The organism is Mycobacterium sp. (genome assembly GCF_965229105.1).
Taxonomy (GTDB): Bacteria; Actinomycetota; Actinomycetes; order Mycobacteriales; family Mycobacteriaceae; genus Mycobacterium.
The window spans coordinates 57,672-512,860 of the sequence record NZ_OZ245858.1; the positions used below are offsets into that span (position 1 = coordinate 57,672).

Below are 455,189 nucleotides of genomic sequence, written 5' to 3' on the forward strand. Positions count from 1 at the left end.
GTGTGGGAACAGTTCGGCGACGCCGAAGACGCCTCAGGAGCCGAGGCCAGCGCGATCTCCGATCTACTGCGCGATTCCGCTGCCCTGCCCCCAGAATCTCGAGTACCGGTACAGCAGAGCCTCATCGCATACACCAATAGCGTCATCGACGACGAATTCCCGCGGATGCGCCGTGGCGAGACCATCGACGAGGAGTCCGAGCCACTCACCGCCGTCTGGGACAGCTACCTCGATGTTCAGCCCGAGTCGCGCAACGAGATCGCATTCTTCGATCACGCCATCGTCCGGCTGAACGATCTCAACGCCAACCGTAAGTTGCGGGTCTCCACCGGCGAAGCGTCGATCCCCGGCGAGCTGTGGGTCTTGTTACTGGGCGGCGGAGGTGTGGTGATGGCGTTCACGTTCCTGTTCGGCACCCGCGATCTGCTGGTGCACGCACTTGCGGTGGGACTCACCGCGGCCCTGATGGGGTTCGTGATGTACCTGATCTTTGCGCTCGAGCATCCCTACGTCGGCGCTCTCTCGGTGCAACCCAGTGCCTACGAGAATGTTCTCGAGGTCTGGTCGCACCACCGGACCCCGTAGTAGACACTTTCCAGAAACTGCTCACCGCGCGGGGCTGTTCGCCTAACCTTCTGCGGGTGACGCGTAACCCACACGCCGGTGAGCCGTTCACCTCCTCCGATGCCGAGATCGCCGCAGCGCTGGAAGATGTCTCCATCCCGGCACTGCTGCTGTCCTGTGTACACATGAGTGGCGATGCCGCCCTACTGGACGGACCGCTTCGACCGGCGGGCATCTTCCTCAACGAAGTCCAGGGCTACATGTCCGAAGACGATAAAGCCGCCGCCCGGAGGCTGGCGCTGGGCATCATCTGCGACTACCGCGACCGCGGCTGCCCCGAACCTGCTCCGGTGGACGCCGCCCAACTGCAGCGGATGATGAACTTTCTGGCCTGCGCCGAAGTGCCCGACGAGTACGTGCCGATGATGCTCGAGGAGATGGAGCTCGACGGCCGGGACTCCCGCGGCACCGCGTTCGAATCAAGCCCGGCTGCGCGCGCGGATTTCCCGGTGGTCGTGATCGGCTGTGGCCAGTCTGGACTGCTGGCCGCAATCCGCTTGCAGCAAGCGGGAATTCCATTCACCGTCATCGAGAAGAATCCCGGCGTCGGCGGCACCTGGTGGGAAAACAGCTATCCCGGTGCCCGGGTGGATGTCGGTAACCACTTCTACTGCTACAGCTTTGAGCCCGATGACCACTGGACGGAGTTCTTCGCCCAGCAGCCCGAACTGCAGGCCTACTTCCAGGGCGTGATGGAACGCCACGACATCACCGAACACGTCCGGTTCAACACGCGGGTGCTCAGCGCAACCTGGGATGAGAACACCGCGACCTGGTCGGTGACGGTGGCCAACCCCGACGGCACCGAAGAAACGCTGGTGGCACGCGCAGTCATCAGCGCGGTCGGCCAGCTCAACACCCCGTTCGTCCCGACCTTCGATGGTGCGGAATCCTTTGCGGGACCGGCATTTCACACTGCCCGCTGGGATCACGACGTCGATCTGGCGGGTAAGGACGTCGTGATGGTCGGCGCAGGAGCGACAGGTTTCCAGGTGGCCCCTGCCATCGCCGACAAGGTCGGACGACTCACCGTCTTCCAGCGGACCGCACAGTGGATGTTCCCCAACCCGAACTATCACAGCGCCGTCGGCCCCGGTGTGCAGTGGGCGTTGCGGCACCTGCCGTTCTACGGCCGCTGGTACCGATTTTTGATCTTCTGGCCGGGGTGCGACTCCGGGTTGGCCGCGGCCAAGGTCGATCCCGACTTCCCCGATCAGCAGCGCGCGGTCAGCGAAATCAACGACCTGGCCAGAATGATGTTCACCGAATGGATCTCAAGTCAGGTCGACGGCAACCCCGAACTGTTGGCCAAGGTCGTTCCCGACTATCCAGCCACCGGTAAACGCACCCTGCAGGACAACGGCAGTTGGCTGCGCACCCTTACCCGCGACAACGTCGAACTGGTCCGTACCGGCATCGACCACATCGAGCCCGACGCCGTGATCGCCGCAGACGGCGCCCGGTACCCGGCCGACGTGCTGATCTACGCCACCGGATTCCGGGTCAATGACCTACTGACTTCGGTGAAAGTGTTCGGTCGTAACGGAATTGAACTTCAGCAGAGCTGGGGCAAACGACCGGCAGCGTACCTGGGCATCACGGTGCCCGGCTTCCCGAACTTCTTCTGCCTGTACGGGCCTGGTACCAACCTGGCCAGCGGCGGCAGCCTGATTTTTCATTCCGAATGCGAGGTGCGCTACATCATGGGTTGCCTCGACCTCCTGATTGCCTCCCAAACCTCTGGCAAGCAAGCGATGGAACCGCGCCAGGACCGCTATGACGAATGGTACGAGCGGTGCCAGGCCGAGTTGAAGACGCTGGTGTGGTCACAGCCGACCATCAAACACAGCTTCTACAAAAACGAGGACGGTGTGGTTCATGGCCTGAGCCCGTGGCGCCTCGTCGATTACTGGACGTGGACCCGTACCCCAGAGCCCGACGACTTCGTGATGAACTGAGCCATATGCGTACCGTTGTGATCGACAGCCCCGGCCAGATCCGGGTCGATACCCGCCCCGATCCAGAACTGCCAGGGCCTGATGGCGCGATCATCGCCGTGGCCACCACCGCGATCTGCGGGTCGGATCTGCACTTCTATGAAGGCGACTATCCGTTGTTCGAGCCGGTACCGCTCGGCCACGAGGCCGTCGGCACCGTCGTCGAAGTCGGACCGGACGTGCGGACGGTCTCAGTCGGCGATCTGGTTCTGGTGTCATCGGTCGCGGGCTGCGGCGCCTGTATCGGCTGCGCCACCAATGATCCGATCCAGTGCCTGTCGGGGCCGAAGATCTTCGGTTCCGGTGCACTGGCCGGTGCGCAATCGGACTTGCTCGCGGTACCCGGTGCTGATTTTCAATTGCTGCGTATCCCAGAAGGTATCGACACCGAAGAGGCGCTGCTGCTCACCGACAACCTGGCGACCGGCTGGGCCGGCGCACAGCGCGCCGATATCCCGCCCGGCGGCACCGTCGTGGTGATCGGCCTCGGCGCGGTCGGCCTGTGCGCGGTGCGCAGCGCGATCGCCCAGGGTGCCGGCCAGGTCTTCGCAGTGGACCCCGTCAAGGGCAGGCGCCAGCGCGCCGCCGCCGCCGGGGCCACCCCGCTGGATCCGGCGGCACTCGACGCGGCGCTGGCTGACGCCACCGGCGGCCGTGGTGCGGCATCGGTGATCGACGCGGTCGGCAACGATACGACGATGACCGCGGCCCTGACCTGTGTCCGCCCGGGCGGCACCGTCTCGGTGGTCGGAGTCCACAATATGGACCCGTTTCCGTTTCCCGCGTTGATGAGCTTGGTCCGCAGCGTCACCCTGCGGATGACCACCGCACCCGTGCAGCGCACCTGGCCAGAGCTGATCCCCCTGATCCAGTCCGGCCGACTCGACACCAGCGGGATTTTCACCCACTCGATGTCATTGGACGAAGCCCCGGCGGCCTATGCGGCGGTGGCTGCCAGGTCGGCGGATTGCGTCAAGATCGCGCTCACACCATAGAACGGTGCGTCAATGTTGATTTCAGACAGTGATATTCACGCAATCGGGCCGTCATCAAATGTTCCCCGTGGAGTCGTGGGACTGGTCAGCGGGGCCACCGACCAGTTCGACAGTTCAGAAGGCCCAAGAATGCGGTGCCGGGTCTGGCCGGCGGTATAGAACGTGAATTTGGTTGCGTTGTAACACTGTTCGAAGCAGTCAAACGCGCTGCCGTCTCCGTCGAAGCTCACACCGCGGACCCGAACGACCATATCGCGATCGCTCAGCGTCAACTGCTGCGCTTCCCACCGGCTCGGCTTATCGACCTCGAACGCCTGCTCGGTATAGACGTCAGTGAAGCCGTACTGCTCTTCTAAGAATCGGTATAAGGACTCACCTCTGGCAAGGCGATCCTGGTCGATAGCGGGCACGCGGCTCAGCGGGAGCACGGCGCGCTCGAGGATCTTGTCGGTCCCGTCGATGCTGCGTTTGCGCCAGATCTCCCACACGGGTTGCCCCGGTTCGACGCTGAGCGCAGTGGCAATCGTTTTGCTGGGCAATCCGACGGTGACGCCGATCAATGATGTCGTCAGCGGGGGGATGGCCCCGTCGTCGATCAACGTGTGCAGTAGTTCACCGGGGCGAGTGGGATCGCTGGCGATCCGTGGCTTTGCCACGAAGGTGCCGATCCCCTGGTGCCTGACGATCTTGCCGGCCCGCTCTAATTCGTCGAGCGCGCGGCGCACCGAAATCGCGCTGACCTCTGCGATCTCAGCGAGCTCCGTGGTCGACGGGAGCCGGTCACCCGGCGATAACCCACGGTCGGCCACGATGTCCAAGACAAGGTCATACACCTGCTGGTAACGCAGTTTTCGGCCTGAAAGTGGCGCCCCGCCCTGCACTGCTGGCATCTCTCCCCATCGCATCGTGTCGGCGACCGACTGTCTACATACTAACTATCAACATTTTGCGCGGGTGCCGATACGCCCATCCGGCTTGGTCAGCGCGTCAGAAAAGAAAAGTAAACGCAACACTTCCGAAACAGTAGACCAATACGCTCCACTCATCTTAGTGTGTATACAGACTATGAAGAGAGGCTGGCGAAGGCGATGGGGAATATGGATCGGCGGTCGTTTTTCAAGACTTCCGCAGTGGTCACTTTGGCCGTCGGCGGCGCGGCAGCACTAGCCGCCTGCGCTCCGAAGACGGCGACCAGCACGGTGCTGCGGGTGGGTTCGACCACAGATATCGACTCGTTGAACCCGTTCACGGCGTTCTCGACTCAGTCCTACGACGTCTTCCAGCTGATGTACGACAAGCTGATGGACTATGACGCCAAACTGAACATCGTTCCGGGCCTGGCTACCAGCCTCGACACCAGCGACGGCGGCCGAACGCACACCTTCACCCTGCGCTCCGGGGTCAAATGGCAAGACGGGCAGGACTTTACCGCCGACGATGTGGTGTTCACCTTCCTCATGGTCCGCGACAACAACTACGGCACCTTCGGCGCCTACTTCACCGACCTCAATGAGGTTGTCAAAGTCGCCGACAACCAGGTCCGCCTGACCTACTCCACACCGCAGACAATCAACCCCGGCGTGATCATGCCGATTGTCCCCAAGCATCTATGGGCCGGTGTGTCCAAAGACGACCTACCCAAGTACGCCAACGAGAAGCCCATCGGCACTGGGCCGTTCAACTTCGTATCGTGGGAAAAGGGTCAAACCGTAACAGTCACCCGCAATGACTCGTGGTGGGGTGAGCGGCCCGCCGCGCAGAAGGTGACCTGGACAAAATTCGGCAGTGACGACATCGTCACCCAGGCGCTGCGCAACGGGGACATCGACATCGTCGCTGAAATCCCACCCACCATCTACACCGCCATGCAGACCGCGTCCGACATCAAATGTCAGGAGCTGGAGTCTTTCTCATTCCACATGATCGGATTCAACTGCTCGACCGCGGCCGGATCGAAAGGCAATGCGTTGCTGCGCGATCAGGTGGTCAGACAAGCCCTCAGTTGCGCGGTCAGCCGCCAGCAACTCGTCGAGCTCGCGCTCAGCGGTTACGGTGAACCCGGCGCCGACCTGCTCCCGCCGGCCTTCGGCGATTTTCACTTCTCGCCAGCACCGGATGCCTTGCTGGACAACAATCCCGGTAAGGCCAAGGCCCTGCTCGACGGTGCCGGTTACACAGACCGCAATGGCGACGGCGTGCGTGAATCTACTGACGGCGTGCCGATGGATTTCCGAATTCTGGCCATCGCCGACACCGCGGTTGACGTCAAGGCCGCTGAACTGTTCACCACCGCAGCCAAATCGGTTGGCATCACGCTGCGACTGTCCACCACCGATGCCGACACCATGGGCTCAACGGTGTACAACACCGACGCACCGGACTGGGACATCATGGTCTGGGGCTGGGACTCGGAGTTCTATGACCCGTCCTATCTCTTGGGCTTGGCAACCACCGATCAGATCGGTGGCAATAACGACACGTTCTGGACCGATCCGCGCTACGACGAGCTCTATGCCAAGCAGGCTTCCACGATCGACCATGCCGCCCGGGTGGCGCTGGTGCAGCAGATGCAAGCCATGCATTACGAGGCCTGCCCGTACATCGTGATGTGGTATCAGAAGAAGCTCACTGGCACACGGTCCAATACCTGGGCTGGCTGGCAACCCATCAACGGCGGGTTGATCCTCAACTTCCCGCGTGTCAACTACCTCGACGTGTTGCCCGCCTGACGCCGAGGCCGAACATCCCATGCCGCGCTATCTCGCGCAGAAACTGACGTACCTGGTGGTCACTCTGATCGCCGTCCTGGTAACCAATTTCGTCCTTTTCCACCTCATGCCGGGCGACCCGGTCACCCACATCGCCCGCGGTCAGCATCTGGACGCAGCGGCGATCGCGCAACTGCGTAGCTACTACGGTCTGGACCGATCGATGACTGAGCAGTTCATCACCTATGTCACCCACCTGGTACGTGGCGACCTCGGCTACTCCTTCACCTACCAAGCCGCCGTCGGCCCGATCGTGCTCAAAGCCCTTGGCAACACCTTGATCTTGGTGACGGTATCGACCTTGCTGGTGATAGGTATCGGCGTGCTGGTCGGCGTTTACGCGGCAGCAAGACGCGGAACCCGCACCGATGGAACACTTGTCATCGGATCGCTGGTCTTTTGGAGTCTGCCCACGTTCTGGGTGGGCATGCTGCTCATCTTCGTCTTCGCGGTGGCATTGGGCGCGCTGCCCATCGCCGGTATGTACACCGCGGATGCCATCTATCCGACGTTCTTCGCCCGGCTTTCCGACCTCGCCCGCCACCTTGTGCTGCCGACGGTCGCGATGGTGCTTGTCGATGTCGCACAGTTCGTATTGATCACTCGCAGCTCGTTGATCTCGACTCTCTCAGAAGATTTCATGACAACCGCGCGGGCAAAGGGACTGTCCCCACGCCGGGTGCTTTGGCGACACGGGGTGCGCAACGCCCTGCTGCCTGTCGTCACTGCGACCACGCTGTATGCCAGCGCCACCGTCGGCGGCACGATCCAGGTCGAGACGGTGTTCTCGTGGCCGGGTATGGGCCAGCTGATCTACCTGTCCGTGTTGCGCCGCGACTACCCCGTCATGGAGGCATGCTTCTTGATCTTCGCAATCGTGGTCGTGCTGGCCAACTTCGCCAGCGATATCGTCTACCGACGCCTCGACCCGCGGGTCCGACTGACATGACCAATCCCGTCATCGAACCCAATAAAGCCATCACCGGCTGGCGTGGCATCCCTGGTCAGGTGTGGCGTGATCCCATCGGGCGCACCGGTAGCGTCATGGTGGCCGTCGTGGTCATGATCGCCATTGCAGGCCCGCTGCTGGCTCCCTACGACCGTGGCGCGGTCGCCGCGTCGCGGACCGGAATCCTGCAGCCGCCCAACGCCACTCACCTGCTGGGTACCGACGAGTTGGGCCGCGACGTGCTACGCCAGGTACTGGCAGGGGCGTCGGTGTCGCTGGAGATCGGCATCATCGCCACGCTCATCACAGTGTTCCTGGGCACCCTCGTCGGCGCCTTGGCCGGATGGTTCACCGGTTTCGTCGACGCGGTGCTGATGCGCATCACCGACTTCTTCCTGGTGTTGCCCAACCTGCCGTTGATGATCGCGCTCGGTGCGGCAATCGGGCAGAGCCTCACCACCATCGTCATGGTCATCGCGGTGACCAGCTGGCCAAGCACCGCGCGGATCGTGCGCTCACAGGTCCTCGAATTACGCGAGCGTGAGGTCGTCGCTCGGGCCCGCACCGTCGGGCTGTCGTCACTGGGCATTCTCGTGCGCCTCATCCTGCCAGGGGTGATGGCATTGGTGATCGCCAATGTTGTGCTGGTCATCGCCGGCTCGATCCTGGCCGAAGCGACGCTGTCCTTTCTCGGCCTCGGTGACCCGACCCGAACCTCATGGGGCCAAATCCTGCACAATGCCTTCGTTTCAGGCGCGGTCGGCAACGGCTACTGGTGGTACTTCCTGCCACCGGGTATCGGAATCGTCGCGGTGGTGCTGGCGTTCTCACTCGTCGGCCAGAGCGCCGAACGCATCCTCAACCCGAAGCTGGCGGTTGCCCAATGAGTCTTCTGGAGATTCGCAATCTTTGCGTCAGCTACCACACCAATGGCACCGAGGTGCAGGCGGTACAGGGTGTCGATCTCGACATCAGCGCCGGCGAAGTGGTGGGTCTAGCCGGTGAGTCCGGCTGCGGCAAAAGCACATTGGCCCTGGCAGCGGCCCGGCTACTGCCACGCGGCACCTCACTGCGCGCCGACACCCTGCGTTTCGGTACGACGAACCTACTCGACGTCACCGACGCTGAGCTTCGTTCGCTGCGCTGGCAGCGGCTGTCTGTGGTGTTTCAAGGGGCGATGAACGGTTTGAATCCGGTCATGACAGTCGGCGCGCAGATCGCCGAGGCGATCCGCAGCCATGACCGGGATGTGAACCGTCGCGTCGTCCGTGATCGGGTGGACGAGCTACTCGCCCAGGTCGGCATCGCGCCGCGTCGCGGGACTGATTACCCTCACCAGTTCTCCGGTGGGATGAAGCAGCGCGCCATGATCGCGATGGCCCTGGCGTGTCAGCCCGAGCTGGTGATCGCCGACGAACCGACCACCGCGCTCGACGTCATGAGCCAGGCGCAGATCCTGGAGTTGATTCGAAGGCTGGCCGACGAACTGGGCCTGGCGATGCTGATCATCTCCCACGATTTGACGGTGTTGGCCGAGCTCTGCGACCGAATGGCGGTGATGTACGCGGGTCGCATCGTCGAATACGGTTCCTCTGCAGCGGTATTGGCTTCTACAGCGGGGCCAGCTCATCCATACACCCGACGCCTGCTGGACTGCTATCCACGCCTGGGCGCTGGGCGTGCGTCGATCACCGGAATTCCGGGTAACCCGCCCGATCTGGCGTACCCGCCGGCCGGCTGCCGGTTCCATGACCGATGCGATGTGCGGTTGGAGCGCTGCGGCACTGACGATCCCGCGCTGCGCTCGGTGCCAGGTCCCGCTGCCATGGGCCACGCTGCGGCCTGCCATCTCGTCAGTTCCGCCTCGGAGCTGGCCTCATGACGGCCCCGGTGGTGGCCGAGGTCTGTGACCTGCGAGTGCACTTCACGGTCGGCGCCGGTCGACACCGTGCATTGGCACGCGCCGTCGACGGCGTGAGCCTGATCATTCACGAACGTGAGATTGTCGCTCTCGTCGGTGAATCCGGCTGCGGGAAAACCACTGTCGCACGCACCATCATGCGCCTACAAGACGCCACCGCCGGCACGGTCACCATTGACGGGGTGGACGTGACCAACGTCCGCGGCCGTCGCCTGCGCCGGTTGCGACGAACCTTCCAGATGATCTTCCAAGATCCGTTCGAGAGCCTGCCCAGTAACGCCACCGCTTTGGGCGTGGTCGCCGAGGGGTTACGCATCCACCGGCCGCAGTTATCAGCGGAGCAGCGCCGCGCTGCGGCGATCGCCGCGCTGGATTCATGCGGCCTGGCACCCGCAGCGACCGTGGCTGGTCGACGGATATTCGCCCTCTCCGGGGGGCAGCGCCAACGGGTGGCCATCGCCGCCGCCCTTGCTGTGGAACCGCGGTTGCTCGTCGCCGACGAGCCGGTGTCCATGCTCGATGTGTCACTGCGCGCCGGCATCATTCGCGTACTACTCGATCTGCGCGAAAGACTTGGAGTGGCAACACTGTTCATCACCCATGACCTTGCGTTGGCCGGCGTGTTGGCTGACCGGGTGGCGGTGCTGTACCTCGGCAAGATCGTCGAGGAGGGCCCGGCAGGGGACGTCATCGCTCACCCCGGCCACCCCTACACGCGCGCGCTCGTCGAGGTGATGCCCAAACCCGGTGGTCTGCGCCGAAGCCGAACGCTGCTCACCGGTGAGCCGCCCAATGCCACCGACGCACCGGGTGGCTGCCGGTTCGCCCCTCGTTGTCCGCTGCGCCGTGAGCTCGGTGATCCGCAGCGCTGCCTGACCGAAGAACCTGTGCTGCGAATGGCTCAGGGATCCACCGAAAACCCCGGCGGTGCGCACCGCGTTGCCTGCCATTTCCCGTAAGCCAGCTCAGTTTCATCCCAACACCGAAAGAGGAGATCCGATGACTATCAGCCGCGACGAGGCGATCGCGCTACTGGAGGACCTGGTGCGAATCGACTCGGTAACGCCGTGGCTCATCCCTGGCGGCGCCGGCGAAGGCGAGGTCGCGCGCTACATCCGCGACTGGATGGGCAACCTTGGCCTTGAGGTGATGTTAGAAGAAGTGGAACCGGGCCGGCCCAACGTGCTCGCGTGGCTGCGCGGGACGACGCCAGGACCGACGATCTGCCTGACCGCCCACAGTGACACCGTTGGGTACGCCAACTGGTCCGACCGTGCACTGACACCCGAGATCACCGGTGATCGGATGATCGGCCTGGGTGTGGCCGACGACAAGGGCGGCTGCGCCGCAGCCATGCTCGCTGTACGCGAGCTGGTCCGTTCGGGCACTGAACTGGCGGGCAGCGTCCTGGTCGCGTTGGTGGCCGACGAAGAGGGAGTCAGCATCGGGATGGAACATCTGGTCGCCCACCACGCGGAGGAGATCGACCTGGCGATCAATCTCGAACCCGACGGTTCGCACACCATCTTCGGTGAGCATCAGGGATTTGGTTGGATCGACATTGTGGTGCACGGGGTGCCCGCCCACGGCTCGGCGCCCGATAAAGGGGTTGACGCCATCGTGCACATGGCCGAGGTCATCACCCGGTTGCATCGCTTGGACGAAACCGTCTGGAAACCCAATCCCGACGAGAAGAACGGCAGAACGGTCTTTCACACCGGCACCATCCACGGTGGGACGGATTACGCCACCTACCCCAACGAGGTTGTGCTCGGCATCGAAATCGGTACCCAGCCCGGCGAGACGCTGGCCGACCGGGTCGCCGAGATCGAGGCGATCTTCGACGAGGTACGCGCTGCCGAGCCCGGATTCAGCGGCGAGGTCAGAGTGCGGTTGGACCGGGAACCGTTCACCGGCAAGGGAAATACCGCGCTGTTGGCCGCCCTGGTCGATGCCACCGAGGCTGTCAACGGAGTGCGGTCGGAGGTGACCGGGCTCAACGCGTGGACCGATGCTGCCCTTTTGCAGAACGCCGGCATTCCGACCGTCCTGTTCGGACCTGACGGCGGGAACTACCATGCCGCCGACGAATGGGTGTCGATACCCGATGTCGTGGCCAGCGCAGAGATCCTGCGTCAGACCGTGGCCACACTGCTCGCCACGTCGGTGACTGCGCACTGACATGTCGACCACACCTTCGAAGGAGAATCCGATGTCATTCGCTGAGGCGTTCGCGTCGCGCACCACGACCACCAGCGAGATGTTCACCCGGGCCAAGCGCACCGTGCCGGGAGGCGCGGGGTCCACCGCCCGGCTGCCCCGTAACGGTTGGCAGCCCTACCCGCTGTTCATCACCGAGGGCAGCGGCTCGCGGTTGATCGACGTAGACGGTCACGAATATGTGGACTATCTACTCGGACTGGGACCGATGATTCTGGGGCATCGGCACCCGGTGGTCACCGAGGCGGTCCAGCGTGCGATCGGCGAGCTGGGAACCTGCTTCGGCCTGCCGTACGAGCTCGAGATCGAGGCTGCGGAGAAAGTGGTTGCCGCGGTGCCGGGTATCGAACAGGTTCGGTTCACCAACTCCGGCTCAGAAGCAGTCGGTACGGCGGTGCGACTGGCACGCGCTACGACCGGCCGGCGTCTCATCGTTCGGTTCGAAGGGCATTATCACGGCTGGCAGGACACCGTCTACTGGTCCAATCACGTCGACCCCGTCCTCGCCGGACCAGCAGATCACCCACGGCCGGTGGCGATGGGTCCCGGGGTGCCTGCCGAACTCGAAGACACTCTGGTCGTGTTGACCTGGAACGACCCCGAGAGCTTCGTCAACCTGATGGAGACCCGGGGCGAGGAGGTGGCCGCTGTGCTCACCGAACCGGCGGTCTTCAACACCGGTTGCATCCTGCCTGAGCCGGGCTACCTGCAACTGCTACGCGACCAAACCCGCAAGCACGGTGCACTTCTGATCTTCGACGAGGTCATCACGGGGTTTCGGTTCGCTCGAGGCGGAGCTCAGGAATGGTTCGGGGTGACACCGGATCTCACCACGCTGGCCAAGGGACTCGGGGGCGGCTTCCCCGTCGCCGCAGTCGGAGGATCGGTGGAGGCGATGCGCCTGATCGCCGAAGGCGTGTACTCGCAGTCAGGCACCTACAACGCGAATGTCGTGCAGTGCGCGTCAGTTTCGGCGACCATGGACGTGCTGTCCGAGCCTGGACTGTACGAACGGCAGCGCGCCCTTGGCTTCCGGCTCGCCGAGGGTCTGAGCGGACTCGCCGCCGAAAACGGTCTAGACGCCTACGTCGAAGGATTGGGGACAGTGTTCCAACTGTGGTTCGCTGACGGACCTATCCACAACTGGCGTGACGCCGTGGCACACGCCGACGAGCCGATGTTCACCCGCTGGTATCAGGAGATGGTGATTCGGGGGGTTCTGTTCCACCCGCTCCAGTTCGAGAATCTGTTCGTTTCGCTCGTCCACGACGACCGCGATATCGACCAGACCCTCAACGCTGCCGCCGACGCGCTGGCGGTCGTCGCCCGTACCCGCCCTGCCGCCTCCCGGTCGTGACCACACCCTTGTTCGTCGGTGTCGATCTGGGTACCTCAGCGATCAAGGCAGTAGCGCTGGGCCCCGACGGTCACGTGCATGCGGTCGCGCGCCACAGCTACCCCACACAACGGCCAGAACCCGGTGCTGCAGAACAGGATCCGCAGCACTGGTGCACCGGCCTCGGCATCGTTCTCCATTCGATCACCACGGCGATCCCTGGGCAATCGGTGGCAGGCATCGGGCTGACCGCGATGTTGCCGACCTTGGTGGAACTCGATGGTGACGGCAACCCTATCGGTCCTGCCATCACCTGGGAGGATTCGCGGGCCGAGGCACAGGCGAGCGCCTACCGCGCCGCGGTGGGCGACGACACGCTGTACCGGGTCACCGGCCAGCGGGTCGACGGACGGTATCTGGCGCCCATGCACAGGCGATTGCACGGGCTGGGCCGCAGCGGCGCTCGGATGGCGGGCGCCAAGGATGTGTTGTTCCGCGAGCTCACCGGTGAGCTTCTCACCGATCCTAGTACCGCAGCCGGCTTCGGTGTCTTCGACCTCGGCCGTGGCCGATGGGATCCGGATCTGGTTGCAGCAGCAGAGCTTGCCGGTCTTCCGGCCGTGGTGCCGGCGAGTACGTCGCTACCGATCCTGGCCCGCTGGGGTGAGCGGCTGGGTCTGCCATCGGGAGTGCCGGTGGTGCTCGGTGCGGCGGATTCCGTGCTGGGTGCGCTGGGAGTCGGCGCAGGAGACACCGGTGACGTAGCGGTCATTGCCGGCACCAGTGCCATCGTGTTGGGCATCTCCGACGCGTTGATCCTCGACGCCGCCCGGCGTTATCTGGTCACCCCGTTGGCCGGTGACGGCTGGGGGCTCGAGATGGATCTACTGGCGATGGGCTCGGCGTTCGACGGTATCGCGGCCCTGCTCGGCCTCCCCGACCCGGCGGCACTGCTCGACGCTGCCGCAGGGGTACCGATCGACGAGGCGCCGGTGTTTCTGCCCTACTTGACACCGGGAGAGCAAGGGGCGCTGTGGGATCCGAGCCTTACCGGGGTGTTACACGGCCTGCGCCTCGGGATGGCGCCAGCGCACATCGGTCGGGGTCTGCTCACCGGTGTGATCACTGAGCTACGCCGATGCATCGAAGTGCTGGCGACCACGACGGGTCGCCGCGGCCCCATCCTGCTCGGCGGCGGCGCCGCGGCGAGCCCCCTGATGTGGCAGGACTTGGCCGACGCAACCGGCCGGGAGGTGCGCATCGACCCACTCGTGCAGGACCACTCAGCCGTGGGTGCCGCCCTCTTCGCGGCGCACAGCCTCGGCCACCCGGTCGAGCGCCGCGGGAGCGCCGCACGCACCATCGCGCCGCGGACCGACCGCTTCGCCCAGTGGACCGAGATCGCCGCGCGTCACGACACGTTGCGGCACGCCACCACGATGGGGATGGACCGATGACCGTGCGGCAGTGTGTGGTGGACGACGAGAAATTCGGGGCCACCGCAGCAGACGTGGTGCAGTCTCGACTGCCCGGTGCGCGGCCGCGACTCGGCGTGGCAACCGGCAGTACGCCCCTGCGCGTTTACACCGAACTTGCCCTGCGATCAAGTTCCGGTGCAATCGATTTCAGTGACGGTTCGATCATTGCGCTCGACGAATACGTTGGACTCCCCGCGGAGAATCCTCGCAGCTATGCCTGCTACGTGCACGAGTTGATCGCAGGCCCGTTAGGGGTTCCGCGCGCCAACGTGATCATCGCCGATGGGGCTGCCGACGATCCGCAGGCTGAGGCGACGGAGCTCAGTGGCCGGATCGCAGGTATCGGCGGAATCGATGTGCAGATCGTGGGTCTTGGCGGCAACGGGCACCTCGGCTTCAACGAACCGGGCTCGTCGTTCGATTCGACCACCCGGGTGGTGGACCTCGATGAGCAGACCCGAAGTGACAACGCGCGGTTCTTTGATGGCGATGTCCGTAAAGTGCCGCGGCGGGCGATCACTCAGGGCCTGAGCACCATTATGTGTGCACGCTCGATCCTGCTGTTGGCTTCCGGCGAGCACAAAGCTGCCCCGCTATCGGCCGCTCTGTGCGGCCCGGTGACCATGGCCGTTCCGGCGTCGATCTTACAACGGCATCCTGACGTGACGGTGGTCGCAGATTATGCCGCGGCGGCGCTGCTGTGACCGACCCCAGAGCGGACAGGTTGCCGGATTCCCGAGTGCTCGAACTGTTTCCGCCGGGCACACGACGTGACGACGACGGCACCGTGATGGTCGGCGGCTGCCGGCTCGACACCCTGGCCCAGCAGTTCGGCACACCGGTCTTGGTGGTCTCCGAAGACGCACTTCGACAGCGGGCACGCGACTACCTCGCGGCATTCCGCAGCCGCTGGCCTCGCTCGGATGTCGCATTTGCATCGAAGGCATTTCCTTGCACCGCAATTCAGCGGGTGATGGCCGAGGAGGGACTGCATCTCGACGTGGCAGGCGGAGGCGAGATCATCACCGCACTCGCCGCCGGCGCCGATCCGAGCCGAATGCTGTTGCACGGCAATGCCAAGACCGATGAGGAACTCAGTCTGGCCGTACGCAACGGTGTCGGATTGATCGTCGTCGACAACTTCGACGATATCGACCGGCTGGAACACATCGTGCCCCGCGGACACCGGCAGCCCTGTCTGGTCAGGGTGGTGCCCAGCGTTGCGGCCGCTACCCATGCATCGGTCGCGACCGGTCACGTCGGCTCGAAGTTCGGCCTACTTCCGGAGCTGGCCCGTGAGGCGATACGGCGCATCGAACGCAGTCCGGTACTGCGCTGCGACGGCCTGCACACGCATGTCGGCTCACAGTTGCTCAATGTCGACGAGCTGGCGGCCGCGGTCGAACCGCTTGCGAAGCTGGGCTCCTTCGAGGTCTATGACCTAGGCGGTGGGCTCGGGGTGCGCTACACCTACGCGGAAAGCCCTCCGACAGTTGATGATTACGCGCAGACATTGCTCTCTCGCGCCCACGATCTACTGCCCAGCGGCAGCCGCATCATCGTGGAACCCGGCCGCAGCATGGTCGCGGTCAGTGCGTGCACTGTCTATCGGGTGATCACGGTCAAACAGGGTCCAGTGACACACGTCGCCGTAGACGGTGGCATGGCCGACAACCTCGAGGTGTCGCTGTACGGGCAGCGATATGAGGCGACGATCGTCGACCGCGTCGGCGGCGGTGAACCCGTCAGCCTTGTCGGACGCCACTGCGAATCCGGGGATCAGCTCATCGACGGTGTGCCGTTACAGGCTGCGCAGGTAGGCGATCTCGTGGCTGTGCCTGGCACCGGTGCGTACTGCTACACGATGTCCAATCAGTACAACGGGGCACGACGCATCCCAGTCGTGTTCGTCGCAGGCGGCTCGGCCAGGCTCGTGGTCCGGCGCGACACGTGGGACGACCTGTTGTCGCGCGATATGCCGCCGCCGAGCGAAAGTCTCCAAACCTCTTCTTGATTCACGTCCCAATGACAACGCTTAACCCAACCTGATGATCTAGATGATGGGAGATCCACCGTGCCGACAACACCACCGATCGACAGCCAGCGCCCCGCGGGCCTGAAGTCCGGTGCACTACGAGCCGGCGACGTGGTGGTGATGGCACTGGCGAGTTCGGGTCCCACCCAGAGCGTGGCGGTGACGCTCGCGGCGATCCTTGCCACCGTCGCCTACGCCGGTTTCCTGCCCATTCTGATCTGTTTCGTGCCCATGCTGGGTATCGCGCTGGGCTACCAGCGCCTGCACGCATGGCAGCCCAGCGCAGGCGCGACGTACTCCTGGGTGGGTCGCGTCCTGAGTCCACACGCCGGATTCTTCGCCGGCTGGATCATGCTGCTGTACTACACCGTCGGCACGACGAGCCTGACCATCCCGCTGGGCAGTTATCTGCTCAGCTTCTTCTCCGACGACGCGGCCAACGATGCCACCGCGGTGGCAGCGGTCGGTACCGCCTTCAACCTGATCGTGTTGGTCGTTGCGGCTCTCGGTGCGCAGTTGTCGGCCCGATTCCAGTGGATGTGGGCGGTTTTCGAGTACGCGCTCGTCCTCGGATTCGCGATTGCCGCGATCGTGTACATCGCCAAGGGCCATGACGGTGTCGTCACCGTCGACTCGTCGTGGTTCACCATCAGCGGCGCCGGCGGTTTCAAGTCGCTGATCTCCGGTGTACTGCTGGCCATCTTCCTGTATTCCGGTTGGGACACAGCAGCTTACGTCGGCGAGGAATCGTCAGGCCGCAAAGCCGGTCGCGCCGCAGTGACCAGTGTCATCCTGCTTTTCGTCATCTACTCGGTGACCGTTCTTGCCTTCCAGGGCATCGCGCCCCTGCAGGAAATGCAGGACCACGCAGCCAACATCCTCGCATTCGTCGGCGAGCGCATCGGCGGGGGTTTCTGGAAGCAGGTGATGATCGTCGCGGTCCTCGGCGGAACGCTGGCATCACTGCTCGCCGCGATCGTCAGCTCGTCGCGGATTGGGTTTGCGATGGGTCGTGACCGGGTGATCCCCGGGTGGTTCGGCGGCGTCAGCCCGCGCTACCGCACACCATGGAATGCCACCATTGTCTTCGGCTTGCTCAACGTCGTCTTCTTGTGGGGCTCGACCTTGATCAGCTCGGTCGGCGCGGCGCTCGCTGACATCGTCAGCACCCTGGGACTGATGGCCGCGATGTTCTATCTCCTCACCGCCAGCACCGCGATCTGGTGTTATCGCCGCCGCATCATCACCAGCATTTCTGACTTCGTGATCGGCGGACTGCTGCCGGGGTTGGGGGCAGCCTTCATGGCCTTCGTGATCATCTACTCGCTGGCGTCGGGATCACTCAACGGCGTCGAGATCGCCTTCGGCGTCGGACTGTCCTTGCTGGGACTCGTTCTGTCGGTGATCTCGTCGCGCGTTGGCCGCGCGCCGTACTACACCGATCCCCGCAGTAGCTACGGCGATCACATTGACGCCGAACTGGCAGCTCAGTAGGTCTAAAGCCGCGGCTTTTCGTCGACGACGTCGTAGAACGACTCACCGTCTTCCGGTGCCCCGTCGATCTGACCCCGGTCACGGCGCTCTGGACGAGGGGCTTCGGCGGTAACCGGGTCGTCCACGGCGACGTCGGGCTCCTCATCGGAGAGTCGTTCATCGAGGCTCTCGTGCTCCTCGACCTCGATCCACTCCTCGGGCGGATCGACAACAGTGTCACCGTCATCGTTGCGCACCTCGTCGGAATCCAGCGATTCGCTCGGGCTCAGCGTGTTCTCGGGTCCCGGATCGTCATAGTCGGCCATCAGGGAATCTTGCCCCATCCCCGGGCCGGGTAAACACCGCGGTCTGATCCAGCGACCAGTCCCACAACCGGGTGGCCTGTTCGGGGTCGACCGCGTGCTGCGCATAACCGCCGGGGGAGCCGTCAGCGAACGGTTCGGCAATACCGCAGTCCTCCAGGTAGATCCCGCCATGACCGTCGAGGGCGGGACTGGTCGCGGCCCAGACGGTGGTCGCTGCGCCGTGACTGACATCGGTGGGCGTCAGCGGACCCCATGCCGCCATATCGGCGGCGTTGACGTGTCTCCCGAGATCGGTGACGACGACACCGGGGTGAACGGCGAACGCGTGGATGCCTTGCGGGGCGAGTCGGCGCTCAAGTTCGACGGTGAACAGCACGTTGGCCGATTTGCTCTGCCCGTAGGCGACCCATTTCTGATAGGTCGACTCGTCGAGGAAGTTCGGGTCATCCCACCGGATACCGCTGACCAGATGACCGCGGCTGCTGAGGTTGACGATCCGCGACCCGGCACCCAGGCTGGCCGTCAGTGTGTTGGTGAACACGAAGTGACCGAGATGGTTTGTGCCGAGCTGCATTTCGAAGCCCTGCGCGGTGCGTTGCAACGGCGGTGCCATAACGCCCGCGTTGTTGATCAGCAGATCGATCCTGGGGTGGCGCGCCGTGATATCCGCAGCGGCGGCGCGCACCGAATCGAGATCGGCGAGGTTGAGTTCGACGATGTCCGCACCGGTGAGCACCGTGGCGGCCTTGTCGACATCACGGACCGCCGCGATCACCGTCGCACCCTTGGCCGCCAGGGCCCGTGCGGTCTCCAATCCGAGTCCTGACGAGGCCCCGGTCACCACCGCGGTGCGCCCACGCAGATCGACATCGGCAAGTACCGCGTCAGTCGTGCACTCAGAACTCATGCCGGCTCTCCTGTTTCGCTCGCCTTCGATGTCCACCGTGGTGCCCGACGCTCCCGCCAGGCAGCGGCACCTTCGGATGCTTGGGATTGTGTGGGGTCGCCCATGAGTATGCGATGGGCTCTGGTCTCCTCTTCGGCCACCTCGTCGAGATTCAGATCGCCCCACAGCAGCCGTTTACTCAGCGCCACCGACGCCGGGTTGGTGTGGATCGCGGCATCACGAGCCATTGCGACAGCGGCGGCCAACACCTCCGATGCGGGTAACGCACGACTGGCGATCCCCAGACCGGCCGCCTCGCGCCCGGTGACCGTCCGACCGGTCAGTAGCAGATCGGCCGCAACGGCCAGCCCGACCGCATGCCGCAGCGTGTAATGGGCCTGACAGTCGGCGATGGTCCCGCGGCGGACCTGCGGCACCGACAGCTGCGCATCCTCGGCCACCAGTCGCACATCGCATTGCAGGGCCAGCGTCAACCCGACGCCGATGGCGTGTCCGTTGATCGCGGCGATCACCAGCTTGCGCAGCCGAAACGCAGGCGGCTGCACAGGTGAGGCGGTGAAACCGTCATCGGGTGCCCGGAACGCACCGGACCCCTCGGACAGGTCGGCACCGGCGCAGAACGCCCGACCGGCCCCGGTCAGGACGACCACGCGGATACCGTCATCGGCGTCGCAGCGGCGGTATGCCGCACTGAGCGCGGCACCGGTCGCGTGCGAAAACGCGTTGAGCCGCTGCGGTCCATCCAGGGTGATCACAGCGACCCCGGCCCCGGCGTCGTCGACGACTACCCCGGTGGTCACATCGGTGATCTTGCAACACCGATGTGCTGCATCGACGTCAAATGCAACTTCTGGGCTGCCTGCGCTGCCCTGGTACCGCACACTGTGTCCATGTTCTCGTTGCAAGGAAAGTCTGTCCTGGTCACCGGCGGCAGTAAAGGTATCGGCCGCGGTATCGCATCGGTCTTCGCCACCGCCGGCGCCAATGTCGCCATCGCCGCCAGATCCACCGCCGATATCGATGCCGTCGTGGCTGCACTCGATGTGCTCGGCGACGGAAAAGTCATTGGTGTCACTGCCGATGTGAGCCAACGAGATTCGTGTGTAGCGATGGCCGATGCGGCTATCGCGGCCTTCGGCGGTCTCGACGTGCTGTGCGCCAATGCCGGCATTTTCCCCGAGGCGCCGCTGGCGACGATGACCACCGAACAGCTCGATCAGATGCTCGACGTCAACGTCAAGAGCACGTTCTTCAGCGTGCAGGCCTGCCTGGACGCACTAATCGCATCGGGCCGTGGCCGGGTGGTGTTGACATCGTCGATCACGGGCCCCATCACGGGCTTCCCGGGGTGGTCGCATTACGGTGCATCGAAAGCCGCGCAACTGGGCTTCATGCGCACGGCCGCCATCGAACTGGCGCCGCACCGGATCACCGTCAATGCCGTGCTGCCCGGCAACATCATGAGCGAGGGCATGATCGACAACGGCGAGGAGTACATCGCCCAGATGGCACGCTCCATCCCCGCAGGCGCGCTGGGCAAGCCCGAAGACATCGGTTACGCCGCGGCATTCCTGGCCAGCGACGAAGCCAGTTACATCACCGGTCAGACGATCACCGTCGATGGGGGGCAGGTGCTGCCCGAGTCCCCGGAGGCGATCCTCCCGATCTAGCCCCCCTGGAACTCGTTGAACGCAGCCAACAGGTCTGCACCACCGAGTCCGTTGACCCCGCACTGGTTCTGCAGGTCGACCAGTGGCCTGGTGATCCCCTTGAGCTCGAGGTACTCACCGGGGTTGGCGGTGAAGTAGGTGCGTACCGAGGCGCGCGCCTCGTCCGGCGACTGCGACGCCGCATTGGTCAGCGCCTGATCGGCACCGGGATGGGCACTGAGGAACTGGCTGGCGGCGCCGGACACCGAACTGATCGTGGCGGTTGCTCCACTGGCCGAACACGGCGCCGCATTGGCGACCGGCGCCGCGAGGGCGGCCACCGCCATCCCCCCGACAACGCAACCGGCAAATAGGCCGGCCATTCCTCGACGCGTGCTGGAACCACTTATTTCCATTGCTTTTATCCTTCGATTTCGACGATCTCCAGCCCCGAATTGTCGGCGTACCCGCGATGACGCGCGGCAAAACGACTGCAGAGCGGGCGCGGACTTCTGAGCAATCCGCCACATTGACCTTGTGCGAGCACTTTTCGCCGATAGTGATCCAATCGTTATAAAACCTGGTCGTAGATCCCAAATTGGGGGCGCCCCACCAACGTGTTACCCGTGAGTAACCTACGGATCCGTAAGTTAGGTTATTGTCCTGTCATGGGGAACGAATAACCGGAGGCAGCAACGATGGACGACATGCAGTACCTGGAGCTACACGGCGAGCGTGTGGCCTATCAGGACGCCGGTGACGGCGAGGCGTTGCTACTCATCCACGGGATGGCCGGAAGTTCTGACACCTGGCGCGACGTCATACCCCAACTTGCGAAGCACTTTCGGGTTATCGCACCTGATCTGCTCGGACACGGTCAATCGGATAAGCCGCGCGGCGATTACTCGCTCGGGGCATTTGCCGCCTCGCTACGAGATCTGCTCGACGAGCTCGGAGTTGCGCGGGCGACGATCATCGGCCAGTCCCTTGGTGGTGGGATCGCTATGCAGTTCGCCTACCAGCACCGCGACCGTTGCGAACGCGTCGTCCTGATCGGTAGCGGCGGGTTGGGTCCCGACCTGAGCTGGGCACTGCGGCTGTTGTCGGCACCGGGCGCAGAGTTCGTGTTACCTGTCATCACCCCGCAACCCATCCTCACCGCGGGGAACAAGATCAAGTCCTTACTGTCGTCCGCTGGTGTGCAGTCACCCCGTGGCGCCGAAATGTGGAGTGCGTACACATCGCTGTCTGACCGCGCTACCCGCAACGCCTTCCTGCGTACGCTGCGCTCGGTCGTGGACTACCGGGGCCAGGCGGTCAGCGCGCTGAACAAACTGCACCTGACCGCACAGATGCCGGTGATGTTCATCTGGGGCGACCGGGACAAGATCATCCCGGTCTCACACGGCTACGCCGCCCATGAGGCACTGCCCGGTAGTCGGCTGGAGATCCTGCCCGGACTCGGGCACTTCCCCCATGTCGAGTCACCGACGCAGGTCGTTGAGTTGCTTGAGGACTTCATCGCCACCACCGAGCGACGGTCCGCGCTGATCACCCGCTGCTAGTCGCCGTCGGACATGATCGCTCGTGGACATGGGTAACCTCGGACCTAACAAGCTCAGGAGGCTCATATGGCGGGTCGAACCATCGTCATCACCGGCGCCAGCGACGGTCTTGGTGCCGTGGCTGCCCAGCGTCTGATCCGCAGCGGCGAGAACGTCGTCGTCGTCGGACGCTCACCACAAAAGACCGCGGCCGTCGCCGCGCCGCTCAACGCCGACTACTTCGTGGCGGATTTCGCCGATCTGTTCCAGGTACGGGAATTGGCGACGCAGCTGTTGGCGCGGTACCCGCGCATCGACGTGCTGGCCAACAACGCGGGCGGCATGATGGGCGCCCAGCGGGTGACCACCGTCGATGGGCACGAAAAGACCTTCCAGGTCAATCATCTGGCGCCCTTCCTGCTCACGACGCTGCTGCTGGACCGGCTGATCGAGGCCCGCGGCACCGTCATCAACACCAGCAGTATCGGCAACCGGTTCGGCCACATCGATATCACCGACCTTGACCACCAACGCGGTTTCCAAGCGCAAAAGGCCTATGGCAGCGCCAAATTGGCGAACATCTTGTTCACCAAGGAACTTCACCGGCGTCATCACGGTGACGGGATCTCCACGGCCGCATTCCATCCGGGCCCGGTGGCCTCCAATTTTGGTGCCGAGTCCGGGAAACTGATGCAGCTGGTGTATCACTCACCACTGAAGAACGTCGCGTTGATCGGTCCCGAACGGGGCTCCGACCAACTTGTGTGGCTGGCCTCGGCAACCCCAGGCACCGATTGGACCTCCGGCGAGTACTACACCAAGTACACGCCGGGATGGCGTAACAAACAGGCCAACGACCGCCTGCTCGCCGAGCAGCTGTGGGAGCGCAGCCTCGCCATGGTGACCGTCGCAGAAACTCCAGGAGCGCCGTCATGACCGTCACCATCGTTGACGCAGGTCCGCATCAGGTCAGCCGGTCGATCGAGGTGAATGCCCCGGCCGCGGAGTTGTTCGCCCTGGTGGCCGACCCACGGCGGCACCACGAACTCGACGGTTCGGGCACTGTCAACAACAACATCAAGGCCCCCGCGAAACTTGTTGCCGGAGCCAAGTTCTCGACGAAAATGCGGATGAAGGGCGTGCCGTACTGGATCGTCAGCACCGTCACCGCGCTCAAGCCCGACGAACTCGTCGAATGGCGTCACCCGTTCGGGCACCACTGGCGCTGGGAATTCGAGGCAGTGTCACCGACAGTGACCCGGGTGACCGAGACCTTCGACTACCGCAACACCGGCACCATCAAAGACAGCCTGAAGTACTACGAGCGCACCGGTTTCGCCAAGGACAACGCCAAGGGCATCGAAGCCACGTTGACCAAGCTGGCGGCCAAGTACCCCGCCTGACACATGCGAGCAGACCAGGAGCGAACTCCTGGTCTGCTTACGGTCGAGCTAGAACGCGATGAACAGAATCTCGTCGCGCGAGTACTGGTGGTCGGGATGGTTCTCCGACAGGTGCTTCTGCGTCTTCTCGACGAGATCGTCCTCGTTGGTGCCGACGATCGACTCGCCGCAGGGGCAGTTCAGGTGTGTCTTCATGCTTCAGGTCTACCTGAACCGTCGCGGGCAGGAAAGTCCGGCCCGGCCCTTGCGTAATTCGATTGCATCAAGAAATGATGGGATTGCTTTACTGCGGCTCCTGTCGCGTTCGGACAACCATTGAGGACGGTGCGGCAATGTGGGATTTCGAGACGGACCCCGACTACCAGGAGAAGCTCGACTGGGTCGAGGAACTGATGGTCAACGAACTCGAACCGCTCGACCTGGTGGAGCTTGACCCGTACGACAAGCGCAACCCCGAGGTGATGGCGGTGCTTCGCCCGCTGCAACAGAAGGTCAAGGACCACGGACTGTGGGCGGCGCACCTGAGCCCCGACCTCGGCGGGCAGGGCTACGGCCAGGTCAAGCTGGCGTTGTTGAACGAAATTCTAGGCCGGTCCCGTTGGGCCCCATCAGTTTTCGGCTCCCAAGCGCCCGATTCGGGCAATGCCGAGATCATCGCACTCTTCGGAACCGACGAGCAGAAGCGCCGCTACCTGCAACCGCTACTCGACGGTGACATCAGCTCCTGTTACTCGATGACCGAACCCCAGGGCGGCTCCGATCCCGGCCTTTTCGTCACTCGGGCCGAACGCGACGGCGACTCCTGGCTGATCAACGGCGAAAAATGGTTCTCCTCCAACGCCAGGCACGCCTCCTTCTACATCGTCATGGCCGTCACCAATCCCGAAGCGCGCACCCGCGACAAGATGTCGCTGTTCATCGTGCCCGCCGAGACACCGGGCATCGAGATCGTCCGGAACGTCGGGGTCGGGGGTGAGTCATCTGATCACGCCTCACACGGGTACGTCCGCTACACCAACGTCCGCGTCCCCCTGGACCACGTGCTCGGTGGTGAAGGCCAAGCCTTCGCGATCGCCCAGACGCGCCTCGGCGGTGGTCGCATTCACCATGCGATGCGCACAATTGCGTTGGCCCGCAAAGCCTTCGACATGATGTGTGAGCGAGCGGTATCCCGCCAGACCCGCCAGGGTCCGCTGGGCAGTTTCCAGATGACGCAGGAGAAGATCGCCGACAGCTGGATCCAGATCGAGCAGTTCCGGCTGCTGGTGCTGCGCACCGCCTGGCTGATCGACAAACATCATGACTATCAGATGGTGCGCCGCGATATCGCGGCGGTGAAGGTAGCCATGCCCCAGGTGCTCCACGATGTGGTGCAGCGGGCGATGCACTTGCACGGCGCGCTGGGGGTGTCCAACGAGATGCCCTTCATCAGGATGATGGTCGCGGCCGAATCCCTCGGTATCGCCGACGGACCCACCGAAGTGCACAAGCTCACCCTGGCCCGTCGCACCCTCGCCGAGTACGAGCCGGTGACGACGCTGTTCCCGTCGGCGCATATCCCGACCCGCCGAGCCGCCGCCCGCGCCCGGCTCGCAGAGCGCCTCGAGCGTGAGGTCGCCGAACTCTGAGCGCGGCTGCGTCTACCAAAAGCACGCGGGCCAACCTGCTGGCCGCCGCCGAGCAACTGTTCGCCGAGCGCGGCGTCGACGGTGTCAGCCTGCGGGAGATCGCGCGCAGCGCGGGCGCGAAGAATGTCATCGCGGTGCAGTACCACTTCGCCGACCGTGACGGCGTGCTGCAGGGCATCCTCGATAAGCACCTGCCCACGGTCGACGCCCGCAGGCACGCGCTACTCGACGCCACCGAGGGCGAACCGACGCTGCGCACGATGGCCGGCGCGCTGGTCCGCCCGCTGGGCGCCAAACTGGGCGACGCCGATGGTGGGCCCGCGTTCCTGCAGGTGTACGCCGACCTGCTGAACCGGCCCAAACCGGCGTTGAACGCGGCCGACGGGCGGTTCGGCAGCCTTCGACGCTGGCGCGAACTCGTCGCGCCGCTGCTGGACCCCGAGGCGGCCAAACTTCATCCGCGCCTGGACGCGCTGATCTACACCGCGGTCGAACTGGCCCGACGTGCGCAGTCGGGGCCGCACACCGACGACCGGCTGTTCATCAGTCACCTCATCGACGTGGTGTCCGCGATCCTCGGCGCGCCCATGTCGGGGGAAACCCGGCACCTGGTCGCCGACCGTGAGATTCGCCGCGGCAGCTGAGCCCAGCTTCTCGGCGAGTGGGCAGTTGTGACACGCTTTGTTCTGACATGCGTGCATCAAATCCACACTCGCCCAGCCGATGAGTTGGACTCACATCGTCTTGCTGGGACTCGCGGGCATCGGCGGTGGATTGACGGGCAGCATCGCCGGCCTGGCCTCGGTGACCACCTACCCCGCGCTCCTGGCCGTTGGCCTGCCGCCGGTCAGCGCCAACGTCACCAACACGGTGGCACTGGTGTTCAACGGTGTCGGTTCGATCTGGGGTTCGCGGCCCGAACTGAAGGGCCAGCGCGCGTTTCTGCTGCGCACGGTGCCAATGGCGATGGTCGGCGGTGGCCTTGGCGCGGTGCTGCTGCTGTCCACGCCCGCTGAGGGTTTCGAGAAGCTGGTACCCATCCTGATCGGCTTCTCGGCAATCGCCATCCTGCTGCCGCCGGGCAAGAGTGCCGTGCCGGGTGAGAAACCGCGTCAGCGGCGCGGCATACAGATACTGGAGGCAGGCGCCATCCTGGTGATCGCCATCTACGGCGGGTACTTCGGCGCGGCAGCTGGAGTGCTGCTGCTCGCCCTGTTGCTGCGGGCGGGCGGCGCCACCTTGGCCCATGCCAACGCCTCGAAGAACGTTCTGCTCGGCGCGTCGAACTCGGTGGCCGCGCTGATCTTCATCGTCGTCGCCCCGGTGCACTGGGCCGCGGTGATACCCCTGGGCGCAGGCTGTTTGATCGGATCGAGGCTCGGGCCGATCGTCGTGCGCCACGCCCCGGCGACGCCGATCCGACTGCTGATCGGCGCCGGCGGCATGGTGCTGGCGATCAAGCTCGGTGTCGACGCCTACCGGTAGTCCCCCTCGCGAGTCCCCCATTCCCCGCGAGCGCACAGCTTTGTACGGCCCACGCGGGGCAGTTTTAAGCTGTGGATGCAACAGCTGGTGGTTTGAACGGGTTCGACAGTAGCTCGTCGAGGGCTTCGGTTGGGGTTTTCCAATCGAGGGTTTTGCGGGGTCGGTTGTTGAGTTTGATGGCGATGTAGTCGAGATAGTCAGCCGGAAACACCGATAGGTCGGTGCCTTTGGCAAAGTATTGGCGCAGCAGTCCGTTGGTGTTCTCGTTGGTGCCACGCTGCCACGGCGAATGCGGGTCGCAGAAGTAGATGTCCAAATCGGTCGCCGCGGCGACCGCGGCGTGGTTGGTCATCTCCCGGCCCTGATCCCAGGTCAGGGTCTGACGCAGGATCGCCGGCAGCGCGGCCATCTTGGCCACAATCGCCTCTTGTACCGCGGTGGCGCCGTGACCATCGGGCAAGTGCAGCAGCATTAGGAACCGGCTGGCGCGCTCCACCACGGTGCCGATCGCCGAGCCAGACGCCACGCTGCCCATGATCAGATCGCCTTCCCAATGCCCAGGCACCGCGCGGTCCTCCACCTCAGGTGGGCGCTCACTGATGTTGACCATGTCCCGGATACGTCCGCGACGCTCATCGGCACGGCGATGCGGTCTACGTAACGCCCGCCCAGTGCGGAGACACTGATGTAGCTCGCGGCGCAGATTCCCTTTGCCCTGAACATAAATCGCTTGATAGATGGTCTCGTAGGACACCCGCATCTCCGGATCGTCGGGGAAGTCGATCACCAGCCGTGCAGCGATCTGCTCGGGGCTGTGCTGCTCGACGCTCAACCGAGTCTGCACCTCCTCGTGGAGCCGCGCATTAGTCGCCAGCCTGCCCGGCCTGCCACGCCGGGCCCGCCGCCGGGCATGCCCGTGAGCGGTGCTGGCCCGATACCGCGGCTGGGCATCCCACCCACCCTGACGGACCCCGAACCTATACCGCGATCGATACCTACCGCGGCACTTGCCATTACGGTTGATCTCGCGCATCACTGTCGAGGCCGCGCGCTTCAATCGCCGCGCTATCGATTGGATCGACTCACCGCGAGCAATACCGTCTTGGATCTCTTCGCGTTCCTCGAGGCTAAGCCGAGGCCTCCGCCGTACTCCGTTGTCGGGAAATCGTGGTTTCACCCCACCGAGCTCAGCAAACCAACGATAACCGGTGAGCCCTGACACGCCGACAGCGATCCCGGCCTCTCGGGGCAGTATCCCGTGGGCAATCAAATCCCAGAACTGACGCTCTACACACGCCAACCGCATCGCACCCATAACAACCCCTCAGATGGAGGCTGTTGCAATGACCGCTTAAACCCAAGCGGCGTGTTTATGTACAGACACGCTCGCTCGCGGGGAATGGGGTTCAGCTGATGTAGCGGACGATGCTCTCCGCCACACATGCCGGTTTGGCGCCGCCCTCGATGTCAACGGTGGTGGACAGGGTCGCCTGCGCGGTGCCGTTGCCCAGGTCTTCGAAGTCGACAAGGGTGGTGGACCCCCGCACCTTCGAGCCGACCGGCACCGGCGACGGGAACCGCACCTTGTTCAGCCCGTAGTTGATCCCCATCTTCAGACCCTTCACGGCGTAGATCTGATGCATCAGGACGGGCAACAGCGATAACGTCAGGAAGCCGTGGGCGATCGTGGTGCCGAATGGGCCCGCGGCGGCTTTCTCGGGGTCGACGTGAATCCATTGGTGGTCGCCGGTGGCCTCGGCGAACTGGTTGACCGCCTCTTGGGTGATGGTCACCCACTCACTGCTCCCGAGCACTTCACCTTTGGCGGCGGCGAGGTCGGCGACCGATTCGAAGGTCCGCATAGCTGTCCTTTCGCTCCATTGCTTGTTCGTCAAACATCTTGCGCACACCTCATTCGCGCGACGCGATCAGCCCCTCCTGAACCAGCGTCGCGCTGATCGCCCCGTCGGCGCCGACGAGGCTGCCAGTGATCACCCCGCGTCCCCTGGCTGCCGCCGGGGACCGCGTTTCCAGCAGGTTCCACTGGTCCGCGCGGATCGGCGTGTGAAACCACACCGAGGAATCGGTGGTTCCGCTGCGGTGACTGCGGTCGCGCATCGAATGGCCGTGCACCTGCAAGGCAGGGTCGATCATGTACACGTCGGTCACGAACAATGCGACGCAGATGTGGGTCTGCGCATCTGCAGGCAGCGGAACCGTTGCGCGCCAATAGAGTCGGCGCACGAAATCGGTACCGACCCCCTCGTCGACGTAGCGGATATCGAGTTCGCCCTGGGGCAACCCCGGCGCCGGGCCGGCCGGGCCGGTGGCCACCAACGTCTCCGGATCCTCGGGGAACTGGCCGTAACGGCCGTGGGCCGGTCCGGCCAGCGGCATCGCGAACGAGACGGTCGCAGCGGTGATGATGCGGTCGCCTTGACGGGCCAGCACCCGGCGCGTCATCGCAGTGCGACCGTCGTAGGTGCGCTCCACCGCGTAGTCGACGGGATCGGCCGCCGCACCCCCGCGCAGAAACTGCAGATGCATGCTGGTCGGCTGGGCGTCACCGGGTACCGTCTGACCGGCGGCGGCCATCGACTGCGCGACGAACTGCCCGCCGAACGCCCGCTTATCCGCAGGCCCGTGCCCGGCCGCCACCCAGGTATCGCCGTCAGCGGGTCGCACATCGAGCAGGTCCAGCAGAACGCTCATACGGCCGAACCTGTAGCCACCGTGCCGGATTCGACGAGGTCCGCCACTTCGTCGGCCGAGATGCCGAGTCGCTCCCCCAACACCGCCGCGGTGTCATCGCCGAGCGCAGGCGCCGCGACCGCAGGGGTATGGGCGCCGTCGAACACGATGGGCAGTCCGGGGGCCAGATAGTCACCGATGCGCGGCTGATGCAAGGTGGTGAACAATGGGTTGGCGGTTACGCGTTCGTCGGCGGCCGCTTCGGCGAAGGTGCGGTAGCGCTCCCACAGAATCGAGGTCGCCGATAACGCTTCGCTGATCTGTGCACCCGTATGTTCGCGGAACCAGACGGTGAACAAGCCACCGAGGGTGTCCCGGTGCCGGTACCGATGGCCTTCGTCGGTGAAATCGACTTCGAGCGCATCGGCAAGTGCAGCAACCGCTTTGGTGGTGCCGGTGAGTTCCGTCAGGTCCCGGAAGTGCCGGCCGGTCAACGCCACCAGCATGAACGCGATACCGTCGCTGCTGGTGAAGTTCTGCCCGTACTGGCCGTAGATCGCATTGCCGAGCCGTTCACGCTGGGTGCCGTTGACCATCGGTTCGGTGAGGAAGCCGAGATTGCCCGCCGTGGCCAGCGCGACATCCTCCAGTGGGATCCGGATCCGGGCCCCCGCGCCGGTGGCATCCCGTTGACGTAACGCCGAGGCGATCGCCAGCGCCGCGTACAGACCGCAGGACACATCCCAGGCTGGCAGCACATGGTTGACCGGACCGGCCTGCGTCACCGGGCCGGTGACCATGGGAAACCCGATGCCCGCGTTGACGGTGTAGTCGACACCGGTACCGCCGTCGGCGCGCCCCGAGACCTCAAGGTGAATCAGATCGGGCCGGGCCTTCACCAGCTGATCATAGGAATGCCATTCGCGGCCAACAACATTGGTGATCAGAATGCCGCCGGCCGGACCACTGTCGGCGATCAGCCTGCTGACCAGCTGCTGCCCCTGCGCGGAGCGCATATCCACCGCGACCGAACGCTTGCCCTTGTTCAAGCCCGCCCAGTAGATACTGTCGCCGCTCTCGGTCAGCGGCCATCGCCGGTAGTCGGCAGCACCTCCGACCGGATCGACCCGGATCACCTCGGCACCCAGCTGCGCCAGCGTCATACCGGCCAGCGGCACCGCGACAAAGCTGGAGATCTCGACGACACGCACCCCAGCGAGCAGTCCGGTCGAACCCGGTGTTCCCGCACTTGTCTGCACGCTCATAGCGGTTCAACTTATCCTCATGAGATGTCTCGAGTAGTCGCTGCCGTCGAACGGGCGCTCGATGCGCGACAGCGTGAAGCCGTCGAGGAGGTCGAAAAAATTCTGGCCGCGGCACTGGGTGTCATCGAGTCGGCCGCACCTGCCCCGCCCAAGGTCAGCGATATCGTCGCCGCCGCCGGTAGCTCCAACGCCGCCTTCTACCGGTACTTCGCCGGTAAGGACGAACTACTGCTCGCGGTCATGGAACGCGGGGTAGCCCTCACGGCGTCCTATCTCGAACAGCACATGGCCACCCATGACGATCCCGCCGATAAGGTCGCGGCCTGGGTCGAGGGGTCGCTGGTACAGGTCGGAGACCCCCGCCGGGCCGCCCGCAGCCGGGCGGTCCTCAACCAGTTCTCCGCGATGCCGGACCGACAGATCACCGCGCCGATGCGCGACCTGCTGGTCAGCCCACTGACCGCAATGGGCTCCGCCGACCCGCAACGCGACGCCGACGCGGTGTTCACCACCGTCGCGGGCGCGATCGGCCGCCACACCGCATCGGCCACCGAACCGCATCCTGCCGAGATCCGGCATCTGGTCACTTTTTGCCTGGCGGCCGTCGGCGCAGACCCGGCCCAATAGCGATCAGGCGGCAGACCGCTCCAGAATGTGGATACCGCATGCCGATCCCAGGCCGATGACGTGCGCCAAACCGACTGTCGCATTGGCGATTTGCCGATCGCCGGCTTCGCCGCGCAGGTGGTGGCAGACCTCCCAGATATTGGCGATACCGGTCGCGGCGATGGGGTGCCCCTTGGACTCCAGTCCACCGGAGACATTGACCGGGGTGGAGCCGTCCCGCCACGTCGCACCGGAGGCGAAGAAGTCCGCCGCGTTGCCCTCCTCGCACAGCATCAGGTTGTCGTAGTGCACGAGCTCTGCCGTGGCGAAGCAGTCGTGCAGTTCCACCAGGTCAAGGTCCTGCGGGCTCACCCCGGCCTGGTCGTACGCCTGGATCGCGGCCCGTCGGGTCAGGGTGTTGACATCGGGCAGGATCTGGCACGCTTCCTGGTACGGGTCACTGGTCAGCACGGACGCCGATACCTTGACCGCCCTGCGCTGCTGTTCACCTGAGAGCGTCTTGAGGTACTCCCCGGATACCACGATCGCGGCAGCGGCACCGTCACAGTTGGCCGAGCACATCGGTCGGGTGTTCGGGTAGGCGATCATCACATCACCCATGATTTCTTCCAGCGTGAACCGTTTCTGATAGGCCGCAAGCGGATTCAGCGTGGAATGCGCGTGATTCTTCTCGGAGATCTTGGCGAACAGCTCGAAACTGGTGCCGCCGTAGCGGTGGCCGTACTCCATCCCGATCTGGGCGAAAACCCCCGGCATGGTCTCGGTACCCACCCGGCCGTCCAGCCCGAGCACCGCCCCCTCCCGGCCCGATGGCGTCCAGGTGTCCGCCTGCTCGCGCGGACCCGATACGCCGAGCAGCCCGGCGCCGGAGAGCTTTTCGACACCGACGGCCATCCCCACCGGGGTCTCACCCGCCTTGATCGCCATGATCGCGGTCCGCAATGCGGTGGCTCCGGTGGCGCACGCATTCGCCACGTTGTACACCGGAATACCGGTCTGTCCGATCTGCTTCTGCAGCTGCTGGCCCACGGAGGCGTTGGCATTCATCAGGTTGCCCACCGCGAGCACACCGACATCTTTCATGGTGACGCCGCCGTCGGCGAGTGCGCCCAGCGCAGCCTCCGAAGCGAGGTCGAGAACATCCTTATCGCGGTGCTTACCGAACTTGGTCATCGTGATGCCGAGGATCCAGATGTCGTCGCTGGCCATGGTCGTCTCCTACTTGTCGAGGGCGGCGTTGCCGGGTACCGGTTCGAAGCCGAACCCGATGGCTTCGACGCCTGCCGAGTCGGCGCCGAGGGGGAAGGTGGTCAGTCGGACGTTCATCCCGAGGGTCACGTGCTCGGGGTCAGGCGGCGTATTGACGATATTGGCGCGCACGCTGGTGCCGTCGCAGTCCACAACGGCCGCGACGAAGGGGACGGGGACACCTGGCGCGGCAAAAGCGACGATGGTGAAGGAGCGCACGATACCTTCCGTCGCCACCGGAACAGTGGCGAAATCCGTTGCGCTGCAGTTGGCGCATGCGTTTCTTCGCCCGAAGAACCGGGCACCGCACTGCGTGCATTCGTTGGCGCTCAGATGCGGCTGATCACCGAGGACGAGGTAGTCGACTAGTGGGACTTGTCCGGTCATGTGCACTCCTGAAGTCGAAAGTCGCCTCCGATCATGACACCCGCCCCGACTGACGTGGGGTGGTGGGCGCACTATCGGTTGGTATGGACCTGCTCCTGATCTCCGACACCCACCTGCCCAAGCGCGCCCGCGACCTACCGTCGCAGGTCTGGGCCGAGGTCGAGCGCGCCGACGTCGTCGTACACGCCGGGGACTGGGTGGACGTGGAATCGCTCGACGCCTTGGAGCGCCGTGCCGCACGCCTGGTCGCATGCTGGGGCAATAACGACGGTGCCGATCTACGGGCCCGGCTGCCCGAGCGCGCCGACGTCACGTTGGCCGGAGTGCGGTTCACCGTCACCCACGAGACCGGGTCATCCGGTGGCCGAGACGCGCGGATGTCGCGCCTGTACCCCGATACCGATGTGCTGGTCTTCGGGCACAGCCACATCCCGTGGGACACCGTCACCGCCACTGGTTTGCGTCTGCTCAATCCCGGCTCGCCCACCGACCGGCGCCGCCAACCGTTCGGCACCTATATGACCGCTTCGGTCGACGACGGCGTCCTCGGCGAGGTCACCCTGCACCACATCCCCAGGAACTGAGAACCGTCGCAAGCGCATACTCGGGGCTGTGAAATCGGATCTTATTTCGCGACGCGATCTGGACTTCCTGCTCTTGGAGTGGCTGGGCATCGACGAGCTGACCAAGCGGGAGCGCTTCGCCGACCACTCCCCCGAGACGTTCTCCGACGTCCTTGATCTGTGCGAGGAGTTGGCGACGCGCTACTTCGCCCCGCACAACAAGCGCAGCGACGCCCAGGAGCCGACGTTCGACGGCCAGACGGTCACGATCATCCCCGAGGTGAAGGAGGCGCTGGACGCTTACGCGGCGGCGGACCTGATCGGGATGAGCATGGATCACCGCTTCGGCGGATTGCAGCTGCCCATGTCAGTGGCCCAGGCCGGATTCGCCTACTTCGCCGCCGCCAACGTCAGCACCAGCGGGTACGTCATGCTGACCACCGCCAACGCCAACCTGTTGACGAAATTCGGGACCGACGAGCAGATCGCTGCCTTCGTCACACCCATGTTGGCCGGCCGGTTCTCCGGGACGATGGCCCTCTCGGAGGCACAAGCCGGTTCATCCCTGGCCGATATCCTCACCCGCGCCGAACCGCGCGATGACGGCAGCTATCGGCTGTTCGGGTCCAAGATGTGGATTTCGGGCGCCGAGCACGAGATGACCGACAACATCGTCAACCTGGTGCTGGCGAAGATCCCCGGCGGCCCGCCCGGCACCAAGGGTATTTCGCTGTTCATCGTGCCCAAGTTCCTCAGCGGGCCAGACGGAGCAGACGGCCCGGTCGGCGAGCGCAACGACGTGGTGCTGGCCGGGCTGAATCACAAGATGGGCCAGCGCGGCATCACCAACACCGTGCTCAACTTCGGCGAGGGAATTCACCGGCCCGGCGGTGAATCAGGTGCGGTCGGCTACTTGATCGGTGAACCGCACCGGGGGATCACCTACATGTTCCACATGATGAACGAGGCCAGGCTCGGGGTCGGCATGGGCGCGGTCGCGCTGGGCTACACCGGATACCTCAAATCGCTGGAGTATGCCCGCAGCCGACCGCAGGGCAGGCCCGCGACGGTCAAGGACCCGTCAACACCGCAGATCCCGATCATCGACCATCCCGACGTCAAGCGAATGTTGTTGGCACAGAAGGCCTATGTCGAGGCTGCGTTGGCATTGGAGCTGTACTGCGGGCGGTTGGTCGACTGGCAACACAGCGCCGAATCCGACGAAGAGTTGCAGCGCTGCACAGATCTGCTGGATATCCTGACCCCCGTCGGAAAAAGCTGGCCGTCGCAATGGTGCCTGGAGGCCAACAACCTGGCGATCCAGGTGCACGGCGGATACGGCTACACCCGCGAGTACGACGTCGAGCAGCATTACCGCGATAATCGGCTCAATCCCATCCACGAAGGCACCCATGGCATCCAGAGCCTGGACCTGTTGGGGCGCAAGGTTGTTCAACGGGGCGGTGCCAGTCTCGCCGAGCTCGGCAAGGCCGTCGCGGCCACCACCACTATGGCCACGGCCGCGGGCGGTGAACTGACCGAGCTCGCGACCGCACTCGACGCGTCGTGGAATCGACTGGTATCGGTGACGGCAGGGATGTTCGCCTCCGGTGACATCGAGGGCGCACTGGCCAACAGCGTGGTCTACCTCGAAGCATTCGGCCACATCGTGATCGCCTGGATCTGGCTGGAACAGCTGTGTGCCGCCCACGGGAAGACCGGCGATTTCTACGACGGTAAACGCCAGGCAGCGCAGTACTTTTTCCGTTACGAGTTACCCAAGACCGCGCCCCAACTCGACCTGCTGGAAAGCCTCGACCACACCACGCTGGAGATGCGCGACAACTGGTTCTGACAATACCTCTTATACAGAGGTATCATGGCGAAGTGCCCTCCCGCAGTGAGCTGATCAGCGAGTTGTTGGGCACCGTTGGTCGATTCCGCCGCCAAGTACGGCGGACCGCAGGCCGCGGGCCCGACCGTTTCGAGCTGGGCGCCGGATTGACCGAATCCCAGGCCGAATTGGTGCGACTGGTCGGACGACGCCCAGGAATCTCAGTCAGTCAGGCGGCCGCCGAACTCGGGCTGGCGGCCAACACCGCATCCACCTTGGTATCGCGACTATCCGCGAGCGGCTCGCTGATCCGCGAGGCCGACCCCGCCGACCGCCGGGTTGGGCGGTTACGGCTCTCGACCAGCGCCCAGAAGGCGGCCGACGCGTCGCGAACCGCCCGCCGGACAGCCATCTCGCAGGTCCTCGATGAGCTCGACAAGGCCGAAATCGATCAGCTGAGAACAGGACTGGAGGTCATTGCCAAAGTGACCCGGTTGCTGCAGGAGAGGCAGACATGAGCACCGATCTGGCGATCGACTGTCAGCACCTGACACACCACTATGGCAAGTTCGTCGCCGTCGACGACCTGACACTGCAGGTGCGCGCGGGCGAGACGGTCGGCCTGCTGGGCCCCAACGGCGCGGGTAAGACCTCGGTCGTCCGGGTGCTCACCACCCTGACCCCGGTACAAGGCGGTACGGTGTCCATCTTCGGGTTGGACGCCAAACGCGACACCATGGATATCCGCTACAACATCGGCTATGTGCCACAGCAGCTTTCGATCGAATCCGCGTTGACCGGGCGGCAGAATGTGCAGTGGTTCGCCCGACTCTACGATGTGCCGCGCCGCCAGCGAGCCGCCCGCGTCGACGAGGCGTTGGAAGCGATGAACCTGATCGACGTCGCCGACGGCCTGGCCGGCACCTACTCGGGCGGGATGGTTCGCCGCCTCGAATTGGCGCAGGCATTGGTCAACCGGCCGTCCCTGCTGATCCTCGACGAGCCCACGGTCGGGCTGGATCCGATTGCCCGCGACGGAGTCTGGGCACAGGTGCAGCGGATGCAGGACGAATTCGGAATGACAGTGCTGCTGACCACGCACTACATGGAAGAGGCCGACGTGCTGTGTGACCGGGTCGCGCTGCTGCACCACGGCCAGTTGCAGACTTCTGGCAGCCCCACCGATCTCAAAGCTACCGTCGGACCGGACGCTTCCCTGGAGGACGTCTTCCGGCATTACGCAGGTTCCGATCTCGCCGACGACGGCGCACACGCCGGTCTGCGTGAGATCCGCTCCAGTAGGAAAACAGCGCGCCGTGTCAGTTGAACCGGACGAGACCACCCAGGCCGGTCGGCCCACCTCCGGCGGACTGATTCGCGCGCCGCGTGGCTGGCGCAGGCTGCGCGGCATGGTCCAGCGGATGGGCACCTTCGCCCTGGTCGAACTGCAGAAGCTGCGCCATGACCGCACCGAGTTGGTCACCCGCATGGTGCAGCCCGCCCTGTGGCTGTTGATCTTCGGCCAGACGTTCAGCCAGCTGCACGTCATCGATACGGGTTCGGTGTCGTATCTGGCGTTCCTCGCCCCGGGCATCATCGCGCAATCAGCCCTGTTCATCTCGATCTTCTACGGCATCCAGATCGTCTGGGACCGCGACGCGGGCATCCTGGCCAAACTCATGGTCACTCCGGCTCCCGCGTCGGCGCTGATCGCAGGCAAGTCCTTCGCGGCAGGCGTCCGATCGGTGGCCCAGGTGATCGGGGTGCTGATCATCGCCTACCTGATGGGCGTGCACCTGACGGCCAACCCGCTGCGGATTCTCGGGGCGATGGGCATCGTGGTCCTGGGCTCGGCGTTCTTCGCCTGCCTGTCGATGTCATTGGCCGGACTCGTACGCAACCGGGACCGACTGATGGGCATCGGCCAGGCCATCACCATGCCGTTGTTCTTCGCCTCCAACGCGCTCTACCCCGTCGACATCATGCCGACATGGCTGCGTTGGTTGTCCGCAGTGAACCCATTGAGCTACGAGGTCAACGCATTACGCGGTCTGCTGATCGGCACACCGTCGAACTGGCTGCTGGATATCGGGGTGCTGGTGGCCGCCGCCATCATCGGGGTCATCACCGCCTCCGCCCTGCTGCGCCGCCTGGTGCGCTGAGCAGTCCGCTCCTTTTTTCCCCGCGAGCAGACGGATAGTGCCCCCGACACGCCGGTCGGCGAGGGTGCTTTGCGTCTGCTCGCGACAAAAAGGGGGCGAGAATGTGCCCGTGACGAAAGATCCTGGGGGGATGCCGCAGCGGGAGTCAGTCGGCTACACGCTCAAACGGCTGTTCCTCGGCAAGCCGCTCATCTCCGATGAGCTCAAATCCGAGCGGCTGTCGAACCCGGTTGCGCTCGGAGTGCTTTCCCCCGACGCAATATCGTCGACCGCCTACGGCACCGAAGTCATCCTGATCGAACTACTGCCGTATGCGGCACTGGCGGCCTTCGCGCTGTTACTTCCCATCACCGGTGTCATCCTGGTCATCCTCATCCTGGTCGCGGCGTCGTATCGCCAGGTCGTGATGACCTACACCAAAGCTGGTGGCTCCTACATCGTCGCGAGGGAGAATTTCGGGCCCCGCGTCGCGCAGATTGCCGCCGCGGCACTGCTGATCGACTACGTGGTGACCGTCGCGGTCCAGGCGGCGGCCGGCACCGTCGCCGTCATCTCCGCAGTGAAATCGCTTGGGCCGTACAGCCTCGAGATCACCATCGGTGTCGTGCTGCTGATGTGCATCGCCAACCTTCGGGGCCTCCGCGAAGCCGGCCGGCCGTTCGCGATGCCTACCTACTTCTTCGTGACGATGCTGTCGTTGATGATCGTGACCGGTGTTGTCCGACATCTATTCTGGGGTCTACCGCAATACGATGCGGCGAATCTGGTAGGTGCGGTACCCGTCGAGCACGGCGACGGCCTGGTGATGGGCGCGACGATCCTGGTCCTGTTGCGTGCCTTCGCCAACGGCGGTGCATCGCTGACCGGTGTGGAAGCCATCTCCAATACCGTCGGATCGTTCCGGGACCCGCAGGGCGTCAACGCTCGTCGCGTTCTCACCGTGATGGCGTGCATCCTGGCGTTCCTGCTGGCCGGCGTCGCCTACCTGGCCTACGCCACCCATGCCACCCCGTACGTGGCGGGCTACCCGTCGGTCCTCTCGGAGATCTCACGTGCCGTCTTCGGCGATGGTCTGCTCGGCCACATCCTCTACGCACTGGTCCAGATATCAACCGCAGCAATTCTTTTCACCGGAGCCAACACCAGCTTCAACGGCTTTCCCGCGCTGGCGAACTTCGTCGCCGAAGACCGCTTCCTGCCTCGGCAACTGGCCAAACGCGGTCACCGGTTGGTGTTCTCCAACGGCATCATCGTGCTCACCGTGCTGGCGGTGGTACTGCTCATCGGAACCGGCGGCTCGGTCAATGCGCTGGTGCCGTTCTACGCCATCGGGGTGTTCACCGGCTTTGCCATGGCCGGTTACGGCATGACGAAACACCATCTGACGCACAAGTCCGACGGTTGGCGCCACAAGCTGGCCATCAATCTCTCCGCCGGGATCATCTCGACGGTGGTGGTCGCGATCTTCGCGATCGCGAAGTTCACCGAAGGCGCCTGGCTGGTGGTCGTCATCTTCCCGCTACTCGTCTTCGCGCTGATGCGACTCAACCGCGAATACCGTGCCGAAGCCGCCATCTTGGAACGGTTCAGGACCAACCGTCCCGACTTCTTCGGTGAATACACCAGCCATCACGCCTTTGTGCTGGTGAACTCGGTGGACCTGGCGGTGATCGAGGCGTTGCGCTACGGCCGTGGCCTGCGCGCCGACGAGCTGACCGCCGTGCACTTCATGATCGACGAGGATGTCGCCGAGCGCATCCGAAAGCGTTGGCAGCATTACGGTCTGGTGACACCGCTGGTGGTCATCGACTGCCCTGACCGTCGACTGACCAGAGCCGCGCACGACCTGGTCTGCGCGACGTCCGAGCAGTACCCCGACGCGAACATCACGCTGCTGTTGCCGCGGCGCAGCTACGCCCCACTGCTCGGCCGGCTGCTGCACGACCGGACCGCCGACCGGATCGCCAGGGCGGTCAGCCGGATGCCGCACGCGGCAGCGACGATCGTGCCCTACGACGTGCAATCGCAGATCCGGGAGGCGTTTCCCGACATGTTCGAGGAACGGGTGACCCGCGAACTGGAGAAGGTGCAGGCCCGGGTGGGCCATTCCGATCAGCCGCATGCACCGGACCACGAGCATCCCGACGTTCCACCGAGGCCGATCGCCATCGACGGCCTGATCGTGGGGCAGCGCACCACTGTGGAAGGCCGGGTCAGTCACATCGATGTGAAGAGCCGGGACGGTAAACCGTTGCTGCTGATCACAATCGGCGATGACAGCGGCGAGCTGACGGTTTCCTTCAGCCGCGGCGGCGACGATATCGCGGCGGGGCAGATCCTAAGACTGGTCGGAAAAGCGCGGCAGAACGGGAACCGGCCTGTCTTCATGGCCGACCCCACCTACTCGATCGTCGACGACGGTGCCGCCACCTGATCCGCGACTGATCCGGCGGCGCACCTCAGTCATCGCCCTGGCGATCAGGATGCCGACCGTGATCGCGGCGATGGCGCCGACCACGGGATGGCTGTCGAACAACGGATAAACCTGGAAATGTGTGAGATAGGTGTACAGCGACGCCTCGGCGATCAGGCCGGCGACGACTGGCAGCGGGTCGGGACACCGGATGGTCGGCAACCAGATCAGCAGGGCGAATCCGCCCACCACCAGGATCTGCCGCAACCCTTGCTCGAAGTAGCCCACCGTGCAGACCACCAGTACCACCGTGACAGCCAGCCGTTGCCAGTTGTTACGTGCCTTGGCCGCCGCCCAACCCGCGGCGAAGAACCAGAAGGCCAGATAGGTGAACATGGCCTGCTCGCCGAGCCGCAACCCGAGGACGTCGTAACGCAACGCCACCCCTGCAGCCAGGAACACCGCCGCGAACGTGAACGGTACGCGGCGTTCCCAGCGGTCGATCACTGGCACGGCTACGAGCAGGGTCAATGCGATCAACACGTAGACCAGCACCTCGACGAACCACAACCGGCCCGCGGTCATACTGTCACTTGGGCCCAGTATCTTGTTGGCCAGCAGCAGATTCGACAGGTGATAGTCATCGGTGACGATCAGCGCAACGGCAATCCACGCGATCGACGGCACCGCGATCCAGGCAATGGTCTGGCGTAGGTGACGCACCCGTTCGGCACGGGGCACCGCCCGCAGACAGAATCGGCCAAAGTTGTACCCGGCCAATCCGAGCAGGAGATGCGCGCCGCCCCACACCTCGAAGACACCGGCATGCGACCCGACGATCAGGATGATCGCCAGTGCCCGCAACGCGACGCTGGTCTCCAACGCCGCCGAGAACCAACGACGGTTGTCCGGCTGTTCGGCGAGGCGCTCGAGCTCCCCGACCGGCAGCTGCTGCCAGTCCGGTGGGAGGTGACCCAGCATCCGCTCGAGCCGGACCGACATCGCCACATAGTTCAACGATGTCCCGCCGAGCCGCAGAAAGTTGGCATCCGAGGTGATCTGGGCATCGTCGCAACACAGGACATCGCGAAACAAGCTGCGGATCCCGCTGCCACCGTCAACAGGTGCGGCAGCGTGCCTGGCCGCCTCGCGCACCGCGTCGTAATCGGGCTTACCCGAGGGCAGTACCGGCAGCTCCGGCATGGCCGCCGGCCACACCGCCTCGACGGGTAATCCGGCCGCTTTGGCCGCAAGCCGGCGTACCCCCGGCAGATCATCGACGTCGGCCACGGCGACAGCGAGGTGATCGTCACCGTCACCGAGCGCTGTGCAGAACGCTGTCACCCCGTGCTCACCGAGCACCGTCTCGACGCGCTGCAGGTCGATCCGCAGCCCATACATCTTGACGAAGCGGCCGCTACGGCCGATCACCTCGTAGAGTCCGTCGGCAGCACACCGGGCGATATCACCGGTATGCACTTCCTCCACGGCTCTGCCGAGCGCGAGGTCATCGTGGGAGTGGGCGTACCCGAGCATCACATTGGGCCCGCGGTAGACGAGCTCGCCCGTTCCCTGGTCCGGCCAGTCGGCCAGGGGCTCGATGGTGAACGATCCGCCCGGCACGGGGCGGCCGATCGAATTGGGCCGGCTCAGCGCGAGTTCTGCTGGCAGATAAGACATCCGGGCAGTGGCCTCGGTGGCGCCGTACATGACGAACAGCTGCCAGCCCCGGCGGGCACCGAGTTGGGCATAGCGCTGTACCCGGTGCGGGGGCAATCGTCCCCCGGCCTGGGTCACGTAGCGCAGGTCGGGCAGGTCCATCTCGTCGAAGCCGATGCGGTCCAGCAGGTCGAAGGTGTACGGCACCCCGGCCAGGCTCGTCCCCCGGTGTTGCAGGAACAGTTCCCAGAATCCATCATCGACCACCGAGTGGTCGGTCAGGATCAGACCGGCACCGCGCCGGAGGTGGCTGTGCACCACCGACAGGCCATAGCAGTACGACATCGGCAATGTAGTTGGCGCTCTGTCATTTTCGTCGATATCGAGATATTGGGCGATGGCATCGGCGTTGGAGATCAGATTCTCATGCGAGAGCCTGACCAGCTTGGGGGATCCGGTGCTGCCCGACGTGCTCAGCAGCAATGACAGCTCGGGGTGCAGTGCGTCCCCACTCGGCTCGGCGCAGAACTGGGCGGTACCGTCGGGCGCGATGACGGTATCCGGGCGATAGGTGGCCACGATACCGGCGGTATCGCGTCCCGGCGGTACGGGCAGCACCACGTGCCGGCCGGCCAGTGCACCGAGATAAGGCACCAGGGTGTTGAGGTCGTTACGCGTCTGCATCAATACCAACCGCCGCCGGCTGCCCAGGGCTGCAGCGTATTCGGTGACGCGGCCAGCGAGGTCTCGGTAGGTCAGCTCTTCTCCCGCCGTGGCCACCGCTGGGCGGCCACCGAAGCCGGCCAGGTGTCGGGTCAATGGGGTCATGACGGGAATACGACGGCGGAGCCGTTGATGTTCAATCGCACCTTGGCATCCACCGTGGGCGGATCGATACTGTTCTGCCGCACATTGATCGGTGGTTGCCCGCCGGGAAGCTCGATGGTGAGCACCACCTCGGAGCCGAGAAACTCCGTCGCCAATACCGTTGCGACAGCGCTACTTCTCTCGTTATCGAGGTCGGTATCGGACACCCTGGTCGCGGTCAGCTGTTCAGGACGCAGCATGATCGTGGCTTCACCCCGGACAGTGGTAGACCGGACCGATACGGCACCGAGTGCGCAGTGCGCGCCGCCGGGGCCGATTGTGGCAGGCAGGAACACGCAGTCGCCAAGGAACTGGGCGGTGAACCGATCCTCGGGAGCAGCGTAAACCTCTTCGGGAGAGCCGATCTGGGTGAATTGGCCCTGGCGCATGACCGCGACCTGATCCGCCACCGACAGCGCCTCCTCCTGATCGTGAGTGACCAGCAGCGTGGTGACCCCGGCGCTGGTCAGGGTGTGCGCCACGGCCTTACGCGTTGCGGCGCGCAACCCGGTGTCCAGTGAGCTGAACGGTTCGTCGAGCAGCATGACAACGGGTTGGCGTGCAAGCGCCCTGGCCAGGGCGACCCGCTGCTGTTGGCCGCCGGATAACTCGTGCGGTCGACGCGCCGCGTGCTCGGCAGTCAGCGACACCATCTCCAGTAGCTCCACCACCCTGGCCCGCGTGTGCGCGGACCGTCGCCCACGCGGAAGACCGTAGGCGATGTTCTGGCCGACGCTCAGGTGCGGGAACAGTGCGCCGTCCTGCGCCACGTAGCCGACGTCGCGACGATGTGGCGCAACGAATGTCGTCGGCCCCGCCACCTCACGCCCGGCGATGGTCACCGTACCGCCATCGGGTGCCTCAAAGCCGGCGATGAGCCGCAGCAGCGTGGTCTTACCGCAGCCCGACGCACCCACTACCGCGGTCAGCGTGCCCGCGGGCAGACCGAGCTGGATACCCTCCAATACGGTGTGGCCGCCGAAACTCTTGCACACGCCGTCGAGCCGGACGATATGGTCGGCGCTCATCGGGCTGCCACTTTCGTCGATTGGCGAAGCAGCACCAACGTCACCGGAATCGCCAGCACCACCATGATGAGTGCATACGGTGCGGCGGCGGCATAGTCCAGCTCGCTGCTCAACGACCAGAATCGCATGGACAGCGTCCTGGTTCCGGTCGGCGCCAGCAGTAGAGTCGCCGTCAATTCTGTTGCCACTGCGACGAATACCAGGGCGGCACCGGCCGCCGCCGCCGGCGCGGTCAGAGGCAGGGTGACCCTGACGAAGGTGGCGCCTGCGGGAACTCCCAATGAGCGCGATGCTTCCTCCAACCCGACCGGTACCTGTGCCAGGCCGGACCGCACGTTGACCAGCGCCCGCGGCAAGAACATCAGTACATAGGCCGCGATCACCAGCGCCACGGTCTGATAGATCGGCCGGGCCAGGTGGATGGCGACTGACACCAATGCCAACGCCGTCACGATGCCCGGCAACGAACTCGTCACGTAATTCGCACCTTCCACGGTGCGTGCCAGCAGACCGCTCGAGCGGACCGCCACCCAGGCGATCGGGAACGCCAGCACAGTAGTGATCACTGCGGCGAGACCAGCCAGCGACGCCGTCTGCGCCAACGCTTCACCCACATCGCCGAGCGCCCAGACGTCGCGCCCGCCGATCCACAGCCACCGCAGTATGGTCCACACCGGCACCCCAAGTGCCAGCGCCGCAAGCCCGGTAAGCGCCAGTTCCGCAGGTATTGTGTTGGTGCCGAGCCGAAGTGGCTCCGCCTTGCGGGCAGCTCCCGAGCCGATCCTGGCGTACCGCGCACCACCGCGCGCTGCCGCCTCGACAAGCAGGAGTACCAGGCAGCACAACACCAGTACCGCGGCCAGCATGGTGCCCGCTGCGCCGTTGAAGGTGGCCTGGAACTGCTGGAAGATCGCCGTGGTGAAGGTGTCGAACCTCAGCAGCGCGAAGGCGCCGTACTCGGCGAGCAGGTGGATACCAATGAGCAATCCACCGCCGAGCAGCGCCAACCTCAACTGCGGCAACACCACTCGGATGAATACCGCCCCCGAATCCGAACCGAGCGCACGCGCCGTCTCTTCGACGGCGGGATCGAGTCTGCGCAGCGTGGCCAACACCGGCAGATAGATGAGCGGGAAATAGGACAGGGTCGAGACCAGGACACCCGCGCCGAGCCCGTGCATGGTCGGCACGACGCTGGTCCACGCGTAGCTGTTGACGAAGGCCGGCACAGCAAGGGGTGCGACGAATATCGGCCGCCACCACGACCGGCCCGGCAGATCGGTACGCTCCACCAGCCACGCCGCCCCCACCCCGAGCACCGCGCAGAGCGGGACGGTGATGAGCACCAACGACACCGTATTGATCAGCAGCTCCCCGACGCGGGGACGGACCAGCAACGCGTACGCCTGCGCCGGCCCGGTGCTGACCACCGCCCATGCCACGTAGCCAAGCGGGATGAACGTGCCTGCCACCAGCAGGGCCACGGTCGTAGACACCAGCCACCCCTGGCGGGTGCCGGTGTTGCGCCGCAACACTGTTGGAGCTACCACCTAGAGCAGTCCTGCCTTGGTCATCAGATCGGACACCTTCTTCGCGTCGAGATCCGATGGGTTGACCGCCGGTGCCTGCAGTTGATCCAGAGGTTCGAGTGCGGCATTGGCCGGTACGCCGCTGGCGACCGGGTACTCGAACGACGTGCCATTCTGCAGCACCTCCTGGCCCGCCTTGCTCGTGACGAACTTGAGAAACTGCTGCGCCTGGTCCTGCTTCTTGCTCGACTTGAGCACGCCGCCGCCGGAGATGCTGATGAACGCGCCGGGATCCTCGTTGCGGAAGTAGTGCAGCGCGGTATTGCCGCTGATCTCTTTGGTCTTGGCCTGATCCCGGAACCAGTAGTAATGGTAGATCACCCCGCCCGCGACCTGCCCTGCGTTAACGGCCTTCAGCGTGGCGATATTGTCCTGGAAGAGAACGGCATTGGTCTTCATCCCGGCCAGCCACGATGCGGTGACAGCCTCCCCTTTGAGGTCGAGCAGGGCGGCGACGATGGCCTGGAAATCCGCCTTCGGCGGCGGTGCGCCCCAGCGGCCCTGCCACGACGGGTCCTGCAGATCCAGCAGCGACTTCGGTAGCTGGTCGACGGGCAGTTTGTCCTTGTTGTAGACGAATACGGTGGTGCGGGCCGCCACCCCGGTCCATTTGTTGGACGCCGGCCGGTACTGCGCGGGCACCGCGGCGATGGTGTCGGCACCGATATCGGTGAATAACCCGGCCTGTTCCACAGCTGCCATCGCCGGCGAGTTCTCGGTGAGGAAGACATCGGCAGGCGAGCCATCGCCCTCGGCAATGATCTGGTTGCCGAGTTCGGTGTCGCCACCTTGGCGGTAGGTGACCTTGATCCCGGTCTCCTTGGTGAATGCGTCGATCCACTCCTTGGTGAGCGACTCGTGCTGCGCGTTGTAGATCAACAGCTCGTCACCGCCCCCGGAGCTCGAACACGCCGTCATCCCCAGTAGAAGCGCCAGCGCGCTGGCCACCGCGAACCACCTCGTCACAAACCGCCGCATCATCATCCTCTCAGCGCCGAACAGCATGAACGTCGCATTAGCCTAGGTTTGCCTAACAACTTACCTGTGATGTTCCTGGCGGTGGCCCCTCCTGGGAGGATGTGGCGGTGAGCGATCTGCAACCCGGCGAGCCCCGTGAACGTTCCCGGCCCGTGACGCCGGCACATCGACTGCGCCGGATGGCCGGCCGCGACCCCCACGAAGAGCACCGGGTCGCCACGCCGCTGGAGCTGCTATTCGACCTGACGTTCGTGATCGCGTTCGGTCTGACCGCGTCGGAGTTTGCCCACCAGCTTTCGCTCAACCACGTCGGCGCCGGCCTGGCCGGGTTCGCCTTCGGCACCTTCGCGGTGAGCTGGGCCTGGATCAACTTCGCGTGGTTCGCCTCGGCGTACGACACCGACGACTGGGTATACCGGCTCACCACCATGCTGCAGATGGTCGGCGTCATCATCCTGGCACTCGGAATCCCACCGATGTTCGCCTCGATCGAACATGGCGAGCACGTCGACAACCAGGTGCTGGTCGCCGGTTACATCGTGATGCGAATTGCCATGGTGTTCCAGTGGTTACGCGCAGCCCGGCAGGATCCGGCCCGCCGCCCTGCATGCCTGGCCTACGCCGCATCGATCACCATCGGCCAGGTCGGCTGGGTCGTCGTGCTGTTCGTCCACACCTCCGTTCCGGTGACATTCCTGTTGTTCGCGCTGATGGTGTTCCTGGAGACCTCAGGCCCCTGGATCGCCGAGCGGCGCTTCGGCGGGACACCCTGGCATGCCCATCACATCGCCGAACGCCACAGCTTGCTGGTCATCATCGCGCTGGGCGAAGGCGTGGTCGGCACGGTGGCCTCCATATCCGCGGTGGTGACCGCGCAAGGGTGGACCGTCGATGCCGTACTGGTGGCGGTCGCCGGAACCGGGCTGACGTTCGGCATGTGGTGGGTGTACTTCGTGGTGCCGTCGGCGCAGCTGCTGCACGCCCACCGGGATCGGTCATTCCGCTGGGGTTACGGCCACATCCCGTTATTCGGCGCCATCGTTGCTACCGGCGCGGGTCTGCATGCCGCCGCGTACTACATCGAGGGGCACTCGAAGCTGGGCTCGGTGGAAACCGTGCTCACCGTTGCGCTCCCCGTCGGGGTCTACATCCTCGGCGTGTTCGGGCTTTACCTGATCCTGACGCATTCGTTGGCCTCGTGGCATCTGCTGATGCTGACCGGTTCGGCTGTCGTCCTCGGCGCGGCAGTCGCCCTGGCAGCGGCGGGCGTGACGATGGCGGTGTGTCTTCTCGTGGTGATGCTGGCGCCGGTGGTGACCGTCGTCGGTTTCGAACTGATCGGCCATCGGCACGCCGAAGACGCGGTCACCCGCGCACGTTCCTGACATCTGTGACCTGAGTTTCCGCGCCGCCCTGCTAGTGGCCGATTGCGCTGGGACAACAGCTCTCCGCGTGGGCTGGCGCAAACCGCGCACTGCGCCAACACGCCGGTGCCTGGTCACAACGCGGTGACGAATCGGCCTCCGGTGTGACGCCCAATCGTTAGGCAACCGCGATACCTCCACGGGGTTTTCCGAGCGCGACACCTGCGAATCACATGATTCACTTGCGTCACATCGGTAACACAAGCTTGTAATTACGAAAATGGAGGAGCGACAGTCGTGAAGCTCGTTGAGAAGTTGCGCGGTACGGCAAGGGCAAACCTGCGCCGGCTGACGGTCGCCGCAGTTGCGGCTGCCGCGCTGCCCGGCCTGATCGGGATCGCCGGAGGCGAGGCGACAGCCGGGGCCTTCTCCCGACCCGGTCTGCCTGTCGAATACATCAATGTCCCATCGCCATCGATGGGCCGAGAGATCCGCATCCAGTTCCAGGGCGGCGGACCGCATGCGGTCTACCTGCTCGACGGTCTGCGTGCCCAGGACGATTACAACGGCTGGGATATCAACACCCCCGCCTTCGAATGGTTCGACGGTTCGGGCATTTCGGTGGTCATGCCCGTCGGCGGACAGTCCAGCTTCTACGCCGACTGGTACCAGCCGTCCCAAGGCAATGGCCAGAACTACACCTACAAGTGGGAGACGTTCCTGACCCAGGAACTGCCCACCTGGCTCGAAGCCAACCGCGGCGTGTCGCGGACCGGCAATGCCACCGTGGGTCTGTCGATGGCCGGTTCGGCATCGCTGACCCAGGCCATCTGGCATCCCGACCAGTTCAGCTATGCCGCTTCGCTTTCCGGCTTCCTCAACCCCTCCGAGGGCTGGTGGCCGACGCTGATCGGGATGGCCATGAACGACGCAGGTGGCTTCAACGCCAACAGCATGTGGGGCCCGTCGAGCGACCCGGCCTGGAAGCGTAACGATCCGATGGTCAACATCAACCGGCTCGTCGCCAACAACACTCGCATCTGGATCTACTGCGGTACCGGTACCCCGTCGGACCTCGACGCAGGCACCAACGGCGGCAACCTGATGGCGGCGCAGTTCCTGGAGGGCTTCACCCTGCGGACCAACGTCACCTTCCGCGATAACTACATCGCGGCCGGTGGCACCAACGGCGTGTTCAACTTCCCCGCGAACGGCACGCACAGCTGGGGCTACTGGGGACAGCAGCTGCAGATGATGGTTCCCGATATGCAGCGTGTGCTCAACGGCGGACCGCCCGCGGCCTGACCTGCTGCACCCTGCACCGACCTGCACCACAGAGGCAGCCCCCGCCACGGCGGGGGCTGTTCTGTGTTGTTGTCCCGCCTATTGATTGAGTACTCATGTATGACTTTTCAGCGAAGGATGAGACGTGAGCGCTCAATCAACGCGAGAGGTGCGACACGCTCTCGGACAGCCGCAGCCGCAGTCCAGTGGCCCGCACCACCCGACGGTCCAGGGCGGCGCGCACCTCGGCCTCAGTACCCACCACCCGGATCTTGGCTTTCGCGCGAGTGACCGCGGTATAGAACAGTTCCCGCGTCAGTAACCGCGAATCCTGTGGCGGCAGAAGCACAGTGACCTCGTCGGCTTGGCTGCCTTGGCTCTTGTGGATGGTCATCGCGTGCATGGTCTCGACCTCCGCAAGTCGGCTGGTCGCGAACTCCAGCGAGCCGGTCGCACCCGCAATCGATGCCCGCAGTGCCTCGTCGCGCAGCACCGTCACGCCGGTATCCCCGTTGTATAACTTCAGGCCATAGTCGTTGGCGGTGACCAGGATCGGGCGCCCGACATACCATTCCGTCCAGAGCGCCTCACCGGTCTCCTCGGTGAGCCACCGCTCGATCTGCCGGTTCCAGTGCCGCACACCCCACGGTCCTTCCCGGTGCGCACACAGTAGGCGATGCCTGTCCAGCGCGGCCAACGCACCTGCGGCATCACCGGCTGCGGCCGCCGCGCGGACGGCCAGCGTGTGCGGGACAAGGACCTGCCGTAGCAGGTAGGCCGCGTTGTCCTCGACGTACTCGATATGCTCTCCGCCCGCCCGCAACAGGTCGAGCACCGTGTCAGCGGCACCGTGGCGAATCGCCTCGGCGAGCCGACCGATGGACTCGCCGAACCGGTGCGACGTGGTCAGCGCGGCGACGTGGACATCTGAGCGGGCGCCGAGCCCGTCGACCAAATCGGCCAGTACCGCGCCGGCTTCCACCGAGGCCAGCTGATCGGGATCGCCGACCAGGATCAACCGGGTGGCCGGCCGCACGGCTTCGAGCAGCCTGGCCATCATCGTCAACGGCACCATCGACGTCTCATCGACGACGATGACGTCATAGGGCAACCGGTTCGCGCGGTGATGCTTGAACCGCGCCGACGTATCGGGCCGCGAGCCCAGAAGCCGATGCAAGGTGACGGCCTGCAGACCGGACAGCCGGGCCTGATCGGCCGCGCCAAGATTGTCGATCTCCGATTGCACGGCCTGCTGCAACCGCGCCGACGCCTTACCGGTAGGTGCGGCCAGCGCGATCCGCGGCCGGGTCCGGCCCGCCAGCTCGGCCTGTTCGGCCAGTAGGGCCAGCAATCCCGCGACAGTGGTGGTCTTACCGGTGCCTGGACCGCCGGTGAGCACAGTTGTCCACTGCGACAACGCAATCTGGGCGGCGTCACGCTGTTCGGTGAACTTCGGGGCGGGGAACACCCGGTCCAGACCCGATGCGAGCGCCACGGGGTCGACGGGAACGTCCAGTCCACCCACTGCCAGCAGATCAGCGCACACCTGCTCCTCCTCCCGGTAGTACCGGTCGAGGTAGAGCAATCGATCCGCATAGAGTCGCAACGCCGGTGGCGTACCGAGCAGTGGACTCGCCTGCACCGCGGTGAGCCACGCGTCGGGTTCGGGCCACGGCAGGTCCAGGCCGAGATCCTCGGCGACAGTCATCAGGTCGACGCAGACCGATCCCGCCCGCAGCGCTCGCACCGTCAAGGCGATGGCCAGCAGCACCCTGTCGTCGGTCTCCGACGTCAGCGCTGCCAGTCGGGTGGCGACGTGCACGTCGGCCGCCTCCAACACACCGGCATCGTTGAAGATGCGCAGCAACCCTTTCGCATCGCGTACCCGCCGCCAGTCGTGCGGATCGTCGACGTCGATGACGCTCACCGCACTCCCTCATCCAGGAGATCCGATAGTGCGCTCACCAGTTCGGCGGGCGGCTTCCAACTGAACACCCCGGCGGGATGACCGTCGGTGAGCGGCGTTTCCGGGCCGCACATGCCACGCAAGAACAGGTACTGCACACCGCCGAGGTGCACAGTGGGAACGTAACCGGGTTGGCGCCAGCGCAGGAATCGGTGCAGAACAACGCAATACAGCAGAGCTTGAAGTGGATAGTCGGAGTGCAGCATGGCTTGGGCCAGCTGCTGCGGACCATAGTCGGCGGCAGTCAGCGGGCGGCCCGGTTCACCGAGCCGGTTGGTCTTGTAGTCGACCACCACATAACGATGCCCATCCCCGTCAGGTACCCGCAGCACCACGTCGATCGAACCGGTCAGATAACCGCGCAGGGACTGTGCACCGAGGACGGGGCTGCGCAGCCGCTCGGCATAGGTCGCCAGTGGATCATCAGCGGGAAGGTACAGCCGGACCAGCTCACCGACATCGGCCAGGGTGGTCTCCCGCGCCGTCGGTCCGGCCAGATCGCCTCCGGCCAAGGGGATCTCGAAGTCCAACTCGCGCAACCTGTTACCGAGCCCGATATCGCGCAACGTCAGACCCGGTGTCAGCGGGCCCAGCGGGGTGTCGTGCACCGCCAGCAGTGCGGTCGCCAATTCGGCGGGGTCTGCGGGGACCGACCACCAGGCGGCGTGCGCGTGGATCTGGTCGGTCAGTTCACCGGCAAGATCGGACGCTGCCGGGTTGGCCGTCTCGAGGACCGCGTGGACCAGTGAACCGAACGCCGTGCCGCCGGGCAGATTGTTCATCGGGGACTCGATCTGCGCGCCGTGAGAGGTCACCGCCACACCGACCGGAATATCCTCGACTTCGTCGTCCTTGCCGGCGATCTCAGGTTCACTGGTGGCCCCGAGCGAGCCCGGTTCGGTCACCTCCGAACCACTGGATCCAGCCGCCCTGATCAACCCCGAGTACGACGTGCGGCGCCAGCGGGTATCGATACCACGGTGGAAATGCCGGACCGCGAGACCGGTCGGGGCGGGCACGGCAGGAACTTCAGGTACGTCACCGATGACGGCCCGCTCGACCACCGGCCCGCCCTCTTCGGTCCAGGCGCGAAAACACGCCACCGCGTCGGTATCGGTGATCCCCCTGCGACATTCCTCGACCACGTCGGCATCGCCACGGGCCCTGCCGCGCAGCAACCGCGAAAGCCCGCCGTTGACCTCATCTTTGGTCGGCGCCCACCACGCGATAACCTGCGACTGGGCGCGGGTCAGTGCGACATAGGCCAGTCGGAGGCGTTCCCTGGCATCTTCGGCGCGGCCCGCTCTGGCGGCGTCTTCGAAGTCCACGGCTGTCGGTCCGCCGATGTGCAGGCAGCGGCGCCCGTGCACATCGTGGAACGCGATCACTTCACTGCCGCCGACCCAACGGTTGAAACTGAAGGGCAGGTAGACAATCGGGTACTCCAGCCCCTTACTCGCCCAGACCGTCATCACCTGCACGCCGGCCGCGTCACTGTCCAGGCGCCGGTTGCGCTCGGCGCGGCGCTGCTCGGTGCACCGGTCGCGCAGCCAGTCCCGCAGCGCAGGCACCCCAAGGCGTTCACGGTGCGCAACGTCTTGAAGTAGTTGACCGATATGGGCCAGGTCGGTCATCATCCGCTGCCCGCCACGATCAGTGAGCACGCGCCGGCTCATCCCGGCCACATTGGCAGCTTCGAAGACCGCCGAGATACCGCGCTCGCGGGCGTGGTCAGCCCATTGACGCAGGGTATCGGCGACGCTGTCTGTCAACGCGTCACCCTGGTGGACCACCTCTTCGAGGGAATGCCCGAAGAAGGCTGTGGCGGCCACGGCGCGAACGAGGCCGCTGCGGTGGGTCTGATCGAAACCGTCGAGCAGGCACAGCCATTCCGCGGCCGCTACCGAGGAGAAGATATTCGAGTCGCCGGTGTAGACCGCGGGTATACCCACCTCGACCAACGCGTCATAGCAGCGGCGCGCATCGGCATGGCTCTCGACGATGACCGCGATATCTCCGGCTGCCAGCGGCCGATCGGCAAAGGTCGCACCGCCGGCCAGGGTTGCGGCGATATCGGCAGCCAGATCGCGAGCGATATGAGTGCGCACTTCGGCGATCGGAATGCTCTGGGTGCGTTGGTAACCCAGCATGGCCCGATCCACCACCCGCAGCCGAAACGGTGCGTTGTTTGGCGCCCCCGCCAGCCGGTGCCCCTGGTGGGCGGCATCGACATCGTGTACGACGATGGCGGCGTCGCCGAGGGCCGCACCACGCAGCACGGTCGCCAGGCTGCCGACCAGGGCGCTATCGCTACGCCAGTTGGTGCCGAGCGTGAACTGGGTGCCTGCGGTCCGCGCCGCCTCCAGGTAGGCGTCGATATCGCCGCCGCGGAACGCATAGATCGCCTGTTTGGGGTCACCGATCAGGATCAGGGTCGAGTGACCACGAAATGCCCGGTCGACGACCTGCCATTGCACCGGGTCGGTGTCTTGGAACTCGTCGATCATCACGATGCGCCACCGTCGGCGCATCCGCACCCGGGCCGGGGCATCCTCGGGACCTAGCGCATCCGCGAGCCGCGACAGCAGGTCATCAAAGTGCAGGATGCCGAGCCGGCGTTTGCGAATATCGAGCTCTGCCAGCACATCCCTGGCAAACCCGAGCCGCTCGTAGGCCACTGTTCCCACCGGCGGATCGATGGGTCGCAATTCGGTCCCGGCCTTGTCCACCACGGCGGTGGCCAGCTCCAGTGCAGCGGCGCGGTCGAACGTCGGCCGCTCCGATCGACCGCCGAACCGGCGCAAGTAAACATCATCGACGATCTCATGCACCAGGTCACCGAGATCCTCGACCAGGCTCACACCGGCATCGCTATCGCCGGCCACCCCAAGTGATTTCAACACCAGTTGGCAGAATTCGTGTGTGGTGGCGATGGTCGCGGCGTCGAATTCGGCGAGCGCATCGCGCAACCGGCTGTGCCTGGCGGCGCGCTGCGCATCGGTACCGGACAGCAGAGACTCGATCAAGTCATTGCGCTCCGAAGGTCCACCACCCTCGAAAACCGCTACCGCCTCAACGATCTGGTTGCGTACGCGTTCGCGTAGCTCGGCCGTCGCGGCCCGGCTGAACGTGATGAGCAGCATATCGTCGAGCGTGGCGGCACCGTCGGCGAGATAGCGAGTGACCAGCCCCGCCAGGACGAAGGTCTTTCCGGTGCCCGCGCTGGCTTCGAGCACGGTTGTCGAACCCGGCGCAGGCAGTGGCCCCAATAGATTGAATCGATCCATCATCGCTGGCGCCTCTCCGCCCGCAGCAGCGGAAGCCACAACCGGGCGGCGAACGCGCCCAGTCTGGTGTCCTCCCCGGCCATCTCCTCGCCCGCGCGGGGAGCGGTCAGCAGCGCCTCGAACGGTGCAGGCGGTCCGCCCCAGACCCGAACATGTGCAGGTTCGCTGTCGTCGCCGCCGAACTTGCTCGTCCACGTGCGACGGGCGGGGATCTCCGGGTCTCTGCCCCGCAGGCGGGTACTTGCCCAGGTGTAGGACGTCTTGACCGGCAACGGAATTGGTTCGGCACGCCCGGCGTCATATAAAGCGATCAAATCTCGAAGCACCGTGGCAGCACCTTCAGCGGGCAGGCCAAGCGTCCTGGTCAGCACGGGTTCGTCACCACCGCGGCCGATGCACACCGCAGACCAGTCCCGGTCGGGTTCGGCGACGGCCAGGGCGAGCATGCGCACCCACGGGTCGAGTAGGTGCCTGCCGTCGAGTCGGGAGAACGTCGAGGACACCACCTTCTCGCCGTAAACCGGTGTAACCGTACCGGTCAGCCGGCGCTCGCCGTTCAGGTCGATATCGATATCGACAGCGCGCGGCACGACGTCGCGGAACTGAGCCTCGGCGGTGGCGAGTTCCTCTGCGCCGTCCCGGATCTCCTTGGCCTGGCGCCACCCGAGCTGGCCCGGCGGCATGGTGCCGCGGCGCCATTCGGCGTCCAACACCCAGCGACGGTCCTGACCACGGCGTAGATCCCCCAGCATCTGCTCGCCGACCTGCCAACGCGCCAACCCGTCGAGTTCGATGGGCATCGCATCATCGATCCCTTCGACATCGCGCGGCAACGCCATATCGACCGTCCGAAAGAAATGCCGGACCGGGTTCTTGACGAATGCGATGAGGTCGGCCAACGCCACGTCGCCGGTCGGCACCGTCAACAACAGCCCCTGCGGAAATGCCTGCGGTTCACGTTGCGTCCCCGTCGCCGCCCTTGCCGCGGTCAGCACGGTCGGATCGAAGGTGAACGGCGTCGGCACGCCGAGCTCTCCCGGCGTCACGTTTCGAACATCGAAGGGCTGCAACGGATGTTCGATCACGATTCGGTCGCGAACGGCTTCCGTCGTGCACTGGTCGAGCGCGTCCAGCAGCTCTGCCAGCGGCACCGCGGGTGGCCTGCGGTGCCCGCTGTACTCGTCGGCGCCGGTATAGGTGATCACCAGCTTCTCCGTCGCCGACATCACCGCGTCCAACAACAGTTGGCGGTCCTCGGACCGGATATCGCGTTCGCCGGTCATCGGTCGGCGCGCCAGCACGTCATCGCCGTCGACGGCGTCGATGCGGGGGAACACCCCGTCGTCTAGGCCGACCAGGCAGACCACCCGGTGCGGAATGGACCGCATGGGCACCATGGTGCACACGGTCAGGGTCCCGGTGCGAAAATTGGCCCTGGTGGGGCGGCCGGCCAGCTGCCGATCCAGCAGCGACCGAATATCGTTGAGCCGCATCGGCATATCGGCGCGCGCGTCGGCCCGTTCGATGGTGTCGGCAAACTCGCGGTACAGCTGGGAGGTCTGCCAGCCGTCAGCGCCGTCGGCGCGGGTCAGCAGACCCACCCCGTCTCGCAGGGTCTCGATCCACTGGCACAGTGGCCGGGTGCCCGACAGTGCGTCGATCACCGCGGTGAGGCGGTCGACGTATTCGGCGACCCGACCGGCGAGTTCGACCTTGTTGCTGCCCACATCATCAAGTGGCAACGTCGTGCCGAGCCAAGCCTGTGCGTCGTCGGACATCGCAACGCCGGACAGCACCCGGTCGAGCCCGAAGCGCCAGGTGTTCTGCACATAGGTGTCGAGCTGGTACCGCGCGCGATGCGCGTTGTCGATACCCCACCGGATGCCTGCGTCGCGCACCCAACCGGTGACCGCTTCCAGGTCGTCGTCGGTGAAACCGAAACGGGCGCGCACCGGTGCGGCTTCGGCCAGGTTCAACACCTGGCTCGCCGTCGCTCTGCCGTCGGCCAGCGCCAGCACTGCGGCGGCCACCCCCAACAGCGGGTTGGTCTGTACCAACGAGCGGTCGGCGAGCCGCACCCGCAGCCGATGCGCCGGATGTTGTTCGCCGACAACGTCTCCGAGGCCAAAACCCGCAACGATCAACGGCGCATAGGCTTCGATGTCGGGGCACATGACCAGGATGTCGCGCGGTTCCAGCGTCGGGTCGTCGGCGAGCAGACCGAGTAAGACCTCACGCAGGACATCGATCTGACGGGCAGGCCCGTGACAGCTGTGCACCTGCACCGAGCGGTCATCCGCCAGCAGGTGACGTGCGGTCGGGCGAACGCTATCGGCACCGATATCAGATTGCAGCCAGCCGAGCAGGGTGGTGGGCCGGGCCGGTGCGCCGCCGACGTACTCATCGACCACATCTGCGGTGGGCAGGCTGCGCCGCAGTTCACGCAGATCGCGTCCCAATGTCGCCAGCAGCGGATGCCTGACCTGGAGACGGTCCTCATCCTCGGTGCGCGGGACTGGTCGCGCCTGACTGGGCAGCCTGCGCCACAGCTGGTCGCTGGAATGCGGCAACCACACATGCAGATCGTGATGGACGGAAACTGCTTCGAGGAGAGCGATATCCGTGCTCGACAGCCGGGTGTGACCAAAGAGCGATAACCGGGCGGGCAGGTCCGTTGGTGCCGAACGCAACCGGGCAACGGTGGTGGCGAACCGCGTCGCCGGAGTATCGATGGCCAGCCGCGCACACACTTCCCGCCACAGGTGTGGTTGCCAGCCCAGATCCGGATCCAACTCACCGCCCGCACCGTCGGTGCCACGGCCGGCGCTCCAGTCGACCAGCAGCTGCGGCCGCTGGGCGGCGTAGGACGCAAAGAGCCCGGCGATCCGGCGCGCGGTGGCGAACCTTCTGCCCTGGCGCAGTACGGCTTCCTCGCCGGTGTTGAAATGCCCAAGGTGCGCAGCCAATGTCGAGCACCACGGCTCGTCCAGGCTGCTGTCGATCACGTCGAGCACCGACCAGACCAGGGTGTCGGGCGCCCACGGGTCCTGCACCCCCGGCGCCCGCGCGGTGCCGGTCAACTCTGCGATCAACGACCCGGGCGACCGGAATGCCACCCCCGCGCAAACCCCGTCGGTGCCTCCACCGCCGGTATCTTTGCCGCCGGTATCTTTACCGCCGGTATCTTTACCGCGGCGGCCCAGCACATGCGAGAGCCGCTGACTGAGCCACCGCTCGACGCCCCGTGCAGGAACCAGGACAAGTTCCTCGGCGAACGGATCAGCCAGCGGCGTCGCAAGCAGGGCGCCGAGGCTGTCCGCCAACAGGTCGGTGCGCTCGGCGCGGTGGACGTGAAATGCCATCGCCGCCCAGCCTAGGGGGCCGGTCCGGCGCCATTTGTAGCAATCCCTGCGGAAGCTGTCGGCTCGCTGCCAGGCCGGCCGGATACTGTCTGCGCCCGTGTCCAGCTTCGACCCAAACGGCAGCGGTTCCTACTACTCCGAAACCAACGGCGCCCCGGGTTACGGCGGGCCACCGCAGCAACCCTGGTACCGCAGCGCACCTGTGCTGCTCGGCTGCGGTGCCCTGGCCATTATTGTGCTGGCGGCGTTGGCTTTTGCCGTCATGAAGCTTGCGGCGCCCGCAACGACTCCGACCGCCGCGACATCGACTCCGGCCAGCTCGACAACCGCGAGCACCCACCACAGCGGGGGCGGTAACGGGCAGACCATCATCACCGAGGCACCGGAGACGGTGACGGCCACGGCCACGGATGCGCCTGCCGTCACCGACACGCCGACCACCACCGCCGCGACCACCACCACGACTGACACCGCGACTGACACCGCGACGACGACGGTGCCCACCGACACCAGCACCGTCACCCAGACCGTGACTGCCACACCGACCAGGCCGAACTTCGGCGGCAACGGCTTCAACAACGGCGGCGGTTTCAACCCCAACGGCGGCCACGACGGCTCCAACAACGGAGCCCACTGAGTCTTAGGCCGGCGGCGTCCAGGCCACGGGTAGTCGCTTGATGCCGTGAATGAAGGCCGAGCGCAGGATCGCCGGTTCGGCCGTCGCGACGATATCGGGGATCTGCCTGTGCAACTCCTCGTAGGCCAACCGGATCTCGCGGCGGGCCAGGTTGGCCCCGAGGCAGAAGTGGGCACCACCGCCGCCGTAGCCGAGTTGTGGATTCGGGCTGCGGGTGACGTCGAAGCGCCACGGGTTGTCGAACTTCTCCTCGTCGCGGTTCGCCGAGCAGTACCACAACGAAACTTTGTCGCCCGCTTTCATTTTCGTGCCGCGCATCTCGATATCCTCGGTCAGCGTGCGGCGCATGAAGCTCAGCGGTGAGGCCCAGCGGACGATCTCCTCGACCGCGGTCGGTGCGATACCGTCGAAATCAGCCCACCACCGCTCGCGCTCGCCGGGGAAATGACTCAACGCAACCATGCCGTGGCTGATGGCATTGCGGGTCGTTTCGTTGCCCGCGGCGGTCAGCAAGATGAAGAACGAGGCGATCTCGCTGGAGTTCAGACTCTCCCCATCCACCTCGGCCTGCACCAGTGCGGTCGTCAGGTCCGAACCCGGATGGGCCCGCCGGCTCTCCGCGAGCTCGACCCCGTAGGCAGCGATTTGCATGGTGATCGAAACTAATTCGTCGTGATCGACGGTGATCTCGTCGTCACCGACCCCCAACAACACGGTGGTCCAATGGAACACTTTCGAGCGATCCTCTTCCGGGATGCCCATCATGTCGCAGATGATGGCCAGCGGGAGCGGCGCGGCGAGTTCGGCGACGAAGTCGCACTGCCCGTCGGGATGATTCGCCACCATCGCCGAGACCAGGTTGCGGGCCTGATCGCGCACGCTCGCCTCGATCCGGGCCAATACTTTCGGCGTGAAAGCCCGGTTGACGATGGTGCGCAGTCGCAGGTGTCGCGGGTCGTCCAGCGAGATCATCGAACCGACGAACTCGGCGATCTCCGGGTCGACATCCAGCAACGAAGTGCTGGTGGGTACCGAACTGAAGATCTCCGGATGTCTGCTCGCGAAATGGACGTCCTCGTGTTTGGTCAGCGCCCAGTGCCCCGCGCCCGAGATGAAGCCCTCGAATTCCGGTGTCTGCCAAAACGACACCGGCGCCTCCCGGCGCAGCGCGGCGAAGCAACCGTCACGGCGGTCTTCGTCCTGCTCCCAGAATCCCAGCGAATGCAGATCGACATCGGAAAGCGCCACCCGCGGGGGCGGCGCACCGTTCTCGCGAGGTGCGATACCAGTCCGGCTTGTTGTCACAGTCATTGTTGACCTCCCCTGACCGAGTGTGACATCCGTCACCGCGCGGGTCCAGAGATTTAGCATCAGCGCCGCTGGCGCGCATGTGGCGATCGAATGACATCGGTGTAATCACGCCGCTTTTACCATCGCACCTTCAGAATCTCCTGCAGACACGCCGAAAGTGGTCGACAATCCAATACCAATGGCCACTCCCGCACCATCGCCCGCTGCACCAGGCACGCCGCCCCTGGCCCGTCGTCGGTGGCTGATCGTCGCGGTGTCGACCGTCGTCGCCGTCGTCGCGGTCACCGCCGTCATCGTGATCAACCAGGCCCGGGTGACGTTCGAAGAACGCACCGCCCAGGCATTCACGGTTGGTGACTGCGTGGTGATTCCCGCGGCGGCGCCCAACGTGGTGCGCGCCGCAAAGTCATCGTGCGCGGTGGACCCGAGCTACACCATCGGCGCCACCACCACCGCGGCCGGATCCTGCCCCAGCGCCGAATATCAGCGGTTCCCGGCAACCGCCGCCGACGAGCCAACCGCCACGCTGTGCCTGGTGCCGAACCTGATTGCCGACCACTGCTATCAGATGGAACTACCGGTCGGCATCGTCACCAGGGCCACCTGCACACCGTCTGGCTCCGAACCCCCCACCGGCGTCCTGGTGCAGGTCACCCAGCGCCTCGACGTCCGCGACCAGGCGGCGTGCCCGACGGCCAGTGGCCACTACGCCTGGCCGTACCCGGCTCCGGCGCGGACCTACTGCACGCAGACGATCTATTGATCAGCTCGGTAGTCGGCGGTTGATCAGCAGACCCGCCCCCGTGGCGAGGGCGACCAACAGAACACCGATCCGCAGCCAGCCCGAGCTCGCGTCACCAGGGACGGTCTCGTAGCCGATCTGCTGTTGCAGTGTGGAATACACGCTGTTCAGCTGCTCCAGGCTGGACGCCCGGAATGCTTCACCGCCGGACAGATCGGCGATGTGTTTGAGGTCCTCGTCGTCGACCGGTACCGGCTGCGTCTGGTTATCGATCTCGACAGTGCCGCCGGTCGTACCGAACGAGATCGTCGAAATCGGGACGCCCTGTTCCTTGGCCGTGCTGGCCGCAGTGAACGCACCCTTGGGGTCGTCGGGATTCGACGGCACCGTCTCCTTACCGTCGGACTCCAACACGATGCGGGCGGGCGCGGGCTGATCGTTACCACCCATGATGGCGCCGACGGTGGCGATGGCCTGCAGCGCGGTGAAGATCGCCTCACCGGTCGCGGTCCGGTCCTCGGGCGCAAGTCGGTCGATCGCCGCCTTCATCAGGGCCCGGTTGGTGGTCGGCGCCACCAGAACCGTTGCGGTCCCGCCGAAGGCGATCAGCCCGAGATTGATACCGGGCGTGAGCTCGTCGACGAATTTCTTCCCCGCCGCCTCCGCCGCCAGCAGTCGGCTCGGTGCCACATCAGTGGCCCGCATCGATTCGGATACGTCGATAACCAGCATCACCACCGCACGGTCGCGCGGGATGCGGATATCGCGGGTCGGACCGGCCATCGCCACGGTCAACGTCAACAGTGCACAGATGACCAGGATCGCCGGCACATGCCGCCATCGGCCGGTCCGTTTCGGCGCGACGCTCACCAGCAGGTCCATATTCGCAAAGCGCAGTACCTGGCTGTGCCTGCGACGGTTCACGATGACGTACAGCGCTGCGACGACGACAGCGGACAGCGCGAACGCGAAGAACCAGGCGTGCGCAAAACTCGACAGTGTCATCGGCCCCAGTAAGGGCAAGGTCACAGGGCCACTCCGTCGCTGGTCGTTTCCTCGAAACTAGAAAGCGGAGCTGGGGAAAGGGCACCGATGCGGTGCGAACCTGCTGTGCATCGTCAACGCGGACCGGAAATGACCACCACCGGGCTCCATACTGGCGCCATGCACCCGGCTTCGACGCCGCTGACGCTGGCCACTGCGCTGAGTTCATGGCGCCTCGACGTGTCATCGGCTGTGGCAATTGTGGTGATCGGCGGTTCCTACCTCCGGGCCATCGGGGTCCAGCGCCGTCGCGGGGCCGCGATCGACAGCGCAGCGGCATGGTGTTTCGGCATCGGGTGCGGCCTGTGGGTGCTGGCGACGATGAGCATGATCAGCGTCTACGCCGATGTGCTGTTCTGGGTGCGAGCCCTGCAGGTCCTGGTGCTGCTGTTCCTGGTTCCACTCCTCCTCGCGATGGGCCGGCCGCTGACACTGTTGCGGGACACGCTGGGTTCCCGATCTCGAGATCGCTTCGATCAGCTCCTTGCCTCCCGGGCGGCTCGCGTTGCCGCACACCCGGTTTCGACGTCGATAGCGATGCTGGGCACCCCGTGGCTGCTCTACCTCACCTCGTGGTACCGCGCAGCCCTGGAGAACTCCGCGGTCGCGGCGGCGACCAATGGGTTGCTCGTGCTGATCGGATTCGGCTACTTCTACGCCCGGTTGCAGGCCGACCCAGTGCCCCGGCGGTTCTCGCAGCTGATCTCGGTGGTGATCAGCATCGTCGAGACCATCGGCGACGGCCTGCTCGGACTGGTCCTGTGGCTGGGGCCGTTGATCGCCGCCGATTATTACGCGGGCCTGCAACGCACCTGGGGGCCGAGCCTGCGCCTGGATCAGACGATCGGTGCAGGGGTGTTGTGGATCGTCGGGGACGTCCTCGGCGTGCCATTCCTGATCATGCTGATGCGTGCACTGTCGGTCGACGAGCAGGCTCGTTCCGTCGAGGTCGACGCGGTCCTGGAGCTGGACACGGCGACCGTGTCGACGTTGTGGTGGGAGAACGATCCGCAGCTCAAAGACCGGTTCAGTTGACACACGGGATGCCGCCACCATCCACTGGGGCACCGTGATCGGGGGTCGGCGAGGTCGAGGTCGTCGTATCGGTTGACGTCGTATCGGTTGACGTCGTATCGGTTGACGTCGTATCGGTTGAAGTTGTGCCGCTTGATGTCGCGGTGGTTTCCGCCGAGGTCGTCGACAACTCCTCGACACTCGGCAGCGTGAAACCGGATGCGAGAACTACCCGGACGTGCCCAGCGGGCACCGCCGAGTTGGGATCGGCCGGGACGTCGCCCAACAGGGTGCTGATTTCTTCGGCGTCTGCTTCCGAACCGGGTCCGTATTCGATGGACGTCGTCTTTGGGTCATCCTCGGTCGGATCGCGCACCTCACCCTCGGTGAAGCCATGCTCGGTCAAGCGGCCCGACACCTTGGTCGCCAGCCCAGAGGTCTGGCTGGCGTTGACCACGTCGACGGTGCTCGACGGCACCCGCTCGGTGGTGGTCGACTCTCCGTCGGAGAACGCGGCCCGCACCTGAGCCTTGATCTGCTGCGGATCGATGATGTTGACGTCCTGGCCGTTTTCGACGTCGTAGCGCAGCACCGGCAGTGTCTCGAACTGCGCACCGCCGTCGGCGAGTGCCCCGAGTCGCTTGAACTGGTCGATATCCCACCCCGCGGAGAAGACGATGTCCTTGCGGGCGATATCCATCAGATTGTTGAGCTTGGTCAGGTCAGAGAACGTGCCCGAATCCTGCAGCTGATGTACCACCGAGACCAGGAACGCTTGCTGGCGGTGGGTGCGGTCGAGATCACCGTTATCGAGTCCGTGACGCTGACGGACGAACGCCAACGCCTGGGTCGCATCGAGCCACTGCCGACCGGCAGGCAGATCGACGCCCGAATAGCTGTCCTGCACAGGATGATTGAGGCACACCTCGACCCCACCGAGGGCATGCGCGAGATCGTAGAAACCGGCCAGGTTGACCTCAGCGAAGGCGTCGATCGGTACCCCGACCAGATTGCGGACGGCACTGATGGTCGCCGCGCGGCCCGCTTCCCTGCCCTGCATTTCCAGCGTGGCACGATCGTCCACGCCTTCATCGACGAGTTTCTGCTCGGTGTAGAACTTGGTCAGACCATAGGCCTCTTTGATCTTGATGTGGCGATAGCCGGGGACACGGTTGAACGTGACGTAGTCATCACGCGGGATCGAGAATGCCTTGACGGCGTTGTCCGCGCTGATGTGCACCAGGATCAGCGTGTTCGTGTTGTACCCGCCGGACTCCGAATCACCCGCATGCAGCTGATCGAGAACCTCCTGCGGCAGCTCATTGCCCTGCTGGTCTTTGCGTGAGTCCAGGCCGATCAGCAGGATGTTCATCGCACCACCACCGGACCGGTCGGCATCGCCGGGCAGCGCCGCTGAGACGGTGAAACCGCCGAGCACATCACGGGTCGTCCACCACATCATTCCCGTGGCCACGACGGCGACGACGGACGCCAGCCCAATCAGCGCCCTGACCACCCGAAACCCCCAGGACGGACCGGTCGGGGGCATCCGGTGCCGGACCGGAGCATGCTGACTCACCGGCGGGCTTATCGCCGCGCCGGGGGCTCCCTCCGTCTCGCCCGCGTCCAACACGCTCTCACTACAGCAGGCGAACGCCCGCTGAGCCAGTCCGCGGAGGTCAGGCCGCCTCGACGACCGCCCTGATGCGCTCCAGGGTTTTGGTCATATCGCGGATATTGCGGCGCTTGCGCAGCTGGCCGCCGAAGAGCCCGAACACCGTCGTCATGAGCCCGTCGGTCATCCGGAACGACTCGGTGACATCGGTTCCGTCCCCGGCAGGCGCGAAGGCGTAATGCCAGTTGTTGACCGGCTTACCGCCAAGGAGCACCTCAAAGCCGAACTCGCGGTTGGGTTCACACGCCGTGACCCGGCAGGTGGTCCAGTAGACCGGGCCGATCTCGTTGCGTTTCACGTGGCCGCGGAAGGTGGCGCCGAGCGCGGGGCCCGTCGCGCCGTCGAGCCATTCGGCCTCGAACGTTTCCGGCGAGAACTTGCCGGTGTTGCGGATATCGGCGACGAGGTTCCAGATGTCGTCGGCGGGGGCGGCCATGTGGACGGTTACCGAGGCGTGCATGTGGCGATCATAGGCACCGGTTCAGCCCAACAGACGGCTGATCGAGCGCATAGGTATCGGCAGCCAGTTCGGCCGGTACCGGGCTTCGTAACCCGCCTCGTACACCGCCTTGTCCAGCTCGTAGGCCGCCAACAGCGTCTGGGCCTCCCGCGGATCCACCCCGGACACTGCCGCGTAGCCATCACAGAAGGCCTGTGTGTTGCGATCGATCCAGTCGCGGGCCAGGGCCAGCTGTTCCTCGCTCGGTGCCTCACCTTCCCCCAAGCCCCGTCCGATCAGCGGCTGATAGGCCGCGTACTCATAGGACCGCAACATGCCCGCGACGTCGCGCAGCGCCGAATCGGGTCGACGGCGATCATCGAGAGGAGTGCCCGGCTCCCCTTCGAAATCGATCAGCAGCCAGGTCTGCTCGGTGCGCAGCACCTGACCGAGGTGCAGGTCACCGTGCACCCGCTGCACGGTGACGGACTCGCCGACGAGTTTGTTGAAGCGCTCCTCGATCGCCGGCAGCAGCGGCTTCAACTCCGGAGCGGACGCAGCGGCCACCGCCACGCGCGCCAACGCGTTCTCCACCGGAAAATCCGCTGACGACGCGCCAAGCTCGTCGGCCAGTACGGAATGCACCGAGGCGACGGCCTCACCGAGCCGGTAGGACTCACCGGTGAAATCACTGACCGCTCCGGCGTAGACATCGCGTGCACTCGCGGTCGCCATATCCCAGCCCTCGGCAGAGTTCGGCGCAAAGGCGGCGATCATGCCGAGCGCGCAGGGCTCCCCAGCCCAGGTGGTGTCGTAGGAACCCATCAGCAGCGCCGCATTCGGATTCCCGGCCCGGCCCAGCACGCGGTTCAATTCGATATCGGGGTTGATCCCCGCACTGATCCGACGGAACGCCTTGAACATCGCGGCTTGGCCGAAGATGACGCTGGTATTGCTCTGCTCAGCACTGGACACCCGCGGTACGGCGTCGACCGGCAGGGACACCCCAGGTTCCTTGGTGAACACCACCTCGCCGCACGTGGTGGACGAATCGAAGAGCGACATCAGATAGCTCGCCGCTGACGGGTCGTACAACGCGTCGTAGCCGTGGCGCCCGTCGTCTTCTCCGATCACCGCAGCGAGGTGATAGTCGGCGATCGGGTCGGCAGACCACCGCACGATGACCTGGTAGCGCTCGGAGGAGCCATCGGCGTAGACCGCATCCACCAGCGTCAGATCCAGGTCGTCGCGCAGTGCCACCACCGCACCGGGTTCGGCAGATAGCAGCGTCTTGGTCCGGCCCGCGTACCACCGCTGCGTGGGCAGCCACTTCGCGAACGGCAAGGTCACGTGTTCATCTCCATGTTGGTCCCTTACCCGAAGACCCCAGTCCTCAACCGCTTAGCTGCGGGCCAGCACCAACACCGGCGCGGGTTCCACGCCGACGGCAACTCGTGCACCAGGGCTGAACGCCTGCGCCCGCGCGCTGCTCATCTGCGCCACCACCACCGTGCCATCGGCCAGTGTCGCCGTGACGGTGGAAATCGGGCCGAGGAAAGCGACCGCGGCCACCGTCGCGGTGCCGTCCGCATCGGCGGTGATCGTCACCGCTTCTGGCCGGACCATGGCCATGCCCGATCCGGTGCCGACTGAGCCTCTGAGCACAGGCACCTCTGCGCCGAGCACCAATGCCGACCCGTCCGCCACCGTGGCGGGCACCTTGTTGTGCAGACCGACGAATTCGGCGACGAACGGGGTCGCCGGGGTGGCGTAGAGCTGCGCCGGTGGGGCGATCTGTTCGAGCCTGCCCTGGCTCATCACCCCGACCCGATCGGCGACCGCGAGGGCTTCCTCCTGATCGTGGGTGACGAAAAGTGTTGTCGTGCCGACCTCCAACTGAACGCGGCGGATCTCATCGCGCAGCGTGACGCGCACTTTCGCATCCAGTGCCGAGAGCGGCTCGTCCAGCAACAGCACCTGCGGCTGGATTGCCAGGGCACGGGCCAGCGCCACCCGCTGCTGCTGCCCGCCGGAAAGTTGATTGGCGTATTTCTGCTTGTGCTCGGTCAATCCGACCAGATCGAGCATGTCTGCGGCCCGAGAAGTGCGCTCCGCCTTTGCTTTTCCCCGCAGCTTGAGTCCGAAAGCGACATTGTCCAGGACGGTCAGATGCGGGAAGAGGCTATAGGCCTGAAAGACCATGCCCATATCGCGCTTGTTCGCGGGCAGGGTGGTGATATCGCGACCCCCGACCGCCACCGTGCCCGACGTGGGATCGTCCAGACCGGCGAGGATGCGCAACGCCGTGGTCTTCCCGCAGCCCGACGGTCCCAGCAGGGCCACCAGCTCCCCTGGTTCGAGGTGCAGCGTCAGTCCGTCGAGCGCCTTCACCGAGCCGTACACGCGAGTGAGGTCGGTCAGGTCCACGGCAACCCCGGATCGGGTGCGTGCGGTCATGTAGAAACTCCAGACGCGGTGATGGGTGTGGGTGCGCTCGGGTCAGGGTCCACGGCCCCATGCTTACCCCGTCGGGTGAGAAGCGATAGCGCCAACAACAGGACGAAACCGAACAGCAACACCGCCAGCGAAGCGGCCACCGATGTCGGCCCATCGCTTTTGCCGATCAAGACGATCTGCACCTGTAACGTCTCGAATCCACTCAGTGAAGCGATGGTGTACTCGCCGAGCACGACAGCAATGGAGATGAAGGCCGCCGACAGGATTCCCGACCAGATGTTCGGCACGATGACCCGCACGATGGTAGTCACCCAGCCTGCGCCGAGTGATCGGGCCGCTTCTGAAAGCGTCTGCAGGTCAATAGAAGACAGCGCACCATCAAGCGAGCGGTACGCGAACGGCAGCACGATCACGACGTAGACGAATGTCAGTGTCAGTGCTGATTCCCCCAGCAGAAACGTCACCCACAGGTAGACGTTGCGCAGACCGACGACGATCACCAGGGCGGGGATCGTCAGTGGTAGCAGGCAGAGAAATTCGATCAGCCCCTTTGCCCACGGTGCCCGCAGCCGAACCCAGATCATGGTCGGCACCAGGACCAGCAGCATCACCGCCACCGTGAACACCGCAAGCATCAACGAGATCACGATCGACTGATAGAGCGCCTCATCCTGGATCAGGTTCAGCCATGGTTGCAACGTGCGCCCGCCCTGCAGCAGATTACGGGTGCTGAAATCCGCCATCGCGTAGAGGGGGAACAAGAAGAACAGTCCGAACAACACCAGTAGGACACCGCGAAAGATCTTGCCGCTGAAGCTGATCTGCTTCATCGCAGCCAACGTGACGTACGGCGGACCAGGATGTTGTAGGACACCATGACAATCGCGACGACGACGATCATCTCGAGTGCGAGCGCATAGGCGAAACCGGCCTGCCCCAGCACCACCTCACTGGTGAGCGCCGAACGGATCAACAGCGGCAGAATCGGACTGCCCTGGCTGACCAGTGCCGCGGCGGTCGCATACGCCGCGAAGGCGTTGGCGAACAGCAACAGCGCCGAGCCGAGGAACGCCGGCATCAGCAACGGGAATGCCACCTCACGCCAGTACTGCCAGGTTGATGCGCCGAGGCTGACAGCGGCCTCCCGCCACTGATCGCGTAGCCCCTCAAGGGCGGGCAGGAACACGATCACCATCAGTGGGATCTGAAAGTAGGTGTAGACCAGCACCAGCCCACTGAGGCCGTAGAGCCAGCCGTTGCCGGCAAGGTTCCAGCCGATGTGCTCCTGCACCCACAAGGTCAGCACACCGTTTAAGCCGATGGTCGCCAGGAAAGCGAATGCCAATGCCACACCGCCGAATTGGGCAAGCACACTGCACAGCGACAGCACTGCCCGGCGAAACGCCGATGACGCCGGGCTGGAGACGATCAGCCAGGCCAGCACCGCGCCGAGGATCGCACCAAGCACCGCGGTACTACCTGAGAGCAAAACACTGCGCCACAACGCGGTCAGGGCTGTGTCGGAAAACAGCGCGCCGATCCGCTCCAGCGAGAAGGTGCCGTCGAGGAAGAACGCGCTGACGATCACCGTCACCGTTGGGATGATCAGGAACACGCCGACGAACGCCAGGAAGGGCAGCAGCGGCAGCCCGTCACGGATTTTCCGGCTGACGCCCGACACGTCAGCCGATCGCCTTGGCCCAGTTCTCGGCCAGGTACTTGGTGGCCTTATCGCTTTGTTCCTGCGTCAGAACGGTTGTCGGCCCGTCGATGGCAGGCAGCTCACGCGCGGCCGCCGCATCGATCGTGCCCGCCGCAATCATCGCGTCAGCTCGCACCGGGCGGACACCGCCTGCGGCATAAAGGTTCTGGCCCTCGTCGCTGAACAAGAACTCCTGCCAGAGCCGGGCCGCCGCGGGATGCGGTGCTTCTTTGTTGATGGCCTGGTTGTAGTAACCGGCCACCGCCGCGTTCTCCGGCACCAACACCTGCCAGGTCGGGAGCTTCTTGGTCTCACCAGCGTTGAGGTAGTTCCAGTCGATGACCACCGGCGTCTGCCCCGATTCGATGGTCGCCGCCGTCGGGTCGACGGGCAGGAAGTTCCCCGCCTGCTTCAGCTTCCGGAAGAACTCGACGCCGGGGGCGATATCGTCGGCCGAGCCACCCTGGGTCAGCGCCACCATCACCACACCCGCGAACGCTGCACCGGCCTGCGTCGGATCGCCGTTGAGCGCCACCTTGCCCTGATATTCAGGTTTGAGCAGATCGTCGACGGAGGTCACCGGCGGCACCTTCGCGGTATCGAACCCGATGGACATGTAGCCGCCGTAGTCGTTCACCCAGGCACCGTTTGCGTCCTTCATCTGGGCGGGGATGTCGTCGAACTTCTCCACCTTGTAGGGCGCGAACATCGAGACATTGGCCAGGGCTACTGACTGCCCGAGGTCGAACACGTCCGGCGCGGTGCTCTTGCCCTTCTGCTGGGTAGCGGCGTTGATCTCGTCCTGGCTGGAGGCGTCGGGCTGCGCTGAGGTGACCTTGATGCCGTACTTGTCCTCGAACGCTTTGATGACGGCGCCGTAGTTGGCCCAGTCCGGCGGCAGGGCGATGACGTTGAGCTGGCCCTCCTTCTTGGCCGCCTCGACCAGCGCGTCCATCCCGCCGAGATCAGCCGCGGACGTCGCCGCGCCGGCATCGCTGTCGGCGGCTTTCTTCTCCGGCGGGGCGCACGCCGCCAGCCCGACGACGACGAGCGATGCGGCGGCAACAGCAGTCAGGAGGCGACGGATTGTTCTCATAGCCAGACCTTCCGGTGGGCAGGAAACGGAGGGGTGAACGGACGGGTTGTCAGCGGTGACCGTCAGCCGAATTCGAACCGGCGTGCCGGGAGAACGGTAGCCGTTGCGGCGGGTCGTCAAACACGAAATCCCCCAACTGCTGTTGGGGGATTTCGTGTTTGACGGTGAGTCGGATCAGATCAGATGCGACTGAAGGTCGGGCTTCATCTGCTGCAGCTGCTGTCCCCAGTACGCCCAGTTGTGCGTGCCGTTGTCGGGGAAGTTGAAGACACCGTTGTTACCGCCCGCGGCGATGTAATTGTCGCGGAAGGTGATATTGGTGCGGATGGTCAGACCCTCCAGGAAGGTGGCAGGCAGGTCGCCGCCACCGAGCTCGCTGGGTGTGCCGTTACCGCAATACACCCACAGACGGGTGCCGTTGGCGACGAGGGTCGGGATCTGCACCATCGGGTCGTTGCGCTTCCAGCCGCTGTTCGGGTCCTGGGTCGGACCCCACATGTCGTTGGCCTTGAAGCCGCCGGCATCACCCATGGAGATGTTGATCAGGAACGGCCAGGAGCCCTCGGAGGGGTTCAGGAAGCCCGACAGCGAGGCAGCATAGGTGAACTGACCCGGGTGGTAGACCGACAGGATCATCGATGCCGAACCGGCCATCGACAGTCCGACGGCGGCGTTGTTCGTCGAGCGCACGTTGCGGTTGGCAGCGAGCCAACCCGGCAGCTCGGAGGTCAAGAAGGTTTCCCACTTGTAGGTCTGGCAGCCGGCTTTGCCGCAGGCCGGCGAGTACCAGTCCGCGTAGAAGCTGGACTGTCCGCCGACAGGCATCACGATCGACAGACCGGAGTCGAGGTACCACTCGAACGCCTGGGTGTTGATATCCCAGCCGTTGAAGTCGTCCTGCGCGCGCAGTCCGTCGAGCAGGTAGACGGCCGGTGAGTTGTCACCGCCACTTTGGAACTGGACCTTGATATCCCTGCCCATGGACGGCGAGGGAACCATCAGGTATTCGACCGGCAGGCCCGGACGGGAGAAGGCTCCCGCAGTGGCAGCTTGGCCGGTGAGGCCGATCAGACCAGGCAACGCGGCGGCGGCCACCGCGGCGACTCCGAGTCGGCGGGCCCACTTGCCTCGCAACATGTCAACCAGTTTCATCTGTGCCTTCCAGCCAATCTGTGTTTGCGACATCACACGGTGTCGCGACTTCAATATCCGCCATGCTTTCTATTGACGGATGCCCTGTTCAAGACGCTATTCCATAAAGACATAGTGCTCCCCTACGGCGTGACCATACATGGCGACACGCTAAAGGCGGTAGTGGAACGCGTGCGTTCCAGCTGGTAAGTGCCGAGTGCAAAGACACGCGCCGCTGCGCGTGTTTTGTCAATCATGACGTTTGCCCCGTCTGCGGTACCGTCTATCGAATGGCTCGAGCTGCGCAAACAGCCCGCAGCGAACGCACCAGGGAAGCGCTGCGACAAGCCGCGCTAGTGAGGTTTCTGGCACAGGGTGTCGAAGACACTTCCGCCGAGCAGATCGCCGCTGACGCCGGGGTGTCGCTGCGGACCTTCTATCGGCATTTCACCTCCAAACACGACCTGCTGTTCGCCGACTATGACGCGGGTCTGCACTGGTTCCGGACCGCGCTGGAAGCCCGACCGGTGGGCGAACCCCTCATCGCCGCGGTGCAGGCGGCCATCTTTGCCTTCCCGTACGACGTCAGCGCGGTGACGAAGATCGCCACGCTGCGGTCCAGCGAGCTCGATCCGGACCGGATCGTCCGGCACCTGCATCAGGTCGAGGCCGATTTCGCCGCAGCCGTCGAGGCCCGCATCACCGGGGGCGATCCGAGCGTCGCGCAGGGCTCCGTCGACGCGCGCCTCGGCGTGAAAGTCACCGCGCGCTGCATCTCCGCAGCGGTGTTCGGAGCGATGGAAGTGTGGATGCTCAGCGCCGACCGATCACTGGCCGAGTTGGCTCGGTTGTGTCGTGACGCGCTCACGTCTCTGGAATGCGGCCTCCAAATGGGACCCGTCGCCCCCTAAGTTTTGTCATAATTGACAAAACTTTTTCTGGAGCGCGGGGAGGACGGATATGTCACATTCCGACAACACGGGGTTCGATGCCATCGTGATCGGGGCCGGACACAACGGCCTCACCACCGCGGCCGTCCTGCAAAAGGCCGGTCTGCGCACGGTCTGCGTGGACGCCAAGCTGTACGCGGGCGGGATGGCGTCGACCGTGGAGCTCTTCAAAGACGGAGAGGCCGGCTATCAGTTCGAGATAGCGGGTTCGGTGCAGGTCCCAACGTCGGCGGTGGTGAGCCGGGAGCTCGGCCTGGACACATTGCCCACTGTCGACCTCGACGTGATGTCGGTATCGCTGCGCGGAGTCGGGGACGAACCCGTCATCTACTACACCGACCCGATGAAGCTGCTCACCCACCTCAACGAGGTGCACGGCGCCGAGGCGGTCAACGGGATGGCCGGTCTGATGGCCTGGTGTCAGGCACCGACGCGAGCGCTGGGCCGCTTCGAAGCCGGCCAGCCGCCCAAGACGCTGGATGAGATGTACGCCTGTGCGACTAACGAATTCGAGCGGTCCACGATCACCGACCTGCTCTTTGGATCGGTCACCGACATCCTCGACCGGTATCTGCCGGACCGCGAGAAGCACGGTGCACTGCGGGGGATGCTCTCGCTGCTGGCCGTCAACACCACCTATCGCGGGCCGGCGACGCCGGGCACCGCGGCGGCACTGGCCTACGGGTTCGCTGTTCCCGACGAGAACACGGTGCTGGTGAAGAAATTGCGCGGCGGCATCGGCGCACTCACCACTCACCTTCTCGAGCTCTTCACCGCACACGGTGGCGAGGTACGGCTGCGCAGCAAGGTCGACGAGATCACCGTCGCCGACGGCCGGGTCACCGGCGTCCGACTCGACGACGGTTCGACGCTGTCCGCACCGATCGTCGTGTCCAGCCTGGCCCCTGACCTCACGGTCAACGGTCTCGTCGATTCCGGGGCGCTGCCCGCGGAGATCCGCGAACGCTTCACCCGCATCGACCATCGCGGCAGCTATCTGCAGATGCACTTCGCCCTCGACGGCATACCGGAATTCGCAGCGCCGTATGAAGTGCTCAACGATCCGGCCATGCAGTCCAACATCGGCATCTTCAGCACGCCGGAGGAATTGCAGCAGCAGTGGGAGGACTGCCGGCGCGGCATCGTTCCTGCCGATCCGTCTATCGCACTACAGATTCCCTCGGTCAACGATCCAGGCCTGGCCCCCGCGGGTAAGCATGCGGCGTCGGCGTTTTCACTGTGGTTCCCGATCGAGGAAAGCGAATCGAGCTACGGCGAGATGAAGACCGAGATGGGCCAACGCGTGATCGACAAGATCACCCGGCTGGCCCCGAACTTCGAGAGCCTGATCTCACGGCACACGACGTTCACGCCCAAACATATGGGCACCATGTTCGGCGCCCCCGGCGGTGACTACTGCCACGGGTTGCTGCATTCCGATCAGATCGGACCGAACCGACCCGGCCCCAAGGGGTATTTGGATCAGCCCCTGCCGGTGGACGGGCTGTATCTGGCGAGCGCAGGCTGCCATGGCGGGCCGGGAATCACCTTCATCCCCGGCTACAACGCGGCCCTGCAGGCACTGGCCGACCGAGGGTAGTGTCCGGCGCGTGGCAGCACGCGATCACGGCGACCCTGGTGATGCACCTTCGGTTCCTTCTCCGCTGACCGAGGTGGTCAACCCGGTCCGGCCGACGGCGGCCGAGGAGGCCAGGACCATCGCCGCGACCACCAACACCGGCACCCTGGCGAGCCTCACCGCGACCGGCGATCCGTGGGCATCGTTTGTCACGTACGGGTTGCTCGACGGTGCGCCGGTGCTGTGTGTCTCCCAGATGGCCGAACACGGCCGCAACCTGGCACGTGACCAGCGCGCCAGCATCGCGATCGTTGCGCCCGCGACCGACGCTGACCCGCTCGCTAACGGCCGGATCACCCTCGCCGGGGTAGTAGAGCACCCGGCCGGTGACGAATTGGCCGCCGCCAGGGCCGCGCATATCGCCGCGGTACCCGCCGCCAAGTACTACGTCGACTACAGCGATTTCGCGTTATGGGTGCTGCGGGTGCACCGGGTGCGATGGGTGGGTGGTTATGGCCGGATGGATTCCGCGACGGCCGAGGCGTATTCGGCGGCAGCCCCCGACCCGGTGCAGCCCCACGCCGCAGGAGCGATCGCCCATCTCAACGCCGATCACGCCGAGTCGCTGGCGTTGATGGCGCGCGCGCTCGGCGGTTTCCCCGATACGGTCTCCGCGCTGTGCACGGGCGCCGACCGCTACGGGCTCGACCTCAAGGTCACCACCCAACGCGGTGTCGCCTACACCCGCGTCGGGTACGCCGACCCCATCGACTCGGTCGGCGAGTTACGCTCCGCCACAGTGAAACTAGTGGAGATCGCGCGGAAGTGACGATCGACCAACGGACCAAGGATCGGTTCGCTGACGCATCAGTGGCCCGACTCGCGACGGCTACGGCCGACGGGGTGCCGCACCTGGTGCCAATCGCGTTCGCGGTGCACGAAGATACCGTTTACACCGCCATTGATGGCAAACCGAAGACGACCCAACGGTTGCGGCGGCTGGTCAATATCGAACAGAACCCTCGGGTCAGCGTGCTGGTCGACCACTATGGACAGGACTGGAGCCAGCTGTGGTGGGTGCGCGCCGACGGTATCGCCCGCGTACACCACGACGACACCGTCGTCGAGCTCGGACAAACCCTGCTTCGGGCCAAATACCCTCAGTATGAATCCGTTTCGCTGGATGGACCGGTGATCGCCATCGAGGTGACCCGCTGGGCATCCTGGTCAGGCTAATCTCAAGTTCATGTACACCCCGGCCTTCAACACCGTCGATGACGAGGCAGTCGTCCGGGCCATGGTGGCCGATATCGGATCGGCGCAGTTCGTGACCGTCGACACCGACGGATTCCCCACCGCCACATTGCTTCCCATCATCTGGGAGCACCACACCGTGGTGGCCCATATCGCGCGCGCCAACCCGCAGTGGCGAACTCTGGCCGATGACAGTCCGGCGCTGTTGATCTGCGCCGGCCCGCAGGCCTACATCAGCCCATCGTGGTACGCCGCGAAATACGAACACGGCCGCGTCGTCCCGACCTGGAACTACAGCGCCGTGCACCTCACCGGCACGGTGCGCGTGCACCACGACCCGGGCTGGCTACACGAGGCGGTGGAGCGGCTCACCGTCGAACACGAAAGCGCGCGCGCCCAGCCATGGCGGATCACCGACGCACCGCAGGCCTACCTGCAGGGTCAGCTGGGCGGCATCGTCGGCCTGGAGTTCACCGTGCACCGTGTCGAAGCGAAGGCCAAGCTCAGCCAGAACCGGTCCGCCGCGGACCAGCGCGGCGTCATCGCCGGTCTGCGCGGCGAGGACGACGCGGGGGCCGAGGCGATCGCCTTGGCTATGGAAAGACGGGCAATGGAAACAGGGATGACGGCCGGGCTGCCAGACTAACCACGGATCGCTGTGATGTGATGGCGAGATGACACCGCCCGGATGCAGTATCCGCGGCCGGGTTTGGCGGGGCGGCAAACCGCAGGACGATTTCGACTTCGACAGCATCTCCGACTATCTCGTCGAGGACGACGCGCTGTTCTGGGTCGATATGTATAACCCCGACCACGAGGCCCTCTCCGAGCTGGCCGCTGAGCTGGGCCTCAATATCTGGGCCGTCGAGGATGCGGTCGCGCCATCGGAGCGGGTCAAGGCGACGGTCTACGGCACCCATACGTTTTTCACGGTCTACGCGGTCGATATCGTGCCGCCGAGCACCACCGACGATTCGCTGTCGCAATTGTCCAAACACCGCATCTCGGCGTTCGTCCTGCCGCGGGGCCTGGTCACCGTCAGGTTGGCGCCGGACTGGGATATCGACCTGGTGTCGCAACGCTGGGATGAGCTCGGCGGGCAGCAGTACGGCGTCAGCGCGCTCGTGCACGGATTGCTCGATGTCGTGGTCGACGGGCATTTCGACGCGGTGCAGGTCCTCGACGACAGCGTGGAAGCCATCGAGGACGAACTCTTCGACCCGCCGTCACAGAAGTCGGGGTTGCAACGTCGCACCTTCAGCTTGCGCAAGGACCTGGTCAGCCTGCGGCGGGTGGTGCTACCCATGCGTGAGGTGGTCAACGCCATCCAGCATCACCGACTCGACGCGAACAAGGCACCCGAGCTCGACCCGCTGTATGTCGATCTCTACGACCATGTCCTGCGGGTCTCGGAGTGGACCGAATCGGTGCGCGACATGGTCACCACCGTGTTCGAGACCAATCTGTCGCTGCAGGACGCCCGACTCAACACGGTGATGAAAAAACTCACCGGTTGGGCGGCCATCATCGCCGTACCCACGGCGATCACCGGTTTCTACGGGCAGAACGTGCCCTATCCGGGCTACGGGGTGAGCTGGGGCTTCATCGCCAGCAGCGCGTTGATCGTGGTGATCGTCGCGGCGCTCTACGTCGGCTTCCGGCGCCGTGACTGGCTGTGACCCAGCGCTGATTCCGGGGACCGCTAAGGTCCCCGTCATGGGTTTCACCCGCTACGTCGCGATCGGCGACAGCCAGACCGAAGGCCTGTGGGACGGCGACGATTCGAGCGCCCTGTTGGGATTTGCCGATCGGCTGGCCGGCCGCCTCGATGAGCTCTACCCCGGCCTGCTGTACGCCAACCTCGCGGTCCGCGGCAAGCGAGTCGGCGATGTTCTCCACGACCAACTGCCACAGGCGTTGTCGATGAACCCCGATCTCATCACGGTTTGCGTCGGGATGAACGACGCGACACTGCCCGGGCGTTCTTTTGAACGGGCCCTCGTCCAGCTCGACACGCTGCACGCGCGGTTGGCCGATTCGGGTGCCACCGTGGTGACGACGACGTTCCCCGATGTGGCGAAAACCCTGCCGGTGGGTCGGTTGCTGGCCGCTCGGATCATCCGGATCAACGCCGCGATCCGCAGCGCTGCAACGCAATACGGGTTCAACCTGGTGGATCTCTACGCCGCGCCGTCGATGACCGAACGCGATACCTGGAGCACCGACCGGCTACACGCATCAACCAAGGGACACATCCTCTTTGCCGCAGCTGCAGCCGAGTCCCTCGGACTGCCAGGCAGCGATCACGCCTGGGCCCACTCAGATGGCGCCGGCGATGCACCTGGGCCCGGTGCCCGCGCCTACGCGCAGCTGCAGTGGACCCGCAACATGCTTGCGCCGTGGATCTGGCGGCATCTGCGGGGCCGTTCCGCCTTTGATGGCCGGGCCGCGAAACGCCCTGCACTGCAAGGCGTTAGGTGATGACGCAAGGGTGGGCAGCACCCGAGGTGGTCGACAAGGGTGCAGCAGATGCTCAGCATCCGACACCCCTGCTGTTCGTTCACGGCGCCTTCCACGCAGCGTGGTGTTGGGATGAACACTTTCTAGAATTCTTCGCCGATCGGGGATATCACGCCCTGGCGCTGAACCTGCGCGGCCACGGAAACAGCGCTTCGCCGACCGCGCTGAACCAGTGCTCGGTCGCCGACTATGTGTACGACGTGCACACCGTTGCCCAGGGTTTGCCGACCCCGCCGGTGGTGATCGGCCATTCGATGGGCGGCTTCGTCGTGCAGAAGTATCTGGCCGCCCACGACGCACCCGCGGGCGTGCTCGTCGCCTCCGCGCCGCCCCGCGGTCTGCTGCCCGCGATGGCGCGCATCGTGGCAAACCATCCGCGGCACTGCGCCAGGTCCAGGACGGTCGGCAAGCCGCTGGACTTCTTCGGCACGCGCGAGATCGCGCGGGCGCTGTTCTACAGCCGCGACACCCCAGAGGAACTCATCGTTCGTTACGTCGGTCGGCTCCAGGACGAGAGCACCCGGGTGTTGTACCGGGACCTGACGTTCGGCGACCTGGCACGGCCCGAAGAGGTGACCGCACCTGTGCTGGTTCTCGGTGCCGAATGGGATGGTTTCTTCAACAGGCGGGAAGTGCTGGCGACGGCGCGGGCGTATCGGACCCAGGCCGAGTTCTTTCCGGCGATGGGCCACAACATGATGCTGGAACCACGTTGGGCCGCAGTTGCCGGACGCATCGACAGCTGGCTGGTTGGGAAAGGTTTGTAACACAACCTCTGCGATCTGCGATTTTCCTGACAACACAGGCTGTGAGCAATGCAAACGACCGTCGGCCAGTAGGCTTTCGGTGGCCGGGATGAGTTTGCCGGTTCGCAGGTGAAGGGATGGTCGGGATGATCAAGGCGTCGCGAAGTCTGCGTTATGCCCTCGTGGTGTTGGGTGTCACCACTGTGGCACTGGCGACCACGACCACCACCGGACAGGCGGCCGTCCCAACGCCGATGCCTGCGGTTGCCGCAGTCAGCCCGGCGGCCGGTGACCTCGTCGGAGTGGGTATGCCGGTCACCGTCACATTCGCCGGACCCGTCGCCGATCGCACCACCGCCGAGCAGTCGATCCACTTCGTCTCGCCGAAGGACGCCACCGGCCGGTTCGAGTGGACCACCCCCGCAAGCGTCCAGTTCACCCCCGACACCTACTGGCCCGCGCACTCCCAGATCAAACTGTTCGCCGGTGGGATGCCGATGAGTTTCGGGACCAACGCCGCGGTGGTGGGCGTCGCCGACCTCTCGGCGCATACCTTCACCGTCAGCATCGACGGCCAGGTGGTGCGCGATATGCCCGCCTCGATGGGTAAGCCGAACCACACCACACCAATTGGCTCCTTCACCGCGTTGGAGAAGCAGTCCCCCGTGGTGATGGACTCCCGCACCATCGGTATTCCGCTCAGTGACCCCGAGGGTTACAAGCTGACCGTCTACGACGCGGTCCGCGTCACCTGGGGCGGCGTTTACGTCCACGCCGCGCCGTGGTCGGTGGCTTCGCAGGGCGTGGCGAATGTCAGCCATGGCTGCGTCAACCTCAGCCCCGACAACGCTGCCTGGTACTACGACACGGTCAGTATCGGCGACCCGATCATCGTTCAGGCCTGACACTGATGGCGTGTTCCGGACACGCGCTGATCGCCTCCCGGACCGCCCCGGCGAACTGCCCCGGTATCTCGCCAGCCATCGCCTCGGCATAGCCGTCGTCGGTCAGGGTGAATACCTCAGGGCACAGGCCCACGCACACCCCGTGACCGCCGCACCGGTCATCGTCGATGACCACCTTCATCAAGCCGGGTCTCTCTCGGCCGTTCCGGCGGATACGACGTCGAGGTTCAGCTCGGTCAGGCCGCGCAGGATGAACGTCGGAACGTAGTGCAAGCGACGCGCGTCGGCGGGACCGTGGTGTTCCTCGGAGATGGTGATCGCGCTGGTTTTGGCAAGGAGTCGCTCGATGCTGACCCTGGCCTCCGCCCGCGCCAGCGGAGCACCGGGGCAGGTGTGCACCCCGCGACCGAAAGCGATGTGGCGGCGGGCATTTGAGCGCGCAACATCGAATGTGTCCGGATCCTCGAACTGGCGCGGGTCACGATTGGCGGCACCGTTCATCACCATCACCGTGGTGCCAGCCGGTATATCGACGCCCCCGATGGTGATCGATCGCCGGGCCAACCGGAAGTCACCTTTGACCGGGCTCTCCAGGCGCAACATCTCCTCGACGAAATTGGCGACGCGGTCGGGTTCGCTACGTAGCAGTTGCTGCAGATCCGGTCGCTCGGCGAGCATCAGCAAGGCACCGCTGAGTAGCCGGACGGTGGTCTCCTGGCCTGCGGTGTACAGGTTGGCCGCGATCCGGACCACATCCATCACCTCCGGTGTGGAACCGTCGGGGAAGGTGGCAGCCGCCATCTCGGTGAGCGCATCGGCGCGGGGCGCACGGCGGCGGTCCTCGATGTACCCGGAGAACTTCTCATACAGGTATTCCAACGGACTGTGGGTCATCGAACCGGAACCGGTGCTGCCAACCCCACCTTGGCGATGGTCCATCCTGGTGGCGAATTCAGCTCGGTCTTCTTCGGGGACGCCGAGGAGATCGGCGATGACCGCCAGGGTGAACGGTGCGGCGAACCCGCGGATGTAATCGCCACCGCCAGAGGCCAGGTACGGCTCCAGGTAATTGTCCGCGTGACGCCACATGAATTCTTCGTTGGCCTTGAGCCGCTTGGGCGTGATCAACCCCATCAGCAGCGCGCGGTGCGCGGTATGGGTGGGCGGATCCATCACCGTGACCTGATCGCTGAACGGCAGCTCATCGCGGTGCTCGTCGATGAGCTGCGACACCTCGTCATCGGAGCGACCCTCGAGCGGCACCGGGAAACCGGGGAACGGCCCGGTGACCGCCGAACAGGACGAGAAATTCTCTGAATCACCGAAAACCGCCAGCGCCTCGTCGTAACCCGTCACCATCATCACGTTTTTGTGGGGTTCGCGCCGCACCGGGCAGCCTTGGCGCATCGCCGCCATATACGGATACGGATCGGCGACGAGGGTCTGATCGGTGAAGAAATCCAGCTGCTCAAGTTCGGTCATCGTTTTCGCTTCCACTTCGTCGTGCTAGGGCACCGCGGCCTGGTCGTTCACTCGCTCGCCTGAGACTAGCCGATCGTCAAGCCATCTGCTTTACGATCGACTAGTAAGCTACTATACGATCGACAAGGAACAAAGGAGGAAATGATGGCTTCTGCCGCAGTAGTCGCGACCACCGGCGGGATCGACACCCGGCAGCGACTGATCGATGTCGCCGTCGACCTCTTCACCAAGTACAGCTACGCGGGCACCTCTCTGCAGATGATCGCCGATGAGCTTGGTTTCACCAAAGCTGCTATCTACCACCATTTTCGGACCCGTGAACAACTTCTGGATGCTGTGGTCGAGCCCATCCTTGAGCGCCTACGGGTGGTCGTCGAGGCCGCCGAACACATGCGCGGCACCCATGCCAGGGCCGATCACATGCTCAATGGATTCGCCGAGTTGGCCGTCGAAGACCGCGTTGTCGCGGTGTTGGCCGCGGACCCCGCAGTCGCCGAAATGCTGCGCACTCGACGCGTCTGGGACGAGCTGATCGACCGCCAGATGGCCCTGCTCGCCGATGTCGAACCGGGCCCGGGCGGCATGGTCAAGGCGGCCATGGTGCTGGCCGGTATCGCCGGGGCCTCTGGACCCAATTTCGCGGGCCTGGCCCGCGACGATCTGCGCCGCTACCTCGTCGAGACAGGACGGCGAGCGTTGGGGCTGCGCGCCCCGCGCACCACCAAGCTCACTACGCCCGATGCGTCCTAGCCGACTCCAGACTCCATATCTACCAACCATTTTCGAATAACGGGCCAGTCCGCCCCATTGGAAGGAAGTGTCATGTCAACGTCGAATGCCGCCGCGAAAGTCGCCTCGAAAGTCGCCATCGTCACCGGCGGCGCATCGGGCATCGGTAAGGCCATCGCCACCCGACTCGGCGCGGACGGCTTCCAGGTCGCCGTCTTCGACCTGAATCCCGGTGACGCGCCACATTCCTATGCCGTCGACGTCACCGACCGAGCACAGATCGACGCCGCGCTGAAGAGCATTCACGAGGAACTGGGCCCGGTCGCGGTCCTGGTCAACGCCGCGGGACTGGATGGGTTCAAGCCGTTCCTGAAGATCTCGTTCGAGGAATGGCAGAAGGTGGTCAACGTCAACCTGCACGGCGTCTTCCACATCATCCAGGCCGTCCTGCCCGACATGATCGATGCCGGCTGGGGGCGCATCGTGAACATCTCGTCATCGAGCACGCACTCGGGCACCCCGTTCATGACGCATTACGTCTCGGCCAAGTCCGCTGTCAACGGGCTGACCAAATCACTGGCCCTGGAGTACGGACCGAAGGGCATCACCGTCAACGCCGTGCCGCCAGGTTTCATCGACACCCCGATGCTGCGCAAAGCCGAGGAGCGGGGAAACCTCGGCGATATCGAGAAGACCATCGCCGCGACGCCGGTCCGGCGGATTGGCAAGCCGGAAGACATCGCGGCGACGTGTGCATTTCTGGTCTCCGAAGAGGCCGGCTACATCACCGGCCAGATCATCGGCGTCAACGGCGGGCGCAACACCTGACCGGCGCGATCTAAAAGCCGCTGAAGATTGTCAGTTGGCAGGCGGCTGCGGCCTGTCGCAGCGGGACGGCCTTCTGGTACTCCTCGGAGTGGTACCAGGCTTTGGCCGCCTCGAGGGACTCGAACTCCATCAGGACCACCTGGCCTTGTCCGTCACCTTCGGCGAACTCGGCGTTGGGGTCCATCGCGAGGATCTTGATCTCGGGTGAAAAGGATTTCGCGGCCTGCGCCATATAGGCCTTCATGCCTTCGGGATCCTTGATGTCTTCGCTGACGACGACGTAACCCTTTGGCATAACTCTCCTTGGCCCGATGCGGGTCTCCTTGGTGAGAATCCCGCTCTCATACACGGGCGATGAGATTTCCAGACGGCGGCGGCATCGTCAATATCCAAAGGCGGTGAGCGTTTTCGCGTGAATACCCACACTCGCCAAGGTTGCCGACTGGCGATCTGCCGTGCGCAGGTGCTGGCCGAGTGGAATCATCCCCGACGTGGCCACCGACTCAGCACAGACCATTGCCTACCCAGCTCCAGGAGCGCGGCCGCTGCGGCACGATAGCGACGCGCTCGAACCACACGTCATCGTGTTGTTCGGCGCCACCGGCGACCTGGCCAAACGCAAGCTACTTCCCGGGATGGCCTATCTCGTGCAGTCGGCCTTGGCGCCCGAGATCCGGGTGGTGGGCACGTCGCTGGAAGAGCTCACCGACGACGAATTTCGCACCCTGACCAAAGAGGCTGTTGACTCCTTCGGCACTCACAAGCTGACCGACGAGCAGTGGGCCGCTTTCGCCAATCGGATCACCTACGTCCCCCAGGGCGACGGTCCCGACGCACTGGCGGCGGCGGTGGCCGCCGCCGAAGCTCAACTTGGCCCCGACGCCCGCAGGCTGCACTATCTGTCCGTTCCGCCCAAGGCCGCCAAGGCCGTCATCACCATGCTCAAGGAAGCCAACCTCGTCGAGCGATCGCGCGTGGTGATGGAGAAGCCGTTCGGCACCGATCTCGCCAGCGCGATCGAGCTCAACGATTTCGTGCACGAGACGTTCCGTGAGCGCCAGATCTTTCGCATCGACCACTTCCTCGGTAAAGAGGCCGCCCAGAACATCCTGGCGTTCCGCTTCGCCAATGGCCTGTTCGAGCCCATCTGGAACCGCAACTTCATCGACCACATCCAGATCGACATCCCCGAGACCCTCGGCCTCGACCAGCGGGCGAACTTCTACGAGAGCACCGGCGCGTTCAAAGACATGGTGGTCACCCACCTGCTGCAGGTGATGGCCTTCGTGGTGATGGAACCGCCGACGGCACTGGAACCGCGTGCGATCAGCGAGGAGAAGAACAAGGTTTTCCGGTCGATGCTGCCGATCCAGTGCGACCATGTGGTTCGCGGGCAGTATGCGGGATACCGCCAAGAGGCCGGTGTGGCAAGGGATTCCGATACCGAGACGTTCATCGCCCTCAAAGTCGGTATCGACAATTGGCGCTGGGCCGGGGTACCGATCTACCTGCGCACGGGTAAGCGGATGGCCGAGGGGATGCGCATCATCTCGATCGCGTTCAAAGAGGCCCCGCGGACGATGTTCCCCGCCGGTTCCGGTGTCGGCTCCCAAGGTCCTGATCACCTCACCTTCGATCTGGCCGACAGCTCCAAGGTGTCATTGTCGTTCTATGGCAAGCGACCAGGACCTGGGATGAAACTCGACAAGCTCTCCATGCAGTTCTCCACACAGGAGACCGACTCCCAGGGCGATGTGCTGGAGGCCTACGAGCGGTTGATCCTGGACGCGATGCGCGGGGATCACACGCTTTTCACGACTGCCGAAGGTATCGAGTCGCTCTGGGAGCGGTCGTCGCAGCTCTTGACGGATCCGCCGCCGGTGAAGGTCTACCCGCCCGGCACGTGGGGGCCCAACGCCATCCACCAATTGATCGCGCCGAATGCCTGGCGACTGCCCTTCGAGCGGGCCTGGCGCGAGAAGAAGGAGAAGTAGCGGCCCGTCACCCCTGGGGAGCGTTGGTCACCACGGTGTACAGCGCCGCGATGAGACCATCTTTGACCAAGGCCACGTCGAGGCCGCTGACCACGACCTGCCCGCCGGGGGGAGCGAGGGTCCAGGCCAGGTAGCCGAATCCTGGCAGCTCATGGACCGGCCCGTCGGCCGAGAACTCCATCCCGGCCAACGTAGCGATCAGTGCGGTTGCTTTGGCACTCAAGGCTTCTCGACCCGTCGACACACCTTCGGCGTCGGTCCACTCGACGTCAGGAGCGTACGTACGGGCGATCGCCGTAGCGCGCCTCTGCTCGTCGGGTTCATTGAAAACGTCGAACAGGTTCGCGTTCATCAAGGCAACAATTTCGGACGTGTCTGACATATCTCTCCAGGGTCGGGATCGGAACTACTTACCTACAGGTTGATGAGGTCCATCTCATCTGGGCGTGTGCCGCCGATCGGCTGAGAGATCAGGCTCAGCGTCGTCAGTGGGCCACCGAATTGCTGGAGGAGACCGCCTTCGTCGTTGCGGCCCAGGTCGACTGCGGCGAATCCCAACGCGGTGATCAACTCGCTCACCGCCATGTTCGCGCCAGAGTCGTTGCCGGACAGAAACAAGACGCGACGGCCGCCATGGCTGTCGGCCGGATCGCGGGCAAGCACCTTGGCCCAGGTGGAACCGAATGACTTGACGACGCGGGCGTTCACCGCCCACTCGGCCACCAGGTCCGACGAGGGGCGTCCGTCCAGGTCAGCCGGCGAGAAGTCGGCGTAGTCGATGGCGTTGGTGGCGTCGACGACGATGCGCTGACTCCAGTCAGGTATCAGCTCGACAAGAGCGCGGACGGCTTCGAAAGGCACGGCCAGAATCACCACGTCGGCGTGCAGCGCCCTCGCCACCTCCGTCGGGATGATCGTCGGCCCAAACTGCTCGACGAGACGCCCCACGGCGGCCACTCCTCTGGCGGTAGCCACCTGGACAGGTAGCTGGGCTCGCGCAAATTGCTGTGCGAGGGCCGAACCGATGTTGCCGGAGCCGATGATGGCATAGGTCATCGCAGATCTTTCCCTACGTTGTGCGCTTATTTTGTGTCGATCGTTATGAAATAACACACCGGAGCGTAACAGATTACGTAACGATCGACACAGAACCGTAGACTCGTCGTCATGGCCCGCCCCCGAGAGTTCGATCGCACCACCGCGCTTCGACAGGCCATGGACGTGTTCTGGGAGAACGGCGGATTCGACCGCACATCGGTCAGTCAACTGACGGCCGCAATGGGAATCTCTTCACCCAGCCTGTACGGCGCGTTCGGCGGCAAGCGCGAGTTGTACGACGAGGTGGTCGAGGCTTACGCCCAGCGTCCCACCGTCCCCGTTGCGCAGGCCCGCAGCGCACCGACTGCAGAGAAGTTCGTTGAGCAGACACTGAAACTTGCGGTGGCGGAGTACACCAGCGAAGAACATCCGCACGGCTGCCTGATCAACTCCGATCCTCTGCTGGCCGATCGGCGCGACGAGGGGCGGGCTGCGATTGCCGACCGCCTGAACACGGCCTCCGACCGCCCGGATTTCGCCGATCCCGACGACCTCGCAGAATTCATCGTCGTGCTCCTCAATGGCTTGGCCGCACGTGCGCGCGACGGCGTACCTCAGGCACGCCTCCGCGCGGTCGCCGATATTGCGTTGCGCGCCTGGCGGCCGGATTAGCACGGGTTTTTGGCACACTGGACGCCAAACTAGAACGCGTTCTAGATTTGACGTCGGGATTCGGCTAGCCTGCCACGAACCCAGGAACCCAGGAGTGCCATGACCGGCTCAGTCAGTTTCAACCTGTCGACAGTGTTTTCCACCGTCGCAAATGCCATCCCGGATCAGCCTTTCCTGGTGTGGCGCGACAAGCGCCTGAGTTACGCACAGGTCGATGCCAGGATCGACGGTGTCGCGCACTACTTGGCGGCCGCCGGCCTCGGCTGTCATGCCGAACGCGCCGATCTTGCGGGTCACGAATCGGGTCAGGACCACCTCGGCCTGTACCTGCGGAACGGCAACGAGTACCTCGAGGCGATGATCGGCGGCTACCGCGCCCGAGTTGCGCCCTTCAACGTGAGCTACCGCTACGTCGAAGAAGAGTTGCTATACCTGCTCAACGACTCCAAAGCCGCCGCGCTGGTCTACAACGCCGAGTTCGCCCCGCGCGTCGCCGCCATTCGCGGCAAGCTGCCAGACCTCAAGGTGCTCATCCAGGTCGCTGACGAGTCCGGCCATGAGCTGCTGCCCGGCGCTGTCGACTACGAGTCGATCACCGCGACACCGGGCCCTGCGGCGGGACTGCCCACGCCCAGCGGTGACGATCTCTATCTGCTCTACACCGGCGGAACCACCGGTATGCCCAAGGGCGTGCTGTGGCGTCAGCACGACATCTTCATTTCGGCCATGGGCGGCAAGCCATTTGGCAGCGACACCCCGCACAGCTCGTATGACGCCATCGGCGCGCAAGCGCAGCAGGCCGCCGGAGCGATGTCGATGCTGATGATTCCGCCGTTCATGCACGGCGCCGCGCAGTGGGCGGCGTTCCACGCCGTCACCATGGGCGGTCGGCTGGTGATCCCCGACGATGTCGACCGGTTGCGGCCCGAGGCCGCGCTGCGCCTGGCGGAGCGGGAACGGGTTTTGAGCATCCCGGTGGTCGGCGATGCGATCGCCCGACCGTTACTGGATGAACTCGAGAAAGGCGACTACGACCTGTCCGGGTTGGTCACCTTCAGCAACGGTGGCGCACCGCTGTCTCCGACGGTGCGAGAACGCATTCTGGCCGCACTCCCGCACATCATGTTGTTGGACGCAGTCGGTTCTTCGGAGTCCGGTATGCAGATGACGACGATGGCGGCTGCCGGAACCGCCCCCAGGGCAGCGACATTCACACCCCAGGGCGATACGACCGTCATCGCGTCGGACTACAGCCGCGTGCTGGATCCCGGCGACGGCGAAGGCTGGCTGGCCCGTCGCGACCTCATCCCGCTGGGGTACCTGGGCGACGCAGCCAAAACCGCCCGCACCTTCCCGACCATCGACGGCGTGCGCTGGTCAGTCCCCGGCGATAAGGCAGTCATCCTCGCCGACGGCAGCATCGAGCTGCTCGGTCGTGACTCGGTCACCATCAACACCGGCGGCGAGAAAGTCTTCGCCGAAGAGGTTGAGCGCGCAATTGCCGCGCACCCAGGTGTGTACGACGTCGTCGTTGTCGGCCGCCCGTCGGAGCGCTGGGGCAGCGAGGTGGTGGCGATCGTGCAGTTCGCCGACGGCACCTCGGCCACCGACGAAGAGCTCGTCGAGGTGTGTACGCGAAGTATCGCGCGCTACAAGATCCCGAAGGCGTTCATCCACACCGCCAAGGTGGTGCGCTCACCCGCAGGTAAGGCCGACTACCGGTGGGCAAAGGCAATCGCGGCCGAGAGCCTGGTGACCACCTCATGACGACCTTGCAGCGCTACACCGACCGCCGCGTGCTGATCACCGGGGGCGGTTCCGGTATCGGCCAGGCCAGCGTGCTGCGCATCCTCGACGAGGGTGGTCGGGTAGTCGCGGCAGATATCAGCGAATCAGGGTTGTCGGACACGGCCACCAAGGCCGGAGCGCACGGCGACCGACTATCGACGGTGCGCATGGACGTCGGAGACGAACAGTCGGTGCGGGCGGGGGTGGCGGCCGCGGTGGCGACCCTGGGCGGGCTGGACACCCTGGTCAACGTCGCAGGCATCCTGCGCTCATCGCATTTCCTTGACACGACGCTGGCCGATTTCGAGCAGGTGCTGCGCGTCAACCTCATCGGGACCTTCCTGGTGACGCGCGAAGCGCTGCCCGCCCTACGCAACGGCGTCGGACCCGCAGTGGTCAACTTCAGCTCCACCTCCGCATCGTTCTCTCATCCGTACATGTCGGCCTATGCCGCATCCAAGGGCGGTATCCAGGCGATGACGCACTCGTTGGCCCTGGAATTCAGCAAGGACGGCATCCGCTTCAATTCGGTTCAGCCCGGATCGATTTCGTCGGGGATGACCGACGGCACCGGAGAATCCAAACAAAGTGTCGGCCCGGGCCTGCCCGATGACGCCGACTACTCCCTGTTCGGGAAGATCATGCCGGTGCTGCCGTTGGCCGACGGGGGCATGTTCGCCCAACCCGACGCGGTCGCCGCGGCGGTGGCGATGCTGGGCTCCCCCGACGCCTATTTCATCAGCGGAACCGAGCTACGGATCGACGGCGGAACGCATATGTAGGCTCTGTACCGGCGGGGGACCAACAACGGAAGGTCGGCGTTGAACCCCACCACAGAAGCCGGGGTTGGGTTCCGTTCAGAGCGCGGCCCAGTCCTGATCTCGATCATGCTGAGCGTCGGCCTGGTCGCCATCGATGCAACAGTGCTGGCGACGGCGATACCGTCCATCGTCGGCGAGTTGGGCGGCTTCCAACAGTTCCCCTGGCTGTTCTCTGCCTACCTCCTTGGGCAGGCAGTCACCACGCCGATCTACGCGAAACTCTCCGACCTGTTCGGCCGTAAATCGATTCTGTTGCTGGGTATCGCTCTGTTCCTGGTGGGCTCGATACTGTGCGCGCTGGCCTGGAACATGTTTGCGTTAATTGCTTTTCGTGCTATCCAGGGTCTCGGCGCGGGCGCGGTCCAACCGACGGCCATGACGATCGTCGGCGACATCTACACGTTGGCCGAACGCGCCCGCGTACAGGGCTACCTGGCCAGCGTGTGGGCGGTGTCCTCGGTTATCGGACCGATGCTGGGCGGCGTGTTCTCCCAACTGGGTATCTGGCGTGGTGTGTTCCTGATCAACATCCCGCTCTGCCTGATGGCAGCGTGGATGTTTCACCGGCACTTCCACGAGACAATCACACCCAAGCACCGGAAGGTCGACACACTGGGCGCGGTACTGCTGGCCGCAGCGCTGACGTCGCTGGTATTGGGCGTCCTCGGCGGCGGTGAGAGCTGGGCCTGGCTGTCACCGCAGAGCATCGCGGCGTTCGCCGCGGGCGCGGTCCTGTTGGCGTCGTTCGTCGTCGTCGAACGCCATGCCGCTGACCCAGTGCTGCCGCTGTGGGTATTTTCCCGGCGTCTCCTGTGCGCGACCACCATCGTCGCGTTCGGCGTGGGCGCTATCCTGATGGGTCTGACATCCTATGTACCCACGTATCTCGAAGGCGCCCTGCGGGTTTCGCCCATTGTCGCTGGACTTGCCTTGGCCGCACTGACGATCGGCTGGCCGTTGGCGGCCAGCGTGGCAGGGAAGTTCTACCTGCGATGGGGTTTCAAGTCGACGGCGATGGCGGGCGCCGCACTGGTGATCGTCGGGGCATCCGTGCTGGCGCTGCTGGCCCATCGGCCCAACGTCGCTGTGATCGCGACGGTTTGCTTCGTGATCGGTGTCGGGATGGGGCTGCTGGCCGTCCCGACTCTGATCGCGGCACAGTCCAGCGTCGACTGGCATGAGCGCGGCGTCGTGACCGGCAACAACATGTTTGCGCGCTCATTGGGTAGTGCCGTCGGCGTCGCCGTCTTCGGCGCGATCGCGAACTCGATTTTCGGGCCCGGCGATCTCCACGCGATCGGAGCGGGAGCCATCAAATCAGGCTCAGCGGCGGTGTTCACCGGGGTACTGATAGTTGCCGTGGTGACTGCCGTCGCGGTCCTCGCTATGCCGCGTACCCCGCCACTCCCCTAGGCTTCCGGGATTTCGATGCCGCACTGCTCGCGGGTGACGGCTTCTGGCTCCGACTGCCGCGCAGGCCGGCGTACGTTTGGGCCATGCCTCTCACTCCACCCATGGCCCGTGAACTGGGCGATATCAGAGAAACTCTTGGGCGTGGACTATTCGGGCTGGTGGCAGGTAAGGATGGGCCGGCGAACCGCGCGCGTATCCATGACACCCCCGGCCCACGCTGGTTCGCCGAGGACCGGCCGATCCGGCAGGTCCACGGTGACGCGTCGATGTTCGTCGGCGGTCTGCGGGCGCTGCTGTTCCAGTCGTTGCATCCGCTGGCGATGGCCGGGGTGGCCGAACATTCGGACTACCGCGGCGATCCGTGGGGCCGCCTGCAACGCACCAGCACCTTCCTCGCCGTCACTACCTACGGTCCTGCCACCGACGCCCAGCGCGCCGTCGACAAAGTGTGCGGTATCCATCGGCGGGTCCAGGGCACCGCGCCAGACGGGCAGCGGTATCACGCGTCGGATCCACATCTGTTGGAGTGGGTGCATATCGCCGAAGTGGACAGCTTCCTGCTGGCGTATCAGCGCTACGGCGCCGGGCACCTCGACCAGGCCGGCCGTGACGGCTACGTGGCAGACACCGCAACGGTCGCCGCCGCGCTTGGCGTACCGGATCCACCGCGCACCGAACAGGAACTGCGCGCCCGCATAGCGGCCTACCGACCCGAGTTGCGCGGCACCGCTGCGGCTCGCGATGCGGCGCGGTTCCTGCTTCTCACCCCGCCGCTACCGGTACTGGCCAGGGCGCCGTATGCGCTGCTCGCCGCCACCTCGGTGTCGATGCTGCCCGCCTGGGCTCGGCTGCCCCTGCGGCTGCCTTACCTGCCACTCGTGGAGGCGACCGGGATACGTTGGGCCGGTAGCACTCTCGTCGGTGGCCTGCGCTGGGCCATGGCGGCCGGACGCGAGGCCTAGAAACGCGCACACAGACCGCGCGGGGTATCTGTCAAACCAGGTACCAGCAGTGCCTCCCGCGCGGGAGCGTGCACCTCTACCGTTGACAGGCATGAGCACGATGGACTCGCGCGGTGAGATCCGGGAATTCCTCAGCTCGCGGCGCGCACGCATCAATCCCGAACAGGCGGGGCTTCCCGCCTACGGCGGCAACCGCCGGGTCAAGGGCCTGCGGCGCGAGGAGGTGGCCCTGCTCGCAGGCGTCTCGGTGGACTACTACGTACGGATGGAGCGCGGCAGCCTCGGTGGTGCCTCCGACGGCGTCCTCGACGCAGTGGCCTCAGCGCTTCAGCTCGACGAAGCCGAGCGGGAGCACCTATTCGCATTGGCCAGGGAAGCTGGACCGGGCAGCACTCGCCGCAGACGCAAGACCACGTCCACTGTCCGTCCGGTGCTGCAGCAGGTCCTCGATGCTGTCAGCGACGCACCCGCGTGGCTTCGCAACGGCCGTCACGACATACTGGCGATGAATCAGCTTGCCCGCGCGCTGTACGCCCCCGTGCTCGCCGACCCGCGGCGACCGGCGAACACCACCCGGTTCATTTACCTGCAGCCCCAAGCTGCCGAGCAGTTCTTCGTCGACTATGACCAGATCACCCGCGACGCCGCCGCAATGCTGCGCCTTGAGGCTGGCCGCAACCCGCACGATGAGGAACTGATCGCGTTGATCGGCGAATTATCCACGCGCAGCGAGCTTTTCCGGAAGCGATGGGCATCCCAGGACGTGCGGTTCCATCGCTCGGGCCGCAAGCGGCTGCGCCATCCCGCGGTTGGGCAGCTCGATCTCGATTTCGAGGCCATGGAAGTGCCGTCCGAACCGGGCCTGGCGCTCAACATCTACACCGCCGCCGCGGGCACACCAGCATCCGACGGTCTGAAACTGTTGGCATCCTGGGCGGCCAGTCACGAGAACCTGCCCTCGGAACAGACCCGTCACCTCAGCTAGCGGGGTGCGGCGTACCTAGATAAGGAAACTCGGTCAGGGTGTCGGTATGTGGTGACAAGCCGGACGGCGGAATGTCTCCCTTCGAAAGGAAATGCAGCCGGTAGTCGATGACGTCATCGGTGAACACCCGGCCGTTCGGGTATTCGGCCGGCCGCGAGGTGTCGAAGTGCAGCATGTCGGGCAGGGTGCCCTCGTCGTCGATGGCCGCCACCGCCTCGTCCTCGGTGTAGCCGCCGGTATGGCCCATCAGGTGTACGAACTGCCCAGTCCAGCGTTCTTTGTCATGCACCGGCTCGCTGGCGTTGTACTCCAGCTTGGTGTCGTCGGTATTGAAGAAGCTGCTGACCGACGGGTGCCCGGCCCGATCAACGTGTTCGAGTGCGCCGTCGTGCCGCAGACTGCACCGGCCCCAGATCCGGATATCCGGGTTCGCGCCGAGCAGGCTGGTCGGCACCTCGATCACCATCGAAAAGACATTGGCCTCGGTATTGGAATCCGTTCCTGTCCAAGGCGGTTCGCCGGACTTGGTCATCGCAGTGAAGTTGCGTCCACCACTGGTGTCAAACAGGTTCTTGACGCCATCAAAGTCGAAGAAGAACGCATCGCTGCGGGCACCAGCGAAGAAGGTCAGCTCGCCGGACGTGGCGATATTGGGCTGCGGCCCGAAGGACACCTCGACGTCGGCGAAGACTTTGGTTCCCACCGCCTCGACATCGCGCGCCTGCTCACCGGTTGCCAGGTAGACATCGACGGTCTGGCGGCCGTCAACCGGAGTCGAGAACACACAGCTGAACGCTACGTCGTTCAACAGGTCGCCGTCGTTGTCGACCGCCAGCCGGTAGATCGCGTCGGGGTGCAACGGTCCCGCGGTCGGGTTGGCGTTGAGGATCAACACGGTCCTGGCCGGATCGCTGGGCGATTGGAAGGCGTACAGATCACACAGATCCAACCGCTGATCGCCAAGAGGTGGTCCCAGATCCAGCCCGGTGAAGTGATTCGACACGATAGCCCTCTCGATGAGCCAGCCGTTGGCCAAGAAAATCAGACTAATCGGCGCCACCGAATCCGGGAAGCACGTTTCCCCGCTGTTCAGGAACGTTGTGGACGTTGGCGTAACAGATCGTCATCCATCTCCGACAGCACTTGTGACAGTTGTGTCAATTGATGCAAATGGGACACTGGGAGGTCGGCGGAAATGGCTACACAGCGTAGGTATCTGTCGTCGTTTGCGCGGGAAGCGCACTGCCTGAGCTTGCCGCCTGCCACGGAAGCCGCATGGGATTGGCAGCTGCAGGGCAAATGCCGAGGCGCAGCCGCCGAACTCTTCTTCCCCGACGACCACGCGACCACGGAGCGGCGTCGGCACGAGAACGCGGCGAAAAGCCTCTGCCGGCAGTGCCCCGTCCTGCAGCAGTGTCGCGATCACGCCCTGCGCACCCCGGAGCCGCATGGAATCTGGGGCGCGATGACGGCCAGAGAGCGCGCTCGCCTCCTGACGGTGCGACGGGCGCCGGCGGTCTGAACGCCGCCACCGGAGCCGCGCTGCGGAAAGCCGATCTGCCATCGGCGTTTACCGCGGGAAGTCACGGGTAAGCACCCAACGCTGCCTGCTTCGTTTGCAACTGAGCATCGCCGGCCCCGACAACCAAAGTCGCCGGCGCACGCAGCGCTCTATCAGCGCGGCACAGAGCTGAGCGAACAGCGATGTGCCCGGATGCCAACTGCCCCATCGTCGTTCGTTGTGCCTGTGGATCGGCGCACGGCGGCAACAGAGGAGAACCATGTACCTGCACACCCAGCAACTCATCAACGATATCGCTGTTGACGAGCCCGATCCCGCCGCCGCTAACGCCCTGCAGGAAGGCCTCGGCGGCCAGTTCGGCGAAATGCGCACGATGATGCAGTACCTCTTCCAGAGCATCAACTTCCGCGGGGATGCCGCCTCAAAGCCCTATAAGGACCTGATCCAGGGCGTCGGAACCGAGGAGATCAGCCACGTCGAGTTGATCGGTACCACCATCGCGCGACTGCTGGACGGATCACCCGAGTACAGCGGCAAGAAGACCGACCCCGTCGACAAGCCGGGCGACAAGGGTGCGACGCCGTTGAAGATCGCCCTGGACACCGGGAACATCCACCACTTTCTCGTTGGCGCGCAAGGTGCTCTCCCCGTGGATGCGGCCGGCAACCCGTGGCTTGGCTCCTACGTCTACAACAGCGGCAACCTGGTGCTCGATCTGCTGTACAACCTGATGCTGGAGTCGACCGGACGACTGCAGAAGTGTCGGATCTATGAGATGACCGACAATAAGGCGGCTCGTTCCACGATCGCCTACCTGATCGTCCGCGATCAGGCGCACGAGAACGCCTTCGCCAAGGCGCTGGAGAGCCTGGGCGTCAATTGGGGTGCCGCACTGCCGATTCCCAAGACCAACGCTGAGCGGTTCCCCGAGGTGAAGAAGCTCACCGATATGGGTCTGCAAAGTATCCAGTACACCTTCAGCTCCGACGATCAGAGCCAGGCTGACAAGTTGTACCGAGGGGCGTCACCGTCGAATGACGGTACCGAGCTCAGCACCGCCGTGATGCCAGAGGGATTCCCGATGACCATCGCCCCTGAACGTCGCGAGGAGTTCGCGCCCGGTTTGGACAAGGACCTGCTGGCGCTCATCCAGGCCACCGCCGAGGTCGAGATCGCTACCAACGGCGCAGCGGAGTAAAGACGCTCAGGCGGGCCGCCATCAGCTGATCCCCGTGACCTCTGCGGGGCGGTACACCCCGGCGCCGGTGACGAACGGCAGGTTCAAGGTGGTGGCGATACCCGCCGGTGCGGCGATCACCGCCGGTATCGAGTTCACGATGCGCCCGGCGGCGGCGAGGATCGCCGCATAGGGGGCACCACCATGTTGGCTGGTCGGCACGATATCGACGAAGTAGGACGGCTCGCCGGTGATCTCGACCCGATACGAACCGCCGGGGTGGGCCGGCTGCGCCCAGTCTGGGCGCAGGTCCGCGCGCAACCGCGTGACGTGCTCGACCACAATGGCGGGCTGACCCTTCACCAGGCCCTCGATCTGGAACCGCAGAGCCGCCACGGTGCCTTTGGCGATATGCCCGACAGCGACGTCGAAATCCTCCGGCGCCGGTTCCTGTTCGACCGAATCCCTGATCTCGTCGACCTCGATACCGAGGCCCGCGGCGAGCTGACGGATCGCGGTACCCCAGGCGATGCTCAGGACTCCCGGCTGGAACAGGATGGGAAAGTCGCCGATAGCGTTGCCGAATCCCATGACGTCGAACATCACCGTCGCACCGTCATAGGTGGCGTAGTCGGCGATCTCCATCGTGCGGATCTGTTCGATTCGTTGGCACGTGCTGGCAATCGCCAGTGGAAGCAGGTCGGTACCGAAGCCAGGATCCACGCCGGTGATAAAGATGGTCGAGTTACCTTGGCCGGCCGCATCTTCCACTCGGCCGATGTATTTGTCCGGGATCACGCCCCACGGATACTGGAGTACACCGGGCGCCGATCCGACGACATTGATTCCGGCCGCGAGGAATCGCATGACATCGGCCATCGCCTCGGGCATCCGGGTGTCACCGTCCGCGGTGTACACCAGGCAATCCGGTGCGGTGGCCAGGGCTGCATCCACCCCCTTGGTGGCGATGATCCCGGTGACCCTGGCGCCGCTGCCGACTCCCGCAAGCTCACCGGCGTCCTTGCCGACCTTCTCGTCGGAGGAGACGCCGACCGCGGTCAGCTCGAACCGGGGGTCCTCGATGAGTTGCGCCAGCGCCAGGCTGCCGCAGTTGCCGGGACCGATTAACGCAACACGGATGGCCATGGATGGAAGTATGCGGGGCCTGTCGCAAAATTGGAACAGGTTCTAGTTCCATTTTTGGCTTGCGGTAGCCTGACCGGTCATGGGACGCGTGGACGGAAAAGTCGTACTCATCAGTGGCGGTGCACAGGGGATGGGCGCTTCGCACGCGCAGATGCTCGTCGCCGAGGGCGCCAAGGTGGTGATCGGCGACATTCTCGACGATAAGGGTCAGGCACTCGCCGATGAGCTCGGGGACGCCGCACGCTACGTGCACCTCGATGTCACCGAGGCTGACCAGTGGGATGCCGCGGTCGCGGTGGCCAATACCGAATTCGGTGGACTCACCTCGCTGGTGAACAATGCCGGGATCGTTGCACTTGGCAAGATCGGCAAGTTCGACATGGTGAAGTGGCAGAAGGTCATCGACGTCAACCTGACCGGCACCTTCCTGGGCATGCAGGCCGTCGTCGAGTCGATGAAGACCGCGGGGAACGGGTCGATCATCAACGTCTCGTCGATCGAAGGTCTGCGCGGGGCGCCGATGGTGCACCCCTATGTGGCGTCGAAATGGGCCGTCCGCGGTCTGTCCAAATCTGCGGCAATCGAGCTGGGTAAGTTCAATATTCGGGTCAACTCGATCCATCCCGGCTTCATCCGCACGCCGATGACCAAGCATTTCCCCGAAGATATGGTCACCACTCCCCTCGGCCGGCCCGGGCAATCCCCAGAGGTGTCGACCTTTGTGATCTTCCTGGTCAGCGACGAGTCGTCATACGCGACCGGCAGCGAGTTCATCATGGACGGCGGCCTGACCACCGATGTGCCGCACAAGGACCTCTTCTAGAGGTAGCGCTGGGCGAGCCGCCTGCGATGCGCTGCGGGCGAGCCGAACAGTGACCGGTTCAGTGCGGCCCGCTTGAGGTAGGCGTGCACGCCGCTTTCCCAGGTGTAGCCGATACCGCCCTGCAATTGCATGGCGGTTCCGACCACATCGACTGCCATCGCACACGCGTAGGCCTTGGCCATCGACGCCGTGGTGCCTGCATCGGGGTCACCGTCGGCGACCGCGCCGATCCCGGCGTCGACGAGCTGGCGGGCCACCGAGATCTGCACCAGCATGTCGGCGCATAAGTGTTTGACTGCCTGGAACGACCCGATGGGTCGGCCGAACTGCTGCCGCACACCGGCATACGCCACCGTTGCGGTCAACATGGCCTGTGCGACGCCTAAGCTGTCGCAGGCAATGGCGATGGCCGCTCGGTCGACAAGCCCCCGCACGCCGGCCGCCGGATCACCGTCGAAACGCCACACCGATGCTGCGGCGGTATCGACGGCCTCGGCCGTGACCGATGCCAGTCGCCGGGTTTCGTCGAGCGCGGGTCGGGCCGTCACCGCCAGGGTGTCCGCGGGTGCGGCGACGATCACCGGCGTCCCGTCGGGATCGGCAGCCAGCAGCAGTAATTGGTCTGCCCCCTGAGCGTCAGGAACGAAATCCGACCGCCCGTTCAGCTGCCATCCGGTGGAGCTGTCGATGACGGTGAACGGCGCATCGGCCGAGGCGGTCTCGTGATCAGGCGAGAGTGCCACCGCAACGCGTGCTGTTCCCGCGGCGATCTGAGACAACAGCTCGTCACGAGAAGGGTTGGCCTGCAATGCCGTCAACGCAGCTACACCGAGCACAGCACTTCCCAGATAAGCACTGGTGGCCGCAGCCCGGCCCAGTTCCTCTGCGATGACGGCGACCTCGCGGAATGTTACCCCCGCGCCACCGAGTCGGTCAGGTACCTCCAGCCCGGTCCAGCCGGCTTGGGCCAGCACCGGCCACGCCAGCTCTGCGCCACCCCCCTTGGCCAACAGATCACCTGCGACCGAACGCAGTTCATCGTGAATATCGTCGAAATCGCCCGCCATCAGACGGCGCTCGGTTCCCGGGGCAGACCGAGGCCACGCTCACCGATGATGGTGCGCTGGATTTCGCTGGCCCCGCCTGGAATGGTCCACTCCCAGGAGCCGATGAAATCGAGCACCCAGGAACCCGATTCCCAGCCGCTCGACATCGGCTTGGCGAGCTGGGTGTGGGCGGCCAGTCCCGCGATTTCGGCCCCGAAGTCGGTCAGGCGCTGAAGCAATTCGCTGTAGAACAGCTTGACGATCGATGCATCGGCGGGGCCGGTTTTACCCGTCGCCCCCTCTTCGCTGCTCTCCACCAATCTGCGGCACAACCCCCGCAGCCCACTGATCTCGATCTCGAACTGAGCCAATCGATCCTGCACCGCATGGTCGTCGATGGGCCGTCCCGACGGGCGGGCGCGCGCGCATTCGTCCACCAGCCAACGGAATCCGGCATTGCCAAGTCGTTCCGCTAGCTCAAGCATCGTCATACCGCGCTCTGCGCCCAACGTGGCCTGGGCCACCTGCCAGCCTGCGTTTTCCGCACCCACGAGGTTGGTGGCCGGGACCCGCACATCATTGAGGAAAATCTCGCAGAAGTGCGACTCACCGATGGCATTCCGAATGGGCCGAACATCGATGCCCGGTGTCGCCATATCCATCAGAAAATACGAAATACCCTTGCGTTTCGGTGCGGTCGGATCGGTGCGGGCCAGCAGCAGACACCAGTCGGCGTGCAGACCGCCGCTGGCCCAGAGCTTTTGGCCGTTGACGACGAACTCGTTGCCGTCCCGACGTGCGGTCGTCCGCAGCGACGCCAGGTCCGAACCCGCCTCGGGTTCGGAGAATCCCTGCACCCAGATCTCACCGCCGAGGATCGCAGGCAGGTGCCGGTGGCGCTGTTCGTCGGTACCGGCCACCAGCAGCGTGGACGCCGCATGATGGATCCCGACAAAAGCCAGCACCAACCGGGGAGCGTCATGTGCTGCCAGTTCCTGGTACAGGATGATCTGCTCGGCCACCGACATTCCGCCGCCCCAGTCCCGCGGCCAGTGCGGCACAGCGAATCCCGCCTCATGCAACTCGTCGAACCAGGCCTTCTGGAAGGCCACGAATTCACCGTCGTTGACGTCGGTCTGGGTTTGTCGCCAATCGGTGGGCACGTGCTGCGCACACCAGGCCCGCACCTCAGCGCGGAACGCCTCGAGGCTTGCGGTCACGAGGTGAACAATCCGGTGAGGCCGCGCCTGCCGACCCTTCGGGTCAGGGCATCGCTGGTGGCCGAAAGCCCCAGCGGCAGCCGCCGCAGCGGTTGGCTGTAGCGCGACAGCCACGATAGCGTGGTCTCATCGCAGAAGCCGACCGCACCGTGCAACTGATGGCACACCCGGAAGACCACTTCAGCCGCCTCGATAGCCGCTAGCCGCAACGCCAACGCATCATCAAGTGCTGCTTGCTGTTCCGATCCGCAACTCCATAGCGCATACTTGGCCAGCACCTCCAGGCCGCTGCGTTCGACTTCGGCGTCGGTCAGCTGGAACTGCACACCCTGAAACGACGCCAGGGGCTGGCCGAACTGCCTGCGCAACTGCACATGCGCGGTGGTCAGCTCGATCGCCCGGTCGAGCATGCCGAGCAATGTCCAACAGGGCAGCACCAGTCCCAGCGAAATATCGTCGGCGCCGGCATCGTCGATCGCTGACAGCCGCAACCCGGACGTGAAGGCCGGGCCCATCGTCGTGGTGCCAACCACGGTGCTGCGGCGGCCGGTCAAAGTCACTGCTGCCCAGCGACCTTCGAGGCCAGCAAGTATTCCGGCCGGGGCGTTATCGGCAATGACAACCAGACCGTCGACATCGAGGTCCGCCGGTTTCGCCAGCCGTTCGGCCACTGGATACGGCAGTGCCCAGTAACCGGCGGCCCGGCACAGGGCGGCGGCCGCTTCCAGCGAGTCGCCGTCGGAGCGCGCCTCCAGATCCCAGGCCCCCAGCTCGGCCAGGACCGGCGCCACCAGAGCTTCCCTGCCCTCGGGTTTGACTTCGGCGTCCTGGACCAGTCGGTCTCCACCGGCGGCTTCGAATGCCCGCACCGCCAGCCGCCCATACTCGGCAGCCTCGCCGCTGAGGTCGAGTCTCATCGCCATCAGAGGCCCGCCAGCATCGCCCGCGACAGCAGAATACGTTGCATCTCAATACTTCCCGATGACACCGTGGCGGCCTGCGAGTAGCGCCAATGGTCTTCGACCTCGTGACGGAAGAAGCGAGCAGGCTCTCCGTCGGCAGGTGCGGCGGCCGCTATCTCCATCAGCACCTCCGCACTGTCCTGGTCCAGTTTGGTCACCGCGATCCGATACCCGGCCGCGTCCGCCGGTTTGACCCGCCCCGAGCTCTGCACATCGACCAGCCGGTAGGCGAGCAGCCGGGCGCGGCGACAGTGCATCAACATCCGGGTCCACCTGTTGCGCAGGGCTTCCGGCAGCTGGTCCCACGCCGGACCGAGTACATCGGGTGCTGCGGCCAGAAGCCGTTCGCAACGGGCATATCTGGCAATGCCGACCCGTTCAAACGCCAGCACATCCTGCACGATCGACCAACCGCCGTCGATCTCGCCGAGCACATCTGCCTCGGTCACCCGCAGATCGTCGAAGAACACCTCGTTGAGGTGATGCGGGCCCATCATGGCGCGAATCGGACGCACCTGGATTGCCGGATCGGACATCGGCACCAGGAAAATTGTCAGTCCACTTTGTTTCTTGCGCCCACCCGCGGGATCCCATTTGGTTGTCCTGGCCAGCAGGAAACACCACTGCGCCATCGTCGCGTAGGACGTCCAGATCTTTTGTCCGCTGATCAACCAGCCGGCTGAACCGTCTTCGGCACGACGTGCCGTGGTTCGCAGCGAGGCCAGATCCGAGCCGGCCTCCGGCTCCGAAAAGCCCTGGCACCAAATCACTTCGCCGCGACCGATGGGCGGCAGATGGCGACGCTGCTGCTCCGCTGTGCCGTGGCGCATGATGATGGGGCCCACCCAGTTGACACCCATGTACTGCGCCCCGCGTGGTTCGTGGTGCGCCCACATCTCTTCGCGCACCACGGTTTGTTCCCACGCGGAGGCACCGCCGCCGCCGAACTCTGTGGGCCAGGACAGACACAGCAGCCCCTTATCGGCCAGGACGCGGCAGAATGACTGCGCCGCTTCCAGATCCGCGGGGTTGTCGGTGAAGGCGCCGACGAAATCGGCGGGCATATGATCACGCACCAGGGCACGTAACTCGGCGCGCAGAGCGGTGGCACGCTCACCCATGTCGAAGTCCATGGGCTGTCCTATCCCGACCCGAGCGCGGGTTCGGCGTGCACTTCATCGTGCACGACTTCATCGTCAGGGATGGCGAGCCCCAGCTCCGCGAGCACTTCGTCGGTATCGGCACCCAGCTCCGGCGCGTACCCACGGACATGCCCGGGCGTACGCGAAAACCAGGTCGGCACACCGGGAAACCGAACCGGGCCGTGTTGAGTCTGCACCGTCTCGAACAATCCGACGGCATTGAGGTGCGGATCGTCGAACAAGGCGTCGGGGGTGCGCAGCGGCGCGGCGGGAATCTGCAGCTCGCGGAACAGGGCCAGCCATTCGTCGGTGGTGCGCTCCAGCAGCGTTTCTGCCACCAGGCCGTACACGGCATCGATCTGCCGCGCGCGCCGTTCGAGGGTCGCATACAGGTCACTGGCCCACGGCGGGTTGACCGCGGTCATGAACGCATTCCAATGCTTGTCGTTGTAGATCAGGACGGCGATATAACCGTCCTTGGTGCGATACGGCCGTCGGTTGGGTGCCACCGTGCGCGGATAGACCGCCGGGCCCAGGGGCGGATCGAACATCGCCCCGTTGGCATGCTCGACCAACATGAACGAGGCCATCGTCTCGAACATGCTGACCTCGACTTCCTGCCCCTCGCCGGTCCGCTCACGGTGGAACAGCGCCATCATCGTGGCGTACAACGCGGTCAGGCCGGCGACCTTATCGGCCATGATCGTGCCGACATAGTTGGCCTCGCCGGTCAGCTGCTCCTGGACAGCGGGTAGTCCGCATTCCGCCTGGATGGTGTCGTCGTAGGCGGGCCGGTCGGCATCAGGGCCGCGTCTGCCGTAGCCGTAGCAGTTGGTGTAAATGATCGCCGGGTTGATCGCGGAGACCCGCTCATAGTCGAATCCGAGCTTCGCGACGGCCTTGGCCCGCATCGAATGGATGAACACATCGGCGGTGGTGATCAGTGACCGTAGGGCGGACGTGCCTTCCTCGGACTGCAGATCCAGCACCACACTGCGCTTGCCGCGGTTCACGTTGACAAAGACACCGCTCATCCCCGGTGCTGGACCGACAGAGATGTAGCGGGTGTTATCCCCCGCAGGCGGTTCTATCTTGATCACGTCGGCGCCCATATCGGTCATGATCTGGGTGCAGTACGGGCCCATCACCATGGCGGTCAGGTCGATGACACGGATACCGCCCAGTGGTCCCGCCGTGGTTGCCGGACTAGCCATGGTCTGCTCCCTTTGCGCCGGCCGCGGCCGCCATCTCGAAGCTGAACCGAATGTGATCGGCATGACCATCGGGCACCACGGGGAAGATCACCGGTTCGGTCATGTCCCGGATGGCAGCCATCTGCGCATCCACCTCCTCGATGGACCATGACGGCTGGTACACACCTGGCGATTCGGCGATGACGGCCCGAGCGATCCGGCCGCCGATGGCGATCAGCATTTCACCGGTGATGGAACAGGATTCGTGGGCCAGCCATGCCACCGCGGGTGCCACCAGGTCCGGACCCATCGGCGGGTACAGCGAGGTGTCGATCCCCTGGGCCATCCGGGTCACCGCGGCAGGCACGATGACATTGCTGGTGACGCCACTGGCGGCACCTTCGATGGCGGCGACGTTGGACAGTCCGATGATGCCCGCCTTGGCGACGCCATAATTCACCACCTCGTGGTTGCCGTACAGGCCGCCGATCGACGAGGTCAGCACGATCCGTCCGTAGCCTGCCTCGCACATCAGCGGAAAGGCCGGTCGGACAACGTGAAACGCGCCCCGCAGGTGGACGTCGAGCACGGCGGCAAAGTCCTCGTAGGAGATCTCACCCAGTGGCGCGCGCCGGACATTGCCCGCGTTGTGGATCAGTATGTCGACGCGACCGAAGGCGGCCAGGGCGGCGTCCACGATGGCCGTACCACCCTGGGCGGTGGCCACCGAGTCGGTTGACGCCACCGCCGATCCGCCGGCGGCCCTGATCTCGGCCACCACCTGATCAGCGGGACCGGTATCGCAACCGTCACCGATCAGGTTCCCGCCGAGATCGTTGACGACCACGCTGGCACCGCGCGAAGCCAGCAGCAGCGCGTACTCGCGACCGAGCCCGCGCCCAGCACCCGTGACGACCGCGACCCGGCCGTCAAACCTCAACTCAGAGGTCACGCGCCGAGCTCCAGCCCTTCAAGATCGCCCTTGTCGCGCCATTCCCTCAGCAGATCACCGAAGGCATAGAAACCGGGGCCGTAGGGCTCGCCGAGGTGCGACCGAATCCCCTCTCCTCCGCCGCCGCCTTCGTTGTTGTAGTAACCCGGCGTGCATTCGGCGTCGAATGCCGAGTTGTCGATCAGGTTTTCGCGGATGGTGGCACACCAGCCATCCTGGGCGTCCTGGGTGGGTTCGACGGTGGTGGCACCACGCTTGAGCGCTTCGGCGATGACATAGGCGATGTGCTCACCCTGCAGTTCGTAGTTCGCGGCGATATTCGCCGAGATCCCCACCTGGGTGAAACCCGTGAAGAACTGGTTGGGGAAGCCGCGGCTGGTCAGCCCGTGCAGCGTCTTGTACCCATCCGCCCAATGCTGGTAGAGCGATAACCCGTCGCGGCCATTGATCGCATCGATCGCATACCGCCTGCTGATCTCCGTGGTGATCTCGAAACCACTGGCGAAGATGATGCAGTCGACGTCGTACTCCTTGCCGCCCGCGACGATCCCGGCGGCGGTGATCTTCTCGACGCCTTTGGCATCCGAGACGTCGACCAGCGTGACGTTCGGCCGGTTGAACGTCGACAGGTAGTCATCGTTGGAACATGGTCGCTTACAGAGGAATCGGTAGAAGGGTTTGAGCGTCTCGGCCGTCTCAGGGTCGTCGACCAGACCGTCGATGCGGCGGCGCAGCCGCTCCATCAGTTTGTAGTCTTCTTCCTCCCGCAGACTCATGAACTGTTCGGGGGTCATCGACGCCGGGTCGGGTAGTGCCAGGACCCGCGCCGCGGTGTTGCGGCCGAGTTCGGTCCAAAAGTCGCAGACGAAGTCCGGCTGACCCAGCGCCATCCCCTCGAACGTCCAGGCGTGGAAGTTGCGCTGCCGCTCCTTCTGCCAGCCAGGTTGCAGTGTCTTGACCCAGTGCGGGTCGGTCGGGGTGTTGTTGCGCTCATCGACCGTCGACGGTGTGCGCTGAAAGACGTAGAGGTGCTCGGCATCCCGGCCGAGGTACGGCACCAACTGGACACCGGTGGCGCCGGTTCCGATCAGCGCCACCTTCTTATCGGCGAGCTTGTGCAAGCCGCCTGCGGCGTCCCCACCGGTGTAGTCGTAATCCCAGCGGGAGGAATGGAAGATGTGCCCGCCAAAATCCGTAATCCCCGGGATTCCTGGCAATTTCGGCCGGTTGAACGATCCCGAGCCCAGCACGACGAAGCGGGCCCGGATATCGTCGCCGCGGTTGGTGGTGATCTGCCAACGCTTGCGCTCCTCGTCCCAGCGCAGTTCGCGGACCTGGGTGGAGAAGATGGCCCCGTCGTAGAGGCCGAAGTGTTTGCCGATATTGCGGCAGTGCTGATAGATCTCGGCACCGTCGGCGAACTTCTTGCTCGGGATGAAGTTCAGCTCTTCGAGTAACGGTACATAGCAATAGGATTCGTTATCGCACTGAATTCCGGGGTAGCGGTTCCAGTACCAGACCCCGCCGAAGTCGCCACCTTGTTCGATGATGTGCACATCGTCGACACCGGCCTTCTTCAGATACGCACCGGCCAGCAGTCCCGCAAAGCCACCGCCGAGAACGGCGACGTCGATATCGGCGTCAATCGGGTCGCGTTCGACGAACGGGGTATGCGGATCGATTTCGGCGAACCCGGCGAATTCGTGGTCGGTCTCGACGTACTGCCGCGACCCCTCTGTGCGTAAACGCTTTTCACGCTCCACGCGATACTTCTCGCGCAGTGTGTCGATATCGATGTCGGTGGGGGTATCCGTCGGGCCACAGGTGCCAGCGGCTGTCATGCCAGCGCCTCCGCGGGTAGCGCGGCCTCGTGCAGGGGTGCGGCCATCTCGTGCACGGCGGGCAGCACCTCACGGGCGAACAGCTTGACGCTCTCGATCCCGTCGGCGTACGGCATTGTGCCGAACTGAGGAACGATGCACACCTCGGAGAACGAGCACGCTTCCTGAGCCGCTTTCAGCTTCTCGAAGATGGTGTCCGGGGTGCCGATCAGCAGATTCGACGCGTGGTAGCCGGGCAGCTTCTTGGTGCTCGGCTCCGGCTTGCCCTGGACGGCCTCGGCAAGAAGGGCCGTCGCACCGGCTTCGCGGGCGGCGTAGGCCTCATATCCCTTGACGCCGACGAAGTTCGACGCATCCGCGAAACCATAGTGCACGTTGACGTCCCGGTTGGCTGTCCAAATCCACTCGTCGGTTTGCGTAGCATCCGGCTCATCAGGAGTGCAATACATGAACATCACGTTCTTGGGCTGACACGGCTCGAAACCCTCTTCTTTGCGGAAAGTGTTGACCTTCCGTACTTCTGCGCCGGCATCCCAGATCGGCTTGTTGCCGACAAACAGCGGCACCATTCCGCGCCGGGACAGAATCTCCAACGATTCGGCGGTCGAAGACGAGCTGTAGATCCGCGAGAACAGGTCCTTGCTATAAGGCTCGGGACGCAGAGACATCTCCGGGAATGAGAAGATCTCTCCGTCATAGGAGAAGCGTTCGCCGCTGAAGGCGAGTTCCAGGATGTCCAGACACTCGTTGAACCGCTCGCGACTCTCCTCCCTAGGCACGCCGACGGCGTCGAACTCCGATTTCGACACCCCGCGCCCGATCCCGATGGTGTTGTACCGACCCTTGGACACGATGTCCAGGTAGGCGATCTGGTGCGCGAGGCGGACTGGATTCCACCATGGCGCGACGGCGACGAAGGTGCCAAGGCTGACCCGTTCGGTGCGCCCGGCGAAATAGGTCAGCGCCTGAATCGGGTTGGGCGTCATGCCGTATGGCGTACCGCAGTGCTCGGGGAACCAGATGCCGTCGTATCCCAGCGGTTCGGCCAGATCACCCAGGGCCAGCGCACCTTCGACGCACTGCCAGTCCGGCGTCTGCGACGGGCTGCTGAAGTTCCCGGCCAGCACGCGATCCCAGTCATGTGAGTTCTGCGCCCCGGTACCCAAATTAACTTTCATGGTGTGTCCTTTCGTCCGATTTCGGCGCGGAAACCCGCGCTGAGCGCGGCTATGCACGCCGAAATCACGTGAGATCCTCGGGCTCGCCGGTGCCCATGTATTTCGACAGCTGGTAGTGCAGGTTGACGGTGCTTCGTTCGCGGTACGGGTTCGGTTTGGTGCCGGGGAAGCCGAGCGATTTCATGCCCTGTTGGACCGCGGCCATATTGGAGAAGTCCTGCGGCAGCACCGAAAGCCAATTCGGGTCACCTACCGGTGTGTACACCCATTCTGTCTGCGGCTCTTCCCCTTTCGGATACAGCTCGAACACCGCCACTTCGAAGATGCACTTATCCGGGTCATAGCTGGGATCGGGCCGGGCGCTGTAGCACAGCGCGCTGGTCAGCCCTTGGCCGATCTGGAAGTTGGGGAAAATCTGCCAGGCGGTGCCGCTCTGGCCGAGGACGTCGGCAGGAATGGTCGGCCAGATGACGCCGCGCGCCGCATCGTCATTACGCGCCGAGGTCAGCCAGTGCTCGAGGACCTTATCGGCCGGGGTGCCCTCCGGCAGTTCGTCGACGAGGCGCTTGGCCGCGTTCACCAGCGTCTGCGTGGTGGTCGCGTTGGTCTCCGCCATGGTGTAGACCTGCATTTCTGCGGTCGAGATGCGCGGGTCGCCTGAGCCGAGCCGGATCTTGGACTTGGTCTCGTCCATCCCCTTTGGCGCGTCGTAGCCGATGTTGCTGTGCCGACCCTGGGCCTTGGCCCAGCCTTTGAACTCGCCGAACTGGTTGAACTCGGGGTGCGTGGTGAACACGTGGTAGGTCTCGTTGAAGGCCTCCAGCGCCACCTTCCAGTTGCAGTCGAAATTGAGCCACTTACGCCACTTGAAGCGCATGTTCTCCAACCCGAAAGGGTCGAGGATCTTCGCCGCCGGAAACAGGTAGTCCGCCAAGGGTTCTGGATCGGTGTCCATATTGATGAACAACCAACCGCCCCAGGTGTCGACGTTGACATGGGCGAGGTGGGTGTTGGCGGGTGTCAACGCGCCCTGCCAGTCATCCTGTTCGCGGATGTGGGTGCAGGCGCCGTCCAAACCGTAAGCCCAGCCGTGGAATCCACAGACGAACGACTTCCTGGTTTTGTCGCAGGCGTTCTTGGCACCCGCTGGGACATCGACGAGGCGCCGGCCACGGTGCATGCAGACGTTGTGGTGTGCGTTGAAGGTGTGCGCGCCTGTTCGGACGATGATGATCGAGTCGTCGAGGATGTCGTAGGTCAGATAACTCCCGACCTCCGGGATCTCCTCGACACGACCGACCTGCTGCCAGACCTTGCGCCACAACTTGTCCCGCTCGGCCCGCGCGTAGGCCTGCGAGGTGTACGCCTGCACCGGAATCGTTGTCGGGGTGGCCAGTACCTCGGCCTTGTCCTCCAGATCTGTCATCAGGTCCTCCTGATCTCGTCGCGGAAGGTTTCGTCTTTCAAGAACAGTGAGGTGTGGTCGGCGGCGAGGTGACTCCACTTCAGGTCGAGCCCGCCGTCGACCAGCAGGGTTTGGCCGGTGACATAGCTCGACATCTCCGACAGCAGGAACAGGATGGCGCCGGCCTGCTCGTGGGGCCTGCCGCGGCGCCCGATCGCGATGGCGGCTCGGTCACGGTCGGGGTCAGGGTCGACGTAGGCCTCGGAGGCTGCCGTCGCCGTCACGCCGGGGGCGATGGCGTTGACGCGGATACCGGCGGTGGCCAATTCGAGGGCCATCGTGCGTGTCATCGCCACCACGGCGGCCTTCGCGGTGCCGTAGGCGATGTGGAACGGCGCGGTGTTGAGGCCGCTGATCGACGAGATCGAGACGATCGAGCCCGGGTTGCCCTGCGCCCTGATCTCGGCGGCCACCGCTTGGCTGGTGAAGAACGCGGTCTCGAGATTGGCGGTGAACAGATCACGCCAGTCGGACCGGGTCACCCGCGTCGCCGGCATCCAGGTCGACGGTGCGGCCCCGCCTGCGACATTCACCAATCCGTAGAGATCCCCGTCGGTCTGCCGGACCTGCTCCATCATCGTCGCGATGCCGTCGTCGGTGGATGCGTCAGCCGCCACCGGGATGACGGCGAGCCCGCGCTGCGCGAGCGGGACGACATGCTCGTCGAGGTTCTCCTGTGACCGGCTGACGGCGATCACGGTGGCGCCCGCCTCGGCAACCATCGCGGTGACCGTCGTGCCGATACCCCCGCCGCCCGCGCCGGATACCACGACGACGCGACCGGACAAGCCGAGCAGACCTTCCAGCACAACCGCATCCCGCTCTCGTAATTGTCCGGACAACATATGATGTTCTACCAATTGAAGAACACTATTCCGCAGGCACAATGCCACCGTCAAGACCGGATCCCAGCGTTCGACCACCTATTGTCTGGACCACTCGTCCTTGATATCGTCCGACGCGTGAACGGCGGACAGAAGACTCGCTACGCGGCGCCGACATCGCTGCGCACCGCCGACGGGTGGCAGCTCGAGCGAGTCGTGGCACCGAGCCGACTGTTCGGCGCCAACGGGTTGCGCACCGGACCCGACGGCCGTCTCTTCATCGCACAGGTGACCGGTAGCCAGATCAGTGCACTGGATCTGACCACCGGCGACGTGGAAACCATCAGCGCCAAGGGCGGCGATATCATCGCGCCCGATGATCTCGCCTTCGACGCGAAGGGCAACCTGTTCGCCACCGAGGTGATGGACGGCCGGGTGAGCGTGCGCGACACCGGGGGCACCACCCGCGTGCTGCGCGACGATATCCCCTCCGCGAATGGCATCACCGTTGATAACGGCAGGCTCTTCGTCGGCGAATGCCGCGAAGATGGCCGGCTGCTGGAGTTCGACCTGGCCGGCGGGCCGCCGCGGGTGCTGCTGGAAAACGTGCCGTCGCCCAATGCCATGGAGGTCGGGCCCGACGGACTGCTCTACTTCCCGGTGATGGGCGCCAACGAGATCTGGCGCATCGATCCTGACGACGCGCAGCTCTGTGCCCCGCACGTTGTCGCAGCCGGGCTCGGCGTCCCGGATTCGGTCAAGTTCGACGCCGACGGTTTCATCATCTCGACGCAGGTGGCCAGCGGTCAGGTGCTGCGCATCGACCCCCGCACCGGCGCACAGACGGTGCTGGCCCAGCTGACACCGGGCCTGGACAACTGCAGTATCGTCGGGTCTGGCTCGGCAGCAAGGCTTTTCGTCTCGAATTTCACCGGTCAAATCACCGAGATCCTCGACGACGGCGCAACGAGGACGACACTCCCCGGTGCGCTGAATTGGCCGCTGGATGTGGCGGTGGGCGTCGACGGCCGTGTCTTTATTGCCGACGGAACCTACTTCTATGCACTCACCCCTGGGAGGGGAACCGGCGATCTGAAGACCGTGGCGATGTTGTTCTCACCGGGTTATCCGGGCTTCCTGCGCGGCGTGGTTCCGTCGGGTCCTGGGGAGTTCGTGGTGACCACCTCGGGCGGCCAGATCGCCCGGTATCGACCGGACGCCAACGAATGCGACTATCTTGCAGACGGTTTCGACCAGCTCTATGGCCTGGCCCTGATACCTGGCGCGGTGGTGGCAGTCGAACAGGGCGCTGGACGCGTGGTGTCGGTGGCCGCTGACGGCTCCGGTGGGATCGAGGTACTCGCCGCCGGCCTGGACGAGCCGGTCGGGATGACTGTCACCCCCGACGGGGCGGTGCTGGTCGCCGACACCGGGCGCGTGGTCCGGTTGACGGGCGTGGGCAAAGGAGTCGAAACGGTGGTGGATGGTTTGCAACGCCCGCAGGGCGTAGTGGCCGTGGACGGGCAGCTGCTCATCGTCGACGCGGGCGAAAAAGCGGTGATCGCCGTCGACCTGTCCAGCGGCCAGCGCACCACAATCGCATCCGGCCTGCCCATCGGGTCGCCCCCGGGAGTAAACCCCAAGCCACTCAAGGGAATGCCGCCTTTCTCTGGTCCGCAGGGGCCCTTCGCCGGCATCGCGGCCGGACCTGACGGCACGTTGTATGTCTCTGCCGATGGCGAAGGCAGCGTCCTCGCGCTGCGGCGGACCTGAGCACCGTGACTGTCAGTCCCGCCGATCACCGCTACCTGCAGGTGGCCCGCACTCTGCGCAAGGAGATCGTGGACGGGGTGTACCCCGTCGGCTCGCAGCTGCCCACCGAACACGAGCTCTGTGACCGCTTCGCCGTCAGCCGATACACCGTCCGGGAAGCACTGCGCCGACTTCGGGAGGACAACCTGGTGTCATCACGGCCCCGTGCGGGAACCGTGGTGGTGCCGCGTGTCGCCGTGAGCTCCTATGCCCAGGACAACATGACGATCAACGATCTGTTGGCGTTCGCCAGCGGAGCCGGTCTCGATATCGAATCGACCCGGATGGTCACGCTGGATACCGATCTCGCCGAGCGCACCGGGCTCACCGCGGGTGAGCAGTGGCTGACCGTGCTCGGTTTCCGGCAGGCGGTAGGTGCCGAATACACCCACTGCTGGACCGAGTACTACATCAACCGTGCCTACGCCGCGGTCGGGCGGCTGCTGCAACGCCACAGCGGCCCCATCTTCCCGCTGATCGAGGATCTCTTCGGTGTCAGTGTCGTCGAGGTGTATCAGGAGATCGGCGCGGTGCTGGTGACTCCGGAACTCGCCGGGCGCCTGAACGTCCCGGCGGGCTCACCCGCAGTGGAAGTGCACCGGACCTACAAAACCTCCGATGGCGAGATCGCCCAGGTGACCATCAACACTCATCCCGCATCCCGCTTTCGTCACTCGATGACACTGCGGAGGGTGAAGGGACAGGCGTGACGTCCCGCGCAGCCGATGCCTACGCCCGCGGATTGTGGGTTGTTGGGACGCTTGCCGACTCGCTGCGCGCCGCGGCCAGGGACACTCCCCTACGGGAGGTCATCGTCGACGGCGAGCATCGTCTGGACTGTCGGACCCTGCAGGCCCGCGCCACCGAGCTGGCCCAGGCCCTGCTACACCGGATGACACCCGGCAGCGTGGTGTCGTTCATGCTGCCCAACTGGCATGAAGCGGCCGTCATCTATCTCGGTGCCACGTTGGCCGGGATGGCGGTGAATCCGATCCTGCCGTCTCTGCGCGACCACGAACTGCGGTTCATCCTCGACGATGTCGACAGTGCAATGATATTCGTGCCGAACACCTTCCGCGGCCACGACTACGCCGCCATGCTCACCCGTGTGGTCGCTACGCTGGCATCCCCTCCAGAGGTGGTCATCGTCCGAGGCGATTCGGCCGAGCACACCGGGTATCCCTCGTTGTTCGCCGGAACCACCGCCAGCCATCTGCTACCCGAGCTGGACGCCGACGCCGTTCGGATGATCATGTACACCTCCGGTACCACGGGGCGACCCAAAGGTGTACTGCACAGCCATAACTCGATTCACGCATTGATCAGTCAGATCGGCGAGCACTGGCTGATCGAACACGGCGACACGTTTCTCGTGCCGTCGCCGATCGCCCATATCGGCGGCTCCATCTACGCGTTCGAGTGCCCCCTACTGTTGGGGACCACCGCGGTACTGATGGACCGTTGGGATGCCGGAGACGCCGTCGATCTGATGGTGGCCGAACGGTGTACACATATGGCGGGTGCCACGCCGTTCCTCGATCAGTTACTGACGGCCGCCACCGCGGCAGGCACCAGGCTCCCCGCCCTCAAGGTGTTCATCTGCGGTGGCGCCTCGGTGCCGCCGAGGTTGATCCGCAGGGCCGCAGCATATTTCGAGAAGGCCGTGGTCACCCGGGTGTATGGGTCCACCGAGGTTCCAGTGACCACCGTCGGTTGCACAGCCCGCGAGGACGCCGACCACGCCGCCGATACCGACGGTAAACCCGGCATCGCGGAGATCAGGCTGGCCACTGGCGCCGGCGCCGGAGAGATCTGTGCCCGTGGTCCGCAAATGCTGCTCGGCTACCTGCACCCCGAGGACGGAATCGCATCCTTTGACGACGACGGGTACTTTCGCACCGGCGACCTGGCACAGTGGGTGGACGACGACTATCTGGTGGTGACGGGCCGCGCCAAGGACATCATCATCCGCAATGGCGAGAACATCTCCCCCAAAGAGGTCGAGGACATCCTCGCCGGGCACCCCGGTATCGCCGAGATCGCCATCGTCGGCCTGCCCGACGCCCGTACCGGAGAGCGCGCCTGTGCGGTCATCGTGCCCACTGCCGCGGCGGTTCCCGAGCTGGCGGACCTGCGTGATCTGCTCCTGGCTCGCGGCCTGGCGATCTTCAAAGTTCCTGAGCAGGTGGTGATCTGGGCTGCGCTACCGAAGAACGATGCCGGGAAAGTGCTGAAACATCAGATCAGGGCGGCGCTGTCGGACGATTCGACGAAGGTGGGTGGTTGAGCATGCAGGTGGCGGTAGTGACGGGCGCCAGCAGCGGTATCGGCTTCGGCTGTGCCACCAAGCTGGCCGAGATGGGAATGGCCGTCGTCGGCGCCGGGCGCGACGCCACCCGGTTACTGGAACTGGAGACGGCGATCGGCGATCCTGATCGGGTCGCCACCGTCGCAGTCGATCTGACTCACGACGAGGCGCCGCAGCGCATCGTCGCCGCCGCGCTCGAACGCTGGGGTCACATCGACTTCCTGATCAACAATGCCGGCGTCGGCAGCCCCAAACCGCTGCACGAAACCGATGACGAAACCTTGGACTATTTCCTCGGTTTGATGCTGCGGGCACCCTTCCGGCTGGCCCGCGATGTTCTCCCGCACATGCCTGCGGGATCGGCGATCATCAACGTGACATCCACCTTCGCGGTGGTCGGCGGGCTGCGCGGCGGCGCCTACTCAGCCGCCAAGGGCGGATTGACCGCCTTGACTACCCATATCGCGTGCCAGTACGGCGCACAGGGCATCCGCTGTAACGCAGTGGCCCCCGGTGTCACCGTGACCCCGATGGTCGCCCAGCGGCTCGACGATGAACGCTTCCGCAAGATCAACACCGAGATGACCCCCCACCAACGATTGGGCCGGGTCGACGATATTGCGAGCACCGTGGCGTTCCTGTGCTCACCGGGAGGAAGTTTCATCAACGGACAGACCATCGTGGTGGACGGTGGCTGGAGTTCGACGAAGTTCCTCTCCGATTTCGCGCTGAGCTCGGAATGGCGGGCGCGTTGAACCTCTTCGCGCTTCTCGACCAGGCTGCAGCTCGCTTCGGCGACCGCGGCGCGGTATTTCACGGCCAACGCCAGATCCACACCTGGGGCGAATTACGCGAGCGGGCATTGCGACTCGCGACATCCATTCGACAGTCGGCCCCGGTAGGCGCCCGGATTGCGATCGCCAGTGAGAACCGGCCGGAGATCGTCGAACTCATGTTCGCGATATGGGCAGCCGAATGCGTCGTGGTACCGATCAACGCCAAACTTCACGTCCGCGAGATGACGCAGATTCTCGACGATGCCGGCGCCGCTGTGGTTTTCGCGTCGGCCAAGATCAGCACCGCACTGGCACCGGCGACCGATATCCCGGTGGAAGACGTCACCGCAGACGGTTACCAACGGCGGTTCGCTCATGCGCCGTCGACTCCACCGATCACCGATGCCGCGACGCTGGCCTGGCTGTTCTACACCAGTGGCACAACCGGTCGATCGAAGGGCGCGATGCTGTCCCATCGGAACCTGATGGCGATGACGGTGGCGCATCTGGCGGATTTCGATACACCGGACGAGAACGCCAGCCTTGTCCACGGAGCGCCGATGTCCCATGGCTCGGGGTTGTACATCGCCCCGTACGTCCTGCGCGGCGCCCGGCAGGTGATTCCGGAATCAGGGGCGTTCGAACCCGACGAGTTCCTCGATCTCTGCGACCACCATCCCGGCTGCAGCACCTTCTTGGCGCCGACCATGGTGGCGCGACTCGTTCACACCGGCAGGCATCGGCCCGGCCAGCTCCGCACCATCATCTACGGCGGCGGACCGATGTACGTCGACAGCCTCAAGAAGGCGCTGGCGGCCTTTGGGCCGATCTTCACCCAGCTCTACGGTCAGGGCGAAGCCCCGATGACCATCACAGGCCTACGCCGAGTCGATCATCTCGCTGCCGACGACGTGATCCTGGGCTCGGTCGGTTACGCGCGGTCCGGCGTCGATGTTGCCGTCCATCGGCCTGACGGAACATCAGCCAGCATCGGCGAGATCGGCGAGATCGTCTGCCGAGGCGACGTGGTGATGACCGGCTACTGGAACAACCCGGCCGCCACGGCCGAGACCATCCAGGACGGCTGGCTGCACACCGGCGATATGGGCTGTTTCGACGCGCGCGGCTACCTGACCCTTCGTGACCGATCCAAAGATGTGGTGATCAGCGGTGGCAGCAATATCTATCCCCGCGAGGTCGAAGAGGTTCTGCTCGAACATCCCGCCGTGACCGAAGCATGTGTCGTCGGTGCAGCCGATACCGACTGGGGTGAGATCGTGGTGGCCTTCATCGTCGGAGAGGTGGCCCCGGCCGAACTGGATGCGCACCTGCTGGAACGTATCGCCCGCTTCAAGCGGCCCAAACGCTACGAGTTCGTCGACGAGTTGCCGAAGAACAGCTACGGCAAGGTCCTCAAGCGCGCACTGCGCGAACGTCTTGAGTCCGGATCCAGCCAGCGGGCCTGAGACCAGGGCCGAGTGTGCGCCCGGGCAAGCCTTCCGCGACAGGAGGACCTGGACGCACACTCGACGGTTCTGGGGCTGCCAATCATTCCCACCATTGCGATGGACTAGTGGGTACGCCTGAAACACCGTTATCAGCAATCGAGGCGTTGACTGAAGCTGAAGTTGGACTATATAGTTCAGTTTAGCTCTGGCACGAAATCGAGTCAACCGCTATCCGAAGAGGACCACAAACATGAAGTCACGTCGCCTGGCGGCCACCGCCGGTGCAATTGCCATCGTCGGACTGGGTGCGCTGACCGCCGCTTGCGGCAGCGACAAGACCGAAAGCCCCTCCACCCCAACGACTACCACGACAACGACGGCGCCGTCGGCCACACCAACCGAAAAGGGTCTAGACCCCAATGGCGGCAATAAGTTCAGCCCGACGGTCAAGGCGCCGACGCCAGCGACCGCCATCCCCGGCGACAACTGACGCGAAGGTCTCGGCTGTCTGGTCCGTCAGGTCCAGACAGCCGGGATCACACGGAAGAATCGGCCACTCGGAATGCCCCGATGTGGTCGATTGCCATATTCAGGGCCGTTTGCATGGGCCGGGGGTCGTGGGCCGTCTGCGATAGCAGATAACCGCCTTCTACGGCGGCGAGCAGCCCCGTGGCCAGCGCCGAAGCGTTGATTTTCGTGCTCAGCACGCCGCCGTCGCGCATCCGTTCCAGGGCATCGGCCAACATCTGTCGCCATTGCCCGAAATGCTCGTTGAGCGAGGCCCTGGCCCGGTCATCAGTATCGGACAACTCCGCGGCCAACGAACCCAACTCGCAACCCCACAGCCCACGCCGCAGGACGCAGCGCTGCACCATCGCGTCGCGCCACTGGTACAGGCCGCGGAATGAGTCGACCTTCTCCAGCCGTAACCGCTGCCATTTCAAGATCTCGTCGGCGCGCAGCGTGATCACTTCGTAGACCAGTTCGGCCTTATCGTCAAAGTGTTGGTAGAACTGCGATTTGCTGGTGGCACTGGCCGCCAACACGTCGTCGATCGTCGTGGCGGCGACACCCTGTACGTGCATCAACTCGGCGGCCGCACCGACGATTCGACTGCGGGTGGCCGCGCCCCGCGAGGTGAGTCTCGGTCGCGGCGACTGATCATCCTGCGCCGACACCACCCAACTGTAACGCTAATTATTGGAACATCTCGTCCAATCCGAGCTGGCGTGGAACCCAAGGCACCGTCCGGAGGCACTGCGGGCCGCGAACACCTGCGCCCAGGGTGCGGGCGATTCTCAGATCCGATGCAGACAAACAACTCTCGGCGGCCATTCAAAATAATGTCAGTTGAATTCAAGACATGTGCGCCCGCGAATTATTCAAAGTAATAAGAAATCAACATGATTAGCAGGAATTTTTTTGCATTCTGGCCCTTACCTAGATACGCGACGGTTGGTATCGTTTTGGCCAAACGGGGTCTTCTGGGTTCGTTCCTGGAGCAATACGGCGGTACCTGCCTACTCAGGAGGCGCAACTTGATCAGCACGTTGCGTCGGTGGTGGCAGCTGCCGGACCATTTCTATTGGTTGACCGCTTTCCTGACCTCACGCGGAGCGCAACACGCCACCTGCCGCGTGGTGGCACTGTGCACCTTCGGAATTGGCGCCATTGCGTTCGCCATGTTGTTCAGCCCCAACGGACCTGCTGGCTGGCAAGCTCGGCTCCTCGGTGTTGGCGTTGCGTTGTGCTGCACACTCACGGCCCTGCTGTGGTCGCGGAACACATGGCCGACGCGCGGCTGGTCCGGGGCGTACGTGCTGGCCATCAGTGTGTGCATCGCGGTGTCGTGTCTGGTTCAGTCAAGTCCGATCGCAGGACTGTTCGGCACCACCGCATTCGCTGCCCTGGCCGGGTACATCGCCTTCTTTCACACCGCCCGCTACCTGGTTTTCAACTTGGCTGTGACAGCGACGACGGCGATCATCCTGACGCTCAGATTGGCCGATGAAGAGGACCCGGTCTTGGCGGCATGTGCGCTGGCTATCGTTGCCGTGGCCAATTTGTCCGTCCCGTTCGCCAGTCAGGCCGCGGTGCACCTGCTCGGCATCAATGTGCTCAACGCCGAAATAGACCCGCTCACCGGCCTGCTGAATCGCGAAGCCTTCTACCGGACCACGGGTGAGTTCGTCGCCGCCAGGGCCAGAATCGATGACTGTTACCTGGTGATCGTGCTGATCAGCTTGGACAACTTCACCCTGCTGACGGGCACCGATGGCCGGGTCTCCGGTGACCGGGCCAGGGTCGCGGTGGCCCAGACGCTGCGCGAAACCACCAGGAGCAACGCCATCGTCGCCCATATCGGCGAGGCGGAATTCCTGATCGCGGACACCTTCGCCACCACCGACGCCAGCCCGCTGGTCGAGCGGGTCCGCGGTGCCATCGCCACTACCCCACCGCGCCTGACCGCAAGTATCGGCGTCGTGGCAACACCCATGCGCGGACTGGCGGACTGCCCACCCCACGATCTGATGGACGAGCTGGTCGGTATCGCCGAAGGGGCGATGTCCGGCGCTCGCCGGGCCGGGGGCAATATGGCCCGCACCATCGTGTGCGCCACGCCAACCGTGTTGAACGACAAGAACACCTGGGACCGGTTCGACGATGACGCTTGAAAGATGACGCTTGATGACCGCCGTATCATCGGCCCGTGGACCTCAATGAGCTCCGCTGGTTCGTCGTCCTCGCCGAGACCGAACACGTCACGGATGCCGCCGCGCAGCTGAGGGTCACCCAGCCCACCCTGTCCCGCGCGCTGAGCCGGCTTGAGCACCAGGCCGGCACCCCGCTCTTCGACCGCGTCAACCGGCGGCTGCGCCTCAACGCCTACGGTCAGATCATGCTGGAGCACGCTCGCCGCAGCATTGCCGAAATGGAGTTGGCGACTGAACGCATCGCAGCACTGCGCGACCCCGACAGCGGCACAGTCCGACTGGCCTTCCTACATTCCCTGGCGAGTTGGCTGGTCCCAGATCTGTTGCGACAGTTCAGAATTGATGCACCAAGGGTTGCATTTGAGCTGCACCAGGGCGCCGCGCACGAAGTTTCCGAACAGCTACTCAGTGGTCGGGCCGACCTCGCCATCCTCTCTCCCCAGCCGCAGGGGCCCGCATTCGCCTGGCATCAGCTCTACGTCGAGCGACTGTGCCTGGTGGTACCGCGTGGTCACCGGTTCGCCAGCAGAGCCAGTCTGCGGCTGACCGATACCGCCGATGAACCGTTCATTGCACTGGGCGACGGGTTCGGCCTACGCGAACTGACGGACGAACTGTGGACCGAGGCCGGCATCCGGCCTCGGATCGTGTTCGAGGCGATGGAGATCCCGACGATGGAAGGTCTGGTCGCCGCAGGTTTCGGCGTCGCGGTGGTTCCGGTCCCACGCCCCGATCGAGGGGAGCCGATGTGTGTGTACGTCCCGCTGTCCCACCCCGGCGCCAAGCGGCGGGTCGGGGTCGCGTGGATGCGCGAGCGAGCGTTGCCGCCCGCCGCCGAACGGTTTCGCGACTTCGTCAAGACGACGGGCCGCCCCCACCAGTAGTCATGCGTTAAGCGCATCATCATCTACAAAGCTATGCATTAGACACATCGGAACGGGCGCCTTAGCGTCGAGCTGATGTCCATCGAAACTCCTTCGGGTGCACCGGCGAGCGACCTCGACTGGGGCGGGCACCCCAGAGGTTCGAGTGATTACCGGCGCCTCCTCGGTGCCCTGTTCTGCGCAGGGGTGGCGACATTCGCCCAGCTCTATTCACCGCAGGCGGTGTTACCGCAGATATCCGAGGCACTCGGGATTGGCGCGGCCGACGCGGCGCTGACCGTCTCGGCAGCGACCATCGGGCTCGCCATCGGTGTCATTCCCTGGTCGATGGTGGCCGACCGCATCGGCAGGGTGCGGGCGATATCGATCTCAGTGGTCGCCGCGACTGTGCTCGGCCTCCTTGTTCCGTTCGCACCTGGCTACGAAATGCTCCTGCTCGGACGCGCGCTCGAGGGTTTCGCGGTAGCCGGTGTGCCTGCCATCGCGGTGGCCTATCTGACCGAAGAGGTCGACCCGCAGCACGCCGCCAGAGCAGCGGGCACCTACGTCGGCGGCACTACCATCGGCGGCCTGCTCGGCCGGTTGGTCGCCGGCCCGATCGCCGAGATCCTGGACTGGCGCGCCGGTGTCTTCACCGTTGCGGTGCTGTGCGGTGTTGCCGCGGTCGGCTTTGTCAAACTGGCCCCACAGCCAAGGGGTTTCGCGCCGTCCAAAGGCCGTGCCGGCAGCCGGGTGATTCGCGGGCTGGCGGCCAACCTGCGGTCACCGCGCCAGCTGGCCATCTACGCACAGGCCTTCCTGTTGATGGGCGGCTTTGTGGCTCTGTACAACTTTCTCGGCTTCCGGTTGAGCGCCGCGCCATTCCACCTGCCGCAGACCATCGTCAGCCTGGTCTTCCTGGCTTACCTGGCCGGGACATGGGCGTCGTCGCGCGCCGGTGCCGAAGCCACCCGGTTCGGCCGCAAGAACATTCTGCTGGCCTCGATCACGATCATGATCATCGGCGTCGCGATCACGCTGAGTTCGAACGCCGTTATCGTGTTGGTCGGCTTGGTGATTGCCACCGCAGGCTTCTTCGGGGCCCATGCGATCGCATCCGGATGGGTGGGCAGCCAAGCCACCGTGGGCAAGGCGCAAGCCTCATCGCTCTATAACTTGTTCTATTACGGCGGATCAAGCGTTTTCGGCTGGTTCGGCGGCGTCGCATTCGACGCCTACGGCTGGCCGGGCGTGGCCGTCATGATCCTGATCCTGGCCGTGGTCGCAGCCACCGGTGCGGCCGTGATCTTGGGTCGCGACTAGCGAAACGACCTGCCACCACGGAAGAAGGTTTCCGTGGTGCTGGCCGGCTCTGCCCGTACCGCGGCGCTCAAGGCGTGGGCCTTGAAGACTCTTGCCGCGGCCGTCAGCGGGTGTTCCACAGCAGAGACCGCCCGATCAATTTCGCTGGGCGCACCTGCCCCCCAGAAGCTGAGCTCGGTCGAACCCCGGCGCAGCGAGCCAAGGACCAGTTGCCGCACCCGTTCGTCGCTGTCGAAGACACCGGTGGCAACCGCCAGCGCGTGGGGATGTGTCGTCCTCTTCATCGCTCCCAGGGCGGCGTCGCGCTCAACGCAGCGCGCTCCCAGAATTTCCAGCGGACGCATCCCGTCGGTCTCCTCGATCAACACGTTGACCTCCCAGCCGGCCATCGCACGATCGAAGAGCCAGCCGCCTGCGGAGGTCACCACATCGGCAACGGTCGAACCCACCACTGTGAGCTGATACTTGAGCGGCCGGCCGACGAGCACCTGCACATCAGACGCGTCAGACAATTGCAGGGTCATCTCTCTCCCTTCCAATGCTGGAGTACGAGCGTGACACTTCGAGACTGATATGTAAAGTCTCAGATGTGAGTCTGGTATTCGGACGCGGTCCGCTCAGCAGTGACCCTGCGGGCTGGTTCTCACCTGAGATCCCCGAGCAGGTGGTTTTCGTCGAACCTCATCACCGCAGAGTGCAGGCCGTCGCTGACGGATGCACCGTCATCGATACGGAGTGTGCGCTACTCGTGCACCGCCGGGACCGCCCGCTGGCGTTCGCGTTCCGGACCGACGATGTCGGTTCACTTCCCTGCGAGCCTGTCCCGCAAGCGCCCGGCTATGTCACCGTCCCGTGGGATGCGGTCGACACCTGGGTCGAGGAGGGGCGTCGGCTCGTGCACTACCCACCGAACCCGTACCACCGCGTCGATTGCCGCCCCACCCAGCGCGCCCTGAGGGCTTCGATCGCCGACACGGTTCTGGTGGACAGTGCCGACACCATGATCGTCTTCGAGACTGCGCTGGCCCCACGCCTCTACGTCCACCCCGCCCAGGTCCACACCGACGTCCTGCGCCGCAGCGATACCACTAGCTACTGCAACTACAAAGGTTTCGCGACGTACTGGTCGGCGACCGTCGGCGATACCGACATCGACGATGTCGCCTGGAGCTATGAGGACCCGCTGCCCGAAAGCCTGCCGATCCGGGGTTATCTGACATTCGACGAGACGCGGGTGGACGTGCTCGCCGAACTTCCCGAAACTCCTACTGCCCACCACCCATCGAGGCGGCACTGGCCGCAATCATCAGCCTGACCAAGTCGTTTCGGGTCAGGCTGCCCATCATCTGCGCGGCGGCTCGCATCTGTTCACCGACGATCCAGGTGGGTCCGTTGGTGAGGTTGTCGAACGCCTCGCCGATCACGTCACCCACACTGGCCGCGCCCGGCAGCTGACCATTCGCGCCAATCGTCGCCCCGAGCCGCTCCTCGAGCTGACGTAGCGCCGGTGTGTCGGTCTTACCGAGGATGAGGCCAAGGACGTCGACACCCTTGTCGTGCAGTTCAGCCCACAGCCCCTCGGCGAAGACCATGTCGAAAGCCTTACTGGCGCCGTAGGACACCATGTTCGGGGCACCCGCGAATCCTGCGCCTGAACCGAAGATGACGATCCCACCGCGACCCCGCTCAACCATGGCCGGGGCAAAGTGGTGACACAACTGCATCGGAGCGACGCAGTTACGCTGCACCATCGCTTCGGCGGTCTCGATCGAATTAGCCAGGAACGGTGTGAAATTGGGGTCCGCCCCCGCGCAGTAGACCAGGAACCCCACCTCGAGTCCCGCGGTGGCCGCCGCGATCGTCGCCGTCGCACCCGGTTCGGCAAGATCCACCGCTACGGTGCGGGTCTGCACACCGCTGCGAGCCTCCATGCCTGCGGCAACCTCGTCGAGGACAGCTTGACGCCGCGCCAACAGCACCACGTTGACCCCACGATCGGCGAGTCCTTCGGCGAAACCGGCGCCGACACCGTCCGAGGCACCCGCAACCACCGCCCACGGGCCGTACTGATCGACAAAGCTCATCTCCGCGTCCCTTCTACTAGCCCACTGCGCTGACGCGCACCGCGGTGAAATTGCGGCGCGCGATCCGCCAACCGTCGGCGACCCGGACGATCTCGTCGTCGTAGTAGCCGATGGCATTGACACCGGAGTTGTTGTCTTGGGCCATGATCAGACCGTCGACATACGTCCGGGCGGTCGCACGGTCACCGTCGACGGTGATGACCTGGTTGGTCAGCCGGTGCAGGGTGTGTCCGGCCATCGAGTGGGCTACCTCCATGAACTCGGTGACTGCATCGATACCCTGCCACACCCCGATGGTGCCGTAGTCCAGAATGCAATCGGAAACAAATACGGTTCTAAACAGCAGCCAATCACGGCGGTCGATACCGGTGGCATACCTCAGCAACACATCGGCGATGTCCTGACGGTCTTCACGGTCGGTCATAACCGCCACCGTGACACCCTCGGTATATTTTGTAAAGTACTTGTTGAAGCAATCTGAAGTCATCGACGACCAAAGGACCGCAATGGGCATCGTCAACACCAGTTCGGAGACCGCTTTCACCCACTCCCCGGAGATGGTCTATGACTTTGTCACCAACCCGGCGAACTGGCCCAAGACCTACCCCGGCGGTGCGCATATCACGAACCTGCCCGATCACTTACCACTGCAGGTCGGTGACACCTGGGATGAGGGGCATCCGCAACAGGAGAAGATCTTCACCTGGCATCTCGCTATTGCTATGCGCCCCAAGCTCTTTGTGTTCAACTCGGTCGGGCTACTGGGACATGACCGCCATGGTAACGGTGGCATGCCGGGGCGGATCAGCGTTCAGTACCACTTCACCCAGCCCGGTGAGAACATCACCCTGTTCACCCGCACGATGACCGTTGAGGCATATAAAGATGCGCCGATGCCGGACGGCTTTTTCCGGATCGTCAACCCCGCCAATATCGACACCTACCACCAGGCGGTCGCCAGGGAGCTCGAACTGGCGGTCAGTCCCGCGCGCACGTAGGCAGGAACGCTCTGCGCAACGCAGCGGCCTGAGTGGCGAACAACTGCTGGCTGGTCTCCCACGCCGGTAGCAGTGAGTCGAAGCCGTGGCAGGTACCGGGGTACACGTGCAACTCAGTCGCCACACCGGCCCACATCAGCCGCAGGGCATAGTCGACAGCTTCGTCGCGTAACGGGTCCAACTCCGAACAGGTGATCAAAGCCGCTGCCAGGCCGGTCAATTCGTCAGCCCGACCAGGTACCGCCCCGGCGGGCACCGACTCATCGTCGAGGTAGTGGCGCCACATTGCTTCCACCGCAGGCCCATCGAAGCCCGGCGTCGTCTGGAATTCTTGTTTGGACGGCATCGGCCGGTCATCGAGTACCGGCTGGTGCAGCAGCTGGAAGATGACAGGTGGCGCCAACCCGTCGGCAGCGCGTTGCGCCAGCTGCGCAGCGAGCGCACCGCCTGCACTGCTACCCGCGACGGCCAGCCGATCTGCGTCGATCCCCAGCATGTCCGCCGAGTCGGCCACCCAGTGCAACACCTCGAGCACATCATCGGCGGCCGCGGGATAGGGATGCTCAGGAGCCAGGCGGTAGTCCACCGAAATCACCGTGCACTGAGCACGTTTGGCCATCTCGACGCATTGCACATGGTCAGTGTCAAGGTTACCGAGGACAAATGCCCCGCCGTGGCAGTAGAGCACTGCGGGCGCGGGCGTCCCGCCGCCCCGATAGATCCGTACCGGGATCGACCCCGCCGCGACACCGACCTCGCCGTCGACGATATCGACACCCGGCGCGCTCAAAGTGGCGTCCAATGCCCGGGCGGCGGCGCTCCTGCGTTCGTTCAACGACGCCCGGACACTGTCGAGCAGACCTGCCGACAGATCTGTCCTGGCCGCCGCAAAGGGACGAAGAGCCGGGTCGAGGCGGCCTCCGATATCGGAGCTCAGCACGTCTTGGCCGATGGGTCAAAGCTGTAGTCGGCGGCGCGGAATCGCCGGGTCATCGCCCAGAACACCCGCGCACTGCGGGGCCACTGCGTGACCACCCGGCCGTTGGCTGCGCGAAAATAGCTGTTGCACCGGGTAAGCCACACAGTGCCCTGCATCCAGTCATCGATCTTCCCGAGAAACTCGGCCATCACCGACGGGCGCACGGCGACGTAGGACTTGCCTTTGCGCCGCATATACGTCAACGCCCGCACGATGTAGTGCGCCTGCGCTTCCAACATGAAGATGACACTGTTGGATCCGACGTTGGTATTGGGCCCGTAGAGCATGAAGAAATTCGGAAAGCCCGGCACGGCCATGCCCAGGTATGCCGATGCGCCGTCACGCCAGTGTTCGCGCAACGAGGTGCCGTCTTCGCCGATGACGTCGATCTGGCCGAGGTAGTCGGCTGCGGCATACCCGGTGGCACACACCACCACATCGACATCGAGTTCGGTCCCGTCCTCGGTGACCAGAGATCTGCCGCGCAGTGCGCGGGCCGGGCTGGACACCACCTCGACATTCGGTCTGGTCAATGCGGGGATGAAATCTGAGGAGAAGACCAGGCGTTTACAGCCCAGTGGGTGTTCCGGGGTCAGCTTGCGGCGTAGTTCTACGTCAGAAACCTTGGCTTCGAGCAACTTCAGCGCGATGGCCTTGAATTCTTGTGTTTTGTCACTGCCGTTCTCGATGACGGCGATATTCGACTCACTGCGCAGCCACAGCCGGGTCCGGTAGAACTTCTTGGCCAACGGTATGTGAGCGAAGATCCACTTTTCCCGATCGGTGTACGGCCGATCCGGCTTGGGCAGGATCCAGGTGGGCGAACGCTGAATCGAGTAGACCTGCTCCGCGACCTTCGCCAGCTCTGGAAGAAGCTGTGAAGCAGTCGAACCCGTGCCCAGAACGGCCACCCGAGCCCCGCTGAGATCCACTGAATGGTCCCAGGCTGCGGAGTGCATCATCGTGCCGGTGAACGGCGCCTCCTCGAGAAGGTCGGGCATCAGCGGCCGGGTGAACAACCCGACCGCCGATACCACCACGTCGAAGTGATGTAGCTCGCCGGTCGCCGTGCTCAGATCCCAGCCTGATTTCTCGGGATCCCATCGGACTGAGGCGATTTCGGTGCCGAGCATGAGATGAGGCGTCAACCGGTACCGCTGTGCGCAGCGTTCGAGATACTGCAGAATTTCCGCCTGCCCGGACCACAGTCGGGACCACCCCGGGTTGAGGTCGAAGGAGAACGAGTACAGGTGTGATTTCACATCGCAGGCCAGGCCCGGATACGTGTTGATCCGCCAGGTCCCACCGACGCCGTCCTCACGGTCGAAAATCGTGAAATCACGAAAACCGGCTTTTTGCAGGAAGATTCCGAGTGCCAGCCCGCCGGGGCCGGCCCCGATGATTCCTACCGAGAGCGACGTGGTGGTCATCTGCACCTATCCGATCTGCAGACTTTGACCGCCATCGACGACCAGTTCTGCGCCGGTGATGAACGATGCATGTTCAGAGACCAGGAATGCCACGGCATCCGCGATCTCCATGGGCTCGCCGAGACGGCCGATGACCGACCTGGCGATCAGGCTGCTCTGGGTTTTCTCGTCGAGCATGGGGGTCGCCACCGGTCCGGGGAACACCGCGTTCACCCTGATCCCAGACGGTCCGAGTTCGGCGGCGGCCACCTGGGTCAAGCCGCGCAGCGCCCATTTGGACGAGCCGTAGGCCGCGTGGTTCGGGAACGGGCGCATGGCGCCGGTGCTGCAAGTGTTAACGACGGCGGCCCCGTCAGCCCGGCGCAGATGTTCCAGTGCCGCCCGGATGCCGAGGAAGGGGCCGAGGCAGTTCACGCGCCAGCTGCTCTCGAAGCCGGCCGCGGTCTCGTCGAAAAGTGCCGCCCGGTGCAGGATCCCGGCATTGTTGACCAAGGTGGTCAACGCGCCGAAGCGGCTGCTCACCTGGTTGATGGCCGTGGCCCAACTGTCTTCGGAGGTGACATCCAGCGGGATCGCCAGCACATTCGGGTTCTCCAGCGCGGCTGTGCTGGCTGCCAGTGCGTCGACCTGCACATCGCAGGCCGCGACCCGGAAACCGTCGGCGGCGAGCCGGGCGACGATCGCCGCTCCCTGGCCGCGGGCGGCCCCGGTGACCAATGCGACACGATCGGTCACTGATATCCCCCTGCTTCTGTGCTGCCCGCCGCGGCGGTGTCACCGGTCGCCTCGTGGAGGTGCTCTGTCGCTCCCCTCCGCAACGCCTGAGATTCCGAGGCCAAGGTGATCATCCGGAACCCCCAGCCCGCCATCGCTTTTCCAACTTTTCCTGCGCCGGCATGGATACCGGTGACCAGACCTGCCGCGGACGCGGTGGCCTGAATCCGGGTCATCGCGTCGCGCACCTCGGGTTGTGTCGAGGCCTCGGCAGGTCCGTAGCCCAGGGAGATCGCCAGGTCGGCGGGGCCGACGTAGATACCGGATAGACCGGGCACCGCGCAGATCTCGTCGAGGGCATGCAGACCCGCAGCGGTCTCGATCATCGCAAAGACACTGGTCCTCGCTTCTAGGGCGGCCGGGTCGGTGCCGAGGCTGGCCCGCAGCGGCCCGAAGCTGCGCACCCCGACCGGGGCGTAGCGCGTCGCAGCGACGGCGGCCGCCGCCTGGGCCGCCGATTCGACCATCGCGATGATCACCGCGTCGGCACCGGCGTCGAGCACCCGCCCGATCGGGCCGGGATCCGGCGATGGCAGTCGCACGGCGGTCGCGATCGGCACGTGCTCCAGGCGGCGCAACAGTAACGCGATGTCGGCGTCGTCGAGATAGCCGTGTTGGGCATCGAAACCGACATAGTCATAACCGGCTTGGGCGTATTCCTCGGGGCCGATGATGGTGGGGCCGACCACCCAGCCGCCCCAGACCTGCTGCTTCCCGGACAGGGCTGCCTGCAGCCTGCCGACTGGGTACGTCATGACGCGATCGCTATCTTGATGCGCTCGGGGGTGGGCCGGCTGGCCAGTTCGAACGCCGCCTGCGCGTCGGCCACGGCGAAGGTGTGCGTGAGGTAGTCGGCAAGCAGATTCCGATGCTCCCTGGCGAAGGTGTCCGCAGTGGCCAGCATCCGCCGCCGGTCCAGTGTCACACCGGATTTCAGCGTCAGGTTGTTGCGAAGCATCGTGCGGATGCTAATCGGATAGTAATCATCGTCGGGCACCCCGAAATAGAACACCGTGCCACCGAAGGCGGCGGCTTCCACCGCGTGCCCCAAGGTGGCGACCTGATGTCCGACCGCCTCGATGACGATATCGGGCCGGTCGTTGGGGTCGAGATGACTCACCCACCGGTCGCTGGTCGCGCGCACGATGGCATCGACACCGAACCGCTTCCCGATCGCGGCCCGGTCGACCGGGTCGATGCCCGTGACATGCGCCGCGCCGGCCACTTTCGCCGCATACGAGAAGAGCAACCCGATGGATCCCTGCCCGATGACAGCGACGCGGCGGCCGGTGACGTCGGGGAGTTGTTCCATCGCGTAAAGCACGCAGGCCAGCGGTTGCAGTGCGGCTGCGAGTTGCGGACTGAGGTCGGAATCGTAGGGCGCCAGACCATTACCGTCGGCGACGACGAATTCCATCAGACCGTCGAACCCTGATGCCCATCCGACGACCCGGTCGCCTTCGCTGTGTTCGTGATGGCGACTGGCGAGCACTTCGCCGACGATCTCGTGGATCGGGAAGCCGTCCTTGTCCGCGCCGCTGGTCCCGGTGTCTCCGGGAATACGGCCGCGCGTCCCCCGGAAGGCGGGCATATCGCTGCCGCACACCCCCGCAGCGAGGAAGCGCAGCAGAACCTGACCCTCGGCCAGGGATTGCGGTGCGATCGCCGGACGCTCGGTGCGTTCGAAGGTGTACGGGGCGACGAGTCGGTAGGACCACATAGTCAGACCTCCACCGGCAGATTATTCCAACCCCATTGAAAGCTCGACGGTGGTCGCGACGCCGCCTCAACGTCGATCCGGTAGTCCGGCACGCGTTTGAGCCATTCGGTGACCATGATGCCGATTTCCAGACGGGCGAGGTGTACGCCGAGACAGAAGTGCTGTCCTCGACCGAAAGCGAGAAGCCGTTCGATGGGCCGATTCCAGATGAACTCGTCCGCGTCGTCGTATTCGCGTTCGTCGCGGTTGGCAGATGCGAGCAGGGTGATGATCCGCTGCCCAGGTTGAATTGTTATGTCGTGCAGTGTGAACGGTCGACGGGCGGTGCGGGCGAACCACTGCGCCGGCGCGCAGTAGCGGATCATTTCCTCGCGGGCGACCGGTACGTTGGTGATCAGATCTGCTCGTACCGCGGACATCTGCTCGGGTCGGCGCTCGAGTTCCCAGAGTCCGTGCGCGACGATCTTCGGGACGGTTTCCGTGCCGCCGATGAAGACGCCGAGCATCTGCACCGCGACCTCCATATCGCCTAACACACTGCCGTCGGGCAGGCGGTAACCCAGCAGTCCGTCAACGATCGGTAGCGCGGTTCCGTCACCAGCATCGGCCCGGCGTGCTTGCACGATGGGGCGCAGGTACTCCAGATACCCGGGCCGGGCGTTCGCGGTGTTCACCCCACTACCCGGCTGAGCCAGGCTGCCGGCATTGACGACTGCCAGCACATCGGCGGCCAGATCCACCGGCAGCCCAACCAATTCGCAGACGATCGAAGCGGCCACTATCCCGCCGTAGTCCTGGGTGAGGTCGAAGGTGCCGCGCGGTAGCAGTTCGTCGAGGCGCTCATTGGCCAGCACGCGGATTCGGTCTGCCAGGGCAGCAACGGATTTGGGCCGGAACTGAGTCGAGGTGCAGCGACGCACGCCGTCGTAGATCTGAGTGTCGAAGTTGGCGTGGAAGGGCAGCGGATGCAGCGGCGGATCCGGAACCGGTCCGTCATTGTGCGTGGCCAAAACCGTGGCCGCAGGCAGGGTGCCCTCCGAGGCGACGAAGGTGCCGTCGTTGATCTCCAGCACGGCCCAGATATCGGCGAAACGCGATAACGCATAGGTGTCCCACTGCGGCAGGTAGTACACCGGATGGTGCTCGCGCAGCACGCGGTAGTGCGACAGCGGGTCAGCCATCACCTCTGGATCGAACGGATCGTATGAGAACCCTTGTATCACGGAGCTTTCCAGGCCGGCGTTCATTGTAGCGGGGAGGGCGGCAAGGCAGCCAGGATCGAATCCTCCCAGCCGTCACGCAGGGCGGGGGCCACGCTCATCCACGTGACGATCTCGGGCGGCGGGCTGTCCTTCCACGACGGGTAGTGCTCCTCGAAGCACGCCCAGTCCCCGTCCAGTGCCCAGTAGTGGATGACTTCATTGAACCGGAACGTCGTGATGAACGACCCCAGCCACCGCTTGCCGGTGCTCTCCGACCACGGTACGTAGAGGCGCTCGAGCTCGCGGATGTAGTCGTCCTGGCGGCCCGGTTTGGTCTGCATGATCTCCTGAATCACCAGTCCCGCTCCGAAGTTTGCGTCCCGCAACTGCGTCAGCGTCTTGTTACTGCGGCCCGCGTACATGATCCGGCCCTCACCGGTGGCGCCGACCCCACCGAGATAGGTGGCCCACTTGGTCGCGACCGCGCGGTGGCTACCGCCCCTGGCCTGTTCCCGGCCGATCCGCGCATAGTCGGCGAACGCGTCGATCTCCCAGATGATCGTCACCTGGGGCCAGTGCCCGTTGTATGGGGTGGATTCCCAGATGGCGAACAGGCGCGCACCCAGCTCGCTCATCATCGGGTGGTAGAGATCGTTGAAGACCTCGGTGAATCCGTCGCTGTGCGCCGATCCGAGCAAGATCGTCTCGTGGAGGTAGAGAAGTGTGTGGCTGTGGTACTTCTTCATATTCACTTTTGCCGGCCGGTGGTTGACAGTGACACCTAGCGAGCGTGACACTTGTGCCGTGTTTTGTAAAGGTGCGAGACCCTACTGCCGGGCCGGTCTGATGAGGAAGGTCCGATGAGCCTGACTCCACTGGCCAAGGGTTTCTGTTTCGGTGAGGGGCCGCGCTGGTTCGAAGGCTTGTTGTGGTTCTCGGACATGCTCGGCGAGGCCGTGCACACCGTGAACCTCGACGGAGATATGACGACGTTGGCGCTGCCCGGTCATGCCCCGTCGGGCCTCGGTTTTCGCCCCGACGGCACGCTGCTGATCGTCTCGACCAAACACCGCCGGGTGCTGCGCTACGACGGTGAAAACGTCTCCGTCCTGGCCGACCTCGCCGGACTCACCTCCGCTGACCTCGGCGATATGGTGATCGACCGGCTCGGCCGCGCGTACGTCGGCGCGCAGGCTCGCTCATGCGGTGTCATCATCCGGATCGATCCGGACGGCGCCGCGACGGTGGTCGCTGAGCACCTCGATTTTCCCAACGGCATGGTCATCACACCGGACGGCCTGACGCTCATCGTCGCCGAGTCGGTCGGCCGGCGGCTGAGCGCGTTCACCATCGATGGGGCCGGCGGACTCGGTAGCCGCCGCGTCTTCGCCGACGGCCTCGACGGACCGCCCGACGGCATCACCCTCGACGCCGATGGCGGCATCTGGGTGTCGATGACGCTTGCGCACCAATTCGAGCGTGTCATCGACAGCGGCGGCGACGCGATCGTCACCGACCGGATCGACGTCGCCGATCGCACCGCGATCGCCTGCACGCTGGGCGGCCAGGAGCGCCGGACGTTGTTTCTGCTCTCCAGCACAGACGCCTACCCGGAGCGCCTGGTCGGCACCAAACTCTCGCGCCTGGACACCATCACGGTGGACGTTCCCGGCGCAGGCCTGCCCTGAAAGGACGGCATGACGGTGTCCACCACCGCGGCTTATTACTACGAACTCCTCGACCCGGCCGACCCTTTAGGTGAGCGATTCGCCTCGACCGACCTGGTGCGCAGCACCTGGACCGCGGCGATCCAGCACGGCGCACCCCCGTCGGCCCTGCTGGTACGGGCGTTGGAACGCTGCGCACGCCGCGATGACACCCGGCTGAGTCGGGTGCTGATCGACCTACTGGGCCCCATCCCGGCCGAGGGCGATGTGTGGGTCAGGTCCGAGGTGCTCCGCCCCGGTAAGCAGATCGAGCTGATCAGTGCGGAAATGCTGGGCCTCGGTCGCGACGGGCAACCAAGACCGGTCGCCCGCGCGACCGGCTGGCGCCTGCAGACCATCGATACCGAGGCGCTGGTCCACGCGCCGGCGCCGGCGCTGCGCCCGCTGACCGAGGCCGTCAGCCGGGACATGGCAAAGGATTGGGACCGCAATTACATCCACAGCCTCGATTGGCGTTGGCTGACCACACCACGCAGCGCGGGCCCAGGGGAATCCTGGATCAAACCGATCGTCGACCTCGTCAAGGGTGAAACCATGACGCCGTTGGAACGGCTTTTCGCGGTGGCTGATGACGCCAATGGTATTGGCGCCAAACTGGATATCACCACGTGGACGTTCCTCAACACCGACCTGGTGGTGCATATCCACCGGATTCCCGACGGAGACTGGATCGGGATCCGGGCCGAGACCAACTATGGACCCGACGGTATCGGAACCACCCTGGGCACATTGTTCGATGAGCGTGGTGCGGTCGGGGCCATTGCGCAGTCGGTGTTGGTGCGGCCGCGTCCTCGTTGAGCCTCTAGTCCTGCAAGCGTAAAGCCGCAGCGGGACACTGGGTTACGGCTTGGCGCATCCGCTCGCGGTCCGCCTCCGGCCGGTCGTGATCGAGGATCTCGACACTACCGTCGTCCAGCACTTCGAAAACGTCCTCGGCGATGGATTCACAGATCCCGTGTCCGGTGCACTTGCCGAGGTCGACATCAACCCGCATGGCTTACCTCACTCTCCTCGGCTCTCGGAAGCGACAAAGATTAGCGTGACACTTGGCGAATAATTTGTAAAGCTAACACCATGCAGTCACCGCCCGCGCGCCCGCTTCTCGGCCTGGCCGCACACCTCGGCCGCAGCGTGCAGCGCCTCGCCACCGATGCCGCGATCGGCCGGACCAGATCGATCCCCCGCGGGGTCGCTGAGCTCGACGCGACATACCTGTCGGACATCATGGGGCTCCCTGTGACATCGGTGGCGGTGATCGGTGAGACCGCAGGCACATCGTCACGCGCCCGACTGGCACTGACCGGCAAGGGAGTTCCGGCATCGGTGTTCGTCAAGATGGCAGCGGAGACTGCCGCCACGCGATTGATGGGCGAACTGGGCCGCCTCGGCGACACCGAAGTGCGCTTCTACCGCCAACTCTCACCGGAACTGCGCGGTGTGCCGGTGTCCTACGGATCGGCCTTCGACCCGCTGACCGGTCGCTATCTGGTGGTACTGGAGGATCTGGCCGTCGAGCCGTGCCGTTTCCCTGACACCCTTCACCCACTGGGGCCCGACGAGGCAAGTCTGGTCCTGGAACGACTCGCTCAGTTACACGGCACGTTCTGGGGCCGACTCCCCACCCGCAGTGGTACCGGCCCACTGGGCTGGCTGTACACCGCATCGGCCGATAGCGCCTCTCTGCTCACCGGTCCGCTGTTGAAGACATCAGCGCGCCGCATCGCCGAGAAATCTGACATCCCCGTGCAGCACGGACAGTTCATCGACGAAAACTACCGCGCTGCTGCCCATCTCATCGATGCCACCCCTCATACCGTCATGCACGGTGACGCACACCCCGGCAACGTCTACTTCCGCAGCAGCCAGGCAGGGCTGCTGGACTGGCAGGCCGTGCGTCGTGGTCACCCGTCCCGCGAACTGGCCTACACATTGATCACCAGCCTGACGACCGCCGACCGGCAGGCCGGCGAACGGGAGCTTCTCGACGGGTACCGCGCGGCGCTCGTCGCTGCTGGCGGTCCGGAAATCAACCGTGACGAACTGTGGGATCGATACCGCCAAGCCGCGCTATACGCCTACGTCGCGCCGTTGATCACCGCGGGAATGGGCGGAATGCAGGACGACGGGATCGCGATGGAAGGCCTCCGGCGGGGCGTCGCCGCACTGGCGGACCTGGAAACGGTGACACTGCTCAAGAAGTCGTTGTGACTACGATCTGAATACCCCTACAGAACGTCGTGAGGTCTGGAACGTGAATCAACCACTACCCGCCGAAAGTGATGGGCCGTCCACAGGTGATGATGACACCTCGACACGGCATCGACTCCTTGCGGCCACCGCCGAGGTGCTGGGTCGCAACGGTCAGACCAAGCTGAGCCTGTCCGAGGTCGCGTTGCAGGCCGGGGTGTCCCGACCGACGCTCTACCGGTGGTTCGCCTCCAAAGAGGAGCTACTTGCCGCGTTCAGCCGCTACGAGCGCGATAACTTCGATTCCGGAGTCAGCGCCGCCACCTCGGGCTTACGTGGAACCGAAAGGCTGGATGCGGCACTGCGTTTCATCGTCGACTATCAGCGGTCGTATTCCGGCGTTCGTTTGATCGATGTCGAGCCCGATGTGGTGATAGCACAGCTCGTCGATGTGATTCCGCTGATGCGAGCGCGGCTTCTCAAGCTGCTGCCCGGTCCCAACGGAGCAGTCAAGGCCGCGACCGCGATTCGGGTGGCGGTCTCTCATTACATCGTCCGCAGCGACGATGAAGATCAATTTTTGGCCCAGCTCCGGCACGCTGTGGGAATCAAACAGTCCTAGAAGACCCCGCGATCGCGCAGGGTCACTGCGAATGCCTTGAGATCGGCGGCGAACAGTTCCGGCTGTTCGAAGGCGGCGAAATGCCCACCTCGGTTCTGCTCGGAGTAATACACCAGGTTGTAGCGTTTCTCCGCCCACGCCTTCGGCGTCTGCAGCAGTTCATAGGGGTACTTGGCGAATCCGGTCGGCACGGTGACGTGCCCGTCCCAGGCACTGAGCGCACCGGTGCCTGCGTGCGCGGACTCGTAGTACAGCCGGGCTGCGGACGTGCCGGTACCCGTGAGCCAGTACATCATCAGGTTGTCGATCAACCGATCGATGCTGATCGGCATGCCATCGCGGGTGTCGGACCAGGCGTGGAACTTCTCCAGGATCCAGCCGGCCAGCCCCAGCGGGGAGTCGTCGAGACCGAACCCCAGCGAGTGGGGCCGCGTCGACTGCAGCTCCATATAGGCGGTGCCGTCGGCGATCCGTTCCGCTGAGGCGACGATCGCCCCCAGCTCGGTCTCAGAGACACCGACCATCACGTCGGGATCGTCATGGGCGAGCATCGCGAACAACATGTTGCAGTGAATGGCAGCCACATTCGGCGCGTAATGCTCACCAAGGTGCCGGGTCACGATGCCACCCCAGTCGCCGCCTTGGGCGATATAGCGCTCGTAGCCCAGCTGGGCCATCACATCGGCCACCGCAGCCGCCACCGTCGCCGAATCGATACCGCGCGCCGCCGTGGGTCCGGAGAAGCCGTATCCCGGCATCGAGACCGCGACCACATGAAACGTCTCCCGCAGCAGCGGTATCGCATCGACGAACTCGATGATCGACCCCGGCCAGCCGTGCGTCAGGACCAGCGGGATGGCATCCGCCGCGGGCGAACGGGCGTGCAGCAGGTGGACCTGCTGACCGGCGGCCTCGGTGCGCAGGGAGCCAAGGCTGTTGAGCTCCGCCTCGGTGGCCCGCCAGTCGTAGCCGTCCACCCAGCGCTCCACCACCGACCGCAGGAAGGTTTGTTCGGTACCGTAATCCCAACCGGCGCCGGGGATATCGGCGGGCCAGCGGGCAGATTCCAGCCGGTGCCTCAGATCGGTCAACTGGGCATCGTCGACGGCAATGGTGAATGGCTCTGGCACACCGGCTGGTGACATGGAAAACCTTTCGATCGTCAGAACTTGGCGATGACGTGCTGGCCGAACAGGTCGAGCGTTTCGAGCAGGTGCGCAAGGCTGTCCCCGGGCAGGGACACTTGTACCCACGTCACGCCGACCTTAGCGAGCTCCGCCAGCCCGGTCAGGTAGGCATCGACATTGAACCCAGCGGTCCCCGGGTCACCGCCCCTGAAATTGTTGAAGCTGATATCGATCGCCGACCAGTCCCTGCCCGCGGCATCGAAACGCCGCCGCAGATCGTCGGTGCCTGCCGATAATCGCTCGATGGTGTCCATTGCCGCGGTACCCGCGGTCGTGGCCAAACCAGGTGGTGCGGCGAACGGCGCCCAACCATCCCCGTGTAGCACCACCCGTTGGCGCGCCGTGCCGGTGTTACCGCCGATCCAGATCGGGGGATGCGGCGTACTGAAGGGCCGCGGGTGCGCGGTGATGCCCTTGGCGGTGAAATGCTGCCCATCGAAGGACAGGTCGTCGCCAGTCCAGATCGCCCTGATCACCTGCAGCGCCTCATCGAATAGCACTGCCCTGGTGTCGAATTCGACCCCGAGGGCGGCGAATTCACGTTTGAGATAGCCCAGGCCCACCGCCAGGGTGAAGCGGCCGTCCGACATCAGGTCCAGCGTCGCGCCCGCCTTGGCCACGACGAACGGATTGCGGTAGGGCAGGACAACGACGTTGGGGATCAACCGGATCGACGAGGTCCGTGCAGCCGCGAAACCCATTGCGACGAAGGGATCGAGGCTGTCATGACCACCGGCGTCCAACCACCGCTGGGTCGGTGCAGGGTGATCGGTGAACCCGATGCCGGCGAACCCGGCAGCCTCGGCCGCCGCCGCGACTGTGCCGACACCGCTGCCAGAGACCAGATCGGGATTACTAGGGTGGGTGATGATCGGATAGGTGAAGGCGAAGCGCATGATCGGCCGTCCTTAGCTGTGCGTTGATCCCGAATCCGGGGCGGGGAGGCGGCGGGCTTCGAGCAGTTCCCGCAAGTCATCGTCGAGATCGACATCAAGCGATCGCAGCATCCAGGCCAGACTCTGGTAGCACCCGACGGTGTAGATCAGATCGAGTATCTGCTGGACGTCGAGGTGCTCTCGAAGCAACTCGAGCGTCGGCGTACCGATACTGCCATCCCCGACCAGTTCGTCGACCGCCCGAAGCAACGCGGCGTCCAGCACATCCCACATCGGTGCGTCGGCACCCCAGGCGATCCAGGCGATCTCGTCATCGCTGAGCCCGACATCGCGAGCCAGGAACAGATGCTGAGCCCATTCGTAACTCGATCTCGACACCGCTGCCACGCGCAGGACCAGCAATTCGCGTTGTCGCTCAGTCAGGGTGGTGGCCATCAGCAGATGCCCATTCAACGTCAGGAAGGCCCGTGCCAGAGCGGGATGATGCGCCAGCGTCCCGAGGATGTTCGCGCCCTGAGGCCTACCGTCGCGCTGCAACCGCTGATGGCGCGGGTTGGGGGGCAGCATCGCCGCCAATGCCTCTCGCATCTCCGGCGGCCACTGCCTCTTGTTCAGCGGTTCGATACGGGCCATTGCAGCTCCTTCTCACTGGATATTCACAGGACGCCAAGCACATAGCGTCCATCGTCGGGATGGTGGTACCAGCCGGCCGACGCGGCGGTGCCGCCGTCGACGTGCAGTGTCTGGCCGGTGACATAAGAACTCAGGTCAGATGCGAAAAATACTGCAGCTCCAGCCATTTCGTCGACATTCCCGGCGCGTCCCATCGGGATCATCATCTTCGCACCCTGCTCCCACCCGGTCGCCGACATAGCGCGGATGCCCTCGGTGATGGTCAGGTCGGGTGCGAGACCGTTGACCCTGATGTGGTGCGGAGCCAGCTCCAGTGCAGCAGTTTTGGTGAAGTTGATGACCCCGGCCTTGGCGGCGGCGTAAGCGGCGTATCCCGGTGCCGCCCGCACTCCCTCGATGGTGCTGACATTGATGATGCTGCCGCCCTGCCCAGCGGCGACCAAGGCACGCGCGACCCGTTGCGTGCACAGCATGACCTGGGTGAGGTTGGCCCGAATCAAGGCATCCCAGCCTCCAAAACTGGTATCCAACAGCGGTGAGGAGAAGACACCGCCCGCGTTGTTCACCAGGACGGTGGGGACGCCCAACTCCTGCACGGTTCTTGCCAATGCCGCATCGACCTGATCGGGATCGCGGACGTCGGTGACGCAGGCCAGCACATTCGCCTCAGCCGCCGCGGAATGTGCACTGCCTTGGTCCTTCTCCCAGATGGCAACCTGTGCGCCGTACCGGGCGAACGCCAGCGCGATGGCGCGCCCGATACCCGAACCGCCGCCGGTCACAACGGCTACCCGACCGTCAAGTGCGACCGCATCACGCTGTAACACCATCAGGGCCTCCTCGTCATGCTGTGCACTCGCCCAACATAACGCAGCCACATGCAGCCCAACTATCCGCTGCGGTCGTGTGCCCGACGGGGCTCCACCGGCCCTGTCTCGGACTCACCGTGGACGCCGAGCTCGTAGCGCGCGAGTTGGGTGAGCATCGACCCGACCAATGAGATCGCCGCCATCTTGATGGCCTGAAATACTAGGTGCCGCTACCTGTTTCGCAGATCCGGCAGTCCTACGCGAGCAGCGCGCGCACCACGTATCGCTCGACAAACAGCCGCTTATCCGGAAGCGGCCGGTGCCGCCACGGCGGGGCCAACAAGAAATGCGATACCGAGTTCATCCAGTGCACCGTCACCCGCAGGTCCAAATCGGCGACCAGCTGACCATCGGCCTGCCAGGCCTGCAATAGCGGACCGAAATGGCGCATCAGCACATCGACGACCGGCTCGGCACCGGCCTGAACGGCCGAGACCACGGCCGTGCTTTCGTTCGCGAACAGCGCCTCGTTCAACGGATTCCCGTCGACGCGGGAGATGGGCCCGAGAATGAGGTCGAGGATCGACGCGGCGGCATCTTCTGGCTGGGGCAGCCCGAGGACGAAGTCAGCCATCGCGGCGTCGGTGCGCATCAGCAGCAACCCGAGCAGGAGCTCGTCACGGGAGGCGAAGTAGCGGTACACCGTCGATCGGACCACACCGGCCTCGTCGGCCACCTCGGCCATCCGGATCTGGGCGTTTCCCCGGCGGGTGATGCACCTGGCCGCCGCCTCGAGGAGTAGCCGCCGCGCTTCGCCGTCGTCGAGTAACGCCCGATCGTCACCCCACCGACGACCCGCAGGCTGCGACATGTGCTGAATCCTACGGGCCGGCTCGACTGTGCCACCCGCGTTACATCCAGGCCCGGCGCCCGCTTCTCGCCGGCATGTTGGGGTCGTGAATTGACCCAGGCTTTGTACTGAAATTAACCAATTCTGCTACGTAAATTCTGTATTACGTCACTGTTACCGCTAAAGTCGTGACATGCGGGATAAGTCGGTATACATCGAGGTCGAGACGCTGCGTGAACGCACCGCCGGTCCGGCCGTTTCTGCCGTTGCGTTAGAGATTCATGTCCGCGTGGTCGACCACACGGTCCAAACGGCATTCCCGGCATTCATCTCCGATACCGATCTCGACGCCATCGCGCCTGGACCGATCACCACGATCGTGGCGCTGGAAATGTGCCTGGCCGGAATGTGGCACCGCGCCAAGGACGGGTACGTCATCTCGGACTTCGATTTCATCGACCACATGTCGGCGTGCGCGGCCAGGCGCAGGCTGAAATCCGCACAGGTGCGTTGGACCAGGAAAGCCATCAACGCCTGCCTGCGCGGCTGGCGCGCACTCAACCGGGATAATTTCGTCCCGCTCTGAGTCCAGCTCGGCACCTCAGGCGATAGCGCCGGTGTCCTTGAGTTCCGCTATCCGGTCCCAATCCATCCCGATCTCCATCAGCACCAGCTCAGTGTGTTCGGAAGCCTGTGGTGCCCTGGTGGTTTCGAGCGGTTCATGGTTGAACTGGACCGGCCCTCTGACCACCTTGAATGGCGCGCCACCGTCGCCGGCTTCGACCTCGGCGATCATATCGTTGGCGATCGCCTGTTCATCGGAACCGAGATCGACCAGACTCTGGAACGGCGCCCACTGACCCTTCATCGTCTTCAAATGCTGACGCCAGTACTCGAACGGCCTGCTGCGAATCGCTTCGGTGATCAAAGCCACTGCGGCATCGGCATTCTCGATGAGCGGCAACACATCGGCGAACCGCGGATCATCGGCCGCGTCGTGAAGCCCGAGGTGTTCGAAAGCATCGCGGATATACCCGGTCGGACTGACGATGCACAGGTTGATGGTGCCGCCGTCAGAGGTCAGGTAGTTGCCGAGGAATGGGTTCACCGACGGACTGGTGGAGTTCGGCATCAGCGAGCGCATCGTTTCACCGGTCTCCATCCCCTGCGTCACGCTGGCACCCGCCGCCCACCATGCAGTACTCAACAGGGAGACGTCGATTTCCGTCGCCTCACCGGTCCGTTCCCGGTGGAACAGCGCTGCCGAGATGCCACCGGCGATGTTCATCCCGCCGATCGAATCGCCGAAAGCGGGAATCCCTTGGGACAGTGCGCCACCCAACTCTTCAGGAGTAAGGGCATGGCCGACGCCACTGCGCGTCCAGAAGGCGGTGCCATCGAATCCGCCGGAATCCCGCTCCACCCCTTTGTCGCCGTAGGCGCTGCCGCGGGCATAGATGATGTTCGGGTTCACCGCACGGATGTGCTCGACGTCGAATCTGTTCTTCTGCCGCTGCGCAGGTAGGTAGTTGGTCAGGAACACGTCCGCCGTTTTGGCGATCTCGTAGAGCACTTCCTGACCGCCGGGCGTGGACACGTCGATACCGACGCTGCGCTTACCTCGGTTGGGATGCTCGATCAGGGGGTGCCGGTCGGGATCGAGCTGGTAACCACCCATGTTGATGAAACCGCGCTGGGTGTCACCCCGCACCGGATGTTCCACCTTGATCACGTCGGCGCCCCAGTCGGCCAGGATCGCTCCCGCCGCAGGAACGAACGTGAACTGCGCAACTTCCAGGACGCGAACGCCCTGCATCACCTTGGTCAACTCGACACTCCCTGCAGCGGACGGTGCGTGACACTTATCCAAGAAACTGTAACAAGGCGCTCATGGCAGCACGATGCGCAGTCGTTCCCAGCCGCGCACTGTCGACGTGGGCGCGAGCTCGAGGCTGTCGTAATCAATGGCCCACTCAGGGAAGCGGTTCAGCAGTTCGTCCAGTGCAACCCGGCCTTCCAGGCGGGCCAGGTTGGCGCCGAGGCAATAGTGCAGGCCCTTGCCGAAGGTCAGGTGCGCACCGTTGTCACGGTGGATATCGAAGGTGTCGGGATTGCGGTAGCGGGCCGGGTCGCGGTTGGCAGCGCCGAATAGCAACAGCATCGCGCTGCCCGCGGGAACCGTCGTGCCATAACAGTCGACGTCCTTCGCTACGTACCGGGCGACGTGCGGTCCCGTCGGCTCGAACCGCAGGGTTTCGTCGACGACACGGTTGAGCAGGGACCGGTCCTGCGCGACCTGGCGGCGTTGATCGGGATGTTCGGCAAGCACTTTGGCCAGCCAACCGATCAGCCTGCCGGTGGTCTCGTTTCCCGCGCCCGCCACCACCTGGGTGTAGTGCAGCACTTCCTTGCGCGTCAGGGTCCGCGTCTGGCCGTGCTCGTCTTCGAACTCCACATTGAGCAGGGCCGTCATCAGGTCGTCGGAAGGATGCGTCGACCGCCACTCGACATAGTCGGCGAACATCCGACCGTCGGCGATCGCATCGGCCTTGGTCACCTTCATCGGAGTGCCGGGTCGGGTGCGCAGGTTGGCGTCTTGGCGATCGCGATAGCTGATCTGATCGGACTCCGGGATGCCGAGCAGCATGCCGATGACACGCATCGGCATCATCGAGGCGAGTTCGGCGATGATGTCGAATCCGTCGGATCCGACCAACGGATCCAGACAGCCGATACAGAACCGCCGGATCTCATCCTCGATGGCCGCCATCCGGCGGGGGGTGAACACCCGCGACATCAGCCCCCTCAGCATGCTGTGCATCGGCGGGTCCTCGAACATCATCACGCCCGTCGGCATCGCAAAATCGGATTTCACCAGCTCCAGGATGTCACTTCGACTGTTGGAGAACGTCTCCCAATTCAACAGGGCCTTCTCGACGTCCGTGTAGCGCGACAGCGCCCAGAAGTCGTACCGCTCGTTGTAGTAGATCGGCGCGTCCTCACGCAGCCTGGCGTAGGTGGGATACGGGTTCGCGGTGATCCCCACGTCGTACGGGTCGTAATAGACCGGCATTACCCACCCCCCTGCTGAGCGATCGCTCAGAATCTGGTGTGGGTATGTCTAGCAGGGGCCAGGTCGGTGGTCAAGGGCGGCCGTCTGCACACCGCGGCGCACCAGGTAACCCGCGACCGCCGCCGCCAGACACCCGGCCACCCCGGCGGCCAATGCGGCGCGCCCGCCCAGATTGTGCGCGATAACGCCGATCAGAACCGCCCCGACCGGGGTGGACCCGACGAAAAGCGTCGTCCACAACGCCGTGACACGACCGCGCATCTGGGGTGGTGCGGACAATTGGATGGTGCTGTTGCCGGTGGTGAGGAAGGCGATGCTGGCCGCGCCGACCAGCGCGGCCGCGACGACACCGGTATACACCGTCGGACAGACGGTCAGCACGGCCATGGCGATCGCGTAAGCGCCTGCCACATAGACCATTCGACGCAACCCGGTGACCGGCCAGCGCAACAGAATCAAACCCATCACGACCGAGCCGATACCGAATGCCGACGTCAGCCAGCTGTAACCGTCCACACCGGCACGCAGCGTCTGTTCGGCAAAAATGGGCAGGCTGGTTTCGAATTCGTAGGTCAGCGTGCCGACGAACGCCATCATGATCAGGGGCCCGACGAGCTGTGGATTGTTTCGGGCCACTGCCAGCCCCTCCCGCAGCTGACCGTGCGCTCGCGCGACGGCGCCCGCCGGTCTCAGCGTCGCGGTATGCAATGTCAGCAGCGCGATGATCACCAACGCGAAACTGATTGCGTTGAATACGAAACACCAACCGAGACCGTAGGAGTGGGCCAGGAAGGCGGCGACGGCGGGTCCCAGGGTGCGCCCGACGTTGGCCAGGATGCTGTTGGTGGTGATCGCCGGGCGGAGTAGCTCGGGTCCGACGAGTTCGGGGATGAATGCCATTCGCGCCGGATTATCAAGGCACGTCATGAAACCGAAGACGGCCGCAGCGGCGAAGACCTGCCAGATCGCGATCGTGTGCGTCAGGACCGCTGCCCCCACGGCCAGCGTCGTCGCACCGAGAACCGATGAGGTGACCAGCAGCACGTGGCGTTTGTCGTTTCGGTCGACGATCAGGCCGGCATACGAAGTGCACAGCAGCACAGGAAGATACCGAGTCGCCATCACGAAACCGAGCGTGATCGACGAATGGGTCAGGTCCAGTACCAGTAGCGCCAGGGCGATGGTTTCGGCCCACGACCCGACCAGGCTGACGGACTGGCCCGCGACGAAGCGCCGGTAGTTCGGCACCGTGAACACCATCCGCACGGACGGCTGCGGGACTGTCACGCCGCGACGGCCATTCCGTCGAGCGCGGTCAGCTGTTCGGCGGACAGCGTAATATCCACCGCGCCAAGTGATTCCTCCAGGGTGGACCGGGTCCTGGCGCTGAGCAGGGGTACCAGGTCATCGCCTTGGGCACTGACCCAGGCGATCGCCACCTGTGCGACGCTCGCACCGAGTTGTCCCGCGATCATGCCCAGCCGATCGAGTAGGACCCGGTTGCGCGTCAGGCCGCGGCCCAGCACGCCGTAGGCGGTGGCGCCGACGCCCAGTTCGCGGCACATCGGCAGGATCTCGGCCTCCGGGCCTCGGGAGAACAGCGAATATTCGCACTGGACATCACTGATCGGGTGAACGGTGTGCGCACGGTGCAGCGTCTGTGCGTCGACGTCCGTCAATCCGATGGTGCGGACATAACCAGCTTGCACCATCTCCGCGATGGCACCGATGGTGTCTTCGACCGGCACCTCGGGATCCAGCCCCGCCGGTCGATAGATGTCGATGTACTCGGTCCCGAGTCGCCTCAAGGTGTAGGTCAAAAAATTCTTCACCGCGATCGGGCGGGTGTCGTAACCCAGCCAGGACATGTCCGGTCCACGCATGACTCCGAATTTGACGCTGATCTGCACCTTTTCCCGGGCAAACGGGTCGAGCGCCTCGCGCAGGACCACTTCGCCATCGCCCATCCCATAGAAGTCGCCGGTGTCCAGGAGGGCGATTCCGTTGTCCACCGCGGCACGAATGGTGGCGATGCTCTCGCCACGGTCGGCAGGTCCGTACATCCCCGTCATACCGGTCAGACCGAGCGGCGATGTCGCCCCAAGGGAGCCCAGCCTCTTGGCGATCCCTGTGATCGTCATTCCGGTCTCCTTCAGCGTGCCGCTGGCGGTTGATGTCCTTCCACCTTGGCCGATGGGGCCGTCCATGTCGGCAACGCTGACGTGCAGATGTTCTACCTGCTAATGGGTATTGAACAGCGCGCCTCCTCGTGATATCGAATGGTGAGAGGGACGCTGTTCACCGAGCCGCCGGTCGGTGAGCGTCATTACCTGCTGAAGCGATGATCGACTTCTAAAGCTAGATCACGCCCCGACCGGTGGTAAGGGTTCCTACAAGCACTGATGGGATGTCGTGCCACCTGAGCACTGATCCATTAGCTCGTCGCCGGGCACCCTTGGGCTCGAACATGTTTGACGACCAAGGAGGGTGCTACATGATCTTCGTCGGCGACGACTGGGCCGAGGACCATCACGACGTCCATCTCATGGACGAGACCGGGACGCGACTGGCTTCGCGTCGATTACCCGAGGGACTTGCCGGAATTGGCGAGTTCCATGAACTGTTGGCCAGACACACCGCAGAACCCGGCCAGGTGATCATCGGGATCGAAACCGACCGCGGCTTATGGGTCACCGCACTCGTAGCCGCCGGCTACCAGGTGTATGCCATCAACCCCATGGCGGCCGCCCGCTACCGCGACCGCCACCACGTCTCGGGAGCCAAGTCTGATGCCGCCGACGCCAAACTCCTGGCCGATCTCGTGCGCACCGACCGGCACAACCACCGACTCGTCGCTGGCGATACCGCTGAAGCTGAAGCGGTCAAGGTGTTGGCCCGGGCGCATCAGAACCTGATCTGGACCCGAAACCAGCACGCCAACGCCCTGCGGTCGGCGCTGCGGGAGTACTACCCGGGTGCACTGGAGGCATTCGACGATCTACACGACCGCGACGCCTTGGCAGTTCTAGGTCGCGCCCCGAGCCCGGTTCAAGCCGCTACCTTGAGTCTCGCCAAAATCCGATCGGCACTCAAAGCTGCTGGGCGACAACGCAATCTGGATACTCGCGCTCAAGAGATTCAGGCTGCGTTACGCAGCGAACAGCTGACCGCCCCCGCCGCAGTGACCGCAGCGTTCGCGGCGAGCACCCGCGCCATGGTCGGCATCATCAATGAGCTCAACCATCAGGTCGCCGACCTTGAGGTTGAGCTGGCAACACATTTTGAGACACACCCGGACGCCGACATCTACCTCTCCCTGCCAGGACTTGGTGTCATCCTCGGCGCCCGGGTGCTCGGCGAGCTCGGCGATGATCCGAACCGATTCACCACCGCCAAGTGTCGCAAGAACTACGCCGGAACTTCACCATTGACCATCGCCTCGGGCAGAAAACGCGCTGTGCTTGCCCGCCACGTACGTAATCGCCGCCTCTACGACGCTATCGACATGTGGGCCTTCTGCGCGCTGAGGTCCAGCCCTGGGGCCCGCGCCTACTACGACCAACACCGCGCAGCTGGCGACCTTCACCACCAAGCCCTTCGAGCCGTCGGAAACCGATTCGTCGGCATCCTCCACGGCTGTCTGCGCCACCACACCCACTACAACGAACACAAGGCCTGGGCGCACCGCCAAACTAACCCTGACACCCAGGCCGCTTGACACTTACGAACCTGGGATGTCTAGCCGGTATTGACACTCGCCTTCGTCAGTGCGCGCACGACGGCGTGCCGACCCAGATCGATCTTGAAGGCGTTCTGGCTCAGCGGTGTCGCACCTACCATCGCCAGCTGCGCCGCCTGCCGGAATGCGTCATCTCCTGGTCGCCGGCCGATCAGGCTGTTCTCGGCGTCGGTGACCCGCCACGGAATCGACGCCACACCGCCGAGCCCGAGGGCGGCCGAGCGGATGACACCATCCTTGATGCGCAGACCGGCCGCCACCGACACCAGGGCGAACGCGTAACTGTGCCGGTCACGCACCTTCAGGTACCACGAGTTCTCGGCATACGTCGAGGGTGGCAATTCGATACCGAGGATCAGTTCGGCAGGACGCATCGTGTTATCGCGCTGAGGCTCGTCGCCAGGCAGCCGGAAGAACTCCCCGATGGGGATGCTGCGTTGGCCGTCTGGACCCTGGACACGGACAGCGGCGTCCAAAATGACCAATGCGACGGCCATATCGGAGGGGTGAATGGCGACGCAAGCATCGCTGGCACCGAAGATGGCGTGCTCGCGGTTGAAACTGTCCCGCGCCGCGCACCCGGATCCAGGCACCCGCTTGTTGCATTGCGCGAAGGCAGTTTCCATGAAGTACGGACAGCGGGTGCGTTGCAGCAGATTGCCACCCGCGGTCGCCATGTTTCGCAGCTGCGTGGTGGCGCCGGACAGGATGGCCTGAGACAACACCGGATACTGCGACCGGATCAACGGGTCGTTGGCGATGGCGCTGTTGGTCACCCCTGAATCGATGAGCACTCCACCGGTATCGGTGGCGGTGATGGTCTTCAGATCGAGTCGACGGACATCGACGAGCGCCGGCGGCGCCTCGACCCCGCCCTTCATCAGATCCAGCAGGTTGGTTCCGCCGGCGTAGTACTTTCCGCCCGTTGCCACCACGCTCGCGATGGCGCCTTCGACAGTACTGGCGTGTTCGAATTCGAAGGTTTTCATGCGCGCTGGCTCCCCGCGACCGCACTGATCGCGTCGACGATGTTGGCGTAGGCACCGCACCGGCAGATGTTGCCCGCCATCCGTTCACGGATTTCGTTGTCGGTCAACGTCGCCGGACCGTTGCACACCGTTTGGCGACCACATTCGAAGGACACCATCGACAGGTCACCACGGGCGTGCTCGCGCAGCAGGGCATGCGCAGACGAGATCTGACCCGATGTGCAGTAACCGCACTGGAATCCGTCGCGCTCGACGAATGCCTCCTGTAGCGGATGCAGCTCGCCGTCGTCTTCTCCCGCGATACCTTCGATCGTCTGGACGTCGCTGCCGTCGATCGACGCCGCCAGTGTCAGACAGCTCACGACCCGCTCGCCGTCGACAGTGACGGTGCACGCCCCGCACAGCCCATGATCACACCCCTTTTTGGTGCCGGTCAGGTGCAGCCGTTCGCGCAACAGGTCCAGCAACGTCGACCGGATATCGGCGGAGACAGTGCACGGCGCGCCGTTGATCTGCAATGTGATGACCGTGTCGCTCATCGAATGCCTTCCTGTTCTACCTGGCCGCCGAACGGTGTCATCAGGCTCTCCAGCGTTATCGGTAAGTCGCGCAGCCGTTTTCCCGTAGCGTGGAAGATCGCGTTGGCGATCGCCGCGGGTACCCCGCAGGTGCCGATCTCGCCGATCCCCCTGACCCCGATCGGGTCCAGTCCGTAATCGGGCACATCGATGAAGCTGATATCGAACTCGGGTCGGTCGGCGTGAGTGGGCAGGTAGTACTCGCCGATCAACTGCGCGGTGTGCGAATCGTAGGGAACCTGTTCCAGCAGTGCCATTCCGAGCCCGAAGGTGATCCCGCCCATCACCTGGTTGCGCGCCAGCTTCGGGTTCAGGACCCGGCCGCAGTCGAGCACGGCCACCCAGCGTGTCACCGTGGCGCGGCCGATCTGTTCGTCGACCTCGACTTCGCAGAAATGCGCGCCGAACGACTGTGACACCGTGTCATCCTGTTCGGGCCCGCCGCTGGTGATGGTGAACGTCAGGTTCTCCAGAGCACCAGGATCCAGCGTCCGCAGCCAGTCGGCCACGTCGACTACGGCACCGCCGGTGGCCGCGACCTTCCCGTCCCGGATCGATGTATCCGGGTCGGCGCCCATCAAGGCCAGCAGGCGGGATCGCCATTCGGCGGCGGCCTGATGGACTGCGGAGCCGACCGTTGCGGTGGTCTGCGAGGCGCCGCTGTACGGGGCATCGGGGAAGTGCGAGTCGCCAGAGCAGAAGCTCACCTGATCAAGGCGTAGCCCGGCCGTCTCTGCCGCGACCTGAGTCATCACCGTCCGCACCCCATTACCCACTTCATGTGTGGCAGAGGAGAATTGGATCATCCCTGACGAATCGGTGGTCACGCGGCAGCCCGCAGGCATCCGCCGACCGGGATAGGTGGCCGTCGCCATTCCCCAGCCGACCTGGACACCATCGCGCGTCAGTGAGCGGGGGGCCATCGGCCTGTCCGCCCACCCGAACCGCTGCGCACCGTGGGTGTAGCACTCCCGTAGGTGCTTACCCGACCACGGCTTACCGCTGGCCTGGTCGTGGTCGGTGTCGTTGCGCAGCCGCAGCTCGACCGGATCGGTGCCGGTGGCGTAGGCCAGTTCGTCCATGGCCACTTCCAGGGCGAACAGGCCGGGCGCCTCACCCGGGCCCCGCATGAAACATGGTGTCGGCGCGTTGATTCGGGCCACCGTATGCGATACCACCAGCCGGGGTGACTGATAAAGGAATCGGGCCGACAAGCCGGTTGGTTCACAGAAATGCGCCACCGTCGAGGTCTCGGTCAGCGTGTGCTGTTCGGTGCTGACGATGCGGGCATCCTCGTCGGCGACCAGGCTCAGCTGCTGTTCGGTTCGCGGCCGGTGCCCTGTCGAGGAAAACATCTGGTCGCGGGTGAGCACCAGTTTGACGGGGCGCTGCACCTGTCGCGCCGCGACAGCGGTCAGCGCGACGTGCATCCACAGGAAGCTCTTGGAGCCGAAGGCGCCACCGACGAGCGGAGACAGAATGTGGATATCGGCTTCCTGGACGCCGAGATAGGCGGCCAGGGCGGTGCGCTCCCCCGTGATCCAGCGGGTGGTGTCGTGAATGGTGAGAACATCACCGTCCCAGGCCGCGATCGTCGATGCCAGCTCGATCGGATAGTGCGCATTGATCGGCGTGGTGTACCGCGCCGACACCTTGACCGGGCCGACGGGTTCGGCCTCGGCACCGCGGTGGTCCTGCAGCTTCTCCTCTTCGAGCTTGACGAAGTGATCCGGCTGGTATGCCCCGTGCCGAATCTGGCCGTCGTTTTCGTCGGGCGCCACCGGCTGACCGACCACATCGGCCGCCGAAAGCTGCGGTACCGCAGACTCATACGCCAACTCGATCAGCGACGCCGCGAATGTCGCGTTCTCCGGAGTATCGGCGATCACCATCGCCATATGCTGACCGACATGCTGGACGGTCAGATCGGCCAGCGGCGGCCGGCGTTCCAGCGGGAGGTCATAGCTCAAAGCGCGCGGCGGGGCGTGCAGCGGCGGGCAGTTCAGCGGGGTCAGCACCGCGAGCACTCCCGGTGCCGCCAGCGCGCGGACAGTACCGCTTTCCAGAGAGTCGCGGGTGACCCGACCATGCGGGATCTCGGACTGGACCAGCGCGGCATAAGTGAGGCCCGCCAGGTCGACATCGGCGGTATAGATCGCCCGCCCGGTCACCTTGTCGAGGCCTTCGACCCGATTGACGGATGACGTCATATTCCTCTCCATTCCCGATCGAGTCACAGTGCAAACTGAGGGCCGTCGTTACCGAGTGACGATTGTGCCGCCAATCGGACACCGTGGCGCGCCACGGCCACGAGATGCCCCAGCCGTTGCGCTTCCCAGCTGGTCAGGTTCCGCTTCAGCTCATCCGAAGAGGCGGCACCACCGATGGCCCGTGCCAGACCGGCGGCATCGCCAAACGCCTTCGACGTTCCCGACGCGGTGTGTGGCCGCACTGTTCCGGCGGCATCACCGATGAGCACCGTGCGATCACCGACCATTCCCGCCGGCGGCACATCGAACACCGGCTGCATGAAGATCGTCGAATGCGCCACCAGTTCGGCGAACTGCGGGGGCAGCTGTTCACCGGCAAGGTCGGTCAGCCAGGCGGTGGTTTCCACCGTCAATTCCCCCGGCGGGACGAAATGGTCGTAGCGACGGCCCGAGCGACCGGTCAGCAACTGCGCGAGGCCGGCGTGCGGGGTGTTGAGGTACCAGACCCAGTTGACGCGTCGCGCTCCTGGCTCACGTTCACCGGCAGCGCCGGGGACGAGGTAGCACAGCAGCTGCAGGCCGGGCACGCCGTACATGGTGAACCGCTCCGCGAGGAGCTCCACCAGATGTGCGGGTAGGTCGCCTTCCTGTTCCAACCCGCGGAACGCCACATATCCCGAATAGCTCACTGCCCCAGGAAGGTTCATTATCGAACGCACCGTCGACCCGACGCCGTCCGCACCGACCAGCAACCTGCCTTCGGCCCGGTAGCCGTCGGCAAAGGTGGCTGTGACTTCTTGCCCGTCGTCCCCTTCGCCAATCTCGGCCCGCACCAGCGTGCTATCCAGTCGGTAACACACATCGGGCAGTGGCTGCCGTAGCGCGTCAAAGAGGTTGTCCCACGCCGTCATCCACTGCGGAGCGCCGTAGCGGGTGACACGGCCGTCGCGGTGCAACTGCTGGCGTTCGCGGAGTAAGACGCTGACCGATGGCACCGACCGCCCGATCCTGCCGAGAAGATCTTCGACTTCGGGCTGCATGACGATTCCCGCACCCCGGGGTTGTGTGCGGTCGACCGAGCGCTCGTAGATCGCGACGTCGACCCCGATCGAGCGGAGCTCATGGGCGACCGCAAGCCCGCCCAGCGAGCCACCGACGACGAGCGCCCTCTTCACGCAGCCGCCGCCTCAAGGGTTTCGAAACGCGCCAGCACCTCCGCCTGCATCAGCGCGACGTCAGGATCGGAGGCGCGTCGCGGACGGGGCAGGTCCACGTCGATGGTTTCGTGGATGCGACCGCCGGGCGCGAGAACCACGATTCGGTCGGAGAGCTGGACGGCCTCGGTGACATCGTGCGTCACGAACATCACTGTGCGCCGCGACTCCAACCAGATCCGTTCCAAATGCTCGCGCAGATTTCTCGAGGTCATGGCGTCGAGATGGCTGAACGGCTCGTCCATCAACAACACATCGGGCTCGACGGCGAACGCGCGGGCGATACCGATCCGTTGTTGCTGGCCGCCGGAGAGCTGCGACGGGTAACGATCGGCGACGTGGCTGAGCCCCACCAGCTCCAGGTAGTGTCTGGCGCGCGCCTCCCAGCCGCTGCGTTCTCGCTGGACAAAGCCGAGGTTCTGCATGACGGTGCGCCACGGCAACAGCCGGGGATCTTGAAAGACATAGCCCACATGGGCTTTCGCGCCGTCGGCGCCATCCCCGTGTAATGCCACGGAGCCGCCGGAGTGCGGTTCGATACCGGCGACGATGTTGAGCAGGGTGCTTTTACCGCTGCCAGACGGACCGACAATGGAGACGAACTGTTCACCTTCGATGGTGAGGTCGATACCGTCGAGCACACTGGTCTGGTTGCCACGATTGTCGTGATAGTTCTTCACGAGTCCGTCGATCACGATGGAGGCCATGATGGAGTCCTTTCAGATTTCAGTGGGAGAGCAGGAATTAGGCTTGACGCCAACGGGTTACGTGATTCTCCAAGAAGCCAAGGGCCTGGTTGGCGATGATCAGGAACGCGATGAACAGCAGCACCCAAGCCAGAAAGCCGTCGAGCTGGTTTGCGTCGTACCAGTATCGGGCCCGCCATCCCACACCGGAGGTGGAGCCGAACCATTCGGCCAGCAGGAGCCCGTTCCAGGCGCTCATGATCGCGAATCGCACTGCGGCTATGGTCGATCCCGCCACCGCCGGCGCAATGATCTGCCGCAGCACCTCGATCCGGCCCACTCCGAACGCCCGCGCCATCAGTATGGTCTCGGCGGGAATCGCCCGGACTGCCTTGGCGATGTTGACGATCACGAAGGGCAGCCCCGAGAGGAACACCGTCGTCACCGGGGTGAGCCACCCGAAGCCGAACCACATGGTGGTCAGCAGCGCCCAGATGACTGCCGGTATCGCCAGACCGGCCATCGTCAGGTCAGTGAGCGCATAGTCGGCGATCCGCGACAGCCCCATCGCCACCCCGAGGATCGCGCCCACCACCAACGCCGCCACCAGACCCAGGACGAACCGGTTCATGCTCACCGCCAGATTGGCCCACAACTCGCCGTCGGCGCTTTCTGATTGGAGCCTGCTGACGGTGTCGACCAACGAGGGCACCCGGTGGCCGAACAGCACGGCGAGCTGCCAGACCGCCAGCATCGTCAGAATCGAGGCGAGCCAGGCGACGCCTGCGGTCAGTTGTGTTGCCCCCCGGCGGCGCCAGCCCGCCCGGGTCGTCTCTGCGACGGTGAGCGTCATACGAGTTCCTTTCTCCAAGCGAACAAACGGTGTTCGAGGTAGACGAGGCCACGCTCGATCACGATCATCACGACGACGAACAACAGGGTCCAGGCGAGCATGTCGTCGACCTGAAACTCCTGATAGGCCTTGCGGATCATGAATCCGACGCCGTTCTGGGCACCGAACACCTCGGTCAGGGCTTCCACTTTCCATGCCATGGCGAATCCGTACCGGACCCCGACCAGAACGAACGCGCTGACCGCAGGCAGGTACACGTGCCGCACCACATCACGTGGGGTCCGTCCGAAGGCATCGCACATTCGCAGTAGTCCACCATCGACCGAGCGGACACCTTCGGCCACATTGATGGCGATGAAGGGGACGGCGACCAGAGCGGACACCACGATGGGTCCCGCCGGTCCCACCCCGAAGATCACCAGGGCGAACACGGCGTAGGTCAGGCCGGGAACGTTGCCGAGGACGAACATCGGCAGGGCGAGATAGGAATTCATGAAACTGCTTCGGCCCATGAGGAACCCGAGCGGTAGCCCAGCCGCGACCGCCAACGCGAAGCCGGCCCCGATCTTGGCCAGCGTGGTCGCGAAGTTGCTGAATGCCTCGCCGCTGGCCAGGATATCGACGACCCGTGCGAACACCTCAAGTGGGCGCGGCACAATGTTGTCATCGACGATGGCGGCCGCCACTGCCCAGATCAACAGGGCCGCCGCCAGCGCGGCCAGCGAGACGACCCAGCGGATGGTCTGCTGATTTCGCGGACCCCGTACTGGAATAGGCTGCACTGCAGGTGCTTCCGATGAGTGAATCGTCGTCGTCATCAGTTGGTCCTCTCAGTGGGGAGAAACCTCGGGTCGGCCACGCTGTCCTCGATGACATCGGTACGTCGCATCAGGTCGAAGATGGAGGCCTCGTCCTCGGCCCATTTCTGGTCGAATCGAACGTTGTCGACCACCCAGTCGTGGTCGTCGATATAGGACGTGATGAAGGCGACGTCCTCAGGGCTGGCAACCGCGAAATGCTGCGGATAGCGCTCGATGATCTCGTCGCGGTGGGCCTGCCACTCCGTCAAGCCGCGGTCCCAGAGGTCGAGGAAGGCCGATACTTCCTTCGGATGGCTCTCGGCCCAGTCTTTCCGGGCCACAAAGACATTCCCCATCGGACCGTCATGGCCAGGCGCGTTGAGTTCGGCGAACAGATCGGCCGACGACTTGCCGTCGTACAACGGCCGGACGCTACCCTGGCGCAGTTCGTTGACCGACAGGTCCGGATAACAGATGCACGCGTCGATCTCACCGCGCGCCAGCAGACCGGACAGGTTCTGGATATCCGCCACCACCAGGTCGAAGTCACCCCCGGTCAGGTCCAGATCGTGCATCTGCTTGACCAGCGCACTCCAGACCAGCGTGCCGGAGACGGTGGTGAAGACTCCGAGCTTTTTACCCTTGAGATCGGCCACCGAGGTGGCCGGGTCGCCGGCGCGCACCATCAGCCGGCTGCGCTCGGTGTTGTAGCGACCGATGATGACGGTTTCTCGTTCGGTCTGCTTTTCGAGGCCGGGGACCTCGAACGACGCCGAAGAAATGATGTCGGCATGACCGCCGGCGAAGAGGCCGAATTCATCCCAGGTGGCCGAGGTCTCGATCGCGATTCCGGTGTCTCGCTGGAATTCGTCGACGATCCCCTCGTCATGCATGTAATCCCAGATGGGATCGGGGGCAAAGGTGAAGCGAATGACGCCGTCCCTGGCGGCACGCGAGGAGGCTGGGCCGCCGAGGCCGGCTGCGCACCCGGTGGCACCGAGGGTCAGTGCCATCAGGCTGATCAACGATATCGCTGCCCGGAGAAGGAGTTTGGAGTGTCTGGAGCGCACGAGGCCCATCTCACTTTCGATGTGGGTGACCGTCTGTTTGTGACCCGCCATTTTGTGACTGGAGTCACTGACTTCGATCACCTTGCGCTGCCGACGAACCTATCCACAATGTCGTGCGAGACATACCTGCGGCCGATCAGATGTCCCTGTGGACACAGCTTCAGCTCAGAGACGCGACGTCCTGCACGGTCAAAGCCGCGCTGAACTGCAGTGTTACGGAAGGGTCGGCCAGCTCGACACCACAGAGTTGTTCGATACGACGAAGCCGTTGGGTGACGGTGTTCGGATGGATATGCAGCCTGCGCGCGGTCCGGTTCCGGTCATGACGGCATGCGAAGTAACTCCGCAGGGTGTCGGCCAAATCGGTGTGATGACTATCGTCGTAGTCCAGCAGCGGACCGAGGGTGCGTCTGGCGAAGGTGACCAGCTGGGTCGAATCCTCAAGTTGGAGCAGCAGCCCGAGCACACCCAGATCGGCAAGCTGCACAACGGTATTCGTGCGACCGGCCCCGACCGCGATATCCAGGGCACCTTTGGCTGTCCGATACGCCTCGCCATAGGAGGTTCCGTTGTCGGTGGTCTGCACCGACAGTGCCACGGTCGCATCGACCGTTCTGGACACCGCGCTCATAGTGCGCTGCACCAGTTCGGCTGCGGTGGAACCGGACTCGACACCGCGACCCGGTTCACCGTCGGTGATCGGCCACAGAGTGACGATATTCCCGCGGTGCATCGCCGCCAGCGGGCGCGGCTGATAGGGCTGGACCAACTCGCCCACCAGCGTCAACGAACGTTGATAGAGGCGGGGCTCAGCCGGTTCGTCCGCGACACTCAGTGCGCCCACGATGGCCACGTGCGGGCGGGTCAGGTCATGACCGAGGCGGTGCGCCCGCTGCAGTACCTGGTCGGATACCTGCGAACCGCCCCCGAGCAGGTCGGCCAGCAGCTCGCCGCGCAGCCGGTGTTCCACTTCGACCGCGGTGCGGATACGGAGCAGCTCCAGCGATGTCACGATCGACGCGTGCTCCACCGCACGCACGGCGACGGGGTCAAGGTCAGAATCCCCGGCGGGAAACCAGATTCGGGCGGCGACGTCATCGCTGAGCTTCGCGGTCGACACCCAGAACCGCCGATCCGGGTCGGCACTGCTATTGACCAGCACTGGCGTGGACGACGCATCCGCGTCGACGGTTGCGGCCGCCCGCCATCCCGCGGCCGGCAGGTCGTCATCGGCCCCGGCGCTGGCCAGCACCGCATTGCTCGAATCGTCGATGAGCACCGGCCTGCCGATCAACTCGGCCAGGACCGTGGCGATACCGCCGAGCCCGCCGGAGCGCAGCGTCACCGCCAACAGCCGTTCGTGGATCTGTTCGGAGCGGGTGAGGGCATCACGCTGTTCGCGCAGTGATTCGTTGAGCTGGCGCAGCTGGTCGAGCCGACTGGCCGATGTCAGCGCGATCGCGGCGTGGTTGGCCAGAAGGGTCAGCCGCTCGATCTCGTGACCGGTGAAGGTGTGCACCGGCGAGTAGTAGCCGTTGAGTGTGCCGAGGATCTCTTCGCCGGCAACCAGCGGAACACACACGATCGCGCGGTAGCCCTGCTCTCTGGCGACCCCACCCCACGGCGTGAATTCGGGTTCGGTGGTGATGTCGCGGATCGCCACCGGCTGACCACTATGGAACGCCTTACTCGACGGCGATCCGCTGTCCAACCGCACCGGTCGATCGGTGTTGACCCGATCGACGTAGTTGGCCGACAACCCGCTCCAGCCGGCGATCACCAAGGCCTCCACCGGTGGATCGGGTATGAGCACACCGCAGAAATCGAACCCGAGCAACGTCCTGGCGGTATCGGCGACCAGATCGAGCACCTGCTGGAGGTCTACAGCCGACGTCGCAGCAGCGCTCAGCGTCCGCAGTGCATCGAGCCAGGTCAATAGCTCAACTCCCGGCTGCCGACCCGCATCCACTGACGTCACACGCTCCAATTTGCCACGTTTAGTGTTGACCGGTACATGCTTATGGCGAAATAGTGTTCCGCCAGACATTGAGACCGGTCGCCGGTGTGACGACACTCATAGTCATGACCACGGCAGAAAAACGCAGCATCATCAATCCCGCCACGGGCGCTGTGCTCGATACCGTTGCCGAACAGGATGCCGCTGCGGTCGACGCCGCGGTGGCTACGGCCCGCACGGCGTTCGAGAGCGGCGTGTGGCCGGCGATGGTGCGCAGCGACCGCGCCCGACTGCTCCTGCGGATCGCCGACGCGATCGAGGATCGCGCCGAGACGCTGTACACGTTGGAGGCGCTCAACAACGGTCGGCCGATCACCGAGACCCGCGCACAGCTGTCTCGAGTGCCGGAATGGTTCCGCTACAACGCGGGCCTGCTCGCCGCCCAGCGCCAGGCGGTGCTGCCGGGCGACGGCCCCTATCTGACCTACCAGCAGCGGCTACCGCTCGGGGTGTGCGGCATCATCACGCCGTTCAACCACCCGCTGCTGATCCTGGCCCGCAGCCTGTCCGCAGCGCTGGCCAACGGCAATACCGTGGTCGTCAAACCGTCCGAGCTGACGCCGCTGACCACCCTGGCGCTGGCCGACATCATGGCGTCCGCCGGCCTACCCGACGGGGTCGTCACCGTGGTCACCGGTGGGCGAGACGCCGGTATCCGACTGACCCAGCATGAAGACGTCGCCAAGATCACGCTGACCGGCGGGACCGAGGCGGGCCGGGCGGCGGCACTGGCCACCGCCGCCCGATTCGCCAGGGTGACCGCCGAACTCGGGGGTAAGACGCCGGTGTTGGTCTTCGACGATGTCGACCCGGTCGCTGCGGCCGAGGGCGCTGCGTTCGCCGCGTTCGTCGCGGCGGGCCAATCCTGCGTCGCCGGCTCCCGATTCCTGGTGCAGCGCAATAACTATGACGCCTTCGTCGCCGCCCTCGCTGCGCGCGCGAACGCGATCCGGATCGGTGACCCGACCCTGCCCGATACGCAGATGGGACCGCTGATCAGCGCGCGGCAACGGAATAAGGTGCGCGAGCTGATCGACGTAGGGGTGGCCGAAGGTGCCCGCCTGGCGGCCGGCGGTGGTGTGCCGGATCTGCCAGAGACCCTGCGCGACGGGTTCTTTCTCCAACCGACGGTGCTGGCCGATGCCACGATGGAGATGACGGTCGCGCGTGAAGAAATCTTCGGACCGGTCGCCGTCGTCATCCCCTTCGACGACGAGGACGACGCCGTCCGGATGGCGAACGACAACCGCTTCGGCCTCGGCGCCGGGGTGTGGACCACCGATATCGGCCGGGGCCACCGCGTCGCATCGCGCATCGTGGCAGGCATGGTGTGGGTCAACGATCACCATCGGCTCGAACCCTCGCTGCCCTGGGGCGGCGTCAAGGAATCCGGTATCGGCAAGGACGCCGGAACCGAGTCCTTCGACGACTTCTCCTGGATCAAGACCATCGTTGTGCGCACCGCCGCAGAACCTGTCGACTGGTACGGCGGTCCCGACCAGGGCCGGCTGAACTAACAGCCGCTGAACCCGTACCCCCAGAAAGGGATTTCGCATGTCCATCCGAACACAGCGGTCAGCGGGCACAAAGCCCGGCTGGCGCACCGAGATCAGTCGGGCCCAATGGCTCGTCCTGGCCGGCACCACACTCGGCTGGGGCCTGGACGGCTTCGCAGGCAGCCTGTACATCCTGGTGCTCGGACCCGCGATGGGAGAACTGCTGCCCAACAGCGGAGTTGCGCCAGGGCCCGCGTCGATCGGCTACTACGGCGGCCTGACGGTGGCGCTGTTTTTGATCGGCTGGGCCACCGGCGGAATCCTGTTCGGCGTCCTCGCCGACTACTTCGGCCGCACCAGGGTGCTCTCCGTGGGAATTCTGACCTATGCGGTGTTCAGCGCGTTGGCGGCCTTCGCCGACACCTGGTGGCAACTCGGCATCCTGCGCTTCATCGCAGGCCTGGGCTCCGGAGTCGAAGCTCCCGTCGGGGCCGCGCTGATCGCCGAGACCTGGCGCAACCGCTTCCGGGCCAGGGCAGGCGGAATCATGATGTCCGGTTACGCGGCCGGATTCTTCGCCGCGGCAGCCACCTACGCCCTGTGGGGCAGCCACGGCTGGCGACTGATGCTGGCACTGGCCGGCCTGCCCGCCCTGCTGGTGTGGTTCATCCGGCGCTACGTTCCCGAACCGCCCGAGATCGGAGCGCATATGGACGCCCGGCGCGAGCGGAAGCGCTTGGGCCAACAGGTTTCTCACGATCGGTTCGTGCTCCGCAGGCTGATCGAGCCGCCACTGTTGCGCCCCATGGCAGTCTGCACGGCGTTGGCCACCGGTGCGCTGATCGCCTTCTGGAGTGTCACCACCTGGTACCCCCAGATCCTGCGGCAACTCACCGCGGCCCAGGGGCTACCGCACGCAGTCGCTGACCACCGGGTCGCCGTGGCCGCGATGCTGTTCAACGCCGGCGGCATCATCGGATACGCGTCCTGGGGTTTCCTGGCCGACGCGATCGGCCGACGGAAGGCATTCCTGGTCAGCTTCGCCATCTCTGCGCTTTCGGTGGCCTGGACATTCCCGTTCGACCGCGGCTACTCCGAATTCCTGATCGCCATGCCATTTCTCGGCTTCGGCCTGTTCGGCGCTCTCTCTGGCACGTTCATCTACGCGCCGGAACTTTTCCCGCCCAGCGTGCGGGCCACCGCGCTGGCGGTGTGCAACAGCGTCGGTCGATACGTGACCGCCCTCGGCCCACTCACCGCAGGCGCCATCGCAACATCGTGGTTCGCCGGCAACCTCGGCCTGGCCACCGCGTCCGTGGCGGCCCTCGGCCTGATCGCCGTCATCGGACTTGCCTTCGCCAAGGAGACCCGCGGCGAGCCCATGCCTTCGGATCCCCTCATCGAAAACACCACTCCCGACACCGAGAAGAGCCCGTCATGACCGACTACAGCCACGCGTCCGCGATCGTGATCGGCGGCTCGATCGGCGGTCTCACCACCGCACTATTGTTGCGCGACCTGGGATTCACCGTCGACGTCTACGAACGCACACCCATCGCCCTCGACGGCCGCGGCAGCGGTATCGTGCTGCAACCCGATACGGTCCGGTGGTTCACCGATCGCAGCACCCAGGACCTCGCCGATCTGAGCACGTCCACCTCCTACGTTCAGTATCTGGACCGCACGGGCGATCTGGTCTACCGCGAACAATGCACATGGACCTACACCTCGTGGGGCACCTTCTACCGTGCACTGCTGGCCGACTTCGGCACCGAGCATTATCACTACGGCGAATACGCCTGCGGTTTCGACCAGGACGAGAGCGGCGCGACGGTCCGTTTCGTCAGCGGTGCAACGGTATCGGCTGATCTGGTGGTCTTCGCCGACGGTGTCACCTCGGTTGCCCGTGAGCGGTTTGATCCCGATGCGAGCCTGCGCTACGCCGGTTACATCGGCTGGCGGGGCACCGTCCCGCTGCGCGATCTCGATCAGGCGACGCGAGACGTGCTGCAGGACTCGATCACCTACGATCTGATTCCCAACTCGCACATCACGATGTACCCCATCCCAGGCGAGAATGGTCTCGGCCTCGAAGACCGGTTGATGAACTACGTCTGGTACCGCAACGTTGCCGCCGGTCCCGACCTGACCGAGATGCTGATCGACAAGCGTGGGTTCCCCGGCACCGTCTCCGTGCACCCCGGCCAGGTACAGGACCGCTATGTCGCCGAGATGAAACGGGCCGCCCGCGAACTCCTGGCGCCCGCGGTGGCCGACGTCGTCGTCGGTACCGAAACCCCTTATCTACAGGTGCTTTCCGATGTCCGGTCGGCACGGATGGCATTGGGCCGGGTCGCGCTCATCGGGGATGCGGCGTGCGCCGCCCGGCCCCATGCTGCAGCGGGCACCGCGAAGGCTGCGGCTGACGGCTGGGCGCTGGCCGCCGCACTTGCGGAGGCGGGCGGCGATATCACCGCGGCCCTGACCAAGTGGGAGCCGGCACAGCTGCAACTCAGCGATTCCCTCCTGCGCCGGGTGGTGGCGATGGGCGAGCGATCGCAGTTCACCAATACCTGGACACCGGGAGATCCCGACCTTCGCTTCGGCCTGTACGGACCCGGCCACTAACCATCGCACCACCTAGGAAGGAAAATCCATGACCGACAACAGCTTCCTCACCGATCTGCCTCTCGCCGGTGAGCTCGTCGCTTCAGATTTCGAGAGCTGGCCCGACTGGCTCAAGTCGGAATTCGCCGAACACGCCCACGACGGTGAAGTCGGCTCCCGACTCCTCAGCGAGAACTCACGGGTCAGGGTGTGGGAAATTCGGTTGTCGCCCGGCGAGCGGTGGCACGCCCACCGCCACGTGCTCGACTACTTCTGGACCGCGATCAATGCGGGTAGCAGCCGTCAGCACACTCATGACGGGACGGTGCGGGAAGTGTCCTATCAGGCCGGTGAAACACGTCACTTCCATTTCGGCCCTGGCGAATACCTGCTGCACGATATCGAGAACATCGGCGACGGCGAGCTGGTCTTCACCACCGTGGAACATCTCGACAGCGCCAACGACGCACTGCCCATCGACGGGAGCCGCCGCCAGTGATCACCGAAGCCATCGCACCCGGCGTCATCGACGTACACGCGCACTGGTTGCCGCGAGACTTGTTCGAGCTGCCCGGCAGCGGGCCGCACGGTGCCATGCATGATCGTGACGGCGAGCTCTATCTCGGGGATATCCCGCTATCGATCACCACCAGTTCGATGAGTGATGTGCCGGCCATCCTCGACGATATGCGGCGCGCCGACGTCGGTGTCCGCGTGCTGTCCGCGCCACCTTTCGCGTTTCCGTTGGAAGCCGGCGCCGACGCCGACTCCTATGTGGCGGCGTTTAATACCGCGCTGGCGGACGTGGTGGCCGGCGCCGACGGCGCCCTGCTCGGGCTGGGAATGGTCACCCTGGCCGATGCGGCCTCGTCGACCGCCCAGCTGGCGCTGCTGGCGCAGACCGAGGGTATCGCGGGGGTGGCGATACCGCCGGTAGCCGGTGGTCAGTCGTTGGACGGGCCTGCGCTGCACCATGTGCTCACCGAAGCTGCCCGCCTGGATCTGGCGGTGCTGGTGCACCCGATGCAACTGCCCCGGCCGGAATGGTCGGAGTACTACCTGACCAATCTGATCGGCAATCCGGTCGAATCAACAACGGCGGTCGCCTCGTTGATCCTCAGCGGTATCAAGGATGCGTTGCCGGGTCTGCGGATCTGCTTCGTGCACGGCGGAGGTTGTGCCCCAGGACTACTCGGTCGCTGGACGCACGGCTGGACGATGCGCGGCGATGTGCGCCGCGCGACCAGCCGGCCACCGCAGGAGGCGTTCGCGGAGTTGTACTTCGACACCGTCACCCACGATCCTCATCAGCTCACGCTGCTCTGCGAATTGGCAGGTGCCGAGAAGGTGGTCTGCGGTAGCGACTATCCCTTCGATATGGCCGAGGCCGATCCCGCCCGCTTCGCCGTCGAGCACGGGCCGGGTCGGGAGACCCTGATCGCTGCCGCTCGGGCGTACCTCGGGAAGGGAAAGTAAGCATGGCCCATCTGTTCACCCCGCTCACACTGCGCGAGGTCACCTTCGCCCACCGCGCCTGGATGTCGCCGATGATGCAATTCGCGGCCGTGTCCAGCGGAGCCGATACCGGTGCACCCAGCGACTGGCATCTGCAGCATTTGGGTTCGCGCGCAGTGGCGGGAGCCGCACTGGTGATGGTGGAGGCCACCTCTGTCGATCCCATCGGACGCAGTAGCGTCTTCGACCTCGGGTTGTGGAATGACAGGCAGGAAAATGCCTTTCGGCGCATCACCGATTTCGTCACTGCGCAGGGCTCAGTCCCCGGTATCCAGTTGGTGCACGGTGGTCGCAAGGCTTCCACCGGACGGCCCTGGGCCGAACCAGGGGAGCGCTGGCCCACGGTCGGCGCAAGCGCAGTTCCCTTCGGGCGGTTGCCCAGCCCCGCCGAACTGAGCCTCGACGCCATCGCCACTATCGTCGAGTCGTTCGCCGAATCGGCCAGACTCGCTGCCGCGGCGGGTTTCCGGGTACTCGAATTGCACGGGGCACATGGCTATCTCATTCACCAGTTCCTTTCACCGCACTCCAATACCCGCACCGACCACTACGGCGGCTCTCTGGAGAACCGACTGCGCTTTGCGTTGGAGGTCGTGACCGCTGTCCGCCGCAGCTGGCCTGCCGAGCTGCCGTTGTTCTTCCGCGTGTCGGCCACCGACTGGCTCGGCGGCGATACCGACGACGCCCGCCCAGGCTGGACCGTCAGCGACACCGTCGAATTGGCGACGCGACTGAAACCACTCGGTGTCGATCTGATGGACGTCTCGACCGGCGGATCCGCACCGGACGCCAAGATTCCAGTGGGCCCCGGTTACCAGGTCCCGTTCGCCGCGCAGGTTCGCAAGGAAGCCGAGATCCCCACTGCTGCGGTCGGGATGATCACCGAGGCCGATCAGGCCGAGGGCATCATCACCGGCGAACAGGCCGACGCGGTCTTCTTGGCCAGGATCCTGCTCCGCAACCCGGCCTGGATTCGCCAGGCCGCCGACCATCTCGGCGCAACCCTGCACCACCCGCCGCAGTACAGCCGCGCTTTCGGGTAGCGTCACCTCAATGACGGACCCGATCCGGGTGGTGATCGCCGACGATGACGTCCTCCTACGCGAGGGTCTCGCGAGCCTGTTCGGCCGCTCCGGATTCGAGGTCGTCGGTCAGGCCGGCGACGCTACCGAACTACTCGGCCTGGTGCGGGAACTCGTGCCGCAATTGGTCGTCGTCGATATCCGGATGCCGCCGGACCACAGCACCGAAGGTCTCGACGCCGCCAAAGTGATTCGGCAGGAGCTGCCGGATATCGCGATCCTGGTGTTGTCCAGCCATATCGACGTCGACCACGCAATGGAGCTTCTGGCCGGTGGGCGCGCCATCGGCTACTTGCTGAAGAACCGGGTCACCGATGTGGCCGACTTCGTCGACACCATCACCAGGATCGCCGGCGGCGCCTCGGTCGTGGACCCCGCGCTGGTTGCGGAGTTGGTCTCCGCGCGCAGACGCGATGACCCGCTGGCCGCTCTGAGCAGCAGAGAGCGCGAGGTGCTCACCTTGATGGCAGAGGGCCTGTCGAATGCCGGTATCGGTAAACGGATCTGGGTCACCGAAGGCACCGTGGAAAAGCACGTCCGCAGCATCTTGACCAAACTCAATCTCCCGGAGGCCGGTGATGATCACCGTCGCGTCCGGGCGGTGATCATGTACCTCGAGAGCCGATGACCAGATCACGGATCGCGTCGGGCGATAGCGCGAACTTGGGCAGGAACCCCAATGCGGAGCTGGCCGAAATCATATCGACCAGATCCTGCTCGTCATGGGTGGAAATCAGGATGACCGGTGGGGCAGGCGTTCCGGCGCGGTGAAGTTCTTCGGCGACATCGAAACCGCTTTCCAGCCCCAGATCGATATCGACCAACGTGACATCGGGCAGCAGATTGCGGTAGCAGCTCAGCGCCTCGACGGTGTTGGCGGCCATCCCGACGACCGAAATACCCGCACTCTCCAGCATGGTGCTCGCGGCGTCGCGGAAGGCCGCGCTGTCATCGACGATCAGGCAGCGCATGGGATCACCTCTTTCCGGAACACTGTTCGAGCTTGGCAGATCGACCACCCCGTTGGCATTACCGCTAGCCGGAACTTTCACACCCATAGACCGCTACGTCGCTACCTGATCCGGCCGACCGATCTACCATCAGCGCGTGCCTGATCTATCCCCCGACACCGATAGTCGCTGGTCGGCCCTGCGGGGCAGGTTTCTGACGTTATTGCTGCGGCCGACCGCGCGACCGTTCGGGTGGGGTGTGGTGGTGGCGATCTCGTTCATCGCCGCAGAGGTCGTCATTGTCCACCAACTCAAGCGCGTCGCGCCCGATAACGCCTTCGGGGCAATCTTTCTGCTCGGCGTCCTCGTCGTCTCGGCGGGCTGGGGTTTCGGGCTAGCGGTCGCAACGTCGATCGCCAGCGCCGCGGTCTACGTCTACATCCATCTCGAGGGCAGCGACAGCCTGGTACCAGCGTTGTTCGTTTTCCTACCGGTGGCACTGCTGGCCAACATCCTGGCCGGCCAGGCGCGACTGCGTGCCGAAGAGGCCGAACAACGTCGACTCGAAGCCGATCTCGCCGCCACCCTGGCCCGGGTGATGCTGCGGGCCGGTGATCTGCCGCGTGCACTGGACGATGCGGGCCAACGGATGGCGCAGGTCCTGGGACTGCGGTTCGCACGGTTACGAACCGGCGACGTGCCCGCCGAGGCCGGCACCTCGGCCCTTCCGCTCCAGGACGGTGAAACCCAGACCGGGACACTGCTGGTACCGGACGATCTGGACGCGTCGACCTACCGGCGGCTGCGCCGGATGTTCCCGGCCTTGGAGGCGCTCCTTGCCGCCGCCTGCGAGCGCGAACAGAAACTGCATGCCGCCCAAGAGGAGGTGGCGATCAGCCATGCCAGGGTCAGTGCGCTCGCCAAAGAGCAGACCGCACTGCGGCGGGTGGCCACCGCGGTGGCACGCGGCGCGGATACCACCGCGGTGTACCCGGCGGCCGTCGCCGAACTGGCAGGCGGCCTTGAAGCCGAACACGTCACGCTGCTGCGGTACGACTCCGAAGATCTCTGCACGGTTGTCGCCGCCCATGAAGGCCGCGACGGGGTGGTGGATGTTGTTGCGGGTGAGAGCTTTTCGCTGAGTGGCGATAGTCTGGCCACCCAGATCCGACGCACGTCGAAGCCGGCCCGCATCGATGACTACCGCATCGTCGATGGCCCGATCGCCGAGCGGCTCCGCGGCATGGGGCTGCGTACGGGGGTCGGTGCCCCGGTGATCGTCGACGGTCGGGTTCGGGGCGCGCTGGTCATCGGTTCGGCCCGGCCCGAACCGATGCCCGCCGATACCGAGGCCCGGGTCAGTGATTTCGCCGATCTGGTGGCGACCGCCATCGGCAATGCCGAAACGCGGGCCGAGCTGACCGCGTCGCGGGCCCGCATCGTCGCCGCAGCCGATCAGGCGCGCCGCGGTTTCGAGCGTGACCTGCACGACGGTGCCCAGCAGCGGATCGTCTCGCTCGGATTGCAGTTGCGCACATTGCAATCGACGGTGTCGCCCGATACCGAAGAACTGGCCGCGCTGCGCGACGGGCTGACCCACGCGGTGGACGGTCTCGGCGGACTGTACACAGATCTGCAGGAACTCTCCCGCGGCCTGCACCCGGCCATCCTGTCCAAAGGAGGGCTGGCGCCGGCGATCAAAACGCTGGCCCGACGCTCCACCGTGCCAGTGCGCCTGGAACTGGAGATCGACCGGCGACTCCCGGATCCCATCGAGGTGGCGGCCTACTACGTGGTAGCCGAAGCCCTGACGAACGCCGCGAAATACGCTAACGCCAGCGAGGTATCGGTGCGGGTCGCGTCCCGTGAGTGCGAGCTATATCTATCCGTCAGCGATGACGGTGTTGGCGGCGCCGTGTCCGGTGCCGGCTCGGGGCTGATTGGACTCAAGGACCGGGTCGAAGCCCTCTCCGGCCGGCTACGTATCGCCAGCCCCACCGATGGCGGCACCACTTTGACCGCGACCATCCCCACCAGCTGACAGCTCGTCTACCCCGTCGGCCATCCGGCCGACGCGTTAGGCGGTCTTGGCCAGAAGCGGAAGCAGCCTGCGCCGGGTGTGCAGTTCGTCGGCGAAATGCTCGAGAGCGTCCGGCACGGACGCGGTGGTGACGAAGTAATCGTCGCGCAACCGCCGGGTCACGGCGGGGCTAGGGATCAACGCCCACTCCACACCGGCGGAGCGGCACTGCTCGTCGACCGTACGCAGGAACGGAAGAGCAAGTGCGCCACAGGAATCGACGCCGCTCATGTCCAGAACGAAGGGCTTCTCGGCCAAGATGAAACGACGCGCCTCCTTGCTGAGCGCGTCGATGTTCTTCGCGTCAACCCGGCCGGTCACCGTCACGACGGTGGCGAGCTGGCGGCACTGTGCCCGCAATTGGGCGCCGTGGCAGTCGAACAGGGGGTTGCCGTACCGAAACTTGACGCTCGGAGTTGAGGCGGTAGCGGTAACGCTCATGTTCACCCTCGTTTCGCTTGTGCGGCTGAATTGGCTGATACGTCGCTGTCAGCTCAACCTGGGTGTGACGTTAATCCGCTAACTTAAGGTACTTGCGAGTCACGACTAATAACCTGTTAAGAGAAGTTTTGGCAACAATCCGCCTGCTCTGAGCAACGTCCCTATCGAGACTGCGTATCAGAGTGCTTAGATTGGCGCCGACATCGCCAGCTGATCCCTCAGCTCAGCAACGCACGCACCTGCTCAGCCAGCGCCACGCCAAGGTCGTGGTTGTTCTGTTCGGAGAAATGGATGCCATCGCAGCCGTCGGTACTGATCACCGAACCCGCGTCGAGGAACGGCACCTTGAAAAAGGACGTCATCGCGCGGTAGGCCTCGGCCAGCGCCGCCGACTTCTCCTGCCCGCCCGCGAACATCAGCTGAAACCACGGGTCAGGCATCGCAGCCAGCGGTGGCGGGGCGACCACCAACAGCTTGGGGGCCGGGTAAGTGGTGCCGATGCCACCGGCGGAGGTGAGTACCTGCACGGCCAGAGTGGACATCCCGGTGGCGATATCGAACGGCGTGCGGTCGAAGTACACCTTGGTGTCATTGGTACCCAGCAGCAGAATCACCAGGTCCAGCGGCAGGTGACTCGCCAATGCCGCTGGTAGATAGGCCGCGCCGTTGAGCCGGGGATCCGTCGGGTCGTCGATATTCGTGGTGCGGGCACTGAGCCCCTCTTCGATGACCACGTAATCCTCACCAAGACCGTCGGCCAGGACACCGGTCCAGCGGGTGCCGCGCGGGTACCGCTCGGTGGGGGAACCCGCGACTGCGGGAACCCATCCCCAGGTGAGCGAGTCGCCAAAGCACAGGACAGTCTTGGTGGGCTTCTTGGTGGGCACGAAGAGCATGATGCCTCAGAAAACCTCGTTTGGCCGATGCCCCACCTGGGTATCAAGCGGATCATGGTGATGAGCGACCCCACGACCACAAACGTCTCTGACGGCGAAGCCGCCAGCGGCCTAGGGCTTTTCCTTCTGTTGTTCGCCGTGATCGCGTTGGCCATCGGACTGGCCGGGCTCACGCTGGGGCACGCCGCATTCGCCGCATTCGGTGGAACCATCGCCGTCATCGGCTTCGTCGGCAGTATGGCCTGCTTCGTCGCCGACACCCGGCGCTACGAGCTCCGCGGTTAGTCGGATTCGCCAAACAGGTCAGCGCGTCTCGCCTGCGCGGCCGTCCCACCGACCGCCCGGGTAGATAGGCTCCCGCACCTCACTGCACGCTCCAAACAGGCTGCGCCGGAAAGACCTTCGAGCATCCCGCTGATGAAGCCGGCATCGAAGGAGTCACCTGCACCGGTGGTGTCGACGACATCGGTAGCCACGACCGGCACAGTGATAACCGGCCCGCCCTCCCACAGCACCCCGCCCTTGGCACCATCTTTGAGAGCCACGTGACAGCCAAGAGCAACGATCTGGGCGGCCGCGGTCTCGATATCGGAGCTCCGTGTCATGGCGAGCAGTTCGGCGGCATTCGGAAAGACGATATTGGTCTCGCCCAACAGCGGGAGCACTCCGCCCCACCTTTCGGCCGGGTCCCAGTTCGTGTCCAAAGACGTGGTGGCGCCCCCGGATCTGGCGGCGCTGAAGATGGTCGGCAGGTGCGGCGCCAACCGAGGTAGCAGGAACAGCGACGCGCTGTGTACGTGCCGAACGCTGCTGAGCAGATCGGCGTCGACGACGTCAGCGCCGGTGTGGCCCAACGCACCTGGGAAAGTGAGGATCGCCCGATCCCCCGCTGAGAGTACGACGCTGAGGCCGGTGGCGACGGTTGGGTCGGTACGTACCCACCGGGTGTCCACCCCCGCGGCGATCAGCTCGCCGCGGACGAACTCCCCAAAGTGATCGGCTCCGACAACGGCAGCCAGGGCAGTCGGAACTCCGAGCCGGGCCAGGCCGCACGCGGCGATGGCCGCCGATCCGCCAAGGAGGAGATCAGCGGAGTCCACCAACTTCTCGACCTGGCCGAACTGCGGAACCAAATTTTCGGGATCACCGGTCATCAACAGATCCGGGTTGGCGTCCCCGATCACCAGCACCTCTGGCGGTCGCATGATGTTCATGTTTGCACACTATTGAGTGATGTGCGCAAAATGCGCAATACTTCAGGGATGAAGCCCACGATCGTCATCATCGGAGCCGGCAGCGCCGAGTTCACCCGCGAGCTGCTCGGCGATATCTTCTCCATGCCCGAGCTGACATCGGTCAGGGTGGTTCTGCACGATATCGACGCCGAGCGGCTCGAAACCGCCGAAGCGATCGCGCACGCGACGGCCCGCGCGGCAGGCGCGCACCCCGAGATCGTCACCGCACCCGACCGTCGCGGGGCGCTGGACGGCGCCGACTACGTCATCAACACCATCCAGGTCGGGATGCACGAGGCCACCGTCCGGGATTTCGAGATCCCGGAGCGATTCGGGCTGCACCAGACCATCGGCGACACGATCGGCATCGGCGGGATCTTCCGCGGCCTGCGGACGTTCCCGGTGCTGGCCGGAATCGCCGCCGACATGTTGGCTGTCTGCCCCCATGCGTGGCTGCTGAACTACACCAACCCCATGGCGATGAACATCTCCTACCTGCACCACGTCGCGCCGAAACTCAAGGTGCTCGGCCTGTGCCATTCGGTGCACTGGACGATGGTCGGGCTGTGCGAACTGATCGGGGTGCCGTTCGACGAGGTCTCCTACTGGTCCGCCGGGGTGAACCACCAGGCCTGGGTGCTGCGCTGGGAACGCGCTGGTCAAAACCTCTATCCACTGCTGGATGAGCGGATCGCCGCCGATCCGGAACTCCGTAGACGGGTGCGCGTCGACATGTACCGCCGCCTCGGTTACTACCCCACCGAGACCAGCGAGCATTCCAGCGAGTACGTCCCGTGGTACCTGCGTCGGCCCGACGAGGTGGCCCGACTCCGACTCAACGTCGGGGAGTATGTCGGCATCAGTGAGGAGAACCTGGCCGAATACACCCGGGTCCGCGCGGAGCTCGAACACAGCGACACCCTCGCTATCGATGCCAGCTCCACCGAATACGCACCGCAGGTGATCCACTCCTTCGAAACCGGCACGCCGCGAGTGATCTCCGCCAATATCGTCAACGACGGTCTGATCACGAACCTGCCCAACGGGGTGGCCGTTGAGGTGCCGACGCTGTTGGACAAGCTCGGTGCGCACCCGATCAAGGTGGGCGATCTCCCGCCCCAGTGCGCGGCCCTGAACCGGTCCTTCCTCGGGCCGGTGGATCTGGCGGTGCGGGCCGCGGTCGATGGTGATCCTCGACTGGTGCCTGCGGCGGCGATGGTGGACCCGAACACCGCCGCGACGCTGTCTGTCGACGAGATCTGGCAGTTGTGTGCGGATCTGACGATCGCACACGGCGATCTGCTGCCCGAAGCGCTCCGGGTACCCGCCCGGATCTGACACCACCACCACCGATACGCGCAATCTCGACAAGCAATTTCTGCGTACTCTTGCTCACTTTGCGCATTTGTGCACATAATGGGCGGCATGTCCGCGACCACATTCGAGATTGAGTCCCAGCCCGCGCTCTGGCGGCAGGTCGCCGGTGGCCCGGTTCCGGCGGAACTGACCGCTCGCGGCCAGCGGATGCTGGTGATCGGCTGCGGAACCTCGGCGTTCGTGGCGATGGCGTACGCAGGCCTGCGTGAAAAGGCCGGCTACGGCGAAACCGACTGGGCCTACGGCTCCGAGGTGCCACTGACCCGTCGCTACGACACCGTGCTGGCGCTGACCAGGTCCGGGACCACCACCGAGATTCTCGACGCCCTGCCGCTGATCGACGCCACGACGAAGGTGGTGTTGACCGCCGTCGCCGGTGGACCGCTGTCGGCGCTGGCGGACCACGAGGTCGTTCTCGATTTCGCCGACGAGAACAGCGTGGTGCAGACGCGTTTTCCGACCACCTCGCTCGCGCTGCTGCGCCACGGCCTCGGCGAGGATCTGGCTCACGCCATCGCCGACGGCGAGCGTGCGGTCAGTGATCCGTTGCCGGTAGCCCCGACCGAATTCGAGCACTTCGTGTACCTCGGTACGGGCTGGACAGTCGGCCTCACCTACGAAGCGGCACTCAAGATGCGCGAGGCCGCGCAGGCCTGGAGTGAGTCGTATCCGGCGATGGACTACCGCCACGGACCTATCGCCGTGGCCGGACCGAACAGCCTGGTGTGGATGTTCGGCACCCCGCCTCCTGGGCTGGTCCAGCAGGTGCAAGCCACCGGCGCGACCGTCGTCACCAGCGATTTCGACCCGCTGGCCCAACTGGTTCAGGCGCAACGCTGCGCCGTGGCGGTGGCCGAGGCCCGTGGTCTTGACCCGGACCAGCCCCGCGGTCTGACCCGATCGGTTGTACTCACCTCCGGTGACGAGGCTGTCCGTTGATGGCGGAGAAATGCGCGAATGCGCACCATCTGTTGCTCATGTGTGTAAAGACTGTGAACATAGGCGTAATCGCTTCATCCGGCCCAGGTTGTTTCCAACGTCAGGAGTACCGACAGTGACTCGCACCCGTCTAACAGCCGCGCTGATTGCGGTACTCGCGTTGATTCTGGCCGCCTGCGGTGGTGGCAACAGCTCCTCCGATGCCAGCGGCCCCACCAAGATCGTGGTCTGGCACGGCTATCAGGACACCGAGGGCGAGGCCTTCAAATCCCTGCTGGCGCAGTACAACAAGGAGCACCCCGACGTCGAGGTCTCCGAGCTCTACTCCAGCAATGACCTGGTGTTGCAGAAGGTGCTGACCGCGGTGCGCGGCGGGAGTGCCCCGGATGTGGCCTACATGTTCGGGTCCTGGTCACCGAATATCGCGCAGATACCCCAGGTGGTCGATATGGCCGATGAGGTGAAGAACCCCGACTGGAAGTGGGATGACTTCTATCCTTCCGAACGCACAGCCGCGACCGTCGGCGACAAGATCGTCGGTGTGCCCGCCCTCGTCGACAATCTCGCGATCGTCTACAACAAGAAACTGTTCGCCGACACCGGAATCGAACCGCCGACACCGAATTGGACCTGGGACGATTTCCGCTCGGCAGCAGCCAAGCTGACCGATGCATCAAAGGGTCAATACGGCTGGCTCATCCCCGCCGACGGTAGCGAGGACACCGTGTGGCACTACCTCCCGATGCTCTGGGAAGCCGGCGGCAACATCCTGACCCCGGATAACGAGCACGCCGCGTTCAACTCCGAAGCCGGTGTCAAGGCGCTGACCGCGTTACAGCAGATGGCCGTCACCGATAAGTCGTTGTATCTGGACACCACGAATGAGAACGGCCCCAAGCTGATGAACAGCGGCAAGATCGGCATGCTGGTCACCGGACCGTGGGATCTGTCCTCGCTGACCGATATCGAGTACGGCGTGCAGATCATGCCTACCTTCGCCGGCTCGGCAGGCGCGCACCAGACGATCTCTGGCCCCGATAACTGGGTGGTGTTCAACAACGGCGATAAGAAGAAGCAGGCCGCCGTCGATTTCGTCAAATGGCTCTCCGCTCCCGAGCAGGTCAAGACCTTCTCGCTGGCCACCGGCGATCTGCCCACCCGTGTTTCGATCGGTCAGGATCAGTCCGTCCTTGACCAGCTCAACAAGAACCTGCCCGGCAGCGCCACCTTCGTGGAAAACCTGTCCAACGTGAAGACCGTCCGGCCCACCGTTGAGCAGTATCCAGACATCTCCGAAGCTCTCGGTCAGGCGATCATGTCCGTCATGCTGGGTGAAGCACAGCCCGCGGATGCCCTGAACACCGCGGCCAAGGCAGCCGACGACGCGCTCGCCAACAAATAGACCGACCGGGAAGATCGGTAGATGCCACAACAGGTCACGCAGACCCGACCGTCATTCCTAGGGCGCTTCGGCGACTCGGAGAGCGTCTCGGGGTGGGCCCTGGCCAGTCCAGCGGTGATCCTGATCGGCATCTTCGGGCTGCTGCCGGTGCTGATGTCACTACAGCTCTCGTTTCAGCATTCCGACCTGCTCACCCCGGAGACACCATGGGTGGGGCTGGACAACTACCGCAAGCTGGCCGACGATCCGGTGTTCACCGAGTCGATCAAGAACACCATCATCTACACGGCGCTGTTCGTGCCAGGCACGATGCTGGTCGGGTTGTTCGTCGCCGCGGCGATGAACCGCTCGGTGCGCTTCATCTCCGTCTACCGCACCGCGGCGTACATCACGATGGCGGTCTCGACGATCTCCCAGGGGATCATCTTCCTGTGGTTGACCGACAGGGACTACGGCCTGGTGAACGCGGCACTGAACTCGGTGGGGATACCGTCGCAACCGTTCCTGGCTTCGCCGTCGCAAGCGTTGTTCGTGATCGTGGCCATGACGGTGTGGGGCTGGACCGGTTTCTCGGTGATCGTCTATCTCGCTGCGCTACAAGGTGTTCCGGAAGAGTTACATGAGGCGGCCTCGATCGACGGCGCCAGCGCGTTCACCCGGTTCCGTACCATCACGGTGCCCCTGCTGGGACCCGCGAACCTGTTCTTGGTGGTGTGGCTGACCATCAATGCGCTGCAGCTTTTCGACGAGGTGTACGTCACCACCCGCGGCGGCCCATTGCGAGCTACCACGGTGATCGTCTACTACCTGTGGGATCGCGCATTCGTCCATTTCGACGCCGGATACGCCGCCGCGATGGCTTACGCGTTGTTCGTCGTCATCCTGGTGGTCACCGCCGTGCAGTTCCGAATCGCCAAAAGGTACGTGCATTACTCATGACGACCACCGAGCTACCCCACACCGAAACCACTGGGCCGCAGCCTGAGTCGCCGCGAAAGCGGATGAGTTTCCGGCTGCCCTTCAGTCCGTGGCATCTCGTCTTGATCCCGATGTCATTCCTGTTGATCGTCCCCCTGTTGTGGATGCTCATCACGTCGCTGGAGACCGAAGGCGAGGCCAACCACTTTCCGCCGGTTCTGCTCCCGGAGACTCCGCGCTTCCAGAACTACGCCGACGCCTGGGCCGAGGCACCATTCGGGCATTTCTTCATCAACAGTGCCCTCGTCACGCTGGTGGTTCTGGCCAGCAATCTCATCGTCTGCAGCCTGGCCGGTTATGCCTTTGCCCGTATCCGGTTTCTCGGGCGCGGAGCACTTTTCGTCACCCTGATGGCCACCCTGATGGTGCCATTCCAGGTCACGATGATCCCGGTGTTCCTGGTGGTGAAATGGTTCGGGGACAACATCTGGGCCGGCCTTGGCATCGATCACATCGGCGCGCTGATGCTGCCCAACCTGGCCACCGCGTTCGGCATCTTCTTCCTGCGACAGTTCTTCCTGACGGTTCCGGTGGAACTCGAGGAGGCGGCGCGAGTCGATGGAACCTCACGACTTGGTGTGCTGTTCAAGATCGTGCTGCCGTTGTCGTTGCCGGCGATGTCGACCCTGGCCGCGCTGACAGTGCTGACATCCTGGAACGACTTCCTATGGCCCCTTATTGTCATCACCTCTCACGAGCAGATGACAATCCCGTTGGGGCTGAGCTACTTCCAGGGCGCGCATCACGTACGTTGGCCGCTACTGATGGCAGCCAACGTGATGAGCCTGCTACCCATGCTGCTGGTATTCATCGGCGCACAAAGATATTTCGTCCAATCGGTGGCCAGCACAGGCCTGAAGGGCTGATCGATGGCGCAAGTGGAATTCTGTGATGTCACGCGAAGCTACGGCGGTGACCTGATCGCCCTCAAAGGGCTGAATCTGACGGTGGCCGATGGGGAGTTTCTCATCCTGGTCGGGCCGTCGGGCTGCGGTAAGAGCACCGCGCTTCGGCTGTTGGCCGGCCTGGACAAACCGACGTCAGGTGAGATCAAAATCGGCGGCGTCAGTGTCAATAAGTTGGGGCCTGGGCAGCGCGATATCGCGATGGTCTTCCAGAACTATGCGCTCTATCCGCATATGACGGTCTACGCGAACCTCTCCTACGGACTGCGCCAACGCAAGACGCCCAAACGCGATATCGAACAGCGCGTCCGCGACACCGCGGCGCTGTTGGAAATCACCGAACTCTTGGACCGCAAGCCGGGCCAGCTGTCGGGCGGTCAGCGCCAACGAGTCGCAATGGGACGCGCACTGGTCCGTAAACCGCAGGCGTTCTTACTCGATGAACCCCTGTCGAACCTCGACGCCAAGCTGCGCACCCAGGTCCGCGGCGACCTCAAGCGTCTGCACCGCGAGCTACCGGTCACCTCTATCTATGTCACCCATGACCAGGTCGAGGCGATGACGCTCGGCGACCGGTTATGCGTGATGTCGAAAGGTGAAGTGCAGCAGATCGGTACGACCGACGAGATCTACAACCGGCCGGCCAACACCTTCGTGGCATCTTTCATGGGCAGCCCGCCGATGAGCATGATGCCCGGCACGGTGCGCCACGGCACCCTGCAGATCGCCGGCGCAGATATCGCAGTCATCCCAGGCCCAGATGGACCCGTCACGGTCGGAGTACGGCCCGAACACGTTGAGGTGCAACCCTCTTCGACCCACGGCACGGTACCCGCCGTCATCGACCTGTGTGAACCCCTCGGTAGCCACGTCCTGGTCAACGCGTTGGTCGATGTGCAGGGCGGGTCGCCGGCCCGGGTGATCGCAGAGGCGGCGCCCGACACCATGCTGGCCCCTGGCACCACCGTCGGTCTCAAGCTGCGGGCTGACCGGACCTACCTCTTCGATGCCGAGACCGGATCGGCTCAGCGCGCACGCGAACGGATTTCGGTCACGTGACGCTATCTGGGTGTGGCGGCGATGACCTCGACGCCTGCCGCCTCAGCGGCAGCCTGAAAGTCCGGCTCGATACCCGAATCGGTGACCAGGGTGTCCACCAGTTCGGGACCACAGATACGGGCGAACGTCACCTTGCCGATCTTCGAACTATCGGCGATGACGACAGTGCGCGCGGCCTGGCGGATGAAGGCGAGGTCGGTGTGCGCCTCCATCTCGTCATGCGTGGTGCAGCCCGCACTCACCGTGAATCCGTCGGTGCCGACGAACGCCACATTGAGGTGGTACTGCGCGATCATCTGTTCGGCCGCGGGTCCTACCAGTTCATACGATGCATGCCGAGCGTTACCGCCGACGACCACCAGCCTGATGTTCGGGCGCGAGACGAGTTCGGCGGCGATGTTCAGCGCGTTGGTCACCACCGTGAGGTCACGGCGATCAGCCAGTGCGCGGGCAACTTCGGTGGCCGTCGTCCCACCAGTCAGACCGACCACCTCGCCGTCGGAGACCAGCGCTGCAGCGGCCAGCCCGATCGCCCGTTTTTGCCGCAGCTGTCGAGAGGCCTTGTAGCGGATCGGCATCTCCATACCGCCGGGGTTGGGCAGCGCCCCGCCGTGCGTCCGGCGGATCAGACCCTGCTCGTGCAGCGACTGCAGATCGCGGCGGATGGTGGCGCCAGAAACGCCGAACTCCTTGGCGAGGCCCGGTACGTCGACGCTTCCACTCTCCACCACTCGGTCGAGAATTTCGCCAAGCCGCTCTGCTTTCACACCGGCAGTCTAGATGTTCATTCCCGTCGATATGAACACATACGAGCATCGAATTATGTGAGGTTGGTGGCGTGACCCATCCCCTGGACGTTGTCGTCCACCCTGCCGACGGAGTGCATCCTGGCGGCATCACCTCGGTTTGCTCGGCGCATCCGCTGGTCATCGAGGCGGCTCTTGAGCAGGCTAAAGACGGGAATCAACATGCGCTGATCGAGGCCACCTCCAATCAGGTGGACCAGTTCGGCGGCTATACCGGGATGCGGCCTGCCGACTTCCGCGCGCTGGTCGAGCAGATTGCGCATCGTGTGGGATTTCCGGTTGAGCGGATCGTGCTCGGCGGCGACCATCTTGGCCCGAATCGGTGGCGCCATCTGCCCGCTGACGAGGCGATGGCCCTTGTCGACGATCTGGTGCGGAGCTACGTCGCCGCCGGCTATACGAAACTGCATCTTGATTGCAGTTATCCGTGTGCCGATGACGCCGGGCCACTGACCGATGCCGTTGTCGCCGCGCGCGCCACCCGAATGCTCGGTGTCGCCGAAGCGGAGGCCGCCCGCGTTGGCCTGACCGGCCGGCTGCGGTATGTGATCGGCACCGAAGTGCCCACCCCCGGCGGGGCGGCGCACCATATCGACGAATTGGCCGCAACTACCGCCGAGCATGCGGAGGTCACCCTGCAGGCGCATCGCGTCGCGTTCGACCGCGCCGGTCTCGGCCATGTCTGGCCCCAGGTCATGGCACTGGTAGTCCAGCCGGGAGTTGAGTTCGACCACTGGCGGGTGGTCGATTACAACCACGACGGCACCGATGAGCTGCGCAGCGCCCTCGATGCCGAACCGACGATGACGTTTGAGGCGCACTCCACCGACTACCAGAGCGTCGAGGCGCTGACGGAGTTGGTCATCGACGGCTGGCGAGTGCTCAAGGTCGGACCGGGCCTGACGTTCGCGATGCGTGAGGCGCTGTTCGCCCTGGCCGCTATCGAGTCGGAACTTGTTGCACCGCAACATCGTTCACATCTGGCAGCAGTGGTCGAGCGGCAGATGCTGGCCGCGCCCGAGCAGTGGGAGCGCTACTACCCCGGCTCGACGCACGAGCGCGCACTGGCCCGTCGCTACAGCTACAGCGACCGGATGCGGTACTACTGGGCAGATCCCGAGGTCGATGACGCGGTGGCGATACTGCTGAAAAACCTTTGTGCCCAACAGATTCCGGAACCGATGCTCAGCGCATACCTGCCCGAACAGTACGACCGGGTCCGCGCCGGGCTGATCACCGCTGATCCGCGGGACCTGGTCATCGATCGGATCGCGGGTGTCCTGCGCAGCTACGCTACGGCCTGTGCGGCGCGAAGCAGCCTGGTCAGCACATGCCGCTAGCCTCGACCGCCGATCTCGTCGCAGCCGCCAGCCATGCGGGCGCCGCCATCGTCGCGTTCAACGTGATCACGCTCGAACACGCAGAGGCGATCGCCGCGGGTGCAGAAGCTGCCGGCAGCGCGGTGATCATGCAGATCAGCGAAAACGCGGTGAAGTTTCACGGTGGACACGTAAAGCCCATTGCTGCAGCGGCACTGGCGATCGCAGCCGAGGCGTCCGTGCCGGTGTCGGTACATCTCGACCACGTCGAGGATCTCGACCTGCTGTACGCCGGGCCCGGTGCGGGCGTCAGCTCGGCGATGTTCGACGCGTCGCACCTGGAGTACGGCGATAACGTGGCCGCGACGAAGGCGGCGGCGGACTGGGCGCACGCGCACGGGCTGTTCCTGGAGGCCGAACTCGGCGAGGTCGGCGGTAAGGACGGCGCCCATGCGCCCGGGGTGCGGACCGATCCCGGTGCGGCAGCGGATTTTGTCCGTGCGACGGGAGTCGACGCGCTGGCGGTGGCCGTGGGGAGCTCCCACGCCATGTCCACCCGCACCGCGACACTGGATTTCGAACTGATCGCACGCTTGCGCTCAGCGGTGCCTGTACCGCTGGTGTTGCACGGTTCCTCGGGTGTCGCTGATCGTGATCTCCGACGGGCGGTCGACGCCGGTATCACCAAGATCAATGTCGGCACCCTACTGAATGTCGCGTTCACCGGCCGGGTGCGCGAACACCTCGCGGCCAATGACGCAGTGACCGATCCGCGTCGCTACCTGGCCCCCGCCCGCGCAGCCGTCGCCGAGGCGGTGGCCGCAACCATCACCGGTCTGCGTCGTCCGGCGGTTCAATAGGCGGCGGCAGCGGCGGGGAATTCTTCAGCCAGTCCTTCATCCGGAACAGCTGACTGAGCACCAATCCGACACCGAACAGCGCCACCACGGCCACGATCACCCAAGTCCACATGTCTTCTCCCACTGCGAGCCTACGCATTGCGCCCCTATGCTGCGTGGATGCTGGTTCCAGAAGGTTTCGTGGTGCCCCGCGAATTGCACACCGACCACTTCCGGCTCGAACCGCTCGGGCCGCAACACAACGAGTCGGATTACGCCGCGTGGATGTCGAGTATCAAACATCTGCAGACCACACCGGGATTCGCCGACCACGGTTGGCCACCGGATGACGGCCTTCCTCTCGAGGAGAATCTCGCCGACCTGGTCCGGCACGCCGATGAGTTCGACAAGCGCCTGGCGTTCGCCTACACCGTCCTGCGACCCGACGTCGACGAGGTCATCGGCTGTGTGTATTTCGACCCCACGGAGGTGGCAGGCGCCGTCGATGTGCGGTCATGGGTCCGGGCCGATGTGGCTGACCTGGACGGCGTCCTGCGGACCACGGTTCGCGACTGGCTGGCGAGCTCGTGGCCCTTCGACTCGGCGACGTACGCAAGCTAACCCGTAGCGTGGGGTTCGTGCCCGACCTCACTAACGACGGCAGGATTCGCGTCCCCGCCGACCTGGACGCTGTGACCTCGATCGGTGCCGAGGACCACTCCGGTATTGACTCAAGGGCGATCGAACGGATCTGGCAGGCGACCCGGTACTGGTATCAGGCCGGCATGCACCCCGCTATCCAGGTCTGCCTGCGCCACAACGGACGGGTGGTCCTCAACCGGGCCATCGGTCACGGCTGGGGCAACGGTCCCGCGGATCCGCCTGATGCCGAGAAGATCGTGGTCACCACGGAGACGCCCTTTTGCGTGTACTCCTCAGCGAAGGCGATGACGACGACGCTGATCCATCTGCTTGCCGAACGCGGTGTGTTGTCCCTCGATGATCGCGTCTGCGAGTATCTGCCGACCTTCACCAGCCACGGGAAGGATCGCACGACCATCCGGCACGTGTTAACCCACAGCGCAGGTGTGCCCTTCGCTACCGGACCGAAGCCCGATCTGCGGCGGATGGATGACAGCGACTATGCCCGCGAGATGCTCGGCAATCTGAAGCCGATCTACCCGCCGGGTCTCGTACACATGTATCACGCGCTGACCTGGGGTCCGCTGACGCGTGAGATCGTCTCCGCCGCAACCGGTAAGAACATCCGCGACGTGCTGGCCGAGGAAATTCTCGATCCACTCGGCTTCCGTTGGACGAATTACGGTGTTGCGCCGCAAGATGTTCCCTTGGTCGCACCCAGCCATGTCACTGGCAAGCCGCTGCCGGCGCCGATCGCTGCGGCATTCAAGCTTGCGGTCGGCGGGACCACGCAGCAGATCATCCCGTTCACCAACACGCGTGAATTCCTCACCAGCGTCGTACCGTCCTCCAGTACCGTTTCGACTGCAGACGAGCTGTCACGCTTTGCCGAAATGCTGCGCCGCGGAGGCGAACTCGACGGTGTTCGGGTGATGAAGCCCGAGACGTTGTACGCCGCGACCAGACCGGTCCGCCGCCTGCGACCCGATATCGCCACCGGGCTCATGCCGATGCGCTGGGGTACCGGATACATGTTGGGCTCCAAGCGCTTCGGACCGTTCGGCCGCGACGAACCGGCCGCCTTCGGCCACACCGGGCTGGTCGATATCGCCATCTGGGCCGACCCGGAACGGGGATTGGCTGCCGGGGTGGTCAGCAGCGGTAAACCCGGCGGTCACCGCGAGGCCAAACGCTATCCCGCCCTGCTGGACACCATCGCCCGCGAGATCCCCCGCTAGTCGGCGGATTCACCGCGTCAGAACGGCGGAGGGTCGTCGCCTTTTGTGGTGGGGGTGTTGTTTTCCCAGCTGTGGGGTTGGTTGTGTGCGGTAGCGGCTCTGCGTTGGGCGAGTGGGGCTTTGGTTTCTGCGGCTCGGGCTTGGGTTGCGGCGATGTGGGCGGCGTTGAGTGCGCGTTCAGCAGCGATGCGGTACGCGTGGTCTTGGCGGCGGGTGCGTTGTCGTTTGGTCATCTTGGCCTCGGATCCGGGGGCCCGGATCGGTGGGGTTCCGGTCGGCGGGGATGCGGTGGTGGTGATGTTCCAGCCCGGAAACAGCAGCGCGCACCCGGGTGTGGTGGAGTAGGTCTTACCGGTAGGGCTGGTCACGATGATCGTGCCATCAGCCAACTGCCGATCAGCCCAGCCGCCGTCGCCGATCCAGAAGGTCTTCAGATGGTGATGTTTGCGACTGGGCGAAGAACACTCTGGCTACCGTGTGGCCCGTGGCCCGTGGCCCGTGGGCAAAAGCGCAAACCGCGTTACACAACGCCTACCGAATTACCTGCTGAACCTCGCCTGGTGCACCTTCGCGGGTGTCTTCTCTACCGGACCAGCTTCGATCCGATCCCAAGAGGAGGGGCTGTAGATGGTCCGCGAGCCATCAGTCTCGGTGATCTCCAGCGCGCCGCCTTCAATGACCTTCCACTTTTGGTTGTCCTTGAAAACGAACGAACGACCCTCATGCAAGAACAGCTTGAATGCCATCTGCAGAGCCTCTCACGAGAGGTAGGCCTAAAACGCGAAGTTCAGCAAGGTCTCGAAAGGCCCTGAACTCTCGGTTACTCGCTGGGCGGGTTAAAAGTCAGCCCGAGTTCTTGCAGCGTGCCCGAGGTCGAAATCCCGGTTTCGCGCTCACGGATGATCAGCAGTTCCCATGCAAGCGACATCGTTCCCTGCCACATCCGGAGAGTTGCGTGTACGGCGGCATCTTTGTCGCCTGTCCTATCAAGCTCCTCCCGGGCGATGGCCCCGAACACGCCGAGCGCCTCGTCCCAAGATCCTCCACCGAGGATGTAGCTGTTCAACACCGCCAGAGCGTCACGCGCGTTCTGGAGCCGTTCGCCTTCTGCTCGAGGGTTTTCTCTTTCGCCGACCATTGGTGGAGCTTCTCACGACGGCGGTGGCAGGAGGGGACGATCAGCGCCCGCGCTGGGCACTTGACCCCCAGTCAAAGAAATGGGGTCCCGCGCATGTGTGTGACTGACTGTCACCGCAGCTGAGAGGCGGTCTCGGGCATAGGCGGACACCCACGTACAAAACCGAACTGGCGTCACAACTGGCGTCAAAATGTGTTTGCTGTCCGTGCCTGAGCATGATCGGTTGCCTCGCCGTTCGGGCGGTGTCGAAGTGTCGCGCATTCATTGCCGACTGATCGGTCCAGGCTGGCCCTACACTGCGTTGATATGGATGAAGACAAGCCCGACGATGTCATAGCGTTGGCTATTGGGTGCCTGCCGATTGTTCCGAAGTCGAGTTCAGGATCGGATGAACGTAATCTCGAAAAATTGAGAGACGAAAAGTGGTGGAAAGAAAGTTTAGAAGCGGGCCTTGGACTTCTACCGTCGATTACCGAGTTGCGGGTTGAAGTAGCAGGTACTTCTGGGCGAATGCCAGGCGGTTTCGATATTCTAGATGAGTATGTCGATGAATATGATATCGACTATGATTTTGGACCGCGAGCGCGCTCATTCATATCATTCAAGATAACAATACCGACCCGTATGCAACCCGAACTAATTCACGGAAGAGAGATTACGAGCGAGCGCTTTCAGTTCACCACTCTTTACTGCGATCACGGCCCTGTCACATTTGTCCGGAGCATCGATAAAACCGACGTTCTCTCCTCTACGTATATTGTGCTGATAAGGGAGTTTCTCATTCGTGAGCTGGCTCGCGTTAGTGCTCCAATTGGCGTCAAAGCCGTTGGACCCAGCCCTTTTTGGGGCAACATGATGCTGATCCCCTCAGCCACCATTGAGAACGAACTAGATGTCAAATGGGTGCAAAATACTAACGCGTATGACGACATCATCTTCCTATACAATTCCGGGCTCATCAAATCGACCGCCGCATTCGGACGCCTAGCTTCCGCTATAGGCGAGCAATTTTCGACATATTATTTCCAAGTTCGCGCTCGCAACAAGCGATACTCGAGAGCCAATATTGTTGCAGAATTAACGGAACAGCTTATTTCAGTGCACACACGTCGCGGTCTGCGCGGGTGGTTCGCCAAAACCATACGCGCCGGTGCGCTGGCGCGTGAAGCGATGCTGGCGACAATCACCGCCAAACAGCTCGACTTGGAAGAGCGGCTCCGGATGAGCGAAGATTTGAGGCAAACCGGCACTGAGACCGATCCACCGAGATTGGACCTGCCAAGACTAACCGAACTCTGCGAGCGTGAAGCAAAGGTGACTTACGTTGACAAACTTGCAATGGCTCAGGAAGTGGCAAGTACGCTCGAGGGCGGCCGGATTAACCAGTACGAGATGTTAGTCGTCAGTGCGTCGACCTTATTGGGAGGCGCAGCGGGCGCGGTAGCGGCGTTGATCGCAGGCTAACCAACAACTACGGTCCGCCGGGCCAGCGAGTCCATCCGGGCCACCGCCGAGTTGAGCGTCACTGCTTTTCTCTCTGCCCTGAGCTGGCGAATGGCCTCGGCGAACCGCTTGTCGGCATCGCGGACCATGGCGGGCACGGTGTACTCGGTTCCCGCTCGTTCGGGTACGGCGATGCACCGGCAGTTGTCGTGACCTCCGATGGCTGACGCTGCCGAGGTGTAGATCGCGCCCCTGGTCGCCATGGTCAGGCACCAGTTGCAGGCCCCGGCGTAGTTGGTGTGCTGACCGAGAACCGAACTTTCCGACTACATAGTGCAACGTATATAGACATACTCGCGAATATTGACATCCCCCGCCAGCTCGCTCGAGCGGCTTACCGTCACCAGATCAGGACGCAAACCGGCGTCCCCATGCGAATACTGTTGCACCACAACCCACTACGTGGCTCACAATTCACATGCAGGAGGCCCGCGAACACCAGATGCCGCTGGCGACCGCCCACCACCGCCGCTGTGAACATCCTGTGAAGTGCCCGCAGACCCGCCTCAGATGGCTACTACATAGCCAACGTGATATTAATACGCTGTGGATAAGTCCCCGCCCGATGACGGTGCCCGTGAATGCATCGGTGGCCTCATCGATCAGGCCTTGGACCTCACGGCGCGGTTTCTGACCGACCGTGCCGAAATGACCGCCTCCGCCGCCTTCGTCATGAACCGGGTCTGCCGCGAAGGACCGATTCGCCTGACCGTGCTGGCCGCGAAGGAAGGGGTCAGCCAGCCATCGATGACTCAGCTGATCCAACGGCTTGAACGCCAAGACCTGGTGGCCAGGTTCGCCGACCCCGACGACGGTCGTGTATGCCTGATCGGCGTCACCGAACGAGGTCAGTCGCTGCTCGATGATCGGAAGCGGCTGCGTCGAGAACGTCTGGCGGAGTTGATGGAAACGCTGAGTTCGGAGGAACAACACGCGTTATGGCTGTCGGCGCAGGTCGCGTTTCCGATTTTGAGTCGGCTTGTTGCGAACGCTGATTCTTGCGAAGAAAGAGAAGAATGAAGTCGATACCGGTTGGCCGTTGGCTGAAGAAGCTCTGGATACCGCTGGTTCTCATTGTGGTACTTGCAGTTTCGGGCCTAGTCGTATCTCGGCTACATAAGATGTTCGCCTCAGAAGATCTCAATGCCAATGCCGGCTCGGGTATCGAGATCGTGCAGTTCAACCCGAAGGTCATGGTCTACGACGTGTACGGCGCACCTGGAACCACCGCCCAGATCAGCTATTTCGACCCGGACGCGAACGTGCACACGATCACCGCACCGCTGCCCTGGTCGGTCACGTTGTCGACGACGTTGCCAACCGTCAGCGCCAACCTGATGGCGCGCACCGACGGCGACCAGATCGGCTGCCGGGTCACCGTGAATGGAACCGTCCGTGAGGAGCAGTCAGCCGATGGTGTCAATGCCCAGACGTACTGCCTGGTGAAGTCCGCATGACCCACGCCACGACTCCCGCCCAAACGGCCGACACCACCGGCCATCGCAAGCACGCCTTCCTGCCCCACACCATCCGCATCCTGGCGATACCGATCATCCTGTTCTGGCTGGCCGCCGCCGTACTGGTGAATGTGATCTCGCCGCAGCTGGAGGTAGTCGGCGAACTGCATTCGGCGCCCATGACACCGGACGACGCGCCATCGGTGATCGCCATGAAACGCATGGGCGACAACTTCAAGGAATTCAATTCCAACGCAACGGTAATGGTGGTTATCGAGGGCGATAAGCCGCTAGGCCCCGACGCCCACGATTACTACAACGCGATCATCAAGAAGCTGCAGCAGGACCCCGAACACATTCAGCACATCCAGGACTTCTGGGGTGACACGCTGACAGCCGCCGGAGCCCAAAGTGCCGACGGCAAGGCGTCTTACGTGATGCTGAACCTGGCCGGCGAGCAGGGCCAGACACTGGCCAACGAGGGCGTCGACGCGGTTCGCAAGGTCATCGAGGAGACGCAGGCACCGCCGGGCGTCAAGGCCTACGTCGCCGGGCCGGCCGCTCTCACCGACGATATGCACGTCATCGGCAACGCCAGCCTGGGACAGATCACCCTGTACACGCTGATCGCGATCGCCGCGATGCTGTTGATCGTCTACCGCTCCATCAAGACCACGCTGGTGCAGCTGTTCCTGACCTTCATCGGTCTACTCACCGCACGCGGGGTGATCTCCGGTCTGGCCATGGGTGATGTGTTCGGCCTGACGACGTTCGCCGGGAACATCCTGACCATGCTGGCCATCGCCGCTGCCACCGATTACGGCATCTTCCTGTTCGGTCGATACCGCGAGGCGCGCGGTATGGGCGAGGACCGAGAGACCGCGTACTACACCACTTTCCGGTCGGTCGCTCCGGTCATCGTCGGTTCGGGTCTGACGATCGCCGGGGCCACGTACTGCCTGAGCTTCTCTCGGCTGCCCTACTTTTCCACCATGGGTGCCCCGGTCGCGATCGGGATGGTCGTGGTGGTCGCCTCGGCGGTCACGCTCGGACCGGCGGTGCTGTTTTTGGGCAGCAAGGTGGGCTGGTACGAGTCGAAACGACCTCCGCAGAGCCGCTTTTGGCGCCGTGTCGGTACCACCGTGGTCCGTTGGCCCGGTCCGGTCCTGGTCGCCAGCCTGTTCGTGGTGCTGATCGGCATCGTGGCGATTCCCGGTTACAAACCCGCCTACAACGATCGCTACTACCTACCCAAAGACGCCCCGGTCAACATCGGATTCGCCGCCGCGGACCGGCACTTCTCGCAGGCCAGGATGAACCCCGACATCTTGATGGTCGAGTCCAACCACGACATGCGCAACAGCGCCGACATGCTGGTGCTCAACGCAGTGGCCAGAAATGTCATGCATACCCAGGGCATCGCGATGGTGCAGAACATCACCCGGCCATTGGGAATTCCCATCCAGCACAGCTCAATTCCGTTCCAAACGAGTGTGCAGGGTCAGACCAGCAATATGAACCTGCCGTTCCAGCGGGATCAGCTGGAGACCCAGCGCCAAATGATCGATGCGACGAATGTGTCGATCGACATCCTGGAAAAGCAGTACCAGCTGTCGCTCAAACAAACCCAGATCACGCAGGACTCAGCGGAGAAGTCGCGCGAACTGCTCGCCACCACCAAAGAGCTGCGCGACCACATCGCGGATTTCGATGATCAGTTCCGGCCCCTGCGAAACTACTTCTACTGGGAACCGCACTGTTTCGACATCCCCTTGTGCCACGCGGCGAGATCCATCTTCGACTCCCTCGACGGGCTCGACGAGGTGACCGACCAGACGGGTGAGGTGCAGGGAAACACCGACCAATTGGCAGACCTGGCACCGCAGTTGACCGCTCTGCTCCCGCAGACGATCGCGTCGATGAAGACCAGCAGGGACCTGTCGCTGGCGTCATACAACTCGCAAAAGGCCCTGCTCGATCAGATGCAGGCGACCAACGACACCGCCCTGGCGATGGGTCAGAGTTTCGACGAGGCCAAGAACGACGACCTGTTCTACCTGCCGCCCGAGGCGTTCCAGAACCCGGACTTCGACCGCGGTCTGAAGATGTTCCTCTCGCCAGACGGCAAGTCGGCCCGGATGTTCATCACCCACGAGACCGATCCCGCGACGCCGGAGGGCATCGAACGAGTCAACGCCGAGCGGCAGGCCGCTCAGGACGCTCTGAAGATGTCGTCGCTGTCGGACTCCAAGATCTATCTCGGCGGGGTGGCGGCAACCTACAAGGACATGGCTGACGGCGCCCGATATGACCTGATGATCGCCGTGGTGTCGGCACTGACACTGATCTTCATCATCATGCTCATCCTGACCCGAAGTGCTGTGGCAGCAGCTGTCATCGTCGCTACGGCAGGCAGCTCGATCGCCGCGTCATTCGGGATCTCGGTGCTGATCTGGCAGAACCTGTTCGGGATCCACGTGCACTGGCTGGTCATGCTGATGTCCGTCATCATCCTGTTGGCGGTCGGCGCGGACTACAACTTGCTGCTGGTGTCCAGGTTCAAAGAGGAGATCCACGCCGGTCTCAAGACCGGCATCATCCGGTCGATGGCCGGCACCGGTGGCGTAGTCACGTCCGCAGGCCTGGTGTTCGCAGCCACGATGGCGGCCATGCTGGGTAGCCAGCTGGTGGTGTTGGCCCAGATGGGGTCGACGATCGCCATCGGTCTGCTGGTGGACACGCTGATCGTGCGGTCGCTGCTGATGCCGTCGATCGCGACTCTGCTCGGCCGGTGGTTCTGGTGGCCGCTGGTCGTCTACCCCCGCGGCGACAACCACTTCCGGCATCTGCAACCACGGCCGGAAACAGAACCGGACTCACCGACTGACGACACCGACGCGCTGGCAGTCCAATCGCCGAAGTAGCTGCGACTCGGCTGGTTAGCATGCAGGGATGGCCAAACTCGAGCTGTCCCGCACGCTGTCGATCGGCCCTGATGAGGCATGGGGTCACGTGTCCGACCTGTCGACGCTCGGCGACTGGCTGGAGATGCATCAGGGTTGGCGCAGTGACCTGCCCGACGAGCTGGCGGTGGGCGCCACGATTATCGGCGTGGCCGGTGCCAAGGGCCTGCGTAATCGGGTCACCTGGACCGTCAAGGAGTTCGATCCGCCCAAGCTCGTCGGTATCACGGGCGAGGGTGTCGGCGGTACGAAGTACAAGCTGAAGATGATGGTCGCCCCCCTGAAGAAAGGGTGCGAATTCACCGTCAACATCGATCTCGGCGGTCGCCCGCTGTTCGGGCCGATCGGCATCGCCGCGGCCCGGGCCGTCAAAGGCGATATCGAGCGCTCGATCGAGAAATTCGAGGAGCTCTACGGATAGGGAGAGTCAGCGAATCTTTTCGCCGTAGACCTTCTCCACCGTCAGGGTCATCAGAACCCGGCGATCGGAGACCATCACCGCTCGGTACTCGTCCCAGTCGGGATGTTCGCCCGCGGCGCGCCGGTAGTAGTCGACCAGCGCCTCCACCTCGGGGCTGTCCGGATCAGTTCCCGGCCCGGTCAGCGTGACGGCGCCTTCCGCGGTAGCCCAGGCCCAGCCGTCGGCGCTGGTCACCTCCAGTGCAGCGCGGGGGTCCCGCCGTAAGTTGGCCGTCTTGGCGCGGCCATCGGTCATCGACACATAGATGACGCCGGCCGCCAGGTCGAAGTACGGCGTGACGGGGGAAAGCTGCGGCAGCCCATTGGACTTGATGGTCGCCAGGACGCCGAGCCGGCTCTCGGCGATCAGGGTGCGCGGATCGAAGGTTGACTCAGTCATACCTCGGGGCAACCCGGTACCGCCCGCACGCTATTCCGCTGGGGCGAGATCGGCGTTCAACCCGCGAGTCGCACGGCGTGCGGTGACACCTTGCCGTCGGGATGCAAGCTGACATTCTGGCCGCAGTCAGGGCAGCGATAGCGCACGAAGCAACCGGGTGGAGTGTCCACCATTTGTGCCGAGCGCGCGCAGTGCCGATGGGTCAGAGCCCACGCCGCGTCAGCCTTGGCCTCGGCGTGCGACTTCTCCTCATCATCAAGATGATCGGCGATCCAATGACCGTCATCGCCATAGATCAGGCCGACGCCAGAACGCTGATACGCGGCCATGCGACGGCTGTGGGTAGTGCTCCCGTGCTCCGGAAGATGTACTCCGGCAAACAAATCAGTCATGAGGCCTCCTGTCGGCGAGTTCACCCTCGGTGGTACACGCCGAGTCTGAGGAGCCGCTGTGAGACCGATAGGAGGCAGCCGCGAGAGAGCTATGCCTGCGGCGGCCGGTAGGCCGTCACGATGGGCACGTCCAGCGCCAGACCGGCCCGCCGGTAGACCCGGCCGGCCGGATTCGTCGCCTCGGTCACAATCACCCACTGCCGAGCGCCCATGTCCCCCGCCCATGCGCCGGCAACACCGAGCAGATGTGAGCAGACGCCCCGGCCCCGATGCGCCGGGTCGGTTCCGACGGTCTGGTAGCGGGCGGCAGCACCACAACGGACGATTCCGAGCTCCGCGACCAGAGTGCCCGCGCTGAAGGCTCCGACGAACAACGCGGAATCTCGTTCGGACAGCTCCCGATACGACTGGGCGCGCGCCCGGGCAAACCGCTCATGCGAGAGCCGATCGTGCTGACTCGTCTCCTCGTTCAACGCCATATCGCGTTGCACGAACTGTTCCCAATCCTGTTCTTCGACCAGGGCACGCACGGTGTACCCGGCGGGCGGCGGGGTTTGCTTCGGCAGCGTCGAGGCGGCGAGCACGTCATCCAATTCCAGCTCGACCCCGAACTGCGCCCACCCACCCGGATCCGTCGGCATCCGCACCAGACCGATGGCCAGCCAGTCCGCCGAGGGTAACTCCGCGACGAAGGCATCAACCCACCGCTGCGCATCATCGACCGCATCGGGGTCGGTGACGAAAATGCAGTTGCCCCAATGGAATAACGGGTTGTTTGGGGTGCGGACCACGAGGTGGTCCCCGCGGTCGTCGATGGCGGAACCCATCAGTTCCAGAACCGCAATATCCGTGGCCCAGCCGAGCGGGAGACTGCGCATCGACTACTCCTCTACAAGGCGAATTGATCCTCGACGATGCCCAACCAGACCCGTGCGGAGTCGATGGCCACCTTCTCACTGATGAAGGCGTGCTGAGTGCCGGTGAAAATATCGCGGAAGGCTCGCTCAAGTCGGCTACCTTCCCGAATCGCGCTGGTACCTGCCGCAAGATGGGTCCACTGCGCGCACTCTCGGGATATATCGGTGGCATACACCGCGGCCACCCGCATATCGGCGCGCATCGCCGGCGTCAGCTCGTGGCCGTCGGCGACGGCGGTCTCGGCCGCGGTGAACGCGTCGAGCACCAACAACCGCGCGGCCCGCCATGCGGCGACGTGATGGGCCAGTGCCCGTTGGAAGGTCGGCCGACTCGCCAGCGAGTCGCCCACATCTGACATCCGGTACTTGGTCGCCGCCAATTCCTCGACGTCGTCGAGCATGCTCTTGGCCACGCCAAGCGCCCATGCCGCGTGCCCGGCCGCGGTGACGGGCATCATCCCCATCCGGCCCGCCGGTGAGGTCCCCCGCAGCGGCTCGCGACTGAATAGCCGGAACGTCCGGTAGGCGGGAACGAAGACATCCGCCGCGTTGTAATCGTAGGAACCGGTCCCTTTCAGACCCTGCACATGCCAGCCGTCGGTGAATACCACCTCGGCCCGCGGCACGACCGCCACCATCAGTTCGGGGATGCCCTCGCTGATCCAGCGCATCTCGCCGTTGTCCAGGGGGATGAATCCGGCCGCGATGTACTGCGCGTGTCCGGTTCCCGAGCCGAAATTCCACGCGCCGGTCAAGCGGTAGCCACCCTCGACCACTATCCCCTGCCCGTTGGGGGCGAACTGCCCGCCCATCGTCACGCGGTTCCCGTTATCGGTGAACACCTCAGCGAAACCCTCGTCGGGCAGATAGCTCGCGGCCGCAAACGAGGACGGAAGATTCGCGATCCCTGTCCAACCGAATGAGCCATCCTGCCAGGCCATCTCGATCCAGGCCTCGATCATCTCAGCGAAGGACGGTTCGTCCCCGCCCGCGGGAGCCGGGTTGCACGCGGTCATCAACCCGTTGGCCCACATTTCGTCGACGACCGGCGCTGACAACGTGCGCAACCGCTCAGATTCGGCGGCCTCGACGCGCACCAGGTCTCGCATCGACCGGGCCCGCTGGACAACCGATTCACGGGTTTCTGTCAATGACGTCATCGTCGACCTTTCGCTTCGCTGAGTAGCGTAATTGCATTACGTCGATAATGACAGGGTTCGGACTGTTCAGCGGGTGTTTGCACCGACGACATCCGATTAGGTTTCCGCGCCTACCGGGCAGTACGCTGGCCCGCGGTCAGACGTCGATCGTGCAAAAAAATCTAGGAAATCAGCCATGCCAAACCAGACCGTTACCCGGCGAGTACACGCCTCATCATTGGGCGACCGCCGCACGCGGACCATCCGCCCCCACGTGACGCGGCTGACCATTGGTCAGAGCTACGACATCGAGATCAGCCGCGAAGATGGTCGGTGGCTGATCCAGATCCCCGAGATCAACGCCACGACGCATGCGATCCGCCGAACCGCGGTCGGCGCAGCGGCTCGGGAGTGTATCGCCACCCGCACCGGAATTCCGATCGGCTACATCGCCGTTCGCGTTCGTGACTAACCAGCTCTAACCGACCTCAGCAGCACCTCCCAGCTTCCTCGCGTAGGAAGTAGGGATGCGGATCATCACCGTCGAAGAGCATTTCCACCATCCCGAAGCTGTCGGCCGTGTGCTGGCACTCAGTGGGCCGGGGCCGATCACTCCCGATGCCGGGTTTGGTGAGTTCCTGCAAAACTTCATGCCAGACCGGGACTCCGCCGAACGCCTCGGCGGCGCGCGACTCGACCATATGGACCAGGTCGGTATCGACATCCAAGTCGTATCGCACGGGGCGAACAGTCCGAGCAGCCTGAACCACCCCGAGGCCATCGACCTCTGCCGGATGGTCAACAACGATCTTGCACAACAGATTTCAGAGCATCCCAACCGCTTCAAAGGGTTTGCGACGCTACCGCTGTATGACCCCGCCGTAGCGGCCGACGAGCTCAAGCGCTGTGTCGACGAGCTGGGTTTCGTCGGCGCCCTGACCATGGGGAGTTGCGGCGGGCTGTTCCTCGACGATGCCCGCTTCGAACCGGTCTTGGCGGCCGCCGAGCGCGTCGACCTACCCATCTATGTCCACCCCGGCATGCCCCAGAGCGCTGTCTCGACGCCGTACTATGCCGGAAACTGGCCGGCCGCAGCACATTTCCTGTTCGCCGGGCCTGGGTTCGGCTGGCACGCCGAGGCCGGTATCCACATCCTTCGGCTGATTCTGTCGGGCGCGCTGGATCGGCATCCGAATCTGAAACTGCTCAGCGGTCACTGGGGCGAATTCGTCGCCGGGTGGCTCGACCGGCTCGACGAAGTCTTCGGCTGGGGATCCATCGATTCCGAACGCGCACCCAGCGAGTACTACCGCAGCCAGGTGTGGGCGACGCCCGCGGGGATGTACAACCAAAACCAGCTGAACTTCGTTGTCGCCGAGATCGGTGCCGACCGGATCATCCACTCCGAGGATTTTCCCTACGTGATCCGCGACAACGTCTCGGATTTCCTCGAGCAGGCCGATCTGACCGACGCGCAGCGCAACGCCATCGCCCACGGGAACGCGGAGAAAGTGCTGCGGCTGTAGATGCGCTATCTCATCATCGGGGCTGGTGCAGTCGGCGGCACCATCGGTGCGCGACTGGCGCAATCCGGTAACGACGTAGTACTGGTCGCGCGCGGTGCGCACCTGGAAAAGCTGCAGTCCGACGGCCTGCGCCTGGTCACTGCCACGGGCACGCTGACCCAAGCGATCCCCGCCGTGGCCGGCCCGGCCGAGGCCGGTGAGCTCCGCCAAGACGACGTGCTGATCCTGACCGTCAAGTCCCAGGACACCATCGCCGCTCTGACGCAATGGGCAGCCGCGCCTGTGGCGGGTGGCGGTACCGCGAGTGACCGGCTGCCCATCGTCTGCGCGCAGAACGGTGTCGAGAACGAACGCGTCACCCAACGGGTGTTCCGCCACGTGTACGGATTGTGCGTCTGGCTTCCCGCAACGCATATCGAGCCCGGGGTGGTCATCTCTCATACCGCTCCGCTCAGCGGGATCCTGACGGTGGGCCGCTACCCGCACGGCGTCGACCCGGTGATCGAGCGGATCGGAGCGGTTCTGCGCCGCAGTGTTTTCGACGCCCCCGTCGTCGCCGACGTGATGCGCTGGAAGTACGGCAAGTTGCTGATGAACCTCGGCAATGCCGTTGATGCCATCCTCGACAAGGAAGATCCGGGGGCCGCCGACGTCACCGCGCAGGTGCGGTCGGCCTGTCGGGCTGAAGCCGAAAACGCATTGGCCGCAGCGGGAATCGCGTACAACACCGATGACGAGCGACGCGCATTGCAGGGCCATCGGATGGACGTCCAGGCCATCGAGGGTGTCGGGCGTGCAGGCGGATCGACTTGGCAGAGTCTGGCTCGCGGCGCCGGGTCCGTCGAAGCCGATTACCTCAACGGCGAGATCGCCCTGCTGGGCAGGCTGTACGGGGTCCCCACTCCGGTGAACGACCTGATGCAACGGTTGGTCGCCGAGTACGCCCGTGAGCACCGGGCCCCCGGCAGTCTGTCGCCCAAGGACTTACAGGCGCTGCTGAACTAACTCTGCGGACGCGGCATTGTCACGGATCCCGCGATAGATGCCCCAATGCACGATCCACGGCAACAGCACCCGGTCGATCGACCAGGCCGGGAACCGGAATGCATGACCGGTCGGGGCGAACACCTCAAGGCCGTTGGGTTGCGCGCCGAGTACCGAACCCCACCGCAGCTTGGGGGCGCGGTAGGCGCCCAACGGCTTTCCGTCGAACTCGGCCAGGACGTTGCGGGCGATCAGCCGATCACCCTGGTTGCGCGCCGAGGTGCGCAGCGGATCCGTGGTGGCGACGTCACCGACCGCGAAGACACCGGGGTGACCGGGTACCCGCAGTTCCGGGGTCACCCGAACGAAGCCGTCGTCGTCCAGCACGTCCGCGGGCAGCCAGTCGGTGTTCGGTCTGACCCGCCCCACCGCCCACAGCACGGCATCGGCAGAGGCCGCAGGCTGGCCGGTGCTCCATTGCACCGGTTCGGCGGTGATCTCGTCGAATGCGAATCCGTCGGGGACGTCGGCGCGGTGCCCTGGGTGCAGCCCGACGCCTGCTTCGGTCAACCGGCGCTGCACTCGACCCCAGATGCGGGGGTGGTGCTGCAGGAGGGCCCGTTCGCCAGGAAAGTACAGATCCACTCGCTTGCCTGGCCACGTCGTCGCGAGGTTGGCAGCACTGCTCACTGCCGCGGCACCACCGCCCACCACGATGATCGATTCGGCGTCCGCCAGTCGCTCATGCGCCTCACACAGGTCTGCACCGATCTCGGCGGCAGATTGGAACGTCGGTTGGCGCCAGAAGCCGTTGGTGACGCCCGTCGAAATGACCAGCGCGTCATAGTCTTCGGTCTGCGTCGAACCGTCGTCGTGTTGTACGAAGACCTGCCGGGCCGCCAGGTCGACCCCGGTCAGGGTGCCGTGGACCGCGCGCACCCGGTCCAGCCCGCGGAAGCGGTCGAACGGGACCCAGTGTTCGCGGGCCCAGGTACCCGGGCGCGACAACCGCTCACCCAATTCCTGGCCGCTGACCAGGCCCGGCTTCGCGGAGATCCCGACGACGTCGGCGTGTTTGGCCAATCGGATCGCGGTGAGCACGCCGCTGTCGCCGAGTCCGGCGATGACCACACGTTTACTCATGCCGAAACCTTTCGGGGTGGTCGCGGCAGGAACCGCGGCACCCGGTCGATGACGTCCTGGTACTGCGGTCTGCGTTCGAGACTGCGCTCTTCCATCATGGGGATGCTGGCACCGAGGAACATGGCCAGGATCAGCACGGCACCGATGCACAGCCACCACCAGTCAGCAGGTGCTGCGGCCACCCCGAAGAGCGCCAACGCCAGCCAGAAGCTGAACTCGCCGAAATAGTTCGGGTGCCGCGACCAGCTCCACAGGCCGCGGTCCATCGCCGCACCGGGGGTGCGCTCGCGGACAAACCGGTGCATCTGCGTATCGGCGACGAGTTCGGTTGCCACCGCGGCCAATCCGATGACGAACGCCAGCCACATCAGCCAGGTCACGGTGCTGCCGGGTCGGGTCACCGCGACGTACACCGGGATCATGCCGAGGAACACCTGCACGGTGGGGATGAGGTGGATCGCCGCCAGGTCGGCACCGAATTCCCACCGGCCCGCACGCTCCTTGAACATGGGATAACGCCAGTCCTCGTGATGTAACCCGGGAAAGCCGTAGACCCAGTTGGCCGTGAGCCGGATCGCCCACAGCACCACGACGATCGCGACCAGCCAGCAGCGCACCTGGTCGACGTCCGGGCCGCTGCGGCTCCACCAGTAGATGAGCAGCAGCGGCGGGATGACACTCCAGAAGGCGTCGTAGAAACTCGAATTCCGGTACACCCGGCTGAAGGCGAAGATGACCAGGGTGGCCAGGATGTCGGCGATGAACGCGTCCAGCCAGAGCTTCCCGGTGGACGGGCCAACGAAGAGCCACGTGGCGCCAACGCCGATGGCCACCACATACGCGGCTGTGACCAGCCACAACGACTTGGATTTACTCATCTCTCCCTTTGCGCCGGGACGGAAAAAAAGTAACACGTTCTAGTTCTGGTGTACCCCGGTGTCAGTTGACGGGTGTCCACTTTCTATCGTGGCTGGATGAGCAACGGTGCTGATGCGGACCGGGTCGCCGAACTTGCGCGACAGGTCGTCGCAGACCATGACCCGAAATCGGTTCCCATCCAGGAATTTCTCGGCGCCTGCTACGACGCCGGATTGTCGTGGGTGCACTTCCCCGAGGGACTCGGCGGCCTCGGCGTATCCCGCGGCCTTCAGTCCGTCGCCGACGGGATCCTGCAAGGCGCCGGCGGTCCGGTCCCCTTGGGACTCAATCCCATGGGCTACGGCATGGCAGCGCCCACGGTGCGCGAGCACGCGCAGAGCGAGGACGTCAAGAAGTCCTGGCTGCGGCCCTTGGCCAGCACCGAGGACATCTGGTGCCAGCTGTTCTCCGAGCCAGGTGCCGGTTCCGATCTGGCGGGCCTGGCCACCTCCGCTGTTCCCGACGGTGACGAGTGGGTGATCAACGGGCAGAAGGTGTGGACCAGCCTGGCGCACCTCGCCCGGTGGGGACTGTTGCTCGCGCGCACCAACCCCGATGTGCCTAAACACAAAGGCCTGACGTACTTCGTCATCGATATGCACGGGCCCGGCGTGGAGACCAGACCGCTGCGGCAGATGACCGGTCAGGCCGAATTCAACGAGGTGTACTTCACCGACGCCCGCATCCCCGACGCGCACCGCCTCGGCGCGGTGGGCAACGGGTGGGGCGTCGCCATGACGACGCTGATGAACGAGCGCAGCGCACTCGGCGGTAGCGGCAGCCGGCGCGGCGCGGGCACGATCGCCGAAGCCACCTCCCTGTGGGCGTCGCGCCCAGATCTGCAGACCCCGGTGCTGCGCGACCGGCTGACCTCGCTGTGGTTGCGCGCCGAGGCGCAGCGCCTCACCTCAGAGCGGTCGCGGGCATCGGCAGGAGTTGGCGGACCCGGCCCGGAAGGCTCGATCGGCAAGATGGTCGGCGCCGAATTGAATCAGCACATCTACCAGTTCTGCATGGATCTTCTTGGGCCAGAGGGGGTTCTGTATCAGGGCTACCCGTCGCCCGACAGTGACGGGGCTGATGAATCCGACTGGCGAGGCCCAATCCAACAACGCTTTCTGCGCAGCCGCGCCAACACCATCGAAGGCGGCACGTCCGACGTGATGCGCAACATTCTCGGCGAGCGGATCCTCGGTCTGCCCGGGGATTTGCGTGCCGACGCTGGCATGCCGTGGAAGGAGATCCCCCGTGGTTGAGGTCATTGGAGCTGAATTCGTCTTCACCGAAGAGCAGGCCCAGTTGCGAGCGGCGGTGCGCAAGTTCGCCACCGCCAATTTCAACGAAGAGACTGCTCGTCGATTGATGGAGTCCGATCCCCCGTTCGACCCCGCGGTCTGGAGCAGGCTGGGCGCTGAACTCGGCGTGCTGGCGCTGTCGGTGCCCGAGGCCGACGGCGGTGTGGGCGGATCTCTGGTTGATCAGGCCGTCGCCGTCGAAGAGCTGGGGGCGTCGCTGGCAACCGGTCCGCTGGTCGGCACCGTCTTCCTGGCGATACCCGCATTGGTAGCGGCGTCGGCCGGGCCGGTTCGCGACGAGGTACTCGCCGCACTGGTCGAGGGCAACCGGACCGCGGCATTCGCCGTCGGTGACCGCGCGGGCGGCTTCGATCCCGCGCTGGTCACGGTGCAGGCCGGCGCTGGTGAGAGCCCGACCCTAACCGGAACCGTCCAGCGGGTGGTCGACGGCAGCGTGGCCGACGATCTACTGGTCGCCGCCCAGGGCGCCGACGGGGTGGCCCTCTACGTCGTGGACGCCACCGGACCCGGCGTCGAGCGCACGGTGCTCGCCACGATGGACCTGACCCGGCCCCAAGCCACTATCGGGTTCACCGATGCGCCCGCCCGGCTGGTTGCCGGCGCCGACGAGGCCCAGCGCGTCATCGATCACGCCCTGCAGGTCGGTTCGGTGCTGTTGGCTGTCGAACAGGTCGGGGCCGCGCAGCACTTGCTCGACCTTGCCGTCGAGTACGCGAAGTCGCGGCTGCAATTCGGCCGACCGATCGGATCCTTCCAGGCGGTCAAGCATCGCCTGGCTGATCGGCTCGTCGACGTCGAGCACGCGAGATCAGCTGCCTACCATGCCGTCTGGGCACTGTCTGACGGCTCGGACGATCCCGCGTTGGCCGCAAGCATTGCGCAGGCCGTCGCGTCGGAGGCGTTCACCAAGGTCGCCACCGACACCATCCAGACCCTCGGCGGGATCGGGTTCACCTGGGAACACCAGGCGCACTTGTACTTCAAAAGGGCCGTCACCGACGCCGCGCTGCTGGGCAGCGCGGAACAACATCGGTCCCGGGTTGCCGATCTGGTGCTGGACACCGCGTCAGCCGACCGAGCGCCGCGGGTCGCGGACGGCACCTTCGTCTAGGAATCTGGCGGCCAGCTCTTCGAGCTCTGCACCCTCACTATGTAAGGAGTAAAATCCGAGGTTGGTCCTGACCATGGTGCAGCGAAAAGGGGTATGCGACGTCGATGATCTTCAGTCACGACACCGAAGTCACCCTGCGCTCCGCCGTCGACCTGGTCAACAGTGACCGCGTCGATGGTGATCAGCTGGCCAACCAGACCGCGCTGAACAGCTTCCTCGACGAATACGGCACCACCGGCCGCCGCGATAATGATGCGGCCGAACTGGCCGCGGTGCATGCACTCCGGGACCGGCTGGGCCGGGTCTGGGCCGTCGCCGACGATGAGGCCCGTGCCGTTGGTCAGGTCAATGCACTGTTGAGCGATACCAGGGCTGCGCCGTGGTTGACCCGCCATCCCGAGATGCCCGAATGGCATCTGCACCTGGCGTCGATCCACGATCCGGTGGCGCAGCGACTCGGCGCCGAAATGGCGATGGCACTGGCCGACCTGATCCGGGCCGGGGAATTGCGCCGACTCAAAATATGTAATGCGCCGGACTGCGATGCCGTCCTCTTCGATATGTCGCGCAACCGATCCCGGATGTTCTGCGATACCGGCAACTGCGGTAACCGCCAGCACGTGGCGGCCTACCGGGAGCGCCGGGCAACGGCCGACATCACCCTGACGTAGTGCCCAGGAACTCACGGACCGGCTCGATGCCAGCCACCGTGATATCCGTGCGGTGGTCGAGGGCCAACCAATCCTGTCTGGTCATCACAAAGTCCAACATCGTGTCGGGCTGCCCGCGCCGCGGTAACCGCCTGGTGCCGTTCGACCGGTAGCTCAGTGATCGGGTCACTCCCAGCGATGCGGCGTTGTCATGCCAGGCACTGGTGGTCGCAGATTCGGCGTCAACCCCGGCGAAGATGAGCTGCAAAGCGGCCCTGCGCATTTCGCGGCCAAGACCGCAGCCCTGGTATTGCCTGCCCAGCCACGAGCCCGTGGACGCGGTGCGGGTCGCCGGAAAATCCTCGGCGCTGATCGAGCACATACCCACCACGGTCGCCCCGCGAAGTACGGCCAGGTGCAGATCCCAGTGCGTGCTCGTGGTCTCGGCCCGGGTGCGCCAGTAGTAGCGCAACGTGTTGCGTTCCAGTTCGGGGGAATCGGTCCACGGTTCCGCGAAGGGCATCGTCGCCGGGTCGTGGATACCCAGCGCGGCCAACTCCGCCAGCTGAGCACCCAGCTCGTCATCGACATAGCGCATCGACAGCCGTGGAGTCGTCACTTCCAGGGCAAACAATGGCCACACGTGGGCCGCCGAAACATTGTCAGAGCGCATCAGCCCATGGGAACGCACGGCCGCTGGGAGCACAACCGAATATTTCGGGTACTAGCCTGGGCACGACGGCACAACGGGAGGTTGACATGGCAAGCCAGCTGGAGCGCGGTATCGACGTGGCGCATGAGGCAGTTCAGGCGACCGCGGTGCATGCCGGGCGTATCGCCGGCATCGTGGTCTCGGCCGTGGGCCAGCTGCGCTCGGAGGTCGGTGACCTGGTCTGGGACTTCCGTGACCTGGCCGGCGACCTGAAGCAGCCGAAGGAATAGCGCCACGCCGACGTCTCAGACGGTCAGTACCATCCGGAACCGCGCCCGGCCCTCATCCATGGCGGCATACGCCTCGGCAGCCTGGGCCAGCGGCAGCTCCTGAATACGGGCCCGGACGCCTGATTGCACGGCGAATTTCATCGTCTCCTCGACATCGCGGGCGGTGCCGGACGGATGGCCGGTGATAGTCAGGCCGGGTGTGATCAGCTGCAGTGGGCTGATCGGGAGCGGATCCGCCGTGACGCCGATGGTGATGAGCTCGCCACGCGGTAATAACCCGCCGATGGTGTCGCCCATCGCCTTGGAACTCGCCGCGGTCGCCAACACCACGATCACACCACCGAGCGCCTGGAGCGCTTCGCTGACGTCGCCTGCGGTCGAGTCCACGTAGTGGTGCGCGCCAAAGGCGATGGCGTCCTTTTCTTTATCGGCCCCGCGGGCAATGGCGACGGTCTCGAATCCCATTGCCCTGGCGAACTGCACCCCCAGATGGCCGAGCCCACCCACACCGAGCACGGCCACCCGGTCGCCCGGCCGGGCCCGTGATTCCCGTAGTGCGTGGTACACGGTGACACCCGCGCAGGCCATCGGCGCGGCCTCGGCGAAGGACAGTGCGTCGGGAATGCGGGCCAGCGCGTTGGCAGGGACGGTGACGGATTCGGCATAACCGCCGGGGTAGTGCAGGCTCGGGATCTGCATTCGGTCGCAGTGGATGAAATCGCCTTGCAGACAGGGCACGCACTCGTTGCAGTGCCCACCGAACCAGCCGACGGCAACCCGGTCACCGACTGCGAAGTTGTCCACGCCCGCACCGAGTTCGGCGATGGTCCCGGCGATCTCATGCCCTGGCGTCAGGGGCCACGTCATCCCCGGGAACTGGCCGTTGACGAAGGCGTGATCAGTGCCGCACACCCCGCAGGCCTCGACCGCCAGTCGGACGTGGTCGCGGCCGGGGGCCGTGGTTTCGACATCGACCAACGTCAATGCCTCGCTGGGAGCGGTGACATGTACAGCCTGATGAGTTGCCATTCTCCGTTCCTACCACCGATCAGGGGGGTCAGTGGGCCGGGTCGAACAGATCGCTCTCACGCTCCCCCGCGACGCCGGGCGGTGGGTACGCGCGGACGTACTCTTCGGTTCGCGCGGCGGCACCCGGCGGATTGTCCGCGGCCGTGAACAACTGCAACAGCATTCGGGCATCGGCCTGGCTGGCATGTGCTGCCAGCGCCCGCAACTTATCCGGCCAGAACTGGGTGACGTCGATGCTGGTGGTGATCGCAGCGTCATCGGTGGCCATGTCATCCGGCGGCACCCAGGCCTCGTCGCCGAACGCGGCGCGGGTAATGGCCTGCATGCTTTGCATACTCGTGGCAGATATCGCGATGTAGTAGAGCTTCGGTGGCTGTCCCGAGTCGGCGTTGGCGACGATATTTCGATGCGCGGCAACGACGATGTCATGGGTGCGGATGTGATCGGGATGCCCGGACAGACCATTGGGCGGATACGTCACCACGACGTCCGGTGCGAAGAGCCTGATGAGCCGAACCAGGTGTTTGACCAGGGGCAGTTCCGGACGCCGACTGAACGCGTCCGCCGCGGCGACTTCCGAGCCGTCCGTGGGCAGCCCAGAATCGGGATAACCGAGTTTGACGACATCGCTGATGCCCAGTTCCTTTGCCGCCAGATCCAGTTCACCTGCCCGCCGCGCCGGCACCAGGGCGGGATCATCTCCGGCGGCGTCACCGTGGCGGCCGTCGGTGCAGGTGACCAGGACGGTGCGATATCCCTGCGCCGCGTAACGGGCCAGGGTGCCGCCCGTCTGGCTCGACTCGTCGTCGGGGTGTGCGTGCACGATCATCAGGACCGGCACTCGGTGCGATTCGCCGCTCACACCAGCCCCAAGGTCGTATGGCAACCGGAAATTCCCGATAGATTCCGCGGATGATTCCCGAGTGGCAGATCGGTCCTGTCACGATCAGTGTGCACGGGTTGTTCATCGGACTCGGCGTGTTCGCGGCAATGGTGGTGTTCGCCGCCGAAGCCCGCCGCCGAGGTGCGCAGACAGAACAATCGGTGGTCGCTGTCACGGGTGCGCTCATCGGCGGAGCGATCGGTATGCGACTCTCCGGGTGGACTCGGCACCTTGATTTCGATTCCAATCCCAGCCTCGCCCAGGCCTGGCAGTTCGGTTCGAAGAGCATTCTGGGTGGGCTCCTCGGAGCGTACCTGGGTGTCCTGATTGCCAAGCGGCTCGGCGGCTACCGCGGTAAAACCGGTGACCTGTTCGCGCCTGCCGTGGCGTTAGGCATGGCGATCGGCCGGGTCGGCTGTTACCTCACCGAAGCTCCAGGTCGCCCGACGACACTGCCTTGGGGTGTGCATGCACCGGCCGGTATTCCAGAGTGCCCCGGCTGCCTGACCGGACAGGCCATGCATCCGTCGTTTCTCTATGAGATCGCCTTTCAGCTCACGGCATTCGTCGTCCTGTTGTGGCTGCGGCCGCGGATCACCAAGCCCGGTGAGCTGTTCGTCATCTACATCGCCGCGTACGCGGTGTTCCGGTTCTTCGTGGAGTTCTTCCGAGCCAACGAGACGGTGTGGCTGGATCTGACTCGGCCGCAATGGTTTTTGCTGCCATCTCTGGCCGTCGTCGGGGTTCGGCTATGGGTGGGCCAGCGACGCGGATACTATCGGTTCCCAGCCCGCGATCAGGAAGTGCGCGTATGACACTCCCTCCAGACCAGCCCCCACCCGGCGGGTACCCCTACCCCTACTACCCGCCTCCCCCGCCGCCATCGCGTATCTCTGTCGGCATGGTGTTCGTCGGGGCACCGGTGTACGTCGTGGTCAATGTCGTCATCGGTTTCATGGCCTTCATTTTCGCGGGTTCGACGACGAATCAGAGTGCGAACTGGGTGTTCGGCATTGCGGCGGTAGTGCTGGGCTTCGTCGCGTTCGGTGCGGGCGGCGGCTTACTGGCTGCCCCCAATCGCAACGCCAAGGGGTTCGGCTTGGGCCTGATGGTCGGCTGGGCATTGACCTCAATTTTCACCGTCGGGATCTGCACGGGCCTGAACCCGGGGGTGTACACCCTGTGACCATCGGGATGGCCGCAGGAATGGGATTGCGGGGTGATCGCATTCACCGCTATGTGACCGCGTTCTGCCCGCTCTGCCACGACGAAGCACCCGAGCGGCCCCTGAACGGGGTCGTCCGACTGAGCGCCCAGCTGATGGAACGTGACGGCCGCATCTGGCTCGAACGTGGTTGTCCCACACACGGACTGGTTCGTACCCTGTACGACGAAGACCCCGAAATCCTGTCTTATCTCGAAGAGTGGACGGCACCGACCAAGGCCCACATGCCCGATGTGGTGGGCAATTTCGATCCGGTGCCGTCGGCCTACCTGCGCGGATTGCCCGAGATGCAGACACAGCACACGTGCATCCTGCTGGAGGATATCGCCGAGACCTGCAATCTGCGCTGCCCCACCTGTTTCGCGGACTCCTCACCTGATCTGCGGAACGTGGTTCCAGTTGCCGACGTGCTGGCCAACGTGGACCAACGACTGGCCAGGGAGAACGGCCGCATCGACGTGCTGATGCTCAGCGGTGGTGAGCCGACACTGCACCCACAGCTCGCCGAACTGCTGACCGAACTGACTGCCCGGCCAATCACCCGAATCCTGATCAACAGCAACGGATTACGGATTGCCGCCGATGACGTGCTACTCGACCTGCTCACCGAGCATCGGGAACGCGTCGAGGTGTACCTGCAGTACGACGGCCTGTCCGAGATGGCGCACCGCTACCACCGGGGCGGCGATCTGCGCCGCACGAAAGCCCAAGCTCTGCAACGTCTCTCCGATCGTGAGATCTTCACGACCTTGGTGATGGCCGTCGCCCTCGACGTGAACGACACCGAGATCGGCGATATGGTCCGGTTGGCGCTGGACACTCCCTTCGTGGGCGGCCTGACCATCCAGCCGCTGTTCGGCTCCGGCCGTTCCGGCCGGATTGATCCGTTGGACCGGCTCACCCACACCGGTGTGCTCAAGCGATTGGGGCCGCAAACCGACGGTCTGGTGACGTGGCGCGATCTGACCGCCCTACCCTGCTCACACCCGCACTGCTGTTCGGTCGGCTACCTGATCCGCGACGACAACGACGACTGGCGTTCACTGGTCTCCCTGATCGGGCCGGACAACCTCAAGGACAAGCTCGGCCTGGTGGCCAACCGGATCGCCGATACCGAGATACCCAAGCAGTTGCGCGCAGCTGTGCAGGAGTCCCTGCTCGGGCTGCTCTCGGAGCAGTCATCGCTATCGCACCCGCAGATCGGCGACGTCTGGCGCAACATCTGCGAGAACTGCGACCTGGGTATGTCGACGCTGTTGACCCTGGCCTCATCAGCGCTGCCGGGACGCCGCAAACGGATCCGCAGCCTGCTCGGTAAACGCGTCGTCCGGATCACCGTCAAACCGTTCATGGATATGTCCACCATGATCGAGGAACGCCTGCTGCAGTGTTGCGTGCATGTCGGGACCCGGTCGAGTCAAGACCAATGTGCACCGTTCTGCGCGGTGCAGGCGTGGCCGGAGCTGAGCAGGCAACGGCTCTCGATCTCCGCGCGTCAGTCCCTACCGCTGTCTGAGGTCACATGAACCAGCCGACCACCGAGCCCTACGACCCGTTGCGGCTGTGTGTCTATGCCACCGTGGCGGTGATCGCCTGGCTGCTCGGACCGTGGGCGGTGGTGGCGTTCGCGACATTGGGCCTGGTCGGCTACGTCCGTGCCCGTCGCGCAGGGCTGATGCAGAGCAAATGCGTGCTGCGCGATACCCGTCTGGTCATCGGTTACCTCGCGGTCATCGCGGTCATCGGGATCGCCGCGATTGCCTACAGCGTCTGGCCTTCGCCGTAGAACCTGCGGTGAACCACCGAATCGGGGAATAGCCCCCCTACCGCAGCGGTTGGCCCAGCAATGCGCGCCATCGTCTACGACCCGCACGCCAGGGCAAAGCTGAACTTCGACGACGTCGACGAACCGGCCGTGGCGGTCGGCGAAGCGTTGGTCGAGGTGCAGGCCATCGGGCTCAATTTCGGCGAGATCCACTTCATCGACCAGATGCGCCGACCCGGCGAGGTCCCCGGCTGGGACACCGCCGGGGTGGTGGCGAAGGCCGCCACGGACGGCTCCGGGCCACCGGTCGGGGCGCGAGTGGTGGGCTTCAGTGGGCAGGGTGGTTGGGCTCAGCGTCGGGCCGTGGCCAGCGAAAACCTGGCCGAACTGCCCGAATGGGTCGATGTCGAAGAGGCCGCCGCACTGCCCGTCGCCGGGGTGACCGCGCTGCAGGCCATCCGCGCTCTCGGACCGATCGTCGGTCGTCGGGTGCTGATCACCGGCGCATCGGGTGGAGTTGGTCGGTTCGCGGTTCAGCTGGCCGCGCGCGCCGGGGCACACGTGATCGCCGCGGTCGGTAGTGCCGCACGAGGCGACGGGCTGACCGAGCTCGGCGCCGAAGAGGTTGTCGTCGGGCTCGCCGATGTGACCGAGCCGGTGTTCGGGGTTCTCGACAATGTCGGCGGCCGACTCCTCACAGAGGCCTTCGCCCTGGTATCCGATGGCGGGTCCCTGCAATCGATCGGCATGGCTTCCAACGAGCCCAGCACCATCGACTTCGAGCGAGAGCGTCGCTCCGGAAATCGGAAACGGTTGGAGCCGTTCACAGTTCGTGCCCCGTTCCGAGCCGATCTGCAGTACCTGCTGACGCTGCTGGCCGATGGCGAGCTGGATCCGCAGATCGGTCTACGTGACTCGTGGGACAACGTGGCCGCGGCCGCCGAGGCACTGCTTGGCCGCACCGTCGCGGGTAAGGCCGTGCTGCGGGTTGGGTGATCAGGCACCTGGGTATCACTGAGCGACATTGATGCCGTGAACTGGAGTGACCCACGTGGTGGAATGGCTTGACCGACTACAACAGCGAAGCCGAGCGGTCGGCTTCACCATCGCGGTCATCTACAAATACATCGATGATCAGGGTGGCTACCTGGCCGCGCTGATCACCTATTACGCGTTCGTCTCGCTGTTCCCGCTGCTGCTGTTGTCGACCACGATCCTCGGAGTGGTGCTGGTCGGCCATCCCGACCTGCAACACCAGGTGGTGCACTCGGCGTTGAACCAATTGCCCGTAATCGGCGATCAGCTCCAGCAGCCAGACCAGCTCAGCGGCGGCACCACGGCCGTGGTCATCGGCATCGTCGGTGCCCTCTACGGTGGCCTCGGCGTGGGGCAGGCCATTCAGAACGCGATGGACACCGCGTGGGCCGTACCCCGAAACAACCGGCCGGATCCCATCCGGTCGCGGATCCGCAGCCTGCTCCTGCTTATCGTCCTTGGTTCGGCCGCGCTGGCGACGACGGTCCTGTCCGCGGTGGGGCGCGCGACCGATTCCCTGGGGCCGATCAGCACAGTCGGCATCGTCCTTGCGGCAGTGGCCATCAACGCGACAATCTGCCTGGTCGCGTTTCGGGTCACCACCGCGCGGGACGTGTCCTACCGCGACGTGCTGCCCGGTGCAATCGCGGCGGCGGTGATCTGGCAGTTGCTGCAATGGTTCGGTGCCGGCTACGTGGCTCATGTCGTCAGTTCGGCCAGCCGGATCAACTCTGTGTTCGCCTTGGTGCTGGGCCTGTTGGCGTTCCTGTTCCTGATCTCGACCAGCCTGGTGCTCTGCGCCGAGGTCAACGTGGTGCGGGTCGACCGATTGCACCCGAGGGCGCTGTTGACCCAGTTCACCGATGACGTCGAGCTCACCCCGGCGGACCGCCGGACCTATACGAGTAAGGCAAAAGCTGAGCGCGCCAAAGGCTTTCAGCGCGTGGAAGTCAGTTTCGACGAGCATTCCGATTGAACACGTGAATTACCCGCCCGGCGGCCACAATGGTCAGATGAGCGCATCCGATGGTGAACTCGACGCGTATGTACGGGTCAGTGGTTCCCGGGTGCACAACCTGCAAGCGGTCGACGTGGCCGCTCCCCGCGATGCCTTCGTCGCCTTCACCGGGGTGTCGGGCTCGGGCAAGTCGTCGTTGGCCTTCGGCACCATCTACGCCGAAGCGCAGCGTCGCTACTTCGAATCCGTCGCCCCCTATGCTCGCCGGCTGCTGTTACCCGCCGGTGCGCCGAAGGTCGATGACATCACCGGACTCCCACCCGCGGTGGCATTGCAGCAACGGCGGGGCTCAGGCACCTCACGGTCGACGGTCGGCACGGTCACCACACTGTCGAACCTGCTGCGAATGTTGTTCTCCCGGGCCGGAACCTATCCCCCTGGCGCGACCGAACGACTGGATTCCGACGCCTTCTCCTCCAACACCGCGGTGGGAGCCTGCCCGCAGTGCCACGGCCTCGGCCGGATTCACCAGGTCAGCGAGGAGACCCTGGTGCCCGATCCGTCGTTGACGATCCGCGAAGGCGCCGTGGCTGCCTGGCCTGGTGCCTGGCAGGGCCAGAACCTGCGCGACATCTTGATCACCCTCGGGTACAACATCGACAAGCCGTGGCGAAAACTACCTAAGCGACAACGTGATTGGATCCTTTTCACCGACGAGCAACCGACGGTCGAGATCCATCCGAACCGGGCCGCCGTCACGGCCGACTATTACTACAACGGCACCTTCTCCAGTGCGGAGCGGCATGTCAGGCATACCCTGGCGAACTCCCAGAGCGCGATGATGCGAAGGCGGGTGCTGCAATTCGTCGATAGCGTCGACTGTCCGGTCTGCCACGGCGCGGGCCTCCGGCCCGAAGCACTCGCCGTCACCTTCGCCGGCCTCACCATCGCCGACTACGGCGCGATGGCATTGACCGATCTCGCTGCGGCGCTGCGGCCCGCAGCTGACCGAACCGACGCCGAAGCAGCCTACGAGTCAACGGAATCCGGCGAGCTGACCGAAGTCGCCACCCTGATCGCCACCGACTTGCTGGCGCGTATTCAGGTGTTGATCGACCTTGGGCTTGGCTATCTGAGCCTGCACCGCCGCACCCCGACGGTGTCACCGGGTGAGTTGCAGCGCCTGCGGCTGGCCACCCAGCTGCGGGCAGGCCTTTTCGGTGTCCTCTACGTTTTGGACGAGCCGTCCGCGGGTCTGCATCCCGCCGACGCCGAGCCGCTGCTGGAGGTGCTGGATCGCCTTCGCCGAGCGGGTAATTCACTGTTCGTCGTCGAACACGATATGGATGTGGTGCGCCGCGCAGACTGGATCGTCGACGTCGGACCAGGTGCCGGTGAACTCGGCGGACGCGTCCTCTACAGCGGGCCGGTCGACGGCCTGGCACAGATTCCGGATTCGGTCACCAGGAAGTACCTGTTCAACACTGCCGCAAGGCCTTCGCGACCGATCCGGGAACCATCGGGCACCTTGGCGCTGCGCGGCATCGCCTTCCACAACCTGCGCGACCTCGATGTGGACATCCCGCTGGGGGTCTTCACGGCGGTCACCGGGGTGTCCGGCTCCGGTAAGTCCACGCTGGTGTGCAAGGTTCTCGGCGATGTCATCAACCGCCATCTGGGTGCCGAGCCTGATAGCGACGAGCCGGACCAGGAAGAGCAGGACGCCGGGATCGCAGACCTCGACCAGGATGCGAGCGCCGGTGTGCGGGCCGACGGTGTCGAGGCGATCGACCGGTTGGTCACGGTTGATCAGCGACCGATCGGGCGAACTCCGCGCTCGAACCTGGCCACCTATACCGGCATGTTCGACGCGGTGCGACGCGTGTTCGCCGCGACCGACGAAGCCCGCCGCCGTGGGTGGACGGCCGGCCGGTTCTCGTTCAACGTGGCGCAGGGGCGCTGTCCCACCTGCCAGGGTGAAGGTTTCGTCGCTGTCGAGCTGCTCTTCCTGCCGGGAACCTACGGGGTCTGTCCGACCTGCCACGGCGCCCGGTACTCCGACGAGACGCTCGAGGTGCGGTACCGCGACCGCACGATCGCCGATGTTCTGGCGATGACGGTGGACGACGCCGCCGAGTTCCTTGCTGACCTGCCGGGCGCCGCCAGGAGCCTGACCACACTGCGCGAGGTCGGGTTGGGGTATCTGCGCCTCGGGCAACCCGCCACCGAACTGTCCGGCGGCGAGGCCCAGCGGATCAAGCTGGCATCTGAGTTGCAGCGGGCCCGCCGCGGGCACACGGTGTACGTCCTCGACGAACCCACGACGGGGCTGCACCCGGCCGATGTCGAATTACTGGAGCAGCAGCTGCACCGGCTCGTTGACGCCGGTAACACGGTGGTCGTGGCCGAACACGATATGGGCGTGGTCGCGGGTGCGGACCGGGTGATCGACCTCGGCCCCGGTGCGGGTGACGACGGCGGACGCGTTGTCGCACAAGGAACTCCGGCAGAGGTGGCGGCGGTTGGGGAGAGCCGGACCGCGCCGTACCTGGCGGCCCGGCTTCGCACGAACGCTGCCGAGAGATAACCGGAGATTCGCATGCAGGACGTGCCAGGTGACGATCGAGTCGCCGCGCTTGCGCGATGGACCGACGCCGGTGCCATCTGGCGGGTGATTGCCCGCCGCTCCGACTCGGTCACCGTGAGCCTCTGTACCTGCGATGGCGGGGAAGAGGTCGATCAGTTCACGTCGTCGGATCCGGCTCTGTTGCGATACGTCGACGAGCAGGGCTGATGGACATATCCACCGAATGGTCGCGCACGATGGGGCTCGACGTGCCGATCGTGAACGCTCCGATGGGCGGGGTGGCCGGCGGCGCTTTGGCTGCGGCGATCACCCGCGCCGGCGGACTCGGCATGATCGGGATGGGTAGCGCGGGCTCGGCGTCACAGCTGACAGCTCACCTCGAGCATGTCGCCGGGCTCGGGAGGCCGTTCGGCATCGGCCTGGTGGATGTCTCGATGGCGCGCGATCCACTCCTGTTGCCCACCGCTGTGGCCGCCGCACCTGCGCTGATCTCGGTCAGTTTCGCCGACACCTGGGACTGGGTCGGGGTGGTCCGCGATGCCGGAATTGTCGCGGTGACGCAGATCGCCGATCTTCGTAGCGCACGGCGGGCCGTCGCGGCGGGGGTCGACGCGATCGTCGCCCGCGGAGCGGAGGGCGGCGGGCACGGCGAACCTCGGATCGGCACGCTACCGCTCTTGGCTGCCGTCCTCGATGAGGTGTCAGTTCCCGTGCTCGCTGCCGGCGGGATCTCGTCGGGGCGCGGGTTGGCCGCGGTGCTGGCTGCCGGGGCGGCCGGGGCGTGGCTGGGTACGGCGTTCGCGGCCTGCACCGAATCGCTGGCCTCCGAGCAGACGCGGCAGGCGATGTTCGCCGCCAGCGATACCGATACGGTGCTCACCCGCGAGTTCGATATCGCCGCAGGATACCCATGGCCGCCACATCTGCCGGAACGTGTTCTGCGCGACCAAGAGACGTCCATCAACGCCGGGCAGGGCGTCGCGAGCCTGACCGCCACACAGTCGGCGGCCGATACGGTGTATCGGCTGCGCGACGAGGCAGCCCACCTGCTCGGGCGTTGGGGCCAACGCTGAAGGCCCGCTAGGCGCTGACCGCGTCGATGGCCCGGTAGATGCGCTGCTCGCTGACCGGCCGCGGGGTGCCCAGCTGCTGGGCCCACAGGCTGACCCGCAATTCCTCGATTTGCCTTGCGATTTCGCGGATATCGGCCGCCGCCGCCCGTCCCGGCGCCAGCGCGCGCACCAGGTCGTCGAGTTCGTGTTGCACCGCATGTACCCGCTGCATCCGCTCCTGGTCGGCAGCCACGCCACGCGGCAAGGTGTCCAGGCGACGGACGATCGCGGTCAGATACCTGGTGAGGTCGGTCAGATGAGTGGCGCCGGTAGCAGTGACGAAACCGACGGGCAGCAGCCTGTCGAACTGCGCACGGATATCGGCGATCGCCTCGGCATGAGCGGGCGGCGGCGTGGCCGGCAGCGCCAATTCCACCTCATGGGCCGCGGCTAGCACCTTTTGCACGCGGTTGACGATATCGAGGGTCGTCGGCACCAGATTGGCCGCGACCCGCTCCCCCAGGGCGCCGAATTCTGTCTTGGTCCACGCCGATCCCGGCGCCAGCACGGCCACCGCGGCGTCGGCGCAGTCATCGAGCAGCGCGGCCAGTGAACCGTCCGGGTTCGATCCGAGGACTAGCCGAGTGCGGGTATCGAGCGCGCGCTCAACAGCTTTGAGCGGCGATGTCACCGACAGCCGAAGGAGCCTGCTGGTGCCGCTGGGCATGGCCGCCGCCTGCTCGGTCGCCGTGGCGAAAACCCGGATCTCCACCGTCGAACCCGCATCGACCAGGGCGGGGAAGCCCCGCACGGCCCGCCCGCCGTTACTGGATTCCACCGCACGCGGCAATGTTTCGAGGTCATCGGGCCATGTGCGCAGACCGGTCCGTTCCCATCCCCCGGCCACGGCCTGTGCGACGGCCTGGCGGATCGGGGCGGCGAGCTTCTCCTGCAGCGCCTCCAGGTCTTTCCCGCGCGCCATCTCGGTGCCGTCGGCGGCTTCGACGGCGAACGTCACCCGAAGGTGCGGCGGCAGCTTGTCCAGGTCGAAAGCTCCGATCGGCACGAGCACCCCGGAGAGTCGTTGTAGCGCCCGCTGCACAGATTCCAACAGCGGTTCCGGCCCAGGCTCGATCGTGGCGAGGACGGCGCGGGCCGAATCCGGGGCGGGAACGAAGTTGCGGCGCAATTCCTTTGGCAATGATCGGATGAGGGCAGTGACCAGTTCTTCGCGTAGGGCAGGCACCTGCCAGGAAAATTCGTTACCGCCGAGCCGGGCCAGCACCTCGACCGGCACATGCACCGTGACCCCGTCATCCTCGGCCGTCGGCTCGAATCGGTACGTCACGGGCAGCGTCAGGTCACCCGCCCGCCAGGAATCGGGTTGATCGGCTGCAGCAGTATCGTTGCGCAGCAGATCATCTCGGGTGAAGGTGAGTAGCTCTGGGGTGCGGTGCCGCTGCTTCTTCCACCAGCCGTCGAAGTGCCGGGCGGACACCACGTCGGCCGGGACGCGTTTATCGTAGAAGGCGTAGATCTCTTCGTCGCCGACCAGCAGATCTCGGCGTCGCGCCCGCTCTTCCAGCTCGGCGAGCTCCTCCCGTAACTGCGTGTTATCGCGATAGAAGTGATGCTTGGTCTGCCAGTCACCCTCGACGAGGGCGTTGCGGATGAACATATCCCTGGCCGCTTCCGGGTCGATATCGGCGTAGCCAATGCGACGACGGGGCACCAGCGGTAGTCCATAGAGGGTCACCCGCTCCCAGGCCATCACTGCACCGCGCTGCGAATCCCAATGTGGTTCACTGTAATTGCGCTTGAGGAGATCACCGGCAATACGTTCGACAGCCTCCGGTTCGATACGGGCCGCGATCCGGCCATAGAGCCGGCTGGTCTCCACCAGATCGGCGACGACGATCCAGCGCGGCGGGCGTTTGGTCAGCACCGAGCCCGGTGCCAGCACGAACTTCGAGTTACGCGCACCGGCGTATTCGCGTGAATCACCTTCCCGCAGACCGATATGCGAGAGCAGACCGGCCACCAGCGCCGCATGTACCCGGGCCGGATCGGCCGGCTCCTCATCGCCAGACTCGCGAATGCCGAGATCGCGTGCGATGCTGCGCAGCTGCCCCGTCAGATCCTGCCATTCCCGGATCCGCAGGTAATGCAGGAACTCGTCGCGGCACATTCGTCGGAACGAACTACCCGAGCGCTCGGTGCGCTGCTCTCGCAGATACCGCCAAAGGTTAAGGTAGGAAACGAAATCGGAGTGCTCATCGGCGAAGCGGGCATGCTTCTGCCGTGCGGCCTCCTCGCGTTCGGTCGGCCGCTCCCGCGGGTCGGGAATGGACAGCGCGGCCGCCAGCACCAGCACTTCGCGCACGCATCCCTCGGCGTCGGCGGCCAGGATCATCCGGCCGATTCGAGGGTCCAGCGGAAGCTGGGCCAGTCTCCGCCCCAACTCGGTGATGGCGCCGCCGGAGTCGAAGGCACCGAGTTCCTGCAGCAGCTGCACACCGTCGCGGATGCTGCGTTGATCCGGCGGGTCGAGAAAAGGAAAAGCCTCGATATCGCCCAGCTGCAGCGAGGCCATCTGCAGGATCACCGCGGCCAGGTTGGTGCGCAGAATTTCGGGGTCGGTATAGCGCGGCCGGGCCTCGAAATCCGCTTCCGAATAGAGGCGAATGCAGACGCCGGGCGCCACCCGCCCCGACCGGCCCGCCCGCTGGGCGGCCGAGGCCTGCGAAATAGGTTCGATCGGCAGCCGCTGCACCTTGGTGCGGCGGCTGTAGCGCGAGATTCGGGCGGAGCCAGGGTCGACGACGTAGCGCACGCCAGGCACGGTCAGCGACGTCTCCGCGACGTTGGTGGCGAGGACGACCCGTCGGCCGGTGTGGGACGGTTCGAAAACACGCTGTTGCTCGGCGGTCGGGAGACGCGCATACAGCGGAAGGATCTCGGTATTCTTGACGACGCCCCGCAAGGCTTCCGCCGTATCGCGGATCTCGCGTTCACCCGAGAGGAAGACGAGCACGTCCCCGGGCGGTTCGGCCTCCAGCTCGCGCACCGCATCGACGATCGCCTCGGTCTGGTCCCTGACTTCGGTGCGCACGATCTCGTGGTCGGGGTCATCCGGATCGGCGTCGTCATCATCTGATGACGCCGCCACCTCCAATGGCCGATACCTGATCTCCACCGGGTAGGTACGGCCGGAGACTTCGACGATCGGTGCGCCGCCGAAATGCTCAGCGAAGCGACCGGGCTCGATGGTCGCTGAGGTGACGATCACCTTGAGGTCCGGCCGGCGCGGCAGGAGTTCGCGTAGATAGCCCAGCAGGAAGTCGATGTTGAGGCTGCGCTCGTGGGCCTCGTCCAGGATCAGGGTGTCGTAACGCAGCAGCCGGCGGTCGCGCTGAATCTCGGCGAGCAGAATGCCGTCGGTCATCAGCCTGATCAGGGTGCGGTCGCTGGCGTGGTCGTTGAAGCGGACCGTGTAGCCCACCGTCTCGCCCAGCGGGGTGTGCAGTTCGTCGGCAATGCGCTGGGCCACCGTGCGGGCGGCTATCCGCCGCGGCTGAGTGTGGCCGATGGTGCCACGAATCCCGCGACCGAGTTCCAGGCAGATCTTCGGCAGCTGGGTGGTCTTGCCCGATCCCGTCTCCCCTGCGACGACAACAACCTGGTTCTCGCGAATCACCGTCGCGATCTCGTGCCGCAAGTCACTGACCGGCAGGTCGGGGTAGGTGATCGCGGGGACAGCGGCCAACCGGGTGGCGACCAGGGCCTCGGCGGTGGTGAACTGCTCGGTCAGCTTCGCCAGCGCTGCGGGATTACTCCCGCGGAGTCGACGACCAAGCCTTGCGGCGTCGCGGATCGTCAGTCCGTCTAGACGCGCGCGTAGCTCGCGTACGTCGGGCGACTCGGCTGGGGACTGTTCGGACACTCCGGCAACGATAGGCGGCGCTGCCGAATTGGCGGCGATCAGCCTGACAGGTTGAAGTTGCCGTTGGAGCCGTAGATGGCCAGTGAGATCAGCAGGGTCACCGAGACGACCACGATCAGCGAGGTACGCACCGCGTTACCGACCGCGACGCCGACCCCGGACGGGCCGCCGGTGGCGAAATAGCCGAAATAGGTGTGGATGAGCAGGATGGCCAGTGCCATCAAGATGGCCTGCAGAAACGACCACAACAAATCGATCGGATTCAAAAACGTGTTGAAGTAATGCTCATAGAGCCCGCCGGACTGACCTAACAACACCACCGTGGTGAACTGCGACGCCAGAAACGACAAGATCACCGCGATCGAGTACAGCGGGGTGATCGCGATCATCCCGGCCACAATCCGCGTCGACACCAGGTATTCGACCGGGCGGATACCCATCGATTCCAGGGCGTCGATCTCCTCGTTGATCCGCATCGCCCCCAACTGCGCGGTCACCCCGGCCCCGAAGGTGGCGGCCAACCCGATCCCGGCCACGATCGGCGCACTGATACGGACGTTGATGAACGCCGCCAGGAACCCGGTGAGTGCTTCGATACCGATATTGCCCAGCGAGCTGTACCCCTGGATGGCCAGGACACCGCCGGTGGCCAGGGTGAGGAACCCGACGATGACGACCGTGCCGCCGATCATCGCCAACGTGCCCGCACCCATGGAGATCTCGGCGATCAACCGGATGACCTCACGGCGGTAGTGAGTGGCCGCGAATGGGGTCGCCGCCAACGCCCGACCATAAAACAGAGCGTGATCACCAATACCGGCGAAAAAGCCCACCGGCCGATCCAACTGCCGCGCCAACCGCGGATACGTCGCCCGTAACGTCACCAGAGATCCCTCACTTCGACGTCATCTGGATACCGATGGCCGTGACCACCACATTGACCACGAACAACGCCATGAACGCGTACACCACCGTCTCGTTGACCGCGTTACCCACCGCCTTCGCACCACCACCGGTGATCGTCAACCCCCGATAACACGCCACCAACCCCGCGATCAGACCGAACAACGCCGCCTTCACACACGAAATGATCAACTCCGGCACCCCGGTCAACAACGTGATCCCCGCCGCGAACGCACCAGGATTCACATCCTGAACGAACACCGAAAACAAATACCCACCCAAAATGCCGATAATGCAGACCAGGCTGTTGAGCAACAACGCCACCAAACCCGAAGCCAACATCCGCGGCGTCACCAACCGCTGCACCGGATTGATCCCCAACACCTCCATGGCATCGATCTCCTCGCGGATCGTGCGCGACCCCAAATCCGCACACATCGCCGTCGCCCCCGCCCCAGCCACGATCAACACCGTCACCAACGGACCCACCTGGGTCACCGCACCAAACGCCGCACCCGCCCCCGACAAATCAGCGGCCCCCAACTCCCGCAACAAAATATTGAGGGTGAACGAAATCAACACCGTGAACGGAATCGCCACCAACAACGTCGGCGCCAACGACACCCGCGCCACAAACCACGACTGCTCCAAAAACTCCCGCCACTGAAACGGCCGCACAAAAACAAACTTCACCGCATCCGCCGACATCGCGAACAACCCACCAATAGCCGACATCGGCCCCGACGCACCACGCAACGACGGCAACCCCACCGCCCACCTACCCGAACCCTTAACCGCCATTAGCCATCATGGTGTATCCAACACCAGGTCCTTCCAGGTCTTCGTTGTTGTCGACGTGACGAGATCGGACTGGCGATACATCTGGCCGTCGTCGGCCATATAGGCACCGGTTTGTGGGTTGTACTGCGCCGTCGCGATCGACGGTGTAGCCCCAGAACTGTTGTTGCCGAACGCTGCCGGGGCAGCGGGCGGGAGAGTCCCAGCGGCGGGCGGGGGGAGCGCAGGATCCGCCGGCGCGGCAGCGGACGTCGCATCGGTGGCCGCCGCAGGTGGTGCCGGCGTGATATCCGCGGGCAATGCCGGTCCGACACCTGGCGGCAACGGCGTCCCTTCGAGCGGTCCGTAGAGGCCTTCGGCCGGGTTGACCCTGCCGTCGGGCGGAATGCCCTGCGAGATCAGGTTAGGGTCAAATGGGCTGGGTCCCAGCACATGCTGGCGTTGCGCCAACGGCACGAAACCCGTGGGGTCGTTACACAGCTGCACGGTCGGAGCACGCTTGCCCGGGTGGCCCATGCACGGGTAGTTGCGGGCGCCACGCACAGCGAGCGGCGAGTCCTGCGGCAGTTTGCAGTACAGGCCGTCAGGCGTGTCGATTTCGGTTTCATCGGCCGGGCTACGCCACGACGACGGCGGAAGGAAGCCGACCGTGCACGCCGGTGGGTCGGAAATCGTGATGGCGAAATCGCCCTGCGCCAACCCGGTCGGGTTGTTGGTCGGCGCTACTGACCGCGTCGCACCGACGTACGGCGGCAGCAGTACCAGCAGCTGTTCAATCGACGCGTTGTATGTCACGCCGACCTGACCGATGGTGCCGAGGTTCGCCAGCAGGATCGGGAGGGTGGGCTTGACATCGGACAGCAGCCGGGAGACCTCGTCGAGTGCACCGGGACCGCTGTTCAACAACGTGCGCAGCTGGGGATCATTCTCTTTGACCTGCTCGGTGATTCCGGCAATGCTGCGCGCCCAGGTATGGATCGCGTCGACGCTCTTGACCTGCGAATCCAGCAACGGGCCACTGTCATCGATAAGGGCGCGACTCTGGTCGGCGATACCGTTGAAATCGTTGGCCAGTTTCGACGACGAATCGAGCAGGGAACTGAAGTCGTAACCGGCTCCATCGAAGGCTTTGAACGACTCATCCAGCAGTGAGCTGAGCTTCCCTTGCGGGATGCTGTCGACCAGCGAACCCAGCTGGTCGAGCATCGGTCCGACCTGCTGGGGAACCGACGTGTCGCTCATCGCGATCACGGATCCGTCCTTCAGATACGGCGGCGACTCATTGTGGGGCTGAAGATCGACGTACTGCTCACCCACGGCCGACAGACTGAGCACCCGTGCCTTGAGCCCGGCCGGAATCTTGGGTGACGTCTCCAGGGACAGTGTGGCTTCCACGTGACTGGCGTCGATGACTTCGACCTTGGTGACCTTGCCGACGTTCACTCCGCGGTAGGTGACATTACTGAACTGGTACAGGCCGCCTGCCGCCGGAAGTTCCATCTTCACGGTGATGCGACCGATCCCCAGCAGTGTCGGTGCCTGCATATAACCGATGACCATGACGGCGACACCGATGATCGACACGATGGTGAAGATGATCAGCTGGCTGCGAACGAAACGGGTGAGCATCAGCCACCACCACCGTAGGGTCCGGCGAAGATCATCGACGGGTCACCGGGTTGCGCGATGGGTGCCCCAGCCGCCGTCGGGGGTGCCGCCGGCGGCGGCGGAACTGATTGTGGCGCAGATGTTTCCGCGGCAGGCGGCGGGGCAATCGGCGCCGGTGTGACGGGAGCGGAAAGTGGGTCCAGTGTGTACTGCATGTAATACGGCTCCCCCGGCGCGGGCACCAGCGGTGTTCCCTGCTGACCCCATCGGGTGCCCAGGAAGGTCGTCCGTTTGAGCCGCGGCACGGTGAAGTCGAGAGTCTCGAAGAGATTCATGTAATCGCCCCGCACGCCTTCGTCGATCACGGACTGGCCGAACGGGAACACCGTCGCGTAAGCGATCGCATGGTTGAGGCCGTCCCCGACATCGGCCAGCGCGCGAAGGGTGGGCTCGAGATTGCGCAGGTTGGTCACCAGATCCGCCTGCACGTTGTTGACCAGTCGCGTCGAGGTGTCACTGAACGTGCCCAGTTTGCTCAACGCGGTGGTGATTCGCGGCCGTTCTCTGATCAGCACGTCCATCGCGGGCGGAATCTCGTTCAATACCCGGGTGAGCACCTCGCTTTGGCCGGCGAAGGTCCCTGCCAGTCGGTCGAGGGCCTTGAGGGTGGCAACAAGGTTATCGCTCTGCGTTTCCAGGATGCCGACGAACTCATCCAGGCGGGACAGGAGATCACGGACGTCACCCTGGCGCCCCGCCAACGCGGTATTGAAGTTGTGGATGATGTTGCCGATCTGACCAAGACCACCGCCGTTGACCACTGTCGACAGCGATGACAAGGTTTGCTCCGTCGATGGGTAGGTCGAGGACCGATCCAGCGGGACAGTGGCACCAGGTGCCAGCCGCCCACTGGGCGCTTGGCCCACCGGCGGATCCAGGGCAACGTGCATCGATCCCAGCAGACTGGTCTGACCGATACTGCCCACCGCATTGCCAGGCACGACCGTATCGGGCTTCACAGACACGTCGACGTCGATGTGCCAGTTCGAGAAGGTCATCTTCCCGACGCTGCCGACCACAACGTTATCGATCATGACCGGCGAATTCGATTCCAGCGTACCGATATTAGCGAACTGCAGATGATAGATGTGCGCGTCCGAACCACGGCCTATCGCTCCGGGCAGCGGCAACGAATTCAGGCCGGAGAATGAACATCCCGTGGCCGCCATCGCGACGGCGCCACCCAGCGCGACCATACGCACTACCCACCTGCGCTTGCTGCTGATCATGATTGCGGTGCCCCTTCGGCCGGGAGCAACATCTCTGGCAGGGTGGGCGCCACATCCGGTGGCGGCGCAACGGGCGCAATAGTGGAGTTGATCTGGGGCGGACCGGGTATCGGCGCTCCCGGATACAGGGCGGGTGAAGGAAAAGCCGGTAGGTGCTCGGGCGCGGACGGGCCCGGCGGATACGGCGGCGGCACGTCACCCGGCGCCGGGTACGGATCGCCCGCCAGACCGGTGTAGGTCGAAATTGGCAGGGGGTTCTCCGGTGGGCCTGGGACCGGCCCCGCGCCACCGGGTGCGAGGGCCGGATCGCTGTAGATCAGATTGGTTGGTGAGTGCGCGAGATAGGCATTGAACGGGATCGGCAGGGAGTTGAGTCCCACGGTTCGCAATCCGGGCCCGAGGTACTGCGCACAGAGCTTCGCGGTTTCGGCAGATGTGACATCGGCGATCGCTCCGATCAACCCGCACGCGAAAGACACCGGATCGGCAAAGTTGTTCAGCACGAAACCGCCGGTCATGCTTCCGGTGTCGGGGTTGTAGATGTTGTAACCGTTGGCGATCGCATTGGGCGTCACATGCAGAACGTTCTCGAGGTCGGTCTTGTGGTCCACCAGATTCTGGGTGACGTTCGCCAGCCGCTGAATCTGTTCGACAGTCTGTGCGCGGCTACCCGAGACGAACCGTTGCACGTCGCCCACAGCGGAGGACAGTTTCGTCAGCGCCGCATCCAGCGTGGGCCGGTCATCGTTGAGCACACTGGTCAAGGTCGCGAATCGATCGCCGAACTGCACGATCTGCTCATCACTGTCGCGCAGCGCACTGACGAACAGCTGCAGGTTCTTGATGATGTCAACCAGGTTCCCGCTGCCGTCAGCAAGTATCCGGCCCACCCCGGACAGCTCGGCCAGCGTCTGACGCAGCTTCTCGCCGTTACCGTCCAACGCGTTGGCGGCGCTGTCGATGAACCTTGAGACCGAGGTACCTGATACGCCACTGCGTGGTCCCAAATCTGTTGCCAGACGCATTAATTGAGTCTTGACTTCGTCCCATTCGACCGGAATAGCGGTCCGTTCAACCGGGATCACCGCTCCGTCGCGCATCGTCGGGCCCGACGAATCGTAGGCCGGCGCCAACTGCACATAGCGAGCGGCAACGAGGCTCTGGGCGACCAGCACCGCCTTGGCGTCGGCCGGAATCGACACCTTGGGGTCGACGTCCAGGATCATCCTGGCCTGATCGCCCGCGGGTTCGATGGCGGCGATCGTGCCCACTTTGACCCCGAGGACCCGGACTTCGTCCCCCGGATAGATCCCGGTGGCACTGGTGAAGTACGCGGTGATCCGGGTGGGACCAAAGAACTTCTCTTTGATCAGGAGCGCCGAGCCCGCCGCCAACACGACCACCAGCACGGCCGCCAACACGATGCCGAGTCGTTTCCGGTTCATCGGGAGCCTCCCGGAATTCCATTGAACGGGAGCGGGAATTCGGCCCGCGGCCCGGCGTTGTCCGGGGGCTGTCCGGCGTTGACGCCGCGCCGGAACCCGAAGGCGTAGTCGAAGAACGGCTGAAGGGTCTGCGCAGGCGACAGGTTCGCTTCATAGGATTGGTAGTAGAAGCCGCTGGCCACCGACTCGCCCTGGGTGATCTCGAACTTGGCCAGGCCCGGCAGCGCCTTGCCGATGTTGTCGCGGTTCTTTTCCAACATCGCTGTCACCGAATTGAGCTTCTCCAGCGCAGGAGCCAGGTCCTTCTCGTTATCAGCTACCAATCCCGACAATTGTTCGGCCACAGTGGAAACGCTCGCGAGCAGGCTGACGATCGCCTCGCGCCGGGCGTTGAGCATCCCGATGAGGTCGTTGGCGTTGAGTATCAGCGTATTGAGCTGCTGGCTGCGCTTTCCCAGCACACCGCTGATGTCACCCGCGCCCTTGAGTAATGCGCGCAGGTTGTCGTTTCGGCTGTTCAAGGACCGCGATAATTCGGTCAACCCGTCGAACGTCGGACCCAGTTGCGGCGCGATCTGATCGAGGGTGTCAGACAGCGTGTCCAGGGACGCATTGATATTGGCGGTATCGGTGCCGCCGGTATTGGTCGTGAGGTCGCTGACCGCTTCGGTCAGCGAATATGGCGATGAGGTCCGCGACAACGGGATGACATCAGCGGAATGCAATGTGCCACTGCCTGCCGACTCGATAGTCATAACCCGCTGGCCCAGCAGCGTGCCGGTGCGGATGTGCGCGGTGGTTTCCGAGCCCAACCGAACGCCGGAGTCGACGACAAACGTGACAGCCACCTTGGCGCCCTGAAGTGATACATCGGATACCGAACCGACATTCATGCCTGACATCCGTACTTCGTTACCCACGGTGAGTCCGCCGGCCTCAGCGAACAACGCCTGGTGCCGAATGGTCGTCGCCCAGGAGATCAGTTTCGACGGCTGGAGCCCGACGGCGATGACCAGCACGATGAGAACGACGCCGATGATTCCCGGCCGAATGAGGTTGGCTGCGCGGTACTTGAGCATCAGCGCCGTTCACACCTGCCCGTCGTCTGCGAGATCCACGGAACGACGACGGTGCGCCCTTGCAGATCGCTGACCCGGATCGACAGCTCACAGATGTAGTAGTTCAAGAAGCTGCCGTACGCGCCGAGCCGAACCAGCTTGCGGTAGTTGTTTGGCGCCTTCTGCAGCGCGGTGTCGAGCTCACTTTTGTTCTTGTCCAGCACCGGCGCCAGCCGGCCCAGTTCGTTCACGGTGCCTGCCAACGGAGCTCGCGCGTTGCTCAGCAGATCGGCGATCGATGCGGTGCCGTCGCTGAGGGAGTCGATCGCCGTACCGATCGGATCGCGATCCTTGGCCAGGCCGGTGATCAACTGCTCGAAACGGTCGATGGTGTTGGAAAACTTGTCGCCGTCTTTGGCGAGCACACCCACAACGGTGTTGAGGTTATCGATCAACTGTTGGATCACCTGATTGTTGGCGGCGAGATCGTTGGTAAAGGAGGCGGTCTTCGTCAGCAGTGAATCCAAGGTGCCGCCCTGGCCCTGGAAAATCTGAAGCAGAGAGGCGGTCAGCGCATTGACGTCCTGCGGATTGAGGCCGGAGATCACCGGTTTGAGGCCGCCCAGCAGCAGATCGAGATCGAGCGCGGGTGTCGTGCGATCGACAGGAATCTGCGAGCCCGCGGCCATCAACCGCGGCGATCCCGGGCCGTCGGCCAGTTCCAGGAAGCGGTCCCCGACCAGGTTGAGATAGCGCACTGCGGCCTTGCTGCCGGTGGTCAGCACGACATTTCGGTCGGCGTCGAACCCGACCTCGACAGTGCTGTCCGGTCGCATGGTCAGTTTGTTGACGGTGCCCACCCGCAATCCGCCGGCCCGTACCGAGTCACCGGTTTTGAGACCGGAGACGTCGGTGAACACCGCGGAGTACGAGTTCGTCGTACCCGTGCGGTACTGGCCGAAAGTCACGAATAGCAACGCCGTCAACACCACCATCACGACGGCGAACGCGCCGAATTTCAGCGCGGACCGTGACCCCGTCATCCGGGCATTCCGATCTGTGAGGTGTTGCGCGGCGGCCCGTCGAGCGGTCCGAACAATGCCTGCTTGAGCGCGTCGGAATTCAACAGCAGGCCCTGATTGCCGTACTGCGCGGGATTGCTGCCTTGGTCAGTCACGACGAACGGCGGAGACTCGTTGAAGGGAAGGTCCGCAACCATGGTGCATTGCGGTCCGCCCTTTGCGGCCACCTTCGGGAGATTGCCCGGGTAGCGGTAGCGTTCGAGTCCCATCATGAAACCGGTGGAGAGCACCACACCCGGTTTCTGCAACGGCGGTCCCGACGCGAGTTTGTTCAACGCCGTCAGCCCACAGGTGAGGGCCGCGTTGTAGCGGTTTGTCAGGTCGAATGTCGGTACCAGTAGATGCAGCGTTTGGGTGAGCTGATCTGTGTTCGTACCGATCACGTCATTGCCGATATCGGCCAGGCCGATGCTACTGATCAGCAGTGCATCCAGGCCGTTCTGCTCCTCGACAAGGGTCTTGCTGATCTGCGCGCCATTGTCGGCGGTCGCTACCAGATCCGGCGCGGCATCGGCGTATGCGTTGATGACAACAGGTGCGACCTCTAGGTCATGGTTCAGGTTGTCCAGGCTGGGGTTGAGCTTGGCGAGCAACCGGTCGAAGTCTGTCAGCGTCTGGCCGAATTTCTCGCCGCGGCCATCGACCGCTTCGGAGATCGCGCCCAGCGTCGCGTTGAGCTTCTCAGGCTGAATCTTCGACAGCACACTGGTGAGTTGCTGAAAAATGGTGTTCCACTCGATGGTGACATGGTCAGCGGTGAGAATCTGCCCGGGCTTCAAGGTCTGCGGTGAGGGATCCGCAGGCGGAACCAGATCCACGGACTTGGCTCCGAACACGGTGGCAGACGCAATATCCACTCCCACGTTGGCGGGAATCTGAGCGAGCTGCGCGGGATCCATTTCCAGGTGGATAACGGCTTGGCCGTCCGGGCGCGTTTCGATCGAGCTGACCCTGCCGACCGGCACGCCGAGCAGTTTGACCTTCGCGTCGGGATTCATCACCAGACCAGCGCGCTGTGACATCACGGTCAGGGGAACGGAATCCGTGAAGTCACCCCGAAACATGGTCACAGACAAGGCCACGATTGCGCCGACAATCACGATGCTGGCCAAGCCGACCAGGCCGCGCACAGAGGTGTGCGTCAACAGGCCTCCTGCTGTTCCCGGGGAGCCTGATGATGGCACGGTACGCGGCCATTTACCGGTGATTTGTCAAGATCAAATCGGGGCCGGCTCACGGCGCAGGCATAGGGCATGTGTGCCCTCCTTGCTGGTGAAACGCACCGCTGAGCGATATGTGAACACGGACTGTTTACCTTACGGTAATGATTTCCGCAAGACTCTGACACTGCCGAATTTGACCCGTCACCTAGACGCTCAGTCCCAAACTTCAGAACGCGACCGAGACGGGTAGTACCAAATGTCTCAACATCTTTCACTCGTATCCGGTGCGTCACGCCGCACTATATATCCGGGGAAAACTAGGTTTTCCCCGATTTCGCAAAATGCCCTCGACTCGGCCGGTTCAGCGGTCGCCACTGGCGCTACCGCGAGCTCACCTCGAGCTCCCGCGCCGCGGTGCGAAGCCCCCGGCGCTTGCCGGTGCTGGGATCGACGCCGAAGGTGTCCTTGACCCCGCCTCTGATCCGGAACTTGAGCTCGGAGTGCGTCTCGGGTGCGTCGTCCGCGGAGGCCTGAAGGAACCTGTTCGGCAGTGCCAGCTTCGCAATGGTCATGAACGACTGGAGGTACTGCCCGCCAAGAGATCCAGTGGTGTATGGCAAGTCGTACTTATCGCAGAGTGCGCGCACCCGTACCGCGATCTCCGCATAACGGTTGCTGGGTAGGTCGGGAAACAGGTGGTGCTCGATCTGATAGCAGAGGTTTCCACTCATGAATGCCATTACCGGGCCGGCATTGAAATTGGCCGAACCGAGCATCTGCCGCAGATACCACTCGGCGTGGGTCTCGGCGTCGTACTCCTCCTTGGTGAATTTCTCTGCGCCGTCGGGGAAGTGGCCGCAGAAAATCACCATGTAAGACCAGTAGTTGCGGATCAGATTGGCAACGGCATTGGCACCCAGAGTGTGCTTCCAGTTCCGGCCGGACAGCGCGGGGAAGACCACATAGTCCTTGCCCACCTGCTTGCCGACTTTTCTACCGATGACTTTCAGATCGCGGAGGACCTCGCCTTTGGACTTCTCGCCCTTGCGGAACTTCGTCGTCTCCAGACCATGGGCGGCCACACCCCATTCGAACAGCGTCCCGAGCAACAGGTTGTAGACGGGGTTACCGATCATCCACCGCTCCCAGCGCTGATCACGGGTCAAACGCATGATGCCGTAGCCGATATCGTCATCCAGCCCAACGACATTGGTGTACTTGTGGTGCACGAAGTTGTGCGATTTCTTCCAGTGCACGCTCGGCGAGGTGGTATCCCATTCCCATTCGGTGGAGTGGATCTCCGGATCATTCATCCAGTCCCACTGCCCATGGGTGATGTTGTGCCCAAGCTCCATGTTCTCGATGATCTTTGCCGCGGCGAGCATTCCGGTCCCAGCGATCCTGGCGGCCCGGTTCCCGCTGGCGAACAACGCGATGCGACCGCCCGCGGCCAGGGCTCGCTGCAGCTGGATTGCCCGACGGATATAGCGGGCGTCGCGCTCGCCGCGGGATTCCTCGATATCGGTTCTGATGGCGTCCAGTTCACGCGCCAACTCCTCGACATCAGCGCTGGTGAGGTGTGCGTATTCCTTGATATCGGTAATAGCCATCCAAATCTCCTAGATGTTGATGGTGCAGTCGCCGGACGCCGCTGAAATACAGGTTTGGATGCGATCACCCTCGCCGTGCTCGGCGCCGGACCTGAAGTCGCGAATGTGCCCCGCTTCCAATGGCAGAACGCAGCTCTGGCAGATCCCCATGCGGCAGCCGAAGGGCATCTGGATACCCACCTGCTCCCCTGCTTCCAATAGCGAGGTGGCGCCGTCGACGTCGACGGACTTGTCCGAGATCGCGAAGGTGACGGTGCCACCTTCGCCGCCTTTGTCGGTCCGCGCGATGACGAACCGTTCCATGTGCAGGTTTTCCCGCACGTCCGCGTCGGCCCACCGGGACTCGATGGCATCGAGCATCGCCGGCGGGCCGCATGCCCAGGTCGGTCGGTCCTGCCAGTCCGGGACGATGTCGTCGAGGTCGGCAGCGAAGTCCAGATGCCCGGCATCGTTGGTCAACTGCAGATGCAACGTGTAGTCGCCCTCAGCCTCGGAGAGGTCGACCAACTCGTCGTGGAAGATCACCTCATCGGCGTTCGGCGCCGAATGGATGTGCACGATGTCGGGGTAGTGTCCCCGCTGCCGCAACGCACGAAGCATCGCCATAACCGGGGTGATCCCGCTTCCGGCCGTGACGAGCAGCAGCTTGGGCGGCGGCGGATCGGGCAATGCGAAGTCCCCCTTCGGGGCCGCAAGACGCACGATCGTTCCGGGTTCGACCCCATTGACCAGGTGGGTGGACAAGAACCCTTCTGGAGTCGCCTTGACGGTGATCGAGATGAGCTTCTTATCCCGGCGCGGAATCGAGGTCAGGGAGTAGGAACGCCAATGCCAGCGGCCGCCGATCCGCACACCGATTCCCACGTACTGGCCCGGCAGATAGTCGCCGGTGAAACCCCAGCCGGGTTTGATCGTGACGGTGGCGGAGGTCTCGGTCTCTTTGTCGACGTTGACGATCTCGCCGCGCAGCTCACGGGCCGACCACAAGGGATTGATCAGTTTCAGGTAGTCGTCCGGCAGCAGCGGGGTGGTGGCTCTGGCCGCCAGACCGCGCAGCAGGTTGACCTTCGGTGAGGTGGCGGTCTGCACATCCTTGGCCGGTGCGACAGTCCAGCGGGTCAGGCTGCGGATTTTCGAATTCATCGCGGCTCCGTTGATTGGTTTGGACTGAGTTTCGGTGAACACCTGTGCACCGACTACCCCGATGTCGCGGAGCGCCAAACATCGCGAGCAAACCCGGAGAGAATGCGAGGGTGGCTACCAGCGAGGAACGAGACGGCGTCGTCTTGACCAATCTCGACCAGCCGCTGAGCCACGACGCCGGGGCCACCAAACGCGACCTCGTGGACTACCTGGACGCGGTCGCCGACGCGATACTGCCCGGTCTCGCCGGTCGCCCGCTGACCGTGCTGCGGGCGTTGCGCGGGCGGGCACCGTTCATGCAGAAGAACGTGCCGAAATACACCCCGGACTGGGTGCGTACCGCGACGATCTGGGCGGAGGCATCCAAGCGGGAGGTGCACTACGCACTGTGCGACGATCGCCGGACCCTGCTCTGGTTGGCCAATCAGCGCGCCATCGAATACCACCCGGCGCTCGGCCTGGCCGAGAACATCCACCGGCCGACGCACCTCGTTCTCGACCTGGACCCGCCCGCTGACGATGACTTCTCCGCCGTGGTGGCCGTCGCACACCTCGTGCACCAGGCGCTGACCGATAGTGGGTTGGCCGGTGCGGTGAAAACCAGCGGCGCCAAGGGCGTGCACATCTTTGTGCCGATCGACGACCACTCACCCGGTGACGCCGACGCGGTTGGAGACGCAGCGGCGGCTACCCGCGCGCTCGCCGCTCGCACCGAGGCGATCAACCCGGACCTGGCAACCACGGCGTTCATCATCGAGGATCGGGCCGGGAAGGTTTTCGTGGATTCCACCCGGGCCGGCGGTGCGACGATCGCGGCGCCGTATAGCCCACGGCTGCGGCCGGGCACACCGGTGTCCTTCCCGCTGGCCTGGTCCGATCTGGACCGCGTCACCCCCGGTGACTTCACCGTGCACACCGCGATCGCCGCTCTTGCCGGTGGCGACCCGTGGGCGGCGATGATGCCGCCACCGCAGCGCCTGCCGGATGACCTGATCGCGCAGGGTCACACCATCCCGGCCGCTCGCGTGGCAGCCATGCACGAGGGGAAACGACGGGCCCGTCGAGCCGAACGCGACTAGCGGGTCAGTTCGTCGGCGATCAACGGACCGAGTCGGTCGAGGATCGCCGGATCCATTAGCTCGGAATGGCGGCAGTCCAGCGCCACCACCCGCAACCGCCCGCCGATGTGATCGCGCCAGCCGTGCGAGGCGACCCCGGCCAGATCCATCTCCAGCGTGGTGGCATCGACAAAGAAGACGTCGCCGTCGTAGCGGCCGTAGTCCGCATCCGCGGTGAAACGTTCTGCCGCCACATAGTTTTCGATCACCAGAGCGATCTGGGCGTCGTCGAGGATGGCGATGGCGTCACCGCTGGTGCGCACCAGCGTGACGGCCTGGTCCACGGTGACCCTGGCATCGGGGTCCACCGGGAAGCCCATTTCGCGCAGCAGCCCACCCAGGACCGCGGCGGGGTCGAATTCACCCTGCTCCTCGGGTCTGACCACATCCGTGCGCGCGTCGAGCATTCCGACGAAGTCCACCTTGCGTCCGGCGTTGGCGAGTTTCTGGGCGACCAACAGTGCCATCGAGCCACCAAATGACCAGCCCAGCAAGCGAATCGGACCTATCGGCGCCACCGCGGCAACCGTGTCAGCGTAGTCGGCGGCCAACTCCGCGATGGTCTGCGGCAGAGGCGCCCCGACAAACAGCGGGGACTGCAGGCCATAGATCGGAATAGTTTCTGGCAGATAGCGTTTCAACCCGGCGAATTGCCAGCTCAGACCACTGGCCGGAGGCAGACAGAACAGCGGCGGCTCGGTCCCGGACGCCCGCAGCGGCAAGACGATCGCCAGGCTGCCGGCCCCGTGGCCGGTCGCATCCGTGGTGAGCGCATCGGCCACCTCGCCGACTGTCGGTGCCACGATCAGGTTGGCCACCGGCATCTCGACGCCGAGCTCGCGCCGGATCAGGGCGGCCAACCGGACCAGTAGCAGGGAATGCCCGCCGAGGGCGAAGAAATCGTCGTCAATACTGGTGACGCCCACACCGAGGACCTCAGAGAACAACTCGCACAGCCGTTTCTGTGTTTTGGTGACCGCAGGGCGACCGTTGCCTGCAGTGATCTCCGGTTCAGGAAGCGCGTTCCGGTCCAGCTTCCCACTGGGGGTCAACGGGAACACCGGTACCTCGACGAAGGCCGACGGCACCATGTGGATCGGGAGAGCTGCCGCCGCATGTTCACGAAGTGACCGCTGCACCGGACCAGCAGGCACGTAGTAGGCCACCAACCGGTCGGCGCGCACCACCACCCGTGCCGATGCCACCGCTGGATGAGTGGCCAAAACTGTCTCGATTTCACCGGGCTCGATCCGCACACCGCGCAGCTTGATCTGATCGTCGGTTCGACCCAGGTATTCCAGCTGCCCATCCTGGCGCCACCGGACCAGATCCCCGGTGCGGTACATCCGGGCACCCGCCGTGAACGGATCAGCGATAAATGCTTGTGCCGTCTGCCCGTATCGGTGTAGATAGCCGTCGGCCAATTGCACGCCGGCCAGATACAACTCACCGGGGGCGCCCGCGGGTACCGGGTTGAGATAACCGTCGAGGACGTAGGCCCGCACATTCCAGCCCGGCAGACCCAGTGCCACCGGACCGCCGTCCGCGGTCCACCCGAGCACATCCACCGACGCCTCTGTGGGACCGTACAGATTGTGCAGAGGTACGTGGGCAAAGGCCCCGGCGAACCGCGCCGCCACCTCCGATGACAGAGCTTCGCCGCCGACGGTGACCCGGGTCAGGGATGCGCACGCCGTCGACCGCGGATCGTCGAGGAAGAGTTCCAGCATCGATGGGACGAAGTCCACCGCGGTCACCTGTTCCGAGACAATGGTTTCCGCGAGATAACCGGGCTCGCGGTGCCCACCCGGGCGGGCGATCACCAGTGCCGCCCCGACGCTCAACGGCCAGAACACCTCCCATACCGAGGTGTCGAAGCTGATCGGCGTCTTGACCAGCATCCGGTCGTCGGCCGCCAACGGGTAGGCGTCCTGCAACCAGGCGATCCGGTTCACGATGCCCGCGTGGGGTACCGCCACGCCCTTGGGTCGACCGGTCGAACCGGAGGTGTACAGCACGTACGCCCATGACGCGGGATCGACGTCGCGATGAGGCGGCTCCGGCGGTGCGGAATGGGCCGATCGCACCACGGCCGCCTCGTCGAGCACTGTGGTCGGCGCAGCATCAGAAATCATGTACGCCAACCGATCCTGCGGATAATCCGGGTCCAGCGGCAAGAAGGCCGCCCCCGATTTTGCGACCGCGACCAGGGCCACGATCAGCTCGATCGACCGGGGTAGGGACACCCCGACGACCGCGCCCGGGCCGGCCCCGCCCGTGCGGAGATCCGCAGCCAGCCGGTCGGACCAGCCATCCAGTTCGGCATAGCTCAGCTCGCGCCGCTCGTACACCACCGCGGGGGCATCCGGGGTCAGACGGGCCTGCCGAGAAACCAATGCCGCCAGAGTGATTGGGGCAACGTGATGTTCTGTCCCGTTACGGTCCGCGATCAGCGTGTCATACTCGCCGGTGGCCAGGACGTCGATGGCTCCGATTGCGACCGACGCATCGGCGGCCACTCGGCCTAGCATCCTCACCAGTCGTTGCGCGAGCGTGCGCACCGTGGACTCGTCGAACAGGTCGGCGCTGTATTCGGCCATGATGCCGGCCCGCCCATCGCCGCGATCGTCGATCAGTGTGAAACCGAGATCGAACATCGCCGCGGTCACCGGTGGTTCTGACCACTCGGTGGGGAGTCCGAACATGGCTTCGCCTTCACCATCTGGTGCACCTTGTCGCAGGTGGTAGCCGATGAAGACGCCGAACAGCGGATTGCGGCCTGCGACCCGTGGCGGGTTCAAGTCCTCTACCAGTCGCTCGAACGGGAGTTCCTGGTGCGCGAATGCCGCAAGATCGGCCGACCGGACCCGGGTCAAAAGTCCGGCAAATGACGGGTTACCCGATAGGTCGGTGCGGAGGACAACGGTGTTGACGAAAAAGCCGATCACATCGTTCAGTGCGGCTTCGTCGCGCCCTGCGACCGGCGTGCCGACCACGATATCGTCGCCCGCGCCGAGTCGATGCAAGAGCACCGCGGTGACTGCATGCAGCACCATCAGCATGCTGACCTGATGCTGCGCGGCCAGGGTCTGCAGTGCTGCAACGGTTTCCGACGGTAGGTCAATACCGATGGTGCCACCGGCACCGCTGGGCCTGGTCGGTCGCGGTCGGTCGGTCGGCAGGGTCATCTCGTCGGGTGCACCCGCCAGCTCCGCACGCCAGAACTGCAGTTGCTGATCGCCGACGTGTGCGAGCAGGTTCCGCTGCCACAGCGTGTAATCGGCGTACTGAACTGTCAAGGCCGGCAGAGCATCTCCTGTTCCTGCGAGCCGCATCTGATAGGCCTGGTTGAGGTCGGCGAAGAACGGTGCGTCCGACCATTCGTCGGTGGCGATGTGATGAAGAAGCAGCACCACTGTGTGGTCATCGACGCCGGTTCTAATCACAGTGCAGCGCAGCGGGATCTCCGTGCTCAGATCGAACCGGTACCTCACCGCGGCGGCCACCTCGGTGGGGAGCTGCGCTGGATCGGAAGAGATCACCGCCATCGGCGGGCGCGTGCCGACGGCAAGGATCTGCTGGAACGGGATGCCTTCCATGCCCGGGTCTTCGGCGAACACTGTCCGCAGCGATTCGTGGCGGTCCACGACGTCACCGATCGCGTGACCTACAGCGTCGAGATTCAGCGGCCCTCGAACCCGGAACACCAGTGGATAGTTGTATGCCGCAGCGGTTTCGCCGAGCCGGTCCAGGATCAACAGGCGTTCCTGGGCGGGTGATGTCGGTACCCGCTCAGGTCGTCTGCCAGCCGCCACCAATTCGGGCCGCGCAACCAGTTCCGCGGCGGGCTGGGATTCCAGTCGACGCGCCAACCCGCCAACTGTGGGGGCATCGAACACATCACGCAGCGAGATCTCCACACCCAAGCGCGCACGGATCCCGTTGATCAACCGGATACTCAGTAGCGAGTGCCCACCCAGGTCGAAGAAGTCGTCGTCCACACCCACATCGCCGCCATCGAGGATGTCGGCGAACAGTTCACACAGCGCTTCCTCCGTCGCCGACGTCGGCGGCCGGCCGGCACTGCGGCGGCTGGCCGCGTCGACCTCCGGGAGCGCCTTGATGTTCAGCTTGCCGTTATCGGTCAGCGGCAGTTCATCGAGCACTGCGAAGGCTGACGGCACCATATAGGCAGGCAGCACACCCTTGAGATAGGACCGCACCTCGGCGATCAATTCCTCGGCCCCACCGCCAGCTGCGGGCACGAGATAGCCGACCAGTCGATGCGAGCCCGAGGTGTTCGGGTCCGGCCGGGCGATCACCGCCGCCTGCGTGATCGACGGGTGAGCTGTGGCCGCCGCTTGGATATCGCCGAGCTCGACCCGGTAGCCGCGGATCTTCACCTGATCGTCGGTACGACCGAGGAATTCGAGGTTGCCGTCGGGTCGGCGGAGCACCAGATCACCGGTCCGGTACATCCGGGCACCGCCGCATCCGCCGAACGGGTCGGCGATGAACCGACCGGCGCTGAGCGCAGGTTGACCTAGGTAGCCCCGGGCCAGACCGGCCCCCGCGATGTACAGCTCACCTGCGGTGCCATCGGGTACCGGCCGCAGCCAGTTGTCGAGAATGTGTGCGCGGGTATTCCAGATCGGCTGACCCACCGTGGGCATCGCACTGTCATCGGTGCCGCCACCGAGAGTGTTGATGGTGTACTCGGTGGGACCGTACAAGTTGTAGCCGTAGCTGGTATCGCTGTCGCGCAGTCGATTCCACACCGTCGCCGAGACAGCTTCACCACCGAGTAACACCAGGACAGGCGGATACCCATCCGCATCGAGCAGGCCCTCTTCGAACAGCAGACCGGCATACGTCGGTGTCACGTTGATGACGTCGATGCGGTGCTGGTGGCAATAGCGCGCCGACGCGGTGGCGTCCTTGCGCAGCTCCTCGTCGCAGATGTGGACCTCGTGGCCCTCGATCAGCCACAGCAGTTCTTCCCACGACATATCGAACGAGAACGACACGGTGTGCGCAATCCGCAAGCGGCGCCCACCCGCCTTGGCGATCGCCGGGGCGAAAATCGCCTCCCGGTGATTGAGATGCATATTGGTCAGACCCCGGTGAGGGGTGACGACACCCTTGGGCTTGCCTGTCGATCCCGACGTGTAGATCACGTATGCCGGATCATCCAGGTTCGGGGAATAGCCATCCCACTCCGACCGTGCCTCACCGAGTACCGCCAAGGTGTCCGGGGTATCGAGGGTGATCACCGGACACGACGAAGGGGTCACCTCAGCGATCCGGGTTGCGACCGTTGTCGTCGTCAACAGGCAGACTGGCTGGGCATCGGCGAGCATGACCGCCAACCGGTCGTCGGGATAATCCAGCTCCAACGGGAGGTAGGCAGCGCCCGCGCGCAGGACCGCGAACAGGGCGACCACCGCATCGATCGAGCGCGGGATAGCAAGTGCCACCGTTTGTTCGGGGCCGATCCCACGGTCGCGCAACACCCAGGCGAGGCGGTTGACCCGCATATCCAGTTGTCGATAGTCGATGCTGTCGGTACCGCAGACCAACGCCGTCAGGGCCGCCGACTCTCCGGTGCGCTGGGCCAGCAGGTCCATCACCGTGGCCGGGGGCAACGTGTGGCTGGTTGATTCTGCCTGGGCCATCAACGCGGTGTTCTCGGCAGGCAGCAGCACCGGAATTGCCGCGAGGGTCTCCGGCTGATCGGCGATCTCCAGGATCACCTGCTGCAGCCGATCCAGCAGCCGCTGTGCGTAGGCGCGGTCGACGACATCGGGTCGGTATTCCAACTTGACCCACAGCCTGCGGCCCGGGGATGCCACCCAGGTCAGCGGATAGTGGGAGGCATCGATCGAATCATGACCGGAGATACCGTATTCGGTCTCCATATCGGTGAACGTGTCATCGTCGAGGAAGTTCTGCAGCACATAGAGGTTGTCGAACAGCGGGCTGCTCCCCGAAAGCGTGCCGCCCTCCCCCTTGCCGTCGCCCTTGCCCAGCGCGCGTTGAATTTCCCCCAAGCCCAGATACTCGTGATCCATCAGCGCGAGCCGGTCGGACTGCACCGCCCGCATGGTCTCACCGACCGAGCGATTCGGTGCGAGTCGGACTCGCGTCGGCACGGTATTGAGGAACAGCCCGATGACCGCGTCGATACCGTCGAGATCGGTCGGGCGGCCCGCGACGGTCGAGCCGAATACCACGTCCTGGCTGCCGGTTTCATAGCCAAGGACCATCGCCAGCCCGGTGCCGATCAGCGCGTTGAGTGTGACGCCGGCTTCGCGGGCGGTCGTGGTGAGCCGCGTGGTCTGCTGTTCGGTCAGGGTGAAATCCAGCCGCAGCGCCAAGGTGGGTTCGGTGCCTACCGCAGCCGGTACCAACAGGGTCGGCGCGACCAGATCATTCAGGGCGGTGGCCCACTGGTCGGCCGACGCAGCCCGATCCTGTTGAGCGAGCCAGCGCAGATAATCGGTGAAATGCGCCGTCGGTTCGGGCAGGTCAGCGACGGAACCGTCTCTGGCCGCGGCATATTCGGCGAAAAGCTCGCGCAGCAGCTGCTCACGCGACCAGCCATCCAACAAGAGGAAGTGGTAGCTGAAGATCAGCCGGTCACCGTCGGCGGTCCTGATGATCGTCAACCGCGCCAACGGCGGCGCATCGAGATCGAACGTGCGCAGTCGATCAGCCGCGGTGATCTCGGCGATCCGCTGCGCAGTGTCCTCTTGCGATAGCTCCGCCAGTTCGATCAGCTCGGGCTCGCAGACGGGACCCGCGACGATGGCGGCCACCGGCTGCGGCAGATCATCGGCCAGGAAGGCGGATCTCAATACCGGATTGCGTTTCAGCACAGCGGAATACGCTGTGCGCAGGGCGGCGGTGTCGATCGGGTCGACGAAATCGAACACGTTCTGGACGATGTACACCGCGGCCTCGGCGTAGCGGGCCTGGAAGTACACCCCCTCCTGCAGTGGCGACAGCGGCCAAATATCCTCGACTCCAGGCAGTACCGCCGTGATGCGGTCGATCTGCGGCTGGGACAGTTCCACGAGCGACAGATCCGACGGGGTCAGCGCATTGGTCGCAGACTCGCCAGCGAGTGAGTGGCCAAGCTGCCCGAATTCGCGGAGCACCGCCGTCCAGTGCTCAGCGAGATCGGATACAGAGTCCCCGATGAGTTCACCATCTGCGAAGGTCAGCGTCGCGCGCAGCACCGGGCCGTCGGCGGTCTCATCGCAGATGGCGTTGATCTCCAACAGATACGGGGTACCGAGGTCAGGATCCGGACCGACCCGAAGAGCGTCGACTTCGGGTGCGCAATCCCAATCGCTGCTGCCGCCGGCGGCCCACCGGCCCAGGTAGTTGAACAGCAGCTGCGGAGCAGGCAGTCGGCCGAGTGCGGCCGCGGTCCGCGGATTGCAGTAACGCAGCTGACCGAACCCGAGGCCGCCGTCCCGAACCGAGCGCAGCCGTTCCTTGACCTCCTTGAGGACGACGATGTGGTCGCCGCTAACTGCGGCGGGCAGGCGTACCGGGGCGATCGCCGTGAACCAACCCACCGTCCGGGACAGGTCGAATGCCTCACCCCATCCGTCGCGGCCGTGCCGTTCCAGGTCGAGAACCAGTGGTACATCGGCTGTTCCGGTCTGTGTTGCGCGCCAACGCCCGACGGCCATGTGCAACGCGGCGACCAGTGTCTCGGTGATATCGGCATTGGCCAGCGCGGGGACCGTCGTCAGCAGGGGCACCGTCTCGTCAACGGTCAGCCGGACCTCGTGATCACGCGTCGCTGCGACCGTCAGACCGACGGTGTTGGCCTGCGGATCGAGCTCACCGCCGGGTGCGAGGGTGGACGTCCAGTGCTCAAACTCCGTCAACCGCGCGGCCTGCTGGGCATGTTCGTTCACCGCACGCGCGTACGACCGGATCGAGGTGGGAACCGGCATCAGCGCGGGACGGTGTCCGCCGTGGACCTGGCGGTATGCCTCGTTCAGGTCGTCGATGAGGATCCGCCACGACACCCCGTCGACGGCGAGGTGGTGTATGACCAGGAGTAACCGACCCTGACGATCAGGGCCGCGGTCGAACCACACCGCCGCCACAAGCGCACCCGCATCGGGATCGAGTCGGTCTGCAGCGGCATCGGACTGCGCCCCGATCGCGTCCCGCAGCTCGTCGTCGGTGAAGGCCGTCGCATCCACCGTGTGGACCGAAACAGTTTGCCCGCTGGCGGTTTCCAGCGACCAGAGCATTGGCGCCGGACGGTGCAGTCGCAGGTTCAGCGCATCGTGGCGCTGCACGACGGCGTTGATCGCCGCCTCCAGGTGGTCCCGGGTAGCACCCGCCGGGGAGAGCAGCAGCTCACTTTGGTTGAACCGCGTCACGGCACCACCGAGTTCGGCGAGACGTTGGACGATCGGGGTGAGCATGACCTCGCCGTGGTCTGGGCCGGGATCGTCGGTCGCAACCGGGATCGGGGCGCTGGCGCCGACGGCGTCGGCCAGGGCTGCCGCGGTACGGCAGACGAACACCTGCTGGGGCGTGATCCGGATGCCTTGGCGGCGGGCCCGGTTGACCAGCTGGATGGCGACGATGCTGTCCCCACCCATGGTGAAGAAGTCGTCATCGACGCCGACTGCGGTGCGCAGGATCTCCGTGCACAGGGCGGCCAGTTGCTTCGCGGTTCCGCCTTGCTGTCCTGCAGCGGCGGGCCCGGTTGGGGGTGTCAGGGTTGCTTCCGGTGCCGGGGAGGGTGCGGGTAATGCATCGCGGTCGAGTTTGCCGTTCACCGTCAGCGGCAATGCGTCCAGCACCACCAATGCCGACGGCACCATATAGTCCGGCAGCCGGTCCCCCAGTTGGGTTCGGACCTCGGCGATATCGATCGCGCCCTGCCCCACCAGATAGCCGACCAGCCGGCTGCGTCCGGTGTCGTCCTGCCTGACGGCGGCCGCGACGTTGACGATGCCAGGCAGCGCGGCCATGACGGATTCCACCTCGCCCAGCTCGATGCGATATCCGCGCACCTTGACCTGCTGGTCCGACCGGCCCACATAAACCAGCTCACCGGTCTCGGTCCACATCGCGGTATCGCCGCTGCGGTAGAGCCGCTCACCGTCGGCATCGAAGGGATTCGCGATGAATCGGCTCGCCGTCAGACCGGGCCTGCCGATGTAACCGCGCGCGATCTGCCCGCCCGCGATGTACATCTCGCCGACGACGCCAGTCGGAACCGGCTGCAGCGAGCTGTCAAGCAGGTGGATCCGCAGCCCCGGCAGGGCACCGCCGATCCCGGCGCCCCCATCGGCGGAGTCCAGCGGTCGCTGCGAGACATGCACGCAGGTCTCGGTGATGCCATACATGTTGATCAACAAGGGTGAATCCGCCTGGTGACGCTGATACCAACCCGCGAGACGGCCGGCGTCCAATGCCTCGCCGCCGAAGATCACGTACCGCAGTGACTGCGGACGGTGCCCGCGCCGATCCGCCTCGATCAACGGGTAGAACGCCGATGGCGTCTGGTTCAGCACCGTCACCCGCTCGGTGGACAACAGTTCCGCAAACCGGTCCGGGTCGCGGGCCACCACCTGCTCGACGATCACCAACCGGCCGCCGTGTAGCAGCGGACCCCACAGCTCCCACACCGAGAAATCGAAGGCCGCGGAGTGGAACATTGTCCAGACGTCATCGGGACCGAAGTCGAAAGACTCAGCTGCACCGGCAAACAACGCCGCCACATTGCGATGGGTGACCGCCACTCCCTTGGGTAGACCCGTCGAACCCGAGGTGTAGATGACGTAGGCAGAACTATCGGCCGACAGCTCAACCGCAACCGGCTCGCGGGCCTGGTCGACCGCGGCGCCGAGGATCACCGCCGTGGTGGCTGCCGGGACGGCGACTCCGGCGAGCCGATCGGCCCGGTCGAGCAGGACGCAGACCGGTGCCGAGTCGGTCACGATGTGCTGCAGGCGTGCGGTCGGCGAATCGATATCCAACGGCACATACGTTCCGCCGGCCTTGATCACGGCGAGCAGACCGACGATCAGGTCGATCGAGCGCGGAAGTGCCACGGCGACGCGCGATTCCGGGCGCACCCCGAGATCGACGAGGCTGGCCGCCACGGCGGAAGCCCGCCGGTCGAGTTCGGCGTAGGTCAGCCGGTCCTGGCCACAGGTGACTGCGACACGATCGGCAAACGCGCGCGCCGTCGCGGTGAAGGAGTCGACCAGCGTCCGATCAGGACCGGGCCGGGATTCGGTATTCGCGATGAGTTTGCGTTCGGCGGCGGTACGCAGGTCGATGGCGCTGACCGCGATATCGGGCTGCTCGATAAATGCCGCAAGGATGCGTTCGATCCGCTCGGCGAACCGGTCGGCCTGTTCGGCGGACACCACACCGGCGTCGTATTTGATCTCCACGGTGAGCTGTTCGTCGAGATAGGCCACGAAGGACACCGGGTAGTGCGGCGAATCGGTGCCGGTAAACCCTTGATAGGACAGCGCTCTGGGATGATCGGGCAGCTCGGCGGCGATGGTCGGGAAGTTCTCGACGACCACCATGGTGTCGAAGAGCGCGCGGACCCCGGCGAGGCGGGCCAGTTCGCCCAACCCGATGTGGTGTGCGTCCAGCACGGCGCTCTGCTGGTCTTGCAGGTCGGCCAGCACGGTGGCGAGCGGGGTCTGCGGTTCCCATGCCATCGGCACCGGAATGGTGTTGATCAGCAGACCGACAATGGATTCGGTGCCGGCCAGTTCGCCGCCGCGGCCGGAGACCGTCGAACCGAAGACCACGTGTTGCCGGTCGAGCAGCCTGCCGAGGAGCAGCCCCCACGCGCCGTGCAGGACGGTGCCCAGTGTGACTCCCCGCTCACGGGCGATCTGCGTCAACGCCCCGGTGAGACTGGCGGACATCCGGCGAACCGAGCTGCGATGCTCGCCGACGGAGCGATCGGTATCGGCCGGGAACAGTGTGGTGGTGTCCACACCGGCCAGCGCCGCCGACCAGGCCTGCCGCGCGGCGTCCGCGTCGCCATGCCCGACCGCTTCGATGTGGTCGTGCAGCGTCACGGTCAGCGGGTCCGGGCCTGTGCCCGCTCCGAGACCTGCGTTGTAGTGGGCGACGATATCCCCGAAGATCACCGGATAGGACCAGCCGTCGGCGACGATATGGTGCATCGTCTGGATGAGCCGGTGTTCTGTCTCGCTCAACGACACCAGGGCGTAGCGGACCAGCGGTGGGACAGCTAGGTCGAAGGGTCGTGACAGTTGCTGGCGGGCAACAGTTTCCAGGTCCCCAACAACCAGCTCGAATTCGGCTGGCACGTCGGCCCAGATCACCTGCGCCAGCCGGCCGTCCTGCAGTTCACGGAAACTGGCGCGCAGCGCCTGATGGCGGCGCAGCACCTCGCTGACACTGGTCCGCAGCGCATCAACGTCGACCGGACCGGACAGTTCGGCGATCTGCTGCACCCGATAGGTGTCATGGACATCGCCTGAGCTATCGCCGAGTGCGGCATGGAAGTACATGCCCTGCTGTAGTGGCAGCAGCGGTAACACGTCCTCGATGGTTGCGGACTGTTGCCACTCGTCCAGGTCGGCCTGGGTGAGGTTGATCAAGGGGAAATCCGACGGGGTGGGCCCGGCCAGGACGTCGCATCGGGTCAGCGCTGTCAGCGCATCAGCCCAAAGCGTCGCGAGCTCATCAATGTCATCGGCGCCCAGCAGCCCGCCGGGCCAGGACAGCGTCATCCTCAGGGTGGTGCCACCGGGGCCGTCTTGCGCCAGGGCGTTGATCTCCAGCGCTGCAGCGGGATTGGTGGGGTCGACGCCCTCGCGCAGGGCGCCGATATCCGCCACCGGCTCCCAGTCGCGGCCACTGCCGCCGGAGAACCGGCCCAGGTAGTTGAACAGGATCTGCGGCGCCGCGCCCTTGATCGTCTGGGGATCGCCCAGGTATCGCAACACCCCATAGCCGAGACCGCGGTTCGGGATGCTCCGCAGCTGCTCTTTCACCGACTTCACGGCCGTTGCCAACGCCGCACCCGAGTTCAGCACCTCCGTCCACGCCAGCACCCCGGGGTCGACACGGACCGGATAGATCGCGGTGAACCAGCCGATGGTGCGGGACAGGTCGAGATGGCCAGGCACCAGATCGGCCTCCCGGCCGTGGCCCTCCAGATTCACCATCATCGCGGTGCTGTCGTGGTATCCGCGATCAGCACGCCACTGCGCCAACGCCAGCGACAGCCCGGTCAGCAACACATCGTTGACACCACCGTTGATGGCTGCGGGAACTGCCGAGAGCAATGCCGAACTGACGTCCGGTGGCAACGAAAAGCTCTGACTTTGAACGGTATCCGCCGTATCCCGAGTCGGATCGAGCGGCCGGGTGCCGAGGTCGGGATCGACGGTCGACAGCACCCGGTTCCAGTGCTCGCCTTCGGTATCGAAACCTACCGCGGTGATGGTGTTCGCCCAGGTTTTGAACGATGTCGGGACCTGGTCGAGGTGTGCGCCCGTCCAGGCTCGGGCCAGGTCGTCGGTGAGGATGCGCCAGGAAACTCCATCGATGACCAGATGGTGGATGACCAGCAGCAGTTGACCGGCGGCACCGGGGGTGTCATACCAGATCGCGCGGACCATGCCGCCGTCGTGCGGGGTCAGCTCCGCCGCTGCGGACGCTGTCGCCGCGGCGATGTTCTCAGAGGTGAGTGCGACGGTGCGGGTGCTCAGCACGCAGCGGGTAGCGGCGTCCATCGGCGGGACGATGAGCGTCCAGCCCTCGGCGGTGGCCTCGAGCCGGGCACGCAACATATCGTGGGTGTCCAGCACGGACTGCAGTACCGATTCCAATTGGTCGCTGCTGATTCCGGCCGGGGTGGCCAGCACCATCGCCTGATGGAAATTCGCCAGCGGGGTCTGAGCCTGTGCCGTCTCGGCCAGCATCGGTGTCGCTGCGATCACCCCGACGCCGCTGTCCGGTTCGGCAGGCACAGCGGGTTGGGCATCGGTAGTGGTGGCTGCCGCCAGCGCCGCCACGGTACGGCGACGGAACACATCACGCGGCGTGATGTGCAGGCCGGCTTTACGGGCTTTCCCCGATACCGCGATCGAGGAGATGCTGTCACCGCCGAGGGTGAAGAAATCGTCGTCGACGCCGACCTGGGGCAGGCCGAGGACGTCAGTGAAGATGCTGAGCAACAACCGCTCTCGATCGTCACGCGGATCCCGCGACGGACCAACGGCCGGTGCGATCGGTTCGGGTAGCGCGCGGGTGTCGAGCTTGCCGTTGACGGTCAACGGGATGGCATCGACGAAACCGTAGAGCGCGGGCACCATATAGTCGGGCAGGGTCTGGCCCAGCGCCGCCCGGAATTCGGCGGCGAGTGCGGCCGGGTCGACTGCCTCGTGATCGGCATCAGTGGCATCTCGCCCGGACACTACGTAGCCAACGAGCTGCTTGGTCGAAGCCGTTCGGCCGGGCCGTGCGATAGCCACGGCCTGCCGCACTCCAGGGAGGTCAGATAGTGCCGCGGCGACTTCACCCAGTTCCACCCGATATCCGCGGATTTTCACCTGATCATCGCTGCGCCCGAAGAAGTCCAGGATCCCGCAGTTATCGGAGCTGAATCCTTTGCGCAGCGCGACCAGATCGCCGGTGCGGTACATCCGGCCACCGGGGGTGAAGGGGTCGGCGACAAAACGGTCGGCGGTCAGTCCCGGCCGGTCCAGATAACCGCGGGCCAACCCGGCACCGGCGATGTACAGCTCACCGATCACACCGTCGCCGACCGGCCGCAGCCACGAATCCAGCACGTAGGCACGGGTATTCCAGATCGGCTGGCCGACCGTGGGGGTGGCGCTGTCCTCGGTGCCGGCCCCCAGCGTGTTGATCGTGTACTCGGTCGGGCCGTACAGGTTGTACCCCGTGCTGCCCGGGGTTTCCCGCAGTCGGCGCCACACGTCGTCGGAGACGGCTTCACCGCCAAGCAGCACCAGCGTCGGGGTATGCCCGCCTGAGTTGAGCAGCCCCTGTTCGAACAGGTGGTGTGCATAGCTGGGCGTGACATTGATGACATCGACCAGATGCTCGCGGCAGTAGGACACCAATGTCGTTGCATCTCTGCGCAATTCTTCATCGCAGATGTGCACCTCATGGCCCTCGACGAGCCACAGCAGCTCCTCCCACGACATGTCGAAGGAGAACGAGACGGTGTGCGCAACCCGCATCCGCCGGCCACCGGCCTTGGCGATGGCCGGGTCGAAGATCGCAGTACGGTGGTTCAACTGCATGTTGGTCAAACCTCGATAGGGCGTCACTACACCCTTCGGCCGACCCGTGGAGCCCGACGTGAAGATGACATATGCCGGGTGGTCAAGTCGTTGCGGTCCAATACTTTTCGCGAAATCGCCGAGCTCCGCATCAGATAGCCCGGACGGCGACTGACCGGCCAGTGACTCCATGACGGCAGGCTCGTCAAGGGTGAGCACCGCAGCGCCACGCCGCTGCTGGTGCTCGGCCAACTCCGCGCTGGTGCCGTGGCATACCAGAAGCACCGGCCGCGCATCGTCGAGCATTCCGGTCAGTCGGGCCAGCGGGTAATCGCTCTCCAGCGGCAGATACGCGGCACCGGTGCGCAGCACCGCGAACAGTGCCACCACCATGTCGATGGAGCGCGGCAGCGCCAAGGCGATGATCTGCTCGGGTCCTGCACCGGCTATCAACAACTCTCGGGCCAACCGGTTGATCCGGCCGTCCAGTTCGGCGTAGGTCAGCCGGATCGTTCCGAAGACGAGCGCCACATCGTCGGGGCAGAGCTGCGCGCGACCGGCGAGGAGATCGGCGATGGTGTCCTCGCCGATCGGGTGCTCAGCCGCCTGCCATCGCATCGATCGGGCCGCCCGCTCGGTGTCGAGCGCCAGGTCGAGATCCCCAACGGCCGCATCCGGGGCCGTCAGCAGCGTGTCGACAGCGAGGCACATCCGCGCCACCATGGCGGCAGCGGTATCGGCGTCAATGACGTCCGGCCGGTATTCGAGCTTGATGCCCAGCCGCTCTCCCGGCGTCAACACCCAGGTCAGCGGGTAGTGGGTGGTATCGACGAAATCGACCCCGACAATGCCCTGTTCGCGTTCGAAGTCGGTGAAGGTGTCATCGTCGAGGAAGTTCTGCAGGACGTACAGGGTGTCGAAAAGTGGTTGATAGCCGGTCCCGCGGGTGATATCGCCCAGCCCGACATACTCATGCGCCATCAGATCAAGCCGAAAATCCTCAACCCGCCGCAGCAGATCGGCGACAGGTTCTGCGGGCGATGTGTCGACCCGAACCGGCACGGTGTTGAGGAACTGGCCGATGACATTTTCGATACCGGGCAGCTCCGGCGGGCGGCCGGCGACCGTGGTACCGAATACGACGTCCGTGCTCCCGGTTTCATAACCGAGTACCAGACCCAGCGCAGTGGTCAGCACTGTGTTGGCGGTGGTCGGCTGGGTACGGGTATGTGCAACAAGCCGTGCGGTGGTCTCCGCCGACAGTTCGCCGTAGGTCCGCTGCGGCAGCATCGGCTCCCGACCCGCCGCGTCCGGGGCCACCAGGGTGGCCTCGGGTAGTCCGGCCAATGCCTCTGCCCACGCCCGCGTTGACCCGGCCTGGTCTTGGGCCGCCACCCATCGGAGATAGTCGAGGTAACTGCTGCGCGCTGGTGGCAGTGCGCCCCGGATACCACCGGAGTTGTACAGCGCAAACAATTCTCGCAATACCAGCTCGCGGGACCAGCCGTCCCACAGCAGGAAGTGGCAGGTGAGCAGCAGCCGGTCACCACGATCGGGTAGTCGGATGATGGTCATCCGCACCAAGGGTGGCATCCGCAGGTCGAACTGCTCCTGGCTGTCAGCATGCATCACCTCGGCGAGGCGGGCGGCTGCCGCATCCGCGGATAGGTCGGCGAGGTCGATCACCGTGACCTTGGCCGGCACGAACCGGCCGACGTATTGCACCGGACGGGGCAGGTCGGCACTGGTGAAACCTGCGCGCAGATTGTCGTGCCGGCTCAGCAGCGCACCGAACGCAGTGCGCATGGCATCGACATCGAGATGCCGGTCGAAATCGAAGATGTTCTGCGCCAGATAGGTGTTGACGTCATCGGTGAAGGTGGATTGGAAGTAGACGCCCTCCTGCAACGGGGACAGCGGCCAGACGTCCTGCACCTCGACCGGACAGTCGGCCATGACGCGGGCCAGTTCGTCATCGGTCAACCCGTGCCAGGCAGCCGGCTCGGGGCTCTCTTGTGTCGGTGCCTGCGGCATGCGTGAGGCAAGCGCGTCTTCCAGCACCTTGGGGGTGCGCAACGCAAACAGGTCCCTGGTCTGCAGTGCCACGTCGGAGCCGGCGAGCCGGTTGACCACCCGCAGAGCCAGCAAGCTGTCACCACCGAGCGCGAAGAAATCGTCGTCGATACCGATCGACGTATCCGGGTCCAGGCCGAGGACCGCCTCGAAGGTCCGACAGATCAGCGCCTCCCGGTCGGTGCGGGCGCCCGCCCGCGAGATCGAGAGAACGGGATCGGGCAACGCTCCACGGTCACGTTTACCGTTGGGCGACAACGGGATGGCGGAGATCTCGGTGACGGTGGCCGGCACCAGGTGCGCAGGCAGTCGATCAGCGAGGGCGGCGCGCAGTGCGGCGGGGTCGAGCTGTGCTCCCGGCCGGGTGACGACATAGGAGTCCAGGCGCGCGGTCCCCTGCGCACTGTGACGGACGGCGACGACGGCTTCGGCGATATCGGCCATGTCCGCCAGTGCGCTCTCGATCTCGCCGAGTTCGATCCGGAACCCGTTGATCTTGACCTGGTCATCGGCCCGCCCGACGAATTCCACGGCCCAGTCCGGAGTCCAACGCGCACGATCACCGGTCCGGTAGAGCCGTGCACCGGAGCCGCCGAACGGGTCAGCAATGAAACGGGCGGCGGTGTTGGCGCTTTGGCCGAGGTAACCCAGCGCGAGTTGAGCACCACCGACATAGATTTCACCGATCGCACCGGGCGCAACCGGCGCCAGATCGGGTCCCAGCAGATAGATGCGCGTACCCGGCACCGGATGCCCAAGTGTCACCGGTCCAGCGTTGGACACGTTACCGGTCAGAACGTCACCGGCGACTTCCGACGAACCATAGGAGTTCACGATCTCGGCCTCGGGTGACACGTGCCGCAGTGCGGCGGCTGTCGCGGAATCCAATGCTTCGCCGCTGCAGATCCAACGGCGAACCGAGCCCAGCTGTCCTGGCGCCACTTCGGCCATCGCGGCTGCCAGGCTGGGGACAACCAGCAGTTGCGCGGCGGACACCTCAGCTGTCAAGGCGGCGAGCGCCGCGCCATCCTTGGCCGTATCTTCGTCGGCGACCACCGTGGTGGCGCCCGCGACCAGAGCACCGAGAAGCTCGGTGGTGCCGTCGATGAAGCTCATCGAACTCTTCGCGATCCGGATATCGGCTTGGTCATGCGACCACAGATCCGCGGCCCACTTGAGCCGGTTGGCCAGCGCGGCATGGGTTCCCACCGTCGCCTTGGGGCGTCCGGTACTGCCGGAGGTGTATACGACTGACGCAGCGTCACCGGGTTCGGCGGAAAGGTTCGGCCGGGGGTCAGCACTGTCATCGATCCGTACCGTCGGCACCTTATGCGGTGGCAGCACCCGGCCGTCAGTGATGATCGCGCGGGGCCGCGCATCGTCGAGCATGAACGAGATGCGGGCGGGCGGGTACCCCGGGTCGATGGGGAGGTATGCCGCGCCGGTTCGTAACACTGCCAGCAAGGCGACCGCCAGATCAGAGGTGCGGCCGGTGGCCACCGCGACGATATCGCCCCGACCTACGCCGGCCGCCACCAGCGCGCCGGCCAACCGCCCGGCACGGTCATCGAGTTCGGCGTACGTCAATTGTTCGCCGGCGGCCACCAGTGCCACCGTGGTCGGAATGCGGCGGACCTGTGCGGCGAACAGCTCGATGACGGTGCCGGTCCAGCCCGGTGCACCGGCACCCGCTGCCAGCACCGCACCGCGCTGGTCCTCGGTGAGGAGTTCGATATCGCTGCAACGTGTTTCCGCGGACTGGGCAACGGTGGCCAGGATCCGCTGGTAGAGCCCGAGGATCTGCTCGGCCGTCGGCGTATCGATAATCGACCGGTCGTGCGTCAACGCGATGGTGAACTGCTCAGCCGGTTTCACCATCAACGTCACGGGATAGTGCGGCGCTTCGATGACATCGATGGATTCGACCCGGACGGCGGAGCCGGGATCCTGTGCGGCCGGGTAGTTCTCGATGACGATGAGGGTGTCGAAAAGCTCCGTCACCCCGATACCCTGCTGGATATCGGTGAGCGCGACATGGTGGTAGTCGAATAGTGCGGACTGCGCGTCAGCGAAGCGCCGAACTACTGCCTCGATGGATTCGGTTGGCGCCCAGCGGGTTCGGGCTGGGACGGTGTTGATCAGCAAACCGACCATATCGTCGATACCCGCGACGTCGGTCCCGCGTCCGGAGACGGTGGAACCGAAGACCACATCCATCTCGCCGGTCAACCGGCCCACGGCGATTCCCCATGCGGCACCGATGACGGCGCTGAGTGTGACGCCGTGCGCGCGCGCCCATCCGGCGATACCGTCGGCTACCTCAGCGGGTAGGTCGTTGCTCACCTTGCCGAATCCAGAACCGAGGATCTGGTTGGGCGGCAACGCATTTGCCAACCTCGTGGGTTCGCCGACGCCAGCCAGCTCGGCTCGCCAGGCATCGATGGCGGCATCCACCGGGGCGGTGGCGATCCACTCCAGGTAGTCGCGGTAGCGGGGCGGGCTGGGCAGTGCTGATGGAGTGGATGCGGCGTCATCGTGTAAGGCCAGCAGTTCCCGCAGCACGATGGGTACCGACCAGCCGTCGGCAACGAGGTGGTGCACGGTCTGGATCAGGACATGCCGCTCGGCGCCGAGCCGCAGCAGCGCATACCGCATCAGCGGTGGATCGGCCAGGTCGAACGGTCGGCTCCGCTGCTCTTCGGCGAGCACGGCGACCCGCTGCCGGGCCGACTCGGGGTCCACCTGGCTGACATCCTCATACCGCCACGGCATCTGCGGCGCAGGCCCGATGACCGCGACGATATCCCCGTCGCCGACGGCACGGAACGCGGAGCCAAGATGGCGGTGCCGATGAAGGAGTTGATCGGCTGCGACCCGCAGCCGATCCGGGTCGACGGGACCGGTCAACTCGACGATCTGCTGCACCACATAGGGATCGGTATCGGCGTAGGTCGAATGGAAGTAGATGCCGGTCTGCAGGGGCGACAGTGGCAGCAGGTCGACGATATCGTTCCCGCCCAGGCCATCGATATCGGGCTGGGCGACGGCGATCATCGGGAAATCCGACGGGGTCGGTCCGCTGACCGCCGGACTGGCCGCGATGGCGTTCAACGTGTCCACCCACAGCGCCGCGAGCGCAGCCATCTGGTCGCGATCCAGGACGGCCGACGGCCAGCTGAAGGTGGCCTCCAGGCGTGTCCCCGTGCCGGTTTCAACAGCGACAGAATTGACTTCGATGGCCCGCTGTAGAGGCATCCGCGGATCCCGGTCCTCAGCCACGCCGGCTCCGGTCAGCGACCACGACCCGTCGCCCGCGGCGGCAAACCGGCCGAGGTAGTTGAACAACACCTGCGGGCTGACCGCCAGATCCGGTCTGGACCGGTCGGAAAGGTAGCGCAGTGCACCGTAACTCAGCCCGTTGCGGGGTACAGCGCGCAACTGTTCCTTGACGGCTTTCACTGCCGCACCCAGGTCTGCGGCACCCAGGTCTGCGGTGCCTGGGTCGACGGATACCGGGAACAAGGTGGTGAACCACCCGAGGGTCCGGGTGAGGTCGAGGTGCTCGCCGTCGGCGCCGAGGTACTGCGCTTCGCGGCCATGTCCCTCCAGCTCAAGGAGCACGCCAGAGGTGGTATCGCCGCGCCAGGTGGCCAACGCCAGCGCCAGTGCCGTCACCAGTGCGTCGTTCACACCGCCGCGGATCGCGGCAGGTACCGGACCCAGCAGCCGTGCGGTGACATCTTCGTCGAGTCGCACCACCAGGTTCGCCTCCGTCGCCACCACATCGAGGGCCGGATCGAGCGGCCTGCTGCCGATCAACGGATCGGCGCCGGCCTCATCTGCGACGCACAACCAGTGCTCTTCGTCGGTGGCGAACTCGCCGCGGTCCACCGCCGAGTGCAACTGCGTCGACCACTCCCGAAAGGGGGTGTCGGCCTTGGCCAGCGAAATCGCCGCGCCTGCCTCCAGCTCCGCCCAGGCACCCGAAAGATCATCGGCAAGCAGCCTCAAGGACACGCCGTCGATGACGATGTGGTGGACCATCAGCACCAGACGTCCCGGCTGGTCCGCTCCGGCGTCGAGCCAGACTGCCTCGAACATCCGTCCCACACTCGGATCGAGCCGGGTTACCGCCCTGGCTTGTTCCTCGGCGCTGCGTAGATCGATATCCCCGACGGCCTCGACCCGGGTCAGCACGGCGGCGGCGGTGACCGACCCGCTGGGGAGCACCATCAGACCTCCTGGGTCCGACTCACTCAAGCGCGCCCGCAGGACGTCATGGCAATCCAGCAGCGCATCGATCATCGTGGTCAGCGCCGGCATCGTCAGCTCGGCCGGTGTTCGCAGGATGACCGATTGATAGAACCCGTCCAGACCGTTACCCACCTCGGCCAGCCACGCCAGGATCGGCGTGGCAGCCACCTCGCCGGTCGGGTTGATCGGATCTGATTGGGGGGCAGAAACTTCGGTCACCGCGGTGGCCAATGCCGCAGGCGTGCGCAGCGAGAAGATATCGCGCGGGCGCAATTGCAGCCCGAGCTTGCGGGCTCGGCTGATCAGGCCCATCGCGACGATGCTGTCGCCACCGTTGGCGAAGAAGTCAGTATCGGTACCGATATTCACCACCCCGAGCAGGTCAGCGAAGATCTCGCAGATCGACTGCACCAGTGGATCGGTCGGCGCCTGTACCTCGGCCTGGGCTTCGACCGGTGGTGCGGGTAGCGCGCGCCTGTCCACCTTGCCGTTGGCGGTGACCGGAAACTCACTGAGCACCAGTATGGCGCTAGGGACCATGTGTTCGGGCAGTCTCGCGGCACACCAGGTGCGCAATTCATCGGGATCGGCGTCGGTATTGGATATCACGTATCCGGTCAATTGTGCTCCGCCGGAGGGGGTCTGGCGTAGGACCACTGCCGCATGGCGGACCAACGGATGGGCCGCCAGCGTGACCTCGATTTCTTCCAGTTCTACCCGCATGCCACGGATTTTGACCTGGTTATCGGCCCGGCCGAGGAATTCCAGTACCCCGTCGGCCGTCCAGCGGGCGAGATCGCCGGTGCGGTACATCCGCGATCCGTCGTCGTCGAAGGGATTGGCGACGAAGCGTGCGCCGGTGAGTCCTGGGGCATGAATGTAGCCGCGGCCCAACAGGAATCCGGCGGCATACAACTCGCCGCCGGTGCCCACCGGCGCGGGCCGCAGATCGTCGTCGAGTACGTAGAGCTGGGTATGCGGGTTGGGTCGGCCTATCGATGTCTCGATGCGCTCCGCGCTATCGCGGTAGATGACGTGCGAAACACCGATGGTGGCCTCGGCGGGGCCGTAGCCGTGATAGAGCGTGGTGCTCAGCTGGGTCCGGAATCGGTCGAACAGCGCCGGTGTCAGGACCTCACCACCGCACCAGACATGTTTGAGCCCCGCCAATGGACTGGTCGCTGTGCCGTTTTCGGAGGCGAGGTCAAGAAGCACGTCGAGCATGGACGACACCAGGTAGACAAACGTGACCTTCTGCGTGGCGATCAGGTCGAGGAGGTACTGCGGGTCACGCTCACCACCGGGTTCGGCAACCACCACGTATCCGCCGCATACCAGTGGTAGCAGAATCTCGTTGATCGAAATATCAAAGGACAGCGGTGCTTTGAACAGCGAGGCGTCACCAGGGCCGAAGCCGAGAATCTCCTCCACCTGCCAGTTCAGCCGTTCGCAGATGGCTTCATGGCGAATCATCGCACCCTTGGGTTTACCGGTCGAGCCCGAGGTGAAGATGACGTAGGCCAACTGGGTTGCGTCGATATCGGTCGGCGGTGCGGACACCGACTGTTCCCCAAAACCCCAGTTCTGCAGATCGAGTTCGATCGGGTTCGGATCGGCGGGTGCCGCTCCGCCGGGCGCGACGATGATGGCCGTCGCCCTGGTCTCGGCGAGAACCTGCTGCCTGCGTTGTGCCGGCCACTGCGGATCGACCGGCACAAACGCACCGCCGGCCGCCAGGATGGCCATCACTGCCACCACCATGTCCGCCGAGCGGGGCAGAGCGATGGCGATCATCTGTTCGTGTGTGACGCCGTCGCCCTGCAGATGGTGGGCCAATTGATAGGCGCGGGAGGCCAATTCACGGTAGGTCAGTCGGGTGTCGCCTGCGACCACCGCCAGTGCGTCGGGCGTCAACTGGGCCTGCCGGGCAAAAGCCTCGGGGACCGTCGTCGTGGTTGTCGGCCAGCTCTGATTGTTCCACTGCCGCAAGAGGTTCAGGCGGTCACCGGGAGTGAGGCCGTCATCGAGTTCGGTTATCGTCATGTCCCTGATCGCTCCGCATTGGAATGTTGTGCCGCCCAGGCCCGCCACAGCTGGCCATATCGCCCGTCTGCCGCCACCAACTGGTCATGTGTGCCGTCTTCGACGACGCGGCCGTGCGCCATCACCACGACCCGATCCGCCGTTGCCGCCTGCGTGAGGCGGTGCGCGATCACCAGCGTCGTACGACCGGCGGTTACCGCGGCCGCCGCGCGCTCCAACTCGCGAGCACCCTGGCTGCCCGCTTCGGCGGTGGCCTCGTCGAGGATGGCCACCGTCGGATCGGCCAGCATCAACCGGGCCAAGGCAAGTTCTTGTGCCTGAGCCGAAGTCAGCCGATGACCACCTTCACCGACGACCGTGTCGAGTCCGTCGGGGAGCGCGGTCACCCAGTCATCGGCGCCCACGACGGCCAGCGCGGCCCGCACGTCGTCGGCGCTGGCATCCGGACGCGCCAACCGCAGGTCATCGATCAGCGGACCGGCGAAGACGTGGACCTCCTGGCTGACGATCGCGATATGACTGCGGCGCTGCTCTTCCGACATCTCCGACAGCGGCACCCCACCGATACTGGCACTGCCTTGTTGCGGGGTCAGCGCACCCGCGGCGATGCCCGCCACCGTCGATTTACCCGCTCCTGTCGATCCGACCAGGGCGACGCGCTGGCCGGGCGCAACCCGAATGGTGACGCCGCGCACCACGGAATGCTCACCGTCGTAACTGAAGTCGAGGTCCTCCAGATCGAGTGCGGCGTCCCGCGGCTCACGGCCCGGGTGGGTGACCTGTGCGCCGCCGTCGCCGGTGTAGTTCACCAATCCCACCAGCCGCGCCAAGCTGGCGCCCGCATCCTGCGCTTCGTCGAACGTGAACAGCAGACCGCTGATCGGACTGAACAGCCGATGGAACAGCAAGGCCGCCGCAGTGGTCTGGCCAACCGAGACAGCTCCGGTCTTCACCAGCCAGAAGCCGGTCACGATAATGACTGACAGACCGATGAATTCGGCGCGGTTGATGCGACCGACGAACCGGGTGAACAGCCTGAAGACGCCGACCGAAATATCTCGGACGCGGGCCGATGCGACCTCGATGGCCTTCTGATGCTCGTCGTGGATGTCGTAGGCATGCACCGTGGCCGAGCCGATCATGCTTTCCATCAGCACCTGGGATCGCTCCCCGATGGCCGCTCGCTCTTCGGCATAGCGCGGCGCAGATCGCGGCAGATACCAGCGCAGCGCAAGCAGGTAGAACGGGACGGCGGCGGCACCCGCAAGCCCGAGCCGCCAGTCGAGGCCCAGCATGGCGATCAACGACAGGAGGCCAAGCAGCACCGAAGCGAACATCGTCGGGATCACGTCCGAGACTGCCTTGGCGATGGTCGCCACGTCGGTGCTGACCCGAGACAGGATGTCGCCGCGGCCAACTCGCTCCACCGTCGTCGTCGGCAGCGACAGCGCGCGCTCAACACCTGCCTCGCGGAGATCGGCCAGCGCGACAGCGCCGAGGCGGCCGATCAGGTAGTTCGATACACCGCCGGCCAGACCGCCGACCACGGCGGCGCAGGTGACGATGATGCCTATCGCGATGATCACCGAGACCGGTGACCGGTCGATGATGCGGTCGACGAGCACGCCGAGGACGTACACCGGGATGACCGCCGTCGCGGCGGCGATCAGCCCGGCGATCACCACCCCTGTGACCGAGCCGGAGCGGGAACCTAATTCGCGGCGCAACCACAGCCAGGTTTCGCGACCGGTGGCGACCGGCAGAATGCTCATCGCAGCACCGCCGCCTGGTAGTCCTGGCGTGCCATCAGCTCTTCGTGGGAGCCCGACGCCACCACCTTGCCGTCATCGAGGAGCACCACGCGGTGGGTGGCGGCCAGCAGCGCTGGACTGCAGGTCACCACCAACGTCGTGAAGCTCTGCTCCCCGCGGCTGTGCCGCAACTCGGTGATGCCCTGCGCCACCGCACTTTCGGTGACTGCATCGACAGCGGTGGTGGGCTCGTGCAGCACCAGCACCGGCGCACGACGTAGCAGCGCCCGAGCGAGGGTCAGCCGCTGACGTTGGCCGCCGGACAGGCTCGCGCCACGCTCGGTGACGTCGTGGTCCAGCCCGTCGTGGTGCACGTCGATGACATCGATGGCGCATGACGAGCGCAGGGCGGCATCGATCGCTGCGGCATCGGCGGGATCGACGCCCTTACCCGTACCCATTGTCAGGTTGGAGCGCAGTGAGCCGGTGAACAGGTCCGTCTTATGCGGCTCGACCAGTAGCGTGCGATGCGATTCGGTCAGGTCGAGATCCTCTAGTCGCACACCGCCGACCAGCACCCGGCCGTCATATTCAACGGGGGTCAACTGTCCCGACAACACCGTAACCAGGGCGTCGGCATCGGCCGAGCGAGTAGCGACCACGCCGACCAATTCGCCGGCGGCGACCGACATCGTGGTGCCTGCCAGCGAGCCGTACCGGACATCGTCGAGGTGCAGGCCGTGCGGTCCGGCGGGCAGCGCGACGGTGCCAGGCGATAGCGCAACGGGGGCGTCCTCGACCCAGCCCACCCGCTCGGCCGAGGCGCGGGCTTCGGCGATCCAGCTGGGGACTTCCGCCATGGTGTTGAACGGTTCGAGCAGAAACTGGGCCAGCCCGATCACGGTGATCAGCTCGCCGATGGAGATCTCCCCGCGCAGGGCGAACCAACCGGCGGTCACCGCCACCCCGACGGCCAGCAGTGCACTCATCGCGTTCGAGAATCCGATGAAAATGCTCTGCGAACGAGTGGCACGCATAGTAGCGGCCAACGCTTCCTGGCTGACAGCCCGGTAGCGGGCGGTGGCTGCTTCCTGGGCGCCGATGCCGCGCAACGGCCGAAGGCCGGCAACGAGATCCGCGGACATGGCCGTCGCCTGCCCGGCGAGTTCCTGTTGGTCGGCCACGCGCCGGGTGATCACCGGCCCGCCGAATTGGAGTAGGAACAGGATCACCGGCGTGCCGATCAGCACCACCAGACCCAGCGGTATGTCGATGGCCAAGAGCACACCCGCGCACACCACGATCGCCGTCACCGCGCCGGCGATCCGCGGCACATAGTCCAACAGATACGACGTGTTATCCGCGTCGGTACTGGCGATGGACAGCAGTTCACCGCTGCGCAATCGGGTGCGCAGTCGCCACGGGTGCAGGATCTTCACCGCCAGATCGACCCGCAACTGGTGACCCTCGGTGGCGATGGCCCGCATGAGGAACCGGGCGCCACTCTGATAGCAGGTGGTCAACAACAGGAACAGTGCGGCCAGCGCCGCCACCCACAGCACCAGCTGTCCGATATCACCGGTCTCGACAGCTCGGCCGATGACCAGACCGATCAGAATCGGAACCGCCGCCTCACACAGTTGATGACCGCAGATCAGCAGCGACCCGACTGTCAACAGGCGGGCGTTGCGGGTGACGGTTCGCCGCAGGATCGCCGGGCCGCTGGTGACTCCGTCGCCTGAAACTGTGCCGCTGGAAACTATGATGAGACGTCGTCCCCTGCGCCACTATTGGCCGCAGCCATCCTCAGCCGCAGGCTTTTTGGACGCATATCGGTCCAACTCTGTTCGACGTAGTCCAGGCACGCCTGTCGGCTGGTAAGTCCGTCGTCACCGAACACAATGGTCCATCCACCGGGGACCTGCTTGAAGGTCGGCCATAGCGAGTGCTGTTCCTCGTCATTGACGAGGACGTAAAAGGTGGCCGTCTCGTCATCAAAAGGGTTGCCCGACATGTTCTCTCCTCGGCAATGGATGAATATCGGCATGGACCTCGGTCCGGGCCGTGGCGCGCCTCCCCGGCACGCCCCGCATGAACCCCGTCACCCTACCAAAGGTTAGGCTTGCCAAAGTCGGGCACATACAGAAGGTGGGACATGCGGGTAGCGACGTTCGGGTACCAGACCTGGGGGCACAAGACCCTGGAAGCGCTTATCAAGTCGAATCACGATGTCGTACTGGCGGTTACCCATCCACCGAGCGACCAGCCTTACGAGTCGATTTGGGCGGATTCGGTGGAAGAGCTCGCGCGCATCCACGACATCCCCGTGCACCTGGCACAGCGCCCGGACGCGGACCTGATTGCGCGGGTGCGCCAGGCTGAACCGGACATCATCGTGGCCAACAACTGGCGCACCTGGCTGCCCAGGGAACTGTTCGACCTGCCGCCGCACGGCACTTTGAATTTGCATGATTCCTTGTTGCCCAAGTTCACCGGCTTCTCGCCGGTGATCTGGGCGATGATCAGTGGTGCGACTGAGGTCGGGCTGACCGCGCATCGGATGGACGACGAGCTCGATACCGGCGATATCGTTCTGCAGCGGGCCATTCCGATTGGACGTGAGGACACCGGCACCAGCCTGGTGCGTGCCACCATCGAACTCATCCCCGAGGTGCTGCTGGAGTCGCTCGACCTCATCGAAGCGGGCACCGCCACCTGGACCGCCCAGGATCTTGACGAGCGCACCTTCTTCCACAAGCGGTCCGCACGGGACAGCATCATCGACTGGCGCTGGTCTGCAACGGATTTGGAGCGATTCGTGCGCGCGCTGTCAGATCCGTATCCGAATGCCGTCACCTACTACCGAGGCCAGCGAGTCCGCGTGCTGCGGGCGTCGGTGTCCCGGTGCCGTTACGGCGGTACACCGGGGCGGGTGTTCATCGCCGAGGGCGCCGGCATGGTGATCGTCGCGGGTCCGCATTCCCATCGTGGTGACGCGCCCGGCCTCGTCATCGAGCACGTTCGCCTCGATGACGGGACCGAGCTCCCCGCGCTCGAATTCTTCGGCCGAGGTGGCGGATACCTGACCGATCAGCCGTAGGTGCCATCTCGGACCATGTCACGGGTCCTGGCGCCCAATTCCGCTTCACGGGAGATTGATTCGACAATCTCCCCGCAGCGCACAGCGATATTGGAGATCAGGGACGAGCTGAGCCCATGAGTGTGCTCGGTGCCGCCCTGCAGGTAGATCGCGCCGGGAATCTCCCGCGAGGTCCGCAGGCGGTAGTCCCGTTCCACTGCGGGACCATCGGCGGCGTAGACGGTGGGATCGCAGAGATCACCAAGGATGGCGGGCAATGACATCGTCGAGAATCCAGTGGCGTACACCACCGCATCGCAGTCGAGTGTCTGGACCGCTTTGGTCGGATGGTGCTCGATCCTCACCCGCACGCCGGCATCGTCTTCAATGGCCGACAGTACGCCGGAGGCACCGTGGAAGAACAGTCTGCGCTGGCCCGCCACCCGCTCGGCGTATTCACGGGCGTAGAGCGTTTCGATCAACGGCAGGTCGACACAGGAGTAGTTGGTCGCACGGTGGTAGTCGATCAGCCGCTGCCGGACGTTGGGTTCGGCGGTGTAGAAGTCGTCCACGGCCGCAGGGTCGAAAACCCGGTTGGCATAAGGACTGTCATCAGCCGGGCTGTATCCGTACTTGGCGAACACACCGTGCACCTCGGCATTGGGATACGTGCTGTGCAGGTAGTCGGTGACTTCGGCGGCGCTTTGCCCCGCGCCGACCACCACGAACCGGCGGTGGGTGATAGAGGGCAGTTCCGAGATCTTCGTCAGCAACCCGTGGTTGTGAAACTGGCGAGCGGTCGCGACCACTCCGCCGGGAAGTTGGGGTTGCAACCCGCCCGCGAGGACGACGGCGCGTGCACGCAAGGTCCTGGCCGTCGCTCCCTCGACATCGATGGCCAGACAGTCACCCTCGTCACGGACGGCCACTGCCCGTGTTCCGTAGTGCACGGTCGCGTCCACCCGCTCGGCAGCCCATTCCAGATAGTCGTGGAATTCCAACCTGCTCGGAAAGAATGTCTGGTGGTTGATGAATTCGCTGAGACGGCCACGCTCGGTGAGATAGTTCAGGAAGGTGTACCTGCTGCGCACATTGCGCTGACTTGCCAGATCTTTCAAGAACGAGATCTGCATGGTTGTTCCTGGGATCAACATGTCGGTATGCCAGCCGAATTCCGGTTTGGTTTCCAGGAATTCGGCCGAGATGGCCCGATCGTGCGGACTCGACTCGTTGTGTTCCTCTATCGCGATGGCCAGGCCCAGATTGGACGGGCCGAAGCCCACTCCGATCACGCCGAGAATGCCTTGGTCACGGGTGCCCGCTCGACCGTTGCCGTTCGTCATCGATGCCATCACCGACTCGCCCACTGGTCGATCGCGCCCGGTACCGGCAAAGCGGGATCCGCGCCGAGCGCGACGATGCGGTTTCGCTCGTCGACATGCACCACCCTGGGCGTATGGCCGGCGAGTTCACGGGCGTCCAGGCTGCGGAATGACATGATGATGACCAGATCACCCGGATTCACCAAATGTGCTGCAGCCCCATTGATTCCGATGATTCCCGAGCCGGCTTCGCCGGTGATCGCATAGGTGGTCAGGCGTGCGCCGTTGGTGATGTCGACGACATCGACCTGTTCACCTTCAAGAATGTCAGCGGCACGCATCAGATCGTGGTCGATGGTGATCGATCCGACGTAGTGCAGATCGGCCTGGGTGACGGTGGCGCGATGCACCTTGCCGCCCAGCATCGTTCGGAGCATCAGAGCCCTCCAGGTCGTCCAGTAGTTGCCAACGTGATTGCCCCCCGGCAGATCCCCGCAAGATATTCGTAGGTTATCCTAACCTAATGTGGCTGACTAAATTGGGTGTCTCTCTGCGACGAAGCAGTACGTACGTGGCAATTTTTGCAATCGGCATATCGGCACTCGCCGGTTGTGGCGAAGCCACCAAGACCGACTCCTCCTCGAGCGCGACAGGCAGTAGTACTGCCGCACAGGGCGAAGAGGTGATCATCAAGCACAAGTTCGGCGAGACCAAGGTTCCGGCCAACCCGCAACGGGTGGTCACCGCGGGCTGGATCGACCAGGATTTCGTGCTGCCGCTCGGGGTGGTGCCGGTCGGTACCCGCGGAGGCTACTTCGAAAACTACAACGACTTCCCCTGGGTCAAGACCGAAACCGATGGCAAGGGGGTCCCCGCGATCGACGGAGACACCATCAATTTCGAGGGTATCGCCGCGGCCAAGCCCGATCTGATCTTGGCGATCAACGAAACCATCGACCAGAAGACCTATGACCGGCTCTCACAGATCGCCCCCACCGTCGTTCAGTCGGCTGACTATCCAGATGAGGAAACTCCTTGGAACGTCCAGCTTCTCACCACTGGGAAGGCGTTAGGCCGCGAGGAGCAGGCGCAGAAGCTGGTCGATCAGGTCAACGCCAAGTTCGACGAGGCCAAGGCTGCCCACCCCGAGTTCGCCGGTAAGACCCTGATCTCGGATTTCACCTCCGAGGCCAACGCCCACTACCTGATCGGCAAGGGCGACCCCAGAAACGCGATCTTCGACGGCCTCGGTCTTGACACCAAGGACACCGTCGGCGACGTCTCAGAGGAGAAGCTCTCCCTGCTCGACGGCAACGTGTTGTTCGTCAACGGACTCACCAAGGAACAGATGGCCGACGTGCCGGCGTTCCAGCGACTCAATGTCGTTCGTGAGGGCCGCACGCTCTACGCAGGTTCGGAATCCACCCTCAGCGGCGCTATCGCGTTCGGCGGTCCCGAAGCGATGCTTTATGCGCTGGACCTCCTGGTGCCGCAGCTTGGTAACGCGCTGCAGGGCAAGCCGGTCGACGACCTGTCCAATTCCTAGGCCCGTTTGCGGGCGAGAAGGCGGCTGGAAGCCCGCGGTATCACCAGCGGGGTTCCAGTCTCCGGGTCGTCGATGATCTGGCAGCGCAGACCGTAGACCTCTTCGACAAGGTCCGCGGTGATGATCACCGACGGATCACCCTTGGCCACAATCGATCCCGCCTTCATCGCGATGATCTCATCGGCGAACCGGCAGGCGTGGTTGAGGTCGTGGAGCACCGCGACGATGGTGCGGCCCTGCTCGATATTGAGTTCGGCGAACAGATCGAGCAGTTCGATCTGATGCGCGATGTCGAGGAATGTCGTCGGTTCGTCGAGCAGAATCAGCGGTGTCTGCTGGGCGAGCACCATGGCGACCCAGACTCGTTGACGTTGACCACCGGAGAGCTCGTCCACGGCTCGTCCCGCAAGCGCGGTGACCCCGGTCGACTCCATCGCCTCGGCGACCGCTTGTTGATCGGCGCGCGAAAACTGCCGCAGCAGCTTCTGATGCGGGAAGCGGCCGCGTGACACCAGGTCGGCGACGGTGATCCCCTCTGGTGCGATCGACGACTGTGGCAGCAGGCCCAACCGCTGGGCCACGTCCTTGGTCCGTAGTCGGGCGATATCGGTGCCGTCGAGAATCACCTGCCCACCCACCGGGCTCAGTAGCCGGGCCAGGCCGCGCAGAAGTGTCGATTTGCCACAGGCATTCGGCCCGACAATGGCGGTCACGGCCCCTGCCACGATATCCACGGTCAGTCCGTCGACGATCGGGGTCGCGCCGTAGCCGAGCGAGAGATCGCGTGCGCCCAGCCGAACCTGGTCCGGCGTTGCTCCTGGCAGAGCCATCACGCCCGCCGGGCCTGGACGATAAGTAGGTACACGAGGTAGAGCCCTCCCAAGGTCACGGTGACCGCGCCGACCGGCAGCTCGGTCGGGGCGAAGATCTTCAGCGCAATCACATCGCTGGCCAGCAACAGGAACGCCCCCATCGCGGCGGCGGAGAACAGCCCGACGCCAGGCGCGCCGGTCAGGCGCCGCGCCAGCTGCGGCGCGGCCAGCGCAACGAAGGAGATGGGACCGGCCGTCGCGGCCGCGACCGCGATCAGCAGCACCCCGATTCCGAAGTACGCCAACCGCGCTCGCTCGGGACGGACCCCGAGTGCCCCGGCGGCGTCATCGCCCATCTCCAGGATGGGTAGCTGCGGGCCGACGACCATCAGCAGCGCAAGGGCGATGACAAGGCCGCCGAGCACCGGGTATACCTGGGCCCATTCGAGTCCGTTGAGCGATCCCTGCTGCCAGATGGCCGCGGTAACTGCTTGATGCAGTTTGATTTTCAGGATGATCCACTGACTGACCGAACTCAGCACAGCGCTAACCGCGATGCCGACGATGATCAGCCGAAACCCCGCAAGGCCGTTTTTGTAGGACAGCAGGTACACCACGACCGCCGTGACCAGACCGCCGATCACCGCACTGCCCGCGATCAGGTAATAACCACCGCCGAACGCGGCGATCGCGATCAGTGCGCCGGTGTATGCGCCGAAATCAAACCCGATCACATCGGGGCTGCCGAGTGGGTTGCGGGTCAAGGCCTGGAAGATTGCGCCCGACACTCCCAACGCAGCACCGATCAACAGTGCCAACGTGATTCGCGGCATCCGCCACTGCAAGACGAGTACGCTGGCGAAACTGTCATCCCGGCCGGTGAGAATGTTGAGCACCTGTGCGGGCGATATCGGGTACTGCCCGACGCCGAGCGCGATCACGGCCAGCACCAGAGCCAGCGCGCCAAGGGCCGACACCGTCGCGATGCTGCGCCACGAGGCGCGCAGCGCCACCGCCGGTTCGCGACGGACGATCAGCTGCCGGTGGCCGAAATCGATCTCCGGCCCCGAGCCCCGCAATGGGCTCACAGCGCGGCCGCGTTCCGGCGCCGCACCAGCCAGATCAGGACCGGGGCACCGATGAAGGCGGTGACGATGCCTGCGGGCATCTCACCCGGTCGCACGATGACGCGGCCCAGGGTATCGGCTGCGAGTAGCAATGCGGGAGCGGCGAATACGCTGTAGGCGCAGATCCAGCGCCAGTCGGGCCCGGTGAACCAACGCACCGCGTGTGGAATCATCAGGCCGACGAAACCGATCGGGCCCGCCGCGGCGGTGGCGGCTCCTGCGAGCACTGTGACGGCGATGAGTCCGACCATCCGCGTGCGGGCGACGTTACCCCCCATCGCCACGGCCAGATCATCTCCGAGCGCAATCGCGTTCAGACCTCTGGCCGCGTAGAGACACCCCAGTGCACCGATCGCGATGAAGGGGGCGACCACCGCCACCACCGCGAGTGGTTTACCGTCGAGCGCACCAGCGTCCCAATACCGCATCGAGTCGAAGGCCCTTGGGTTGCGCAGCCGGATCGAGAACGAGATGCCCTCCATCACCGCTCCGATCGCGACCCCGGCGAGCAGCATGCGCACCGGGGTGACGACCGCCCGACCCGTCATGCCGATCAGGTACACCAGCACCATTGCGACCAGGGCACCGAGGAACGCGAACCAGATGTAGGACCATAGCGATCGCAGTCCCAGAAACGAGATGGCCGCGACGACGAATAGTCCGGCGCCGGAGTTGATGCCGAGAATCTGGCTGTCGGCCAACGGGTTTCGGGTGATGCCCTGGATGAGGGCGCCACTGAGTCCCAACGCGATCCCGACCACGATCCCCAAGACGGTGCGCGGGATCCGCAGATCGTGCACGATCCACTGATCACCCACGTCGGCATAATCGGTGACGGCCCGCCATACCGTGGGTAGTCCGATGGTCTCGGTGCCGATCGCCAAGCTCAGCACACAGACCAGCAGTAGTGCGGCGGCGACAGCCAACAGGCCGAAGAAGCGCCTCCCTCGGCCCGAAATGGCTGCAGCTGAGGCGAGTTCGGTCTCACCGCCGATAGCGGTTGCGGTATCCACTGCCTAGAGCCCGACACTTTCGAGCGCGGCATCGTATTCCTCCGCGGCCAGCTTGTCGCCCTTACCGTCGGCCAGTGCCCGCTCGTACACCGCCTCCATTTCGTCGCTGACGGCCTCGTATCTGCGGTCCCAGGTTTCGGAGTCGAAGCGCCAGTACCCGACGATGTCGTACTGGTCGGGTACCCAACGGCGCTCGCTGCGGAGGTGCTTTCTGACCTCGCGGGTGGCGACCGCCTCGCCGGCGAACCAGCAGTATCCGCGGCCGGCCGGATGGGTGTGGGCGCGCACCAACTCGACCAGTCTGCTTGGTGCATAACCATTTCCGGTCCCCACCGTGGTGAGCACGGTCAAGTCCCGGCCGGTCGGGAGGTAGTCGAGATCCGCCTCATCGGCGACCTCGACGATCACCGTCGCATCGGTGCCTGTGGGAATGTCCTCCATGATTCGGGCGAGGGCGGGCAGCCCCGAGAGGTCCGCGATCAGCAACTGCCAGTCGCTGGCCGGCTCAGGCCGATACCAGCTGCGGGCATGGTCGAGAATTACCCGGTCACCGGTGCGCGCGCGTCGGGCCCAATCGCTGGCGATGCCACGCTGATGCAGCACGAAGTCGCAGGTGATCTCATCATCGCCAGGTCCACGACTGCGCACGGTGTAGTTCCGACCGTCGTCCTCTTCGGTGCCGAAGTAGATGCCGACGGCCTCGTCACCGGCGCCAGGTAGCTTCAGCTCAGCAAGGCCTGACACCTCGAAGACGATGCGCCGCATACGGGTCCCGATGTCGGCGATGCCGGTAACACGGCCGTGGACAGTCCCCATGCAGTGCAGGCTAACCTAATCACCGCGGTCGTCGGGGAGTGCCCAATGGTGCGGATCGCCTGCGGGCAGCCACGCATCGGCGTCGTCGAGGCCCAACCGCGGAGGTAGAGCGCGCTCCCCCGCCGTCAGCGCCTCGATGACAGCCCGGACAGCAGGCCGGTCCTCGCCGCGGCGCGATACCAGCGACCAGGTCCAGAACGGCGCGGGGCCGATCACCGGACGCTGGATCAGTCCCTGCGGCAGTGCTGTGTTCTGGCCCTTCGGGTTGTTGAGCAGGGGGCGTCGTAGCCGGCGCACATGCTCGAAGAACGCCGGTCCCGTGCTGCCGCCGTCATCGAGGTGCACGGTGGCGGCGCCCGTGGCGCCGGCGAACTGTTCGGCGTAACGGTTCCAGGACGACCAGCTTGCGATATCGGCGTCGATCGGGGCGATGGTGTCACTCGCGCGGACGGGGGCGGTATCGGGCCCGACACTCACCGAGAAGAGACGGTCGGCTCCGAGCAGTCGGGCCTCCAGGTCGTGCTCGGTCAGGTCGGTCGTCTGCACGCAGCAGATTGCCAGATCGATACCGCCTTCGGCGACCCGGACGGCCTGGGCGTGTGACGGCATCACCCACGCGTCAACGAGCACCTTTGCGATTCCCGCCGTCTTTTCCACCAGGTCGGCGGGGCGCCAGCTGACGTAACCCACCCGGACCGGTTCGGCATGGCCGGCGGCGCGGCGGCGCAGCGAGTCCGCCTGCTCGATCAAAGACCGCGCCTCCGGTAACAAGGCTGCACCGGTGGCGGTCAGGACCACCGAGCGACGGTCGCGGTCGAACAACCGGACCTTCAAATCGTCTTCGAGGGCCTTGATCTGTTGGGACAGCGACGGGCCTGCGATATGCAATCGTTTGGCGGCGCGACCGAAGTGCAGCTCTTCTGCGACGGCCACGAAGTAGCGCAGCTGCCGTAGCTCCATCGGCCGATGGTAGTGCGGTGAGAGCCTGTGACTATCAATAGCGAGGAAGTTGGTCCTGCCGGGCGGGCTTACCCCGTCGTCGTCGGCAGTTACACCGGCCATGAAACAGATACAGAAAGTCGTCATCATCACCGGCGCATCGCAGGGTATCGGCGCCGCACTCGTCACCGCCTACCGCACATTGGGGTACGCGGTCGTCGCGAACTCGCGCTCGATCGAGGCCTCCGATGACCCGGAGGTGCTCACCATTGCCGGCGATATCGGGGAGCCCGGGGTCGGGGCCGGCATCGTCGCGGCCGCACTGGACCGGTTCGGCCAGGTCGACACCGTCATCAACAACGCGGGCATCTTCATTCCGAAGCCGTTCACCGAATACACCGACGCCGACTACGAGGCCGTCACCGGTGTGAACGTTCGCGGCTTCTTCGAGGTGACGCGCAGTGCGATCGCGGCGATGCTGGCCGGCGGCGGGGGCGGTCATGTGCTCAACGTGTCGACCAGCCTGGTCGATAGCGCCAACTCACAGGTGCCGTCCGCGCTCGCATCGCTGACCAAGGGCGGCATCAACGCCGCCACCAAGGCCCTGGCGATCGAATACGCCGGGCGCGGTATTCGGGTCAACAGTGTCGCGCTCGGCATCATCGACACCCCGATGCATGAGCCGTCAACGCACGAGGCGTTGGCTGCCATGCACCCGCTGGGCCGTCTCGGGACCATCGACGAGGTCGTCGATGCCGTGCTCTTCCTGGAGAACGCCGCGTTCGTCACCGGTGAGATCTTGCACGTCGACGGCGGCCAGAGCGCGGGGCACTGATCGTGATCACTCCGGATGCGGTCCTGCGCCCCGTCCTCGACGAATGGAAATCCGCGGTAGGCGCGCACGATCCTCAGCGCGTCGCCGCCCTGTTCACCGAGGACGCGGTCTTTCAGGGGCTGCGGCCCTACAGCGTCGGACGGGCCGGCGTCGCGAAGTACTACGACGCGCAACCACTCGGGTTGGCGGCCGACTACCAGATCCTGGAAGCCAGGCAGCCGGCCGACAATGTCGTCATCGGCTATCTCGGCGTCGATTTTTCGTTCATCGACCGGCCGACGTTGAGCGTCTTCCTCACCATCGTGCTGACCCGGGTTGAGGGCGACTGGTATCTCAGCCATTACCAGGTGTCCTCCGCATAGGCCCGTCACGAATTCGTCATGGCCAATCTGCGGTCGCTTCAGCGAGAATCGGAGGTCGATGCTCACATGAGAATGCGGACCCGACTGGCGCTGACCACCGCAGGATGTCTGACGGCGGTGCTGGCAGGCGGACTGATCATCGTCGGGCGAGTCCCGCAGGTAGTGCGCACGACCGGACCTGACCTGTCCGTCCTGACCGAGTCGATGCTGATCGAGGAAAGTGCCGTGCCCCCTATTGCCGGTACGACGTGGGGTCGGATGGTTGCTGTGCCACGGGGAGTGCCGCCGCCGGTGTCACCGCCAGACTGCGGACTCTTTCTCTCGCAGGCCGAGGCCTCGCAGAAGGGGCTCGCGATGCGCTCTGCCCGGGGCACCGCGATCGGTGTCGAGCTCGCGATTACCGATGCCCCACAGGATCTGGAAGCGCTGATGCTGCAGTGCCGGTCATTCACCTTCGATGGCGGAGCGACACAGTCCCGCATCGAGATGGAGCCACTGAATATCGTTGACGTGCCCACGGATTCGATCGCTACCTTGATGCACTGCCAGTCCGTCACCGGCGGGAAAACCACCAGCTGGGATATCGCGATGATCGCGGGATATCACCGCGGTGTCCTGGTTGACGCCCAGTACACCCCGGGGCCGGTAGGTGGGTCCTTCGACGACACACTCGCTGCCAGCCTCAGCGGTATCTACCGTGCTCAGATCGATCGCCTTGATGGGGTGTAGCGGGCCTCGCCGAAATCCTCTGGGGCGCAATCGCCGCCCTGGACTGTTGTCCAGGTTGACCGACGATCGGACCCGCCAGCAACCATAAGTGCCCTATGCTCACCGGCATGCAGGACGCGAGCGGCTGCGATTGCACTCAGGGCAATGCGCTGTCGCGCCGGACCATGCTGGCGGCTTCGATGACGGCTCTGGCCGGTGGAGCCGTACTCAGCGCCGCCGGTGCTCCGAAATCGTCAGCCGACACCATGCCAACGTTGCCCGATACCGGGCTGATCACCCTCGGGATCCAGGCCGGCCCTCCGCCGGTGCCCAACAGGACCGGCATCTCGTCGGCGCTGAAGATTGGCAACGATATCTACCAGATCGACTGCGGCCTGGGCTCTCTGAATGCCTTCACCAATGCAGGACTGACCTTCGACGGCCTCAAGAGCATGTTCATCACCCACCTGCACACCGATCACATCGTCGATTACTTCAGCTTTTTCCTCTCCGGCGGCTACACGGCGTCCAAAGGCAAAGCCCCGGTGACCGTTTACGGTCCGGGCCCGGCCGGCGGACTGCCGCCGAGCCGCGTCGGCAACCCGAACCCCGCCACGATCGACCCGGACAGCCCATCACCTGGACTCGCGGCCACGACCACGGCCCTGCAACAGGCGTTTGCCTACACGAACAACATCTTCATCCGCGATATGGGCACCGACGACATCCAGACCCTGTCCGAGGTCCACGAAATCGCGGTGCCACCGGGATCGGATTATCTGAACCGGTCGCCGCTGATGGAGCCATTCCCGGTGATGTCCGATGACAACGTCACAGTCACAGCGACGTTGGTTTCTCACTACGACGTGTACCCCGCCTTCGGCTTCCGGTTCGACCTGAAGAAATCCGCTGTATCCGTTACCTTTTCCGGCGACACCACTAAATCCGACAATGTGATCACCCTGGCGCGTGACACGGACATCCTGGTACACGAGGCGCAGTTCAGCCTGGACGACGCCTACTACGGCAACAGATTTCCGCCGAACTACCTGGTGAACTCGCACACGTCCGCAGAGCAAGTCGGAGAGGTCGCCGCGGCGGCCAACGTCGGACACCTTGTCTTGAGCCACTATTCACCCACCGACCTGCCCGACTCCAAATGGCTCGACGCCATCGGTAAGAACTACTCCGGCAAGGTCACCATCGCCCGCGACGGCCAGATCTTCGAGCTCTGACCTAGCCGCCGAGACGCTCGGGGATTCGCCCACCAAAGAGTCGAATCGCGTTCTCAGAGCTTACCTTTCGACGAGTGGTCTCGTCCATCGGAAAGGACGACAGAAAGTCCGCCCCGTCTTGGTTATCGTCCATCGGATAATCCACCGAGAACATCACGCGGTCAGCTCCCATCACCTCCAACGTGCACGCGAAGGCCGGCGGGCAGAAGTTGCCGCTCGTGGTGACGTAAAAATTGTTGATCAGGTACTCCGAGGGCAATCGTTGAAGCCGGTTCGCGGAGTCGCCGCCGAGTCCGTAATAGCGGTCAATCCGATACGCAGCGAAAGGCAGCATTTCGCCAAGGTGCCCGATGATCATCTGCAATTGCGGAAACTTGTCAAACAATCCTGAGTAGATCAGCCGCAATACGTGCGTTCCCGCCTCTGCAGCGAAGCCCCAGGATGCGAGGTGCAGACCTTCGGCGACATAGGGGGCGAACCAGGCGTCCATGACCGCGGGGTGCGGCGTGGTGGGGTGCAGGTAAATCGGCACGCCCATCGCCTCGGCGCGCTCGAAGAGCCCTTCATACGCCGGATCGTCGAGGTAACGCCCTTGGGAGTGGCCGTTGATCAGTGCACCGACGAGGCCCAGTTCGGTGACGGCGCGTTCGAGTTCGACCGCCGAGGCTTCGGGATCCTGGGTCGGCAGCGTCGCGAAGCCACCGAATCGGTGGGGATGTGCGCGCACGGACTCGGCCAATTCATCGTTTGCGCGGCGGGCGAGGTCGATGGCACCCGCGACGTCAGGCTCCTCTTGGACACCCGGGTCGAACAGCGACATGATCTGGAAATCGATTCCGGCGGAGTCCATTTGCTCAAGTCGTAACGGACCTCGGTCGTACAAACGTTGGTGCGCCACCGGGTTATTGGACTCCAACCACGTGCCTACTACATTGCCTGCGCTGGCCGGATCCCAGGCGAAATGTTCCTCAAGGGCAATTAGCGACATGTGACACCTCTACGGTCGGTCGACGCAGCCATCTCTCGGTGAAAGTAGCGCGTCGTCGGCCACGCCGTAGACAGTAGACAAAAGTGCCCGCAGGCACCGCGTCAGGCGGCGGGAGGCGCTGGGCAGCCCGCGTGATCCTGCAGTTCCTCGCCGGAGGCGACATCACCGGTCGCGGTATCGACGCGGTCGGTGAGGAAGATGAATCCGGGCGAACCGTCCGGGAGCACGGCGCCGACCACCACCAACGTCCGGCTTCCCATATCGCCCCGTGCGCCGGGAATACCGTCGGCCAGCGCGACGAACGGGTTGACCGCGTCGAGGTTCTCACCACTGACGGCCATGGCCTGATACGGGTGCCCGGCCAGCGGCACCGGAAAGGGCGCCCAGCCGGGACCGACAGCGGTGGCATATTCGCTCAGCGCTGCATGGACATCCGCTCGCACGCAATCGATATGGATGTGCAGCTGATTTTGCGTCCGACCCGCCACCGAGTTGATCGCCAGGCTCACCCAGTCCCGCGGCAGCGTCCAGCCGGCCCGTTCGTTGGTGAAGGTTCTCGCCTGCCAGGCGGCACCGAAATAGTTCGGCGCGTCGGGGGCCAAAATCTGCGGGCTTTCGATCCCGGCCACCCGCGCAGTAGGGATCAGCAGGAACTGGTTTGCACCGACGAGGTCCTTGAGCACGGCATTGCCCGTCTGCTGCCCTGCATCTTTACCGCCGCTGAGGTCGACCCGTGCGCAGGGCGCCGGATTGTCGTGCAGCTGCTCGTCGGGCACGCACTGTTCGTGCACGATGGTCCATAACGCAGTGGGATCCGCGCCGGCCGACGGGACGGTACCCACCGCCACCAGGAACGCAGCTACCAGCGCCACGGAGAAACGCGATAACGGCTGAAACACCCGAGCCACACTACGCACGCGCACTCTCCTGCGCTGAGGTGGTTTCCCGTGATTGGATCGGCGCTATGACCATCACCGTCGGTATCGGCCCGGTCAGTTTCGACGACGTCGTTGCGGTCGCCCGCGACGACGCCGCCGTGGAGTTATCCGCCGAAGCCGCCGCGGCGATCGACGTCAGCCGCGACCGCATCGAGGCGCTGGCCAACGACCCGACCCCGGTCTACGGAGTCTCCACCGGCTTCGGCGCGTTGGCCACCCGCCATATCCCGAAGGAGAGCCGGACCCAGCTACAGCGCAGCCTGATCCGATCGCATGCCGCCGGCTCCGGTCCCGAAGTCGAGCGTGAGGTCATCCGCGCGATGATGCTGCTGCGACTCTCTACGCTGGCCAGCGGCCGCACCGGGGTGCGCAGGAGCACCGCCCAGGCCTACGCGGATCTGATCTCCACCGGGCTGACCCCGGTCGTCCACGAGTACGGCAGCCTGGGTTGCTCCGGGGATCTGGCCCCGTTGTCCCATGTCGCGCTCGCCTTGATGGGTGAAGGCCAGGTGCGTACCCGCGGCGGGGAGCTCAAGAACGCGGCCGACGCTTTGGCTGACCACGGTTTGGCGCCGGTCACGCTGGCTGAGAAGGAGGGGCTCGCGCTCATCAACGGCACCGACGGCATGCTCGGCATGCTGGTGCTGGCATTGACTGATATTGACGAGCTGCTGCGGTTGGCTGATATCGCCGCGGCCATGAGCGTCGAGGGCCAACTCGGCACCGACCGGGTCTTCGCCGACGATCTACAGCAGTTGCGTCCGCATCCCGGCCAGGCCGTCGCCGCGGCGAATATCCGACGGCTGCTCGCCGACTCCGCCATCGTCGCCAGCCATCAGGTGCCGGACTGCGCCGTGGTACAGGACGCCTACTCGTTGCGCTGTGCGCCGCAGGTCGCCGGGGCGGTGCGCGATACCGCCGCGCACGCCCGGATAGTCGCAGAACGCGAAATGGCCAGTGTCATCGACAATCCCGTCGTCACCCTTGACGGTCGCGTCGAATCCAACGGCAACTTTCACGGCGCGCCGGTGGCCTACGTATTGGATTTCCTCGCCATCGTCGTGGCCGATCTGGCGAGTATGAGCGAGCGGCGCACCGACCGGTTCCTCGACGTGCACCGCAGTCACGGGCTCAACCCGTTCCTGGCCGCCGATCCCGGTGTCGACAGCGGCCATATGATCGCCCAGTACACCCAGGCCGGGATCGTCTCCGAACTCAAGCGCCTGGCCAATCCGGCTAGTGCAGACTCCATTCCGTCCTCGGCGATGCAGGAGGACCACGTGTCGATGGGCTGGTCGGCGGCTCGCAAGCTGCGCCGCGCCGTCGATGGCCTGACCACGGTACTGGCCATCGAAGTACTGACCGCTGCCCGCGGGATCGATATGCGCCACCCGTTGACGGCGTCACCGGCGACCGGTGCCGTCATCTCCACGCTGCGCGACCACGTCGACGGTCCCGGACCGGATCGCTACCTGGCTCCGGAGATTGCCGCCGCTGTCGCGTTGGCCCGCTCCGGTGATCTCGTCCGCGCCGCCGAAGGCGCGATCGGCCCACTGCTGTAAGGACGGAAACATGATGACACCAAACACTTCTGAGTCTCGCGTCGTACGTGCGCCCCGGGGTAACGAGATCAGCTGTAAAGGCTGGCAACAGGAAGCCGCCCTGCGGATGCTGATGAACAACCTTGACCCGGAGGTGGCCGAGCACCCGGAGGATCTGGTCGTCTACGGCGGAACGGGAAAGGCCGCCCGCAGCTGGCCGGCGTTCGATGCCATCGTGGCGACGTTGCGCACCCTGGAGAACGACGAGACACTGCTGGTGCAGTCGGGTAAACCGGTCGGAGTGTTCCGCACTCACGAATGGGCGCCGCGGGTATTGATCGCCAACTCGAATCTTGTTGGTGACTGGGCCAACTGGGAGAAATTCCGCGAGCTCGAAGCCGCCGGATTGATGATGTACGGCCAGATGACCGCTGGGTCGTGGATCTATATCGGCACCCAGGGCATCTTGCAGGGCACCTATGAGACGTTCGGCGCGGTGGCCAGGAAGCTCGCGGCCTCTGGCCGCTATGAACACAGTGGTGGCACCCTGGCCGGCACCATCACCCTGACCGGCGGTGTCGGCGGGATGGGCGGTGCCCAACCGCTTGCCGTCACCATGAATGAGGGCGTCGCGATCTGCGTGGACTGCGACCCCAGCCGGATAGAGCGCCGGATCGCCCAGCGCTACCTCGATACCAGCGCGGCATCCATCGACGAAGCCCTGCGGATGGCTGTTGAAGCTCGGGACGCCAAGCGGCCGTTGTCAATCGGCCTGCTGGGCAATGCCGCGGAGGTGTTCCCCGAACTACTGGCGCGCGACGCACCGATTGACATCGTCACCGACCAGACATCGGCGCATGACCCGCTGTCCTACCTGCCGGTGGGAATTGCGTTCGAAGATATGAAGAAGATGTCCGACAAGGACCCCGGCTATTTCACCGAGCAGGCCGAGGAGTCGATGGCCAAACAGGTGGCGGCCATGGTCGGATTCATGGACAAGGGTGCCGAGGTTTTCGATTACGGTAACTCCATCAGGGATGAAGCACGCAAGGCCGGATATGAACGCGCCTTTGACTTTCCGGGCTTCGTACCGGCTTACATCCGGCCGCAGTTCGAGGAAGGCCTCGGCCCGTTCCGGTGGGTTGCCCTCTCCGGTGACCCGAAGGATATCGAGGCCACCGATCGGGCGATCCTCGACCTGTTCCCCGATAACGACCACCTCCGACGCTGGATCACCATGGCCGAGGAGCAGGTGGCCTATCAGGGCCTGCCCGCCCGAATCTGCTGGCTCGGCTACGGCGAACGGCACCGTGCCGGATTGAAATTCAATGAGATGGTCGCAAACGGTGAACTGTCGGCGCCGATCGTCATCGGTCGAGACCACCTGGACTCCGGTTCGGTGGCCTCACCGTATCGCGAGACCGAGGCGATGGCCGACGGTTCCGATGCCATCGCCGACTGGCCGCTGCTCAATGCGCTGGTCAACACCGCGTCGGGGGCGTCCTGGGTGTCCATTCACCACGGCGGCGGGGTGGGGATGGGCCGCTCTATTCATGCCGGACAGGTATGTGTCGCCGACGGAACCGCCTTGGCCGCAGAGAAATTGGAGCGCGTGCTGACCAATGACCCCGGGATGGGTGTCATCCGCCATGTCGACGCCGGCTACGAGCACGCGAAGGCGGTCGCCGCCGACCGTGGTGTGCGCATCCCGATGCAGGAGCAGTCGTGAGTTCGTTCGATTCCCTGTGGGAGTCGATTCTCGATGTCGGGCGCGACCCGAATGGCGGCGGCTACCGACGGTTCGCCTGGACCACCGCAGATCTCACACTGCGCGAATGGTTCACCGGCGAGGCGCGGAGCCGCGGAATGACCGTCGAAGAAGACCGCAATGGCAACGTATGGGCCTGGTGGATGCCCGACGGATGGGACGGTGATCCGACCGGCGCATTCGTCACCGGGTCGCATCTGGATTCGGTCCCCGACGGTGGTGCGTTCGATGGTCCGCTGGGCATCGTCTCGGCGTTCATCGCGATCGACCTGCTGAAGCAGCGCGATATCAGGCCCTCGGTGCCGGTGGCGGTCGTCGCCTTTGCCGATGAGGAAGGCGCCCGCTTCGGAGTCGCCTGTATCGGCTCCCAGTTGTCCACCGGCGCACTGAAACCGGAGCGGGCCCTGGCACTGCGCGATATCGACGGCACCACCCTTGCCGACGCGCTCATCGCGGCCGGCCGCAACCCCTCCCACCTGGGTGCCGATGTCCGGCTCGCCGACCGGGTCGGTGTCTACGTCGAACTGCACGTGGAACAGGGTCGTGCACTTGACCTGGTCGACAAACCCCTCGCCGTGGCCTCAACGATCTGGCCACATGGCCGCTGGCAGTTCCTCTTTCGTGGGGAGGCCAACCACGCCGGAACCACACGCCTGGTAGACCGGCGCGACCCCATGCTGACATTCGCGGCCGCGGTGTACGCGGCCCGTGCCCAGGCCGCCGCCCACCAGTCGGTCGCCACCTTCGGCAAGGTACGTGTGACGCCCAACGGCTCCAATGCCGTCCCGTCGCAGGTGCAGGCCTGGCTCGATGCCCGCGCGCCCGACGAGGCGACGCTCTCGGCGCTGGTCGCCGCCATCACCGCCGACACCAGCGACCACGCCGCCGCTGATCGGATCGACCTTGTCATCGATGCCGAATCTGTCTCCCCTGCAGTCCTTTTCCAACACGTCCCGCGCGAACGGGTGCTGCGCGCACTGGCGGGTCGGGACAGTGACATCCCAGTGCTGCCCACCCAGGCCGGGCACGACGCCGGCATCCTGTCCACCACCGTGCCGACCGCAATGCTGTTTGTCCGCAACCCCACCGGCATCTCCCACTCCCCCGACGAATACGCCGAGATGAGCGACTGCCGGTTCGGTGCGGAGGCCCTCGCCGATGTGATGGCGGACTGGGTCAGCACGTGAGCGCGGACACCCAATGGTGGTGCGAGCACGCCTGGCTCGGCGGCGATAACGTCGCGCACGGGGTGCGCGTCACCGTCAACGACGGTGTCATCACCTCGATCGCGCCGGATAGTGCAGCCGCGGACAGCCACCGATTGCCGGGCCTGGTCATCCCCGGCCTGGCCAATGCGCATTCGCACGCTTTTCACCGCGCCCTGCGGTCCAGGACCCAACGCGACCGGGGCTCGTTCTGGACCTGGCGGAACCTGATGTACGAGGTGGCCGGCCGGCTGACCCCCGAGACCTACCGCGCTCTCGCCCGGGCCGTGTACACCGAGATGGTGTTGTCCGGGATCACTGCGGTCGGCGAATTCCACTACCTACACCACGGCCCGGCTGGCACCCCGTATGCCGATCCCAACGAGATGGGCCATGCGTTGATCGCGGCGGCTGCCGACGCAGGCATCCGGATCACCTTGCTGGACACGTGCTATCTCAGTTCGGGCGCCGACGGTTCCGCACTGAGCGAGGGGCCGCAGCAACGGTTCGGTGACGGCGACGCCCAGCGTTGGGCCGAACGCGTCGAGCGTCTACACCTCGACACCGCAGACGAGTCTCACGTATTGGTCGGGGCAGCAATACATTCGGTCCGCGCCGTCCCTGCCGACCAGATGGCGCCCGTGGTCGGCTGGGCCGCTGCGCACGGGACGCCGCTGCATATCCACTCCTCGGAGCAGACTGGTGAGATCGAGCAATGCCTTGCCGTACACGGTTGCACCCCGACCGCCCTGATGCGCGATCACGGCGTCCTCGGCGCGCGCACCACGGCCGTACACGCCACCCACCTGACCGATAGGGATATCGACGACCTCCGCGCAACCGGCACGGGCGTCTGCTTCTGCCCCACCACCGAACGGGATCTGGGTGACGGTGTGGGGCCGGCGCCGGCCTTGATCGACGGCCCGGGCCCGTTCAGCCTCGGCTCTGACAGCCACGCCGTGATCGATCTCTTCGAGGAAGCGCGGGCCGTTGAACTCAATGAACGGATCGTGGCTCAACAGCGGGGACTGATGCCGGCGGCCCGACTGCTGAGCGCCGCGACCGTCGATGGTCATGTCGCACTCGGCTGGGCCGACGCCGGGGTGATTCGCGTAGGTTCCCGCGCCGATTTCGTTGCCATCGACCTACAATCGGTGCGCACCGCTGGCGGTGGCCCGACCGTCGAGGCAGCCGTATTCGCCGCCGCTGCAGGCGATGTCACCGATGTGGTGGTCGACGGGCGGGCCGTGGTCACCGACCGTCATCACCACCGGGTACCGGATCCGGGTCTCGCACTTGCCGATTCTATTGCCGCAGTGCTGGTTTCGCCATGACTGTGCTCTATGACAACATCGGTGAACTCGTCACCAACGATTCGGCGGCGGGCGACGGGTCCCGGTTGGGGATCATCCGCGATGCCGCAGTCCTCGTCGACGGTGAACAGCTGGCGTGGGTGGGCGCGAGCGCTCAGGCACCGGCCGCCGGCGAGCGCGTCGACCTCGGCGGCTGCAGTGTCATACCGGGATTCGTCGACAGCCACGCTCATCTGGTGTTCGCCGGCGAACGGTCAGCGGAATTCGCCGCCAGAATGAGCGGTCAGCCCTACGACGGTGGCGGTATCGCCACCACTGTCGCGGCAACCCGAGCTGCCGGTGACACCGCGCTGACAGCCAATGTCACGCGACTGGTGGCCGAACTGTTGCGTGCCGGTGTGACGACCTTCGAGACCAAGAGCGGCTACGGGCTCGACGTTGAGCACGAGCGCCGATCCCTGAAGGTCGGCACCCTGTTCACCACGGAGACGACATTCCTTGGTGCGCACGTTGTCCCGCCAGAATTCCGAGCCAACCGCGACGACTATGTCCGGCTGGTCGCCGGCGAGATGTTGGCCGCCTGCCGCCCCTACGCCCGATGGATCGACGTGTTCTGCGACCGCGGTGCTTTCGACGTAGATGAGGCGCGGTTCATCCTGGATGCAGGTGTCCGCGCCGGACTTACTCCGAGACTGCACGCGGCCCAGCTCGGGCCCAGTAACGGTATCGCGCTGGGTGTTGAATTGGCGGCCGCATCGATCGACCACTGCACCTACGCGACCGACGCCGATATCGACGCCCTGGCCTCAGCGGCGGGGACAACCGTTGCGACGCTACTGCCGGGCGCTGAGTTCTCTACTCGCGCAGCGTGGCCCGATGCCCGGCGCTTCATCGACGCAGGCGTCACCGTGGCAATCGCCACCGACTGCAATCCCGGTAGCTCCTACACCACGAACATGCCGTTTTGCCTCGCCGTCGCGGTCCGCGATATGGGTTTCACCCCCGCAGAGGCACTCTGGGCCGCCACGGCAGGCGGTGCTGTGGCCTTGCGCCGCAACGATATCGGCGTTCTTGCCGTTGGGAGGCGGGCCGACTTCGTCTGCCTCGATGCGCCGTCCTACATTCACCTGGCCTACCGGCCCGGCGTCCCCATCATCGGTGACGTCGTCGTTTCGGGCATCGCGGGCACGCGACTTCCTCCACCAGATACAGCAGGTGTTTCCCGCGTAGACCCTTGAGCTCTTGCGCCCTTCAGCTCCGGCCCGCAGTCCCCGCCATGACAGCCCTGAGATCGTCCATCGCCGCCCGCATGACCTCGGCGAACGTCTGGTCGTTCGCTTCATCGACCCACAACTCGAAGCCAACCTTGAAGACCGCGATCCCCGCCTCGGCGGTCAACATCGCAGCGGGTTCGACGACACCACGACCCCGCAGCGCCTCAGCCACCGCGGCGGCCAGAGTCGCCAGCTTGATCAGCTCACGCTCCTGCAGGCTCGAATTGGCGGCAATGACGGCTTGGCGCTGCCGGGCGTGCAGGCGGCGGTCCTCGAAGAAGCCCGCGGCGGCCTCCAACGCCGCGGCCACCGCGTCGAGTGGTGACGACGAATCTGGTGCGCTTGCAACGGCTTCCACAAAGAGAGCCTGAAGATCGCCTGAACCCCAGAACAGCACTTCGCGCTTGTCGGCGAAGTACCGGAAGAACGTCCGTTCGGTGAGCCCGGCGCGTTCGGCGATATCGGCGACCGTGGTCGGTTCGAAGCCACGCTCGCCGTACAGCTCCAGGGCCGCCTTTTGCAGGCGGCCGAGTGCGTCTGGCTCCCATCTGCCCATCCAGGGATAGTAGTTGATGACAGGAGCTGACATCGGCGCTATGGTTGCGATGACAGCATCTGACATCACTCTGGAGGTTTTCATGCGCGTTCTCGTCACCGGCGCATCCGGCTGGATCGGCTCAGCGGTCGTTCCGGAACTCATCGGCGCGGGTCACCACGTCATCGGCCTGGCTCGATCGGAAGCCTCCGCGGCGGCGCTGACCGCGGCCGGAGCTGACGTTCACCGCGGAGATCTGGATGATCTCGACGCACTACACAGCGCTGCCGCCGCGTCCGACGGCGTCATCCACCTGGCGTTCAAGCACGACCTCGCCTTTTCCGGCGATTTCGACGGCGCCGTCGCCGCGGATCGTCTCGCCATCGAGGCCGTCGGCGACGCGCTTGCCGGTACCGGTCGGCCGTTGGTGATCGCCGCCGGCCTGCTCGGCATCTCCCCAGGTGTGGCGACCGAGGAGGACGGCCGCGGTGGTCCCGCCAGTCCCGGTTTCGCAGGTCGGATGGCGAATGCGGAGCTGACCTTGTCGTTGGCGGAGCGCGGCGTGCGATCCTCCGTGCTGAGGCTTCCCCCGACGGTCCACGGCGACGGTGACAACGGCTTCATCGCCTTTGCGATCGGCATCGCACGGGCCAGGGGTGTTTCCGGCTATATCGGCGACGGCAGCAACCGCTGGTCTGCGGTACATCGCTTCGATGCCGCGACGCTGTTCCGCCTGGCGCTCGAAGGCGCTCCGGCGGGCACCGTTTTGCATGCGGCCGCCGACGAGGGGGTGCCCGTCCGGGTCATCGCCGAGGTGATTGGCCGTCAGCTCGACGTCCCGGTCACCGAGATCGCCCCGGTGGATGCGGACTCCCATTTCGGTTGGCTGGCAGGCATGCTCGCCGCAAACGGCGCCGCCTCCAGCGCCCGGACCCGGGCTCTTCTCGACTGGCACCCGACCCAACCCGGGCTCGTCGACGATCTGGAAAAGGGCCATTACTTCGGTGCCCACGCATGAGCACCGGAGTCCTCCTGACGCCGGACCGCAGCGCACCCAACATCGTCGAGGCAGCCGTCGCGCAGGCGCGGGCCGCCTACGACGCCGGGGTGCGCCGGGTATGGCTGGGCCAGCAGGTCGACTATGACGCCACCGTGCTGGCTGCGGTCATCGGCGCTGCTGTGCCGGGCTTGGCGGTGGGAACGTCTGTCCTGCCGATCAATCCGCGCCATCCGCTGATCGTCGCCGCGGCGGCGCAGACCGCTCAGGCCGCGGCCACGGGCGGGTTCAGCCTCGGCCTCGGTCTTGGCGTCCCGATGTTGGAGGAGATGACCTTCGGTATCTCGGCGGCGAACACCATCGAGCGGTTGCGCGAGTTCCTGACGGTGTTGCGGTCGATCAACGACCACCGGACGGTGGACTTCCGCGGCGGCCAGTTCACCGCCGTCGAAACACCCTTCATGCCAGTCGCGTTGGCGGGCACCAAGCCGTTCCCGGTGTACGTCGCTGCCATGGGACCGAAAGCTCTGCACGCCACCGGCGAACTCGCCGACGGCACGTTGACGGCTCTGGCCGGCCCGCGCACGATCGAAGAGTTCATCTCCCCGTCGATCACCCGGGCGGCAGCCGATGGCGGCCGCCCGACTCCCCGCGTGATCGCGATGGTGTCGGTGGCCGTCACCTTCGGGACCGACACGGACACCGAATCCGCGCGCACCGCTGCCGCCGACAGTATGGGCATGTACGACATGGTTCCCTCGTACCAGAAGGTGATGGCCCGCGAGGGGGTTGCGAAGGCGGCCGATCTGGCGGTCATCGGTACCGCGGCGGAGGTCACCCGGCAGCTCAAGACATACCTCGACGCCGGCGCAACTGATATTGCGGTGGTCCCGTTGCAATCGGGGCCAGAGGAGCTCCGCCGCGTCTGGGAAGTCGCCGCTGCGCTCTGAAAATACCTGCGCACCAACGTGTGTCAGCGGCGCCAGAAGTCGTACTCGTCGCGGCCGGGCCTAAAACCTGCCGCGGCCACGATATCCACGGCTACCTCGAAGAGCCGCCCGACCCGTAGCGGCACATGGGCATCGCTGCCGAAGGAGACCGCTCCGCCGCCCTCCTCGTACCACCAGCGCATCAGTGTGGTCGACGCGAGCGGGCTGGTGGTGTTGAGTTCCAGCGCCCGATCAGACGTCGCGAGTGCACGGAAGACAGCCCGGTACTCCTCCTCGTAATCGGCCTCGCGGTACTCCCCCTCACGTGCGACGGGCCAGTACCGACGCGGATAGTCGCAGTGCGCCAGCACTTGGAACGCACCCGAGCCCTCGACCAGCCGGAGCAGTTCGCCGAAATAGTCCCGCACCACGACAGCGGCCGGGAGATGCCGGAACAGTCTGTCGGCGTAGACCAGTCGCCCTTTGTACACAACCGAATGCAATGACCCCAGCACCCTGTCGAACTGGCCGTCGGCAAGCACAGCGGCGACACTGCCCTCGAAGTGGTGCGGTTCGCCGGCTTCGATGCCCGAGAGGATGCGTAGGTCCGGGAACAGTTCGCGGCATCTCTCGATACTGGCCAGGTACCCGTCAAGGTCGACAGGATGCACCCGTTCCCGCTCGGCGATCTCCGCCGCACCGACGATGGCTGTGCCCGCCGGGGGCGGATGGTCGTGATCACCCCATTCGGTGAAGTCGACATGTTCGGTGAACGCCAGGGCCGGGAGGCCGATCTCGACAGCGCGACGGCACGTCTCTTCCATCGACGCGTTGACACCGGTGTCCCAGGAAAACTCGGAGTGCACATGATTATCGGCGGGAAGCATCCCGGTCATCGTCCCACGGCAAGCGGCCAGCGGACCAAGCTCACCTCCTGTCAGCGACGGTTATTCAGCCAGGCTTCACCCACCGCTGCTGGTTATCAGCTCAGACCGGTAGCGGATCGCCGCCTGCGCGATATCGCATCGACGCTGGCGGCCAGCAACAGCACGCCGCCGGTGACCAGGAAGTTGATATACGACGATTGGTTGAGCAGTCCGAGGCCGTTGGCGATCGTCGCGACCACCACACCGCCAACCACCGCGTCGACAGCACGTCCCTTGCCGCCGAAGAGGCTGGTCCCGCCGATCACCGCGGCCCCAACCGCATAGAGCAAGGTGTTGCCTGCCCCGGATGCGGCCGAAACCTTGCCGCCATAGGACGCGGCGATGATTCCACTGAGCGCAGCCAGTGAAGAGCACACCACGAAGACCGACACCCGGATCCGGTCGACGCGAATGCCCGCGCGGCGGGCGGCCTCGGCGTTACCACCGACGGCGTAGACATGCCTGCCGTAGGCCGTGCGGGTGAGGACGAAGGTCAGCACGATCAGCAGGACCGCGACCAACGGCAGGACATACGGAATGCCACGAATCTCGATGTTGGGGTTGACGCTTCTGTTGAGGCTCATCAGATACGTCACCCCGAGCACCACCAGGGCGACGGCTCCGATTCGGGCCAGCACGACGCCGAACGGCGGGTGATGCAGACTCCTGGTCACCTTGGTTCGGTACCGGTACAGCTCCAGGGCGCCGAACCCGACCACAATCAGCAGGGCGCAGACCCACCCGGCGGTCACCGGCAGGTTGGTGATCGTGATGCCGCGGATGACGGGATCGTCGACCCGGACCGAACCACCCTCGCCGATGAGTTTGAGGGTGACGCCCTGCAGGCCCAGGAAGAACGCCAGGGTGACCACGAACGACGGAATCCCCAGCCTCGACCGCAAAACGCCGATCGCCAGACCGATCAACGCCCCGCACACCACGCCCGCGAGAATGGCTAGCCACCAAGGCCATTGGAGGTTGACCACGGTCAGCGCCATCACGCATGCCGACACGCCGCCGGCCACCCCCGCGGACAGGTCGATATCGCCGAGCAGCAGGACGAACACCAGTCCCATGGCAAGAACGCAGATGGACCCGGCCTGCGTGACGAGGTTGGCGAGGTTCAACGCCGAGAGGAACCGCTCATTGGCGGCGCCGAACACCACGAACAGCACCAGGAGCCCGAGAATCGCAGGCAGCGAACCCATATCGCCGCCACGCACCCGACGGAGGTAACCGCGGGCCGCGTCGACAAATGTCGCGTCGGACCGCGCGTCGTCCGCGAAATCGGTTTCGGCACGTTCTGGTTTGAGCGTGGTCATCTTCTCGTCCCTGACTCCTCGAACAGACTTGGCACCACTCACATCGACTGCGCCGCCTCGGACGGCGCCAGTCCGAGACTGCCCGAACGGCCCGCGGTGATCAGCTCGACGACTTGGCTGTGTGTGACCTCAGAGGCCTTGACTTCCGCGGCGACCCGGCCGAGGTACAGCGCACAGATTCGGTCGGCCACCTCGAACACGTCGGCCATATTGTGCGAGATCAGCACGACGCCAAGGCCCTGATCGGCGAGTCGGCGCACCAGATCGATGACCTGCCTGGTCTGCGCAACGCCAAGCGCGGCAGTGGGTTCGTCGAGCAGGACCACCTTGGAGTTCCACAGCACAGACTTGGCGATGGCGACGGTCTGGCGTTGACCACCGGACAGACTCGCCACGGCCTGCCGGACGGATTTCACCGTCCGCACCGACAGGGAGGCCAGCGCGTCGCGGGCCAGTGTTTCCATCTTCGCCTCGTCGAGCATCCCCCGTTTTCGGACTTCGCGCCCCAGGAACATATTCTCGACGATGTCGAGATTGTCACAGAGTGCCAGATCTTGGTACACGACCTCGATACCAAGGGCTGCAACGTCATTCGGTCCGTTGACGGTGACCGGTTTGCCCTCGAACAGATAGGTCCCACTGTCGATCGGATGGATACCCGCGATCGCCTTCACCAGCGTTGACTTACCGGCGCCGTTATCGCCAACCAGTGCAGTGACTTCGCCGGGATAGACGCTGAAATGCACATCGTGCAATACATGCACCACACCGAAGCTCTTATTGACTCCGCGCAGTTCCAGCACCGGGTCAGCCATGGCAGGTCAGTTGATCCCTGCAGCGGTGCACGCGGCCGCGAAGTCGCCGGTGCAGACATCTTCTTTGGTCGCCCCGCCGTCGGTGAAGACGGTGTCAATGTTGGCCTTGGTGATGGACTTTGGCGTCAACAGCACCGATGGCACGTCGCGTTTGCCAGTGTCGTCGCGCGAGGTGCTGGTGGTGGCGACGGGCTTACCGGTTGCGAGTGCGATCGCGGCCGTGGCCAGGGCATTGGCTTCTTCGGTGGCCGATTTGTACACCGACATGCACTGGGTGCCTGCGACGATGTTCTGCAGACCCTCGACCGTGGCGTCCTGCCCGGTCACCGGAACCTGGCCGGCCCGCTGATTCTTCTGCAGAATCGAGATGACTGAACCGGCAAGACCGTCGTTGGCGGCGTAGACGCCGTCGATCTTCCCGTCGGCTGCGGTGTTCATCTGCTCAAAGATGCTGACGGCCTGATCGTTATCCCAATCGGGGACCGCCTGTTCGCCGACGATCTTGATACTCGGGGTTTTGTCGATCACCGAATGTGCCCCGGTGGTGAACAGGGTGGCGTTGTTATCGGTGGGAGATCCGTTGAGGAACACCACGTTTGCCGGCTTGCCGCCGAGGCAGTCGACCAAGCCCTGTCCTTGCAGCTCCCCGACCTTGGTGTTGTCGAATGAGATATAGGCATCCGCCGAGCCACCGAGAGTCAGCCGGTCGTAGTCGATGGTTTTGACGCCCTGGGTGGCAGCCTTCTGCTGGATCGACGCGCCGCTGTCGGAATCGAGGTTGACGATGGCCAGCACGGTCACCCCATCGGCGATCATGCCGTCAGCGATGGTCGCCATCTTGTCCGCGGAGCCCTCCGCGTTCTGAATGGAGTACGGCACGCCTGCGGCCTTGAATGCCGCTTCCAGGGCGGGCCGGTCCTTGGACTCCCATCGCACCGACGACTTCGTGTCGGGCAGGATGACTCCGATCTTGCCCTGAGCGTCGGCGGTGCCGGATGTCCCGCCGCCACCGCTGCTGCACGCAGTGAGGGCGATGCCGAGCCCCGCCACTGTCGCAAATGTGAGATTGCGGAGAGTTTTTGCTCGTGTCACGCCGACCGCCTCGTTTCCAATAACTCCACTGACGTTGCCTTATAATTTGTTTCTCGTAAAAACATATAACGTGACGTCAGTCACGTCTAGCGATTGCCGCGCTATCGAGCACCCATCAGATGTTCCAGGGCCAGTTGGTTCAGACGGACGAAACCGGACCCTTTCCCGCCGAAGTACTGCTCGGCGTCGAATGCTTCGTAGGCGCTGGCGTCTGCCAGCAAATCCGCGTGGGTTTCCCCTGGGGCCAGGGTGGGCTGACGCAATTCGGCGACCCGCGCAGTGGCGAGCGCGTCAGCTACTTCGGGGTCGGATCGAAAGGCCGCGGCCCGCTGCTTCAGTAGTAGATACATCCTCATATTGGCCGCCGCGGAGAACCAGACCCCTGCGGAATCCTCGGTACGGCTGGGCTTGTAGTCGAAGTGCCGCGGACCCAGATAACTTGGTCCACCGTTATCGCCACCGTTTTCCAGCAGATCCACCAGGGCAAAGGCATTACCCAAGTCGCCGTGGCCGAAGACCAGATCCTGGTCGAATTTGATTCCACGCTGACCATTGAGGTCGATGTGAAAGAGCTTCCCGCTGTAGAGCGCCTGGCTGATCCCGTGGACAAAGTTCAGCCCAGCCATCTGCTCGTGGCCCGTCTCAGGATTGACGCCGACGATATCCGAATGAGCCAGTGTCTCGATGAACGCCAACGCGTGGCCGACGGTCGGCAGCAGGATATCTCCGCGCGGCTCATTGGGTTTCGGTTCGATCGCGAAGCGCAGTGAATAGTCTCGGTCGATCACGTAGTCGCACAGGAAATCCAGAGACTCACGATACCGATCAAGTGCGGCACGAACATCTTTGGCGGAGTCATACTCGCTGCCCTCGCGCCCACCCCAGATGACAAAGGTCTGCGCGCCAAGCTCCGCCGCCAGGTCGATGTTCCGGAGCACTTTGCGCAGCGCGAAACGGCGGACACTGCGGTCGTTGCTGGTGAACCCGCCGTCCTTGAAGACGGGCTGGGTGAACAGATTGGTGGTGATCATCGGCACGACCATTCCGGTCGATGCCAGCGCAGTCGACAGTCGGTCGATCGCGTGCCGGCGCTGGGCATCGGTGCTGTCGAAAGGGAACAGGTCGTCGTCGTGAAACGTCAGGCCGTACGCACCCAGTTCAGCCAGCCGCTCCACAGCCTCGACGGCGTCGAGGGCAGGACGGGTCGGCACCCCGAACGGATCGCCCGCGGTCCAGCCGACCGTCCACAGCCCGAACGAGAACTTGTCTGACGGTTTGGGAACGAGTGCCGCAGTGCCGTCCGTGGCCGGAAGCGTGGATTCAAGAATGGACATGACATATCTCCTGTACGGGACTCCGGGCCGACTCTCGATCGCCGACGCAGCAGCGTAGATTTGTTCTAGCCACGAACATAAGATGTGTCCCAAGCCACTGTCAAGGGGTGGCAGTGCGAAGGTGGTGCGAATGAACGGGCGAATTCGGCCAGGCGGGGACAGTCGACGTCCGGTGCGGATCGGTACCAGTACCGACGATGTCCGTCGCCGCAATCTGTCGGGCGTGCTGACGTTGGTACACCGCCACCGCGCACTCAGTCGCGCTGAGCTCACCCGCAGAACCGGTTTGTCCCGATCGACCACCAAGGACCTCGTCGAGGAACTCGCCGCACACGGATTGGTGGAGGAATCGCTTGCCGCTGCGGCCTCGCAGGTGGGGCGTCCCAGCGCCATCGTGCGGCCGAGCACCAGGATGCTGAGTGTCGCGGTGAACCCCGAGATCGACGCCATCACAATCGGTTTGGTCAGCATGGGCGGAACGGTGCTCCACATGACCAGGTATCCCACGGAGGGTGTGCCCACCGCGGCGGACACAGTCTTGATCGTGTCCGCGGCGATCAACCAAATGCGACAACAGCTCACCGCAGAGCAGCGAATCATCGCGATCGGGGTGGCTGTGCCCGGACTGGTCCGCGCGTCGGACGCGACCGTGAGCCTGGCCCCGCACTTGGAGTGGCACGACGAGGAGATCGGCCGGTTACTCAGCACCGCAACAGGATTGCCGGTTTTCGCCGCCAATGATGCCAATGCCGGTGCCATCGCCGAACACATCTTCGGCAATCATCTCAATGCCGACCACATGATCTACGTCAACGGTGGGGCCGGTGGCATCGGAGCGGGATTTGTGGTGGCGGGCGCCCTGTTGGAGGGCGCCGCCGGTTACGCCGGCGAACTCGGGCACACCTATGTCGGTGGGATCGGGCTCTGCCATTGCGGAAGCACCGGCTGCCTGGAGACCGAGGTCAATCAGGTCCAACTGACGGAGGTACTGGGGCAGATGGACGACTCGTCAGCCGTTGGCCCACAAACGAGTTGGCAGCCAGCTACGGGTGCCGCTTCTGCCACGATCGAGCGGCAGGCCAGGTATCTCGCAATCGCACTTGGGAATTCGATCAACATGCTCAACCCGGGATTGATCGTGTTGGGTGGCTTCCTTCGTGGTCTGCCCGACGGCGCAGGACAGGTGCTGCGGAACGAGGTTGCCCGACGCAGCATGCGCTCTCCCAGGGAACTGGTCCGGATTGTGCCTGCCAGCCTGGGATCGAGGACCCTGATGATCGGAGCCGCAGAGCGGGCTTTCGCGCCGCTGCTGGCCGATCCCGCACCGTGACGACCGCGGCGCTCAGTCGGCCTTGATCCAGCGCCACTGACACATCGACCAGGGTTGCGCGCTCGGCAACGAATCACCCACGGCGGTGAAGACCCCCGGCCACTGGATCGCGTCGTAATCGTCGCCGGAGAGCCACCCTCCGGGAGCCACCTTCGGTTCCCAGGCGGCGATATCAGCGATGACGCTGTCATAGTCGTGCCTGGCGTCGAGGTGCACCCAGGCCAGCGACCCGTCGGCGAACAAGTCCGAGCTGGGCACGGAGGCACCGATCAGCACCTGGATCTGATCGACGAATCCGCAGTCGATGATGTTGCGGTGCAGCTGACCGGCGAAGGTGCCGCCACCATTGTCGACCGCCGCACCGTGGGCATTGATGTCACCTCGGCCTTCAGGGCCGCTACCCCGGCACGTGTCCACCCCGAGGATCGTCACGTGGCGCCCACTGAGATTGGCCACCTCGGCCAACGAACACAGGCTCTTGCCCAGGTAGTTGCCGACCTCGACGAACACACTGCCGTCGGGAAAGTGCGCGACCGCTTCTTCCTGAGCGTCTCGCCATTGGAACCAGCCGGGGATGTCTTGCCAGCGCAAGGTCGGAGCATGGCTGGCCTGCGCAGTGTCCGTCACGCACAGGCACGTACCCCCTGTCTGCGCTCCGCAATCCACACGCCAAGGATCGTCAGGCCTGCCTTGACGGAAGGCGGCGCGTCAGGTAGACCTTGACGCGTGCACAACCAATCGATCACCCTGCACGCTTTTCGCGAAGCGACCCCCGGACCGCGCTGGCGCGCGCTTTATGACGCGACCTGGCCTGCGTACCGACGCTGGTATCTGGGCGCCGGTGAACGCCCGACACGTCGCGAAGCTCAAGCCGAACTGCAGCAGCACATGCCCGAGCTGATTCCCACATGGGAAAGCCTCGTGGAGCTCACCGGGGCGGACCCGACGACCGCGGCCATGCTGACGCAGTGGAATATGCCGGCGTTTGCGCCAGCCTGCTCCCAAGCCGTCAGCACTGCCGGTGCACGTGCGCTGATCCGCAACTACGACTATCACCCCGATCTCTTCGAACAGGTCATCATGTCCACCCGCTTCGGAAGCCGCGACGTGATCGGTACCAGCGATTGCCTGTGGGGCTTGTTGGACGGGATGAACTCCGACGGCCTGGCCGTGTCCCTGACCTTCGGTGGGGCGAAGGGTTCCGGGCCGGGGTTCGCGATCCCCTTGGTGCTGCGCTACCTACTGGAGACTGCGGAGTCGGTGCCAGAAGCTCTGGCAGCGTTGGGCCGACTCCCAATATCGATGTCGTACAACGTAACTCTCACAGATCGGCACGGCGCGACCAGTACGGCCTACGTTGCGCCAGGACGCCCCATGGAGGTGCGGGCCTGCCCGTTGGCGACCAACCACCGCTTCGAACACCCCGACGATCCGGCTCATGCGGCCCGTTTTCACAGTGTCGAGCGCCGAGATCGCTTGGTCAGATTGCTCGACGACCAGACCGATCCCGACGAGTTGGCTGCCGAATTCCTGCGGAAGCCGCTGCGCAGCAACAACTATGCCCAAGGGTTTGGCACGCTGTACACCGCCGACTACCGACCGGATTCCGGCGAGGTGCACTACCGGTGGCCGGGCACCACCTGGACCCGGTCATTCGACTCGACCGACGCCGAACTGCGCATTGACGTTCCGGCCGCCTGACGAGTCGTACCATGGCCGGATGCTCAACGACCCCGACTTCCCCTTCGGCACTGTGAGCGAAGCTGAGGCAGGCGCGTTGATTCGGCGACTGGCCGACGAACTGGCCGGCAAAGGCACCCAAGAAGCATTCGCCGAATTACTCGGAGCAGTCGGGTATCTCGGCGAGCGGGTCGGCGACGCGGCCAGGACGTTGGCTGCGACGAATTCCTGGAGCCAGGTGGCGCAGGTGTCGGGAACGTCGAAACAGGCGGCCTGGGAGCGCTGGCGCTGAGCAAAGGAACTGCCTGTGAAGATCTCGTCCACCGTCGTCGCGCTGGTCTTGCTCACCGTGGCAACCGGTTTCATCGATGCCGCGTCGTATCTGGGTCTCGGCCACGTCTTCGTCGCCAATATGACCGGCAACGTGGTGTTCTTCGGGTTCGCAGCAGACCCGGCGTCCGGCCTGTCGGCCTTGATGGCCGCCGTCGCGTTCGCGGGATTCCTCTGCGGCGCATTCGTCGGGGGCATCGCCGGCCGGGTATGGTCCGGACGCACGAGGTTGTGGCCGCCGATCGCGTTCGGCGTGCAGGGCGCGATCCTCGTGGTCGCAGCCACGGCCGCCTGGTACAGCCCGCCTGCCGATCATGGAAATGCCAGGGCCTGGCTGATCGCCGGTCTGGCCATCGCCTTCGGCCTGCAGAACGCCACGGTGCGCAAAATCGCGGCGCCCGACCTGACCACCACGGTGCTGACCATGACCGTCACTGGCCTCGCCGCCGATAGCCGGCTCGGCGGCGGACCCGGCGCCAAACCTGTGCGCCGCATCGGCTCGATCGCAGCGATGCTCGCCGGTGCGGCCACCGGCGCGCTGATGGTGCGGCACTCAGTCGCGTTGGCCATCGCGGCCGCTGCCGCGTGCGCAATCGTCGCAGCGGCGATCTTCGCGTTCGCCCCGCTGGCAGACTGAACCACGTGGACGGAAAGTACGCAGTTCTGGGGGCAACGGGCGCGCAGGGTGGTGCAGTCGTCGCTGCCCTGGCCGAGGCCGGCGCATCGATACGGGCCATCACCCGCAATCTCACATCGCGGCGGGCTCAACAGCTGACCGGTTCCGGCGTGGAAGTGGTGGCCGCGGACCTCTCCGACCCCGATTCCGTCGCCGCGGCGTTCACCGGAGTGGACGGCGTCTTCGCGCTGACGACGCCGTTCGAAGACGGCCCGTCAGCCGAACTCGAACAGGGTGCCACGATCATCGCGGCAGCAGAGCGCGCGCAGGTCCCGCATCTGGTCTTCTCGTCGGTATCCGATGCCGATAAGCACACCGGCATCCCCCACTTCGACAGCAAAGCCGCAGTCGAACAGTCGCTGGCCGGCTCCGGTCTGTCCTACACGATCGTCGGGCCCACCTACTTCTACGACAACCTGCTCAGCGGTCTTGACGATATCCGCGCCGGTCGCCTTGAACTGCCCATCCCGGCCGATATGCCGCTGCAACAGCTGTCTCGCCGCGACCTCGGCCGGTTCGTCGTGGCGATCTTCGCCGATCCTGCGGGCGCACGGGGTGCGCGGGTCGATATCGCATCGGATAACCCCACCCCGGCTCACATGGCGTCGGTGCTGCAGGACGTCCTTGGCCGGCCCGTCGAACTGATCAGCACCGACCCCAAGGACATCGGTTCGGAGGATATGCGGTCGATGTTCGGTTTCCTTGCCGAAACCGGCTATAGCGCCGACCTCCCCGCATTGCGCTCCGCATACCCCAGTGTCGGCTGGCAGTCGTTCGACGACTGGGCCCGCACGACTCTGACCGGCTAATTGGTCTCAATTGTGGAGTGCCGCGGGCATGCGCGATGTTTAGCTATGAATCACCCGTGGAACGCTGCGTCGAACCCATAGGAGAGTCCGTGCCCATTTGCTCTATCGCTCGCGCAGTCAGCGCTTCGCTGGTCACGGTATGGGGGTTGCTGGTGGGACCGGCAGCGCCGGCCGTGGCTGATTCATGTCCCGATGTCGAGGTGGTTTTCGCCCGCGGCACCACCGAGGCGCCAGGTGTCGGCGGTATCGGTCAGGCATTCGTCGACGCGGTGCGTGAGGATGTCAGTCCCCAGTCCGTGGGTGTATACGCCGTGCAGTACCCGGCGAGCAGCGATTTTCCGACCGGGGTAATCGGGATCAGCGACGCCAGCGCCCATATCCAAACCACTGCGGCGAATTGTCCCAACACCAAGATGGTGCTGGGCGGATATTCACAAGGCGCCGCGGTGATCGGTTTCGCCACCGCGGATTCGATCCCACCGGGCTCACCTGCCGGCGCTCCGTCCCCGATGCCGCCGGATATTGCCGACCACGTCGCCGCGGTTGTGTTGTTCGGAAAGCCCTCACCGAAGTTCATGAGCGCGGTAGAAGAGCCCGCCGTCACCATCGGCCCGCTGTATGCCGCCAAGACCACTGACCTGTGTGTCCCCGGCGACCCGGTGTGCTCCGACGGCGGAAGCGTCGTCAACCACGACAGGTACGTGCCGACGGGGCTGGTCGACCGGGCCGCAGCCTTCGTCGCGGCCCGGGTCTAGCCGATAGGAATCCAGTTCCGCACTGCGCGTTGATATCCCGTCGGTTTATCACCGACCTTGCTCCCCGGGCTGATCAGCTGGTTCTGATACCCCGGGGTGAACATCCGGTACACCGATTCCGGCGGTACGGCGCTCGCCTCGTCCAGTTCCTTACGTAACTGCGGCGGTATTTCGAAGTCGAGGGCGGCCATGGTGGCGCCCAACTGTTCGGCGCTGCTGGCACCGACAATCGCCGACGCGATACCGGGCTGGGTGGCCACCCAGTTGACCGCAACCTGGGCCATCGTCGCACCCAGTTGGTCGGCAACCGATTGAAGGGGCTCCAGAAGCGCCCAGTCACGATCGGATAGCGAAAGTCCCGATGCCCCTGGGATACTCAACCGCCCATCACCTGAGAGCCCGTGATCGGCCTTGTACTTTCCGCTGAGGAACCCCCCACCCAACGGACTCCAGGCGGTGACTCCGAGGCCGAGGGTCTGCGACATGTCGATGTGCTCGACCTCGATCTGCCGTTCGACGAGCGAGTACGGCAATTGCAGGTTGATCATCGGTGCCAGTGAGTGCGCCTCCGCCAAGGTCTGGGCCTGCGCCGCATACCAGCTGGGCACATCGGATAGTCCGGCGTAGCGGATCTTTCCCACCCTGATCAGGTCATCGAAGGTCCGGAGTACCTCGTCGACCGGAGTCAACCGGTCCCAGGTGTGCAGCAGGAACAGATCGACGTAATCCGTACCCAATCGGCGCAACGAGTCGTCGAGGGCCCGGATCATGTGCTTGCGCCCGTTGCCGCCGGCGTTGGGATCCCCGGCCTCGACGCTGTTGGTGAATTTGGTGGTCAGTACCACCCGGTCGCGGACCTTCGCCTCGGCGATGAGCCGACCAAGAATCGTCTCGCTCTCGCCGCCGGTATAGAAGTCGGCGGTATCGATGAAGTTGCCGCCCTCGTCGAGGTAGCGACGAAAGATGGGCCGGGCTTCGTCGGCGGTCTTGCCGTAGGCGGCGTGATATCCGCCGGTGCCGAAGTTCATGGTGCCCAGTGCCAGCCGGCTCACGCGCAGGCCCGACCGGCCCAGGAGGTAGTAGTGATCGAGTGTCATGGCATCGACGATGCCAATCGTAAAATGGACCCGCAAGTCCAATCCGTGGTGCATACCGAGAGCCAGCACCTATCTGATTGCTAACCGGCACCTAGCTTGAGCGAGTTGACTCAATTTCATGCACGTTTACTTGGTCACCAACGCAGGCACCGACACCGCCCACCGCATCGCACGCGATCTGTTGCGCGCGGGCCACCGCGTGGTGGTCACGGATCGACATGCCGCCGCGCTCGTCCGGATACTCCAGGGCCACGGATCGGACCGGGTGCTGGCGATCGCCGCCGACACCACCGACCTGGCTCAGGTGCAGCGGCTCATCGCTCGCGCCGAAACCCACTTCGGCGCGCTCGACTTCGTGGTCACGCCCGACGGTGTCTGCCGGCGATACAAACCCGCAACCATGCTGCGGTTGGCCGATCATCCGGCACTGGCTGAGGCGTCCTAAGGGGCTATCGCCGTCCTGCCCGAAAAGACCTGCGGCGTTTCACCTCAGAGCTACCAGAAGTTCGTCACCGGGGTGACGAACTTTCCTGCTGCATAAGCAAATTGGTCAGATATCGGAGGTGGTGTACCTGGTTTTCACCGGGGGAGCTGCCAACAGGGGCGGCAGATCGGTGATCTTTCCGTCACCGGCGCGGAAGCTGCGGTAGGCCTCATCGTCTTCGACGGTGGCCCAGCTTTCGTAGATGATCCAGTGGGCTGGGTCGTCTTCGTCGATAATCACGTCAGTCACCAGGTTCCCGTCGAACCCGCGGGTCTTGGCAAGCTCCCGACGGAAGATTTCGGCTGCCTCGGTGACTGATTCGGGCTTGAACCTCAGCTCGAGAAGCACGGTAACCGGCATAACGTATCTCCTGACATCCATGTACGAAGCACTGCACCAGATACGGTACCCGTCAGGCCCCGGGGTGGCTTTCGACGGTTCCCGGTCGCATCCGTGAGGCAATAGCCTTTGCTGCCGAGACGATGACAGGCAACGCGGACAGGCAGGCGATCGCCAGGACGATCAGCTCGACGTGCTGCTCGACGAAGGCGATATTGCCCAGAAAGTACCCAACGAGCGGCAGACCGACACCCCAGGCGATGCTGCCAAGCGCGCTAAAGACCACGAAGGTGCGGTAGGGCATTCCGGAGATGCTCGCCACCACCGGCGCGAATGTCCTTACCACGCCGATGAATTGGCCGATGACGAGAGTTTTGGCGCCATACTTGACGAAGAAGTCGTGCGAGGACGTCAGGTAGCGCTGTTTGAAGAACCGTGCATCGCTCTTCTTGAACAGCGCAGGTCCCAATCGTCGTCCTATGAGGTAGGCGCATTGGCCGCCCAGGAAGGCCGCGGCGGCGGCGGACGGCGTAAGCGTCCAGATTTCGACGGCCGATCCCGCTTGCGCGGCGATCACACCGGCGGTGAACAGGAGGGTATCGCCGGGCAGGAAGGGGAACAGCAGTCCGGTTTCGACGAAGATGATCAGCACCACGCCGATGAGAACCGCCGTGCCGAATGGTCCACTCTCACCGAGCCAGAACATCGGGTCGAGCAGCGCAGGCATCGCGACGGCCGAGGTCACGATCGCGAAGCTACCGCCGCCGCATGGCTAATCGGGAAACAGCGAGGAAACGGTACTTCAGACTGATGGTTATGGGACCGGCGCACATCGTGCCATCGCCTTAGGGGGGGTGGCGAGTGGTTCGTCTGCTGGCTGCTCGGGTATTGCGTGACCGCGAAGTCCAACGGGGTCGATCTGGGGCAGGCTGATCTTGTTCCAGCCCGGCCCGTTGTTGTCATGCCCACACTGCGGTTGGTTCCACCCGCGGCAACCGGGATCGCGTCTGAGAGCGGTTAGCTCCCAGTAGGATTGACCAGCCCCATTAGTCCCTCGCCAATGCTACGGCCGAGTTCACCACCAGGGTCGTTGATGGTCGTCGAATAGCCGCGAACCGCAGCCACCCACAGCCCTGATGGTGAACTCGCACATAGCGTCGGCAATAGGAGAGTCCCCGGGGCACCGGCCACGCGTTTGTGAAGCCTGGGCGGTCCGAGGCGTCGAAAATCGCCATAGATTCACGGCCGCGCCGCGAAGGGTCAGATTCCTACCGCCGTGCCGTCGGCCCGCCGCGGTAGCGCCGCGGCCACCTCGGTGTGTGAACTGCAACCGTCATACATGTCATGCGCCTTTCGCTTGGGCGCGGCGCTTGTCTGCGGCTGCGGTCAGCACCGCGTAAAAGTGCATCGGTACCGCGAGCCCGGTGGCCATCCCGGTGATCACCAAGGCCGCCACCGCGCCGTCGGACGTCAGTGAGGTCAGCAGAGCCGATGTCGGCACCGTCGCAAACTGCACCACCCCGGCCAGCATCCGGAACACGTAGACACCGGGAACCAACGCGACGACTGAGGCAAAACCGATGGCGGCGAAAGGTATTCGTAGCGAGTGCGAGATAGGGATCAACAAGATTCCGGTGATCAGGCAGGAGATCAGCGCGGCGGTGGCGATGTCGGTATGCCAGACGGTAAGCGCCCACCAATGGGTGGCGTGGCCGAGCATCCCCACCGCGACAGGCCAGCCAATCATCCGGTAGGGCATCGAGAAGAACACTGGATAGGAACCGGCCGCCACCCCTGCCGCCAGCACGTCGACGTACAGCGGTACCGCAGCCCCGGACTGTGCGACGGACAGGCTGCGGCCGTCGGCCGCCAGCCCGAGGATGAGCCCGGCCGCGATCGCCGTCAGGACCAGGGCAGCATAGCCAAGGCGCGCTGCGCCGAGGGTCATCCGTAGCGCCAGCAGATCGAGCGCGCCGTTGAGGATGTGGGGTCCGGGCACCAGGACCATGGCCGGGCAGAGCACCACCAGACTCAAGGCATCGACCACGTCCAGATGTGCGGCGATGACACCGACCAGTCCCGCAATGAGCGCCGCCGCGAAACCTTGGGTGAGGATCCCGAATCCGATGCGGCCCAAGCCGCGTCGAGCCAGCCCGCCCATGGCGGCGCTGAACGCGGCGACCAGCACGGTGGCGGGATGATGCGCGCCGAAGATCACTGCGAGCGCACCGGCCCCGGTGGCGCAGGCGGCGACGAAGATCGCCGTGCCCGAGACCGATTCATGTTGCGCCGCTGTCAGTTCACGACGGACCACTGCGGGATCCAACGGGCCGTCCTGGGCACGATCGACGGAGGCCATCACTGCGGCAACGCGCCGCATACTGATGCTGGTCGGCGAGACCGCGGCTACGCGGATGGCGTTTCTCGGCCCGACGAGCAGTAGCGACGCCCAGGCCGGCACCAGAGTGCTTGACGTGCCAAACCCACGGTTGAGCCGTTCGACGGCAGTCAGCGTCATCTCGGTGGATTGGCCGTTGACGTACAACAGGGTCGCAGCGTCCAGCACGACGTCGATAGGATCGTCAGGCATCAGGCGCCACCCGGGCCGTCGCCGACCATATCGAGAGGGTTCACGCTGGCGTCGAACTGCTCGGCGGTGACGTGGCCGGACGCTACACTCGGAATCTGCTCATCTGATGTGGCTGACATTGTTCTCCTTACGTGGCTGCGCTACGAACGAGCTGACACTGCACCCCGAAATGGTCGGACGGGAACACCCGCGGGTGTTCGGCCGAAATGGGTTCGGTGCCCAGTAGTTCGATATGAGCGGGTCCCCAGCCGGATCCTTTGAGCAGCACCCGGTCGAAGCGAACCTGCCGGTGCTCGTCTTTGCTGTCCAGGCGCATCAGATTGATCGCGGTGTCCTCGGTATAGCCGGCGTCGCCGGGCCGCAGAACGGGCCAGAGGTCGCGATAACGGCTGCCGATCCGGCCGTTCTCACTGTCGCGCATATTGAAATCCCCTAGTACGACTACGTTTTGCCATTTTCGCAGGACCCAGAAGATCCTGCGGAGCTGCCACGCACGCAGCCACCAGGCGGACTTTCCGCTGTCGAGGTGGATAGAGCCGATGACCTGCTGATGGCCGTTGATGGTGAACTCGGCCGCCAGGAATCCGCGGGTCGCCTTAGTCGGCAGCGGGGTGTAGGTGGCACGGGTGATCGGCAGGCGGGACAACATCAGCATGCCGTAGTTTCCGTGCTCCGCGCCGGTGACCTCGACGCGACAGTAGCTTTCTCGAATCCACGACTGGGCCGCGAACTCAGCCAGGGCCGCCGGGGTGACCTCCTGAAAGACCATGACATCCGGCGGGTTTCGGCACAGCAGCTCGGCCATCGCGCGGTAACGCTGTTTGGCGAAGTATGGCTTGAACCAGATATTGAATGTCGAGAGTGTCAGCTGGTCCAGCTCGACATCGCCAGCCGCACAGTGATCTGTCCATTGCTGCGTCTGTGCATCGAACGTCGTGACGGGAACGCTGTGCTGCCGATACCTCAAGCCGTTCTCGCTGCCTGGGTCAGGTGTCGTCGGGGACCGTACCGGTCGAGCCTAGCGCTGCCGAACCGCTATCGGCCGATTTCACTCAGGAGACCGTCAGCAAAGTCCCAGAGCTGCTCCTCGCGCGCGGGGTCGTAGGACTCCGCCGATGACGGCACCACCGACCCCCGGTCGATGTAGGAGCCGGTGTCACCTGGCCGTGGGCCGACGGCGGCATTCGCCAACAGCTCACCGGCCTGCTGGGCGCTCATCGCGAGCGGCGTGAAACGCAGCAGCGGCATGATCCTGTCCCAGGCCCACCGACCGAGCGCACCGTAGTCGCGAGCCAACCCGGTGCCCGGTACGAGGCTCGGATTGAACGTGTAGACATCCACTCCCGCCGGCAGTCGGCGGGCCAGGGCGTGGACGAGGTAGACGACGCCCAGCTTGCTTGTCGAATAGGCGATTTGACCGCGTCGTGCCTTTTCGTCGCCGGGCACGACTGGGCGACTCACGACCGCCGGATTCCCCCACTCTGGTGCGGGGATGAGTCCCATAGTGTGTGCGAAATCGCCGAAATGGACATCGCTCCCGGTGATCACTACCCGACCTGGTGACTGCAGGGCAGGGGTCAAGCCGTGGACCAGTGCGAAGTTGGCGAGCACGTTGACGGCGAAGGTCATTTCTAGTCCGTCAACCGATGCCTGCGTGACAGAGCCCACCTGGACTCCGGCATTGGCGACAATCAGATCGATAGGCGGAATGATCTCGCGGGCGGCCAGATCCCGGATGTTCTCGACGGCAGCGGAAACGCTGATCAGTGAGGCCAGATCACAGTCGATCTCCGAAACGTTCGGATTCCCAGAGGCAGCGATAAGTTTCCGCGCCAGTTCATCTTTCGTAGATCGCACGGTGACCACGAGGTGACGGTCGGGATCTCGGGTGAGGATGTCGAGCGCGGCGTGCCAGCCCAGTCCCCGACTTGCGCCCGTCATCACTGCAGTTTTGGTCGCGAGCATCTCAGACTCCTGTTGATTGCCAAATGTATGTATCGATCACTACAATTTAGCCATGGTTCGCCCCTGCGGCAAGGTGCAAGAGCGCGGCAATCGATCGCGCACCCGGATTCTCGATGCCGCCGAGCAGTTGATGGCCGCGCGGGGCTATGCGGGCACGTCTATCTCGGCCATCTGCAAAGCCACTGGCCTACCACCCACGTCGATCTATCACCACTTCGGGAACAAGCAGCAGCTACTGGCTGCAGTGATGGAGCGCGGGGCGGAGCGGTGGTTCGCGGCGCTACCGGTCTGGGGCACCGACGCCGACGCGCCCGTCGACTCCGCCGACGTCGAGAGTCAGGTGCTGACCGCCGCGGGAGCGGTCGCAGGAAACCCGTTGTTCCTGCGGCTGTTCTTCATGCTCAGCCTCGACAGCGAAAATGACTCTGCGGCATCCGAGTTGATCGAATCCGTGCGGGCTTCGGCGTACCAGTGCTTCGACAGCATCCTGATCTCGATCCTGGATGCGGACTACCCACCGGACACCGCGCGCCGGATCGCCGCCCGACTGGCGCCGTTCGCGGTTGCCGTGTCCGACGGTTGCTTCTTCTCACTTCAACTGGACGCCGGCCGTGCCGATATTCGGCAGACCTACCTGGACCTGGTGACGGCGGTCCGGACGATGGCCCCGGAGATTGCGAAAACACTCAGTGCTTAAGTAGCACGTGACGAGAGGAATACCGCGATGCGCGCCATCCAGATAACCCGACTCGACGGACCGGAAGCTGTCGAGCTTGTTGAGCTCGATGAGCCGAGCGGCGACGGCTTGGTAGTCGTCGAGGTGCACGCCGCGGGTGTCGCCTTCCCCGACGCATTGCAGTCGCGTGGTCTCTACCAGTACAAACCCGAGCTGCCCTATATCCCTGGCGCCGAGATCGCCGGAGTCGTGCGGAGCGCTCCGCCCGGCGCGCATGTAGCGCCAGGAGATCGCGTGGCCGGGTTGACGATGCTCTTCGGCGCGATGGCGGAGGTGGTGGCACTCGAGCCCGAGCGGGTGTTCAAGCTGCCAGATGCGGTGAGCTTCGAGGCGGGCGCCGGCATCTTGTTCAACGACCTCACCGTGCATTTTGCGCTTCGTGAACGTGGACGGCTGCGGGACGGCGAAACCGTTCTGGTGCACGGCGCTGCCGGTGGCATCGGCACGTCGACGCTGAGGTTGGCGCCGGTATTTGGCGCGGCCCGCACGATCGCGGTGGTGAGTACCGCCGAGAAGGTCGAAATCGCGAAGACGGCAGGGGCCACCGATGTCGTCCTTGCCGACGGGTTCAAGGACGCCGTCAAAGAGCTGACCGACGGTCGCGGAGTGGACATCGTCGTCGACCCCGTCGGCGGTGACCGGTTCACTGACTCGCTGCGTTCTCTGGCACCGGGTGGGCGGCTGCTGGTGGTCGGTTTCACCGGCGGCGATATCCCGACGGTCAAGGTCAACCGTCTGCTGCTGAACAACGTCGACGCCGTCGGTGTCGGCTGGGGCGCGTGGACGATGTCGCACCCCGGCTACCTTGCCGAGCAGTGGGCTGAGCTGGAACCGCTACTGGCGTCCGGCGCGGTTCCTGCTCCTGACCCCGATATCTATCCGTTGGAGCGCGCGAGCGAGGCGATCGCATCATTGGAGAACCGGACGGCCAAGGGCAAGGTCGTCCTCTCACTGCGCTGATGCTCCCTACTCGGGGCGAAGCGTAAGTACCGTGATCTCGCTGGGTGCGAACACGCGAAACGGCGGGCCCCAGAAACCGGTGCCCCTGCTGGTGTAGAGCTGGGTGCGTTCGCCGTGCCTGCTCAACCCGTGCACCACCGGCTGATCGATCCTGACCAGAAAATTGAACGGCCAGATCTGCCCGCCATGGGTATGGCCGGAGATCTGCAGGTCCACGCCCGCCTGCACCGCGTGGGTGATCTGTTTGGGCTGGTGCGCGAGCAGCAGCACCGGTAGCTGTGGATCAGCGCCAGCCATCGCCGTATCGAGGTCCTCGCCGTGCCCGTCGATACCGGAGGCCTGGGCGGTCGCGTCGTCCACGCCCGCGATGATCAGCCGATCGCCGCCTCGTTCGATGACCAGGTGCCGATTGCGCAGCGCGTCCCAACCGATGGCTTCCATATAACTTAGCCAGCCCTGGACTTCGCTGAAGTACTCGTGGTTGCCGGTGACGTACACCCGCGCGAGCCGGGCCCGCACCGCGGCGAGTGGGGCCGCCTGACCCTGCCGGACCGCGACGGTGCCATCGGCGATATCTCCGACGTGGCAGACGATGTCGGCGTCGAGCTCGTTGACCCGGTCGACGACGGACGCCGACCACTGGGCACGGTCGATCGGCCCGTAGTGGGTATCGGTGATGACCACCACCCGCAGCCCGTCCAGCCCGGCGCCGAGGCCGGCGACCGCGACGTCGACGCGCTTAGTCCGCGGTACCCGCATCGCCTCGCGGTGACCCCACGCGAGCAGAGCGGGGACGACGACGCCGACCGCCGCAGCGGTAATCCGCGAGGCAATGGGATCCTGCACACCGGCTACGAACAACGCCAGCCGCAGCAACTGGGCCAGCACCGACCAGACGAAAAGCACCCAGACAGCGCCGAGTAGTGCGTCAGCGGTGACAGCCGCCCAGTCCAAGTGTCTGCGCCCGTGGCCCAGCATCATCATCGCGGGCAAGCCGAAGAAGGCGATGACGAACAACAGTGTGCCGAGGACGACCACCACGTTCGGCCATCGATTTCCTGCCGAGAGCAGCGTCCACCACGGCACGCCCAGAAGGAGGAGTTGGATCGTGCCGACGGTCAGCAGCCGAAGCCACCGTCGGGTGCGCCGGACGGGTTCCGCCGCCACGGTCTGCGGGTCTGCCATTACCGCGAGGGTACCGACGCACTCGGGTCCGGCCATCGGGCGCCGACAGCCGGTCACCTATCCATTCGGTGCGGGTTGCCGGTACATGTCGCGCAGCTGACGACATGCTGTTAGGTTCCTCGGGTCAACTAAATGTGCGCAGGATTAAAAACGGCTGTGAAAGCCCTCATCTGCGCCGGCGAATCAGGGAGAACATGAAAGCCATCAGTCGAGTACTCGTAGCGCTCATCGCTGCTTTGTCGGCTCTGTTCGTGGGCGCGGGCACTTCGCATGCCGGTCTGGACAATGAGCTTTCCCTGGTGGACGGCCAGGGACGCACCCTGACCATTCAGCAGTGGGACACCTTCCTCAACGGCGTCTTCCCGCTGGACCGCAACCGCCTGACCCGTGAGTGGTTCCACTCCGGTCGCGCCGTGTACTCGGTGACCGGCGCCGGTTCCGACGAATTCTCGGGCACCTTGGAACTGGGCTACCAGGTTGGCTTCCCGTGGTCGCTGGGCGTGGGCATCAACTTCTCCTACTCCACCCCCAACATCCTGCTCGACGACGCTGACCTGTCGCCGACCGGTTTCAACCCGCTGGGCTCGGTCATCACCCCGAACCTGTTCCCCGGCGTGTCGATCTCGGCTGACCTGGGCAACGGCCCCGGCATCCAGGAAGTCGCCACCTTCTCGGTCGATGTTTCCGGCCCCAACGGCGCAGTCGCAGTCTCCAATGCGCACGGCACCGTCACCGGTGCCGCCGGCGGCGTGCTGCTGCGGCCCTTCGCCCGACTGATCAGCGGCTCCGGTGACAGCGTCACCACCTACGGCGAGCCCTGGAACATGAACTAGCCCATGCCTTAAAACTTCTCCCTAGCAGAAGAAGTACAGCAGCCCCGCCGGAAACGGCGGGGCTGCTTGTATTTTCAGCCTCGCCAACTAGTTCGGTCTCCCCTCGCCGTCAAAACAGCCACGCATATTAACGGTGCAAGCACCCGGCAGCTATCCAGCTACGCTCTGATCGCGCAACAACGACTTTTGGCACGCGCGACACAACGGGAGAGCGCAGTGACACGACACGAGGTGGACCTTGTTGTCCTCGGGTTCGGCAAGGGCGGCAAGACACTTGCGGCCGACTTAGGCCGACGTGGCTGGCGGGTGATGCTCGTCGAAGCGTCCGCAAGGATGTACGGCGGCACCTGTATCAACACTGGTTGTGTGCCCACCAAATCCATGGTCTACCAAGGTGAACGACTCTCTCTCGACCAAGTCACACCCCAGGCCTACACCGCCGCCGTGGACAAGACCGCAGTATTGACCGCCGGTCTGCGAGCCGTCAACCTGGCGTCATTCGATCCGATCGAGACCGCGACGGTCGTCACCGGCCCGGCACATTTCCTTGACAGCACCACAGTCGAGGTGGCGACCGACGATGGCACTGTCACCATTGCGGCCCGTTTCATCGTCATCGGCACCGGGTCGGAGCCGGTACTACCGGCGATCCCCGGCCTCGCCGAATGCCCGGTCGCGGTCACCAGCACCGAGCTGTTGGTGCAGCGCGATCGACCGACGCACCTCGTCGTGCTCGGCGGTGGGTATATCGGTCTGGAGTTCGCTGCCATGCACGCCAGTTATGGGGCGCACGTCACCGTCCTCGCGCGCGGGCAGCGGATCCTGCCGCAGGAGGATGATGAGATAGCACTTTCCGTCCGAAATATCTTGGCCGCCAAAGGCATCGACATCATTACCGGGGCCGATATCACCGGTGTGGAGACTGCCACTGGTGCCGATGCCACAACGGTGGCCACCGTGCACTTCCGCTCAGAGGGCACAGCGCGCACCATCGACGCGGACACCGTGCTGGTCGCGCTGGGCAGGACTCCGGTGACAGCACACCTCGACCTGGCCGCCGCTGGTGTCGAGACTGCCGTCAATGGCGCGGTCGTGGTCGACGAATACCTGCGCAGCAGCCAACCGCATATCTTCGCCATCGGCGATGTCAACGGCGGACCGCAGTTCACCTACATCTCGCTCGATGATCACCGCATCATCCTCGATCAACTGACCGGGGCAGCCAGCCCCCGCAGTACGGCACGGCGCAAAGCGGTCCCGAACACGTTGTTCATCACACCCCCGTTGGCCAGGGTTGGGCTGACCGAACGTGAGGCCAGGGCATCGGGACACCGGATCAAGGTGGCCTCCAGTCCGGTGGCCAAGCTGGCCACAGTTGCACGCGCCCGCATCGTCGAGCAGACCGAGGGAATGCTCAAAGTTGTCGTCGACGCCGACACCGACGAGATCCTGGGCGCAGCGTTGTTGAGCTACGACTCACACGAAGTGATCAACACCGTTGCCTTGGCAATGCGCCACGGAATCACCGCAAGCCAACTGCGCGACGAGATCTACACCCACCCGTCGATGACGGAGTGTTTCAACCAGCTACTCGGCATGCTCGCCTGAGCCCACCGGGCTATGGCGATATTTGGCCGTTGCCAGAACTGCGATAAGGGGAATCAGCGTCAGCAGCGGCGCCACAACGGGCGCGGTCAGTAACGCGACGCCGCCGCAGGCGGCGCCGGCCACCGCCGCGCTCAGCGACGCGACACCGGCGATATCGCTGCGCGGCCCGGGCTTTCCGAGCCAGCTGGCGACCAGGCTGGTCAACGTGCCGGTCAAGTAGGTGGTCGCCACTGCCGCGCCCAGCCCACGCATCGCTGCGCTCTGCATGCCCATGCTCGCCGCCGCCGCCGTGAGTAACACCAGCTGTGAGATGCCGCTGGGCTCGGCGCGGGTGATCACCCATCCAATCGCGAAGGCGATCAGCACTATCAACTGCACGGCCAGGGTCACCGTCACCCTTCGCGGCCACACCGCGGCGACCTCTTCGCGAGTGCCGATAATTCTCGTGCCGAGCGCAACACCGGCGACGTAGCTCAGCACGGCGATCGCGGTGTGGGTCAAGATGCCGGTATCGGCCCGCGCCACTCCGAGCCCCATCAACGCCAGATTGCCGGTCATCACACTGGCGAAGACCCCACCAAGATGGGTGAGAGTCACAACGTCAATGGCGCCGGTACCGAAGGTCAGGGCGGCAGCCACCGCAACGGGCCACCGTTGGCCGCTGAGCCCCAGATGAAAGATCCGCGCCGACGCCACGATCGGATCGTTGCACGACTACGGCAACCGCGTGCGGCCGGGAGCGACCGCACCCGCCATCACGACACAGATCAAGACTCCACACAGCGGCAGCGCGAACGCTGTGTTGAGCGAGATCCGGTCAGCCAGCCAGCCGATGGCACCCGGCCCAGCCAGGACTGCCACATAGCCCGTACCCACCACCCGCGAGAGTGACCGTCCCGAGCCGCCACCGACATTGCCTGCGGCCGTGAACACCTGGGGCACTCCGCCTGACAAGCCGAGGCCGACCACTACCCAGCCAACGAGGCTGGGCACCAGCATCGGCGAGGCGATCACCATGGCAAATCCGATGGCGACCGTCACCGCCGACCAACGCACCACCCGTACCGGGCCAACCCGCGCCGCGATCCGGTCGACGGTCAGCCGTCCGACGGTCATCGCCGCGACGAAGCAGCCCAGAGCCAGCGCACCCACCGACGGGGTGGCGCCGAGGTGCTGCTGGGCATGCAGGCTGCTCCAATCCATCGCCGAGCCCTCGGCAAGTAAGAGCAGGAACGCGAGCACTCCGAGCATGACCACCCGACCACGTGGTGCCGTTTGGTCATCCTGCGCTGTGGGCTCGCCGGTCGTGTGGTGCTGTCCTTGGGACGTGCGTTGTCTGCGCAACAGCACCGCCGCGGCCGTGCCGACGACTACCAGCGCGATCGCGGCGACGAACGCGCCTGTCGCGAAGACTCCTGCGGCGAGGGCAAATCCGGCTGCTCCGATGAGCGAGCCAAGTACCGTTCCGATCGAGAACACCCCGTGGAACGCCGCCATGATAGGGCGTCCGTAGTCACGTTCGACGTCGACCGCGGCCGCGTTCATTCCCACTTCGGCGGTGCCCGTTGCGATACCGAGCACGAAGGCACCGGCCGCCGCCCAGACCCACGTTGTTGCCGCAAGCGGGAGTAGCAGCGCCCCCGCCATCCCGGCCACCCCGAGGACGCCGACGGGTCCACTGCCGAATCGGTCGACGAGAACTCCGCTGATCTGCATACCGGCCAGCGCCCCTGCGCCGAGGATCAGCAGAATCGCGCCGAGCAGCGAGGTCGAGATGCCGGTGACGTCCTTGATCGACGGAAGGTGTACCGCCCAGGTGGCGACCACCATCCCGAAGGAGGCGAACAGACAGAACACCGCCGCGCGGTCACGCGTTAGGTGGTGACGCTGTCCGGCTTCGGTGACCATGGATGGATTTCCCCGCATTGTCGCTGGCTCGGGCGCAGTTGGTGCGTCCGGAAGACTACCCACTCTTCGCGGTACCGAAAGTTTGAGATGCCACGCACGGGGCATTGGTGCAACGTGAGCGAAGAAAAGAAAGCGCCAGCTGTTCTGTTCGATATCGATGGCACCCTGGTCGACTCGAACTATCTGCATGTCCACGCGTGGGTCCGGGCGTTCGCGGAGGTTGCCATTCCTGTTGAGGCCTGGCGCATCCACCGGTCGATCGGGATGGACGGCTCCGAGCTGGTTGCGTCGCTGTCCGGCGGAGCGGACGACGATACGGCGCACCGCCTGAAGGATTTGCACACGCAGTACTACGGCGAGACGACGTCCTTGCTGCAGCTACTGCCGGGTGCCCGCGCACTGATGGACCGCATCACGTCCCTGGGGCTGCAGGTGGTCCTGGCCACCTCTGCGCCAGAGGACGAACTTTCCACCCTGCGGAAAGTGCTCGACAGCGAAGACCTGATTTCCACTGCGACATCGTCGGAGGACGTGTCCACCGCCAAACCCGAACCCGATCTCGTTCGGATCGGATTGGAGCGAGCTGGCGTGGGTGCCGATCGGGCGGTCTTCGTCGGCGATGCGGTCTGGGATGCTGAAGCCAGTAAGCGCGCCGGATTGCTCAGTATCGGTGTGCTCAGTGGAGGCTTCTCCCGTGGCGAACTCGAACACGCCGGCGCCAGCGCGGTTTTCGAGAATGCGCGTGAGTTGCTGGAGCATCTTGAAGTCAGCCCGATCGGCGGGCTTCTCTAGGCCGCGCCGCCCTTGGCTTCGGAGCGAAGTGCAGACAGCAGCGGACCGGCAGCCTCCTTCAAGAAGTCCGCCTGGCCTTCGTCGCCCACCTGGACCAGTGCAATATCGGTGAAGCCAGCCTCCCAGTAGGCGCGAACCGCTTCGACGATGGCATCGAGATCCGGGCCGCACGGGATCGACTCTGCGACATCCTCCGGCCGGACGAACTGGGTGGCGCCGGCAAACCCTGCGGGAGTCGGTAGATCGGCGTTGACCTGCCAGCCGCCGGCGAACCACCGGAATTGGTCGTGGGCACGCTCAATTGCCCTGTCCCGGTTCTGGTCCCAGCAGATCGGTATCTGCCCCACCACTCGGCTGTCGGTGGCCAGCCCTGTCGCCCGACGGGTCCTGTGCCAGGCTTCGACGAGGGATTGGTCTGGTTCGACGGCAATGAGATGGTCGGCCAGCGGCGCAAACCTATCGACCGACTTCTCGCCGGATACCGCGACGCCCAACGCCACCGGGACATCGGGGATATCCCAGATTCGTGCCGAGTCGACCTCGAAATAGTCGCCCTTGCAGGTGACCAGTTCGCCGCTGAGGAGTTCGCGGATGATCTGCATAGCCTCGACCAACATGTCCTGGCGCCGATCGATGGCCGGCCACCCCTTGCCGACGACGTGCTCGTTCAGGTTCTCGCCGCTGCCAAGCCCCAAGGTGAACCGCCCATCGGCAAGGATCTGCAGGGTCGCCGCCTGCTGCGCAATGACCGCCGGGTGGTAACGCATCGTCGGGCAAGTCACATAGGTGAGCAGTTCCACCCGATCAGTGGCCTGCGCCACCGCCCCCAACATGGTCCACGCATTCGGGGCATGCCCCTGGGTGGTCAGCCACGGCGAGAAGTGATCGCTGGACACCTCGAAGTCGAAGCCGGCGTCCTCCGCCGAAACGGCATACCTCACAAGTTCTTTGGGGCCGCTCTGCTCGGTCATCAGGGTATAGCCGAATTGAACCATGCTGTTTGCCTCGCCTCCTACGGATCGTTTCCGTCGAGGGCGAGTACCCGGGTCTGTCGACCCGAAACGATCACGGGCTACCGGGACTCAGGCGCGGGGAACGCCCAGCGCCAGCACGGCGGCGTCGTCCTGCAAACCGCTACCGAAGCCGGATAGCAGTACGCGGATTGCCTCGGTGATGGCAACGGCGCTACTCGGAGCTCGCGCCCCGGCGAATTCGAGCAGCGCATTCTGGTCGTCATACCGTTCGATACCCACACCGGTACGCGCCTCGGTCAATCCGTCGGTATAGAGCACCATGGTGTCGCCCGGACCCAGGTGCAGGCGCCTCGACACGAACCTTGGTTCGGCAATGAGCCCGACGGGCTGACCGCCGTCGGTATCGATGTACCTCGCCTCCCCGCCGGCGCCGAGAAAGAGCGCGGGCGGATGGCCACCACTAGCGAGGTAGATATCAAACCCGTTGTCTTCCTTGGTGAGAACTCCGAAGATGACGGTGGAAAACCGGGGTTCGTCACCCCGGAATTCCGGACGGAGCACCGTGTTCAGGTTGTGCAGGACAGCCACGGGATCGTCGTCGTAGACGGCGGCTGCGCGAAGCGTGTAGCGCGTCAGCGATGTCACTGCGGCGGCGCCGGGTCCCTTACCGGAAACATCGCCGAGGAAAAAACCCCACTTGTGTTGTGAGAGCGGGAAAAGGTCGTAGAAGTCGCCACCGACCTCGTCGTCAGAGGCCGGGTGGTAATAGGCCGCCGCCGCCAACCCCTCGGGAGGGAACAGCTTTGGCGGCAGCAGCGAGCGCTGCAGCGTCGTCGCCAGCACCTGCACCCTCGCCCGTTCGGTGTCTGCGCTTTGGCGCGCTTCCAACAAGGCACGCTCGTAGGAGCGCCGATCCTGGGCGTCCTGTGCGGTGATACGCACGAGGAGCGGCGTCCCATCGTCATCGGTTTTGACGTTGGCGGTGATGAAGACGGGCAATCGAGTGCCGTCGGCAGCGACGATGTCCACCGCGATCCCGCTGATCTGACCTTGGGACTGCAGGAGCGGGCTGAAATGTGTCTCGTAGTGGATGCGACCACCTACGGTGAGCAGATTTGTGAACGGCGTGCCCAGCAGTGCTGCCCGCTCATAGCCCAGCCAATCGGCCAGGGTGGCGTTGATACGCGCGATTCGTCCGTCCGGCCACGCCAGGACGTGGCCGCAGGGGGCGTTTTCGTAGTAGTCCTCGACGTTGACCTCCGTCGGGGACCTCACCGCTTCGTGCTCGCCGGACATCAGGTCGGACCGGCGAACGCAGCGATCGCCTCCGCGGTGTCCTGCGGCGCGCTCAAGTGCGGACAGTGGCCAGTGGCATCGAGGGTGACGATCGCGCTGCCGGCAATCTGTTCATGCACGTAGCTTCCGACCTCGCGAGGCGCCAATGTGTCATGCGCGCATTCGATGACCAGGGTCGGCACAGTGACGTTACGCAGGTCGGCTCGGTTGTCGGAGAGAAACGTGGTGCGCGCGAACACCAGCGCTTTGGCAGGGTCGGTGCGGCAGAAGCTGTCGGTGAGCTCATCGCCCAGTTCGGGCCGATCCGGGGTGCCCATGATGTTCGGCGCCATCGTCTGTGACCAGCCCAAATAGTTGCTTTCCATCGAATCGAGCAGCTCGTCGATATCGGCGCGGGAGAAGCCGCCGCGATAGCCGTCATCGTCGAGGTAGCGCGGCGACGGTGTAAGCAGCACCAGCTTGGCAAAGCGGTCAGGTGCGGCGACGGCGGCCAGTACCCCGATCATCGCCGCAACTGAGTGTCCGACGAAGACCACATCGTGCAGGTCGAGTTCCCGCACGATATCCAGTACGTCCGCGGCGTAACCGGCCAACGAGCTGTACCGCTGGGCATCCCACGCAGATGGGTCGGACGCACCCGCGCCGACGTGGTCGAACAGCACCACTCGAAAATTCGGAGCGAGCAATTCGGTGACCAGCCGCCACAGGTTCTGGTCGCAGCCGAAACCGTGGGCCAACATCACAGTCGGTCCGTCTTCGGCTCCGAGAACCTTCACGTTATTGCGGGTGTACACGTCCACGCCGTCGATCCTCCCACTCGACACCCGGCGGTCACGTCCTTCTCGCCGCTGCTCCTTGTGCCACTCGGTTATTCTGTCGACGGTTTTTGGAAGCGAAGGATGAGGTCAGGCGCGTGGTGGCATTTGGTGTCGAACAGACGTGGGTCGGCAGTGCGGCCGTGGTATCGGTTCGTGGCGACATTGATGCGCTGACTGCGCCGCAGTTGACCGAGGCGATCCTCAACGTGATTCCCGAGCAGCCGTCCGTGGTCATCGTGGACCTGTCCGCGGTGGACTTCCTGGCGTCTACGGGTATCACGGTGTTGATCTCAGCTCATGAGTACATCGCACCTAAAGCAAAGTTCGGGGTGGTGGCTGACGGCCCGGGCACCAGCCGACCACTGAAGATGATGTCCGTCGATTTGATCTTCCCGTTGTATTCGACGCTGGCTGAGGCACTTAGCGCCTCCGAAGCCTCCTGAACGGCATGCCTCCGGTTTCGGCATCTGCGAATCGGGTGACTCTGAGGCATGGAACAGGCGAACATCCCCCCACAGACACCGGAAGACGCCACCCAGGCGACTGCGGATCAGCGCGAGCTACAGAAGCAGCTGGACCATCAAGATGACGATCCGAATACACCCGGCGGACACGAAACCCGACGCCACATCGCTGATGAGACGTAGCGTGACCCAGGTGTTCTATCGCAGGACGTGATGTCGCGGAGGAATTTCCAGATGAGACCACCCGGTCAGGTGATCGACGTCCTACTCATCGAGGATGACCCCGGCGATGAGCTGATCACCCGAGAAGCATTCGAGCACAACAAGATCCTGAACACGCTGCACGTCGCTCATGACGGACAAGAAGGCCTCGATTATCTCTACCGGCGGGGCGCGTTCCAGGACGCTCCGCGGCCAGATCTGATCCTGCTGGACCTGAATCTGCCGAAATACAACGGCCGCCAGGTACTGGAAATGATCAAGTCCGACGCCGACCTGTGCACGATCCCGGTGGTCGTGCTGACCACCTCATCCGCAGAAGAGGACATCCTGCGAAGCTATAAGCTCCACGCCAACGCCTACGTCACCAAGCCGGTCGACCTTGACCAGTTCATCAGTGCTGTCCGCCAGATCGACCAGTTTTTCGTGCAGGTGGTACGGCTACCAACAAAGTGAGACGACGCGGCCGACTTTCGAAGCGACTACTTACGAAGCGACACCGAGAAGTCCGCGCCAGGTCAGCTGCACCTGGGTGCCAACCCCAGTGGTCCTGATCGACGCTTCACTCGCCAGCGCCTTCATCAACGGGATTCCCCTCCCCCGTAGCCGGTGTGCTGGATCAGTCGAATCGATCTGGGGCTGTTTCCACCGGCCGTGATCGGTGACGATGACGGTGAGGGTATCGGCCTCGGCGTCAAATTTGGCCTGCACGTCGACGGTCCCGGGTGTGGTGTATTCGACGTAGGCATACTCGGCGGCATTGGCGAATGCTTCATAAACGGCCAACAAAATGTCATCGACCCGCGGGCTGTCGGTTCCGACGTTCGCGCGCAACCAGGTGCCCAACTCCGTGCGCACCCGTGCTGCTGTCATGGGGTCCGCAGCTACCTGCTCCCAGGTGCATTGCGACTGATCAATTGACTTCGGAGCGGTCCGAGAGTCTTCGGAGTGGTTCATAAGTGCGAGCGGCATACCCACATCTGCGGATGGTCATGCATCGGGAATTTCTTTCTGCGCCTCAGCCAGAGTTTCGAACAGCGGGAGGATCTCGTGAAGCCCGACGAGCCGCATCGGCCGGCTGGTGACGGAGCCTGACGCGACGACGCTGAAATACGCGGAGTCGGCTGTCTTCTCACGTGCGTCTATCAGTGCGCTCATCCCTGCCGATGCAAGGAAGTCGACGCCGGTCAGATCGATGATCACGGCTGACGGATCCTGCTTCAGGACCGCATCAAAAGCCTCGGTCAACTGCGGCGCGGTGAGCGCATCCACGGTCCCTACTGCGGCTAACACAGCTACCCGGCCGTCCCAGATGGCAGAAAACGTGCAACCGCCAGGGTCCGACGGTTGGTCGCGGTCAGGCATAGCAGCCTCGTCGACCATTGTTGATCTCCTCCTTGTGGGCCGCTCCAGGGTTCGCCGTCGATTATCACAGCTGCATTTGTGCCGGCTGCCACAGCCTAAAGGCCAGGCTGCCTCGGTGGGCCGCCGCAGAGGCGTAATTTGCCGATATTGGCGCTGTTACACTTTTGTTGCGCAATCGCTTGCCAGGTTCAGCCCAAGCCCTGTGAGTCCAGGCGCCCGTGAATCACCGGCTGAACCCTTGTGAGGACCTTTGACACATCCTTCTGAGCATTCCAACGCTGCGCCCGGTTGTGCCATTGGGACGACGACGTCGGGAAACGCCGTAGTGCTCTCGGTCAGCGGAACTGTCGACATGCTGACCGCGGCCATGTTTGAAGCCGCCATCGCTACCGAACTGGACAAGCACCCGGCCGCGCTGATCGTCGATCTGTCCGACGTCGATTTCCTGGCCTCTCACGGACTGCGGGTGCTCATCGACGCCTACGACGGAATTGCCGGTGATACCGCATTTCTTATCGTCGCCGAAGGCCCGGTTACCGCCAGGCCTCTGACTCTGATGGGTATCACCGAGATCATCGCGGTGTACCCGACGCTGCATGAGGCACTGCTGAAGCTGGCCGCGTAGCGGCGGTTGAAACGCCAAACCTGTTCGGCTGCTTGGCAAGCCCATACCTGCCGGTGCCCAGGCTATGAGCTCCACAACAGCGGAGAGGTGCCTGCACCGCTCTAGAACCAATGCGCATAGCGTGTCTCACGCGTACGGGTCAACGCTCCACACCAGACAGAAGGTGTGTCCGGCTGGGTCGCGGTACACCCGGAAGGCGTCATCTTCGGTAGCACCGGTCACCCGGGTGGCTCCCAACGCAATGACTTGCCGCTCGGCGTCGTCGATATCGTCGATTTCGATATCCAGATGAAATTGTTGGGAGCCCGTCGGATCGGGGAATTCGGGCGCTTTGTGCTCCGGTGCCCGTTGAAATGCCAGCCGCCGTCCCGCCGGGTCCGTCAGCACCACCCAGTCGTCGTCGCCGCCGGCGACCGGAGTGCCTCCCAGTACCTCGGCGTAAAACTCCGCCAGTGATCGCGGGTTTCGGCAGTCGAGCACGGTGGATCGCAGCTTCCCAATCATGGTGAGCAGTGTTGCCCCGACCGCTGAGGTCGAAACCCGTCCCGCCCAGCGGTCACCCCACAGTGACGATGGTCGTCGAAACATAACTTAAATCTTTTCTACCGCTTGCCATTAGGGACACTGTCTCGGTATTTGCCACGAATTATTGCGGGGCCGATCAATGCGTTTGGAGCATGCGCGCCTGTTCAAGCGGTGATCGCGAGCGCTTGGATACAACCTTCGGTAGTGAAGGTGAAGCGCAACGACAGGTCGACACCTCGATAGGTGTTGTCCTCGTCCTGGACGGTGGCGTCCACCGTGAATTACGCGATGTACCGCTCGGTGTCGGATCGTGGCGCCAGCTCGAAAAAGCGGTCAACGAGCGTTCTGCTGTCCAAAACGTTGTCCCCTTCGGCGGTGCGAGCCTGATGGCTCATCACCACCGAGGACGCTGCCAGGGGGAGTGTCCACGTCAGACCGGATCAGAGCGATGGTGGTCGTGGCAACGCCGCGACCCCACCTCTAGCTGTGGCTCAGCTGGGAACCCCCTAATGATCCCCTTCAGATCCCCTAATCCCCTACTCGGGTTTGCCGGCGAGCCCCAGAGGGGCTGGGGCGAGCACGGGCACCTACCCCGTGTTGATTCGGATCAGCGATCCATAGCGTGGCTATCAGATGACCGGATGAGTCCGGCAACGCGCTCTCCGAGAAACGAGAAAGGTCTTCCGATGGACTCCGTGCTCAAATTCATTCTTGACTTGTTCAACGACGAAACCGCCGCGCAGCAGTTCGTTGCGAATCCCGATATGGCTCTGGCCAGCGCCGGGTTATCAGACGTCAGCCCAGAGATTCTGCAGTCGGTGGCGACCAGCGCGGTTCCCGGCCTGGTGCTGGGCGCGGGCAATCCGGTCGCCGGCTTGCAACAGGCAGTGTCGGATCAGTTCGGGTTCTCCCCCGTTGCCGGCGTCGTTGATACCGCGTCCAGTTTGCTGTCGCCTGTGGCAGATGTGATCTCACCCGACCTGGTTCCCGGGGTATTGGGGGGATTGCTCAGCAACAATATCGTCGATTTCGGTGGCAATGATGCGCCTGCTCAAAGTTTCGTCGGCGACCATGTGAACACCGGTTTCGTTGGCAACCAGGGCCTGGGTCTGGGCCTCGGTGGCGGCGCGGAACTGGGTGGCGGCTTCGAAGCCGGCCTCGGCGGCAACGCCGGGCTCGGGCTTGGTGGCGGCGTCGGCGGTGGCGGAGGTGCCGGCCTGGGTATTGGAGCGGGCCTCGAAGTAGGCGCCAGTTTTGAAGCCAGCCTCGGCGCACAAGCCGGGCTCGGCCTGGGCACCGGAATCGGCAGCGGAATCGGTGCGGGCCTTGGCGGCGGCGTGGAAGTCGGCGGCGGATTCCAGGCCGGGCTGGGCGGCCAGGCCGGCCTCGGACTTGGTGGCGGCGTCGGCGGCGGAGCCGGCGCAGGCCTGGGAATCGGCGGCGGAGCCGAACTCGGCGGCGGATTCGAAGCTGGCCTGGGTGGCAACGCCGGACTCGGCCTCGGTGGCGGCGTCGGCGGCGGCGCAGGCGCAGGAATCGGCGCAGGCGCAAACCTCGGCGGCGGATTCGAAGCCGGCCTCGGCGGCAACGCCGGACTCGGCCTCGGCGGCGGCACAGGAGTTGGCGCAGGTGCAAACCTTGGCGGCGGATTCGAAGCTGGCCTTGGTGGCAACGCCGGACTCGGCCTCGGTGGCGGCGTCGGCGGCGAAGCCGGCGCAGGAATCGGTGCCGGTGCAAACCTTGGCGGCGGATTCGAAGCCGGTCTGGGCGGCAACGCCGGACTCGGCCTCGGTGGCGGCGTCGGCGGCGGAGCAGGCGCAGGCCTGGGAATCGGCGGCGGAGCCGAACTCGGCGGCGGATTCGAAGCCGGCCTCGGCGGCAACGCCGGACTCGGCCTCGGCGGCGGCACAGGAGTTGGCGCAGGTGCAGGCCTTGGCGGCGGATTCGAAGCTGGCCTGGGTGGCAACGCCGGACTCGGCCTCGGTGGCGGCGTCGGCGGCGGAGCCGGCGCAGGAATCGGTGCCGGTGCAAACCTTGGCGGCGGATTCGAAGCCGGACTCGGCGGCAACGCCGGACTCGGCCTCGGTGGCGGCGCGGAACTTGGTGGCCACGCAGGAGCCGGACTGGGCGGCAACGCCGGACTCGGCCTCGGTGGCGGCATCGGCGGCGGCGCGGAACTTGGTGGCCACGCAGGAGCCGGACTGGGTGGCAACGCCGGACTCGGCCTCGGTGGCGGCATCGGCGGCGGCGCGGAACTTGGTGGCCACGCAGGAGCCGGGCTGGGCGGCAACGCCGGACTCGGCATCGGTGGCGGCGCGGGCGCCGGTCTCGGCGGCCATGTAGGCGGCGGAGCAGGTGTGGGCGCAGGCATCGGCGGCGGTGTCGGTGGCAACGCGGCACTTAACGCACAGGGCGGTGCGCGCGGTGGCGCAGGCTTCGGAGAACGTCGCGATGAGCGCAGCATTTCTGATCGTCCCGCTGGCAGCGAGGCCACAATCTCCACTGGTGGCGGCGCAAATGTTGGTGGCCAAGCCGGCATCTCCGGCGGCGGCGCCGGCGCGGTGTCCAGCCCGCTCGGTGGGGTCTCGGTCGGCAGCCAAACGGCGGCTGGCGGTGGCACATCCTTCGGCGTCGGCAACAACGGGCTTTCGAGCCAGAGCGGTGCCGGGTTCTCCAACACCACTTCAGCCGGGCTGTCGAGCCCGGTGGGCGGCGTATCGGTCGGCAGCCAGAGTGCCGCCGGCGGTGGAGCCGCCTTTGGCGCAGGCAACACCGGCCTGGCCGCTCAGGGCGGTGCGGGCCTGGCCAACGCAACATCGGCGAGCGCCATGGGTCCGCTTGGCGGCGCGACCGTCACCAGCCAAGCAGCAGCCAGCGGCAACGTCGCCGCAGTCGGCCTGATCGGCAGCGACACCAGCGCAGGCGTGGCAAGCCACAGCGGCCTGCAGACCGGAAGCGCATTTAGCGGTGCCGGGCTGAACAGCCAGACCAGCGGCGGGATTGCCGCAGGCGGCCACGGCGACATCCTGAGCAATGAGAGCGCGGCACTGGGCGGTCACACCAACTTCTCGGCAGCCAACTCGCTGAGCGGGGCGGGGCTGAACAGCCAGGTCGGCGGTGGATTCGCTGGCGGCGGCCACACCAGCATCCTCGGTAGCGAGAGCGCCGCCCTGGGCGGTCAGACCAACGCGCAGGCGACGACGTCGCTAAGCGGTACGGGGCTGCACAGCCAGACCAGCGGTGGCGCTGCCACGTCAGTCAGCGGCAACAGTGGTCACGGCAGCATTCTCGGCGACGAGAGCGCGGCATTGAACAGCCACACCACCGCAAGCCAGAACGTCATCACCGACCACAGCTCGACGGCGCCGACCGGTCACGTCATCGACACCACCGGTTCTGCGGCGGCTACCGGATCGACCGGCTCCAGCGGCCAGGTCATCGACACCACCGGTTCTACCGCCGTCAGCGGCAATGTGACGCCACACAGTGGGTCGGTCATCACGACGACGGACAGCACCGCTCACGCGGGTCAGCAGAGTTCCATCGACACGAGCCATCCGGCTGCCACGGTCGACAACCACGCTGCGGTCACCTCGTCGACGCAGGCGAGCACGGAGCCGGATCATTCGGCAATCGACTCCTCAGCTTCGGCATCTGCGGACTCCTCAAGTCACGCACCGTTATTCGACACCAGCCACGATTCACCTGAGACACATTCCCAGGTCGACAACAATGCGGCGACGCACAGCCAGCTGGGTCACCACGGATTCTGATCGCAGAGAGAGACAATGGCGCCACCTTCGGGTGGCGCCATTGTTGTCTGCACGGTCCCAGCGTTAAGGGTGCTCACCGCCCGCAGTCCGGTTGGCCGCTGCTGCGGCATCAGCCAGGCCGGCCAGCACCGGCGGCAGGTCCATGCGGGGAACTACGGCTTCGATGATGACCAATTTGTCGCGATGAGTCGCTGCGCTCTTCAGTGCATCATCGAGTTCGCCGTGGTTTTCGACGTGGAACGCGAGATGGTCACGCGCCCCGAGCACATGCGGAATATCTAGCCACTTCCAGGCGACGATATCGTTGTAGTAGGCGTCTTCACCATGGATGGCACGTTCGATGGTATAGCCGTCGTTGTTGACCAGGATGATGACAGCAGGAATGTTTTCCCTTGCAAGACAACCTAATTCCTGCACCGTGAGCTGCGCCGCTCCGTCGCCGATAAGTAGTACCGGGCGGCGGCCAGGATGGGCCAACCCGGCGCCCAGTGTGGCAGGCAGTGTGTAGCCGATCGAGGCCCAAAGTGGCTGCCCGATGAAGGTCACTCCCGACGGGAGTCGGTGCTCGGCCATGCCGTAGAACGAGGTGCCCTGATCTGCCAAGACAATGTTTCCGGCGGTTAACGCACCGGATATGCTGTCCCACAACGATTTCTGATTAAGGGGTGCGTCACGTGCCGGCGACTCGGCAGGAGGAGCCGCCGGAGACGCCACCGGCTCGGGCGATCGGATATTGCGGCGTTGCAGAATCGAGGTCAGCGCCTGCAGAGCCGCTCTCATATCGAGTGGAGCGAAAACCTTTCCCGCAACCACACTTTGATAGGGGCCGACGTCGATGGCGTGGGCCGCGTCGATTCGTTGACTGAAGAATCCGCTCACCAGATCGGTGAATTGCACGCCTGCTGTCACCAGAACAGGCGCCTCTTCGATGCCTCGGCGCACAGGTTCCGGGCTGCCCGCACCCGAATAAATGCCGAGGAAGTTCGGTGAGCTTTCGTCGACCAGGCTCTTACCCCACATCAAGGTGGCGTGCGGGACGACATCGGCTGCCAGTAGCGCCTCCAGCTCGGGGACCGCTTGCAGCCGGTGGACGAGCAAGTCGGCAAGCACGGTGAGCTGGTGCGTCCCGATGAGCTCGGCGGCGGCATCGGTGAACAGCGACAACGCCCGTGGACTGGTGTTGTCGGCGTACCGGGGCAGCGGCTGTGCGGGCGGTTCGGTGGGGAACTCCGCTACGTCGGTGGCCAGCAGCAGATAGCCGGGCCGTTTCTGCTCCCGCACTTCCGACAGCACGCGGTCGATCTCTCGTGTCGCAGTGGCCGGCACCAAATTGGCTTGTGCACAGGTTATTTCGCGTGCCATCCGCAGAAAGCGCTCGAAATCACCGTCACCTAGCGAGTGATGCACCACCCGACGGGCAGCCTGGGTGTCCTTGGACGGCGCCCCGACGATGTGGACGACCGGGACATGTTCGGCATAGCTGCCGGCGATCGCGTTCGCCGCCGATAATTCTCCGACGCCGAAGGTGGTGATCAAGGCCGACATGCCGCGGAGTCGCCCGTAACCGTCGGCGGCGTAGCCGGCATTGAGTTCGTTGGCGTCGCCGACCCAGCGAATGCGGTCATGGGCGACGACGTGGTCGAGTAACTGCAGGTTGAAGTCGCCAGGCACCCCAAAGACCTCGGTGACGCCTAGTTCGGCGAGGCGATCCAGCAGATAGTCGCCGACGGTATAGCTCGTTTCGGATACGACAGTCATTGCTCCAGTGTGGCCTGTCCTGCGCTACACCTGGAAAACTTGTCGGGTGACCCGACTGCATGACCCCGCCTGGCGCGGCTTCGCCTCCGACAACTATGCCGGCGCCCATCCTGAGGTGCTGACCGCGATCGCCGAGGCGAATGGCGGTCACCAGACTGCCTACGGCGGCGACGCCTACACAGCCCGACTGCAGGAGGTGCTCCGTGGGCACTTCGGCGAGCAGTCCGAGGCGTTCCCGGTGTTCAACGGGACCGGCGCCAACGTCATCGCCCTGACCAGCATGCTGCCGCGTTGGGGTGCGGTGGTCACCTCGACGACCGCCCACATCAACACCGACGAGAATGCCGCACCCGAACGCGTCAGCGGTCTGAAATTGCTCACCGTACCGACAACGGACGGCAAGCTGACACCGGAGCTGATCGACACCCAGGCGTGGGGGTGGGGTGACGAACACCGGGCACAACCGTTGACCGTCAGCATCACCCAATCAACCGAGCTGGGCACCCTCTACACCCCGGGGGAAATCCGAGCGATCGCCGAGCATGTGCACGAACGCGGTATGACGCTGCACATGGACGGCTCGCGGATCGGCAACGCCTCCGCCGCACTCGATGCCGAATTACGCTCGTTCACAACGGATGTCGGTGTCGACGTGCTGAGCCTTGGCGGCACCAAGAATGGCTTACTCTATGGCGAGGCTGTCGTGGTGCTCAATCCCGACGCCGCCGTCGGGCTGACGTTCCTACGCAAGCTATCGATGCAGCTGTCGTCGAAGATGCGCTTCGCATCGGCGCAGTTGGTGGCGCTCTACGACGGGGACCTCTGGCTGCGCTCGGCACGGCACGCGAATGCGATGGCCGCGCGCCTCCGGCACGCCCTCGACGACGTGCCGGCTGTCCGCTTCACGCAACCGACCCAGGCCAACGCCATGTTCGTCGTCCTGCCAGCCGGGGTCGCTGATCGGCTGCGTGAGCGGTTCCGCTTCTACGACTGGGACCCCGCCACCGGCGAGGTTCGGTGGATGACCGCTTGGGATACCACCGAAGCGGACGTGGATGCTTTCGCCGAGGCGATACGAGCTGAGCTCGCCTAGACACTGACGCCGCGCGGTGGCAGAGCCACGTCCCGTTGGCCATCAGAGCAGAGTCGTTGCAGCAGAGGCGATTTGCCGCAACGTCTGGAGATCACAATAGGGTCACGAAGCCTGGATGCATTTACGGGATTTTCTCAGCGATCTGCGGGAATATTCAAAAACAGACGCCGATTCTGGCTGATTTCTTACTGAATGGAACTCAGTTGAGATCGAGTTCACAACTCGACAACGTAACGCCCGCATCGCGATTGGCGAGGGACCTGCGTTCGCGCTAAAAGGTGGCGCAACGGAGTCGGTACCGTGGTTTTCAGGTCGAGGGGGAGACAACGACCATTCGCAATGAGAAGGAAAAACTGATCATGAATAACAGTGGATCACGCACGCTTCGACGAGTTGTCAGCGCCGCCATAGCCGCCTCAATCGGCGGAGCCGCCATGGCCACCATCGTCGCACCAGCGGCATCCGCGGCACCTGACTGCAGCGCTCAGGGCGTCAGCAACACCGTGAGTTCGACGACCGCGGCGGCTCGCCAATTCCTGCGGGACCATCCCGCTGCGGGACAAGTCGCGGCCGCGGCCTACACCCAGCCAGGCCCGGAGGCCGCGTCGAACATCCGCGGTTACTTCATGGCGCACCCGGCGGAGTACTACGAACTACGCGGCATCCTCGCGCCGATCGGCGATACCCAGCGCCAGTGCAACGTGAGCGTGCTGCCGCCGGATCTGTCCGCGGCGTACACGGAGTTCATGGCCGGCTGACAACGACATCTTCATATGACAGAAGACCCGGTCCCTGTTCAGGGGCCGGGTCTTCTGCGCGGTAGGTCTTAGGCCGGCCGGAGCAGTCGCAGCGACCGCGGGTCGCGACGAGCTTGGATGCTCCGGACGAAATGCTGAACGGCGTCAGCCACCGTGGAGAAGGTGGGCACCCCGTCACAGTCAGGGCAGCAGTCCAAAGCGGCGCCCTGTTCAGGCCGGGCCACGATTGCGACGGACACACTCTGGCCGGTCGCAAATCCACGGAGGACGTCCAGATCAGCCACGTTCGCCTCGGTGATATCGATGACCAACGCGGTGTCCAGCCGCTTGAAGCGCTCAAGGTTGCGGTAGACGCACTCGGCGTTGAGGGAGTCGACGTCACCGCGCACAGTGAGCACGGTCGCGACGCTACGGGCGTACGCCTGAATGACGGCTCTGCGACACTCGATGGCGTAGCCGTCAAACGGCGAGGACGGGCGGAAAGCAAGCGTCATGAGACCCCGATCGGTATGTGTGACAGAGCAACCGGCCGACCGTGCTGGCGGCTTTGACCTGCGCGAGACACCGGATGCTGCTTTGTTCCCGCAATCTTGGTCTTCAAAACCGGGTGTTGCGCTGTGACAACGCTGTGGGGTTGGACAGAGCTTCCGCGCGCCAAGAAATCCCTACCTGCTACCCGGTAGTGCGAGATGGCGGTCAGCGTTGACGACACCGGCGGCGGGGTGGGCGAGAGTACTTCTCATGACCACGTCACTTACCCGCAGCAGCCACACGCTGTCCCTGCTCGACGGCGAGATTGTCGAAGAGTCCGATCTTGGTTCGATGCGGCGGGTCACCGCCGACAACCTGCCGATCCTCAAGGGTCTGTCGATCAAGCGAGTGTTGCTCAACCCCGGCGCGATGCGGACTCCGCACTGGCACGCCAACGCCAATGAGCTGACCTACTGCGTCTCCGGCACCGCCCTGGTCTCCATCCTCGACGACGGCAGCAAGTTCTCTAGCTTCATCATCACTGCCGGGCAGATGTTCCACGCCAACTCCGGCTCCCTGCACCACATCGAGAACGTCGGGGAAGACGTCGCCGAATTCATCATCGCGTTCCGCGACGAGCGTCCCGAGGACTTCGGCTTCGGTGCCACCTTTGGAGCATTCAGCGATGCCGTGCTGGGTAACACCTACGACCTGCCTGCCGCCGATCTGTCGAAAATCCGTCGCTCAACCGTCGATCACAAGCTCGCTGCCCGGATCGGCGATCCCGTGATCCCGGCGAGCGCGTACTTCAACGACCCGCACAAGTTCGACGTCGAAGCACAGGTGGCGCCGCTGAACTACGTCTCCGGTAGCGCGCGATTCGCTCGCGATCAGTACTGGCCGATATTGAAAGACATCTCGATGTACTCGTTGCGGGTGACCGAGGACGGTATGCGTGAACCACATTGGCACCCGGTCACCGCCGAGATGGGTTACGTCCAACATGGCGATGCCCGCATGACAATCATGAATCCCGATGGCACACTGGACACCTGGAAGATGACCACCGGCGATATGTACTTCATTCCACGTGCGTACCCGCACCACATCGAGAACATCGGTACCGACGATTGGCACTTCCTGATCTTTTTCGATCAGCCCACACCCGCCGATATCGGCTACCGCGCATCGGCCAGCGCCTACTCCCGCGAAGTCCTCGCTGCCGCGTTCAACACGCACATTGACGATCTGCCGAACTTCCCCTTCACCCCGGCCGACCCGCTGGTCGTCACCCGCAGCAACCCCGTCGACTGACCTAACTCACAACGAATTGAAAGGCATCACAATGGCATTCGTCACCACCACCGACGGCACCGAAATCTTCTACCGGGACTGGGGTCAGGGACAGCCCATCGTGTTCAGCCACGGCTGGCCGCTGTCCGCCGATGACTGGGACAACCAGATGCTGTTCTTCCTGGCCCAGGGCTACCGCGTGATCGCCGCCGACCGGCGCGGCCACGGCCGGTCGACCCAGACCCCCGGTGGGCATGATGCCGACCATTACGCAGACGATTTGGCGGCCGTCGTGCAACACCTCGACCTGCACGATGCCATCCACATCGGGCACTCCACTGGCGGTGGCGAAGTCGTTCGGTACATCGGCCGTCATGGCGAAAGCCGGGTCGCCAAGGCGGCCCTGATCAGCGCCGTGCCACCGCTGATGGTGCAGACCGACGACAACCCCGAGGGCTTGCCCAAATCAGTATTCGACGATCTGCAGGCCCAGCTCGCGGCCAACCGCTCAGAGTTCTACCGGGCGCTGCCCTCAGGTCCGTTCTACAACTACAACAAGCCGGGCGTGGAGCCATCGGAGGCCATCATCGAAAACTGGTGGCGCCAAGGCATGATGGGCGATGCACTATCGCATTACGACGGTATCGTCGCCTTCTCCCAGACCGACTTCACCGAAGATCTGAAGAAGATCACGGTCCCGACGCTGGTGATGCACAGCGTCGACGATCAGATCGTGCCGTATGTGGCCGCGGGCCCGAAGTCGGCCGCTCTGTTGCAGAACGGAACGCTGAAGACCTACCACGGTTTCCCGCACGGGATGCCGACCACCCATGCCGACGTGATCAACGCCGACCTTCTTGCGTTCCTGAAGGGCTGACCCGCGGGCATCGGGCCGATAGCGTCTACGCCCGTGACACCTCTTGTGGACGCGGCACGGACAATCGCCGATACGGTCCTCTTCCCCGCCGCCCTGGACGTGGACCGCCTCGGCACCATCCCGGCCAGTCATTGGCAGGTGCTGGCCGAGGCCGGGCTGTATGGGATCGCGGCGCCCGCCGAATTCGGCGGGCCAGGTCTGGGCTTCGGGGATCTGGTCGAGATCTTGGAGATCGTGGCGGGTGGCTGCCTGGCGACCGCGTTCACCTGGGTGCAACATCACGGCGCGCTCGCTTCGCTGTCGGCATCGACGAACACGGCACTACGCGACGAGTTGGTACCCGGCCTGATCGCCGGGCGGATCCGGGCTGGGGTGGCGTTCGCCGGGGCGGTTCCCATTCCACCCCGCATGCACGCGGAACGCGTCGACGAGGGCTGGCGCCTGACCGGTCATGCACCGTTTGTCAGCGGTTGGGGAATCATCGATGTGCTGCAGATGTCGGCAGTGGACGCCGGCACCGGCGACATCATCGCGGGCATCGTGCCCGCGCAGACCGCGCAGGGCATTACCGCCGTCACTCCGCAGCAGCTGTTCGTCGCCGACGCCACCAGGACTGTGTCCTTGGACGTCAACGGTCTGGTGATCGCCGATGACCGCGTCGTCAGCCGGGTTACCCGCCCAGATTTCATGGCCAACCAGAACTTTGGATCCCGGCTCAACGGCACCCTACCGATCGGGGTCACGCTCCGGTGCGCAGCGCTACTGGAAGCGGCGGGGCGGCCCGAGGAGGCTGCGGCGATCACCGCCGACGCCGACGCGATCCGGGGCCGGCTCGACGCGGGGCTCGGTGATTCCGCAACGCTGCTCGACGCCCGCGCGGAGGGCGCCGCACTGGCGATGCGGGCCGCGTCCACGGTGGTCGCCAATACCGGTGGCGCAGCGCTGTTACGGTCCTCCCCGGCCCAGCTATTGGCCCGCAACGCCATCTTCACACTGGTCGCGGCGAGTCGTCCTGAACTGAAAAAGTCCTTGGTGGAACGGTTTTCGCGTCGCAGGGCGTAATTCAGGTCATGTCCGCGGGTCAAGCGGATTGCAGCGGTTGACGATCAACGGGTCGGCCTTGGTGAACGGGAAGTTCGGCAAGTCATCGATGTGCACGTTGAACGTCGCGGCGAGCACCTCCCGGGAGTAGGCACTGGCCGAGGCGCGGTAGCCGATATCGGCAGGCGTGGGCTGATCGAAGAAGATCGCGAAATGCAGATCTGGCGCGTCGAATACCTCGATGTGGTGCGGGTAGGCACGCGGAATGAAATACACATCACCCTCTTTGAGATACCAGGTGTCCAGTGTTCCGTCCGGGTCCATGACCGTCATCCGTGAACTACCTGACGCGACGTAGCCCATCTCGGCGGTGACGGGATGCCAATGTGGTTCGCGCATACCGTCTTCGCGGATCCGCAACGAGTACATCGACAGATCCTTGAGCGCGGGCCAGAACCCGACGCGAGCCAGGCGGGCGGAACCGACGGCCAGGCCGATCGGTGGGCTCTGGGCTTCCACGGCGAACTTGTGGGGATCATCGAAATGCGCGGTGGACGGTATCTCCGGGTCGCCGACCCGGGCGGCGAGTCGTCTATCGCTGGTGTCCCGCCGGATCGTGGCGAAATCTGCTGCCGGCAGGTCATAGGTATTGCCCAGCACGGCGTTGGTCATCGCGCCGAATGCGGCGCCGAAACCGAAGTCCTCCGGTCGCTCGTGACGGAACGCCAGCACGAATTCAGCCGGATCTTCACCGATGTTCTCGATGTGATGCAACGACCCCGAGTCGACATGGAACATCTCACCGGGGCCCACGATGAACGACGAGAACTGGCTGCCACTGTCGAGAACGGAGACCAACGACGTGCCCGAGATGCAGTAGGTCAGCTCGTTGGCGTTGGCATGCCAGTGCGGAGTTCGCATGGCCCCGGGATTGATCACCAGATGTTTGATCGACAGCCCGTTGAGGATCGGCAGGTTGTCGGCGGTGACCCGACGCATCGAGCCGAGGTCGGATTCCTCGACGATCTCGCCGTCGAGCAGAGACATCTTGTGCGCGCTGGGGTCCAGCTTTGCGGCCATCTGTTTACGATCCTCTCGTTACCGTGTGAGCTGAACACCTATGGTGTCATTGCGAATACGCTGTCCAGCCGGACAGATCGTATCCCTGGCTGTCTCGCCAACTCGTGAATGCTGCTGAATCCGTGGCAAGCATCAGCGGGGCAATCAGATCGGTGCGACGACCGGCGATCAACCGCTGCTGGTCCATCCACCAGTCCGGGTTGCCGCGGGTGGTGATATCCATACTCACCGCTTGGGCGGCATCCACCGAAGCCACCAAAGGCGCTTGGGCATCTACCGGATTGATGGTGAAGATTCCACTTGAACCCTGGGCCCCGGAACCGATCGCATTGGCGACGACGGTATAGGCTTGGCTGGTCTTAGCCACGGCGTACCACAGGCACATCGTGTTCGCCGGAAAGCCATGTGCGAAAAGACCTTCCGACTCTTGCAGCGGTCCGCCGTAGCTGCCATCCCAGTGGGTCGGGATCGCGATCAGATCCGCCCGGCGCACCGCAAGGACGCCACTAGCTTCCGGGAAACGGGCGTCCTCGCACAGCAGTATCCCGATCCGGCCGATTGCGGTATCGAAAACGGGCAAGTCATCGCCGGGTGTCGCCCAGGTGTAGGCAGGATCGAGATGACTTTGGCGATAGCTTCCGACCAACTTTCCGTCTGGCGCGACCAGTACCGCGGTGTGGAACAACCCATCGCCATCGCGTTGCACATGGCTGCCCACGACGAATCTCTGTAACCGAACCGCGAAGTCCGACAACACCTGAACGGTACGGCCGAAACCGGACTCAGCCATGCCTGCGGCTGTCTCCGCATCGGCGGGAGCACCGCTGATACTGAAGGCGGGGAACACCACCAGGCCACCACCGGCAATGGCCGGCAATGCGATGATCCGGTCGTTGGCACGACCGATATTGCCTTCGGTATCACCGCTGACCACGTCGTATTGCACTGCCGTGACGGTGATGTCATAGGACTGCCGCGACGCGCACGTATCGGTGGGCGACTTGTAGAACGCCAGATCGCCGTACAGTTCGGGGCGCCGTCGTTGCAGCGTCGCCTTCTGATCATTGACGTAGAGGCTCGGGTCTATCTCGCCGTAGAGGATTGCGCCCGGATTTGCCGCGGTGAGGTTCAGTTCGGTGGCCGGTAGGTGCCCGGTACGCCGTCCGTCGGCCTGCCAGATCGATGCCGAACCGCCATATACCACCGATATCCCAGTGGTGGGGTTGCTCTCGGCGTTATTGCGGTCGGCAGCCACCATCGCCAGGCCGTTCCACGCCGCAAGTTGTTGAACGGCAGCGATAGTCGAGTGATTGCTCTTCGATTCAGGACCGAGCTGGGTCAGCACCCGGTCGCTGGAGCAGATATAGGCAATCAGATCAGCACCTTTGAGGGCCGGGAGGCGTGCGGGCTCCCAGTAGGTGTCGTCGTAGCAGATGATCATTGTGATCCGGCCGAGTTCGGTATCGAAGACGGGATAGCCGGTGTTTCCCGGCGTGAACCACAGGATGTCGCTCGGGTTCAGCCCGTTCTTGCGGTACTTCCCGATGTAACCGGCCGGTCCGACGAGCGCTCCGGTGTTGTACGTCAGACGGGTCGCCGGGTCGATTTCGGCGATACCGATGGCGACATAGCAGCCGTGCTTGGCGCACACCGCTGCAATCGCATCCGTGCCCCTGCCCGGCACCGTGTCCATGTAGGGCAGGAACTGATCGAGGTCGCGGTAGATGTACCCCGATAGCGCAGCCTCCGGCAGGACAATGAGTTTGGCGCCGTTGACTGCAGCCTCCTCGGCAACAACGCACGCAGCCTTGACATTTCGCTCAAACTCGAACAACTCAGGGTTGAACTCGACCGCGGCGACCTTAAAGGGTGTGAGCAAACTGCCGCACCTCTCCCCCACCGTTGCGAAATCAACTCCAGGAAAACATGAACCCAAGGTAGCTGGTGGAGCTGGGTAGCGTGGCCAAGACGGTCGAATCCCGAGCGATAGTCGAGTACTGCTGACAAAATGCTGGGGATGGCCGAGCGTGTCAGTTTCCCGAGCACCACCGGACCGATGCTGCAGGGTGTCGTCGATCTACCGGTTGGTGAGGCGCGCGGCTGGGGCGTCTTCGCTCACGGCTTCACCCTGGGGAAGGACTGCCCGGCAGCGAGCCGGATCTGTAAGCAGCTGGCCAGCGAAGGCATCGGGATGCTGCGGTTCGATAACCTCGGCCTCGGCGGCTCCGAAGGAGACTGGGGTGACGGGTCGTTCTCCCACAAGGTCGATGACACCGTCCGAGCGGTGGAGTTCATGAACGACGCAGGGCGCGAGGTGCGGTTGCTCATCGGGCACTCGTTCGGCGGCGCGGCCGCGATCGCCGGTGCGCACGACTGCCCAACGGTGGCGGCCGTGGCCAGTGTCGGTGCCCCGTACGAGCCAGCTCATGTCGAACACAACTACGACGCGCTGGTGGCACGGATCGAAGCCGAGGGCGAAGCCCCATTCCTCGTCGGCGGCAAGGCACTGACCTTGAAACGGCATTTCATCGAGGATGTGCGCAATGCCGACCTGCGTGAGCGCATTCGCACGCTGCGCCGCGCCCTGCTCGTCATGCATTCACCCACCGATAACACCGTCGGCATCAAGAACGCGAGCGATATCTTCCGCACCGCAAGGCATCCCCGCAGCTTCGTCTCACTCGAGGGCGCCGATCATCTGCTGACCGGTAAGAACCAGGCGGCGCGAGCCGGTCGCATCATCAGCGCCTGGGCCGACCCCTACTTGTGAGACCCGCTAGCTCCCGGCGCCGCCCACTTCCGCGGGCAGGGGCGGCTGATTCGGTGTCGGATCAGGTACCGGTTCGGGTACTGCCGAGGGCTGCGTCGTCGGTGCGGTCTGCCCCGAAGGCGTGGAAGGTGTTGTGGCCGTTTGCGGTCCGTGGTAGTCGACCATCGCTTCCTGGCGGATCACCGAACCGCCGGCGCTGACCGTCAACGCGTTCGACGTGAGGGTGTAGGTGATCCCGTCATTCTCAGCGACGAATCCGGCGGCAGACTGGGTTGCCGGGATGATCAACTTGGCACCGTCCCGCACCCGGACACCGCGGTAGGTGTATTTGCCACTGGGTGAGGCGCAGATCGCCACACGCGAGGTTGCGGTGCTCCCGAAAGCCGCCGCCGTATCGGGCGAGGCGCACCGTGCGGTCGAGTCGATGTAGCCCTGGCTGTCGCTGTCAGGACCGGCACTGGCTGACGGTATCGCCAGCGTGATCAGCGCCGAACACAGTGCGGCGGGCAGGGTCAGGCGAATCAGGGTAACGCTCACGGAGTAACTCATCACCTCTACCCGATCACGCCTGGGCGGTCTGCGGACGGGCCGACGCGCAGACACGCCACGATTGTTAGGCCATTGCAACATCTGGGCCAGCTTGGCAAAGGGACACCGAATTGCCCGCCCATTGAGATAGGCGGGCAATTCGGGGATTGTTCGGATCAGGCGTCGTTGGCACGCTCGGCTTGCCGCTTGCGCTTCTCGCCCTCGGCGAGGTTATCCAGCTGGTCAGCGTCGGAACGCTTGCTCGCCGCCGCACTGCGCGCCGCTTCGGCCTCTTTGAGCTCCGACTCAGCGGCCGCAACGACCTTTTGCTCAGCGTCGCGGATCTTGGCCTGCTCGTTGCGTTTGGCGTCCTCCACCGATTTCACTCGCTGCGCAGCCACTTCGTCAGCCCGCTGCTTCGCTGTCGCAGTGCGCTTCTGCACAGTCTTGACCGCCGCACTCTTACGCTCGGCGGCTTCGGCCTGCGCTTGCTCGATGTTCTGGTTCTTTTGCTCGCGAGCTTCTTCGACGTCAGATAAGGCCGCATCGCGCCTCGCTGCGAGGTTGGCATCCGCCTGCTGCTGCTTCTCCTCAGCTGCGGCGCTGAGCTTGGCGGCCCGACTCAGTGCGTCACTACGCTCACTGAGCGCGACGCCGGCCTGCGCCAGATCCGAATCACCCAGCGCCCCGGCGACACTCGCATCCAGCAGACCGAACAGCCGCTCATACGACAGGCGCACCGGCGTTTCTGGATCGAGCCGCGACATCACCCGATCTTCGATCACTCGCAGTGGAAAGCGCGCGACCCGGTACTGCAGTCGCAAGATGGAGAAGGGAACGTCGGTAACTCTCATTGTGGCTCCTGTGTCTGTTCTGCTCAGGGAAGTTCGGCTTCGTGGGTGACGGTGTCGGCCTGCCTGCGGAGCCGCTCGGCCTCGGCCTTGGCAGTGGCCGCGTCCTGAGCGTCGCGCTGATGATCCTCGACTGCATCGGCAATATCGTCGGCAGCGGAGCTGATGTCGGCACGCTCCTGCGACTTCGCTTCTGCCACCTCACGCGCGGCGTCCAGCTCAGCCTTCGTCAGCTCGCTGGTGACAAGCCGTTGTCCGTCCTGCTCGGCAGCCCGCTTCTCCGCGGCCTTTTGTGCCTCTGCCGCGTTCTCGACGGCCGCTGCCTGGGCTCCGACCGTGATGCGTTCCTGGGCGCCTTCTTGCCTGGCTTCCGCAGCATCGGCGGCGGCTTGAGCAGCTTCGGCATCGGCGATCGCCTCGACACTGTTGGCCTCTTTGCGCTCCTTGGCCCCTGCCTGCTCGAGTTGCCCTTCGGCTGTCAGCGAGTCGTTGTTGGTCAGGGCACCCACGAATTCCTTCGCTTTGCCTTTGACCGAGTCGATCAAACCCTGGCGGGCTTCTCCCGCTTTGCTGTGTTCGGTCATGTGCGTCCCCTCTCCATATCGGCCGTCATGTGACGGCGGACGTGTGCGGGCCACGGGTACCACGGCAGATTCAGTTCAAACTGATCACTCCGCCGTATCCCGACGAGTTTGCCGATGCGAGCTGGATCGTTCTTGCCGAGATCCGCCGCACAGGCACTCACCGGCGGATGTGTGAGAGAACCGCGATCTGGGCACTCACCTTCCCATGTCCACACCGACCGATCTGGCCCTGCGGATGGCTGAGTTAGCCCGCGCCGTCGCAGTGCCACGTCGTATTGAGGACATCCTCACCGAGGTCACGGCGGCGGCGGTCGAGCTGATTCCTGGGATCGACACCGCAGGGATACTGCTGATCGCCAAAGGGGGCAAGTTCGAATCGCATGCCACCACCTCCGACCTTCCGCAAGAACTCGACGCTTTGCAGGAAATGTTCCAGGAAGGCCCGTGCCTGCAGGCCGCTCTCGACGATGTGGTGGTCACCACCGCAGACTTTCGGGAAGAGGCGCGGTGGCCGGCTTACTCGGCTGCAGTAGTCAAGCTTGGGGTGCTCAGCGGGATGTCTTTCAAGCTCTACACCGCCGATCGCACGGCAGGTGCGCTGAACTTGTTCGGATTCGAACCGCGGGAATGGGACTCACAGGCTGAGACCACCGGCACAGTGCTCGCCGCCCAGGCAGCTTCGGCGATTCTGGCCCGCAAGCACGGCGATCAGCTCGAATCCGCCGTGGCCACCAGGGACCGTATCGGCCAGGCCAAGGGCATCATCATGGAGCGCTACAAAGTCGACGACGTACGCGCTTTCGATATGTTGCGGCGGCTTTCACAGGAGCAGAACACCCCGTTGGTCGACATCGCCCTCCGCGTCATCGACACCCGCGATCACTGAGCTTTCACATGCCGGCTTGCGCGGCCGCATCGCGCAGAATCTGCTGCAGCCGGTCCTGCGGGTCGCCGGCTCCGGGATTGAGTCGCAACCGTATGTCCGGGTCGGTCGGGGCGACGCCCACCGCTCCGAGCGGCGGCGGAGCCGCAGCTGCTGTCGGCGGCGGCGGGGCTGCCGGCGGAGGTGCCACCCGGGCGGCAACGAGTTTGCGCTCGATGCGGGCCGCGGCGTCCTCACGAAGCGCCCGTCGGTCAAGATCAGGATCGGAGTTTCCGGCGAAGCACCCATCAGGGGCTTGTTGCACCGCGGTTTGCGCGCTGACATAACGGGCGACCGCCGCGTTGCCGTCGAGGGCAGCTGCCGCCCGGTCCCCCAATGTCTCGCGAACGAGTTCAAGGTTGACCCGGGCCGGACACGTATCGGCGTCTCCAGCCTGGGCCAGGCTCTCGGTGAATTCACGGTCCGCGTCATCAAGGCGGTACTCACGCACCGCTTCGATACCCGCGCTGAAGTGCGACTTCGCCAAAATACCTTTCCCTGCCTGGGAAATCGCGACAGCCATGACGATGACGATCAGCACGGCGACAGGAGCCGAGAACAACAGCAGCCGACGACGGGCGGTCATCGCGGCACATCCAGCCCCGTGAGCCTGCTGCGCCGGAAATCGCGGAGTGTCAGGTAAAGCTCCATCAGGATCAGGACTGCTGCGCCGAGCGCCGGCAGCCAGTACGTCTCGGTGCCGCCGGCTGTCATCACCGGTGCCGCGGCAGCGCTCGATCGATCGTCGTCGGGCAGAACGGTCGTCAACGGCACGATATCGTCGCGAGGAATCAACGGCACCCCGATTTGATCAGCGACGAGCTGCAAGGCGCCGGCATCAGCGCCGTAGCCCAGCACCGCGCCGCCGTCGACAGACCCCGTGGGTAGATCGAATTGTTTTGCGGGAATCTCTGATTCGGGCGCACCCGCGCCGAGGTAGAACACCAGATTCGGCGCGCGCCGGTACTGCTGGGCTGCGGCGATGAGTTGGTAGCGCAGCAATGTGCTGGCGGCACCTACGTTGGTCTGGGTGAGTGCGTCGGGCCCAGCGGCGTAGGGACTGACCGCGGACAGCACCGGCCGCAGGCTCCAGGTGTCCGCTGACAGGGGCCAGTCCAATGATGCCGCCGATGCAAATCCGATGACGGCAAATCGTGCGTCCGGATAGCGGTCGATCAGAGCAGCGATATCGTTGCGCGCGAGAGCCATCCGCGCCTGCCCGTCGATATCCCTGATCGACATGTCCGGTGATCTATCGACGACCAGGAATACGTTGGGATCATTGCCACCGGCTATGACAGCCTCGGCCTGGTCTTCTCCCGCAATGACCGGGCGTACCGCCGCGATGACGAGTAGTACTGCCGCCAGACTGATTCCGGCCCAGCGCAACCGGGCCACCCGATGCGAACCGAAGGTCGACATGTGGCGCAGCGCGACGATCCGGGCGGCGACGACGAACACCGTCAACACCGCCAGGAGCACCGGCCACAGCACCGGCTGCCAGATCATCGTCGCATCACCACCGGCCACAGCGAGAGCATGCCGAGCGCCAGCAGGGCCAGTACCACTGCCACACCGGGAGATTCGGTGCATTCGACGCTGGCGTCGCCATCGACGGCGCCCGTCGGGGCTGGCGGATGGTTTCTGATCTCGGTCAGGCGCGCCGCGACATCGGCATCGCTGGCGAACGAACGTCCGCCCGTCTCCCTGGCCAGTGCGGTCAGCGCACCACCATTCGCCCCGGTGATCACAGCGTTGACCTGCACGCCGGCCGTCGTGGCCAAGTCCCGAACATCGTCCGCGGTGAACAGTTGGGATCCGCCTGCCTCTGTCCGCGAACCGGGCCCGAGGTAGATCAGGGATCGACGTTGTGCGGTCTTCTTGTCGAAGGACGGAAAACCCGTCAAACACAACGCCAGCAGATCCTCGACGCTCCCCGCGTAATCGGCATACGACACTGCGGGCGACCATGTCGCTATATCGTCGCGCTGACCGGCCGATAAGCCATACTGGTTGAATTGTGCTGCCGCATATTGGTAGTCGCGGGTCAGTGGTATCACGCGCCGATTCGGCGATGTCAGTCCGATACGTTGGGTACTGAAAGTGTCCACCTGACCGGCGAAGTACCGCAGCATCGCCGACGCCGCAGGATCAGCGACGGGTTCACCGATGCAGAGCATGATGTCCTCGGGTTGAGCGGCTGGCGATTCGCCGCCCAGCGTGGGCAACCCGATGGGTCGGGCGCCCGCGATCACCGTCGCGGTGAAAATGACGACCAACAGCGAGATCGTCCCGGCAGCTGTGATCGTGCGCAGCCGGGCGGCCCGGCGGTACTCCGGCAGACCGGTGAGCCGGGCCAGGTTGGCCAGCGCACGTGGCTGCCGCCGCCCGAATGTCATCGGCCGCAACAACACTGCCATGATGCAGATTGCCAGCGCCACGCACCCGGCGATCGCCACCAACCACCACGTCAGCTCCACGTTCGGATCAGCTCCTCGACCGTGTCGCTGACGACCCCGACGTCCACCGTCGACGCGGCATTGAACTGCGCGTCGACCAGATCGGTCAATACCGGTGCAGCAGAGCCGATTTTGCTCTCAGCGATGGCATCCACCTGCATATACTGAGCTCTTACGCCGGTCGTCCTGTGCAGAAATCCACGTAGCTCGTTGCTCACCGCTGTGGCGGCGGGGGCGGCGGCCAATTCACCGGAACGATAGCGTGCGCCGATCGCGTGTACCGCACGCGCGAAACGGCGTCTGATCAGTGCGTCCCTCGTCGCGCCGATGACCGGTAGATCGCGCGGCTTTCGACCCGGCATCGTCACGATGAATACCCCGGCATACCAACCGATCAGAACGATCGCCAGGGCGAGCGCCAGCCATGTCCACCACGACGAGTACGACGGCGGGCCCATGACGTGGCGGAGCAGATCATCGGGCACGGCTGAAGACCCCCGTCATCGCCGTCAATCCGGCCCTGACGCGCGTGCTGCCGGTGATCCTGGCGTGTGGTACCCCACGTTGTGTCAGAAACTCTGAAAGCTCTTCTCGGCGAACCGCTTCTGCCTGGCGGTACGCCTCGACCACGCGCGGGCCCAACTCTGCCCCACTCAACACCAGGCGGCCGTCGGCGACATCGTAACTGTCGTGCTCGTCATCCACTGACCCGGCCGCAGCCATATCGGAGATCATCGCCCACATCACCTCATGCCGGCCGGTGAGCCGGGTCAGCACATCCGCGAGCCGGTCGTCGACATCTGGTTCATCGGATACCACAACGATGAGCAGCGGATGCCGATAGTGCTGGGCGACCCAATCCAGTTGCCGCAGAATGTTACTCGATCCGGTTCGCGCCGAGGTGTGTTGGTGAAGACGGTGCAGCATGCTCTCGATGTGCGTCTCGCCACGTCGGAGCCGGATGTCGACACAACCGCGGTCATCGCCGAACACCATGCCGATCTCGTCTGACCTGCGCAACGTGATCAATCCCGTCGCGCCGATGACATTGGCGGCAACATCGCGCTTGGTCTCACCCGACGGTGTCAGCCCGGCGGTGTTGCGACCGGCGTCGGCGACCACCAGGATCTTGTGGTGCTTCTCGGAGACGAATCGTTTGATCAGCGTGTGGCCCGAGCGCGCCGTGGCCTTCCAGTCGATATCGCGGACATCGTCTCCCGCCACATACGTCCGTAACTCGTCGAATTCGAGGCTGCGGGTGTGCACCAACGCATACCGGCCACCCTCCAGGAAACCGGAGGTGTCGCGGCCGAAGTACTCCCTGGCGCGGTCGAGATGCTTACCCACGTTTTCGGCGCGACCTCACGGCACCGGCACAGCTGTCAGCACCGCATCAACGACCGCATCAGGGGTGATTCGCGCGCTGGCGGCCTCGAAGCCCAGGACCAACCGGTGACGTAGGACCCGGTGTGCCATCGTGGCGATATCGTCGGGGAGGACGTGCCCACGCCCCCGCAGGACGGCGAGGGCGCGCGCGGTCCGGCAGAACGCGATGGTGGCGCGCGGGCTGGCACCATATTCGATCAACCGCGCCATATTCGCCGGCAGGTGCTTCCCGGGTGCGCGGGTGACGCCGACGAGTCGACTGGCGTACCGGATCAGCTCGCGGTCCATATGCACGGTGGCGACCACATCCCGGACGCGTCGGAGATCCTCGACGCCGACGACGGGTGCGCTGTGGTGCTTCCTGTCGTAGAGACCCGCGTCCATGCGTTCGATCACTTCGACTTCGTCGTCAACCGACGGGTACTGCACAACCTCTTTGAGCATGAAGCGGTCCGTCTGGGCTTCCGAGAGCGGGTACGTGCCCTCCTGGTCGACGGGATTCTGCGTGGCGATGACCAAAAAGGGGTCCGGGAGCGGGTACTCGACACCCGCGATGGTGGTCTGGCGTTCTTCCATCGCTTCGAGCATGGCGCTCTGCGTCTTGGCGCTGGAGCGGTTGATCTCATCGAGCAGCAGAATGTTGGTGTGCACCGGTCCGAGTTGGGTGGCAAAGGTGCTGGTAGCCGCGTCGTAGACCTGGGTGCCGATGATATCGCTCGGCAACAGGTCAGGCGTGCATTGGATCCGGCGGAAGCCGCCCTGGATCGACTCAGCGACGACGCGCGCCGCGGTCGTCTTGGCCAACCCGGGAACGCTTTCGATGAGCAGATGCCCCCCAGCGAGCAGGCCGATGAGCATCGACTCCCGCAGATGACCCTGGCCCACCACTTTTGCCGAAAACGCCGTCGCCACCGCGTCGACGATGCGCTGAGCCTCGGCCATCTCCCCTTGGTCAAGCTGCGATCGTGCTGCGGTCATAGATCCATCTGAGACTTTCTCGACATCGTTCGAAGGCGGCCGGAGCCCATCGAGGTCTGTACCCCGCTCGGCAGCAAACCAATCGCCGGCGTCGGTGGGGGTTTAGTCCGCGCCCAACGGGTAACTCGAACGCGTTCGTCCCCCAGTAGCTAGGAGCACATCGCATGATCGGAACCATCATCAGCGCCATCGTCGTCGGACTGATCGTCGGCGCACTGGCCCGGCTGGTCATGCCAGGTAAGCAGAACATCGGCGTCGTCATGACCGTGATGCTCGGCGCCGTCGGCTCTTTCCTGGGCACGTGGGTGGCCTACAAGCTGGGCTATTCGAACCAGAACGGCGGCTTCAAAATCATCCCATTCCTGGTCGGCATCATCTTTGCCATCGTGCTGATCGCCGGATACCTCGGTATCACCGGTAAGCGCGGCGCCCGAGCGCCGCGTTGACGACCCTCAACGTGAATGGAGTCCGCGCCATGACAGATACCCCGGAAGTTCACAGTTCACTGACCGTCAAACGAGACACAACGGCATCACGACAACGAGTTTGGGATGTCATTGCCGACGGCTGGACCTACTCACAGTGGGTGGTCGGCAATAGCAGGATGCGCGCCGTGGCCGCGGACTGGCCCGCCCCCGGCAGCACCATCCACCATTCGATTGGCGTGTGGCCAGCGCTGATCAGCGACAGCACAGTCGTCCTTGACAGCACTCCGGCTCGAGAACTGGTGTTGCTTGCCAATGCACGGCCTCTCGGAAAGGCCCGAATCACACTGCGCCTCTTCGATATCGACGGTGGCGGCTGCCGCATCGAAATGGCCGAAGTGCCCGTGACCCCGCCGCTGAGCTGGTTGCCCGACAAGATCTCACTGACCGCAGCCTTCCCTCGTAACCGCGAATGTACGTGGCGGTTGGCCGCCCTAGCTGAACGGCGCCAGGACGCCGACGACTAACGCACCCGGTACGGATCGCGCTTAGGCGTAGCAGACCCAGCCACGAAACGAAAACGCCGAGAAGAACTCGGTGACAGCCGTGAAACCGGCCTCCTGGAACACTGCGCGGTCCTGCTCGGGTGTCAGGACAGGAACTCCCGATTCGACCGCGGTACGTGCCCTCTCCAGGTCGGACGATGCGATGCCGGAGGCGGCAAGGTAGGCCATGTGACGGTCTATCCACATCTTTCGTTCGGCATGGTCACGCTGGGCAATACTCAAGTGCACCGCGACAAACGGTGCCCCCGGTGCCAATCGGCGCCGCACCTCAGCCACCGTCCGGCGCCGTTCGTCGTAGGCGAGAAAGTGCAGTGTCAGCAGGCTGGTCGCGGCGTGGAAAGGCCCGAGCGGGGCATCGTCGATATATCCCCGGTGCATTCGCACCCGAGATGCCATCGGCCCGAGGGTATTCGACGCCAGATCCAACATGGCCGCAGACGGGTCGACAGCATCGAACGTCCACTGTGGATGGGCTTCGGCAAATGCCGTCGTCTCAAGTCCGCCGCCGGCCCCGAGTACCAGAATGTTGGCGTCCCGCGGGGCGTGTTCATCGAGGAGGACGCTAACAAGTCGATGAATATCGGTCAGGGCAGGCACCATTCGCCTGGCGTGTGTGGCGTATGCCTCGACGTGCATCGGATCATCGAACGGATTGACTGACGTGGTCACCCTTCGATGGTGGAGGCACCTATTCGGGTTGGCAAGCCTTCTTGCCATATGGGCAATGGCCTGCGCTAGACGGCTTGGGGCTCCGGCCCCTGGGCAGTCACGACGTCCGCGACCTCGCCCAGGCCGCTGATGCTGAGCACCCGAACCAGGAATGGGTGCACGATGAGGCGCAGGCGGTCGACTTCCTCGGCGTGATTGAACAGCGCGTTGATACCCGCACTGTCCAAATACTTGACCGCGCTGAGGTCTACGGTGATCGGCCCTCGCATGCCCCCGCTGGCGGAGGCGAGCGCCTGGGTGAATACATCGATATTGCTGAGGTCGATTTCCCCTACCGCGATAACCCGCGGTGCCCCGTCGGCGTCATGGTCGGTATTCAAGGTGAGTTGAGTAGGCATCAGATGATCCTCGCTTGCATGTGAACCGTGGTCCCGGCATCATCAGAGTGAATAGAGAAGTCCTCCATAAGGTTTCGCATCAGCGTCACACCGCGCCCGCGACTGATATCAGCGATCTCACGCGGGGTCTTCCAAACGCCGGTATCGGTCACAGTCACATTCAACCGATCGACGACGGCGTCTACCCGTAGCGAGACGATGCCCTGCGGTCGGTCGCGGTGGCCGTGTTCGATCGCATTGGAGACAGCTTCCCCGGTAGCGATGAGAATGTCTTGAATCTGATCGGGCTCGACACCCGCTCGGGTCAACCAGCTACGCAACGCCGCCCGACTAGGTGCCAGGTGGTTGACGTCGGCGGCGAAATCCAGCGCGAGCGGGGCAGGCTGGCGGTACAGCAACATGGCCACGTCGTCGGGATAGCCGCCCCCGGGCTCGAGATCGGACATCAACTGATCGGCCACCCTATCGAGGGTTTTCGAACGGCCTTGCAGCACAACATCTGCGGCCCGAGCCATCCCATCATCCATTGAGGTGCCGCGGCGCTCCACCAGACCGTCGGTATACATCAACAGTGTCGCGCGGGGCGGCATCGTCACCCGCACTTCGGGCCTGGGCCGACCGGGACGGAGCGCAAGAGGAAGTCCTCGCCCGCCTTCCAACATCACGGTGGCGCCGTCGGCACGCACCATGATAGGCGGCGGATGACCAGCGCTGGAGTACACAAGTTCACCTGTGTCGATGGTGAGCACCGCACAGAAGGCGGTGGTGCACCTGGCGCCGGGCAGTCGTGAGGCAAACCGGTCCAAACCGGCCAAAGCCGCGCTGGGACTGGACTGTTCGAGTAGCAACGAACGGCATGCGCTGGACAACTGGCCCATCACCGTAGCGGCGGCCAGGCCGTGCCCGACACAGTCGCCGACGATCAACGCCACGCGTCCGTCATCAAGTTCGATGACGTCGTACCAGTCGCCCCCGATCTGTAGCGGACGACTGGCCGGGTGGTACCGCACGGTGAATCCGTCGGGCAGGGTCTGCGGACCCAGCATCGCATGTTGCAGCGCCAGAGCCGTCTCACGTTGTTCGTCCATCTGGTAAACCCGTTGCAGCCCTTGGCCGAGACGTCCCGCCAACACCGTGAGCAGAGTGTGATCGGCCGAGGTGAACGGTCGCTGCTCGGCCAACTCGACCCAGATCACCAACACGCCCCGGGGATGCTGCAGCGCGATACCCGCCGAGCCCGCGTCCTCAGCCCGAGGGCTGAGTAGATCGGCGTCCCGCAGTGACTCGATCAGCTGCCGCTGCCCTGGCGACAGATCGTCCCACTCGGCGGAATCGCCCACGCAGATCAGACTTGGGGCAACCGATTCCGAGCCGCCTCGGGGCGAGGGACCCGGGAATGTCGCCGCCAGAACGCGCCGCGCCTGCCATACCTGCCGCAGTTCTTCGGCGGCTCCGCGCAAGGCTTCATCAACCGTATCTGCCTGTACCAGTTGCTGATTCAGAGCAGCAAGAGCAGTCTGGCGTTGCACCGTGTAGTGCTCGGCTGTGACATCTCGAAAGGTGCCGACCATGACGCGCCGCCCGGAGTCGGGATCGTCGGCATAATTGAAGTTGACTGCGATCCACAACCGGTGTCCATCACGGTGATTGACAGGAATGGTGAAGCCACCGTGGCTGTTTCGCAGCAACGCCGCGAAGACTGCGTCGACCTCTCTACGGGATTCGGGGTCGGTCTCGGCATCCGGCCACCACGGGTGGGTAGGTTCATAGGGCAGGTTCTCGGGGCCGTAGCCGAGCATCTCCGTGAACGCAGCGTTGATCTCGATGACGGCACCGCGCTCATCGCACACGAAGAACGCTTCCTGCAGCGACTCCAGCAAGGCGGTGCGCCAGCGGAGGTGATGATTGCGCAGCCGGGCCAAGGCGAGGTTGGCCCGCACCCTGGCGAGCAGTTCGGCTGCGGCGAACGGTTTGACGAGGTAATCGTCGGCGCCGGCCTGCAATCCTTCGATGGAGGCTTCCTGCCCGGCTCGCGCGGACAGCAGCAGGACGGGCAATGCGGCGGTACGCGGGTCACCGCGCAGAGCTGCGACAAGCTCAAGACCGTCCAGCCCCGGCATCATCACATCGCTGATGACCAGGTCGGGTAGCTGCGCGCGGATCGCCGCCAGTGCTTGCTCACCATCGTTGACGGCCTGCACCTGATACCCCGCGGTCCGCAACAGGTTTGTCAGGTACTCGCGCATATCGGCGTTGTCGTCCGCAATCAGCACGCGCGCCAGCTCGCCATCGGCTGGGGCGCTCATCGCCGCACTCGCGGTCGCGTCGGTGACATCCGCCCGATCGGGCAACCAGCGAAGCGCCTCCTGCACATAGGGTTCACCGATAACACCGGCGGCAGCGCGGGCGCCCGGGGCGGTGGCGAGTCCGTCGGGAGGCAGATGGGCCGCACCGAACGGCAGTCGGACGGTGAACGTCGAGCCCGCGCCCTCCCTGCTGTCGGCGGTGATGGTGCCGCCGTGCAACCCGACAAGTTCTCGAACCAGTGCCAGCCCGATTCCGCTGCCTTCCGTGGACCGGCCGCGCGCAGATTCGACGCGGTGGAACCGTTCGAAGAGCCGGGGTATCTCGGCAGCGGCGACCCCGATCCCGGTGTCGGTGACGGTGACCACCGCGTGCTCGCCGTCGCGACCCACGCGGACGGTGATGGCGCCCTCGAAGGTGAACTTCAACGCGTTCGAGAGCAGGTTGAGCACTACCTTTTCCCACATGTCGCGGTCGACGTAGACCGGCTCGTCCTGCGGTGGGCAGTCCACGGACAGCGTCAGCCCGGCCCGGTCCACTGCCGATCGGAAGACACTGGCGAGGTCGGCGGTGACGGCCGCCAGGTCTACGGGCTCGAACTGGGCCTGTATTCGGCCAGCCTGGATGCGGGAGAAGTCCAGCAGCGTGTTGACCAACTTGGCCAGCCGCAGCCCGTTGCGGTGAACGAGCCCCAGCTCTTGTCGTACCTGCTCATCGAGCCCAGTGCGGTGCTGCAGGTCATCGACGGGTCCGAGGATCAACGTCAACGGGGTGCGGAACTCGTGGCTGATATTGGAGAAGAACGTGGTCTTGGCCCGGTCGAGTTCGGCAAGTTCCTCCGCGCGCTGCTGCTGGGCCCGATAGCTGCGAGCGCTGAGGACACCGGCGGCCACGTGTCCGGCGACCAGATCGACAAAACCGCGGTACCCGTCGTCGAGCGGACGGTGCCGGTTGAGCGCGGCCACCAGAAATCCGATGGGAGCGCTGCCTTGCTGGAGTAGCGGCACCACCAGCGCCTGGGCCGGCGGCTCCTGCCAGGCCCCCGTCGGCAGCGGCAGTGTGCCGTCGAGTTCGATCAACGCGGATTCACCGTGCGCGGGCGTGTCGACCGGCCATAACGAATCCGCGTCGGACCGCAACGTGGAGGGTGCCGCGGGATGGCCCAGCGCAATGCCACTGACGCCGGCCAGCTGCGCTTCACCGTCGTCGTCGAATAGATAGGTCATCGTGAAGGGCAGGTCCGATAGATTCCGGCCGAGCTGATCGGCGACGAAGTCCAGCATCTGGCGTTCGGTACGCACCACGCTCGGATCAGAGCCGAGGTCTCGCAGCGTCGCCATCCGGCGTTCACCGATCACCCGGTCGGTGTCTTCGCTGACGACGCAGAGCATGCCGACGACGCGGGCATCATCGTCACGCAAGGGGCTGTAGGAGAACGTGTGATAGGTCTCCTCGGAATAACCCGACCGCTGGAGGAACAGCAGCAGGCCCTCATCCCACGTCGCCTCCGCGGCGGTCAGGACACTGTCGATGCGGGGACCGATATCGGGCCAGATCTCTGCCCACACTTCGCGGGCCGGGCGGCCCAGCGCCCAGGGGTATTTACTGCCCAGGGTGTCGCGGCGATAGGCGGCGTTGCAGAAGAACGTCAGGTCCGCACCCCACGCCATCCACATCGGGAACCGTGATGCCAGCAGGATGTCCACGGTGGTACGCAGGCTCTGCGGCCAGGCCTCCGACGGACCTAGGGGGCCGGCCGCCCAGTCGACCCGTGCGAGATCGCGCCCGATCTCGTCGTCAGCGCGGAAGACCACTCACATCCCTTTCATGATCAGCCTCAACGAGACGTCGCTTCCGTGCTGTATTGGACGATCAACGACTCTTGCATCAAGAAAACCATCCGCCAAGTTCCTTCCGCCAGGGTTTTAACCCAGAACGTGCGTCACAAATCGGGTCGGCGGTCAGAATGACCGGATGCGCTTCGGAAATTTCATGGCTCCTTTCCATCCCGTCGGACAGAATCCGACGTTGGCAATTGAACGGGACCTCGACCTGATCGTGGCGATGGACCGCCTCGGGTTCGACGAGGCGTGGATCGGCGAGCACCACTCGGCCGGTTTCGAGATCATCGCCTCGCCAGAGGTTTTCATCGCTGTTGCCGCCGAGCGGACCAAGCACATCAGGCTCGGCACCGGAGTCAGCTCGCTGCCGTACCACAACCCGTTGATGCTGGCCGACCGCATGGTGCTGCTCGACCATCTCACCCGCGGCCGGGTGATGTTGGGCTGTGGGCCGGGTCAATTGACCTCAGACGCGCACATGCTCGGTATCCCCGCAGACGAGCAACGACCGCGGATGGAGCAGTGCCTTGACGCGATCATGCGCCTGCTTCGCGGTGAGACCGTCACCATGGCGACCGACGGTTTCACGCTGCAGGATGCGCGCCTACAGCTCAAGCCGTACAGCGATCCGTGTTTCGACGTCGCCGTCGCCGCGTCATTCTCACCGACCGGCCCGCGCGGTGCAGGCACCCACGGCGTCGGCATGCTGTCGATTGCGGCCACCGCAAAGCAGGGGATGGATCTGCTGGCCCACCATTGGCAGACGTGGGAGCAGGTTGCGCGAGAGCACGGCCACATCGCCGACCGGTCCAAGTGGCGCCTGGTCGGTCCGATGCACCTGGCCGATACCCGAGAGCAGGCCGAACGCGACGTCGAGTACGGCATCGCCGCGTTCTCGCGGTACTTCAAGCACATCCTGCCCGCGGGGCCGGTGCAGGGTGACACGGCCGCAGAGATCATCGCCAATAATCGCGAATCCGGTTTTGCGGTGATCGGGACGCCTGATGACGCGGTGGCGAAGATCGAGGAGTTGGTCGAAGCCAGTGACGGCGGTTTCGGCGCCTTCCTGCTCTTCGATCACGACTGGGCGACCCCTGCCGCCAAGGCGCATAGCTACGAGCTCTTCGCGCAGTACGTGATACCGCATTTCACCGGCCAACTCACCGGGCCTGCCGCGTCACAGGACTGGGTTCTCGGCAGTGGGACCGAGTTCGTGGACCGGGCTGCGCACGCCATCGGCAAGGCGATCGACGACCACGCCGCCGAGCAGGCGGCGAAGGCTTAGTGTGATGACGGCTTAGTTGACGACGAGTGTTGCCAGGGCCGCGCGGATGGGATCCGGGATCGGGACCGCTTTGCGACTCTCCCGATCGACGAAGACATGGACAAAATGTCCTTGTGCCACAGCGTCTTTACCGTCGGCGGGGAAAATGGCCGTGCCGTAGGTGACGGAGCGGGTGGAGAGTTTATCCACGCGCAGGCCCGCGGAGAGCTCATCCGGGTAGGCCACCGGCGCCAGGTACGAGCACATCGACTCGACCACCAGCGCGATGACCGGCGAGGTGTCGATATCCAGTCCCCCTTCCCTGATCAGGAAGTGGTTGGCGACTGTGTCGAAATAGCTGTAATAGGTGACGTTGTTGACATGTCCGTAGACGTCGTTGTCCATCCACCGCGTGGTGATCGGCAGAAAATATCGATAGTCCTCGACGTTATGCGCTGCGGGCATCGTCCCGCTCCTCCCGAGTCACCAATAGCGGATGCCATCTTCAAACAGTGTTGTCAGCAACGGTTTATCGCTGTCGATGGGCGCATTCTGCAGCAGCCGCTGCTGTGGCCAGGCACCGTCGGCCAGGGTGACGCAGTCTGCGTCGGTGTAACCGACCGCCGATAGCCCGTTGGGCATGCCCACTGCGCGCATGATGCGCACGAGTTCATCGGCCAGGACGGTACCCGCGTCGTTGGGGTCGATACCGTCGATGTCGGCACCGAGATGCTCGGCGGCTTCGAGATGGCGTTGCGGGTTGGTGGCCGCGGTATGACGAAAAACCGCCGGAGCGTTCAGGATTACCGCCATGCCATGAGGTACCAGGGGCTCCGATCCCGGGTAGCCGTCGGCGTGGAACCCGCGGACCTGCCCGGCCACCGCGTAGGCCATCGCGTGCGGGATGTGCACTCCTGCGTTGCCGAACGCGATACCGGCAAGCGTTGCGGCCCACATGGTTTCCTCACGCGCCTCACGGTCCGACTGGTCGCGGACGGCTCGCTCCAGATACCGGCCGAGTAGCCGCATCGCTTCCCGGCTCCCGAGGTCGCTCCACGGATTGGCGCCCTGGCTCATCGGCCTCGCCTTGGCGGTGGGGCGGCGCACATAAGGCCGCGCGGTGAACGACTCCAATGCATGCGAGAGCACGTCGAGTCCGCTGCACGCCACGACCTGGGCGGGCAGGGTATCGGTGCAGTCGGGGTCAACGAGCGCCTCTGACGGCCGCAGGGCCGGCGAGGCGATCCCGGTCTTGGCCGCCATCGACAGTAGATCGAAGATCGCGATACCGGTGACCTCGCTACCGGTGCCCGATGTCGTCGGGCAGGCGATATGCGGTTTCAGCGGGCCGGGGACCGCTGTGCCCGCCCCGACCGGCGGATTGACGTACGCCAGAAAATCCGCCGGGTGACTGGCGTAGAGATTCGCCGCCTTGGCGGTGTCGATCACCGATCCACCGCCGAGCGAGACGTAGCCATCTGGCTGCGCTTCGACCGCGAATGCCGCTGCCTGCTTGAAGGATTCGTCAGTCGGTTCGACCTCAACCTCGGTGTAGACGATCACGTCGATACCCGCGGCGCGCAAACAGCGGTGTGCCGTCTCGAAGACCGCGAGCTGCGACACCTGAGCGTCAGAGAACAACGCCACCCGAGTCATCCCGAGAGCAGCAGCGCGGTCGCCGAGTTCCTGGAGGCAGCCGCGGCCGAAGGTGATCCTGGACGCGTCGACGGTGAAGGCGGTGTCGAATCCGTCGCCGGCGGGCTGGTAATGACAGCAGCTCATCAAACCTCCCAACTTTTACCTCCGGGCTTCCATGCGAGCCTATAGCGATGCCGACAACAGACACCCTGCTGCAGGAAATGCTGGATGAATTTGCGCTGCGCAAGCTTGTCCACGCCTATTGTCGCGCCGTCGACCGCGGCGATTTCGACCAGCTGCGGGGCCTCTATCACCGAGATGCCACGGACAGCCACGGTGGATTCACGGGATCCTCAGCGGGGGAAGTCTCTGACTTTCTCGCTCAACTCGCCGCCACTCGGCCCTACCTCCGGTCGATGCAACACAACATCACCACGGTGAACTTCGCCATCGACGGAGACCGTGCCGAAGGCGAGATCTACACGATCGCCACGCACACCCTCGCCGGTCGGGAACAGGACGTCGACGTCGTGGTCGGGGGTCGCTACCTCGACAAATACGAGAAGCGTGACGGCTCATGGGGAATCGTCGAGCGGACCATCGTCACCGACTGGGCCCAGGTGCACAACCCGTCCACGGTGGACCTGAGCCATCCGATCACCAGGGACACGTTGCGCGGAACCCTCGGCGCGGATGATCCGTCTTGGGACTTCTTCAGCCTGCTAAACAGGGTGCGCCCGCAGTAGTCAGGCGCCGTCCGCAGAAAGCTCGGTGGCAGTAGGTGCCGCGCTGGCGGCCAAGGCATACAGCGGCGCACCCCAGGCGTGCGCACCGCTCACGGCGGGCGCGTAGGCGGTGTGGATTGCGATGGCGGCCGGTGAGATCGTGTCGGTATCGGGGTCCGCTTCGGGGTCGTAGTCGCAGACCGGATCGCCGAGATCGCAGACGCTGACCGTGCGGGCGCCGATGGCCGGGGGCAGCATCGAGGTATCGGTCGAGGCGAGGAAGGAATGCTCCTGAGCGACGCCCTTGCCGGTGCCGGGAACATAGGCCGCCGAGCCCATATTGACGGTCGTGTCCTGCGGCAAGCGGTCTCCATCGGCGATCAGCAGGGCCGCGGCCACCTGCGGATTATCGGCGAGATCGTAAAGGTTGCGGTGGATCACCATGGCGCCTTGTGAGTAGCCGGCCAATATCACCTTGGTGTTGGGGCACTTTGCCGTGAACGCCTCAAACTGTTTGGCGGTGGCATCGGTGCCATCACCAACGCTGCCGAGGAAGTCGAGCCACCCGCCCAGCCCGCCTTCCAGCGGAACCGGGGCCGCCGGGTACTGGACGGCTTCTGCGTCGATCGTCTGACCGTTGGCCGCCAGCTGCGAGCTCAACTGCTGATACGACTGGTAGACCACGTCGCCCATGCCACCGTTGGCCGTCAAACCCGCGCCATCGCGCTGGCCCGACCCCGCGGCGCCGATCCAGTGATAGTCAGCGCAGGTGGCTGCGGCCGCGGCCGTGCCGGTGGACAGTCCGGCCAGCGTCATACCGGCCACCACAGAAGTGGTCAATACGGCCAAGCCCAGGCGACGGTTCACGACGAGATACCTCCAGATATTGGCGGCAGCAGGTGTTCGGTAACGCCGCCGCGTCAGTCAGTTCGTCGTTCGGCAGGGCTTGTCGCGTTACATTTCGGCGGGCAACTTTCTCTCTGTACGCACCTTCACCCTTTCGCTGGATGTCGGGATTCATCACAGAGCGTGCGACGCCGGCTGCCAGATAACGTTGAGCAGGGCGGTAACTGTCCGTAGTCCCAACGGCCGACGGGTGAGTCAATAAACGCTGTTGGGTGGAGTTCGTCCCCCCGCCTGACTCAGGTGTCGCCGTTGATCCACAACCTTTGATGAGGCCATTTATTCAGAATGACCCGCACGGCTGGACCATTCGAATTATCTTTGCTGAGCACACGCGTCAACTTTCCGCCCGGAAGGGACTTCCATGAGCACTGCGGCCGAACGCGCCAGTCAGCTGGAGTTGGTAGCCCGCTTGAAATCGGCCTATCCCGAGCTCCCAGACGCCCCGACTCCGGACATGGTCGACCACGACCGGATCGTGGCCTATCTGAAACCCGTCCACGACGTGGGTGGCGAGCCGGATATACCGCAGAAGTACGAAAACAAGGATTACGAGTATTGGGAGCACATGACGTATGTCCTCTCCGAGGTGCTCGCCTGGCGCGGCATCTGGCTGTCGGAGGAACGACGTCGGATCGGCAATGTCGACGTAGGTCGAGCCATCTATCACGGCCTGCCCTACTACGCCCGTTGGCTATGGGCCTGTGCGCGCGTGCTCGTCGCCAAGCACCACATCGGGCTGACAGAACTCACCGAACGGATGGCCGAGGTCCAAAGTCGCTACGCCGGTGGATTGACCGGCCCGGGCGCAAAAGCACTGAAAGCCGAGCCCAAGTTCGAGGGCGATGGCACAGCCGTCAAGCGCAACGAGCACATCGTGCACGCACAGGGCAAGGGTGATCCAGGCGTGTATGCGGGTACCGCCGGTGACGCGAAGTTCAAGGTCGGCGACCGGGTCACCGTGCGCGAGATACCGGTGCTGTTCTACACCCGCACCCCCGAATACGTCCGAGGCGCCACCGGCGAGATCGCCACACTTGCCTACGAAAGCCCGGCCGCCGAGGACGAGACCTGGGATGCTCCCGGCGCCAAAGCCGAATGGTTCTACATCGTCAGCTTCAAACAGGCCGACCTGTGGCACGGCTACAACGGCACCGCCAACGACACATTGCGGACCGAGATTCCCGAGCATTGGCTCGAAGCCGCCAACTGACCGTAGGAACGGAGCACCATGACCGCACACGACCACGACCACGACCACGACCGCACGGTGAAGCCGATGGTCGATGAGATCACCGACTTCGAGGTACTTGAGATCGCCCTGCGCGAATTGTGCATCGAGAAAGGCATTTTCACCGCCGCGGAGCATCGCCTGTTCACCGAATTTGCCGAGCAGATCGGTCCCACACCGGCCGCTCGCCTGGTAGCGCGCGCTTGGCTCGATCCCGATTTCAAGTCGCTGGCCCTGTCCGAGCCGATGACGGCGAGCAAGGAAGTCGGGGTCGACTGGCTCGAGCCCACAGGTTTCGGTACGCCAAGTGACTTCACCGCATTCTCGATCCTGGAGAACACTCCGACCGTGCATAACGTCATCGTCTGCGCACTGTGCTCGTGCTACCCGCGGCCTATCCTGGGTAATTCGCCGGAGTGGTACCGAACCCCCAATTACCGCAGTCGCCTGGTCAGGTTCCCGCGGCAGGTACTCTCCGAATTCGGCCTGTACCTCGGCGACGATATCGAGGTACGCGTGCAGGATTCGAACCAGAAACACCGCTTCATGGTGATGCCGTTACGTCCGGAGGGCACCGACGGCTGGACCGAGGACCAGCTGGTCGAGATCATCACCCGCGACTGCCTGATCGGCGTGGCCCTGCCCAAGGCCGGGGTGACCACCAACGTCATCGTCGATACCCGCCCGGCACTGCATCCCAGCGGGGAGTGACATGGAAAGCGAAGCGCTACAAGGGATCCTCACCCGCAACCAGGTATGGCCCGTGATGGCGGCGAAATACGGCGTCGAGAACCCCGTGCCGCCGTGGAAGACCAGCCTCGACGGGCTCTGCGATGCACTCGACCAGGCTTCGTGCGATGCCGACGTCCCAGATTTCAAGGAACGCCGAGACGAGGAGGACGAGCTGACGGCAACCGTCTACTCAGACCTACCGTATCCGGAGAGTCAACTGGTGGCGCTGACGCATTCGTTGCTCGCCCGCGGTGTCATCACCGAAGCTGAACTGCAACAACGCCTTTCCACTGTGCGCAGCAGACTCGAAGTGTGACTGAAGCGGACCTGGTTGGCTCTATTTCCACGCGAACACCGGCTGCTCAAGCTCATCGACCGGGTCGTGGCGACCTTCCAGGCACAGCCACCGGAATTGCAGCAGCACTGCCCCCGTCGGCGCATGGATGAGGTCATTGCCCAAGGGCATCTGCACGACGGGCCGTGGGCTTTCCGGAATCGAGATGAACCGCGGTGAATCCTCACGCAGCAGCTGGTGCAGCCCTACTCGGTAGACCGCCACCACCTCATCGGGTGCTGGACGAAGATCTAGCCGTCCACTACCCCAGATCACCACCGGCGTGATGACATAACCCGACCGCGTCGCGTAGTCATCCAGTAAGCCGAGAACCGACGACGCGGGCAGCGCGACGCCCAGCTCCTCCTGCGTTTCCCGCAGAGCGGCATCCACAGCGGATTCACCCGGATCGAGCCGGCCGCCGGGTAGCGCCCACTGTGCGGCATGAGCGCGCAGGCGAGAGGCCCTGCGGCACAGCAGGAAAGCGGCGCCACCTGAGACGCCGATCATCCGACCATCGAGGTCCTCGGGCATCGGGCGGCCTTGGATCCATTCCTCCACCGGCGCCGGGTCCACTCTGTCCTCGCCAACTTCGGAGTCGACGAGCACAACCGCGACAGCGGCGCGCCTCTTCGTCGGGTCGGTTACCGTCCGGCGGTCGTGGCCGGCCATGTGCGCCCGGATCTGGTCGCACAGCGCCTCGCTATAACTGATTGTCACCTTGTGACGATAAAGCGACCGCGTTACGACAGAACCGGCGGTGGGTCATTGCGGGGGCGGCGGGGAGGAGGGAAGGACCGCTTCGGCACCAACCTCGCTTCCGACGCGTCGGCGGCGGACGGCCACCGTTGTCGCGACACCGACTGCGCTGACCACCAGAACTACCGCCGGCCAGATCATGATCTGCGCCAACCAGATTCGACGCTGCACCCGTGCTGCCCGCTTTTCCACGCTGCGCAGTGACGACCATGCCGCTCCCATGCGGCTCGGATTCCCGTCACTACCGCCGCCACACGTGCGGATGGCGGACACCCTCACTCGGCCACGTCGTGCGGCGTCGGACTCTGCGGTGATTCCCACTTGGACTCCAGCGACCGGAGCACGGGGGTATCTGCGGCCATCTCCATATCGAATGTTTCACCGTCGTCACCGGCGAAGGTGACGGTGAACGTGGTGCCGGTGGCTGTCTCGCTGGAATCCAAGAACACCACCTTGTATTCACGCTCACCGACCCCGTCACGCTCAAGAGTGATGAGGTCACCGGCAGCAACGTTGTCGATGCGGTCTGTGTCGGTCACGCTCCGCGCCCCGTCTGTTCCTGCAGTTTGTCGATCAATTCGGAGGCCCCGGCTTTGGTCAGATCATCGGGAACCTCGATCTTGGCTTCCTGGCCCAGCGTATGCAGATAGCTGCGCTGCGCCCCCGTCATGGGTTCATCGCCGGTCACCCACTGTGAGGGGTCTTTCTCGGCGTTTTCCTTCGGTGCTTGTTCTTGACTGGTCATGTCACCACCTCCGCAGACCGGAATAACCATCGAACGCGCTTGCGAAACACCGGGCGACAGTGCGGGCCAGTGTCAGTCGTTGCTGAAGTTGTGATCGGTAGTGAGCCTTTCGCGACACGCTTTGCCTACCCCACGGACCCGTCGGGGCTGAAGCTTGAGAGGTACAGATGAAACCCAACCGTGTCGGCGTCGCCCTCGTAGCTGCAGTTCTTGCGGCTTCCGCACTGAGCGGCTGCTCGAAGGTTTCCGAGATCAAGGACGCCGCAATCAAGAACGCGGCGAACAATGACACGACCACCACGGCCACGCAGACCGTTGCATCGACCACCGAAAGAACCACGGAAAAGACCACTGCGAACACCACCGACGCGGTCTCGGGCAACCTCTTCACTGCCGAAGGTATCGACGCGGCCTATGCGGCGATCTCAGAAAAGGTCGGCGCCAATCCCATGCAGCTGGTGGAGGTGACCATCATCCCTGGGGTGTTGACCTTGGAGGCCGTCGATCCCAACGCTCCGACCGAACTCAACCAGTGGAGCTACACCGCGGGCGCAGTCGGACCTTCCCGCCCCGTGGACTACGGCGACGATGTCGAGGCGCTTCAGCAGAACCTGTTCTCCGTCGACGACGTTGCCTCTACCGCAGTCGTCACCGCCATCAATGGTTCCGTGGCGGCGAGCGAAATCCCGGACGGCAAGGTCCAAAGCGTAGTCATCAAACGAAATTTGCCGTTCGACTCGAACGTGATCATCTTCGTCAACGTTCAGGGGGAGCGCAGCAGCAAGCAGGTGCGCGCCGACCTCGCCGGGCAAATCACCGACGTCGTTTGAGTTCACCGACGACGATCCGACGCCAAACTGATTCAAGTGCGCGAATCGGGGAAGGGACTGCCCCGAGTTCAGTTGACTCGCGGGGTGTGAATTTCAGGCCGCGGTTGCGGCTGGGGTGTGGAGCAGTTCGAACTCTATCGGGGTGAGCTTGCCAAGGGCGCGTTGGCGGCGGCGTCGGTGGTAGGTGCGCTCGATCCAGGTGACGATCGCCAGTCGCAGTTCGGCTCGGGTGGACCACCGTTGCCGGTCGAGGACGTTACGTTGCAATAGTGCGAAGAAAGACTCCATGGCGGCGTTATCTCCACATGCCCCGACGCGGCCCATGGAGCCTCGTAACCCGTTGTGCGACAGCATGTACACGAATTTCCGTGACCGGAATTGGCTGCCGCGGTCGGAATGCACGATCGTAGCGACGGGCGAGCGGACGCCGACGGCGTGACGCAGGGCGGCCACGGCCAGCGACGCCTTCATCCGCGAGTCGATCGAGTAGCCGACGATTCTGTTGGAGTACACGTCCTTGATGGCGCAGAGGTAGAGCTTGCCTTCATCGGTGCGGTGCTCGGTGATGTCGGTTAACCAGATCTCGTTGGCGGTCTGGGCAGAGAATTGGCGGCCAACGAGGTCGTCGTGCACGGGTGGCCCGGCCTTCCTGTTCAGTCCGCGCTTCTTGGCGAAGACCGACCAGATGCGTTCTTGCGAGCACAGTCGAGCCACTCTGTTCTCGCCGGCGATGATCCCGAGTGCGGGGAGTTCATCGGCGATGAAGCGGTAGCCGAAGGTGGGGTCGTCGGCGTGGATGTCGAGGGCGGCGTTGATGAGATGTGCATCGTCCAAGTCGCGTTGTGTCACAGGGGCTTTGCGCCACTTGTAGAACGCTTGGGTAGAGAAGCCAAGAACCCGGCAGGTCACCGTGACGGGGACACCGTCTGCGGCAAGATCAAGGACCAGCGGGTACATCATTTTGGGTTGACGTCCCGCGACAAGTAGCCGACGGCACGGCGCATGATCTCGGCTTCTTGCTCGAGGAGCTTGATCCGTTTGCGCGCTTCACGCAGCTCGGCAGAGACGTCACCCGCGGCCGCGGTTGCTCCTTTTCGGTCGATACCGTCTTCGCGGTCGGCGATCTTGAGCCAGCGATGCAGGCAGGCCTCGGAGATGCCGAAGTCCTTCGCGATCTGACGTAGCGGCGCCTCACCCTTGCGGGCTACAGCGATCACGTCAGCGCGGAACTCGGCGGGAAATGCTTTCGGCACGGAATTGATCCTTCCAGCAAGGACGAATCCTCACAGGTCAGGAGTCAACCAAACTGGGGGCAGTCCCGAACGCAGGCACGCATGGCAACATACCGAGTCCTCAACCCCAAAGGCGATGTCGTGGACACCAAGGACATCGAGAGCGCAGACAACGCACACGCATGGTTCGTGGATGAGGTCGCCAAGCCCGAATTGGGCTGGCGGATGGAAGTGCAGACCGACCAAGGAGATTGGGAGTTCATCGACGACAGCGAAGGCGACCGCAAGTACTAGCGGAAGCCGCGGCGGCGGACCTCTGTCAAAGGCACAGGATGAACTTCGGCCCGTAACGACTTGTAGGACGTGTAAGAACGAGGACTCATCGACGTTTCAGAGGAGCACAGATGACCATCACGCTGATCACCGGCGGGAACAAAGGCCTCGGCTACGAATCTGCGCGCCGTCTCATCGACGTCGGGCACACCGTTTACCTCGGCGCCCGCGACGCCGAGCGCGGCCAGAAAGCCGCCGCGGAACTCGGGGCACAATTCGTCGCACTCGACGTCGCCGATGACGCGTCGGTTGACGCTGCCGCTGCCGAACTGGCCCAGCGGGAAGGCCACCTCGATGTGCTGATCAACAACGCCGGCCTCTCCGAAGGCCGCATCGCAGCCGAGGATGTGTCCGCCGCGGGAATGCTGGAGATCTACCAGGTCAACGTGTTCGGCATCGTGCGGATGACGCAGGCATTCCTGCCGTTGCTTCGCGCTGCCGAGACGCCGGTCATCGTGAACGTCGGCAGCGGTCTGGGTTCCCTCGCAGTGGTGACCAACCCCGAACGCTTCGAATCCACCTTCCCTGTTCCGATCTACGGATCCTCGAAAGCGGCGGTCTCGATGCTCACGGTGCAGTACGCCAAGGCGCTGCCCGGTTTCCGGATCAACGTCGTCGACCCCGGCTACACCGCCACCGATATCAACGGCAACAGCGGCCCTCAGACGGTGGCCGAAGGTACCGACGCGATCGTCCGGTTGGCCACCATCGGAGCCGACGGCCCCACCGGCGCCTTCTTCGACCGCCACGGCGTAGTGCCTTGGTAATGCGCGGGGTAACCCCGGCCTAGACCTTGGCCCAGGCGCTCCCCTGCTCGCGGTCGAGCACGGTGAGGCTCTTGTTCTTCAGACCGAAGATGTAGACCAGCAAGCTGATACCGATCACGACGGTGACGTAGAGGATGAACCAGCCGATGTGTTGGCCTGATTTGGCCGCTTGGAAGAGCAGCGGCGCAGTCCCGCCGAAGGCGGAGTTCGCCAGCGCATAGCCCAATCCCACACCGAGCGCCCGAATTTCGGCGGGGAACAGCTCCGCCTTCACGATCGCGTTCACCGACGTGTAGCCGGTGAGGATGATGTAGCCACCGGCTGTCAATGCGAAGGCCAACAGAGGTGATGTGGCCTGCGGCAGGTAGGTGATCAGGACGTAGGTGTACAGGACGCCGCCAACCCCGAAGAAGACCAACAGCGGCTTGCGGCCCACCCGGTCACTGATGATGCCGCCGACAGGCTGCAGCAGCATCAAGAAAATGAGCCCGAGCAGGTTGATCCACGTCGCGGTCAGCGCCTGGTCCTTACCGAAGGTCGACTTGACGATCGCCGGCGCGTTGATGGTGTAGGTGTAGAAGGCGACCGTGCCACCCGCGGTGATCAGGAAGACGAGCAGCAGCGGACGCCAGTGCGTGGTGAACAGCGACTTCATCGAGCCGGCTTCGCGGTCCTTGCCTTCGCGGATGGCCTCCAGGTGCGACTCGCTCAGCGACTCGTCCATCGATCGTCGCAGCCACAGCACCACCAGCGCTGCGATGCCACCGATGAAGAATCCGATGCGCCACCCCCAAGCCGTCACGGTCTCGACGTCGAGGACGCTGAGCGCGATGAGAAGGGTGAACTGCGCCAGCACATGACCGCCGACCAGGGTGACGTACTGGAACGACGAGAGGAAGCCACGACGGTGCGGGGTCGCCGCCTCGGACATGTACGTCGCCGATGTGCCGTACTCCCCGCCGGTGGCAAAACCCTGCACCAGTCGGGCAAGGATCAGAATTACTGCCGCCCAGTAGCCGATGATCTCCCGCGTGGGCATCACTGCCACGACGAAGGAACAGGTCGACATGACGGTGATGCTCAGCATCAGCGCGGCTTTGCGGCCGCGCCGGTCGGCGTACCGGCCGAAGAACCAGGAGCCCACCGGCCGCATGATGAACGTCACGGCGAAGATCGCGTAGATGTACAGCGTCGAGTTGGTGTCACTCTTATCGAAGAACTGCGCCTCGAAATAAGTGGCAAAGACCGTGTAGGTGTACACGTCGTACCACTCGACGAGGTTGCCTGCCGAGCCCCGCATGGTGTTGGCCACGGCCCGCCGGGTACTGGTCTGCGCGAGTGTCGGACTGGTATTGCTGGACTGTGCATCCCCGTCAGTCATGCAGGGACGATAACGGACTTCGACCCAGCTATTCGGAGAATCCCGCGAGCCAGCGTTGCACGCTCCGCGTCAACGACCGCGGTACCTCGTCGGGATCCATCAGATCATTCTCGGCCAGTGGGCTGGCCTCACCGTCCACTGTCTCGCTGGTGAACCGACTCAGCCCTCGACCGCCCCCGCGAAACGCTTCGACGGTTTGCAAAAATGACCACCCACTTTGATCGCGCGCGTGGGCGAACTCCTCGGCGGTCACCCCCAGGTGCTCAGATACCAGACGGTCGCGCACGGACACGATTGTGCGCCTGAGGTTTACGTGCTCCGGTGTGCCCGGGACCGACTCGACGGCAACATCGCACTCGGAGTCAAATCCCATGGACCGGTTGTTGAGGTTCGACGAGCCGATGCGTAGCAGGCGATCATCCACCACCAGGACCTTCGCGTGCACATAAATCGGTGCGCCGCTTTCGGTCACCGGCCAGTACACCGCAAAGCGCTGATGCTCGTCGGCTTTCCAGAGCAGATCCAGCAGTCGGTACCGGGCACTGTCCATCGCCGTCTCTTCGAGCCGGCTCTCGGACCGACGGGGCATGACGACGACGATCTCCGGGCCATCCGGTTCCTGCAATCGCGCCGCCAACGCGGCGGCAAGCGTGCGGGATGCCAGATACTGGTTCTCCAGATAGATGGTGTGTTTGGCCGCGGCGATCGCAGCAAGGTTCAGCGCCTCGACCTCACGGATCTCCTTGCTGTGCTCCAGATCTGGCACCGTGCGGGCAATCGCCACGTCGACGTCGTGCAGCAGGGGTTCCAGGTCACGAGGCCAGACGACATGCCTGGCCTCGATCGGCTCCAGCGCTTTACCAGTCGCGGTCTGCCATCGATCGCGGGCCAGCTGACCCAGGGCGCGCGCAGCGTCGCCGTCCATCGCTGCCGCGACTTCGTGCCGCGGCCCATAGGTCCCGCCTCCGGGCGATCGACGAAAGCGGTTGTCGTCCAGGTGTTCTGATGTGTCCCAGCGGTCGGCGGCGAAATCGATACCACCGCACAACGCGAACGCGTCGTCGATGGCCACCACCTTCTGATGAGGGACTGCGCCGATCGGATGCACACCATCGATGGCGAATTGCAGCCGCTCATTACTGAGCCAGTTCAACAAAGCCACCGGCGTCACCCTGCCCCACAGCCCTTCAAAGGCCGGCAGCAAGCGGACGTTCGATCGCAACAGGCAGATCTCGAGATGAGGTCGGACGCGGGTCAACCAGCGGATGAAGTTGCCCAACTGGTTGGGGCCGGGCAGCGTCTTGCCACCGTGTTCAAAGGCGATTCTGGTGTCGAAATCCCACCCGATCAAGATGATGCGGTGCTGGGCACGCAACATCGCCGCCTTGGCATGCCGGAAGTAGTCCGCGCCGTCGATGATGCAGGCGAAGTTGTCGGCCCGTTCGATTCGCCAACACGACTGGCCTGCGACCAATAACCGGCCGCCGCTCTCCGCTGACATAGGGCCGTGTTTACCACATCCGGTGCCGGTTGCCGACCGGATCAGGGGCCCTAACGCGGCAGCGTGTCAACCAATTCGACGGTGTCACCGATGTTGACGGTGACGACCTCACCCGCGGTCGCGATGGCAGGCAGGTCAGCCACCAGAGTGTCACCGGCGATGCCGGCGAGTTCAGCCATCCCGTCGAAGATCGGAACTGGGGCGTCGGCGAAGATCGGTGTGCCGTAGCTGCGCGAGTAGTCCGCTTTGGTGTTGACAGAAGCCGGAGCAGTAGGTCGCTGCGCCCCGGTGCTGTAGGTCTCGGCGCGAGCGAACAATTCGCGGACGTCAAATACCTTGACCCGCAGTTTCTCCTCGGACAGTCGGCCCAATTCCCGGCCGGTCTCGGGGTCGGTGATGAGCTGGCCGTCATCGGTGAACACCGCGAAGATCATCCCGGGCACCACCCCCGCCTCGGCACCCTTGTTGATGACCAGCGTGAATTCATCCTCGACGAGCGCAACGAGACCGGTGATCTGCGAACCATTCATGATCGCCCAACCACCGAAATACTCTCGCGCGCAGAGACTTTCGCTACCTTACCGACCCTGATTCGGGGACGAGGAGCCGGTCGTTCGGGTCCTTGCCCGCTCCCGAACGACAGCTCGGTCGCGGTTTTCGCCTGGATCAACGCGACCACTGCCTGCTGCTGCCGATCTGTGCCCAGTGCATTGAGCGCGAAGGCCAGCTTGGTGTCGACGTACTCAACGGACCGCGCAAGGTCGGGCGCCCGGCCGGGGGCGTGCTGGCGTTCCTGGCCGAGACTTCGATACCAATGGTGGGCGACGGCGCCGAACGCAAGCGCGAAGCCTGGCACGAACACCACGGCGCAGGTCTTGCCGAGTGCGTTGTCGAGAGCCACGGACCCGGCGATGCTCAGCAGCGCACCCAAGCCCAGAGCGCCGAGGAGTTGCAGCACGGGTGACACCTGTCTGATGACCTGCCAGCCGATCATGGCGATACCCGTGCAGAGCGTGCCGATCCGGCGCGCAACAGCGGTCGCGGCGGCACCCACCGAGACGGCGATCCGGCCGAGCTTCTCGGTGTGCTTGCGCGTCGTCTCGATCGTCGGCATCGACCACACATGTCGCTGTTCCGGTGCGGGGGCGGTGGAGGTGTCGGGCGGAACCGCGACCTGCTCCGCCATGGGCTCTTCGCCCTCCTCGCCCGCTGCCGTCGGCCGGTCCTCGATCACGCCGGTATTAACCACTTCTGCATCATCCATTAACTCCTGTCACAGCAGCCCCTGACGCGCCGGGGTCCGGCCGTATTGGTCGGCGGGCCCATCAGGCACGCTGGTCCCTACGATGACCCGCCCTCTCCTGGACGACCCGGCCGACTTGTCTGCGTTACGCGCCGTGGGCGCCGATCCCGACGAGCTGTTCGCCACCTTCGCCGCCTGGGCCGAAGAGAGTGGGACCACGCTCTACCCGGCGCAGGAAGAATCGCTGATCGAGCTGGTCAGCGGCACGAACGTCATCCTTGCCACGCCAACCGGCTCGGGTAAGTCGCTGGTGGCCACCGGCGCGCTGTACGCGGCGTTGGCGGGCGGACGCCCCAGTTACTACACCGCTCCGATAAAGGCGCTGGTCAGCGAACGCTTCTTTGCGTTATGCGAGGTGTTCGGGGCGGTCAACGTCGGCATGCTCACCGGCGACGCCTCCGTGAACGCCGGGGCGCCAATCATCGCCTGCACCGCGGAGGTACTGGCCAACATCGCGTTGAGGGAGGGCGCCCACGCTGACATCGGCTTGGTAGTGATGGACGAGTTCCATTTCTATGGCGACCCCGATCGTGGCTGGGCGTGGCAGGTGCCGTTGCTGGAACTGCCAAGGGCGCAGTTCCTGCTGATGTCGGCCACCCTCGGTGATGTCACGTTCCTGCGCGAGGACCTGACCCGCCGCACCGGCCGGCCAACGGCACTGGTGGCTAATGCCGAACGCCCGGTCCCCCTGCATTACTACTACGCGACGACGCCGATGCACGAGACCATCCAGGACCTGCTGGACACCGCACAGGCACCGGTCTACGTCGTCCATTTCACCCAGGCGTCGGCCCTTGAGCGCGCGCAAGCGTTGATGAGCGTCAACGTCAGCACCAAAGATGAGAAGGCGGCGATCGCAGAGCTGATCGGCGCGTTCAGATTCTCGTCGGCCTTCGGTACGACGCTCTCGCGACTGGTCCGGCACGGCATCGGCGTGCACCACGCCGGGATGTTGCCCAAATACCGGCGGTTGGTCGAACAGCTGGCCCAGGCCGGGTTGCTCAAAGTCATCTGCGGGACCGACACCCTTGGCGTCGGCATCAATGTGCCGATTCGCACTGTCGTCTTCTCGGCGCTGTCGAAGTACGACGGCGTCCGCACCCGGCTACTCCAAGCCCGCGAGTTCCACCAGATCGCCGGTCGCGCTGGCCGGGCAGGGTACGACACCGCCGGGACTGTCGTCGTCCAGGCCCCCGACCATGAGGTCGAAAATCTCAAACAGTTCGCCAAAGTCGCCGACGATCCCAAGAAGCGTCGAAAGCTGGTGCGCCGCAAGATACCCGAGGGCATGGTGCCGTGGAGTGAGAAGACCATGACCCGGCTGGTCGAAGCCACTCCCGAACCACTGACCAGCAATATGCGCGTCTCGACCGCGATGATCCTCGATGTCGTCGATCGACCCGGTGACCCGTTCATCGCGATGCGCCGACTACTCACCGAAAACCACGAACCGCGCAAACGACAGCTCCGCCATATCCGAGAGGCGGTCGGCATCGCCCGTTCCTTACTGCAGGCGGGTGTGCTGGAGCGCCTGGACGAAGCCGAGCCCGACGGGCGGCGCTACCGGCTGACTGTCGACCTGCCGCCGGACTTCGCCCTGAACCAGCCACTTTCGACGTTCGCGCTCGCCGCCATCGACATGCTGGACCCGTCCTCTGAAACGTATGCGCTGGACATCATTTCGGTGATCGAGGCCACCCTGGAAGACACTCGGCAGATCCTGGCAGCGCAATTGAACAAGGCCAGGGGTGAGGCCGTGGCTGCGATGAAGGCCGAGGGTATCGAATACGACGAGCGAATGGCGCTGCTGGACGACGTCACGTATCCCAAGCCGCTGGCCGAGCTGCTCGGGCACGCCTTCGAGGTGTACCTGCAGAGCAATCCGTGGGCTGCCGATGCGCGGTTGTCACCGAAATCGGTGGTGCGTGAGATGTGGGAGCGGGCCTTCACCTTTCGGGAGTTCGTCAGCGTCTACGCGCTCACCCGGTCCGAGGGTGCGGTGCTGCGATACCTGTCGGACGCCTTCAAGGCGTTACGGTCCGGAGTACCTGCCGCGGCGCGCACCGAGGAGCTCACCGATATCGTCGAGTGGCTCGGTGAGCTTGTGCGCCAAGTCGATTCAAGCCTGCTCGACGAATGGGAGCAGCTCACCAGCCCCGACCAACCCCACGATGTTCCGGTGTCAGTACCCGCCCGTCCCCGTCCGTTGACCGGCAACGAACGAGCCTTCACGGCGATGATTCGCAACATGCTGTTTCGGCGGGTCGAGCTTTTCGCACGTCGTCGGTGGCACGACTTGGCCGCGTTGGACAGCGGTTCGGGGTGGACCGCCGAGCGCTGGGAAGATGCCGGCTTGGCGTACTTCGACGAACATGATGACGTGGGCACCGGCGCTGACGCCCGTGGTCCGGCGCTGCTGATCTTCGATCGGCAGCCCGGACTGTGGCGGGTGCGTCAGATACTGGACGACCCGGCCGGTGACCACGACTGGGGTTTCGATGTGGAGATCGATCTGGATGCCTCCGACGAGGAGGGCTCGCCGGTGCTTCGACTGGTCGACGCGGGCCTACTGGCCTGAACCCCTACAGGTGCGGGGCCTGGCTGATCTTGGTGTCCTCTGTCCCGGCGGTCTGGCAATACGTCTGCGCCGAGAGTCGTGTCCCCGTGATCTCCAGGTTTGCGGGGTCGGTGCCCTTTTCGTCCTTGAGCATCTTGGAGATCGTCTCGTTCTGGGTCTTCTCATCCTGACCGAGGAAGTCCTTGCACTTCGTATCGCCACCCTGATTGACGATGCCCGAGGAGCAGCTGCTCAGCGATAGCGCCACAGCGATACCTGCCACTAGAAGTGTTCCGCGTTTCATCTTCGCCCTATCTGGATCGTTACCGGCTGCATGTGCCGCAGCCCTGGAATGTCGCGCTTTTTGTACCCACAACGTGCCCACAGAAAACCTTGGGGGTAGCCGTTGCGGCAGAACGGGTATGCGCAGCCCATGAGAAGCATCGATACCGGCGACCTATGGTGGAAAAACGCGATCATCTATTGCGCCGATATCGAGACGTTCTACGACCACAACGGCGACGGCACCGGTGATATCCGCGGGATGACCGATCGCATCGAGTACCTGGCCGATCTGGGCGTGACGTGCCTGTGGTTGATGCCGTTCTATCCGACTGCCAGCAAGGACGACGGATACGACATCACCGACTTCCTCAGCGTGGACCCGCGGCTGGGCAATCTCGGCGACTTCGTCGAATTAGTTCGCACCGCAAAGTCATCCGGGATCAGAGTGATCATCGATTTCGTGATGAACCACACCTCCGATGCCCATCCGTGGTTCAAGTCGGCGCGCCGCAGCACCGACGACCCCTATCGCGACTACTACGTGTGGAGCGCGACCGAGCCGAAGTCGAGTCCCAAGGATGTCGTCTTCCCGGATCAGGAAGACAGCATCTGGGAGCTCGACCCGAAGACCGACGAGTGGTACCTGCATCATTTCTACAAACACCAGCCCGATCTCAACATCGCGAATCAACAAGTGCAGGAAGAAATCTCGCGCACTCTCGGCTTCTGGCTGGAGCTCGGCGTCGCTGGGTTCCGCGTCGACGCGGTGCCATTCCTGTTCGCCAAGGACGGGGTGCCCGGCGAGCCCGGGGTATTCGATCCGTTCGAATACCTCGGTGACGTACGTAATTTCGTCACGCGCCGGGTCGGGGACGCCGTCCTTCTCGGGGAGGTCAACGTCGCCTACCAGGATCAGAAGAAGTTCTTCGGCGGTCCCGACGGGGACGGACTGAACATGCAGTTCGACTTTATCGGCATGCAGAGCATCTACCTTTCGATGGCGCGTGGTGACGCCAGGCCGATCGCGAAGGCGCTGCGGCAGCGACCCGCCCTTGACGTGACGAGCCAGTGGGCCAACTTCGTCCGCAATCACGATGAGCTCACGCTGGACAAGCTCAGTGACGCCGAGCGTCATGAAGTGTTCGACGCATTCGGGCCCGATCCGGATATGCAGCTCTACGACCGGGGGTTGCGCCGTCGGCTGCCATCCATGCTCGGCGGCGATGAGCGGCGCATGAAAATGGCCTACTCGCTGGCGTTCTCCCTGCCGGGCACACCGGTACTGTTTTACGGCGAGGAAATCGGGATGGCCGAAAATCTCGATATCCCAGGACGACTGGCGGTGCGATCACCGATGCAATGGACCGGCGGAGTCAACGGCGGCTTCTCCAAGGCAGCCAAGCGCCGACTCACCCGCCCCCTGCCCGATGGGCTGTTCGGGCCGGAGCGGGTCAATGTCGCCGACCAACGGCACAATCACGACTCCTTCTGGTGGTTCATCCGCGATCTCATCTACACCTATCGTCAGCAGCCGGAGATCGGCTGGTCCACCGCGGAGGTACTCAAACAACCCCATCGGGCCGTGCTGGCGCACCTCCTGCGAGAGCAATCGGGCTGGCAGATGCTGGCGCTGCACAATTTCGGCACCCAGAGTGCTCTCGTGCCCGTCGCGTTTGATGATGCGCCACCGGGGTCGACACTGGTCGACCTCCTGGACGGACTCTCCGAGCACCCCCTTGACCCCGACGGCCGGGCGGAGGTCGCACTGGATTCCTATGGCTACCGGTGGTTGCGTCTGGTGCGGCCGGGAGATGATCCGGTCATCTGAGGTTGAATCATGCGATGAGTGTTGGGCGACCCCGTGACTCGTCGATTGACGAACGAGTGCTCTCGGCGACCCGCGAGCTGCTGATGGAAGTCGGATGGGACGAGCTCAGCGTGCGACTGGTCGCGCAGAAAGCCGGCGTTGGCCGTGCGAGCCTGAACCGGCGCTGGGCCTCAAAAGCCGAACTGGTACTGCACGCCATCCTGGGCGAGGCACCAGACTTGTCCCCCTTCCTCGGCACTGATCTGACCGGGTGGATCTCCTGGGTGGTGCGCGGCAGCTATGCCCTGTTCAGCAGGCCTGACGTCACTGCGGCCGTACCGGGTCTACTGCTGGCGTTGCGCGAGAACGACGAGATGCGCGCGACATTGTGGGCGAGTTTCAGCGGTCCAGCGGTGGCGCTCTATGCCGGCCATATGGAAGCCACCACACCCGCCGAGCAACGACGCGCCGAGCTTGACGCCAGGGCGCTGCTGGCGATGGCGGCAGGTGCTGCGCTGTTCATCACGTCAGTGGCGCACGAGGACGACTCCGACGCCATGCGGGACCGGATCACCCAGATGTTGACGGCGGCTGTCAGCGCAGCACGCGCATAGGCGAAGCCGCCAATGACGGGTTAGTCGTTGCTACGACAGGGTAGGTTCAGCACCGGAGGGGCGCGTAGTCCGGAGTGCGTGCTCCTCAAGTCCTTGGCGGTTCCAATCCAAGTGCCCCAAGGGCGCCCTCAGGGGTTGAGTTGCCTTGGCGCCGAACCTATTTGACGTCCTAGTAAATAGGGTTGGCGCCGACTACTCCGCCTCGACCGGCGCCGGTGCCTCGACAAGCAATGACATCCCGTGGTGCGCAGGCATTTCCACCGTAAAGCTGTGCAGATCGTCGACCGTCGCAAATGCCTTGCCGGTGAACATATCTGACACCTCAGCTCGCGGTGGCAGATGTTCCGAACGTACGGTGCCCGCAATATCCTCGTTGGCGAAATTGAGCACGGTCAGCTGATGCTGACCCGGCGTCTCCAACTCGTGCACGAGCACCAACATGCCGCGATGTGACACCTCGGGGATATCGACCTGACGACTGGTCGCGATGCCGTAGTGCGAGCGCACCCGCAAAATCGCCTGCAACTGACGCAGGAAGCTTGTCTCGTCGTTGAGCTGATCGGGGATAGAGCCGTAAAGGCTTCTCCCGCGGGGCATTCCGGCCATCGATCGGGTGGCCCGGTCGTTGACGCCCATCAGATCGTGCCCGGCGCGATGAATCCAGCGGGTGTCACCGCCGTCGAGCAACTCGGCGACGTCTTCGGCGGGCAAGGTCAGCATGCCGCAGATATCCCAGCCCGATAACGCAAAAACTCCCGGCTGCAATGCGTTGAACATGGCCAGCAGCAGGTGCGCCCGACGGATCGGGTCGATGTCGAAGGCATCGTCGATGGTGTCCAGATCGGTGATGCCCAGCGTCGCAGCGATCACCGTCGCGGTGGTCGACGCGATGCCGTTGGTGGTGAACACCAGGTTGTAGGGGGCGTTGGGGCCCGTCAGCCGTTCGGTCAGGTCGCCGCGGACAGAGGCTCCCAGTTCTTCACCGGTGATCTCCTGCCCCTTATAGGTGTAGATGTCGTCGCGGTGCCCGGTCGACCAGTGCACGAGCTCATAGGTCAGCTCGTCGTGGTTCTGCAGAGCATGCACAAGCGATGCAGGGTCGACACCCAGTTCGATCGACGTGCGCAGGGTCAGCCGCAGGAATTCGGTATCACCGGTGGCCAGTGCATGCTGGTAGGCCGGCCGGTTGATGAAGTCGTACGACAGGTCGGCACCGGCTTCACCGGTTTGGCGGATGTCGTCGATGGTGAGATTGAGTTCCTGGAAGGTGAACCCGCCGACCTTGCGGACCATGCTGGCGATCAGATGGTTTGCCGCTTCAGACAGCGGGTGCCCTTCGGACCAGGCCGGATTGCCTTCTGCAGTGCTCTTTTCCACGCCGAGGAATCCGTTGGCGTCAAGTCGCAGGGCGCCGGTGCCGAGATCGGTCAGCGAGTGCAGCGCGTCCCCGATCACCATCCGCATCCCAGCGAAGGAGGGGTCAAGCCAGTTGATCGACGGCTGGCCCTCTTTGAAGTAGTGCAGGTACACCCAGCGTCGTTCGACACCGTCGACACCGACAACGGCGCGCGTGGCGCTCCAGTTGGTTTCCTTGACCCCGTCGGCGTAGAAGATCACCCGTTGCAGGCGACCGATGATGTAACCGGCCTTGTCCAGCCACTCTTCGGTTGCGCCGTCGATGTTGACCGAGTCCGCGCCGGACGGGACCTCCGGAAGCTCATCCCAGTCCCTGGGATCGATCTCGACCATGTGGTAAATGCCCGGATAGTCGGCGTACTTCATTTCCGCCAACCGGAAATCGGCTCCTTTACCCGTGTGCCCGGGAACGACGTCGTCGATGATCGTGCCGCCGTACCAACTGGCGGTCCCGCACATCTTGCGGAACTCCTCCTCGTTGCCGAACGCCGGATCGATCTGGGTGCTGATCCGGTCGAAGTGTCCGTCCACACTTGGGGTGTACTGCCAACCTGAGATACCGCCCGCCCGTTTCACCGGACCGGTGTGGATGGCCTCGATCCCGATATCTGCGAATGCTTTCCACATTTCCTCGTCGGCCATGGCATGCAGGAACGACTCGTTGGGGCGGGTGATCAGCGATAGCGGATATGCGGTGAACCACACCGAGGCCGCAGTCACCGCCGCCCGCGGGCTGGGGTTGGCGAAGGGGTTCTGCCACATCGAGCCCTGACCGGAGAATTGTTGGCTGATGTCATTGGCGTCAGCCAACATCGACTGCGCCAGCAACCATCGCACGTAGGCGCCGTTTTCGGCGGTCGCCGGACCGTCCTCGGCCACTGAGCGGCGGGTGAACGGCACCTTGACCCGTGGCCGGAAGCGCAGCGTCCGCGGTCGTGCCGGGTGCAGATGCTCCTCGTAGGTAATGTCGGTCGGCTCGTGGTTCGAGTCATCTCCGGCCGTGTCTTCTGCCTTCTCCGGCATCCAGTCCCTCACTAGTCGATGATGCGTGCTGTCTCAGGTGGACGTTCCAACGCGCGGTCAGCCGTCATCCGGGGCTGTATAGCCAAAAAGGGCACAACGGAAAACCCGCATCTTGACCGCTGGTGGTCACACCACTCTCCCGGCGGGGACACCTTCGCGCCACCGCGGTCATATCAGGGGCATACCGTCGACCAGTCGCTGGAGCGCAAGCACCTGCCGCGGGATGTACTCGGCGATGGTGAGTCCGACGACGTCGGCTGCCCCGCGCAGGTCGCCGATCAGGCGCCGCACATGAGCCGATGTGAGTCCGTCGGGTTCAGCGCCCAGGCCGAAGCATTCCTCGTTGCTGTCGACGACATCGACATCGAGATGAATGGCCACTCGTGAGCAGCCGGTTCCGGCCAGCCAAGCCAGCAGCGGCTCACTGGATTCGCGCAGCGCCTGGGGTGCGAAGACCGAAAGCCCCCAGGCCGCCACGTTGGGGAAGTCGTCGTCGGTCCAGGAATGCAGACCCGCCAGAGCGACGCGGGACCCCGGAACCGTCGCAGGAAGCAGTTCGAGAATCTCGGAATCACCGTGGCCGACCGGTACCGCCACGGCCATCGCGTGGTACCCGGGGTAATCGCTGGCGGGCGTCCCGACGTCGGGGTGCGAATCGACCCAGACAATGGCGAGATCATCGCCATATCTGGCGGCGAGCGCAGCGAAGGGGGCGACGCTGACCGAGCATTCACCGCCGAGGGTGAGGATGCGGTCGGCGTCATAGGAACCGATGACCTCGAAAGCCGCTGCCAGCTGGGTCAGTACGGCCGACTTGGCGTCGATCCCGTCCCGCAGTTCGGTGCCCTCGTCGTCAAGAGATACCGGCACCGTCGCGGTCGGCCCGTCATGCGGCGGCAGCACCGCCTGCAGAACGGATGTGCCGGTGACATACCCATGCCGGGCCTGCTCCGCGGGGATACCGGGAGTCAGGTGCGCGACCATATCCCGGCCGGCACCCTGCCATTGCGGCCAGATCAGCCGCAGCGTTGTCTCGGCGCTCGAGCCGGTCATGGGATCCATGCCGTCATCCTTGCCGCGGCGAGTGCGGCACCGATGAACGACGGATTACGTCAGCGTGAGGAACTGTCCGTTGACCCACATTCCCCACTTGCCACCCCAGCCCGGATCCCAGACCACCGGGGTGTTCGGCGACCAGAGCGGTTGCAGCGGCTTCGGCGGCGCCCACGCCGGCGGCGGCGGACCGGGATCCACTTCGGCGGGCAGCGGCGGTGGTGGTGGCGGGTCAGCGCTTGCGGCCACGCTGAATCCCAGCGCCCCGGCAGTGAGGCCGCCGGCGACAGCAGCAGCGGCCAGTGCGGTCTTGATCAACCTCATCGGTGTGGACTCCAGACTTTTCAGTACGTATTTCTCTTAGACCTACTTAGCACTCTAACCGCGGTACTGGTCGACCAGCGCGGCATACTCGTCGAGTAGTCGAAGCGATTCATCGAGCGGGACGCTGGGCAGCAGTAGCGCCGCTTGACCGAACCCCAGCTTGTCGAGGGCGCCCCAGTACGCCGGGTCGGTGGGAGTGCCGAACTGAGCCAGCGGAACGTCGTGGCCGGCGCCCTCGTTCATCTGACCGATGCGCTTGGCCAGTACCTCGGGCGGGAACGGGTTGGCGATCCAGCCCGCGTCGTGCCGAACCACCCGCTTGACCGTGGCGTCGGAATTGCCTCCGATGTAGATCGGCGGATGCGGCTTCTGCACCGGCTTGGGACGAATGAACGACGGACCGAAGTCGACGTAGGTGCCGTGGTACTCGGCAGGCTCGGTGGTCCATAGCGCCTTGATGGCTTCGATGCGCTCGTCGAGTAGCGCGCCGCGTGTTTTCGGATCGGTGCCGTGGTTGCGCAACTCCTCGAGGTTCCAGCCTGCCCCCACCCCGAGCACGAAGCGGCCACCGGAGATCAGGTCGATGCTCGCGGCTTCCTTGGCGGCGATGATCGGATCCCGCTGGATCAGCAGAGCGATCCCGGTGAACAGCTGGATCTTGGAGGTCACCGCCGCCGCCGCGGCCAGGGTCACGAACGGGTCAAGGGTCTTGTAGTAGATGTCCGGCAGATCGCCACCCATCGGGTAGGCCGATTCCCTGCTCGCCGGAATGTGCGTGTGTTCGGCGATGACCAGGGAGGCAAAACCGCGCTCCTCGATGGCCCGTGCCAGTGAAACCGTGTCGATGCTGTCGTCTGTCACGAATGTCGAAATACCGAATTTCATTTGCACCCTTTATCTCTGGACTGCGGCCTTCAAACGCCAATTCGCACCGAGGCTATTCCCCCGGGCTACGGGGCGAGGGTGAGGAACTGCATCGGTGCGGCAGCACTGAACTTCGCCGTTACATTGCCGACCAGGCCGCCTTCGAGCGCGGTATCGGCAGTCAGATCGAGTTTGGCTGCCTGCGCCGTCGTACCGAAATCCAGTTCATCAAGGTCGATCCAGACGATATTGGGCTTGGTGGTCGAGGAGAATACGTAGCGCCTGTTGGTCAGGTCGGTGACGGTCTGCCAGATTGTCTGGGACGCCTCTGGTTTACCCGGATCGGGAATTCGGAAGGGCTGAGCCGTATTTCGGATAACGCTGAGCATCCCGGCGACCGCGTCGAGCGGCGTGGCGGGATCCGGCAGCCGGCGGGCGTAATACGAGGCGCGGGCAAATCTGTCGGCTGCCGCCGTCGTACCGGGCAACGTCTTGGCACCACCGAATACGTCGATCTGGGCCAGCAATTCGAGCTGTTCGCCAAACGATGGCGAGTTGGTCATCACCTGGTACTTACGGTCATGCCAGATCGTCGGTGTGCCGTCGAGGTATTCGATGATCGCGGAGTCGCCGGTGGCGTCGTCCAAGGCCAGATGTACCGCGGGCACCTCGCCGGTGCCCGGATCCGCCAGCGGCACCACCTGGACGTGTTGCTTCTCGATCCAGGCGACGGCCTCGGCGACAGTGGCGAAGTTGTCGAGGAAGTACTGCAGCCACACGGCCATGCTCAAGGCCGGGCGCGACGTGTCGCGTTGGCCGTACTCGGATTCGGTCAGCCAGAGAATGTGGCCGGCGAGTCCGGTCTCGTTGACACCGTCTACCGACATCAGGTCATACGCGCTGGCGATGAGGCTGCCGTACGTGGCGGTCCAGTTCAGCGAGCCGCCGACACCGTCGTTGCGCTCGATACCCCGCGGGAGGATCCACAGATTCGTTCCGGTATCGCGGTGGTAGTCCATGTTGCGGCCAACGATGACCGGACCGTCGGGGCTGGACCAGATCACCCTCGTGCACATCGATTTGCCTTCCGTGAGATGGACTTATCCGCCGTCGAACAATGCAGCCAGGAAGGGCGTCGAATCCGGTAGTGACGCCAGCACTGTGCCGCTGTGGTCCTCGTCGGGATAGATCTTGAGCTCGACGTCCTGGTTGTTGGCCTTGAGTTGGTCGTACAGCAACAGCGACGACTTCGCAGGAACATCGCGGTCCAGCAGCCCCGCCCCGAGGAAGATCGGCCTGTCGTAGCCGCTGACCGGGGTGCCCATGTAGTCGTCGAGCGCCTCAGAGACACCCGGCAGGGATGCCAGCGGCGCGGCGAAGAACTGGGTCGGGGTCATCTCTGCCAATTCCTTGTCGAGCTCGGGCTTGCACGCCGTCTCGGCACGGTCGACGGCCTTGACCCCGGCCGGGCTCAAGACACTGTTGACGTCGATATCGGGTCGGGCCTCGCGGAACCCGGCCAGAATGTAGGCGGTGTAGCTGTTGGCCGCTGGCCCGAGTTGCGCAGGCAGCTCGAGGTCAGGACCGCCGAGCTTGACCACACTTTCGATATTGGCCGGGGTTCCCGTCGCGACCACACCGCGGTAGTTGAGTCCGCTGCCCGCCGCGAGTTCAGTGGCCCAACGCGCGCTGTTGACCGCGGCGCCGCCGCCCTGTGACTGTCCGACGATGGCCCACTCCGAAGAGAGCGCCAAGCCCATCTGGTGGGCGGCAATCACCGAGTCGACCACCGCGTGCGCGGTGGAGAGGCTGTTCAGGTAGCTCATCAGGCCCGGTGTGCCGAGTCCGACGTAATCGGTACCGACCACCGCATATCCCTGGTCCAGCCAATGGGTGAGGTACTCGTTATCGCGGGGGCTGCGCGGCTGCGCCGACGGAGTGCAGTCATCCCCCAACCCGACGGTGCCATGCGCCCATGCGATGGTGGGCCACCCCTCCGGTGGCGGCGCGGACTTAGGGGTGAACACCACTGCGGTGCTGACCGCCGGCTGGTCGTGCTGGTTCAGCGTGGAATAGAGGATCCGATAAGCCCCGCCCGCGCCTGCGACAGACAGCGCCGGATCCAGCGGCACCTGGGTGATCAACGTGCCGCCCTGCGGCGCAATCGGCTCCGAGTAGAAGCGGGCGTCCAGACCCGACCAGTCGGGAACCGCTGCCTGCGCCACGGGGACCGGGCCAATCACACAGGCGACACCGACGACGACACTCCCAGCCACCTTGGCCCACAGCATGTCCGACACCCTAGCGGGTCATATCGAAAATAGAAGAGAGACAATCCATTCCGGTGTCGGCAAGTTCTACACAGGAAAGGCGCGCTGACGGCGACGTCAATCGCACGGATAAAACCGAGCGGGCCAGCCCCCAGCTTTCTGCCAGCTTCTGCGTGACCTTCGACATACCTTCGGCCGACGGGGAAGAATCCGCTGGCCTTCGATTGTTTGACGGACACGTGCTCAAACCCATCTCATTGACCAGCATTGGCAGGCCTGCCTGATGCGCCAGGGCCCGCTTGCCGGCCGGTATCCCGCTGTCGCAGCGATGGTCACGCTGGCGTTGATCCCCTACCTGGCATTGTCGGCGGCACTTGATCCGCTGGTGCCGGTGATCTCCGCCCAGCTTCACATGAGCGCTCAGGCGATGAGCCTCAGTTCGGGTCTTGGCAATGCGGCCTATGCCGTGGGCACGGTGCTGGCTGTCCAATTCGCTCAGCACCTGCCGCAGCGTCGGATGCTGCTGCTGTATGCGGTCGTCCTGGTGATCGGCTCCGTGCTGTCGGCCTCGGCGCAAAACGCCGGCATGTTCATCGCCGGACATGTCTTGCAGGGCCTGGCCACCAGCATGCTGTTGATCGCCGCGGCTCCGTCCCTGACGATCGGCTTTCCCAAGGACAAGCTGCGCTACACCGCGGTGATCATGAACATGTGCGTCTTCGGGGCGGTGGCCCTTGGGCCGTTCATCGGCGGGGCGCAGGCCGAGTCGCAAGCGTGGCGACCGCTGTTCTGGATCATCGCCGGGATCGCGGCGCTGGCCCTGGTGATGGCGGCGTTGACATTCGAAGACGCCCCGCCCGCCGATCGCGACGCTCCACGCGATCTACCCGCCATCGCTCTGGCTGCGGTCGGCTGCGGCGCCGCCTTCGTGGGAGCCGCACAACTGACCACCCACGGCTTCGGCGATGCTGCGGTCACCATCCCGATGTTCGGCGGGCTGGCGTTGATAGTGGTGCTCATCGTCTATCAGTTCCGCGCGCGCCGTCCGCTGCTGACTGTCCGCACGATGCTCACCAGCGCAATCCCGGTCGCCGGCGTCGGGGTAGCACTGTTCGCCGCGGCGGCATCGGTGGCGGCGACCGCGCTGACCGCCAACGTACTGCTGCAGACCTTCAACCCCGTCCGGGTCGGACTGCTCTACCTGCCAGAACTTGGCGGCGCCATCGTGATGGCGGTGGTGTTCGGCATCGTCATCACCCGACGTGCCATGCACTACCTGCCGCTGGTGGGCATGGTGCTGCTCGCCGCCGGGATTCTGGTGTTCAAGATCGCGCTGCCCGCCAATCAACCGCTGGTCCTGGTCGCCGCGGCGCTGACGGGCCTCGCACTGGGCGCCACCGTCGCACCCGCGCTGTTCGTCGCCGGTTTCTCACTGCAATCGAACAGCCTGCAGCGCGTCTTCGCGATCATCGAGTTGCTGCGGGCGGTCGCCGCGTTCATGGTGGCGCCGATCCTGGCCCATTTCGCCATGACGGCCTCGACGGATCTGCTCTCCGGCACCGGGGATGCGCTCTGGATCGGCTTTGGCCTCGCCGTCGGCGGCGCGGTGTTCGGCGTGGCCGTCTACGCGCTCAGCGGCGCCCGGCCTCAGCGACCCGATCTGGACGAGTTCCTCGACGGCGACTCCCCAGCGTGGTACTCGCCGCCGCTGCTGGCCAAACTCCGGCCGGGTGTGGCGACCGGTGAAATCGCAGGCGTCCCTGTCACTGCGATGGCGGTGGCGGTGGCGGATCAGCCCGCGGCCGCGGCACCGGTGCTCATCGCCTACGACGGATCCGCACTGGGGGCTTGCGCGATCACGGCCGCCGCGGCACAGCTGGCACCCCAGCGGCAGGTGCTGATCGCCACCGTTTGGCAGCCTGTCGAGGTGGGATTCACCCCCGCCGGCACGGGACACTTCGACGCCGACCAGGCCAGTGCGGTGCGGCGGGCGGCGGAGCAGACCGCCGCTCATGGCGCAGCGCTGGCTGAGGAGGCCGGCCTACGCGCGTGCAGCGTGGCCGTCGAGGCCGCACCGACGTGGAAAGGCATCGTCGAAGCCGCCGACGAACACCACGCGAGCCTGATCGTGCTGGCGCCGCACCGTCGAAACGGCCTGCTGGGGCACCTGCAGGGCAGTGTCGCGGCCGCCGTCGTGGCCCATACCGCCACTCCGGTGCTGATCGTCCCCGAGCGACCGATCGCGTAAATAGGCATGGCTTTGGGGATGAATGGGTAGATCGCATGAGTACGCGATCCAACACACAGAATTTGAGGCTGATGATGATGACCGGTAGCCGAACTTCCCGTCGCATGTCTGCGACTGCAGCGATAGCGGCCGCAATCGCGCTGAGCACCCTGACCGCGGCATGCGGCAGCAGTGACAGTGGAACGGATTCCTCATCGAGTTCCGAAACCAGCACCACCACGACGACGACCGTGACGACGCCGGCAGAGACCACCACCATGGCACCGGAGACCACAGCCGGCAGCGGCACCGAAACTGTCGCGCCGGGTGCGAGCGCCGGACCGGGCGGGGCCACCGCGGGCGTGCCTGGCGCCGGCGCGGGTGCGGGACCGGGTGGAGCCAGCGCGGGTGCCGGCGGTGCCGGTGCCGGTGCGGGTCCGGGTGGTGTGACTGCGGGCGTGCCCGGAGCCGGTGCCACCGCAGGACCCGGTGGCGCAGGAGCGTGCGCCGGCGGTATCTGCGTCGGCACTCCGTAATTCAGTTCTCGACGAGGACCTCGGTCACCCGGGGTCCTCGTCGGGTAACGCCCTGGGCCATCGACGGATCCGTTCTACGATTCGTTGATGACCGAAGCAGAAGACTTTGACGCAATGAACCGCCCGGTGATCGAGGAATTCCGCGAGACCGGCGGTAAGGCCGGGGGCATGTTCACCGGCAAACCCCTGGTGCTCGTGCATCACATCGGCGCGAAGTCCGGTATCGAACGGATCGCTCCGCTGGTTCCCCTGCTCGAGGGCGACCAGATCTACATCTTCGCGAGCAAAGGCGGCGCCGACAGCAATCCAGACTGGTACCGGAACCTGGTGGCGAACCCTTCAGTGACAGTCGAATTGGGCTCCGAAACGTTCCCGGCTACGGTGCGGGTGCTAGAGGGCGCCGAACGGGATGAGATCTACGCAAAACAGAGCGCCGTCGAACCCCAGTTCGGCGAATATCAACGCAATACCAAACGGGTCATCCCGGTGATCGAGTTGGTCCGCAGCCCGTAACAATCACCCGGGTCCGGGTGCGGTGCCCAATGCGATGAGTGCGTCGATCATGCCCGGGTCGAACTCCACATCACCACCGGCTGCGAACATGCCGACTCTGCCAATCGGGAACGAATCGATCATCCGGGTGAGATCGACACCTTCGGGCATGATCGCCGCGGCATCACCGGCATCACTCATCATCGCCGCCATCGCCGATTGCAGAATCGGGCCCGTGACCGGGTGCGCCAGCACCTCACCTATCGACGATGCACGGGACAGCGGCAGCGCCACCTCATCACCGACGACCTCGATCTGCACCGAGGACCTGATATCGCGACTGGATGCGGCCACGTCGACGGTATAGCGTCCACCTTCGACGACCCACGAATCGACACGAATATCCCAGTACGCCAAGTCTTTTCGTCTGACATTCAGGACCACGTCACGGGTCTCATCGCTCGCGAGTGCGACGGATGCGAACGCCTTGAGCTCGCGCGGCGGACGCGTCACGTCGCTACCGGGCAAAGAGGTGTATACCTGCACGATCTCTCGGCCCGCCACTGGTCCGGTGTTGGTCACGGTGACCCTCACCTCGATGTCACCGTCACCGTTGACCGCGGCCGCGGCCGTGCCGTACTCGAACGCCGTATAGGACAGGCCGTAGCCGAACGGAAATGCGATGTCGACGTCGCGGGCGTCATACCAGCGATAGCCCACGAAAAGCCCTTCGCTGTAGCGCACGTGGGAGAACTCACCGGGAAAGTCGAGGTAGGCGGGAGTATCCGCCAGCCGTAGCGGAATCGTCTCCGTCAGCTTCGCCGAGGGGTTCACCGCACCGAACAACACATCGGCTGTCGCGCCACCGCCCGCCTGACCCAGGAGCCAACCCTCAAGGATCGCCGGCACTTTCGTGGCGAACGGTAGCGCGACCACACCGCCGTTGGACAGGACGACCACTGTGTTCGGATTCGCGGCAACAACGGCGTCCAGCAATGCCAACTGCTGTGCCGGAAGGTCGATGCCGTCGCGGTCGTAGCCTTCGGACTCCTCACGCGCGGGCAGACCGAGGAACACGATCGCGACAGCGACAGCAGCTGCCACCCCGACGGCCTCGTCGCGCAGCCGTGCCGACTCTGACTCGGACACGTCCACCGCGGTGCTGAAACCCGCCGCGTAAGCTACGTTTCCTGCTGTCAGAGAACGAATTTCATCGAGCGCATTATCGAGTCGGGTCGGATTGATCATTGACGAACCCGCGCCCTGGTAGCGCGGATCGGACGCGAACACTCCGATCACTGCGATATCCGCGTCGGTCGACAACGGGAGAACACCGCCCTCGTTTTTTAGCAGTACGATCGACCGGCCGGCCGCTTCCCGAGCCAGCGCATGGTGTTCGTCGACATCGAACATGACAGGGGCCGAACTCATTTGGGATCTGCGCACCAGATTGAGAACACGGGTTGCCGCATCATCGACCTGCCGTTCGCTCAGCGATCCGTCCCGGACCGCCGCAACAATCTGAGCGTCCGAGAAGCCCTTCGATCCAGGCATCTCGAGATCCATACCCGCGGCCAGTGCCGAGACACGGTCGTTCACCGCACCCCAGTCGGAGACGACGAGTCCGCCAAAACCCCATTCGCCGCGCAGCAGGTCCGTCAACAGCCAGGGGTCTTCTGACGCGTACACACCGTTGATCTGGTTGTAGGAACACATCACCGTCCATGGCGCAGCCTCTTGCACCACCCGCTGAAAGCCCCGCAGGTATATCTCGCGTAGCGGTCGCGGATCGATATCGGCACTCACCCGCATCCGGTCGTGCTCTTGGTTATTGGCCGCAAAATGCTTGAGCGAAGCCCCGACCCCGCTGGCCTGCATACCCTGCACCATGGCCGCACCGAGCACACCCGACACGACGGGATCTTCGGAGAAGTACTCGAAGTTGCGGCCACACAGCGGAGACCTTTTGATGTTGACGCCGGGCCCGAGCACCACTGCGACGTCCTCGACGGCAGCCTCGGCACCCAGGGCCACCCCGACCCGTCGGATCAGTTCAGGATCCCACGAGCAACCCAGTCCGACAGCAGGCGGGAAGCACGTGGCCGGGACACTGTCGCCGAGGCCGAGGTGGTCGCCACCCTGGCGCTGCTTACGCAGTCCATGCGGACCGTCGGTGAGCATGACCGACGGGATACCGGCTCGCTCGATCGCTTTCGTATGCCAGAAGTTGGCACCGCTGAGCAGCGACGCCTTCTCCGGCAAGGTCAATCCGGTGATCGTTGCTTCGACGGTCGGTGTTGTCGTCATCTCCTCCATGGTGCCCTGGAAAGCTGATGGGTCAACCCGGAGCCCGCCTACCCCGACGTGCATGCCAGTCGGTGCTGGGCCGCTTGCCAGGGCCGGGACGGTCCCTGCGGGTCAGCGTCCGGATCGCGTGGACTTCGCCATCACGGTACGGCCGTCCATCGGGATGTACGAGATCGTGGAACCATTCTTTGGGTGGTGTCAGATACGGGTGGTCCCACGAATCCCACGGCAGGAACGTCTGCGTCTTTCCCGCTATCAGGCCCCAGTTGTAAACACCGACGTTGTGCCGGTGCGCCATTGGCGCAATTCCTTCCACCGTGCTGCCTTCGGTTCGGGCCAGATACTCCGTGCACAACATGGGCCGGCCCAATGGCGCGAGTTCGCCGATCCGCGCTTCGAATTCGGGCGGTGCGGCATAGCTGTGGAATGTCACCACGTCGGAGTTGTCGAGTTGGATTGTGCTGATTGCGCTGCGGCGCCGCGGATCTGCCCACTGCCCTTGCCAGACACCGCTCGTCAATGGCGCAATGGGATCGACAGTCCGTGCCCACTGGAATACCTGCGGCAGTAGTGCCGCGACCAGTTCGAGTTTGTCCTTTCGCTCCACCGTGCGATACACGTCCGCTGGATTATCGGGTTCGTTCCACAGATCCCAGGCCAAAACCCGATCGTCATTGCGGAACTGGCGCAACACGCCCAGAACGTAGTCGCGCATGACCCGGGTATAGCCACGGTCACCCAGACGTTCTGCACCCGGACTTTGCACCCATCCGGAGTTGTGCACTCCGGGCCGCGGCGCGCGCTGCGGCCCCAGCCGCGGCCGTGGATCCCAACACGAATCAAAGAACACGAACAGCGGCTTGATGCCGTAACGCGCTGCGCAGCCGACAAACTGCGCCAGGCGAAGTTGAAATCCGGCGCGGTCCTGAGTCCAGAGCTGATCATGCAGAAAGACCCGTACGGTGTTGAGCCCGATCAACGCGGCGACGCGCAGCTCAGCATCGATGCGGCGCGGGTCATAGGTACCAGGCTGGAACATTTCGAGTTGGTTGATGGAGTTCGACGTGATGAAGTTCGCCCCGACGAGCCGCCCCTGCGCCTGATACCAGCGATGGGCCCGATCAGCTGACCACCGACCTGGCTCGGCGACCGCACGTGGCATCTGCGTCAATGCCGCGCCCGCGACCAGCAGTGGCGGCAGCATGAGCGCTGTTCGTCGAGGCACGATGAAATTGCCGTGTTCCCCGGCGATGTGCTGTGGCTGCCATGTCAAGGTGCATCCCCTCTGCGGTGCATGATGGTCGGGAGTTGTGATTGGCGCCCGCGCAACGCAGCTTGGTACAGCGCATGAGGGTGGCCGGCGAAACGCCCCCCTGCTTCACACCCCGGCCACCAGGCTACGCGGCGACCCTCGCTCGCGCCGCGCCCATGGGATCTACGACGGCGGCGTCAATTTTGGTTCAGACCTGATGTACCAATGGAATTGGCGTCATCACCATGGGCTCGACCATTGACGGCAACGAAAAGATCGGCATGGGAATCAAGAGCCTGGTATTCGATGACACCTGCGGGCATCTGATACAGACCATCCACCAAAGCGGTATCTAAGGTTTCTGAGTCGACTCAGTCAGTCGGTGGCGATGAGTTCGAGTTGAATGTTGTCAGGATCGCGGAACACCACCGTCGAGTAGACGATCGGTTCGGTCTCGTCCACGATATCGCTGTGCTCGACGCCAAGCTCGTCGAGCCACCGCGTCCAGGCCTCCAGGTCGGCGCGGCCCGCCACCCGGAAGGACACGTGATCCAGACCCGTGCGGGCCTCATCGAAGGGCTCCCCTTGATTTCCGGTATTGGTGTGCAGGCCGAATAACAGGCCCGACCGCGGCTCCGGCAATAAGACGCAGTAGCCGGAGTCCTCCCGACCGTAATGCGGGATTTTGACAGCGAGGCGCTGGGTGCGAAAAACGCGCTCGTACCACGCGAGGCTGGCCTCAAGATCAGTCACCGTTAACGACAGATGGTGCACTCCGGTAAATGCCGGGCCCGTAGTCTCACTCATTATGGGTCGATTCCCCTATCTCGGCCGCATGGCAACCTCGCCGAAGCGTAACCGGTTCACGATTACTTTCACCCCAAACACTTTCACCGCGCCAATATTCACCGTGACCAAGGCGTCCGGCCGGCCCATTGTTCGAAGACGTCCACCAACCTAGAGTCCTGGCATGATCCGGATCGTTCACGTCGTGGCGACGCTGGCCGTGATCGCCGTGCCCGCGTTCGGTTGGTTCGCCGAAGACTGGTCAGGCGCCACCACTCTTGTCGTCTACTGGTGTGAGACCGTGGTGGCCTGCCTTTTCATTGCGGCCCGCGTGATCCTGCACCAGCATTGGACTCCGCGTCGCGGACACTTCAGGTATCAGGCACCGAGCGCGAGTCGGCGCCATTCCCAAAGCTCTTCGTTCCTCACAGGATTCGTCGTCACCAGCTTTGCGTTCTGCGCTGCACACGCCGTGTTCCTGTGGGCGGTCTTCTTCATCGTGAACCGCGACGGCGGGCACGAGACTGCTGTCATCACCTGGCGCAGTGTCGCTTTCGGCGTTCTCAGCGTCAGCCTCTTTCTCGCTCTCGATTTTGTGGCGGATCTGCTCAGCCTGCGTAGGTGGTCGTTCTGGCAGGTTGAGCAGCTGGCCCTTCGCGGCCTCAGCCGAGTCATCGTCGTCCATCTCACGCTCATCGTCGGTTTCATCGGGATTGCCATTGCCGACGCGCCCACCGCACTGTTCGGAGTATTCGTGGTGCTGAAATCCCTTGCCGCGCTGAGTACGGCCATCCCACAATGGGAGCCGACCACCGCTCCCAAGACGCTGAGCCGGGTGATGAATCGCGTGCCCTCCCGCAGTCGCTCTCCCCTTCCCGACGGTCAACGCGGACAGAGCTTCGAGGAGGCCTGGGCACATGACCGTGCCGAGGAAAGCGCACGCCGTGAAAAGAACGAACAGGCTTGGGCCGGATGACGTCCCGGCTCAGCCGTCGGCGGCGGCCACCCGGGCGCGCTCCTTCATCGACGCGATCACTCCGCCGTCGTTGAGGATGTCGGTGCCGGTGAGATAGCCGGCCTTTGCGCTGACACAGAAAGCCAGCAGCTCGGCCATCTCTTCCGCCTTACCCCACCGCGGGATCGCGAAGTCGGTGACCATCGCGCCGGCTCCGGCATCCGCCTCGAGTAAGCCCATCTCGGTATCGACCGACCCCGGGGAGACCGAGACGATCCGCAGCCCACGACCGTTGAACCGCTCGGCTTGCGAGGTGGTGTACCACCTGACGAAGCTCTTGCTGATCCCATAGGCCAATCCGGGGCGGGCCTCCTCGGGTGCAATGCTGCACGCGGACGCCATCGCACTGAGGAAGTCATCCTCATTGTGCAAAGCCTTCGGAAAGTGCTGCGTGGGAATGATCTCGTCGGGCAACATGTGCGCTGCCATCGACGCCACATTGACGATCGACGCGCCCTCGCCGGCAACCCGGTAGAACGCTTCGTTGACGTTGAGCGTGCCAATGGCGTTGGTCCGCATCACGTAATCGGCGCTGCCCATGCTGGGGCTGACGCCCGCGGTATGGACCACCGATGCCAGCGACCCCAGACCGGCCGCTACCTCGAACAACCGGTCGACCGCCTGGCGATCGGTGACATCGGCGTTGACGATGGTGGCGGAGATGCCGAGGTCGTTCAAGGCGGCCTCCGCGCCGTCGAGGCGGTCTTGACGGACATCACACAGGACGACGGCTCGGTCGCGGCCGATGATGGTCGCCGTCGCCAAACCCATCCCGCCGGCGCCACCGGTGATAACCGATACTTGACTCATATCTGGACCGTATATCGGTGCGCTGGCGTTACATCTGGCGGGTCAGGTGTCAGGCCTTCTTGGACGGGATGACGATCACGACGATGAGGGTCAGGATCGAGAAGAACAGGCCGAGCACTCCCCACAGCAACGCGCTGCGACCCTTGGTGCCGGCGATGACGGCGCAGATGATGGCAGCGATGACGCTGCCGATCGCGACGAAGATCCCCTTGATTCCCCGAAGGATAAAGCCTGCGGCTTCTGGCTGGCTTTGAGCGGCCAGGACAATTTCGTGGAGCATCGATGCATCCTTAATCTGTGCCGTGCGACGCCAATGCGCCGCGCTGTTCGGCTACCCGCGGTGACCGGCGGTAACCTGCCGATGTCCTGGGAGCGATGCTCAAGCTGTCTCGGAGACTTCAGCTTTGCGGTCATAGTCCGGCTCGGTGGCCAGGCGACTGTGACGCCTGCTGTGGACGAAGTACACCACCAACCCCAACGCCATCCAGATCGCGAACCGGATCCACGTGGCCGCAGGCAGGTTCAGCATCAGGTAGACCGCTGTCAGCACGGCGAGTACTGGCACCACCGGCACACCCGGGCAGCGGAAGGCGCGTTTGAGATCGGGCCGGGTGCGCCGGAGTACGACGACGCCGATCGCGACGAGCACGAACGCGAAGAGCGTTCCGATGTTCACCAGTTCGGCGAGTGCCGACAGCGGCACAAAGGTGGACACCACTGCGACGACCACACCGGTGACCATCGTCGTACGGATCGGTGTGCCGAAGCGCGGGTTGACTTTGGCAAAGGCGGCCGGCAACAACCTATCTCGGCTCATGGCGAAGAAGACTCGACTCTGCCCGAGCATCAGCACCATCATGACGGTGGTCAGCCCGACCAAAGCTCCGATCGAGATCACCGTGGCGAAGGCCGGGTGACCGACCGACCGAAATGCCTCCGCGAGTGGGGCATCGATCTTGATGTCGGTGTACTTGACCATCCCGGTCACCACCAGCGAGACCGCAACGTAGAGCACGGTGCAGATACCCAGTGAGGCGAAGATTCCGATCGGCATGTCCCGCTGCGGGTTCTTGGTCTCTTCCGCTGCGGTCGCGACGATGTCAAACCCGATGTAGGCGAAGAACACCAACGCCGCCCCCGTGAAGATCCCGCTTATGCCGAATGCGCCCGGCGACAGACCGAGGTCTTGCAGCAGCGACGGGGTGGCTTCCGCACCCGAGGCCGCCGGCGAACCCGACGGTGGCACGAACGGCGAGTAATTGCTCATCTTGATGAAGAACAGCCCGGCCACGATCACAAACAGCACGATCGCGACCTTGATGACCACGAACACGAAGTTGACCTGTGAGGAAATCTTGATGCCGACACAGAGGACAGCGGTCAGGATCAGCACGATGGCCGCGGCTATCAAATTGTGGCCTTCGCCGTACATGAAGCCGGGAATGGTGATGCCGACACCCTTCATCACGTCGGCGAAGTAGCTCGACCACCCCACAGCGACGGTGCTGGCCCCCAGCGCCAATTCCAGGATCAGATCCCAGCCGATGATCCACGCGACCATCTCCCCCAGGCTCGCGTAGGAGAAGGTGTACGCCGAACCCGCCACCGGAACGGTGCTGGCGAACTCCGCATAGCAGAGCGCGGCCAGCGCGCATGCGATGCCGGAGAAGACGAATGACAGGGCGATTGCGGGCCCGGCCTTCTCCCCTGCGGCCTCGCCCGTCAGCACGAAGATGCCGGTGCCGAGGATCACCCCGACGCCGAAGACGGTCAGCTGGACGGGTCCGAGTTCCTTGCGTAGCTGGTGTTCAGACTCTTCGGTGTCGGCAATCGACTGTTCAACACTTTTGGTGCGGGTGAGGTTCATCGGTCCATCCCCATTCCGGCCGCATGTGGCCTGTGTCACTTCACAAAGCTGCATGGGTATGCCCCGCACAGAAATTGTGAAACGCCTGACTGCGTTCCCCCTGAAGTTCGCGCGCCGGAGCCGACGATGTGGGTATGCAGCACCCATGGCTATCAAGGCGGAATACGACCTGATCGTGATCGGCTCCGGTCCGGGTGGGCAAAAAGCGGCGCTTGCCGCCGCCAAACTCGGAAAAACCGTGGCGGTCGTCGAACACCGGCAGATGCTCGGCGGGGTGTGCGTCAACACCGGGACCATTCCGTCCAAAACACTGCGCGAGGCAGTCGTTTACCTGACGGGCATGAACCAGCGCGAGTTATACGGGGCCAGCTACCGCGTCAAAGAGAAGATCACCCCCGCCGATCTACAGGAACGTACCGCGCACGTCGTCAAGCGGGAGATCGACGTGATCCGGGACCAGTTCACCCGCAACCGCATCGATTTACACACCGGCCACGGCAGCTTCACCGACGCCAACACCGTGACAATCGAAGGGCCTGTCGGGGCCGAACAGCGAACTCTGACAGGGAAATTCATCGTCATCGCGACCGGCACCACGCCGCGCCGGCCAGAAGGGGTCGACTTCGATCAGGAACGCGTACTCGACTCCGATGAGATCGTCAACCTCGACTTCATCCCCACGTCCATGGTGGTCGTCGGCGCTGGTGTCATCGGTATCGAGTACGCCTCAATTTTCGCCGCCCTCGGCAGCAAGGTGACAGTGGTCGAGAAGCGCGACACCATGCTGGATTTCTGCGATCCAGAAGTCGTGGAAGCGTTGCGTTTTCACCTGCGCGACTCCGCCGTCACGTTCCGCTTCGGCGAGGAGGTGACCGGCGTAGACGTGTCGACGACCGGGACGCTCACGACCCTGGCGAGCGGGAAACAGATAGCGGCCGCCGCGGTGATGTACTCGGCCGGGCGCGTCGGGTGCACCGACGGGTTGGATCTTGCGGCGGCGGGTTTGGCCACCGACGACCGCGGACGCGTCGAGGTGGACGAACAATTCCGGACCTCGGTCAAGCACATCTTCGCCGTCGGCGATGTCATCGGATTCCCCGCGCTTGCGGCAACCTCGATGGACCAGGGACGCTTAGCCGCGTACCACGCATTCGAGGAGCCGGCCCACGATATGACGGTCCTACAGCCGATCGGGATCTACTCCATTCCGGAGGTATCCTTCGTCGGCGCAACGGAATCCGAGCTCACGGCCAAGTCGATACCATACGAGTTCGGCGTCTCTCGATACCGCGAGCTCGCCAGGGGGCAGATTGCCGGCGACTCCTACGGGATGCTGAAGTTGTTGGTCTCCACCGAGGATCACAAGCTACTCGGCGTTCATATCTTCGGTACCGCGGCCACCGAACTGGTCCATATCGGGCAAGCCGTGATGGGCTGCGACGGCACCGTGGAGTACCTCGTCGATGCTGTGTTGAATTATCCGACGTTCTCCGAGGCCTACAAGGTCGCCGCGTTGGACGTCATGAACAAGATCCGGGCGGTGCGAACGTTCCACGCAGAAGAGCCTTCTGGGGCAGACAACTAGCCGCGGTGCGCCGACACGGTCGCGAAGGCTTCGACCGGGGCAGGCATGCCATAAAGCGAGCCCTGGGCGTAGTCGGCGCCGATCTCGACCGCAACGCGGTGCTGTGCTGGTGTTTCCACACCCTCCATCAGCACCACCGCGGCGGTCTCATGCGCAAAGGTACAGAGGGCCGCAGCCGCGGCGCGGCGCACCCGATCGGTGTCGATACCGCACATCAAGCTGCAGTCTGTTTTGAGCATGTCGGGCCGCAATTCCACGATGGGCAGCAGGCTGGCGAACCCGGAGCCGACGTCGTCGATCGCCAGTTTTACTCCGGCGGCACGGAGTTCCTCCATGGCCAGTGCGACGGCATCGAAGTTATCTACCCGCTGATGCTCGGTGAACTCCAAATACAACGACCGGAAAGCCAGGTGCGGGGCAAGACGGGCGAGGAGCTCACCGGTGAGGATGGTGTCAGCAGAGGTATTCAGGGACACGAACGCATCGGGCGGCAGGGACTGCATGGCGATCAGAGCATTGTCGATAGCAGCCAGTTCCAGCTCACCGGCGACTCCGGCCACCGTCGCATCCCGAAACCAGGTCAGTGGGAAGCCGCTCCCGTGGGCAAATCGAGACAGCGCCTCGTAGCCGACAACCTTGCCCGACGCGGCGAACACCACGGGCTGGAAGACGATCTCAGGGCCGCCGGCCGCGATCAACGCCCTCACACGCTGTCGAATCGCCGGGATCGCCGGTGCGGGCGAGTCCGTGTCGGCCCCGTCGAACCGGAGATCCCCGGTGACACGGCGTTTGGTTCGGTACATCTCGATATCAGCCAACGCCATGAGGCGCCGCACCATGGTGCTGCCGGTCTGGTCGGCACTGATGACATCGGTGGCCGATCCCACGCTCACCGTGAACGCCGGGCCGGCGAACGATTCCACCAGGCCGGTACGAATCCTGTCTTCCGCCGCGGCGACGGCGGTTCGCGACCCGCGGTGTACGCAGACGAATTCGTCGCCGCCGACCCGCGCCACGACCGCACCCGCGGAGCCGGCATCTATCAGGCGCCGACCGACCTCGCACAGGACGTTGTCGCCGCCGTCATGGCCATACAGATCATTGAGGTGTTTGAAGCGGTCGATGTCGATCACGATCACCCCGATGACGGAGTCGCCCGCTACCGAGTCAGAGACGCTTCTGTCGTCCAGTACGTCGAATAGTCCGCGCCGATTCCACAGTCCGGTCAGGGGATCCACCAGTGCCTCGGTCGCACGTTGGCGCAGGCGCTGCACGTAGACGTGCAAGACGATCGGCACGGCGAACAGCAGGCAGAGCAAGACGGTGCGAGCGACCACCAGCCACGGACTCACACCTTCCCGAACCGACAGGAACGCCATGACGGACATCGTCAGCACCGAGACCACCAGGTGGCCGGCCAGCAGACGCAGCGACCCGCCGATGGCTGCGAATAGTGCGACCAGACATAGCAGTGCGCTGAACTGCAGCGCAGCGAAGTGGTCCTGAAAAGCGCTGAGCACGAAGATGACCGCGGCATCGGCGTAGACGACGAACGAGACCACAAGGACGTGGCGAGGCCATGTGCGCGCTGCGCACCACGCAACTGCGACGGGGATCGTCGACAGCGCGGCGATGAGTACTCCGACCGACTCGACGGGGCCGAACAGACCTGCCGGCACCATCACGAGCACCGTCATGCCGATCAGCAGGGTCATGCCCCCCATGACCAGCAATGCCTGGCGTTCATTGGCGACCAGGGGCAGCTTTCTCCAGCTGGTCGCTCTCTCCGCAAGGCCGGCGGCCGGCGCGGGTTCAGCGAAGGACGTCACATGCTGTTCGCTCATGCTGGCACCTCCGGTGTGCGTAGACCACTGCACTCACCAAGACCCCCCGGTCCCGACTGCATTTGTCCGTATATGACGGAAACCGCCTATCCGAACTTATCGCCAGCCTATCGGCATATGGAACTGAAGCGCGAATTTTTCCGCTGGCAGAACGGCATTAATTGGCAATTAAATGAATTCATCATCGAGGCAAGTAGTGGGTTTGATACGCCTGGTTACGGGTAGGTATGCCCGGAGCGCACTGCTCAATGCGCACCGAATTCGAAACACTGAGTATTAGCGGAGGTAGAGCCGTGGTTGAAACGTTCGTGCTGTCGACCGATGACGTGGTCGCGTTTCTGGTTGATCAGCACAACCTGATCAAAGACATGTTCGACGACGTGCTGTACGCAACAGGTCGGAAGGCGCGGGAAAAAGCATTTCTCGACTTGCGCCAATTGCTCGCCGTGCACGAGACGTCGGAGGAAATGGTGGTCCATCCTCGTGCGCGTCAGGACATCGATGACGGTGCCTCGATTGTCGAGGCACGGCTGCACGAAGAGCATGCGGCCAAGAAGCAACTGGCCAAACTCGAAGAGCTGGACATCGATTCACCGGAATTCCTCGATGCCTTGACAGTGTTTCGGGACGCGGTAGTGGAACACGCCGAGCACGAGGAAGCAGAGGAATTCGGCAAGCTTCGACGAGAGCTCGACGCCGGCGACCTCAAACAGTTGGTGCTCGCTGTGCAGGCGGCCCAGGCCATCGCGCCCACCAGGCCACACCCGGGAATCGAGTCGGCCAAGTTGAATTTTGTTGTCGGACCGCTCGCTTCGATGATCGATCGGGCACGCGACGTCATCACCGCCGCGCGCATCAGATAGTCGTCACCAGGCAGACTGGCGCAGTGTTCATCGTCGTCATCCTCGGAATCTTTGGGCTGGCGCACGTGTACATCTGGAAACGACTGATCAAGGACACCACCGCTACAGGCCGCGTCCGATGGACTCTCACGGGCGTCCTCATCATCCTCGCGGCGCTCCTGGTATCGGCGCTGCTCCTACCCCGTGTCACACCGGTCGGCGATGCGGCCTGGATCGCCTGGCCGGGCTACCTGTGGTTTGCCGCCGTCGGCTACCTGTTATTGACGCTGCTCGCCCTGGAACCGATCCGGCTGGCGTTGCGTGGCTGGGTCAACCGCGCATCCGAACCGGCCCGGCAGGTTGCCGGCGATGAGTCGGGCACCACTGCCCGGGCAGTGAACCGGCGGGTGTTCCTCGCCAGGACCAGCGCCGCGGCTGCCGGCGCCGCATCGGTCGGACTCGTCGGAGTGGGTGCGGTGACCGCCCTGGGAGCACCCGAGCTGCTGCACGTGCCGGTGCGGTTGCGGCGGCTCGATCCCGCGCTCAACGGTTTTCGAATCGCCGTGGTGTCCGATATCCATCTCGGCGCGCTGTTGGGTCGAAAGCACACCGAACGAATCGTCCGGATCATCAATGAGGCCGAGCCTGACCTGGTGGCGATTGTCGGCGACCTGGTCGACGGGTCCGTCGAGGACCTCGGCTGGGCCGCGGAGCCGCTGCGAGACTTGTCCTCTCGCGAGGGAACGTTCTTCGTCACCGGCAATCACGAGTACTTCACATCGGATACCGATGCCTGGTTACGCAGGTTGGATGAGCTCGGTGTGCGGACCCTGCGCAACGAGAACACGGCCATTGGGCGCGCCGGCGCGGCATTCGACCTCGCCGGCATCAACGACGTCACCGGCGCGCGGAGTTCAGACCCTCCCGACTTCGACCGCGCGCTGTCCGGGCTCGACGGGTCCCGCCCGACCGTGCTCCTCGCTCACCAACCGGTAATGGTCTCGCAGGCCTCGGCCCGCGGGGTGGATCTGCAGCTCTCTGGGCATACCCACGGCGGCCAGACGTGGCCGTTCGGTTATGTCGTCGCGGCGGTGCAACCGTCGTTGGCAGGAATGTCCGTGGTCGACAACACGCAGCTCTACGTATCCCGTGGAGCGGGATTCTGGGGTCCGCCTGTGCGGGTGGGCATTCCACCGGAGATCACTGTGTTGTCACTCCAGGCCGGTGGCTAGCCGATCGCGCCCAACAGGTCCGCGACGGCTTCGGTAACGGCAGCACGCGCCGGGGCGAGATACTTCCGCGGGTCGGTCACGGCGCCATCGTCGGCGAGGTGGGTACGGATCGCCGCGGTGAAGTGCGTGTTGAGCAGGGTGCCGACGTTGATTTTGGTGATTCCGGCACTGACCGCCTTACGCAGGTCCTCGTCCGCGACGCCCGATGATCCGTGTAGCACCAATGGAACCGGCACCGCCGAGCGCAGCCGGGTGATCAGGTCGAAGTCCAACGTCGCGGTGCGTGCCGACATGGCGTGAGAACTTCCCACGGCGACCGCCAATGCGTCGACGCCTGTTGCCGCGACGAATGCGGCCGCCTCGGCGGGGTCGGTTCGCACTCCGGGTGCGTGGGCTCCGTCTTTTCCGCCGACCTCACCGAGTTCCGCTTCCAGGAACAGCTCATGCTGGTGTGCCCAATCGGCCGCAGCCTTGGTGTCAGCGATATTGGCATGGTAGTCAAGCATTGACGCATCGAACATTGCTGAACTGCAACCTGTTTCGGCAGCACAATACAGCAGGGCGGCATCTTCGACATGATCGAGATGAACCGATACCGCGACGGTGGCTTCCGTGGCAACGGCAATGGTGGCGGCAGCGATCGGGCGGAGTCGGCCGTGGTGGAATTTCACCGCGTTCTCGCTGATCTGCAGGATGATCGGCCGGCCAGCACGTTCGGCTCCGGCGACGATCGCCTCCGCGTGCTCCAGGGTGATGACGTTGAATGCCACAAGTCCTGCCCCCGCGCGGTACGCGGCGGCGACGAGATCTGCGGTGCGGGCCAACGGCATCGGTCCGGCTCTCCTGGCTCTTGACAAAATCCCAACGAAACACAACTATATCCATCATTATCCAAGCCAATCAAGGTCACACTCAGGATCCGAAATGAGCGACGCGCTCTACGTCGGCCTTGACGTCGGCACCCAGAACAGCAAGGCGGTCGTGTTCACCGAGGCCGGCGAACCGGTATCGGCCGGTCGCGCGGAGACTCCGTGGACCTTCACTCCCACGGGTGCCGAACTCGATGCCAACGCATTGCTCACGACGGCCAAGTCGGCAGTGGCCGAGGCGCTTTCGTCGTGCCCGGCGGGTGTGATCGCCGGGTTGGGGGTTACCAGCCTGGCGGAATCCGGCGTGCTCCTGGATCGCCACGGCGTGCCGATCGCTCCGGTCATCGCCTGGCACGACACCCGCGATGCCGCCGAACTGGAGCATCTGCGCCACACCATCCCGGCAGCGGAATTCTCTGCCACCACGGGCCTGCCGCTGCGCCAGCAGTGGTCGCTCACCAAGCATCGCTGGCTGCGCGATAACGTCCCCGCCGCGCGAAATGCGGTGCGCCGCCTCAATGTCGCTGAGTGGATTGTGCGGGGACTCGGCGGCGACGAGGCCACCGAGCAGTCGCTGGCCTCACGTACCGGCTGGCTGCGGCTGGCGCAGCGCTCCTGGTGGAGCGACACCCTCGAGTGGTCTGGTGCCAGTGCGTCGTTGATGCCCGCACTGGTGACCGCGGGCACCCCGCTGGGCCGAGTCAGCGGCGAAGCCGGCCTACCGCGGCTGACCGGAGCTGTGCTGACCCTGGCCGGCCACGACCATCAGGCCGCGGTGATCGGCGCCGGAGCCGACGGTCCCGGAGATGAACTGGATTCGTGCGGTACCGCCGAGGCGCTGGTGCGTACCATCGCGCCGACACTGTCACCGACGGTCGTGGCGGAACTCGCCGGGGCGGGAATCACGACGGGCTGGCACGCGGTTGCCGATCACTGGTGTCTACTCGGCGCCACCCAGGGCGGGTTGGCGTTACAACGCATCCTGGCACTGCTCGGCAAAGAACAGGCCGACCTACCGGCGTTGGACGCCCAGGCGATCGCACTACCCGGCCCCGACGTGACAGTGTCGGCGCCGCCGTTCGGCCGGCTGGACATCCTCGGTATCACCGACGGCATGGGACCTGCACATGTGTGGCGGGCCGCACTGGAGGTAGTGACCGCCCAGGCTGCCGAGATCCACGATGCGATGACCCGCGTCAGTGGGCCGCACCGCAACTTGGTCGTCACCGGTGGCTGGTCCCGCAGCGAGGGGGTCATCGAGATCAAACGCCGCCGCTTCGGCGAGCTGGTCCGGACCGATGTCACCGAAGCCGGCGCCCGCGGAGCTGCGTTGCTGGCCGCCAAAGCCGCGAGTGCGTCGTGAGCGCCCCGTATGCCGACCAGCGCAGGGACCATATTCTTGAGCGACTGCGCAGCGACGGGCGCGTCGATGCGATGGATATCGCGGACGCCTTGGGGGTCACGGGCGAGACGATCCGCAAAGATCTCATCGCGCTGGAACACCAGGGCCTGCTGCGACGCGTGCATGGAGGGGCGGTACCCGTCCGGTCCAGTGTTTTCGAACCCGCCGTCGAAACCAGGACCGAGTTCGCGCTGGAGAAGTCCCGGATCGCACAGGCAGCGCTGAATCATGTTCCCGCACAGGGTTCGGTACTCATCGATGCGGGTTCGACCACAGCCAAGCTGGTCGAGCTGTTCCCCGGCGACCGGGATCTGACGGTCTACACGAACACTCTACCCCTGGCCGTTGCACTGTTGAGCAGGCCTCGGCTCACCGTGTTCACCCTCGGTGGCCGGTTGCGTAACACGACCTTTGCCGAAGTCGGCGACTGGACCGTGCGCGCGCTGGCCGAGATCAACGTCGACGTCGCGTTCCTTGGCACCAACGGCATTTCGATGTCGCGGGGACTCACCACGCCGGACCCCGCGGAAGCCGCGGTCAAGCGGCTGATGCTGGGCTGTGCCGCCAAGCGGATCCTACTGGCCGACCACAGCAAGTTCGGGACGGTCAGTGGCACCAAACACGCCGATCTCGCCGATATCGACCTGCTGATCTCCGATACCGGACTCGAGGATCAGCAGTGCGACGAATTGCGCACTGCCGGAATGGATATCGAACGCGCATGATCGTCACCGTGACACCCAACCCGAGCGTGGACCGCACCGTCTTCCTCCGGGGCCTGGTGCTCGGCGCGGTCAACCGAAGTCAGCGCAGCCGCAGCGAACCCAGCGGTAAAGGGGTCAACGTTGGTTTGGCGTTGCACGCGCACGGTATTGCCACCCGCGCCGTGGTCACCGCGGGTGGCCCGATCGGCGCACACCTGCGACAGATGCTCGACGCCACCGGGTTGGACACCGTCGTGGTGCCCATCGCCGGGGACATCCGCAGCAATATCAGCCTGACCCAGCCCGACGGCACCGTCACCAAGATCAACGAGGCCGGCCCTGAACTGAGTTCCGCCGAGCGAAAGCTGTTGGTGGCAGCAGTTACCGGGCAGCTGGAGAACGCGGCCTGGCTGGTGTGTGGGGGCAGCCTACCCGCGGGGCTGCCGGCCGACTGGTACGCCGACCTCGTTACGCTGGCTCGCGGCAGGAACATTCGCGTCGCAGTGGACAGCTCCGGTGCGCCCCTGGCCGAAAGCCTGGCGGCCGGGCCTGACCTGGTGAAGCCCAACGTGGACGAGCTTGCCGCCCTCACCGGGACCGCACCCACCACACTCGGTGAGGTCATCGACGCCGCGCATGACGTCCGCCGCCGCGGCGCCCGCGCCGTGCTGGCCAGCTTAGGCGGCGACGGCGCAGTGCTGGTTGATGGCGAGGGCGTGCTGTGGGGGCAGGCACCCGCCGCCAACGTGGTCAGCACCGTCGGTGCCGGTGATGCCATGCTCGCCGGCTACCTCAGCTGCCCCGGCAGCCGCCAACAGGCGCTGGCCACCGCCCTGCAATGGGGGGCGGCCGCGGTCGCGCACGAGGGAACCCTGTTCTTGCCCAACACTTCCGCTGCCAGCGTGCGGATCACCGACGCGATCAACCCCAACCAGACGCTGCACGATCACGACAGCGCTAGGTACCGCGAAGGCCACCGATGATCAAGTCGAGCGTGTGTTCGTAACTGGCTGCGGCGTCGGCAGTCTGGCCGACGCCGGCGAGCTCGATGGTCACCGCGCCGTGTATTGCGTTCCACACCGCCTGGCCCGCCTCGACCGGATCAATCGTGGACACGGTCATCACATCGCGGACCATACCGACCAGAATGTCGAACACCTCGCGGCCGCGCGCTGTGACGGGTGACGTGGGATCCGCGGCCGGCGACCCGGCCGCAAAAATCAACGAGTACCGCGCCGGATGTGCAAGCGCGAAACCTCGATAACCCCGACATGACTGGCGCAACCGGTCAATCGGCGCGGTATCCGCCGGTATGTCGATCGCCATCGAGAGGTTGTCGAAGGCGCGGATGGCGAGCGCACTCAGCAGACCATCCTTATTGGCGAACCTGCTGTACACGCCCATCGGAGACACCCCGGCCACGCCTGCCACCGCGCGGACGGTGACGCCGGTAGTGCCATCTCGGTCCAGTACGGTCTCGGCCGCGTTGAGCAACGCGGCCGAGACCTGATCGCTTGCAGTGCGACGGCGAGGCACGGGTCAGACCGCCTCTGCCACACCCCGGTGCGCCAGCCAGGCCAGCGAGGTGTCGGCGACGTCACGCCAACCGGCATCGATGGTCAACGAGTGCCCGCGCCCTTCGAACTCGTGGAAGTCGGTGACCGCAGCGGACTTCTTGTACAGCCCGTAGGCCGCTTTGGCGCTCACGTAGGGAACGGTGTGATCCGCTGTGCCGGCGGTGATCAACAGCGGACCGCGAGCTGCGTTGGCAGTATCGACCTTGGCCGGTGAGTTCGGCGCGAAGTTCGCCACTGCGGCCTCGAACAACGGCTTGCCCGGCGAGGGGATAGACCACTGCTCCCACAGGGCATCGGATTCGGCCTGTGTCAGTGCGTTACCGAAGCCGTAGCGCCACTGCGCCTGGGTCAGGCCCTTCGCGCGGCCCCGGTTCAACGGATTACCCAGCACCGGGAACGCCGAGCGGAGCTGTGCGATCGGAAGCGGTTTGACGCCCTTGATCGGCGCCGGGTCGATGGCGATCGCCGCGGCGGCCTTACCCTGGCCGAGCAACTTCTGTGCGATCAGCCCACCGAATGAATGGCCTATCACCACAGGCGGTGTATCGAACTGCTGGAGAACCTTGCCGAAGTGCTCGGTCAGCTCGTCGACACCGAATCCGGCTTGATCGGAGGCATTTTCGCGGGTGGCAGACACGGTTGAGTGTTCACCGGGCCACGCCGGGGCGACGGCACGGTGTCCTTGGGCGGCGAAGTATTCGATCCAGGGCTGCCAGGCAGTGTGCGAGATCCAGAGTCCGTGAATGAGGACGATGTCGGTCATGTTCTGCTCCTGATGGGAGATGTACTCGGGGCTCTTATGGAACTTGGTTCCTTAAGTGTTACAAGCGCTGCAACGAGCACCCGACATCAATTAATCCCGCCGCCTAGGTGGGCGTCGTCACACCGAAACGCTCAGCCGGCGAAGCCGAGCCCCAGATCGTCATGCGCGTGCTCGCGAGCATCAGCGAGGCGCCGCCACAGGTCGGTCAACTCGATATCGTCCGCCTGACGGGTCCGGCGGGGATGGAACCGGCTTCGTTCATAGCTCGGGGGACACCGATACCTGTGCAGCGAAAGGCACAGGGCCGGCCACCGCGATTCGACCATCGTGTCGAGATCGACGACCAGCCGACTGCGGCGATCAATCGCATACCGGTTGCCGTCAAACGTCCCGGCCGTCGACTGCATGGCGGTATCGAACAAGTGCCAGCCGCCATTGACGGTCTGCAGCCACACGGTGTCGCCATCGCAGTGCCGACAGGTCGCGACGACTGACGGGCCGTTGCTGTTGCGCTGCATGCGCCCGAGGCTACGAGCCAGGTCCGACAAGAACCCGCCAGGCGCGCCGTGACGCACGACCCGATGACGCCATCGCTAGGTCGTGGCCGCAGAACCTGGCTCAGTGGGCGCTGCGCCATCCCCCGCATCCGAGTGGAGCAGCTCGCGGACGGCCGCACGAGATCCGTAGGGTTGCAACATCCGACTGGCGGGCCGCGGGCGCACGTTCAACGGCCACCAGAACCAGCGCCCGAGCATCGCCGCCAGCGACGGCGTCATGAACGACCGCACGATCAGCGTGTCGAAGAGCAGGCCGAGACCAATCGTCGTACCGATCTGACCGAGAACCAGAAGGTCGCTGAAGATGAACGACGACATCGTGGCCGCGAAGACCAGTCCCGCTGCGGTTACCACCCCACCGGTGCCGCCCATCGCCCGGATGATGCCGGTTTTCAAACCGGCCCCGTACTCCTCTTGGAATCGGGATATCAACAGCAGGTTGTAATCCGCTCCCACCGCCAACAGCAGAATGACGGCCAACGGGACGATGATCCAATACAACTGAATGCCGAAGATGTACTGCCACACCAGAACTGACAGGCCGATGGATGCACCCAAGGATAACGCGACCGTGCCGACGATGACGAAGGCGGCGACCAGGCTTCGGGTGATGAAAATCATGATCAGCAGGATGAGGCTCATCGCCGCGATGACGACGATCAGCAGGTCATACGTCGACCCGTCTTGAATGTCTTTGTATGTGGCGGCCGTTCCGGCGACGTATATCTCGGCGTCCGATAACGGGGTGGCCTTGATCGCGTCGAACGCCGAGTCCTTCAATGCGTCGATATGCGCGATACCTTCGGGCGTTGCCGGATTGCCCTCGTGCGTGATGATCATCCTGGCCGCCTTGCCGTCCGGCGACATAAAGAGTTTCATGCCCCGTTTGAAGTCAGGGTTGTCGAAGGCTTCCGGCGGCAGGTAAAAAGAGTCGTCATTCTTGGCATCGTCAAACGCCTGCCCCATCGCCGTCGAGTTCTTCAGCGCGTCCTGGCTCTGCGTGTTGGTGCCAGAGTTGGTGGCGTAGTTGTTCAGAATGAGCTGGCGGTTTCGCTCCTGGATATCGATCTGTGGCTGAAGCAGGGCCACCAGTTGTGGTTGTAGCGCGTCGAGTTTGTCGAGGCTTGCCGTGATTGTCCCGAATTTGTCAGCAAGCTGCGAGATACCGTCCAGGGAATCGAATATCGATCTCACCGCCGCGCACGATGGGATATCGAAGCAATGTGGCTCCCAGTAAAAGTAGTTACGCAGGGGCCGAAAGAAGTCGTCGAAGGTCGAGAGCTTATCGCGCAGATCGTTCACCACGGTCACGGTGTCGTGGAACGCCTGAGTTTGCTCGTGAGTGGCGTCCGCACTCTGCTTCTGCAGCATCAGCTGCTGTTCGAGGACGCCAATCGTGTTGGTTATCTCGTCGGCCTGTTTCAGCAGATCTTTGGCCCGATCCTGCTGGTAGCTCAGGTTCATGATCTGGCTGGCACTCGAGGCACTGATCTGAAACGGGATGGAACTGTGGGTGATCGGTGTACCCAATGGCCGGGTGATCGACTGCACCAGCGCAATACCCTTGGTGTGCAGAACCGCTTTGGCCACACGTTCCAGCACCAACATGTCGGCCGGATTCCGCATATCATGATCGGTCTCGATCATCAACAGTTCCGGGTTGAGCCGGGCTTCGGAGAAGTGGCGTTCAGCGGCGGTGTAACCGATGTTGGCGGGCGCCGAATCGGGGAGGTAGGGACGGCCGTCGTAACTGGTCTTATAGCCGGGCAAGGCGAGCAGTCCGATGAAGGCGATCGCCAACGACACCACCAGGATAGGACCGGGCCACCGGACGATCATGGTGCCGGTGCGACGCCAACCCGTTGCGCGCACTTTGCGTTTGGGTTCCAGCAGGCCGAACTTGCTGGCGATCAGCAGCACCGCGGGTCCCAGGGTCAGTGCTGCTGCCAGTGTCACCAGCACGCCGAGAGCAGCAGGCACGCCCAGGGTCTGGAAGTACGGCAACCGGGTGAAGTACAGGCACGCCACCGCCCCGACAATCGTCAGCCCTGAGCCGACGATGACATGCACCGTGCCGCGATACATGTCGTGGTAGGCCGCTTCTCGTTCCAGCCCCTTGTTACGCGCCTCGTGGTAGCGGCCAACAACGAAGATCGCATAGTCGGTGCCGGCTGCAATCGCCAGCAGGGTCAGCAGGTTCGTCGCATAGGTGGAGAGTCCGATCAACCCGCTGTTAGCGAGCGTAGCGACGATGCCACGCGCGGCGGCCAGTTCGACGGCAACCACGACAAGCATGATCAGCGTGGTGAACAGCGAGCGGTAGACGATCAGCAGCATCACCGCGATGACGAGGAAGGTGATGGCGGTGACCTGGTGAGTACCCTCGCTGCCGACTTCGAAGTTATCGGTGATCAAGGGCGCGGCACCGGTGACGTAGGCCTTCACCCCCGGCGGTGAGGATGTGGAGGCCACAATCTGGCGGATGGAGTCGACGGACTCATTGGAGAGCGCCTCACCCTGATTGCCGGCCAAATACACCTGTACCAGCGCGGCCTTACCGTCCTTGCTCTGCGAGCCACCCGCCGTCAGTGGATCGCCCCAGAAATCCTGCACATGCTCGACGTGTTTGGTGTCGGCGTTCAGCTTCTTCACCAGGGTGTCGTAGAACGCGTGGGCATCGGCACCGAGGGGTTTATCCCCCTCGATGACGATCATTGCCGCACTGTCGGAATCGAATTCACCGAACTTCTGCCCGATATGCCGCATGGCCATGATCGACGGTGAATCGGGCGCATTCATCGAGACCGATCGCTCAGCCCCGACGACCTCGAGTTGTGGCGTGACGATATTGGTCAACGCGGCGATGGCGACCCACACCAACACGATGGGCAGAGCGAGTCGTTGAATCAGGCGGGCCACCCGCGAGTCTTGAACTGGTGCTGTTGCGCGGCGCTCGCTCATGCCGACTTGTCCAAGCAGTTGATGTAGCCGTTCACGTTGCTGGTGGACCTTTCGTCCTTGACGACATCATTGGCGGTGATGCGGCAGCCAATGGAGTCGCCGTCGCCTTGGGCACGCAGATCGACGAAGAGCGTCGGGTCATCAGTCGTCAGCAGGTGCGACCACGGCAGGGGCACGTTGTCGACCCGCTGGGGTTGGGCGTTTATGTCGAGGTAGTTGATGGTGGCCGTGGACCCCGGGCTGCCGAAGACCTCCAGCAGAACCCGCTTGGGGTTGAAGCCGGTGTTCTCCAGAGCGTCGGCGGCCGGTCGCGTCACTGCGTTATCGGAGCCGAAAATCCCGTGTAGCCGATAGACGCTGAAGGCGACGACGGCGAAAACCAGGGCCGCGACGATCACCGTCCACCATCGTCGTAAAAGGCTGCCAACCGAAACACTGCTCACTCGAAAGCCTTCCGATGCCCGGCGAAACGGTGCCGATCCTAGCTTCCTGGTGGATCCCGATTCGCGGTTTCGAACGGTACGGTACGGTACGGGACAGTGCAACTGCTGGAAATCCCTTGCGCTCAGCATCCGAATCTGCTCTCACAGGAGGTGAACGCGTGTTTTCCGAGTCACCCGACCACACGCCGACCCCGTGTCCGGGCGCCCGATGGACCGCGCGGGAAGCTGAGCTGTTGGCGATCACACTGCAACTGCTGCAGGAACACGGTTACGACCGGTTGACCGTCGAAGCGGTCGCGGTCCAAGCCAAGGCCAGTAAGGCAACCGTGTATCGACGATGGCCGTCGAAAGCGGACCTGGTGCTGGCCGCGTTCATCGAGGGCACCCGTTGTACGGCCATCGCGCCGCGGACGGGTTCGCTGCGCGGCGATCTGATGGACCTCGGCAGATCCGTGTGTAAACAGGCATGTGAACACGCGAGCAGCATGCGGGCCGTCCTGAACGAGATGACCCACAGCCCAGCTCTCGGTGAGGCGATGCACGACGAGTTCATTGCGCAGCGCAAGCAGGTGATCTACGAGGTCCTCAACGATGCGGTGGCTCGTGGGGAGATCGATGCTTCGGCGATCAACGACGAGATTTTCGACTTGCTACCGGGCTATCTGGTCTTCCGGTCTGTGGTCTCCGGTCGCCCACCGACCGAGGAAACTGTCCGCACGTTGGTGGATGACGTGCTCATGCCCACTTTGACGGGCATCCCGGCGGTCAGCGGCTAACCTCTCCGCTCGTCGAAACCGGCTGCCACGCAGATGTTGTCGACCCCGGGCCGCAACTGACCGACATAAGGCTGCTCATCGACGCATTCGAAGCTGCCAGCCTCATCACCCGTGACGACGAAGGCCGACCCCACAACCAATAAGCTGCTCGGATGAGTACGCGCGGCTGGACATTGTTCGCCGCGATGAGCGTCATCTGGGGAATCCCCTACCTGCTGATCAAGATCGCAGTCGAGGGGGTTTCGGTCCCGGTGCTCGTGTTGGCCAGGACTGCCATTGGCGCGTTAGTCCTACTGCCGCTGGCGATGTCGCGGGCGCAATGGCAACCAGTGCTTCAGCATTGGAAGCCGGTACTGGCATTCGCATTCTTCGAGATCATCGCGGCCTGGTTTCTTCTCACCGACGCCGAGCGACACATCACCAGTTCCCTGACGGGTCTGCTGATTGCTGCCGCACCCATCATCGCGACGGTGCTGGACCGGTTCACCGGCGGTGAACGCAGGCTCGGCCGCAGGCGAATTCTCGGACTCAGCATCGGCTTTGGCGGTGTGGCGGTGCTGGCAGGTCCAAGCCTGGCGGGCAGCACCGGACCAGTGCTCGAAGTCCTGCTCGTCGCGGTGTGTTATGCCATCGCGCCGCTGGTGGCCGCCCGCTACCTGGCAGAGGTACCGACATTGCCCATGACCGCGGCCTGCCTCGGGGTCGCAGCGCTGATCTACTCGGTGCCCGCAGCCGCGACGTGGCCGCAGCAGATGCCGTCCACCCGGGTCCTGATCGCGCTCGCCGTGCTGGCGGTGATTTGCACGGCATTGGCATTTATCGTGTTCTTTGCGCTCATCCGAGAGGTCGGAGCCGCCCGCGCGCTGATGTTCACCTATGTCAATCCCGTGGTGGCGCTGGCCGCCGGTGTCGTCATTCTCGGCGAGCCGCTGACGGTGTGGAACCTCGCCGGTCTCGCGCTCATTCTCACGGGATTGTTCCTGGCCACCCGCAAACCGGCCGACACTGTGCCCGCCTAGTTCCAGGCGCGGCGGGAGCGCGCTGCCCAGTAGTCGTCCGGATCCTCGGCGAAACCGCTCAGGCCAGCGACCTGCTGGGGCGTCAGGTCCAGGGCGACGCCGGCGATATGCGATTCGACCTGTGCAGTGGTCGCGGCACCCGAGAGGACTCGGGTGGCCCAGGGCTGGTGTGCGGCAACGGCGATAGCAAGCTGATCGACACCGATACCCATCTCGTCGGCCCGGGCGACGGCGTTTCGCACACCAGGGACGGGATCGTCGGTTCCCGGTGCAAGCCGACCGTTGGCGAAGCACTCCTTGAGGACGACGCTCAGCCCGGCCGCGTGCGCCTCTGCAAGCGCGGGTGCCGCCGACGTTTCCAAGAGGTTCCACGTCGATTGCACCGCGCCGAACAATGGTGCCCCGCCGACCTGCAGCTCCATGGCGGCACGGATTGTCGCCGCCTGGTGTGGGCCCGAGGTGGAGAACCCCAACCCCAACCCCGTCGAAACCCGGTCATCGCGCAGATCGGCCAATGCTCGCTGGAGTTCCACATCGCGAAGCAGCGGGCTGTCCTTTGTCAGCGAATGCACCTGGTAGAGGCTGAGCCGATCGCCCAGCAGCGCGTTGCTCTCCCGCCACTGCTCCTCGAACGCCTGGCGTGTGTGCTCCTTGACCTCATGCACGTCGACATCCAGCCGCCAGTCCCCGACATAGCGGTACCCCCACTTCGACGCCACCACGACGTCGGCCACCTCCGGTCGGGCCCGTAACCACTCGGCCAGAAACTCCTCAGCCCGGCCGTAGGAGCGGGCCGTGTCGATGTAGCGAATTCCGTTGTCGTAGGCCGTGTTCAGGACATCGATGGTGCGGTCCCGCATTTCGGATACTGACCGGGCTTCACCGAGGTCGGCTTCTCGCCCGCCGGTGAGGTACGCCGGACGGCCCACCGCGGCAAGACCGATGCCAAGCTTGTTCGATAACTGCATCGCCCTATTGTCCTCTTGCCGCCGTCAGCAATTGCTCGGTGCAGGGACGCCGGCGAACCGGTCGGCAATCCACGAAGTGAGCTGCACACCCGGGTCAAGGCCGTGACCCTGCCCCTCCACCCGCACTCGCAGCACCGTGTCTCCGAGAGCGCAGCCCTTGGTGATCGCTGACTCGGTCCACACCGGTGCCACGATTTCGTCGGCACCGCCGTAGATGGCAAGGAGTGGAATGCGTGTGGGTTGCTGCGGTAACGCGTAGTCAGCCAGTCTGCGCGTCAGACGATCAGCCGCTTCGGGAGACGACGGAACGGCGTCCGCGCCTGTCAGCGTTGCCTGGAGTCGAGTCTTGTGTTCAGCGGAATCCGGTGAGCAGGCGATCAGCGTTTCCCGCTGCTCCAGCATCACCCCGTGGAGGTAGTCGTCGATTTTCAGCGACGGGTCCACTGCCGCCAGTCCGGTGATGACATAGGGATAGAGGTACAGGTCATCGCGAGTGAGGCTATTGTCCTGCGCATGCCGGACCACGTCACTGACCTCCAAGGCGGGCACGATCGCGGCGGCACCAAGCAGGTCGAGACCCTGTCCGTACGCTGCGTGGTATTCGGCTGCTGCCCAAGCGGTCTCACCACCTTGGGAATCTCCCTGCGCCACCCAGCGGTTGGACAGCTGCGGCAAGAACGAGCGCGCCGCCCGCACCGCGTCGATCAGGTTGAATGCCGCGGACTTCGGCTCGAGATACGCATGCGGGGTGTCGGCGACCCCGCCCCCGGGCACCGAGGTGTAGCCACGCAGGCCGGCGTAGTCGGTGAAAACCACTGCATACCCCTGCGACAGTTGGGCGGCCACGCCGTCGATATCGCCGAACAGATGCGGATCACCGGTCGAACCACAGTCGCTGGTCACCCCGACGGTGCCGTGCGCGTAACCGACCACCGGCCAGCCACCGGCAGGTGGTGTGCCCGGCGGCAAGAATGCCGCACCCGTCACCTCGGTGGCGGTGCCGTCGATACCCGAAACGGACTGGTAGACCATGGTGTGGGCCGAGGACCCCGCAGGCAACGCCGCCATATCGAAAGCCGGGCGGTCTGAGGTGCTCATCACAGTGCCGCGCGCAGCCCAGTCCGTCGAGGAAATACCGGGCATTGCCCGTGCGTACGTGAACGCTGTTGTGGTTGAAGAACTCTCGCTCGCATCCGAGGTCTGGCAGGCCACCAGCGATCCGGTGAGCACGACGGCCGCAACCCACAAACCGCTACGTCGCATCACGCTGTCGACCACCCCGTGCAAGGTACCGGACGCCGCTGATGTTTCGCATCATCACCGGGTGGGCAGGTAAGGCGGGTGAAACCCCACGTCGTTATCTCTGGAGCTGGCATCACCGGACCCGCAGTGGCCCATCAGCTCGCTGCCGCAGGTTGGCGGACCACCGTCCTTGAGCGTTATCCTCAGCGCCGCGACGAGGGTCAGAACATCGACGTGCGCGGGGCGGCCCGCGAGGTGGCCCGGCGGATGGGCATCGAAGACGATCTGCGTGCGGCGAATACCGGGGAAGTCGGGATGCGCTTCCTGGCTGAGGACGGTTCGCCGTCGGCCTCCTTCCCCATGAGTGCACCAGGTGAAAAAGACGGTCCAACAGCGGAATTCGAGGTGCTCCGCGGTGAGCTGTCCCGCATTCTGATCGAGCACACCCAGAGGTCAACGGACTATCGCTTCAACACCCAGATCGCCGACCTGACCGACCACAGCGATCACGTCACCGTCGCTCTGGACGACGGCACATCCATCGACGCCGATCTCGTCGTCATCGCCGAAGGGTTGCGGTCACGATCCCGCCGGTTCGTCACCTCCGCGCAGGTCAACGACTTCGGGATGTACATCGCCTACGTCACCCTTCCCCGCCGCGACACCGACGACCAGTGGTGGAACTGGCAAAATGTTCGCGGCTCGCGAAGCGTGCATCTGCGGCCGGACAATCTGGGCACCACCCGCGCAATGTTGACCTTCATCACCGACGTGCGCGGTTTGGAGAATCTCAGTACAGCCGATCAGATCGCCATCACGCGCCGAACTTTCGATGATGTCGGCGGTATCGCTCCGCGAATACTCGACGAACTCACCGACGACGCGCCGCTGTACTTTTCCGCTGTCGGCCAGATCAACGCCCCACAGTGGCGCAAAGGCCGAGTCCTTCTGGCCGGCGACACCGGCTTCTGCGCGGGCACGTTCGGGGGCAGCGGCACCAGCCTGGCTCTGATCAGCGCCTACCTGCTGGGCGGGGAGCTGGCCCGCACCGGCGATGACCACGTGGCCGGCCTCAAGCGGTACGAACAGGTCATGAGGTCCGTCGTCGATGACATCCCGCCGCTACGCATGAGCGTGATCCAGCGCGCCAATCCACGCACATCCGCCGGTATCCGCGCACTCCACGCCGGTGCACGAGTGTTCGCAGGTCCGGTAGGTCAGGCTGTGTCGAAGTTGTTCGGCGACAAATTCACCAGCACCGGACTCGACAGAGTCCAGCTGCCCGACTACCCACCCTCGGCCACCATGGCGGCAGACTCAGCCCCGGGGAATAGCAGCCTAGGCGCGGGTGTTGTGCGGCCCGTGACTGAACTGAGCCCCACTGACTGGGTACGCGAGCAGACCGAACGCATTTTGGAGCAGGGCACCACCGACGGGGTCGAGGTGATGGACCGACCGATCGTGCTGTTCACCACCACCGGGGTGAAATCGGGCAAGCAGCGTTACGTTCCGCTGATGCGCGTCGAGGCCGACGGCAAGTACGCCATGGTTGCCTCGAAGGGCGGCGACCCGCAGCACCCGGCGTGGTACTTCAACGTCAAGGCCAACCCGACCGTCACCGTGCAGGACGGCGACAAAACGTTCACCGGGACCGCGCGCGAGATTTCAGGGGCCGAGCGTGACGACTGGTGGAAGCTGGCTGTGCAGGCCTACCCGCCGTACGCCGAATATCAGACGAAGACCGACCGTCTGATCCCGGTCTTCATCGTTGAGTAGACCCGACTGCGTGGGTTAGGCCGCTCGCGGACAACGGCTTTCGCGCTTCAGCAACGGGTGACCGCCCTGTCGACGATCACGTAGTTACCTGGGCGGTCACCCATGCGGCAACCGTTGGGCAATTCGTCACTGGCTTCTGCAGCGACGGGGTCCATCGCCGAACCTGTCACCTCGATGAGTGCTGCACTTGGCGCCATGGGCTTTGCAACGCCACATCACGCAATCCTGTTCCGCGCACACCCGACGCCCGCGCATCACAACCTTATTGTGACCTTATTTATCTCTTATTTTTCTTAGAGATTCGTGTACGGTGGTGGTTCGGCGCTTGGACGCGCGCCTGCAACCAGCGGAAACGCAGGTCAGGCAGCGACCGGACGCATCGCAGACGGAAGGAACCCCCGCAATGCAGTCTCCCGCACGGATCGTCCTGATCACCGGAGCATCACGGGGTATCGGTGCCGAGGTGGCACAACAACTCGCCAGTGCAGACACCCACGTCATCGTGAACTACCGCGAGAAAGCCAAGCGCGCGAACACCATCGCCAATGCCATCCGCAGTGCAGGCGGGCATGCGTCGACCCTGGGCGCCGATATCTCCGATGAGGCCGACACCGAGGCGATGATGGGGTACATCGCGGCACGGTTCGGGCGGTTGGACACGGTGATCTTGAACGCATCAGGTGGCCTTGAGCTAGGTGCCGACCCCGGCTATGCCATGCGTCTGAACAGTGACGCCCAACGGCGGCTTGCGCTACTGGCGATGCCGCTGATGACCGCCGGCAGCCGCATCGTGTTCGTCACCAGCCACCAAGCACACTTCTATCCCAACAAAGCTGTGCCAAAGGGGTACGCGGCGGTGGCCGCAAGCAAGCGCGCCGGTGAGACCGCGCTCTATGGCATGCGCTCGCAGTTCGACCGGGCCGGCGTGCACTTCTCGGTGGTCTCCGGCGACATGATCGACGGAACCATCATCGTCAGGCTCCTGGAACGACGCGACCCCGAAGCGGTGGAAGCGCGCCGCAGCCAGGCCGAGCTACCGACGGTCAACGAGTTCGCTGCGGCGATCGCCAATGCGGCCACCACCGCCACCCCCACCGGGATTGTCTACGTGGGCGGGGCCGACTACCTCAAGACTGCGTAGCGCCGGCTAGGAAGCATCCGTCGGTATCGGCACCGGGCGACGACCGGTGAACAACGATGCGACCACGACGAACACCCCGATCACCGCAGCGACAGTGAAGGCTGCCCGGACCCCGGTCAGATCGGGCGCGCCGCCGGACGTTGAAGCATTGGTCATCACCGTGATGAACAGTGCCGTTCCTGCCGCCCCGGCGACCTGCTGAAGAGTCGTCAGAATCGCGCTCCCGTGGGAGTAAAGCGATTCGGGCAGCACCGCGAGCGCGTCGGTCATCAACGGCGTGAACATCATCGAGAGCCCCAGCATCATCACGGTCTGCAGGACGACGACCTCCCAGATGGGTGATGTGGCAGCCAGACTCGTGAAACCCCAGAGGGCCGCGCTGAGCATGACCGCACCCGGTATCACGAGCACCCGCGCGCCACGGCGATCGTAGGCCCGCCCGACAATGCGGCCTGCCACTCCCATCAGTAGTCCACCCGGCAAGCTGATGAGACCGGCGACCAATGCGGTCTGTTTCAACACGTCCTGCACATACAGCGGCAGCATGATGATGGCGCCGAAGAGCGCCATGAAGCCCATGGCGACGATGACGACCGACACCGTGAACCGGCGATGCGTAAAGGGTCGAAGGTCAAGAAACGCTCGATCCTGGTGTTGCAGCTGCACCTGCCTCAGCCCGAAGAGCACCATGGCCACCGCACCCACCGACACCGGCAGCCAAGCCGGGATGCCGCGCTGCCCTGAACCAGACTCGGCGAACAGTGACAACCCAAAGACCAGGCCGGCAAAGGCGGCAGCCGAAAGAGGCACAGAGACGGGGTCAATCGGCGTCGCCTGTCGTTCGTCGGTCGGCATGCGTAACCAACGGCCGCCCGCCGCGAGCGCGCTGAGCGCAATCGGCAGCACGATCCAGAACATCCACCGCCATCCCAGTGCGCCGAGTATCAAACCGGACAGCGTGGGGCCAATGGCTGGTGCAACCGCGATGACGAGGGTGATCGTGCCCATCGTCTGTCCCCGCCGCTCGGCCGGAATCAGTTTCATGATGGTCGTCATGAGCAGGGGCACCATCACAGCGGTCCCACACGCCTGGACGACTCGGCCTGCCAGCAACACAGGAAAACCCGGCGCCAGTGCCGCCAGCAGGGTCCCGAGGCAAAACAGACTCATGGACGCGAGGTAGATCCCCCGCGCGGGGAAGCGCTGCATCAGCGATCCGGTCATCGGAATCACAACGGCCATGGTCAGAAGGAAGCCACTCGTCAACCACTGTGCGGTGGCGGCCGTTACCCCCAAGTCCACGATCAGCGCCGGGAGCGCCACACTCATGATCGTTTCGTTGAGGATCATCACGAAGGCAGCGCCCACCAGCAGGGCGATGATGCGTGTCGGGCTGGCGATGTCCCCCCACTGTTCGGCGCGTCCCGGCTGGACGGTCGGCCCCGTCGTCATGCCCTCGCCCTCACGATTCTGCACTGCTCATTTTGCGCAGTGCATTGAAGAACACCTGTCGCTCGTCGGCATCCAGCTTGCCCAGCCACCGTTCCTCGCCTCGCTGAATATCGGCCTGCGCAGCGTCCTTGACCCTGCGACCCGCATCTGTGATAGCCAACAACCGGACGCGACGGTCCTCGGGATCAGGCAGACGGTCGATGTGTCCAGCCTCTTGTAGTTCGTCGAGGGTGCCAATGATGCGTGTCTTGTCGGCTCCGATCGTGGAGGCAAGTGCCGCCTGGGTCCGCATCGGCGAACGGTCGAGTGCCAAGAGGACCACGTAACCCCACATCGTGAGCTCGTGTGTCGCCAGCACGGACTCTTCGGCGGCGATCAGCTCGCGCAACAGAGGCGTAAGGAGCGCCGCGAGATCGGGCCGACGTGGCTTCGCGGACATCGCATCATGGTAGGCGTTGCCATATCGTATGCAGCCGCTTATCGTAAGCGTATGCACACTATCTCACCCGATTTTCTTCCCTTCCATCGCACCGCGGTCGTCGCGGCGGTCGATATCGTCGACGTCATCAGACCCGTGGATCTACATCGGCCGACACCATGCGACCGCTGGACATTGACTGACCTGCTCGCGCACATGACGGCCCAGCATCGCGGATTCGCCGCGGCGGCAAGGGGTTACGGCAATGTCGCCGAGGTCTGGCGAACCGATACCGTGGTTGAGGCGGTGGCTGCCGATCCAGCCGGCACTTACCGTGCCGCCGCATACGACCTGCTCGACGCCTTCGCCGCCGACGGCGCGGAAAACGTCGAGTTCGCCCTGCCGGATTTCGGGCCGGACGTCAAGGTCGGCGGCGTGATGGCAATGGGTTTCCACTTCGTGGACTATGTCGTCCACGGCTGGGACGTTGCCGCCGCACTGGGCATGCCCTACAAGCTCCCCGACGACGTCATCGCCGCCGTCCTACCGTTGGTGCTCGCCGTGCCCGACGGCGAGCACCGCTTGGCGCCGGATTCGCCCTTCACCCGTGCTCTAGAACCCATCGGCGCCGACGATTTCGAACGTATCCTGCGGCATCTCGGCAGACGACCGGACTGGGGTCGGTTGCCCTCCGCGGCCACCGGTGCCTGACACCTCACGAACCTGGGAACGGACCCGGGCGTCGGGGCGCGCCGTGGCCGTGAACGCCTTCGGCATAGGCGGTCTCAGCATGTTGGGACAGGTCGACGCCGGAGGTCTCGTCCTCGGCGCTGATCCGGAATCCCATCACCCGGTCGATCAACTTGGCCAGCAGGAAGCTCACCACGAACGCATAGGCGGCGACGACAAGGACTGCCATCGTCTGCTTTCCGAGCTGACCCAGTCCGCCTCCGAAGAAGAGACCACGCGGTCCCCCGGTCATCACATCGGTGGCCAGTAGCCCGATCAGCATCACACCGACCACTCCACCGACAAAATGCACGCCGACGACATCGAGCGAATCATCGTAGCCAAGACGGAATTTCAGCCCGATCGCGAATGAACACACAACGCCGGCCGCCAGTCCGACTACGGCGGCGCCGAGTGTGTTGACCGTCCCGCAAGACGGAGTTATCGCGACCAGGCCGGCCACCACGCCGGAAGCGGCACCGAATGTCGTGGGCTTGCCATCGCGCAGTTGCTCAACCGTTAGCCAGCCCAACATTCCCAGACAACCGGCGACCAAGGTGTTCAAGAAGATGGCCGCAGCAGTTCCGTTGGCCGCCAACGCCGATCCAGCGTTGAACCCGAACCACCCGAACCACAACAACCCGACGCCAAGAAGAACGAACGGCAGATTGTGTGGGCGCATGGCATCTTGCTTGAACCCGATGCGCGGGCCCAGCACCAGGGCCAACGCCAGCGCTGAGGCGCCCGAGACAATTTCGACAACCAGCCCGCCGGCGTAATCCAGCACGCCGAGTCGGAACAGCCAGCCGGAAGGTGACCACACCCAGTGCGCCACAACGGCATACACCACAACCGCCCAGATCGGGACGAAGACCACCCACGCGGAGAATTTGGCCCGGTCCGCGATCGCACCGCTGACCAACGCCGCGGTGATGATCGCGAAGCTCAGCTGGAAGGTGGCGAACAGCAACTCAGGGACCTGACCGTGCAGCGTATCCGGGGCGATACCGCTCATCCCGATGTGTGACAGGCCGCCGATCACACCGCCGGCACTGCTATCGGAGAACGCCAGGCTGTAACCGACCAACAGCCAGGACACCGTCACCAGCGGGATGGCGATGAAGCTCATCATGATCATGTTGAGGACACCGGTGGTGCGGACCATACCGCCGTAGAAGATCGCCAGCCCCGGCGTCATGAGCAGAACGAGGGCAGTGCTGACCAACAGCCACGCAGTGGCGGCGGGATCGATCTGGTTCAAGGTCCGACTCCTTCGGCGGTTCCGCAAGACAATGTCCGCTGCGCATTTCCACTGGACGTCGAACATGTTTCCGGCATGTTTCTACAGCGGCGGCAGCGGGCGTGCCGGGCCGTCGCTCAGTACCAAACGGTCCGAGACAGCTACCCAGTGGAAACGGTGCGGCTCCGTTCATTGGCCAACGCAGCAAGTCCAAGGCCGGCGAACAGTGCTGCGCCGCCCCCGGCCAGGATCGCGGGCCTGGCCGGCAGGGTGCCTCGTTGGGTGCCGCGCAGCGCTGCGATGACGTCCAAGGCGTCAACGAGTAGCCCCAGCTGCAACGCACGGGTGCGTAGTTGCGGTGCGGTGGGCTCTGTGATGGCCAGGGCCAGTGTCAGCTCACGAGAGCCGAACAGTTGGGTAGTGAACGGCTGCTGGTTTCGAGTCCCGAGACCGAGCAGGTGTGAAGTCTTGTCCGGGACCAACCACGCGGCTGCCCCCGTGGCAAATCGCAGTGCGGCGAAGGTGCTAACCAGCGTGCTGTTCATCGTTTTCGTCATGGCAAAACAGTCGCCGAAATCAGGGTCATATATGCCTGGTTTGGCGCATGTCTGGTAGTCCAACTAGTTTTCTGGAGTGATGTCCTCAGCTGCCGGCGCAATCGCGCGGTGGATCTCCCCCGTCCTGGCTGTCGCGGCCGTCGCTGCCGTGGTCTGTTCTTCTGGCCCGATGCAGGTCGGAGCCGCGCCGGCGATCCGCCTGGTCGATGACGCAAACCCGCTGGCCGGGCAGGCCTTCTACGTCAATCCTGACTCGGCGGCCATGCGGGCCGCGAACAGTGCCAACCCGCCGAGCCCCGAACTGACCGCGATCGCCAACACGCCGCAGGCGTACTGGATGGACCAGCTGTCCACTCCCTCTGTCGATGCGAAGTACATCGCCGCGGCGCAGGCGGCGGGCACCACGCCGATCCTGGCTCTATACGGAATTCCGCATCGCGACTGCGGGAGCTTCGCTGCCGGCGGATTCGGCTCGGCCGATGCCTACCGAGGGTGGATCAACGGCGTCGCGGGCGCGATCGGCGGCGGGCCGGCCGCGATCATCCTCGAACCGGACGCGTTGGCCATGGCTGACTGCCTGTCAGCCGACCAGCAGCAGGAACGCTTCAACTTGATCGGCTACGCCGTTGACACGCTGACTCAGAATCCGGGCACAGCCGTGTACGTCGATGCCGGTCATTCCCGTTGGGTCAGTGCCGACACCATGGCCGCCCGGCTCAATCAGGTCGGTGTGGGCAAGGCCCGCGGGTTCAGTCTCAACACCGCAAACTTCTTCAGCACCGATGAGGAAATCGGTTACGGCGAGGCGATTTCGGGGCTCACCAACGGCGCCCACTACGTGATCGACACGTCGCGCAACGGCGCAGGCCCGGTCGAGGGCGATCCGCTGTACTGGTGCAATCCCACGGGCCGGGCACTGGGTGCTCCGCCGACGACGGACACCGGTAACGGGCACATCGACGCATTCCTCTGGGTCAAACGTCCCGGGGAATCCGACGGATCGTGCGGCCGCGGCGAACCCGGAGCGGGCCGATTTATCAACCAGTACGCCATCAATCTCGCCCAAAACGCGGGCCGATAGACACCGATCAGCCGTTGCCCCGGCGCCGTTGAGGCGCCAGGGCACCGCCGGTCATCAGGTTCCGCTGCCCTGCGGTGCCCCGCCACGCTCGGCAGGCAGCGGCGGCAGTTGGGGTGCTTCTCCGTTGGGAACTGCGCCGTTGGGAACTGCGCCGCCGTCGGGACCGGCACCCCTCGGTCCTGGTGACGTCCCGGGCGAGGTTGGCGCGGGGCCTCGATCCGGCGGCGGCATGAGCTGCTCGCCGGGGCGCGGCGCACCGTCCGGACCGTCGCCGACGGGCCCCCGTGGCCCCACCCCGGGAGGCGGTGGCGGTGGCGGAACACCCGGACCCACTGGACCGCCAGGACCCTGCGGGCCGACCAGTCCGGGGCCACCCATATCTCGTGGCGGTGGCGGACCGGGATAGAGGCGGTCAGCAGAAGCGGGAACCGCCGCGGTACCCACCGTGAACGACATCATCGGATGGGCGTTGGCGGCCAGCCCGCCGAGCAGGCCCACCACCAGGCCCACCGCGGCTGAGCCGATCGCCACCCCGACGGGATGCTGGCGCGCAGAGCCGGTGACCGTCGACCACCTCCCGGGAGTCTGTGACGCGGCAGCAGGCTCCGGTGCCGATCCATGAATCCGGGCGGTGTCAGCCTCGCCATCGGTTCCACTGTCCGAAACATCATGTGCCCGTTCATCATTACTCATCAGCGACTCCTATCGTGTGTTGTTTCCGATGCCGCCGACGCTAACTGTCGAGGGTGAAGCCAACCTGAAGACGACGGCCGATGCGTCTTTCTTCAGGTTGGTTTCAGGTCGCTCACGACACAATGGACACCATGGCTGTCATCGCGAACACCGAGAGCAGCCCTGCGCGGGTCCTGGTCGTCGAGGATTCCGATGCGATACGGGAGACGGTCGTGGAGGCGCTCGGTGCCGCGGGTTACGTCTGTGAAGGCACGGTTGACGGCTCTGACCTGGAAAAAACCCTTGATGGGTATCGGCCCGACTTGGTGGTGCTCGACATCATGCTGCCCGGTCGCGACGGATTCACGCTGATGGATGTGGTGCGCGACTGGGGCGAAGTGGGCGTGATCATGTTGACCGCGCGCGACGGGTTGCCCGATCGGTTGCGCGGGCTCGACGGTGGCGCCGACGACTACGTCGTCAAACCGTTCGAGTTATCTGAACTCGTCTCCAGAGTCGGCGCAGTCCTGCGCCGCCGCGGTCGTCTTCCGGTGACTATCCAGATCGGCGATCTCCTGGTCGATCGGGGCGCCGGTGTCGCAGCCCGGGCCGGCACCCGTCTCGAGCTGACCGCGACCGAACTCAGATTGCTCGACTTCCTGCTCGACCAACGCGGTCGCACCGTCAGCGCCAACCAGATCCTCAACGCGGTATGGGGCTACACGTCATACGACGACAACCTGGTCCACGTGCACATCAGCAGCCTGCGCAAGAAGTTGGAGGCCCACGGGCCACGAATCCTTCACACTGTCAGGGGTATTGGATATCGACTCGAAGGTCAACGGCTGTGACGACCGGCGAACACACCGCGACGCCCTCGCTGCGCCGTCGGGTCATCGCCGGGGCACTGGGCCTACTGGCCGTGCTGCTGGTTCTTCTGGGCGTCACCATCGATCTGCTGATCGGGGCCCAGGCGCGACGCGACCTACACGACCGGGTGATGGGCGCCGCGGCACGGGCAGACGCACTCGCCGTCGCGGGCACCCCGCCGGGTCAGTTGGCCGCCGAACTGAACGGCGGTGGTATCCGCGCGCTGCTGGTCACGGCGGACGGCACGACCTACGGGGACCGGGCGCTCTCACCGAACGTGACTGAGGACTCCATCGCCGCGCCGCCTCCACCCAAACCGCCGCCCCCACCGCCGGGCGGTCCCACCCCGCCCAAGCCCCCTGCCCCACCGTCCGATGCCACCGTCACGGTGATCGAGCATGCGTTACCCGACGGCGCGCGGGTGATCCTCGTCGCCGATACCACCGCGACCACGGCACTGCTTCGCCAGCTTCGCGTCATCATGGTCATTTCCAGCATCGCCGTGCTCGTCGCGGCTGCGCTCGGCCTGGCCCTGGTCGTGCGCGCGGCAATGCTGCCGTTGCAGCGATTGACACTCGTCGCCGAGTCCATCGCTCGCGGCGACCGCGGAAGGCGCATGCTCCCGGACCGATCGCAGACCGAATTAGGCAGGGCGGCAACCGCATTCGATACCATGGTGGATGCCCTGGAGTCATCGGAGAGCCGCGCCAGGGCCGCGGCCGTCGCTGCGGCGGAGGCTGAGACCGCGACGCGCAGGTTCCTCGCCGATGCTGCCCACGAACTGCGCACACCGATCGCCGGAATTCAGGCCGGCGCCGAACTCATCACCACCGAGGCAAGCCAACGCAATGACCCCGAATCGGCCCGACAACGTCACCGCGCCGAACTGGTCCTCAACGAGGCACGCCGGGCAGGCAGGTTGGTCGGGGACATGCTTGACCTCAGCCGCATCGATGCGGGTCTCCGTCTCGATCTGACGGACTGTGATCTCGTCAGCCTGGCCGAGGCCGAACGGGACCGAAGTGCACTGCTCGCGCCGTCGTTACAGGTCGTTCGCACCGGAGTCTCCTCGCTGGTGAACATGGTGGACCCCAATCGAATTGCGCAAATCCTCGCCAACCTCACCGACAACGCGCGCCGCCATACACCCGCTGGTGGCATCATTTCGATCGAGGTCGCGCCGGCCGACGGCGGTGCTGCAATCACCATCGCAGACACTGGACCCGGCATACCCGACGAACAACATGAGCGAATTTTCGAACGGCTGGTGCGCCTGGATGACGCCCGCGACCGTGACCGCGGTGGAGCCGGCCTGGGGCTACCGATCGCGCGCGCACTGGCGCGGGCTCATGGCGGCGAATTGGTTTGCCTACCGGGACAGCCGGGCGCCAGATTCCGATTGTGGCTCCCGGCTCGGAACTGACTTCTCGGGGGCGGCGGGAGCAGGGACCGGCATCCAGCTCCACCGTTGAATTAAGTTCACCGTGTTTTATCGCCGTGGTAGCCATCGTTTTAACACAGTGCGGCTGACAGCGACGCTATGATCCCTGGGCAAATGCAATATCTGGCGGAGGCTCTCGCCGCATCAATCGACCCGGTGTCGCTGATGCGTCGCATTGCCGAGCAGATCTGCCTGTTCACCCCGAAGGCCGACGGTGCCGCGGTAAGCATCTTGACCCCCGACGACGAATTTCTGGTCGTATCAGCCCACGGTGTGGTGGAGTCGCTGCTTGGTCTTGCGCTGCCGGTGAAAGATACGTTTCAAGGCCGAGCGATCGCAACTGGGCAACCTCAAATCAGCCACGACACGTCATCGGATTTACTACTGACAACCCAGGTCCGTGAAATTGGAGCACGGTTAGGAATCCACTCCCTGGTGGTAATTCCGCTGATGCACAACAATAATGCGATCGGGGCCCTATCAATTTCGTCGGTGAATACCCGTGTCTTTGCCGAGTCCGACGTGGCGGCCATCAAAGCGATCAGCGACTTCATTTCCGTCTTGATCGGTTCACACTCCGAACTGTCTCGCCTGCTCGACGACCTACTTGCCGATCCGCGCACTCCGATCGCAGATTCGACCACCCGCTTCCTGGCGTCGGTACTACTTCCTGATGTCATCCGGCAGCGCCACTTACATAGCGAGCTCGATGAGTTGCTCTCGGAGCCTGCCGAGCTGCGTCCGGTGTTCCAACCCATCGTCGACCTGTCGACTGGCCACACTCTTGGATTCGAGGGGCTGTCCCGATTCCCCGCTACACCTGACATCGCTCCTGCTGAGTGGTTCGATACAGCAAGGATTCTGGGCCGCAGCCTCTCACTCGAGCTCATGGCACTGCGTCAGATCCTCGCCGCGGCACGTCACCTGCCGGCCGATCTCTTCGTCGCCGTGAATCTCAGTCCGCTGACTGCGCTCGATCCCGCCGTGCACGACGTGCTCGGTTCGGTCAAACATCGCCGCCTGGTCGTCGAGATCACTGAACACGAGCCATTCCCCGATGACTTTGCCGAGCGGTTGAAGCCGCTGCGCGACGACGGTATCGAACTGGCCGTCGATGATGCCGGCGCCGGGTTCGCCAGCTTCACGCAACTTCTTCGGCTTCGCCCAGACATGATCAAGATCGACGGTGAACTGACCTCCGGTATTGAAAACGACCCCGCCAAACGGGCATTGGCCACCTCGATCGTCCAACTGGCCACCGAGATGGGCTCGCTGACCGTCGCAGAGGCGATCGAAAGCCGCTCACAGATGCGCGCTTTACATGGTCTCGGGATTCACTTCGGCCAAGGTTTCTTGATCGGCCGACCCTGCTCGGCTGACGATCAGTCGCTCGGTCGTGAGCCTGTGTGGTGAGTTACCGCTCTACAACGTGCCCGGATTCGACCCGCCAGGTCCGGTCCAACCGAACGTTCTGCAGCATCCGGCGGTCATGCGTCACCAACAGCAGCGCTCCGTCATAGGTCTGCAGCGCCTGCTCCAGCTGCTCGATGGCGGCGAGGTCGAGATGGTTGGTCGGTTCGTCGAGTACCAAGACATTGGTGCCACATGCCTGCAGCAACGCGAGCCCGGCTCGGGTCCGTTCACCGGGCGAGAGGTCGTCAACCGGGCGTTCCACATGGTCGGCGCGCAGTCCGAACTTCGCGAGCAGGGTACGCACATCGGCGGTCGACCAGGTCGGCACCCGCTCCTCGAAGCGATCGACGAGCCGCCCTGGACCCGTGAAATCCGCGCGGGCCTGATCGACTTCGCCGATCGCGACATTGGCGCCAAGACTTGCGCGCCCCGCATCCGGCCGCTGACGACCCAGCAGCAGGCGCAGTAGTGTCGACTTGCCCGCACCGTTGGGTCCGGTGATACCGATCCGCTCGCCGGCGTCGACCTGTAGCGATACCGGGCCAAGTACGAAGTTCCCCTGTCGCACAAGCGCATTGTCGAGAGTGGCAACCACCGAACTGGATCGTGGCGCGGCTCCGATGGTGAACTCAAGGGCCCACTCCTTGCGAGGTTCGACGACCTCCTCGAGGCGGGCGATCCGACTTTCCATCTGACGCACCTTCTGCGCCTGCTTCTCACTGGACTCGCTGGCTGCGCGCCGGCGGATCTTGTCATTGTCGGGAGCCTTGCGCATCGCGTTGCGCACACCTTGACTCGACCACTCCCGCTGCGTACGTGCGCGGGCGACGAGGTCTGCCTTCTTATCGGCGAACTCGTCGTACTGTTCGCGCCGATGCCTGCGACCGACCTCCCGCTCATCGAGGTAACTGTCGTACCCGCCACCGAAGATGGTGGTGGTGTTCTGGGCCAGGTCCAGTTCAAGGACGCGTGTCACGCTGCGGGCGAGGAACTCCCGATCATGACTGACCAACACCACACCACCGCGAAGATCGCGGACGAACTGCTCCAGCCGATCCAGACCGTCCAGGTCAAGGTCGTTGGTCGGCTCGTCGAGAAGGACGATGTCGAACCGAGACACCACCAGAGCTGCCAAGCCCACCCGCGCCGCCTGCCCACCCGACAGAGCGGTCATGGCCGTGGACCCCGGCCGCAACGCCTCCGAATCGAGGCCCAGGTCGGCCAGGACTGCCGGTAGCCGCTCATCGAGGTCGGCCGCGCCGGTAGCGAGCCAGTGATCCAACGCCGCAGAGTAGGCGTCGGCCGGGTCGCTGTCTGCAGGACCCTGACTCGGGTCGGCGAGCGCCGCGGCCGCCGCGTCCATGGCCTGCGTCGCAGCTGTACATCCTGCGCGGCGCGCGATGTACGCCGCGACGGTCTCCCCAGGCACCCGTTCGTGCTCCTGCGGGAGCCACCCGACGAACGCGTCGACGGGTGCGGCGCTGACCGTGCCATCGAGCGGCGCAAGGTCTCCGGCCAGAATCCGCAAAAGCGTGCTCTTGCCTGCACCGTTGGCACCGACGACGCCCACCACATCGCCCAGTGCGACCGTCAGATCGAGCCCCTCGAAGAGGGTGCGATGAGCGAATCCGCCGGCCACATTCCTGGCGACAAGCGTTGCGGTCATGGGTCTATCGTCGCACTCCATTTCGTTGGCCGAAAAACTCACTCCGTCACGGGAGATGGAGTGGTATCCGAGTCCGGGACACCTGCGACATGTACCGGCGTTCGGCGCGGAGAGCACACCCCGACTGCGAAGGCGATGCAGTGACCGACAGCGGTGAAACCGGCCGGTGACGCAGCGGTGACGGCGACCACACCGCCCGTAGCGAGCTGGATCCGCCGACGCCACGGCGCCGGAACTTGTCCGGTCAGCCAACCTCCGATACCGAAGACGAAGTAGCTGACACCGACATCGCGGGCGCGGGCCTGCGACGGTGCCTCTTTACCTGCGCTGATGGACCTCGCAACCAGCTTTTGGCTGGTCAACGTCGCGACCACATGCGCACCGAGCCCGACGGCAACAAATTTCGCGGAGCCCAGTCGCCGCTCAGCGGGATCAAGTAGGCCTGCGAACACTGGCAGATACGGCCACCATGACCTGCCGTCCAACCACAACAGGCTGGCGAACAGCACCCGCAGTGGATTCCGGTGCAGCTGCTTGAGATTCGTAGACTGGTCGCGTAGCAATCGTTGCCTGTCGCGATGGGACGCTGAGCGCTGTATGCGCGTGGTGACAAACAGCAGCGCCAACCAGGACCACGTCAGTGGTGCACGGCCCGAAAGGTACTCTCGCCACCAGGCTTTCATCGTCTGAGCCAGTGCCGCGCCGCCGTCATGGATGACTCGGCGTCGGGCGCGGGCTTGCTGCCCGACGTGCCACCGCGTCGACGAGCTCTTCGCGTGTTTGCGGCCGGCCAAAGTAGAAGCCTTGCGCCAGCGCAAATCCCAGTCGCCGCAGAATCGCAACCTGCTGGACGGTCTCTACCCCTTCTGCGACTACCGGCAAATCGAGTGCAGCGGCGAGCGCCGCAACCGCATGTAACAGCGGCGGGACCTCAGGTGACCCGGCCGTCACCAACGAGATGAAGGAGGCATCGAGCTTGAGGAAGTCGGTTGGCAATGCATGGAGCCTGCTCAGCGATGAGTAACCGGTCCCGAAATCGTCGATGGCGATCCTGACACCACCCGCACGGAATTCCTGCAGGGCGGCGACGGATGACGGGCGGTCCACGTCGAGCACACTCTCGGTAACCTCTAAGACGAGTTGTTCTGCCGCCCAACCGGTCTCTGCCAGGAGTTCGAAAACGCGGGCCGCGTAGCCATGCTGGACGAGTTCAAGGCCAGACACATTGGCGCTCAAATGTAGTTTGAGTCCCGGGGTGTGCCGCTGCATCCACCGTGCGTCCAGGCATGCTCGATGTAGGACGTAATAGCCAAGTGTGGCAATCAGATTGCTTTCTTCGGCCACTCTGACCACCTCGGACGCCGGGGCGTCGGGATGGGACGGCGGCGTCCACCGAACCAAAGCTTCCACCCCCACCGTGTTCCCGGACGCCAGGTTGACGATGGGTTGGTAGTAGACGTTGACCGTCCCGGCCGCGAGGGCATTTCGCAATTCGACAGCCAACGGCGGCAGATTCGCGGACTCAACCATCGTGCGGTTGCGACCGCTTCGCTTCGCCCGGCGCAGTGCGGTGTCGACGCGCGCCAGTGTCACCGGCGATGACTCACCGGGCTGCCACACCGTCACACCCGCCGAGCACGTCCTTGAGGTTGCCGCGCGCATGCGATAAGTCAGCGAAATAGCCTCTTGTTCAGCCACTTCCGGTACCAGTACGGTGAATTCGTCGTCACCGCACCGAGCGAGAATCTGTTCTGGTTCAAGCACGACGCGCCACGACGCGACAATCTGCTGCAGCAGCTCATCGGCTGCCTGGCCACCAAACTTCTCATGAACGGTTCCGTAAGCATCCACGGACATCCGGATGACGGCAAACCGGGCTCCACCGGCCTGGGCTCGGCTGATTGCCACGCGGAGCACGCGGTCGAAGCCGCGTCGATTCGGGAGGCCGGTGACGTCGTCGAGCTCAGCATTGGACACGATCCGGCCCAGGATGGCGATCACGATCCCGATCACCGCAGTCGTACCCGACGCAACCAGGCCCGACCACCACGGCACGGTCGACGTCACACCCACTGCCACCATGCAGCAGGTGATAGCGAACGTCAGCTGAAGTGCCGTCGCGGGCCAGGAGATGAAAAAAGCGGCGCAGGAGACGAATGCGTACAACGTGGCGAACGACACCGCAATTGTCGGGTCGGTGGCTTGATAGACCGACACGGTGATTTGTAACGTCGCGGTGACGACCATCGCCTGGAACTGCCACGGTCGTAGCCGCGGGCCCCACATCAGCACCACAACACCTATGGTGGCGGCCACCGCCGCATTGCCGTACTGGACAACCGTGCTACTGAAACTCAGCGGCGCCAACCACGTGAGCACGGCGGCTATCGCGCCTCCGAACAGGAAGCAGGCCCCAGCGACCCTGGCCATCAGGATCGGCGTCCTGATCCCAGGCCATAACTGCGTCCGCGCCAGCGCCGCCCATCTGGCCAGGCTCGAAACCACGCCGTGATCGTAACCCAGCAAATATCAACGGCGACTTGAATCGAGAGTCGCCTGCGCCGTCTCGTGACGAACCCGGCGACCGGGACGCCCGATGCGACCATGTGCATTGAATGAGCAACCGTTGGAACAGATGTCGTGTTTCAGCGGCAGGCACCGTCGTCTCAGTCTGTTCTTGCCATGGAAGTGGGACGTGTTCGCCGACCTTCGATCAGAAACTTGTGCCCGGCCGGTCTATGATGGCCCAAATTGGCCGACTCTCGAACATCCGTGGGCTGGATGCGCTACACACAGTGTTCCGTACGTCAGCGAAGGGTGCGAAATGAAGAAATTGGCAGCAGTACTGGTGATGAGCTCGGGAATGGCCCTTGCGCCGATGGTCGTGGCGCCGACGGCTCAGGCGGACGTCTGCGCCGCAGCGGGCGGCCGCCATGTCGCGGTGGGTGGATGCACCAATGTGGCCGGTGACGCCGCCGCCGTCGCAGTGGCCTCGCGCGACTATCCGTACATTGTCGGCGAGGTTCCCTGTTACACCGTGGAGGGCGTGCCGTACTACACGCCTCCAGGAGCTCCCTGCTAGAACATGCCCCGGTGTTAAGCCGATAGTGTTCTTTGGCCGGGCTCAGCGAACAGGCCGGTAGAAAAGTTGAGCAATTCATGACTGCACCAGCCGAGGCAAGCGCGCTCGAATCGCGGGTCGGCCACTACTACCAGATGGACGGCACCTACCTGGTCGGACGCGAGAAGGTACGCGAGTATGCCCGCGCCGTGCAGGACTACCACCCCGCACACTGGGACGTCGCCGCTGCGGCTGACCTGAACTATCCCGATGTCGTCGCGCCGCTGACGTTCACCTCGGCGCCGGGTATGCAATGCAACCGCCGGATGTTCGAATCGATCGTCGTCGGTTACGACACCTACCTGCAGACCGAAGAGGTCTTCGAGCAGCACCGACCGATCGTGGCCGGCGATGAACTGCTCATCGACGTGGAGCTGACGTCCGTCCGCAGGACGGCAGGCCGGGACTTCATCACCGTGACAAACACGTTCACCGATGCTGCCGGCGAGCGGGTGCACACCCTGCACACCACCGTCGTCGGAGTCACCGGCGAGGATATCGACGCGGGAGTCAAGGCGGCCGTGCAGAAGGCCATGATGCACGACATGAACATCCTCGACATCCCTGGATCCGATGATGCCGGCTACCACAAGGAAGTGCGCCCTGCGGGCGAGATCCGGATCGCCGACGGAAGCACACGGACGCCGGGGACGCCGTCCTTCGATGAGCTGAAGGTCGGCGATGAGCTGGCCGTGCACCACACCCGGCTGTCCCGGGGCGACCTGGTGAACTACGCCGGCGTCGCCGGCGACGCCAATCCGATCCACTGGGACGAGGACATCGCCAAGCTGGCCGGGCTGCCCGATGTGATCGCCCACGGAATGCTCACCATGGGATTGGGTGCCGGATTCGCCTCCACGTGGTCGGGTGACCCCGGTGCGGTCAGCCGCTATGCGGTACGCCTGTCTGCGCCTGCGATCGTCTCGGCCACCGAGGGCGCCGATATCGAGTTCAGCGGTCGGATCAAATCGTTGGATCCGGCCACGCGCACCGGTGTCATCCTCGTTGCCGCCAAATCCGCCGGCAAGAAGATCTTCGGCCTCGCAACGTTGGATATCCGCTTCCGCTGACACCGCGGGTCCTTACTGCCGACCCCGCACACGTCGTAGCTGAGAACGGGTGACGGGTTGCACCCTGTGGCATTGACGAGACGGCGGTCACTCATTTTTGGGCACTTGAGAGCGTCGCGGTGCGCCGTTTCTGCCACGCATCGGCCAGATGCTGCCACCGGAAATTAAAAGCTCTGAGCACGGCGTTCTACCCTGCAGATCGGAAAGAGCAACCAATCGCTCCGGTCGGACAGCTTTCGAAGCGCGACGTTTCACCGCCACGACTCGAAGTAACAGAAAGAACGAGAAGGGGCACCACAATGAAGAAGTTTGGATTTGCCGCAACGATCGTCACCGGTTTCGCCGCTGCCATCATCGCGATGGCCGCACCTGCGCAGGCCGACCTCGGACACCACGACTGGGTCAACCAGATCAACGGTGGCTCGAGTGTCGTCGTCCCCCAGGTCGACACCAACGTGCACAACTGATCGCTGACAGCGCCAGGAGCGGCACCCGCACAGCGGGTGCCGCTTTTTGTTATCTCATCAACGGTCAGGGGCGCGGAAGAACAGCATCAGCGGCAGCTCAGGCCGTCGTACGCTCAACGCGATGTCTGAAAAGTCCGAGATTCGTTTCCTACCGCTAGGCGCCCGGCGCTTGGCGTACGAGGTGCGCGGACAAGGTCCCCCACTCGTCGCGCCGGCCTGGTGGGTTAGTCACCTCGAACTCGACTGGCAGAACCCAGGCATCCAACAATTCTGGGCAGGCATTGCGCACAACTACACACTGATCCGCTATGACCGGCTCGGCGTCGGCCTGTCGGACCGCAAGCTGTCTGAATCCGATCTGACGCTCGATGGCGAGGTCGCGACGTTGCGCGCGCTGCTCGATGAACTCGAGCTCGATCGCGTGTCAGTCATCGGTGGCTCATCTGGAAGCTGCACCGCCATCGCTTTTGCCGCGGCATACCCTGAGCGCGTCGAGCGCCTGGTGCTGTATGGCTCGTATCCTCACGGCGACGCACTCACCCCGCCCGGCGTGGGAAACGCGATCGTCACTGCGGTACAAGCTCATTGGGGCCTCGGGTCGCGGATTCTCAGCGACATCTTTCTCGGTGGCGCCGACGCCGCGGAACACGAACGCTTCGCCCGGCTACAGCGCGAATCGGCCACCGCAGATACCGCCGCTGCCCTGTTGCGCCTCGTCTATCGCCTCGATGTCCGCGATCGTCTTCCCCTCGTCCACCAGCCGGCCACGGTGGTGCATCGTCGTGATGACCGTGCCGTGCCCTACCAGCTTGGGCGTGCGGTCGCGGCCGCGATACCGGGCGCGACATTCGTTCCGCTACCGGGCAGCTCGCACTTCCCGTGGCACGGCGACATCGATTCTGTTGTCCGCGCGTGCCGCCAGGCCCTGACACCAGGCCAGCCACCGACACCCGATATCGACGTGCCCGCGCCGAGCCTGCTGTCGGATCGCGAGCGCGAGATCCTCGCCTGTGTTGCACGAGGTCTCGGCGATCGCGATATCGCCGAGCAGTTACAGCTGAGCCCACACACCGTGCACCGCCACGTCGCGAATATTCGCCGAAAGCTCGGTCGCACCTCCCGCACGGCCGCCGTCGCCGAGGCCGCGCGGCTCGGGCTGTTGTGAGATAGCGGCTGTTGTGAGATAGCCGAAACCGGCCATCTGCTGAAAATGGCCGCCATCGGGGATGCGGACACCACCGCGGCACTCGTAGGTTCGCGGAATGACCGAGATCGCCTCCCAACAATCCTGTACCAGGCTTCGGGCCACCTCGCCGTACACAAGGTGGCTGCGAATTATGGCCGTGTTGTACGACCCGTTCCTCTGGCTGGGCGAGATAGCAGGAATGCGCCGCAGCCGTCATGTACTGCTGGCCGAAGCCCGAGGGCGCGTCGTCGAAATCGGCGCCGGAACCGGGCTGAACATCGCTCATTATTCCGACGCGGTCGACGAACTCGTGCTCACCGAACCCGAGCCAGGGATGCGCCGGAAACTTGCTCGCCGCGTCGAAGGGCTCGGCCGCACCCCACCGATCTTCGACGCCACCGCGGAGCGCCTGCCGTTGGCCGATGCGTCGGTAGACACTGTGGTTTCGACGCTCGTCTTATGCACCGTCGATGACCCTGAAGGCGCGCTTCGCGAGATCGCCCGCGTACTCCGCCCGGATGGCCGGTTGCTGTTCATCGAACACGTGCGCGCGAGTTCGCGATCCCTCGCGGCCTGGCAGGACAGGCTTGTGCGCCCGTGGCGCGCCTTCGCGGGCGGGTGCGTATGCAACCGCCCGACGTTGGAATTGATGCGAGCCTGCGGCTTCACTGTCCACGCCGACGTTGTGGTGTGGCGCGGGATGCCGGCGATCGTCCATCCGCTGGGAATGGGCTGGGCCAGCGTCTAAGGGGCGCAGCGCCGGCCAGTCCCGCGTCCGTATACTCGCTTGAGTTCACGCTGCGGTCTCCTGCCGTCGCAGAGCATTCAACGATTGAGGTTGACGGCGCCATGAAGGCCAAGAACTCGTCCAGCCGCTCGGAGCCGACACGAGTTGCTCTCATGACCGCCGCACTTCAGGTCATCACCGAGACCGGGGTGAAGAGCGTCACCCATCGAAAGGTCTGCGCCGCAGCGAATCTGTCGTTGGGCACGGTCAACTACCACTACTCCGATCTCAACCAGCTTCTGCTGGATGCCTTCTCGAGCTATGTGGACGAGGTGTCGGCCAAGTACGAGGACAGTTTCCCCGTCGCACATGACGACGAGGACCTGGCAGATGCCGTGCTTCGATTGGTCGCCGCACTGTCAGAGGACACCAAGAGCGCCATCCTGATGTGGGAGCTCTACGCCGAGGCGGGCCGCGACAAGACCTACCGCAGACTCGTCCGCAAGTGGTCCAAGCGCGCCAAGTCGGGCGTCGAACAATTCTGCGCACCGACCACTGCCACGGCACTGGAGTCACTCTGGGACGGCACCGTGATGCAGCGCATCCTCGGTGATGCCCACCTATCCGATTCAGATCTGCGCGACGTCATCCTTGCCATCATTCGGCTCGACGCCGATCGGTCGTATCCAGCGGAGGTGACTACGCCGGCCAGGTCCACAGCTGCGGCCGGCACGACACGCGCCCGCGGAGCCGGCAAAGCCGTTGCCGCCGCTACACACTGAGCAAACGTCTCACTCGGTCCTGGCCGCATTTCGCTCCTGGACAAGCCGATTCGCAACTTCGATGGCGTCGCCTTCAGGAGTGTCCGAGCTTCCGTAGGGACGGGCCAACACCATGTAGCCGCCCCCTACTACCAGCACTACGGCAAGTCCGATGAGCACGATCCAGCGATCCACGAATCCGAGCGACGGGTCGCCGGGCACGGCGAGCAGTACCATCGCGGCGACGCCGTAGACCAAGGCCAGGATGTTGATGACCAGTCCGGCTCGACCCAGCGTCCACGGACCACCTGGGCGCCAACCCTTGATCCGCTGGCGCAATGCTGCGAGCACAACCATCTGGAAACAGACATAGATTCCAAGCACGGCGAATGCCGTCACTGCCACCACGCTGTCGGGCTTGAAGTACAACCAGACGGTGATCAGCATCGGCGCCACGCACGACACGATCATGGCGTTGCGGGGTACCGCACCGCTGCCACCGACCTCCTCGTGCAGCTTGGACAGCCATCGACTCGCGGGCAGCATGCTGTCGCGCGCGAAGCTGTACAGCAGGCGGCTCAGCGCGGCCTGTTGCGACAGGGCCGCCGACAGGAAGATGGTTGCCGCCACGACGAGCAACAAGGTCATTCCCACGTCGCCCGTACTCCCACGCACGATCTCGGGGATCGGGTCCGCAACGTTGCCGTCGACGATGTCCTGCAGGTTGGGCGCGGCCAGCAGGAATCCGGCGTAGGCGATGAAGGCCGCCACCAGTCCCACCACAATCGTCAGAATCATCGCCAGAGGTACCCGCCGCTCGGGATCCTTGACCTCTTCTGCCACGTCACCGCACGCCTCGAAGCCGTAGAACTGCCACAGACCTACCAACGCCGCGAGCATGAAGGCCCACGTGTACGAGCTGTCTGCCGCGATCCCCATCGTGTCGAAGAGGGTGCCGAAGGAGTTGCGGCGCTCGAAGAGCAGAAGATAAAGGCCAAGCGCAACCACCCCGACAAGTTCGCAATAGAACCCGATACGAGCGACCAGCGCGAGTGTCTTGGTCCCCGTGCTATTCAGCACGAAGGCGACAGCAAGGAGACCCAAACCGATCGCCAATCCAGAACCCGGAGACAGCCCGATGTGGAATAGGTTGGCCAAGAACGGAATTGCGAACTGGACCAGAGCGGTCGTGGTAACTACGAGGGCGGCGATGTAGATCCACGCCGCCATCCACGCGTACCGCCTGCCCCACAGTCGCCTCGCCCACGGATAGATCCCGCCGGTGATCGGGTACTGCGAGACCACCTCTCCGAAGACCAGCGCCACCAGAAGTTGTCCCAGCGCGACGATCGGGAACCACCAGATGGACGGCGGCCCCGCGGTGGCGAGTCCGAGAGCGAATATCGACAACACCCCAGCGCCCGGCGACAGGTAGGTGAAGCCGAGAGAGAAGTTGGAGACCAGCCCAATCGAGCGTTTGAACGTCTCGGGTTGCGGGGCGTCATGACGCATCGCAGACAGGGGCTGATCGAGGGATTCCGACATCGCACGCTTCCTTTTCCACGGGAATATGGACGTACTCAATCACCGTGCGGCCCATAACCGCCGGCAGGCACTCCCATCGGGGTAACCGAGTCCGTCTACATCGACGGAAACGCACTTTGAACATTTGTTGAAAGATGGAAGTGGCGTCACCGTAACCCCACCCATGAAGGCTGTCAACAGATGTCGCCACAGGCCGCCCTTGGGGTTGACACCACTGCGACCCGGCGATAACTTGCTCCACGTCAGCTTTTTCAACAAATGTTCAAAGTAGCGGACACCGGAGGGCTGATCTGTCCTGCGGAGCTGGAATCTGCTGAACACCAGAGGCTTCCACGCCCAGCCCGACTCCAACAACCGAAAGGCAACCGCGATGAAATTCGGCCTGTTCAACATTCCCTACTCGCGGGATTACGCGCACGGCCGTCGGACTGCCAAGGAGGTCATCGACTGGGACCTTACCCTCACTAAATGGGCCGACGAATACGGTTGGGAGGAAGCATATTTCGCCGAGCATTACACATTGGGCGGCGAGCCAAGCCCGGCCCCTGACGCCATGATCGCCGCCGCGTCGCAGATCACCTCGAACATCAAGCTCGGCGCGGCCGCGCACCTGCTCGCGTACCACAACCCGATTTCGCTAGCGCACCGCGGCATGTGGCTGGATCATATGACCGGCGGGCGATACATCGCCGGATTTGCACCAGGCGCCTTCCCCAGTGATGCGCAGTTGTTCAACACCGGCAAGAAGAACCCGCAGATGATGGCCGAGGCGATGGACATCATCGACGCCATCTGGACCAAGGATGGTCCCTTCCGCATCGAAGGTGACTTCTGGACGGTGGACATGCCCGCCTACAGCGACGACATTGAAGGGCCGCACCTCAAACCGCTGCAGGGGCGGATCCCGGTCATCATGACGGGGATGCAGGCGACGTCACCGACCCTGACCACGGCCGGTCAGCGCGGATACTTTCCGATGAGCCAGCAGGTGCACGACACCGTACTTCGGGAGCACTGGAGTACATACCAGGCCGCGGCCACCGCGGCGGGATATCAGCCCGACCGCGCGACATGGCGGATCTGCCGCGACGTGCTCGTGGCCGACACCGACGCGGAGGCCCGCGATGCCTACCTCAATGGCGCCATGGGCGATCTGTGGGGAAATTACAACATCCCGACCTTCATCAAACTGGGTATCGGAGACCTCATCTCCGGCGGCACGATCGCCAAGGAAGACCTCACCGCCGAGTGGATGCTCGACAACTTCCACATCGTCGGTTCGCCGCAGACCGTCGCCGACAAGATCGAAGCACTCTACGAACAGGTCGGCGGCTTCGGCACGCTGGTGTCGTTCGGACACGACTACGCCAGTGCTCCCGAGGTCTACCGTCGCAGCTTCGAACTCATCGGATCAAAGGTTGCACAACTAGTTTCACACCTGTCGGCGTAGCTGCAGGCGGTTCACCGCACTGCTCACGCCATCATGAATGGAGAATGAATTGACACCGATCCTCCCCCGTGCGCAGCTGCTCGGCGGAAAAGTGGTCGTCGTGTCCGGAGGTGCGCGGGGCATGGGTGCCGCACACGTCCGGCGCCTTGCCGAAGAGGGCGCGCGCGTCCACTTCGGCGATATCGAGGTCGAACTCGGCGAGAAGCTGTGCGCAGAACTTGGTGGAGAGGAGCTCGACGTCGTCTTCCATCACCTTGACGTCACCGAATCGGGCAGTTGGCAACGCCTGATGACGGCCGTCGGGGAGTCCGACCGCCGAATCGATGCGTTGGTCAACAACGCTGGCATCCTGGACATGGCAGGCCTCGATGACGCAACCGAGGAAAGCTGGCGCAGAACCATTGACGTCAACCAGACCAGCGTCTTTCTCGGCACCAAGGCCGCCCTGGCACTCCTGCGCCGTAGCCCGTCACCCTCCATCATCAACGTGTCATCAATTTTCGGCCTAGTCGGCGGCACCGGTTACATCGCCTACACCGCTTCGAAGGGAGCGGTGTCGACGATGACGAAGTCGATGGCGTTTACCTATGGACCAGAAGGTATCCGCTGCAACAGCATTCACCCGGGCTACATCCAAACGCCCATGCTTGATGAAGAACTGGACGGACTGCCCGACGGGGCCGTCGCGACGATTTACAACCAGATACCACTTCGCCGCTTCGCGCGGGCCGACGAGGTATCCGAAGTCGTCGTCTTCCTAGCCTCGGACCGATCGTCGTATGTGTCTGGTGCGGAAATCGTCATCGACGGAGGTCTGTTGGCCGGCCGGTGACTCCTTCTGTCAGACAGCTGATTATCGGTCTTCAGCCACCGACTCTCACTTGCTCGTGGACGCTGAGTCTGAGGCGCTGGAGCTGGTGCTGTCGGATGAGTCTTCACCCGTATCCGTAGCCGTCTTAGCGGTACTGGTGGGAAAGTCCTTGAGCGCGCGACTCACAGCATCAAACGACTTCGATGTGCTGTCGGACTTCAACGTGGGTGAGAACTTCTTGCTCAGCCGGACCAGCGAGTTGTCTTCAGTAGTCGTAGTCGTGGTCGTGGTCGTATCCGCAGTCGCGGTCGCAGTAGCCGTATCCGCAGCCGTATCCGCAGTCGTGGTCGCGGCCGCAGTCGCGGATTTCTCAGTCGCAGTGGTGGACTCGGCAGTCGCTACAGTCGCAGCAGTCGTGTCCGCACTCGCAGTGGCGGAATCCTCAGTCGCGGCCGTATCTACCGAAGCGGCAGCACTGCTATCGGTCGCGGTAGCGGCCGTGGACTTCTCGGCAACCGTGGTCGTGGTATCGGCGACCGCGGTGTCGGCGGTGCTATCCGACGTCGCCGTGGTGGTATCGGCGACCGCAGTAACAGCAGTCGTTTCTGTCGTCGTCTCGTCAGCAGTCGCGGTGGTAGTGCTTGTGGCGGTGAGCGCCGAGGTGACGGTGTCGACCAGGTAGTGCACGACCGACGCAACGCCAACGGACGAATCTTCATACCCGTTGAAGTAGTAATTCACTGCGTTGTAGACGACGGAATCTTCACCGAAAGTGGATTTGGCGATGTCGATGATTGCCGACGACACCACCGACTGCGTGTTGAAGATCAGATTTACGACTTGGCCTACCGCGCTGTCGGTACCGAACACCTCATACAGCGCCTGCTCGACGGCGTATCCGGGGCTGACCTCGAAAAAATAGTTGTCGAGGTCGGTATTAGAAGCCAACTCGGTGTCAATCACGTAATACAGGACACCGGAGAGGCCGTTGACGGTGACATCATCGGTGACCTTCTCGCCGTACCCGTTGTAGAAGGCCGAGATGAGATCGTCGAGAGTCAGCGTCGTAAGTTGGTACGGCAGTTGGGAAATCCTGACCGATGCCACCGCTGCCGCGGCGTCCTTTGCCACCTCCTCGGTTGGGAGGACGGCGGGCGTGGCAGCGACGATCAGTGCCGCACTTGCCAGTGCGGCCCCAGTCGAGAGATACGGCCGAGATGCCATTGAATAAACCCCTTTGCGGGATGCGTCGACATGGGAGGTGGGCCCCTCCTAACAGGACCCGGCGCCGGTCGACGAATAAAGGGGGGTCATTACGTCGACCTGGGCCCTGTTAGGAAGGTAGAAAGATCGTAACATCGTATCGGCATGTTTGGCGCGCTTACCGAGTCCAGAACTTCTCGCTGTCGATCCGGACGTGGTGTGGGGCTAGAACGCAGCGTTGATTGCGATAGCTGCCAGCAGCACCAATGGGCCACGCTGGCAGACATTTTCGCGCCCGCCGGTGAGGTCAAGCGAGATCATGGTGCTCCGCCGGGGCGGTTGGCCGGACGCGGTGCGGACCCTGCCGGTGCGCCTGGCGCCGGCCGTCCGGGATGCGGGGCGGTGCCACGCACGGGAGGCGACGCCGGTGCTGCTGCCGGGCCCGGTCGCAGTGGAGCCGGCTGCAGCGCAGGCGTGAGGACGTTCCGCCCGGGCGCCCGGGTACTTGTGGGCTGCGGGCTGTCGACGACCGAGAGGCTAGGCCGGGCAGGCGCGGTCTGGGTGTCCACTGGCGGTGGGGGTGGCGGCTGCAGGACCGCGGGCGATATCTGCAGATCTGCGGTTGGCGCCACACTCGTTGGCTGAATGGTCGTTTCCACAAATGAGGATGCGGGCGTCAGTCCGGAATCGGTGGTCACGATCGGCGCCACCGGGGCTGACCAGGGCTCCATCAATGCGTGCGCCAGTGCGCCGGAGCCAAGCAGAAAAGCCAGAATGATCGGCGGCAGTAGCTGCAGCGGGACGCGACGCAAAGACGATGGTCGAGCCGAAACAGCATTTGAGCTCACGCTGGCTGACTGCGCCGAGGCGGTTGCCGCCCGAGACCAACGCACGGACGCGGGCGTTGTGGCCGACTGGGCCAGGGGGACGAGGTAGCGGCGTGCATAGTTCTCGATATCGGCACGGCTGGTGATGGGCCGCGCCAGGTCAGGCACCATCGGCAGTGAGAGTGCAAGGCGGACAAAGATATCGGCCAACGCCACCGGATCAGCGAGCGCCCGGTCACCAGCAACAGCCAAACGGTCCAGCCGCTGAGCCACCAACGCCATCACCGCATCCATCACCGCACCAGACTCGGTGGTCAAAAAGGGCAACACAATCTCAGGTTCAGTGCTCAACTCCCGCACCATCAAAGGATGGCTGTGCACCGCCCACACAATGCCACTGAACGACGCCACAACCATGTCATCGAAGCCCGCTTGAGAACTTGCTGCATCGAACGCCTCGTCAAAGACCCTGGTGAACTCGCGCTGCACCGAAGCACGGAACAACTCCGCCTTCGTCGGCCACCGCCGGTAGATCGTCATATGCGACACGCCTGCGTATCTCGCGGTCATCTCCACCGTGGCCCGGCGAAACCCGAAGTCGACCAACACCCGCAACGCGGCATCAAGAACTCCTGCCCCGGTCGAGTCCGGCTCCGACGCAGACACCACGATCACCTTTCGCCACACAATGCACCACCAACAGCATGAAGCGCCCTTATGATGTTACGCAACAGCTAACAGTGTCTACTTCGATCCTGGGATACTTCTGCCGAGACGACTCCCGAGAACCGCACCACCGGTCACAGACGTACGGTGGCCGACTGGGTCAGCGGGACGAGGTAGCGGCGTGCATAGTTCTCGATATCGGCACGGCTGGTGATGGGCCGCGCCAGGTCAGGCACCAGAAGTAGCGAGAGTGCAAGGCGGACAAAGATATCGGCCAACGCCGCGGGATCAGCGAGCGCCCGGTCACCAGCAACAGCCAAACGGTCCAGCCGCTGAGCCACCAACGCCATCACCGCATCCATCACCGCACCAGACTCGGTGGTCAAAAAGGGCAACACAATCTCAGGTTCAGTGCTCAACTCCCGCACCATCAAAGGATGGCTGTGCACCGCCCACACAATGCCACTGAACGACGCCACAACCATGTCATCGAAGCCCGCTTGAGAACTTGCTGCATCGAACGCCTCGTCAAAGACCCTGGTGAACTCGCGCTGCACCGAAGCACGGAACAACTCCGCCTTCGTCGGCCACCGCCGGTAGATCGTCATATGCGACACGCCTGCGTATCTCGCGGTCATCTCCACCGTGGCCCGGCGAAACCCGAAGTCGACCAACACCCGCAACGCGGCATCAAGAACTCCTGCCCCGGTCGAGTCCGGCTCCGATGCAGACACCACGATCACCTTTCGCCACACAATGCACCACCAACAGCATGAAGCGCGTCGTCAGGGCCTGACTCAGCATCACCAGCGTAGGCGTTGCTGGGATCTTCCGGTATGCAACCGCACAGAGCGGGGCCCGGGGTGGTGACAGTCCATCGCCTCACCGCACGAACGCCCGAACCAGTGGAACCACGCACCGGCGTGCGTAGCGGACCAGATCGGGGCGCCCGTGCAGCGGGGTCATCGACGCACCGCGCGTGAGAAGAAGGGACTGGATGAGCCTCGTCAGTATTTCCGTGAGCGCGTCAGTGTCCACGGATCGTCCTGCATGCTCTGTCACGACAGTGCCGATATGGTCGGTGATGGCCGCCGCACCCTGCCCAACGATGCGAGAGACCGATATCTCGGCGGTCGGCAGGATCATCCCAGCATCCGACCTGACCGCGCCGCCGACCAGCGGGTGACTGTCCAGGAACCACAGCACTGCGGCAAACGCCTCAGCGATCTGATCGTCGAGCTGGTCGCAGGACTGCAATGCAGATGTAACTTCGGTGAGGCGAGAACCTAAGTCCCGCAGCACTACTGCTGTCACCAGCTCTTGGATGGTGGGCCATAGGTGATAGACCACCTCGTCGGGTAAGCCGGCCAGGCTGGCGATGTCGGCGATCGTCGTGTTCTGGATCCCCGCCGTGATGAGCTCCTCGGCGGCCGCGCTGAGAATTTGCTCGGACAGCTGCGCGCGCAGATCGATCGGGTGCGGGCGCATCTCCCCCGGAGAGGCGCTCATCGGGCGATCCTCACCGCGACAACGAGCACCACAGAGGAACGGTGGTCAGTCATGTTCTGCATTTTCCGGTCTCGCGTCTGGGCGCCTGACTGCCACTGTCTCGGCGATCGTGCACATCGCGCTAGATTTTCCACCGAGACCATGGGCAAATCGTGGGGTTTACCTATGTATCAGCTGTGCACCTTTCTGGGACCGGTCGAGGCGTTCAGGCGACAGCTATCCGGCCGCCGGGCGCGTCAGGTCATAGAGCGAGACATCGTCAACGGTGACGGCGGTGTAGTGCTGCTTGACCCAGGCTTTGATCTTGTTGGCTTCGTTGTCGTCATTCGCGCCGGGCGGCATGAGCTGCTGTCCGCCGGCCTCATCCGAGGATCCGACGGGCATCGTCATCCCCGCTGACTCGATGTAATAGTGCACGCGGCCGTCTGCGACGTACGCCTGGAACTGCTCCAGTGTGGGTGCCGGATCGCTGGATCCGAAGCCGCCGAGCGCCATCACGGGATCCCCGGTCGCCAGCTGGTAGTAGCCGGCGTCTGTCGACCCTGGCGTTGCTGCGACCCAGGTGTACTTGTCCGCGTCCTGGCCAAGGGTGCCAACCATCTGACTGGACACCTGCTTGGCCCCCATGCCTGCTGCCGCGTGGGAATCAGCTCCCTGATTCGCCGGCGGCCCAAACGTGCTGCCAGGAATTTGCGGGCCCGCGGTGACCACACCACCGGTGTGAGAGGTGCTGACGGTCTGGACGCAATAGGACAGCGGTCCGGCCAGTGCGGCAACCACTGCTAGCCCTGCGGCCCACACCTTCAGGTCCGCACGACGCGGAGCGGTCGCAGGTAGCACGGTCGCGACGACGAGTCCCAGGACTGCGAGCACTGTCGCGCCGACGATGCCCCAGCGCAGCCATGGGACGAAGTCGGGCGTGCGGCCCAGCAGCACCCAGGCCCATCCTCCAGTGATGGCGGCGACGGCAATCAGAATCCATGCGGCCCATGCCTGTTGGCGCCGTCGCCACAGATCAGCGGTGCCGATGCCAACCAGGGCTGCGACGGCGGGCGCAAGCGCGACCGTGTAATAGTCGTGATAAAGGCCCGACATGAAGCTGAAGACACCTGCGGTGCCGACCAACCAGCCGCCCCATACGAGATATTGGGCGCGTTGCGGATCGGTGCGTGAGCTGCGGCCGCACGCCACCAGTCCGACGATGAGCAAAAGGAGTGCGGCGGGCAGCAACCAGGAAATCTGAGCTCCCGACTCGCCCGTGAACATCCGGGCCAGACCAGGTTCACCGAAGGGGCTAGATCCTCCACCGGCGGCGGGACCACCTGCGCCACCGGACCCGATACCGTCGCCGTCACCGCCCAGCAGTCGGCCAAACCCGTTGTAGCCGAAGGTGAGATCGAGGAAGCTATTGGTACTCGATCCGCCGATATAGGGCCTGCTGCTCGCTGGCCACAGTTCAACTAGCAGGACCCACCAACCCGCCGCCACGAGCATTGAGCCGAGAGCGGCCAGCAATTGCAGAAGTCTGGTCCGAAGACGCGGGGGGCCGGCGATCAGATAGGTCAGCCCAAGCCCGGGCACGACCAGCAACACCTGAAGTTGCTTGGTCAGGAACCCGAAGCCCACCAGGACACCGCACAGCACCAGCCAGCGGGTTCTTCCGTCGTCCACGGCGCGCGATACCGCCCACACTGCGGCGACCATCAGGAAGATAAGCAAGGCGTCGGGATTGTCATAGCGGAACATCAGGGTGGCGACAGGCGTGAGCGCCAGCGCCAGCCCGGCGATCAGACCGGCCACGGGGCCGAACCGTTTCTTGATGATGACGTAGAGCAACGCCACCGAGGCCACCCCGAGCAACACCTGTGGGAGTTGGATGGACCAGGTGTTGACACCGAAGATGCGGGCCGAGATCTCCATCGGCCACAGCGACGCCGGTGGCTTGTCCACGGTGATCGCATTGGCAGCGTCGGAGGATCCGAATAGGAAAGCCTTCCAGCTTTTCGTGCCGGCCTGCACCGCGGCGGCGTAGAAGGCGTTTGCCCACCCGTTCTTGCTAAGGCCAACTGTCCAGAACGCGGCAGTAGCCACCAATAGAAGGGCGAGACCGATTCGGGGCCAACGATCTTCGCGGGAGCCCTGCTCTGCAGGCACCTCAGCGGCGAGTGGTCGTTCCGTGGTGTCCGTGAGACTGGACATGTGTGTCATGCCATGATCATCGACTGACCCACTGGGCGAACCATTTGCCGCAGCTTTGCAGACGCTATGAACCCGCGACCGCCCCGATGACCTCGGGGGCACACATGCATATGCAGTACTGGGCCGCGACACAGCTTTGCCCTAGGTTCACCCGGAATGATAGACCGCGATCAGCCGACCGGAGGGCAGGGCATGAGGCGCCTTCCACGAGCAGTCATCGCGGTAAACTTCGCTGCCGCTGCAACACTCGGCGCGATATCCACTGCCTACATCGCCGCAGAAGGTCCCCTGCCATCGATTGGCGACCGAAGCAGCCTCGCGGTGCGCACTTGGCCGGACGGCCACCCGAGCGGACCGCACAGCACACAGATCCTTCAGAGTGGCGCGCTCGTCGCGCTCGACGACCGTCATGCCACCGTGGTCAGCTACGACGGCTACCGCCAGACGTACGCCATTGGTACGCAGACAGTGCTTGCCGACGAATCCGGCGCTACACCGCGGGTGGAGGGCTCAGTCTTCGAAGGTGACTGGGTGATCATCCAAGCGATCCGCCTTACCGGCGACGATATGGCGCTATCACTGACGCGGGAGTCTGGGCCGGGTCCGTTGCCGATCCCACCGCCGTCGAACTCCTGATTCTCGCTCATCGCCGCACGCCAGGCCAATAGGCAATGCTTACATATCCGACACTGGCTCTTCGCACATCGCAACCACAGCTTTGTACAGCAGTCTTGCACGCATGCGCTGTTCACCTCCGCGGCCGATATCGTGACACAGAGCGGTCGAGATGAGATGGCCAGAATATAACGCACATTGGGTGGTTCTCACGCTTGCACACAATCTCGCCGACCACCACTGATGTTGCACAGCAACGCAAGCGGACACCCACTACTCCAAGCGGCCACCGCTGGGCGGCGGTTCGATGCGTGGCGCACACGCCCTTCGCGTAGTCCGCCCTCATCGATGACGCCATCGGTGACATGCCGAGAACAGGATTGAAATGTTGTTGGCACACCGACTGATTCAGGCAGCAGCCTGCAGTACGGTTTTACTTTTTCTCGGCGGTGGTACCGCCGCGGCCGAACCGATTGACCTACCCGATGTAGCGCAGACCGGCGATACCGACGACGGCTGGAGGTTTACCCTGTCGATGACCCAGATCAGCGTCAACGCGGTTCCCAATCTCGCGGCGACACCCTTCACCAAGGAAGGATTCGTCTCCGGGAAGGTGCGGGCGACCATCGAAGGTGACGGACTGGTGCCGGTCAACTCGGGCTTCGTCATTCTGGGCGTGCAACTAGGATGTCAGGTCGATGTTGGCGACGGGCTCGACCTCGGCCTGGACGGCGACAGCGACTACGGGACGGACGAATACTTCGACGAGACACCCGAATCGTCGTTCAACCTCAGCCCAGAGATATCAACGACGGTTAAACCTGGCTCCATCAAGACACTTGGTCTCGGTAGCAAGGTTCTCAAGGGCCGAAACGCCAGCATCACTGTCCGCGATGCGCACATCCAGGTCGACGGGTGCGGTGGTCCGGTATCGGTACGGTTGTTCGCATCAGCGAAGATCAGTACCGACTCCGCCGACAACAGTGCCAATCTCTACGGAGATGTCCTGCCACTATGACGATTTCGAATCGAATGATCTTGCTGTTGTTCATCTTCGGATGGGTTGCCGTAGCGGCATCCGGTATTGCGCGCGCCGATGATGACGACGACGACGATGACGACGACTCAGGTAGCAGCAACAGCGACACATCCTCGATCGTGATCGACGTATGGCCGTCCGCGGATCTGGCATGGCCGCCGCGGTTGGCCGATGCCGGCATCGGCGCCAATTCGGGCGTAACCCCGCCCATTGTGCTTCCGGACGAGTGGCGGCCGGACGCGGTCTCTAGCTTGCCGACGGCGCCTCCCGAAAGAAACGCACCACCAATCGTCCCGGTGACGACTGACATCGCGCCCTGAGTTCGCCGCTGTCACTGCTCCCGTACCGCGGCCAGCGCCGATGTGCGCTCTTGGACCCAGTTGCGCATCTCGGTATCGGCGGACTGGAGGTCTCCGCCGGTGAGCTTGTCTGACAGTGGAATTCTCGCCACTACGGTGTCCAGAACTTTCAGAGCATCTCCGCCACTGTATATTTCGTCGTACAACGTCCAGTATGCGGCGTCATAGCGGTCGGTGAAGGCGCTGGCGGCAAGGAACCGGGTCTTCAACGAATTGTTTTTCGGGACCGCGCGTGGAGTCTCGTCCGGCGCTGCCGCCGGCGAAGTTTCACCCTGCATACCGTCCGCCGGCCTCATCCCCATAGAGATTGCGTCGTGCGGGCCGGCGGTTGCGTCGCCCTGCATCGCCAGGTTGAGATCCCACGAGATCACGGATATCAATCCGGAGTCGATGTCGTACCAGAGGTAGTAATTCTGGCCGGGCCCACCCATATCGTCGGCGTTCGCCAGGAGATTCTGGGTGGCGAGGTAGCGCGTGAGCGATTCGACGTCCACCCAGTCACCAAGCTCGCGGGCGAACTCGCTGTCATCGGCAGAGTCCAGCCATTTGACGAACTTGATGATGGGTTGAAGATCGCCTGTGCCTTCAGCATTGAGCTGTTCGAATTGACCGGTGTACTTGGCTTGGTCGTCTCCGACGTAAGCGAGTGTCGAGTTGGCATCTGCCTTGTACAGGTAACCGTCGGAGTCGAACAAGGAGTTCGCGTAATACTCGTCGGGGTGCTCCACTACCAGCCGTGTCGTGCTGGCGGCACCGTTGATCGAGTACACGGTGTAGGTGTATCGCTGCGTGGGTTGACCCGTATCGCTCGTGAGTGACAAGGCAAGCGCCTCGTTGAGCATCGGAGAGCCCGGCCGCACAGATACCTCCGTCATACCTTGGTAACCCCGACCCTCCGCGTTGTGACTGAAGCTGATCAACAGGGGTAAGGAAGCGGGGTCATCCTCGGACACGGTGGGCATCGCCGCACTGAGCCCGCCCGGCGCCTGAAATCCGGCGCTCACTCCCGGGGGCCGAAAGCCTTCCCCTCGCAGCGGCATCAAGGTGGAGTTGCCCTTCAGCCGAACGGCGGCGTCGGTGATGATGGTGCCGTCGATCGTGACATCAGCTGTCACCCACTTCTTTTCACCGTTATCGCGATAGGCCGAGATCATCTCGTTGTACTCCGGCGCGGTGATATCGACTGACAGCTGATGGGAGACCGAACTGTCGAAGAAATCTTCTGTGCCGGTGATATTTTCGGTTATCTCAGCCGCGATGATGGTCGCGTCACCGGTGATATACGGGCGGATCCGGACAGCTCCGAAGACCGCCGCCGATACGGTGACGAACACCACGAACGCCGCAAGCAATCTCCAATGCTGGCGAAGCGAGGTCGGGATGCGGTGGCGAAGTTTCCTGCGGGGCGGCGGGGCCGGGTCGATAGGCGGTGCCATCAGATGTCGGTCTGGTCGTAACCAGTCAGCACGGTGACCCGCTGGCCGGAATTGACTTCGCTGAGCGCTGCAATCAGATCCGGTGACTTCTTTCCTTTCTTCAGCTGCGCGGTGTAGTACAGCTCATTGAGGGCGCCGGCCCGGATGGACTCCGTCGAGACCAGTTCGAACTCCGAGCAGAATTCGATCAGCACATCCCCCACCCGGTCGTTGTATTCCGGCTCCGGCGGAATCTGTACTTTGACCACCTGGCGCTGGACGTCGAGCTTGAACCAGTTGAACCGGTGCATGATGAGGAGCACCAGGCAGATGGCCACAGTGGCCGCGATGGCCAATAGGTAAAAGCGCGTGCCCGTCGTCATACCGATGGCCATCACCAAGAAGATGAACCCGACATCACGAGTCTCTTTGATCGCGTTGCGGAATCGGATCACCGACAGAGCGCCGACCAAGGCGAAGGCCCGCGCGATATTGGACCCGACAACGAGCATGATGAGGGTGATGATCATGCCGCACATCACCAGCGTCTGTACGTAGGACTGGCTGTAAGAGACATTCTTGTGTGTACGTCGATACACCCAGCCGATAACGGTGGAGAGTACGAACGACAGTGACAACGACACAACGATGTCGAAGGTGGTGAATGTTCCACTGAGGTCTTGCAAATCAAACGTCATAGCGCTAGTCCTGTCTTGAGTGCGGAGCCGGAACGTCAGACGTTCGGCGCCTTAAGAAGAGAGCTGAGAAAAGATGTTCACGGGCACCCGGGTGTCGGCATCCGTCGGCAGTTCCAGCTCTGGGGCGCCGGTCCGCGAACGCGGCGCCAAGCCAAACGCCTGTACCGATTGGCAGTACTTCGACACCCGGATGACGGACATATCCATCCGCGCACACAGGTCACTGACCCAGTAGGGCACACGCTCATTGGCCTTGACCTCGAGGATGGCGAGTTTTGGCGGGATGACAAATCGGTTCTCCGCCTTGGCGGTGAAGTCGAAATCGCGGTCGCGGCCATGCACTTTGTGATCGATGGTCACGCGCAACCCCAGATCGGCATCTCGGCCGACGAATGCTTCGCGCAGGTACCCGGTGGTGACGATCGGTCGCAGATCCAGATTGCCGATCAAGGTGGTGACCTCGTGGATGAATGGTTGATGCGATGGATCGCTCTCAATTTCCTGACGGCCATTGAGCCAACGCTTCGCCAGCGAGTAAGGGAGCGCGATCCGGCGTTTCTGTGTGACCCGATTGACGCGCTGCTTTATCTCGATCTGCACAGGAGTCTCCTCGGTGCACTCCGCTGGCGAGCCATACAACCGCATTCGGAGCTTGCGCCGAAACTTCAATCCCTCGATTTTCTCCCAGAAGAATCGGAGATCGGGTGTGTCGTAATACAAGGACGTCACGGGGTATCCGCCGCGAGGGGAGAAACGATCGACATCCATCCGGGCCGCCAGTTCCTCACGCAGTCGTGGCACCTCTAATTCGTCGATGAAGTACTTGATCTCGTATCGATTGAAGGCATGGAGCCGACTTGCGGTCTGCTGATATCCCGTCGGTTTTGTTGGCACGTCCTCGGTTTGCGTCCGGTCGGCCGTCGACTCGGTGTCTCTGCGGAATCGCTTGAACGCACTCATTCGGCTATCCCGTGCTGCCTGTAGATGCTGACTTCCCCTCTGCGGTCACCGAATACAGATGGTGAACTTTTCATGAACCTGTGGTGAACCAACCATGAGGTATCGACATGTGTGCGACCTGTGCTGGGGATCGGTGTCGCATATGAGCCGCACGGGCGGCGGAATCCCGCTCAGGCGCAGACTATTTCATCGCGTCGGTCGAAACCTGCCGGAGCCTCAGTGGGCAGGAACAGTCAGGTCGTACAGCACGACGCCGTCGACGGTGGTCGAGCTGTAGTGCTGCTTGATCCACTCGCTGATCTTTTCGGATTCCGACTTCGCTCGGGAATCGTCACCGCCGGGGCGCATCCCCGGGTGTGACGAGTCCAGGTAGTAGTGGATGCGCCCGTCCCCGACGTAGCTCTGAAAACGTTCCAGCGTCGGTGCAGGATCCAATCCACCGAACCCTCCGATCGGCATTACCGGCTTACCCGTTGCCAGTTGATAATCCGAGGCACCGCCCATCGATCCGCTGGCCGCGGCGACCCACGTATAGGCGTCGGCGTCGGTGGCCAGGAGCGTGGTGACCTGTTGTGACACCTTGTCTCCGGACGGTGGTGGGCCACCAGGGCCACCAGGGCCGCCAGGACCACCAGGACCACCAGGACCACCAGGTCTCCCTGAATCGGAGCTGCCACCGGGGAACCCCGGCATACCCCCGCCCTTCGTCGGCGGCCCCGCGGTGATGATAGGTCCGCTGTGCGCAGCGCTGACGGTCTGGACGCAGTACGCGACCGGTCCGGCGATCGCCGCGACCACGGCCAGCCCGGCCGCCCACACTTTGAGCTCGCGACCGGCCAGGCTCAGACGCGGCCGAACCGCCGCGACGAGGAAGATTACGACTGCCCCAGCACCTACGGCGACGACGACCCAGCGCAGCGCAGGCAGGAAGTCGGGTGTTCTATTCAGCAGGATCCACGCCCACGCGGCGGTCAACGCGATTGCTGTGCCCAGAATGGCAGTGACCCAGACCTTTTCGCGATAGCGCCACAGATGTACCGCGCCGATACCGACCACGGCCGCTACCGCAGGAGCCAATGCCACGGTGTAGTAGTCGTGGAAGATCCCCGACATGAAGCTGAATGTCAGACCGGTGACCAGGAGCCAGCTGCCCCACCCAACATAGGAAGCACGCAGCATGTCGGTACGCGGCGCGCGTCCGCACAGTACTAAGCCAGCGACCAGCAACACCAGCGCCGCCGGGAGTAGCCATGAGATCTGCGCGCCCGACTCGCCTGCGAACAGTCGGGTGATGCCGGCCTGCCCGAACATCGGCCCCCCTGGCCCACCGGGGCCTCCGCCGCCACCCGGTGGCGGGCCGGGAAGCCCACCTCCGCCGCCCGCACCGCTACCGAAGATGCGGCCTAAACCGTTGTATCCCAGGGTCAGCTGCAGAAAGCTGTTGTTCGATGAGCCGCCGATATAGGGGCGATCCTGCTTGGGCCATAGTTCGACAAGTGCCACCCACCAGCCGGCCGCGACAATGGCGGCGGCCAATCCCGCGACCAGCTGCAGCAGACGAGTTCGCAGCCGCGGTCGCCCAGCCATCAGGTAGGCGACCGCCAATCCTGGTGTGACCAGCATGACCTGTAATTGTTTGGTGAGGAAGCCGAAGCCGATCAGCGCACCGCACAGCACAATCCAGCGCGTGCGGCCACTGTCGATACCCCGCAACAGGGCCCAGACTGCGGCGACCATCACGAACACCAGGAGTGCGTCGGGGTTGTTGTAGCGGAACATCAAAGTGGCCACCGGTGTCAGCGCCAGCAGCGCACCGGCGATCAGGCCCGCACCCGGTCCGAACGCCCGTCGTACCGCGGCGTACACCAGCGCCACCGAGGCCACGCCGAGCAGCACCTGCGGAACCTGCAGAGACCACGAGTTCATCCCGAACAAACGAGTGCTGAGCTCCATCACCCACAGCGAGGCTGGAGGTTTGTCGACGGTGATCGAATTGGCAGCATCCGATGAGCCGAACAGGAAAGCCTTCCAGCTTTCGGTGCCGGCTTGTACCGCCGCCGCATAGAACGCGTTGCCCCAGCCGTTGCGGCTGAGCCCGATAGTCCAGCAGGTCGCCGTGGCGAGTAGCAACGCGATCAGCGCCGGCCTGACCCAGCGCGGGTCCGGCGAAGTCTCGATGGTGGTTGGCGCAGCACCGCGCGGTTGGGCTGCTGGCGCTTGTGTTTCGGTAGTCATGATTCCCCCGGAAGTGATCGGTTGGCTCGGCGACGATGGCGGTTCTGCGGTCAGCGGTTCGGGTGGAATATCCAGGTTCGTAAGACGACAAAGCGCAGCACGGTGGCCGTCAGATTGGCAACGACGAGCACGCCGAGCTCAAGCCAGTGCGGCGCCGGGTTGACCAGGGCGTGCACGCTGGCCAGCGCTCCCCCGGTGATCGCCAGAGCCATCCCGAAAACCAGCAGACCCTCGGCGTGCTGACGGATCCACCGGCCGTGTCCGCGGATACCGAAGGTGAACCGCCGGTTGGCTGCGGTGTTACCAATCGCCGTGACCAGAAGGGCGACAAAGTTGGCGGCCTGGGCACCCACCACGCTTTGGAGCGCGCTAAACAGCAGCAGGTAGGCCAGCGTGCTGACAACACCGACCACCGCGAAGCGGATCAGCTGGTGTGCCCCGCTGCGCGGCGCGGTGACCGATCGCGGGCCGAGCTGCGCAGCCACCTTCTCGACGGGGATCGTTCCGCCGGCAAAGCCCTTCAACAACCGGGCGACACCTTTGAGGTCATCGGTGGCTGTCGTGATGATGTCGACTCGGCTGTCGGGGTCGTCGACCCAGTCGACGGGTACCTCGTGGATGCGCAAGCCGGATCGTTCGGCCAACACCAGCAGCTCGGTGTCGAAGAACCATCCGGTGTCCTCGACCAGGGGCAGGAGCTGCTCGGCCACGTCGGCGCGGATGGCTTTGAAACCGCACTGGGCATCAGAGAACTTGGCCGAGAGCGTGGACTTCAGAATCATGTTGTAGCACCGGGAGATGACCTCCCTCTTGGGTCCGCGGACCACGCGGGAGGTGCGCGCCAGCCGCGTCCCGATCGCCAGGTCGGAATGCCCGGATATCAACGGCGCGACCAACGGCGCCAGCGCCGCCAGATCGGTGGACAAGTCGACATCCATATAGGCCAGAACGGGGGAATCGGAGTTGGCCCAGACGGCATTCAAGGCGCGGCCGCGGCCCTTCTGCTCGAGCCGGACCACTCGGACGCCATCGAGTTCCTCAGCAAGCTCGGCCGCGATGCGCGGCGTCTCGTCGATGCTCGCGTTATCGGCGATCGTGATGCGGGCGGAGAACGGCAACGTGTCGGCAAGGTAGCGGTGCAGCTTGCGCACCGAGTTCGCCAGCGCTGCCTGCTCGTTGTACACCGGCACCACGACGTCGAGAACCGGTGCGCCGCGTCGCGCGGCGTCTTCCAGGACGTTGGTCCGCGGGCGGGGCGATAGACCGCTCGACATGCCATTCGACAGGCCTTGGTCGGTGGCGTGGGCGTCAATCAGCATCTGGGTCATAGGGCAAATCCTGCGGCCCCGAGCTGTGCCGGATGTGGGCCGAACATTTGTAAAAGCTATGCGAATCGTCGGCGCAGGCCGCCATCGTCTGGCAACCGAATTGTGTTAGCTGCCGGCGCATAACAATTTGATATACCGCGCATAGCGTCCGCACACGCCGCCGGGGCACTCTCGGTACTGCTCGATCCAACACAACTAGAAGGGGTGAGCGATCAAGTGAATCGTCAACAGAAGTTCATCGGCATTGCACTGATGTCAGGAGGGTTGGCACTCGGTGGGATGCTCAGCGCCGGGGCCGCGAGTGCTGCCCCGCCGCCACCATGTTTCCCTGGTGCCCCATGCGGCCCAGGTGGACCAGGAGGCTTTGGTGGACCCGGCGGTCCGGGCCTTGGTGGACCAGGCGGACCTGGTTTCGGCGGACCGGGCTTTGGCGGACCGGGAGGGCCGGGCGGCCCGCCACTAGCCTTTGGTGGCCCTGCAGGGTTTGGTGGCGGCTTCGGCGGTCCACCCCCGCCACCGCCAATCTGCTTGCCGCTTCTACCGTGCGGGCCGCCGCCGTTCTGATCCCGACCAACAGGTCAAGCACTCCGGGGCGGGCCGCGAATCACCTATTCGCAGCCCGCCTCGGATCGCGTTGTAGAGCAACATAATTCATTCATGATCAGCAGGACGTAGCGAACCTGACAACGCGCCCAATATGAAATACCATGTGAAGCGCCTGGTTCCGACGCGTCACATGGCAGGTAAGTTGCCCGGCCTCCGGAACTACCGCGGTGGCGGCGGTGGGCAGGGAGCGTTCGGCGGGCAACCGGGCGGCGGCGGATCGGCACTGGCAACGCCAGCACCGATACCACCGCCGGCCAGACCGACCGTCGCGCAAATCAAAGCCGAGCACAGAAGCCGGCGCCGGCGGCTTGTCGTTGTCTTCATATGACCTCCTCCTTGGGTGAGAAATGGGTTGTGCCCCAAGGACTATAGCCAGATATAGCCGGCGCAAAGTATCCGTAGAGTATCGATTCCTTGTGTATCGGCTTAGCGTATCGGTGTGCTTGAAATCACCGGCTTTATTTCTCCCAGTCGCGAAAGTGTCTATGGCGCATAGCTTTCTACGAGTACGTCTCAGGAAAACGCAACCCAACAGATATCTTGCACACAGCTTCTACCCACAGAGCTAACGCAAACTTGCTGGAGTACAACCGCTGTCAACCAGAAAGATACGTGGTCACACCATGACTCAACATCGAAAACTCATCGGCATCGCGCTGCTCACGGGTGGTCTCGCATTAAGCGGCTTTGTAGGCCAAGGGGTAGCTAGCGCCGCTCCGCCGCCGCCATGCCTGCCTGGCGCACCCTGCGCACCCGGTGGTCCTGGCGGCCCCGGTCCCGGTGGTCCCGGCCCCGGCCCCGGTGGTCCCGGCCCCGGCATGGGTGGGCCGGGAGCTCCTGGCCCAGTCGGACCGCCCGCACCATGCCTTCCGCTCACGCCGTGCCCGCCGCGCTAACGTGCTGAACCGCGCAATGATCCGGTAGGAGGAGGCCTCCGAGACATGTCCGGGCGGCTAAAAGCGCCGCGGGCTGTTTCGGAGGCCTCTTTTGTCTCACTGTGCACAATCTCACCAACGTTTCCTGCCAGCGCATAGCTGATACATAGCCCGCCGACAGCATTCGCCCACGTAGTCGGCGCAAAATTTGACCCGATGCATACTCGCAACAAGACCGTCCGGTTGAGCACGGCTGGCCACTCTGAGGTGGTCGCCACCAAAGCCGACGGCAGCCCGATCCACGTGCTCGTGGTGGACGACGAACCGGCCATCACCGAGCTGGTGTCCATGGTGCTGCGGTATGAAGGGTGGCAGGTCTCGTATGCCACTGACGGGGCGAGCGCAGTCCGAGCCGTCCGCGAGCACACACCTGACCTGGTTGTTCTGGACATGATGTTGCCGGACATCGACGGTCTGCAAGTCTTGCCACTGCTTCGTGAGGTCAGACCCGGTCTTCCCGTGTTGTTCCTGACAGCGAAGGACTCTGTAGAAGACCGCGTCGCAGGCTTGAGTGCCGGCGGCGACGACTACGTCACCAAACCGTTCAGCGTCGAGGAAGTACTTCTACGACTGCGTGCACTGGTGCGTCACACCGGTATCGCCGTCGCAGAGAACGTCACCACGCTCGTCGTCGGCGATCTCACCCTCGACGAGCGCAGTCACGAAGTCACGCGGTCGGGAGACCCGATTGTGCTCACCGCCACCGAATATCAGCTGCTGCTGTACATGATGGAAAACCCTGGCCGCGTGCTGAGCAAGGCGCAGATTCTCGACGACGTCTGGGACTACGATTTTGCGGGCCGCTCCAACGTCGTCGAGCTATATATCTCCTACCTGCGCAAGAAGATTGATGCCGGCCGCCGGCCGATGATCCATACGATGCGCGGTGTCGGATATGTGCTCAAGCCGGCCTGACGTCGAGGGCTCTAACACCACCAGGTGTGGGTAAGTGAGACCTGCGGCGTGGTCGCTGCGAACCCGTCTGGTGACCACTGTCGCGGTTCTGATGACCGCGCTGTCACTGGCGATCGGGACGGGCACCGTGGTGGCCATGAAGCACTTCCTGATCGGGCAGCTCGACGACCAACTGCGTGATGCAGGATCACGGTCACTGATGTTCTTCACCCTTGGGCCACCGCCCTTTATCCGCTTTCCGGGGCCGGGGCCGGTATTTCTTGACGCGCCCGGGCAGTCCACCGGAACTGTCGGTGCCGTTGTCTCCGACGGTCGCATCGATGACGCCGCTGTCATCATGACCACCGGTGACCGGATGGCGCTCAACCACGTTGCCGCACAGCAGCTCGCGAATCTTCCCATGCATCAACCGATATCGGTTGACCTCGATGGCCTCGGCGAGTACCGGGTAGAGGCTCAGCCCGGGAGCAACGCGCACGTCGTGGTGACGGGCTTGCCGATGTCGGTAATCCACGCGACCCTCCTGTCGGTGGTCGCGGTCTTCGGCGTACTGGCCACCATTGGACTCGTGCTCGCGGTCGTTGCCGGCATCATCATCGTGCGACGCCAATTGCGCCCGTTATCGATCATGGCCACCAGAGCGCGCGAGGTGGCCCAACTCGAGTTGGAGCGACGCGAGGTTTTGCTGCCCACGCCGGTCGTCCAAGTTGATCCCGCGGCTGAGCGAACCGAAGTCGGTCAGCTTGCCGGTGCCTTGACGATGATGATGAACAGGATCGCCGAGGCATTGGCCGCACGGCACGCCAGCGAGGCACGCGTACGGCAGTTCGTCGCCGATGCCAGTCACGAGTTGCGCACCCCGTTGACCTCAATCCGCGGCTATACCGAATTCGCTCAGAAGCTTTCGGCGGGTGGGCACACCGATTTGCCGTACGTGTTGGGCCGCGTCGAGTCAGAAGCAATACGGATGACAGGGCTCGTAGAAGACATGCTTCTTCTCGCTCGCCTTGACGAAGGCAGACCACTCGGGGCCGAGGAACTCGATCTGTCCGAGTTGATCATCGACGTGGTCAGCGACGCACAGATCGCTGGTCCTGATCACCGTTGGACAGTTGATCTGCCCGACGATCCGGTGCTTCTCACCGGTGACCGCGCGCGCCTTCATCAGGTGTTGGCCAACTTGCTGTCGAATGCGCGCGTCCACACACCGCCCGGCACCGAGGTGATCAGCCGACTGAAGTGGGCGGACGACGGCGGCGTGCTGATCCACATCGTCGACAACGGTCCCGGTATCCCGGCGGAGCGGCAAGACGAAATCTTCCAGCGGTTCGTCCGAGGCGACAGCTCGCGTTCTCGACGGGCCGGTAGCACCGGCTTGGGCCTGGCGATCGCATCGGCTGTGGTGCGGGCCCATCATGGCACCATCCGAGTCGACTGCGTCTCGGGGGAAACAACTTTCACCGTCGCGCTGCCTGCATCCGTCACGAGCTGCGGAGCAGCCGCGGCTACGTGATCAACCTGCGGGCGATTGCGCCGTTTGGTCCAGAACTGTCAACCAGTATTCAAACACGCGCTGCGCCTGAACGTCCGTGCCGACAAAGCCCGCATAGACGCCAAGGCCCAGGACAAGAGCCACCCTCGCCTCCACAGCCGTGGGCAATTCGGTGTCCTGATCGTCGCCGCGGCCAGGTTTCACCGCGGTCATAGAGGAGCCGAGGAAGGCACGCACCTGTGCCAAAATTGCGACTCCCTCGTCGACGACCTCAGGATGCCTGCTGCAGTCCATAACCAAGCTCGGCAGAAACGCAGCGACAGACCAAGCACCATCAGGGTTGAGAATCCTGGTGACAAACTCAGAAAACTGAGAATCGATTCGCTGGCCATGGGCCGAGAATTCGATGGCAGATACTGTCCGGCCAATCTCGTTGTACACCTGCGCCAGAACGGCTTTGTACAGCATGGTCTTGGACTGGAAGTGATAGCTGATTGTGGGGCGGGTGACGCCAGCGGATTCGGCTACTGCCGCTAGGCTGAGGGCGTCGAAGCCCACCTTGAGAATGAGATGTTTTGCGGCGTTGAGTATCCGGACTTTCGATGATTCAAGCCGCGCGGCCGTCCGCGGCTCCGCGGGTCGGCGCTTCCGGCGGTCGCTAGCTCGCGCGATACGGGCTCTTGCACTGTCGTATGCGAATTGGTAGAAGCGAGTGCACGCAATTTGCCGGGACAGGTTTGGTAGTAGTCCGTCGCCAGCCGCCGATGTGACTCAACCAACCCAGCTTCGAGAAGGACTTTCAGTTCTGCGCCAACCACCGATGCCGCCACTCCCGTGAGTTTCGCCAGTTCGTGGTAAGTCATTCCCCCACTGGCCGATTCGCGGAGCGCAGACATCAGGAGAAACCGCACCGGGTCACTGAGAAGTTCGAGTGTGGCATCAGTTTCGCCGATCTCCTCGGCCATCAGACCGTGGCAGCGAGTCTGTGATCGCGGCGGTCGCGAAACCAGATGACGAAGCGGCTTAGTGGGAGCATGACTCTGCTGCTTTGACTCGCAATAGCCGAACGGCGTGAGGAGCGAGAGATTCCGCGATGATGTCACCGGTCGAGCTGGTGGTTGTGCGGCCCTCCCATAGCTCGCGCTGCTGGTAGCAGGGCACAGCGGGCAGGCCTACTGCGGTGGCTGTGGTGGCGATATCTGCGGCGGTGCCCGAAGTGTTGAACAAGGCAACGGCCACAGAGGAATCCGCGAGCGGTCTAGCCCAGATCCGGCCATCGCCGCTGATCCGATGGGGTTTGGCCATGAGTGGGTCCTGGTCGATGGCGATAACCTCGCGATTGGTCAGAATCGACAGCGTCGTCGGTGACATCGAGCGCAGATCGTTACCGGCCAGCAGCGGGGCACCCAACATGGCCCACAGCGAAAAGTGGCTGCGCTGCTCGTCTTCGGTCAAGCTGGGTGGGGTGGTGGCCATCCACTGCACGGTCTGCGCCGGCATCGCCAACATCGGCGCGAGCATGGCGCGCTGCCGGGCGGACATGGACTGGGTCTGCGCGCTGTCGACTAACAGGTCTCGATGGTTGAGAAAGAAATCACGCCACGTCACACCAACGACCAGCATGTCCGCGTCGCTAAGATAGCCAGGCCGGGTGATGCCGTCGGCGGCTTGAGTGAACTGGTCAGGTACACCGTTGAACATGCCGGCGGGGAGCGGGTCGGTTGCGCCTGGCGGGGAGAACACATAACGCCACAACGGAACCAGATCCCCCGAAGTACGCACCACATCGGCGATTCCGGACCAGTCGAAGCGGTTGCCCGCAGTCGTGTCGTCGGAGCTATTGGGGTTGATGCTGTAGACGATGTGGCGGTCGGTTTTCCGCAGCGCCGATCCCATCGCGCGGAACACTGCTACCTGCTCGTCGTGGTTGGCATCGTCGCTGCACCAGTCGTACTTGAGGAAGTCAATTCCCCACGCAGCAAAGGTGGCAGCGTCCTGGGTTTCATGACCGAGACTTGCGGTGCCCACACCTTGTCCGCACGTTTGATTGAACGGGCTTGAGTACAGTCCGAACCGTAGCCCTCGTTCATGTGCGTAGTCGACCAACGGTTTCAGCCCGAGCGGAAACCGCCGCGGGTCTGCCATCAGTTCGCCGGAGGAATTGCGTTCGGGCGCAGCCCATCCGGCGTCGAGGTTGACATAGGAATACCCAGCGTCACGCATGCCAGAGGACACCATCGTGTCGATGGTCTGCCTGACGGACTGGTCGTTGATCTCGATTCCGGAGTTCCACGAATTCCACCCCATCGGCGGAGACAGTTGCGGTGGGGCCGCAATGATGACGTCGATGGGGTGGTACGTGCAGCCAGAAACGGCGGCGACCACACCCAGCGCGCAGAGCAGTCGGCGCACAGCTTCGATCTCCTGGTCTGGTGAGTGGCTAGGACGTGACTGGTTCTGAGCGCGTGGCATCACGCCAGGCCAGGGGGTTCCACTCCCGGAATGGGTCATCAGCCCGGATATCTTGCAGCTCTTGCAAGATGGATTCCAATGCTGTCTGGCTGGTCTTCTTGACGGTCTCGACCCACTCGGCATCAGAGACGCCGTCGGGCTTGGTGGTGTCGATGGGTTGGCCGAAGCGCAGATACATCCGCTGCGGGCTGGGGATCAGTGTCGGCCCGATCCCCCGCACCAAAGGCATTGTCATGCCGGGTTTCCCGGTGATCGCCTGGCCAACCCTCTCGGTGAGTCGGCCCAGCAGGCTGTCCCGGGTGTAGAGGCTGTGGTAGATGTCATCGCCACCGACGTGACCGACCGGAACGATGGGATACTCGTTGGCGATCGCCAACCGAGCGAACCCCGCCCGTCCCTCCCACTTCAGGTGGTACTCCTCGCCTTTGAATTTGCCTATCTCACGACCGCCGCCTGGAAACACCAGCAACGTCTCGTTGTTCTCCATCAGTTTCGTCGCGTTCTCGGGGGTACCGACGACCCCACCGCACGCCGCCAACAAGTCACCGGCCAGGCCCGGCATCGAGCCCATCCCGCGCTCGGTCAACGGCCGCACCCGAGTGCCAATCGCCCGGCGGACTGCCAGGCAGGTCAGCCAAGCTTCGGCCATCCCGCTCTGGGTGTGATTGCCGACCAGGAAGAAACGCCCGTCCCGCGGCAGGTTTTCGGTGCCATCGACATAGGGCAAGGTGAGATCAATGGCCGGCCAGATGGCATCGGCGGTGGATTCGGCAATTTTGCGCAATGCACGGACGCGGGCGGGCTGGTCGATGATCTGCTCAGTCTTGGCTGCGGCATTTTTCATGAGGGTGACCCCTTCTTTGAGGTGGATTGTGGGCAGGAGAAGACGGCGGTGATCGGGCGTAAACCGAAACCGGTGTGTGGTGGTTGAAGGAACTCGATGGTCATCTGCGGGTGGGCTGCCTTGCCGAGCGCGACCAAGGCCGATGGCGAGTAGGCCCGCAGGGAACTGATGACTCCGTCGTGCATGGTCGGTGGGATCGACGACGGCGGCATGAGAGCCAACGACATCGGCGCCATGGCGATCGGCGTGAGCAGGATGCCCAGCGGCGACTCGCGCCTCAGGTCGATCACCAGGAAGCGCGATGCCACGCGCGTGGCCTCGGCGATGGCCCAACACGCTGCCGCGGGCGGCAGGTGATGGAAGGCCAGCGCGAACACCACCAGGTCATAGCTGGCGTCAGCGGCATCGATGGCGGTCGCGTCGATGACCTGGGTCCGCGCCCTGGGGTGGGAGCCGAGCGGCCCCGCGGCCATCTTGGCTACCGACGTCGGGTCCAGATCACTGGCGGTGACGGTGGCGCTGGGATGCAACTGCAGAATCTGCGCCGATAACCGGCCATGACCGGCGCCGATCTCCAAGATGCGCGGGTTGGCGATATCGGCGACGACCTGCAACGCGGTCCTGGCGTGCTGCTCATGTTGACCGGTGCGAACACCGATCGCATCCAACGCGTTGATCACCCGCTGCTTGGTCTCATCGGAGACATCGTCTCGGTCGGTGTACTCGAGGCGGTCCGTCTGCAACAGTCGATCAAGCCACGTCGCATCGGGTCCGCCTCTGGGCATCGAGGCAATCGCATGTTCTGCGGTGTTCTGCTCGGTCATATCTACCAAATTACCAAACGAACCGGTTCGTTTGGTTATGATTTCCCTATGAGAAATACCAGCGAGCTACGCGGTGTGATCATCGACGCCGCCCGCGCCGAGTTCGCACGCTATGGACTGGCCGGTGCCCGAATCGATCGGATCGCCAAGTCGGCCAACGCCAGTAAAGAGCGCCTCTACGCACACTTTGGCGACAAGGAGGCCCTGTTCCGCCAAGTGGTCGCCGCAGACAGCACCGAATTCTTCGGCGCAATCGGCGTACGACCGGACGCCGTGGCCGAATTCGCGGGAGATATCTACGATCTGGTCACCACCATGCCCGAGCATCTGCGGATGATCACCTGGGCGCGGCTAGAAGGCGTGCCGATGGAGGAACCAGAGCTCGATGGCCGCAAGATCCGCGATCGCGACGCCGCCGCCATCGAGGCCGCTCAGGCTGCCGGCTACATCGACGCCGACTGGGATCCGCAGCAATTGCTGATCGTGTTGTTCGGCATCGGGATGGCCTGGGCGAGCTGGCCACAGGACCAGCCCGGCGGCGCGGACGCTCAGGCAGTCAGCCGTGCCACCGCCGTCGACGCCGCCACCCGTATCCTCAAGCCCCACCCGGCCGTCCTGTCGAAATAAGCTGGCGGACAGAGCATCTGGATCACTCAGATTCGCTGCGCCCTGCCATGGTGGTGTAGTCCTCCTGAACGGTTTCGCCGTGCTGATTGGAGATACGACTTTTGATGGTCAGCACATCTGCTCCGAAGGCCTGCCGGAGCGAGTCGATCCGGATATCGCAGTACAGGCGGTCGCCGGCTTTGATGGGTGTGAAGAATTTGAGCCCCTGCTCGGCCTGGACAAGCTTTTCCTCGTTGATCGGGATGTTCGCGTGGGCGAAGAAGGCCATCTGCGCCCGAAGCCCGAAGATCGCGATGAGGGTCAAGGGCGCGAGAATTGCGTCGTAGCCCAGATCCAGGGCTGCATCGTCATCGAAGTACCACGCGTCGTCGTTCTTCACCGCCCTGGCGTATTCGCGGATCGTTTCCCGGCCGACGAGGTAGTGGTCGGGATACCGGTAGGTCATGCCGACGATATTTGGTGACAGAGCCACGTCGTCGAATCTATCGGACTGCGGCCTACGGAGCCACCAAGGCGTTCGACATGATCTTCGCCGAATCCCTGTGGTGCGAACTGGGTGCCAACGGGATGGATGCGGTCTTCACGACGATCGGAAAGGCCCCACATGCATGGCCGGCACGCAGATTCGTCACGACCCATTTGTCGCGGTACTCACCGCGGGCCGAGAAGGTCTGATCGGCCAGTTCGCCTCTTCCGACGTGGAGATCCTGGACGTAGCAGGTGCTCGTGGCCGTCGTCGGGGTGTGATCGACCACGACGTTGCCGATGAGGTGCTGGGTCGGGCCACAGTGGTCCAGGAATGAGCGCATCGCAGCGATGAGCGCGTCCCGACCGTGGACCGCATCGGTCCATCGCGTGGGCGAACTGGAACAACCGCCGGCTTATCTGGTGGTGGACCAGCATCCCGGCGATCTCGGCGTCGTCAGAGTTCACTAAGGCTCTGTACTCGAATGCGTACGAGTCGGACCTTGGCGATGCGCCATTGGCCGTCTTGCCTGACGTACTCGTCACGGTAGTGACCAACCCCGGTGATACCGATCCGCTCGCCTGAGGCAGCGCGAGGCCACTCGACGATGTCCTGCATCGCCCAGATTCCGGTCGCGGTATCAGGGCCGGTGATGGTCAGCTCGGGGGTATGCCCGTGGTGAGCGCTCACCGCGTCCTTTATGGAGGCCAGGACCTTGGATGCGATCTCCTCGCGCCCACGGAAGACGAGGTCGACCTCGGGCACTTCGAGCACGGCGTCCTCGGTGAAGACCGACGCGAAACCCTGATGATCTCGCAGATCCAGGCAGCGGAAGTACTTGGCGCGCAATTCCTTCAGCTGCTCACGAGCCATGAGCTCTCGAACGAGGTCCTCGGTGTTCGACATGACTGTTCCTTGTCTTGGGGTGCGTTAGCAGGCGGTGCCGCGGTCGACGGACAGGACTGCCCCGGTAACCGATGCTGCGGCGTCGGACGCGAGGTAGGCGATCGCATCGGCGATGTCGCTCGGCGGCATGAATCCGTAACGCGCACCGGCGGTTTCCATCAACAGGCTCCAGTCCAGGTCGGAGTTGGCATGCTCGGCGGCCGCATTGACTGGCAGGTCGGTCTGCACGCCACCGGGGCAGATGGTGTTGACCCGGATGCCGTCGGCCGCCAGTTCGAGAGCGAGTGACTTCATCAGCATGATCACGCCGGCTTTCGAGGCGCAGTACGCGGCCTGGTAAGGCTGGGCGCGCAGACCGGCGATCGAGGAGACGGTCACGATGTTGCCCTTGCTCGCGCGCAGGTGCGGCAGCGCGGCGTGGCAAATCAGCATCGGGCCGGTCAGATTCACGCTGAAATGGCGCTGCCAGGTGGCGATGTCGAGATCCTCGAACTTGCGGAACTGGTCGACGCCGGCCACGTTGGCCACGACGTCGAGCCCGCCCAGGCGCTCCGTTGCGGTGGCGACGGCAGCGCGGACCGAGGATTCTTCACCGACATCGCAGGCCACGATGCCTTCACCGGGGTTCAGGTCCAGCCCCACCACCGACGCACCCTCGGCCTCGAGCAGATCCACCGTCGCGCGGCCGACACCGCCTGCCGCTCCGGTGACCAATACCCGTTTCCCGATGAACCGTTCACTCACGGTGGCGTCCCCTCAACGGTTGCCAGTGTCGATATTTCGACATACTGTTCGATATTATGACGCCGAATGTAGACCCGCAGCCACTTTCGGGTCAAGGGACGTCACCACCGACGGAGCGGGTCATCGCTGTGGTGGAACTGTTGGGGGCCAACCCCGATGGGCAGTTCTCGCTGGCGCAGATCTGCCGCAGCCTGAACATCAGTCGCGCCACGGGCCACGCGATCCTCACCACCTTGGCCGGTCGCGGCTGGGTCACCCGTGACCCCGCGACGGCCACCTACTCCTGGGGTCCAGCGCTTGCCGGCTTGGCCGATCCGGCCAGTACGCACCGCTACCGCACCGACTTGCAGTCACTTGCCGCAGCGACGGGGATGCAGGTGCATCTGAGTTGCAGGCACGGGCAGACACTCGTCATCGATCAAGCCGTCGGGAACTGCCTGACCGGACCACGAATCGGACCCGGATTACGCACACCGCTGGTGGCGCCATTCGGCCGGGAATACGTGGCCTGGGCCGGCGCCGACGTCCAGCGAGCATGGTTGGAGGCCATCGGCCAGCCCAGCCCCGCGTTGCGCTCCCGAATGATGTTGGTGCTCAGAGAGATTCGTACCCGTGGCTTCGCCGTCGAACGGCTCACCAAAGAGTACCTACGGGTCTACACCGCACTCCGTGCGCTCACCGGTGATGGCGAAGTCGACGCCATCACCGCCCAGTTGGCACGTGCGTTCGCCGATCTCACCGTCATCGACGTCCTACCAGACGAATTGGTCGGCTCAGCCAGCCACAACGTCGCCATCATCTCGGCGCCGATCACCGACGGCACCGGCGCCGTCACCATGTCGATCACCGCTTCGGTATTCGCCACCGTGGACAACGCTCACATCCGCACCGTTGGGGAACAGGTGCGCCGCACCGCACAGGACATCGAAGCACGCATCGCCGGTCATACTCCTTCCGCTTCGACCTCGACGACGCGACTCCCGACATAACCGCCCCATTCGCAGAACCGAAGAGAAAGACCAACACTGCATGTCCACTTTGTCAGGCAAGATCGCACTGATCACCGGCGCCTCGTCGGGTCTCGGAGCCGAAACAGCGCGGCTGTTCTCAGAGCAGGGCGCGACCGTGTTCGGGGTCGGTCGGGATCAGGCGCGCCTGGCATCGGTCTTCGAGAACGTTCACGGCGGCTCTTACGCTTCGTTGGATATCACCTCGCCGGAAGCATGCCGACTCGCAGTCGAACAGTGCCTCAACGAATTCGGGGCGTTGGACGTCCTGGTCAATGTTGCCGGCCAGCATCAGATGCGGCGTACCGAGTCGATGACCGACGTTGACTGGCGATACGACCTTGCAGTCAATCTCGACGGCCCCTTCTACCTCTGCCGGTCGGCGCTGCCGCACCTGCTCGAACGCGGTGGCAATATCGTCAATGTCGCGTCGATCGCCGGCGTCGAGGGCCAGGCCTACTCAGCTGGCTATTGCGCGGCCAAACATGCACTCGTCGGGCTTACTCGCGCGCTGGCCGTCGAGTACACGGCAGACCGATTGCGGGTGAATGCCGTATGCCCAGGTGGCATGCTCACGCCCCAGATCGAAAAGTTCAGTGCACCAGAAGGTGCGGACTTCGACCTGATCATGCGCACTGCATCACCGCGCGGGATGATGGCGCCGCTGTCCGTGGCCAACGTCATCGCCTTCCTCGCCAGCGATGCCGCTGCGGCTATTCATGGCGCGGTGTACCGCGTCGATAACGGCAAGGGCGCAGGTTAGCAGCGGCCCCACTCAACCATGAGGAGCACGATGCACCCCGCTGTCAATTGGTTGAAAGTAGCCAGGCCGCAACTAGTTTGCTTCCCACGGCAATAGCACGCATTTGCCCGTCCTTCTCCGCTCCTCGATGAGCCGGTGCGCCGTTGAAGCCTGTGACGACGAGTGCGCCGCGCTGGCGGTCCCGCATTGCCGTCAGCTCAATGGCGTGTCGATGATGGCATCGAACACCGCCGCCAGCACCTCCACGAGTTGCTCGGGCTTACCTGTGTTGAGTGCGCGGGTGCCGATCACCCGCCGCATCAGAAGCACCCCGCTGATCACCGATAACAAGACGTCGCTGCGAAGCTGACGGCCCGGCTCCGGGAGCTGTCTGGCCAGTCGTCTCCCGACGTGACGTTCGATCGCGTCACGCACGATGTCGGTAGCCCGTGGGTTAGACGCCGACCGCAGCATGACCAGAAACGGTGCCAGCTCCGCGGTGTCGGAAGCTGTACGCGCGGCCAGTGCCGTGGCGGCATCCTTGGCGAGGGAGTGCGGGTTCTCTGCGATGAACACCGGCGTCGCGAACGAAGCCTCGACCACCTCGGCGAACAACTGCTCCTTGGAACCGAAGTATCTGTTCACCAGCATGGCGGTAACACCGGCATCCCCAGCGATCTCGCGGACACCGACCCCGTCGTAGCCAGCGCGTGCGAAGTTGCGCGTGGCCGAGTTCAGGATCGCCTCACGGGTGGCAGTGGCATTGCGCGGTCGGGACGCACTGGCGGGCATGCCATCACCGTAGGGAATAGACCTGGGGAAGTCTACGTCTGTATATTTACCGTAAATCTACAGCTGTAGATAAAGAAGATTCACGCACAGTGAGGAATTGCCATGAGCGATCAATCGCAGGTCTTTCTCGTTTCCGGTGCCTCCCGCGGGCTCGGGCGGGCCATCACCGAGGCCGCCCTGACGGCCGGACACTGCGTCGTCGCCGGCGTCCGATCTGCCTCAGCGCTGGACGACCTTGCCACCGAGCATCCAGACCGCCTCGTCGTCGTCGACCTCGACGTCACCAACGACGAACACGTGCGGGCCGCAGTCGGCACCACCATCGATCGGTTCGGCAGGCTCGACGTGCTGGTCAACAACGCCGGCTACGCCAACATCGGCGCCATCGAGGACGTCGACTTCGAGGACTTCCAAACCCAGTTCGACACCAATTTCTTTGGCGTGGTGCGGCTGACCCAGGCCGCGCTGCCCATCATGCGCACCCAGCGCGCCGGCCACATCATTGCGGTGTCTTCGGTCGGCGGACGCCTGGTGAGACCGGGCCTGGCCGCTTACCAGTCGGCGAAGTGGGCCGTCACCGGCTTCTCGGGGGTCCTCGCCCAGGAAGTTGCCCCGCTGGGCATCAAGGTCACCGTGCTGGAACCCGGTGGCATGCGCACCGACTGGGCGGGCTCCTCCATGCGCGTCGATCCCGTCCGCGAGGACTACGCCGCGACTGTTGGCGCTGCCGCTGCGATGAGTACCTCAGAGAACATCGGCGCCAGTGACCCGGCCAAGGTCGCCGCGCTGCTGCTGGAAGTTGTCGGAATGGCCGAGCCGCCCACCCGACTCCTGGTCGGCCCCGACGCCTACCGCTACGCCACCGCCGCAGGACGGGACCTCCTCGCGATCGACGAAAAGTGGGAAACGTTAAGCCTCTCCACCACCGCTGACGACGCCACAGACGATCAGCTGAATCCCCTCGGATCCGTGAGCCACTAACCGCGGAAGAGGTTGCCCCGCTTACGCGGTCGTGGACAGCTGCGCCTTGACATCCTTGGACAGTTGATCGGCGAGTACTTCCCGCTCGCCGCCGAACAGTCCGTCGAGAGCCAGCCTGGCTACCACAGCGGGATCGATCTTCTGTTCGGCGGGGATGTAGCTGACCATATCGGTGTCCATATAACCGACGTGCAGAGCGGTGATATCAATTCCCTTTGGTGCCAACTCATCCCGAACGGCGTCCGTCATTGCCCACGCGGCGGCCTTGGCGGCCGAGTAGGCGCCACTGGTGGATGGGTGCAGCCACGACAGAACCGACAGCACGTTCAGGATCGCCCCGCCGCCGTTGCGTTCGAGAACCGGAGCGAACGCGCGGATTACCTGAAGCGTGCCGAAGTAGTGTGTCTCCATCTCCAGGCGCACGTCCTCGAAAGACCCGTCTAGCAGTGTGGCGCGGGTCGAAACGCCGGCATTGTTCACCACGACATTGACATCGGACGCGATTTCAGCGGCGCGACGGACAGACATGGCATCGGTGATATCGAGCTGGATGGGGATGACGCCCGGAATGTCGACCGTCTCGGGCCTGCGCGCCGCGGCATAGACCTTCGCCCCGCGCGCAACAAGTTCGGTCGCGAATTGTCGGCCGAGTCCACGGTTGGCCCCAGATACCAAGGCCACGACATGTTCTGTGTTCATGATTGCTCCTTTGATGTGCGCCCTGGCGGGCTCTCCCAGACAACCCCCATTCCGGGCGCGCGCATCCCGAAGCCAGGAAAGATTGCAGCTAGCCGCCATCTGACAGCGGGAACCGGCGGACCAGGGCGAGGCTGGCCATGGCAAACAGGCCCAGCAGCAGGATGGCTGAGCTGACACCGACGAACTGCGCGACCACTCCCCAAAGCAGACTGCCGATGGCCACTGAGCCTTGCAGAGTGAGTATGTAGAAGGAGTTCATCCGTCCACGCATCTCATCCGGTGAATGGGCCTGCACCGACACCTGATGACCAATGCTGAGGACGCTTCCCGCCCATCCTGCCGTGAACAAGAACGACGCATCGAGCAGCATGCTGTCCCACTGGCTGATGCCGAGTACAGACAGGGAAAACACTGCCAGGGCCGCGGTCGCCATCGAGTTCATTGCGATACGGCGCCCGATCAGCGGTGTCAGGGATGCGCCGAGAACGGTCCCCAAACCGCCGGCCGCGAGCAACCCGCCGTAGCCGATGACTTCGGTCTGGATGTTCTCCCGGGCTTCCAATGGCAATAGCGCCGACAGGCCCGCAGCCGGAACCATGACGAAGGCACACCGAATCAGCGACCCATAGATCTGTGGCGACCCCCGAAGGAATGTCCAGCCTTCGGCGAATGAGCGCTTCGAATTAGCCAGCGACAGCGGTTCTTTCGGCTTGGTAGCAACAATGTCGGGGACACGTAGCAGCACCAGGATCATGCCGAGGTGCGTGAGCACCCTGACCCCGAAGACGGCTGCGGCTCCAAGGACGCCCATGAGGTATCCGCCGACCAAGGGCCCGACGGCCTGGGAGAGCTTGTTGCTCAGGTTGTTCAGCGACACGACAGCGACGGATTCGTCCGACGGCACCTGCTCGTGAAGTAACGGTTTCCAGGCCGACTGGTGTACGACCAATCCAACGCCCAGCATGAGGAGCAGCGATAGCAGTAGCCACGCACTCAGGTGGCCACTCCACGCCAGCACGGTCATTGCCACCGACGGCAGCAGCATCCAGATATGGTCAGCCAGAAGAACTTTCCGGGAGCCGAGGGCGTCAGTCAGCATCCCGGCGGGGAAGCTGAAGAAGAACACCGGCAGGCTTACCGCCGTCTGAACCATCGCGACCAGGATGGTGCTGTCGGTGAGGGAGGTCATGAGCCACGCCGCGGCCACCATGAACATGACCGATCCGGTAGTCGAGCCGAGGTTCGCCGCCCAAAGGTCGCGGAACCGTCGCTGACCGAGAAGGGCGTAACCCGAACTTGATCGCTTCTCGATCATCGGCGTGCTCGGGCCCGCACCGGTTAGGGCGCCAGGAACGCGATGGGGTCTGCGGGTGCGAACTTGGCGTTGATGTTGCCGATATTTGCGTCGTTGTTCTGTTCCACCGCCACCGCACGTACGCCGGAACCCGGCGTCAGGTTCACATCGTTGAGATTGGCCCAGACGATGTTCGGGCTCAGCGTGGATTCGAAGTAGTACACCCTGTTGGTCACGTCGGCGACCGACCGCCAGTAGGTCGGAGAGAGGTTGGGATGCGCCGGGTCGGCGACACCCCAGGGCACCGAGGCGTTGCGGATCACGCTGAATACTCCGGCAATCGCCTGGCGGTTGTCGGTGGTCTGCGGCAACTGGCTCAGGTAGTACGAGGCGCGCACGAACCGATCCTCGGAGCGAATCGAGCCCGGCAGTTCGCTATTGGGGTCCCTGTCCTTCCACTTGGCGGCCAGTTGGAGCTGCTCGTCGTAGGTCGGACTGTTGGTCATCACCTGAAATTGGCGGCCGTGATGAACGACGACCTTCCCGTGGAGGTACTCGAAGATCGCGGAATCGCCGGTGGCATCCGATACCGCCAAGTGCACTGTCGGCTTGCCCATACCGTCGGGCCCGAAGTCGATCGGAACGATGTAGATCGACGGGTTGCTGAAGGCGTCGACCACGTCGTTCACCGTGGAAAAGCTGGTCAGGACGTACTGCACCCAACCGGCGAACGACAGCCGCGGTCGGTCATCGGTCGGGGCGGGTCCGAAGTCAGCTTCGGACAGGTACAGCAGGTTGGCCACCAAGCCCGTTTCGTTCATACCGTCGAACACGGCGTTGATCGGCCCGCCGGGATTGGCGGTGCCGGCGACGACGACCGCGCCGTACTTGCTCGTCCACGTCAACGAGTTGGTGCCGCCAGAGCCGTCTTGCGTGAGCCCTTCGGGAATCGCGTAGAGGTGTGCATCGAACGAGTACGGCCAGTCCATCGACCGTCCGGTGATGACCGCTCCTTGGGGGCCGAGCCAGGTGATGCGCGTGCACGCATTCGCCATCGGCGCGGCCGTCAGCAGGCATGCCAGGCAAAGGAGGGTAAGAAGCCGTCGTGCGAATCGCGATTGCATGTAGACCTTGTCAGTTCGAGGTGTAGTCGCAGGATGTACCGGCCCCAAGGCTGAACGCGTCACAGGGTGGGTGTTGCGTGAATGGGTAAGTCGCTGAACACCAACGTCAGGCGCAGCGGTCCGATGCGGTCGCGAAGTTCTTCGTAGGTGTGGGCGCGCAGATCGTCCTGCTCGGCGACGGACATCGTGCCCTGGTAGGAGACCCGAAGGTCCACCTCGGTGGTCTTGCCCCGGCTGATCGCCAAACTGTCGACCAAGGTGAGCTCGTGGGCAAGTTCGTGGGCATGCTCCTGGTTGACCGCCGTGACGGCTGCCCGGACCGAGGCATCGAGCGCGGGGTCGGCGCGACGCCCGGACAGTCGTCCGAACTCCAGGCGAATCTGGCGGACCGGTTCGCCGATGAGCAGAACGCAGAGGATGAGCACGATGATGCTGTCTGCGATGTCTTTGATGTTGAAGTCGGCCGAGGTGAGGAAGGTGCCCTCGGGGATGACCGTGACCACAACCAGCGAAGCACAGATGCCACCGCTGATGATGGCTTCCATCTTGGCTGCCGTCGCCTCAACCCGCAGGAGTGCCGACGCCCCACCGACCGATCGGTTGTTGCGCTCGTGATTCCACTTCAGACCCAAGCAAATCAGCACACACACTGCGGTGTACACCGCGGCGAGGCCGAACTCGGGCTCACTTCCCTCTCCAGTGATCAGATAGTCGATCACCTTGACCCCGTTGGTAACCAAACCGACGATCACCACGCCGAGAATCATCAGGGAACGAAATAGTGCGTATAGGTTCTCCAAAGCCAAACGGCCGTAGGGGCTCTCGGTACTGGCAGGCTGGGATGCCGTTACTGCCAGCCGCGCTGCGATGAATGCCGCCGCCGCGTTGATCAGCGAGATCACGCCATCCAACTGGGTGGCCGACACCCGCGTGATCGCATACACGGCGAAGCCGAGGACCGCCAGGCCAAGCATGGTGAACATATAGGTGTGCAGGCTGCGTCGTTCGGCCTGAAGCACCATCGCCTCCGACGCCACTGCCATGGGCCCTCCTCGTCGCAGCGCATGTCCGGCAAGCGCGATGGCAAAGTGTAAATCAGCGCAGGCGTCAATTCGAACTGAGGGCGGTGGAGCACGAGCGGTGTGAATCGCGGTGCCGAGGCCGAACGGCGTGCGCGTCCGGTAGCACGGCTAGTTCGTAGATGTAATCTCCGTCATCCTCGCGAAACAAAGTGATGTGAAACATTCTGCTATTCATGCGATTTCGACAGCCTCACCCTACGAATTCCACTGATTCGGTCGCTACGTTCTGATTCCGTGCCGGCCGAAAGTCCAGAACGGGCCGGCTCATCTAAGTGAATTCACGAGACGATCGGAGCGCCCAACCCCCATGAGCAGCCAGGAAGTACTCCAGGAGCCGATCGACGAGCCAATGCGGGTGCGTCGGATACGCCACTTTCTGGGAGCGGCCAGCGACGCCGCCGAACCCGTGCTCGATCTGATGCGCCCTTACGTGGACGGCACTGCGAACCTGCCCAGTGATGGCCGGTTTCTGTTGGTGGGCAACCATACTCAGGGCGCGATGGAGGTGGTCCTGATATCCCATTACGTCCGCCGCACGATCGGCACCCGGGTGCGGCCACTGGCCGACCGAGGCATGGGCACGATGCGAGGCCTGATGCGCGATCTGAATGCCGCGATGGGCGCCGTCGTCGGGTCGCCGGAAAGTATCCAGGAATTGATGGGGCGCAACGAGACGATCCTGGTCTTTCCCGGTGGCGGCCGTGAGATCGCCAAGTTCAAGGGAGAGGAGAGCACGATCAACTGGAAGGGCCGCGCCGGCTTCGCTCGTGAGGCCATCCTCGGTGGCTATCCGATCGTGCCCGTCGCCCTGGTCGGCAGCGATGAGATGTATGAGCACTTGTTATCGCGCAACAGCACACTGGGGCAGTTGAGTATGGCCCTCAGTGAGAAGATCTCGGGTCGCAAAGAGATGCCGATGCCGCTTGTGCGCGGGATCGGTCCGACTCTGATCCCGCGTCCGCAGCGGATGTATCTGCGTTTCGGCACCCCGATCGACACCACCCGGCCGCCGCGCAGGGCGGCCGTTGAGTGGGTCGAGGCCGTGAAGGAGACGACGCAGACGTCCTTGGAGAACATGCTTGCCGACCTGCTGAAGATCCGGGCAGACGATCCCTACCGTGCGCTGAATCCGTTGGCGTGGAGTAGCGCTGCGCGCCCGGCGACACAGGCGGAGCCATCGGGGGCGTCAGCACGGCAGCATGCCGACGAGTCGTAGCGCCCCGGTGAACGGCAGGGCGGATACGCAGAACCGGCCACGACGACTGCTTCCCCGCGAGCTGGCACACGCCGCCAGCGTGGCGGCCGCGTCGGCCGGGCTGACGATCTCGGCCACCGTCATCCCGATCACCGCCCCGTTGGCGGTGATCGCCATCGTGCCGATGGGCCTGTTGGCCTACCGGCACCGGTTGCGGACCCTGATCGCCGCGGTAGTGGCCAGCGCGCTCATCGCCTTCCTGATGGTCGGCCTGCCCGGGTTGATCACCGTGCTCAACTGCGCCTACATCGGGGGGCTCACCGGCATCGTCAAACGCCGCGGTGGCGGTGTCCTCGCGGTGGCCATCGCCTCCCTGGTCGCCGGCGCGACCCTCGGTGTCGTCATCACTGCCATCTTGTTCGTTTTGGTTCCCTTGCGGCAGCTGGTCTTTGGCGTGATCGCCGCGAGCCTGACCGCAGTGGCGGCCGCACTTGGTGACGTCCCCGGCATGGCGCCTGCGGCCGGCGGCATGCAGGACGTCATCCAGATCGGGTTCACAGACTGGCCGCTGTTGCTGATCGGCTGTGCAGCGATCATCGTCATGACCGTCTCGCTCGTCGGGTGGTGGGCGATGTCGCGGGTGCTCGATAGGTTGGGCGGAATCCCCGACTTCCACACCCTTGACGTCCCACCCGCGGAGCTGGCCGGCGACCAACCTGCGCCCGTGCCGGTGATGTTGCGGGGCGCCGGGTTCCGGTATCCCGGCACCGAGCATGCCGCGCTCGCGTCCACCGACCTCACCGTCGAGGTCGGCGAACATCTCGCCGTGGTGGGCGCCAACGGTTCCGGCAAGAGCACGCTGATGCTCGTGCTCGCCGGTCGGCCACCGACCACCGGTACCGTGCACCGTCCCGGTGCGGTCGGCCTGGGCCGGCTCGGCGGGACCGCAGTCGTTTTGCAGCATCCGGAGTCTCAGGTGCTGGGCATGCGCGTGGCTGACGACGTGGTGTGGGGTTTGCCCTGTGAGGTAAGCATCGACGTCGACCGGTTGCTCGACGAGGTGGGACTGTCGGGTATGAGGGACCGCGCCACTGGCGGACTCTCCGGTGGAGAACTGCAGCGCCTTGCAGTGGCCGCCGCACTGGCCCGCGAACCGCGCTTGCTCATCACCGACGAAGTCACCTCGATGGTTGACCAGGACGGCCGCAGAGCGCTGCTCGGGGTGCTGGCGGGCCTGACCGCACACCGTCAGATGTCGCTCGTTCAGATCACCCATTACAACGACGAGGCCGAACACGCTGATCGCGTCATCAACCTGTCGGAGTCCGGGGACAACACGGCCATGGTTCCGACCGTCCCGGCCCCAGCTGCCACCGTCGACGAAGTGCCTACGACCGGGGTGCCCGTACTGGAATTGGACCGGGTGAGCCACGAGTATGCGGCCGGAACACCGTGGGCCCACACTGCCCTGCGCGATGTCAGTCTCACCGTGCACGCAGGCGAAGGCCTGCTCATCCAGGGCGGCAACGGGTCGGGTAAGTCAACGCTGGCCTGGGTGATGGCGGGGCTGACTTCGCCATCGGTCGGAGCAGCGCTCGTCGACGGCAAACCAGCTGTCGACCAGCTCGGTTCGGTGGCCATCGCCTTCCAGGCGGCGCGCACGCAGTTGATGCGGGCCCGGGTCGACGAGGAAGTCGCCTCCGCG

The 455,189-nt window shown here is 64.5% G+C and carries 425 protein-coding genes and 2 pseudogenes (2 of these 427 cut by a window edge); 202 read left to right on the plus strand and 225 right to left on the minus strand.

The genetic code is table 11. The features are described 5' to 3' along the window. The 3 genes in view from ADBZ9O_RS00285 to ADBZ9O_RS00295 are tightly spaced (at most 56 nt apart) and all read left to right on the plus strand, a layout consistent with a single transcriptional unit that may run on beyond the window. Window positions 1–585, plus strand: the 3' portion of a protein-coding gene (locus ADBZ9O_RS00285) for a bestrophin-like domain (protein WP_526527496.1). 204 nt of this gene lie to the left of the window's left edge; only the last 585 of its 789 coding nucleotides appear in the window; its start codon lies off the left edge, out of view; the stop codon is at window positions 583–585. A 56-nt stretch (window positions 586–641) separates the two neighbouring features. Then, complete coding sequence (locus tag ADBZ9O_RS00290) at window positions 642–2,582, plus strand: flavin-containing monooxygenase (protein WP_526527497.1); 1,941 nt, start codon at window positions 642–644, stop codon at window positions 2,580–2,582. Between the two features lie 5 nt (window positions 2,583–2,587). Further along, complete coding sequence (locus ADBZ9O_RS00295) at window positions 2,588–3,616, plus strand: zinc-binding dehydrogenase (RefSeq protein ID WP_526527498.1); 1,029 nt, start codon at window positions 2,588–2,590, stop codon at window positions 3,614–3,616. Window positions 3,617–3,651: 35 nt separating this feature from the next. Here the strand turns inward: ADBZ9O_RS00295 and ADBZ9O_RS00300 are convergent, their stop codons facing one another. After that, window positions 3,652–4,506: a GntR family transcriptional regulator gene (locus tag ADBZ9O_RS00300; RefSeq protein ID WP_526527499.1), complete on the minus strand. Its 855-nt coding sequence runs from the start codon at window positions 4,504–4,506 to the stop codon at window positions 3,652–3,654. Window positions 4,507–4,746: 240 nt separating this feature from the next. Here ADBZ9O_RS00300 and ADBZ9O_RS00305 point away from each other — a divergent pair, with 240 nt between their 5' ends. The 11 genes from ADBZ9O_RS00305 to ADBZ9O_RS00355 are packed head-to-tail and all read left to right on the plus strand — an operon-like array spanning window position 4,747 to window position 17,817. Continuing rightward, window positions 4,747–6,345 carry an ABC transporter substrate-binding protein gene (locus ADBZ9O_RS00305; RefSeq protein WP_526527500.1) on the plus strand — a complete coding sequence of 533 codons (1,599 nt, stop codon included), beginning with the start codon at window positions 4,747–4,749 and terminating at the stop codon, window positions 6,343–6,345. Continuing rightward, window positions 6,314–7,333: an ABC transporter permease gene (locus tag ADBZ9O_RS00310; protein WP_526527501.1), complete on the plus strand. Its 1,020-nt coding sequence runs from the start codon at window positions 6,314–6,316 to the stop codon at window positions 7,331–7,333. Before ADBZ9O_RS00305 ends, ADBZ9O_RS00310 begins: the two co-directional genes overlap by 32 nt. Further along, complete coding sequence (locus ADBZ9O_RS00315) at window positions 7,330–8,220, plus strand: ABC transporter permease (RefSeq protein WP_526527502.1); 891 nt, start codon at window positions 7,330–7,332, stop codon at window positions 8,218–8,220. The genes ADBZ9O_RS00310 and ADBZ9O_RS00315 overlap by 4 nt, the downstream gene beginning before the upstream one ends. Next, window positions 8,217–9,215, plus strand: coding sequence for an ABC transporter ATP-binding protein (locus tag ADBZ9O_RS00320; protein WP_526527503.1), 999 nt, complete (start codon window positions 8,217–8,219; stop codon window positions 9,213–9,215). The genes ADBZ9O_RS00315 and ADBZ9O_RS00320 overlap by 4 nt, the downstream gene beginning before the upstream one ends. Next, window positions 9,212–10,213, plus strand: coding sequence for an oligopeptide/dipeptide ABC transporter ATP-binding protein (locus tag ADBZ9O_RS00325; RefSeq protein ID WP_526527504.1), 1,002 nt, complete (start codon window positions 9,212–9,214; stop codon window positions 10,211–10,213). The genes ADBZ9O_RS00320 and ADBZ9O_RS00325 overlap by 4 nt, the downstream gene beginning before the upstream one ends. A gap of 40 nt (window positions 10,214–10,253) precedes the next feature. Further along, window positions 10,254–11,435: a M20 family metallopeptidase gene (locus ADBZ9O_RS00330; protein WP_526527505.1), complete on the plus strand. Its 1,182-nt coding sequence runs from the start codon at window positions 10,254–10,256 to the stop codon at window positions 11,433–11,435. 31 nt (window positions 11,436–11,466) lie between these two features. Further along, window positions 11,467–12,831: an aspartate aminotransferase family protein gene (locus ADBZ9O_RS00335; protein ID WP_526527506.1), complete on the plus strand. Its 1,365-nt coding sequence runs from the start codon at window positions 11,467–11,469 to the stop codon at window positions 12,829–12,831. Beyond that, window positions 12,828–14,267: a xylulokinase gene (locus ADBZ9O_RS00340; protein WP_526527507.1), complete on the plus strand. Its 1,440-nt coding sequence runs from the start codon at window positions 12,828–12,830 to the stop codon at window positions 14,265–14,267. Before ADBZ9O_RS00335 ends, ADBZ9O_RS00340 begins: the two co-directional genes overlap by 4 nt. Further along, window positions 14,264–14,992, plus strand: a complete 729-nt coding sequence (locus tag ADBZ9O_RS00345) for a glucosamine-6-phosphate deaminase (protein WP_526527508.1) — start codon at window positions 14,264–14,266, stop codon at window positions 14,990–14,992. Before ADBZ9O_RS00340 ends, ADBZ9O_RS00345 begins: the two co-directional genes overlap by 4 nt. Further along, window positions 14,989–16,302, plus strand: coding sequence for a diaminopimelate decarboxylase (gene lysA, locus ADBZ9O_RS00350; protein WP_526527509.1), 1,314 nt, complete (start codon window positions 14,989–14,991; stop codon window positions 16,300–16,302). The genes ADBZ9O_RS00345 and lysA overlap by 4 nt, the downstream gene beginning before the upstream one ends. Before the next feature lie 60 nt (window positions 16,303–16,362). Further along, window positions 16,363–17,817 (plus strand): amino acid permease, encoded by a 1,455-nt coding sequence (locus ADBZ9O_RS00355; RefSeq protein ID WP_526527510.1) that lies wholly within the window; start codon window positions 16,363–16,365, stop codon window positions 17,815–17,817. A gap of 2 nt (window positions 17,818–17,819) precedes the next feature. Here the strand turns inward: ADBZ9O_RS00355 and ADBZ9O_RS00360 are convergent, their stop codons facing one another. From ADBZ9O_RS00360 to ADBZ9O_RS00370, 3 genes are read right to left on the minus strand one after another with little or no spacing between them, the layout of a single operon-like run. Continuing rightward, window positions 17,820–18,122 carry a hypothetical protein gene (locus ADBZ9O_RS00360; protein WP_526527511.1) on the minus strand — a complete coding sequence of 101 codons (303 nt, stop codon included), beginning with the start codon at window positions 18,120–18,122 and terminating at the stop codon, window positions 17,820–17,822. Beyond that, complete coding sequence (locus ADBZ9O_RS00365; RefSeq protein ID WP_526527512.1) at window positions 18,109–19,029, minus strand: SDR family oxidoreductase; 921 nt, start codon at window positions 19,027–19,029, stop codon at window positions 18,109–18,111. The genes ADBZ9O_RS00360 and ADBZ9O_RS00365 overlap by 14 nt, the downstream gene beginning before the upstream one ends. Then, window positions 19,026–19,838 (minus strand): enoyl-CoA hydratase/isomerase family protein, encoded by an 813-nt coding sequence (locus ADBZ9O_RS00370; RefSeq protein ID WP_526533734.1) that lies wholly within the window; start codon window positions 19,836–19,838, stop codon window positions 19,026–19,028. The genes ADBZ9O_RS00365 and ADBZ9O_RS00370 overlap by 4 nt, the downstream gene beginning before the upstream one ends. 81 nt (window positions 19,839–19,919) lie before the next feature. On the opposite strand from ADBZ9O_RS00370, the gene fabG reads away from it, so the two are divergent. After that, on the plus strand, window positions 19,920–20,699 hold the full coding sequence (gene fabG, locus ADBZ9O_RS00375) for a 3-oxoacyl-ACP reductase FabG (protein WP_526527513.1): 780 nt from the start codon (window positions 19,920–19,922) through the stop codon (window positions 20,697–20,699). Here the strand turns inward: fabG and ADBZ9O_RS00380 are convergent. Further along, a complete protein-coding gene (locus ADBZ9O_RS00380; protein WP_526527514.1) occupies window positions 20,696–21,061 on the minus strand; it encodes a hemophore-related protein in 366 nt (121 codons plus the stop codon). The two genes, fabG and ADBZ9O_RS00380, sit on opposite strands and share 4 nt — an antisense overlap. 315 nt (window positions 21,062–21,376) lie before the next feature. Here ADBZ9O_RS00380 and ADBZ9O_RS00385 point away from each other — a divergent pair, with 315 nt between their 5' ends. The 3 genes from ADBZ9O_RS00385 to ADBZ9O_RS00395 all read left to right on the plus strand — a co-directional run bounded on the left by ADBZ9O_RS00385 (window position 21,377) and on the right by ADBZ9O_RS00395 (window position 23,625). Then, window positions 21,377–22,243 carry an alpha/beta fold hydrolase gene (locus ADBZ9O_RS00385; RefSeq protein ID WP_526527515.1) on the plus strand — a complete coding sequence of 289 codons (867 nt, stop codon included), beginning with the start codon at window positions 21,377–21,379 and terminating at the stop codon, window positions 22,241–22,243. Between the two features lie 66 nt (window positions 22,244–22,309). Then, window positions 22,310–23,158 (plus strand): SDR family NAD(P)-dependent oxidoreductase, encoded by an 849-nt coding sequence (locus ADBZ9O_RS00390; RefSeq protein WP_526527516.1) that lies wholly within the window; start codon window positions 22,310–22,312, stop codon window positions 23,156–23,158. Then, window positions 23,155–23,625, plus strand: coding sequence for an SRPBCC family protein (locus ADBZ9O_RS00395; protein WP_526527517.1), 471 nt, complete (start codon window positions 23,155–23,157; stop codon window positions 23,623–23,625). The genes ADBZ9O_RS00390 and ADBZ9O_RS00395 overlap by 4 nt, the downstream gene beginning before the upstream one ends. 48 nt (window positions 23,626–23,673) lie before the next feature. On the opposite strand, the gene ADBZ9O_RS00400 is transcribed toward ADBZ9O_RS00395, so the two are convergent. Then, entirely contained in the window at window positions 23,674–23,820 is a 147-nt protein-coding gene (locus ADBZ9O_RS00400; protein ID WP_526527518.1) for a DUF1059 domain-containing protein, read from the minus strand. Between the two features lie 137 nt (window positions 23,821–23,957). On the opposite strand from ADBZ9O_RS00400, the gene ADBZ9O_RS00405 reads away from it, so the two are divergent. From ADBZ9O_RS00405 to ADBZ9O_RS00415, 3 genes are all read left to right on the plus strand, one after another. Continuing rightward, window positions 23,958–25,253 (plus strand): acyl-CoA dehydrogenase family protein, encoded by a 1,296-nt coding sequence (locus tag ADBZ9O_RS00405; RefSeq protein WP_526527519.1) that lies wholly within the window; start codon window positions 23,958–23,960, stop codon window positions 25,251–25,253. Window positions 25,254–25,309: 56 nt separating this feature from the next. After that, window positions 25,310–25,897, plus strand: coding sequence for a TetR/AcrR family transcriptional regulator (locus tag ADBZ9O_RS00410; protein ID WP_526533736.1), 588 nt, complete (start codon window positions 25,310–25,312; stop codon window positions 25,895–25,897). 79 nt (window positions 25,898–25,976) lie between these two features. Continuing rightward, window positions 25,977–26,738 (plus strand): sulfite exporter TauE/SafE family protein, encoded by a 762-nt coding sequence (locus tag ADBZ9O_RS00415; protein ID WP_526527520.1) that lies wholly within the window; start codon window positions 25,977–25,979, stop codon window positions 26,736–26,738. A 64-nt stretch (window positions 26,739–26,802) separates the two neighbouring features. Here ADBZ9O_RS00415 and ADBZ9O_RS00420 read toward each other — a convergent pair whose 3' ends face one another. The 4 genes from ADBZ9O_RS00420 to ADBZ9O_RS00435 all read right to left on the minus strand — a co-directional run bounded on the left by ADBZ9O_RS00420 (window position 26,803) and on the right by ADBZ9O_RS00435 (window position 30,694). Then, complete coding sequence (locus ADBZ9O_RS00420) at window positions 26,803–28,053, minus strand: IS30 family transposase (RefSeq protein ID WP_526524756.1); 1,251 nt, start codon at window positions 28,051–28,053, stop codon at window positions 26,803–26,805. A gap of 91 nt (window positions 28,054–28,144) precedes the next feature. Beyond that, window positions 28,145–28,600 (minus strand): MaoC family dehydratase, encoded by a 456-nt coding sequence (locus ADBZ9O_RS00425; protein WP_526527521.1) that lies wholly within the window; start codon window positions 28,598–28,600, stop codon window positions 28,145–28,147. A 49-nt stretch (window positions 28,601–28,649) separates the two neighbouring features. Then, window positions 28,650–29,450: an acyl-CoA thioesterase gene (locus tag ADBZ9O_RS00430; RefSeq protein WP_526527522.1), complete on the minus strand. Its 801-nt coding sequence runs from the start codon at window positions 29,448–29,450 to the stop codon at window positions 28,650–28,652. Beyond that, window positions 29,447–30,694 carry a CoA transferase gene (locus ADBZ9O_RS00435; protein ID WP_526527523.1) on the minus strand — a complete coding sequence of 416 codons (1,248 nt, stop codon included), beginning with the start codon at window positions 30,692–30,694 and terminating at the stop codon, window positions 29,447–29,449. Before ADBZ9O_RS00435 ends, ADBZ9O_RS00430 begins: the two co-directional genes overlap by 4 nt. A gap of 24 nt (window positions 30,695–30,718) precedes the next feature. Between ADBZ9O_RS00435 and ADBZ9O_RS00440 the strand changes: the two genes are divergently transcribed. Beyond that, complete coding sequence (locus tag ADBZ9O_RS00440; RefSeq protein WP_526527524.1) at window positions 30,719–31,321, plus strand: TetR/AcrR family transcriptional regulator; 603 nt, start codon at window positions 30,719–30,721, stop codon at window positions 31,319–31,321. A gap of 3 nt (window positions 31,322–31,324) precedes the next feature. On the opposite strand, the gene ADBZ9O_RS00445 is transcribed toward ADBZ9O_RS00440, so the two are convergent. Beyond that, window positions 31,325–32,530, minus strand: a complete 1,206-nt coding sequence (locus ADBZ9O_RS00445) for a thiolase family protein (RefSeq protein WP_526527525.1) — start codon at window positions 32,528–32,530, stop codon at window positions 31,325–31,327. Between the two features lie 9 nt (window positions 32,531–32,539). Further along, a complete protein-coding gene (locus ADBZ9O_RS00450) occupies window positions 32,540–32,956 on the minus strand; it encodes a Zn-ribbon domain-containing OB-fold protein (RefSeq protein WP_526527526.1) in 417 nt (138 codons plus the stop codon). 83 nt (window positions 32,957–33,039) lie between these two features. Here ADBZ9O_RS00450 and ADBZ9O_RS00455 point away from each other — a divergent pair, with 83 nt between their 5' ends. The 6 genes from ADBZ9O_RS00455 to ADBZ9O_RS00480 all read left to right on the plus strand — a co-directional run bounded on the left by ADBZ9O_RS00455 (window position 33,040) and on the right by ADBZ9O_RS00480 (window position 39,949). Continuing rightward, the gene (locus ADBZ9O_RS00455; RefSeq protein ID WP_526527527.1) at window positions 33,040–33,540 is read left to right on the plus strand and encodes a metallophosphoesterase family protein; all 501 of its coding nucleotides are present in this window, start codon (window positions 33,040–33,042) and stop codon (window positions 33,538–33,540) included. A 28-nt stretch (window positions 33,541–33,568) separates the two neighbouring features. After that, on the plus strand, window positions 33,569–35,374 hold the full coding sequence (locus ADBZ9O_RS00460) for an acyl-CoA dehydrogenase C-terminal domain-containing protein (RefSeq protein WP_526527528.1): 1,806 nt from the start codon (window positions 33,569–33,571) through the stop codon (window positions 35,372–35,374). Window positions 35,375–35,406: 32 nt separating this feature from the next. Then, on the plus strand, window positions 35,407–35,871 hold the full coding sequence (locus ADBZ9O_RS00465) for a MarR family winged helix-turn-helix transcriptional regulator (RefSeq protein WP_526527529.1): 465 nt from the start codon (window positions 35,407–35,409) through the stop codon (window positions 35,869–35,871). After that, window positions 35,868–36,680, plus strand: a complete 813-nt coding sequence (locus ADBZ9O_RS00470; RefSeq protein WP_526527530.1) for an ATP-binding cassette domain-containing protein — start codon at window positions 35,868–35,870, stop codon at window positions 36,678–36,680. The genes ADBZ9O_RS00465 and ADBZ9O_RS00470 overlap by 4 nt, the downstream gene beginning before the upstream one ends. An 82-nt stretch (window positions 36,681–36,762) precedes the next feature. Further along, a complete protein-coding gene (locus tag ADBZ9O_RS00475) occupies window positions 36,763–37,515 on the plus strand; it encodes an ABC transporter permease (protein ID WP_526533738.1) in 753 nt (250 codons plus the stop codon). A 109-nt stretch (window positions 37,516–37,624) separates the two neighbouring features. Beyond that, window positions 37,625–39,949, plus strand: a complete 2,325-nt coding sequence (locus ADBZ9O_RS00480) for an amino acid permease (RefSeq protein ID WP_526527531.1) — start codon at window positions 37,625–37,627, stop codon at window positions 39,947–39,949. Here ADBZ9O_RS00480 and ADBZ9O_RS00485 read toward each other — a convergent pair. Genes ADBZ9O_RS00485 through ADBZ9O_RS00500 form a run of 4 tightly spaced genes read right to left on the minus strand, consistent with a single transcriptional unit; the run spans window position 39,854 to window position 46,049 of the window. Further along, window positions 39,854–42,415 (minus strand): AMP-binding protein, encoded by a 2,562-nt coding sequence (locus tag ADBZ9O_RS00485; protein ID WP_526527532.1) that lies wholly within the window; start codon window positions 42,413–42,415, stop codon window positions 39,854–39,856. The genes ADBZ9O_RS00480 and ADBZ9O_RS00485 overlap by 96 nt on opposite strands. Then, window positions 42,412–43,482, minus strand: coding sequence for an ABC transporter ATP-binding protein (locus ADBZ9O_RS00490; protein WP_526527533.1), 1,071 nt, complete (start codon window positions 43,480–43,482; stop codon window positions 42,412–42,414). Before ADBZ9O_RS00490 ends, ADBZ9O_RS00485 begins: the two co-directional genes overlap by 4 nt. Next, complete coding sequence (locus ADBZ9O_RS00495; protein WP_526527534.1) at window positions 43,479–45,032, minus strand: ABC transporter permease; 1,554 nt, start codon at window positions 45,030–45,032, stop codon at window positions 43,479–43,481. Before ADBZ9O_RS00495 ends, ADBZ9O_RS00490 begins: the two co-directional genes overlap by 4 nt. Beyond that, entirely contained in the window at window positions 45,033–46,049 is a 1,017-nt protein-coding gene (locus tag ADBZ9O_RS00500) for an iron ABC transporter substrate-binding protein (protein WP_526533740.1), read from the minus strand. 179 nt (window positions 46,050–46,228) lie between these two features. Between ADBZ9O_RS00500 and ADBZ9O_RS00505 the strand changes: the two genes are divergently transcribed. After that, entirely contained in the window at window positions 46,229–47,434 is a 1,206-nt protein-coding gene (locus ADBZ9O_RS00505) for a low temperature requirement protein A (protein ID WP_526533742.1), read from the plus strand. 276 nt (window positions 47,435–47,710) lie between these two features. Continuing rightward, window positions 47,711–48,718, plus strand: coding sequence for an alpha/beta hydrolase (locus tag ADBZ9O_RS00510; protein ID WP_526527535.1), 1,008 nt, complete (start codon window positions 47,711–47,713; stop codon window positions 48,716–48,718). Between the two features lie 136 nt (window positions 48,719–48,854). Here ADBZ9O_RS00510 and recD read toward each other — a convergent pair whose 3' ends face one another. The 3 genes from recD to recC are packed head-to-tail and all read right to left on the minus strand — an operon-like array spanning window position 48,855 to window position 57,312. Then, the gene (recD, locus tag ADBZ9O_RS00515) at window positions 48,855–50,624 is read right to left on the minus strand and encodes an exodeoxyribonuclease V subunit alpha (protein ID WP_526527536.1); all 1,770 of its coding nucleotides are present in this window, start codon (window positions 50,622–50,624) and stop codon (window positions 48,855–48,857) included. Next, window positions 50,621–53,950 (minus strand): UvrD-helicase domain-containing protein, encoded by a 3,330-nt coding sequence (locus ADBZ9O_RS00520; RefSeq protein ID WP_526533744.1) that lies wholly within the window; start codon window positions 53,948–53,950, stop codon window positions 50,621–50,623. Before ADBZ9O_RS00520 ends, recD begins: the two co-directional genes overlap by 4 nt. Then, complete coding sequence (gene recC, locus ADBZ9O_RS00525) at window positions 53,950–57,312, minus strand: exodeoxyribonuclease V subunit gamma (RefSeq protein ID WP_526527537.1); 3,363 nt, start codon at window positions 57,310–57,312, stop codon at window positions 53,950–53,952. The genes ADBZ9O_RS00520 and recC overlap by 1 nt, the downstream gene beginning before the upstream one ends. Window positions 57,313–57,409: 97 nt before the next feature. On the opposite strand from recC, the gene ADBZ9O_RS00530 reads away from it, so the two are divergent. Beyond that, window positions 57,410–57,949, plus strand: a complete 540-nt coding sequence (locus ADBZ9O_RS00530) for a hypothetical protein (RefSeq protein ID WP_526527538.1) — start codon at window positions 57,410–57,412, stop codon at window positions 57,947–57,949. A 3-nt stretch (window positions 57,950–57,952) separates the two neighbouring features. Here ADBZ9O_RS00530 and ADBZ9O_RS00535 read toward each other — a convergent pair whose 3' ends face one another. Further along, window positions 57,953–59,260, minus strand: a complete 1,308-nt coding sequence (locus tag ADBZ9O_RS00535; protein WP_526527539.1) for a cytochrome P450 — start codon at window positions 59,258–59,260, stop codon at window positions 57,953–57,955. 178 nt (window positions 59,261–59,438) lie between these two features. On the opposite strand from ADBZ9O_RS00535, the gene ADBZ9O_RS00540 reads away from it, so the two are divergent. Beyond that, window positions 59,439–60,023: a hypothetical protein gene (locus ADBZ9O_RS00540; RefSeq protein ID WP_526527540.1), complete on the plus strand. Its 585-nt coding sequence runs from the start codon at window positions 59,439–59,441 to the stop codon at window positions 60,021–60,023. Here ADBZ9O_RS00540 and ADBZ9O_RS00545 read toward each other — a convergent pair whose 3' ends face one another. Continuing rightward, window positions 60,024–61,031: a vWA domain-containing protein gene (locus tag ADBZ9O_RS00545; protein ID WP_526527541.1), complete on the minus strand. Its 1,008-nt coding sequence runs from the start codon at window positions 61,029–61,031 to the stop codon at window positions 60,024–60,026. A gap of 135 nt (window positions 61,032–61,166) precedes the next feature. On the opposite strand from ADBZ9O_RS00545, the gene ADBZ9O_RS00550 reads away from it, so the two are divergent. Then, entirely contained in the window at window positions 61,167–62,081 is a 915-nt protein-coding gene (locus ADBZ9O_RS00550; protein WP_526527542.1) for a cytochrome c oxidase assembly protein, read from the plus strand. On the opposite strand, the gene ADBZ9O_RS00555 is transcribed toward ADBZ9O_RS00550, so the two are convergent. The 8 genes from ADBZ9O_RS00555 to ADBZ9O_RS00590 form a co-directional block, all read right to left on the minus strand. Continuing rightward, on the minus strand, window positions 62,074–63,609 hold the full coding sequence (locus ADBZ9O_RS00555) for an LCP family protein (protein WP_526533746.1): 1,536 nt from the start codon (window positions 63,607–63,609) through the stop codon (window positions 62,074–62,076). The two genes, ADBZ9O_RS00550 and ADBZ9O_RS00555, sit on opposite strands and share 8 nt — an antisense overlap. Before the next feature lie 130 nt (window positions 63,610–63,739). Beyond that, on the minus strand, window positions 63,740–64,195 hold the full coding sequence (locus tag ADBZ9O_RS00560) for an SRPBCC family protein (RefSeq protein ID WP_526527543.1): 456 nt from the start codon (window positions 64,193–64,195) through the stop codon (window positions 63,740–63,742). A gap of 21 nt (window positions 64,196–64,216) precedes the next feature. Beyond that, window positions 64,217–65,524: a maltokinase N-terminal cap-like domain-containing protein gene (locus ADBZ9O_RS00565; protein WP_526527544.1), complete on the minus strand. Its 1,308-nt coding sequence runs from the start codon at window positions 65,522–65,524 to the stop codon at window positions 64,217–64,219. Window positions 65,525–65,575: 51 nt separating this feature from the next. Next, window positions 65,576–66,631, minus strand: coding sequence for an ABC transporter ATP-binding protein (locus ADBZ9O_RS00570; RefSeq protein WP_526527545.1), 1,056 nt, complete (start codon window positions 66,629–66,631; stop codon window positions 65,576–65,578). Continuing rightward, window positions 66,628–67,461, minus strand: a complete 834-nt coding sequence (locus tag ADBZ9O_RS00575) for an ABC transporter permease (protein WP_526527546.1) — start codon at window positions 67,459–67,461, stop codon at window positions 66,628–66,630. Before ADBZ9O_RS00575 ends, ADBZ9O_RS00570 begins: the two co-directional genes overlap by 4 nt. Continuing rightward, the gene (locus tag ADBZ9O_RS00580) at window positions 67,458–68,312 is read right to left on the minus strand and encodes an ABC transporter permease (protein ID WP_526527547.1); all 855 of its coding nucleotides are present in this window, start codon (window positions 68,310–68,312) and stop codon (window positions 67,458–67,460) included. The genes ADBZ9O_RS00575 and ADBZ9O_RS00580 overlap by 4 nt, the downstream gene beginning before the upstream one ends. Window position 68,313: 1 nt before the next feature. Further along, window positions 68,314–69,429, minus strand: coding sequence for an extracellular solute-binding protein (locus ADBZ9O_RS00585; protein WP_526527548.1), 1,116 nt, complete (start codon window positions 69,427–69,429; stop codon window positions 68,314–68,316). 174 nt (window positions 69,430–69,603) lie between these two features. Then, on the minus strand, window positions 69,604–70,581 hold the full coding sequence (locus ADBZ9O_RS00590) for an alpha/beta hydrolase (protein ID WP_526527549.1): 978 nt from the start codon (window positions 70,579–70,581) through the stop codon (window positions 69,604–69,606). 269 nt (window positions 70,582–70,850) lie between these two features. Between ADBZ9O_RS00590 and ADBZ9O_RS00595 the strand changes: the two genes are divergently transcribed. The 9 genes from ADBZ9O_RS00595 (at window position 70,851) to ADBZ9O_RS00635 (ending at window position 78,514) form a co-directional block, all read left to right on the plus strand. Continuing rightward, a complete protein-coding gene (locus tag ADBZ9O_RS00595) occupies window positions 70,851–71,471 on the plus strand; it encodes a TetR/AcrR family transcriptional regulator (protein ID WP_526527550.1) in 621 nt (206 codons plus the stop codon). A gap of 49 nt (window positions 71,472–71,520) precedes the next feature. Next, entirely contained in the window at window positions 71,521–73,110 is a 1,590-nt protein-coding gene (locus ADBZ9O_RS00600) for a phytoene desaturase family protein (RefSeq protein WP_526527551.1), read from the plus strand. A 10-nt stretch (window positions 73,111–73,120) separates the two neighbouring features. Next, window positions 73,121–73,918, plus strand: coding sequence for a HugZ family pyridoxamine 5'-phosphate oxidase (locus ADBZ9O_RS00605; protein ID WP_526527552.1), 798 nt, complete (start codon window positions 73,121–73,123; stop codon window positions 73,916–73,918). A 2-nt stretch (window positions 73,919–73,920) separates the two neighbouring features. Then, the gene (locus ADBZ9O_RS00610; protein WP_526533748.1) at window positions 73,921–74,325 is read left to right on the plus strand and encodes a TIGR03668 family PPOX class F420-dependent oxidoreductase; all 405 of its coding nucleotides are present in this window, start codon (window positions 73,921–73,923) and stop codon (window positions 74,323–74,325) included. A gap of 10 nt (window positions 74,326–74,335) precedes the next feature. Continuing rightward, the gene (locus ADBZ9O_RS00615; protein ID WP_526527553.1) at window positions 74,336–74,989 is read left to right on the plus strand and encodes an FMN-binding negative transcriptional regulator; all 654 of its coding nucleotides are present in this window, start codon (window positions 74,336–74,338) and stop codon (window positions 74,987–74,989) included. Between the two features lie 28 nt (window positions 74,990–75,017). Continuing rightward, complete coding sequence (locus ADBZ9O_RS00620; protein WP_526527554.1) at window positions 75,018–76,022, plus strand: magnesium transporter CorA family protein; 1,005 nt, start codon at window positions 75,018–75,020, stop codon at window positions 76,020–76,022. Window positions 76,023–76,059: 37 nt separating this feature from the next. Continuing rightward, the gene (locus tag ADBZ9O_RS00625; protein ID WP_526527555.1) at window positions 76,060–76,824 is read left to right on the plus strand and encodes an SGNH/GDSL hydrolase family protein; all 765 of its coding nucleotides are present in this window, start codon (window positions 76,060–76,062) and stop codon (window positions 76,822–76,824) included. Continuing rightward, on the plus strand, window positions 76,824–77,630 hold the full coding sequence (locus tag ADBZ9O_RS00630) for an alpha/beta hydrolase (protein WP_526527556.1): 807 nt from the start codon (window positions 76,824–76,826) through the stop codon (window positions 77,628–77,630). The genes ADBZ9O_RS00625 and ADBZ9O_RS00630 overlap by 1 nt, the downstream gene beginning before the upstream one ends. Window positions 77,631–77,746: 116 nt before the next feature. After that, window positions 77,747–78,514: a L,D-transpeptidase gene (locus tag ADBZ9O_RS00635; RefSeq protein ID WP_526527557.1), complete on the plus strand. Its 768-nt coding sequence runs from the start codon at window positions 77,747–77,749 to the stop codon at window positions 78,512–78,514. Here the strand turns inward: ADBZ9O_RS00635 and ADBZ9O_RS00640 are convergent. Then, a complete protein-coding gene (locus ADBZ9O_RS00640; protein ID WP_526527558.1) occupies window positions 78,498–78,695 on the minus strand; it encodes a ferredoxin in 198 nt (65 codons plus the stop codon). The genes ADBZ9O_RS00635 and ADBZ9O_RS00640 overlap by 17 nt on opposite strands. Beyond that, the gene (locus tag ADBZ9O_RS00645) at window positions 78,695–79,996 is read right to left on the minus strand and encodes a cytochrome P450 (RefSeq protein ID WP_526527559.1); all 1,302 of its coding nucleotides are present in this window, start codon (window positions 79,994–79,996) and stop codon (window positions 78,695–78,697) included. Before ADBZ9O_RS00645 ends, ADBZ9O_RS00640 begins: the two co-directional genes overlap by 1 nt. Window positions 79,997–80,140: 144 nt before the next feature. On the opposite strand from ADBZ9O_RS00645, the gene ADBZ9O_RS00650 reads away from it, so the two are divergent. Continuing rightward, window positions 80,141–80,746 carry a TetR/AcrR family transcriptional regulator gene (locus ADBZ9O_RS00650; protein ID WP_526533750.1) on the plus strand — a complete coding sequence of 202 codons (606 nt, stop codon included), beginning with the start codon at window positions 80,141–80,143 and terminating at the stop codon, window positions 80,744–80,746. 72 nt (window positions 80,747–80,818) lie between these two features. Further along, window positions 80,819–81,553 (plus strand): SDR family NAD(P)-dependent oxidoreductase, encoded by a 735-nt coding sequence (locus tag ADBZ9O_RS00655; protein WP_526527560.1) that lies wholly within the window; start codon window positions 80,819–80,821, stop codon window positions 81,551–81,553. Between the two features lie 10 nt (window positions 81,554–81,563). On the opposite strand, the gene ADBZ9O_RS00660 is transcribed toward ADBZ9O_RS00655, so the two are convergent. Next, window positions 81,564–81,848, minus strand: coding sequence for a DUF1330 domain-containing protein (locus ADBZ9O_RS00660; protein ID WP_526527561.1), 285 nt, complete (start codon window positions 81,846–81,848; stop codon window positions 81,564–81,566). A 196-nt stretch (window positions 81,849–82,044) separates the two neighbouring features. Between ADBZ9O_RS00660 and zwf the strand changes: the two genes are divergently transcribed. Beyond that, window positions 82,045–83,547 carry a glucose-6-phosphate dehydrogenase gene (zwf, locus tag ADBZ9O_RS00665; protein WP_526527562.1) on the plus strand — a complete coding sequence of 501 codons (1,503 nt, stop codon included), beginning with the start codon at window positions 82,045–82,047 and terminating at the stop codon, window positions 83,545–83,547. Window positions 83,548–83,554: 7 nt separating this feature from the next. On the opposite strand, the gene ADBZ9O_RS00670 is transcribed toward zwf, so the two are convergent. Next, window positions 83,555–83,929 (minus strand): nuclear transport factor 2 family protein, encoded by a 375-nt coding sequence (locus ADBZ9O_RS00670; protein ID WP_526527563.1) that lies wholly within the window; start codon window positions 83,927–83,929, stop codon window positions 83,555–83,557. A gap of 32 nt (window positions 83,930–83,961) precedes the next feature. Then, window positions 83,962–84,603 (minus strand): NADPH-dependent F420 reductase, encoded by a 642-nt coding sequence (locus ADBZ9O_RS00675; RefSeq protein WP_526527564.1) that lies wholly within the window; start codon window positions 84,601–84,603, stop codon window positions 83,962–83,964. A gap of 111 nt (window positions 84,604–84,714) precedes the next feature. On the opposite strand from ADBZ9O_RS00675, the gene ADBZ9O_RS00680 reads away from it, so the two are divergent. The 6 genes from ADBZ9O_RS00680 (at window position 84,715) to ADBZ9O_RS00705 (ending at window position 91,226) form a co-directional block, all read left to right on the plus strand. Beyond that, entirely contained in the window at window positions 84,715–85,257 is a 543-nt protein-coding gene (locus ADBZ9O_RS00680; protein WP_526527565.1) for a TetR/AcrR family transcriptional regulator, read from the plus strand. 99 nt (window positions 85,258–85,356) lie between these two features. Then, on the plus strand, window positions 85,357–87,024 hold the full coding sequence (locus ADBZ9O_RS00685; protein WP_526527566.1) for an AMP-binding protein: 1,668 nt from the start codon (window positions 85,357–85,359) through the stop codon (window positions 87,022–87,024). Continuing rightward, window positions 87,021–87,827, plus strand: coding sequence for an SDR family NAD(P)-dependent oxidoreductase (locus ADBZ9O_RS00690; protein WP_526527567.1), 807 nt, complete (start codon window positions 87,021–87,023; stop codon window positions 87,825–87,827). The genes ADBZ9O_RS00685 and ADBZ9O_RS00690 overlap by 4 nt, the downstream gene beginning before the upstream one ends. Before the next feature lie 39 nt (window positions 87,828–87,866). After that, a complete protein-coding gene (locus tag ADBZ9O_RS00695) occupies window positions 87,867–89,279 on the plus strand; it encodes an MFS transporter (RefSeq protein ID WP_526527568.1) in 1,413 nt (470 codons plus the stop codon). A gap of 83 nt (window positions 89,280–89,362) precedes the next feature. Next, window positions 89,363–90,241, plus strand: a complete 879-nt coding sequence (locus tag ADBZ9O_RS00700; RefSeq protein ID WP_526527569.1) for an oxygenase MpaB family protein — start codon at window positions 89,363–89,365, stop codon at window positions 90,239–90,241. A 91-nt stretch (window positions 90,242–90,332) separates the two neighbouring features. Beyond that, window positions 90,333–91,226 carry a helix-turn-helix domain-containing protein gene (locus ADBZ9O_RS00705; RefSeq protein ID WP_526527570.1) on the plus strand — a complete coding sequence of 298 codons (894 nt, stop codon included), beginning with the start codon at window positions 90,333–90,335 and terminating at the stop codon, window positions 91,224–91,226. Here ADBZ9O_RS00705 and ADBZ9O_RS00710 read toward each other — a convergent pair. After that, window positions 91,219–92,229 carry a DUF4331 family protein gene (locus ADBZ9O_RS00710; protein WP_526533752.1) on the minus strand — a complete coding sequence of 337 codons (1,011 nt, stop codon included), beginning with the start codon at window positions 92,227–92,229 and terminating at the stop codon, window positions 91,219–91,221. The genes ADBZ9O_RS00705 and ADBZ9O_RS00710 overlap by 8 nt on opposite strands. Window positions 92,230–92,421: 192 nt before the next feature. Here ADBZ9O_RS00710 and ADBZ9O_RS00715 point away from each other — a divergent pair, with 192 nt between their 5' ends. Together ADBZ9O_RS00715 and ADBZ9O_RS00720 are read left to right on the plus strand one after the other, a co-directional pair. Then, entirely contained in the window at window positions 92,422–92,748 is a 327-nt protein-coding gene (locus tag ADBZ9O_RS00715) for a WhiB family transcriptional regulator (RefSeq protein WP_526527571.1), read from the plus strand. Window positions 92,749–93,007: 259 nt separating this feature from the next. Continuing rightward, window positions 93,008–93,946: a manganese catalase family protein gene (locus tag ADBZ9O_RS00720; protein WP_526527572.1), complete on the plus strand. Its 939-nt coding sequence runs from the start codon at window positions 93,008–93,010 to the stop codon at window positions 93,944–93,946. A 21-nt stretch (window positions 93,947–93,967) separates the two neighbouring features. Here the strand turns inward: ADBZ9O_RS00720 and ADBZ9O_RS00725 are convergent, their stop codons facing one another. Continuing rightward, complete coding sequence (locus tag ADBZ9O_RS00725; protein ID WP_526527573.1) at window positions 93,968–95,071, minus strand: NAD(P)H-dependent amine dehydrogenase family protein; 1,104 nt, start codon at window positions 95,069–95,071, stop codon at window positions 93,968–93,970. A 79-nt stretch (window positions 95,072–95,150) separates the two neighbouring features. Between ADBZ9O_RS00725 and ADBZ9O_RS00730 the strand changes: the two genes are divergently transcribed. Next, the gene (locus tag ADBZ9O_RS00730) at window positions 95,151–95,894 is read left to right on the plus strand and encodes an SDR family oxidoreductase (RefSeq protein WP_526527574.1); all 744 of its coding nucleotides are present in this window, start codon (window positions 95,151–95,153) and stop codon (window positions 95,892–95,894) included. Here the strand turns inward: ADBZ9O_RS00730 and ADBZ9O_RS00735 are convergent. The 10 genes from ADBZ9O_RS00735 to ADBZ9O_RS00780 all read right to left on the minus strand — a co-directional run bounded on the left by ADBZ9O_RS00735 (window position 95,891) and on the right by ADBZ9O_RS00780 (window position 107,738). Further along, the gene (locus ADBZ9O_RS00735) at window positions 95,891–96,961 is read right to left on the minus strand and encodes an acyl-CoA dehydrogenase family protein (protein WP_526527575.1); all 1,071 of its coding nucleotides are present in this window, start codon (window positions 96,959–96,961) and stop codon (window positions 95,891–95,893) included. The genes ADBZ9O_RS00730 and ADBZ9O_RS00735 overlap by 4 nt on opposite strands. Next, window positions 96,961–98,160 carry an acyl-CoA dehydrogenase family protein gene (locus ADBZ9O_RS00740; protein WP_526527576.1) on the minus strand — a complete coding sequence of 400 codons (1,200 nt, stop codon included), beginning with the start codon at window positions 98,158–98,160 and terminating at the stop codon, window positions 96,961–96,963. The genes ADBZ9O_RS00735 and ADBZ9O_RS00740 overlap by 1 nt, the downstream gene beginning before the upstream one ends. Beyond that, the gene (locus ADBZ9O_RS00745) at window positions 98,157–99,077 is read right to left on the minus strand and encodes an acyl-CoA dehydrogenase family protein (RefSeq protein ID WP_526527577.1); all 921 of its coding nucleotides are present in this window, start codon (window positions 99,075–99,077) and stop codon (window positions 98,157–98,159) included. The genes ADBZ9O_RS00740 and ADBZ9O_RS00745 overlap by 4 nt, the downstream gene beginning before the upstream one ends. 5 nt (window positions 99,078–99,082) lie before the next feature. Beyond that, window positions 99,083–100,255 carry an acyl-CoA dehydrogenase family protein gene (locus ADBZ9O_RS00750; protein ID WP_526527578.1) on the minus strand — a complete coding sequence of 391 codons (1,173 nt, stop codon included), beginning with the start codon at window positions 100,253–100,255 and terminating at the stop codon, window positions 99,083–99,085. A gap of 8 nt (window positions 100,256–100,263) precedes the next feature. After that, window positions 100,264–101,478: a CaiB/BaiF CoA transferase family protein gene (locus ADBZ9O_RS00755; RefSeq protein ID WP_526527579.1), complete on the minus strand. Its 1,215-nt coding sequence runs from the start codon at window positions 101,476–101,478 to the stop codon at window positions 100,264–100,266. Further along, window positions 101,471–102,409: an SDR family NAD(P)-dependent oxidoreductase gene (locus tag ADBZ9O_RS00760; RefSeq protein WP_526527580.1), complete on the minus strand. Its 939-nt coding sequence runs from the start codon at window positions 102,407–102,409 to the stop codon at window positions 101,471–101,473. Before ADBZ9O_RS00760 ends, ADBZ9O_RS00755 begins: the two co-directional genes overlap by 8 nt. Then, window positions 102,406–104,250, minus strand: a complete 1,845-nt coding sequence (locus ADBZ9O_RS00765) for a flavin-containing monooxygenase (protein ID WP_526527581.1) — start codon at window positions 104,248–104,250, stop codon at window positions 102,406–102,408. The genes ADBZ9O_RS00760 and ADBZ9O_RS00765 overlap by 4 nt, the downstream gene beginning before the upstream one ends. Then, complete coding sequence (locus tag ADBZ9O_RS00770) at window positions 104,247–105,428, minus strand: LLM class flavin-dependent oxidoreductase (protein ID WP_526527582.1); 1,182 nt, start codon at window positions 105,426–105,428, stop codon at window positions 104,247–104,249. The genes ADBZ9O_RS00765 and ADBZ9O_RS00770 overlap by 4 nt, the downstream gene beginning before the upstream one ends. A 64-nt stretch (window positions 105,429–105,492) precedes the next feature. Further along, window positions 105,493–106,854, minus strand: coding sequence for an aromatic ring-hydroxylating oxygenase subunit alpha (locus ADBZ9O_RS00775; RefSeq protein WP_526527583.1), 1,362 nt, complete (start codon window positions 106,852–106,854; stop codon window positions 105,493–105,495). Then, window positions 106,854–107,738 carry an SDR family NAD(P)-dependent oxidoreductase gene (locus ADBZ9O_RS00780; RefSeq protein ID WP_526527584.1) on the minus strand — a complete coding sequence of 295 codons (885 nt, stop codon included), beginning with the start codon at window positions 107,736–107,738 and terminating at the stop codon, window positions 106,854–106,856. The genes ADBZ9O_RS00775 and ADBZ9O_RS00780 overlap by 1 nt, the downstream gene beginning before the upstream one ends. Between ADBZ9O_RS00780 and ADBZ9O_RS00785 the strand changes: the two genes are divergently transcribed. The 6 genes from ADBZ9O_RS00785 (at window position 107,739) to ADBZ9O_RS00810 (ending at window position 114,551) form a co-directional block, all read left to right on the plus strand. Then, window positions 107,739–109,490: an SMP-30/gluconolactonase/LRE family protein gene (locus ADBZ9O_RS00785; RefSeq protein WP_526527585.1), complete on the plus strand. Its 1,752-nt coding sequence runs from the start codon at window positions 107,739–107,741 to the stop codon at window positions 109,488–109,490. Window positions 109,491–109,495: 5 nt separating this feature from the next. Next, window positions 109,496–110,239, plus strand: coding sequence for a GntR family transcriptional regulator (locus ADBZ9O_RS00790; protein ID WP_526527586.1), 744 nt, complete (start codon window positions 109,496–109,498; stop codon window positions 110,237–110,239). Then, window positions 110,236–111,816 carry an AMP-binding protein gene (locus ADBZ9O_RS00795; protein WP_526527587.1) on the plus strand — a complete coding sequence of 527 codons (1,581 nt, stop codon included), beginning with the start codon at window positions 110,236–110,238 and terminating at the stop codon, window positions 111,814–111,816. Before ADBZ9O_RS00790 ends, ADBZ9O_RS00795 begins: the two co-directional genes overlap by 4 nt. 2 nt (window positions 111,817–111,818) lie before the next feature. Further along, window positions 111,819–112,592, plus strand: coding sequence for an SDR family NAD(P)-dependent oxidoreductase (locus tag ADBZ9O_RS00800; RefSeq protein ID WP_526533754.1), 774 nt, complete (start codon window positions 111,819–111,821; stop codon window positions 112,590–112,592). Continuing rightward, a complete protein-coding gene (locus tag ADBZ9O_RS00805; RefSeq protein WP_526533756.1) occupies window positions 112,589–114,079 on the plus strand; it encodes an AMP-binding protein in 1,491 nt (496 codons plus the stop codon). Before ADBZ9O_RS00800 ends, ADBZ9O_RS00805 begins: the two co-directional genes overlap by 4 nt. 232 nt (window positions 114,080–114,311) lie before the next feature. Beyond that, a complete protein-coding gene (locus ADBZ9O_RS00810) occupies window positions 114,312–114,551 on the plus strand; it encodes a hypothetical protein (RefSeq protein ID WP_526527588.1) in 240 nt (79 codons plus the stop codon). A 46-nt stretch (window positions 114,552–114,597) separates the two neighbouring features. Here ADBZ9O_RS00810 and ADBZ9O_RS00815 read toward each other — a convergent pair whose 3' ends face one another. Continuing rightward, window positions 114,598–115,239: a TetR/AcrR family transcriptional regulator gene (locus ADBZ9O_RS00815; protein ID WP_526527589.1), complete on the minus strand. Its 642-nt coding sequence runs from the start codon at window positions 115,237–115,239 to the stop codon at window positions 114,598–114,600. Window positions 115,240–115,599: 360 nt separating this feature from the next. Between ADBZ9O_RS00815 and ADBZ9O_RS00820 the strand changes: the two genes are divergently transcribed. The 3 genes from ADBZ9O_RS00820 to ADBZ9O_RS00830 all read left to right on the plus strand — a co-directional run bounded on the left by ADBZ9O_RS00820 (window position 115,600) and on the right by ADBZ9O_RS00830 (window position 118,961). Then, entirely contained in the window at window positions 115,600–116,736 is a 1,137-nt protein-coding gene (locus ADBZ9O_RS00820) for a GGDEF domain-containing protein (protein WP_526527590.1), read from the plus strand. A gap of 35 nt (window positions 116,737–116,771) precedes the next feature. Further along, entirely contained in the window at window positions 116,772–117,659 is an 888-nt protein-coding gene (locus ADBZ9O_RS00825) for a LysR substrate-binding domain-containing protein (RefSeq protein WP_526527591.1), read from the plus strand. 75 nt (window positions 117,660–117,734) lie between these two features. After that, on the plus strand, window positions 117,735–118,961 hold the full coding sequence (locus ADBZ9O_RS00830) for an MFS transporter (RefSeq protein WP_526527592.1): 1,227 nt from the start codon (window positions 117,735–117,737) through the stop codon (window positions 118,959–118,961). Here ADBZ9O_RS00830 and ADBZ9O_RS00835 read toward each other — a convergent pair. After that, window positions 118,958–119,485, minus strand: coding sequence for a hypothetical protein (locus ADBZ9O_RS00835; RefSeq protein ID WP_526527593.1), 528 nt, complete (start codon window positions 119,483–119,485; stop codon window positions 118,958–118,960). The two genes, ADBZ9O_RS00830 and ADBZ9O_RS00835, sit on opposite strands and share 4 nt — an antisense overlap. A gap of 65 nt (window positions 119,486–119,550) precedes the next feature. On the opposite strand from ADBZ9O_RS00835, the gene ADBZ9O_RS00840 reads away from it, so the two are divergent. Further along, complete coding sequence (locus ADBZ9O_RS00840) at window positions 119,551–120,276, plus strand: DUF427 domain-containing protein (RefSeq protein ID WP_526527594.1); 726 nt, start codon at window positions 119,551–119,553, stop codon at window positions 120,274–120,276. Here ADBZ9O_RS00840 and ADBZ9O_RS00845 read toward each other — a convergent pair. Beyond that, the gene (locus tag ADBZ9O_RS00845; protein WP_526527595.1) at window positions 120,227–121,045 is read right to left on the minus strand and encodes an SDR family NAD(P)-dependent oxidoreductase; all 819 of its coding nucleotides are present in this window, start codon (window positions 121,043–121,045) and stop codon (window positions 120,227–120,229) included. The two genes, ADBZ9O_RS00840 and ADBZ9O_RS00845, sit on opposite strands and share 50 nt — an antisense overlap. A gap of 16 nt (window positions 121,046–121,061) precedes the next feature. Beyond that, the gene (locus tag ADBZ9O_RS00850; protein ID WP_526527596.1) at window positions 121,062–121,469 is read right to left on the minus strand and encodes a nuclear transport factor 2 family protein; all 408 of its coding nucleotides are present in this window, start codon (window positions 121,467–121,469) and stop codon (window positions 121,062–121,064) included. 82 nt (window positions 121,470–121,551) lie between these two features. Here ADBZ9O_RS00850 and ADBZ9O_RS00855 point away from each other — a divergent pair, with 82 nt between their 5' ends. Beyond that, window positions 121,552–122,043, plus strand: coding sequence for an SRPBCC family protein (locus tag ADBZ9O_RS00855; RefSeq protein WP_526533758.1), 492 nt, complete (start codon window positions 121,552–121,554; stop codon window positions 122,041–122,043). Here ADBZ9O_RS00855 and ADBZ9O_RS00860 read toward each other — a convergent pair. The 7 genes from ADBZ9O_RS00860 to ADBZ9O_RS00890 all read right to left on the minus strand — a co-directional run bounded on the left by ADBZ9O_RS00860 (window position 122,024) and on the right by ADBZ9O_RS00890 (window position 128,894). After that, window positions 122,024–122,980: an alpha/beta hydrolase gene (locus tag ADBZ9O_RS00860; protein WP_526533760.1), complete on the minus strand. Its 957-nt coding sequence runs from the start codon at window positions 122,978–122,980 to the stop codon at window positions 122,024–122,026. The two genes, ADBZ9O_RS00855 and ADBZ9O_RS00860, sit on opposite strands and share 20 nt — an antisense overlap. Beyond that, complete coding sequence (locus ADBZ9O_RS00865; RefSeq protein ID WP_526527597.1) at window positions 122,977–124,452, minus strand: flavin-containing monooxygenase; 1,476 nt, start codon at window positions 124,450–124,452, stop codon at window positions 122,977–122,979. Before ADBZ9O_RS00865 ends, ADBZ9O_RS00860 begins: the two co-directional genes overlap by 4 nt. A 6-nt stretch (window positions 124,453–124,458) precedes the next feature. After that, window positions 124,459–125,187: an SDR family NAD(P)-dependent oxidoreductase gene (locus tag ADBZ9O_RS00870; RefSeq protein ID WP_526527598.1), complete on the minus strand. Its 729-nt coding sequence runs from the start codon at window positions 125,185–125,187 to the stop codon at window positions 124,459–124,461. Then, complete coding sequence (locus ADBZ9O_RS00875) at window positions 125,184–125,981, minus strand: HpcH/HpaI aldolase family protein (RefSeq protein ID WP_526527599.1); 798 nt, start codon at window positions 125,979–125,981, stop codon at window positions 125,184–125,186. Before ADBZ9O_RS00875 ends, ADBZ9O_RS00870 begins: the two co-directional genes overlap by 4 nt. After that, window positions 125,978–126,946 (minus strand): zinc-binding dehydrogenase, encoded by a 969-nt coding sequence (locus ADBZ9O_RS00880; protein WP_526527600.1) that lies wholly within the window; start codon window positions 126,944–126,946, stop codon window positions 125,978–125,980. Before ADBZ9O_RS00880 ends, ADBZ9O_RS00875 begins: the two co-directional genes overlap by 4 nt. Before the next feature lie 2 nt (window positions 126,947–126,948). Next, on the minus strand, window positions 126,949–128,127 hold the full coding sequence (locus ADBZ9O_RS00885; RefSeq protein ID WP_526527601.1) for a cytochrome P450: 1,179 nt from the start codon (window positions 128,125–128,127) through the stop codon (window positions 126,949–126,951). A gap of 62 nt (window positions 128,128–128,189) precedes the next feature. Further along, entirely contained in the window at window positions 128,190–128,894 is a 705-nt protein-coding gene (locus tag ADBZ9O_RS00890; RefSeq protein ID WP_526527602.1) for an NIPSNAP family protein, read from the minus strand. A gap of 114 nt (window positions 128,895–129,008) precedes the next feature. Here ADBZ9O_RS00890 and ADBZ9O_RS00895 point away from each other — a divergent pair, with 114 nt between their 5' ends. Continuing rightward, entirely contained in the window at window positions 129,009–129,836 is an 828-nt protein-coding gene (locus ADBZ9O_RS00895) for an SMP-30/gluconolactonase/LRE family protein (RefSeq protein WP_526527603.1), read from the plus strand. Between the two features lie 9 nt (window positions 129,837–129,845). Continuing rightward, window positions 129,846–130,673: an acyl-CoA thioesterase domain-containing protein gene (locus tag ADBZ9O_RS00900; RefSeq protein ID WP_526527604.1), complete on the plus strand. Its 828-nt coding sequence runs from the start codon at window positions 129,846–129,848 to the stop codon at window positions 130,671–130,673. A 4-nt stretch (window positions 130,674–130,677) separates the two neighbouring features. On the opposite strand, the gene ADBZ9O_RS00905 is transcribed toward ADBZ9O_RS00900, so the two are convergent. Beyond that, window positions 130,678–130,869 (minus strand): ferredoxin, encoded by a 192-nt coding sequence (locus tag ADBZ9O_RS00905; protein WP_526527605.1) that lies wholly within the window; start codon window positions 130,867–130,869, stop codon window positions 130,678–130,680. A gap of 80 nt (window positions 130,870–130,949) precedes the next feature. On the opposite strand from ADBZ9O_RS00905, the gene ADBZ9O_RS00910 reads away from it, so the two are divergent. Together ADBZ9O_RS00910 and ADBZ9O_RS00915 are read left to right on the plus strand one after the other, a co-directional pair. Beyond that, window positions 130,950–132,083, plus strand: coding sequence for a phosphotransferase (locus ADBZ9O_RS00910; protein ID WP_526527606.1), 1,134 nt, complete (start codon window positions 130,950–130,952; stop codon window positions 132,081–132,083). Between the two features lie 43 nt (window positions 132,084–132,126). Next, entirely contained in the window at window positions 132,127–132,684 is a 558-nt protein-coding gene (locus ADBZ9O_RS00915) for a TetR/AcrR family transcriptional regulator (RefSeq protein WP_526527607.1), read from the plus strand. On the opposite strand, the gene ADBZ9O_RS00920 is transcribed toward ADBZ9O_RS00915, so the two are convergent. The 5 genes from ADBZ9O_RS00920 to ADBZ9O_RS00940 form a co-directional block, all read right to left on the minus strand. Beyond that, window positions 132,681–133,829 carry an alpha/beta fold hydrolase gene (locus tag ADBZ9O_RS00920; protein ID WP_526527608.1) on the minus strand — a complete coding sequence of 383 codons (1,149 nt, stop codon included), beginning with the start codon at window positions 133,827–133,829 and terminating at the stop codon, window positions 132,681–132,683. The genes ADBZ9O_RS00915 and ADBZ9O_RS00920 overlap by 4 nt on opposite strands. 17 nt (window positions 133,830–133,846) lie before the next feature. After that, window positions 133,847–134,767 carry an LLM class F420-dependent oxidoreductase gene (locus ADBZ9O_RS00925; RefSeq protein WP_526527609.1) on the minus strand — a complete coding sequence of 307 codons (921 nt, stop codon included), beginning with the start codon at window positions 134,765–134,767 and terminating at the stop codon, window positions 133,847–133,849. Between the two features lie 12 nt (window positions 134,768–134,779). Further along, window positions 134,780–135,400: a carboxymuconolactone decarboxylase family protein gene (locus ADBZ9O_RS00930; RefSeq protein ID WP_526527610.1), complete on the minus strand. Its 621-nt coding sequence runs from the start codon at window positions 135,398–135,400 to the stop codon at window positions 134,780–134,782. Between the two features lie 23 nt (window positions 135,401–135,423). Next, window positions 135,424–136,230 (minus strand): SDR family NAD(P)-dependent oxidoreductase, encoded by an 807-nt coding sequence (locus tag ADBZ9O_RS00935; protein WP_526527611.1) that lies wholly within the window; start codon window positions 136,228–136,230, stop codon window positions 135,424–135,426. A gap of 235 nt (window positions 136,231–136,465) precedes the next feature. After that, window positions 136,466–137,080, minus strand: coding sequence for a TetR/AcrR family transcriptional regulator (locus ADBZ9O_RS00940; protein ID WP_526527612.1), 615 nt, complete (start codon window positions 137,078–137,080; stop codon window positions 136,466–136,468). A 172-nt stretch (window positions 137,081–137,252) separates the two neighbouring features. Between ADBZ9O_RS00940 and ADBZ9O_RS00945 the strand changes: the two genes are divergently transcribed. Further along, window positions 137,253–137,645, plus strand: coding sequence for a hypothetical protein (locus ADBZ9O_RS00945; protein WP_526527613.1), 393 nt, complete (start codon window positions 137,253–137,255; stop codon window positions 137,643–137,645). Between the two features lie 15 nt (window positions 137,646–137,660). Here the strand turns inward: ADBZ9O_RS00945 and ADBZ9O_RS00950 are convergent, their stop codons facing one another. The 4 genes from ADBZ9O_RS00950 to ADBZ9O_RS00965 all read right to left on the minus strand — a co-directional run bounded on the left by ADBZ9O_RS00950 (window position 137,661) and on the right by ADBZ9O_RS00965 (window position 142,273). After that, window positions 137,661–138,875, minus strand: coding sequence for a CaiB/BaiF CoA transferase family protein (locus ADBZ9O_RS00950; protein WP_526533762.1), 1,215 nt, complete (start codon window positions 138,873–138,875; stop codon window positions 137,661–137,663). 72 nt (window positions 138,876–138,947) lie between these two features. Beyond that, the gene (locus ADBZ9O_RS00955) at window positions 138,948–140,132 is read right to left on the minus strand and encodes a cytochrome P450 (protein WP_526527614.1); all 1,185 of its coding nucleotides are present in this window, start codon (window positions 140,130–140,132) and stop codon (window positions 138,948–138,950) included. 48 nt (window positions 140,133–140,180) lie between these two features. Continuing rightward, window positions 140,181–141,419 carry an MFS transporter gene (locus tag ADBZ9O_RS00960; RefSeq protein WP_526527615.1) on the minus strand — a complete coding sequence of 413 codons (1,239 nt, stop codon included), beginning with the start codon at window positions 141,417–141,419 and terminating at the stop codon, window positions 140,181–140,183. After that, complete coding sequence (locus ADBZ9O_RS00965) at window positions 141,416–142,273, minus strand: aldo/keto reductase (RefSeq protein ID WP_526527616.1); 858 nt, start codon at window positions 142,271–142,273, stop codon at window positions 141,416–141,418. Before ADBZ9O_RS00965 ends, ADBZ9O_RS00960 begins: the two co-directional genes overlap by 4 nt. Before the next feature lie 353 nt (window positions 142,274–142,626). Here ADBZ9O_RS00965 and ADBZ9O_RS00970 point away from each other — a divergent pair, with 353 nt between their 5' ends. Next, window positions 142,627–143,850 carry an IS110 family RNA-guided transposase gene (locus ADBZ9O_RS00970; protein WP_526527617.1) on the plus strand — a complete coding sequence of 408 codons (1,224 nt, stop codon included), beginning with the start codon at window positions 142,627–142,629 and terminating at the stop codon, window positions 143,848–143,850. 20 nt (window positions 143,851–143,870) lie between these two features. Here the strand turns inward: ADBZ9O_RS00970 and ADBZ9O_RS00975 are convergent, their stop codons facing one another. From ADBZ9O_RS00975 to ADBZ9O_RS01015, 9 genes are all read right to left on the minus strand, one after another. Further along, window positions 143,871–144,860, minus strand: a complete 990-nt coding sequence (locus ADBZ9O_RS00975) for an FAD binding domain-containing protein (RefSeq protein WP_526527618.1) — start codon at window positions 144,858–144,860, stop codon at window positions 143,871–143,873. Further along, window positions 144,857–145,399, minus strand: coding sequence for a (2Fe-2S)-binding protein (locus ADBZ9O_RS00980; RefSeq protein ID WP_526527619.1), 543 nt, complete (start codon window positions 145,397–145,399; stop codon window positions 144,857–144,859). The genes ADBZ9O_RS00975 and ADBZ9O_RS00980 overlap by 4 nt, the downstream gene beginning before the upstream one ends. Beyond that, window positions 145,396–147,648, minus strand: coding sequence for a xanthine dehydrogenase family protein molybdopterin-binding subunit (locus ADBZ9O_RS00985; RefSeq protein ID WP_526527620.1), 2,253 nt, complete (start codon window positions 147,646–147,648; stop codon window positions 145,396–145,398). The genes ADBZ9O_RS00980 and ADBZ9O_RS00985 overlap by 4 nt, the downstream gene beginning before the upstream one ends. 23 nt (window positions 147,649–147,671) lie before the next feature. Then, a complete protein-coding gene (locus tag ADBZ9O_RS00990) occupies window positions 147,672–148,823 on the minus strand; it encodes an FAD-dependent oxidoreductase (protein ID WP_526527621.1) in 1,152 nt (383 codons plus the stop codon). Next, window positions 148,820–149,569 carry an ABC transporter ATP-binding protein gene (locus tag ADBZ9O_RS00995; protein WP_526527622.1) on the minus strand — a complete coding sequence of 250 codons (750 nt, stop codon included), beginning with the start codon at window positions 149,567–149,569 and terminating at the stop codon, window positions 148,820–148,822. The genes ADBZ9O_RS00990 and ADBZ9O_RS00995 overlap by 4 nt, the downstream gene beginning before the upstream one ends. A gap of 37 nt (window positions 149,570–149,606) precedes the next feature. Further along, window positions 149,607–150,401, minus strand: coding sequence for an ABC transporter permease (locus ADBZ9O_RS01000; RefSeq protein WP_526527623.1), 795 nt, complete (start codon window positions 150,399–150,401; stop codon window positions 149,607–149,609). Beyond that, the gene (locus ADBZ9O_RS01005) at window positions 150,398–151,219 is read right to left on the minus strand and encodes an ABC transporter permease (protein ID WP_526527624.1); all 822 of its coding nucleotides are present in this window, start codon (window positions 151,217–151,219) and stop codon (window positions 150,398–150,400) included. The genes ADBZ9O_RS01000 and ADBZ9O_RS01005 overlap by 4 nt, the downstream gene beginning before the upstream one ends. Further along, window positions 151,219–152,322, minus strand: a complete 1,104-nt coding sequence (locus ADBZ9O_RS01010; RefSeq protein WP_526527625.1) for an ABC transporter substrate-binding protein — start codon at window positions 152,320–152,322, stop codon at window positions 151,219–151,221. Before ADBZ9O_RS01010 ends, ADBZ9O_RS01005 begins: the two co-directional genes overlap by 1 nt. A 109-nt stretch (window positions 152,323–152,431) precedes the next feature. After that, window positions 152,432–154,249: a helix-turn-helix domain-containing protein gene (locus tag ADBZ9O_RS01015; RefSeq protein ID WP_526527626.1), complete on the minus strand. Its 1,818-nt coding sequence runs from the start codon at window positions 154,247–154,249 to the stop codon at window positions 152,432–152,434. A gap of 104 nt (window positions 154,250–154,353) precedes the next feature. On the opposite strand from ADBZ9O_RS01015, the gene ADBZ9O_RS01020 reads away from it, so the two are divergent. From ADBZ9O_RS01020 to ADBZ9O_RS01050, 7 genes are read left to right on the plus strand one after another with little or no spacing between them, the layout of a single operon-like run. Beyond that, entirely contained in the window at window positions 154,354–155,805 is a 1,452-nt protein-coding gene (locus tag ADBZ9O_RS01020) for an aldehyde dehydrogenase family protein (RefSeq protein WP_526527627.1), read from the plus strand. Between the two features lie 37 nt (window positions 155,806–155,842). Beyond that, window positions 155,843–157,225, plus strand: coding sequence for an MFS transporter (locus ADBZ9O_RS01025; RefSeq protein ID WP_526527628.1), 1,383 nt, complete (start codon window positions 155,843–155,845; stop codon window positions 157,223–157,225). Continuing rightward, the gene (locus ADBZ9O_RS01030) at window positions 157,222–158,412 is read left to right on the plus strand and encodes an FAD-dependent oxidoreductase (protein WP_526527629.1); all 1,191 of its coding nucleotides are present in this window, start codon (window positions 157,222–157,224) and stop codon (window positions 158,410–158,412) included. Before ADBZ9O_RS01025 ends, ADBZ9O_RS01030 begins: the two co-directional genes overlap by 4 nt. A 28-nt stretch (window positions 158,413–158,440) precedes the next feature. Further along, the gene (locus ADBZ9O_RS01035) at window positions 158,441–158,890 is read left to right on the plus strand and encodes a cupin domain-containing protein (protein WP_526527630.1); all 450 of its coding nucleotides are present in this window, start codon (window positions 158,441–158,443) and stop codon (window positions 158,888–158,890) included. Continuing rightward, complete coding sequence (locus tag ADBZ9O_RS01040; RefSeq protein WP_526527631.1) at window positions 158,887–159,867, plus strand: amidohydrolase family protein; 981 nt, start codon at window positions 158,887–158,889, stop codon at window positions 159,865–159,867. Before ADBZ9O_RS01035 ends, ADBZ9O_RS01040 begins: the two co-directional genes overlap by 4 nt. 2 nt (window positions 159,868–159,869) lie before the next feature. Further along, window positions 159,870–160,949 carry an NADH:flavin oxidoreductase/NADH oxidase gene (locus ADBZ9O_RS01045; RefSeq protein ID WP_526527632.1) on the plus strand — a complete coding sequence of 360 codons (1,080 nt, stop codon included), beginning with the start codon at window positions 159,870–159,872 and terminating at the stop codon, window positions 160,947–160,949. 10 nt (window positions 160,950–160,959) lie between these two features. Further along, on the plus strand, window positions 160,960–161,616 hold the full coding sequence (locus ADBZ9O_RS01050; protein ID WP_526527633.1) for a response regulator transcription factor: 657 nt from the start codon (window positions 160,960–160,962) through the stop codon (window positions 161,614–161,616). Here ADBZ9O_RS01050 and ADBZ9O_RS01055 read toward each other — a convergent pair. Continuing rightward, window positions 161,594–161,959: a response regulator transcription factor gene (locus ADBZ9O_RS01055; RefSeq protein WP_526533764.1), complete on the minus strand. Its 366-nt coding sequence runs from the start codon at window positions 161,957–161,959 to the stop codon at window positions 161,594–161,596. The two genes, ADBZ9O_RS01050 and ADBZ9O_RS01055, sit on opposite strands and share 23 nt — an antisense overlap. Window positions 161,960–162,095: 136 nt before the next feature. Between ADBZ9O_RS01055 and ADBZ9O_RS01060 the strand changes: the two genes are divergently transcribed. Further along, window positions 162,096–163,979 carry a GAF domain-containing sensor histidine kinase gene (locus ADBZ9O_RS01060; protein WP_526527634.1) on the plus strand — a complete coding sequence of 628 codons (1,884 nt, stop codon included), beginning with the start codon at window positions 162,096–162,098 and terminating at the stop codon, window positions 163,977–163,979. A gap of 36 nt (window positions 163,980–164,015) precedes the next feature. Here ADBZ9O_RS01060 and ADBZ9O_RS01065 read toward each other — a convergent pair whose 3' ends face one another. Further along, the gene (locus tag ADBZ9O_RS01065; RefSeq protein ID WP_526527635.1) at window positions 164,016–164,459 is read right to left on the minus strand and encodes an STAS domain-containing protein; all 444 of its coding nucleotides are present in this window, start codon (window positions 164,457–164,459) and stop codon (window positions 164,016–164,018) included. Between the two features lie 218 nt (window positions 164,460–164,677). Further along, window positions 164,678–165,346: an SGNH/GDSL hydrolase family protein gene (locus ADBZ9O_RS01070; RefSeq protein WP_526527636.1), complete on the minus strand. Its 669-nt coding sequence runs from the start codon at window positions 165,344–165,346 to the stop codon at window positions 164,678–164,680. Between the two features lie 69 nt (window positions 165,347–165,415). Between ADBZ9O_RS01070 and ADBZ9O_RS01075 the strand changes: the two genes are divergently transcribed. Then, a complete protein-coding gene (locus tag ADBZ9O_RS01075; RefSeq protein WP_526527637.1) occupies window positions 165,416–165,640 on the plus strand; it encodes a hypothetical protein in 225 nt (74 codons plus the stop codon). Here ADBZ9O_RS01075 and ADBZ9O_RS01080 read toward each other — a convergent pair. Further along, window positions 165,637–166,569, minus strand: coding sequence for a carbohydrate kinase family protein (locus tag ADBZ9O_RS01080; RefSeq protein ID WP_526527638.1), 933 nt, complete (start codon window positions 166,567–166,569; stop codon window positions 165,637–165,639). The two genes, ADBZ9O_RS01075 and ADBZ9O_RS01080, sit on opposite strands and share 4 nt — an antisense overlap. Before the next feature lie 48 nt (window positions 166,570–166,617). Between ADBZ9O_RS01080 and ADBZ9O_RS01085 the strand changes: the two genes are divergently transcribed. The 6 genes from ADBZ9O_RS01085 (at window position 166,618) to ADBZ9O_RS01110 (ending at window position 173,250) form a co-directional block, all read left to right on the plus strand. Next, the gene (locus tag ADBZ9O_RS01085) at window positions 166,618–167,928 is read left to right on the plus strand and encodes an alpha-glucosidase/alpha-galactosidase (protein WP_526527639.1); all 1,311 of its coding nucleotides are present in this window, start codon (window positions 166,618–166,620) and stop codon (window positions 167,926–167,928) included. An 87-nt stretch (window positions 167,929–168,015) separates the two neighbouring features. Next, the gene (locus ADBZ9O_RS01090) at window positions 168,016–168,906 is read left to right on the plus strand and encodes an SIS domain-containing protein (RefSeq protein ID WP_526527640.1); all 891 of its coding nucleotides are present in this window, start codon (window positions 168,016–168,018) and stop codon (window positions 168,904–168,906) included. Between the two features lie 115 nt (window positions 168,907–169,021). Then, window positions 169,022–170,308 carry an ABC transporter substrate-binding protein gene (locus ADBZ9O_RS01095; RefSeq protein WP_526527641.1) on the plus strand — a complete coding sequence of 429 codons (1,287 nt, stop codon included), beginning with the start codon at window positions 169,022–169,024 and terminating at the stop codon, window positions 170,306–170,308. Window positions 170,309–170,329: 21 nt separating this feature from the next. Beyond that, window positions 170,330–171,247: a carbohydrate ABC transporter permease gene (locus ADBZ9O_RS01100; protein WP_526527642.1), complete on the plus strand. Its 918-nt coding sequence runs from the start codon at window positions 170,330–170,332 to the stop codon at window positions 171,245–171,247. Continuing rightward, window positions 171,244–172,152, plus strand: a complete 909-nt coding sequence (locus ADBZ9O_RS01105) for a carbohydrate ABC transporter permease (RefSeq protein WP_526527643.1) — start codon at window positions 171,244–171,246, stop codon at window positions 172,150–172,152. The genes ADBZ9O_RS01100 and ADBZ9O_RS01105 overlap by 4 nt, the downstream gene beginning before the upstream one ends. Window positions 172,153–172,155: 3 nt before the next feature. Then, window positions 172,156–173,250: an ABC transporter ATP-binding protein gene (locus ADBZ9O_RS01110; protein ID WP_526527644.1), complete on the plus strand. Its 1,095-nt coding sequence runs from the start codon at window positions 172,156–172,158 to the stop codon at window positions 173,248–173,250. Between the two features lie 2 nt (window positions 173,251–173,252). On the opposite strand, the gene ADBZ9O_RS01115 is transcribed toward ADBZ9O_RS01110, so the two are convergent. After that, on the minus strand, window positions 173,253–174,017 hold the full coding sequence (locus ADBZ9O_RS01115) for a DeoR/GlpR family DNA-binding transcription regulator (protein ID WP_526527645.1): 765 nt from the start codon (window positions 174,015–174,017) through the stop codon (window positions 173,253–173,255). A gap of 71 nt (window positions 174,018–174,088) precedes the next feature. Between ADBZ9O_RS01115 and ADBZ9O_RS01120 the strand changes: the two genes are divergently transcribed. Both ADBZ9O_RS01120 and ADBZ9O_RS01125 read left to right on the plus strand, forming a co-directional pair. Next, window positions 174,089–175,396 carry a D-tagatose-bisphosphate aldolase, class II, non-catalytic subunit gene (locus ADBZ9O_RS01120; RefSeq protein ID WP_526527646.1) on the plus strand — a complete coding sequence of 436 codons (1,308 nt, stop codon included), beginning with the start codon at window positions 174,089–174,091 and terminating at the stop codon, window positions 175,394–175,396. Further along, window positions 175,387–176,235: a class II fructose-bisphosphate aldolase gene (locus tag ADBZ9O_RS01125; RefSeq protein ID WP_526527647.1), complete on the plus strand. Its 849-nt coding sequence runs from the start codon at window positions 175,387–175,389 to the stop codon at window positions 176,233–176,235. The genes ADBZ9O_RS01120 and ADBZ9O_RS01125 overlap by 10 nt, the downstream gene beginning before the upstream one ends. Here the strand turns inward: ADBZ9O_RS01125 and ADBZ9O_RS01130 are convergent. Continuing rightward, window positions 176,204–176,347 carry a hypothetical protein gene (locus ADBZ9O_RS01130; RefSeq protein ID WP_526527648.1) on the minus strand — a complete coding sequence of 48 codons (144 nt, stop codon included), beginning with the start codon at window positions 176,345–176,347 and terminating at the stop codon, window positions 176,204–176,206. The genes ADBZ9O_RS01125 and ADBZ9O_RS01130 overlap by 32 nt on opposite strands. A 47-nt stretch (window positions 176,348–176,394) precedes the next feature. On the opposite strand from ADBZ9O_RS01130, the gene ADBZ9O_RS01135 reads away from it, so the two are divergent. Both ADBZ9O_RS01135 and lipE read left to right on the plus strand, forming a co-directional pair. Then, complete coding sequence (locus tag ADBZ9O_RS01135; RefSeq protein ID WP_526527649.1) at window positions 176,395–176,835, plus strand: GNAT family N-acetyltransferase; 441 nt, start codon at window positions 176,395–176,397, stop codon at window positions 176,833–176,835. A 17-nt stretch (window positions 176,836–176,852) separates the two neighbouring features. Continuing rightward, window positions 176,853–178,094, plus strand: a complete 1,242-nt coding sequence (gene lipE, locus ADBZ9O_RS01140; RefSeq protein ID WP_526527650.1) for a lipase LipE — start codon at window positions 176,853–176,855, stop codon at window positions 178,092–178,094. Window positions 178,095–178,111: 17 nt separating this feature from the next. Here lipE and ADBZ9O_RS01145 read toward each other — a convergent pair whose 3' ends face one another. From ADBZ9O_RS01145 to ADBZ9O_RS01155, 3 genes are all read right to left on the minus strand, one after another. Continuing rightward, entirely contained in the window at window positions 178,112–178,462 is a 351-nt protein-coding gene (locus tag ADBZ9O_RS01145; RefSeq protein WP_526527651.1) for a hypothetical protein, read from the minus strand. Between the two features lie 171 nt (window positions 178,463–178,633). Next, window positions 178,634–178,840, minus strand: a complete 207-nt coding sequence (locus tag ADBZ9O_RS01150) for a hypothetical protein (protein WP_526527652.1) — start codon at window positions 178,838–178,840, stop codon at window positions 178,634–178,636. Between the two features lie 74 nt (window positions 178,841–178,914). Beyond that, entirely contained in the window at window positions 178,915–179,232 is a 318-nt protein-coding gene (locus ADBZ9O_RS01155; RefSeq protein WP_526527653.1) for a hypothetical protein, read from the minus strand. Between the two features lie 306 nt (window positions 179,233–179,538). Here ADBZ9O_RS01155 and ADBZ9O_RS01160 point away from each other — a divergent pair, with 306 nt between their 5' ends. Continuing rightward, window positions 179,539–180,696, plus strand: coding sequence for a hypothetical protein (locus tag ADBZ9O_RS01160; protein WP_526527654.1), 1,158 nt, complete (start codon window positions 179,539–179,541; stop codon window positions 180,694–180,696). Here ADBZ9O_RS01160 and ADBZ9O_RS01165 read toward each other — a convergent pair. Then, window positions 180,693–180,938, minus strand: a complete 246-nt coding sequence (locus tag ADBZ9O_RS01165) for a VG15 protein (protein ID WP_526527655.1) — start codon at window positions 180,936–180,938, stop codon at window positions 180,693–180,695. The genes ADBZ9O_RS01160 and ADBZ9O_RS01165 overlap by 4 nt on opposite strands. 445 nt (window positions 180,939–181,383) lie before the next feature. On the opposite strand from ADBZ9O_RS01165, the gene ADBZ9O_RS01170 reads away from it, so the two are divergent. From ADBZ9O_RS01170 to ADBZ9O_RS01185, 4 genes are read left to right on the plus strand one after another with little or no spacing between them, the layout of a single operon-like run. Then, the gene (locus ADBZ9O_RS01170; RefSeq protein WP_526527656.1) at window positions 181,384–181,755 is read left to right on the plus strand and encodes a MarR family winged helix-turn-helix transcriptional regulator; all 372 of its coding nucleotides are present in this window, start codon (window positions 181,384–181,386) and stop codon (window positions 181,753–181,755) included. Further along, the gene (locus ADBZ9O_RS01175) at window positions 181,752–182,192 is read left to right on the plus strand and encodes an MmpS family transport accessory protein (RefSeq protein ID WP_526527657.1); all 441 of its coding nucleotides are present in this window, start codon (window positions 181,752–181,754) and stop codon (window positions 182,190–182,192) included. Before ADBZ9O_RS01170 ends, ADBZ9O_RS01175 begins: the two co-directional genes overlap by 4 nt. Continuing rightward, window positions 182,189–185,116 carry an MMPL/RND family transporter gene (locus ADBZ9O_RS01180; RefSeq protein WP_526527658.1) on the plus strand — a complete coding sequence of 976 codons (2,928 nt, stop codon included), beginning with the start codon at window positions 182,189–182,191 and terminating at the stop codon, window positions 185,114–185,116. The genes ADBZ9O_RS01175 and ADBZ9O_RS01180 overlap by 4 nt, the downstream gene beginning before the upstream one ends. 28 nt (window positions 185,117–185,144) lie before the next feature. Beyond that, on the plus strand, window positions 185,145–185,576 hold the full coding sequence (locus ADBZ9O_RS01185) for a type II toxin-antitoxin system Rv0910 family toxin (RefSeq protein ID WP_526527659.1): 432 nt from the start codon (window positions 185,145–185,147) through the stop codon (window positions 185,574–185,576). A 6-nt stretch (window positions 185,577–185,582) separates the two neighbouring features. Here ADBZ9O_RS01185 and ADBZ9O_RS01190 read toward each other — a convergent pair whose 3' ends face one another. The 4 genes from ADBZ9O_RS01190 to ADBZ9O_RS01205 form a co-directional block, all read right to left on the minus strand. Continuing rightward, on the minus strand, window positions 185,583–186,014 hold the full coding sequence (locus ADBZ9O_RS01190; RefSeq protein WP_526527660.1) for a PPOX class F420-dependent oxidoreductase: 432 nt from the start codon (window positions 186,012–186,014) through the stop codon (window positions 185,583–185,585). Window positions 186,015–186,070: 56 nt separating this feature from the next. Continuing rightward, window positions 186,071–186,406: a hypothetical protein gene (locus ADBZ9O_RS01195; protein WP_526527661.1), complete on the minus strand. Its 336-nt coding sequence runs from the start codon at window positions 186,404–186,406 to the stop codon at window positions 186,071–186,073. 89 nt (window positions 186,407–186,495) lie between these two features. After that, a complete protein-coding gene (locus ADBZ9O_RS01200) occupies window positions 186,496–187,284 on the minus strand; it encodes a GNAT family N-acetyltransferase (RefSeq protein WP_526527662.1) in 789 nt (262 codons plus the stop codon). A gap of 11 nt (window positions 187,285–187,295) precedes the next feature. Next, window positions 187,296–188,483: an acyl-CoA dehydrogenase family protein gene (locus tag ADBZ9O_RS01205; protein ID WP_526527663.1), complete on the minus strand. Its 1,188-nt coding sequence runs from the start codon at window positions 188,481–188,483 to the stop codon at window positions 187,296–187,298. 253 nt (window positions 188,484–188,736) lie between these two features. Here ADBZ9O_RS01205 and ADBZ9O_RS01210 point away from each other — a divergent pair, with 253 nt between their 5' ends. Genes ADBZ9O_RS01210 through ADBZ9O_RS01220 form a run of 3 tightly spaced genes read left to right on the plus strand, consistent with a single transcriptional unit; the run spans window position 188,737 to window position 190,993 of the window. Beyond that, entirely contained in the window at window positions 188,737–188,934 is a 198-nt protein-coding gene (locus ADBZ9O_RS01210; protein ID WP_526527664.1) for a long chain fatty acid-CoA synthetase Faa4p, read from the plus strand. Window positions 188,935–188,989: 55 nt separating this feature from the next. Beyond that, window positions 188,990–189,988: an amidohydrolase family protein gene (locus ADBZ9O_RS01215; protein WP_526527665.1), complete on the plus strand. Its 999-nt coding sequence runs from the start codon at window positions 188,990–188,992 to the stop codon at window positions 189,986–189,988. After that, window positions 189,989–190,993: a ketopantoate reductase family protein gene (locus tag ADBZ9O_RS01220; RefSeq protein ID WP_526527666.1), complete on the plus strand. Its 1,005-nt coding sequence runs from the start codon at window positions 189,989–189,991 to the stop codon at window positions 190,991–190,993. Here ADBZ9O_RS01220 and ADBZ9O_RS01225 read toward each other — a convergent pair. Together ADBZ9O_RS01225 and ADBZ9O_RS01230 are read right to left on the minus strand one after the other, a co-directional pair. Further along, window positions 190,973–192,115: an FAD-dependent oxidoreductase gene (locus tag ADBZ9O_RS01225; RefSeq protein WP_526527667.1), complete on the minus strand. Its 1,143-nt coding sequence runs from the start codon at window positions 192,113–192,115 to the stop codon at window positions 190,973–190,975. The genes ADBZ9O_RS01220 and ADBZ9O_RS01225 overlap by 21 nt on opposite strands. After that, on the minus strand, window positions 192,112–192,993 hold the full coding sequence (locus ADBZ9O_RS01230; protein ID WP_526527668.1) for a DUF1295 domain-containing protein: 882 nt from the start codon (window positions 192,991–192,993) through the stop codon (window positions 192,112–192,114). The genes ADBZ9O_RS01225 and ADBZ9O_RS01230 overlap by 4 nt, the downstream gene beginning before the upstream one ends. Before the next feature lie 96 nt (window positions 192,994–193,089). Between ADBZ9O_RS01230 and ADBZ9O_RS01235 the strand changes: the two genes are divergently transcribed. The 3 genes from ADBZ9O_RS01235 (at window position 193,090) to ADBZ9O_RS01245 (ending at window position 196,131) form a co-directional block, all read left to right on the plus strand. Then, a complete protein-coding gene (locus ADBZ9O_RS01235) occupies window positions 193,090–194,289 on the plus strand; it encodes an acyl-CoA dehydrogenase family protein (protein ID WP_526527669.1) in 1,200 nt (399 codons plus the stop codon). 4 nt (window positions 194,290–194,293) lie between these two features. Beyond that, the gene (locus ADBZ9O_RS01240; protein WP_526533766.1) at window positions 194,294–195,460 is read left to right on the plus strand and encodes an acyl-CoA dehydrogenase family protein; all 1,167 of its coding nucleotides are present in this window, start codon (window positions 194,294–194,296) and stop codon (window positions 195,458–195,460) included. A 104-nt stretch (window positions 195,461–195,564) separates the two neighbouring features. Further along, on the plus strand, window positions 195,565–196,131 hold the full coding sequence (locus tag ADBZ9O_RS01245) for a CGNR zinc finger domain-containing protein (protein ID WP_526527670.1): 567 nt from the start codon (window positions 195,565–195,567) through the stop codon (window positions 196,129–196,131). Here the strand turns inward: ADBZ9O_RS01245 and ADBZ9O_RS01250 are convergent. Continuing rightward, window positions 196,118–196,783: a GNAT family N-acetyltransferase gene (locus tag ADBZ9O_RS01250; protein WP_526527671.1), complete on the minus strand. Its 666-nt coding sequence runs from the start codon at window positions 196,781–196,783 to the stop codon at window positions 196,118–196,120. The two genes, ADBZ9O_RS01245 and ADBZ9O_RS01250, sit on opposite strands and share 14 nt — an antisense overlap. An 86-nt stretch (window positions 196,784–196,869) precedes the next feature. On the opposite strand from ADBZ9O_RS01250, the gene ADBZ9O_RS01255 reads away from it, so the two are divergent. After that, window positions 196,870–197,052: a hypothetical protein gene (locus ADBZ9O_RS01255; RefSeq protein WP_526527672.1), complete on the plus strand. Its 183-nt coding sequence runs from the start codon at window positions 196,870–196,872 to the stop codon at window positions 197,050–197,052. Window positions 197,053–197,067: 15 nt separating this feature from the next. Here ADBZ9O_RS01255 and ADBZ9O_RS01260 read toward each other — a convergent pair whose 3' ends face one another. Together ADBZ9O_RS01260 and ADBZ9O_RS01265 are read right to left on the minus strand one after the other, a co-directional pair. Beyond that, window positions 197,068–198,081, minus strand: coding sequence for an alcohol dehydrogenase catalytic domain-containing protein (locus tag ADBZ9O_RS01260; protein WP_526527673.1), 1,014 nt, complete (start codon window positions 198,079–198,081; stop codon window positions 197,068–197,070). A 28-nt stretch (window positions 198,082–198,109) separates the two neighbouring features. Next, complete coding sequence (locus ADBZ9O_RS01265) at window positions 198,110–198,943, minus strand: PIG-L deacetylase family protein (protein ID WP_526527674.1); 834 nt, start codon at window positions 198,941–198,943, stop codon at window positions 198,110–198,112. A gap of 50 nt (window positions 198,944–198,993) precedes the next feature. Here ADBZ9O_RS01265 and ADBZ9O_RS01270 point away from each other — a divergent pair, with 50 nt between their 5' ends. Genes ADBZ9O_RS01270 through ADBZ9O_RS01310 form a run of 9 tightly spaced genes read left to right on the plus strand, consistent with a single transcriptional unit; the run spans window position 198,994 to window position 207,607 of the window. Further along, window positions 198,994–199,779: a prolipoprotein diacylglyceryl transferase gene (locus tag ADBZ9O_RS01270; protein WP_526527675.1), complete on the plus strand. Its 786-nt coding sequence runs from the start codon at window positions 198,994–198,996 to the stop codon at window positions 199,777–199,779. Further along, window positions 199,776–200,150: a hypothetical protein gene (locus ADBZ9O_RS01275; protein ID WP_526527676.1), complete on the plus strand. Its 375-nt coding sequence runs from the start codon at window positions 199,776–199,778 to the stop codon at window positions 200,148–200,150. Before ADBZ9O_RS01270 ends, ADBZ9O_RS01275 begins: the two co-directional genes overlap by 4 nt. 8 nt (window positions 200,151–200,158) lie before the next feature. Further along, window positions 200,159–201,715, plus strand: coding sequence for a radical SAM protein (locus tag ADBZ9O_RS01280; protein WP_526533768.1), 1,557 nt, complete (start codon window positions 200,159–200,161; stop codon window positions 201,713–201,715). Further along, complete coding sequence (locus ADBZ9O_RS01285; protein ID WP_526527677.1) at window positions 201,712–201,975, plus strand: hypothetical protein; 264 nt, start codon at window positions 201,712–201,714, stop codon at window positions 201,973–201,975. The genes ADBZ9O_RS01280 and ADBZ9O_RS01285 overlap by 4 nt, the downstream gene beginning before the upstream one ends. Before the next feature lie 60 nt (window positions 201,976–202,035). Then, window positions 202,036–202,950, plus strand: coding sequence for a zinc-binding dehydrogenase (locus tag ADBZ9O_RS01290; RefSeq protein WP_526527678.1), 915 nt, complete (start codon window positions 202,036–202,038; stop codon window positions 202,948–202,950). A gap of 55 nt (window positions 202,951–203,005) precedes the next feature. Continuing rightward, window positions 203,006–203,965, plus strand: a complete 960-nt coding sequence (locus tag ADBZ9O_RS01295; protein WP_526533770.1) for a YhjD/YihY/BrkB family envelope integrity protein — start codon at window positions 203,006–203,008, stop codon at window positions 203,963–203,965. A gap of 37 nt (window positions 203,966–204,002) precedes the next feature. Beyond that, window positions 204,003–206,534: an excinuclease ABC subunit UvrA gene (locus tag ADBZ9O_RS01300; RefSeq protein WP_526527679.1), complete on the plus strand. Its 2,532-nt coding sequence runs from the start codon at window positions 204,003–204,005 to the stop codon at window positions 206,532–206,534. Between the two features lie 12 nt (window positions 206,535–206,546). Beyond that, window positions 206,547–206,741 (plus strand): hypothetical protein, encoded by a 195-nt coding sequence (locus ADBZ9O_RS01305; RefSeq protein WP_526527680.1) that lies wholly within the window; start codon window positions 206,547–206,549, stop codon window positions 206,739–206,741. Beyond that, window positions 206,741–207,607, plus strand: coding sequence for a nitronate monooxygenase (locus tag ADBZ9O_RS01310; protein WP_526527681.1), 867 nt, complete (start codon window positions 206,741–206,743; stop codon window positions 207,605–207,607). The genes ADBZ9O_RS01305 and ADBZ9O_RS01310 overlap by 1 nt, the downstream gene beginning before the upstream one ends. A gap of 7 nt (window positions 207,608–207,614) precedes the next feature. On the opposite strand, the gene hrpA is transcribed toward ADBZ9O_RS01310, so the two are convergent. The 11 genes from hrpA to ADBZ9O_RS01365 all read right to left on the minus strand — a co-directional run bounded on the left by hrpA (window position 207,615) and on the right by ADBZ9O_RS01365 (window position 223,628). Beyond that, a complete protein-coding gene (gene hrpA / locus ADBZ9O_RS01315) occupies window positions 207,615–211,529 on the minus strand; it encodes an ATP-dependent RNA helicase HrpA (RefSeq protein WP_526527682.1) in 3,915 nt (1,304 codons plus the stop codon). A gap of 38 nt (window positions 211,530–211,567) precedes the next feature. Next, on the minus strand, window positions 211,568–212,413 hold the full coding sequence (locus ADBZ9O_RS01320; RefSeq protein WP_526527683.1) for an MlaE family ABC transporter permease: 846 nt from the start codon (window positions 212,411–212,413) through the stop codon (window positions 211,568–211,570). A 10-nt stretch (window positions 212,414–212,423) separates the two neighbouring features. Beyond that, on the minus strand, window positions 212,424–213,233 hold the full coding sequence (locus tag ADBZ9O_RS01325) for an MlaE family ABC transporter permease (protein WP_526527684.1): 810 nt from the start codon (window positions 213,231–213,233) through the stop codon (window positions 212,424–212,426). A 6-nt stretch (window positions 213,234–213,239) separates the two neighbouring features. Then, entirely contained in the window at window positions 213,240–214,859 is a 1,620-nt protein-coding gene (locus ADBZ9O_RS01330) for an MCE family protein (RefSeq protein WP_526527685.1), read from the minus strand. Continuing rightward, complete coding sequence (locus ADBZ9O_RS01335) at window positions 214,859–216,127, minus strand: MCE family protein (protein WP_526527686.1); 1,269 nt, start codon at window positions 216,125–216,127, stop codon at window positions 214,859–214,861. The genes ADBZ9O_RS01330 and ADBZ9O_RS01335 overlap by 1 nt, the downstream gene beginning before the upstream one ends. Beyond that, window positions 216,124–217,572, minus strand: a complete 1,449-nt coding sequence (locus ADBZ9O_RS01340) for an MCE family protein (protein ID WP_526527687.1) — start codon at window positions 217,570–217,572, stop codon at window positions 216,124–216,126. Before ADBZ9O_RS01340 ends, ADBZ9O_RS01335 begins: the two co-directional genes overlap by 4 nt. Next, window positions 217,569–218,651, minus strand: a complete 1,083-nt coding sequence (locus ADBZ9O_RS01345; RefSeq protein WP_526527688.1) for an MCE family protein — start codon at window positions 218,649–218,651, stop codon at window positions 217,569–217,571. The genes ADBZ9O_RS01340 and ADBZ9O_RS01345 overlap by 4 nt, the downstream gene beginning before the upstream one ends. Then, a complete protein-coding gene (locus tag ADBZ9O_RS01350) occupies window positions 218,651–219,673 on the minus strand; it encodes an MCE family protein (RefSeq protein WP_526527689.1) in 1,023 nt (340 codons plus the stop codon). The genes ADBZ9O_RS01345 and ADBZ9O_RS01350 overlap by 1 nt, the downstream gene beginning before the upstream one ends. Next, the gene (locus tag ADBZ9O_RS01355) at window positions 219,670–220,857 is read right to left on the minus strand and encodes an MCE family protein (RefSeq protein ID WP_526527690.1); all 1,188 of its coding nucleotides are present in this window, start codon (window positions 220,855–220,857) and stop codon (window positions 219,670–219,672) included. The genes ADBZ9O_RS01350 and ADBZ9O_RS01355 overlap by 4 nt, the downstream gene beginning before the upstream one ends. 398 nt (window positions 220,858–221,255) lie before the next feature. Beyond that, window positions 221,256–222,485, minus strand: a complete 1,230-nt coding sequence (locus ADBZ9O_RS01360; RefSeq protein ID WP_526527691.1) for a fatty acid desaturase family protein — start codon at window positions 222,483–222,485, stop codon at window positions 221,256–221,258. Window positions 222,486–222,494: 9 nt separating this feature from the next. Further along, window positions 222,495–223,628: a ferredoxin reductase gene (locus ADBZ9O_RS01365; protein ID WP_526527692.1), complete on the minus strand. Its 1,134-nt coding sequence runs from the start codon at window positions 223,626–223,628 to the stop codon at window positions 222,495–222,497. A 110-nt stretch (window positions 223,629–223,738) separates the two neighbouring features. Between ADBZ9O_RS01365 and ADBZ9O_RS01370 the strand changes: the two genes are divergently transcribed. Next, complete coding sequence (locus tag ADBZ9O_RS01370) at window positions 223,739–224,707, plus strand: DNA polymerase domain-containing protein (RefSeq protein ID WP_526527693.1); 969 nt, start codon at window positions 223,739–223,741, stop codon at window positions 224,705–224,707. On the opposite strand, the gene ADBZ9O_RS01375 is transcribed toward ADBZ9O_RS01370, so the two are convergent. The 4 genes from ADBZ9O_RS01375 to ADBZ9O_RS01390 form a co-directional block, all read right to left on the minus strand. Next, window positions 224,704–247,461: a non-ribosomal peptide synthase/polyketide synthase gene (locus tag ADBZ9O_RS01375; protein WP_526527694.1), complete on the minus strand. Its 22,758-nt coding sequence runs from the start codon at window positions 247,459–247,461 to the stop codon at window positions 224,704–224,706. The two genes, ADBZ9O_RS01370 and ADBZ9O_RS01375, sit on opposite strands and share 4 nt — an antisense overlap. Further along, window positions 247,410–249,185 carry an ABC transporter ATP-binding protein gene (locus tag ADBZ9O_RS01380; RefSeq protein WP_526527695.1) on the minus strand — a complete coding sequence of 592 codons (1,776 nt, stop codon included), beginning with the start codon at window positions 249,183–249,185 and terminating at the stop codon, window positions 247,410–247,412. The genes ADBZ9O_RS01375 and ADBZ9O_RS01380 overlap by 52 nt, the downstream gene beginning before the upstream one ends. Continuing rightward, on the minus strand, window positions 249,182–250,843 hold the full coding sequence (locus ADBZ9O_RS01385; protein ID WP_526533772.1) for an ABC transporter ATP-binding protein: 1,662 nt from the start codon (window positions 250,841–250,843) through the stop codon (window positions 249,182–249,184). The genes ADBZ9O_RS01380 and ADBZ9O_RS01385 overlap by 4 nt, the downstream gene beginning before the upstream one ends. Before the next feature lie 80 nt (window positions 250,844–250,923). Further along, a complete protein-coding gene (locus ADBZ9O_RS01390) occupies window positions 250,924–251,178 on the minus strand; it encodes an MbtH family protein (RefSeq protein WP_526527696.1) in 255 nt (84 codons plus the stop codon). Window positions 251,179–251,319: 141 nt separating this feature from the next. Between ADBZ9O_RS01390 and ADBZ9O_RS01395 the strand changes: the two genes are divergently transcribed. Then, complete coding sequence (locus ADBZ9O_RS01395) at window positions 251,320–252,264, plus strand: methionyl-tRNA formyltransferase (protein WP_526527697.1); 945 nt, start codon at window positions 251,320–251,322, stop codon at window positions 252,262–252,264. Here the strand turns inward: ADBZ9O_RS01395 and ADBZ9O_RS01400 are convergent. Beyond that, entirely contained in the window at window positions 252,255–253,595 is a 1,341-nt protein-coding gene (locus ADBZ9O_RS01400) for a lysine N(6)-hydroxylase/L-ornithine N(5)-oxygenase family protein (RefSeq protein WP_526527698.1), read from the minus strand. The genes ADBZ9O_RS01395 and ADBZ9O_RS01400 overlap by 10 nt on opposite strands. Continuing rightward, the gene (gene panD / locus ADBZ9O_RS01405) at window positions 253,595–254,002 is read right to left on the minus strand and encodes an aspartate 1-decarboxylase (RefSeq protein WP_526527699.1); all 408 of its coding nucleotides are present in this window, start codon (window positions 254,000–254,002) and stop codon (window positions 253,595–253,597) included. The genes ADBZ9O_RS01400 and panD overlap by 1 nt, the downstream gene beginning before the upstream one ends. A gap of 134 nt (window positions 254,003–254,136) precedes the next feature. On the opposite strand from panD, the gene ADBZ9O_RS01410 reads away from it, so the two are divergent. Further along, on the plus strand, window positions 254,137–255,111 hold the full coding sequence (locus tag ADBZ9O_RS01410) for an ABC transporter substrate-binding protein (protein ID WP_526527700.1): 975 nt from the start codon (window positions 254,137–254,139) through the stop codon (window positions 255,109–255,111). Here the strand turns inward: ADBZ9O_RS01410 and ADBZ9O_RS01415 are convergent. The 5 genes from ADBZ9O_RS01415 to ADBZ9O_RS01435 form a co-directional block, all read right to left on the minus strand. Then, window positions 255,108–255,941: an ABC transporter ATP-binding protein gene (locus ADBZ9O_RS01415; protein ID WP_526527701.1), complete on the minus strand. Its 834-nt coding sequence runs from the start codon at window positions 255,939–255,941 to the stop codon at window positions 255,108–255,110. The genes ADBZ9O_RS01410 and ADBZ9O_RS01415 overlap by 4 nt on opposite strands. Next, complete coding sequence (locus ADBZ9O_RS01420) at window positions 255,941–257,011, minus strand: FecCD family ABC transporter permease (RefSeq protein WP_526527702.1); 1,071 nt, start codon at window positions 257,009–257,011, stop codon at window positions 255,941–255,943. The genes ADBZ9O_RS01415 and ADBZ9O_RS01420 overlap by 1 nt, the downstream gene beginning before the upstream one ends. After that, entirely contained in the window at window positions 257,008–257,979 is a 972-nt protein-coding gene (locus ADBZ9O_RS01425; RefSeq protein WP_526533774.1) for a FecCD family ABC transporter permease, read from the minus strand. The genes ADBZ9O_RS01420 and ADBZ9O_RS01425 overlap by 4 nt, the downstream gene beginning before the upstream one ends. An 87-nt stretch (window positions 257,980–258,066) precedes the next feature. Beyond that, entirely contained in the window at window positions 258,067–258,879 is an 813-nt protein-coding gene (locus tag ADBZ9O_RS01430) for a siderophore-interacting protein (protein WP_526527703.1), read from the minus strand. 15 nt (window positions 258,880–258,894) lie between these two features. After that, entirely contained in the window at window positions 258,895–259,839 is a 945-nt protein-coding gene (locus tag ADBZ9O_RS01435) for a LysR family transcriptional regulator (protein WP_526527704.1), read from the minus strand. A 100-nt stretch (window positions 259,840–259,939) separates the two neighbouring features. Between ADBZ9O_RS01435 and ADBZ9O_RS01440 the strand changes: the two genes are divergently transcribed. From ADBZ9O_RS01440 to ADBZ9O_RS01455, 4 genes are all read left to right on the plus strand, one after another. Beyond that, window positions 259,940–260,653 carry an SDR family NAD(P)-dependent oxidoreductase gene (locus ADBZ9O_RS01440; protein ID WP_526527705.1) on the plus strand — a complete coding sequence of 238 codons (714 nt, stop codon included), beginning with the start codon at window positions 259,940–259,942 and terminating at the stop codon, window positions 260,651–260,653. 2 nt (window positions 260,654–260,655) lie between these two features. Next, complete coding sequence (locus tag ADBZ9O_RS01445; protein WP_526527706.1) at window positions 260,656–261,015, plus strand: nuclear transport factor 2 family protein; 360 nt, start codon at window positions 260,656–260,658, stop codon at window positions 261,013–261,015. Between the two features lie 66 nt (window positions 261,016–261,081). Then, entirely contained in the window at window positions 261,082–261,744 is a 663-nt protein-coding gene (locus ADBZ9O_RS01450; RefSeq protein ID WP_526527707.1) for a hypothetical protein, read from the plus strand. Window positions 261,745–261,839: 95 nt separating this feature from the next. After that, on the plus strand, window positions 261,840–262,958 hold the full coding sequence (locus ADBZ9O_RS01455) for an MBL fold metallo-hydrolase (RefSeq protein ID WP_526527708.1): 1,119 nt from the start codon (window positions 261,840–261,842) through the stop codon (window positions 262,956–262,958). Between the two features lies 1 nt (window position 262,959). Here ADBZ9O_RS01455 and ADBZ9O_RS01460 read toward each other — a convergent pair whose 3' ends face one another. Together ADBZ9O_RS01460 and ADBZ9O_RS01465 are read right to left on the minus strand one after the other, a co-directional pair. Then, window positions 262,960–263,946 (minus strand): amidohydrolase family protein, encoded by a 987-nt coding sequence (locus ADBZ9O_RS01460; protein WP_526527709.1) that lies wholly within the window; start codon window positions 263,944–263,946, stop codon window positions 262,960–262,962. A 101-nt stretch (window positions 263,947–264,047) separates the two neighbouring features. Continuing rightward, window positions 264,048–264,863, minus strand: a complete 816-nt coding sequence (locus ADBZ9O_RS01465) for a CDP-diacylglycerol diphosphatase (protein ID WP_526527710.1) — start codon at window positions 264,861–264,863, stop codon at window positions 264,048–264,050. Between the two features lie 47 nt (window positions 264,864–264,910). Here ADBZ9O_RS01465 and hutH point away from each other — a divergent pair, with 47 nt between their 5' ends. The 5 genes from hutH to hutI are packed head-to-tail and all read left to right on the plus strand — an operon-like array spanning window position 264,911 to window position 271,949. Continuing rightward, a complete protein-coding gene (gene hutH, locus ADBZ9O_RS01470; protein WP_526527711.1) occupies window positions 264,911–266,446 on the plus strand; it encodes a histidine ammonia-lyase in 1,536 nt (511 codons plus the stop codon). A 10-nt stretch (window positions 266,447–266,456) separates the two neighbouring features. Beyond that, window positions 266,457–268,154, plus strand: a complete 1,698-nt coding sequence (hutU, locus tag ADBZ9O_RS01475; RefSeq protein WP_526527712.1) for a urocanate hydratase — start codon at window positions 266,457–266,459, stop codon at window positions 268,152–268,154. Beyond that, window positions 268,151–269,380 carry an allantoate amidohydrolase gene (locus tag ADBZ9O_RS01480; protein WP_526527713.1) on the plus strand — a complete coding sequence of 410 codons (1,230 nt, stop codon included), beginning with the start codon at window positions 268,151–268,153 and terminating at the stop codon, window positions 269,378–269,380. Before hutU ends, ADBZ9O_RS01480 begins: the two co-directional genes overlap by 4 nt. Then, a complete protein-coding gene (locus ADBZ9O_RS01485) occupies window positions 269,377–270,732 on the plus strand; it encodes a formimidoylglutamate deiminase (protein ID WP_526527714.1) in 1,356 nt (451 codons plus the stop codon). Before ADBZ9O_RS01480 ends, ADBZ9O_RS01485 begins: the two co-directional genes overlap by 4 nt. Next, entirely contained in the window at window positions 270,729–271,949 is a 1,221-nt protein-coding gene (gene hutI / locus ADBZ9O_RS01490) for an imidazolonepropionase (protein WP_526527715.1), read from the plus strand. Before ADBZ9O_RS01485 ends, hutI begins: the two co-directional genes overlap by 4 nt. Before the next feature lie 13 nt (window positions 271,950–271,962). Here the strand turns inward: hutI and ADBZ9O_RS01495 are convergent, their stop codons facing one another. Then, entirely contained in the window at window positions 271,963–272,541 is a 579-nt protein-coding gene (locus ADBZ9O_RS01495) for a TetR family transcriptional regulator (protein WP_526533776.1), read from the minus strand. An 82-nt stretch (window positions 272,542–272,623) separates the two neighbouring features. On the opposite strand from ADBZ9O_RS01495, the gene ADBZ9O_RS01500 reads away from it, so the two are divergent. Further along, window positions 272,624–273,538, plus strand: coding sequence for an SDR family oxidoreductase (locus ADBZ9O_RS01500; RefSeq protein WP_526533778.1), 915 nt, complete (start codon window positions 272,624–272,626; stop codon window positions 273,536–273,538). Next, the gene (locus ADBZ9O_RS01505) at window positions 273,535–274,467 is read left to right on the plus strand and encodes a TIGR03564 family F420-dependent LLM class oxidoreductase (protein ID WP_526527716.1); all 933 of its coding nucleotides are present in this window, start codon (window positions 273,535–273,537) and stop codon (window positions 274,465–274,467) included. The genes ADBZ9O_RS01500 and ADBZ9O_RS01505 overlap by 4 nt, the downstream gene beginning before the upstream one ends. 23 nt (window positions 274,468–274,490) lie before the next feature. Here ADBZ9O_RS01505 and ADBZ9O_RS01510 read toward each other — a convergent pair whose 3' ends face one another. The 5 genes from ADBZ9O_RS01510 to xylA form a co-directional block, all read right to left on the minus strand. Continuing rightward, the gene (locus tag ADBZ9O_RS01510) at window positions 274,491–275,342 is read right to left on the minus strand and encodes a PHP domain-containing protein (RefSeq protein ID WP_526527717.1); all 852 of its coding nucleotides are present in this window, start codon (window positions 275,340–275,342) and stop codon (window positions 274,491–274,493) included. Between the two features lie 86 nt (window positions 275,343–275,428). After that, on the minus strand, window positions 275,429–276,694 hold the full coding sequence (locus ADBZ9O_RS01515) for a sugar ABC transporter permease (protein ID WP_526527718.1): 1,266 nt from the start codon (window positions 276,692–276,694) through the stop codon (window positions 275,429–275,431). 38 nt (window positions 276,695–276,732) lie between these two features. Beyond that, entirely contained in the window at window positions 276,733–277,509 is a 777-nt protein-coding gene (locus ADBZ9O_RS01520; protein WP_526527719.1) for an ATP-binding cassette domain-containing protein, read from the minus strand. A gap of 6 nt (window positions 277,510–277,515) precedes the next feature. Next, on the minus strand, window positions 277,516–278,559 hold the full coding sequence (locus ADBZ9O_RS01525) for a sugar ABC transporter substrate-binding protein (RefSeq protein WP_526527720.1): 1,044 nt from the start codon (window positions 278,557–278,559) through the stop codon (window positions 277,516–277,518). 143 nt (window positions 278,560–278,702) lie between these two features. Further along, window positions 278,703–279,935, minus strand: coding sequence for a xylose isomerase (gene xylA / locus ADBZ9O_RS01530; RefSeq protein ID WP_526527721.1), 1,233 nt, complete (start codon window positions 279,933–279,935; stop codon window positions 278,703–278,705). A 130-nt stretch (window positions 279,936–280,065) separates the two neighbouring features. On the opposite strand from xylA, the gene ADBZ9O_RS01535 reads away from it, so the two are divergent. Next, the gene (locus tag ADBZ9O_RS01535) at window positions 280,066–281,265 is read left to right on the plus strand and encodes an ROK family protein (RefSeq protein WP_526527722.1); all 1,200 of its coding nucleotides are present in this window, start codon (window positions 280,066–280,068) and stop codon (window positions 281,263–281,265) included. Window positions 281,266–281,277: 12 nt separating this feature from the next. Here ADBZ9O_RS01535 and ADBZ9O_RS01540 read toward each other — a convergent pair whose 3' ends face one another. Further along, entirely contained in the window at window positions 281,278–281,892 is a 615-nt protein-coding gene (locus tag ADBZ9O_RS01540; protein WP_526527723.1) for a class I SAM-dependent methyltransferase, read from the minus strand. A gap of 99 nt (window positions 281,893–281,991) precedes the next feature. On the opposite strand from ADBZ9O_RS01540, the gene ADBZ9O_RS01545 reads away from it, so the two are divergent. From ADBZ9O_RS01545 to ADBZ9O_RS01565, 5 genes are all read left to right on the plus strand, one after another. Further along, window positions 281,992–282,966 (plus strand): C45 family autoproteolytic acyltransferase/hydrolase, encoded by a 975-nt coding sequence (locus tag ADBZ9O_RS01545; RefSeq protein ID WP_526527724.1) that lies wholly within the window; start codon window positions 281,992–281,994, stop codon window positions 282,964–282,966. A gap of 19 nt (window positions 282,967–282,985) precedes the next feature. Then, a complete protein-coding gene (locus tag ADBZ9O_RS01550; protein ID WP_526527725.1) occupies window positions 282,986–283,237 on the plus strand; it encodes a hypothetical protein in 252 nt (83 codons plus the stop codon). A 15-nt stretch (window positions 283,238–283,252) separates the two neighbouring features. Continuing rightward, window positions 283,253–283,912 (plus strand): YoaK family protein, encoded by a 660-nt coding sequence (locus ADBZ9O_RS01555; protein ID WP_526527726.1) that lies wholly within the window; start codon window positions 283,253–283,255, stop codon window positions 283,910–283,912. Between the two features lie 5 nt (window positions 283,913–283,917). Continuing rightward, the gene (locus ADBZ9O_RS01560) at window positions 283,918–284,760 is read left to right on the plus strand and encodes an NmrA/HSCARG family protein (RefSeq protein WP_526527727.1); all 843 of its coding nucleotides are present in this window, start codon (window positions 283,918–283,920) and stop codon (window positions 284,758–284,760) included. Between the two features lie 89 nt (window positions 284,761–284,849). Then, window positions 284,850–285,515, plus strand: a complete 666-nt coding sequence (locus tag ADBZ9O_RS01565; protein ID WP_526527728.1) for a cutinase family protein — start codon at window positions 284,850–284,852, stop codon at window positions 285,513–285,515. Here ADBZ9O_RS01565 and ADBZ9O_RS01570 read toward each other — a convergent pair. Then, on the minus strand, window positions 285,512–286,612 hold the full coding sequence (locus ADBZ9O_RS01570; protein ID WP_526527729.1) for an aldo/keto reductase: 1,101 nt from the start codon (window positions 286,610–286,612) through the stop codon (window positions 285,512–285,514). The two genes, ADBZ9O_RS01565 and ADBZ9O_RS01570, sit on opposite strands and share 4 nt — an antisense overlap. Before the next feature lie 118 nt (window positions 286,613–286,730). Between ADBZ9O_RS01570 and ADBZ9O_RS01575 the strand changes: the two genes are divergently transcribed. Beyond that, window positions 286,731–287,057 (plus strand): SDR family NAD(P)-dependent oxidoreductase, encoded by a 327-nt coding sequence (locus ADBZ9O_RS01575; RefSeq protein ID WP_526527730.1) that lies wholly within the window; start codon window positions 286,731–286,733, stop codon window positions 287,055–287,057. A gap of 105 nt (window positions 287,058–287,162) precedes the next feature. On the opposite strand, the gene ADBZ9O_RS01580 is transcribed toward ADBZ9O_RS01575, so the two are convergent. The 5 genes from ADBZ9O_RS01580 to ADBZ9O_RS01600 form a co-directional block, all read right to left on the minus strand. Further along, entirely contained in the window at window positions 287,163–287,456 is a 294-nt protein-coding gene (locus ADBZ9O_RS01580) for a putative quinol monooxygenase (RefSeq protein ID WP_526527731.1), read from the minus strand. A 52-nt stretch (window positions 287,457–287,508) separates the two neighbouring features. Then, complete coding sequence (locus ADBZ9O_RS01585) at window positions 287,509–288,180, minus strand: VTT domain-containing protein (protein WP_526527733.1); 672 nt, start codon at window positions 288,178–288,180, stop codon at window positions 287,509–287,511. 597 nt (window positions 288,181–288,777) lie between these two features. Then, entirely contained in the window at window positions 288,778–290,025 is a 1,248-nt protein-coding gene (locus ADBZ9O_RS01590; protein WP_526527735.1) for a threonine/serine exporter family protein, read from the minus strand. Between the two features lie 127 nt (window positions 290,026–290,152). Continuing rightward, complete coding sequence (locus ADBZ9O_RS01595) at window positions 290,153–290,992, minus strand: endonuclease/exonuclease/phosphatase family protein (protein WP_526527737.1); 840 nt, start codon at window positions 290,990–290,992, stop codon at window positions 290,153–290,155. A gap of 68 nt (window positions 290,993–291,060) precedes the next feature. Next, the gene (locus tag ADBZ9O_RS01600; protein WP_526527739.1) at window positions 291,061–291,990 is read right to left on the minus strand and encodes an SDR family NAD(P)-dependent oxidoreductase; all 930 of its coding nucleotides are present in this window, start codon (window positions 291,988–291,990) and stop codon (window positions 291,061–291,063) included. A gap of 52 nt (window positions 291,991–292,042) precedes the next feature. On the opposite strand from ADBZ9O_RS01600, the gene ADBZ9O_RS01605 reads away from it, so the two are divergent. Together ADBZ9O_RS01605 and ADBZ9O_RS01610 are read left to right on the plus strand one after the other, a co-directional pair. Further along, window positions 292,043–292,687, plus strand: coding sequence for a TetR/AcrR family transcriptional regulator (locus ADBZ9O_RS01605; protein ID WP_526527741.1), 645 nt, complete (start codon window positions 292,043–292,045; stop codon window positions 292,685–292,687). Between the two features lie 27 nt (window positions 292,688–292,714). Further along, a complete protein-coding gene (locus tag ADBZ9O_RS01610; protein ID WP_526527744.1) occupies window positions 292,715–293,686 on the plus strand; it encodes an NADPH:quinone oxidoreductase family protein in 972 nt (323 codons plus the stop codon). Between the two features lie 6 nt (window positions 293,687–293,692). Here ADBZ9O_RS01610 and ADBZ9O_RS01615 read toward each other — a convergent pair whose 3' ends face one another. Continuing rightward, complete coding sequence (locus tag ADBZ9O_RS01615) at window positions 293,693–294,871, minus strand: metallophosphoesterase (protein WP_526527746.1); 1,179 nt, start codon at window positions 294,869–294,871, stop codon at window positions 293,693–293,695. A gap of 194 nt (window positions 294,872–295,065) precedes the next feature. On the opposite strand from ADBZ9O_RS01615, the gene mspA reads away from it, so the two are divergent. Together mspA and ADBZ9O_RS01625 are read left to right on the plus strand one after the other, a co-directional pair. Then, window positions 295,066–295,704, plus strand: a complete 639-nt coding sequence (gene mspA / locus ADBZ9O_RS01620) for a porin MspA (protein WP_526527748.1) — start codon at window positions 295,066–295,068, stop codon at window positions 295,702–295,704. 216 nt (window positions 295,705–295,920) lie between these two features. After that, complete coding sequence (locus tag ADBZ9O_RS01625) at window positions 295,921–297,312, plus strand: FAD-dependent oxidoreductase (protein ID WP_526527750.1); 1,392 nt, start codon at window positions 295,921–295,923, stop codon at window positions 297,310–297,312. On the opposite strand, the gene ADBZ9O_RS01630 is transcribed toward ADBZ9O_RS01625, so the two are convergent. Together ADBZ9O_RS01630 and ADBZ9O_RS01635 are read right to left on the minus strand one after the other, a co-directional pair. Continuing rightward, a complete protein-coding gene (locus ADBZ9O_RS01630; protein ID WP_526527752.1) occupies window positions 297,292–298,008 on the minus strand; it encodes a YoaK family protein in 717 nt (238 codons plus the stop codon). The genes ADBZ9O_RS01625 and ADBZ9O_RS01630 overlap by 21 nt on opposite strands. An 18-nt stretch (window positions 298,009–298,026) precedes the next feature. After that, window positions 298,027–299,220, minus strand: a complete 1,194-nt coding sequence (locus ADBZ9O_RS01635) for an MFS transporter (protein ID WP_526527754.1) — start codon at window positions 299,218–299,220, stop codon at window positions 298,027–298,029. Between the two features lie 87 nt (window positions 299,221–299,307). Between ADBZ9O_RS01635 and ADBZ9O_RS01640 the strand changes: the two genes are divergently transcribed. Continuing rightward, window positions 299,308–300,012, plus strand: a complete 705-nt coding sequence (locus ADBZ9O_RS01640; RefSeq protein ID WP_526527756.1) for an HAD family hydrolase — start codon at window positions 299,308–299,310, stop codon at window positions 300,010–300,012. On the opposite strand, the gene ADBZ9O_RS01645 is transcribed toward ADBZ9O_RS01640, so the two are convergent. The 3 genes from ADBZ9O_RS01645 to ADBZ9O_RS01655 all read right to left on the minus strand — a co-directional run bounded on the left by ADBZ9O_RS01645 (window position 300,009) and on the right by ADBZ9O_RS01655 (window position 303,082). Next, window positions 300,009–301,007 (minus strand): LLM class F420-dependent oxidoreductase, encoded by a 999-nt coding sequence (locus ADBZ9O_RS01645; protein ID WP_526527758.1) that lies wholly within the window; start codon window positions 301,005–301,007, stop codon window positions 300,009–300,011. The genes ADBZ9O_RS01640 and ADBZ9O_RS01645 overlap by 4 nt on opposite strands. An 87-nt stretch (window positions 301,008–301,094) precedes the next feature. Further along, window positions 301,095–302,282, minus strand: a complete 1,188-nt coding sequence (locus ADBZ9O_RS01650; RefSeq protein ID WP_526527760.1) for a PP2C family protein-serine/threonine phosphatase — start codon at window positions 302,280–302,282, stop codon at window positions 301,095–301,097. Beyond that, the gene (locus ADBZ9O_RS01655) at window positions 302,282–303,082 is read right to left on the minus strand and encodes an alpha/beta fold hydrolase (protein ID WP_526533780.1); all 801 of its coding nucleotides are present in this window, start codon (window positions 303,080–303,082) and stop codon (window positions 302,282–302,284) included. The genes ADBZ9O_RS01650 and ADBZ9O_RS01655 overlap by 1 nt, the downstream gene beginning before the upstream one ends. A gap of 113 nt (window positions 303,083–303,195) precedes the next feature. On the opposite strand from ADBZ9O_RS01655, the gene ADBZ9O_RS01660 reads away from it, so the two are divergent. From ADBZ9O_RS01660 to ADBZ9O_RS01670, 3 genes are read left to right on the plus strand one after another with little or no spacing between them, the layout of a single operon-like run. Then, window positions 303,196–303,543 carry an STAS domain-containing protein gene (locus ADBZ9O_RS01660; protein WP_526527762.1) on the plus strand — a complete coding sequence of 116 codons (348 nt, stop codon included), beginning with the start codon at window positions 303,196–303,198 and terminating at the stop codon, window positions 303,541–303,543. A gap of 48 nt (window positions 303,544–303,591) precedes the next feature. Next, a complete protein-coding gene (locus ADBZ9O_RS01665; RefSeq protein ID WP_526527764.1) occupies window positions 303,592–303,747 on the plus strand; it encodes a hypothetical protein in 156 nt (51 codons plus the stop codon). 51 nt (window positions 303,748–303,798) lie between these two features. After that, entirely contained in the window at window positions 303,799–304,239 is a 441-nt protein-coding gene (locus ADBZ9O_RS01670) for a response regulator (protein ID WP_526527766.1), read from the plus strand. A 30-nt stretch (window positions 304,240–304,269) separates the two neighbouring features. On the opposite strand, the gene ADBZ9O_RS01675 is transcribed toward ADBZ9O_RS01670, so the two are convergent. Further along, the gene (locus tag ADBZ9O_RS01675; RefSeq protein ID WP_526527768.1) at window positions 304,270–304,656 is read right to left on the minus strand and encodes an ATP-binding protein; all 387 of its coding nucleotides are present in this window, start codon (window positions 304,654–304,656) and stop codon (window positions 304,270–304,272) included. A 117-nt stretch (window positions 304,657–304,773) separates the two neighbouring features. Continuing rightward, complete coding sequence (locus ADBZ9O_RS01680; protein WP_526527770.1) at window positions 304,774–305,166, minus strand: STAS domain-containing protein; 393 nt, start codon at window positions 305,164–305,166, stop codon at window positions 304,774–304,776. Window positions 305,167–305,398: 232 nt separating this feature from the next. Here ADBZ9O_RS01680 and ADBZ9O_RS01685 point away from each other — a divergent pair, with 232 nt between their 5' ends. Beyond that, window positions 305,399–305,773, plus strand: a complete 375-nt coding sequence (locus tag ADBZ9O_RS01685; protein WP_526527772.1) for an STAS domain-containing protein — start codon at window positions 305,399–305,401, stop codon at window positions 305,771–305,773. A 126-nt stretch (window positions 305,774–305,899) separates the two neighbouring features. Here ADBZ9O_RS01685 and ADBZ9O_RS01690 read toward each other — a convergent pair whose 3' ends face one another. Beyond that, window positions 305,900–306,277, minus strand: coding sequence for a VOC family protein (locus tag ADBZ9O_RS01690; protein ID WP_526527774.1), 378 nt, complete (start codon window positions 306,275–306,277; stop codon window positions 305,900–305,902). 707 nt (window positions 306,278–306,984) lie between these two features. On the opposite strand from ADBZ9O_RS01690, the gene ADBZ9O_RS01695 reads away from it, so the two are divergent. Next, complete coding sequence (locus ADBZ9O_RS01695) at window positions 306,985–310,071, plus strand: IniB N-terminal domain-containing protein (protein ID WP_526527776.1); 3,087 nt, start codon at window positions 306,985–306,987, stop codon at window positions 310,069–310,071. 63 nt (window positions 310,072–310,134) lie between these two features. On the opposite strand, the gene ADBZ9O_RS01700 is transcribed toward ADBZ9O_RS01695, so the two are convergent. After that, window positions 310,135–311,829, minus strand: coding sequence for an alpha-keto acid decarboxylase family protein (locus tag ADBZ9O_RS01700; RefSeq protein WP_526527778.1), 1,695 nt, complete (start codon window positions 311,827–311,829; stop codon window positions 310,135–310,137). A gap of 46 nt (window positions 311,830–311,875) precedes the next feature. Here ADBZ9O_RS01700 and ADBZ9O_RS01705 point away from each other — a divergent pair, with 46 nt between their 5' ends. After that, window positions 311,876–312,922, plus strand: coding sequence for a threonine aldolase family protein (locus tag ADBZ9O_RS01705; protein ID WP_526527780.1), 1,047 nt, complete (start codon window positions 311,876–311,878; stop codon window positions 312,920–312,922). 359 nt (window positions 312,923–313,281) lie between these two features. Further along, window positions 313,282–313,680, plus strand: coding sequence for a hemophore-related protein (locus tag ADBZ9O_RS01710; RefSeq protein WP_526527782.1), 399 nt, complete (start codon window positions 313,282–313,284; stop codon window positions 313,678–313,680). A gap of 68 nt (window positions 313,681–313,748) precedes the next feature. Here the strand turns inward: ADBZ9O_RS01710 and ADBZ9O_RS01715 are convergent, their stop codons facing one another. After that, a complete protein-coding gene (locus ADBZ9O_RS01715; protein ID WP_526527784.1) occupies window positions 313,749–314,174 on the minus strand; it encodes a hypothetical protein in 426 nt (141 codons plus the stop codon). Window positions 314,175–314,421: 247 nt separating this feature from the next. Here ADBZ9O_RS01715 and ADBZ9O_RS01720 point away from each other — a divergent pair, with 247 nt between their 5' ends. The 3 genes from ADBZ9O_RS01720 to ADBZ9O_RS01730 are packed head-to-tail and all read left to right on the plus strand — an operon-like array spanning window position 314,422 to window position 317,383. Beyond that, entirely contained in the window at window positions 314,422–315,465 is a 1,044-nt protein-coding gene (locus tag ADBZ9O_RS01720; RefSeq protein WP_526527786.1) for a cupin domain-containing protein, read from the plus strand. A 31-nt stretch (window positions 315,466–315,496) separates the two neighbouring features. Further along, window positions 315,497–316,321, plus strand: a complete 825-nt coding sequence (locus tag ADBZ9O_RS01725) for an alpha/beta fold hydrolase (protein ID WP_526527788.1) — start codon at window positions 315,497–315,499, stop codon at window positions 316,319–316,321. 33 nt (window positions 316,322–316,354) lie between these two features. Further along, window positions 316,355–317,383, plus strand: a complete 1,029-nt coding sequence (locus ADBZ9O_RS01730; protein WP_526527790.1) for an acyl-CoA dehydrogenase family protein — start codon at window positions 316,355–316,357, stop codon at window positions 317,381–317,383. Window positions 317,384–317,389: 6 nt separating this feature from the next. Here ADBZ9O_RS01730 and ADBZ9O_RS01735 read toward each other — a convergent pair whose 3' ends face one another. After that, complete coding sequence (locus ADBZ9O_RS01735; RefSeq protein ID WP_526527792.1) at window positions 317,390–318,442, minus strand: cupin domain-containing protein; 1,053 nt, start codon at window positions 318,440–318,442, stop codon at window positions 317,390–317,392. A gap of 46 nt (window positions 318,443–318,488) precedes the next feature. Further along, window positions 318,489–320,321 carry a nitrilase-related carbon-nitrogen hydrolase gene (locus ADBZ9O_RS01740; RefSeq protein WP_526527794.1) on the minus strand — a complete coding sequence of 611 codons (1,833 nt, stop codon included), beginning with the start codon at window positions 320,319–320,321 and terminating at the stop codon, window positions 318,489–318,491. A gap of 138 nt (window positions 320,322–320,459) precedes the next feature. Between ADBZ9O_RS01740 and ADBZ9O_RS01745 the strand changes: the two genes are divergently transcribed. After that, the gene (locus ADBZ9O_RS01745; RefSeq protein WP_526527796.1) at window positions 320,460–321,212 is read left to right on the plus strand and encodes an alpha/beta hydrolase family protein; all 753 of its coding nucleotides are present in this window, start codon (window positions 320,460–320,462) and stop codon (window positions 321,210–321,212) included. Window positions 321,213–321,218: 6 nt separating this feature from the next. Here ADBZ9O_RS01745 and ADBZ9O_RS01750 read toward each other — a convergent pair whose 3' ends face one another. The 3 genes from ADBZ9O_RS01750 to ADBZ9O_RS01760 all read right to left on the minus strand — a co-directional run bounded on the left by ADBZ9O_RS01750 (window position 321,219) and on the right by ADBZ9O_RS01760 (window position 323,175). After that, window positions 321,219–321,749 carry a hypothetical protein gene (locus ADBZ9O_RS01750; RefSeq protein WP_526527798.1) on the minus strand — a complete coding sequence of 177 codons (531 nt, stop codon included), beginning with the start codon at window positions 321,747–321,749 and terminating at the stop codon, window positions 321,219–321,221. Window positions 321,750–321,916: 167 nt separating this feature from the next. Continuing rightward, window positions 321,917–322,594, minus strand: a complete 678-nt coding sequence (locus tag ADBZ9O_RS01755; protein ID WP_526527800.1) for an IF2 family translation initiation factor — start codon at window positions 322,592–322,594, stop codon at window positions 321,917–321,919. Between the two features lie 23 nt (window positions 322,595–322,617). Further along, the gene (locus tag ADBZ9O_RS01760; protein ID WP_526527802.1) at window positions 322,618–323,175 is read right to left on the minus strand and encodes a CsbD family protein; all 558 of its coding nucleotides are present in this window, start codon (window positions 323,173–323,175) and stop codon (window positions 322,618–322,620) included. Window positions 323,176–323,380: 205 nt separating this feature from the next. Here ADBZ9O_RS01760 and ADBZ9O_RS01765 point away from each other — a divergent pair, with 205 nt between their 5' ends. Next, complete coding sequence (locus ADBZ9O_RS01765; protein WP_526527804.1) at window positions 323,381–324,061, plus strand: ANTAR domain-containing protein; 681 nt, start codon at window positions 323,381–323,383, stop codon at window positions 324,059–324,061. A gap of 4 nt (window positions 324,062–324,065) precedes the next feature. On the opposite strand, the gene ADBZ9O_RS01770 is transcribed toward ADBZ9O_RS01765, so the two are convergent. Genes ADBZ9O_RS01770 through ADBZ9O_RS01795 form a run of 6 tightly spaced genes read right to left on the minus strand, consistent with a single transcriptional unit; the run spans window position 324,066 to window position 328,920 of the window. Then, on the minus strand, window positions 324,066–324,683 hold the full coding sequence (locus ADBZ9O_RS01770; protein WP_526527806.1) for a hypothetical protein: 618 nt from the start codon (window positions 324,681–324,683) through the stop codon (window positions 324,066–324,068). Then, complete coding sequence (locus ADBZ9O_RS01775; RefSeq protein WP_526527808.1) at window positions 324,680–325,627, minus strand: peptidase; 948 nt, start codon at window positions 325,625–325,627, stop codon at window positions 324,680–324,682. The genes ADBZ9O_RS01770 and ADBZ9O_RS01775 overlap by 4 nt, the downstream gene beginning before the upstream one ends. After that, entirely contained in the window at window positions 325,603–326,577 is a 975-nt protein-coding gene (locus ADBZ9O_RS01780; RefSeq protein ID WP_526527810.1) for a hypothetical protein, read from the minus strand. The genes ADBZ9O_RS01775 and ADBZ9O_RS01780 overlap by 25 nt, the downstream gene beginning before the upstream one ends. After that, window positions 326,568–327,041 carry a hypothetical protein gene (locus tag ADBZ9O_RS01785; protein ID WP_526527812.1) on the minus strand — a complete coding sequence of 158 codons (474 nt, stop codon included), beginning with the start codon at window positions 327,039–327,041 and terminating at the stop codon, window positions 326,568–326,570. The genes ADBZ9O_RS01780 and ADBZ9O_RS01785 overlap by 10 nt, the downstream gene beginning before the upstream one ends. Continuing rightward, window positions 327,031–327,903: a DUF58 domain-containing protein gene (locus ADBZ9O_RS01790; protein ID WP_526527814.1), complete on the minus strand. Its 873-nt coding sequence runs from the start codon at window positions 327,901–327,903 to the stop codon at window positions 327,031–327,033. Before ADBZ9O_RS01790 ends, ADBZ9O_RS01785 begins: the two co-directional genes overlap by 11 nt. Window positions 327,904–327,918: 15 nt before the next feature. Continuing rightward, window positions 327,919–328,920 carry an AAA family ATPase gene (locus ADBZ9O_RS01795; RefSeq protein WP_526527816.1) on the minus strand — a complete coding sequence of 334 codons (1,002 nt, stop codon included), beginning with the start codon at window positions 328,918–328,920 and terminating at the stop codon, window positions 327,919–327,921. A gap of 164 nt (window positions 328,921–329,084) precedes the next feature. On the opposite strand from ADBZ9O_RS01795, the gene ADBZ9O_RS01800 reads away from it, so the two are divergent. Then, complete coding sequence (locus tag ADBZ9O_RS01800) at window positions 329,085–329,366, plus strand: GlsB/YeaQ/YmgE family stress response membrane protein (RefSeq protein WP_526527818.1); 282 nt, start codon at window positions 329,085–329,087, stop codon at window positions 329,364–329,366. A gap of 29 nt (window positions 329,367–329,395) precedes the next feature. Continuing rightward, window positions 329,396–329,872 (plus strand): SRPBCC family protein, encoded by a 477-nt coding sequence (locus ADBZ9O_RS01805; protein ID WP_526527820.1) that lies wholly within the window; start codon window positions 329,396–329,398, stop codon window positions 329,870–329,872. 21 nt (window positions 329,873–329,893) lie between these two features. Here ADBZ9O_RS01805 and ADBZ9O_RS01810 read toward each other — a convergent pair whose 3' ends face one another. The 3 genes from ADBZ9O_RS01810 to ADBZ9O_RS01820 form a co-directional block, all read right to left on the minus strand. Further along, window positions 329,894–330,580, minus strand: a complete 687-nt coding sequence (locus tag ADBZ9O_RS01810; RefSeq protein WP_526527822.1) for a class I SAM-dependent methyltransferase — start codon at window positions 330,578–330,580, stop codon at window positions 329,894–329,896. Window positions 330,581–330,645: 65 nt separating this feature from the next. Further along, a complete protein-coding gene (locus ADBZ9O_RS01815) occupies window positions 330,646–330,978 on the minus strand; it encodes an STAS domain-containing protein (protein ID WP_526527824.1) in 333 nt (110 codons plus the stop codon). Then, the gene (locus tag ADBZ9O_RS01820; protein ID WP_526527826.1) at window positions 330,978–335,096 is read right to left on the minus strand and encodes a SpoIIE family protein phosphatase; all 4,119 of its coding nucleotides are present in this window, start codon (window positions 335,094–335,096) and stop codon (window positions 330,978–330,980) included. Before ADBZ9O_RS01820 ends, ADBZ9O_RS01815 begins: the two co-directional genes overlap by 1 nt. Before the next feature lie 160 nt (window positions 335,097–335,256). On the opposite strand from ADBZ9O_RS01820, the gene ADBZ9O_RS01825 reads away from it, so the two are divergent. Continuing rightward, the gene (locus tag ADBZ9O_RS01825; RefSeq protein ID WP_526527828.1) at window positions 335,257–336,408 is read left to right on the plus strand and encodes an LLM class flavin-dependent oxidoreductase; all 1,152 of its coding nucleotides are present in this window, start codon (window positions 335,257–335,259) and stop codon (window positions 336,406–336,408) included. A 12-nt stretch (window positions 336,409–336,420) separates the two neighbouring features. Here ADBZ9O_RS01825 and ADBZ9O_RS01830 read toward each other — a convergent pair whose 3' ends face one another. Both ADBZ9O_RS01830 and ADBZ9O_RS01835 read right to left on the minus strand, forming a co-directional pair. After that, window positions 336,421–336,852: an acyl-CoA thioesterase gene (locus ADBZ9O_RS01830; RefSeq protein WP_526527830.1), complete on the minus strand. Its 432-nt coding sequence runs from the start codon at window positions 336,850–336,852 to the stop codon at window positions 336,421–336,423. A gap of 18 nt (window positions 336,853–336,870) precedes the next feature. Beyond that, the gene (locus ADBZ9O_RS01835) at window positions 336,871–338,169 is read right to left on the minus strand and encodes a hydroxyacid-oxoacid transhydrogenase (protein ID WP_526527832.1); all 1,299 of its coding nucleotides are present in this window, start codon (window positions 338,167–338,169) and stop codon (window positions 336,871–336,873) included. 47 nt (window positions 338,170–338,216) lie between these two features. Here ADBZ9O_RS01835 and ADBZ9O_RS01840 point away from each other — a divergent pair, with 47 nt between their 5' ends. Further along, entirely contained in the window at window positions 338,217–338,771 is a 555-nt protein-coding gene (locus ADBZ9O_RS01840) for a nuclear transport factor 2 family protein (RefSeq protein ID WP_526527834.1), read from the plus strand. On the opposite strand, the gene ADBZ9O_RS01845 is transcribed toward ADBZ9O_RS01840, so the two are convergent. After that, window positions 338,772–339,617 (minus strand): cutinase family protein, encoded by an 846-nt coding sequence (locus ADBZ9O_RS01845; protein WP_526527837.1) that lies wholly within the window; start codon window positions 339,615–339,617, stop codon window positions 338,772–338,774. It lies immediately after the preceding gene. A 400-nt stretch (window positions 339,618–340,017) separates the two neighbouring features. Between ADBZ9O_RS01845 and ADBZ9O_RS01850 the strand changes: the two genes are divergently transcribed. The 3 genes from ADBZ9O_RS01850 to ADBZ9O_RS01860 are packed head-to-tail and all read left to right on the plus strand — an operon-like array spanning window position 340,018 to window position 341,932. Beyond that, window positions 340,018–340,866, plus strand: coding sequence for an SH3-like domain-containing protein (locus tag ADBZ9O_RS01850; RefSeq protein WP_526527839.1), 849 nt, complete (start codon window positions 340,018–340,020; stop codon window positions 340,864–340,866). Window positions 340,867–340,884: 18 nt separating this feature from the next. Beyond that, complete coding sequence (gene scnC / locus ADBZ9O_RS01855) at window positions 340,885–341,595, plus strand: thiocyanate hydrolase subunit gamma (RefSeq protein ID WP_526527841.1); 711 nt, start codon at window positions 340,885–340,887, stop codon at window positions 341,593–341,595. Window position 341,596: 1 nt separating this feature from the next. Then, window positions 341,597–341,932 (plus strand): thiocyanate hydrolase, encoded by a 336-nt coding sequence (locus ADBZ9O_RS01860; protein ID WP_526527843.1) that lies wholly within the window; start codon window positions 341,597–341,599, stop codon window positions 341,930–341,932. 21 nt (window positions 341,933–341,953) lie between these two features. Here the strand turns inward: ADBZ9O_RS01860 and ADBZ9O_RS01865 are convergent, their stop codons facing one another. Genes ADBZ9O_RS01865 through ADBZ9O_RS01880 form a run of 4 tightly spaced genes read right to left on the minus strand, consistent with a single transcriptional unit; the run spans window position 341,954 to window position 343,454 of the window. After that, entirely contained in the window at window positions 341,954–342,670 is a 717-nt protein-coding gene (locus tag ADBZ9O_RS01865) for an NUDIX hydrolase (protein WP_526527845.1), read from the minus strand. A 45-nt stretch (window positions 342,671–342,715) separates the two neighbouring features. After that, window positions 342,716–342,931, minus strand: coding sequence for a hypothetical protein (locus ADBZ9O_RS01870; protein ID WP_526527847.1), 216 nt, complete (start codon window positions 342,929–342,931; stop codon window positions 342,716–342,718). A gap of 53 nt (window positions 342,932–342,984) precedes the next feature. Further along, a complete protein-coding gene (locus tag ADBZ9O_RS01875; protein WP_526527849.1) occupies window positions 342,985–343,248 on the minus strand; it encodes a hypothetical protein in 264 nt (87 codons plus the stop codon). After that, the gene (locus tag ADBZ9O_RS01880; protein WP_526527851.1) at window positions 343,245–343,454 is read right to left on the minus strand and encodes a DUF3072 domain-containing protein; all 210 of its coding nucleotides are present in this window, start codon (window positions 343,452–343,454) and stop codon (window positions 343,245–343,247) included. The genes ADBZ9O_RS01875 and ADBZ9O_RS01880 overlap by 4 nt, the downstream gene beginning before the upstream one ends. A gap of 167 nt (window positions 343,455–343,621) precedes the next feature. Between ADBZ9O_RS01880 and ADBZ9O_RS01885 the strand changes: the two genes are divergently transcribed. Then, a complete protein-coding gene (locus ADBZ9O_RS01885) occupies window positions 343,622–344,284 on the plus strand; it encodes a hypothetical protein (protein WP_526527853.1) in 663 nt (220 codons plus the stop codon). 93 nt (window positions 344,285–344,377) lie between these two features. Here ADBZ9O_RS01885 and ADBZ9O_RS01890 read toward each other — a convergent pair. Continuing rightward, a protein-coding gene (locus tag ADBZ9O_RS01890) for an IS3 family transposase (RefSeq protein ID WP_526523762.1) occupies window positions 344,378–345,537 on the minus strand; the annotation gives its coding sequence in 2 pieces (ribosomal slippage) (window positions 344,378–345,246 and window positions 345,246–345,537; 1,161 coding nt in all). Window positions 345,538–345,618: 81 nt separating this feature from the next. Here ADBZ9O_RS01890 and ADBZ9O_RS01895 point away from each other — a divergent pair. Further along, a complete protein-coding gene (locus tag ADBZ9O_RS01895) occupies window positions 345,619–345,810 on the plus strand; it encodes a hypothetical protein (protein ID WP_526527855.1) in 192 nt (63 codons plus the stop codon). Between the two features lie 110 nt (window positions 345,811–345,920). Then, window positions 345,921–346,616 carry an SDR family NAD(P)-dependent oxidoreductase gene (locus ADBZ9O_RS01900; protein WP_526527857.1) on the plus strand — a complete coding sequence of 232 codons (696 nt, stop codon included), beginning with the start codon at window positions 345,921–345,923 and terminating at the stop codon, window positions 346,614–346,616. A 19-nt stretch (window positions 346,617–346,635) separates the two neighbouring features. Here the strand turns inward: ADBZ9O_RS01900 and ADBZ9O_RS01905 are convergent, their stop codons facing one another. From ADBZ9O_RS01905 to ADBZ9O_RS01920, 4 genes are read right to left on the minus strand one after another with little or no spacing between them, the layout of a single operon-like run. Further along, window positions 346,636–347,997 (minus strand): MFS transporter, encoded by a 1,362-nt coding sequence (locus ADBZ9O_RS01905; protein ID WP_526527859.1) that lies wholly within the window; start codon window positions 347,995–347,997, stop codon window positions 346,636–346,638. A 28-nt stretch (window positions 347,998–348,025) separates the two neighbouring features. Continuing rightward, on the minus strand, window positions 348,026–349,498 hold the full coding sequence (locus ADBZ9O_RS01910; RefSeq protein WP_526527861.1) for a phospholipase D-like domain-containing protein: 1,473 nt from the start codon (window positions 349,496–349,498) through the stop codon (window positions 348,026–348,028). A gap of 50 nt (window positions 349,499–349,548) precedes the next feature. Then, on the minus strand, window positions 349,549–350,028 hold the full coding sequence (locus tag ADBZ9O_RS01915; protein WP_526527863.1) for a hypothetical protein: 480 nt from the start codon (window positions 350,026–350,028) through the stop codon (window positions 349,549–349,551). After that, the gene (locus ADBZ9O_RS01920) at window positions 350,025–350,762 is read right to left on the minus strand and encodes a hypothetical protein (protein WP_526527865.1); all 738 of its coding nucleotides are present in this window, start codon (window positions 350,760–350,762) and stop codon (window positions 350,025–350,027) included. Before ADBZ9O_RS01920 ends, ADBZ9O_RS01915 begins: the two co-directional genes overlap by 4 nt. An 82-nt stretch (window positions 350,763–350,844) precedes the next feature. Between ADBZ9O_RS01920 and ADBZ9O_RS01925 the strand changes: the two genes are divergently transcribed. Further along, window positions 350,845–353,379 (plus strand): DEAD/DEAH box helicase, encoded by a 2,535-nt coding sequence (locus ADBZ9O_RS01925; protein ID WP_526527867.1) that lies wholly within the window; start codon window positions 350,845–350,847, stop codon window positions 353,377–353,379. 4 nt (window positions 353,380–353,383) lie between these two features. Here the strand turns inward: ADBZ9O_RS01925 and ADBZ9O_RS01930 are convergent, their stop codons facing one another. Continuing rightward, entirely contained in the window at window positions 353,384–353,662 is a 279-nt protein-coding gene (locus ADBZ9O_RS01930) for a hypothetical protein (RefSeq protein WP_526527869.1), read from the minus strand. 129 nt (window positions 353,663–353,791) lie between these two features. Here ADBZ9O_RS01930 and ADBZ9O_RS01935 point away from each other — a divergent pair, with 129 nt between their 5' ends. Together ADBZ9O_RS01935 and ADBZ9O_RS01940 are read left to right on the plus strand one after the other, a co-directional pair. Beyond that, the gene (locus ADBZ9O_RS01935) at window positions 353,792–355,471 is read left to right on the plus strand and encodes an alpha-amylase family protein (protein ID WP_526527871.1); all 1,680 of its coding nucleotides are present in this window, start codon (window positions 353,792–353,794) and stop codon (window positions 355,469–355,471) included. Between the two features lie 14 nt (window positions 355,472–355,485). Next, complete coding sequence (locus tag ADBZ9O_RS01940) at window positions 355,486–356,064, plus strand: TetR/AcrR family transcriptional regulator (RefSeq protein WP_526527873.1); 579 nt, start codon at window positions 355,486–355,488, stop codon at window positions 356,062–356,064. Between the two features lie 192 nt (window positions 356,065–356,256). Here the strand turns inward: ADBZ9O_RS01940 and treS are convergent, their stop codons facing one another. The 6 genes from treS to ADBZ9O_RS01970 all read right to left on the minus strand — a co-directional run bounded on the left by treS (window position 356,257) and on the right by ADBZ9O_RS01970 (window position 363,035). Then, window positions 356,257–358,503, minus strand: a complete 2,247-nt coding sequence (gene treS / locus ADBZ9O_RS01945; protein ID WP_526533782.1) for a maltose alpha-D-glucosyltransferase — start codon at window positions 358,501–358,503, stop codon at window positions 356,257–356,259. A 168-nt stretch (window positions 358,504–358,671) separates the two neighbouring features. Beyond that, complete coding sequence (locus ADBZ9O_RS01950) at window positions 358,672–359,565, minus strand: arginase family protein (protein WP_526527875.1); 894 nt, start codon at window positions 359,563–359,565, stop codon at window positions 358,672–358,674. Between the two features lie 45 nt (window positions 359,566–359,610). Beyond that, window positions 359,611–359,880 (minus strand): hypothetical protein, encoded by a 270-nt coding sequence (locus tag ADBZ9O_RS01955; protein ID WP_526527877.1) that lies wholly within the window; start codon window positions 359,878–359,880, stop codon window positions 359,611–359,613. Window positions 359,881–359,934: 54 nt separating this feature from the next. Further along, the gene (locus tag ADBZ9O_RS01960) at window positions 359,935–360,765 is read right to left on the minus strand and encodes an LLM class F420-dependent oxidoreductase (protein WP_526527879.1); all 831 of its coding nucleotides are present in this window, start codon (window positions 360,763–360,765) and stop codon (window positions 359,935–359,937) included. 65 nt (window positions 360,766–360,830) lie between these two features. After that, complete coding sequence (gene bsh, locus ADBZ9O_RS01965; RefSeq protein ID WP_526527881.1) at window positions 360,831–361,820, minus strand: bile salt hydrolase; 990 nt, start codon at window positions 361,818–361,820, stop codon at window positions 360,831–360,833. 24 nt (window positions 361,821–361,844) lie between these two features. Further along, window positions 361,845–363,035 carry an alpha/beta hydrolase family protein gene (locus ADBZ9O_RS01970; protein ID WP_526527883.1) on the minus strand — a complete coding sequence of 397 codons (1,191 nt, stop codon included), beginning with the start codon at window positions 363,033–363,035 and terminating at the stop codon, window positions 361,845–361,847. A gap of 262 nt (window positions 363,036–363,297) precedes the next feature. Here ADBZ9O_RS01970 and ADBZ9O_RS01975 point away from each other — a divergent pair, with 262 nt between their 5' ends. From ADBZ9O_RS01975 to ADBZ9O_RS01985, 3 genes are all read left to right on the plus strand, one after another. Then, window positions 363,298–365,262 carry an MFS transporter gene (locus ADBZ9O_RS01975; protein ID WP_526527885.1) on the plus strand — a complete coding sequence of 655 codons (1,965 nt, stop codon included), beginning with the start codon at window positions 363,298–363,300 and terminating at the stop codon, window positions 365,260–365,262. A gap of 104 nt (window positions 365,263–365,366) precedes the next feature. Then, the gene (locus ADBZ9O_RS01980) at window positions 365,367–365,777 is read left to right on the plus strand and encodes a hypothetical protein (RefSeq protein WP_526527887.1); all 411 of its coding nucleotides are present in this window, start codon (window positions 365,367–365,369) and stop codon (window positions 365,775–365,777) included. Window positions 365,778–365,864: 87 nt separating this feature from the next. After that, the gene (locus ADBZ9O_RS01985) at window positions 365,865–366,290 is read left to right on the plus strand and encodes a nitroreductase family deazaflavin-dependent oxidoreductase (RefSeq protein WP_526527889.1); all 426 of its coding nucleotides are present in this window, start codon (window positions 365,865–365,867) and stop codon (window positions 366,288–366,290) included. A 3-nt stretch (window positions 366,291–366,293) separates the two neighbouring features. On the opposite strand, the gene ADBZ9O_RS01990 is transcribed toward ADBZ9O_RS01985, so the two are convergent. The 3 genes and pseudogenes from ADBZ9O_RS01990 to ADBZ9O_RS02000 form a co-directional block, all read right to left on the minus strand. Then, on the minus strand, window positions 366,294–368,576 hold the full coding sequence (locus ADBZ9O_RS01990; protein ID WP_526527891.1) for a glycoside hydrolase family 3 C-terminal domain-containing protein: 2,283 nt from the start codon (window positions 368,574–368,576) through the stop codon (window positions 366,294–366,296). 112 nt (window positions 368,577–368,688) lie between these two features. Then, a pseudogene (locus tag ADBZ9O_RS01995) lies at window positions 368,689–369,801 on the minus strand (glycoside hydrolase 5 family protein); the annotation flags it as partial. Window positions 369,802–370,203: 402 nt separating this feature from the next. Beyond that, window positions 370,204–370,635, minus strand: a complete 432-nt coding sequence (locus tag ADBZ9O_RS02000; protein WP_526527893.1) for a VOC family protein — start codon at window positions 370,633–370,635, stop codon at window positions 370,204–370,206. Window positions 370,636–370,798: 163 nt separating this feature from the next. Between ADBZ9O_RS02000 and ADBZ9O_RS02005 the strand changes: the two genes are divergently transcribed. Continuing rightward, entirely contained in the window at window positions 370,799–371,590 is a 792-nt protein-coding gene (locus tag ADBZ9O_RS02005; RefSeq protein WP_526527895.1) for a DUF6498-containing protein, read from the plus strand. A gap of 9 nt (window positions 371,591–371,599) precedes the next feature. Here ADBZ9O_RS02005 and ADBZ9O_RS02010 read toward each other — a convergent pair whose 3' ends face one another. The 3 genes from ADBZ9O_RS02010 to ADBZ9O_RS02020 all read right to left on the minus strand — a co-directional run bounded on the left by ADBZ9O_RS02010 (window position 371,600) and on the right by ADBZ9O_RS02020 (window position 374,306). Further along, window positions 371,600–372,439 carry an SDR family NAD(P)-dependent oxidoreductase gene (locus ADBZ9O_RS02010; protein WP_526527897.1) on the minus strand — a complete coding sequence of 280 codons (840 nt, stop codon included), beginning with the start codon at window positions 372,437–372,439 and terminating at the stop codon, window positions 371,600–371,602. Between the two features lie 49 nt (window positions 372,440–372,488). Continuing rightward, window positions 372,489–372,719 carry a deoxyribodipyrimidine photolyase gene (locus tag ADBZ9O_RS02015; RefSeq protein WP_526527899.1) on the minus strand — a complete coding sequence of 77 codons (231 nt, stop codon included), beginning with the start codon at window positions 372,717–372,719 and terminating at the stop codon, window positions 372,489–372,491. Between the two features lie 99 nt (window positions 372,720–372,818). Beyond that, the gene (locus ADBZ9O_RS02020; RefSeq protein ID WP_526527901.1) at window positions 372,819–374,306 is read right to left on the minus strand and encodes an amino acid permease; all 1,488 of its coding nucleotides are present in this window, start codon (window positions 374,304–374,306) and stop codon (window positions 372,819–372,821) included. Between the two features lie 145 nt (window positions 374,307–374,451). Here ADBZ9O_RS02020 and sthA point away from each other — a divergent pair, with 145 nt between their 5' ends. Continuing rightward, window positions 374,452–375,891: a Si-specific NAD(P)(+) transhydrogenase gene (sthA, locus tag ADBZ9O_RS02025; RefSeq protein ID WP_526527903.1), complete on the plus strand. Its 1,440-nt coding sequence runs from the start codon at window positions 374,452–374,454 to the stop codon at window positions 375,889–375,891. Here the strand turns inward: sthA and ADBZ9O_RS02030 are convergent. Then, window positions 375,888–377,735 carry an EAL domain-containing protein gene (locus ADBZ9O_RS02030; RefSeq protein ID WP_526527905.1) on the minus strand — a complete coding sequence of 616 codons (1,848 nt, stop codon included), beginning with the start codon at window positions 377,733–377,735 and terminating at the stop codon, window positions 375,888–375,890. The genes sthA and ADBZ9O_RS02030 overlap by 4 nt on opposite strands. A gap of 293 nt (window positions 377,736–378,028) precedes the next feature. On the opposite strand from ADBZ9O_RS02030, the gene ADBZ9O_RS02035 reads away from it, so the two are divergent. Continuing rightward, a complete protein-coding gene (locus ADBZ9O_RS02035; protein WP_526527907.1) occupies window positions 378,029–378,598 on the plus strand; it encodes a hemerythrin domain-containing protein in 570 nt (189 codons plus the stop codon). Between the two features lie 23 nt (window positions 378,599–378,621). Further along, the gene (locus ADBZ9O_RS02040) at window positions 378,622–379,809 is read left to right on the plus strand and encodes a metallophosphoesterase (protein WP_526527909.1); all 1,188 of its coding nucleotides are present in this window, start codon (window positions 378,622–378,624) and stop codon (window positions 379,807–379,809) included. Here the strand turns inward: ADBZ9O_RS02040 and ADBZ9O_RS02045 are convergent. Beyond that, on the minus strand, window positions 379,806–380,639 hold the full coding sequence (locus tag ADBZ9O_RS02045) for a class II fructose-bisphosphate aldolase (RefSeq protein ID WP_526527911.1): 834 nt from the start codon (window positions 380,637–380,639) through the stop codon (window positions 379,806–379,808). The two genes, ADBZ9O_RS02040 and ADBZ9O_RS02045, sit on opposite strands and share 4 nt — an antisense overlap. Before the next feature lie 94 nt (window positions 380,640–380,733). Between ADBZ9O_RS02045 and ADBZ9O_RS02050 the strand changes: the two genes are divergently transcribed. Genes ADBZ9O_RS02050 through pfkB form a run of 3 tightly spaced genes read left to right on the plus strand, consistent with a single transcriptional unit; the run spans window position 380,734 to window position 383,767 of the window. Then, window positions 380,734–382,041 (plus strand): FGGY-family carbohydrate kinase, encoded by a 1,308-nt coding sequence (locus tag ADBZ9O_RS02050; RefSeq protein ID WP_526527913.1) that lies wholly within the window; start codon window positions 380,734–380,736, stop codon window positions 382,039–382,041. After that, on the plus strand, window positions 382,038–382,805 hold the full coding sequence (locus ADBZ9O_RS02055) for a DeoR/GlpR family DNA-binding transcription regulator (RefSeq protein WP_526527915.1): 768 nt from the start codon (window positions 382,038–382,040) through the stop codon (window positions 382,803–382,805). The genes ADBZ9O_RS02050 and ADBZ9O_RS02055 overlap by 4 nt, the downstream gene beginning before the upstream one ends. Further along, complete coding sequence (gene pfkB, locus ADBZ9O_RS02060) at window positions 382,802–383,767, plus strand: 1-phosphofructokinase (RefSeq protein WP_526527917.1); 966 nt, start codon at window positions 382,802–382,804, stop codon at window positions 383,765–383,767. The genes ADBZ9O_RS02055 and pfkB overlap by 4 nt, the downstream gene beginning before the upstream one ends. Here the strand turns inward: pfkB and ADBZ9O_RS02065 are convergent. From ADBZ9O_RS02065 to ADBZ9O_RS02085, 5 genes are all read right to left on the minus strand, one after another. Next, window positions 383,742–384,320: a TetR/AcrR family transcriptional regulator gene (locus tag ADBZ9O_RS02065; protein ID WP_526527919.1), complete on the minus strand. Its 579-nt coding sequence runs from the start codon at window positions 384,318–384,320 to the stop codon at window positions 383,742–383,744. The genes pfkB and ADBZ9O_RS02065 overlap by 26 nt on opposite strands. A gap of 3 nt (window positions 384,321–384,323) precedes the next feature. Beyond that, window positions 384,324–385,124, minus strand: coding sequence for an alpha/beta hydrolase (locus tag ADBZ9O_RS02070; protein WP_526527921.1), 801 nt, complete (start codon window positions 385,122–385,124; stop codon window positions 384,324–384,326). A 131-nt stretch (window positions 385,125–385,255) separates the two neighbouring features. Continuing rightward, on the minus strand, window positions 385,256–385,642 hold the full coding sequence (locus tag ADBZ9O_RS02075) for a hypothetical protein (protein ID WP_526527923.1): 387 nt from the start codon (window positions 385,640–385,642) through the stop codon (window positions 385,256–385,258). Between the two features lie 75 nt (window positions 385,643–385,717). Then, on the minus strand, window positions 385,718–388,642 hold the full coding sequence (locus ADBZ9O_RS02080; RefSeq protein WP_526527925.1) for an MMPL/RND family transporter: 2,925 nt from the start codon (window positions 388,640–388,642) through the stop codon (window positions 385,718–385,720). Continuing rightward, window positions 388,639–389,085 carry an MmpS family transport accessory protein gene (locus ADBZ9O_RS02085; RefSeq protein ID WP_526527927.1) on the minus strand — a complete coding sequence of 149 codons (447 nt, stop codon included), beginning with the start codon at window positions 389,083–389,085 and terminating at the stop codon, window positions 388,639–388,641. Before ADBZ9O_RS02085 ends, ADBZ9O_RS02080 begins: the two co-directional genes overlap by 4 nt. Before the next feature lie 158 nt (window positions 389,086–389,243). Here ADBZ9O_RS02085 and ADBZ9O_RS02090 point away from each other — a divergent pair, with 158 nt between their 5' ends. Continuing rightward, on the plus strand, window positions 389,244–389,861 hold the full coding sequence (locus ADBZ9O_RS02090) for a TetR/AcrR family transcriptional regulator (protein ID WP_526527929.1): 618 nt from the start codon (window positions 389,244–389,246) through the stop codon (window positions 389,859–389,861). A 152-nt stretch (window positions 389,862–390,013) separates the two neighbouring features. After that, the gene (locus ADBZ9O_RS02095) at window positions 390,014–390,880 is read left to right on the plus strand and encodes an EamA family transporter (RefSeq protein ID WP_526527931.1); all 867 of its coding nucleotides are present in this window, start codon (window positions 390,014–390,016) and stop codon (window positions 390,878–390,880) included. On the opposite strand, the gene ADBZ9O_RS02100 is transcribed toward ADBZ9O_RS02095, so the two are convergent. Next, a complete protein-coding gene (locus ADBZ9O_RS02100; protein WP_526527933.1) occupies window positions 390,877–391,848 on the minus strand; it encodes an aldo/keto reductase in 972 nt (323 codons plus the stop codon). The genes ADBZ9O_RS02095 and ADBZ9O_RS02100 overlap by 4 nt on opposite strands. A 24-nt stretch (window positions 391,849–391,872) precedes the next feature. After that, the gene (locus tag ADBZ9O_RS02105; protein ID WP_526527935.1) at window positions 391,873–393,126 is read right to left on the minus strand and encodes a lipase family protein; all 1,254 of its coding nucleotides are present in this window, start codon (window positions 393,124–393,126) and stop codon (window positions 391,873–391,875) included. Window positions 393,127–393,237: 111 nt separating this feature from the next. Here ADBZ9O_RS02105 and ADBZ9O_RS02110 point away from each other — a divergent pair. Then, window positions 393,238–394,137 (plus strand): annotated as a pseudogene (locus tag ADBZ9O_RS02110) (FAD-dependent oxidoreductase); the annotation flags it as partial. 306 nt (window positions 394,138–394,443) lie between these two features. Beyond that, window positions 394,444–394,866: a nitroreductase family deazaflavin-dependent oxidoreductase gene (locus tag ADBZ9O_RS02115; protein WP_526533784.1), complete on the plus strand. Its 423-nt coding sequence runs from the start codon at window positions 394,444–394,446 to the stop codon at window positions 394,864–394,866. Window positions 394,867–394,913: 47 nt separating this feature from the next. On the opposite strand, the gene ADBZ9O_RS02120 is transcribed toward ADBZ9O_RS02115, so the two are convergent. Continuing rightward, on the minus strand, window positions 394,914–395,063 hold the full coding sequence (locus ADBZ9O_RS02120) for a hypothetical protein (RefSeq protein ID WP_526527937.1): 150 nt from the start codon (window positions 395,061–395,063) through the stop codon (window positions 394,914–394,916). Window positions 395,064–395,269: 206 nt separating this feature from the next. Here ADBZ9O_RS02120 and ADBZ9O_RS02125 point away from each other — a divergent pair, with 206 nt between their 5' ends. Further along, the gene (locus ADBZ9O_RS02125; protein WP_526527939.1) at window positions 395,270–396,007 is read left to right on the plus strand and encodes an SDR family oxidoreductase; all 738 of its coding nucleotides are present in this window, start codon (window positions 395,270–395,272) and stop codon (window positions 396,005–396,007) included. Between the two features lie 6 nt (window positions 396,008–396,013). Here ADBZ9O_RS02125 and ADBZ9O_RS02130 read toward each other — a convergent pair whose 3' ends face one another. Both ADBZ9O_RS02130 and ADBZ9O_RS02135 read right to left on the minus strand, forming a co-directional pair. Further along, window positions 396,014–397,459 carry a DHA2 family efflux MFS transporter permease subunit gene (locus tag ADBZ9O_RS02130; RefSeq protein ID WP_526527941.1) on the minus strand — a complete coding sequence of 482 codons (1,446 nt, stop codon included), beginning with the start codon at window positions 397,457–397,459 and terminating at the stop codon, window positions 396,014–396,016. Window positions 397,460–397,469: 10 nt separating this feature from the next. Beyond that, complete coding sequence (locus ADBZ9O_RS02135) at window positions 397,470–397,898, minus strand: MarR family winged helix-turn-helix transcriptional regulator (RefSeq protein WP_526527943.1); 429 nt, start codon at window positions 397,896–397,898, stop codon at window positions 397,470–397,472. 51 nt (window positions 397,899–397,949) lie between these two features. On the opposite strand from ADBZ9O_RS02135, the gene ADBZ9O_RS02140 reads away from it, so the two are divergent. Next, window positions 397,950–398,588 carry a TIGR03086 family metal-binding protein gene (locus ADBZ9O_RS02140; RefSeq protein WP_526527945.1) on the plus strand — a complete coding sequence of 213 codons (639 nt, stop codon included), beginning with the start codon at window positions 397,950–397,952 and terminating at the stop codon, window positions 398,586–398,588. 4 nt (window positions 398,589–398,592) lie between these two features. On the opposite strand, the gene ADBZ9O_RS02145 is transcribed toward ADBZ9O_RS02140, so the two are convergent. After that, window positions 398,593–399,867 carry an ammonium transporter gene (locus tag ADBZ9O_RS02145; RefSeq protein WP_526527947.1) on the minus strand — a complete coding sequence of 425 codons (1,275 nt, stop codon included), beginning with the start codon at window positions 399,865–399,867 and terminating at the stop codon, window positions 398,593–398,595. Window positions 399,868–400,007: 140 nt separating this feature from the next. Then, window positions 400,008–400,403: a hypothetical protein gene (locus ADBZ9O_RS02150; RefSeq protein ID WP_526527949.1), complete on the minus strand. Its 396-nt coding sequence runs from the start codon at window positions 400,401–400,403 to the stop codon at window positions 400,008–400,010. A 79-nt stretch (window positions 400,404–400,482) separates the two neighbouring features. Here ADBZ9O_RS02150 and ADBZ9O_RS02155 point away from each other — a divergent pair, with 79 nt between their 5' ends. After that, the gene (locus tag ADBZ9O_RS02155; RefSeq protein WP_526533786.1) at window positions 400,483–401,484 is read left to right on the plus strand and encodes a glycoside hydrolase family 6 protein; all 1,002 of its coding nucleotides are present in this window, start codon (window positions 400,483–400,485) and stop codon (window positions 401,482–401,484) included. A 54-nt stretch (window positions 401,485–401,538) separates the two neighbouring features. Here the strand turns inward: ADBZ9O_RS02155 and ADBZ9O_RS02160 are convergent, their stop codons facing one another. Further along, window positions 401,539–402,177, minus strand: coding sequence for a hypothetical protein (locus tag ADBZ9O_RS02160; RefSeq protein WP_526527951.1), 639 nt, complete (start codon window positions 402,175–402,177; stop codon window positions 401,539–401,541). A 131-nt stretch (window positions 402,178–402,308) separates the two neighbouring features. On the opposite strand from ADBZ9O_RS02160, the gene ADBZ9O_RS02165 reads away from it, so the two are divergent. The 3 genes from ADBZ9O_RS02165 (at window position 402,309) to ADBZ9O_RS02175 (ending at window position 405,880) form a co-directional block, all read left to right on the plus strand. Then, window positions 402,309–403,007 (plus strand): response regulator transcription factor, encoded by a 699-nt coding sequence (locus tag ADBZ9O_RS02165; protein ID WP_526527953.1) that lies wholly within the window; start codon window positions 402,309–402,311, stop codon window positions 403,005–403,007. Continuing rightward, the gene (locus tag ADBZ9O_RS02170; protein ID WP_526527955.1) at window positions 403,004–404,449 is read left to right on the plus strand and encodes a HAMP domain-containing sensor histidine kinase; all 1,446 of its coding nucleotides are present in this window, start codon (window positions 403,004–403,006) and stop codon (window positions 404,447–404,449) included. Before ADBZ9O_RS02165 ends, ADBZ9O_RS02170 begins: the two co-directional genes overlap by 4 nt. Window positions 404,450–404,581: 132 nt before the next feature. Continuing rightward, on the plus strand, window positions 404,582–405,880 hold the full coding sequence (locus ADBZ9O_RS02175; RefSeq protein ID WP_526527957.1) for a sensor domain-containing phosphodiesterase: 1,299 nt from the start codon (window positions 404,582–404,584) through the stop codon (window positions 405,878–405,880). A 1-nt stretch (window position 405,881) separates the two neighbouring features. On the opposite strand, the gene ADBZ9O_RS02180 is transcribed toward ADBZ9O_RS02175, so the two are convergent. Genes ADBZ9O_RS02180 through ADBZ9O_RS02190 form a run of 3 tightly spaced genes read right to left on the minus strand, consistent with a single transcriptional unit; the run spans window position 405,882 to window position 410,051 of the window. Continuing rightward, window positions 405,882–407,546 carry an ABC-F family ATP-binding cassette domain-containing protein gene (locus tag ADBZ9O_RS02180; RefSeq protein WP_526527959.1) on the minus strand — a complete coding sequence of 555 codons (1,665 nt, stop codon included), beginning with the start codon at window positions 407,544–407,546 and terminating at the stop codon, window positions 405,882–405,884. Window positions 407,547–407,584: 38 nt separating this feature from the next. Then, window positions 407,585–408,229 (minus strand): rhomboid-like protein, encoded by a 645-nt coding sequence (locus tag ADBZ9O_RS02185; RefSeq protein WP_526527961.1) that lies wholly within the window; start codon window positions 408,227–408,229, stop codon window positions 407,585–407,587. Window positions 408,230–408,254: 25 nt separating this feature from the next. Further along, window positions 408,255–410,051 (minus strand): putative bifunctional diguanylate cyclase/phosphodiesterase, encoded by a 1,797-nt coding sequence (locus ADBZ9O_RS02190; protein ID WP_526527963.1) that lies wholly within the window; start codon window positions 410,049–410,051, stop codon window positions 408,255–408,257. Between the two features lie 319 nt (window positions 410,052–410,370). On the opposite strand from ADBZ9O_RS02190, the gene ADBZ9O_RS02195 reads away from it, so the two are divergent. From ADBZ9O_RS02195 to ADBZ9O_RS02220, 6 genes are all read left to right on the plus strand, one after another. Continuing rightward, window positions 410,371–410,628, plus strand: coding sequence for a hypothetical protein (locus tag ADBZ9O_RS02195; protein ID WP_526527965.1), 258 nt, complete (start codon window positions 410,371–410,373; stop codon window positions 410,626–410,628). 77 nt (window positions 410,629–410,705) lie between these two features. Further along, window positions 410,706–411,737, plus strand: a complete 1,032-nt coding sequence (locus ADBZ9O_RS02200; protein WP_526527967.1) for a fused (3R)-hydroxyacyl-ACP dehydratase subunits HadA/HadB — start codon at window positions 410,706–410,708, stop codon at window positions 411,735–411,737. 299 nt (window positions 411,738–412,036) lie between these two features. Then, a complete protein-coding gene (locus ADBZ9O_RS02205; protein ID WP_526527969.1) occupies window positions 412,037–412,204 on the plus strand; it encodes a hypothetical protein in 168 nt (55 codons plus the stop codon). A 121-nt stretch (window positions 412,205–412,325) separates the two neighbouring features. After that, window positions 412,326–413,369: an alpha/beta fold hydrolase gene (locus ADBZ9O_RS02210; RefSeq protein ID WP_526527971.1), complete on the plus strand. Its 1,044-nt coding sequence runs from the start codon at window positions 412,326–412,328 to the stop codon at window positions 413,367–413,369. Window positions 413,370–413,541: 172 nt separating this feature from the next. Next, complete coding sequence (locus ADBZ9O_RS02215; protein WP_526527973.1) at window positions 413,542–414,138, plus strand: class I SAM-dependent methyltransferase; 597 nt, start codon at window positions 413,542–413,544, stop codon at window positions 414,136–414,138. A gap of 152 nt (window positions 414,139–414,290) precedes the next feature. Then, a complete protein-coding gene (locus tag ADBZ9O_RS02220; protein ID WP_526527975.1) occupies window positions 414,291–414,899 on the plus strand; it encodes a TetR/AcrR family transcriptional regulator in 609 nt (202 codons plus the stop codon). A 9-nt stretch (window positions 414,900–414,908) separates the two neighbouring features. On the opposite strand, the gene ADBZ9O_RS02225 is transcribed toward ADBZ9O_RS02220, so the two are convergent. Beyond that, entirely contained in the window at window positions 414,909–416,423 is a 1,515-nt protein-coding gene (locus tag ADBZ9O_RS02225) for an amino acid permease (RefSeq protein WP_526527977.1), read from the minus strand. A gap of 370 nt (window positions 416,424–416,793) precedes the next feature. On the opposite strand from ADBZ9O_RS02225, the gene ADBZ9O_RS02230 reads away from it, so the two are divergent. Together ADBZ9O_RS02230 and ADBZ9O_RS02235 are read left to right on the plus strand one after the other, a co-directional pair. Then, window positions 416,794–417,873: an LLM class flavin-dependent oxidoreductase gene (locus ADBZ9O_RS02230; RefSeq protein ID WP_526527979.1), complete on the plus strand. Its 1,080-nt coding sequence runs from the start codon at window positions 416,794–416,796 to the stop codon at window positions 417,871–417,873. 37 nt (window positions 417,874–417,910) lie between these two features. Continuing rightward, window positions 417,911–418,705, plus strand: a complete 795-nt coding sequence (locus ADBZ9O_RS02235) for an SDR family NAD(P)-dependent oxidoreductase (protein WP_526527981.1) — start codon at window positions 417,911–417,913, stop codon at window positions 418,703–418,705. A gap of 45 nt (window positions 418,706–418,750) precedes the next feature. Here ADBZ9O_RS02235 and ADBZ9O_RS02240 read toward each other — a convergent pair whose 3' ends face one another. The 5 genes from ADBZ9O_RS02240 to ADBZ9O_RS02260 form a co-directional block, all read right to left on the minus strand. Continuing rightward, window positions 418,751–419,908, minus strand: a complete 1,158-nt coding sequence (locus tag ADBZ9O_RS02240; protein WP_526527983.1) for a hypothetical protein — start codon at window positions 419,906–419,908, stop codon at window positions 418,751–418,753. Window positions 419,909–420,204: 296 nt separating this feature from the next. Then, on the minus strand, window positions 420,205–421,380 hold the full coding sequence (locus ADBZ9O_RS02245; RefSeq protein ID WP_526527985.1) for a TetR/AcrR family transcriptional regulator: 1,176 nt from the start codon (window positions 421,378–421,380) through the stop codon (window positions 420,205–420,207). A gap of 134 nt (window positions 421,381–421,514) precedes the next feature. Further along, entirely contained in the window at window positions 421,515–422,114 is a 600-nt protein-coding gene (locus ADBZ9O_RS02250) for a TetR/AcrR family transcriptional regulator (RefSeq protein ID WP_526527987.1), read from the minus strand. Window positions 422,115–422,262: 148 nt separating this feature from the next. Continuing rightward, window positions 422,263–422,889: a TetR/AcrR family transcriptional regulator gene (locus ADBZ9O_RS02255; RefSeq protein WP_526527989.1), complete on the minus strand. Its 627-nt coding sequence runs from the start codon at window positions 422,887–422,889 to the stop codon at window positions 422,263–422,265. A 216-nt stretch (window positions 422,890–423,105) separates the two neighbouring features. After that, on the minus strand, window positions 423,106–425,088 hold the full coding sequence (locus ADBZ9O_RS02260) for an ArnT family glycosyltransferase (protein ID WP_526527991.1): 1,983 nt from the start codon (window positions 425,086–425,088) through the stop codon (window positions 423,106–423,108). Between the two features lie 321 nt (window positions 425,089–425,409). On the opposite strand from ADBZ9O_RS02260, the gene ADBZ9O_RS02265 reads away from it, so the two are divergent. The 3 genes from ADBZ9O_RS02265 to ADBZ9O_RS02275 all read left to right on the plus strand — a co-directional run bounded on the left by ADBZ9O_RS02265 (window position 425,410) and on the right by ADBZ9O_RS02275 (window position 427,062). Continuing rightward, window positions 425,410–425,724, plus strand: coding sequence for a hypothetical protein (locus tag ADBZ9O_RS02265; protein WP_526527993.1), 315 nt, complete (start codon window positions 425,410–425,412; stop codon window positions 425,722–425,724). Window positions 425,725–426,088: 364 nt separating this feature from the next. Continuing rightward, on the plus strand, window positions 426,089–426,721 hold the full coding sequence (locus ADBZ9O_RS02270; protein WP_526527995.1) for an MspA family porin: 633 nt from the start codon (window positions 426,089–426,091) through the stop codon (window positions 426,719–426,721). Continuing rightward, window positions 426,718–427,062 carry a hypothetical protein gene (locus ADBZ9O_RS02275; protein WP_526527997.1) on the plus strand — a complete coding sequence of 115 codons (345 nt, stop codon included), beginning with the start codon at window positions 426,718–426,720 and terminating at the stop codon, window positions 427,060–427,062. Before ADBZ9O_RS02270 ends, ADBZ9O_RS02275 begins: the two co-directional genes overlap by 4 nt. 11 nt (window positions 427,063–427,073) lie before the next feature. Here ADBZ9O_RS02275 and ADBZ9O_RS02280 read toward each other — a convergent pair whose 3' ends face one another. The 5 genes from ADBZ9O_RS02280 to ADBZ9O_RS02300 all read right to left on the minus strand — a co-directional run bounded on the left by ADBZ9O_RS02280 (window position 427,074) and on the right by ADBZ9O_RS02300 (window position 433,683). Then, window positions 427,074–428,537 (minus strand): CotH kinase family protein, encoded by a 1,464-nt coding sequence (locus ADBZ9O_RS02280; RefSeq protein ID WP_526527999.1) that lies wholly within the window; start codon window positions 428,535–428,537, stop codon window positions 427,074–427,076. Continuing rightward, window positions 428,537–429,214, minus strand: coding sequence for a DUF4956 domain-containing protein (locus tag ADBZ9O_RS02285; protein ID WP_264068867.1), 678 nt, complete (start codon window positions 429,212–429,214; stop codon window positions 428,537–428,539). The genes ADBZ9O_RS02280 and ADBZ9O_RS02285 overlap by 1 nt, the downstream gene beginning before the upstream one ends. 51 nt (window positions 429,215–429,265) lie before the next feature. Further along, window positions 429,266–430,174 (minus strand): polyphosphate polymerase domain-containing protein, encoded by a 909-nt coding sequence (locus ADBZ9O_RS02290; protein WP_526528001.1) that lies wholly within the window; start codon window positions 430,172–430,174, stop codon window positions 429,266–429,268. A gap of 216 nt (window positions 430,175–430,390) precedes the next feature. Then, complete coding sequence (locus ADBZ9O_RS02295; RefSeq protein ID WP_526528003.1) at window positions 430,391–432,409, minus strand: ArnT family glycosyltransferase; 2,019 nt, start codon at window positions 432,407–432,409, stop codon at window positions 430,391–430,393. Between the two features lie 50 nt (window positions 432,410–432,459). Next, window positions 432,460–433,683 carry a bifunctional glycosyltransferase family 2/GtrA family protein gene (locus ADBZ9O_RS02300; protein ID WP_526533788.1) on the minus strand — a complete coding sequence of 408 codons (1,224 nt, stop codon included), beginning with the start codon at window positions 433,681–433,683 and terminating at the stop codon, window positions 432,460–432,462. Window positions 433,684–434,011: 328 nt separating this feature from the next. Between ADBZ9O_RS02300 and ADBZ9O_RS02305 the strand changes: the two genes are divergently transcribed. From ADBZ9O_RS02305 to ADBZ9O_RS02315, 3 genes are all read left to right on the plus strand, one after another. Beyond that, a complete protein-coding gene (locus ADBZ9O_RS02305; RefSeq protein WP_526528005.1) occupies window positions 434,012–434,200 on the plus strand; it encodes a hypothetical protein in 189 nt (62 codons plus the stop codon). 1,234 nt (window positions 434,201–435,434) lie between these two features. After that, the gene (locus ADBZ9O_RS02310; protein ID WP_526528007.1) at window positions 435,435–436,193 is read left to right on the plus strand and encodes a response regulator transcription factor; all 759 of its coding nucleotides are present in this window, start codon (window positions 435,435–435,437) and stop codon (window positions 436,191–436,193) included. Window positions 436,194–436,284: 91 nt separating this feature from the next. Then, window positions 436,285–437,706 (plus strand): sensor histidine kinase, encoded by a 1,422-nt coding sequence (locus ADBZ9O_RS02315; protein WP_526528009.1) that lies wholly within the window; start codon window positions 436,285–436,287, stop codon window positions 437,704–437,706. On the opposite strand, the gene ADBZ9O_RS02320 is transcribed toward ADBZ9O_RS02315, so the two are convergent. Genes ADBZ9O_RS02320 through ADBZ9O_RS02340 form a run of 5 tightly spaced genes read right to left on the minus strand, consistent with a single transcriptional unit; the run spans window position 437,707 to window position 441,825 of the window. Beyond that, the gene (locus ADBZ9O_RS02320) at window positions 437,707–438,243 is read right to left on the minus strand and encodes a TetR/AcrR family transcriptional regulator (protein WP_526528011.1); all 537 of its coding nucleotides are present in this window, start codon (window positions 438,241–438,243) and stop codon (window positions 437,707–437,709) included. Further along, window positions 438,219–438,650, minus strand: coding sequence for a winged helix-turn-helix domain-containing protein (locus ADBZ9O_RS02325; RefSeq protein ID WP_526528013.1), 432 nt, complete (start codon window positions 438,648–438,650; stop codon window positions 438,219–438,221). Before ADBZ9O_RS02325 ends, ADBZ9O_RS02320 begins: the two co-directional genes overlap by 25 nt. Before the next feature lie 58 nt (window positions 438,651–438,708). Continuing rightward, window positions 438,709–440,097 (minus strand): glycoside hydrolase family 27 protein, encoded by a 1,389-nt coding sequence (locus ADBZ9O_RS02330; protein ID WP_526528015.1) that lies wholly within the window; start codon window positions 440,095–440,097, stop codon window positions 438,709–438,711. A 28-nt stretch (window positions 440,098–440,125) separates the two neighbouring features. Continuing rightward, a complete protein-coding gene (locus ADBZ9O_RS02335; protein WP_526528017.1) occupies window positions 440,126–441,001 on the minus strand; it encodes a lysophospholipid acyltransferase family protein in 876 nt (291 codons plus the stop codon). Further along, complete coding sequence (locus ADBZ9O_RS02340; RefSeq protein ID WP_526528019.1) at window positions 440,998–441,825, minus strand: class I SAM-dependent methyltransferase; 828 nt, start codon at window positions 441,823–441,825, stop codon at window positions 440,998–441,000. Before ADBZ9O_RS02340 ends, ADBZ9O_RS02335 begins: the two co-directional genes overlap by 4 nt. Before the next feature lie 48 nt (window positions 441,826–441,873). Here ADBZ9O_RS02340 and ADBZ9O_RS02345 point away from each other — a divergent pair, with 48 nt between their 5' ends. Then, a complete protein-coding gene (locus ADBZ9O_RS02345; protein ID WP_526528021.1) occupies window positions 441,874–442,452 on the plus strand; it encodes a TetR/AcrR family transcriptional regulator in 579 nt (192 codons plus the stop codon). A gap of 22 nt (window positions 442,453–442,474) precedes the next feature. Here the strand turns inward: ADBZ9O_RS02345 and hadA are convergent, their stop codons facing one another. The 4 genes from hadA to ADBZ9O_RS02365 form a co-directional block, all read right to left on the minus strand. Beyond that, a complete protein-coding gene (gene hadA / locus ADBZ9O_RS02350) occupies window positions 442,475–442,924 on the minus strand; it encodes a (3R)-hydroxyacyl-ACP dehydratase subunit HadA (RefSeq protein WP_526528023.1) in 450 nt (149 codons plus the stop codon). A gap of 25 nt (window positions 442,925–442,949) precedes the next feature. Beyond that, window positions 442,950–443,261 (minus strand): nuclear transport factor 2 family protein, encoded by a 312-nt coding sequence (locus ADBZ9O_RS02355; protein WP_526528025.1) that lies wholly within the window; start codon window positions 443,259–443,261, stop codon window positions 442,950–442,952. Window positions 443,262–443,374: 113 nt separating this feature from the next. Beyond that, window positions 443,375–443,824 carry a nuclear transport factor 2 family protein gene (locus tag ADBZ9O_RS02360; protein ID WP_526528027.1) on the minus strand — a complete coding sequence of 150 codons (450 nt, stop codon included), beginning with the start codon at window positions 443,822–443,824 and terminating at the stop codon, window positions 443,375–443,377. 24 nt (window positions 443,825–443,848) lie between these two features. Further along, a complete protein-coding gene (locus ADBZ9O_RS02365; protein WP_526528029.1) occupies window positions 443,849–444,568 on the minus strand; it encodes an SDR family NAD(P)-dependent oxidoreductase in 720 nt (239 codons plus the stop codon). 56 nt (window positions 444,569–444,624) lie between these two features. Here ADBZ9O_RS02365 and ADBZ9O_RS02370 point away from each other — a divergent pair, with 56 nt between their 5' ends. Together ADBZ9O_RS02370 and ADBZ9O_RS02375 are read left to right on the plus strand one after the other, a co-directional pair. After that, on the plus strand, window positions 444,625–445,557 hold the full coding sequence (locus tag ADBZ9O_RS02370; protein WP_526528031.1) for an IclR family transcriptional regulator: 933 nt from the start codon (window positions 444,625–444,627) through the stop codon (window positions 445,555–445,557). A 40-nt stretch (window positions 445,558–445,597) separates the two neighbouring features. Next, window positions 445,598–446,338, plus strand: a complete 741-nt coding sequence (locus ADBZ9O_RS02375) for an SDR family NAD(P)-dependent oxidoreductase (RefSeq protein WP_526528033.1) — start codon at window positions 445,598–445,600, stop codon at window positions 446,336–446,338. A 192-nt stretch (window positions 446,339–446,530) separates the two neighbouring features. On the opposite strand, the gene ADBZ9O_RS02380 is transcribed toward ADBZ9O_RS02375, so the two are convergent. After that, a complete protein-coding gene (locus ADBZ9O_RS02380) occupies window positions 446,531–447,109 on the minus strand; it encodes a TetR/AcrR family transcriptional regulator (protein ID WP_526528035.1) in 579 nt (192 codons plus the stop codon). 102 nt (window positions 447,110–447,211) lie between these two features. Here ADBZ9O_RS02380 and ADBZ9O_RS02385 point away from each other — a divergent pair, with 102 nt between their 5' ends. Then, the gene (locus ADBZ9O_RS02385; protein WP_526528037.1) at window positions 447,212–448,090 is read left to right on the plus strand and encodes an SDR family oxidoreductase; all 879 of its coding nucleotides are present in this window, start codon (window positions 447,212–447,214) and stop codon (window positions 448,088–448,090) included. Window positions 448,091–448,111: 21 nt separating this feature from the next. On the opposite strand, the gene ADBZ9O_RS02390 is transcribed toward ADBZ9O_RS02385, so the two are convergent. The 4 genes from ADBZ9O_RS02390 to ADBZ9O_RS02405 form a co-directional block, all read right to left on the minus strand. Further along, complete coding sequence (locus tag ADBZ9O_RS02390) at window positions 448,112–448,789, minus strand: SDR family oxidoreductase (protein WP_526528039.1); 678 nt, start codon at window positions 448,787–448,789, stop codon at window positions 448,112–448,114. Between the two features lie 88 nt (window positions 448,790–448,877). Beyond that, the gene (locus tag ADBZ9O_RS02395; protein WP_526528041.1) at window positions 448,878–450,104 is read right to left on the minus strand and encodes an MFS transporter; all 1,227 of its coding nucleotides are present in this window, start codon (window positions 450,102–450,104) and stop codon (window positions 448,878–448,880) included. A gap of 23 nt (window positions 450,105–450,127) precedes the next feature. After that, window positions 450,128–451,138: a bile salt hydrolase gene (bsh, locus tag ADBZ9O_RS02400; RefSeq protein WP_526528043.1), complete on the minus strand. Its 1,011-nt coding sequence runs from the start codon at window positions 451,136–451,138 to the stop codon at window positions 450,128–450,130. Window positions 451,139–451,266: 128 nt separating this feature from the next. Beyond that, window positions 451,267–452,250 carry a cation efflux transmembrane domain-containing protein gene (locus tag ADBZ9O_RS02405; protein ID WP_526528045.1) on the minus strand — a complete coding sequence of 328 codons (984 nt, stop codon included), beginning with the start codon at window positions 452,248–452,250 and terminating at the stop codon, window positions 451,267–451,269. A 346-nt stretch (window positions 452,251–452,596) separates the two neighbouring features. Between ADBZ9O_RS02405 and ADBZ9O_RS02410 the strand changes: the two genes are divergently transcribed. Next, window positions 452,597–453,505 (plus strand): lysophospholipid acyltransferase family protein, encoded by a 909-nt coding sequence (locus ADBZ9O_RS02410; protein ID WP_526528047.1) that lies wholly within the window; start codon window positions 452,597–452,599, stop codon window positions 453,503–453,505. Beyond that, window positions 453,489–455,189, plus strand: partial view of an ABC transporter ATP-binding protein gene (locus tag ADBZ9O_RS02415; protein WP_526528049.1) — the 5' portion only. It continues 369 nt past the right edge of the window; only the first 1,701 of its 2,070 coding nucleotides appear in the window; it begins with the start codon at window positions 453,489–453,491; its stop codon lies off the right edge, out of view. Before ADBZ9O_RS02410 ends, ADBZ9O_RS02415 begins: the two co-directional genes overlap by 17 nt.

Excerpts from the sequence above, each read along its gene's own strand:
- ADBZ9O_RS00325 (WP_526527504.1), top strand. The coding sequence starts at position 9,212 with ATGACGGCCCCGGTGGTGGCCGAGGTCTGTGACCTGCGAGTGCACTTC.
- ADBZ9O_RS01570 (WP_526527729.1), bottom strand. The coding sequence starts at position 286,612 with ATGACACTCGATCACTACTACCTCCTGGGCCGGTCGGGCCTGCGCGTG.
- ADBZ9O_RS00940 (WP_526527612.1), bottom strand. The coding sequence starts at position 137,080 with ATGTCGCAGCCTGCGGGTCGTCGGTGGGGTGACGATCGGGCGTTACTC.
- ADBZ9O_RS01170 (WP_526527656.1), top strand. The coding sequence starts at position 181,384 with ATGACCGCCTCCGCCGCCTTCGTCATGAACCGGGTCTGCCGCGAAGGA.
- ADBZ9O_RS01275 (WP_526527676.1), top strand. The coding sequence starts at position 199,776 with ATGACACTCCCTCCAGACCAGCCCCCACCCGGCGGGTACCCCTACCCC.
- ADBZ9O_RS02120 (WP_526527937.1), bottom strand. The coding sequence starts at position 395,063 with ATGGCGCCAAGTGCAGCACTCATCGAGGTGACAGGTTCGGCGATGGAC.
- ADBZ9O_RS01260 (WP_526527673.1), bottom strand. The coding sequence starts at position 198,081 with ATGGCAACTCATCAGGCTGTACATGTCACCGCTCCCAGCGAGGCATTG.
- ADBZ9O_RS02125 (WP_526527939.1), top strand. The coding sequence starts at position 395,270 with ATGCAGTCTCCCGCACGGATCGTCCTGATCACCGGAGCATCACGGGGT.
- ADBZ9O_RS01150 (WP_526527652.1), bottom strand. The coding sequence starts at position 178,840 with ATGGCATTCAAGCTGTTCTTGCATGAGGGTCGTTCGTTCGTTTTCAAG.
- ADBZ9O_RS00425 (WP_526527521.1), bottom strand. The coding sequence starts at position 28,600 with ATGCGGACCTTCGAATCGGTCGCCGACCTCGCCGCCGCCAAAGGTGAA.
- ADBZ9O_RS00475 (WP_526533738.1), top strand. The coding sequence starts at position 36,763 with ATGGTCCAGCGGATGGGCACCTTCGCCCTGGTCGAACTGCAGAAGCTG.
- ADBZ9O_RS02255 (WP_526527989.1), bottom strand. The coding sequence starts at position 422,889 with ATGAGCGCCTCTCCGGGGGAGATGCGCCCGCACCCGATCGATCTGCGC.
- ADBZ9O_RS01180 (WP_526527658.1), top strand. The coding sequence starts at position 182,189 with ATGACCCACGCCACGACTCCCGCCCAAACGGCCGACACCACCGGCCAT.
- ADBZ9O_RS01650 (WP_526527760.1), bottom strand. The coding sequence starts at position 302,282 with ATGTCCGGCGAGCACGAAGCGGTGAGGTCCCCGACGGAGGTCAACGTC.
- ADBZ9O_RS00785 (WP_526527585.1), top strand. The coding sequence starts at position 107,739 with ATGATGTTCTACCAATTGAAGAACACTATTCCGCAGGCACAATGCCAC.
- ADBZ9O_RS00985 (WP_526527620.1), bottom strand. The coding sequence starts at position 147,648 with ATGACGTCATCCGTCAATCGGGTCGAAGGCCTCGACAAGGTGACCGGG.
- ADBZ9O_RS00380 (WP_526527514.1), bottom strand. The coding sequence starts at position 21,061 with ATGGCCGGCCTATTTGCCGGTTGCGTTGTCGGGGGGATGGCGGTGGCC.
- ADBZ9O_RS02340 (WP_526528019.1), bottom strand. The coding sequence starts at position 441,825 with ATGACCGAGCAGAACACCGCAGAACATGCGATTGCCTCGATGCCCAGA.
- ADBZ9O_RS01215 (WP_526527665.1), top strand. The coding sequence starts at position 188,990 with ATGCGGATCATCACCGTCGAAGAGCATTTCCACCATCCCGAAGCTGTC.
- ADBZ9O_RS00520 (WP_526533744.1), bottom strand. The coding sequence starts at position 53,950 with ATGGATCGATTCAATCTATTGGGGCCACTGCCTGCGCCGGGTTCGACA.
- ADBZ9O_RS01415 (WP_526527701.1), bottom strand. The coding sequence starts at position 255,941 with ATGGCTCTGCCAGGAGCAACGCCGGACCAGGTTCGGCTGGGCGCACGC.
- ADBZ9O_RS00575 (WP_526527546.1), bottom strand. The coding sequence starts at position 67,461 with ATGAAGCAGATCAGCTTCAGCGGCAAGATCTTTCGCGGTGTCCTACTG.
- ADBZ9O_RS00535 (WP_526527539.1), bottom strand. The coding sequence starts at position 59,260 with ATGACTGTGACAACAAGCCGGACTGGTATCGCACCTCGCGAGAACGGT.
- ADBZ9O_RS01495 (WP_526533776.1), bottom strand. The coding sequence starts at position 272,541 with ATGGGCAGATGGGAGCCAGACGCACTCGGCCGCCTGCAAAAGGCGGCC.
- ADBZ9O_RS00615 (WP_526527553.1), top strand. The coding sequence starts at position 74,336 with ATGTACACCCCGGCCTTCAACACCGTCGATGACGAGGCAGTCGTCCGG.
- ADBZ9O_RS00935 (WP_526527611.1), bottom strand. The coding sequence starts at position 136,230 with ATGGTGTTACAGCGTGATGCGGTCGCACTTGACGGTCGGGTAGCCGTT.
- ADBZ9O_RS01255 (WP_526527672.1), top strand. The coding sequence starts at position 196,870 with ATGGCAAGCCAGCTGGAGCGCGGTATCGACGTGGCGCATGAGGCAGTT.
- ADBZ9O_RS01280 (WP_526533768.1), top strand. The coding sequence starts at position 200,159 with ATGGCCGCAGGAATGGGATTGCGGGGTGATCGCATTCACCGCTATGTG.
- ADBZ9O_RS02050 (WP_526527913.1), top strand. The coding sequence starts at position 380,734 with ATGAGCGACGCGCTCTACGTCGGCCTTGACGTCGGCACCCAGAACAGC.
- ADBZ9O_RS00955 (WP_526527614.1), bottom strand. The coding sequence starts at position 140,132 with ATGCCGGTCTATTACGACCCGTACGACGTGGGGATCACCGCGAACCCG.
- ADBZ9O_RS01675 (WP_526527768.1), bottom strand. The coding sequence starts at position 304,656 with ATGACAGCAGCACGGGTGCGCACGGAGTTGGGCACCTGGTTGCGCGCG.
- ADBZ9O_RS00620 (WP_526527554.1), top strand. The coding sequence starts at position 75,018 with ATGACACCGCCCGGATGCAGTATCCGCGGCCGGGTTTGGCGGGGCGGC.
- ADBZ9O_RS00720 (WP_526527572.1), top strand. The coding sequence starts at position 93,008 with ATGTACCTGCACACCCAGCAACTCATCAACGATATCGCTGTTGACGAG.
- ADBZ9O_RS00540 (WP_526527540.1), top strand. The coding sequence starts at position 59,439 with ATGGCCACTCCCGCACCATCGCCCGCTGCACCAGGCACGCCGCCCCTG.
- ADBZ9O_RS01680 (WP_526527770.1), bottom strand. The coding sequence starts at position 305,166 with ATGGTCGACGAGGCTGCTATGCCTGACCGCGACCAACCGTCGGACCCT.
- ADBZ9O_RS01850 (WP_526527839.1), top strand. The coding sequence starts at position 340,018 with ATGAGCACTGCGGCCGAACGCGCCAGTCAGCTGGAGTTGGTAGCCCGC.
- ADBZ9O_RS00755 (WP_526527579.1), bottom strand. The coding sequence starts at position 101,478 with ATGGCTAGTCCGGCAACCACGGCGGGACCACTGGGCGGTATCCGTGTC.
- ADBZ9O_RS02160 (WP_526527951.1), bottom strand. The coding sequence starts at position 402,177 with ATGAGTAATGATGAACGGGCACATGATGTTTCGGACAGTGGAACCGAT.
- ADBZ9O_RS00675 (WP_526527564.1), bottom strand. The coding sequence starts at position 84,603 with ATGACCTATGCCATCATCGGCTCCGGCAACATCGGTTCGGCCCTCGCA.
- ADBZ9O_RS01155 (WP_526527653.1), bottom strand. The coding sequence starts at position 179,232 with ATGGTCGGCGAAAGAGAAAACCCTCGAGCAGAAGGCGAACGGCTCCAG.
- ADBZ9O_RS02015 (WP_526527899.1), bottom strand. The coding sequence starts at position 372,719 with ATGCTCCACGAAATTGTCCTGGCCGCTCAAAGCCAGCCAGAAGCCGCA.
- ADBZ9O_RS02095 (WP_526527931.1), top strand. The coding sequence starts at position 390,014 with ATGAGTACGCGCGGCTGGACATTGTTCGCCGCGATGAGCGTCATCTGG.
- ADBZ9O_RS00650 (WP_526533750.1), top strand. The coding sequence starts at position 80,141 with ATGGCTTCTGCCGCAGTAGTCGCGACCACCGGCGGGATCGACACCCGG.
- ADBZ9O_RS01590 (WP_526527735.1), bottom strand. The coding sequence starts at position 290,025 with ATGCCTGACGATCCTATCGACGTCGTGCTGGACGCTGCGACCCTGTTG.
- ADBZ9O_RS00835 (WP_526527593.1), bottom strand. The coding sequence starts at position 119,485 with ATGACCCTGCAATTGTCTGACGCGTCTGATGTGCAGGTGCTCGTCGGC.
- ADBZ9O_RS00485 (WP_526527532.1), bottom strand. The coding sequence starts at position 42,415 with ATGACCCCATTGACCCGACACCTGGCCGGCTTCGGTGGCCGCCCAGCG.
- ADBZ9O_RS01880 (WP_526527851.1), bottom strand. The coding sequence starts at position 343,454 with ATGACCAGTCAAGAACAAGCACCGAAGGAAAACGCCGAGAAAGACCCC.
- ADBZ9O_RS01305 (WP_526527680.1), top strand. The coding sequence starts at position 206,547 with ATGCAGGACGTGCCAGGTGACGATCGAGTCGCCGCGCTTGCGCGATGG.
- ADBZ9O_RS00560 (WP_526527543.1), bottom strand. The coding sequence starts at position 64,195 with ATGCACGCCTCGGTAACCGTCCACATGGCCGCCCCCGCCGACGACATC.
- ADBZ9O_RS00555 (WP_526533746.1), bottom strand. The coding sequence starts at position 63,609 with ATGCCCCCGACCGGTCCGTCCTGGGGGTTTCGGGTGGTCAGGGCGCTG.
- ADBZ9O_RS00845 (WP_526527595.1), bottom strand. The coding sequence starts at position 121,045 with ATGAGCTTTGTCGATCAGTACGGCCCGTGGGCGGTGGTTGCGGGTGCC.
- ADBZ9O_RS00880 (WP_526527600.1), bottom strand. The coding sequence starts at position 126,946 with ATGTGGTCCTACCGACTCGTCGCCCCGTACACCTTCGAACGCACCGAG.
- ADBZ9O_RS01440 (WP_526527705.1), top strand. The coding sequence starts at position 259,940 with ATGAAACAGATACAGAAAGTCGTCATCATCACCGGCGCATCGCAGGGT.
- recC (WP_526527537.1), bottom strand. The coding sequence starts at position 57,312 with ATGGCATTTCACGTCCACCGCGCCGAGCGCACCGACCTGTTGGCGGAC.
- ADBZ9O_RS02260 (WP_526527991.1), bottom strand. The coding sequence starts at position 425,088 with ATGTCCAGTCTCACGGACACCACGGAACGACCACTCGCCGCTGAGGTG.
- ADBZ9O_RS01195 (WP_526527661.1), bottom strand. The coding sequence starts at position 186,406 with ATGACTGATTTGTTTGCCGGAGTACATCTTCCGGAGCACGGGAGCACT.
- ADBZ9O_RS00435 (WP_526527523.1), bottom strand. The coding sequence starts at position 30,694 with ATGAGCGTGCAGACAAGTGCGGGAACACCGGGTTCGACCGGACTGCTC.
- ADBZ9O_RS01090 (WP_526527640.1), top strand. The coding sequence starts at position 168,016 with ATGTCCGCGACCACATTCGAGATTGAGTCCCAGCCCGCGCTCTGGCGG.
- ADBZ9O_RS00395 (WP_526527517.1), top strand. The coding sequence starts at position 23,155 with ATGACCGTCACCATCGTTGACGCAGGTCCGCATCAGGTCAGCCGGTCG.
- ADBZ9O_RS02270 (WP_526527995.1), top strand. The coding sequence starts at position 426,089 with ATGTTGTTGGCACACCGACTGATTCAGGCAGCAGCCTGCAGTACGGTT.
- ADBZ9O_RS02215 (WP_526527973.1), top strand. The coding sequence starts at position 413,542 with ATGGCCGTGTTGTACGACCCGTTCCTCTGGCTGGGCGAGATAGCAGGA.
- ADBZ9O_RS01640 (WP_526527756.1), top strand. The coding sequence starts at position 299,308 with ATGCCACGCACGGGGCATTGGTGCAACGTGAGCGAAGAAAAGAAAGCG.
- ADBZ9O_RS00970 (WP_526527617.1), top strand. The coding sequence starts at position 142,627 with ATGATCTTCGTCGGCGACGACTGGGCCGAGGACCATCACGACGTCCAT.
- panD (WP_526527699.1), bottom strand. The coding sequence starts at position 254,002 with ATGCTCCGAACGATGCTGGGCGGCAAGGTGCATCGCGCCACCGTCACC.
- ADBZ9O_RS00980 (WP_526527619.1), bottom strand. The coding sequence starts at position 145,399 with ATGAGCGACACGGTCATCACATTGCAGATCAACGGCGCGCCGTGCACT.
- ADBZ9O_RS01815 (WP_526527824.1), bottom strand. The coding sequence starts at position 330,978 with ATGCCTACTCAACTCACCTTGAATACCGACCATGACGCCGACGGGGCA.
- ADBZ9O_RS00690 (WP_526527567.1), top strand. The coding sequence starts at position 87,021 with ATGACGACCTTGCAGCGCTACACCGACCGCCGCGTGCTGATCACCGGG.
- ADBZ9O_RS02295 (WP_526528003.1), bottom strand. The coding sequence starts at position 432,409 with ATGACTACCGAAACACAAGCGCCAGCAGCCCAACCGCGCGGTGCTGCG.
- ADBZ9O_RS01645 (WP_526527758.1), bottom strand. The coding sequence starts at position 301,007 with ATGGTTCAATTCGGCTATACCCTGATGACCGAGCAGAGCGGCCCCAAA.
- ADBZ9O_RS01920 (WP_526527865.1), bottom strand. The coding sequence starts at position 350,762 with ATGGATGATGCAGAAGTGGTTAATACCGGCGTGATCGAGGACCGGCCG.
- ADBZ9O_RS01900 (WP_526527857.1), top strand. The coding sequence starts at position 345,921 with ATGACCATCACGCTGATCACCGGCGGGAACAAAGGCCTCGGCTACGAA.
- ADBZ9O_RS02300 (WP_526533788.1), bottom strand. The coding sequence starts at position 433,683 with ATGTCGAGCGGTCTATCGCCCCGCCCGCGGACCAACGTCCTGGAAGAC.
- ADBZ9O_RS01830 (WP_526527830.1), bottom strand. The coding sequence starts at position 336,852 with ATGCCCGCAGCGCATAACGTCGAGGACTATCGATATTTTCTGCCGATC.
- ADBZ9O_RS01130 (WP_526527648.1), bottom strand. The coding sequence starts at position 176,347 with ATGTGGACTTGGGTGATCGTGGCCGTGGTGGCGCTGTTCGGTGTCGGA.
- ADBZ9O_RS01690 (WP_526527774.1), bottom strand. The coding sequence starts at position 306,277 with ATGATTGGGAAGCTGCGATCCACCGTGCTCGACTGCCGAAACCCGCGA.
- ADBZ9O_RS00855 (WP_526533758.1), top strand. The coding sequence starts at position 121,552 with ATGGGCATCGTCAACACCAGTTCGGAGACCGCTTTCACCCACTCCCCG.
- ADBZ9O_RS02010 (WP_526527897.1), bottom strand. The coding sequence starts at position 372,439 with ATGAGTCAAGTATCGGTTATCACCGGTGGCGCCGGCGGGATGGGTTTG.
- ADBZ9O_RS02225 (WP_526527977.1), bottom strand. The coding sequence starts at position 416,423 with ATGTCGGAATCCCTCGATCAGCCCCTGTCTGCGATGCGTCATGACGCC.
- ADBZ9O_RS01080 (WP_526527638.1), bottom strand. The coding sequence starts at position 166,569 with ATGAACATCATGCGACCGCCAGAGGTGCTGGTGATCGGGGACGCCAAC.
- ADBZ9O_RS00645 (WP_526527559.1), bottom strand. The coding sequence starts at position 79,996 with ATGACCGAACTTGAGCAGCTGGATTTCTTCACCGATCAGACCCTCGTC.
- ADBZ9O_RS02395 (WP_526528041.1), bottom strand. The coding sequence starts at position 450,104 with ATGATCGAGAAGCGATCAAGTTCGGGTTACGCCCTTCTCGGTCAGCGA.
- ADBZ9O_RS02410 (WP_526528047.1), top strand. The coding sequence starts at position 452,597 with ATGAGCAGCCAGGAAGTACTCCAGGAGCCGATCGACGAGCCAATGCGG.
- ADBZ9O_RS01010 (WP_526527625.1), bottom strand. The coding sequence starts at position 152,322 with ATGGCGGGTCACAAACAGACGGTCACCCACATCGAAAGTGAGATGGGC.
- ADBZ9O_RS02405 (WP_526528045.1), bottom strand. The coding sequence starts at position 452,250 with ATGGCAGTGGCGTCGGAGGCGATGGTGCTTCAGGCCGAACGACGCAGC.
- ADBZ9O_RS01980 (WP_526527887.1), top strand. The coding sequence starts at position 365,367 with ATGTCTGCGACTGCAGCGATAGCGGCCGCAATCGCGCTGAGCACCCTG.
- bsh (WP_526528043.1), bottom strand. The coding sequence starts at position 451,138 with ATGGCGAATGCGTGCACGCGCATCACCTGGCTCGGCCCCCAAGGAGCG.
- ADBZ9O_RS01360 (WP_526527691.1), bottom strand. The coding sequence starts at position 222,485 with ATGGCTATTACCGATATCAAGGAATACGCACACCTCACCAGCGCTGAT.
- ADBZ9O_RS01925 (WP_526527867.1), top strand. The coding sequence starts at position 350,845 with ATGACCCGCCCTCTCCTGGACGACCCGGCCGACTTGTCTGCGTTACGC.
- ADBZ9O_RS00750 (WP_526527578.1), bottom strand. The coding sequence starts at position 100,255 with ATGGACTTCGACATGGGTGAGCGTGCCACCGCTCTGCGCGCCGAGTTA.
- ADBZ9O_RS01885 (WP_526527853.1), top strand. The coding sequence starts at position 343,622 with ATGAAACCCAACCGTGTCGGCGTCGCCCTCGTAGCTGCAGTTCTTGCG.
- ADBZ9O_RS02075 (WP_526527923.1), bottom strand. The coding sequence starts at position 385,642 with ATGCAGCGCAACAGCAACGGCCCGTCAGTCGTCGCGACCTGTCGGCAC.
- ADBZ9O_RS02045 (WP_526527911.1), bottom strand. The coding sequence starts at position 380,639 with ATGCCGTTGGCCCGCACCGCAGATCTCGTCGCCGCCGCGTACCGCGCG.
- ADBZ9O_RS02325 (WP_526528013.1), bottom strand. The coding sequence starts at position 438,650 with ATGGCCGAGGAGATCGGCGAAACTGATGCCACACTCGAACTTCTCAGT.
- ADBZ9O_RS02385 (WP_526528037.1), top strand. The coding sequence starts at position 447,212 with ATGAGCGATCAATCGCAGGTCTTTCTCGTTTCCGGTGCCTCCCGCGGG.
- ADBZ9O_RS02135 (WP_526527943.1), bottom strand. The coding sequence starts at position 397,898 with ATGTCCGCGAAGCCACGTCGGCCCGATCTCGCGGCGCTCCTTACGCCT.
- ADBZ9O_RS01165 (WP_526527655.1), bottom strand. The coding sequence starts at position 180,938 with ATGGCGACCAGGGGCGCGATCTACACCTCGGCAGCGTCAGCCATCGGA.
- ADBZ9O_RS00945 (WP_526527613.1), top strand. The coding sequence starts at position 137,253 with ATGCGGGATAAGTCGGTATACATCGAGGTCGAGACGCTGCGTGAACGC.
- ADBZ9O_RS01795 (WP_526527816.1), bottom strand. The coding sequence starts at position 328,920 with ATGACCGCAGCACGATCGCAGCTTGACCAAGGGGAGATGGCCGAGGCT.
- ADBZ9O_RS01055 (WP_526533764.1), bottom strand. The coding sequence starts at position 161,959 with ATGCGCTGCCTGATCGTCGATGACAGCGCGGCCTTCCGCGACGCCGCG.
- ADBZ9O_RS02345 (WP_526528021.1), top strand. The coding sequence starts at position 441,874 with ATGAGAAATACCAGCGAGCTACGCGGTGTGATCATCGACGCCGCCCGC.
- ADBZ9O_RS01970 (WP_526527883.1), bottom strand. The coding sequence starts at position 363,035 with ATGCTGTGGGCCAAGGTGGCTGGGAGTGTCGTCGTCGGTGTCGCCTGT.
- ADBZ9O_RS01030 (WP_526527629.1), top strand. The coding sequence starts at position 157,222 with ATGACCGACTACAGCCACGCGTCCGCGATCGTGATCGGCGGCTCGATC.
- ADBZ9O_RS00910 (WP_526527606.1), top strand. The coding sequence starts at position 130,950 with ATGCAGTCACCGCCCGCGCGCCCGCTTCTCGGCCTGGCCGCACACCTC.
- ADBZ9O_RS01840 (WP_526527834.1), top strand. The coding sequence starts at position 338,217 with ATGCCGACAACAGACACCCTGCTGCAGGAAATGCTGGATGAATTTGCG.
- ADBZ9O_RS02355 (WP_526528025.1), bottom strand. The coding sequence starts at position 443,261 with ATGCGCTCATTCCTGGACCACTGTGGCCCGACCCAGCACCTCATCGGC.
- ADBZ9O_RS01905 (WP_526527859.1), bottom strand. The coding sequence starts at position 347,997 with ATGACTGACGGGGATGCACAGTCCAGCAATACCAGTCCGACACTCGCG.
- ADBZ9O_RS00470 (WP_526527530.1), top strand. The coding sequence starts at position 35,868 with ATGAGCACCGATCTGGCGATCGACTGTCAGCACCTGACACACCACTAT.
- ADBZ9O_RS00500 (WP_526533740.1), bottom strand. The coding sequence starts at position 46,049 with ATGCGGCGGTTTGTGACGAGGTGGTTCGCGGTGGCCAGCGCGCTGGCG.
- ADBZ9O_RS01520 (WP_526527719.1), bottom strand. The coding sequence starts at position 277,509 with ATGGCTGACCCGGTGCTGGAACTGCGCGGAGTCAATAAGAGCTTCGGT.
- ADBZ9O_RS01020 (WP_526527627.1), top strand. The coding sequence starts at position 154,354 with ATGACCACGGCAGAAAAACGCAGCATCATCAATCCCGCCACGGGCGCT.
- ADBZ9O_RS01045 (WP_526527632.1), top strand. The coding sequence starts at position 159,870 with ATGGCCCATCTGTTCACCCCGCTCACACTGCGCGAGGTCACCTTCGCC.
- ADBZ9O_RS01940 (WP_526527873.1), top strand. The coding sequence starts at position 355,486 with ATGAGTGTTGGGCGACCCCGTGACTCGTCGATTGACGAACGAGTGCTC.
- ADBZ9O_RS00295 (WP_526527498.1), top strand. The coding sequence starts at position 2,588 with ATGCGTACCGTTGTGATCGACAGCCCCGGCCAGATCCGGGTCGATACC.
- ADBZ9O_RS01310 (WP_526527681.1), top strand. The coding sequence starts at position 206,741 with ATGGACATATCCACCGAATGGTCGCGCACGATGGGGCTCGACGTGCCG.
- ADBZ9O_RS00775 (WP_526527583.1), bottom strand. The coding sequence starts at position 106,854 with ATGACAGATCTGGAGGACAAGGCCGAGGTACTGGCCACCCCGACAACG.
- ADBZ9O_RS01770 (WP_526527806.1), bottom strand. The coding sequence starts at position 324,683 with ATGACCGCCCGTCGTCGGCTGCTGTTGTTCTCGGCTCCTGTCGCCGTG.
- ADBZ9O_RS00455 (WP_526527527.1), top strand. The coding sequence starts at position 33,040 with ATGGACCTGCTCCTGATCTCCGACACCCACCTGCCCAAGCGCGCCCGC.
- ADBZ9O_RS00660 (WP_526527561.1), bottom strand. The coding sequence starts at position 81,848 with ATGCCAAAGGGTTACGTCGTCGTCAGCGAAGACATCAAGGATCCCGAA.
- ADBZ9O_RS01110 (WP_526527644.1), top strand. The coding sequence starts at position 172,156 with ATGGCGCAAGTGGAATTCTGTGATGTCACGCGAAGCTACGGCGGTGAC.
- ADBZ9O_RS00625 (WP_526527555.1), top strand. The coding sequence starts at position 76,060 with ATGGGTTTCACCCGCTACGTCGCGATCGGCGACAGCCAGACCGAAGGC.
- ADBZ9O_RS00670 (WP_526527563.1), bottom strand. The coding sequence starts at position 83,929 with ATGTCAGACACGTCCGAAATTGTTGCCTTGATGAACGCGAACCTGTTC.
- ADBZ9O_RS01605 (WP_526527741.1), top strand. The coding sequence starts at position 292,043 with ATGGTTCGCCCCTGCGGCAAGGTGCAAGAGCGCGGCAATCGATCGCGC.
- ADBZ9O_RS02315 (WP_526528009.1), top strand. The coding sequence starts at position 436,285 with ATGACCGCGCTGTCACTGGCGATCGGGACGGGCACCGTGGTGGCCATG.
- ADBZ9O_RS00865 (WP_526527597.1), bottom strand. The coding sequence starts at position 124,452 with ATGACCACCACGTCGCTCTCGGTAGGAATCATCGGGGCCGGCCCCGGC.
- ADBZ9O_RS00635 (WP_526527557.1), top strand. The coding sequence starts at position 77,747 with ATGGTCGGGATGATCAAGGCGTCGCGAAGTCTGCGTTATGCCCTCGTG.
- ADBZ9O_RS01575 (WP_526527730.1), top strand. The coding sequence starts at position 286,731 with ATGCACGTTTACTTGGTCACCAACGCAGGCACCGACACCGCCCACCGC.
- ADBZ9O_RS01950 (WP_526527875.1), bottom strand. The coding sequence starts at position 359,565 with ATGGATCCCATGACCGGCTCGAGCGCCGAGACAACGCTGCGGCTGATC.
- ADBZ9O_RS02335 (WP_526528017.1), bottom strand. The coding sequence starts at position 441,001 with ATGAAAAATGCCGCAGCCAAGACTGAGCAGATCATCGACCAGCCCGCC.
- ADBZ9O_RS00685 (WP_526527566.1), top strand. The coding sequence starts at position 85,357 with ATGACCGGCTCAGTCAGTTTCAACCTGTCGACAGTGTTTTCCACCGTC.
- ADBZ9O_RS01000 (WP_526527623.1), bottom strand. The coding sequence starts at position 150,401 with ATGACGCTCACCGTCGCAGAGACGACCCGGGCGGGCTGGCGCCGCCGG.
- ADBZ9O_RS00850 (WP_526527596.1), bottom strand. The coding sequence starts at position 121,469 with ATGACCGACCGTGAAGACCGTCAGGACATCGCCGATGTGTTGCTGAGG.
- ADBZ9O_RS01185 (WP_526527659.1), top strand. The coding sequence starts at position 185,145 with ATGGCCAAACTCGAGCTGTCCCGCACGCTGTCGATCGGCCCTGATGAG.
- ADBZ9O_RS00680 (WP_526527565.1), top strand. The coding sequence starts at position 84,715 with ATGGCCCGCCCCCGAGAGTTCGATCGCACCACCGCGCTTCGACAGGCC.
- ADBZ9O_RS01665 (WP_526527764.1), top strand. The coding sequence starts at position 303,592 with ATGGAACAGGCGAACATCCCCCCACAGACACCGGAAGACGCCACCCAG.
- ADBZ9O_RS01955 (WP_526527877.1), bottom strand. The coding sequence starts at position 359,880 with ATGAGGTTGATCAAGACCGCACTGGCCGCTGCTGCTGTCGCCGGCGGC.
- ADBZ9O_RS01975 (WP_526527885.1), top strand. The coding sequence starts at position 363,298 with ATGCGCCAGGGCCCGCTTGCCGGCCGGTATCCCGCTGTCGCAGCGATG.
- ADBZ9O_RS01615 (WP_526527746.1), bottom strand. The coding sequence starts at position 294,871 with ATGGCAGACCCGCAGACCGTGGCGGCGGAACCCGTCCGGCGCACCCGA.
- ADBZ9O_RS02005 (WP_526527895.1), top strand. The coding sequence starts at position 370,799 with ATGATCCGGATCGTTCACGTCGTGGCGACGCTGGCCGTGATCGCCGTG.
- ADBZ9O_RS02020 (WP_526527901.1), bottom strand. The coding sequence starts at position 374,306 with ATGAACCTCACCCGCACCAAAAGTGTTGAACAGTCGATTGCCGACACC.
- ADBZ9O_RS02370 (WP_526528031.1), top strand. The coding sequence starts at position 444,625 with ATGACGCCGAATGTAGACCCGCAGCCACTTTCGGGTCAAGGGACGTCA.
- ADBZ9O_RS02205 (WP_526527969.1), top strand. The coding sequence starts at position 412,037 with ATGAAGAAGTTTGGATTTGCCGCAACGATCGTCACCGGTTTCGCCGCT.
- ADBZ9O_RS00810 (WP_526527588.1), top strand. The coding sequence starts at position 114,312 with ATGAAGTCACGTCGCCTGGCGGCCACCGCCGGTGCAATTGCCATCGTC.
- ADBZ9O_RS01290 (WP_526527678.1), top strand. The coding sequence starts at position 202,036 with ATGCGCGCCATCGTCTACGACCCGCACGCCAGGGCAAAGCTGAACTTC.
- ADBZ9O_RS01125 (WP_526527647.1), top strand. The coding sequence starts at position 175,387 with ATGCCGCTAGCCTCGACCGCCGATCTCGTCGCAGCCGCCAGCCATGCG.
- ADBZ9O_RS01455 (WP_526527708.1), top strand. The coding sequence starts at position 261,840 with ATGCTCACCGGCATGCAGGACGCGAGCGGCTGCGATTGCACTCAGGGC.
- ADBZ9O_RS02175 (WP_526527957.1), top strand. The coding sequence starts at position 404,582 with ATGCAATATCTGGCGGAGGCTCTCGCCGCATCAATCGACCCGGTGTCG.
- ADBZ9O_RS01230 (WP_526527668.1), bottom strand. The coding sequence starts at position 192,993 with ATGAGTAAATCCAAGTCGTTGTGGCTGGTCACAGCCGCGTATGTGGTG.
- ADBZ9O_RS00770 (WP_526527582.1), bottom strand. The coding sequence starts at position 105,428 with ATGAAAGTTAATTTGGGTACCGGGGCGCAGAACTCACATGACTGGGAT.
- ADBZ9O_RS01710 (WP_526527782.1), top strand. The coding sequence starts at position 313,282 with ATGAATAACAGTGGATCACGCACGCTTCGACGAGTTGTCAGCGCCGCC.
- bsh (WP_526527881.1), bottom strand. The coding sequence starts at position 361,820 with ATGTGCACGAGGGTGATCTGGTCCAGCCCCGACGGTCCGGTCATCGTT.
- ADBZ9O_RS00450 (WP_526527526.1), bottom strand. The coding sequence starts at position 32,956 with ATGACCGGACAAGTCCCACTAGTCGACTACCTCGTCCTCGGTGATCAG.
- ADBZ9O_RS02185 (WP_526527961.1), bottom strand. The coding sequence starts at position 408,229 with ATGAAAGCCTGGTGGCGAGAGTACCTTTCGGGCCGTGCACCACTGACG.
- ADBZ9O_RS00570 (WP_526527545.1), bottom strand. The coding sequence starts at position 66,631 with ATGACCGCACGCACCCGATCCGGGGTTGCCGTGGACCTGACCGACCTC.
- treS (WP_526533782.1), bottom strand. The coding sequence starts at position 358,503 with ATGCCGGAGAAGGCAGAAGACACGGCCGGAGATGACTCGAACCACGAG.
- ADBZ9O_RS01005 (WP_526527624.1), bottom strand. The coding sequence starts at position 151,219 with ATGACGACGACGATTCACTCATCGGAAGCACCTGCAGTGCAGCCTATT.
- ADBZ9O_RS00920 (WP_526527608.1), bottom strand. The coding sequence starts at position 133,829 with ATGTCACCAGCCGGTGTGCCAGAGCCATTCACCATTGCCGTCGACGAT.
- ADBZ9O_RS00595 (WP_526527550.1), top strand. The coding sequence starts at position 70,851 with ATGGCTCGAGCTGCGCAAACAGCCCGCAGCGAACGCACCAGGGAAGCG.
- ADBZ9O_RS00900 (WP_526527604.1), top strand. The coding sequence starts at position 129,846 with ATGACGGTGTCCACCACCGCGGCTTATTACTACGAACTCCTCGACCCG.
- ADBZ9O_RS01335 (WP_526527686.1), bottom strand. The coding sequence starts at position 216,127 with ATGATCAGCAGCAAGCGCAGGTGGGTAGTGCGTATGGTCGCGCTGGGT.
- ADBZ9O_RS00875 (WP_526527599.1), bottom strand. The coding sequence starts at position 125,981 with ATGACGTACCCAGTCGGCAGGCTGCAGGCAGCCCTGTCCGGGAAGCAG.
- xylA (WP_526527721.1), bottom strand. The coding sequence starts at position 279,935 with ATGTCCATTCTTGAATCCACGCTTCCGGCCACGGACGGCACTGCGGCA.
- ADBZ9O_RS01390 (WP_526527696.1), bottom strand. The coding sequence starts at position 251,178 with ATGTCGGGCAACCCTTTTGATGACGAGACGGCCACCTTTTACGTCCTC.
- ADBZ9O_RS01825 (WP_526527828.1), top strand. The coding sequence starts at position 335,257 with ATGCGCTTCGGAAATTTCATGGCTCCTTTCCATCCCGTCGGACAGAAT.
- ADBZ9O_RS00745 (WP_526527577.1), bottom strand. The coding sequence starts at position 99,077 with ATGAGACTCGACCTCAGCGGCGAGGCTGCCGAGTATGGGCGGCTGGCG.
- ADBZ9O_RS01435 (WP_526527704.1), bottom strand. The coding sequence starts at position 259,839 with ATGGAGCTACGGCAGCTGCGCTACTTCGTGGCCGTCGCAGAAGAGCTG.
- ADBZ9O_RS01760 (WP_526527802.1), bottom strand. The coding sequence starts at position 323,175 with ATGACCGAACACAGCAAAGCGGGAGAAGCCCGCCAGGGTTTGATCGAC.
- ADBZ9O_RS01220 (WP_526527666.1), top strand. The coding sequence starts at position 189,989 with ATGCGCTATCTCATCATCGGGGCTGGTGCAGTCGGCGGCACCATCGGT.
- ADBZ9O_RS00330 (WP_526527505.1), top strand. The coding sequence starts at position 10,254 with ATGACTATCAGCCGCGACGAGGCGATCGCGCTACTGGAGGACCTGGTG.
- ADBZ9O_RS01720 (WP_526527786.1), top strand. The coding sequence starts at position 314,422 with ATGACCACGTCACTTACCCGCAGCAGCCACACGCTGTCCCTGCTCGAC.
- ADBZ9O_RS01450 (WP_526527707.1), top strand. The coding sequence starts at position 261,082 with ATGAGAATGCGGACCCGACTGGCGCTGACCACCGCAGGATGTCTGACG.
- ADBZ9O_RS00885 (WP_526527601.1), bottom strand. The coding sequence starts at position 128,127 with ATGGCTGACCCGCTGTCGCACTACCGCGTGCTGCGCGAGCACCATCCG.
- ADBZ9O_RS01395 (WP_526527697.1), top strand. The coding sequence starts at position 251,320 with ATGCGGGTAGCGACGTTCGGGTACCAGACCTGGGGGCACAAGACCCTG.
- ADBZ9O_RS02210 (WP_526527971.1), top strand. The coding sequence starts at position 412,326 with ATGTCTGAAAAGTCCGAGATTCGTTTCCTACCGCTAGGCGCCCGGCGC.
- ADBZ9O_RS02240 (WP_526527983.1), bottom strand. The coding sequence starts at position 419,908 with ATGGCATCTCGGCCGTATCTCTCGACTGGGGCCGCACTGGCAAGTGCG.
- ADBZ9O_RS00585 (WP_526527548.1), bottom strand. The coding sequence starts at position 69,429 with ATGAGAACAATCCGTCGCCTCCTGACTGCTGTTGCCGCCGCATCGCTC.
- hutI (WP_526527715.1), top strand. The coding sequence starts at position 270,729 with ATGACTGTGCTCTATGACAACATCGGTGAACTCGTCACCAACGATTCG.
- ADBZ9O_RS00725 (WP_526527573.1), bottom strand. The coding sequence starts at position 95,071 with ATGGCCATCCGTGTTGCGTTAATCGGTCCCGGCAACTGCGGCAGCCTG.
- ADBZ9O_RS00640 (WP_526527558.1), bottom strand. The coding sequence starts at position 78,695 with ATGAAGGTGGTCATCGACGATGACCGGTGCGGCGGTCACGGGGTGTGC.
- ADBZ9O_RS00320 (WP_526527503.1), top strand. The coding sequence starts at position 8,217 with ATGAGTCTTCTGGAGATTCGCAATCTTTGCGTCAGCTACCACACCAAT.
- ADBZ9O_RS00895 (WP_526527603.1), top strand. The coding sequence starts at position 129,009 with ATGAGCCTGACTCCACTGGCCAAGGGTTTCTGTTTCGGTGAGGGGCCG.
- ADBZ9O_RS02000 (WP_526527893.1), bottom strand. The coding sequence starts at position 370,635 with ATGAGTGAGACTACGGGCCCGGCATTTACCGGAGTGCACCATCTGTCG.
- ADBZ9O_RS01550 (WP_526527725.1), top strand. The coding sequence starts at position 282,986 with ATGCTCAACGACCCCGACTTCCCCTTCGGCACTGTGAGCGAAGCTGAG.
- ADBZ9O_RS02220 (WP_526527975.1), top strand. The coding sequence starts at position 414,291 with ATGACCGCCGCACTTCAGGTCATCACCGAGACCGGGGTGAAGAGCGTC.
- ADBZ9O_RS01930 (WP_526527869.1), bottom strand. The coding sequence starts at position 353,662 with ATGAAACGCGGAACACTTCTAGTGGCAGGTATCGCTGTGGCGCTATCG.
- ADBZ9O_RS01535 (WP_526527722.1), top strand. The coding sequence starts at position 280,066 with ATGAACGGGCGAATTCGGCCAGGCGGGGACAGTCGACGTCCGGTGCGG.
- ADBZ9O_RS00335 (WP_526527506.1), top strand. The coding sequence starts at position 11,467 with ATGTCATTCGCTGAGGCGTTCGCGTCGCGCACCACGACCACCAGCGAG.
- ADBZ9O_RS00600 (WP_526527551.1), top strand. The coding sequence starts at position 71,521 with ATGTCACATTCCGACAACACGGGGTTCGATGCCATCGTGATCGGGGCC.
- ADBZ9O_RS01035 (WP_526527630.1), top strand. The coding sequence starts at position 158,441 with ATGACCGACAACAGCTTCCTCACCGATCTGCCTCTCGCCGGTGAGCTC.
- ADBZ9O_RS02180 (WP_526527959.1), bottom strand. The coding sequence starts at position 407,546 with ATGACCGCAACGCTTGTCGCCAGGAATGTGGCCGGCGGATTCGCTCAT.
- ADBZ9O_RS01715 (WP_526527784.1), bottom strand. The coding sequence starts at position 314,174 with ATGACGCTTGCTTTCCGCCCGTCCTCGCCGTTTGACGGCTACGCCATC.
- ADBZ9O_RS02275 (WP_526527997.1), top strand. The coding sequence starts at position 426,718 with ATGACGATTTCGAATCGAATGATCTTGCTGTTGTTCATCTTCGGATGG.
- ADBZ9O_RS00360 (WP_526527511.1), bottom strand. The coding sequence starts at position 18,122 with ATGGCCGACTATGACGATCCGGGACCCGAGAACACGCTGAGCCCGAGC.
- ADBZ9O_RS00700 (WP_526527569.1), top strand. The coding sequence starts at position 89,363 with ATGCCTCTCACTCCACCCATGGCCCGTGAACTGGGCGATATCAGAGAA.
- ADBZ9O_RS01745 (WP_526527796.1), top strand. The coding sequence starts at position 320,460 with ATGGCCGAGCGTGTCAGTTTCCCGAGCACCACCGGACCGATGCTGCAG.
- ADBZ9O_RS01050 (WP_526527633.1), top strand. The coding sequence starts at position 160,960 with ATGACGGACCCGATCCGGGTGGTGATCGCCGACGATGACGTCCTCCTA.
- ADBZ9O_RS01805 (WP_526527820.1), top strand. The coding sequence starts at position 329,396 with ATGACAGATACCCCGGAAGTTCACAGTTCACTGACCGTCAAACGAGAC.
- ADBZ9O_RS01510 (WP_526527717.1), bottom strand. The coding sequence starts at position 275,342 with ATGACCGGGATGCTTCCCGCCGATAATCATGTGCACTCCGAGTTTTCC.
- ADBZ9O_RS02285 (WP_264068867.1), bottom strand. The coding sequence starts at position 429,214 with ATGACGTTTGATTTGCAAGACCTCAGTGGAACATTCACCACCTTCGAC.
- ADBZ9O_RS01160 (WP_526527654.1), top strand. The coding sequence starts at position 179,539 with ATGGATGAAGACAAGCCCGACGATGTCATAGCGTTGGCTATTGGGTGC.
- ADBZ9O_RS02360 (WP_526528027.1), bottom strand. The coding sequence starts at position 443,824 with ATGTCGAACACCGAGGACCTCGTTCGAGAGCTCATGGCTCGTGAGCAG.
- ADBZ9O_RS00730 (WP_526527574.1), top strand. The coding sequence starts at position 95,151 with ATGGGACGCGTGGACGGAAAAGTCGTACTCATCAGTGGCGGTGCACAG.
- ADBZ9O_RS01365 (WP_526527692.1), bottom strand. The coding sequence starts at position 223,628 with ATGAATTCGAAAATCCGCAGCCTGACCCGCTGGACTGTCGCACCGGCC.
- ADBZ9O_RS01610 (WP_526527744.1), top strand. The coding sequence starts at position 292,715 with ATGCGCGCCATCCAGATAACCCGACTCGACGGACCGGAAGCTGTCGAG.
- fabG (WP_526527513.1), top strand. The coding sequence starts at position 19,920 with ATGTTCTCGTTGCAAGGAAAGTCTGTCCTGGTCACCGGCGGCAGTAAA.
- ADBZ9O_RS00630 (WP_526527556.1), top strand. The coding sequence starts at position 76,824 with ATGACGCAAGGGTGGGCAGCACCCGAGGTGGTCGACAAGGGTGCAGCA.
- ADBZ9O_RS01580 (WP_526527731.1), bottom strand. The coding sequence starts at position 287,456 with ATGCCGGTTACCGTGCTTCTCGAGCTGAGGTTCAAGCCCGAATCAGTC.
- ADBZ9O_RS01835 (WP_526527832.1), bottom strand. The coding sequence starts at position 338,169 with ATGAGCTGCTGTCATTACCAGCCCGCCGGCGACGGATTCGACACCGCC.
- scnC (WP_526527841.1), top strand. The coding sequence starts at position 340,885 with ATGACCGCACACGACCACGACCACGACCACGACCGCACGGTGAAGCCG.
- ADBZ9O_RS01135 (WP_526527649.1), top strand. The coding sequence starts at position 176,395 with ATGCTGGTTCCAGAAGGTTTCGTGGTGCCCCGCGAATTGCACACCGAC.
- ADBZ9O_RS01915 (WP_526527863.1), bottom strand. The coding sequence starts at position 350,028 with ATGAATGGTTCGCAGATCACCGGTCTCGTTGCGCTCGTCGAGGATGAA.
- ADBZ9O_RS02230 (WP_526527979.1), top strand. The coding sequence starts at position 416,794 with ATGAAATTCGGCCTGTTCAACATTCCCTACTCGCGGGATTACGCGCAC.
- hutU (WP_526527712.1), top strand. The coding sequence starts at position 266,457 with ATGATGACACCAAACACTTCTGAGTCTCGCGTCGTACGTGCGCCCCGG.
- ADBZ9O_RS01250 (WP_526527671.1), bottom strand. The coding sequence starts at position 196,783 with ATGCGCTCTGACAATGTTTCGGCGGCCCACGTGTGGCCATTGTTTGCC.
- ADBZ9O_RS01500 (WP_526533778.1), top strand. The coding sequence starts at position 272,624 with ATGCGCGTTCTCGTCACCGGCGCATCCGGCTGGATCGGCTCAGCGGTC.
- ADBZ9O_RS00385 (WP_526527515.1), top strand. The coding sequence starts at position 21,377 with ATGGACGACATGCAGTACCTGGAGCTACACGGCGAGCGTGTGGCCTAT.
- ADBZ9O_RS00765 (WP_526527581.1), bottom strand. The coding sequence starts at position 104,250 with ATGACAGCCGCTGGCACCTGTGGCCCGACGGATACCCCCACCGACATC.
- ADBZ9O_RS01105 (WP_526527643.1), top strand. The coding sequence starts at position 171,244 with ATGACGACCACCGAGCTACCCCACACCGAAACCACTGGGCCGCAGCCT.
- ADBZ9O_RS01765 (WP_526527804.1), top strand. The coding sequence starts at position 323,381 with ATGTCCACACCGACCGATCTGGCCCTGCGGATGGCTGAGTTAGCCCGC.
- sthA (WP_526527903.1), top strand. The coding sequence starts at position 374,452 with ATGGCTATCAAGGCGGAATACGACCTGATCGTGATCGGCTCCGGTCCG.
- ADBZ9O_RS00890 (WP_526527602.1), bottom strand. The coding sequence starts at position 128,894 with ATGAAGAAGTACCACAGCCACACACTTCTCTACCTCCACGAGACGATC.
- ADBZ9O_RS01635 (WP_526527754.1), bottom strand. The coding sequence starts at position 299,220 with ATGGTCACCGAAGCCGGACAGCGTCACCACCTAACGCGTGACCGCGCG.
- hutH (WP_526527711.1), top strand. The coding sequence starts at position 264,911 with ATGACCATCACCGTCGGTATCGGCCCGGTCAGTTTCGACGACGTCGTT.
- ADBZ9O_RS00925 (WP_526527609.1), bottom strand. The coding sequence starts at position 134,767 with ATGCGCTTCGCCTTCACCTATCCGATCATCACCCACCCTAGTAATCCC.
- ADBZ9O_RS02380 (WP_526528035.1), bottom strand. The coding sequence starts at position 447,109 with ATGCCCGCCAGTGCGTCCCGACCGCGCAATGCCACTGCCACCCGTGAG.
- ADBZ9O_RS01860 (WP_526527843.1), top strand. The coding sequence starts at position 341,597 with ATGGAAAGCGAAGCGCTACAAGGGATCCTCACCCGCAACCAGGTATGG.
- ADBZ9O_RS00780 (WP_526527584.1), bottom strand. The coding sequence starts at position 107,738 with ATGTTGTCCGGACAATTACGAGAGCGGGATGCGGTTGTGCTGGAAGGT.
- ADBZ9O_RS00950 (WP_526533762.1), bottom strand. The coding sequence starts at position 138,875 with ATGCAGGGCGTTCGCGTCCTGGAAGTTGCGCAGTTCACGTTCGTTCCT.
- ADBZ9O_RS02030 (WP_526527905.1), bottom strand. The coding sequence starts at position 377,735 with ATGAGCGAACAGCATGTGACGTCCTTCGCTGAACCCGCGCCGGCCGCC.
- ADBZ9O_RS00590 (WP_526527549.1), bottom strand. The coding sequence starts at position 70,581 with ATGAAACTGGTTGACATGTTGCGAGGCAAGTGGGCCCGCCGACTCGGA.
- ADBZ9O_RS01100 (WP_526527642.1), top strand. The coding sequence starts at position 170,330 with ATGCCACAACAGGTCACGCAGACCCGACCGTCATTCCTAGGGCGCTTC.
- mspA (WP_526527748.1), top strand. The coding sequence starts at position 295,066 with ATGAAAGCCATCAGTCGAGTACTCGTAGCGCTCATCGCTGCTTTGTCG.
- ADBZ9O_RS01380 (WP_526527695.1), bottom strand. The coding sequence starts at position 249,185 with ATGAGCATTCTGCCGGTCGCCACCGGTCGCGAAACCTGGCTGTGGTTG.
- ADBZ9O_RS02375 (WP_526528033.1), top strand. The coding sequence starts at position 445,598 with ATGTCCACTTTGTCAGGCAAGATCGCACTGATCACCGGCGCCTCGTCG.
- ADBZ9O_RS00405 (WP_526527519.1), top strand. The coding sequence starts at position 23,958 with ATGTGGGATTTCGAGACGGACCCCGACTACCAGGAGAAGCTCGACTGG.
- ADBZ9O_RS01430 (WP_526527703.1), bottom strand. The coding sequence starts at position 258,879 with ATGGGGACTGTCCACGGCCGTGTTACCGGCATCGCCGACATCGGGACC.
- ADBZ9O_RS00930 (WP_526527610.1), bottom strand. The coding sequence starts at position 135,400 with ATGGCCCGTATCGAACCGCTGAACAAGAGGCAGTGGCCGCCGGAGATG.
- ADBZ9O_RS01285 (WP_526527677.1), top strand. The coding sequence starts at position 201,712 with ATGAACCAGCCGACCACCGAGCCCTACGACCCGTTGCGGCTGTGTGTC.
- ADBZ9O_RS01755 (WP_526527800.1), bottom strand. The coding sequence starts at position 322,594 with ATGAGAGTTACCGACGTTCCCTTCTCCATCTTGCGACTGCAGTACCGG.
- ADBZ9O_RS01695 (WP_526527776.1), top strand. The coding sequence starts at position 306,985 with ATGGACTCCGTGCTCAAATTCATTCTTGACTTGTTCAACGACGAAACC.
- ADBZ9O_RS00315 (WP_526527502.1), top strand. The coding sequence starts at position 7,330 with ATGACCAATCCCGTCATCGAACCCAATAAAGCCATCACCGGCTGGCGT.
- ADBZ9O_RS01725 (WP_526527788.1), top strand. The coding sequence starts at position 315,497 with ATGGCATTCGTCACCACCACCGACGGCACCGAAATCTTCTACCGGGAC.
- ADBZ9O_RS00440 (WP_526527524.1), top strand. The coding sequence starts at position 30,719 with ATGTCTCGAGTAGTCGCTGCCGTCGAACGGGCGCTCGATGCGCGACAG.
- ADBZ9O_RS01895 (WP_526527855.1), top strand. The coding sequence starts at position 345,619 with ATGGCAACATACCGAGTCCTCAACCCCAAAGGCGATGTCGTGGACACC.
- ADBZ9O_RS01985 (WP_526527889.1), top strand. The coding sequence starts at position 365,865 with ATGACCGAAGCAGAAGACTTTGACGCAATGAACCGCCCGGTGATCGAG.
- ADBZ9O_RS01935 (WP_526527871.1), top strand. The coding sequence starts at position 353,792 with ATGAGAAGCATCGATACCGGCGACCTATGGTGGAAAAACGCGATCATC.
- ADBZ9O_RS00415 (WP_526527520.1), top strand. The coding sequence starts at position 25,977 with ATGAGTTGGACTCACATCGTCTTGCTGGGACTCGCGGGCATCGGCGGT.
- ADBZ9O_RS01205 (WP_526527663.1), bottom strand. The coding sequence starts at position 188,483 with ATGACGTCATTGACAGAAACCCGTGAATCGGTTGTCCAGCGGGCCCGG.
- ADBZ9O_RS02140 (WP_526527945.1), top strand. The coding sequence starts at position 397,950 with ATGCACACTATCTCACCCGATTTTCTTCCCTTCCATCGCACCGCGGTC.
- pfkB (WP_526527917.1), top strand. The coding sequence starts at position 382,802 with ATGATCGTCACCGTGACACCCAACCCGAGCGTGGACCGCACCGTCTTC.
- ADBZ9O_RS01460 (WP_526527709.1), bottom strand. The coding sequence starts at position 263,946 with ATGTCGCTAATTGCCCTTGAGGAACATTTCGCCTGGGATCCGGCCAGC.
- ADBZ9O_RS00705 (WP_526527570.1), top strand. The coding sequence starts at position 90,333 with ATGAGCACGATGGACTCGCGCGGTGAGATCCGGGAATTCCTCAGCTCG.
- ADBZ9O_RS01245 (WP_526527670.1), top strand. The coding sequence starts at position 195,565 with ATGATCTTCAGTCACGACACCGAAGTCACCCTGCGCTCCGCCGTCGAC.
- ADBZ9O_RS01340 (WP_526527687.1), bottom strand. The coding sequence starts at position 217,572 with ATGAACCGGAAACGACTCGGCATCGTGTTGGCGGCCGTGCTGGTGGTC.
- ADBZ9O_RS01345 (WP_526527688.1), bottom strand. The coding sequence starts at position 218,651 with ATGCTCAAGTACCGCGCAGCCAACCTCATTCGGCCGGGAATCATCGGC.
- ADBZ9O_RS01700 (WP_526527778.1), bottom strand. The coding sequence starts at position 311,829 with ATGACTGTCGTATCCGAAACGAGCTATACCGTCGGCGACTATCTGCTG.
- ADBZ9O_RS00365 (WP_526527512.1), bottom strand. The coding sequence starts at position 19,029 with ATGAGTTCTGAGTGCACGACTGACGCGGTACTTGCCGATGTCGATCTG.
- ADBZ9O_RS00445 (WP_526527525.1), bottom strand. The coding sequence starts at position 32,530 with ATGGCCAGCGACGACATCTGGATCCTCGGCATCACGATGACCAAGTTC.
- ADBZ9O_RS00550 (WP_526527542.1), top strand. The coding sequence starts at position 61,167 with ATGCACCCGGCTTCGACGCCGCTGACGCTGGCCACTGCGCTGAGTTCA.
- ADBZ9O_RS02150 (WP_526527949.1), bottom strand. The coding sequence starts at position 400,403 with ATGACGAAAACGATGAACAGCACGCTGGTTAGCACCTTCGCCGCACTG.
- ADBZ9O_RS02280 (WP_526527999.1), bottom strand. The coding sequence starts at position 428,537 with ATGGCACCGCCTATCGACCCGGCCCCGCCGCCCCGCAGGAAACTTCGC.
- ADBZ9O_RS00400 (WP_526527518.1), bottom strand. The coding sequence starts at position 23,820 with ATGAAGACACACCTGAACTGCCCCTGCGGCGAGTCGATCGTCGGCACC.
- ADBZ9O_RS02290 (WP_526528001.1), bottom strand. The coding sequence starts at position 430,174 with ATGAGTGCGTTCAAGCGATTCCGCAGAGACACCGAGTCGACGGCCGAC.
- ADBZ9O_RS02100 (WP_526527933.1), bottom strand. The coding sequence starts at position 391,848 with ATGCAGTTATCGAACAAGCTTGGCATCGGTCTTGCCGCGGTGGGCCGT.
- ADBZ9O_RS00430 (WP_526527522.1), bottom strand. The coding sequence starts at position 29,450 with ATGAGCGTTCTGCTGGACCTGCTCGATGTGCGACCCGCTGACGGCGAT.
- ADBZ9O_RS00830 (WP_526527592.1), top strand. The coding sequence starts at position 117,735 with ATGTCCATCGAAACTCCTTCGGGTGCACCGGCGAGCGACCTCGACTGG.
- ADBZ9O_RS01670 (WP_526527766.1), top strand. The coding sequence starts at position 303,799 with ATGAGACCACCCGGTCAGGTGATCGACGTCCTACTCATCGAGGATGAC.
- ADBZ9O_RS01505 (WP_526527716.1), top strand. The coding sequence starts at position 273,535 with ATGAGCACCGGAGTCCTCCTGACGCCGGACCGCAGCGCACCCAACATC.
- ADBZ9O_RS01300 (WP_526527679.1), top strand. The coding sequence starts at position 204,003 with ATGAGCGCATCCGATGGTGAACTCGACGCGTATGTACGGGTCAGTGGT.
- ADBZ9O_RS00715 (WP_526527571.1), top strand. The coding sequence starts at position 92,422 with ATGGCTACACAGCGTAGGTATCTGTCGTCGTTTGCGCGGGAAGCGCAC.
- ADBZ9O_RS01800 (WP_526527818.1), top strand. The coding sequence starts at position 329,085 with ATGATCGGAACCATCATCAGCGCCATCGTCGTCGGACTGATCGTCGGC.
- ADBZ9O_RS02165 (WP_526527953.1), top strand. The coding sequence starts at position 402,309 with ATGGCTGTCATCGCGAACACCGAGAGCAGCCCTGCGCGGGTCCTGGTC.
- ADBZ9O_RS02155 (WP_526533786.1), top strand. The coding sequence starts at position 400,483 with ATGTCCTCAGCTGCCGGCGCAATCGCGCGGTGGATCTCCCCCGTCCTG.
- ADBZ9O_RS01225 (WP_526527667.1), bottom strand. The coding sequence starts at position 192,115 with ATGAGTAAACGTGTGGTCATCGCCGGACTCGGCGACAGCGGCGTGCTC.
- ADBZ9O_RS01330 (WP_526527685.1), bottom strand. The coding sequence starts at position 214,859 with ATGCTCACCCGTTTCGTTCGCAGCCAGCTGATCATCTTCACCATCGTG.
- ADBZ9O_RS01065 (WP_526527635.1), bottom strand. The coding sequence starts at position 164,459 with ATGAGCGTTACCGCTACCGCCTCAACTCCGAGCGTCAAGTTTCGGTAC.
- ADBZ9O_RS00800 (WP_526533754.1), top strand. The coding sequence starts at position 111,819 with ATGCAGGTGGCGGTAGTGACGGGCGCCAGCAGCGGTATCGGCTTCGGC.
- ADBZ9O_RS00300 (WP_526527499.1), bottom strand. The coding sequence starts at position 4,506 with ATGCCAGCAGTGCAGGGCGGGGCGCCACTTTCAGGCCGAAAACTGCGT.
- ADBZ9O_RS01600 (WP_526527739.1), bottom strand. The coding sequence starts at position 291,990 with ATGCTCGCGACCAAAACTGCAGTGATGACGGGCGCAAGTCGGGGACTG.
- ADBZ9O_RS00490 (WP_526527533.1), bottom strand. The coding sequence starts at position 43,482 with ATGAGCGCCGACCATATCGTCCGGCTCGACGGCGTGTGCAAGAGTTTC.
- ADBZ9O_RS00995 (WP_526527622.1), bottom strand. The coding sequence starts at position 149,569 with ATGGCCTCCATCGTGATCGACGGACTCGTGAAGAACTATCACGACAAT.
- ADBZ9O_RS02080 (WP_526527925.1), bottom strand. The coding sequence starts at position 388,642 with ATGAGCGAGCGCCGCGCAACAGCACCAGTTCAAGACTCGCGGGTGGCC.
- ADBZ9O_RS01990 (WP_526527891.1), bottom strand. The coding sequence starts at position 368,576 with ATGACGACAACACCGACCGTCGAAGCAACGATCACCGGATTGACCTTG.
- ADBZ9O_RS01085 (WP_526527639.1), top strand. The coding sequence starts at position 166,618 with ATGAAGCCCACGATCGTCATCATCGGAGCCGGCAGCGCCGAGTTCACC.
- ADBZ9O_RS01910 (WP_526527861.1), bottom strand. The coding sequence starts at position 349,498 with ATGTCAGCGGAGAGCGGCGGCCGGTTATTGGTCGCAGGCCAGTCGTGT.
- ADBZ9O_RS00975 (WP_526527618.1), bottom strand. The coding sequence starts at position 144,860 with ATGAAAACCTTCGAATTCGAACACGCCAGTACTGTCGAAGGCGCCATC.
- ADBZ9O_RS00655 (WP_526527560.1), top strand. The coding sequence starts at position 80,819 with ATGTCAACGTCGAATGCCGCCGCGAAAGTCGCCTCGAAAGTCGCCATC.
- ADBZ9O_RS01870 (WP_526527847.1), bottom strand. The coding sequence starts at position 342,931 with ATGGGAGCGGCATGGTCGTCACTGCGCAGCGTGGAAAAGCGGGCAGCA.
- ADBZ9O_RS02390 (WP_526528039.1), bottom strand. The coding sequence starts at position 448,789 with ATGAACACAGAACATGTCGTGGCCTTGGTATCTGGGGCCAACCGTGGA.
- ADBZ9O_RS02200 (WP_526527967.1), top strand. The coding sequence starts at position 410,706 with ATGACTGCACCAGCCGAGGCAAGCGCGCTCGAATCGCGGGTCGGCCAC.
- ADBZ9O_RS02310 (WP_526528007.1), top strand. The coding sequence starts at position 435,435 with ATGCATACTCGCAACAAGACCGTCCGGTTGAGCACGGCTGGCCACTCT.
- ADBZ9O_RS01175 (WP_526527657.1), top strand. The coding sequence starts at position 181,752 with ATGAAGTCGATACCGGTTGGCCGTTGGCTGAAGAAGCTCTGGATACCG.
- ADBZ9O_RS01515 (WP_526527718.1), bottom strand. The coding sequence starts at position 276,694 with ATGACCACGCTCAAACCAGAACGTGCCGAAACCGATTTCGCGGACGAC.
- ADBZ9O_RS01325 (WP_526527684.1), bottom strand. The coding sequence starts at position 213,233 with ATGGCGGTTAAGGGTTCGGGTAGGTGGGCGGTGGGGTTGCCGTCGTTG.
- ADBZ9O_RS02130 (WP_526527941.1), bottom strand. The coding sequence starts at position 397,459 with ATGACGACGGGGCCGACCGTCCAGCCGGGACGCGCCGAACAGTGGGGG.
- ADBZ9O_RS02235 (WP_526527981.1), top strand. The coding sequence starts at position 417,911 with ATGGAGAATGAATTGACACCGATCCTCCCCCGTGCGCAGCTGCTCGGC.
- ADBZ9O_RS01190 (WP_526527660.1), bottom strand. The coding sequence starts at position 186,014 with ATGACTGAGTCAACCTTCGATCCGCGCACCCTGATCGCCGAGAGCCGG.
- ADBZ9O_RS01735 (WP_526527792.1), bottom strand. The coding sequence starts at position 318,442 with ATGGCCGCAAAGCTGGACCCCAGCGCGCACAAGATGTCTCTGCTCGAC.
- ADBZ9O_RS01270 (WP_526527675.1), top strand. The coding sequence starts at position 198,994 with ATGATTCCCGAGTGGCAGATCGGTCCTGTCACGATCAGTGTGCACGGG.
- ADBZ9O_RS01960 (WP_526527879.1), bottom strand. The coding sequence starts at position 360,765 with ATGAAATTCGGTATTTCGACATTCGTGACAGACGACAGCATCGACACG.
- ADBZ9O_RS00905 (WP_526527605.1), bottom strand. The coding sequence starts at position 130,869 with ATGCGGGTTGATGTCGACCTCGGCAAGTGCACCGGACACGGGATCTGT.
- ADBZ9O_RS00735 (WP_526527575.1), bottom strand. The coding sequence starts at position 96,961 with ATGGCGGGCGATTTCGACGATATTCACGATGAACTGCGTTCGGTCGCA.
- ADBZ9O_RS00345 (WP_526527508.1), top strand. The coding sequence starts at position 14,264 with ATGACCGTGCGGCAGTGTGTGGTGGACGACGAGAAATTCGGGGCCACC.
- ADBZ9O_RS00965 (WP_526527616.1), bottom strand. The coding sequence starts at position 142,273 with ATGACGATCACAGGGATCGCCAAGAGGCTGGGCTCCCTTGGGGCGACA.
- ADBZ9O_RS01350 (WP_526527689.1), bottom strand. The coding sequence starts at position 219,673 with ATGACGGGGTCACGGTCCGCGCTGAAATTCGGCGCGTTCGCCGTCGTG.
- ADBZ9O_RS01200 (WP_526527662.1), bottom strand. The coding sequence starts at position 187,284 with ATGCGCAGTCTCCCGCTCGGCTGGGCCACGGATATTGCGGTTCTGGAA.
- ADBZ9O_RS02195 (WP_526527965.1), top strand. The coding sequence starts at position 410,371 with ATGAAGAAATTGGCAGCAGTACTGGTGATGAGCTCGGGAATGGCCCTT.
- ADBZ9O_RS01400 (WP_526527698.1), bottom strand. The coding sequence starts at position 253,595 with ATGGCATCGATGACGAACGGCAACGGTCGAGCGGGCACCCGTGACCAA.
- ADBZ9O_RS01025 (WP_526527628.1), top strand. The coding sequence starts at position 155,843 with ATGTCCATCCGAACACAGCGGTCAGCGGGCACAAAGCCCGGCTGGCGC.
- ADBZ9O_RS00390 (WP_526527516.1), top strand. The coding sequence starts at position 22,310 with ATGGCGGGTCGAACCATCGTCATCACCGGCGCCAGCGACGGTCTTGGT.
- ADBZ9O_RS00420 (WP_526524756.1), bottom strand. The coding sequence starts at position 28,053 with ATGGGTGCGATGCGGTTGGCGTGTGTAGAGCGTCAGTTCTGGGATTTG.
- ADBZ9O_RS00505 (WP_526533742.1), top strand. The coding sequence starts at position 46,229 with ATGGCCGGCCGCGACCCCCACGAAGAGCACCGGGTCGCCACGCCGCTG.
- ADBZ9O_RS01075 (WP_526527637.1), top strand. The coding sequence starts at position 165,416 with ATGAGCGACCCCACGACCACAAACGTCTCTGACGGCGAAGCCGCCAGC.
- ADBZ9O_RS01235 (WP_526527669.1), top strand. The coding sequence starts at position 193,090 with ATGAGCAACGGTGCTGATGCGGACCGGGTCGCCGAACTTGCGCGACAG.
- ADBZ9O_RS02070 (WP_526527921.1), bottom strand. The coding sequence starts at position 385,124 with ATGACCGACATCGTCCTCATTCACGGACTCTGGATCTCGCACACTGCC.